The organism is Staphylococcus sp. aM, assembly GCF_052975125.1.
The window spans coordinates 1,727,568-2,188,940 of sequence record NZ_CP121447.1; the positions used below are offsets into that span (position 1 = coordinate 1,727,568).

Here is a 461,373-nt window from a genome sequence, read left to right on the forward strand (position 1 = left end):
TTTCATTTTCTCATCCACTAAATGTGCAACATGTCTTATATGTTCCGGGCTATCATCGCCGATTATTGTGAAATGTTGATCATTGATTGTAACATTTATCCTATTCTTAAACTCACCCATATCGATATCTCCTGACTTTTAATTAAATTATTCCGTATCTTTATTTAATTTAACCAAAATCATGTTTCTATATTATTTTGAACATAACATAATATTAATGTTTGGTTTTATACATTTACTTATCATTAAACATTATACATGAGTCACCTTTATTTTGTAAGTAGTGAGATGATAAAGAATAACTTTCTATTTATCAAGAGAGTATGAGCCTATCAAGTAATTATTATTTTTCCTTCCGTCATCATTCTAAGGTTATTAATGTTATGATATCATTTGATTATTATGAAAAGATTCTAGCAAAGAGAGGTCTAACACTATATGGCAAACGTTGTCCATAAATTAACAGCAACTGAGATTCAATCATTAATGTCCAAGATTAAATTTGATACATCCCAATTACCTCAAGGTATGAAAGCACGAGCAAAACATAATAACGCTGTGATTAATATTTACAATTCTGGAAAAGTCATGTTTCAAGGAAAAAATGCCGAAATAGTTGCACAGCAATTACTCCCTGAAAAAAGTAGCTCAACACCAAAATCAGCAGCTTCAACTTCTAAAAAAACAACTTCTTCAATTAAATATAATCAATATAACTGTATTGGAAGCGATGAAGCTGGTAGTGGCGATTATTTTGGTCCACTCACAGTATGTGCGGCATATGTCACAAAGGATCACGTCAAGATTTTGAAGGAATTAGGTGTAGATGATTCTAAAAAGTTAACCGACGCTAAAATCGTCGAACTTGCCGAACAACTTGTAACGTTCATACCACATTCCTTGCTCACTCTTGATAACGTCAAATATAATGAGCGTCAACGTGCAGGTTGGTCACAAGTAAAAATGAAAGCTGTCTTACATAATCAAGCAATTGCGAATGTTGTTCAAAAAATTGATGCGCCATCATTAGATTATATTGTAATAGATCAATTTGCGGAACGTGGTGTTTATCAACGTTATGCCTTGTCCGATTTACCTTTCCCTAATAAAACAAAGTTTGAAACGAAGGGTGAATCTAAGTCATTAGCTATCGCAGCTGCGAGTATTATCTCTAGATATGCATTTGTTAAACATATGGATCAAATGTCTAAATCAATAAAAATGGATGTACCTAAAGGTGCTAGCAATAAAGTCGATTTATTCGCTGCAAAAATCATTGAAAAATTAGGTGTCGAGCAACTCGATTCTATTTCAAAAAAACATTTTAAAAATAGAGAGAAAGCACAAATATTAGTAAATAAAAAATATCAATAATTACTATACACAAAAAGGCAAGTTCTACTGTATCCACAATAGAACTTGCCTTTTACTTTTATTTTTAATTATCTAATTGTTGCACCTTTTGCTTTAAGTGCTTCAATGATTTGGTCATGTACTTTCGTTACACGTTCATCTGTTAAAGTATTTTCAGTATTTAAATAATATAATCTGATGGCAACTGATTTTTTACCTTCTTCTAAATGCTCACCTTCATATACATCAAACACAAGCGTATCTTGAAGAATATCAGCTCCATTTTGATGAATCGTATTTAATAATTCAGATGCTGGTACATCATGTTCAACTTCTAAAGCAATATCACGAGATACACCAGGATATTTAGGAATTGGTTGGTAATTGATATAACCTACTGATACATTCATCATTTCTTCATAATTCAATTCAAAGACATATGTGCGTTTTAAATCGTTATCAGCAGCTACTGTAGGATGCAATTCTCCGATGAAACCTATATCTTTACCGTTTAAAGATACCAACGCTGTTCTTCCTGGATGTAAACCATTGATTTCTGTAGCACGATATTCAAAATTTAAGTTAAGTTTTTGTGCTACGCGTTCTATGACACCTTTAGCTAAATAGAAATCCACTTTTTCTTTCTTACCTTGCCACTGATTTACTACATAATCACCTGTCATAATACCACTTAAATATTCTACTTCATCAGGCAATTCACCTTCAGCATTACCGAAGAAGACACGACCAATTTCGTATAATTTAACATCTTGATTTTTACGCGCAACATTATACGCAGCTGCTTCAATCAAATGTGGTAATAAACTTTGGCGTAACGTTGAATGTGCCTCGCTCATTGGCATTAATAACTCGATAGTTGGTCTATCTTGTAATGCAAAATCTTTCGCATGTGATTTTGATACAAGTGAATATGTGATTGCTTGGTTTAAACCCGCACCTTCAATTGTTTCTTTAACTGTACGTGTTTTATGCTGACGATCAGTTAATGCACCATTAGTAACATCTTCAAATACAGGTAAAGTTGATGGAATTTCATCATAACCATAAATACGAGCAACTTCTTCAATCAAGTCTTCTTTGATAGAAATATCTTTACGTCTTGATGGTACATAAACAGTAAGCTCATCCTGTTTACTTTCAGTTTCAAATCCTAATTGTTCAAAGATATTTTTAATTGCTTCAGTAGATAAATTAAATCCAATCGTACGATTAATTTTATCTGTTGTAATTTGAATTGGTGTAATGAACGAGCCTAAATCCCCTTGAGCTACGCGATCTTTAAGCACACGACCTGATGCATATGTTTCTAATAAATAACATGCGCGGTCAACTGCTTCGTTAACAAATTCTGTAGCAATACCTTTTTCAAATCGACTTGACGCTTCGCTACGTAAATTTAATCGTCTTGAGGTATGACGAATTGATGCTGAATCAAAAATTGCGCCTTCTACAACAACATTTGTTGTATTGTCGCTAACCTCTGAGAAGTCGCCTCCCATCACGCCACCAAGTGCAATTGGAGATTGTCCGTTAGTAATAACAATATCTGACTCAAGTAATGATCTTTCTTGATCGTCTAAAGTTGTCATTTTTTCATCTTGATGTGCTTGACGAACTTCAATATGATTTGAACCAATTTGATCTTGATCAAACATGTGTAACGGTTGTCCATATTCTAATAACACATAGTTAGAAATATCTACAACGTTATTGATTGGTCTGATACCAGCTTTCATTAAACGTGCTTGCATCCATATTGGTGATGGTTCAATAGTGACATTTTTAACGATTCTAGCACTATAATAAGGAACTTTATCGCTATTTTTTACTGTCACTTGTAATTCTTCCATTGCAGAGTTAGCCTCTTCATTACTATTTGTTTCTGGCTTAGTCATTTGTGTGTCGTATAGTGCTGCAACTTCATAAGCTGTACCGACCATACTTAGCGCGTCTGCACGGTTTGGTGTTAAATCAAATTCCATAATTTGATCATTTAAGTACAATGCATCCAATGCATTTGTACCCGGCGTTATTTTTTCAGGGAATACGAAAATACCATTTTCAAACGCTTTAGGTACGACATTACTTGAAATACCAATTTCTTGTAATGAACAAATCATACCTTCAGAGCGTTCACCACGTAATTTAGCTCGTTTAATTTTAATTCCACCAGGTAATCTGCCACCCACTTTAGCAACAATGACATATTGTCCTTCATCAACATTGGGTGCACCACAAACGATTTGTACAGGCGTTTCCTCACCAATATCGACTTGGCAAATATTTAATTTGTCAGCGTCAGGATGTGATGCTTTAGATATAACATGGCCTACCACTAAATTTTTAATATCTTTTGTTAAATCTACTAAATCATCTACCTCAATACCAGTACGTGTAATACGTTCAGCTAAATCTTGAACATCTTGTTCTACGTCAACATAATCTTTTAACCATTCATTTGAAATTAACATTACGCTTCACCTCTATCTTCTACAGCCTTAAATTGATCTAAGAATCGCACATCGTTTGTATAGAAGTGTCGAATATCTTCAATACCGTACTTCAACATAGCGATACGGTCAGGTCCCATACCAAACGCGAATCCAGAGTATTCATCAGCATCAAATCCTGCCATTGTTAATACGTTAGGATGCACCATTCCTGCACCTAAAATCTCAATCCAACCGGTATGTTTACACACATTACAACCTTGGCCTTTACATTTAAAGCATGAAACATCCACTTCTACAGATGGTTCAGTGAATGGGAAATAACTTGGACGTAGACGAATTTCTCTATCTGCACCGAACAATTCTTTAGCTAATAATTCTAATGTACCTTTTAAATCACTCATCTTAATATTTTTATCTACAACTAAACCTTCAATTTGTGTAAATTGATGACTATGCGTCGCATCATCTGAATCACGACGATATACTTTACCTGGACAAATAATTTTCACTGGACCTTGTCCATTACGTTGTTCCAACGTACGTGCTTGTACTGGAGACGTATGTGTTCTCATTAAAGTCTCTTCAGTAATATAAAAACTATCTTGCATATCACGTGCAGGATGTGATTTAGGTAAGTTTAATGCCTCAAAATTATAATGATCCTGTTCTACTTCATAACCATCAACAATTTCATAACCTAAGCCCAAGAATAAATCTTCTATCTCTTCAATTGTACGTGTCAATGGATGTTTTGAGCCTATTTCTATTTGGCGACTAGGTAATGTCACATCAATTGTTTCTTCTGCAAGTTGTTGATTTAACTTTTCATTGGCTAAAATCGTTTGTCTTTCATCTAGTTCTTGTTGAATCGTTTGTCTTAATTCATTCACCTTTTGTCCGTACGCTGGCTTTTCTTCATTAGGTAAGTCTTTCATATTTTTCATTAAACTACTTACCGAACCTTTTTTACCTAAATATTTTACTTTGACATCTTGTAATGCTTTTTCATCATTTGCAGCATTAATATCAACTAATGCTTGTTGTTTTAATTCACTCATATAATCATTTTGAGTCATTTTAACTTCCTCCTTAGTTGCCAGTACATGTTTTTATACTCAGACATTAATATATATCTCAGTCATCTTTCTTTTATCTCACTCCAACAAATAAAAAAGACTCTCGTCCATTAACTGGGACGAAAGCCTTCCGTGGTACCACCCAAATTTATGCTTATGCATACACTTGTATACGTTGCTAACGAAGACGTACTCCGACTTAAATCTCTTTAAGTAGCCAAAAAGATGAAAAAAACTAACCAAAGTTGGAATAATTTTCAGTCACGATTATTCTCCCTTATACAACTTTATACATTAATTTAAGTCTTTTTATAGGCTATTGATTCACTTTTATATAAGTTAATATTTATTGTTATGAATTCATCATTCATTATAGACGATTTAGATATATAGGGTCAACCTACAATCACATCATAGCGCATTATGAAAAAATAAGAATGATTATTTAGTATCTAAAATTTATCCTTTGAGTTGATATAACAAGATACTACCCGCAATGGCTACATTTAAGCTTTCAGCTTGTCCATATATTGGAATCGTTATATTTTGCGTAGTATGTTCTAATAATGCAGGATCTACACCTTCACCTTCATTGCCAAGAATCAATGCAAATGTCTCTTGTGCTTCAACCTCTTTAAAACTTACTGCGTTATCTAATGCAGTGCCATAAACAGGACCATTAAAGGTATTAATGTATGACTGTAATGATTCTGATATAACTGGAATATGAAATACACTACCTTGACTAGCACGTAACACTTTATCTTGATAAGGATCTGCTGTTCCCTTTTCCATTACAATCAGGTCAATACCTGCAGCATCTGCTGTACGAATTAAAGTACCCAGATTACCTGGATCTTGTATTCTATCAATTAATAAAACCTGTTTCGCAGTCGTTATATCATAGTCCGGTTTCTTAATGACAGCAAAAAACCCTTGAGGTGTTACTGTTCCAGATAATGATTCAGCTACCTTTAAATTGATTTCAAATGTTTCATTTGCATACTCAATTAAGCTACTATCCGTTCTACTTGGATCAACAACGAATAATTGTTCAATCACTAAGCCACTTTGATAAGCTTCTTCTATTAAATGTACACCTTCAATAAGTGCTAAACCTGTTTTATCTCGATCTTTCTTTTTCTTCAATTTATTCGCATTTTTAATTTTATTATTCTGTGCAGACGTAATTTGTTCCATATATCTAATCTCCAATGTGATGATTTCTTCTTCAATATAATTGTATAGGATTGCGCTACTTTTTTAAATAACGAAAGCAAACCATCGATATTTTTACGTAATTTATAGAAAAAGTTACTTCAATATTTTGTCCTATTTAAATATATGATAATAAAAAATATCCTAATTGAAATGACTATTCCAATTAGGATATTTATTGATATCTAAAATTATTTAGATACGATTTCTTCACCATTGTAAGAACCACAGTTTTTACAAACACGGTGAGATAATTTGTATTCGCCACAACTTGGGCATTCAGTCATACCAGGTACTGAAATTTTGAAATGAGTACGACGTTTGTTTTTTCTTGTTTTAGACGTTCTTCTTTTAGGTACTGCCATGATTTATCCTCCTTAAAATTAAACACATCATTAAATGATATCAGTTTATTTAACAATATTATATCATTAATTAAACTGCTATTGGTCTTTATCGTATAATTGTTGTAATTTCTGAAGCCTTGGATCAACTTGCTTTCTGTCTGAATCATCATCTTCTTGGTCTTGTTCTTTTACAAGTTCCTCGAATTCATCTTCATCAATCACTTCCCAACCATTGCCTTCAGTTAACATTTGATTGCTATTGTCTGAATATGCTCTCATCGGTTTCTCGATAATTACAAAATCTTCAACAATATCTTTAATGTTAATCATACCGTCAGTTGCTGAATGATAATGTTCATCCTGCTCTTCTTCGTCAGTATAATAATCACTGCCTTCTAAATCAAACACTTCAGAAGTTTCGACATCTAGCGGTACTTCTACTGGTACTAATGTACGTGCACATGGCATCGTATATGTACCAGTGATATGCATATCTGCAATCACTTCGTTTGATTTAACAGTTAATTGTCCTTCAACATTGATTTCAGAAAGATCGATAAGATCTAATGATTCTTTTAAATGTTCAAAATTCACCGTTTGATTAAACTCAAATGGTTTACCTTGATATTTTCTTAATTGTGTTATTGACCATTTCATATGGCTTCACCTCTAACAAGCACAAAATTTATTTTAACTTTCTCAGTATAATATGTCAAGATTTTTTCTTAACATACATACTTCTGTTACAATACTAATAATGAATTCTGAAAGGACGAATTGCAAATGAAAAGTGTTGGCATTATATCTGAATATAATCCATTCCATAACGGGCATTTATATCATGCACAACAATCCAAATTACAATCACAAGCGGATGTTTCTATTGCCCTTATGAGTGGCAATTTTGTCATGCGAGGTGAACCGGCTTTATTTAATAAATTTATTCGTACACAAATGGCCCTATCAGCAGTAGATTTAGTCGTTGAACTTCCAACCATCGCCAGTCTTTCATCAGGTGATTACTTTGGTGAAATGTCAATTAAATTAGCTGATTATTTAGATATTAATACCATCTCATTTGGAAGCGAGCATGGCAATATTAACGACTTAAAAGAAGCTACACGACAGGTTCTTGATTTGGAAAACAGTGATGCCTTTAAATCAAAATTAAAAGAAGGTAAGAGTTATCCTAGGATCATTAACGAATTAATCCAACAACAATCTACAAATGATATTTTACAATCACCAAATAATATTCTAAGTATTGGATATTTAAAAGGGATTCTGCAATTCGCACCTCAAATAGAAGCTATCACTATTCATCGCGATACTGCACAACATCGTGAGCAAACGATTCAACATCAACAATTTGCTAGCGGATCATCCATACGCCAATCTATCATTCATCATCATTCTGATTGGGAAAACGTTGTTCCAGAAGAAATTAAGTCACTATATCACTCGCAATTTACAACTGTTGAGCACGCCTTTCCGTATATCAAACATCAGTTATTAACACAGCGTATTTCAACACTTCAAACCATATATACTATGAGTGAAGGTTTGGAAAATCGATTAATCTCTATGATTAAGGATGCACACTCATTTAAAGATTTATTATCTAAAGTCAAAACGAAACGATACACTTATACACATATTCAACGCGTATTAATGAATATATTACTTAATATTCAACAAAGCGATATTAACCATGATATCTTTGCTGCTAGAATATTAGGTATGAATGAAAATGGTCGGGCATATTTAAAATATCTAAAACGACATTTTCCAGAACGACATTTTATTACGAATATCAACCAATCATCTTCCACTTATTTCCCAATTGAAATTAAAGCAACGCATATCTATAATCTAATAAGCCAGCAATTCGATGATGATTTTAATACACCAGTTATCAAATCTTAAAAAATGTACTGTTACATAATGTGATTCGCATTATATAACAGTACATTTTTTATTATATATGATATTTTTCTTTTAAGGCTTTAGCTACATTAGGTGGTACAAATTCTGAAATGTCAGCTTTGTATGCTGCTACTTCTTTTACTATACTCGAGCTAATAAATGAATAATTCGTACTAGTCATCATATACATGGTTTCGATATCACTGTTCAACTTTTTATTCATAGATGTTAAACGTAGTTCATATTCAAAATCACTTACCGCTCTTAAACCTCGGATAATTGTTTTAGCACCAACTTGTTTACAAAAATCTACTAACAAACCATTATAATGGTGAACTTCTACATTGGATAAATGTGCTACTGAGCCTCTTATTAAATCCATTCGTTCGTCTAAATTGAAAGTGCCACCCTTACTACTATTTTTTAAAACACAAACATGTATTTCGTCAAAACGATCTGCACTTCTTTCAATAATATCTAAATGACCATATGTAATTGGATCGAAACTTCCGGGAATGACTGCTTTCGTATTATTCATATTATTCTCCTTTTTCTAATAACAAAGTATCTGTCAAACCATAATGATATCTTTTTATTTCTTTAAACGGTGCGCTTTGAATATGTTCATCATTACTAAACTCACAAATGATAATACCATTTTCTTTTAGTAAATTAAACTCCGCAATGCTTTTTAATGCTTCATCGATTAAACCTTTATTATATGGTGGATCTAGAAAAATATAATCGAATTGTATTTCTCTCTTAGCTAAGGCTTTCAAAGCTCGATCTGCATTATTTTTATAAACTTCTGATTGTGATATTAAATCGAGTTGTTTTAGATTTGATTTGATCACTTTAACCGCTTTAAAGTTCTGATCTACGAAAATGACCTTATCCATTCCTCGAGATAAGGCTTCAATACCAAGGGCACCACTACCGGCAAACAAATCTAAACCAAGCCCTGATACTTCATGTAAACTATTAAAGATGCCTTCTTTGACTTTATCCATAGTCGGTCTAGTATTGCGACCCTCTAAGCTTTCTAGCGCTTTACTTTTATGTATTCCTGCTATCACACGCATTTCATTCACACTTCCATTTCACTATGTAATTTAATATAATTTGACTTAAAAGGAGATTGATTTGACATATGAAACAATCATTTATTGTCTTGGGTGAAGGGTTAACAGATTTGTTTGAATTTACTACACTTATCGACTATAACCATTCACGCATTGATAAAATTATTTATTTCCATTCACCGCAAACTGAAAAACAATTATCATCTGTCGCTATTGTCATGCAACCAACTGAAGGTAATTATTTTCAAGCAATGTACATGATGATGAACGCAGTAAAATATCCTTATCCTGATAGCAATAAAAAGTTTGAAATGATTAACAACAAGGCAGAAGCCTATGATATTCCAGTCTTAGGCATAGACGTTCAACCACCTGAAGCATTTCATGACAATGACTTGTATTTTAATTATTTAATTAGCGTGTTACGACTACAACGATGGATTCCACCATTACAATAAAATACGTCATCTTAAACACGAGTTATAAAACTTCGTGTTTTTCTTTTTCATAAGTTTTCTTTAAAAATCGATAAGGGGATCCATCGATATGTCTTACATATTTTAATTTCATTAATTTATTTACAACATCATCCGCTTCATTCTCATTAACATACATAATAACGTACTTACGTTGTCTATTAGAATGAACGATGTGACCATATTTTCTAATTTGTCTCTCGTGTTTAATGTGTTTTAAGTAAACGACGAGGCTTACTCTAGGAACTAAATTCATCTCTCTTCACTCCATTTGATATACAATTTTAATCATATCATGAGTTTAAATTTTATGAAATAACAATCACCTTTTAATATAAACTAGGGAATTGCATTTGGAAACACATTTTATTTGTCAATTGTATTGTCTATCATTTGATTGTTAACACATTCTATTTCAGTACGCACTTCATTTTCCATATATAACTATTATCTGTTAATATGACTTTAATAACTTAAGGAGGATATTAAATGGTTAAACTAAATAAGTGGTTAGTTAATGGCTCATTAGCAGCGGCAAGTATAATAGGAAGTGTGCTTTATATTAATCAAAATAAAAAGCCACGTGAAATTAATGCAATCCCTCCATTCTTTTCAGGTGTAGCACCATATCTGTTTGCTCATAGAGGTGGTATGGCCGTAAGACCTGAACAAACTAAATTAGCATTTGATAATGCAGTTCAATATGGCGTGGATGGCTTTGAGACGGATGTACGATTAACTAAAGATAAAGCGCTCATTGTTTTCCATGATGCAACGGTAGATCGTACTACGAATGGATCAGGAAAAGTATGTGAACATACGCTTGCTGAGTTAAGAAAATTAGATGCCGGTTATTATTTTACAGATATTAATCGTCAATACCCATATCGTGGACATTCAGACGCAAAAATTCTTACGTTTGAAGAGTTATTAGAACTTTACCCAGAAATGTATATCAATGTAGACTTGAAAGATCATCCTGATAGCTATGAAGGTGCCATAGCACCTGAAGTACTTTATCATCAAATTTCTAAACATCAAGCAGAACACCGTGTTTTAGTCACAAGTTTCCATAAAGAACAAATAGAACGCTTTGACCAATTAAGTAAAGGTACAGTTGCAATTGGTGCAAGTCAAAGTGAAGTTACTGAAGCTTTCATTAAATTCAATACCTTTAGAGGTAACACTTATCATCCTAAAGCTAATACTTTCCAAATGCCTATCGAATTTAAAGGTATACGACTTACATCTGCAAGATTTATTAAATGGTTAACACTACTAAACATCGTACCAGGATATTATGGCATTAATAGCATTGATTTAATGACAGACCTTTATCAAAAGGGTGCACATACCCTTGTAACTGATCGTCCTGATCTAGCACAACAGTTTAAAGAAACATTAAAATAAGATGTCAAAATAATGGCAAGGTCTAATGTTAAACATAGACCTTGCCATTTATCTTTCTATAGTGAGCAATTACATGATCCTCCAGAAGCACATCCATGTGCAGTTGTTTGAAAGAATGGATTACCCGTTTCAATTTTTACATTATCTGATACTGCTAATGCAATTTTACTAATCACTTCATCTATTAAATTCTGTAATTCTACTTCTTTAGATTTATAGTCCATAACCACAGGCAACATTTCATAAGCTCTTTTACGTTGACGTGTTTCCATCATTATTGTTTTATAATCCGGATGATATCTACCAAAACGCATGACATCATCATATTTATCTTTAGACTTTAAAAAAGCTGAGTATAATAAGTGCGCTTCATCATCTTGATATAATAATTCCTTTGCTTCAATGTAGTCATGATATATTACAGAATCTACGATCATATCAGACAATGCTTCGACATCGTCTAAAATAGACAATGTTTCTTCATTTATCATTTGTCATCTTCCCCTTACTTATTTTTCTAAGAAAATTAATGAATAATAATCTTTCATCACTTCTCCGCCCATTTCATCATACTTGGTATTTAACATTCTTGATCGATGAATATCCGAATTCATCCAACTATGAATTAATGTAGGAACATCATCAAAGTTATAACCCACATTTTGACTTGTAGAAGTATAGCTAATATCTCGTTCATCTAATTGCTGTTTTAATGCATTTTCAGTAAATTCAACTGAATCATAACCACTCTTCGTTGCATCAAACAAATTAATAGAGGCTATATGCGCAATATCATTATTTACTTTTAATGGTTTTAAACCTTTTAACTTTCTCATTTCGTTTGTCACTTCATAGAGTGTCATTAACTGATTGGGATTTTGTTCATATGGTAATTCTTTATGTTTTTTGCTAGATGAAGACTGAGATTCATTGGTTTTGTATGGTTGTAATGAAGCTAATGCATCTTTATCTAAAAAACGAATTGCCATAATCTTATTAGATTGTTGATCAGAATATACTTGCGCATACACATTACCGTATTTAATTAATGTTTGCGTTTTTAAGTCTTCATCAGACAATTCAAACTCATAAACCTTGCCATTAGATTTAATAGTTGGTTCAGGATTAATGCTTGTATTTTCATAGATTTTAGAATTTTCTTCACCTATATGTAACGGACTCATATTTACATCATTGCCAGTAGCATATACAGATTTAATTTGATTATCTTTAACGCTTACAATGTAATATTGATTTTTCTTCTTAAACACATAATTTTTATAACCATCACTAACAGGATATGTACGATTAGCTTGCCCATACTTTTTAGTAAGCTGATTAATATTTTTCCCAATCCAAGTACCTACACCTTTTTTAGGCTTTGGATTTTCAATATCTTTATTAGTATTCTTAAACTGTTCAGTTCGCTCAGTTTTTTGATTTTTATTAGGGTTTTCTAATACATCAAACTTTAAACGTGGTGAGTAAAATAAATAGATTAGAAAAGAAACTAAAAAGACTACACCTAATATTCGTATTACTAATTTTTTCATTTTTCACCCACCTCAATAGAATTATTATCATTGTACATAAATATATATTTCATAATCAAGATAAGTCTATTTTCATCATAAATTTCATTATAAACACTTTTAGCTATTTATGTTTGTAAAATGAATTACCGATTTAAATATATTAAAAAACTGATAAAACCTACGATTAAGTTTTATCAGTACATTTAAAATATTAAATTATAAACCTAAAGTTGCTTTAATTAATGAAGTTGTTTCGCCACCTGGATATAAGATGTATAAAAGTAAATATACTGCCACACCAGTAATAGCTGTAAAGAACCAAATAATTGAAGCAATAGGTCCAATTTTTCTATGAATATTAAATTTATCTTTGAAGGCCGTAAAAATTTGTATTAAGCCTAATACCCCACCAATTGTTGCTAGGTTAATATGGAATACTAAGAAAATCGTATAGTAAATTTTAATACTATCTGGACCACCAAATGCAGTATTTCCTATAAAGATTGTACGACTAGCATAAATAATAAAGAATGTAGCTGCGAAAATAGCTGCCCATAGCATTACTTTTTTATGCTTATCAATTTGTTTTTTCCAAATAAGTCTCCAACCAATTGCCACTAATATCGCACTAATAACAATGCATGAGGTACTTAACGTTGGTAATATAGGTACGTTCATATGTTTCATCCTTACTTAATTTTATATTTATATCATTTTAATAAGTGATACGACTACAACAAGTACAAAGAATACAACTAAATAGTTTAATGAATAGATAAACATTGTTGTTGCCCATTTAGTTTGATCACTATTGCGTTTGAACGATGTCAAACCTAATGCCATCCAACCTAGATTTAATAATGTAGCTAATACAATAAATGTAGTACCTAAACTAGATAACATGAATGGTATTGGCAATAATAATACTAACCAAATGAACATACTTATACGTGTTCTATTGAATCCTTTAACTGATGGTAACATTGGAATGTTTGCTAATGAATATTCATCACTACGTTTAATAGCTAAAGCGTAGAAATGAATAGGTTGCCAACAAAATACTACTAAAAATAATGCTATTGCAGCAACACTGATAGAACCATCAATCGCTACCCAACCAATTAATGGTGGTACAGCACCTGGAAAACTACCTACGACAGTATTCCAAGTTGTGTGTCGTTTAGACCAAATCGAATAATAAGAAACGTATCCTACGATACCAATTAATCCTAATACGCCTGATGGAATATTGAGTAAAAATAAACATGCCTCACCTACTAACATCATACCAAAGCTTAAAATTAATAAGTGTTTATTTGAAATTCTATCATTTACAGTGGGTCTATTTTGTTTACTAGGCATGATCTGATCAATATCTTGGTCATAGTAATTATTAAGTGCACATGCACCGCCCATTATAAATGTAGAACCTATAATCATTAATAAAATTTGAGGTATCGACGATAGGAAGGAATGGTTTGTCATTACAACAGCCAACCAAGCCCCGGCAAATGCAGGAATTAAATTCCCTTGAACAAGGCCCATCTTAATAATCTGTTGTAACTCTTTGAATGTCACACGGCCCGCATCTTGTGACAAAGTTTGTTCTTTGTTCATAATTCCCCTCCTTGAACTTTTTCATATAATATAATGATATAGCAAATAGTTATAAAAGACTAGGTTTTAAAAAATTAAATTGTGACACTTTAACGACATTCTAAATAGTTGATTTTGTAATGCATTTAAAAATGGTATCATTAATATAATGTAAAAGAAAAATATATACGTTAATTTAAAGGAAATGTCTAACATGATATAAGCGATTAGATAAAGTACTTTATTTTAATGATGGGGTGTTTATCATTGTTTAGAAAAGAAAACCTTAAATGGTTAAGTGTCTTAGCAACAATTATCATGACATTTGTACAATTAGGTGGTGCACTCGTCACTAAAACTGGTTCAGAAGATGGTTGTGGTTCCTCGTGGCCTTTATGTAATGGTGCATTTCTGCCACAAAATTTACCTATACAAACCATTATCGAATTGAGTCACAGAGCTGTATCAGCATTGTCCCTTATCGTGGTATTGTGGTTAGTTATAACTGCATGGAAACATATCGGATATATCAAAGAAATTAAACCATTATCTATAATTAGTGTTGGTTTCTTATTACTGCAAGCTTTAGTAGGCGCTGCAGCAGTTGTGTGGCAACAAAATGATTATGTTTTAGCACTACATTTCGGTATATCACTAGTGAGTTTCTCTTCAGTATTCTTAATGACACTAATTGTCTTCTCAATTGATCAAAAATATGAAGCTGATGAGGTAATGATTAAAAAGCCACTACGTACATTAACTTGGTTAATGGCAATTATTGTTTATTTAACAATTTACACAGGTGCACTAGTAAGACATACTGACTCAAGTCTAGCTTATGGTGCATGGCCAGTACCTTTTGATGATATTGTCCCACACAACGTACATGATTGGGTACAGTTCGCACATAGAGGTATGGCATTTATTACTTTCATGTGGATTATGTTCACTTTTATTCATGCCGTCAAAAATTATGCTGATAATCGTACAATCAAATACGGTTACACAGCTGCTTTTATTCTAGTTATTTTACAAGTAGTCACTGGTGCATTATCAGTCATTACAAATGTTAATTTGTTTATTGCATTACTTCATGCTTTATTTATTACTTATTTATTCGGTATGATTGCCTATTTCATTCTATTAATGTTAAGAACCACAAGAAGTTTAAAAAACAAATCATAATATTTATCCCCAACATTCATCATGTCTGATTGAATGTTGGGGATTTTTAAATTAATCTCATACTTTTTCAATTTCTATTAATAAATCACCTGTTGCAATCGCATCACCACTTGCTACGGTAATCCGTTTAATCACTCCATCAAATGGTGCTTGGACAGTTGTTTCCATTTTCATGGCTTCAGTGATGAGTAGAGCTTGGTTAGCTTTTACTTTATCACCAATAGCTACTTTCACCTCGGTCACTGAACCTGGCATTTGTGCACCAATGTGACAAGGATTAGTTTTATCTGCTTTTGGTTTTACATTAACATTCGCTTTAACATTTTCATCTTTAATATATATACGTCTTGCTTGACCATTCATTGAGAAATAAATGGTTCTTTGCCCATTTTCATCTGGTTCACTAATTGTTTCTAACTTAATGATTAGTCGTTTACCTGTGTCAATTTCAATTTCAACTGTTTCTCCATTTCTCATACCAAACAAGAATGTAGGTGTATCTAGTAATGATAAATCACCAAATTGCTCTTTCGTTGCAATAAATTGTTTGTATACTTTTGGATATAAGACGTAACTTATAATGTCTTGCTCAGTTACTTCGATGTTTTGAATTGAAGCTAATTCTTGTTTTACTGCATCGAAATCAACAGGTTCTAAATATTCACCAGGTCTATTTTCTAATGATGTTTGCCCTTTTAAAATTACTTTTTGAAGTTGTGCATTAAAACCATTGACAGGTTGACCGATTTCCCCTTTAAAGAACGAAACTACAGATTCTGGGAAATCTAATTTATGTCCTTGATTAATAACATCATCTTCATTTAGATCGTTTTGAACCATAAATAATGCCATATCTCCGACTACTTTCGAAGATGGAGTTACTTTGACAATATCACCAAATAAGAAATTCACACGACGATACATATCTTTAACTTCATCGAAGCGTTCTCCTAAACCAAGGCTTTTAGCTTGTTGACTTAAATTAGAATATTGTCCGCCAGGCATTTCATGTTGGTAAATTTCTGTATTTGGAGATTTGATATCACTTTCAAAATCAACATAATAAGGGCGCACTGTTGACCAATAATGACTTATTTCTTCTAACCCATTAATATCTGCTCTCAATTGACGTGGGAAGCCGTTTAAAGCATAGTATAATGAATTGGCACTAGGTTGACTTGTTAAACCACTCATTGATGCTACAGCCGTATCGATGATATCCACACCTGCATCAATCGCTTGCATATACGTTAATAAACCATTGCCACTTGTATCATGAGTATGAAGATGTATCGGCATATCAACTGCTGCACGTAAATGTCCAATAAGTTCATAGGCTGCTTTCGGTTTTAATAAGCCGGCCATATCTTTAATGGCTAAAATATGGAATCCTTCTTTTTCTAATTCTTTTGCTAATTTCACATAGTAGTCCAATGTATATATATTAGATCTTTCAGGATTTAAGATATCTCCTGTATAACAAATAGTACCTTCTGAAATCTTTCCTGCTTCTTGAACTGCTTCGTTCGCCACTTTCATTTGATCTACCCAGTTTAATGAGTCAAAAATTCTGAATACATCAACACCTGCTTCTGCACTTTCTTTCACAAATTTTTGTATAACATTATCTGGATAATTTTTATAACCCACGGCATTTGAAGCACGTAATAACATCTGAAATAGCACATTAGGTATTGCTTGGCGCAATCTTTCAAGTCGTTCCCACGGATTTTCTTTTAAGAAGTTATATGCTACATCAAACGTTGCACCGCCCCACATTTCAAGTGAAAAATTATCTTTAAATACTTCTGCTGTTTTAGAAGCAATATTCAACATATCTTTAGTACGTACACGTGTGGCTAATAAAGATTGATGAGCATCTCTAAATGTTGTATCTGTCATTAAAACATCTTCTTGTTCGCGTACCCAATTTGCCACACCTTTAGGGCCTTGTTGATCTAATAACTGTTTCGTACCTGAAAACGTAGCTATTTTCTTTTGTGATACTTTAGGAATAGATGCAGCTTCATAAAGTGGTTTAGGTCGTTGTTCAACATTAGGGAACCCATTAATAGTTACATTACCTATGTACTCTAATGTTTTCGTACCTCTATCTAAAGTTGGTTCTATATTAAATAATTCAGGTGTCTCTTCTATAAATTTAGTTGTATAATCGCCACTTCTAAATTGTTCATTTCTCATCACATTGATTAAAAATGGTATATTCGTTTTCACACCTCGAATACGCATTTCTCTTAATGAACGTTCCATCTTTTCTTCAGCTTGTTTGAATGACATAGCATGCGTCGATAGTTTTACTAATAATGAATCATAATACGGCGAAATCTCTGCACCTTGGAAACCATCGCCAGCATCTAAACGGACTCCAAATCCACCACTAGAACGATATGCAATAATTGTGCCAGAGTCAGGCATAAAATCATTGAGTGGATCTTCAGTAGTAATACGACACTGGATCGCATAACCTAATGTTTGAATATCTTTTTGCTTTGGCATACCTATTTCTTCACTAAATAATTCTGCACCATCAGCAACTAATATTTGCGTTTTAACGATATCAATACCTGTAATCATCTCAGTGATTGTATGCTCCACTTGCACACGTGGATTGACTTCTATAAAAAAGAATTCATTACCAGATACTAGAAATTCGACAGTTCCTGCGTTTACATATTTGATATGAGACATTAATTGAAGCGCAGCGTCACATATTTTCTTTCTTAAGGATTCTGACAATCCAACGGACGGCGCTACTTCGACAACTTTTTGATGACGACGTTGAACAGAACAATCACGTTCATAAAGATGGATCAAATTACCATATTCATCACCTATAACTTGTACTTCAATATGTTTAGGGTTATCAATGTAACGTTCTATATATATTTCACTATTACCAAATGATTTCTCTGCTTCAGATTTAGCACGATGGAATGCATCTTCAAGCTCACTTTCTTCATGAACGATACGCATACCTTTACCGCCACCACCACTGGTAGCTTTAATCATCAATGGATAACCAGCTTCATTAGCAAAAGATTGGGCAGCTTCATAGCTTTCTATAGGTCCATCTGTGCCTGGTATAACTGGTAAGTTAGCTTTAAGTGCAGTAGCTCTAGCTTTAACTTTATCTCCAAACATATCCAAATGTTCTAGATGTGGTCCAATAAATTTGATACCCTCTTCTGCACATCTGCGCGCAAATTGTTCATTTTCACTTAAAAATCCATAACCTGGGTGGATCGCATCTACATTTGCTCTTTTAGCTACATCAATAATGCGTTCAATATTCAAGTAACTTTCAGCTGGTCCTAAATCACTACCAACTAAGTAGGACTCATCGGCTTTATATCTATGTAATGATGATTTATCTTCTTTAGAGTATATGGCTACTGTATTAATATTTAATTCTGCAGCAGCTCTAAAAATTCTGATAGCGATTTCCCCACGATTGGCTACTAATAACTTTTTAATATGTTTCAAAAGTGATCACACCCCTGTTAAATTTTCGGAATTTTCTTACTAGTCTGATACTAAGATTTTATCTTATATAGATTGCTTTTTCTATAGTTATTGCATATTAGTCATAATTCTTTAATTTAAGTGTCACATAAGATAAATATTCTTATTGCGAAGCTAACTCAACTTATCAAATTCATATAAACTTATCATAAACAATAACTTTATATTATCATTGCATCAATCATATTTCCAGTTAAATCTTGTATGTTTAATAAATATTTATAATAAAAAAAGCTAATCTCTATAACTTTAGAAAATTCAATATAATGAATTTTCTAAAGCGAGATTAGCTAAATACTTATTGATATCGTCGTTTAATATCGACTTTATGTTGTTTGGCTCTTTTTTCATCCATTTTAATCTGTTTAGCAGTAATGAGTAATAATCCCATTGCTATACTTAAACTAATCATGGCAGATCCGCCAAAACTTATAAATGGTAATGGTACCCCTGTTAATGGGATCGTTGCTGAAATACCACCTAAGTTAACAAATGTTTGACTTCCAATATAACTTGCGATACCAACACAAACCAATTTATAAAAATATGAGTTAGTTTTATTTGCAAGCTGAAACGCACGATAAACAATGAAAAATTCTAGTAAAATGACAAACAAACCGCCTACTAATCCTAATTCTTCACAGATAACCGCAAAAATAAAGTCAGTATGTGGTTCAGGTAAATAACCTAATTTCATAATACTATTACCTAAACCACGACCAAACAGACCGCCATTACCTATTGCCATAAGTGAATTCGATATATGATAACCAGTTCCTGATTCGGCACTAAACGGATTGGTTAAAGTACTAAATCTTGCTTCAAGATAACTAGGTAATAAACCTGCAATCAGAACTAATAACGAAATCAAAACACCTGCAATTGCTACCATAATACCGTATTTCAAAATATTATGTACACCGATTCCTGCATAAAAAATGATTGAAAAGAATATGATTAATATTAATAGCGTTTGCCCTACGTCCTTTTGTAAAAAGACTAAAGCGACACAACTGGCTACTAAAATAATAGGTGCTGAAATTAATTTAATTTTATTACGCACTGCTGGCATTTTCTTTTCTATCATAAATGGTAAATATAATATAATAGCAATTTTAAGTAATTCGGATGCTTGTAAGTTCATAAATCCTAAGTTGATCCAACTTTTAGAACCATTAATATTTTTACCAATAACTAACGTAATTAAGAGTAAAACAAATATACCTATCATCATCCATTTTTGGACATTGGGTTGTTTCAGGACCTTTACATTCATGATAAATGCCATAAAAAAGACAATAGCAAAGCTCATAATGACGTATAGCAATTGCCTTGTATAGAAATAAGTACCTGATACTTCAGCACCACCTGTTAAAGTGCCTTTCGTAGCAGCAACCATACTGGCACTATAAACCATAACTAAACCAATTAAACATAGGATGACGTATGTGACCAACAATGGATAATCGATAAATTTAGATGTTTTTCCAATGTATCGCATTATATTTTTAAAATTTTTCATATACTTGTACATCCAATTCAAATTTTTTGAGAGTTGAGATTAAGAGCATCAATACAAATAATCAATGACTCTAAAACCTATCCTTTTCATTATAAACTTCCTATGTATCACAAAACAAATATTAACTTAACAATTATTCAAAAAAGATAAAATGACTGAGAAAATATCAAATATGATACTATCTCAGCCACCATTTTTACAATGTGCAAGTTACGGTTCCACATTTCATACTAGCATGAAAGTGTTGTCATAAATGTATTAAAATAATTCTAGTAACATCAATAACAATATATCAACACATCAAATTTATATAAAAAATTAAACGTTTGTAAATGCTTCGTGTAGTTTTGAAAGTTCTTTTTCAAGTCTTAACATAAGATTTTTGCCGTCTTCTTTCTCAACTAGCCCGAGTTGTACAGCAAAATCTACTTCTTTTTGAAGACCGAACATTTGTGTATCTAAAACTTCTTCGTAAAGTGGACAAGAAGGCACTGTTAAATTGTCCATTTGAACTTTAATAAGATGTAATATTCTATCTGCATCTTTGTTCAGTTGGTCATAAGCCGCATTATTTAATTTCGACTGATTAGCCATGACACGCACTCCCCCTATCATTTCATTAAATATCTTCAATATATAAAATTTTATCTTACTGAATGTTAAAAAGCAAGTATCTTTAAATTAAGTATAACGTATTTTATGATAAAATAATATAAGATAAAAATTTAGGGAGTGGGCAAGATGATTCAAATAAAAGGTGCGGTGAATTTCCCCATCACATTAGATAGTACAACATGGATTTTTGATGATAGAAAGGTAAGCCTCGAAGACTTAGAAAAAGGCGTTTTCGATGGCACTAAACCAATACAGTTCGAAGATAATCGCGAATGGAATCGTGCTATCTTAGAAGGTCAAACTAATCCACCAACATTAAATTCTGAAATTAAATATAAAAAGCGTTCTGTATTAGAGGGTTCATTTGTTATAAATATGACACCATTCTTTAAAACTTCTGAACCACAATCAAATGCAACCGCTATTAAATTATTTAATGACGAAGATGCTATAGAAGTTCCATTAGATTTATTACCATATTTATTCTTCCAATTTGCTAAAGATGGTAAACGTCTATATGACGATAACTCTGTGGATAGTTTTGTATATGATACTGAAAAAGGTTATAGTTACGAATTTAAGTATGTAAAATATATTGAGGTGATTTAATTGGTTCCAGTCAAATGTATCATTTGTGATACTACAGTACATATTGATGAAAACACTGTAGAAGCAAAACGACTTAGAAATAATCCTATTCGTACATTTATGTGTGATGATTGTAAAAGTCGTCTAGATACACCTAAACAGCCTCAACCATTTTCAACACATATTGATAAAAAGGAAAATGACTAATTAACTAGCGTATGATTGTAGCGTCTTTATATAAGAAGTTGTAATCATACGTTTTTTATATGCGTAGATGATTTATTCCGATTCGATTTATATCTACTTGTTTAAGATTAATTAAATCTAAATCCACAAAAGAAAACCACTTGATTATTGAAGAACATCAATAATCAAGTGGTTTTTAAATGACTCTTATTTAACAATGTATCAGACGTTGATTATTCGTCCTCTGACATCATTTGTTTAACGCGTTTAGCTTCTTTTTCACGCACTGATTTGTTTAATAATTTCTTTCTTAAACGAATACTTTCAGGTGTTACCTCAACTAATTCATCATCATTGATAAATTGTAACGCTTCTTCAAGTGTTAATACACGAGGTCGATTCATAGTTTGTGTTTGATCTTTCGTAGCAGAACGTACGTTAGTTTGGTGTTTTGTTTTAGTGATATTAACGGTTAAGTCATTTTCACGATTATGTTCACCAACAATCATACCTTCATATACTTCAGTACCTGGTTCCATGAAGTTAACACCACGGTCTTCTAGTCCTAAAATTGCATACGTACTAGCAGAACCTTGATCCATTGAAATTAATGCACCATTTCTTCTGCCACCAATTTTAGCTTTAATACGAGGTCTGAATTCTTCAAATGTATGGTTGATAATCCCATAACCACGTGTCATTGACATAAATTCTGTAGTATAACCAATCATACCACGTGCTGGTACCATAAAGATAAGACGAGTAAGACCATTATCAGTTGTCATCATATCTAACATTTCACCTTTACGTGCACCTAAAGATTCAATAACAGCACCAGAGTTTTCTTGAGGCACTTCACATTGAACTCTTTCGAATGGTTCACACATAACGCCATCAATTTCTCTAATGATAACTTGTGGTTTAGATACTTGAAGTTCGTAACCTTCACGACGCATATTTTCAATTAAAATTGATAAATGTAATTCACCACGTCCAGCAACTACCCATGCATCTGGTGAGTCTGTTGGTGTAACTTTTAATGATACGTCTGTTTCAAGTTGTTGATCTAAACGTTCTTGAATTTGACGCGCTGTAACGAAATCACCTTCACGACCTGCAAATGGTGAATTGTTAACTCTAAATGTCATTTCAAGCGTTGGTTCATCAATACGTAATACTGGTAAAGCATCTTGATGATCATGTGGTGTTACTGTTTCACCTACGTTGATATCTTCCATGCCAGAAACCGCGATTAAGTCACCTGCTTGTGCTTCTTCAATTTCTTCACGTTTTAATCCAAAATAACCAAATATTTTTGTTACACGGAAGTTCTTAACGCTACCATCTAATTTAATCAGTGATACATTATCACCTACACGCATTTTACCTCTGAATACACGTCCTACACCAATACGTCCAACATAGTCATTATAATCTAATAATGCTACTTGGAATTGTAATGGTTCATCACTGTTGTCAACTGGTGCTGGTACATAATCGATAATAGTTTCATATAATGATTGCATATTTTCATCTTGTTGTTCTGAATTTAAACTTGCAGTTCCATTAACAGCTGAAGCATATACAACAGGGAAATCAAGTTGTTCATCATTAGCTTCTAATTCGATAAATAAATCTAATACTTCATCTACCACACCTTCTGGTCTTGCAGATGGTTTGTCGATTTTATTTACTACTACCACTGGTTTTAAATTTTGTTCTAATGCTTTTTTAAGTACGAAACGTGTTTGAGGCATTGTACCTTCATACGCATCGACTACTAATACAACACCATCAACCATTTTCATGATACGTTCAACTTCGCCACCGAAGTCAGCGTGTCCTGGTGTATCTAATATATTAATTCGTGTACCTTTATAGTCAACCGCAGTATTTTTCGCAAGAATTGTAATACCACGTTCTCTTTCTAAGTCATTAGAGTCCATAGCACGATCGTCAACATGTTCGTTCTCTCTAAAAATTCCTGATTGCTTTAATAATTCATCTACTAACGTCGTTTTACCATGGTCAACGTGCGCAATAATCGCTATATTACGTACATCTTCTCTTATATTCGTCATATTATAAATTTCCTTTCTTAAGTAAACTCCCACTTTTAATTACAACTTTTTTATTATATCATAGATTAGAGAAAAAATAAGTAAAAGGTGGGGTATGGGATGCAACAAAAAAAATCTAAAGGCATTTTCTGGATATTCTCAATTTTGGCTTTAATCTTTTTATTGCTATTTAGCTTTAGCATTGGTGCAGCAAATGTTCCAATGATGATTTTAACATTTATATTACTCGTTGCAACATTTGGTGCCGGTTTCACAGTGAAAAAGAAATATCGCGAAAATGACTGGTTATAGATGATATAGCCCAATATTAATAAAATAAAACTTTATTTAAAATTCAATGTTAGTGGTATTTTGTTTTTAAGGTTTATTGCATAATGTGCTTGTCTCTTGGCAAGTCAGAAGAATAGTAATCGATATGATTAGCATATTAGGCATAACCATTTAAGATCATTGCATAATCAAACCCTAACAACTACTTTCTCTTTGATGAGTTAGTATGCTTTCAAACAAATTTTATTTAATTTTTACAAAAGACAAAGCCTGGAACATAATCTGATGTCCCAAGCTTTGTCTTTTTAATATTTTAATTTCCAAAACGTTTTTTATGATGCATTCTTAAAGTATCTTCATGATTTTTTAAATAATCACTTATTATTTCATCATGTAATAAAGGATTAGCCATGATAATAGAATTGGGTCGCGTAATAGTTAATGTTTCACCAAGTAAATTAGTGCCTTTTCCCCCAACTTCGTTGAGTATCATTAAACCACCAGCATAGTCCCACGGTTGTAGTCTTGGCGTTAAATATGCAGCTAGTTGCCCTTTAGCTACACTCACAATTTCTAATGCAGCACTACCATAAGCTCTTGCACTACGTGCATCATTCACTATTGGTGCAAAAATAGGTCCCATAATTGGTTTGGTTAACCAATTAGGATTAATGCCAATAATACTTGTTTTTAGTTGCGTATCTTTTAAAGGTTCTAAAGCATGGTTATTTTCAAATGCACCCTCACCTACTTTGGTATGATACAAAATATCTCTCATAACATCGTACACAAAGCCAGCATATGGTTTGCCTTCATGATAAATCCCGATTGAAATAGCGAAGTTTTCTTGTTGATGAACAAAGTTTAATGTGCCATCTATGGGGTCAACTACCCAAACAACACCGGAAGTATCAATCAAGTCATGACCATGACCTTCTTCACCAATCACTTTATGCTCTGGATAATTTTGATGTATCATATCATAAATATAATCTTCAGTTGCTCTATCTACATTTGTCACTAAGTCATTAGGATTGGATTTAGTTTCAATATTTAATTCATCTTTCATCATTAAGCGTACTTTATTACCCGCTTCTAATACTAATCCTTTTGCAAAATCGTAAAGTGCCATGGTATCATCTCCTATTTATCTATATTATACATGATTATGGTCTCAATTTTATATTTATAGACTCCCCTATTTTTAACAATTTATGCATTCTTTTGAAACTGCAATTTAGAATTTTAATGCTTTATTATGCTACAATAATTCTAATCATAATCCTAGGAGGCAAATCATGACTAAATACACATTTTCACCTCAAAATTTTAAAGCCTTTGATGTGGATGGACTAGATGCTAGAATGGAAGCACTTAATGAGCATGTTAGACCGCAATTGCATCAATTAGGGGATTATTTCACTGAATACTTTACAACTCAAACAGGTGAAACATTTTATCCTCACGTGGCAAAACACGCTAGAAGAAGTGTCAATCCACCTAAAGATACGTGGGTTGCATTCGCTCCAAATAAACGCGGCTACAAAATGTTACCTCATTTCCAAATCGGCTTATTTAGAGACCAATTATTTATAATGTTTGGTGTCATGCACGAAGCAAAAAATAAGGCTGAAAAAGTTAAAATTTTTGATAAACATTTTGATACATTAAGAAACTTACCGTCAGATTACAGCATCTGTCTTGATCATATGAAGCCTGAAAAGACGCTCATTAAAGACTGTACTGATGAACAGTTACATGAAGCCATTGATCGTGTCAAAAATGTTAAAAAAGGTGAATTCTTCGTAGCTAGATCAATTACACCAGATGATCAAAGGTTAAAAACTGATAAAGCTTTTATTCAATTTGTTGAAGAAACATTTGATCAATTTTTAAAATTCTATTCTGCTTAAGTCAAAAGAATTCACGATACTTGAACCTGTGACATCCACTCATGTCCAGGTTTTTTTATTTTGTAAAATATTTTTAGGTTGACCTAAAAATAACATTAGGTTAATATATCAATATATTTTAAGTTAGAGGTGAGTTTTGTTTATGAATAAGCAATCAGTCGACCAAGAACATCAAAAAAGCTTAGACGAAATTAATAATACGATTGATTTTGACTATAAAAGTAATGCAAGTCAAAAACTTTTGGCTTTCTTAGGACCTGGATTATTAGTAGCTGTGGGATATATGGATCCGGGTAACTGGATAACTTCTATGCAAGGTGGCGCACAATTTGGATACACCCTCTTATTTGTAATATTAATTTCTAGTTTAGCTGCTATGTTATTACAAAGTATGACCGTAAGATTGGGTATCGCAACGGGTAGAGATTTAGCTCAAATGACACGCCATTTTTTATCTAAACCTATCGCGATTATTTTCTGGATTATCGCAGAATTAGCTATCATTGCTACGGATATTGCTGAAGTGATTGGTAGTGCAATTTCACTTAATTTACTCTTTAATATTCCATTAATCGTTGGTGCTTTAATTACAGTATGTGATGTATTTTTACTATTATTTATAATGAAATTTGGATTTAGAAAAATAGAAGCCATTGTAGGTACGCTTATATTCACTGTTTTAGCCATTTTCACCTTTGAAGTTTATATTTCTTCACCGAATGTATTGAATTTATTAAATGGCTTTGTACCCCACACTGAAATCATTACAAACAAGGGTATCTTATATATTGCATTAGGTATTGTAGGGGCAACTATTATGCCACATAATCTATATTTACATTCTTCCATTGTTCAATCACGGAAATATGATAGAAATAATAATGAAGATAAAGCACAAGCAATTAAATATGCAACGATTGACTCCAACATCCAATTATCTATTGCATTTGTAGTCAATTGCTTGTTATTAACATTGGGCGCAGCACTATTTTTCGGAACTAACACAGATGAATTAGGTGGATTTTATGATTTATACCACGCTTTAAAAACGCAACCATTATTAGGTGCCACATTGGGTGGTATTATGAGTACCTTATTTGCAGTTGCTTTACTTGCATCTGGACAAAATTCAACAATTACAGGTACATTGGCAGGTCAAATTGTAATGGAAGGCTTCTTGAGATTACGTATTCCTAATTGGCTTCGTCGACTGATCACACGTTCTTTAGCTGTAATTCCTGTTATTATTTGCTTAATCATTTTTAATGGTAATGCCGAGAAAATTGAACAATTATTAGTATTCTCACAAGTATTTCTAAGTATTGCGTTACCTTTTACTTTAATACCACTTCAATTAGCTACAAGTAATAAAAAGTTAATGGGACCATTTATTAATAAAACATGGATTAATATTATTTCATGGTCACTCATTATTATTCTAAGTATTCTAAATGTCTACCTCATTATCCAGACATTCCAAGAATTATAAAATAAAAAACCGGTTGAAATGAATTAACAGTTCAACCGGTTTTTTATTATAAATCACTATCATTTTTAAGAATAATAGTTGAATTAATACGTATATGGTTTATCTTTTTGTTGATGTTCTTTTAATTCCTTTTCAGGATCCCACTCATTTCGTTTAGAATAATCTTCTTGATGATTATGAACAGTTTGATCTCGCTTAGGTCTCTGTTGATTAGATTTCGTTAATAGCATAATACCTGCAATGAACCATAAAATCATCGCAATGATATTCGTTGCCATAATACCGACCACCGCTGCTGCAATTAATAAACTGGCACCCAATTTATTTCTACCTTTTACTGTTAATGCACCAACAATTCCTAAAATAGTTGAAAATGCAAGCACACCCATAGATAATGCTATTGATGTAGTAAGCATTTCCATTGACATCTCTTGATTACCGCCCATCATTTGGTTAACCATTTCCTTATTTTGAGATGCACCGCTTCCTGATTTCATCGCAAAATAACCTATAATGACAAACAGTAAATATAAACTACTTAAACCATTGGCTATCCATGCTAATATCAATTCTGTTTTTCTCTTCATTACAGTACCTCCTTTAACTCTTACATTAATCATACTAAAAACTATCTTTACATGCTATTCAATACGATAAAAATCTATTAACAACAAAAAATACCAAAAGTGAATGTTAAGTATCACTTTTGGTATTTTAATTAATTATTTTTCATTGTCATTTCCGTCAATTTTTTGATGATCTTGTTTCACTTGATCTCTCATATCTTTTTCCGTATCACCAAACATTTGACGACGTTCTTCATAGTTCATTCTTCTTTGATTAACCGCACTTGGTTGATTCTTACGTTTTTCTTTCATACGCTGATTATACGCTTTACGCTTTTCTTTTTTCTTAGCACGAATTTCAGCTTTTTCTCTTTTACGTTGCGCTTTTAGCTCTTTAGGATCAACTTGAGGTTCTTCATTATATTGTTGTGATGGCTCTACATCATCTTGCTCATTATATACCTCTTGATTATCTGTAGAAGCCTTATCTGAACGTGACTTTTTGTTATATTTCGCTTGGCGAGATAATAATGTTGGTTCTTCATCTTGTTCATTATCATCTGAACGATATTCACTTTCTACAGCACGTTTAGGAAACTGTTCGTATTTATCATCTTGTGATTCTTGTTCGTCTTGAATTTGATTTGTTGAACCTGTTGTTGTGTCATACGCTTGTTCTTTTCGTTCCATACTACGACGTGACGGACGTCTACGTTGTTGTGGCTCTTCAACTGGTTCATTTTCAGTTTCATTATGATGCGTAAAAGCTTCTTGTTCTGACATTTCTTCGTATGGTTGATAACCATAACCACCGTTATAATAGTTCGGTACGGTTTCAACTTTATTCTTTCTTACAAACATCATAATAGCAATGATAAAGAATAAAATTGGAATAATTAATGTTACTACAAGTAATACTAAAGGTATTGTGATAATTGCTGATAACAAGAATAAGAAACCAGATAATATTCTAATGTTCATAGAAATTAAAGCTAAAAATGAAATCAATAAACAAACGATGAAATACACTATAATCGCCCAAACACCATTTTGTAACCAAATCACAAATTGTGTAGTGCTTAAGCTATTATTTGCTAAGACTTGTTGAATAAGATCATTATTATTTAATGTATTCTCTAAGTTAGCAATAGATGTATCATTACTAAATGACACTAAAGCTATAAACATCGTGACGATTGTCAAAATTAATAAGAATACCCAACTAAGCCACCCTAAAACTTTTTCTGTTAGTCGACTGACTGGACGTTTAATTTGAGTATATTGCTCTCCTGTCATTCGTTACAACTCCTTACTTTACTTATCAAGTTATTATATCGAATATAACAAAAAATAACTACCATTTTCATTTTACTTTAACGACATTTTAAAATTTAAAAAACTTTCGTTATATTCACTTAATGTTTCTTGCCCTAAATCTTGATATACTTCCAATCGTTGTTGTTCTTTTTGATTAGGATAAAATCTATGATCATTTCTAATATCTTTAGGTAACATCTTTCTTGCTTCTTTATTTGGTGTAGCATAGCCTACCCATTCAGTATTCTGCTTATTGTTTTTTTCATCTAACAGAAAATTCATAAAGCGATATGCGCCTTCTTTATTTTGTGCAGTTTTAGGTATTACCATATTATCAAACCATAAATTTGATCCTTCTTTTGGAATAACATAATTATATTTGTCACTATCTTGAACTAATGGAGCAGCAACTCCACTCCATACAACTGCAATACTTCCTTCATTTTGTTCAAGCATCATTGTGATTTCATCACCTACAACGCCTCTAACTTGTGGCGCTAAATGATGTAAATCAGATTCCGCTTTTTTGATATGTTGTGGATTTTTATCATTCAAACTATAGCCTAATTTATTAAGGCCCAAACCTATAATTTCACGTGCACCATCAACTAATAATACTTGGTTTTTATATTTAGATTTATACAAATCTTGCCAACTATTAAAAGATTCATTAGGATACTTATCCTTATTATATAGTATTCCAACAGTTCCAAAGAAATATGGTAATGAATATTGATTATGTCGGTCATATGACATATCCATATAATCTGAATCTAAATTTTTAATATTAGGTATTTTCTTATGGTCTAAAGGTTCTAATAAATGTGCACGCTTCAATTTTTGTACTGTATATTCACTTGGAAAAGCGACATCATAATGTGTTCCTCCATTACGTATCTTAGCTTCCATAGCTTCATTCGAATCAAATGTTTCATAAACCACTTGGATACCTGTTTCTTTTTCAAACTTTTTAATTAAGCTTGGATCAATATACTCTCCCCAATTATAGACGTATATTTTTTGGTTAGTGTCTGTGTTTTCTTTCGATTTGAACCAGTGACTCACGCCTAAACATAAAACACCTATCATAATTGAAATCAAAATCAATTGTAAAAATCGTTTCATGTATTGACACCTCGTTTCGGATGCTTTTTACGTTGCACGAGGTGTTGAATTGCGTAGTAACCAATAACACCTATCACGATTACACCGAATAAAATTGTTGAAATTGCATTAATTTCCATGCTTATACCTTTTCTAGCCATTGCATAAACTTCTACAGATAATACACTGAATCCATTACCAGTGACGAAGAAACTCACTGTAAAATCATCTAATGAATAAGTTAATGCCATAAAGAATCCACCGATTATAGCAGGCATAATATTCGGTATAACCACACTACTTAATAATTGCGATTCAGTAGCACCTAAATCTCTAGCAGCATTCAACATACTATCATTCATTTCATATAATTGTGGTAAAACAACAATAACAACAATTGGAATACAAAATGCGATATGGGATGCTAACACTGTCCAAAATCCAAGGCCTAAACCTGTAAAATGACCTATTGCAGTAAACATAATTAAAAATGACGCACCAATTACAACATCTGAAGATACCATTAGTACATTATTGAGCGTTAATAGCGTCACTTTAAACTGTTTATGTCTTAAGTGATATATAGCTATAGCACCGAATGTTCCAATCAATGTAGAAATTGCTGCTGCGATTAATGCGACGGCAACTGTATTAAATATGACTGACATTAATTTATCATTTTGGAATAAGGTTTGATAATGTGCCAGTGTGAAATGTTCAAAATGTATCATATTACCTGCTGAATTAAACGAATATACCATTAAAAATAATATAGGTATATATAATATAGCTATTAATATACCTATATATAGCTTGCCATACCACTTCACACAACTCACCCTTTCCTATGATTAGATTTTGATTTAGTCATAATTAAAATAAATGCCATAAAAATGATTAGGAATAACGCTATTGTTGAACCCATACCATAATTTTGAATAGTTAAAAATTGCTCTTCGATAGCTGTCCCAATATTGATCACTTTATTGCCGGCGATTAAACGTGTAATCATGAATAGTGATAATGCTGGTATAAAGGTTACTTGAACACCAGTCATTACACCTTCCCTCGTTAAAGGCATAATCACTTTACCAAAGGTTGTTAGTGGATTAGCGCCTAAATCACTTGATGCTTGTAGTAAATTATTAGGAATTGCTTTCATACTATTAAAGATTGGTAATATCATAAATGGTATATAGATATAACTTGATACTACTATGAATGCACCCGCAGTAAATAACATATTAATTGGAGATAAATTAAAGATGTTAAATAATTGGTTGATTAATCCATCATGACTCAACAAACCTATGAATGCATATGTTTTCAATAATAAGTTAATCCATGTAGGAATAATCATAATCATCAGTAGTAAATTTTGAAATTTAGATTGAGCGATATAATAAGCTGCTGGGTAACTTATTAATAACGTGACAAGTGTAATAATCACAGCAAATATAATAGAATCAGCAAACATTTTAAAATAACTCAAAGTGAAAATATTTTCATAGTTAGTTAAACTAAAATGGCCTTGATTGTCTAAAAAAGAATAATAAACAAGTAATACGACTGGAATGATTATGAATAATACCATCCAAATCAAGTATGGAATAAGCAATAAACGATTAGTATTACGCATTTTCAACATCCTCATAACTTTCAATACGTTTATCAAATTCTTCTTCCGTTTCACCTGGTACCATGATATGAATTGCTTCTGGCTCAAAATACAAGCCAACTTCACTGCCTACTTCAGCTTTACGTGTTGATTGGATCACCCATTCATATCCCTTTCTATCAACCACACAGATTTCGTAATGAACACCTCTAAAGAGCATTGAATCTACTTTTACTTGGAACAAACCTTTATCTGCTTCAATCAATGAAATATCTTCAGGACGAATGACAACTTCTACTTTTTGATTTGCAGGTATACCCATATCTACACAATCAAAATCTTGACCATAGATATTTACAACATAATCTTCTACCATTCGACCTTCTACAATATTCGATTCACCAATAAAATCAGCTACGAAACGATTGACCGGCTCATCATAAATATCGTTTGGTGTTCCAAATTGTTGAATTTTACCATCTTTCATAACAAAAATATAATCACTTAAAGCTAATGCTTCTTCTTGATCATGAGTAACAAAAATAAAAGTAATACCTAGACGAGATTGTAATTCTCTTAATTCATACTGCATTTCAGTTCTTAATTTTAAATCTAAAGCTGAGAGTGATTCATCTAATAATAAAATTTCTGGTTCGTTAACAATGGCTCTAGCGATGGCTACACGTTGTTTTTGACCACCACTCATACCATTAATATTACGATCTTCATACCCTGATAGCTTAACAAGTCGAAGTGCTTCTTCTACTTTTTCTTTAATAGCACTTTTACTCATTTTCTTTAATTTCAACCCGTACGCGATATTTTCAAATACATTGAGATGTGGGAATAAAGCATAATCTTGAAAAACTGTATTTACTTTACGTTTGTTTGGAGGTAATTTTCCAATTGGTTTATTTTGATAAATTACGTCTCCTTGATCAGGATATTCGAAGCCAGCAATTAATTTTAAAATGGTTGTTTTACCACAACCTGAAGGCCCTAATAATGTGTAAAAATGACCTGATTCTATATCTATATCAATTTCATTTAATATTTGAACGTCATCATATCCTTTGCTTACGCCTTTAAATGATAATAATGGTGCCAATATTCACAACTCCTTATAAATATGATGCTGTTGCAACAATTAATATTTTCACTTCCTGTTTTCCTTCATTAAAAAGACGATGATCATCATTTGCTTTAAAATAAAATACATCTTCTTTGTTTGCATGGTAACAATCATTACCTAATTGCAATGTCACTTGTCCTTGTAAACAATAAACAAACGTATCCGATTCTGAAGGGTTAAACGTCTTATATGATGCACCTGGTTTCAATGTTAATAGAAGTGGTTCCATTTCAAATTCATTAGATTTTGTAACTAACCAATTTAATATATAGCCTCTATCGTATTCATCATAAATGATTTGCTCTTCCTTTTTATAAATGACCTTTTGTTGCTCTGTTTCTTTAAAGAAGTCGCTAGCCGATGTTCCTAAAACCTCTAGTATATTTAAAAATGTTTCCATACTAGGAGATGCATTTTGGCTCTCTATTTGGGATATGTATCCTTTTGAAAGATCTGTTCTTTCAGCTAATTCTTCTTGTGTTAAATTTTTAATTTTTCTAAGATTTTTGAGTTTATACCCTATTTCCATAATGAAACCACCTAAAAAAGCTATATTAAGTTTACTTTTATCAAACATTTTGTTTAACGCTTAATAAAAATACCAAAATATAGCTCTACAATCAATACTTTTTATTGTTTTAAGACAAACATTTTACATTCACAACATTTTGCTTTTTGTTAAGTCAGTTTTACTTAAGACTTAGCAGAAAACACTTGTTGATCAGGGTTTTTATTTACTTCTTGGACTACCTTATAACTATTATATCCACTGCTTTTTTCAAACTCTTTAAACAGTTGTTTCTCTTCAGCTTTACCAGGCACGATTTGTTTGAAACTTTTATAAGCTTTTTTAACCTCTTCACCTTTAACTGATGATTCATAATAGTTCTCAATTTTATTAAAGAAATGAATGACATCCATCATTTCATCATTTGTCCAATCTAAATCTAATGGATATTGATATTCCAAGTTAATTCACTCCTATAGTTTAATTAGAATACAGAATTAGTGTATATGAGATGATTTAAACTGACAAATAGTTTATGAATGATAAGTCAATATAGGATAAATATTCTTATTTGAGTAGCTTTAACTTATTGTAATAAAACAAAAAAACTGGCAACAAATAATGTTGCCAGTTTAATTTAACGTAATGTTAAATTACATTGTATGGATTGGGTATCCAATTGCTTTTTCAGCTGCTTCCATTGACATTTCACCTAAAGTAGGGTGAGCATGTACAGTTAATGCAATATCTTCAGCATTCATACCTGATTCGATTGCTAAACCTAATTCAGAAATAATATCTGAAGCGCCAGTACCTACTACTTGAGCACCGATTAATGTGTCATCTTCTTTAAGTGTAATTAATTTAACGAAACCATTTGTATCATCTAATGATAATGCACGGCCGTTAGCTGCATAAGGGAATTTAGAAGCTTTAATTGATAAACCTTCTTCTTTCGCTTGAGCTTCAGTATAACCTACTTGAGCTAATTCAGGCTCAGTGAAGCATACTGCAGGCATACCAATGTAATCAACTTCTGCTGCTTGTCCATCAATAGCCTCTGCAGCTACTTTTGCTTCATAGCTTGCTTTATGAGCAAGAGGTAATCCTGGAACGATATCACCAATTGCATAGATATTATTGATTGAAGTACGGCTTTGTTTATCAACTTCGATTAATCCACGTTCACCAAATTTAAGACCTAATTCTTCTAAGCCTAATTCATCAGTATTTGGACGACGACCTACAGTTACTAATACATAATCAGCTTCGATAGTTTGTTCTTCACCTTTAGCTTCATAAGTAACTTTTACGCCATTTTCAGTTTCTTCAGCTGATTTAGCCATTGCTTCAGTAACGATTTCGATACCTTTTTCTTTCATGCCTTTTTTAACTGGTTGAGTCATTTGTTTCTCAAAGCCACCTAAGATATCTTTAGCACCTTCAAGAATTGTCACTTCAGAACCAAAGTTAGCAAATGCAGTACCAAGTTCTGAACCAATATAACCGCCACCAACTACTACTAATTTACCAGGGACTTCTTGTAAGTTTAATGCACCTGTTGAATCGATAACACGGTTACCAAATTCAAAATTAGGAATTTCAATTGGTCTAGAACCAGTTGCAATGATTGCATTTTTGAAATTGTAAGTTTGAGCACTTTTTTCGTCCATAACGCGTAAGCTATTGTTATCAACAAAGTAAGCTTCGCCTTTAACGATTTCAACTTTATTACCTTTTAATAAACCTTCAACCCCACCAGTTAATTTATTAACAACTGATGATTTGAATTCTTGAACTTTTTCATAGTTTAAAGAAACACTTTCAGCGATTACCCCTAAGTTTTCTGAATGTTGTGCTTCAACAAAACGATGAGATGCGTGTAATAAAGCTTTTGAAGGAATACAACCAACGTTTAAGCAAACACCGCCTAAATTACCTTTCTCAACGATTGTTACTTTTTGTCCAAGTTGTGCTGCACGAATTGCTGCAACATAACCTCCAGGACCTGCTCCGATTACAATAGTATCTGTTTCAATTGGGAAATCTCCAACTACCATCTTTTTACCCCTCCATTAATAATAATTCTGGATTATTTAATAAACGCTTGATGTGATTCATAGCATTTTGTCCAGTTGCACCATCAATTTGTCTGTGGTCAAAGCTTAATGATAATGCAAGAACTGGAGCTGCTACAATTTCTCCATCTTTAACAATCGGTTTTTGAGCGATGCGCCCAATTCCTAAGATAGCTACTTCTGGGTGATTAATAACTGGAGTGAACCATTGTCCACCAGCTGAACCGATATTACTGATTGTACATGTTGCACCTTTCATTTCGTCAGATGTTAATTTACCGTCACGTGCTTTTACAGCAAGTTCGTTAATTTCATCTGAGATTTGGAAGATTGATTTACGATCTGCATGTTTAACAACAGGTACTAATAAGCCTCTGTCTGTATCTGCAGCGATACCAATATTCCAATAGTGTTTGTGTACAATCTCTCCAGCTTCTTCATTAAATGAAGTATTAAGTGCTGGATATTTTTTAAGTGCAGAAACAAGTGCTTTCACTACATATGGTAAGAAAGTAAGTTTTGTACCTTGTTCAGCTGCGATTTCTTTGAATTTCTTACGGTGATCCCATAATTGTTGAACATCAATTTCATCCATTAATGTAACATGTGGTGCTGTGTGTTTAGAATTAACCATTGCTTTGGCAATTGCTTTACGCATAGCTGGGATTTTTTCAGTTGTTTCTGGGAAGTCGCCTTCTGGTACTGATTGTGTTGCTGATGTAGTTGTAGTCTCTTCAGAAGTACTTGCTGCACTTTCATTAGATGCTGTTTGAGTAGCGCCACCATTTAAGTGTGCATCAATATCTTCTTTTGTGATTCGACCATTTTTACCAGATCCAGCAACTGCTTTAATATTCACGCCATTATCACGTGCATATTTACGTACTGAAGGCATTGCTTTAATTGTTCTATTTTCATCAACTTCAGCATCTTGAGTGCTTGCTGCAGGTTGACTTTCTTGTGATGAAGCACTTTCTTCTTTCGCTGCTTCTTCTTTTGGTTCTTCACTTGATGAATCATCACTGTGATTACCTTTGAATTGCATTTCTTCAGCATCTGGTGCATCAATTTTAACAATAATGTCACCAACAACTGCTACTGTACCCTCATCTACTAATACTTCTTCAACTGTACCACTTACTGGTGAAGGGATTTCTACAACAGATTTGTCATTTTGGACTTCTGCTAAGACATCGTCTTCTTCAATTGTATCTCCAGCTTTTACAAACCATTTTACAATTTCACCTTCGTGGATACCTTCCCCGATGTCGGGTAATCTAAATTCAAATGCCACGGTCTTTTTCCTCCTAAGATTTTCTTAATAAAGAAATCACTTTTTAATTTAAACTTTATTTAAAGATTAAAACTCTAAAGTTGCTTTTGCTTTTTCTACGATATCATTTTTGTTTGGTAACCAAACATTTTCAGCTTGAGTAAATGGATATACTGTATCTGCTGCTGCTACACGTGCAATAGGTGCTTCTAATGAAAGAATTGTACGTTCAGCTAATTCAGCTGCAACTTGTGCACCAACACCTGCTTGACGTTGAGCTTCTTGAACTACTACAGCTCTGTTCGTTTTTTCAACTGAAGCCACTAATGTATCGATATCAATTGGTTGAACTGTACGTAAATCGATTACTTCAACTGAATAACCTTCTTTTTCTAATTCTTCAGCTGCTTTTAATGATTCTTGTACCATTGCACCGTATGCGATTAAAGTAATGTCATTACCTTCTTTTTTCACATTAGCTTTTCCAATATCAATTGTGTATTCTTCTTCAGGAACTTCTTCTCTGAAAGAACGATATAATTTCATATGCTCTAAATATACAACTGGGTCATTACTTCTAATTGAAGAAATTAATAATCCTTTAGCATCATATGGGCCTGAAGGAATAACTACTTTCAAACCAGGAGATTGAGCTAAAATACCTTCTAAATTATCTGCGTGTAATTCTGGTGTATGCACACCGCCACCAAATGGACTACGAATAGTTACAGGTGCAGTTTTAGAACCACCTGAACGGAAACGAGTACGTGCAATTTGTCCAGCTACTGAGTCAAATACTTCAAATACGAATCCTAAGAATTGGATTTCCATTACAGGGCGGAAACCTTCAACAGCTAAACCTAAAGCTAAGCCACCAATTCCTGATTCTGCAAGTGGTGTATCGAATACACGATCTTCACCAAATTCTTTTTGTAAACCTTCAGTAACACGGAATACACCGCCGTTAACACCAACGTCTTCACCGAAAACTAAAACGTCTTCGTCATTTTTAAGTTCAGTTTTAAGCGCATCATTAATCGCTTGAACCATTGTCATTTGTGCCATGGTTTACTTCGACTCCTTCTCTTTGTAAATTTCATATTGTTCTGCTAAATTTTGAGGCATTTCTTCATACATAATTTCCATTAGAGAAGTAACAGTTTGTTTTTCTGTTTTGTCGGCCTCTTTAATAGCTGCTTTGATGTCTGATTTAGCACGTTCAATAACTTCATTTTCTTTGTCTTCATTCCAAAGACCTTTATTTTCTAAGAATTTTCTGAAACGAACTAATGGATCTTTTTTCTCCCATTCTGCGTCTTCATCTGAAGTTCTGTAACGTGTAGGGTCGTCACCAGCCATAGTATGTGGTCCGTAACGATATGTCATTGTTTCGATTAGTGTTGGGCCTTCACCTGCAACTGCACGTTCACGAGCCTCTTTAGTAGCTTGATATACTGCTAATGCATCCATACCATCAACTTGGATACCAGGGATACCAACAGCAATCGCTTTTTGAGCTAATGAAGTTGCTGCAGTTTGTTTACTACGTGGTGTTGAAATCGCGTAGTTGTTATTTTGAATAACAAAAATTGCTGGTGCTTTATATGCTGAAGCAAAGTTAATACCTTCATAGAAGTCACCTTGAGATGAACCGCCATCACCAGTATAAGTAATCGCTACTGCATTTTTGCCTCGTTTTTTAAGACCAAACGCAACACCTGCTGTTTGTACATACTGTGCACCGATAATGATTTGTGGACTCAGTGCATTCACACCTTCAGGGAATTGGTTACCTTTAAAGTGTCCTCTTGAGAATAAGAAAGCTTCCGTTAATGGTAAACCATGCCAAATAATTTGTGGCACATCACGGTAACCAGGAAGAATAAAATCTTCTTTTTCTAACGCGTATTGAGATGCTAACTGTGATGCTTCTTGTCCAGCTGTTGGTGCATAGAAACCTAAACGACCTTGTCTATTTAAAGAAATAGTGCGTTGATCTAGAATACGTGTCCATACCATTCTTTCCATTAATTCTACTAATTCTTCATCTGTTAAATCAGGTACTATGTCTTCATTTACAACGTTGCCATCTACGTCTAAAATTTGAACCATTTCAAATTTCGACTGTGTGTCATTTAGTACTTTTACTGCATCGAATTGGGCTTGTAACTTAGGAGCCATTCAATTCACCATACCTTTCCCATATATAAATAGAAATTCATTTTATCCATAACAATTGTATCACAAAAAAATAAGCCTGTTAAACGATTTCATAAAGTTCTGTTTCATAGAAAAAAGATACAGATGTCAGAACTGTACTACTACATTCTTCCTATCTGTATCAGTCAAGAAATTATTTTAATTGGTCTACATCTTGTTTTTCTTTATTTACCTTGTTCATCGCTTTTGAATACGCTTTAAATTTCTTGTTCATATCTTTATATGTTTTACCTAACTCTTTCGATTTTTCATCAACTTCGTCTTGTGTTGCACCATCTTTATTGATAAAACTAAACAGTGATTTTTCTTTTTCAAGCGCTTTTTTGTAAGCCTTTGCATAATCACTATGTGATTTATATTTATCCTTAATAGCTTTATCTAACTCTTCAACTTCTTTTTTCTTATCTTTATTATCTATATTGTCTATATGTGATTCTGCCTTTTTAAATTCTTTTTCAGAATCGGCTAATGCCTTTTCTTCTTTCTTGAATTCTTTTTCACGTTTTTCTACATTTTCAACGATGTCATTAGCTGCTTTTTCTCTTGTTTGTTGATCTTTCTCGTTAGCTTTTTTAAATAACTTTTGTTTTTCTTCTTCTAATTTATTAATTTTTTTACTTACATTTGCAACTGGTTTCTCTTTATCAAAAGCATTTTGAACTTGTTCATCATATGCTTTTATTTCTTTTTTATCTGTTGTACATCCGGCTAGTAATACTGCTGATGTTGCAACAACTGCTATTGTTTTGTTTAATTTCATTTCTGTATCCTCCTCAAAGTTGTACGATTGTTATCATAAATAAATCTCTCTCATAAATCAAAGAAATCGGCTAAGTATCTTACGTCTATTTTAATCCCTAACGATATACATTAATAACGGTTATACTGCAGAGATATATCACGTTTGCGTATCTTCACATTTAATTTTAAAGGTACTTTCGTAACACATCATAATTCATGTGTATTATTATTTTAACTTTTATTTTCATTTTCTACTAATAATATAATTTACTTCAATGTACTTCTACCTATTATATTTGGTATATTTGTAATTAAGGAAGGTGTCAGACATGATAACAATGAAAGATATAATTAGAGATGGTCATCCAACACTTCGTGAAAAAGCTCAAGAATTAAGTTTCCCATTATCAAATGAAGATAAAGAAACATTAAAAGCTATGCGCGAGTTTTTAATCAATAGTCAGGATGATGACATCGCCAAAAAATATGGTTTACGCTCAGGTGTGGGTTTAGCTGCACCACAAATTAATGTATCCAAAAGAATGATTGCCGTGTATTTACCAGATGATGGAAATGGGAAATCATATGATTACATGCTAGTTAATCCAAAAGTGATGAGTTATAGTGTTCAAGAAGCCTATTTGCCAACTGGTGAAGGTTGTCTAAGTGTAGATGAAAATATTCCTGGTTTAGTTCATCGTCATAATAGAGTCACTATTAAAGCTCAAGATATCGATGGTAATGACGTAAAATTACGTTTAAAAGGCTATCCAGCTATCATTTTCCAACACGAAATTGATCATTTGAATGGCATTATGTTCTATGATCATATTGATGATTCTAATCCTTTAGCACCTCATCCAGATGCAGTTGAAGCATGATTTGATTTAACCTCGAAAGTAACATGACTTTCGAGGTTTTTTATTTAATAGATTTCAATCAAATAAAACAATAGCGTTTAAATAAATAAGTTTGAAGTTGTGACTAAATTGATATATGGTTTTTCCCAAAGCTAAATAGAGATTGAAGGTTCTTACTATATTACGTGCCCTGTTCGTTCACTTAATGATAAAACTGCTTTATTTCTTTTGATACATCATGTAAAATATACATTAACTGAAATCTTAGTGAATTAATCCTATTTTTCAAAAATTGAACGACATGATTTCCCTGGAAAACATACTCGGCAGTGAAATTAAATAATTATAGTTGTATATTTATTTAGATTAGCTGGTATGTCTGTTATTAAATTTAAATACACATACTTTTATTGAAGAACAATATCTATGATAAAACCTGATTTCTATCTTTAATAACCCGAGCTATCAACCACGGGACTTGAATAAATATTAAAAACATCCTTAGGAGGAATTATATCAATGGCAGTATTTAAAGTATTCTATCAACATAATAAAGATGAAGTTATCGTGCGTGAAAACACGCAAACGATTTATGTTGAAGCACAAACTGAAGAACAAGTAAGACGTTATTTAAAAGACCGTAATTTTAATATCGAATTTATCACTAAATTAGAGGGCGCACATTTAGATTACGAAAAAGAACATTCAGATCATTTTAATGTGGAGAATGCTGAATAATGAAGCAATTACATCAAAATGAAGTAGGTGTATATGCACTTGGTGGTTTAGGTGAAGTAGGTAAAAATACTTATGCTATCGAGTACAAAAATGAAATCGTGATTATAGATGCGGGTATTAAATTCCCTGATGATAATCTACTTGGAATTGATTATGTGATTCCTGATTACACTTACTTAGAACAGAACCAAGATAAAATCGTTGGTCTGTTCATCACTCATGGACACGAAGATCATATAGGTGGTGTGCCCTTCCTATTAAAGCAAATTAATGTACCTATTTACGGTGGTCCATTAGCTTTAGGTTTGATTAGAAACAAATTAGAAGAACATAATTTATTACGTACGGCTCAATTAAATGAAATCAATGAAGATAGTGTGATTAAATCCAAACATTTTGAAATATCGTTCTATCTTACAACACACAGTATTCCTGAAGCATATGGTGTTATTGTTGATACACCTGAAGGTAAAATTGTTCATACTGGTGACTTTAAATTTGATTTCACACCTGTTGGCGAGCCAGCAAACATTGCAAAAATGGCTAAATTAGGTGAAGAAGGCGTACTTTGTCTACTTTCTGATTCTACGAATGCATTAGTTCCTGACTTTACTCTTAGTGAACGTGAAGTAGGACAAAATGTCGATAAAATTTTCCGTAATTGTAAAGGTCGTATCATTTTCGCGACATTTGCTTCGAACATCTATCGTGTTCAACAAGCAGTCGAAGCAGCAGTTAAGCATAATAGAAAAATTGTTACATTCGGTCGTTCAATGGAAAACAATATTAAAATAGGTATGGAGCTAGGATACATTAAAGCTCCACCAGAAACATTTGTAGAACCAGGAAAAATCAATAATATTCCTAAACATGAATTACTTATTTTATGTACTGGCTCACAAGGTGAGCCTATGGCAGCATTATCTCGTATCGCTAACGGTACACATAAACAAATCAAGATTATCCCAGAAGATACTGTTGTATTTAGTTCATCACCTATTCCAGGTAATACTAAAAGTATAAACCGTACAATTAACGCTTTATATAAAGCTGGTGCAGATGTTATTCATAGTAAAATTTCTAACATCCATACTTCTGGACATGGATCTCAAGGCGACCAACAATTGATGTTACGTTTAATCCAACCTAAGTACTTCTTACCTATTCATGGTGAGTATCGTATGCTCAAAGCACATGGTGAAACTGGTGTTGACTGCGGTGTTGACGAAGATAACGTCTTTATCTTCGATATCGGTGATGTACTTGCTTTAACTCATGATTCAGCACGTAAAGCAGGTAGAATTCCATCAGGTAATGTGCTTGTTGATGGTAGTGGTATTGGTGATATTGGTAATGTGGTAATCAGAGATCGTAAATTATTATCTGAAGAAGGTTTAGTAATTGTGGTTGTTAGTATAGACTTTAATACAAACACATTACTTTCAGGTCCTGATATCATTTCACGAGGCTTTGTGTATATGCGTGAATCTGGACAACTTATTTATGATGCGCAACGTCGTATTAAAACTGATGTTATTTCTAAGTTAAACCAAAATAAAGACATACAATGGCATCAAATTAAATCATCAATCATCGAGACTTTACAACCGTACTTGTTCGAAAAGACAGCTCGTAGACCAATGATTTTACCTGTCATTATGAAAGTTAATGAAGATAAAAAATAATAATATTATAATTTCCCATAAGCTACTATCATCTTTATGATAATGCTTATGGGATTTCTTAAAAAAATGGTTTAGCCAAGATAATTGACTAAACCATTTTTTATTTAGCTATGTTTTTTTCAAATCGACCTAAATCATTATCATGACCAATCATGATTAAGATATCACCAATTTCAATATTTAAATTTGGGTCTGGTGACACAATAAACTGCTTTCCTCTTTTAATTGCAATAATATTAATTCCATATTGTGCACGAATATCTAAATCGATAATTGTTTGGCCAGTCATTTTTTCAGTAGCTTTTAATTCAACGATAGAGTGTTCATCTGCTAATTCTAAATAATCAAGTACACTCGCACTAGCTACATTATGTGCTATACGACGGCCCATATCACGTTCAGGATGGACAACAGTGTCCGCACCAATCTTATTTAATATTTTAGCATGATAATCATTTTGTGCTTTGGCAGTTACCTTTTTAACACCTAATTCTTTTAAAATAAGTGTTGTTAACGTACTAGATTGAATATTTTCACCGATAGCAACTATAACATGGTCAAAGTTTCTAATTCCTAAACTTTTCATTACTGCTTCATCAGTAGTATCTGCTACTACCGCATGAGTTGCAATATCACTATATTCATTAACTCTATTCTCATCACTATCAATGGCCATAACATCCATATCTAAGGCGTTAAGTTCTCTAACAATACTGCCACCAAAGCGTCCTAAACCAATTACTACGTATTCCTTTTCCATATAGTCCTCCGCTTATTACACATTTACATAACAACGATTAAATCAACTTTCTTTTAAATGATACTAAATAAAGCTAATACAAAATCGAAATTATGATTTGTTCTACTTTAAGTTGATTATTTTTTTCCTTCAACATAATCTTTATCGAAAACAAATAGTCTCAATAATAATAGTAACGATGGAACTAATAAAAGTAAACCTAAAATAAATGCGATGACCAATGCTAGACCCATTTCATCATTCACATGGGAACTTGATATTTTTACGAATGGATGTAATAAATATGGTAATTTGCTCATACCATATCCAAAGAATGCGAATAACATTTGCAAAATTACCATTATAAATGCTAAACCATGATTTCTTTTGAAAATAGTTAGTGCACCTGCAACTAGGAAAAAGATAAAACTTATCACAAACATCCACCAATAGTTAAAAACAGCATTATTAAAATGATCCGAGTTTTGTACTCTTAAAGATAAAAAGACAAACAATGAAATAATAATCATTGGTGGTCCCCAAAATATATGCCAACGTCTCATTAAATGATATGCCGGTTCATCCTTTGCTTTATTAGCATAGAATGTAAGAAATCCAGAAGATATATAAAGGACTGAAATAATCGCCAAGAATACAACTGACCAAGCAAATGGACTTAGTAATAGTTGAACCCAGTCTAAATCAACATGGTTCCCCACCTCTTTGATATAGCCACCTTCTGAAATTGTTAACGCAGTTGCTAATGCAGCTGGAATGAGTAAACCTGTTAATCCATATAGAAAAATCCATGGCAATTTTGTATCTTGTCCATAATTTTCAAAAGCATAGAAACTGTTTCTAATTGAGATTAGAATCGTACCAATTGATCCTGGTACAAGTAAAACCGTGCCTAAATACTTAACAGAATCTGGGAAAAAACCAATAAATCCAACAAAGAAAAATACAAAGAACACATTTGTGACTTCCCATACTGGGCTAAGATATCTTTCAATAAGATGATTAATTTTCTTCTCTTCACCTGTAATCTTAGAATGCAATGCGAAGAATCCAGCACCAAAATCAATTGAGGCTACGATGATATAACAAAATAAAAATATCCATAAAACTGAAATACCTATATATGAATATATCATTTGTTATCACCTCTTTCTTTTAGAACTTGATTGACATCATTGATAGCAGGTTTATTTCTAAACATTCTGAGTAGTACATATGCAGATGTCACGATGAGTACAAGATATAATAAACCAAATAAAATCGTCACTAATGTGATGCCTCCAGCTTGAGTCGCTGCCTGAGATACTCTTAAGTATCCTCTTACAATCCAAGGTTGGCGTCCCATTTCAGTTAAGAACCAACCAAATTCGATAGCTAACATAGACGCTGGTCCAGTAAGCAATATGCTATATAAAACGACCTTATGCGTGATAAAGTGTCGTAACTTCTTAATTAATAAAATCAACATAAATATCCCTGAAATCACAAAACAGAATACGCCCATTGAAACCATTAAGTCAAAGAAATAATGAACAATTAAAGGAGGCAATTCATTTTTAGGAAAATCGTTAAGTCCTTTAACTGTCGTCTTAAAATTATTATCAGCTAAGAAACTTAACATTCCTGGGATTTCTATTGCACCTGATACTTCATTTGTCTTTTCATTTAAAACACCAAAAAATACTAAATTGGCTTGGGATTGTGTGTCAAAATGCCATTCATATGCAGCTAATTTTTCTGGTTGTACTTTATGTAAAAATTTGGCAGACATATCTCCTGCTAACATCGATAACAATGTTGAAATAAAACCAACAATCATCGTCATTTTTAAGGCTTTCAAATGATATATTTTATCTTCTGAATACGACTGTTTTAACAATTTAAATGCAGCAATTGCCGCAAGAATAAATGCCATTGTCATTCCAGCGGTTGCAACGACATGGAAAGATCTTACGATGAATGATGAATTAAACATCGCTTCTAATGGTTGAACATTAACCATACGTCCATTTTTCATTTCAAAACCAGCTGGCGTATTCATAAACGAGTTAACTGATGTAATGAAAAATGCTGAGAATGATCCACCTATAATTACAGGTAATCCTATAACAAAATGAATCCATTTATTCTTAAATCTTTCCCAAGTATAAAGATAAATACTAAGAAATATAGCTTCAAAAAAGAATGCAAATGTTTCCATAAATAGAGGTAATGCAATCACATGTCCACCCATTTTCATAAATGTCGGCCATACAAGCGATAATTGCAAACCAATAATAGTACCTGTCACTACACCAACAGCCACTGTAATGGTATATCCTTTCGACCATCGTTTCGCTAATGCAATATAATGTGCATCATTGTTACGTATGCCAAGAAATTCTGCAATAACAAACATTAATGGCATACCTACACCAATCGTCGCAAATATGATATGAACGGCTAAGGTCATACCTGTAAGCAAACGACTCATTTCAACTGAATCCATATATAATCACCTTGAATTTATATTTTTGTAATTTCACAATGCTTAAAATTATAAATCCTTATCAAGATGAACTAAATGTTTTTGCTTGAATTTTTGATATAAAATTTTTATAGAGACACATAATGTTCACACCATTGATATTTTATAAAATTAAATATAAGATAGAATAATATAAATTAGCACATAGAAAGGAAGACTGAAGTGTCACATATTACGATTTATACACAAGATGATTGTCCACCTTGTACCTTTGTAAAAAATCATCTTCAAGCAAATCATGTGGATTTTACAGAAAAGAATATAAAAAATAATCAATATCGTATAGAAATGATGGATTATGATGCATTTGCGACGCCATTTATCTTATTGAACGATGAACCTATGTATCAAGTTGATATGGATAAAATTAATCAAGCTTTTGACATTCAATAATTGATTAGAAAAAAAAAGACTAATTAAATAAAAACCAACTAAAGCAATTTAGATTGCTCTAGTTGGTTTTTTAATTATTATTTTGAAATGTTATTAACTAATTCCATAACTTCTTCTTGTGTTGCACAATGAATAGCACGGTTCGCTAGTTCTGACATTTCATTTTTACTTAAACCATTAATTTGTCTTCTAGCTTTAAGAATAGATGTTGGACTCATTGAGAATTCATCTAGACCTAAACCTAATAGTAATGGTACTGCAGTAGCATCTCCTGCCATTTCACCACACATACCAGTCCATTTACCTTCTTTGTGAGAAGCTTCAATGACTTGTTTTACTAAGCGTAAAATTGAAGGGTTGTATGGTTGATATAAGTAAGATACACGTTCAGACATACGGTCAGCTGCTAATGTGTATTGGATTAAGTCATTTGTACCAATACTAAAGAAATCTACTTCTTTAGCAAATACATCAGCTAATGCTGCTGTCGCTGGTATTTCAACCATGATACCTAACTCAATATCTTCAGAAACTTCATAACCTTCATTTTGAAGATTTTCTTTTTCTTCTAATAACATTGCTTTAGCATCACGGAATTCCTTGATAGTTGCTACCATTGGGAACATGATATTTAATTTACCATAAACTGATGCACGTAATAACGCGCGTAATTGTGGTCTGAAAATATCAGGTTGAGCTAAGCAAAGACGAATCGCTCTGTATCCTAAGAATGGATTCATTTCGTCTGGTAAATCTAAATATGGTAATTCTTTGTCGCCACCGATATCCAATGTACGAACAACAACACGTTTACCATCCATAGTTTCTAATACTTTTTTGTATGCTTCAAATTGTTCTTCTTCAGTAGGTAATTGATCTCTACCCATGTATAAGAACTCAGTACGATATAAGCCAATACCTTGTGCACCATTTTCAATGACACCTGGTAAATCGTTTGGTGTACCAATATTAGCTGCTAACTCTGCGTGAACACCATCAACAGTTACTGTATCAGCATCACGTAATTTTTGTAATTCTTGTTTATCTTCAAAGAAACGTTCACGTTTATTTTGATAAGCGATAACTTCATCTTCTGTAGGATCGATGATAACATCACCAGTTAAACCATCAACAATAATCATATCACCTTGTTTAACTTCTTTAGTGATTGATTTAGTACCAACTACTGCTGCGATTTCTAATGAACGACTCATAATCGCAGAGTGACTTGTTCTACCGCCAATATTTGTAACAAACCCTTGAACGAATTCTTTATTTAACTGCGCAGTATCAGAAGGTGTTAAGTCATTACCAATAATAACAACACTTTCATCAATCATACTTGGGTTTGGTAATTCAACCCCAAGAATATGTGCTAACACACGTTTAGATACGTCTCTAATGTCTGCAGCACGTTCTTTCATGTATTCATTATCCATTGATTCAAATATAGTAATGAATTGAGTTGTAACCTCATTTAATGCTGTAGCTGCATTAACATGATCATTTTTAATTTTATCTTGAATTGGTTGAATTAATTCTGGATCATCTAAAACAAGTAAATGCGCATCAAAAATGGCAGCTTTATCAGCGCCTAATTGAACTTCTGCATTATTTCTTATTTTAGTTAATTCAATTTTAGATGCTTCGATAGCGTTATTGAATTTGCTAGTTTCACCTTCGACATCAGTAATTGTTTCACTGCTATCAAAAGATAAATCTGGCTCAACTATTAAGTAAGCTTTAGCGATTGCTACACCATCAGATGCAGCAATACCATTAATTAATTTAGACATATTACTTAGTTAAACCTTCTTTTGATAAGACATCACTGATAGATTCGATTGCATCTGCCTCATCGCTACCGTCAGCATAAATTGTAATTTCAGCATCTTTACCTACACCTAAACTCATAACACCCATGATTGATTTTAAGTTTACTTTTTTACCGTTATATTCTAATTGAATATCTGAATCAAATTTTGAAGCTGTTTGTACCAACATTGTAGCTGGGCGAGCGTGGATTCCTGTTTCGTCGATAATTACATATGATTTTTGTTCCATAATTTATTTCTCCTTCTATAAGTTAGAATCTTCAATATACTTACAATCTAACATAAATTTTTATACCTTAACTTTACCAAAACCAATAGTTAAATTCAATTTCTTTAAAACCGGTTTCAGTATATTTCTACAATTTTTTAACAAATTATATCCCTTAAAGTAACTCTTTGATGACTTTTTCACATTTTTCGATATGATCTTGACCTAATCTTTTCATAAAGTAATAACTAATTGATGCTGAAACTGCTTGTCCTACAAATGGGAACCATTTAGTTTGTTTAGCTGCAGTACGTTTTGCCACATCTCTAATCACTACTTTCATCAGTGCATTAGTTAATTTTTTACCAATAAACTGACTACCTTGAATAGCTGCAGCAGACATTATTCGTTCTCTAACGTCATCACTTAATGAATTGACTTGTTTATGATCTAGTCCATAAATTTTATTGACATCACTAATGATATCTCTCATTAATTTTATATCAACACCAAAGTCTAATCCAGGAATTGGTACTACACTCATTCCTGATGATAGTAAAGATTTCTTCTTAACGAGATTCTCTGCTTGTGCACGTCTTTGTTGTAACTCATTTTGAGTCACAGGTAAATTACTTTTTTCTTTGATTTCTTCAATATTTAATACTTTATTACCAACTGTATTTGTGACTCTGTTCGTCATTTTATTTCTTATGCTCATCTTATTCACACTCCCATGAATCTTATTTCAATAAGACTCTATACCCAGATTACAACTATTTAATGCTCAATATTAACAAAAATTGCTTTTAAATACTTTGAAGGTTTGTAATGTGGATGTGTTTTAAAGTCTTTAGGTAATCCCATCACCTCATTGATTTCATAATCCACTTCAGCTTCATCTAATGTTGTTTTGATAACATTTTTAAATGCCTTTAATGAAAACACGCTTGAATTTGTGCATAATAATAATGTACCTTTTGGTGATAATACTTCTAAAGCACCATTAATCAATTTGTCGTAATCTTTTTGTACTGAAAATGTTTTCTTTTTATTACGTGCAAAACTTGGTGGATCAATCACAATAGTGTCATATTGATGTCCGTGGCGTTTTGCATAATTATAATAATCAAATGTATCCATGACATAAATATATTGTGATTTTGGATCAATAGCATTAAGCCCAAAATTCTCTTCGGTTAATCCTCTAGAGCGATTAGCTAAATCTACACTAGTTGTTGATTTAGCCTTATTTGCAGATACTACTGAAAAAGCCCCTGTATAGCTAAACACATTTAAAAGATGACGCCCTTCTGAGAATTGATCACGTAATTTCTTTCTTACTTCTTTTTGATCAAGGAAAATACCTGTCATTAAGCCATCATCTAAATCCACATTATAAAAAGTGAAGTTTTCTTCGATGACGATTGGAAATGCTTGTTGTTCTCCCTCAACAAATCCACCTGTATATTCAGTATCTTTAAATCTCATTTTTTCGTAGATAGACTGATACTTAAAGACTGTTTTGATAGCTTCTAATATATGATATCTAAATTTGTAAATACCTTTTGAATACCATTGAATTAATAAATGCCCATCATAATTGTCGATCGTTAAACCACCGACACCATCACCTTCAGCATTGAACAATCTAAAAGCATTCGTACCATCTATATGATAGTAATATTCTCGTTCTTCTAAAGCTTTTTCAAATAATCGTTTAAAAAATGCAGTATTAATATCTTCAGATGGATCATAACTCAATACCCAACCTAAACCTTTGTGTTGTCTACCTACATAAGCAGTTGCTACATATTGTTCTTTCCCATCAACTAATTTGAATAAATCACCTTCTTTAAGATGATCTTGGGCATAAATATCTTCTTCATCAATTAAAGGATATTGATTGTGATATTTTGATTCTTTACCTCTATTTAAAGTTGCAATCTTCATTTATTACACTAACCTTTCTTTTATACGTTTAATTTCTTCAACCGTCACATTGCTATGTTGATTCGTAAATGCATTTTACATTATATATATTTACTAATTGAATGATTCATTTATTATTTTAACAAAGAATGCTACTTAGTCCTATTTTCTAACAAAAAAGAGTGAGCTTACAATTCGATCGATTAAAGAAGGAATTGTAACCCACCCTATAACACGTGTGATTTGTTTAGATTAATTTGTTTTTATATTCTTTTTATCATTCTTTTGGTTTATCTCTTAACTGTAATGAATAAGCAACAATCATTGCTAGTAACATAAGCAATAAAGTTGGTGTTATAAATACAGATAACAATAAACCGTGAACCATAATATTTATGAATTCAGTTAATAATTTAAAGAATAAGATACTTCCCATAAATAATTGTAAGAAGTAAAATTTACCTCTTAAGAAATAAGTAAGTGTTGTAGCAATATAAACAATGATAATGAATAAAAGTAATAATAATGTTACCCATTCAATCACATATTGCGTTTGTGATAATTCCCATTCTCCAGATAAGAACAATGCATTTCTGTTGTTAAATTCTAAGAATGTAAAGAAGAATATAACTAAACCACAGAAAATTTCAACATACATTGGTTTTATCCATTTTGGCTTTCTCATCCAATTTGGAATATCATCTTCTTGAATATCAACAATATTTTTTACTTTTTCTTTAAATTTATCCCTTTTAACTCTAATTCTTTCTAAATCAACACTTCTTCTTGTTTTACGTGCATATTCTGTTGTCTTATCTTGTAGTTGTTTTAAGTGAACTTTAGTTTGATTTGAGACATTACCTTTACTTGTTCTTGATAATTCAGGTTCTTCTTCGCCTAATTCTTGTTTAGTAAGCGGCAGAGCACGTCTTAAGAACAAGAAGTTCCAAATTGACATTTGTCCTAATAACCACATAATAATAAAGAATGTATTAACACTTAAAATATCAATAGATTCAATTTCATTAGCGTCAATACGACCATGCAATGCAATTTGAGTAATAAGATAACTGATACCATATGACACTATAATCCACATATAATGACTTTTTCGATTATCACTATTCAATTCATCTTTATATACAATGTATCCAATATGTATGATGAACGGAATAATAAATACGATACCAAAGAATCCATACACTTGCATCATAAGAACTAGAGTAATTAAGAAATACATTACCCCTATGACCAAGAAGAAAATTGAAATATCATAATCATACTTAATTGTTCTAAATAACGTATGACCTAGTAACATTACTAAGATACCAAATAATATAATGATTATGGCACTTACAATTGGGAAACCCCCGATAAATCTACTCATCACTTTAATTATTTCAGCGAAAAATGCGTTCAGGAATTCCCATATATTATACACATGTGTATTTACCTTCTTATCTCCATTTAACTGTTTAATAAGCGGTAAGTTAATTAATATAATGAGTCCTGTGAAAAGTGAAACGATACCGATGATATAACTAAATATGATCTCGGTGTGTTTCTTAAGAAAAGACATACTATTCACCTCAAAAGTTATTATATATGAAGAACTTATTCTTGTCTTTAATAAATCACTAAATACGTCTATAGACCTAGAAAAGTTTATTATTAGCATAACTGGGTAAAAGGTGTATGTAAACAATAAAACACAATTAGGGGTGGATTTATTATGAGTAATGAAGAATTTGCAAAAAAATCAGCTGAAAAAGCCAAAGAAGCAGAAGAGAAACTAAAAGAACAAAAAGAAGAAAAAACAAATGATACAGAACAAACTAAAAAAGATATTGATGATGCGTTAAATTAATATCTACTTGCTAGTTAAATCATAATAAGAATTCAATTTTCTATAAAAACTACGTGCCTAGGGTGTTTTTGATATCCTAGGTACTTTTTATGTTTACAAGCAATATACGTCTATTTCACTTAATTTTTATGATTCTTTATTCCATATCCCTTTCTAAAATTCCTACTCACTTCCAATTATTTTGCATAAAATCAAAATATTATTTTATGAAATATTTTATTAACTTGACAATCCACATGAAAAATCATACATTAAAGACAAATTAAAAATAATAAACGCACTAGGGGTGTTTTGAACTGAGATGAGGTTAACCCTCAAACCCTTTGAACCTGATCTAGCTAGATACTAGCGTAGGAAAGTGTAATTAACAAAGATTATAATCGTATGTTGAATCATATTCTTATGTTTTACGCACAACTTTCCTAGAGATGGTTGTGCGTTTTTTTAGGAGGATGTTTTTATGTCAAAAGGTTTAAAGCTTTCTGAGATATTAGTGACAGTACTTATCTCTGTAATTTTTGCCATTATTTATAACTTATGGTGGTTATTTTATAATGTTGCACAAGTCGCTGGTTTACACCTTGAGCAATTAACCTATGGAGTATGGTTTATGGCAGCGATTGTTTGTTATTTAATTATTCCTAAGCCAGGTATCGCCTTACTTGCTGAGTTTGCTGCAGGTGCCGGTGAAACAATTGTGATGGGTAAATTTGATATACCTACGATTATCTATGCCCTTCTACAAGGTTTAGCATGTGAGATTGTCTTTGCTATTTTCAAATACCAGTCTCGTTCAGTCATGGTAGCTATGCTTGCTGGACTAGTGACTGCACTTGTATCATTCCCAGTCGACTATTTCTATGGTTATTTAAATGAAGTTGCTGGATGGAACTTAATTTTATTCATTGTTTTCCGTGCGATTAGTGGTATTATTATTGCTGGTTTATTATCTTATTTATTGGTTAAAGCATTGGATCAAACTGGTGTAACTAAAGTATTCAGACCCGCTTCTAAAGATGATTACGATACATTATAAGGGGACTTAAAAGTGTTAAAAGTTACAAATTTACGTTTGAAATATCCAAATGGACATCGAAAAATTTTTGATAATCTAAATCTAGAAATTAAAGAAAAAGAAAAAGTACTTTTACTAGGACCATCTGGTTCTGGAAAAAGTACGCTTTTAAATGTATTAAGTGGCATTGTACCCAATTTAATAGAATTACCTATGAAGTATGATGAATTGCAAATTAAAGAGCATAATGGCGTGATCTTTCAAGATCCGGATTCACAATTTTGTATGCCTAAAGTTTATGAAGAACTTGCCTTTGTTTTAGAGAACAGACAAGTACCAAGACAAGATATGGATGAAGCCATTAACCAAGCATTAGCATCAGTGAATTTAAATGTAACCGAAAATACACAAATCAATCAATTAAGTGGTGGTATGAAACAAAAATTAGCTATCGTCGAAACAATATTACAACAGGCAGATACACTATTTTTAGATGAACCCACTGCAATGTTGGATGTTAATGCTACATCTGATTTATGGCAACGCTTGATTAAGCTTTGGAAAGATCAAACAGTACTCATTGTCGAACATAAGGTCGAACATATTTGGCAACATGTTGATAGAGTTTTATTAATGAACTATGAAGGACAAATCATTGCTGATGATACGCCAAATCATATTTTAAAGCATTATGAACATTTACTAAGTGAATACGGCGTATGGCATCCAAATGCATGGCATTATGCACCTGAACCTAAACATATGGCACCATCGTCTATAGAGCCATTATTTAAATTTGAACATGGTGCCATCATTCGTAATAAGAAAGATTTGTTTAAAGTGGATCAATTAGCTATTCATTCAGGAGAGTGGATTACGATAACTGGTCAAAATGGAACTGGTAAAACCTCATTATTAGAATCCATATTACAATTAATCAAATATAAAGGCGTAATGACATTTCAAGGTCAGGAATTGCGTAAAATTAAAGATGCTGCAAAGCACATGTATCTAGTGTATCAGAATCCAGAACTTCAATTTATCACTAACTCTGTTTATGATGAAATATTGATTCATTTTAACCATTTAGATTCATCTAATGCAGAATCTAAAACCCTCGACTTATTAGATTTACTAGACTTAACCAATGTTAAAAATCAACATCCTTACGAATTATCAATGGGTCAAAAACGTAGGTTAAGTGTAGCAACGGCATTAAGTTCAAATGCAGATATCATCCTATTAGATGAACCAACATTTGGTTTGGATAGCCACAATACATTTCAATTAATAAAACTATTTCAAGAGAGAGTATCTAAGGGACAAAGTATCATTATGGTTACACATGACCCAGAGATTATTAAACGCTATCCAACACGTCAATGGATAATTGAAAACCAATATTTAACAGAAATCAAAGGTGATCAACATGTTTGAACATTGGAAAATTAGACACACCTTTATGGATGACGTCAATATTATCACTAAACTCGTTTTAGGCGTTTTACTATTTTTCTTTATTATTTTTATTCATAATTTTGACTTTATGATTTACATCGTTTGTCTCATGTTTATCTTTTTACTTATGTTTAACGGAACGCAATTTAAAATTACTGGTGCTTTTATACTAGCAACCACGTTCTTTGCTCTATTGTCATCACTATTCATGATTTTATATGGTGATGGTGACCATATTTTATTTAAATTTGGCATCATTCAAATTAGTACGGAAAGTATCGTCAGAGGTATTCACCTTTCTCTTCGTACAATTACAGTGTCGATGTTTGGTATTCTTATAGCATTAACGTCACAAGTGGTCATGATATTTTATAGTCTAATGCAACACTTAAAAGTAAAACCTAAAGTTGCCTATGCCTTTATGGCCGCAATTAGAATGATACCATTAATCATTAGTTCTTTAATTCAATTACGTCGTTCTTTAAAAATGAGATATCAAATGATAGATAAATCAAATTATAGAGGATTCAAAAGACTCAAACATCTAATTATTCCTTTATTAAGTCAAAACATACGACGTGCACATCAATTATCTGTTGCAATGGAGTCTAAAGGTTTTAAAGATGGTCCAAGAACGTATTATTATCACGCACCATTCTCATACAAAGATATTATATTGATCATATGTTTATTAATTATTATCGGACTTTCTTATTATTTATCAGCTACCTTGCCAATAACTGGTATCCATGATGTCAGAATAGGTAGATTAGAATAAATTATTTTATCCATACTTCAATCATTCCATATATAAATCAAAAAATCCTGGGACAAAATAAATGTCTCAGGATTTAATAATATAAACAGTTGTTGACTGTAAACGCATTCTTTTTCTTGTATCATTTTATTTCAATGCTTTATTTCCTATATCTGTTCTATAAAACAAGTTATTGCTCTTTATTTTTTTAACATTTTGATAGGCATTCACTTGGGCTTCTTTTATATTTTGCCCTTCCCCAATAGCTAAAATGACTCGTCCACCACTATTAACAAACTGGTCATTATCCTTCTTCAAACCGCTTACAAAGTAATTTGAGTCAAGTTCAAATCCACTGACTTCATGCCCTTTTTCGTAATTACCTGGATAGCCTTTAGAAGCTAACATAACACCAACCACTGATTCATCTTTCCATTCAAAGTGAATCGGCTCATCATTATCAAGCGCAATAATATGTTGCATCAAATCACTATTCATTCTTGTCAATAATACTTGTGCTTCTGGGTCACCAAATCTTGCATTAAACTCTATTACTTTCGGCCCTTCTTCTGTTAAAATAGCACCAATATATAATAACCCAAAGAAGTGATGACCTTCTTCAGCCATTGCATGTGCAATCGGTTGTGCAATCTCATTATTAGTTCTATTAATGATATCATTGCTAATATGAGGTACTGGACAATATGCACCCATGCCACCTGTATTCGGTCCTTTATCGTAATCATAAGCACGTTTATGATCTTGAGCGATACAGTCAAATGGAACAGCTCTCTTACCATTAACAAATGTCATTACAGAAAATTCTTCACCTTCTAAAAATTCTTCAAACACAATAGTTCCTGAATTTCCATCAAACATTTGTTGAACTGCTTCTTTAGCTTCAGCTCTTTCTGAAGCAATTACTACCCCTTTACCTGCAGCTAAACCATCTTTTTTAATAACTATTGGCAAATCACATGTCTCAACAAAAACTAATGCCTCATCCTTGTCATCAATTTCCTTATATTGTGCAGTAGGAATATCATATTTAGCCATTATTCTTTTAGCAAATGCCTTTGAGCCTTCAATTTGTGCTGCATCGCGATTAGGGCCAAACACTTTAATTTGATGTTTTCTTAACAAATCAGGCAAACCATCTATCAATGGTTGTTCAGGTCCAATTACAACCCATTCAATTTGATGATTAGTGACAAATTCTAAGATAGCTTCGTGGTCATTTTCTTTAATATTCGTATGGATTTGTGCCACATTAACCATTGCTTCATTGCCAGGTATCACATGAACTTGGTCTACCATTGATGATTGACTTAATTTATAGGCTAATACATGTTCACGTCCACCTGCACCAATAACGAGTACTTTCATGACTTTTCTCCCTTCAACATCCTGCTTTTAGTGTTTAAAATGTCGCATTCCTGTCATTACCATTGTAATGCCATATTTATTTGCCATATCTATAGAATCTTGGTCCTTAATTGATCCGCCAGGTTGAATAATTGCTTTTATTCCATTTTTTGCAGCTAATTCTACAGTATCATCCATTGGGAAAAAACCATCTGATACTAATGCAACATTATCATTAATTTCAATTGCTCTTTCCAATGCTATTTTGGCTGAACCTACACGATTCATTTGACCAGCACCAATACCCACTGTTTGTTTGGCATTACTTAAAATCACTGCATTACTTTTAACTGCACCTACAACTTTCCAACCTAATAACATGGCTTCCCATTGCGCTTCGGTTGGTTCTACTTCTGTAGCAACAGTCATGTCAGCACGACTCACTTCAAAGTTGTCTTTATCCTGTACTAAATAACCACCCGATACTGATACAAATTCTTGTTCTCTATTATCAATCGTTGTATCTATTTCTAAAAGTCGAATATTTTTCTTTTTCGTTAAAATGTCTAAAGCCTCTTGCGTAAATTGAGGTGCGATAACAACTTCTAAAAAGATAGAATGTAGTGTTTCAGCTAACGTCGCTGTCACTGGTCTATTTAGTGCAATAATACCACCAAAAATGGATTGATTATCTGCATCAAAAGCATTTTGAAAAGCTTCTTCTATTGAATTTCCAATTCCCACACCACATGGATTCATATGTTTGATGGCAATCGTAGTTGGCTCATCAAATTTTTTAACTAATGAGAGTGCTGCATCAGCATCTTTAATATTATTGAAGCTAAGTTGTTTACCATGTAATTGTTTAGCTCCTGCAATTGTATGTTTAGCATCAGTTGTTCTGACAAAGTAAGCAGATTGTTGTGGGTTCTCACCATAGCGTAAAGTTTCTTTATTATCTTTAAAGAAATTCACAATAGCTTTATCGTATTGAGTGGTATGTTCAAATACTTTAATCATAAGTGATTTTCGATATGCTTCATCTAATTGGTCATTTTTAATTCTATTAATTACTTCATTATAATCAGCAGGATGTACAACGGTTGTCACATGTTTAAAATTCTTAGCAGCCGCTCTTAACATTGTCGGACCGCCAATATCAATATTTTCAATCGCATCCATTTCTGTAACATCTGGATTGTCTACTGTTTTTTGGAATGGATATAAATTAACAACTACTAAATCAATTAAATCAATGTGTTGTGCTTTTAATTCTTCCAAATGTTCCGATTTATCTCTGTCAGCCAAAATGCCACCATGCACTGCTGGATGTAAAGTTTTAACGCGTCCATCCATAATTTCAGGAAACTGAGTCAATTCAGACACAGATTTCACATCAACTTGTGCCTCTTCTAAAATGCGTTTCGTTCCACCTGTTGAATAAAGCTCATAACCTAATTCTTTTAAAGATGTTGCAAATTCTACAATACCGTTTTTATTTGAAACACTTAAAATTGCTCTTTTCATTATTCTCAATACTCCTCTATCGAATGATTTTCGCAATAACGCTTGGATATAACTCGTACTCTAATTGTTTGACTCTCTCTTCTAATGTTTCAATTGTGTCGTCCGTTCTTATATCACATTGTCTTTGTTCGATAATTTCTCCCGTATCCATACCATTGTCAACATAATGTACCGTTGATCCAGTTATTGAATCCCCGCTTCGAAATGCTTGACCTATTGCGTCTATCCCCTTAAATTTCGGCAATAATGATGGATGGATATTTAATATTTTATGAGGATAAGCTTTTAGAATATCCTCCCCTATCAACCTCATATAACCTGCTAAAACAATCCACTGAACCCCTTCTGCAGAAAGTAATGATAACAAATGTTGTTCATAATGAGATTTTGACTCAAAGCGCTTTGGCTCATTAATATGCACTGATACGCCTAGTTGTTCTGCACGTTTAATACAATATGCATCATGGTGATCTGTATAAAGTGCAGTAATTTCAATATCCTCTATATGTCCTTGTTGAACATGTCGTACAATATTTTCAAAGTTACTTCCAGAACCTGATGCAAAGATTGCTACTTTGGTCACGTTTATACCCCCTGAATATGAATCGGGTTATGACTATCTTCTACAATGCGTCCGATTTCATAGGCATTCACATTAAGCTGTTTTAAAATATCCATCGTCTTATCTTTCTCTATTTCATCGACGATAACAGTAAAACCAATGCCCATATTAAATATGTTATACATCTCATCAGTACTAATATTGCCTTGTTCTTGTAACCAATCGAATATTGCAGGTGTAGGAAATGCATTTGCATTTATTTCTGCAGATAATCCATCTGGCAATGAACGAGGAATATTTTCATAAAAACCACCACCAGTAATGTGATTCATCGCTTTTATTGTTACATGTTTTTTTAATTCTAATATTGGTTTTACATATAATTGGGTTGGTGCTAAAAATGTTTCTAAATACGTATGCTGACCAAATTTATCGTTAAGGTTTATACCTGACTTTTTAATGAGTTGTCTCACTAGACTATATCCATTTGAATGAATACCATTGGATGGCAATCCTATAATTACTTGACCAGATTTCACGTCTGAACCATCAATATATTCATCTTTCTCAACTGCACCAACTGCAAAGCCTGCCAAATCATATTCACCTTCATGATACATTTCACCCATTTCGGCAGTTTCGCCACCGATTAAAGCCGTATTAGTTTCTTCACAAGCATCACTGATACCTTTAACAATTTGTTCAATGATTTCAGGAACTACTTTATGCGTTGCAATATAATCTAAGAAGTAAAGCGGCTCTGCACCTGTAGTTAAAATATCATTCACACACATTGCCACCGCATCTATACCTATAGAATCATGCTTATTATGATCAATTGCTAATTTCAATTTGGTACCTACACCGTCTGTTCCTGAAACTAATACTGGTGCTTTCATATTGAGTTGAGATAAATCAAATGTTGCACCAAAACCGCCTAATCCACCGATAACTTCCTTACGTATCGTACGTTTAACATGACTAGACATTCTTTCTACCGCTTCATAACCTGCATGGATATCTACACCTGATTGTTCGTATGCTTTAGACATTTATATTTCCCTCACTATCAAAGTAATGTTTATTTTCATTAATATATGCTTTTTGACGATCACTTAAATGCTTTTTATAATTCTCTTCGTAATCAAACAATCCAGCCGGATAGTCTCCTGTGAAGCTTTCAACACACAAACCACTATATGGCGCGTCATAATCTAAACCTATAGATTCAATTAATCCATTCACACTAAGATATGCAAGCGAATCAGCGTCTATATATTCACAAATTTCTTCTGGTGATTTACTCGCTGATATTAATTCAGCAGTTGTTGATACATCAATACCATAGAAGCTTGGGAACATAAATTCTGGAGACGCAATTCTGACATGTACTTCATTAGCTCCTGAATCCTTTAACATCTTTACAATACGTTTAGAGGTAGTACCTCTGACAATAGAGTCATCCACTAAGATGATATTCTTTCCTTCTACAATATCTTTAACTGCTGACAATTTAACACGAACACCTTGCTCACGAAGTTGTTGTGTCGGTTGAATAAATGTTCTCGCTACATATTGATTTTTTACAAGACCCATTTCATATGGAAGCCCTATCTCTTCGGCATAACCGCTAGCAGCTGATAAAGATGAATTAGGCACACCGATTACCATATCTGCTTCTACTGGACTTTCTTGTGCTAAACGTTTACCAGAGGCTTTACGAACAGCATGAACATTTTTCCCAGCAATCGTAGAATCTGGTCTAGCAAAATAGATATATTCCATGGCTGAAATTGCGGTATTTGTATGTCTTGTATACGATTTAACTAGGATGCCATCATCGTTAATAATGACATATTCACCGGCATGAATATCTTGCACAAATTCTGCTCCTAAGACGTCAATAGCACATGTTTCACTAGCTAGAATATAGGTGTTATCTTGCATTTTCCCGACGACTAAAGGTCTAATAGCATTAGGGTCAACTGCACCATATAATGCATCTTTAGTTAACACTGCGAATGTAAATCCACCTTTAATTTGACGTAAACTTTCTTTTAAAGCTTCTTCAAATGTAGGTGCTTTACTTCTTCGGATTAAATGCATAATCACTTCAGTATCAGATGACGAATGGAAAATGGCACCATGTTTTTCAAGGTTTTGTCTTAAAGATTGGGCATTAATAAGGTTGCCATTATGACAAATCGCAACACTCATATCATAAAAGTGATATAAAAAAGGTTGAATATTTTCTATACCTTTATTACCAGAAGTAGCATATCTCACATGACCAATTGCATTATGATAATCTTTTAATCTTGATAATTGATCATCTTTAATGGCTTCTGTTAGTAATCCAAGACCTCTTTCACCTACTAATTCTTCATGATTGGCAGCTACTATTCCTGCACCTTCTTGACCTCTATGTTGTAAACTATGCAACCCCATATAAGTTAATTGAGCAGCATCTGGATGATTCCAAATGCCAAAAACACCACATTCCTCATTTAGTCCTGAGTAGTTAAACATTGGCTAATAGCTCCTTCCCAAACATCTTTGATATCTGCTACGTTTTTGATAATTGTTGTTTGGTTATTTGATACTACGAACTGATTACCATCATTAAATTGACCAATTTCAATTGCATTTTCAATGTTTAGTGATTCATTTTCTTTTACAGAAATAATATATCTACCTTGAGATTCACTAAATAACTGTGCATTAGATACATCTATTTTTGCCTCTAACCCTAAATCATAATGTGCACTTATTTTTGCTAGTGTAATTAATAAACCACCTTTTCCAACTGTTTGAACATGTGATGCAGCACCGTTTCTAATAGCTGATTTAACCGCTTCACCTTTTGCAACCTCATCACTTAGATCAATTGATTCAAATTCATGATTTACTGTGCCATATATTAATTTTTCTAATTGGCTACCGCCGAAGTCATCACGTGTATCTCCAACAATATATAATTTTTCTCCAGCTTGTGGTTTAAAATCAGCTAAATAGTTAACATCATCAATTAAGCCAACCATACCAACTACTGGTGTTGGGAAGATGGATGTACCTCGTGTTTCGTTGTATAACGATACATTTCCTGATACAACAGGCGTTTTTAATACATCACATGCTTCTGCCATTCCTTTAGTAGAATCAATTAATTGTTGATAAATTTCTTTTTTCTCTGGAGATCCATAATTCAAGCAATCTGTCATGGCTAGCGGTGTAGCACCTACAGCAATCAAATTACGATATGCTTCTGCTACAACCATTTTCCCGCCTTCATAAGGTTGATTAAATACATAACGTGCTTCACCATGAATCGTTGAAGCAATTGCTTTATTCGTACCTTCTACTCTTACCACTGATGACTGTAGTCCTGGTTTAATAATCGTATTAGCACCCACTTGTTGATCATATTGCTCATATAAATAATGTTTTGAAGCAATCGTTGGATGTTTTAATAACTGGTCAAATACATTCTCAATATCGATATGACTATAGTCATTTTTAGATGTATTGTATGCTTTCTCTTCACCTTCAAGAATATAAACTGGTGCTTCATCCGATAAAGGTTGTACCGGAATATCTGCAAACACTTCATCTTCATATGTTAAAACAAAGCGATTTGTATCAGTTACTTCTCCAATGACTGCACTATCTAATTCATGCTTTTCAAATAAGTCTAAGAATTTTTGTTCTGTTCCTTTTTCTACAACAAGTAACATTCTTTCTTGAGTTTCAGAGAGCATCATTTCATATGGTGAAATACCTGGTTCTCTAGTTGGTACTTGGTCCAATCTTAAGTGGAGGCCACTTCCACCTTTAGCCGCCATTTCCGAAGAAGATGAAGTTAATCCTGCCGCTCCCATATCTTGGATACCAACTAATTCATCGAATGTGATAGCTTCTAATGTTGCTTCCATTAATTTCTTACCAACAAATGGGTCACCAATTTGTACAGATGGTCGTTTGCTTTCACTTTCTTCAGTTAATTCTTCAGATGCAAACGTTGCTCCGTGAATACCATCTCTACCTGTTTTTAACCCTACATAAATAACAGAATTACCTACACCTTTAGCTGTCCCTTTTTGTACCATGTCATGATCAATAATGCCGACACACATAGCATTGACAAGAGGATTACCATCATAGCGGTCATCAAACTCGATTTCACCAGCAGTTGTTGGAATACCAATACAGTTACCATAGCCACCGATACCACTAACTACGCCTTTAAGCAGTCTCTGATTTTGCTTGTTTGATAACTCACCAAAGCGTAAGCTATTTAATAAATTTATAGGACGTGCTCCAATAGAAACAATATCTCTGATGATTCCTCCCACACCTGTAGCAGCACCTTGATACGGTTCAATAGCTGAAGGGTGATTATGTGATTCCACTTTAAAAACGACTGCTTGGTTGTCACCAATATCTACAACTCCAGCGCCTTCTCCTGGTCCCATTAATACATGTTCGCCAGTAGTAGGAAACTGTTTTAAAAATGGTTTTGAATGTTTGTAAGAACAGTGCTCACTCCACATAACTGAAAAAATACCCGTTTCAGTAAAATTGGGTTCTCTGCCTAAGATTTCACATACTTTATCGTATTCTTTATCACTTAATCCCATATCTTGATATAGCTTTTCCAACTTAATTTCTTCAACACTTGGTTCGATAAATTTAGACATTTTGTTCCCTCCAACTATTTACCATAGCCTCAAATAATTTAACGCCGCTATCAGTACCTAATAATGACTCCATTGCTCTTTCCGGATGTGGCATCATACCGCAAACATTACCTTCTTTATTAACAATGCCTGCAATATCAGCATATGACCCATTAGGATTATCAGTGTATTTCAAAATAATTTGATTGTTAGTAATCAATTCGTTATAAATGTCTTCATTACAGTAGTAATGACCTTCACCGTGTGCTACCGGATAAACAACCACTTCATTTTCTTCATATAAATCTGTGAATGGCGTCTGATTATTTACAATACGTAAAGATTCATTACGGCTGACAAATAAATGTGAATCATTATGAAGTAACGCACCAGGTAGTAAACCGATTTCAGTTAAAATTTGGAATCCATTACATACACCTAGTACTGGTTTGCCTTCTTTAGCCAATCTTTTAACTTCATTGATAACCGGCGCTACGCTTGCCATAGCACCTGATCTTAAATAATCTCCAAAAGAGAATCCACCAGGAATAAGTACACCATCAAATCCTTCTAATGTTGTCGTTCTATAATCAACATATTCCGCTTCAACACCTGATTTAATCGCTGCATTATACATATCTCTATCACAATTTGAACCTGGAAATACAAGAACAGCAAATTTCATGTTATGCATTCTCCTTTTCATCAATCACTTTATAGCTATATTCTTCAATAACAGTGTTGGCAAATAGCTTTTCACTTAATGTTGTAATAATATTATCAACCGCTTCATCAGTTGCTTCATCAACTGTCATGTATAATACTTTTCCTACTCGAATATCATTAACTTGTTTATATCCTAAATCATGAACTGCTCGATTTAATGCTTGACCTTGTGTATCTAAAACTTGAGGTTGTAAAGTGACATGTAATTCAATTGTTTTCATTATTTTAAATCCTCCAATTTATTTAAAAATGATTGATATGTTTCAATTAATGAGCCCGTATCATTTCGGTAGACATCTTTATCAAAATTTGTATCTGAATATTTATCCCATATTCTGCATGTATCTGGTGAAATTTCATCAGCTAGTAAAATTTTTCCTTCATTTGTAATTCCAAATTCAATTTTAAAATCTACAAGTCTTAATTCCATTTCATCCATTAGTTGAACAAGTACTTTATTAATATCGAGTGCCATTGATTTTAACGTTGAAATTTGATCATCATAAGCAATGTGTAACAACTTAATATGGTCTTCTGTAATCAATGGATCATTTAATTCATCATTTTTATAGAAAAATTCAACCAAAGGCACATCAAAGAGATACCCTTTTTCAAATCCAAGTCTTTGTGTAATAGAACCTGCTGCAATATTTCTAACTACCACTTCTAATGGAATAATTTTCACTGATTCTACTAACTGTTCTGTATCGGATAATTGCTTGATAAAATGACTTTTTAAACCATTTTTTTCTAAGTATTCAAAGATAATTGAAGTAATACGATTATTAAGTTTTCCTTTTCCAGACATGGCATCTTTTTTAGCACCATTGCCTGCAGTGACTTCATCTTTGTATTCAACACGTAACTCATTGGGTTTATCCGTGGAATATATTTTTTTAGCTTTACCTTCATAAAGTAATGTCATTTATTGGTCTCTCCCTTCAAAACGCTTCAACATGTCCTTTTCAGTGTCATCGATTCGGTTCGTTAATATAGTCATATGTCCCATTTTTCTATTTGGTTTACGCTCAGATTTACCATAAATATGAACGTGCCATTCAGGATGCGCTGCAAATTCATCTTCCAATAAATCTAAATCTTTACCTAATAAATTCATCATGACAGCAGGCTTTAGTGTTTCTATTTTGTCAGGCAAGGTTTGACCAGTGACTGCTAAAATATGAGTGTCAAATTGTGAATAATCACATGCTTCAATTGAATAATGTCCAGAATTATGAGGTCGAGGTGCGATTTCGTTAACATACAATTGATCATTGCAATCAATGAAAAACTCAACTGTAAATGTTCCTATAAAGTGGACAGTTTTTATTATTTTTTCAACTTCTCGTTTAGCATTCTCGATTTGATTACATCTCGCAGGGACTATGGTTTTGAATAAAATTTGATTTCTATGTTCATTTTCTTGTAGTGGGAAGTATGTGATTTGTTGATGATTACCGATAGTCACAGTAAGTGACACTTCTTTTTTAATATTTAAAAATTGTTCTGCGACACATTCCTGATTTGATACTAATTTTTCAGCTTCTTTAATATCTTCTTCAGATTTAACTAATATTTGACCTTTGCCGTCATAACCACCGAAACGTGTTTTAACAATAAATGGATAGCCAAGTGTATTAGTAGCCTTTGATAAATCATCTTTATGTTTAATTGAGGTATATGGAACAATCTGTGTTCCTGCTTGTTCTAAAGTTTGTTTTTCAGTTAAACGATCTTGAAGTAATTGTATGGCTTGATAGCCTTGAGGAATATTATATTTTTCAGTAAGCGTCTTAAGTTGTTCAGCTGATATATTTTCAAATTCATAAGTAATGACATCCGAACTTTCACCTAGAAGATGCAGTGCACGTTCGTCATCATAATTCGCTTCTATAAATTCATGTGCCACATATCTACATGGACAATCAGAACTTGGATCTAAAACAATCACCTTATATCCCATTTTTTGAGCTGATTGTGCCATCATCTTACCTAATTGACCACCACCAATAATGCCTATGGTTGAGCCAAATGATAGTTTATTGAAGTTCATTTTGCATTTCCTCCACTTTTTGTACCAATGTTTTTTCATAATTTTCCAAATTTTCACGAACTGACGAATTACTTATACCTAATATTCTTGCAGCTAGTATCCCAGCATTTTTAGCCCCTGCTTTACCGATTGCTGTCGTCGCTACTGGAATTCCACCCGGCATCTGTACAATCGACAATAGAGAATCCAATCCTTTTAAACTTTTAGATTCAATAGGAACACCAATAACAGGTAATGTGGTCATCGATGCAACCATACCTGGTAAATGCGCTGCACCACCAGCTCCTGCAATGATTAAATCATAACCGTTGTTACTTGCATGACTCGCAAAATCTACCATTAAATGAGGCGTACGATGCGCTGAAACGACTTTCTTTTCATACGGAATTTCAAATTGTTCAAGCATTGTGCAACTTTCGCTCATAATTTCCCAATCGGAAGAACTACCCATAATGACTGCTACTTTCAAGATGTACACCCTTTCAAAACTTTGGATTTATTTGTCGTTAAGTTGTATATTACAGATATAGCATAACAATCATCAAATGCTTTTTCAATCAAAAATCGAACTTTAATAAGAAATTTTAATTAAATTTACGTCTTTTAGCTATTAAGTTATGTAAATTTAATGTTAAAGTTAAGTTATTGGAAAAATAGGAGGAGATATTGTGGTAGCAAAATTATTAGATGGTAAACAAATCGCTAAAGATTATCGTCAAGGTTTAAAAGATCAAGTGGAAGTACTTAAATCTAAAGGATACACACCTAAATTATCCGTAATATTGGTCGGTAACGATGGTGCAAGCCAAAGTTATGTTAGGTCTAAAAAGAAAGCAGCAGAAAAAATTGGAATGATTTCCGAAATCGTTCATTTAAGCGAAGATACTTCTGAAGAAGATGTATTATCAGAATTAGAACGCTTAAATAATGATGATTCTGTCAGTGGCATCCTAGTTCAAGTACCTCTTCCAAAGCAAGTTAGTGAACAAAAAGTATTAGAAGCAATTAATCCAGAAAAAGATGTGGATGGCTTCCATCCAAGTAATATTGGTAAATTATATATTGATGAACAAACTTTTGTACCTTGTACACCATTAGGAATTATGGAAATATTGAAGCATGCTGACATTGATATTGAAGGAAAAAATGCTGTGGTAATTGGTAGAAGTCATATCGTAGGTCAACCTGTATCTAAACTATTACTACAACAAAATGCAACTGTGACAATCCTACATTCAAGATCTAAAGACATGGCTAGTTTCATTAAAGAAGCTGATATCGTTGTCAGTGCAGTTGGAAAACCTGAATTAGTTACTAAAGATATGGTTAAAGAAGGCGCGGTTATCATTGATGTAGGTAATACTCCAGATGAAAATGGCAAACTAAAAGGTGACGTCGCATTTGACGAAGTAAAAGAAGTCGCAAGTGCTATTACACCTGTACCAGGTGGTGTTGGTCCATTAACAATTACAATGGTACTGAATAATACTTTACTTGCAGAGAAAATGCGTCGTGGTATTGAATAATTATAAAAAAGCAGAAGGCGTTGGCCTTCTGCTTTTTTATTCTATTTATACTGCTACACTCAATTTTGGAATAAATGTTTCGTAATGAATTTTAGATTCATCTATATTTAATTCTTTTAAAGCTTTAATCATTGATTGAATGAATGATTTCCCACCGCATACATAAATTTCCGTATCATTGTCGATCCATTGTTTTAATTGTTCACTACCAATATAGCCGTTTTTATTTTTATCGTATAAGTCATACGTTGCTTGCGTGTTCTCATTAGCAATAGCAGTTAATAATGATGAGAACGGTGCATCGTCCATGTCATTTGTTACTTGTATAAATCGAGCTTCTCCATTGTCATTTACTACTTCATTAAACATAGATACGAGTGGCGTTACGCCTATACCAGATCCTAGGAACAACTGTCTGTTACCCTTTTCAACAACATGAAATGGCCCTACAGGAGCTGTCAAATTAATATTGTCCCCTTCTTGAAATTCATCATGTAAAATTGTAGATACTTCACCTTCATGTTCTGTAGTTACATCTCTTTTCACCGCAAAAGTAAGATGATTTTTATCGCCTTTTACAATTGAATAATGTCTTTTAGCTCTATAAGGCATTTTTTCACTACCTACATCGACGGTAATATATTGACCAGGTACAAACTGACTTAAATCATATTCACCCGAAGAGACTGTGAAAGCTTTAATATCAGAAGAGACTTGTTCTATGGTTTCAACTTTAAATGGCTGGAAGCCGTCCCATAGCATGTCTTTATAGATATCTTTTTCAACAGAAATGAATATGTCTGCAATTTCTTGATAAGCTTTTTTCCATGTTTTAATAATTTCATGGTCGTCATCTAATCCAACAACTTCTTTTATTGCTGCAATTAAGTTTTCACCAACGATATCGTATCCTGCTGGTGGTACTTGTAAAGCGCAATGTTTATAAGCGATTTCTTTTACTACAGGTAGGATAGCTTCAAGATGATCAATATTAACCGCTGCGGCTAACACAGATTGAGCTAATGCAGTAGATTGTAATCCACGCTGTTGATTTGTTTGATTAAACATGTTTTTTAGTTCAGGATGTTGTTTAAACATGCGTGCATAAAAATTCGAAGTAATTTCTACTCCTTTATCTTGTAATACTGGTACTGTTTCTTTTACTACGTCTTTTTCTCTTTCACTTAACATTATTTCCACTCCCGGATAACTCGTATTTAAAACCAAAACTTTTTACACTGTCATTCTAAACCTTAACTATGTAGTTAATCAAAGAAATGTTAAATTGTTCACATAACGTTCAATTTACATAATTTTAATTATTTATTTCTTATTATATGTATTAAATATCTAATTAATCAGGTATATTAAGACTATAGTATGATGTATTATTCTGAAAATTAACGTATGATATACATAAATCGTAGTTGACTAACATTCGGAGGTTATTTTATGAACAAACTAATTCAGTCACTATCAGCAATCGGAGTATCTGCTACTTTAGTCACACCTAATCTAAATGCCGAAGCGACAACTAATTCGGAACCTCAATTAAGAGGCGTGAATGACATCATCATCGAAAAAGGTGAAGATTATAACCTACTTCAAGGCATAAGTGCTTATGATAAAGAAGATGGTGATTTAACACATAAAATCAAAATAGATGGCGATGTTGATACTACTAAATCAGGTACATATGAGGTTAAATACAAAGTCACAGATTCAGACGGTGCTCAAAAAACTTCAATTAGAAATATTAAAGTCAAATAATATTTTATATTTAGTTGAGATTAAATTCTCAACTTTTTTTATTTTCTGAATATCTTCAAATTATCTATCTAAAAATGCATTATTTATTGCAATTTCACAAATTTGTCCTTTTTCACAAAATGTACACACAATTTTAACAAATCTTACAATCCCCGTCATATCTCAAATTTTTTTAAATTTTTTGCTTATATCAATAATTTTTTTCTTTTAGGTACTTGTAAATATTGTGTAATAAACTAAAATTAGTGGTAAGCCCTACATTTGTAGTATTAGGAGGTCAAAAAAGTGTCAAAATTTAAGTCTTTGCTTCTAATGGTCGGAACACTAATTTTACTTAGTGGTTGTTCGAACATTGAAGTTTTCAATGCAAAAGGGCCAGTAGCAAGTAGTCAGAAGTTCTTGATCATCTATTCAATTATCTTCATGCTTGTTATTGTTGTCGTTGTTCTTGCTATGTTCGCATTCTTTATTTACAAGTATAGTTACAATAAGAATGATGAATCTGGTAAGATGCACCACAATTCTTTAATTGAAACAATTTGGTTTGTGGTACCTATCATTATCGTTATTGCTTTAGCAATTCCAACTGTTAAAACATTATACGATTATGAAAAACCACCAGAAAAAGACAAGGACCCACTTGTGGTTTACGCAGTAAGCGCTGGTTACAAATGGTTCTTTGCCTACCCAGATCAACACATCGAAACTGTTAATACATTAACAATTCCTAAAGATCGTCCAGTCGTATTCAAGTTACAAGCTATGGATACAATGACAAGTTTCTGGATTCCACAATTAGGTGGTCAGAAATATGCCATGACTGGTATGACTATGAATTGGACATTAACAGCAGATCAAACAGGTACTTTCAGAGGTAGAAACTCAAACTTCAACGGTGAAGGTTTCTCACGTCAAACATTTGATGTTAACTCTGTAAGCCAAAGTGATTTCAACAAATGGGTGAAAAAAGCTCAAAGTAAGAAAACGTTAGATCAAGATACATTTGATAAACAAATCTTACCAAGCACACCTAACAAAGAATTAACGTTTAATGGTACTCATATGGCGTTCGTTGACCCTGCAGCTGATCCTGAGTATATCTTCTACGCATACAAACGTTATAACTACGTTCAGAAAGATCCTAACTTCGTTGACGAAAAAGATCTTTATAAAGATGTAAAAGATAAACCAGTGAAACCAGCACGTAAGGTTACTATTTCAAACGCTAACTACAAACGTCATGGTATGACACCAATGATTCTTGGCAACAATGAAAAATACGACAATGAATTCAAGAAGAAAGAAAAACACAATTCTAAGGAAATGGAAAAAATTTCCAAAGAAGCAAAAGACGATAGTCCGTCTAAAAAAGATGATCATGGAGGTGGACATTAATGAATTTTCCATGGGATCAATTAATCGTTAAAGGTAACTGGATGATTACAATGGCACAAATTGGTGCGCCATTCTTAGTTATCGGCCTTATAGCGGTAATTACGTATTTCAAATTATGGAAATATCTTTATAAAGAATGGTTCACATCCGTAGACCATAAAAAAATCGGTGTTATGTATTTAATCTGTGCCGTATTAATGTTCGTCCGTGGTGGTATTGACGCGTTACTTATTCGTACGCAATTAACTATTCCAGATAACAAATTCTTGGAATCAAATCACTACAATGAAATTTTCAGTACGCACGGCGTTATCATGATTATATTCATGGCTATGCCATTTATCTTTGGTTTATGGAATATTGTTGTTCCTTTACAAATTGGTGCACGTGATGTTGCCTTCCCTGTAATGAACAACGTAAGTTTCTGGCTATTCTTTGCTGGTATGATTTTATTCAACCTATCATTTATCATAGGTGGATCACCAGCTGCTGGTTGGACAAACTATGCACCACTTGCTGGTGAATTTAGTCCTGGTCCAGGTGTTAACTACTATCTAGTTGCAATTCAAATCTCCGGTTTAGGTACTTTAATGACCGGTATCAACTTCTTTGTAACAATCTTAAGATGTAAAACACCAACAATGAAGTTTATGCAAATGCCAATGTTTACTGTAACAACATTCATTACTACTTTAATCGTTATCTTAGCTTTCCCTGTATTAACAGTGGCTTTAGCTTTAATGACAGTAGATAGAGTGTTTGGAACAGCATTCTTTACAGTTGCAGATGGCGGTATGCCTATGTTATGGGCGAACTTCTTCTGGGTATGGGGGCACCCTGAAGTATATATCGTTATCTTACCTGCATTTGGTATTTACTCTGAAATTATTCCAACATTTGCGCGTAAACGCTTGTTCGGTCATCAAAGCATGGTCTGGGCAACTGCTGGTATCGCGTTCTTAAGTTTCTTAGTTTGGGTTCACCATTTCTTCACAATGGGTAATGGTGCTTTAATCAACTCATTCTTCTCAATTTCAACAATGTTAATCGGTGTACCTACCGGCGTTAAGCTATTCAACTGGCTATTAACATTGTATAAAGGTCGAATTACTTTTGAGTCACCGATGTTATTCTCATTAGCATTCATCCCTAACTTCCTATTAGGTGGGGTTACTGGTGTAATGTTAGCGATGGCATCAGCTGACTATCAATATCACAACACTTATTTCTTAGTAGCTCACTTCCACTATACATTGGTTACTGGTGTAGTATTTGCCTGCTTAGCTGGTTTAATCTTCTGGTATCCAAAAATGATGGGCTACAAATTAAACGAAACGTTAAACAAATGGTGCTTCTGGTTCTTCATGATCGGATTTAACGTTTGTTTCTTACCACAATTCATCCTTGGATTAGATGGTATGCCACGTCGTTTATACACTTATATGCCTTCTGATGGTTGGTTCTTATTGAACTTCATTTCAACTATCGGTGCTTTATTAATGGCAATTGGTTTCTTATTCTTAGTGGTAAGCATTGTTTACAGTCACATTAAAGCGCCACGTGAAGCTACAGGCGATAACTGGGATGGCCTTGGTCGTACATTAGAGTGGACTACTGCTTCAGCAATTCCACCTAAATACAACTTTGCTGTCACTCCAGATTGGAATGACTATGATACATTTGTAGATATGAAGGAACATGGTCGTCATTATTTAGACAACCATAATTACAAAGATATTCATATGCCAAATGACACTCCAGTTGGTTTCTGGATGGGTATCTTCTTCACAATTGGTGGTTTCTTCTTAATCTTTGAAACAATCATTCCAGCGGCTATCTGCTTAGCAGGTATCTTTGGTACTATGATTTGGAGAAGTTTCCAAATCGACCACGGTTACCATATCCCTGCTTCTGAAGTAGCTGAAACTGAGGCTCGTTTAAGAGAAGCACGAATTAAAGAAAGGGAGGCTGTAAGTCATGAGTCATGATACTAATACAATCGATTCACGTACGCATGAAGGCGAATTAAATAAACTTGGCTTTTGGATTTTCCTTACAGCCGAATTCGCGTTATTCGGTACCCTATTCGCAACGTTATTAACTTTGCAACACGGTGGCGATTACGCTGGCAAGATGACTACAGAATTATTTGAATTACCATTAGTTTTAATAATGACATTTGCGTTATTATTAAGTTCATATACATGTGGTATTGCAATTTACTACATGCGTAAAGAAAAACAAAACTTAATGATGTTTTGGATGATTCTTACTGTACTACTAGGGCTTGTATTCGTAGGTTTCGAAATCTACGAATTCGCACATTATGCAACTGAAGGTGTTAACCCTACTATTGGTTCCTTCTGGTCTAGTTTCTTTATTCTTTTAGGAACTCATGGTTGTCACGTTTCAGTTGGTATTGTTTGGATTATTTGTTTATTAATTCAAATTGGTACTCGTGGTTTGGATTCATATAATGCTCCAAAATTATTTATAGTAAGTTTATACTGGCACTTCTTAGATGTTGTTTGGATCTTCATCTTCACTGCCGTATATATGATAGGGATGGTGTATAGCGGATGAATACAATCGTAAAACATACTGTCGGATTTATTGCTTCTATCGTATTAACGCTTTTAGCAGTTTTCGTAACTCTATACACATCAATGACTTTCCATGCTAAAGTAACAATTATTTTTGGATTTGCATTTATCCAAGCTGCAGTTCAATTATTAATGTTCATGCACTTGACTGAAGGTAAAGACGGTCGTGTGCAATCATTCAAAGTTATCTTTGCAATTATCATAACTCTTGCTATCGTTGTCGGTACGTATTGGGTTATGCAAGGTGGTCACTCACACCACTTATAAAAAGTATAGAAATCATACTTTTAGACCTGTTAGCATTTGCTAGCAGGTCTTTTTTGCGTCAAAATATAATTACTTACTATTTTTAAGGAGAAGATGAACATGACGATATCATTGATTATAGATACAGATCCTGGTATTGATGATGCGGCAGCTATTAGCTTAGCGCTCAATCACCCGCAATTAGATGTAAAAATGATTACAACGGTAAATGGTAATGTGAATATTGATAAAACAACTGCTAACGCTTTAAAATTAAAATATTTTTTCAATAGTCATGTGCCTGTTTTTAAAGGCGCATCACGTCCATTAATTTCAAATCCTGTTGATGCAGCTGAAGTTCATGGGGAATCTGGTATGGATGGCTATGATTTTAAATCTCCTACAGATGAAAAAATTTCACCTATGAACGCTATCGAAGCCATGAAAAATGTATTAAAGGAAAGCACTTCCCCCATTACTATTGTTGCTATTGGACCATTAACAAATATTGCGCTTCTACTTGCTACCTATCCAGAAATCAAATCAAAGATTAAGCAAATTGTAATTATGGGTGGTAGTAGCGGCAGAGGTAACGTTACACCTCTTGCAGAATTTAATATATATTGCGACCCTGAAGCAGCTAATATTGTTTTTAACTCTCAACTTCCTTTGGTTATGATTGGATTAGATTTAGCACGTCAAGCCATGTTTTCCCATGAATTTATAGAAAAAATAAAAGCAACGAATCAGACTGGTGATATGTTATCTCAATTGTTCCAACATTATCGAACTGAAAATGTTCATGAAGGTCTCAAATTATATGATGTATTCACTATTTTATATTTAATAGATGCTGATCTATTTAATGTATTTGATGCAAATGTTCAAATAGAATTACAAGGTATACTTACTAAAGGGGCAACTGTTGTAGACTTTAATTCAATAGAACCTAACTGTCAGGTTGTTCATTCCCCTATTTCAAATTATTATCAACATGCGTTTTTACAAGCGCTTGCTCATTGTAAATAAATCAAAAACGCACATGTCGTATGTCTCATAGACAACAACATGTGCGTTTATATTTATATCATTATCATTACTTCACTTGAATTCCAGGAACATTATATTGCTTTTTCTGATGAAGCATATCATAGAATACATGTTTCATTTTATTCTCATTTGTTTCATCTGCTGTTTCGCCTTCAACAGTTAAGTTGCTTGCTAATATCACGATATATTTATCATTGTAATATACTGTGAATTTTTGTCCGAAGAATACACCATTGACTCGGTTCATGGTTGGCGTAACATAAAAACCGTATCGGTATTCCTTAGGATATTGTTTTGTACCAAATTCATGAAGTAATGGATTCGTTACATCCGCATCAAATATTTTATAATGTTGTAAAGCAAGTATTAATTGCCCCATATCATGAGGTGCCATATATAAATTACCTGCACCATAATATTGATCAAGAATTTTAGGATGCATTAAAGAGAATTTATTATGATTGATTTTATAACCCCTAGCCATATACTTTTGATATACTTTCTCATCAAAGAAAGCACTATGTTTTAATTTAAAAGGATTGGCTAGTCTACTATAATAATTTTCAACATAAGGTTTATGAGTTACTTTTTCAATTACTTTCGCAAGGACTAAATAATTGCCATCATTATATTGATGCTTATGATAAAATTTGTCATCAATGCCTTTTTGCTGAATTGATTTAACAGCTTGATCTAGATTTTTAATATTTGTAGATGCTTCATATTTATGTAGACCACTCTCATGTAGCATCAAATCTTTTAGCGTTATCTCTTTGCTTGTTTTAAACCAAGGTAAGTATTTTGTCACGGGGTCATTGATATTGACCTTATTTTCAACTTCAAGTTGTTTTAACATTAATCCAGTAGTGAATTTTTGAGAAGACCCAATTAAATACATCGTATTAGCTGAATTTTTTTCACCATTTTCGAAGTTTTTAAATCCATAACCTTTATCTAATTTAACTTTTCCGTTTTCAAATACAGTTGCAGTTCCATTAAAGTTAGTTGCTTTCAAATAATTATTGATATCTTTGTATACAGGATTTTTCTTATCCATCACATTTTTTAGTTTCTTAGGTGCCTTCTCATGTTTATCTTTTTTCAATATGTAAGTTTCATTATCGTTTTTTTGAAAAATACGACTGTCTGTTTGTAAGTATTCGCTCCATTTTCTCCCAAATATAATCATTAATACAATAAGTATTACTAATACTATTATGAAAAATATAATTTTAGTCTTATTCAGTTTCATGTTATTATTTGCCTCACCTGTTAATATCAATATTTTTCTTCAATATAAAATTTTGATATTATGACAATCATTTTTTATATCCATAATACTCCTAGAAAAATATTTAAATTAATCTATTATTTTTTTCTTTCTCAAATACAGAAGTAACACAACACTATCTTATTCAATTTTAAACTTACTTACACCATCCCCTTTTTAATCAGAAAATCAACTATAATATTAATGCACACTTATCAAGTAAATGAAATATAGTTAGTTAGTATAGTATTCATTTTATACACTATGCATAATTATAACGTATATCCCTTTTTAAATCACTTTAATTAAATGATACCTCTATAAAAAATTATTTCCATTGTACTTTAGTACCATAAAGCTAAAATGTGTATTAAAATTTTATTAAAGTGCGCAGATATATTACTAAATGTGTGTACGTAGTCTACTAAAAATATGTTCTTCAATTTAATCATTTATCAATACTTAACAGCTAGTCATCGAAAAATAAAATCATAGTATATAAATAAGGTATAATTATGCAAAATAATATGCATTGCTAAAAGATATAATCAAGAAGTCTATAAACCATTAACTCTATATCACATACTCATTCAATTATTTGTTACATAATAATCAATTTCAGTTTTTTTCTATAAATTCACAATAAATATAACTCTCTTATCACACTTAATACTTGGAATCATTTATAATATGAGATGTAAATTAAATTTTAAGAATGTAATAATTTTGTATATGTATGTGTTGTAATTTTAACTATAAAGTAATACAATTTAAGGCTATAGTGTGGAAAATAAATAACAACGATACCAAGAAACAACATAACTTTTAATAAAATAAAAAAATAAGTTTATACTATTTAGGAGCAACAAATATGAATAAATTTTTTAAATTCTTTTTAATTCTACTAACCTTCGCTCTTATTGCAATTCCTGTTGTTTTTGCTAATAATCTTTTCAAATCATCGGAGAAAGCATTTGAATCTTCTCAAGATAAAAGTAACGCTGATCGGCAATCTAACTTAAGAAGTTCAAAAATCGACCCTGAAAAAGATCCAATCTCTATCTTATTCTTAGGTATCGATGATAATGAAGGCCGTGAAAAAAATGGTCAGAGTTTGGAGCATTCAAGATCAGATGCAATGATTTTGTCCACTTTCAATCAAGAAAAACATCAAATCAGAATGTTAAGTATACCTCGTGATACAATTAGTTATATCCCTAAAGTAGGCTATTATGACAAAATAACTCACGCTCACGCATATGGAGGGCCTATTGCTGCTATGGATTCAGTAGAAGCAACAATGAATGTACCCGTTGATTATTATGCACGTGTTAATATGAAGGCATTCGTTCAAGCTGTTGATGAACTCGGTGGTATATATTATGACGTACCCTATAATTTAAATGAACCAAATAGTGATGATACTGGAAGAATTAAAATTAAGAAAGGCTACCAAAAGTTAAATGGTGATGAAGCTTTAGCTGTTGCTAGAACACGCCACCATGATTCTGATTTAAAACGTGGTCAACGTCAAATGGACTTAATTAAAATCTTATTCCAAAAAGCACAGACACTAGATTCATTTGATAAGTTAGACGAAGTCATTAGTATTGTAGGAAAAAATGCAAAACATAACTTAACTAAATCTGAAATTAAATCATTAGCTAAAATGTATTTATCTGATAGTGTAGAGATGAAAAAATCACAACTAGAAGGTAAAGACGATATGTTAGATAATATTTATTATTACAATCCGAGCATTAAGAGCATTCAAAAATATTCAAATATCTTGCGCTCTGATTTAGGGTTATCTAAAATTACAGATAAAGATGACTTCTTAAATCAAAGAGTCATTGACCATTATGGTTCATTAGTTCCATTAACTAAACTAGATGACTCGTTATTAAGAAAAGCACAAAATGATACAACAGATAAAAAGCATAAAAAAGATAACAGTAACGACACGAATCAACAATCAGATAATAACAATGAGCAATCTCAAAGCAACGATATGAACGAACAACAACCAAATGAAACAGTTAATAATCAAAACAATCAACAATCGACACAACAAGGTCAAGAAATTGATACAACTGCTTATTAATCCAGTTATATAGTGATATGAAAGGAGTTGCTAAGATGTCACGAAAAACATATGAAAAGATAGCCAATATCAATGGTATGTTTAATGTTTTAGAACAACAAATTATTCATAGTAAAGACATGGCTTTATTTAGAAATGAATTTTTCTATGTGAATCATGAACATAGAGAAAATTATGAAGCACTACTTATTTATTATAAAGAAAGTAATCATAATCCCGTTGTAGATGGTGCATGTTACATCGTAGCGCTTCCAGAAATTTTTAATAAAGTTGATATTTTCGAATCAGAACTACCATTTTCTTGGGTATATGATGAAAATGGTATAACCGAAGAAATGAAAAGTATTAGTGTTCCCTTACAATATTTAATTGCGGCAGCACTTGAGGTAACGGATGTAACACTATTTAAACCATCAGGGTTTACGATGGGAATGAATAATTGGAATATAGCTCAAATGAGAATATTTTGGCAATATACCGCAATTATTAGAAAAGAAGCTTTATAAAATAACAGATTATCATAGGGAAGAAGACATCAAACCATTCGTCTTCTTCCCTATTTTATATCCAAAGGAGATTAAATATGTTTAATGAAGTGACAAATGATCAAATGTTACAAGATTGTTTTAAAATTAGAAAAGAGGTGTTTGTTAAAGAACAACATGTTCCAGAAGACAATGAAATTGATAAATATGAAAACGAGGCAATACATATTATTGGTTACAACGAAGATAATCTACCAATTGCTACGGCACGCATACGAATGTTAAATGAAGAAATAGGTAAAGTTGAACGTGTTGCAATTCTAAAAGAATATAGAGGCTTAGGTTTAGGTTTAAAATTATTACAATTTGTGGAAAAAATTGCTCATACATATCAACTTACATTCTTAACGATGCACGCACAATATTATGCTATACCATTCTATGAAAAGTTAGGTTATAGCACTTCAGGACAACCATTTTATGAAGAAAATATTAAACATATTGTTATGGATAAAAATATGAATACTTGATGGCTAAATCTCACTAAATATTTTGTAATATTTCATTAAACTCAAATTAATAATTTTTATGAAATTACTTGCGTACCATCAATGTTTAAAGCCCTTACATCTCTGCCACACCAAATTTTTATAGGTTAAAATTCTATTACAAATCTGTTAAAAGACGTACACGTACCTATTCTCATACTATAATTAATACAAATTCAAAAGATACAAGGAGTAATTATATAATGACGAAAAAATTCAATTACAAATTACCGTCAATGGTTGCAGTAACTTTATTGGGAACAGCATTTACGGCTCACCATGCAGATGCAGCAGAAACAGCACAAGATCAAACAAAAAATAAAAATGTACTGGATGACCAAGCAACACTAAAACAAGCTAATAATGCCAAACAAGAAGTGAGTAATCCTACACAAAATATTTCTGGTACTCAAACTTATCAAGATCCAACTAAAGTCAAACCAGTAAAAACTACTTCTACAGAAAATAATGATGCATCAATTAATCAACAGAAGACTGAAAATGCTTCTACTAATGAAAATACAAATGTAAAAGCTCAAACTACAGATGCGTCAAATCAAAATAATAATCAAATCGATGAAAATTCAACTAGTGCAGAAACTCAGAAACAAGAAGAGTCAAATAAAGACCTCGAAAACAATGAAAATCAATCTTTACAACAAGATTCAACTAAAGAGAATAATCAAGAGGTTGCTCAGCAAAATGCTAGACAAAACGCTTCAACTACACAAGAAAAAGCGACTGAGACTACAACTCAAAATCAATCTCAAGAACAAGCTCAAACAACTAGTCAAAGTGCTAAACAAGCCGTTAAAGATAATGGTGGTTACAGTTTAGATGATGATGAAGATGATGTAGACGATGAATCTAATTCAGTTGGCGCTTCACAAAAGACACAAGCAATTCAACAATCTAAAGAAAATGTTGCTACAAGTACTGATACTAAAACGCAGTCAGCAACACCTAAAGCTAATGAGTTAAAGGCAAATAACGTGTCTAATGAATCTGCTAAGGTATCATCTACTCAGTCTAATGACAATGCTACTAAAGAAAATGCTAAACAAGTCACTACATTCAATTCAGTAGCTAAACCAAGAATGATGTATGCAACTGCTAATAGAGCAACTTCATCATTACCAAAGTATCAACCACAAGTGAAATCTTCAATAAATGATTATATTCGTAAAAAGAACTTTAAAGCACCACAAATCGAAGAAGATTATTCATCATACTTCCCTAAATATGGCTATAGAAATGGTGTAGGCCGTCCAGAAGGTATTGTGGTACATGATACAGCAAATGAAAATTCTACTATTACTGGCGAAATCAACTACATGAAAAATAATTACAACTCAGCTTTCGTACATGCATTTGTAGATGGTAACCGTATTATTGAAACTGCACCTACTGATTATTTATCATGGGGTGCTGGTCCAAATGCGAATGACCGTTTTATCAACGTTGAAATCGTCCATACACATGATTATGATTCATTTGCGCGTTCTATGAACAACTATGCTGATTATGCAGCAACACAATTACAATACTATGGTTTAAAACCGAATAGCGCTGAAAATGACGGAAGTGGTACAGTATGGACTCACGCAGCTATTAGTAGATGGTTAGGTGGAACAGACCATGCTGATCCACACGGATACTTACAACAACATAATTATAGTTACAACGAATTATATGATTTAATTAATGAAAAATATCAAATCAAGATGGGACAAGTAGCACCTTGGGGGACAACAACTACTACAAAACCATCTACAGGTGGTTCAACAACAAAACCATCAACAAATGATAAATTAACAGTTGCCGCTAATAGCGGTATGGCTCAAATTAAACCAACTAATAATGGTTTATATACAACTGTTTATGATAAAAAAGGCCACTCTACTAACCAAGTTCAAAAAGCATTGTCTGTAACCAAAACAGCTACTCTAGGTAGTAATAAATTCTACCTTGTACAAGATTATAATACTGGTGAAAAATTTGGTTGGGTTAAACAAGGTGATGTTGTTTATAACACTGCTAAATCACCTGTTAAAGTAAATCAATCTTACAATGTTAAACCTGGTACTAAAGCTTATACAGTTCCTTGGGGCACAGATAAACAAGTTGCAGGTACTGTATCTGGTAAAGGTAACCAAACTTTTAAAGCTACAAAACAACAACAAATTGATAAAGCTATTTACTTATATGGTTCTGTTAATGGTGTAAATGGATGGATTAGTAAAAGTTTCTTAACAACACCATCAACATCTAATACAACTAAACCTACTACGCCTTCTAAACCAGCAACTAACAATCAATTAACTGTCGCTGCTAATAACGGTGTAGCTCAAATCAAGACATCAAACAGTGGTGTTTATACAACAGTTTACGATAAAACAGGTAAATCAACTGTCCAAGTTCAAAAAACATTAGCAGTTTCAAAAACAGCTACTTTAGGTAATGATAAATTCTACCTTGTACAAGATTATAATACAGGTAAAAAATACGGATGGGTTAAACAAAGTGATGTTACTTACAACACAGCTAAAGCCCCTATTTCTATAAATCAATCTTATAATGTTAAACCTGGTACAAAAGCTTATACAGTACCTTGGGGTACGTTTAAACAAGAAGCTGGTACAGTTTCAGGTAAAGGCAATCAAACTTTTAAAGCTACTAAGCAACAACAAATTGACAAAGCTACTTACTTATATGGCACTGTCAATGGTATCTCTGGCTGGATTAGCAAATATTATTTAACTGAGCCTACTGCTACAAGAGCTGCATTTGCACAACCTAAAATGGCTACTAAATCTAATGTTGCAACTAATAATGAAGCAGCTAAAGCTCAATCACCAACTAATGTGAATACAACACAAGCCACAAAACAAATTGGTCAAGTGAAAGCTAATAATGCTGGTATCCGTAGTTCTGTATACGATAAAACTGCTAAGAGTGGTACTAAATATGCTGACCGTACCTTCACTATTTCTAAACAAAGAACCGAAGGCGATCAAACATACGTATTATTGCAAAATACAGCTTCAAATACACCTTTAGGCTGGGTTAATATCAATGACGTCGACGTTCAGAACTTAGGTAATGAAGCCAAATTATCAGGTCAATATAAAGTTAATAACAATAACAATGGCCTTTATTCAATAGCTTGGGGTACTAAAAATCAACAATTATTACCTGCTAGTCAATTAGCAAATCAAACATTTAATGCTTCAAAAGCGGTATATGTTGGTAAAGAAAAATATTTATATGGTACTGTAAATAATCGTACTGGCTGGATTGCTGCTAAAGATTTAGAACAAGCAAACTCAAATAATCCAGCAACACCTTATAACTACACTTTCGTTATCAAAAATAACCATGGCTATTATTACGACGAACCAAGTGCTAAAAATGGCTATTCTTTAAAAACATATTTTGAGAAACCATTTGTAGTTATTAAACAAAAACAACAAAATGGTGTGACTTGGTATTATGGTAAACTTACTAATGGTAAATACGTATGGATTAAAGAAAGTGATTTAACAAAAGAATTAGTTAAATATTCAAATACAGGTCGTACATTAAATCAAATGGCATCAATCCAAAATAACTTAAGTTTTGGTCCACAAGTTCAAAGAACTCCTGGTGTATGGTCAAACGCGACATTTGGCGAGACTAAAAATGCAATGGATTCAAATAAACTTGCTAAAGATCCAGTTTCTAAATATCAATTTTTACGTTTAGATCAACCACAATATTTATCTGAAGCTACACTAAATAAATTATTAAAAGGTAAAGGTGTTCTTGAAAATCAAGGTGCTGCATTTAGTCAAGCTGCTAAGCAATATGGACTAAATGAAATTTATTTAATTTCACATGCCTTATTAGAAACAGGTAATGGTCAATCTCAATTAGCTAAAGGTGCTAATATAACAAACGGTGTGGTTAATACACGTTCTACAACTAAATATCATAATGTATTCGGTATTGCTGCATTTGACTACAATGCTTTAGGTGAAGGTGTAAAATTTGCTAAAGCATCTGGATGGAATTCTGTTTCAAAAGCAATTATTGGTGGCGCTAAATTCATCGGTAATTCTTATGTGAAAGCTGGTCAAAATACTTTATATAAAATGCGTTGGAATCCAGAAAATCCAGGTACACACCAATATGCAACAGATATTAATTGGGCTGAGTCAAATGCACAAGTATTAAAAGGTTTATATGATCAAATTGGTGAAGTTGGTAAATTCTTCGATATTCCAAAATTCAAAGCCTAATTTAATACAACATTACGAGGTAAATCCTTGATAAAAAGCCAGTAGATGAATTCATCTACTGGCTTTTATTTACATATTAAAAGAGATCACCCTAGCCTATGTAGGATGATCTTCATTACAACAACATTGATACACAGTTATGATTAAATATAACTATGACGACTATTCAACTTATTTAATAGTTGGTTTAAATTCTCAATTTCACTTTCTGATAAACATTGGCATCGGGCTTCTATTAACTCACAACGTGCTGTATTAATCTGTTTAATAAGTGCGCGTGCTTCATCAGTAAGTACAAGTTCCTTACATCTTAAATCTTCATGTGATTGGTGACTTGTAATATAGCCTTTCAATACAAGTTTCTTAATCCATCTTGAGACAATGGATTGTTCTCTACTCACTTTCATTGTTAAGTCATATTGAGATAAACGGTCATAATTGTACAATATACGTAGTAATTCTAATTGTTCTGATGTAATGTCTGTTCTTTGTCCAAAGCGTCGGTTAACTATATTTAAATCATTGTTAGTAAGTGTGATAAGTTTTTCAAGTTGTTTATACATGCTGTTCTACTCCACTTTATTTAGTTGATAATATTATATGCTTTTTTTATAAGATATACAATAGGATTTTATGCTAAGGTCAAAATCGTTGCATAATTGCCATAAAATATAATAAATTAAGTACAGTCAAACATGAAAAAGGAGACATTTATATGCCTTCCATCAAGGAAAGGGATTATTTCTTTGATAATGCCCGAGCTATACTAATATTTTTAGTGGTGCTAGGACACCTATTACAGCCTTATACATCAGAAGATAAATACTTATCTGCATTATATCTTGTTATTTATAGTTTCCATATGCCAACATTCTTATTTATTTCAGGATATTTTGCGAAAAATTTGGATAAACCCTATTATCTAGAACATATTGCTAAAAAATTATTATTACCTTACTTTATATTTTTCGCATTTTACTCAGTTTATTATTTCTTAACTGGTAAAAGCGATAGCTTACAATTGGATCCATTCAATCCAGTCTTTGCATTGTGGTTCTTACTAACATTATTCTTCTTCCACGTTGTACTTGTTATTGTAAGAAGATATAATCCAATGATTGTGTTAGGAACCTCTTTACTTGTTTCAATTTTTGCTGGATTCTCAGCTAATATTGATGAATATATGAGCATTTCTCGTACTATTGTATTTTTCCCAATTTTTTATTTAGGACATTTATTTACTCAACAACAAAGTATGGTAATTAGAAGTAAAAAATGGGTGCCTATTTCTATAGTTGTATTTGTCCTTTATTTTATTGGGTATCTTATACATCCAATAAATGCAGATTGGTTGCTAGGAAGTTCACCTTATACGTCACTTGAACAAAATGCCGAAGATGTATATAGTCCACTCAAACGTTTATTACTTTATGCTGTAATACTAACTTCGATGTTTGCTTTTTTAAATTTAACATCTCAAAAATTACGCTTTTACACTTATATAGGTAGTCGAACGATGTATGTGTATTTATTACATGGTTTAATTATTGGTATTATCCGTGGATTCGGACTTTATCCATTCAAGTCACACGTTTCTATAATGACGTATTTATTTTTAATTTTATCTTCAGGAATAATTGTTTATCTTTTATCCAACCGATTTATATGTAAATGGACAAATCCAATTATTAACTTGAAATCCCCTTCTAAATTTTAAGGGTAAAAATCACTATAAAATTTTTGTTTTTATACCAAAATGTAGTACTAAAAAATATGTTATGATAGTAATAATTTGAAAGAATTATACGACTATTCAAACAATTCGTAGTACTATATTTTGGTATTTTTTAGAGGAGTTAAGATATATGAAATTACAATTGAACGAGCAATCTAAATTTTTAAGAGCACCTAGTATTCGTCAATTTTCTAATCGTATGCAGCATATTGAAGACTGTATTAATCTAACAATTGGACAACCTGATTTTTCTATGCCAGAGGTTGTTAAAAAAGCTTATATCAAAGCTATTGAAGACAATAAAACAACATATTCTCATAATAAAGGTTTACCTGAAACAAGACAGGCAATCAGTCAGTACTTTAACAATAAATATGGGTTCAACTATAATGTAGATGAAATTATCGTAACTAATGGGGCTAGTGAAGCATTAGATACTGCTTTAAGAAGCATCATTAATCCAGGGGACGAAATTTTAATTCCTGGACCTACTTATGCTGGTTACATTCCTTTAATCCAAACTTTAGGAGGGAAACCTGTATTTATTGATACATCGACCTCTGCTTTTAAAATCACACCTGAATTAATCGAACAATATATCTCAAGTCAAACTAAGGCAATTTTGCTTAATTATCCAACTAATCCTACAGGCGTGACCCTATCCAAATCAGAAGTTAAAGCGATTGCGGAAACATTATCTAATCATGAGATATTTATTATTAGTGATGAAATATATGCTGAAAATACCTTTAATGGCCAACATACTTCATTTGCTGAATTTGATATCATTAGAGATCAACTACTACTTATAGGTGGTTTAAGTAAATCACATTCTGCTACGGGCATTCGTATCGGTTTCTTAATGGGACCAGAGTATTTAATTGAAAAATTAACATTCATGCATGCTTATAATTGCATTTGTGCTAATGTCCCTGCACAACATGCGTGTATCGCTGCATTAACTGAAGGTTTAGAAGCACCTCAATATATGAACCAAGCATATATTGAACGTCGAGATTATTTGATCAATGCATTAACATCATTAGGGTTTGAATTGAATGCTAAACCTGAAGGTGCCTTTTACATTTTTCCGAGTATTAAAAAATACACAGAAGATGATTTTAACTTCTGTGTCGATGTTTTAGAAAAAGCACACGTTGCTATGGTACCTGGTTCATCCTTCACAGATATTGGTAAAGGACATGTTCGTATTTCTTACGCTTACGATATGGCCTTACTTAAGGAAGGTATGAAGCGTTTAGAAACATATTTAAAAACGTACTATCCAACTCAATTGACTAAATAAATAAAAACCACTTGTTGTTATTAAGAGATGCATTTATCATCGCTTATAACAATCAAGTGGTTTTCTTATGAGATCCTATGGGAATTTAGGGAATTGGTCAAAGTCTGGATCACGTTTTTCTTTAAATGCGTCACGACCTTCTTTAGCTTCATCAGTTGTATAATAAAGTAAAGTTGCATCGCCTGCCATTTGTTGCAAACCAGCTAATCCGTCTGTATCTGCATTCATTGCAGCTTTTAAGAAACGTAAAGCAGTTGGTGAATGTTTCATGATATCTTGACACCATGCAACTGTTTCATCTTCTACTTTATCTAATGGGACTACTGTGTTAACTAAGCCCATATCTAATGCTTCTTGTGCATTATATTGACGGCATAAGTACCATATTTCTCTTGCTTTTTTGTGACCAACGATTCTAGCTAAATAGCCTGAACCATAACCAGCATCAAATGAACCTACTTTTGGACCTGTTTGACCAAAAATCGCATTATCTGCTGCAATAGTTAAATCACATACAACATTTAATACGTTACCGCCACCGATAGCATAACCACGTACCATTGCTATAACTGGTTTAGGAATAACGCGGATTAAACGTTGTAAATCTAAAACATTTAAACGAGGGATTTCGTCTTCGCCAACGTAACCACCATGTCCACGTTTCTTTTGATCTCCACCTGAACAGAATGCTTTATCTCCTTCTCCTGTTAAGATAATCACTGAAACATTCTGATCATCACGTGCACGTGAAAATGCATCAATCATTTCAGCTACTGTCTTAGGAGTGAATGCATTACGTACTTCTGGACGATTGATAGTTACCTTTGCAATACCTTCGAAAAATTCATATTTAATTTCATCATATTCTCTAAGTGTTTCCCACTGTCTAGTCATTTTGCTCCTCCTTTAAAAAACCTAATATTATTGTATCAAATTCCGTGCTATCTTCCACATGAATTGTATGTCCTACATCAGAAACTATTGTTTTTCTGCTATTAACAATTGAATCTTTCAATTTTTGTGCAATTTTTACAAACTTCTCATCTAGCTCGCCTGCCATAATATAAGTTGGTATATCGACTTGTGATAGTAATGGCCATAAATTAGGCATATGTCCTGTACCATAATCTCGTAAAGCTTTTGCTAATCGGTGAGGATTCTGACTCATTCTATTATCACGAATTTGCTTTTTAACTGATTTATCTAAGTCATACTGTGATTGGAACAGTGGTAATCGTTCCCAATCATTGACAAATATTTCTAACCCAGCTATTTCTAGCACTTTCGCTCTTGCAGCATCTACTTGTTGTCTCTCAATTCGATCTTCTTCACTTTGAATACCTGGTGATGTGCTTTCTAATATTAAACCTGCAAGTTCTATCGAACCATGCAACGCATAATATAAAGCTACCCTACCTCCCATTGAATAACCAAATAAATACAACTGGTATTGTTGATATTCGGATAAAACTTGATTCAATGCTTGATTAATAAAATCAAAGCTCCATTCTATATCCATTGAAGTTCCATCTTCTCCATGACCAGGTAAATCAACTACCAATACGTTAGTTTGTTCGGTTAACTTATCAATATGATTATCGAAAGTTGTGCCATCGCTAATAAATCCGTGTAACAAAACTATCAATTGCTTCGATGATGACTTTGATTGATAAAAATTATGATATAACATTAATCATTTCACTCAATTTCTTATATAAAATTTGATGTTGTTGTAAATTATCTTCTCTATCTGTGATTATTTCATAAACATTCGAACCTAATTCAGATAACGATTCATATTTAAAATCATTTAAATGCTCAAAACGCTTAAAATTAAAGTCATACAACAATGCCGCATGTTCAAAATCTAAACCAGTTGGCGTTCCGAATAATCTCTCGAAATATGCTTCTGCTGATGCTTTTTGAGGTAAATAAGAAAAAATACCCCCACCATCATTATTTAATAACACTATATTTAAATGTATGTCATTAATTTTAGACATGAGCAAGCCGTTCATATCATGATAAAAAGCTAAATCACCGATGAGTAACGTCACTTTTTTATGTACTGCCATACCTAATGCAGTAGAAACAACACCATCAATGCCATTCGCACCACGATTAGCATAAATTTCAGCTTCATTATCAAATAGTAAATTATCAATATCTCTAATTGGCATACTATTACTTACAAATAAAGCATCTTCGTTAGTTAATTTAGAAATCAATGTGCCAACATATGCCGCTTCATCAGTAGCATGTTGTAAATAATCATTGATTTCAATGCGAGCTTGCTTTTCTAATGATTGCCATTGTTGTAACCATGCTTTTCTGTCTACTGTTCTTTCTTCCATTAGCGATCTGAAAAAGTCATTAGCCGATATTTCATATGATACATCTGTCGGTACAGGAAAAACATCTATTTTATCGTTATTTTGAACTAATATTTGAAATGCTGAAGTCGATTTTAACCATTGATTTAACTTTTTAGAAATAACTGGTTTACCTACTCTAATTACGAAATCAACATCCCAATCCATACCTGCTCTATATAATAAATCATATGTTGTTATGACATTAGGATGATTATGTCGTCTTAACTGACTTAGTGGATCTGCCAACACTGGTATATCGAAAATCGTTGAATAAGTTAAAATTTGGTCTACCTCTTGATGTTGCATATCTCCAACAATAATTAAACCTTTAGACTTTTCAATTTTATCCTTAATTGGATCAACATGTATCATTTTTTGATAATGAGGTAATGTTTTTGTTTCTGATTTCAATAATTCTGTTCTATCTAAATCAGGTGTTAATGGCTCTCTAAATGGCATATTAAAATGAATCGGTCCTTTATGTGGACCATAAAGGTACTGACTAGCAATTTGCATTTGGTAATGTATCGTATCTAGCATATTTGTAGTACCGTCAGCAATTGGCATATCAAATTGGAAATTAACATAATTACTGAACATATTGACTTGATTGATAGCTTGTGGTGCACCTACACTTCTTAATTCATGTGGTCGATCACTCGTTAATACAATCAGAGGTATACGACTAATTTGACTTTCTGCAATTGCCGGTGTGTAGTTAGCCGCCGCTGTACCAGACGTACATAAAATAGCAACAGGTCTTTGACTACCCTTGATTAAACCTAATGCAAAAAATGCCGCACTACGTTCATCAGGATGAATCCAAGTTTTGATGTTAGGATGTGCTTCTAATGCAATAGCTAACGGAGTCGAACGCGACCCCGGGCTAATCACAACTTCTTTCACACCATATGCAAATAGTTCTGATGCAAATGTAAAGACCTGTGTCGTCAAAGCTTCATTTTTATTACTCATGTTTATCTACTCCTAAAGCATTCATCATTGGTGAAAATTTTACAGCTGTTTCAGCAATCTCGCTATCTGGATCAGAATCTTTAACTATGCCACATCCAGCAAATAATGTTGCTTGATCGCCTTTTATCAACATAGATCGAATGGCTACTATAAATTCACAATCATCATAGACATCTATATATCCTACAGGTGAACCATATAAGCCACGCGTGCCAAATTCTTTTTGTTCTATAAATTCTAGTGCTTCATCTTTAGGATAGCCGCCTAATGCTGGTGTTGGATGCATTCGATCAATTAACCCAATATATGATTGTTCTTTTAAATTACCTTGTATTTTTGTGAATAGATGATACAAATGGTCATTTTTTAAAATGTTTGGTGTTTCATTGTAGTATACATCTTCAACATATGGTTGAATATCATTCAATATACTTTCCACTACAATTTGATGTTCATTTAAATTCTTTTTATCATTTAGAAAAGCTTGTAAGTTTTCTTCATCTTCCTGTTCATTTTGAGAACGTTTAATTGTACCTGCTACTGCTTTAGTTGAAAGCACTTGATTTTCAACTTTTAATAATTGTTCAGGCGTTTGTGAAAAGAACACAGATTCATTAGATTCAAGTAAGAAGATATAACTGTTTTTTTCATTCTTTAATGCTCTAGTCAAAATATATGGAATACTTATCTCTTTATCAAATTTAATTAATCTTCTACGTGCAAGTACAATTTTCTTAGAATAGTCAATACTATTAATCGCTTCTTGTACTAAATCTCGCCATTCATCTAAATAGATATCCTCCATACGAGTAACATTCCCCAGGTGATCATCTTCCATATCGACATTGGCTTGTTCCAAATCATTGACTAATGACTTGAAAGTATCCATTTCAAATGTCTTTTTTTCAGTTGTATAAGTTATAAATGTTCGATTATTTTCAGTAGAAATCAACACCTCAGGTAGCACAAAATGATTTAATCCATATGCTCGCCATTCATCATCAGATTTATGTTTTGAAAATTGGAATCCACCACATAAACGTAAATGATGTTTCTCACTATCTGGATGAATTAACTCTATATCTTTTTTTAACGTTTCCCATTCTTTAAAGATAGACTGTTTATTTTCGAAATCATTTTCAAATTTTCGAATCGCATGATAACCGAAATATGAAGATTGATTGTCATTTAATCGCAAATAAAAACGATCGCCTGCTTGCGATTCAGTTATATGAAATAGAGTACTTGGATCTAATTGCTTGTCTAACTCTACTTCAACAGAGACCCAATCCTTAGAACTTCCATATAGCTTGTCGACAATCTCATCTTCTCTTACGTTAACAGTCATTCATCTCACTTCTTTCTTCTATATTTACTCATTAGTATATTGTATCATTTTTCAATGCTAATTTTGGTGCGAATTGCTTAATAAACACATGCAATTTTTCACGTGAATTGACCTTTATTCATAATTACTTTAAAATATGAATGTTAAAACTAAAAATTAAGAGGTTATAAAAATGTCAGATCAATATCAACAATATTCAACGGTTAAAAAGTATTGGCAATTGATGAGACCTCATACCTTAACTGCCGCAGTTGTACCAGTTCTAGTTGGGACAGCTTCAGCTAAATTATTCCTACTTGGTAGTGAAGATCATCTTAAATTCAGTCTATTCTTAGCCATGTTAATTGCTTGCTTATTAATCCAAGCGGCTACAAACATGTTTAATGAATATTATGATTTTAAAAAAGGCTTAGATGATCATACTTCTGTAGGTATCGGTGGTGCTATTGTAAGAAATGGTATGAGTCCTAAACTTGTGATGAATATCGCGATTGCTTTTTATATTATTGCCGCCTTACTAGGTATATTCTTAGCTTTCCATAGTTCATTTTGGATTATTCCAATAGGCGTTGTTTGTATGGCAATTGGTTATTTATATACAGGTGGACCAATGCCGATTTCATGGACGCCATTTGGCGAATTATTCTCAGGCGTATTTATGGGTATGATTATCATCTTATTAGCCTTTTTCATTCAAACAGGTAATGTTCAAGGACTAATCATTTGGTTAAGTATCCCTATCGTCATAACAATTGGACTTATAAACATGGCTAACAACATAAGAGATCGTGTCAAAGATAAAGCTAGTGGACGTAAAACACTACCTATTTTACTTGGTAAACGCGCCTCAGTTATCTTTATGGCCACAATGTATGTTGTCGCATATGCACTTGTAGTATTTACTGCCTTATTTAAATCTGGTGGGTCATTATTCTATTTATTAGTTTTATTGTCATTCCCAATGCCAATTAAAGCCGTAAGAAGATTTAACAAAAATGATACACCTGAGACAATGATGCCTGCCATGGCTGCTACTGGTAAAACAAATACTATTTTCGGTTTATTATATGCATTAGGCATTTATATTAGTGCATTGTTAGGTGCAATTTAATACCATTTAATTACTCGGCAATGATTACCATTCATTGTCGAGTTTTCTTTCTAATTATTTATATTTAATCATATGTCTATAAAGATGACCGTAAAGATCGATATCATTCACTGTCTTAAATCCTAATTTTTTATATAGATTTAGCGCTTTTTCATTATCATAATCACAATTTAGACTCCATTTTTTCTCAGGGTACTTCTCCAAAAGATAAGTCATCAGTTGTGTAGCTATACCTTGACCTCTATATTCAGGAAACGTAGCTACGGTTTCAATATACATCTCATCGTCCTCTGCTTCTTTCACTGGTAAAGGTGTACCATATTTACGAATATCTTCATCAAGCGGTAACTTTAACCAATTTTTCTCATAATCAAGTTCGTGTTTACCATCATATGCAATAACACAACCTGCAACTTTGCCATTGACTTCATAAACCCAAACATTTTTATAATAACTTCGATATTCTACATTAACAATACTCAACTCTAGTATGTTCATAATTCTTTCTTGGCTAATTTCATTAACTATATCTAATTCCATATCTTCCCAAATCATAAAACATAATTCAGCGATACGCTTATTATCACTAGGATGTGCTTGTCTAATCATCATATATCCTTCCTCAAAATTTGTCTTAATTTCATTATATAGAAACTACGATATAATATAAATCAAAGGACCTATTTCATATTGAATTTAGAGATTTTGATGAGAGAATTGAACTTTAAGAAGTATTTCTAAAATACATTTTTATGTTTGTTACGTGATTAATTCTTTAATCGATGAATCTTATTTTTAGGAGGTAGCAAAAAATGAGAGTTAATAAAGTCATTTATATATTAGTAGCTATTTTTTTAGGAGGTATTGGTGTTCATAAATTTTATGCTGACAAAGTCGGACAAGGTCTTTTACATCTTGCCTTCTTTTGGACAGGTATTCCAAGTATTGTAGCTATTGTTCATGCTATTATCGTCGCTTTTACTAAAAAAGCTGACAATGACGGTTACATTGTTTTTGAAAAATAATATTTACCCTATTCTAGCGATTTATTTTCCATTCACTTTTAAAACATTAAAAACGGGGTATATATTATTTATCAAGTAAAAGCAAAAGGGAGACATAATTATGATGAACATTATTAAACGTGTAGTAAGAACAATCATAACAGGTTACATTGTTAAAATTATCCGTGATTTGATTTCAGGTAAATCAAACGGAAAAAAATAAAGAATAATATATCGAGAATTACTGCCCATCAATGTATTCATTACAATTGATGGGCTTTTTTATATAAATGGTCATTTAATAAAGACAAAATCTTCCATTCGTTATATAATAAGATAAATTTTATAAGTATTATAATTTTTTATTAGAAATTTAAAGTCTTTTATTCTTAATTACTTATGAAATTTACTTTTTTATTTTATAACAATCTGGAGGTCAGTCTATCAATGAGATTTGGAATTTTATTAATTAGATGGATGTTAGCGACATCTTTTTTAGTACATGGCACGTTAAAATTTGTAGACCTAGAAGGTACGATACATTTTCTAGGTTCATTAGGTTTACCCCCACTACTTGCAATTTTAATGTCAATTGGTGAAGTTGTTGGAGGTATCTTCTTGATATTTGGGATTTTAACACCGTATGTTAATGTTTTCTATATTTGTGTGATGTTAGGTTCCATATTCACCTTAAAATTAACTCGAGGATACGTTAGTGGTTATGAGTTCGAAATAATTCATATCGTAATGAATGTAGCAGTGATGAGCAGTTATAGTTGGAAAAAATGGATACAATTTTACTGATCATTTTATTTAATATTAACAGACTTTTGTAAGTATCTTATCACTTTAGGAATACAGCTTGAGTATTGCATTGATATTATAATAAAAAACACCATGATTTTAGATCAGCCCTATGGTTAGATTCTAATTTCATGGTGTTTTTATACTATGATATTCAATTATCGCCTAGCCTCATAGTTGGCTAGCTACTGTGTTCAATGTATTTCATTTTAAAGTCCACGCACTAAAGAATCTTAATTCTTCGAAGTAAATATTATAAGAAGGAAATCAACTCTTGATAAGTCAAAAATCAGTAGAAAAAATAACAGGCTGGGACATAAATATATATTTCAAGTTACATTCATATTTAGGCAGTAGTTGACTGTAAAGTCATTCTTTTTTTTATAGAAATTAGAATGACTTACACATGCGTATTGACTCATGTGTTCAAATTAAGCTTTAGACGTATACATGAACTAAAGTTCATGCATAAAACCGTCTAAGTAATAAATTACAAAGACGGTCTAATGTATCAAGCTTTTTCATTTCTAGTCAACCTTGCCGGGGGACGGGCCCCAAACATAGAGAATTTCGAAAAGAAAATCTACAGACAATGCAAGTTGGGGATGGACAACGATAAAGAAATACTTTTTTAAGAAATTAGTATTTCTTATGCATGAGTTTCACTCATGTATTCCTATTTTAAAGTACACATTAGCTATGGCTAATGCGTAAGAACCACTACATAATAAATGATTAGTGGTTCTTTATTATTTCTGTCCCACTCCCTTATTTATAGTAACGGAGGGACTATCCATTCGCTTTAATAAAGTGTGTTGACCATATATTGACCAAAATATATTAAACAAACTTAAACGGATTTTTAACAAAATAAAAAAGAACGTTGGTTTAACAACGTTCTAGGTAGTTTAAGTAAATCAGAATTAAACTGATTTTTACTATAAAACGGAAACGGAGGGATTCGAACCCTCGCGCCGCTCTCGCGACCTACACCCTTAGCAGGGGCGCCTCTTCAGCCAACTTGAGTACGTTTCCATGGCTCCACAGGTAGGACTCGAACCTACGACCGATCGGTTAACAGCCGATAGCTCTACCACTGAGCTACTGTGGAATAATTAAATTGTAGTGCTTTCTCTATCAAGCACAAATATTATTATATCAATTTTACGTAAATTATCAAGAGATAACTTAAAAAAATATACGGAACATTTACACTATATTAATATAACGTTCCGCATATTTTAAATTTCAACATAATTTATTTATCTACAAATAGCGAATAACGTGATAATGCTTCAAAAATGTTTAATGAGGATTTTTCATAATCGATGGGTTTATCGGGGTCATTAGATTTCATGCGGGATTGTTTATCTACCATATAATAAAAGAAGATTGCGTTGGTATACTGATACCATAAACTGTGGAATGATACATTAAGGGTAATGGTTTCATTGTTTGCAAATATGATTTTACATTTACGATGTTTTAATTCTTTAATAGATTCAACATAATGCATATTAATCCATAAATTTTCTTCTTGTCGATCTGAATGAGTAGGAAAAAAGTAAGTTGGAAATAAAGGAGTTAATAAAATTGGAGGTTTACTTGAGATACCTGTGATTCGATTGGTTTCAGCTTTTTTACTTAAATAATTGTTACCATAAAATTTGCATGATCTCTCTATAATCTTTTGAACTTTAAATGGGCTTTGTATGACTGTCTTATCAAACCGAATAATTTCTGAACCATTTGGTTGATTTTGATTATCATAATTAGGCCTAATCACCATGTCTCCCTTTCTAATTACGTAAATATTCTGAGTTGTCATTGGGATAACCTCGCTTTATTAAATTTTATTATCTTTTCTAATTTATAGAATCAATAATATGTTTTTTATTTTATAAGAAAAATCACAAAAGTCAAGTTATTCTTAAAGTGTAATATGATACATTTTTTCGTTTAAAATGTCAGAATATTCATTGATTTCAAAATTCAAAAAATGTATAATATCTATATATTAAATTCAAACGAAAGGTCGAGATCCTTATGAATCATAATACAAATGTGAAACATACGACACTTGAAGAATTTGTAACTACAGTTAATGATTTAGGCGTTGAACTAGTCATTGATGAAGCACTTAGAGAGGTTAGAAAAAAAGAGTTGAAATTACTAATTGATGAAGCTTTAGTAAATAAAGACGAGAAAGCATTCAATGAGTACATAACAGAATATAAAAACTTGGAGGCATTTCTCAGTGAATAATTTAGATTCGAGTCATTCAAAATAAGGTCTATTCCCTACTAAAAAAGTTAGAGAATAGACCTTTTAAATTTATATGACTTTAAGACATTAATCTTAATATTTCATTCTTATCTATATCACCAAAATAATGATATAGATTATAATTTGCCAATGCTTCTTCTAAATGGTTAAAGTCATGAAGGCAACCTTCTAAGGCATGTTCTAAATCACTAATGTCCCCTTCACCAAAGAAATCACCGAAAATTTTTGCGTGTTCAATTTTACCCTTTTTCACATCAAACTTGATTTGAATAAATCCTTTTTCGAATTTTTCTTCTCGTTCAAAATTGTATTTTGGATTTTTACCATAATTCCAGTCCCAAGTACGGTATTTTTCATTACTTAATTTCTCGATATTTTTCCAATCTTCATCAGTTAATACATACTCTTCAACTTGTTGTTCACCAAATATCGTTTTTAAAATAATTTGTTTAAATTGATCAATATCTAAAGACTCTGTTAAAAATTCTTCAATATTAGCTACACGCTTTCTAACAGATTTAACACCTTTTGATTTAATTTTAGCTGGATTTACTTTTAAAGCATTTTGAACTTCATCAAGCTCACTGTTCAACATTAATGTACCGTGGCTAAACATTCTATCTTTAACTTTAACCATTGCATTCCCTGAAATTTTAGCAGCACCAACTTGAATATCATTACGTCCTGTCATTTCTGCGTCCACACCCAATGATTGTAAGGCTTGGACAATAGGTTCTGTAAATTTCTTAAAGTTATGGAAACTATTACCATCATCATCTGTAATAAAACTAAAGTTTAAATTACCTGTATCATGATAAACTGCACCACCACCTGAAATTCTACGTACGACATCTATGCCTTTTTCATCAACGTATGCTTTATTGACCTCTTCTATCGTGTTCTGATTTTTACCAACAATAATGGAGGGTCTATTTACATAAAATAAAAAATAACTTTCTTCTGAAGGAAGATTTTTTAATACATATTCTTCCATAGCTAAGTTAAGTGTTGGATCAGTTATATTATTATTGCTTACAAATTTCATAACAAACGCTCCTTATAGATTCTCTATATATGCCCTTACCTTATTTATGCACCATTTACATTTAAAATTCCAATTATTTACTCAATAATGACAAAATTTTCATAATTTATGTATTAATTCTAAGAGTTTTTAGTGTTATTAGTTTATTTGTAGTGTATTTTTTAGTACAATATAGTCTAGCTATGAATTAAGGGAGGACTCGAAATGACTGTTGCAGAAGTAGGTAATATCGTAGAATTTTATGATGGTTTAAGAGGCCGAGTTGAAAAAATAAATGATAACTCAGTTATTGTAGATTTAACAATAATGGAAAACTTTAACTCACTAGACTTACCTGAAAAAACGGTTATTAATCATAAACGTTATAAAATTGTTGAACAAGAAGGTTAGTTGTAATGAAAAAAGTTTCGAAAGCTTTACTATGGTTTATAATTAGTTTCATAGTTTTTCATGCCATATTATTTGTTATGTGGGGTGAACACCAAGAATATTGGTATTTATATACTGGAATTATGCTAATAGCTGGGATTAGTTATGTATTTTATCAACGTGATATACATTCTAAACGGTTATTAACATCCATAGGTATTGGAATTATTGCCAGTATTATTTTAATCATTATTCAATTGATCTTATCACTCATAACGTCTGAATTAACTTATGCTTCATTAATAAAAGAATTGGCCAAAACTGGTGTTCATTGGAAGTGGCAAATGTTAGTAACATTAGCATTCGTTATACCTTGTCATGAACTATATATGCGCACTGTTTTACAAAATGAGTTAAATAAGTACAATTTGCCGAATTGGTTATCTATCTTAATCACTGCAATTTGTTCAAGCTCTCTATTTATATATTTAGATAATTGGTGGATAGTACTGTTTATTTTTATAACTCAAATATTACTGTCAATCAGTTATGAATATACAAGACGTATTGCTACAACATCTATTGCTCAAATAGTTGCTATCATTCTTTTATTAATCTTTCATGGATAATTTTTAATATGTTAAATGATTAGAAAATAAATATTTAAAGTATAAGTATAGAGCTCCAAACCATGTGTCCATACATGATTTAGAGCTCTATTTATTTTTTAAAGTAAATTTTTAACCACATACGTTAATTAGTATGAAGGTGTAATAATATCAAATTACTTAATCACTTTAAAGTTATTTTTTAGTTTAATAGAATAATGCTTATCTGATAAATGCTTAGCAATTAGTGTACTCATTGTACTTTCACTAGTATGGTGAATAATAGCATCTTCTAAATATGATTGATAATTTCTATAACAATAATCCGTCATAGTGATCCTATATAATCCATTTAAATCAATTCCATCTAAAGTCACTCGGTTAAAAGGTGCTTGGTTCATATCGACAGTATAGTTAAATCCTTGCCAAAATGTACATAACGTTTCATCAATCAGTGTTGACTTTAACGTATCTTTCTCAAATTCTAGATATGAATATGAAAATTCTAATATACCTTTAATACATTCCCCTTTAATCGTTAAATCAACAGGTTTATCTGGATATGGATATGCATCATATAAAACTCTATTCGTTATGACTCCCTTTAGTCCTTCTTCACCATTTCGAGGTATGTGTACACAACTAATTTGATAATTATAGGCTAATCTAATGCTATCATGTAATAATTGTGCAAAAGGATGGGGTTGACCTACTAATTCTGCTAAATCTTTAACTGGTGCATTTATTTCAGTTTCATTTATCGCTTCGCTTGCCCAATGTTCAACTGCTTTGCGATCATAATACGTGACATTAAGTAATGCTTCATCTTCATCATAATTATTCAAATCAATGACTTCTGGTGAAATTTCCTCAACCTCATATGTATTAGTTCGTTTTTTAAATTTTATTTTTACATGAACGAGTTCTTCTGCATTTTGTCCTGCTTGTACATAAACTGTTCCATGATCTTGACCAACTAATGTTTGATGTTGATGTGCTGTTATGATGAGATCTATAACCCCTAATTCCTCCATCAATATTTCAGCTTCATTGACATTTACTTCATTTTTCTTATTGGATTTACTGATTTTGTCTAATCCACCATGATATATCACTATTAAAAAGTCTGGTTCTTCGATTTCATGTATATATCTAATCCATCTTTTAGCTGATAATAATGTTTTTTCGATGCTCACATCTTCTTCCATTTCTGCATATTCATTTTTCATTAGACCATCGGCTGTTAAACCTACTATTGCAATTTTCAAATTATCAAAATGTTGAATAGAATATGGTGTTGAAAAGTACGGTTCTTTCGTTTTGATATATTCTATATTAGCAGATAACCATGGAAATCTAGATAGTGCAACAGAACGAGTTAAAAATGACAATCCAAATTTAAATTCGTTAGGACTAATGCCACTGGCATCATACTGCATGGCATTCATTAACTTTATCATTGGATGGCGCTTATATGGTGCGACAATAGCATAATAAAAAGCTGCTAATGACCCTGCCAAACTACCACCACTATCTAGTAAGATTACATTTTGATTATTGTTTCTTACTTGTCTAACAAAAGTTCCAGCGCGATATATATTTGAGCCATAATCTCCATTTAAAAAATGACTATGCATATCAGAAGTTGCTATGACATCTACATCGATATTCTCATTTCTCTCCATCTCAACACACCTCTCATTATGGTTAGTTTAACATGTATTTTTGTTTAAGTGATATCACTTTGGATAGATAACTTATATTATTAAGAAAAATATAAAAGACATTTTAAGTATCAACTATCTTTAATACTTAAAATGTCTTTGATTTAATTTATCCAATTTGTATACGTTCTTTAGGGTAGCTGAATTTTTTAGGTTCTTTTCTTCCAGCTATCATTATAATGAATGAGATTAAACCTACACGTCCTATAAACATTAATATCATTAATACAATTTTTGTAATGTTACTTACATCATCTGTTACACCTAGTGTTAGACCACATGTACCAAATGCCGACATAACTTCAAAGAAAACTTGTAAAAACGATAGTTTTCCTTGCTCTGCTACAGATATAATAATCATACTTGTAAAGGTCAAAATGGAAGCCATTGTAAATACCATAAATGATCGTTGTATATCCATAATATGAATTTCTCTATTAAATACTTTAATAGAGATTTTATCAGCAGAATTACTAAAATTGATGACAAATAATATTAAAATAGCAAAAGTAGTAGTACGGATACCACCACCTACGGAACTAGGAGATGAACCTATAAACATCAAAATACTCATAATGATATTGGTTGCATCACTAAAATGGGATACATCAATGGTTTGCAATCCTGCACTCCTAGTTGTTGCTGATTGAAATAGAGAATAAAACAGTGACTGATGCCAACTCATCCCTTTGAATGCATGATTATGTTCTAATAAGAAAATAATCATGACACCAAAAACAAATAAAAATAAATATGTTGATGTTGTGATTTTAGTAAATAATGAAAATCTAAAATTTGTTACTCTATTTTTAATATAGGCTTTGACTTCAAGTAATACTGGAAATCCAATAGAACCTAGAACGATAAGGAACATCACAATCGTTTGCACAAAATAATCTTTGGCATATGGAACAAGTGAATCACCTGTAATATCCAGACCACCATTAGTTGTCGCTGATATTGAAACAAATATTCCCTGCATTATAGCATATTTTAAATCGGGATTATCTCGATAAAAATAAAATGCCAGTAAAAGTGCACCAATAAATTCTATTACAATAATCGTTCTAACTATTTCTAAGATTAATTTGACTGTCCCACTCATTGTATCTTTATTGTTATCAAGCATGATTAACTGACGTTCACGAATACCTATATGTTTACCTAGTACAACCCATAATAATGTTCCAATGGCCATCACACCAATACCGCCAATATTTAGAATGACTAGTATAATAATTTGACCAAACGTAGAATACGTGTCAACAATACTAATTGGTGTTAATCCTGTAACGCTTATTCCAGATACTGCTACAAATAATGTATCTATTGGGTTAACGTCGACACCAGATTTATGAACATATGGCAAATTTAACAATAAAAACGCGACAACAATTGCTGCTAAATAGTATAGAACTATCCCTTGTTGAGGACTGGATCTTTTTAATAGTTGACCAAATATCGACATTCAATTCACCTCAACATTATTTTAGTTTTATATCTATATTAATGACTTTTCCATCTCTATACACTTTAGCCTTTAATGTACTTTTGTCTTCTCTATGACTAAATATAATTTGTCTATATCTTAAATTATCTTCAATTCTTTTCCCATCTAATTCTACTATGACATCATCTTTTTTCAACCCTGATTTATCGCCAGGAGCATTGGGTTTTACTTCGCCAACAATAATACCATTTTTAACACTATTAGGTAATTTGATTGATTGGCGTTCGTCATCATCAATATCAGCTACATTTTTAATTTTAATTCCAGTATTAGGATATTCAACTTTTCCCTCTTTTTCTAATTGATTAGCTATTTTTTGAGCATCATTAATTGGTATTGCAAATCCCATACCTTCCACATTATTCATATCAATTTTCAGAGAAACAATACCTATTAGTTTACCATCTCTATCAACAACTGCGCCACCAGAATTTCCGGGATTAACCGGCGCATTTATTTGAAATGCTTTCATTAGTACATCGTAGCTATCATCTTTATCAATATCTACTGGTACATGTCTATCTAAACCAGAGACTATACCATCAGATACACTTTCTTTGAAATCTACACCTAATGGGTTACCAACTACAATTATAGGCTCTCCTAAAACAAGATGATTAGAATTACCAGTAGTGATGGCTTTTACAGAATCATCTGCACTTTTAGCTTTAATGACTGCTATATCTGACCATTTATCCGTACCGATCACTTTTCCTTGAACCGACTTATTATTACCAAATGTTATCTTTTGCTTATCTTTATTACCAACTACATGCGCATTTGTCATAATAAAAAGAGAGTCGCCCACTTTCTTGTAGACGACACCTGAACCAATTTCATTATCTGCTTTAGATGTATTATTTGGAACTGAAGTATTTTTTGACCCTTCGTTCTCCACTGTTACTACAGATTTTACTGTACTATTCGCACTTTTCATTGTGTCAGTATAATGTTTATTCGTAGGTGTTAAAGCACTGTCATTTGTATGATCATTTTTATTAACATTAGTAAAAATAGCGTTAAGTATAATAATTAATAATATCACTCCAATAATAATAGCTATTTTAGGCCAATGTTCCATAAAGAATGACTTGATAATATCTAGATAATCAGTTTTATTTTCTGTTTTATCACGAGTTGAAGTTGCATTATCTTTCTTTGTTTCAAATTGATTTTGTTTAGCATTTTGATTGCTTTGATACGGATGTTTATTTTCAGATTCAAAATCATGTTTTTTAACATAAGTTGCTTGTTTATTTAAATTACTACTAGATTCTGCTTTACTGTTGTTCTTTTTAGTTTCAGATTCACCACCACTTTTTAGATGATCTTCTTGAAATGTTTTAGACGCTAATTTATCAATTTGATTCTGCACGAGAGTGGAACTTTCATTATCATCTTGATTGTTATCTTGTGATGATTGATTTTTGTGATTTTGATCTCGTTTAAGTTGCTGTTCCTCTGGTAATGTTAATTTCGACTTACTATTTTCATGAGCTTGTTGCGTTTTATTTGATTTATCATTATGATTTGATACTTGATTTTGTTGTTGTTGGATTTCTTCTTTAGTTAACTTTTCTATTCTTGCTTTTCTTAAGTTATCTTTAACTCTTTCTTCATTAACTTTAGCTTGGTATTCATCCTTTTTAGCTTGAATTCTTTCTTCTTGTCTTTGTTTTTCTACTCTTTCCTCTCTTTCTTCGTTATGAAAAAATTCACGACGTTGACGTCGATAGCTTTTACGAGGAATTACTTGTTTTTTATTTTTATCCACTAGATAGCCACTCCTATCATTTCAATCAATTACTTTTATTATGACATACTCAATGGGTTTAAGGTAACATTTTTCACAATGATATGTATTACCCTAATAAATAGTATTATGTATATATAAATTTTAATATTTTATTATTAAAACTGCAATGTTAAACAAGCATTAAATAAGACTTCGTAATAATATACGAAGCCTTAGTTCATTATTTCTTATTCTTTTTATTATTTACAGCTGATGTTAACCAACCAATAACAACAAGTAATATTAGGACAGCCCAGAAAATAGATTGCCATAAAACTGTATGTGGGAATTCTTCTGGTAAAATACCTACGTCTTTATGTGCTAATACTAATACGACTAATTTAATACCGACCCAACCTACAATTGCGAAAGCTGCGCCTTCTAAACCAGGATATTTATTTAATAATTCAACAAACCAAGTTGCTGCGAAACGCATTAGAATAACACCTATCATACCGCCTAAGAACATTACTGAAAATTGACCTAAGTCCATTCCACCAAAATGTATACCTACTTTTGGTAGAGTCACAGCGATTGCTAATGCTGCTAACATGGAATCAATAGCAAATGCAATATCTGCAAATTCTACTTTAAATACTGTGCCCCAGAATGCTTTTGGACCAACTTTCTTTTCTTGACCATCTTCGTCAAAGTGATGATCATCTCCGACATTTTCATGATTCTTGTCATCTTTTTTATGGAAGAACTCCCATAAATTCTTAATTGACATATAGATTAAATATACAGCTCCTGCTGCTTGTATAAACCAGAAATTAGCAATGATACTAATTAAGAATAATGCTAAAAATCTAAATACAAATGCACCTAATAAACCATAAAATAGTGCTTTCTTTCTTTGCTCAGGTGGTAAATGCTTTACCATAACTGCCATTACTATTGCATTATCAGCAGCTAAAAGACCCTCTAAAAATACTAAGACTAGTAATACCCATGCATAGGATAATAACAAACTCGGATCCATAGTGGACAACTCCTTTAAATTTAATACAAATAAAGAGACCTATGCTAAATAATAGCAAAGGTCTCACTTAGCAAATACTATTGCCCACTTTACCGGAAGTGAATACTTCGTAATGACGATAAAGTGTAAAATCACTCAAATTTATTCAGTGACTATCAAGTTACTCCCCTCTGACATGAGTGTCATAGGTATTTATTTGTGAATATACTTATTATACAAGCTAATTGATATAATGACAATTTATAATTTTATAACATCACCATTATATAACAACTGATACCCGCACTAGTATATAGACAAACATATTATAATAAACTATATAATTTAATGTCTGGGAACTTTTCTTCAAACCAACGTGTTGCAAACTCGTTTTCAAATAAAAATACATAATTATCATAACGATCGTGTACAAGTATTGAACGAGATGTATTCATATTATCTTTAATATCATCTTCATTTTCAATCCATCTTGCAATTTTACGACCTACTGGTTCCATCACTACATCTACATTGTATTCATTGTTCATACGATGTTCGAAAACTTCAAATTGTAGCTGTCCAACTGCACCTAAAATAATTTGATTCGTATGCAATGTTTTATAGTATTGAATCGCACCCTCTTGTACTAATTGTTCGATACCTTTATGAAAATGCTTTTGTTTCATGACATTTTTCGCTGATACTTTCATAAATATTTCTGGAGTGAATTGTGGTAAATCTTGGAAACTAAAGTCTTGTTTTCCGCCAACTAATGTATCTCCGATTTGGTAATTTCCTGTATCGTATAAACCTATTATATCTCCTGCAACTGCATGATTAACTGTTTCTTTATCATCGGCCATAAATGATGTTGATCGTGTGATCTTTTGTTTTTTATTCGTACGTTGTAAGGTTACATCCATACCACGTTCAAATGCACCACTAACTACTCTCATAAATGCAATTCTATCTCTATGTTTAGGGTCCATGTTTGCTTGAATTTTAAATATAAAACCTGAAAAATCTGTATCAAAAGGACTTACTTCAACATCTTCTTTAGTTTGACGTGCATTTGGCATTGGAGCATGATCAACGTAAGCATTTAAAAAGTTTTGAACTCCGAAATTAGCTAAAGCTGAGCCGAAGAATACTGGTGTCAATTCACCATTTAATAATGCCTCGTTATCAAAATTTTCGCCTGCTTCTTCAACTAACATTAACTCTTCTATTGCTTGTTCGAATGCACTATCATTTTTAATTGCATGATCTTCTTCTAATTCAAAATCATCATTTAGGTGTAAGATATTCTCTTCATCTCTAAATGGTTCAATAGATTTAGATTTTCTATCAATAATACCAAAGAAGTTTTGGCCCATACCTACTGGCCAATTCATTGGATATGTATCAATATTTAATGTTTCTTCAATTTCATCCAATAATTCAAATGGTTCCTTACCGACACGGTCTAACTTGTTAATAAAAGTGAAGATAGGAATACCACGCATCTTACAAACTTTAAATAGTTTTAATGTCTGAGGCTCTATACCTTTTGCACAGTCAATCACCATCACAGCACTATCTACTGCCATTAAAGTACGATACGTGTCTTCAGAAAAGTCTTCGTGCCCGGGTGTATCTAAAATATTAATCTTATAATCATCATAATCAAATTGCATTACAGAACTCGTTACTGAAATACCACGTTCTTGCTCTACTTTCATCCAGTCACTTGTAGCGAATTTACCTGTTTTTTTACCTTTAACAGTACCCGCTTCACGAATAGCACCACTGAAGAATAATAGTTTTTCAGTTAATGTTGTTTTCCCAGCATCTGGATGGGAAATAATCGCAAAAGTCTTTCTTGACTCTACTTCTTCCTTTATATTCATTAATCATTCTCCTTTAGTATTGTTTCAATCCAATTAGTTACTGTACTTGCTAATTTCTGGGCTTCTTCTTCATCATTAAATGTGAAAAATTGCATCAATAACGTATCGTTAATTTCTGCTCGAGTTAAATCAATTGCAACTTCAACTGACCAAAATTGATCAGGTATAGCAATAAGTACTGTTTCATTCAACCTATGAAAATATACTTGAAATGGGGAAGTGCCCCCTGTATATTCTCTAATCTTCAACAGGTCCACCACCAAATTTTTTATACGCCGCTTCTAAACCAATTAAGTCATCACGGTGTGGTACCTTTACATGCCCGGGCATAATTTGATAAGGTTCTCTACCTTTTGAAGCTAGTACTACAGTATCACCAGGTTCTGCAACATCAATTGCATGTTTAATGCCTTCTGCTCTATCTTCAAATTCAACATAATTTGAGTGAGTGGCACCCTTAGCTAATTCAGCTGTAAGCATTTTAGGATCATCATTGGCAGGATTATCAGGCGTGAAAATAACGTAATCAGCACGACAAGCTACACTACCCATTTCAGGCGTTTTGGTCATGTCTCTTTCACCAGCCATACCTACTAAGAAGATAAGTTTTTGTTTCACAAATGGCTTGACTGCATCAATAAGTTTATTCATTCCGTCTGCAGTATGGGCATAATCTATAATTAAATCTATAGGCAAACTAGGGTCTAATACTTCTAAACGCCCCTCTACTGGTTCAAGTGATTTGACCGCTTCAATGATTTCTTCAAATGTAGCTCCTTTACTCCAAACCGCTATCATCGCTGCCATAATGTTTGAAATATTGAATTTACCTACATATGGACTTTCAACTTGATAACTACCAAATGGCGTGTCAAATTCAAATTTAACACCTTGTAAAGATTCTTCTACATTAATTGCTCTAAACTGTGCATCATTATCTATGCCATACGTAAATACCTCATACGGCGTTACGGAAGCTAGATATTCTGAAAAATCATCATCATTGTTTAATACAACATATTTTTCTTTAGCGAGGTCTTCACCTAATTGACTAAATAACAGCGATTTAGCATGTCCATATGCTTCCATTGTGCCGTGAAAATCTAAATGATCTTGAGTTAAATTAGAAAAAATGGCAACATCAAATTCAACGCCTCTTAAACGACCTAATGATAATCCATGACTAGATACTTCCATTGTCATTGCTTCAGCACCTTCATCAACAGCTTCTTTAATTTTTTTAGTTAGAGATACTGTTTCCGGGGTTGTATTCGCACCTTTTGTTTTTGTTTCGTTTATTTGGAATCCATTTGTTCCTAAATAAGCACTATTTTTATTTAACTTTCTATAAATTAAATGAATCATAGTTGCTATAGACGTTTTACCATTTGTTCCTGTTACGCCATATGTAACTAATTGATGACTTGGAAAGTCAAACAATTCATGTGCTAATAAACTCGCCACTCTTAAAGTGTCGGGTACTATAATTTGAGTCACATCGCCATTTAAGTCTTGCTCTCTATTGACCACAATGATGCTACATCCTTGATCTACTACATTTTGACAAAACTTATGGCTATCAACTGTATAACCTTTTGATGCGACAAAAATACTGCCTTCTTTAGCCGTTCTTGAATCAGTAGTGATATCTACGACTTCTTTATCTAATGTTCCTATTACTTGTTTTACTCGAATTTTTTCGAACAATACACTCGCATTCAAAATGAATCGCTCCTTTTTTTACAATAAGTCTATTATACACGTTTTGGTGACTATGATAAATTTATTCTTTCTATATAAATACCAGTTAATCCTAAACAATTTTAACTGACTTATTTTATGCCAATTTCTTATAATATTAGTTTATTGATTCTATAGCGATTAAGTCGCGTTATTCCTTTGTATGTTCAAGAGGAATATTAATTTAGCTTATTCAAAACTTTGAAAATGTAAATTTATACCTTATATATTAATCTACTATTAAATAAAACTAAAATTCTTGTTATTTGATAGATTTTAATAATACATATTTGTTAAACCATGCTAACATTATAAATAGATTATCAACCTTATATAAAGTAATTATAAAGAAAATCCATCACTTGTATTAAGTTCTTTCAAATTTATTTTTAAGATAGTTGTGGTATAATGCATAAATACAATTTTTCAAGCAATGTCATATTACCCTTTTAAATTGTAATTAAGACTAAATTGCTACAAATCAATGGTATTTCATGTACACGTAATCACGATATTCCTTTTATAATGTATTAAAATACGTTACACTTATTATAAATTTTAAAAATTAACGGAGGGTGGCTTTTAATGGTTACTCAAAATAAAAAGATATTGATTATTACTGGTTCTTTCGGTAACGGTCATATGCAAGTTACTCAAAGCATCGTAAACCAATTAAATGAAATGAATTTGGACCATTTAAGTGTGATTCAACACGACCTATTTATGGAAGCGCATCCTATTTTAACTTCTATATGTAAAAAATGGTATATCAATAGCTTTAGATATTTCAGAAATATGTATAAAAACTTTTATTATAGCCGCCCTGATCAACTAGATAAATGTTTTTATAAATATTATGGTCTAAATAAATTGATTAATATACTCATTAATGAAAAACCAGATTTAATTTTATTAACATTCCCTACACCAGTTATGTCTGTTTTAACAGAACAATTTAATATCAATATTCCAGTTGCTACAGTGATGACTGATTACAGAATGCATAAAAACTGGATTACACCAGAATCTGATCGCTATTATGTAGCCACTGAAGATACCAAGAAAGATTTTATCGAAGCAGGCGTACCTGCCTCTCAAATTAAAGTCACGGGAATCCCCATTTCAGATAAATTCGAAGAACATATTGATCAAAGAGCTTGGTTGAGTAAACATCACTTAGATCCTGATAGACCTACAATATTAATGTCTGCAGGTGCTTTTGGTGTTTCAAAAGGATTCGACCAAATGATTAATGAAATTTTAGAGAAAAGTAAACATTCACAAGTTGTTATGATTTGTGGTCGTAGTAAAGAATTAAAACGCTCTTTACAAGCTCAATTCAAAGATCATCCTGATGTTCTCATTCTAGGTTTTACAAAACATATGAATGAATGGATGGCATCAAGTCAATTAATGGTTACAAAACCTGGTGGTATTACAATTTCAGAAGGGCTTACTCGTTGTATTCCAATGATTTTCTTAAATCCAGCTCCAGGACAAGAATTAGAAAATGCGAATTATTTTGAGGATATGACGTTTGGTAAAATTGCCAATACACCTGAAGAGGCTATAGATATCGTTACGCATCTTACAAATAATGAATCAATATTAAATAAAATGACTTCAAACATGAGAGAATCTAAAATTGAGTATGCCACTCAAAAATTATGCAAAGACCTATTAGAACTATTAGGCCATTCTTCGCAACCAGAAGAGATTTATGGAAAGGTGCCTTTGTATGCAAGATTCTTCGTTAAATAACTATTCTAATAATAAAAACTTTATAATTATGCTTGTCATTTTATTTCTTATGGAATTTGCTAGAGGTATGTACATATTAAGTTATATTAACTACCTACCTACTGTCACTTCTATTGCAGTTGCAGTGACATCTTTAGCATTTTCTATACATTTTATAGCAGATGCAGCTACAAATTTTGTGATTGGCTTTTTATTAAAGAAGTTTGGCGCTAAATTAGTATTAACTTCTGGGTTTTTACTAGCATTTCTAAGTTTATTCTTAGTTATTTGGTTCCCATCATCACCAATAGTCATCATAATTAGCGCAATCATGCTTGGTATAGCCGTTAGTCCTATTTGGGTTATCATGCTATCAAGCGTTCAAGAAGATAAACGTGGTAAGCAGATGGGTTACGTATATTTTGCGTGGTTGTTAGGTTTATTAGTCGGTTGGGTAGTAATGAACTTCTTAATTAAGATACACCCATTACATTTTGTATTTATGATGTCTTTAGTCGTATTAATCGCATGGATATTATACTACTTTGTTAATATTCAATTGACTAATTACAATACTAAACCTGTAAAAGAACAATTATTACAGATTGTAGATGTAACTAAGCGACATATTATTTTATTCCCAGGTATATTACTCCAAGGTGCAGCAATTTCAGCTTTAATACCTATTCTACCCACATATGCTACAAAAATAGTACATGTCTCAACGATTGAATATACAATCGCAATCATGATAGGTGGAATTGGTTGTGCTATATCAATGCTATTTCTTTCAAAAATAATTGATAAAAATAGTAGAGGCTTTATGTATAGTATTATATTTGGCGGGTTCATCTTATACACACTTATGATATTTGGATTATCATTAATCACAAATATATATATTGTGTGGGGAATCGCGTTATTCATTGGTCTCATGTACGGTATCTTATTACCCGCATGGAATACTTTTATGGCTGGACACATCAATCCAAAAGAGCAAGAAGAAACTTGGGGTGTATTTAATAGTGTGCAAGGTTTTGGGTCTATGATTGGTCCTTTATTAGGTGGCTTAATTACACAGTTTACTAATAATTTAAATAATACTTTCTATTTTTCTGCACTTATTTTCTTAGTTTTAGCCTTATTTTATGGCTATTACTTTATAAATAGAAAACGTGCTAATTAAATAAAAATGGAGTGAGATAAAGATCTATGTATCATAGATTCCACTATCTCACTCCATTTTTTATAACTATTTATAATTTTTAATTTAACTTAAATGTATCGATAACTTTCCATTTATCTTCTTCAGTGCTAAATTGTAGTAATGATAATTCATCGATTGTCTCTTTATGATCTACCCCTGCTAACTCTACTTGACCATAAATATCTTCAAATTCTTGGCTTGAAAGACCTTGAGCAATTGTAAAATGAGGTACAAATTGATGTTCGGCCTTACCATAGAAATCATCTGTATTAAAACGATCGAAAATTTCTTCAAGTTCATCATTCTTAGCAACTTTAAAGTAAATGACATTATTTATTGGTTTAAAGCTAGATGCTTTAGTTGCATGAATATCAATTGATGAAATACCTTTAATTCGAGTTTCAATTTCTTTTTTAACTGAATCTAAATCCGCATCGTTAATTTCAAATTGAGATTTCACAGTAATATGTGGCATAATTTGCGCATAATGTGTATCATAACGCTTACGATATGCATTTACCTCTTCTTGAAATGACTTTGATGGGATTAAAGCTAATCCTAAAATCATTTGAATTCCTCCTTTGTTTAACCTATTTCCATTATATCAAAATTCTATGAAAACCGTTACTTTAAACTTAAAAATATTTTTTCTATTTTAAACAATATACATAATAATATTTGTACGTTATTAATTTGAATAACGATTGAACTTGATCATTAATAAGTATAATTTACTCTGGTAATTCCTCATCTAAAAAGTATTTTAAAATATCCCCTAATAAAGGTTTCCATGATTTCCAATTATGACCACCTTCAAATTCTTGATAGTGATAACGAACATCAAATTGATTAATAAGTGCATTCAACTCGCGATTAGGTGTTAAGAAGTTAGCTCTCTTGCCATTCGTAGGTAATGTGAAGTCTTCCTCTTCTAAACCGATTCCATGCCAAATAGAAAGTTGTGATTTCGTGTCACACCCCTCAACCTTTTCTTTAACCACTTCATCGTATTGTGGACTTAACATTGCTACTTGGCTAAATATCGTTGGATAGGTTAGGGCTGTAAGTAATGCTATACTTCCAGCTAAACTATCACCCATCAATAGTCGAGCATTCCCCACTTTATAAGTAGGAAAAGTCGCATCTATAAATGGTAATAGTTCTTTACCAACTGCTTGGACAGTTAAATGTGATCGGCTACCTTTTGGATGAAACTCTTCACGACGTTTTTCTACATCTTCATAATGAAAACCAACAATAATCGCTCTTTGAATTTCATTATCTTTACGTAGCTTTTCATATTCTCGTTGGATTCGTCCAAACCTTAAAAAATCCAAACCGTCGAAGCATATAATCACTTGGTATTTAAATAAATCAGTATATTCTTCAGGCAAGTAAATAGAAATAGTAACATCTCTTTCTAATATGTCACTATAAAATATATGTTTGTTAATTTTACCTGGTTTAAATTCAGACATGTTAAAACGCCCCCTAGTAGTATTATTTATATTGTACCAAGAGACGTTATATTTTTAAATTATGTGCGTTATGAACTTTGATAAACACTGCAAAATTAAATCAGCAATATGTTAATTTGTTGTACTTAATCTAATAATGACTTACAAATGATAACTAATTACTCTAATTCTTTAAATAATAAACTCATTATTTATTTTTCATTTTTCAATCTTTCTGGATAAGTTTTCAACCAAAATATTGCATTAGGAATTTTCTTTGCATCAGGCTTGTAAACCGCATGGTAGCCAGAACCCAAATGTGCCTTTTGTCGTTCATAATCTTTGAGGGCTTCTAACGCAGGTTTATGCAATATCCAAATTGCTATAATATTCAACCATGCCATTAATCCAACACCTAAATCCCCTAAAGCCCATGCGACATCGGCTGTTTTAATTGAACCATAAAAAGTTGCAAATAATAAAGCTAATCTTGCTATGATAAAGAAGATGTGTGTAGTACTTTTACTTTGATGTCTAGTTAAATATGCTACATTAGTCTCTGCGATATAGTAATAAGCCAATATCGTCGTAAAGGCAAAGAAGAATAAAGCAATGGCAATAAAGTATGAACCAATACCAGAAAAATGGGGATCAAAATGGTAACCACTTCCATGGAAAGCTTTATCTATACCTGCTTGAGCATACATTGCAGTACCTGAATAATCTTTACTGCCATCTGCATTTTCTACAAATATTCCTCCATCTTTGATTAAATGTGGTGTGCCATTCGAATTAGTCTGACCATCTGTTACGTTATATGTACCTGAAAGTAAAATAATGAGTGCTGTTGCTGTACATACAAATAATGTATCTACATAAACTGAGAATGATTGAACGAGTCCTTGTTTTGTTGGGTGAGAAACTTCTGCAGCAGATGCGGCATGCGGTCCTGTCCCTTGTCCTGCTTCATTAGAATATAACCCTCTTTTTACACCTATCTCAATCATGGCACCGACTATACCACCAAACGCTGACTGTAACCCAAACGCAGATTTGAAAATAAGTGCAAATAAAGCTGGAACATGTTGGATATTAATAATAATAATGACTATTGCCATTAATATATATATGACTGCCATAAACGGTACAACTGCTGTAGCAACATTAGCAATTGAACGTAATCCACCAAAAATAATTAATGCTAAAATAATGACAACTATAATAGCTACTATCCAATTCGGAACATTAAAAGCATTATGCATAGAGCTTGCAATTGCATTTGATTGTACACCGGGTAAGAGTAGACCTACTGAAATGACTGTAACAATCGCGAATACTAAACCATATATTTTCCCGAATTTTCCACCTATCCCATATTCAATATAGTATGCTGGTCCACCTCGATATTCTCCCTTATCTTCACGTTTAAAAATTTGTCCTAAAGTGGATTCAATAAATGCACTACTCGCACCTAGAAAGTCGCTAATCCACATCCAGAATACAGCGCCTGGTCCTCCAATAAATATAGCAGTCGACACACCTACAATGTTACCTGTCCCTACACGCCCTGCTAATGACATTGCTATAGCTTGAAAACTTGTAATACCACTTGGTGACTTTTCCCCTTGGAACATTAAACGTATCATCTCTTTAAAATGTCTCACTTGGAAAAAACGCATTCTCAAACTAAATAAAATCCCTGTTAATAATAGTCCGTATACTAATGGTTTACTCCAGACGAGATCATTTAAAAATGTAACGATTTTTTCAATCATCGTATACCCCCTTAATTATTATCGATTAAAAAAATTATACAATGTACATTTACACTTTACAATATATTTTCAGAATTTTCATTAAATAATATGTATTTTTAACTTACTCAATATGACACTTTATCAATCATGACTCTTTTGTAGCTTTTCAATTTGAGATATACTATATAAGACTATAAAAAATGAAAATTTTCAGGAGGATCTATATATATGTTAAACAAAGTTTGGTTTAGAACCGGCATAGCTCTAATTATGTTGTTCATACTCATCAAGCTATTTATGCAAGTGCATGAAGTATTTACACCAGTTGTAACTATCATCGGTTCTGTTTTTCTTCCTTTTTTAATTAGTGGATTTTTATTCTACATATGTTTACCATTTCAAACATTATTAGAAAAATGGGGATTCCCAAGATGGGCAAGTATTTTAACTATATTTGTAGTATTAATTGCAATTATCGCTATTGTTGTAGCATTTATCGCACCTATCATTATTTCAAATATTAATAACCTAATTAAACAAACACCTGCCTTACAAAGAGAAACTGAGCGTTTAATCAATTTCTCACTAACACAAATTGATAAATTACCAAGTGATGTCACACATCGAATTAATAACATGGTTAAATCAATGGGAGATGGCGTGACTGATGTGTTATCTAACTCAATTTCATATATCACATCATTAATTTCTACTATCTTTTTATTAATCATGGTACCGTTCTTCCTTATTTACATGTTGAAAGATCATGAAAAATTTATTCCTGCTGTAGCTAAATTTTTCAAAGGTGAACGTAAAGTATTTGTCGTAGATTTATTAAAAGACTTAAACTATACATTAAAATCTTACATCCAAGGTCAAGTGACGGTGAGTGTTATTTTAGGTATCATTTTGTATATTGGTTATACAATAATCGGCTTACCCTATACACCGTTACTTGTTTTATTCGCTGGTGTTGCCAACTTAATACCATTCTTAGGCCCATGGCTATCTTTCACGCCAGCAGCTATTTTAGGTATTATCGATGGACCTTCAACTTTCATTTGGGTATGTGTCATTACGTTAATTGCTCAACAATTAGAAGGTAATGTCATCACGCCAAATGTAATGGGTAAATCACTTAGCATGCATCCATTAACAATTATTGTTGTCATATTAGCTGCAGGTGATTTAGGTGGTTTCACTCTCATTCTGATTGCCGTACCTTTATACGCAGTGTTAAAAACAGTTATTAGCAATATCTTTAAATATCGTCAGCGTATTATCGATAAAGCAAATAGCAATGTCAAAGATTAATCTTATTTATAAAACAAAAAGACCAAGTGATTATTTTATTAATCACTTGGTCTTTTATTATGTTATAAGTAATATACATAAATAGTTAATAACTCAATTATTTAATTGCGTGGAATCCACCATCTACATGAATATTTTCACCTGTAACACCACTTGATAAGTCACTTAATAAGTATGCAACAGTTTTACCTACTTCTTCTTGATCCACATTACGTTTTAATGGTGAACGTTCTTCAATTTCTTTAAGAATAGTATTGAAACCACCAACACCTTTTGCACTTAGCGTACGGATAGGACCTGCTGAAATTGCATTAACACGGATATTATCTTCACCTAAGTCTAATGCTAAATATTTAACATTGGCTTCTAAACTTGCTTTGGCAACACCCATAACATTATAGTTTTGTACTGCAAATTCGCCACCTAAATAAGTAGTTGCAACTATGCTACCGCCTTCAGGCATTAATTTTTTAGCTTCGTGTGCAACAATTGTTAAAGAATATGAACTAATATCTTGTGCTAATAAGAAACCATCTCTTGAAGTTTCAGAGAAACGTCCTCTTAAATCTTCCATATTTGCAAATGCGATTGAGTGGTAAACACCGTCTATATTACCTACTTCTTCACCAATTTTCGCAAATCCATTGATAACATCTTCATCACTTTGAACATCAATTTGATATAAACGTGCTTCAGGTTGATTTAATTGATCTAATAATTTTTCTAATTCTTTACGGCTACGTTCTTTACGATATGTAAATACTAATTTTGCACCTAATTGGTCCAATACTTTTGCAACACCAAAACCAATACTACGTTTATTAGCAATTCCCATAATGACGTAAGTTTTATTTTCTAGATTTAACATGCAAATAACTCCTTTAATTTAGATATATGTTAGTTTATTTCAAACGTTTCCTTCTTTATTCACTCATCATATTCTAACACTTTTAGTACCAGATAATAAAGTATTTTAGATTGGTATAACTTCAATCATCAATTTAGACTTTCTTCATCAATAACAAATCGCCTGTAAGTATTCCTTATACTTACAGACGATTGCTATTATATATTAATAATAAAATTCTAATTCTTGTTTTAATTCGTCAACATATTCTTTTGAACCTGTAACAATCAATCTATCTTTATAGCGCAATTGTGTGTCACCGTGTGGAACGATAGAATCATTGTTACGGACAATTCTCACGAAGATTATATCTCCACCGAATGGGAAGTTACGTAATTGCATATTTTCATATTGGTGATTCAACATTTGAATTTCATATAGAGACGTTTCTACGTTACTTAATAAGTTAAGCATATTTGGTGTTTCTATTAATCCTTTAAGTAAAATCTTATTACTTAAGTAGTTACTGAAAATTTCAATACCTAATGATTTCATTTCCATATCTTCATTAGTACTTTCTAATCTACAAATAACACGTTCAACACCATGTTCTTTAGCCATTAAAGCCACTTTTCTATTTATTTCATCATCATTCGTCGCACAAACAACAATATCACGATCAAATAGACCTAATCTTTCTAATATCTCTTGTTCATAGTCAGCTATTTCAATCATTGTAATTTCATCGGATAATTTTCGACTGTCACTTAAATCCTTACGATAATAGAGTGAAATATCGTATAGTTGTGACGTTAAATTCTGAGCAATTGGAATAGTAAGTTGGTTTTTACCAATTAAACTAACTTCTATACGACGATTCATTTCATTTGGCACAGGGAATAATTTTTTAAAGATGACTGGTACAAATACACATGTAATTACAGCACTTAATATCAGTAACCCTGATGTTTCAGGTGAGATCGTCTTAAGTTGTTCAGCAATTTTAGCTGCTGCAATCACAAGCGATAACGTCGATGTTAATAAAAAACCAGAGGCAATCGTGGTTTTCAAATCAAACCAACGTTTGATTAAGAATACTGGTATCAACTTAGATACAATAAATGCCAAGATTAATATTGGAATAATAATCAGTAATGATGGTTCTTTAACAAGTGACGGAATATTTAAATCGACTCCTACCATAATGAAGAAAATTGGAATAAAGAATCCATAACCAAAGGAATCTAACTTTTCAACCATTTCTTCGTCAGGATTTAATAATGACACTACAACACCGGCTAAAAATGCACCGAGTATGTATTCTGCCCCTACGCCTTCAGCCAAAGCTACAAGCAATATAATAAGCGCAAAGACGGCACGAATACCAATTTGAGTTGTACCACCCATTAACTTTTGTAAAAACGACATACGCTTAAATAGTACACCGATAACATAAAATACGATTGTAAATACAACTAATATACCTGTTAGCCAAATCGTACTACCACCATGGCCGTTCACCGCACCATATATAGTTAATAATATCATTGTGACTAAATCAGCTAATACCGCTACTAATAGGATAAATTGTCCAATCGTAGTTCTCATAATGTTCATTTCTTTTAATGTCGGTACTACGACGCCTAAAGAAATTGTTGAAATGATAATAACCATTAATAATACATCGTCGATTAAACCAAACCATTTAAATGCAAAAGCTAAAATGATTGATACAATCATGATTAAACCGAAAACTAACATAGCTAGATTTAAATGCCCAGGCACTTTCTTTTCTTCTTTACTTTCACCTTGTCGTGGGCGTGAATCCTTTTTAAACGCATTAAAATCAATTTCCAAACCACTTAAAAACATTAAAAAGATAAATCCTAATGTTGAAAGAATATTAAGCATAGAATCTTTTGTTACGAGATTTAAAAATGAATTTCCTATGATAATTCCCATTAAGATTTCAGCGACAACCACTGGCAAAAAGTTGATATTTAACCTATTAACGATAATAGGTGTTAAAAATGCAGCAACGACTACAATCACAAGTGATAAGAACTCCATTCGTTCCTCCTTAAGTTAAATAAGACATAAATGATGTTGCTAAGCCAAAATAAATTAACATACTAACAATATCATTAATTGTAGTAATAAATGGACCGCTTGCTACTGCTGGATCAATTTTTAATTTATTCATAAGTAATGGAATCATTGAACCTACTAATGTTCCTACTGTCATAGCACATGTCAAACTACCACCTACGATGACTGCTAATAAAGGTTGTCGATAGATTGAAATGATAATAATGATTAAAATAATTGAACAGACAATTCCAGATAATAATCCGCTTCCCGCTTCTCTTAAAGCTACTTTAAACTTGCTTTGTTCATCAATATCTCCTGTTGAGATATTACGTACAGAAACGGCTAATGATTGTGTACCAGAATTACCTGACATCCCGCTAATAATAGGAATGAATGCTGCTAATAGTGCAACTTTAGATAATGTATCCTCAAAACTACCTAGAATCGTCGCAGTAATCATGCCTAAAAACGTTAAAATGATTAACCACGGTAAACGTTTCATCGCTGTTTTAATCACAGAGTCATTCGTAGAATCAATATCAGAAACCCCGGCTAAACGAGAGTAGTCTTCACTAGCTTCTTCGTCCATTACATCTAGAATGTCATCGATTGTAATGATACCTAGCAAATGATTTTGATAATCTACTACTGGTACCGCAATAAAATCATAGTCTCTCATGATTTGTGCAACGTCTTCTTGGTCTGTTGCAACGTCAACGCTAATGACACGTTCGCTCATGACATCTTCAATATAAGCATCGTTTTCAGCGGTGATTAAATCCCTTAATGATAAAACACCTACTAGTTGATCATCTTCATTCACAGCAAAAATGACATATATGGTTTCTGCATTAGGCGCTTGCTCTTTAACATGCATCAATGCTTCTTTCACAGGCGTTGTTGATTTTAAAGAAAGATATTCCGTCGTCATAATACCGCCGGCAGTATCTTCTTCATAATGTAACAATGCTTTGATTTCATTTGCATCTTCGTTATTCATTAATGTGAGTAAACTAGCAACTTTCGGTTTGGATAATTCGTTTAAAATATCTACCGCATTATCGTAAGACATCTCTTCTAAAATATGACTCGCATAGTTTGCATTGATATTATCGAATAGCTCCTCATATTCTTCATCATCTATATCTAAATGGTCGAAGAAATCAGCAACTTCACTAGGAGATAAGAATTCGAATATCTTTTGCCGTTTTTCTTCATCGGTATCTTCAAAGTACTCACTTTGTTCGTAATTATGCATTGATAAAAATTCTTCTCTAAATGCATCAATATCGCCATCTTGTAATAATTGATCTAATAAATCTTTATCATAAACGTCTTCGTTCACATTTTCTTTCTCTTTTAATTCTGTGTCGTTAGACAAATTAAACACCTCCAAAACAATTTTTTATATTAAGTCATACCATTGATTGAGTTGTTTATGATCAATTTCGATATGTATCATATTTTTATTAACTGGATGTTCAAAAATGAGTTTTGAACAATGTAAGCACTGCCCCTCTATTTTACCATGTTTTCCACCATACAATGTATCACCTATTAAAGGGTGACCGATATATTGAAAATGCACTCTAATTTGATGAGTTCGACCCGTACAGAGTTGTACTTCACAGCAACTAACATTCTCTTTTTGTTTTAAAGTACGAAACACTGTTTTGGCATATTTCCCGTTCTCAGATACACATCTTTCTATAATACTTTCATCGCTTCTTGCAATAGGAGCTTCAATCATGCCACTAGGTTCAGTCATACCGTATGCTAAACACGTATAAACTTTGTCCATTTTGGCTTTTGAAAATAAATGATGTATATATCCATATTTCGCAAAAAGTACAATCCCAGTAGTATTGCGGTCTAAACGGGTTACTATATGAGGATTGGTTCGTTCACCTTTATGATGTAAATAACCTAATACTTGTTCAACTAAGCTTTCATGTGGATGTTCACGTGACGGTGCACAGTTTTGTCCATTAGGTTTAGATACAATAATGATATAGTCATCTTCGAATAATATATCTAGTGGCTTCATATAAGGTGTTAAATTGGCACTGGGTACTTCTATAGGTAGTTGAACTTCTAGCTGATCACCAAAATTCAATTGATATCTCACAGTGACATGTCTCTGATTGACAAGTAAAGCGCCATTAGTTTTAATGGCGCTAATTGTCTTCTTCGAAAAGTCATGTCGTTGTAAAAATGATTTAAGCGTTTCTTGCTGTGTAATCGTATATCTGAAAATCATACTTCATCATCACTTGAAATAAATGAATCGTGTACCCTCTTCCAAAATGGGAATGGTCTGAAGCGTGCAAATCTTACCTTTTCATTTGCTACTCTATACTGGATTGCATTTACATTTTTATGCTTAATACTCACGTGATCAATCGTAGTTCTTATTGTGTCATGATTGACCGGTGTTATCAAACACGTGTGATGTTTAGGAAGTACTAATGGCGACCCCACTGTTCTAAACACACGATTGTTGATTGAAGCAATTTCTGCAATTTGCATTGCTTCTAAAGATGGATGAATTAATGCGCCACCTAATGCTTTATTGTATGCTGTTGATCCAGATGGCGTAGATATACATAGCCCATCTCCTCTAAAACGCTCAAAATGTTTACCACGAATATTAACATCCACAACTAATGTTGATCCATTTTCAGTTTTCATTGTAGCTTCATTCAATGCTAAATACCTTGTTTCATAACCATTATTATTATATCGAACAATGATTTCCAATAATGGATATTCAATAACTTGAAATTCTGAATTATTGATTTCAATAATCAATTTCTCGACTTCATGAGGTAACCAGTCAGCATAAAACCCTAAATGTCCGGTGTGCACACCAACAAACGCCACTTTCGAAAGCATATGACTATATTGATGAAAGGCTTGTAATAAAGTGCCATCCCCACCGACTGAAATGACTATTTCTGGGTTTTCATTATCTTCAACCATTTGAAAATCTTTCATATAGTTAATCATTTTATGCTTTAACGCATTAGATTTCGAATCACCTTTAGTTAGGATTGTATAACGCATGTTTACACCTCATTAGTCATTTTCATGTTTTTTTGCACGCTTTTGAGTATAATATTTCTGTGCTTCTTGAATTTCATCTTTAATCTCGGACATTTCTTCATCTAATAAGTAAGCCGCTTCTGCCGCCCTTTCTAAACGATGCTGTATCTCATCTGGATAATCTCCATCATATTTATATCGTAATGTATGTTCTATGGTTGACCAGAAATTCATAGCCAACGTTCTAATCTGAATTTCAGCTAAAATAGATTTTTGTCCATTTAATGTTTCAATAGGATATTCAATAATTACGTGGTAAGAGCGATATCCACTTGGTTTGGTATTGCGAATATAGTCCCTTTCTTCAACAACACTAAAATCCTTACGTTGACGTAATATATTAACTACGACATCTATATCATCCACAAATTGGCACATAATTCTGAGTCCAGCTATGTCATACATTTCTTCTCTTAATCTATCAAATGGAATTTCCCTTTTGTTTGCTTTATCTATAATACTTGAAATAGGTTTAACGCGGCCTGTTACGAATTCAATGGGAGAACTGTGTTCACTAATCTCATATTGTTTACGTAATCCTTTTAATTTAACTTTTAATTCATTAACAGCCTGTTTATACGGTGTTAAAAATTGATCCCACTGGTTCATATTACTTCACTCCGCTTCATTCTAGTTCAAAAGTTTTTTCAACAGCAGAAACAAACTCCTTACCATAGTTATTATTGCCTTCAATATTGTCTAATATGTAATCTAATTCCTCTTGGAAATGTTTAAGTTCTAACTCATCGTTTACAATAAGTTTCTTACCTTTGTTTTCATGTAACATCGACCATGTTTCTTCTACAAAGATTAAATACGAATAGGATTGACCATCATCTAAGATGTATGCAAATCCATAATTATCACTGTCAACAAGCATTTGTCCTACTTCTTCTAATCCTTCGATTGAATCTTCTGAATAACAGTAAATTGTATCGTCTTTCACTTTGATTTCATTTATATATATACGCATGCTTGCCCCTCCTTATTCCATATTAGTTTAACATAATTTATGCTTACATCACACGTATGTAGCCGAATATTGTCACTTTATTATATGTATTTGAATTTTTTAATATGACTTATTATTCTAATTTCATTTTTTTATAATGATTCTATTTTCAAAACATTGTCTCACTTTAAAACAAGAACCATTTCAGTCATACTATTAATAAAACAAACAACGTTGTAGAGGAGTAACAATGAATGACAACAAATAATGAAATTGAATTCAAACAAATACTTAGTGAATCAGCATATAATGATATTAAAAATCAATATTTCAAAGAAACATCACCTTTCAAACAAACAAATTACTATATAGATACTGCAGACTTTAAACTTAAGGATCACTATTCTGCATTAAGAATTCGCGTTAAAAATAATACTTATGAGATGACACTCAAAGTACCTGCAGAGGTAGGTTTAACTGAATATAATTTCAATGTCACGCTTGAGCCTGAAATTGACAAAACAATTTATCACGACCAATTGCCAGATGAGATTAGACAAATACTAATGGAGGACTTTGACGTTAAAGATGGCACATTATTGATATTAGGTGCTTTAACTACGTATAGAATGGAAACCTCCTATCAAAATGAACTTCTTGTGTTAGATAAAAGTGAGTATCTTGGCACAGAAGATTGCGAGCTAGAATTCGAAGTACATGATTATGACGAGGGCTTACAAAAGTTTAATGACTTACTGAAATCATTTCATATGACTCATGAAAAACCATTAAACAAAGTCCAACGTTTCTTTAACAGAAAAGCTAATTTAGCCTAACAACAACAATGGAAGCCATAATGCAAATTACTTTCAAATGTAAAAATTCATGTTATATTAGATATATATTAATGAAATACGGTGATATTATGCCTAAAACACCATATGACATCATAGGGCAAGATGCACTATATCAAATGATTGATCATTTTTATGATTTAGTTGAAAAAGACGATAGAATTAATCATTTATTCCCTGGTGATTTTATAGAAACGAGTCGAAAACAAAAGCAATTTTTAACTCAGTTTTTAGGAGGCCCTGATTTATATACGCAGGAACATGGACACCCCATGTTGAAAAGACGACATATGGAATTTACGATTACTGAATATGAGCGCGATGCTTGGTTAGAAAATATGTCTATAGCAATTAATCATGCTAACTTCCCTGCTGGGGTTGGTGACTATTTATTTGAAAGATTGCGACTAACAGCTAATCATATGGTGAATTCCGAAAAATAATTGTAGGTGAAAAGACATGGCTGAAGAGTTAAGAGTAATGGAGAATAAGAGTCGTGAAGATGCAAATACTGATCTATCACCTGTATGCAAAATAGAAATTTACTCTTTTTTCGATCCCTTTAGTAAAGATTGTTTCAAAATTTCGGCAATCTTATCAAAACTAAGAATTGAATATAATCAATATATACGTGTAAGACATATTCTTAATCCTTCATTAAAAGTTTTAACAAAATGCCAAGCACAAAGCACCTCTGATTTCGATAATATTGCATTAGCTTACAAAGCAGCTGAATTACAAGGTCGTTTAAGAGCAGAGCGATTTATTCATTTAATGCAAAATGAAATTATACCAAAACGCGATATTATCACCGAAGAAATGATATGTGATTGTGTAAAAAATGCTGGAATTGATTATGATGTGTTTAAAGAAGACTTACAGAAAAGCAAACTAACAGAAAGTTTAAAAGTTGATTTGCATATAGCACGTGAAATGGAAATAGAACAATCTCCATCCCTCGTATTCTTCAGTGAAGACGTGCATGAAGAAGGATTAAAAGTTGAAGGTCTTTATCCATATCACATATACACATACATCATCAATGAACTTATGGGGACACCAATTGAAAAGAATTTGCCTCCGAAGTTAGAAACTTATATACAACAGAAACAACTTGTGACAATGGAAGAGTTACTCACGATTTATGAGTGGCCTGAAAAATTATTAAATAAAGAATTGAAAAAACTCATGCTACAACAGAAAGTGGAAAAATTAAATTATCCTGATGGCAAGTTTTGGAAATCTAAAATGCCTAAATGTTGAAAACTTACTGTGGTTCAATATTTAAAAATAAGCGCAACAGATATCAAATGATCTGTTGCGCTTATTTTTTGTTTATTCATAATTTGTATAATTTATGTATATTGTTTACTGCATATTTTACAGCAAATAAAAAAACGCCGTGTCTGATTACACGACGCTAAACAAAGGGGATGGGAGAAATTTTTCACTTCAAACAAAGGGGTATGTTTGTTATGTGATTAATTTCATGTTCATAATATAACACGACGTATATCCCATTTCAACCTTTGTGTTTGATTAAATTTAAATTGTCACAATCTGTTCATAATGTAAGCGAATTCAATCATATTAAGCTTTCATTAGTTTTTCAAAAGCATCTAATTTCTGTTCGAAGACTTCACATGCTTGTTCAATTGGTTCAGGTGATGTCATATCTACACCTGCATTTTTTAAGATTTCAATTGGATAATTTGAGCTACCTTTTTTCAAGAATTCATTAATATATCTTTCAACAGCTGGTTGGCCCTCTGTTAAGATTTGGTGGCTTAAACTTTGTGCAGCACTATAACCAGTTGCGTATTGATATACATAATAATTCATATAGAAGTGAGGAATTCGTGACCATTCTTTACTAATGTCTTCATCTGTTTCAACTGCATCACCAAAGTATTGTTTATTAAGTTTGGCATACTCTTCATTCATGCGATTCGGCGTCAATGGTTCACCTGCTTCTTCAATTTGATGAATTTTATGTTCAAATTCTGCAAACATAGTTTGACGGAATAAAGTTGCTCTAAAGCGTTCAAGTTCTTGATTCAACAATAATAAACGTTTGTCGTCATCTAAATGCTTATCCATATAGTCGCTTAATAAAGCTTCATTACATGTTGATGCTACTTCAGCTACAAATATTGTATAGTCACTTAAATTGGATGGTTGATTTTGACGACTGAAATAACTATGTGCTGAATGACCAAATTCATGAACTAAAGTATATAAATCTGAAACTGTATCTGACCAGTTTAATAAGATGAATGGGTTGGTTAAATGTGCACCAGATGAATATCCACCAGATCGTTTACCTTTGTTTTCATAAACATCAACCCAACGGTTGTCCAATCCTTCTTTAACCACGTTTAAATATTCTTCTCCCATTGGTTCAAGTGCTTTTAACATCCATGATTTAGCTTCTTCATAAGGCATTTCAAATTTAACGTCTTTCACCAATGGTGTATATAAATCATACATTTTTAAGTCATCGATGCCTAATAACTCTTGTCTTAAACGCGTATATCTATGAAGTAATGGTAAGTATTTGTGAACCGTTTTAACTAAATTATCATATACTTCTTCTGGAATATGGTTATTACTTAAAGCTTTTTCACGGGCAGATTTATAGTGATGCGTACGCGCATTAAACACATTTTTCTTCACTTCACCTGCTAATGTTGCTCCTAAAGTATTGTTATGAGATCCATAAGCTTTATATACGTTTCTAAATGCAGATTCTCTTAAAACACGATCATCTGACTCTAGATATTTAATAAATGTACCTTGCGTTAACGGATGTGCTTTACCATCTTTATCAATAGCATCTTCAAATTCTAAATCCGCATTACTGAACATACCATATACGTTAGACGGCGTAGATAAAGCATCTTGTGCTTCAGTCAATAATTTTTCAGTATCAGCATCTAATATATGTGGGCGCTTTTCATTGATGAGTTGTAGATCAAATTCATATTGTTTTAATTTATCGTTTGATTGAATAAATGTTTGAATTGTCTCTTCATCAAGTTGTAAAATTTCTGGTACTAAAAAACTCCATGCTGAACTAAATTTAATAATTAATTGATGTGCACGTGCTTCCATGCCTGTATACTGATCATTGGCAGTATCTTGGTCTTGTTTTAAGTGGGCATAGACATATACCTTTTCTAATTTGGTGCCTATTTCATCTTCTAATGCTAAGGCTTGATATAAAGTATCTGCACTATCTCCTAGGTGACCTTTAAACTGTTCTTCTTTACCGATGTCGTTTTCGACATCTTTAAATGCCGCTTCAAATGCATCATCACTTGGGAATATCGTTGTTAAATCCCATGTATATTCAGGATATTTACGTTCCTGTTCTTCTCTAGATAATTGTTGACTCATCATGTAAACCTCCTCGAAATAATCAATAACTTAATTTTCTCATTTTAATAGATAATTTGCACGTCATTACAATTCAATTTTCGTGCATTTTGATACTGTTCTATTATTTTATTTAACAGTTTTGATTTGCTGTAATGATGATATGCAAAATCTCGCAACTTAATCACTGCCCCTATATTCGCAATCGTCAATTCGTCATGAATTTCTAAAAGTCGAAGTTGTAGCTGCCATTCAATTGGATGGGGTTTGATATAAATTTGTAGTGGGATAATAATGCCAAACTGTTGAATGACTTGCTTGTCATTGAGTTGCAATTGATACATAGCGCTTAGAGTTGGTTCTAATACAGAATTCTTACGACGGCAATGTTGGATATATCTATTTATAAGGCTTTCGCCTAATTTATAACATACCATGTTTTTATGTCTTTTTTCTGTCAGTAATATTGTCATATCTTCAACTATGTCTCTTTTTGCAAGAAATTGCCGCCCTCCTAGATGCTGGATATTTGAATATCTGATTAATTGGCAAAACTTTTCTTGCCATGTATACAAAGACCTATGGGTCGCATTTATAAAACTGGCTTGATGATCATTTAATGTCAATTTACCGTTTCTGTATTTGATATCTTCGATAATCCAAAATGGTCTAAGTCCGACACTCATTAGCCCTGCGGTACGCTTTTGAATTTCAGACAACGGAATGTTAGAAAATTGTACCTCAATCGCAAATGATGAATTAACAACAATATCAGGAAACTGTTGTATATTCTCATAATATGGTTCAACTTCAACTTTAAAATTCAACCTTTTTAACATGGAGGCAATTTTGTATTTTGTTTGATAATGCAAAGCACTTTCCCCTTTTGAACGCCATATCTTACAAGGATTCACATGTGCAAAATGTGCTATTACTTTCGTTCCAATTTTTAAAATCACTTTTGATTTACAATGTGGACAGAAATAATTCTGATTCTTTATTGCTTGCTTTGCTAACACACATTCATGATTTTCATTTATAGCTACTAACATCGGTTCACCTCATATATTTCAACGAAGCAAACTTTCAATTTACTTGTGTAACTTGACCCTTGCATTAACCATAAAAAAACGAGACATCCACATGTCTCGTTTATCAATCTATTAAATTTATTCAGTTGCGTCAGTAAAGTAACGACGCACTTGTGAAGTAACGTTATGGCTCATTATAATCTTACCATAATCATTTAAATATACTTCTGTTTTATCAGTTGGGTATGCAAATTCTAATAATTGACTATAACTATCATTAATTGTCTCTTGATCGACCGTGTCATCAAAATGAATAGCATAGTAATATTGTGAGTCAATCATATAAAGTAAATCTTCAAACTCATCAGCACTTTGATTATTGTGATATGCATAATTAATGACTTGTTCTAAATCCTCAAATTTTACAATCACTGTACGAATATTGGCTTGTTTGCGTTGTCTTTGAGATTGTTCTTGTTGCGCTTTCTTTTGTTGATTACGTTGTTCAAATATATTTTCGATATTATCTTCGCTTTCAAGCGTTTGAGCTAGAAGTTCATTTACTTGGTCATCAAATTGATCAAAATTACCATCTTCAGCCATATTCATGGCATCTTCATTTTTAGACTTAGAAATAGTCACTTCCACGCCCTTTTCAAAGGCATGTACTTGAATCCATAGTGGTCCTTCAACGACAAAATCTTCTTCTTCATTAATTTCATCCATCATTGACCAGAAGAATTCTTCACCGCGTTTGCGGTTAGTCCATAAATCTTCACGACTAAAACCACGAGCTTCTATGTCGCTATATGTTATAAACAATTTAACTGTTGTATCATCAACGCGTTCTATTCTCATATCATCTCACTCCTTACAGTCGATGAATAGTAACCATATTGTATTAGAACGTGACTCAAATTACAATCTATTTGTTTGATTAAATTTAACTATTCTTAAGATGGCTTCTTATATTAACATATTCCCTATTTTAATGCTAAAAAACAGCGCATTTGTTCATGATTTATTTAAAAAAATACACAAAAGACAACACCATTTAACAATAGTGTTGTCTTAATATCTTTTAGTAAAGTGATAAAATCACATAGTTATTAAAGTTATTAGTCAACCAAACGTTGAGCTTCTTGTAATTGGAACGTACGGACTTTTCTTGGTAAGAAACGTCTGATTTCATCCTCGTTATAACCTACTTGTAAACGTTTATCGTCTAAAATGATTGGGCGACGTAATAAACCTGGATTATCTTGAATAATTGAATATAAATCTTGTAATGGTAAAGAATCAATATCAACATTCAATTTTTGGTATGTTTTAGAACGAGTAGAAATAATTTCATCAGTTCCGTCTTCAGTCATTTTTAATATTAATTTAATTTCATCGATTGTTAAATGTTCAGAAAAAATGTTACGCTCCGTATATGGAATGTCATGTTCTTGTAACCATGCTTTCGCTTTACGGCAAGATGTGCAACTTGGTGAAGTAAATAATGTTACCATACATCTCACTCTCCTATAAATGGATTCATTCATTAATTTTAAATTAGTTATAGATTAAAGAAATGATTGTTATTTGCTTTCTTAACCTTACAATATATATTATAACCATCTAACATTAAAATTAAATGAGAAAATCCTAATTTTTCTGAGAAATCTTGAAATTATTCAAAATTATCTCACAAACTATTTAATACTTAGATATACATTCATTTTAACACAACTTACAATTTAAAGAAATACTGTTATAATGAGAGATAAATAATATTTGAGAAAGTAGGCATCTAATATGGAAACATTATTTTCAGGCATTCAACCAAGCGGTATACCAACAATTGGTAACTATATAGGTGCATTAAAACAATTTGAAGAAATACAAAATGATTATGATTGTTTCTTCTGTATTGTTGATCAACATGCAATCACTGTACCTCAAGACCGTTTGAAATTACGCAAACAAATTAGACAACTCGCAGCAATATATCTAGCTTCAGGTATTGATCCTGACAAATCTACCCTATTCATTCAGTCTGAAGTCCCTGCACATGTTCAAGCAGGATGGATGCTCACTACAATAGCTTCAATTGGTGAATTAGAACGTATGACACAATTTAAAGATAAAGCTCAAAAACGAACTGATGGCGTCCCAGCTGGATTACTTACTTATCCACCATTAATGGCAGCTGATATAGTTATTTATAATACTAATATTGTTCCTGTTGGTGAAGATCAAAAACAACATATGGAATTGACACGTAATTTGGTAGATAGATTTAATAGTCGTTATAATGACGTATTAATTAAACCAGAAATCCGTATGCCAAAAGTAGGTGGTCGTGTGATGAGTTTACAAGACCCTACTAAAAAGATGAGTAAAAGTGATGATAATCAAAAGAACTTCATTTCATTATTAGACGAACCAAATGTAGCAGCTAAAAAAATTAAAAGTGCTGTTACTGATTCAGATGGTATTATTAAGTTTGACCGTGATAATAAACCAGGGGTTTCTAATTTACTTTCAATCTATTCTGGTTTAACTAACGAACCTATTAAAGATATCGAAGCGAAATATGAGGGAGAAGGTTACGGAAAATTCAAAGGTGATTTAGCTGAAATAGTTAAATCATTCCTAGTTGACTTCCAAGAAAAATACGACGCATTTTATAACTCTGATGAACTAGATGATATTTTAGATAAAGGTAGAGAAAAGGCACATCAAGCATCATTTAAAACATTGAAAAAAATGGAAAAAGCTATGGGTCTTGGCCGTAAAAGATAATCGATTCACTATACGAAAAAGCACTGAGGTTACACAACCTCAGTGCTTTTTTATTATATTATTTTTTCTTTTTACCAGTTTCTCTATCAATCGATTTATCGATATATACATCTTTTAATGTAGTATCTGGACCTACCTTATGGTATACCAATCCTTTTACTTGAGGATTTGTTAGATGCGCCTCTCCTTTTTGATAAATTGGTGCAACAGGTGCATCATTTAGTAAAATTTCTTCTGCTTTTTGAAGTGTTGCATTTCTTTCATCTTCATTTTGAAGCAATTTACCATTGGCATCTTTTATTAGCTTATCGTATTCTTTGTTACTCCAGTCAGTGTTGTTTTGCGGATTTCCTGTAGTCATTATTTGTAAAAAAGCCGTTGGATCTGGATAATCTGGTACCCAACCTGAATATGTTGCCTCAAAGTCACCTGCAAGTTCTAGGTTGGTTTTTTGTTTGAAAGGCATTTGTTTGACTTTCATTTCTACGCCAGGCAAATTATTTTCAATTTGAGATTTTATATATTCAGCAGAAATTTTTGCTCCCGGCGTATCTTCTACATTTAAAGTAAATGTTACATTTTTCTTACCTAATTCTTTTTGCGCTTTTTTCCAATTATTTTTTGCATCTTTTTTGTCAAAATTTAATGGTGATTTCACTGTACTAGCAAAATCTTTACCCTCAGGCGTCTTAGCTGTCCCAGTTGCAGTAAATTTATTAGATACCGTAGAGCCATTATTAAGTGTTGAATTTACATAAGTTTCCTTATCAATAGATTTTGCAATAGCCTTTCTCAAATTCTTATTTTTAAATTCCGGCTTATTTTTTTGATTCATTTTAATGAAAAATGTTCCTGCTGTTAAACGCTTATTAAAAGATGGAGAATCTTTATATTTATCCGCTTGTTCTGAAGAAACTAAGGTATCGTCAACTGAATTAGTTTCGTAAAGGGACGTACCTGCCTGTCCATCTTTTAACACTTTATATTGAACCTTATCTAGTTTTACATGTTTTTTATCCCAGTAATCTTTATTCTTTACTAATTGGATTTTATCTTCAACTTGCCAGTTCACTACTTTGAATGGTCCATTGTAAACTGCTTTATCAGCAGTAGTACCATATGCTTTGCCATATTTTTTAGCCACTTTTTCATTTTGAGGATCAAATGTATTTAATGCCAACAACTCATTGATATATGGCACCGGTCTTTCCAATTTAACTTGTAGTTTATATTTATTTAGTGCTTTGATACCTAAATCCTTAACCGGCTTTTTACCAGCATTAACTTGATCGGCATTTTTAATATCGCTCATAATATACGCAAATTCTGAACCTGTTTTAGGGTCTACTACTTTTCTCCAAGCAAAAACAAAGTCATTCGCAGTAACTGGATCTCCATTACTCCATTTTGCGTCTTTTCTTAAATTAATAGTTAGTGTTTTTCCATCATTACTTTTCTTAGGTAATGATGTTGCAACAGCTGGCTCTGCTTTATCATGTTTATCCATTGTATATAGCCCTTCAAATGCTTGACCCGCAATATCACCTGATACAGCTTCAGTAATCAATGTCGTATCTAAAGTCGTCATATCTTGTGGTATAACTTTTCTAAATACTTGACCTTCATCTGAATATAAACTTTTACTGTTACTGCAACCTGATAAGGTGCTTAATGAAATGATAAAAATCGCAATCAGTGTTATCCATTTTCTCATACGTATCCCCCTCCCTTTGATTATCCTGCTGTATTAACATGCTGTTTTAATTTTTCTGCTTCCGCTTCAGTTGCAAAGACAAAGTGTTCTGGTCGAATCTCGTGCAATTGTCTATTTTGATCATCTGCATTGCTTGCTTCATATGTAATCCGTTTTCTTTGTCTTTCAACGTCTGGATCAGGTTGAGGAATCGCTGATAATAATGACTTCGTATAGTCATGTAAAGGATGATTATATATATCATCTGCAGGTCCGAGTTCAACAATTTTTCCAAAATGCATCACAGCTATTCTGTCTGAAATATATTTAACCATTGATAAATCATGTGCAATAAATAAGAACGTAATCCCTTTTTCTCTTTGTAGTCGTAACATTATATTGACGACTTGTGCTTGTATGGAAACGTCTAATGCTGAAATCGGCTCATCAGCAATAATAAATTCTGGTTCTACTGCTAATGCCCTTGCTATACCTATACGTTGACGTTGTCCACCTGAAAATTCATGAGGATAACGGTTCGCATGTTCCTTACTTAACCCTACTGTTTCTAATGCATCATATACACGCTTCTTACGATTACGTTTATCAGTGGCTAAATGATGAATATCTATGCCTTCTCCAACAATGTCCATCACTTTTAGACGTGGGTTTAAAGACGCATAGGGATCTTGAAAGATCATTTGAATCTTCTTGTTGAATTTCAACATATCTTGGCGTTTACGAATATTATGTATATCCGTACCATCATAAATAATTTCTCCACTAGTAATATCATTTAATTTAATGATAGCTTTACCTGTAGTTGATTTACCACAACCTGATTCTCCAACTAAACCTAAAGTTTCACCTTTATAAATATCAAACGAAATATCTTCAATTGCTCTAACTTCGTTCTTTTTACCTTGGTTAAAATATTGTTTTAAATGTTTCACTTCTACTAATTTCTTTTTTTGGTTAATCATTAAACGCCACCCTCTCTACTTTGATGGGTTGTTCATATTGGTTAGGTAATGTTTTAAAGCGCTTTTGAACTGCTAATGGTGGTTCAACTTTGGGTGCTCTTTCATCTAATAACCATGACTTAACAAAATGAGTAGGCGATACTTTAAACCACGGTGCTTCTTCTTTAAAATCAATATCTAATGCATACTGACTTCGTCTAGCAAATGCATCTCCTACCGGTGGATGTAATAAATCTGGTGGTGTTCCAGGAATTGCAATTAAGTCTGTATCATTACTCGTAGTTAAATCTGGCATGGATGATAATAATCCCCAAGTATAAGGATGTTTCGGACCATAAAATATTTCATCAACATTACCTGTTTCAATCATTTGTCCGCCATACATAACGGCTACTCTATCAGCAATATTTGCTACGACACCTAAATCATGTGTAATAAAAATAATTGAAGTATTAATTTTCTGTTGAAGTTCCTTCATCAAATCTAATATTTGAGCTTGCATTGTTACATCAAGTGCTGTCGTCGGTTCGTCAGCGATTAATACTTTGGGTTCACATGCTAGTGCTGTTGCGATAACAATTCTTTGTCTTTGACCACCTGAAAATTGATGTGGGTATGCTTTAAAACGCTTTTCAGCGTTTGGCAATCCAACTAGATTTAAAATTTCTAATGCGCGTTGTTTAGCTTCAGATTTACTTAGATTTTTATGTTTAATTAATGGTTCCATAACTTGTTTGCCAATTTGCATCGTTGGGTTTAAAGATGTCATTGGATCTTGAAATATCATTGAGATATCTCTACCTCGTAATTTAATTAATTCTTTTTCACTTTTATTCGCAAGATTTTCCCCTAAAAAGTTAATTTCTCCCTGTTTAATACGACCTGCATCCCCTTGGAATAACTTTGTGATTGCCTTAGTCGTAACTGATTTACCTGAACCTGATTCTCCAACAATTGCTAATGTTTCTCCTTTATTCAGGTAAAAGTCTACGCCTCGGACAGCTTGAACTTCACCTGCAGAAATATCAAATGAAACATGCAAGTCGTTGACTTCTAAAATTCTCTCTGTCATATACATGCCCCTCCTTTATTTACGCATCTTCGGATCGAATGCATCACGTAATCCATCACTGAATAGATAGAAAAATAAGATTAATAAACTTAAAATGATTGCTGGTATAAATAATTCATGTGGATGAATTAATAACATTGCACGTCCATCGTTGACGAGTGATCCTAAAGATGTTTGTGGTGCTGGTACACCAATACCAATAAAACTTAAAAATGCTTCAAAGAAAATAGCACTTGGTACTGTAAACATAGATGTAACAACAATTGCACCTAATGTATTAGGCAAAATATGTTTGAATATAAGTTTGAATTTTGATGCACCTAAAGTTTGAGAAGCGAGTACAAATTCTTGGTTCTTTAATTTTAAGAATTCACCTCTAACAACACGACTCATACCTAACCAACCTGTGATGGACATCGCTATAATAATAGTCCAAATCGAAGGTTCAAAAATTAATACAAAGAGAATAACGACAATTAGATTAGGAATTGAAGCAATAACTTCTAGGATTCTTTGCATGACATTATCAATTCGACCACCAAAGAAACCTGAAATAGCACCATAAGTCACACCAATAAAAATATCTAATATCGCTGCAACGATACCAATGAATAGTGAAATCTGTGTTCCTTTCCATGTTCTTGTCCACAAGTCACGACCTAATTGATCAGTACCAAACCAATAGTTTTCCTTGGCGTGTGCTTCTTTATATGCATCTTTACCATCCGTTCCCTTACCATCAAATGGTAAAAATGGTACTTTATCTAACACTGGTATTTTAGCTGGTAAATTTCGATGTTCAACATTTTGCTCTGCATAATCTCTGTTATTCATTAAAGGTCCAATAAATGCGAATAACACAATTAAAATGAGTCCAATCATACCAACAACAGCTAGTTTATTACTTTTTAATTGCGCCCACGCATCTTGCCAGAAGTTTTTACTTTCACGTTGTAGCTCTGGCTCTTGATTTAAATCTAATTCTCTTAATACAAAATCCGTAGAAATTGCCCCTTCAGAGGTATGTGACATTGTTGCATTTGAGTAATCTTTATCCTTTCTTTTATCTGTCATTACTTTTTACCTCCTTGAACACGAATTCTAGGATCTATAATGCCGTATAAGATATCTACGATAAAAATAGATACGATAAATAATGTACTAAATAAAATCGTTGTCGCCATGATGACTGAGAAATCGTTTGTAGTAATCGAACGTACGAATTGATCCCCTAATCCAGGTACTCCGAAGATATTCTCAATGGTAAGTGTCCCAGTTAAAATACCTGCTAACATTGGCACTAATATCGTAATGATGGGTATCAAAGCGTTTCTTAACGCATGACCGAACAACACTCTCATCGTTGAATTACCTTTTGCTCGTGCTAATAAAATATAATCTGAACTTAATACTTCAATCATTTCAGCTCGTATGTATCGGGCTACTGTTGCTAATACTACTGCAGATAAAGCGAGTGAAGGTAACACTGCTGTAGAAAATCCTTCCCATCCTGCAACTGGGAACCATCTTAAACGTACTGCAAACACATATTGTAATAAAACTGCTAATACGAATGATGGTACAGACACTGCAATAACTGAAATTACAGTCGTTGTGTAATCTACCCAGGTATTTTGTTTCGTAGCTGCAGCAATTCCTAAAATGAGTCCAACGATAATACCAATAATCATTGCCGTTAATCCCATTTCAAATGATGGTATTAATCTTGGCTTAATCATTTCCCATACCGGTTGATTATGGTATTGGAATGAATAACCAAAATCGCCTGTCACAACATTTTTTAGATAATGTACGTACTGTACTGCGACGGGGTCATTTAACCCATATTTCTCATTTAATATCGCTTTTTGATCAGCATTTAATTTTGCATCATTAAATGGTGAACCTGGCATCATTTTCATCAAGAAAAATGTGATTGTAATAATGATGAATAATGATAAAAACATATAACCTAATCTTTTAAGGATGTATTTTCCCATCTAATCCCCCCATTTATTTTTCACAATTGACAATCCCTTCAAAATATTCAGAATACTTTATTAGTATTATATATATAACTTACATGCAAAATCAATATAGTTTTGCGTTAATGCAATAAAGCAATCATTTTATAAAATAGAATTTTTTTGTTTTCAGAATAAGTTGATTATTGTAAACTAAAACCAATACGATACGGAGTGATGTTATTGAAATTAATTAAATTTTATCTCTATCCATTACTAATAACTCTATTTATTTCTTTTATTTTTTGGTTATGGACCAAACATACATGGGTCGAGTACATCAATGTCTTATTTTATGTTTCATTAGTGATTTTCATCATATTATTTATTATTTTATTAGTTCAAGAAGGTATCTTCGATGTAACAAGCTATGGATTTAGACGTTTAAAATATCAAATGTCCTCTACTTCAAGAAAACGTAGCATGGAAGATGATAGCTTTTTAAATCCTCAACACGTCAAAAAAGAACACTACATGATTTCCTCATGGGTGTTCCCTAACCTGCTTATACATTTAGTTTTAGTGTTAATCACAATAATTATTTCGTTCAATATGTAAAAAAGCGCAAGTGCGATGTAATTCACACTTGCGCTTTATATTTATTAATCTTCAAATTTTTTGAATATCAATACTGCATTATGTCCGCCGAATCCTAAACTATTACTCATTGCATGAGTAATGTCTAAGTCTTGTGCTTCATTCGGAACATAATCTATATCACATTCTGGGTCTGGTGTTTCAGCGTGAATCGTTGGTGCAATTTTTGAATCTCTAATTGAAAGTGCAGAGAAGATTGCCTCAATACCACCAGTAGCACCTAATAAATGACCAGTCATTGATTTAGTAGAACTTACTTTTAAATTATTGACTGCATCGCCAAATGTATTCTTAATGGCTTGTACTTCATATAAATCACCTACTGGTGTACTTGTACCGTGAGCATTTAAATATTGAATATCTTTTGCTTCAATACCTGCATCATCTAATGCAGCTTGCATTGCTCTAGAACCACCTTCACCTTCAGGTGCTGGTGCAGTAATGTGATAAGCATCGCCTGTTGTACCGTAACCAACAATTTCAGCATAAATTTTGGCACCACGTGTTTTTGCAGATTCTAGTGATTCTACAACCACAATACCTGCACCTTCACCCATAACAAATCCATCTCTACCTTCTTGGAATGGACGACATGCCGTCTCTTTGTCATTATTTGTAGATAATGCACGGCTTGCACTAAATCCTGCAATAGCCATATGAGAAATCGGTGCTTCAGTACCACCAGTAATCATTGCATCTGCATCACCACGTTGGATAATCTTAAATGCTTCACCAATTGAGTTAGTACCTGTTGCACATGCTGTAACAGTTGAACCACTTGGTCCTTTAGCACCTAAATCAATAGATACTTGGCCTGTAGCCATATCAGGAATTAACATTGGTACAAAGAATGGGCTGACACGTCTTGGTCCACGTTCTACCAATTGTGTATGCGCCGTTTCAAATGTTTCCATACCGCCAATACCAGAACCAATCCATACACCAATACGGTTAGCATTAGCTTTGATATCTAATTGAGAATCTTTGACCGCTTCTCTAGCCGCTACCACAGCATATTGAGTAAATCTATCCATACGACGTGCTTCTTTTTTATCAATGTGGTCTTCGATATTAAAATCTTTTAATTCACCAGCCAGATGCACATTATAATTTTCAGTATCAATTCGTGTGATAGTATCGATACCATTAACTCCTTTTAATGCATTCTGCCATGTTGTTTCAGCATCGTTACCGATTGGAGATAAGGCTCCGATACCTGTAATAACAACTCTATTATTTTCACTCATTAGTTATCCTCCTATTTTCCCCATTTGATAACGATTGCACCCCAAGTCAGGCCTCCGCCGAAACCTACTAAGACAAGAGTATCGTCATCTTTAATTTTACCGTTTTCAAGCTCTTGATTGATACTTAATGGTATTGATGCAGCAGATGTATTACCGTATTTATTTACAGATACGCTCATTTTTTCTGGTTCAATACCTAAGCGTAAACGAGCTGATTCCATAATTCTTATATTAGCTTGATGAGGAACAAATAAATCGATATCGTCAGAAGTTAAACCTGCTTTTTCAACAACACGTGTTGACGCATCGCCCATAATTCTAACTGCAAATTTAAATACTTCTCGTCCATTCATTTTTAATTTACCAGTTTCTTTATCTAAATATAAGTATTTGCCACCGCTTCCATCAGATCCCATTTCGTAACTAATAATACCACGACCTTCTGATACTTCGCCAATGACAACTGCTCCAGCACCGTCACCGAATAAAACAGCCGTAGATCGATCTGTTAAGTCAGTGATTTTAGATAATTTATCAGCACCGACAACTAAAATATTGTGATAATCTCCAGATTGAATATATTGTTTAGCTGTAATCATTGAATACATAAATCCAGAACATGCTGCAAGTTGATCCATTGTAGGCACTTTACCTGTACCTAAACGTTCTTGTAATATATTCGCTACACTTGGAAAAGGCATATCTCCAGTAGCTGTCGCAACAATAATCATATCTATATCTTCTGGTTGAATACCAGCATCTTTAATTGCTTTTACACTTGCTTCATAAGCTAAATCTGAAGTATCTTGATCTTCATTTGCCCAATGTCTTTCTTTGATTCCTGTCATTTTAGAAATCCATTCATCTGATGTTTCTAAAAATTGTTCAAAATAGGCATTGTCTACAATATTTTCTGGAGCATAAGCTCCGAAACCTTTAATACCCACATCCATGGTTGTACACCTTCTTAATAAATTTTTAATACCAGGTATTAATTTAACATATTACTGTTTTTAAACTCAAGCATATCACTTTTATTTATCATTTAATTGATAAACAAAGTAAAGTATTGATTCTATTATGATAACCTATATTTGCATTTGCTTAATACTAATCAAACCATATCTCTGAAATCAATAATTATTTTATTAATGATATCATATATCGTTAAAGTGATTATATATCATACTACATTCTGATTCACTCTATACAAACATGTATTTTTCTATTAAAATAAAGGTATATATTATATTGGAGGTCACATACAATGAAATACCTCATGACATTTATTTGGGCATTAGTCTTGTTACAAATGGTCAATTTCGTATTGAATAGTTTAAATGGTGGCGGTGCGTTAAACGTCGTATCACCAATCATCATGGCTGTTATCTTTACTGTAGCAGTTGCTATCTTAGCTGCTACTATAAGTCCAAAAAGCACGTCAGAACAATACGAATAATAAATATTAAACAAATGGTCATTTCTAGTAACAATGAGGCATTTGTTATTAATTACAAAAAGCTGGTAGCGCACTTTAAAATAGTCGCTACCAGCTTTGTTTTGTTTATCTTCCAATACAAACAAAACAACAGGCTAGAATTGCTCTTCTAGCCTGTTGTTTGTTGTGAATTAACACGATTATTCTGGTTTAGTCACGTCAAATGTTAATTCGTTATCATTATTAAGATCTACATTTATTTTAGTACCTTCTGGTAAGTTTTCTTTAATCATCATACGAGCTAATGGTGTCTCAATTTGTCTTTGTACAAATCGTTTCAATGGACGTGCACCAAATTGAGGTTCATAAGCTTCTTCACCTAACCATTTTTTCGCTTCGTCAGTTACTTCAATGGTAATTCTTTGATCAACTAATCTCATATTCAATTGACTTAATATTTTATCGACAATCATACTCATATCGTTTACTGATAATGGTTTGAATAACACAATATCATCCATACGGTTTAAAATTTCAGGTTTGAAGTAAGCATGCAAACTATCCATGACCGCTTTTTCAGTTGATTCACTTATATCTCCTGTTTCTGAAACTTGTTCTAATAGGACTTGTGAACCGATATTACTAGTCATGATAATAATTGTATTTTTAAAGTCCACACTTCTACCTTTAGAATCAGTCAATCGACCTTCATCTAATATTTGAAGTAACACATTGAACACATCGCTATGCGCTTTCTCTACTTCATCAAGTAAGATGACTGAATAAGGATTTCTTCTAACTGCTTCAGTTAATTGACCACCTTCATCATGACCTACATAGCCTGGAGGGGCACCAATTAATCTAGACACTGCATGTTTCTCCATGTACTCACTCATGTCAATGCGTATCATATGTTTTTCAGAATCAAATAATGACGCTGCTAATGATTTAGCTAATTCTGTTTTACCTACACCTGTAGGTCCTAAGAATAGGAAACTACCGATAGGTCTATTCGGATCTTTAATACCTGCTCTTGCACGTACAACTGCGTCTGATACTAAGTCTACAGCTTTATCTTGTCCAACCACACGTTTATGAAGAATGTCACCTAAGTGAAGTAATTTTTCTCTTTCTGTTTCAACTAATTTAGAAACTGGGATACCAGTCCATTGACTAACGATATCACCAATTTCTTCATCAGATACAATTTCACGAATCATTCTATCATTATCTTCGCCTTGTTCATCTTGGAAAACGTCTTCTAATTCTTTTAATTCTTTTTCTAATTGAGGTATTTTACCATATTGTAATTCTGCTGCTTTTTCTAGATTATTATTAGTTTGTGCGTCTTCTAAAGCTTTTCTACTTTCATCTAATTCTGCACGTTTTTCTTGTAGTTTCGCAATTTTTTCTTTTTCTTGTTCTACACGTGATTGTAATGACGCTTGTTTTTCTTTTTCATTTGATAATTCTTCTTGAAGTTCTTCTAAACGTTGTTTACTAGCGTTGTCAGATTCATTTTTCAATGCACTTTCTTCAATTTCTAATTGCATTACACGTCGATTAACTTGGTCTAATTCAGTTGGATTTGAACCCATTTCAGTACGTATAGTGGCACATGCTTGGTCAACCAAGTCAATGGCTTTATCAGGTAAAAATCTATCAGTAATATATCTGTCGGAAAGTTCTGCTGCTGCAACTAATGCACGGTCTTGAATACGTACACCATGATACACTTCATAGCGCTCTTTCAAGCCACGTAGAATAGATATTGTATCTTCTACATCAGGTTCACTGACACCCACTTTTTGGAAACGACGTTCTAAAGCTGAATCTTTTTCGATATATTCTCTATATTCATTTAATGTTGTAGCACCAATACAATGTAATTCACCACGTGCTAACATTGGTTTCAACATATTTCCGGCATCCATTGCGCCATCTGTTTTACCAGCACCTACTAACATATGAATTTCATCTATAAATAATATAATTCTACCATCAGATTCCTTAACTTCTTTAAGTACTGCTTTTAAGCGCTCTTCGAATTCACCTCTAAATTTGGCACCTGCAACCAATGCACTTAAATCAAGTTCGAAAATGGTTTTATCTAATAATGATTCCGGTACGTCCTTTTTAACAATACGTTGTGCTAATCCTTCGACAATCGCTGTTTTACCAACACCTGGTTCACCAATTAGCACTGGATTGTTTTTTGTTTTACGACTTAATATACGAATTGTGTTACGAATTTCTTCATCACGGCCAATGACCGGATCCATTTTACCTTGACGTACCTCTTCTACTAAGTCACGTCCATATTTTTCTAATGCTTCATAATTTACTTCTGGGTTCTGACTAGTCACATGATTTCCCCCTCTTATTTTATTAATAATTTCTTTAACCACTTCAGTTTTATTACCTATAAAGTTTTGTGTAGTTTGATCAATGTCCATTGCTGCACGAAGTACATGTTCCATTGAAATAAATTCATCATCATATTCATTCATATATGTTTCAGATTTATTCATCAATTCATTCGCTTTTGCACTTATATATTGACCATACTGTACATTATCTCCTTGTACAGTTGGATAAGCTTTTAATTTATTATCATAAGCTTTTTCTAGTTCTTCTACATCAATATTTGCACGTTCTAGAACACTCTTAATTAAACTTTCACTTTCATTTAATGTCGCTTTTAAAATTGCTTCAATTTCGATATTTTGTAATTCAAATTCTTTACTATACTCAATGGCTCTTTGTAATGAACCTTGTATAGCATATGTCATTTTATTGATATCCAATTGTTTTCACCTCTATTATTTTAGAGTCGGTCAAAGGTAAAAAAATTTCGATTTGACTTTGACTTTCTTTGACCTTAACTATATTATAGTCCCCTTCTAATAAATTATCAACAACTTAAGCTTGTTTTTTGTAATATTTTTTAGGTTTATTTTTAATATCAAATGTGATGAATCAAACCTTTTATTATTCTATTTCCCAATAATTCAAACAACAAACAAAGCATTAATAACTATATTTAACTGTTTCGTTAAATAATAGAAAATAACCCGAGATATCTATTTATCTCGGGCTTTCTTTATAAATTTATTCACCATTCAATATATTTTAGTAAAGTCAAACACGTATGATTAGTTTGATTTATTAATTTGTTGGATGATTATTTCTTTTTAATCTTACTTAAAATTTCATCTGTTAAGGCTTCTACACCACTATGTTCTAAATGTATGCCATCTGGCGCAAAGTATTCTGTATGTCCTTCTGATCTTTTATACCAATCGATTAATGTTACATTACTTTTTTCTTTAGCTGCATCTGCCATTAGTTTATTGACATGATCCTCGTACCCTCTTGGTACTCTAGTATTGACCAAATATACTTGCGCATCTCCAAATTTATTAATTAAATCATCAAGTTGCTTTTTATTAAAATCTCCATTAGTACCTAATTCTAAAATAACTTGGTCTGTTTTTTTATTATATTGTTTATAATTAGCTTCTACTAGTGGAATAGCTTGATACAAATTACGACCAACCTTACCATCAATTTTAGCTTTAGGTACCCTATCTTTAAAGTTCTCACCAATATCTACCATTACCGAATCACCGATTAACAATGGACTAATATCAGTATACACATCTGTGTCCTTACTATTTTTTTGGCCAATTTTATCTATTGGAATCATTCTTATTAAATATTTATCTTCTAAATCAGTATTAAATGAATTTGATTTTTGATCGATTTTATCTTTTCCTAAACCATCAAACGCACCACCCATAATAAATGCAAATGGAATGATACATATCATAATTGCAATCGTTCTTATAAGTGCAGGTTTGTATTTACGTTTCAACGTAAATGCCTTTAAACCTTCTTTTCTAAATGGTGTTTCGATATATCTATAAGAAGCTTCAGCACATAATACTGTTAAAATAATATCCACAATGTAAACATAGAATGGAATTTGACCTGCAATAAAATGACTATGTACAAAGCTAATAATAGGGAAATGCCATAAATATAAACTATATGAACGTTTACCGATATAAACAAATAATGGATTACCTAATAACTTCGATACTAATGTAGATGGATGAACAACACTTGCGATTATCAACAACGTCATAGCAGAAATAATATAAAATCCACCATCATATATCCAGTCGCTTTCATCTTGAACTGTAAAGAACAATAAGATTAAAAAGGCCAGTCCAAATAATCCTACGCCGTCTATCGCTCGCTGTAACACTTTAGGTGGTTCAGCCTTTAGCTTAAATGGTGGCCATAAGAAAGCTAAAATCACACCTAATAATAATGTTTGTAGTCTCGTATCAGTTCCAAAATACACTCTAGAATGATTAAGATGTGGTTGTGAAATCACAATCATTAGCATGAGTGATAATAATGAAATAATCCAAAAAATTAATGTAATATTGCGATATTTCTTTATAGTTAGCAATAATGTAATTAAAACGACAGGGAAAAATAAATAAAATTGTTCCTCTATCGCTAACGACCAAAGATGTTTTAATGGCATGAATGAGAACTGTTCAAAGTAGTTAACATCTTTAGCTATATACCACCAATTTGATACATAGAATATAGCAGCTATAATATCATGTTTCACTCTAACTATATCTTCAGATTTGAATAGTAATGTGGCTATACCTACTACTAATAATAAAACTAATACTGCTGGTACTAGACGCTTTAATCGACGTAACCAGAAATTCTTTAAATTAATGATACCCGTTTCTTCATACTCTTTTAATAATAAACTTGTGATTAAATAACCTGAAATTACAAAAAATGTATCTACACCCAAAAAGCCGCCTGTCAACCATTGCTTATTTAGATGGTAAATGATAATGCCGATAACGGCTATCGCCCTTAATCCATCTAAACCAGGCATATATCTTAATCGCTTACCCCTAGTTTTAGTTCTTTTATATTCCTTTTCCATATTTCACTTTCTTCCCCATAGAGTCATTTCGAATTTCGTTTAAAACAGATTTATTAATAATATGATTAATCTGTATAAATACGTCATTCGAGTCTTAAGTTAAAAGAGATATGTATGTCTAACAAAATGTATAAATCAATATTTTCAAAACAGATTTAACTTTAATAATCTGTAAAGATTGACTAAGATTACTCTTCTGACAATTTATTCACAACTTAAATTTATTGTGTTCTAGTTACAATCAGTCTTAAATATTGTAATACAATCGTAATATAAATTCAATTTAAATACTAAATGAATACTATATTTTTAATGACGATTTGTTTTTCTGATAATTTTCCAAAGAATTTTTTTATATTTAGGAATAATACGTTAGATTTTGACTTATATATGAATGGCCATACGTCTCAAAAATAAAAAAGAATGGCACATAGTATCCTATACACGATTCGTGCATTAAACTACATGACCATTCTTATTCTTTGTCATAAAGATTATCCAACGCCTAGTGCAATTTTTGCATATCTAGACATCATGTCTTTATTCCATGGTGGACTCCATACAATGTTTACTTCAGTATCTTGAATTTCTGGAATCTCTGCTAAAACAGTTTTAATTTGTTCGATAATTTGCGGTCCTAAAGGACAACCCATAGAAGTTAATGTCATCTCAACAGTACAAAGTCCTTCATCATCCACATCAACTTTATATACTAAACCTAAATTAACAATATCAATGCCTAATTCAGGGTCGATTACCATTTCTAGAGCCCCTAGGATACTATCTTTTAACGCCTCTTCCATTAGTATCACCTCTCTATATTTATCTTTATACTAATATATCAAATATCCGACAAAACGCCAATAAAATGCTATGATACAACTACAATATATTAAAACGACATAAGGAGATATTTATGCAACCTTATTTAATTTGCTTAGACTTAGATGGAACATTATTAAATGATAATAAAGAAATTTCGAATTATACGAAACAAGTGTTAACTGAATTACAACAACGTGGTCACTCCATTATGATAGCGACTGGACGTCCTTATCGAGCGAGCCAAATATATTATCATGAGTTAAACATGGATACACCGGTTGTGAATTTTAATGGTGCTTATGTACATCATCCTAAATCTGATGAATTCAAAACAATACATGAAGTATTAGACATTGATATGTCAAAAAATATCATTGAAAAGTTACAACAATTTCAAGTGACTAATATCATTGCAGAAGTAAAAGATTATGTTTTTATCAATAATCATGATCCACGCTTATTTGAAGGGTTCTCTATGGGGAATCCGAGAATACAAACTGGTAACTTACTTGAACAACTTAATGAAGCACCTACATCACTTTTAGTAGAAGCAGAAGAAAGTAAAATTCCAGAAATAAAAGATAAATTAACTCATTTTTATGCTGAAAATATAGAACATCGTCGTTGGGGCGCGCCTTTCCCAGTGATAGAAATCGTTAAACGTGGCATTAATAAAGCGCGTGGTATTGAACAAGTCAGACAGTTTTTAAATATTGATCCACAATATATTATTGCTTTCGGTGACGAAGATAATGATATTGAAATGATTAAATACGCACAACATGGTGTTGCTATGGATAATGGTTTACAAGAACTAAAAGATATAGCAAATGAAACTACATTTAGTAACAACGATGATGGTATTGGTAGATATTTAAATGACTTCTTTAATTTAAATATCCGTTATTATTCATAGAACGAGATGTTAAATCAATCTGAGATGGTGACACGATACTATCTCAGCATTTTTATGATATAAGGAGGTTGTCAAATGAGTAAAATTGTTGTAGTTGGTGCTGTAGCAGGTGGTGCTACTTGTGCTAGCCAAATTAGACGTTTAGATCAAAGTAGTGAGATTACTGTATTTGAAAAAGATAGAGATATGAGCTTTGCAAATTGTGCTTTACCTTATTATTTGAGCGATACAATCACTGAAAGAGAGAAAGTTTTAGCATATACACCTGAATCCTTTTATGATAAAAAGCAAATTAATGTAAAAACATATCATGAAGTCATAGCAGTTAATGATACGCGTCAAACTGTTACTGTGAAAAATAGAACTAGTGACGAAACATTTGAAGAACACTATGATTATTTAATACTTAGTCCTGGTTGCAGTGCCAATCGACTTAACTTTAATACTGACATGGCCTTTACTTTAAGAAATTTAGAAGATACTGATGCAATTAATGAATATATTGATACTCATGACGTTCATAAAGCACTTATTGTAGGTGCCGGCTATATTTCGCTTGAAGTACTTGAAAATTTATATCAACGTGGATTAGATATCACACTTATTCATCGCTCCGAACAAGTAAATAAATTAATGGATCAAGATATGAATCAACCTATCTTTGAAGAACTAGAAGAAAAACATATTGAGTATCGTTTAAATGAAGAAATCACTGATATCAATGGTCATGACGTTTCATTCAAATCTGGTAAGAAAGAACAGTTCGATATCATCATTGAAGGTATCGGTACAAAACCTAATTCTGAATTTATTAAGTCATCTAATATCCAAATTGATGACAAGGGTTTTATACCGGTTAATGATTATTTCCAAACAAATATTCATAATATCTATGCATTAGGCGATGTAATCTCATCCCATTATAGACATGTTGACTTAAAAGCTAATGTACCTCTTGCTTGGGGTGCTCATCGTGCTGCCAGTATAATCGCAGAACAACTTGTTGGAAAAAGCAATATCAAATTTAAAGGTTATCTTGGCGCAAATATTGTAAAATTCTTTAATTATACATTTGCTAGTGTTGGCGTCAAACCTGATGAGTTATCTCACTTTAATTATAAAATGGTTGAAACGAAGCAAGGTGCACATGCAGGTTATTACCCAGGTAATACACCCTTACATTTAAGAGTTTATTATGATGAAGAAACAAGAGTAATCATACGTGCAGCTGCAGTTGGTCAAGAAGGCGTAGATAAACGAATTGATGTTTTATCAATGGCGATGCAAAATAATATAACAGTTGATGAATTAACAGAATTCGAAGTTGCCTACGCTCCACCATATAGTCATCCTAAAGATTTAATCAATATGATTGGTTACAAAGCACAATAAATAAAGTAAAAAGCAAGTCGATTCAATGATTAGATTGAATCGACTTGCTTTATTTTCTTACATAAACATGGTTTATACCTTATTATCCTAAACCGAACATCTTACTAATTGGTCCCCAAGGAAGAATGATACCGATTGCAATTGTTACGATAATTAATGCAATTGTCATCCAGAATAATTTATCACTATTTTCATGTTTCTTTCTCTTAGCAATCGAAACTTCCATCAATGCTAATACACCCAAGCCACAAAGCATTTTCAATGTAAGTAGCATATGATTGCCACCTTCACCATGGCTTGCTGCTGCGAATTCTTTAATTAATTCCCAGAATCCAGAAATAAGCGCTAATACCATAAATAATCTTAGCAACATTTGTAAAGGTTTAAAATATGGTGATGCTCCTTGTACTTTTGAAATGTTTAAGTATGTAGCAATAAATAAAATAATTGCTAATACCCAACTTAAAATATGAACATGTAACAAGACAATGTCCCCCCCACTAATATATTTACTTTAATTATCATAACATAAAAGTGGTAGCTATCATTGAAGTTTAATTACTTCAAGATAGCTACCTTGTTATTTAAAATAATACAATTTCATCAATTATTTTGAAATATAAGTTGTTAAAGTACCAATATTATCAATTGTTACTTTTACTTCGTCACCTGGTTGTAAGAATTGTGGTGGTTGCATACCTGCACCCACACCAGCTGGCGTACCAGTCGCAATAATATCACCAGGATGTAAAGCAACATATTTAGAAATTTCTTCGATTAATTCGTCAATTTTTAAGATCATTTCACCAGAATTACCATCTTGACGAATTTCATTATTAACTTTTGTTACAATGTTAACATTTTCAGGAGTAGGAAGTTCATCCTTCGTAACGATATATGGTCCCATTGGGCAACCGCCAGTTAAACTTTTAGATAAAAATGCTTGGTCATGATTATTTTGGGCGTTACGGTCTGTAATATCATTAATAATTGTATAACCATAAACATAGTCTAATGCTAGCGCTTTAGGAATTTTCTCACCAGATTTACCAATGACAATACCTAATTCCCCTTCATAGTCTAATTGATCTGTAATATCTTTATGATTTGGAATTGTAGCACTATCACCTGTTAATGATGACGCAGCTTTAGTAAATACGTATAAACGTTGTACTTCATGGTTCAATTCACTTGCATGGTCTTCATAGTTACGACCGAATGCAATAACGTTATTCGGTGGGGTAACTGGTGGTAAAAACTCAATATCATTAAATGAAATTTTATAATCTTCAGCTTTACCACTATCTTCTGCAGCAACAACTGCTTTACGTACTTGTTCTTGGAAATCTAACGTTTGGTTTTGTTGTAAACCTGCTAATAATGTTTTTGGATGAAAATCACTTTCCGCAAAATCAGCAAATACTAATGTTAAATCCCAAACAGCATCTTCACGTTTAACTTTAACACCGTATGAAGTTCTGTCATTATGCTTGAATGATAAAAATTTCATTCATAATCAACTCCTCATCTATATCTTAATACATATTATAACTATAATAAGCATGAAATAACAAATATATAAGTAAGAAAATTAAGAAAGTTTCTACAGATTGGTTATCATACTTTATTAGGATGGCTAGAAATCATTCATGATCATCTATTTCTAACATGCCAAACTTAAAGAAGTATAGATAACCTTTAACTTTTGTTTGAAGAATCGTTTCTAATGTATTGCGATAATATTTCATCTGAATTTGATATTTATCTTTCAATTGCTGTCCGATTTCCTCATCTGTTAGCCCTTTTCGTCGATTGAATGCATCTGTCTTATAGTCTACAAAGTAATATTGACCTTCACTCACGTAAATCAAGTCAATCATACCTTGAATAATCGATACACCCTCATCTTCCAACTCTATCTGATCAACTTTCGATTGATTCACTACAAATGGTAACTCTCGGTAAACTTGATCTGCATTGGCAATATTCATGTATAAATCACTCTGAATGAATGACATAATTTCTTTAAATCTAATATCCTCTTTAGCGTCAGATTCAATAATATTAGTTTCTATTAGACGATCGATATATTCATCTAACTCTGTTTCAGTCAATCTACTCATTTTAAACGGCAAATGCTGCATTACTGTGTGCATTAATGTCCCCACTTCATTAGCCTTACGTTTACCTTGTTGACTTAAAAACTTTGGTCTTTCGTATGTTGACACACCAATACGGTATTGACGCACTCGATCATAATTTGTACCACTTTCCTCTGTTTCCAATTGACGCTTCAATTCAGATACAGATTGTTTAGATGGTTTTTCAATATCCTTTTGGTATGGATATTCAAATATTAGTTTTTCCTTAATTTTAGCTTTGATGTCATCATTACCGCTTTGATCATTTTCAATATCTTCTACAGTTCTTAGTTCACTTTCTGATACTAGAGTCTCTGTTGATATATCTTCGAAGTTGTCTACATATAGATTCACTCTTGGTTTAACATTGCTATCTAATTGTTCTATGTTTGATTCAAATTTTTGATCATTTGTAATACTTGAAGATTGATATTTAGCTAAAATACTATAAATCATAGTAAATGGCGTTGGTGCAGTTAAACGTTCGTTAACTGCAAGATGGTTTCCCGAAATTGGCAATCTTTCTAATTTACCTAATTCTTTTTCATCTTTCACCCTACCTATCAGAATCAATTGCTCTTTGGCACGAGTTAATGCAACATAAATTAAACGCATTTCCTCAGAGATCATTTCCTTCTCATTAATTGCCTTATAAGCCACTGAAGATAATGAAGGATACGCGATATCTTCATTAACATCGAAATAATCCATACCTAAACCATATTTTTGATTCAATACAACTTGTCTACTCAGATCATTTTTATTAAATCTTTTAGATAGTCCTGAATAAATGACAAATGGAAATTCCAAGCCCTTACTACTATGAATGGTCATCATTCTAACCACATTATCATTTGGACCAACAATATTTTCTTCACCGAAATCCTTACCTCTATCAATCAACTCGTCAATAAATCTAATGAATTGATATAAACCTCGGAAACTTGAATTCTCAAATTCAATCGCTTTATTAAATAAACCATAAAGATTTGCTCGACGACCTCTACCACCGATAAGACCACTAAAATATTGAATCACATAATGGTCATTATAGAATTTATCAATTAATTGATAAACAGGATAGCGCTGACTATAGTCTTGATAATGTTGAATATCAGCTAAAAATCGTTTTAACTTAGTTACTAATTTTTTATTAGCCATATCATTTTTTATATATTGTTGAATCGATTGATAAAAATAATCATCATTCGGACTAAATACGCGAATATTAGCTAATTCATCTTCTGTAAATTGATAAATCACTGAACGCATTAACCCGACTAAATAAATATCTTGTAATGGATTATCAACTGTACGAAGAAACGATAATATTAAACGTACTTCTGTTTGTTCAAAATATCCTTCCCTACTATTGACATGGAATGGGATATCATTATCTTTAAATGCTTGCTGTAAATTACGTGCTTGGCCATAACTTCGTTCTAGAATAACGATATCTTTATACGTTGCTGGTCGATACGTATTTGTTTTCATATCATAGACTTTTCGATGTTCTAAAATATCTTTTACTTGTTCAACGATATAATTAGCTTCTTGCTCAGTACCCGTTAATTTACTATTTTCCGAGCTAGCTTCAACTAATGTACGTAATTCTACATTATGATTAACTTCATCAAAAGGTGCACCATAATATAATTGAGCTGCGTCATCATAAGTGATTTCTCCTACCGCTTCATCCATCATATGCTTAAATAAATAATTAGTAGTAGATAACACTTCTTTACGAGAACGGAAATTCTGTGATAAATCAATACGCATTCCTGCCTCATATCCATCAACATTAAATCGATTATATTTTTCAATAAATAAGCTAGGATCTGCTTGTCTAAATTTATAAATGGATTGTTTTACATCACCAACCATAAATAAATTACCATTCGATTCATCACCCGTTTTAATACAAGATAAAATTTTCTCTTGTACTCGGTTTGTGTCTTGGTACTCATCTACTAATATTTCAGAAAAATGTTGACGATACATTTCAGCAATGGCAGACGGTGTGCCATCTTCATTGGTTAAAATTTGAAGTGCAAAATGTTCGTAATCAGCAAAATCTAATACATTTCGACTTCTCTTATGCTTACTAAAATCATGGATAACATCTTTCACAATTTCTGAAAGATAGTTCACACGTGGCGCAAGTAATTGCATATCACGTTTTAATTCTTCTGGAGTTCTTGAAAAATAATCATTTTTCACTTTATTAATCATGTCTTTATATTTATCATATGAGGCTTTCGCGTCTTCTAAAGCGTCGAGCATCATCGCATTTTCTTCTTTAATTTTAGCGCTAATACTAGGAAATCGACTTACAAATTGGTGATTAACAAGTACATCCACCTGTAGTTGATCATTATTATATAAATCACGCATAAATCGACGTTCTTTTTCAATAACTTCTAATTGTTTCTCAACACCTTCCATCATTGAAAATAATTCATAACTTTTTTCAAGCGATTCATAACCAGCATTAATAAAGATCATTGCTAAATCGTTTAATAATTTTAATAAATCATCTTGTTGTGTTTCATCGTGGTATGGTGCAGATAGTTGATTTAACCATTCGAATGGATCAGGGTTAGCAATACTAAAGAAATATAAGTGTTTAATCATATTTCTAAATTGTGTATCACTACGATCATTTGATAATTGCTCTGTTAAATCAATAAAATCAGGATTTAACTTATCATAATGTTGTTCTAATACTTCATCAATCGTTTGTTCTAAAAGTAGAATATTCTCCGCTTCACTACTCGTTCTAAAATTCGGATCGATATCCAATACATCATAATGTTGTTGAATTAATTTTAAACAAAAACTATGCAAAGTGGATATCTGTGCTTGATGTATTTTGATACGTTGATTTTTTAAATGTTCGTTATTTGGATCTTCTATGGAAGCCTGTTGTATACGTTGATTCACACGATGTTTCATCTCTCTAGCACTTAAATTCGTAAATGTTACAACTAATAAGCGGTCAACATCAATTTCATCCCTTAAAATTCGTTGAATAATTCTTTCTACAAGGACAGCCGTTTTCCCGGATCCTGCAGCAGCCGCTACTAAAGTATCTTGACCTTTCGCATAAATACTACGCCATTGTGCATCTGTCCAAATAACATCTTTAGGTTTTGTAGGTATCATTCATTTTCACCTCCATTTTCTTCCATTTGTTGTATTGCTTCTATTGGATTAATCGATTCATCAACTGTGCGATATCGTTTACTATCAATCATACCATCCACATGACATACTGATTGATAACTACAAAATTGGCACGGCAATGTTTGTTTATATTTAAGTGGTGATACTTCTGTGTGACCATCCATAATATGTGTTGCTGTATCAATAAAGTTATTTTTATTATGTTCTATAAATTTATAAATTGTTTTTTCATCAGCAACTTGACTACCAGATTTACTAATAGCACCTTTAGCCGTTAACCCTACTGGCACAATATCAGATTTGAATTTAGGTTCTAAACGGATATCTAATGCATCTAAAACATCTTCGTCACTATTAACTAATCCACTCATTTTAAATGATTTAATATAATCTTTTTCTATTTTCTCTTGATCAATTTCCGACCAGTTTTTCAATTTTAATCTTGGCTCATGAACATGGAAATATAGTAATCCTCCTGGCTTAACTATATCTGTTAATCCTAATCTATCTTGATTTTGTAGCACAATGTCCATATACGTCATCATCTGCATTTGTAAGCCATAATACACTTTGGTTAAATCAAGTGTGGCACTGCTTTCTGACGATTTATAATCGATAATATTAACATAGCTTTGATTATCTTTAGTATACGTATCAATACGATCAATTTGACCTCTGATATTAATGGGTACACCTTGTTTAGTTGTTAATGATTGTGCAATTAACTCATCATCAGATTTAGGCTTTTTACGGAAACCTGTTTCAAATTGTTGTGGTTTGAATTTTGTATAATCGCCTTGATATTTTAGTGCATTAAGTGTCGTCTCTACAATGGCACCTATTCTTCGTGATAAATATCGATAATAAGCAGACGAATTTAGTAAATTAAATTGTACTTTAGGTAGAATAGTTTCTAATGCTTCAGTAGTTAATGCCTTGATTTTCTTTTGATCTAAATGTTTAAAATCGCCATTGATACGATCCGAAATGTATTTCAATACAGAATGGAAGATATCACCTAAATCAAAATTCTGTAGTTCATATTTTGTGCGTTCATTTAATCGTAAGCCATGTGAAGCGTAGTGTTTAAATGGACACTGTTGATACCCTTCAAATCTCGATACACTTGCATTGATGGTTTTACCATATAAATCTTGCGCCAGTGTTTCATTAAGTTGTGTAGTTTCATTATCGTAAGTTAATGAAGTCATTAAATAATCTAGGTCTTTATTTAAACGCTCGTCATCTCGCATAACTTGGTACGCATCTATCCATGTCTCTGCTACAATTTCTTCGTCTAACCACGCTCTCAGCGCTTCAAACAAATTAATTTTAGTTTGATGCACATTTTCAATTAAAGACATTGGGTACGCTTGATGCATCTGATGGATATTAACTGCATCCAAGTCTTGATAAATATCTTTAATTTGAGCGAGAAATGGACTCATTTCTTTTTCATCACCTGATGCCCCCATTAAACTATATGAAAATGTCACTTTAGAAGTTGCTCTAGTCATAGCGATATAACATACAAATGCTTCATCCATTTGTAAAATATCTGCCGTAGGACTTAATTCGATTTGAGCATTTTCTTCAAATATTTTCTTTTCATCGTCACTAATTAAACTAGAAGAAGAAATGGGTTGTGGCATTGAACCATCATTCATACCTACAAGATAGATATGCTTTTTATTATCTACTTTTGCTAAATCCATGGTACCAATACTTACTTGATCTAGTGTTTGTGGAATCATAACAAATTCTAATTGTTCTAATCCTATATCAAACACTTCTAAGAAACGAGATAATGACATATTTTCATTTTCAAAGACTGTCACCAAGTCATCTAAAATCTGTATTAATCCGTTCCAAATTTGATCAATTTCTTCAGCTTGTTCATGATAACCATCATTATCTAGCATATCTCTCTCAGTCATCAAATGATTCGGTAATTCAAAATATTCCATACTCTCATAAAATGCCGTCGCAAAATCTCGTACTGTTTTTCCTTCATTCATGGCTTGTTCAAAATGTAAAATTTTATCGATGACATCTGTTTTTAATTTGACTACTTGTTCAAATGTGTCTCTTTCTTCTTGAGTCAGTTGATGTTCTTTGCGCCCCATTTTTCTAAAGTTTTCTATGTTAAATAACTCATCATCTAACCATCTTTTTCCATATATTCCGCGTTCTATCGCAAAGTTTTCCAATAAATCTATAAGATGGGTACTATTTTTAAATTGATCTGTGAGTACATTGGTTTTCAATAAACGCATCATGGCATTGATATGCCAATTAGATTGGATGACTTCGATTAATGAACGAATCATTTCCATAATAGGATGATGTGTCATTGAACGCTTTGTATCGATGTTAAATGGAATTTGATATAACGGTAAAATTGATTCAAATAAATCCGCATAAGATGCATCTCTATAAAGGATTGCAATATCTTGAAAACGTAATTGATTATCACGTGTGTCTTTAAGTATTTGACGTGCTATTTCATTTATTTCTTCTCTCATACTTGATGATTCAAAAATATCTATAAATCCTTCTGATTTTTGAGGTATGATTTGTAATGCATCGAATTGTGACTCTAATGATTTTAAGTCATTATTTTCAAATCGATAAATATCTGTAAAGAAGTTTTTATTTAATTGGATATGCAAGTCTTGTGCTATATCTTCGAGATGCGTGAGTACTTCTGAGGGCTTTCTAAATAAACTAAAAGCATCTTTATTCCCGTCAGTAGTGAGTAATACCGTTACTTTTTTAGCATTCTTTACTAATGCTTGTATCATTTCATATTCTAAAGTTGAAAAGTTGTGGAAGCCATCTATGTATATTTCTGATCGTTTCAACCACTCAGATTGATCCATTTGTGTAATAAATTGACGCAATGAATCCTCTACTGTAATAAATTGTCCATGCATTCTCGATTCAAATTGCTTATATATTAAAGATATATCTTCTAATTTATGCTTTGTTCTCGTTTGAACATGATGCGTATTTAAAAATTCATCAATTTGCTCTGGCAAAACAGAATACTTTTTAAAATCTTGAATTTGTTCTGCTAACTTTTCACTAAATCCAAAATATTTAGCTTGCGAACGATATAATTTCATATCATCTTGAAATTGTTGTACTAGATGATAAATCATCATTTCTGTCGCAGCCTTAGATAAACGTTGTTCCTTGAAGCCCCCAACTTCTTGGAATACTCTATGACTTAATCTTTCAAAATGAAGTACTTCTGTTCTTAAACTACCATTCAGTGAATTGTCATTAACAAATGCTTGTTCAAATTGAAATGTACTTTGTGTTGGAGCGATTAAAATAATTGGATCCCCAAGTGGGTCACGTTTCATTTTATCTTTAATTTCATCAACCATTGCTGTGGATTTACCAGTACCAGCTCTCCCAATATATGCATTTAATTCCATTATAACCCTCACTCCTTTGACAACATTTTAACACATAGAAACACTACATTTTTATAAAATGTTAGTGTTTCTTGCGCACTAGCTTTAGCTAGGGTGAACCTTTAATTTAAATTAATATTGAGATTTCGTCGTAACCCCAACTTGCATTGCTTGTAGAATTTCTTTTTGAAATTCTCTATGTTTGGGGCCCCACTCCCCTGGCAAAGTAGCGTAAAATGAAAAAAGCGGTAGACATCATTACAACATCTACCACTTTAAATCGTATTAATTTTTAGTATTATCTGGATTAAAGTTAAATTTAAATTCATTTAATGGCCAGAATCTAAATGATACTTTACCAACAATTTGATCCTTATCGATTAAGCCGAATGAACGACTGTCTTTACTTACTTCACGATTGTCACCTAATACTAAGTACTTACCTTTAGGTATCACGTTAGATTTAGGATTTGCATTAGCTAAGTCTTTCACTTGGAAAGTACCAGTAATATATTCAATTTGCTTACGTTTCTCATTATAATTTAAATAAGGTTCATCTTGTTTCTTACCGTTAATGTATAATTGGTCTTTTTTATATTGTACTTTATCACCAGGTACACCAATCACACGTTTTACGTAATCATCTTTCTTGTTAGCATGGAAAACGATGACGTTACCTTTTTTCACATCACCTATTTTATAGCCCATAATATTAACAACTACGCGTTCACCATCTTTTAATGTTGGATCCATTGAATCACCTTTAATTGTATACGGTTGACCAACAAATTTTCCTATTAAAAATACTAATGCTAAAGCCACCGCTATGGCAATAACCCACTCCATAATTTCTTTTTTCAAATTAGACACCTCTTATATTCATTTAAAATCTGTCGTAAATGCTTCAAACGGATAATATTTAATACTTATATCTCCAATAATATTCTGTTTATCAATTAAACCATAGCGTCTTGAGTCTGATTGATTATGATCATTATCATTTAACACAAAATAATGTTTAGGTGAAATGATATCGCCATCAGAATATTTCATATCTCTTAATGAAAAGTTGTTTAATTGTCTATTTTCCGCAAATTTATCTTTAATTTCTCTATCGTCACGATAAATTTTATTATTCCTTATTTCAATAGATTGACCTGGTTTACCTATAATCCTACCAAAATGAGTATGCCCATCATTTTTATACATGATAATATCACCAGTATCTAATAAATTAAATGTAACTTTAATTTTATTAACAATTAATCTATCACCTTTAATTATTGTAGGTGACATATTGTCTTCGGAAACGATGGCTCCTCTAATAACGAATGTTTGAATGAACAGTACAATAATAATCGCAAATATTAAGGAAATCAAATATTTAATAACAGTTTTCACTTTTTCACTCCTTAGTAGAGCCCATAAAATGCTTTTCTACCCTTTTACTAATAAACCAAAGTATGATGAAAAAAAGTATAGTCACAATTGCTCTTATCGGATTAGTGAAAATAGTCGTTACTTCTCGTCCCATTATCCCTAATACAGTGATAGAAATCAATTTAGATAAAGTTAATACAATAAAATAATACTTTGTTTTAATATGTGAAAGGCTTGCCACTACATTAATCAATGTATTTGGTGTAAATGGAAAGCATAATAATATAAATAATGGTATTAAACCTTGTCTATCAATAAAACTAATTAATCGTTGTACAGATCGTTTAGTTTTAAATTGCTTCATCTTTTTTGTGTTGACTAATCGTTTAAAAATTAAAAACATAGTAAAAGTACCGGAAACGATACCTAGCCAACATATGATAATACCTACTATAGAACCATATGTATGCATAATTAATATGACATATAACGTTAGCGGTAATATTGGAATAATTGCACGAAAATAAATGAGCACAAAGCCTGGAATATATCCAAATTGCCGAAATAAATCAAACCATTCTTCTAACTGTTCAAACGACAAAATCCCAAATCCTTTCTTCGGTAAACATTACTATATTTATTATAGTTGTAATTATAGCTTTTTGAAACAACTATCTTTTTAAATTCAATAAATACATCTTTAGGCGTAGATGATTCTCTATATCAATATAAATACCGATGAAACACATTATGTTCCATCGGTATTATTTCAATTATATTTAAATCATTTAAAATGATTATTTTTCTTTGTAATTGATGACTTATAATCTTGCTTCAAGATCTTTTTTCATATCTTCAAATCCTGGTTTACCAAGTAAAGCAAACATATTTTGTTTATACGCTTCTACACCAGGTTGATTGAATGGATTTACACCTAATTGATAACCACTCATAGCACATGCAAGTTCGAAGAAGTACACGACATAGCCAAATGTTTCTTCATCTAATTGTGGAATGTTAACAACGATATTAGGTACGCCACCATCAGTATGTGCTAATAATGTACCTTCAAACGCTTTTGTATTAACTTCATCAATTGTTTTACCAGCAAGATAATTTAATCCATCTAAATCGTCACTATCTTCTTCAATAGTAAGATCATGTTTTGGATGATTCACTTTAACAACTGTTTCAAATAAGAAACGACGACCTTCTTGAACGTATTGTCCTAATGAATGTAAATCAGTAGTGTAGTTAGCACTTGAAGGATAAATACCTTTAAAGTCTTTACCTTCTGATTCACCAAATAATTGTTTCCACCATTCATTGAAATATTGCATTGACGGTTCATAGTTGATAAGCATTTCAGTTGTATAACCTTTGCTATATAGAAGGTTACGGATTGTTGCATATTGATAAGCAATATTTTCTTCTAATTTGTCAGAAGATAATTCTTTACGTGCTTTTGCTGCACCAATCATCATCGCTTCAATATTAATACCTGCAGCTGCGATTGGTAATAAACCTACAGCAGTTAACACTGAATAACGGCCACCTACATCATCAGGGACTACAAATGTTTCATAACCTTCATTTGTAGCTAATTGTTTTAATGCACCTTTTTGTTTATCTGTTGTAGCAAAGATACGTTTTTTAGCTTCTTCTTTGCCATATTTATTCTCAACTAATTGTTTGAACAAACGGAATGCAACTGCTGGTTCTGTAGTTGTACCAGATTTAGAAATGACGTTTACAGAGAAATCTTTGTCAGCTAAATAATCTACTAATTCTTTTGTATAGCTTGATGATAAATGATTACCTACAAAAACAATTTCAGGATAGTCATTATTTGTTCTAAATGAAGATGTTAGCATTTCAATAGCAGCACGTGCACCAAGGTATGAGCCACCAATACCAATAACAACTAACACGTCAGAATTTGCTTTAATACGTTTAGAAGCTTCTACAATTCTTGAAAACTCTTCTTTATCATAATCAACTGGAAGGTCTACCCAACCCAAGAAATCATTTCCTGCACCAGTTCCTTCATGTATCGTTTTGTGTAATGTCTTCACGATATCTTTTTGTTGTTCTAATTCATGTTCTCCAAAAAATTCTAAAGTCTTACCATAATCTAATTGAATATGAGTCATCTAAAAAGCCTCCTATGTTTTACTACTTTAATTCTACTAAGTTTGTATATGCTATTCAATTCACAAGTCTCTATTTTATATTCAAAAAGTGAATTTTCAGTGTCATCTTCTTAAATCATTTAAACAACCTTCCTTCTTTATACAATTTTCTAAAAATTATTAATTAATTAAAATGCCTGCATACCAACTATTACATGTATTTCTATTCTAAAAAGTTTTACCTAAAATGTATATTTATGTAGTTTTATGGTTTATTTTTCATCAAGAATTTGCTATGATGAATTTATATTAAAATTCTGAAAATAATTTGAGGTGTAAATATGAAAGAGAAAATCGTTTTAGCCTATTCCGGAGGATTAGATACAAGCGTTGCAGTACAATGGTTAATTGACAAAGGATACGACGTAGTCGCTTGTTGCTTAGATGTAGGAGAAGGTAAAGATTTAGACCTTGTTCATGACAAAGCATTAAAAATGGGTGCTGTAGAATGTCACATCATTGATGCAACAAAAGAATTTAGTGATGATTATGTTAGCTATGCTATTAAAGGGAATTTAATGTATGAAAATGCATATCCATTAGTATCTGCATTATCTCGTCCCCTAATCTCTAAAAAGTTAGTTGAAATTGCTGAAAAAACAAATTCAGTAGGTATTGCTCACGGATGTACAGGTAAAGGTAATGACCAAGTACGTTTCGAAGTTGCTATTAAAGCACTTAATCCTAACTTAAAAGCATTTGCACCAGTAAGAGAATGGGCATGGAGTCGTGAAGAAGAAATTGATTATGCTATCAAACATAATATTCCAGTTTCTATTAACTATGATTCACCTTATTCCATCGATCAAAATTTATGGGGTAGAGCTAACGAATGCGGTATTTTAGAAGATCCATATGCTGCTCCCCCTGAAGATGCCTTCGATTTAACTAATGCACTAGAAGATACACCTGATGAAGCTGATGAAATTATCCTTTCATTTAAAAATGGTGTACCTGTTCAAGTCGATGGTAAAGATTATAATTTAGATGACTTAATCCTTTATTTAAATCAATTAGCTGGTAAACATGGTATTGGTAGAATTGACCATGTTGAAAACAGATTAGTAGGTATTAAATCAAGAGAAATCTATGAAACACCAGGTGCGGAAGTTATCTTAAAAGCACATAAAGCATTAGAAACAATTACCCTAACTAAAGACGTGGCACACTTCAAACCAGTCATTGAAAAGCAATTTTCTGAACAAGTGTACAATGGTCTATGGTTCTCTCCATTGACTGATAGTCTTAAACAATTTATTGACAGTACACAACAATATGTTGAAGGTGACGTGAGAGTTAAATTATTCAAAGGCAATGCGATTGTAAATGGAAGAAAATCACCATATACACTATATGATGAAAAACTTGCGACTTACACTAAAGAAGATGCCTTTAATCAAGAAGCTGCAGTAGGATTTATCGATATTTATGGTTTACCAACACAAGTCAATGCTATGTTACATGGAGGCTATAGTAATGAGTAATAAAGCTTGGGGAGGCAGATTTGAAGCACAACCAGAAGAATGGGTTGATGAATTTAATGCTTCAATTGATTTCGACCAAAATCTAATCGATCAAGATGTACAAGGCAGTATAGCACATGCTACAATGCTCGCTAATCAAAATATTATCAGTCAAGATGAAGCCCATACAATTATCGAAGGGCTAAAAGCAATTCAAAAAGACGTACATCAAAATAAAATAGCATTCAAAGCGTCATTAGAAGATATTCATTTAAATATTGAACATGAACTGATTCAACGTGTTGGCGAAGCTGGAGGTAAACTTCACACAGGAAGAAGTAGAAATGACCAAGTAGCTACAGATATGCATTTATATACTAAAGAAGAAGTAAATGGCATTATTGAATTAATTAAATCATTACAACAAACAATACTGTCAATTGCTAACCAACATGTCGATACGATTATGCCTGGTTATACACACTTGCAACGTGCACAACCTATTTCATTTGCACATCACATTATGACTTACTTTTGGATGTTAGAACGTGATAAATCACGTTTCCAAGATAGTATGAAAAGAATCGATATCTCCCCTCTTGGTGCAGCAGCATTAAGTGGGACAACACATCCTATTGATCGTCATGAAACACAAAAATCACTCAATTTTAGTGCAGTTTATGAAAATAGTTTGGACGCAGTAAGTGACCGTGACTATATTGTTGAAACTTTGCATAATATCTCATTAACTATGGTTCATTTATCAAGATTTTCTGAAGAAATTATCTTTTGGTCTACAGATGAAGCTAAATTCATTACTTTATCTGATGCCTTTTCTACAGGCTCTTCCATCATGCCTCAAAAGAAAAATCCAGATATGGCTGAATTGATTAGAGGTAAAGTTGGACGTACCACAGGACATTTAATGAGTATGTTAGTAACACTCAAAGGGTTGCCATTAGCTTATAATAAGGATATGCAAGAAGATAAAGAAGGCTTATTTGATGCGATTCATACCATTAAAGGTTCATTAAAAATATTTGAAGGTATGCTAGATACTATGACGGTAAATACCAATCGTTTAAATGAAACAGTTACTAAAGATTTTTCAAATGCTACTGAATTAGCGGATTATCTAGTAAGTAAGAACGTTCCATTTAGAACAGCACATGAAATTGTTGGAAAAATCGTCTTAGATTGTATTAATAAGGGTGTTTATTTACTCGATGTACCTTTAGAAGATTATCAATCACATCATGAAAGTATCGAAGCTGATATTTATGACTTTTTAAAACCTGAAAATTGTTTAAAACGTCGTAAGAGTTATGGTTCAACAGGTCAAGATGCAGTTAAACACCAACTATCAGTTGCACAACAATTAATGAATTCATAATATATTTTACAAGGAGAGACAAACTGTCTCTCCTTGTTTTAGTCTCCAATCCTCACATCTTCCAACATAAACATCAAGACAACTGTTTTAAATTATAATTATATTGCCTATCAACTTATAGTATAATAATCAAGTATTCAAAAATTATTAGAAAGGGCAATCTATGTTTAAACATCCTAAAATTACTTTATTATCATTATTTTTGATATTTATGTCTTTCATTAGTCTGTTTATTTATACTCACTTCCAAAACAGCCGTGTTAAATCCGAACAGTTCAATAACAAAACTAGTCAACATTCAAATTGGCATACCAATCCCACACATGAGAAATTTGTAACAATTGCGCATAGAGGCGCGAGTGGTTATGCGCCTGAACATACATTTAATGCCTATGATAAAAGTCATTATGATATAGGCGCCTCATACATTGAAATTGATCTGCAAAGAACGAAAGATGGTCAACTCATAGCGATGCATGATGATTCTGTTGACCGAACAACTAACGGACATGGCAAAGTCAAAGATTTAACACTTGCACAAATTAAAGGTCTTAACGCCGGTGCACGGTTTAATCAATTACATCCTAAAATGGCTAAACCAGAGTATCAAAATGCCAAAGTACCAACCTTAGATGAAATTCTATCAAGATATGGTAAACAAGCTAATTATTATATCGAAACGAAATCACCTAATGTTTACCCAGGAATGGAGGAACAACTTTTACAAACACTTCAAAAGCACGGTTTATTAAATAAGAGCTCATTAAACAATGGTCATATTATGATTCAATCCTTTTCTGAAGATAGTCTGTTAAAAGTGCATCACCAAAATAAGCATATTCCATTAGTTAGATTATTAAAAAAACACCAATTAGAACAATTGACAGATAAAGATTTAAAATATATCCGAAGTTACGCAACATGTATTAGTCCAGAATATACTGATCTAAATGAATCTAACACTGTTTATTTAAAAGATTTAGGTTTTATTATACATCCTTTCACTGTTAATAAAATCTCCGACATGAAACGATTAAATCGTTATGGTATTGACGGAGTCTTCACCAACTATGCAGATAAATATAAACATATATCGCATTAAGCTAATTTCAAACTTCATAGCAAAACTATTAATATTTTTAAAACTTCAACTATGTAAAAAGTTTGTTAATTATTAATATATTTTGAATTGAATATTAAGTCTTTGAGAGTTATTTAATTATTCAGTAAATTCTATTTCTCATATTTAAAAATATTGCCATGATAGTAGTAACACTCAAATTGAAAGGATGTTATTACTTTGAAATTAAATAAATGGGTATCTGTCGGAGTTGCAACAATCACTTTATCTATGCTAAGTGTCAGTACACCAGCACTTGCAAGCGGAGATGGTCAATCTACTCAAACTTCAGATTCATCTCAAAATCAAACTCAAGCTCAAACACCTAATCATACTAATCAAAGTCATTCACAATGGCAGAAAAATTTAACTGGTGAAGCTCACACGACTATTGCTCATAGAGGAGCGAGTGGTTATGCGCCTGAACATACATTTAATGCCTATGATAAAAGTCATAATGAATTAGGTGCATCATACATAGAAATTGATTTACAAAGAACGAAAGATGGTCACCTCGTTGCTATGCACGATGAAACCGTTAATCGTACTACTAATGGTCATGGACGAGTAGAAGATTATACCTTAGCAGAATTAAAGAAACTCGATGCCGGTAGTTGGTTTAATAAGCAACATCCAGACCTAGCTCAATCTGAATATAACAATGCAAAGGTCCCTACTTTGGATGAGATCTTAAGTCGTTACGGTAAAAATGCTAATTATTATATCGAAACAAAATCTCCTGATGTTTATCCAGGTATGGAAAATCAATTAATTCAAAGTTTAAACAAACACGGTATGTTGACAAATCAATCACTCAAAAATGGTCATGTCATTGTTCAATCCTTTTCTGAACCTAGTTTACAAAAAATGAAACAATTAAATCCTAATATTCCTTTAATCCGTTTATTAGATAAAGGCGAGTTGCCATTCCAAAGTGAATCAGACTTAAAACGTATTAAGTCTTATGCAGTTGGTGTAGGTCCTGAATATACAGATTTAAATGAAAAAAATACTAAGCATTTAAAAGATTTAGGATTCCTTATACATCCATTTACTGTTAATGAAGAAGCAGATATGCAACGTTTAAATAACTATGGTGTTGATGGTGTATTCACTAACTACGCAGATAAGTACAAAAATTTAAACCAAAAATAGCAATAATTATAAATCATTGTGTATACTAACGATAGATTTATATTTAATTTAAGGATTGTGAAAAAAATGGCAACATCCGAAGATACACTCAATCGTTTTATGAAATACATTGACGATGACCATATTACGACTCGTAAAATGATGGGAGAATATATCATTTACTTTGATAAAACTGTGGTTGGTGGCTTATACGACAATCGTCTATTGATTAAATCTACACCTTCCTCATCAGAAATATTGAAAGATTGTAAAGTGATTTCTCCTTATCCCAATGCCAAGCAAATGATTCACTATCCAAATATTGAAGATAGTGAAACTATATTAAAAGTCGTAAAGCAAGTAAAAAATGATTTAAATTAAACGACAAAAAACATTCACTCAATAATTATTGAGTGAATGTTTTTCTTATATATATAAATGGGTTTAACCAATATTTATAAAGGTTATTATGCCCATCCACGATATCTAGCTGCTTCTGCTGTACGTTTAATACCAACAATATATGCTGCTAAACGCATATCGATTTTTCTGTTTTGTGATAATTCATAAATAGTATCAAAAGCAGTAATTAATTTTTCGCGTAGTTTTTCATTAACTTCTTCTTCAGTCCAGTAATAACCTTGATTGTTTTGAACCCATTCGAAGTATGATACTGTTACGCCTCCTGCACTAGCTAAAACATCGGGTACTAATAAGATGCCACGTTCAGTTAAAATACGTGTTGCTTCTGGTGTAGTTGGTCCGTTTGCAGCTTCTACCACAATACTTGCTTTGATATCATTAGCATTTTCTTCAGTAATTTGGTTTGAAATCGCCGCTGGAACTAAGATATCACAGTCTAATTCAAATAATTCTTTATTTGAGATTGTCTCTTCGAATAAGTTTGTTACAGTACCAAAGCTATCTCTTCTATCTAATAAATAGTCAATATCTAAACCATTAGGGTCATGTAAAGCACCGTAAGCATCTGAAATACCAACTACTTTAGCACCTAAATCATATAAGAATTTAGCTAAGAAACTACCTGCGTTACCAAATCCTTGGATAACAACTTTAGCATCTTTAAGATCCATGCCTTTACGTTTAGCTGCTTGTTCAATTGCAATAACAACACCTAGTGCAGTTGAACGGTCACGTCCTTGTGATCCACCAAGTACAATTGGTTTACCAGTGATAAATCCTGGAGAATTGAATTTATCTAATGCACTGTATTCATCCATCATCCAAGCCATGATTTGTGAGTTAGTAAATACGTCTGGTGCTGGAATATCTTTGTTAGGTCCTACGAATTGTGAAATCGCTCTAACATATCCACGAGATAAACGTTCTACTTCATGGATACTCATTTGACGAGGGTCACAAACGATACCACCTTTACCACCACCGTATGGTAAATTGACAATGCCGCATTTTAATGTCATCCACATTGATAATGCTTTAACTTCTTCTTCGTCAACATCTGGGTGGAAACGCACGCCCCCTTTTGTTGGACCTACTGCATCATTATGCTGTGCACGATAGCCAGTGAATGTTTGAACTGTACCATCATCCATACGCACTGGAATACGTACTTGTAAAAATCTTAGTGGTTCTTTGATTAGGTCGTACATACCATCATCAAAGCCCAATTTATGCAAAGCTTCTTTAATAATTCCTTGAGTAGAAGTCACTAAATTATTATTCTCAGTCATGATCCTTTTCGCCTCTTTTTAACTAATGATTTCGCTTTCATTTATTATTGTAACACAACTTTATCCTTTTTAAAGGGGTTGCAAAATGATTGTTACAACTTTTTGAACTTATTTAAATACTTGTTTAATTTTTTCAATTGCAAGGTCTAATTCTTCTTTAGTAATGACTAGTGGTGGTGCGAATCGAATTACTGTATCATGTGTTTCTTTACATAATAAACCTAATTCTTTTAATGATTCACAGTATGGTCTTGCATTTTCAGTCAATTCAATTCCGATGAATAAGCCACGACCACGTACTTCTTTAATAGAAGGATGTTCAATTTTTTGTAATTCAGATTTGAAGTATTCACCTAATTCTAATGAACGACCAGGTAAGTCTTCATCTACAATAACATCTAGAGCAGCTAATGATACTGCACAAGCTAATGGATTACCGCCAAATGTAGAACCATGTGAACCCGGTGTAAATACATCTAAAACTTCTTTATCAGCTAAGACAACTGAAATTGGCAGTACGCCACCGCCAAGTGCTTTACCTAAAATGTATACATCTGGTTTAACATTATCCCAATCAGTCGCGAATAACTTACCTGAACGGCCTAACCCTGCTTGTATTTCATCAGCTATAAATAAAATATTATGTTCATCACATAATTCTCTAATTGCTTTCAAATAACCTTCTGGTGGCACATTAATACCAGCCTCACCTTGAATGGGTTCCACTAAGATAGCTGCAGTATTATCAGTAATGGCTGCTTTTAATTTTTCTACATCACCAAAATCAATTTTACGGAAACCATCTAATAATGGACCGTATCCTCTTTGATATTCGGCTTCAGATGATAATGACACTGGCGCCATTGTACGACCATGGAAGTTACCATTGAAAGCAATGATTTCTGCTTTATTCGGTTCGATACCTTTCACATCATAAGCCCAACGACGTGCTGCTTTTAATGCTGTTTCAACAGCTTCTGCACCAGTATTCATTGGTAATGCTTTATCTTTTCCAGATAATTCACAAATCTTCTTGTACCATTCACCTAAATTATCGCTATGGAAAGCACGTGATACTAAAGTTACTTTTTCTGCTTGTTCTTTAAGTGCTTGAATAATTTTAGGATGTCTATGGCCTTGGTTTACTGCTGAATATGCAGATAACATATCCATGTATTTATTACCTTCCGGATCAGTCACCCATACACCTTTTGCTTCTGCAATGACAATTGGAAGCGGTACATAGTTATGTGCTCCATAGTGATTTGTTAATTCAATAATTTGTTCTGACTTAGTCATAATATCTCCCCTTTGTTTAATAAATACTAAAGCTAGTTACCAATATCATAACTGATTTCTAGTGGCTCTCAAACAAATTACATTAATATATTTCTAAATTTTCTAATTTTATTAAAATTGCAATTTTTCTATCTCTTATTACAACACCTATTACTTAAAATTCTATGTTTTGAAAGCCCTTACAAATATAATGACACATGCCCACTATGTTGTACAAGTAAAAGTTTAAAAATTCGTCATAATATATCTTTTGGTACTTCAAAAACCTTATAATGACAGCCATTATTAATTTTAAAATTCATCAAAAATTCTATAAAAGCCTATGTAAAAAGCTAGAAAATAATCATCGGTAACTGATATTTTCTAGCTTTAATTATATTATTGATCTTTTCTAGGTAAAGGATAAAAACCATTATTTAATTGTTGCCATAATTTAGGCGGTAAATCATGATTATCTTCACGTTCTGGATCAAAATAACTTATAATTTCAGATTCTCTACCTTCTTTTATCTTACCGACAAAATCATAATCTAGTAGTATCTCGCGCCCTAAAGCCACTAATTCTACGCCAACATCTTCAACTGCATTTAATGCATCATCTGCAGTAAATACTGAGCCTATACCGATTAATGGCATACGCCCGTTAATCCATTTATGAATCAGTTCTAATCTATTTTGTCCTTCATACTGTCCTTCACGTGTTTTAGAATAAATATCCATAATTGATACATGAATATAATCTATATCTTTTTTAGTAATTGCATTAACCAATTCTTCAGTTATATCCATCGTAATACCTGGAGATTCCGCTTCTTCTGGAGATAAACGATATCCAACAATGAAATCATCAGATGCAAATTCTTTTTTCGCTTTAAGTACTTCATCAATGACTGCCATTGGGAATTTCAAATTCTCAGCCCATACATCGTTTCTTCTATTATAATATGGTGAAACAAATTGATGGATTAAATAATGGTTAGCACCATGAATTTCAACACCATCAAACCCTGCTTCTATAACGCGTCGTGTTGCCTCACCGAAATCTTTAATCGTTTGTTCAATTTCTTCTGACGTCATTTCTCTTGCATCATGTTCTTGTTTTTGACCGAAACTTTTTAATGAAATGGGACTTGGAGCAGCTACATCACCATTGGGAGTCAATTCAGGTAATGCTTGAGCCCCACCATGATGAATTTGAACTAGTGCTTTGGCACCATTTTTCTTCATTGATTGTGCAAGTTTTTTAAGTCCTTCCATGTCTGAATCATGCGCTACAGATGGCTGTCCAGGAAATGCCTTACCAAGATCGCTCACATTACTTGCTGCATTAATCGCTAATCCAACATCTTTCGCACGTTTTTCTATATATGTTAATTCGACATCTGAAATTGTGCCATCATCATTAGATGAAATGTGTGTTAAAGGTGCTAAAACAAACCTATTTTTTAATTCAACGCCGTTTGGCAATGTCACACTGTCAAATAATGAATTATATTTGTTATTCATAACTCTACCTCCAGATTAATAATAATGGAGACTATAACACGAAAAAATCTTATGCTCTATTAATTTGCTTATACATGTTTTTAAATGAATGATGATTAAACTTATTAATATGTTTTCTATAAGATGTATATTTGTTAAATTTTATCAAAATAAAAACGATAATATCCATCACAAAATAGATACTATCGTTTTAAATCATCCCTATATTCTTTGTATAAATATAACGAATATAATTACGTCACTTTATTCTTGACGTATAGTACGTTTAGACCGTTTGATCCAGACCGGCAAGCGTTCTTCAAGTGTTTGAAACCCATACTTTTCTGTTTCTTTTATTTCATCTAGCACCGACTGTTTTTCTTTCTTACGTTCATAATTTTTAAAGTAATCATTATCTTTTAAAGACAAGTTGAGTTTACCTTCTTCATCAATCGATAAAATCTTAGCTTTTACCACTTGTCCTTCAGATAGAAATTTCTTCAAGTTATGGACATAATCATCCATGATTTCAGAAATATGGATAAGTCCTTCAGTATGGTCAGGGGCCTCAACAAATGCGCCATACGGTTGAATACCAGTCACACGTACCTTAATATGTTGACCTTCTTTGTAGTGATTATTCAACTTGATAACCCCTTATTTCGTTTTTCTTAACACTATTATCATAGCATAAAACAAATTAATGGACTAACTATAACGTTGAATTTTTTGAATTATTTTGAAATAGACTCTCTGAAACAATTTTCATCCTTATGATGATTATAATAAATTTTTGATAAACTGTTGCACACTTCTATGATGTCAAACATACAAAAACTTCACAATTAAAGTGTGATTTTACTTTAACGTGAAGTTTCTAATCTAGTTTTAATTGAAATTATCATAATTACATTTGACGAATCGTGAAATGCTAACAGTCACCTTATTCGGTAACATCAATAGATTCGATTACTACATCATGTACAGGTTTATCTTGAGGTCCAACTTTCGTATTTGCAATGTCTTCTAATGTTGTTTCACCTTCAACAATTTGACCAAATACAGTATGTTTTTGATCTAACCAAGGCGTACCTCCGTTTTCGCCATATGCTTTGACGATTGGTTCTGGCCAACCACCATCAGCTAATTGACTTAGCATATTTTGTGGTACTTCTTTCATTTGAACAATAAAAAATTGTGAACCGTTTGTATTTGGACCAGCATTAGCCATAGATAGTGCACCGTATAAATTAAATGCTTCTAATGAAAATTCATCTTCGAATGCACCACCATAAATACTTTCACCACCCATACCAGTTGCAGTTGGATCGCCACCTTGCACCATAAAGTCATTGATGACGCGGTGGAAAGTTACACCATCATAGTAACCATTTTTAGCATGTGTAACAAAGTTTTCAACTGTTTTAGGTGCAATGTTAGGGAATAACTTAAATGTCATGTCACCTTTATTTGTATGCATTACAACTTTAATTTCATCTTCTTGTATCTCTTTATTTAACTGCGGATAGTTCGTCATTAAAATTCTCCATTCATGTTATGATATACGTATATATTAACACATTTGAAAGGAAGTAATATAGCATGTTATATCGATTTTCTCATAAGACTGGAAGCTACGGTGTATCAATTAAAGAAGATAACGGTGACGACGTTTTAGTTCAAGTAGAACAAGTGATCAAACACCCTAAACAAGGAGATTTACACAATCCTAATGAATCGACAGGTGTATTTTTCCATGAACGCAAAGCATTAAGCCATTATGAAAAACGATACGCTAAGCGTTCACAATTACGTGATTTTAATGTCGAAAAAATGTCATATGAAGATTCTCTTCAACAAGCCATCACAAATTTAGAGGCGCAATTAAAAGAAAAAAATGACGCACATGCAACTCGTTCATTACAAAATTTAGACCAGCTTAAAGATGATTATTCTATTCAATATAAACAAAAATTTCATTAAAAAATGACGTGTTTCTTCTTATTTAACAGTAATAGAAATTCACTGATTTCAAGCGTTCAGACGTTTTTCAGAATGATATGATTCATGTATAATGAATATCATAAACATTTTTAAAGGAGGACAATTTAATGAGTTTGTTACATATTGCGGTACTATTACCGTTAATATTTGCACTCATTATTCCAATCCTATATCGCTTCTTCAAAAGAATTCACATAGGTTGGTTTGTATTACCTGTCCCCGTCGTCTTATTTATATATTTCTTATCTTTTATTACGACTACTATGTCAGGTAATACCGTAATGAAAACTTTTAAGTGGATGCCACATATCGGTATGAATTTTAACCTTTATGTTGATGGTTTAGGGTTGTTATTCAGTTTACTGATTACTGGTGTCGGCAGTTTAGTTGTCTTATACTCCATTGGTTATTTAAACCAATCAGAACAATTAGGGAATTTTTACTGTTATTTATTACTTTTCATGGGTGCAATGTTAGGCGTTGTTCTTTCAGATAATCTTATTATCTTATATTTATTCTGGGAGTTAACTTCGTTTTCAAGTTTTTTACTTATCTCATTTTGGAGAGAGAAACAGGCTTCCCTTTATGGGGCTCAAAAGTCGTTAATCATCACAGTTTTTGGAGGACTTAGCCTTTTAGGAGGTATCATTTTACTTTCTGTTGCATCAGATTCATTTAGTTTACATTATATTATTCAACATGTAGCAGAAATACAAAACAGTCCGTTCTTTATCCTAGCTATGATATTCATTTTAATTGGTGCTTTTACTAAATCAGCTCAAGTACCTTTTTACATATGGTTACCGGATGCAATGGAAGCACCAACGCCTGTTAGTGCTTATTTACATTCAGCAACAATGGTTAAAGCTGGTTTATATTTAATAGCAAGAATGACACCCATTTTTGCCGTATCACAAGGTTGGATTTGGACAGTGACATTAGTTGGGCTAATCACTTTATTTTGGGCCTCTTTAAACGCTACAAAACAACAAGATTTAAAAGGCATACTAGCCTTTTCAACTGTGTCACAACTTGGAATGATTATGTCTATGTTAGGTATGGGCGCAGTTAGCTATCATTTTGAAGGTCAAGATAGTCAACTTTATGTTGCCGCCTTTACTGCAGCTGCGTTTCACTTAATTAATCATGCCACGTTTAAAGGTGCGTTATTCATGATTACTGGTGCTGTTGACCATAGTACCGGAACACGTGATATTAAGAAATTAGGTGGTTTATTAACTATTATGCCTATATCGTTCACAATCACCGTTATTACTTCATTAAGTATGGCAGGCGTACCACCTTTTAATGGCTTTCTATCTAAAGAGAAATTCTTAGAAGCAGTCATTGAGTTAACACACGCACATGTGATGAGTCTTAATACATTAGGCGTCATCTTCCCAATACTTGCAATTGTCGGAAGTATTTTTACATTTGTCTATTCAATTAAATTTATAATGCATATATTCTTTGGAGAATATAAACCTAATCAATTACCACAACAAGCTCATGAAGCTTCTATATTAATGCTTATTTCACCATCAATATTAGCTATATTAGTTATTATTTTGGGTTTATTCCCAGGAATATTGACACAATCTATTATTGAACCAGCGACAACATCAATGAGTCAAACGACTCAAGTAAATGCCGAGTTCCATTTATTCCACGGTATAACACCTGCATTTATGACTACAATTGGTATCTATATCGTCGGTATTATACTCATCATAACGTTTGCTTATTGGATTAAATTATTACAGTCACAACCTAATCAACTGACACTTAATTATTGGTACGATCGTACTGGTAAAATAATGCCAACGTATTCTAAAAATATGACAAATAGCTATGTAACTGAATCTTCTCGAAATAATCTTGTGATTATCTTTGGTTTATTAATTTTATTAACTACAGTTATTTTATTAAGCGTGCCATTCACAATTAATTTTAAAGATGTCAGTCACATTAGAATATTTGAAGTAGGTATTATTGTATTGCTTGTCATTGCCTCGTTCTTAATTATCTTTGCTAAATCTCGTTTATTTAGCATTATTATGTTAAGTGCTGTCGGTTATTCTGTTTCAGTGTTGTTTATATTCTTTAAGGCACCTGACCTAGCGTTAACACAATTTGTCGTAGAATCAATTTCTACCGCGTTATTTTTACTATGTTTCTATTTCTTGCCTAACCTTAACCGTTACAACGAAACACGATCATTTAAAGTTACAAATGCTTTAATTTCTGCTGGAGTTGGTCTTGTTGTTACAATCTTAGGGCTAATTGCGTATGGTAATAGACATTTCGAATCAATCACTCACTATTATCAAAATCATGTTTACGATCTTGCTTCAGGTAAAAACATGGTTAATGTTATTTTAGTGGATTTCCGTGGCATGGATACTTTATTCGAATCATCAGTATTAGGTATCGCAGGTTTAGGTATTTATACAATGATTAAATTACGTATGAAACATCAACATCGTTCAGAAACAAGTGAGGTGAAACGTCATGAACAGACAGAAAAATGATTTGATGTTCCAATATACAGCAGTCATCATTTTCTTCATGGTTATGATGTTCGGTTTTTCACTATTTCTAGCAGGTCACTATACACCAGGTGGCGGTTTCGTTGGAGGTTTATTATTCTCAAGCGCCTTGGTTGTGATTGCTATTGCTTTTGATATCAAGACAATGAGACGTATTTTTCCAATAGATTTTAAAATATTAATTGGTATCGGATTATTATTTTGCGTTGGTACTCCAATGGCAAGTTGGTTTATGTCCAACAACTTTTTTACACATGTCACATTTGACATACCTATTCCAATGCTAGCGCCCATGCATATGACTACCGCTGTATTCTTTGATTTCGGTGTCTTATGTGCCGTAGTTGGAACTGTAATGACTATTATTTTATCGATTGGAGAGAACGAATAGTGGAAATTATAATGATATTTGTTAGTGGTATCCTCACAGCAATCAGCGTCTATCTCGTTTTGTCTAAGAGTTTGATACGAATCATTATGGGGACGACACTACTAACACACGCAGCAAATTTATTTCTAATAACTATGGGCGGATTAAAACATGGCAAAGCACCTATTTATGAAAAAGGTACGCAAAGCTATGTTGATCCAATCCCACAAGCACTGATATTAACAGCCATCGTTATCGCTTTTGCTACTACTGCTTTCTTTTTAGTTTTAGCATTTAGAACTTATAAAGAACTTGGTACAGATAACGTTGAAAGTATGAAAGGAGTTCCAGAAGATGTCAGAGAGTAATATGTTAGCTCTAACTTTAGTTGTACCAATTCTGACGGCAATATTACTCGTCTTCATTGGAAAAAGACCGCATATCAAACGTTATGTCGCATTAGCAGGTACAATGATTACATTAATTATTGCAATACTTAATTTAAAAAATGTCTTACAAGACGGACCTATTAAATTAGAATTAGGTTCATGGAAAGCACCATATAGTATCGTTTTTGTATTAGATATTTTTAGTGCCCTATTGATTATTACGAGTATTATCATTACCGCACTCATTATTTTATATTCATATCAATCTATTGGTGTTGAAAGAGAAACGTTTTATTATTATTTTTCTATTATGTTTATGCTTATTGGTATCATCGGTGCATTTACAACAGGTGATATTTTTAACTTATTCGTATTCTTTGAAGTATTCTTAATGTCATCCTACTGTTTATTAGTTATTGGTACGACAAAGATTCAATTACAAGAAACGATTAAGTATATTCTAGTCAATGTTGTATCATCATCATTCTTTGTTATGGGTGTAGCAATACTATACTCTGTAGTAGGCACATTAAATTTAGCGCATATTAGTCAACGTTTAAATGATTTATCAACACATGAAAGTGGCTTAGTAAACATTGTATTTATATTATTTATATTTGTCTTTGCTACAAAAGCTGGTGTCTTCCCTATGTATGTTTGGTTACCAGGCGCATACTATGCTCCACCTTTCGCTATTATTGCATTCTTCGGTGCGTTATTAACGAAAGTCGGTGTTTATGCAATTGCTAGAACTTTAAGCTTATTCTTTAACAATACAGTAAGTTTTTCTCACTATGTCATTTTATTCCTAGCTATTATGACGATTATATTTGGTTGTGTAGGCGCAATAGCATACTACGATACGAAGAAAATCATTCTATACAATATTATGATTGCTGTTGGCGTTATTTTAGTTGGCGTAGCTATGATGAATGAAGCAGGTATGATAGGTGCTATTTATTACACTATTCATGATATGTTGGTAAAAGCATCACTATTCTTACTCATTGGAGTCATGTATAAAATCACTAAAACTACTGATTTACGTCAGTTTGGTGGTTTAATTAAACAATATCCAGTACTAGGTTGGACCTTTTTCATTGCTGCTTTAAGTCTTGCCGGAATTCCACCTTTAAGTGGTTTTTATGGAAAGCTATATATTGTACAAGCTACATTTGAAAAAGGCTTTTACATCACTGGTATCGTTGTCTTATTATCAAGTTTAGTTGTCTTATATTCAGTCATAAGAATTTTCTTAAAAGGATTTTTCGGAGAACCGAAAGGGTATGACATCACAACTAAAGCAAATACGTTTGGTATGACTACCGTATCTATTGTAGCTGTGATTATTACTGTGATATTCGGTTTATCAGCAGATGTGTTATACCCTATCATTAAAGAAGGCGCAACAACATTCTACGATCCAACTGTTTATATCAATAGCGTATTGGGGGGTAAATCATAATGGCAGTCCAAATTGTTATCAATTTATTAGTCTCAATCATTTGGTTACTAATTTCTGATAGTTATACACTTAACAATTTCGTATTAGGCTATCTATTTGGTCTCATTTTAGTTTACCTACTCCACCGTGTGATGCCTGGTAAGTTTTATCTAGTACGTATTTATAGAATGATTAAATTAGTTTTCATTTTCTTATTAGAATTGATTAAGGCAAATTTAGATGTGTTGAAAATTATTTTAAAACCACATATTTCAAATAAACCTGGATTTTTTGTCTATCACACAGATTTGAAAACGGATTGGCAAATAGTACTACTTTCTAATCTCATTACACTAACACCAGGTACTGTCGTACTTGGCATTAGCGATGACCGTACGAAAATTTATATCCATGCCATTGACTTTAGTACTACTGAAGAAGAAACAGAAGGTATCAAATCTTCATTAGAAAAAGTAGTTAGAGAGGTGGGCGAACAATAATGATTACCAAAACATTAATAATTATTGCATTAGTCATTGTCGTATTATCGATGCTAGCAATGTTAGTTAGAGTTATTTTAGGCCCCTCTCTAGCCGACAGAGTGGTTGCCTTAGATGCAATGGGACTACAGTTGATGGCAGTCATTGCTCTTTTTAGTATTTTAATGGATATCAAATATATGATTATGGTTATCCTACTAGTTGGTATTTTAGCCTTTTTAGGTACTGCTGTATTTTCAAAATTCATGGATAAAGGTAAGGTGATTGAACATGATCGAAACCATCATCATTAGTATTTCAATTATCTTAATTATGATTGGTGCACTCATTAGTGCAGTAGCAGCTATTGGATTATTGAGACTTGAAGATGTTTATTCACGTGCACATGCCGCAGGAAAAGCATCTACTTTAGGTGCAATGAGTTTGTTATTTGGGGCCTTTTTATACTTTATTGTCAAAGATGGTTATACAAATATGCAGTTGATTATAGGTATTATCTTTGTTCTTATCACTGGTCCACTTTCAAGTCATATGATTATGAAAGCAGCCTACAATATTAAAACACCGTACAGTAAAAATACTAAACTAGATGAAATCAAAGACGATTTAAAAGATAAAAAATTATAGAAACAAAAAGCCAACCGAGATGTTATGCATCAACCGGTTGGCTTTTTTATTAGTAATCAATTTATGAGTTATCGTTATTGACTATATCTATTTCAAATCCTAAATCTTCTAACATGTCGTAATCCAATTGATTGGGTTGTCCCCCAGTAATTAAATAGTCTCCAACAAAAATTGAATTAGCAGCTTGTAAGGCTAAGGGCTGTAGTGACCTTAAATTCACCTCTCGTCCACCTGCTATTCTTATTTCCTTAGACGGATTGATTAATCTAAACATCGCAATAATTCTTAAACACTTGATTGGATTTAACTCATCCATATCTCCAAATTTAGTACCTTTAATCGGGTGTAAAAAATTAATAGGTATACTATCAGCATCAATCTTTTTTAATGCTAAGGCCATATCAATGATATCTTCATTTGATTCTCCCATACCACATATTACACCTGAACAAGGTGATATATGATGTCGTTTCATAATCTCAACTGTATTAACACGATCTCTATACGTATGCGTTGTCACTACATTGTCGTGGTATCGTTCGCTCGTATTAAGGTTATGATTATAACGATCGACACCAGCATTTTTTAACCGTTCAGCTTGTTCTTCATTTGTTAATCCTAGACACGCACAAATTTTTAATTGAGGATGGATACTTTTAATTTCTTCTACTGTATCACAAATATGTGTAACTTCTTTATCACTTGGACCACGGCCACTCATCACAATGCAATATGTTCCAATTTGATGTTCTTGCGCTACATTGGCACCATCTTTTATCTGTTCTTTATCAACCAAACGATATCTTTGTTTTTGCTTTATTTCTCTAGATTGACCACAATAGCCACAGTCTTCAGGACAAATACCACTTTTAGCATTTAATATCATATTTAATTTAACACGTTTCCCATAGTAATGCTTTCTAATGTTATACGCTTCATGTAATAAATCAAATGTATCAAAATGTTCATCTTCAAATATATGTATCCACTCTTCTTTAGAAAGATGCTCATTGTTTAAAATTCGTTCTGATAATGTCATCAGAAATCCCCCTCCTACAAAAAGTAATCATTTAATATATCTAAAATCATCAACTTATTTTAGTATAATGTAAACTTTTCACAATTTAAAGTTTACATTTAGTTTAATGAGGCATACACCACTTTTATTTGAAAATTGTATTCATACTGAGAATATGCTACAATTTTATAAATCGAAATAATTACGTTTTATAACAATTAGGAAAGAGTTGATAGTATGCATTGGACAATTATTGGTGGTGGCATTCAAGGGACAACGATAGCTTTAAAATTAAGACAGGCTGGTTTAGACGCTAAAGATTTAACGATTATTGATCCTTATCGTACATTGTGCGAACAATTTAATAGTTATACACATCGTATTAGTATGCCTTTTTTAAGATCACCTTTTGTACACCATATACACCCAAAACCATTTCATTTAAAACAATATGCTAAATTAAATCAGTATACAGGTGCTACTTATGGACCTTATAAACGTCCTCAACGCGATATGTTCATGCATCATACCCATGAACTCATCCATCAATATCGCTTGAATGAAAGTCATATACGAGGTTCAGTAAAGCATATACATCGCAATCATCAACAACAATGGGAATTAGAATTAAATGATGGTCGAATAATGTCAACGCAGTATTTAATTATTGCTCATGGTTGTAATCATCGTGCCTACATTCCAGAAATGTTTCAACAGCAACCTGATATTCAACATATTTTTGATGAAGAAGAATCACAAATTAAAGAACAACAAACATCTCATGTTGTAGGTAGTGGTATATCTGCTGCGCATTTAGTACTAAAATTAATTAATAATGATGACAGTAAAACAATACATTTATGGCTTAATAAAGATATTGAAATTCATGACTTTGACGCTGATCCAGGATGGTTAGGTCCCAAGAATATGAACACATTCTTAAATATTGATTCTTCTGAAGAACGAATGCGTATTATACAAACAGAACGTCATAAAGGTTCGATGCCTCATGAATTATACCTACGATTAAAGAAAAAGATGAGCCAAGGTCGTTTAATCATTCATAAAAATGAGATTGAAGATATTAAAAATCATCATATCATTACGTCAAATGGCAATATGTATTATGATCATATCTTGTTGGCTACAGGTTTTGAAAATACTGTAATGTCACAACCTATGATTCAAGATTTAGTTTTACAATGCAACGCCCCGATTACGCAATGTGGTTTTCCAGACATAACACATGAACTAGAATGGTTACCTCATTTATTCGTAGCAGGAGGCTTAGCTGATTTAGAACTAGGGCCTTTTGGTAGAAACATTATGGGTGGTAGAGAGGCATCAGAAAGAATTTACCAAGCATTTATTCGTCTACAAAAACAACTCGCATCATAAAATAAATAAAAGCTACCGCTTCAAAACGAAACGGTAGCTTTTATTTATTTCAAGGCTTTAATAGCCATTGTTCCTCGCATTATACTGATTAACTGATTATTGTCATCTTTAATTTCAATATTCCATACTTGTGTTGATTTGCCTTGATGAATAATGGTGGCAATTGCAATGACTTTACCTTCTTTAACAGAATGAATATGATTGGCATTCATCTCTAAACCTAATGGAATATATTTAGAAGTATCAATTAAGTTTGCTGCACCTAACGAGCATGCAGTTTCACCTAAAGCTAAACTTGCGCCACCATGTAGATAACCAAATGGTTGTTTCACTTTATCTGTTACTGGCATTGAAATGACAACTTTACCTTCTTCTTCAATTTCAACATTCATTTCAAATGTTTCTAATAAATTGGTCAACCTAACACTCCTCTTTTTATACTATAATACCATGGCTGCAATCGTACCAAAAATAATTAATGGGATATTGTAGAATAAAAAGTTTGGGATACAAGTATCTCTAATATGATCGTGTTGACCATCCATATTTAATCCTGCCGTAGGTCCTAATGTAGAATCACTTGCAGGTGAACCTGAATCACCTAAGGCACTAGCTGTACCAATTAACGCTATTAATGCCATTGTATCTAAACCAATAGATGCACCAAATGGAATAAACAATGAGGCGATAATCGGTATAGTTGCAAATGAAGAACCTATGCCTAACGTCACAATCAATCCGATAATGTACATCACTACAATACTAATTAACTTGTGGTCTCCAGTGATACTAGTTAAACTTTTAACTAAACTATCAATATCTCCAGTAGCATTCATAACACCAGCAAAACCATTGGCCGTTAAAATAACCACTCCAATATAGGCCATGATTTTAATACCATCGACAAATTGCTCGTCTAATTCATACCAACTATATGCACGTGATACGAAGAAAACAAGTACACCTGCTAAGGCACCAAAAATCATTGAATCTGTTAATGTTTGTACTATAAATGTCGCTAAAATGGCAATGACAGTTACGACTAATATATATGGTTTTAGTTCAGTAACAGTTGCTCTATCATTAATATTTCTTTCTTCATACTTTCTAGGCTTACGATAGTATATTAGTCCTAAAATCAGACCTACAATATAGCCCATTGAAGGAATAAGCATTGCTTTCCAAATCATATTAAATTCGATAGGATGGTGCGCCTTTTGGAACCCACTTTGAATAATTTGGTGGAATATTTGACCAAATCCATATGGTAGTAATACATATGGCCAACATAAACCAAATCCAATAACTAAACCAATCAAACGTCTATCCATATTTAAATCATTGAATAGACTTAATAATGGCGGTATTACAATTGGAATAAATGCTATATGTACAGGTATCAAGTTCTGACTCATAATACTCATTGCTAAAAGCGCAATGATAATAATCACTTTCACTTTAATTCTTGAAAGTCGACTATTTTCAGAGTGAATGGCCTTAATAATTTTACCAACTAAGTAATCGGTAATACCACTATAGGAAATTAAAGCAGCAAATCCCCCTAATAATGCATAACTCAGTGCGACTTCAGCACCATCAACTATATTTTTACCAAATATATTAATGACTTTTTCAAGGCTCATGCCTGATAGCATACCACCAACTAAAGCACTGATAAATAAACTAATGACAACATTCAACCTACATAAACATAAAATAATCATTAAAATAACAGCAATCACTACTGCATTAATCATACGCAAAACCATCCTTTACTACTCTATCGAACTAAAGTATTTATGCATAATATCATAGCAACTCAATATTATAAAGTCAATACGAAATTGAAATCTGGTTTAAATAACCCTTTCAAAAAATAAAAAAGGAAGCGCTAAGGCGCTTCCTTTAATAACTATAGTGATTTTAACCATTCAACAATCGTTGGAATCATATATCCTGTTGGGCCTTTCGGACCTTTATGTGACATTTTATTTGTCGTTGCCGGACCTGCAATATCAAAGTGCAAATGAGGCACTGAACCACTAAAATGACTAATAAATGAAGCGGCAAATAAGGCTTTACCTTGTCCATTTGTATGGTTGACTAAGTCGGCGACATCACTATTTTTAATTAACTGTCTTTCTGTATTAGTGATAGGTAGTTCAAACACTTGTTCATCAACAGTTTTAGAAATGGTTAAAATTGTATTTAATTGTTCTCTGGCATTTGATTCGAACGCTGCTGCCTTATCTTCACCCAGAGCTACAATTGCTGCACCTGTTAATGTAGCAAAATCTAAAATAACTTGAGGCTGAAATTGAGTTGCATATGCAACAGCATCACCTAATACTAAACGACCTTCAGCATCTGTATTGAGTACTTCAACTGTTTCACCACTTAAAGCGGTATAAACGTCATCTGGCTTCATTGCCTTGTCATTAATCATATTTTCAGCAGAAGCTATGATACCTATAATATTAATGGGTAACGCTAATTGACGAGCAACCTCAATCATTGCAACAACATTTGCAGCGCCACACATATCAAATTTCATCGTTTGCATTCCTGTTTTACTTTTAATACTGTAACCACCTGAGTCATAGGTAATACCTTTTCCTACTAAAACAATTGGCTTCTCATTATTACGACCACCTTCATATCGCATCGTTATAACTCTAGGTTCGTGCATTGATCCTTTTCCTACTGCATGTATCAATCCAAATCCTTCTGATTGTATTGACTGACCATCTTTAATATCTACCTTCACAGATGAGTCTTTAAAACGTTGTAAGACAAGCTCAGCAAAATATTGTGGTGTTAATAGATTAGGAGGTATTTGACTAAATTCACGCGCTAAATTAATTGCTTCTCCTATCGTTCTACCTTCTTGTACGTTAGTTTCAATTTTCTCAAGGTCACGGTCAACATTTACGTATAAATCAGGTTGATAAGGTGCACGCTTATCAGATTTATAATTGTCAAACTGATAAATGGCTTGTTCACTTTGTAAACCTAGCGTTTTAGTCACTACATCCTCTTCTATATGTGGACTTAAAAATGAGGTTAGTAACAATTCTGCTTCTGTGATATGTTCTTGTTTTAAAAACTGAAACACATTTCCCCAAATGATTAAATAATCAGCATAAGTTAATTCTTTAACATTACCTAATCCAACAGTAACAAGACGTTTAGGTTGTTGTTGAATATAGATTATTGACGTCGCTAGTTTTCCAATTGCCCCCTGTATAATATGATTTTTCTTTAATACATTTAAGTCATCTATTAATGATTGTTCATGATACACAATATCTTTTAATTGATTCATATGTTCAGGAACACCAATAATTAATGTTTGCATGTCATCTTGATTAGTAGAATTAATATGTATATTCATAATACGATCTCCTTTTGATAACTAATTCAAATCAACTACCTTTATAAGTGATACTCTTTAAAGCCACTCTTTATATAGTCGTAAAAACTATTATTTATATATAAGCATACAAAAAAGCCTCCAAACTTTTAAGTAAGGAGGCTTCATTTATCATAAAAAGTTAGAATTTACCTTTTTTGAATGCAAGACCTACGCCACCGATTTTAAATACGGCACGAGTGTCGATAACTTTCTTCATGAATGCAGCTTTTTTACCAGTAATATCTTTACCGTAAACAATACCTACACCATCATGAGAACCTAATGAACATACTGTACCACGATCAACATATTCAAATTCTTCTTTAGCTTCGCCATTTAAGATATGTTTGATGTTTTTAGCAACATGTTCACCTTGTTGCATTGCGATTTGAGCTGTTGTTGGTAATGGACGTTCTTCACCAGCTGGGATGAATGCAGAAACATCACCGATAACAAAGATATCATCATGACCTGCAATAGTAAGGTCTTGATTAGTTACAATACGGCCACGTTTAACGCCTTCAAATGATTCTTCCATTAAGTGGCTACCACGTACACCTGCAGTCCATACTGATGTACCTGCTTCTAATTGTTGTTTTTTACCATTTACTTCTACTACGAAACCTTTTTCGTTACAAGCAACGATTGGTGTAGCAATTTTAAATTCTACGCCACGGTTTTCTAGGTAGTTTACAGCATGGTTAACTAAGTCATCTGAGAACATTGGTAACATTTTAGGTGCTGCTTCAACACAAGTGATTTTCACTTTGTTTTGGTCAATACCATATTTGCTACATAATTCAGGAATTCGATCAGTTAATTCACCTAAGAATTCGATACCAGTAAATCCAGCACCACCAACTAAGATTGATAAATCTTTGTCGTCTTTCTCTTTAGAAGCTGCATAATTAGCGAATTTATCTTCGATATGACGAGATAATTGACGCGTAGTTAAAACATTTTCAATTTGGAAAGCGTGATCTTTCATTCCGTCAATACCAAATGTTTCACTAACAAATCCTAATGCTACAACTAAGATATCGAAATCATAGATGCCTTTGTCAGTTTCTACTTTTTTAGCATTACGGTCGATTTTAGTAACTTCCGCAGTTACGAAGTTCACTTTGTCTTTTTTCAATACACTTTCAACTGGGTATAATAAATCTTCATAATTAATTGTACCTGCTGAAGCTTCATGTAACCAAGTTGCTTCGTAATGATAATCATTTTTGTTAATTAGAGTGATTTCCGCTTCTTCTGCAGAAAGTTCTTTTTGTAATTTAGTAACAGTTTGTAAACCTGCATAACCCGCACCTAAAACTAATACTTTTTTACGTTCTTGAGCCATTGTTTTCACCTAAGCTTTCATAATATTTTAACTCCAGTGTAACATACTTAAAAATACACGAACTTTAATTAAAGTCTTGCTTTTTAACCACGTCAACACAGTAATTATTACGTCTTTTTTCTTTAAGCTATATCTCGTGAAGTTCACAGAAAAGACAATATTTAATCCAAGTTTAATTCTATAGCTTTTACACAATATTTTCAAGCGACAATAGTCTACTTTGTGAAAAATTTAATTTATTGGATTAAAACCGTCATATCGCCTAGCAATCTTCTGGATTACCTGCAACTTTTGCAGTTCTAAATGAACTACCGCAACCACATGAAGCAATAGCATTTGGATTATCAATTTGGAATCCGCCACCCATTAGTGATTGTTTAAAATCGATTGTAGTACCGTTTAACACTGGGGCATCATGTTTATCTACTAATACTTTCAAACCAAAGAATTCTAATACTTCATCGTTTTCACCTGGTTCAGCTTCTGCTGACATACCATAAGTCAATCCTGTGCATCCACCACCATTGACTTTAATTTTAAGATAACCATCAGGCATATCATTACTTTCTAACATATCTTTTACTTCATATGCTGCCGCTTCAGTTAAAATAACTGTTTGCATTGCCATAACCTCCTATAATAAATTCGTAAAATCATTTTCTTCTATATGTTTATATATATTATTTAACAAATCGTCCGGTGTATCTCCTTCAACAATATCACCATCGACCAGTGCATACAAGCCGTCGGAGCATATACCACAATTTTGTAAGCATCCGTATTCTAATACATCTACATCGGGATCATTTTCTAACTTTTCATAAACTACATCTCCACCTTTAGCCATATTGGAAATGCAGAATTCAACTAACGGAAACATACGACACCCTCTCTATTACAATAGTTATAATATTATAACAAACAACAAGTTAATATGACTATCATTGAGCTTAAAATGTTAAAAATAGAAAAATTTGCTAATAAAACAATTTATTCTATTTAATTCGATATATATTTGTAGTCAATTTGAAAAACCGATATAATAATCATATAAATACATAGTCATATAAGATAAGATGGTTAAAGTTTTGTTCATTTCCATCATTTTTTTGGGCAAAAATGCTTAATATGACATTAGTCTGAAGGGCAATATTGAAATTAATGCTCTTATTTATAACATGATTTTTTAGGATAAAGGGGTATACTAAAATGAAAAACATTGTTTTATTAGGCGGGGGTTACGGTAATATGCGTATTATGTCTCGTATATTGCCTAATGCATTACCAGAAGGATACAGGTTAACTCTTATTGACCGTATGCCATTCCATGGTTTAAAACCAGAATTTTATGCACTAGCTGCTGGTACAAAATCAGATAAAGATGTACGTATGTCATTTCCAAATGATGCTAATATCAATACAGTTTATGGGGAAATTAATGATATTAATTTAGATGAGCAAATCATCTCAGTTGGCAATTCAAAAGTGGATTATGATGAGTTAGTTATCGGCTTAGGTTGTGAAGATAAATATCATAACGTTCCAGGTGCAGATACGCATACACACAGTATTCAAACCCTTTCGAAGGCACGTGATACTTTTCATAGTATTAGTGAATTACCTAAAGGTGCTAAAGTTGCTATTGTTGGTGCTGGGTTGAGTGGTATTGAATTAGCTAGTGAATTACGTGAAAGTCGTGCAGATTTAGAAATATTACTATACGATCGTGGCCCACGAATATTACGAAATTTCCCGGAAAAACTTAGTAACTATATTTCAAAATGGTTCTCTAAACACGATGTTACTGTAGTGCCAAACTCAGTCATTGATAAAGTTGAACCTGGACAAATCTTTAATAATGGTGTTCCTGAAAATGTCGATTTAGTCGTTTGGACTGCTGGTATTCAACCAGTTGAAGTAGTAAGAAACTTACCTATAGATATCAACAATAACGGCCGTGTCATTTTAAATCAGTATCACCAAATTCCTACTTATCCAAATGTTTATGTTGTTGGAGACTGTGCAGATTTACCACATGCGCCTAGTGCTCAATTAGCAGAATTACAAGGTGAACAAATCGCTGACGTCATGAAAAAGCAATGGAATAATGAACCATTACCTGAAAAAATGCCAGAACTTAAAGTACAAGGTTTCTTAGGCTCTCTAGGTGATAAACAAGGATTTGCATATATTATGGATAGAACTGTTACGGGACGTCTCGCTTCTATCTTAAAATCAGGTGTCCTGTGGTTATATAAATATCATAATGGCTAAAATAAACACAAGGGACAGTGAAATCATTTCAATTGGTTTCACCGTCCCTATTTTTAATATCCTATGATATCTTTCCATATTTAAAAATGTTGATCTACAAATTGAGTAATCTTCTTCGTTTGAATATAACCATCTGCTACATATTCATCGTTCATTGTGATCAAAGGATAAAATAATTCATCTTCTTGAATACGTTCAATAAATTGTTGATCGTGATCTGTTAAATTTTCTGTATCCTTTTCAATATCAATATAAGTAAATTCAAAATGATGTTGTGGAAATTTTCTTTTTAATAATGGTTGTATCCATTCAAATGTATCTTTTGATGTCGGTGCATTCACACAACTCGCACATACCACATCTGCCCCATAAACAACAACACTTACTTTAGTCATTGAAATCCCTCGTTTTGATTTATAGATTTTTCTTTCTTAATCTATTATAATGTACTAATAATGATAATGAAATAATTTACTTGAAAGGAGACATATCTCATGCCTACTGAGAATGCGACAATGTTTGATCAAGTAGCTGAAGTAATAGAACGTTTACGTCCATTTTTATTACGTGATGGTGGCGACTGTACGTTAGTTGATGTTGAAGACGGCATCGTTAAATTACAATTACATGGTGCTTGTGGTACTTGCCCGAGCTCAACAATAACATTAAAAGCTGGTATTGAACGTGCGTTACACGAAGAAGTACCTGGCGTTATCGAAGTTGAACAAGTATTCTAATGTTTTTCGTTAGTGAAATATAAAGATATAATATAAAATGATTGATTTCGTTTTATCCCATCAACGGATGATTAATCCATTGATGGGTATTTTTGTATTATTTTGCATTGTTTATTCTTCATATCGACATTGAAATAATTCAATCAAAGCATTTAAATTATTATCTTGATATTTATCTTTATGCTTTATGAGATAAAAATTTCGAAAGACGTCTAACTTAACAGCACCTAAAACATTATGATGTTCTTCGTCTAATACAGATTTAGAAATCACAGTAAATCCCTTTCCAGCTTTTACCATATCAACGATAACTTGATTACTATTAATTTCCACTAAATATGGATGTAATGATAAGTTAGTTAGCCCAATTTCTTGATAAATTCTTGTACCTGATCCTTGTTCTCGAACAAAGCAAATTTGTTTCTCATTAAAGCCTACTTTTTGATTGTAAATTAACACCATTTCATCTTGTGCTATGCATGCTAAATCAATGGTATTGTTTTGAATTTCTCTTTCTACAATTCCAATGTCTACAACGTTGTGTTTAACATTATTTAATACCGTATCTGAATTGGTTAAATAAGCATTTACATGTAATTCTGGATATTGGTTAGCCATTTCTATTAATTTTTGTGATAAATATTGCTCACCATATGTATAACTACTGCCTAAAGATAGTTCACCCGCTACTTCTTTTCTATCATTCTTTAAATTTTGCCAAAGTTCCTGCTCTATATTTTCACGTTGCAGTGCATATTTTAAAATCTTCTCTCCATCTGATGTTAGGCGGATAGATGGTCTAGTAAATTCAAAAATTTTAACATTATACATAGTTTCAAGTCGTTTAATGTCACGGCTAATAGATGGCTGTGAGGTGTACAGACGCTCTGCTGCCTTTGTAAAATTCGATGTCTTAACAACTTCTATTAATACTTTATATGGATCCATAGATATTCCCCTTTTAAAATTCCATTTTCATCATATCGTTTTCGTTATATATACTATATCAAAGATTTATTTAACATTATAACATTGCAATGCTAAACTTTCTCGTATGGGAGGAACGTCATATGATTCAACAGAAGCATAAAAATTTTATCATGGGTATCTTATTTACATTTGGCATTGCGATGTTAAGTCTTGCTTTATCTAAATTACCTATACTCACACATGTCGGTAGCTTATCTATTGCAATACTTATTGCAATATTATACCGCCACTTTAAAGGTTATCCAGATCAATACAAAGTTGGTATAACATTTTCATCTAAACGCCTATTGAAAATTGCTATCGTCTTTTACGGTCTCAAGTTGAATATCGATGAAATCTTAGGACATAGTGGCCCACTGTTAATAATGGATGCAGGAATAATCATCTTTAGCATTGTTATGACATATGCCTTAAGTCGTTTGTTTAAAGCTGAGACGTCAATTACTACTCTATTAGGTGTCGGTACTGGTATTTGTGGGGCAGCAGCTATAGCGGCTATTGCACCTGTAATAAAATCTAAGGATAAAGATATTGCCATTAGTGTTGGTATTATCGCATTAGTCGGCACTGTCTTTTCATTATTTTATACTTTAATCTATTCAATTGTTCATATGTCATCTATCCATTTTGGTATTTGGTCTGGTACAAGTTTACATGAAATTGCTCAAGTTGTTTTAGCCGGAAATTATGCTGGTATTGATTCATTAAAAATTGCTTTATTAGCTAAATTAGGACGGGTATTTCTACTAATACCTGTGATTATCATTTTTATACTGTGCGTTAAATATAAAAATAAGGATAGCGAACAATCACATCGTATCGATTTCCCTTATTTTTTAATTGGTTTTATTGTAATGGCATTAATTAATACATATATTCCACTTCCATCAATTCTAATAAAAGTATTAGAAATCATAACCAATATCTTCTTACTAATGGCGATGGTAGCACTTGGATTAAATGTTTCTTTTAAAGATTTAAAATCTAGAGCATTAAAACCCTTATTCATTATTATTATCGTATCTATTTGCTTATCGATCATAAGTTACTTTGTCACTCAAAACTTATTCTAAAAAACGCCTTTCAAGATATTTATGATGATATTTATCATCATTGATACTTGAAAGGCGTTTATTATTATTTGTTATCTTCTTGATGCTTATGTTTATCTTTGTGATCAACTTTAGGTTGTTTGTCATCGTTCATATGTTTGGCAATTTGTTGGTCAACATAGACCCAACCTTTCCATCCTATATGAACAGCATCGCTAATAACATATTTTTCATAGTCTTTATCTGACATATCATATATTTTACCGCCATTATCAACGACAGTAGAATGTATTTTTTTATAGACTGCTTGACGTCTATCACTATCAATACCAATATGATCGTACCATTTACCATTCGAAGGAATGCTTACATACTGCACATCTGCGCCAGCTTTATTCATTGTTTGAACGAGTAATTTTAAGTCTTGGAACTCAGGAGAGTTAACGTTAAATTCATAATCACGTTTGATTTTACGTTTATTTTCTTTGATTAATTTCCAATATGGATCTCTAATATGATATTGATTAGATTTCGTATTATCTTTACCGATTTCTTCTGCTTTATTTCTCATTTGACTCCATGATGCTTTTTCATCTGTTACAGGATCAACATGAGACAATGGTGGTTTAGTGAAAGAGAATAATGATTTAATTGCTTCAATCTTAATTAATTGATTTTCTTTAAATGCTGAGATGTAATTCCCAGATACATGATTCGGATCTTTCGCAACTTGTTTTAAATAATCTTTATTATGAACATGTGGGAATTGTAACAAACGTTTAGCAAAACGTTGTTTCAAATCTTCCGGCATATCCTTTTGATTAAACATTTGGTTAATTTGTGTTTGTGACATACGTGCATCAAAGTTTTGGTTAGTTAATCCATGATTAGTAAACCATTGTGGTGAGATAATAAAAGTTAATTTTTTACCTTTTAAATTATCATATTGAGACGCAAGTTCCACTGCATTAATCAAATCTGTTGATCCACCAGTACCTAATAGAAATACATTTTTGTCAGAATTATGTTTATTCAATGCAATTGCTGGATTGAATGGATCATCTTTACCTAATTCACTAGAACCATAAATAGGATAGTATTTATCTGACTTATAAAGTTGATTTTGAATGAGCGTGCCTTTTAATACTTGATCTGTTAATGAAATTCTATTATTAGCAAGCGTTTTATCAGATATTAATCCTGTAAACAACTGTGCTGGTAACAGGACGAATATGATAAAAATAACGCCACTAATTAGAATTGGTAAAAAAGGTTTTAATTTCATCGTAGTTCTTCTAATGCTTCCACAATTTTATTTGGTGTAGCCCACTCATCACGGTCAAAGTCCATAATTGATACTTCGATATCTAATTTATTTTGAATTTCTAATAATAAACCTACAGTTTGGAAAGAATCAATAATACCTTCTTCGAAAATTTCTACATCAGGGTTCTCTTTTACGATATCGTTTTCTGCAACCTCTGCTAATAAATCTAATACTTGATCTCTAAATTCCATAATTAATTACTCCTTTATTAAATAAATTTACCTGAGAAAATTAAAAAGCCAAACGCAACAAAATGGAAAGTAATCACAACACTTAATGCTGTAGTCCATTTATTTTGCCAACGTGGAGGATGTTGTTTTCTCCATTTTTCATAATAACCATAACCTATAAATAGTGCTGCATGGTATAAACCATATACAATATAGTAAACTTCTAAACCGTGCCAAATCCCCATAATAAAGAAATTAAGGAAGAATGCAATATTGGACATTGCTAATTGACTCTTAAACATCTTTTTACGAGACATATAAAATAAAGATCTCATATAAATACAGTCTCTAAACCAGAATGATAATGTCATGTGCCATCTATTCCAGAAGTCTTTAATATTTTTGGATTGGAATGGTTTATTAAAGTTAGGTGGTGTTTTAATTCCATATAAATAACTAAGCGCTATAGCAAATAAACTATAACCTGCAAAGTCAAAGAATAGATAAAAGCTATATGCATACATATATAACCACATATGTGTGAATCCATGTAAATTCATTTGTAATGGATTAATTGCATATACTTGAATGAAATAGGCAATAATATATTTATATAAAAAGCCTATCATAATCATGTGGATTGCTTTTAATACTAATTCTCTATATTCCCCACCAGTTGGAACCTTTTTATCATCTTTAACAAATCGTTTATATCTGTCAATTGGTCCAGAAGAAATAGTTGGGAAGAATGAAATAAACTGGATTAATTTACCCACTTTAATCTCTTTAATAGACCCATCACGAATTTCCATAATTAATTGAACACTTTTAAATGTAACATAAGATATTCCAAGGAATCCTACAAACTCAATTAATTTACTTTCATGGAAATGAATTTGGTGGCCACCTAGCCATGTACTTTGTAATACTTTAACTAATGCTAAAGGTAATATAGACAGAATCATGATAGTTACAAATTTTGCAAATGTGTTATTTTTCTGTCTAGATTTATAATAAAACATGATTAGGCCAACTTGCCAAATAATATATATGATAAAACTTATTAACTGTACGCTTAGGTACTTTTGTCCAAACAAATTATGCTTATCTGAAGAAAAGATAAGTACAATCATAATTGCTGTACTAATACCGTTATATATATAGCTTCGCTTACCTAAAAAGCCAAGAATAATAACAGGAATAAGTACGATAAATGATATTAGGAAGAATGTAAATGTGCCATAAGGTATCATCCGTTAACTACCTCAGCAATCTTCTTACGGTCAAGTTTACCATTAGATGTCAGTGGTAACTGCTCCATCCAAACAAACTTTCTCGGAATCATGTACTCTGGTAAGCGCGATTTCAATTCGTCTTTAATAGCTTTAGTCATTTGTCTCTCATCTTCAACTTCTTCTGTTGATACGACAGCACCAATTAAATGAATAACTTTATCATTTTTATAAACTGGCACTACAATCGCTTCTCGGATTAAGTCAGAATCACGTAATTGTGACTCTATTTCTTCTAATTCCATGCGATAACCGTTTAATTTGATTTGGAAGTCGATACGACCTTGTATGAACCATAAACCATTTTCTTCTTTTGCTTTATCACCTGTATGGTAAGTTCTTACTCTGTCCTCAAAATTAAACACAGCCACTGTTTTTTCTTCGTTTTTTAAATAACCAACACTGACGCTTTGACCTTGAATAACTAATTCGCCATCTTCAGTTGTCGTCAATTTAGTACCTGGTCTAGCCACACCTACTGGAAGTGGATTATATTGTTCTAGTACCTCTGGTGTAATTTGAATACTAGTCACTGCAACTGTAGCTTCTGTAGGCCCATACGTATTATAAATCGTTCCATTAGGGAAACGGTCTACTAATGCTTTAGCAGTTCTATGTCCTAAAATTTCTCCACAGAAGAAGAAATGATTCAAACTACCATATTGTTCCTCATTTAAAGTCGGTAATAATAAACACATTTCAATAAATGATGGTGTAGAAACCCAAATGTTAATCGGTGTCGCTTGTAACATATCATTTAATAATTTAGGTTTATTAATCATATCTTTATCAACTAGGTTTAATGTACCACCTGAAACTAAACATGGATAAATAGCCATTACTGATAAATCAAATGAAAATGGTGCTTGGTTTAACCACTCCTGGCCATTGCCAGATTTATTCAATGAATCCATCCATTCTGCAAATTCAACTAAACTTGCATATTCAATTTGTACACCTTTAGGTTCGCCTGTAGAACCTGATGTAAAGATTGTATATACAACGTCATTCGCCTTCATTTGGCTATCAAAAATTACAGGATCTTGTGAATTCTCAACGTTTTCAATTGTGATAACTTGAGCGTTATGTTGATCTAATGTGTAATCAGTCGTATTAAAGATATATTCAGGTTGTACTTTATCGATAATCATCTTCACACGTTCTTCTGGCACTGACTTATCGATAGGTACATATCCACATCCTGCTTTAATTGCACCAATCATACCTACAATCATGAATGGTGACATATGTCCAAATAGAATCATAGGTTGTCGACTGCCTTGTAGTTGATGTGCAAGTTTACTAGAAAATTCATCTAGTTGTTTATAAGTGATTTCATCAGTCGTATGTCTTACTGCAATTGCTTCTGGTTGTTGTTTACTTAATTGACTGAGAATATTAATAATATCTGTCATAGTTTTCTCCCTCATTAAAATTCATTATAAATGAAGTTATTCTGTGTATCTCCGCTTCCATAAATTAAATATAGTGCGATAAATATTGCTAAATATAACAATGTTAAAAGGTACGGCTTCATTGCTAGGTAATACTTATTCGTAGGTTCCTTACCTTTAGATTTCATTTGGCACCTCTCCTAAAATTTAAATATCTTTATTTCAAGCTATTAAGTATCCATAGTCTCTTTAAATAGCTCTGATATATAATTAATTATTTATATTTTATTTTTATAATTCATTATACTCATTCTTCGGCTGAAATTCAAAACAATTTTTAAACATTGAACGCTTATCTGTTTATACCAATGTCTTGATATACCTCTTATGCATGAGTAATTATTTACTGAATATTATTATTCTAAATCTTAAGCGTGAATTAAACAATTACAGACCATATAACAAAATTGTTAGATTAACAAAAATTCAATCAAAAAAGCTTATTTACTTTACGTAATTAGTAAACAAGCTTTGTTCTAAGTTATTTAACTTGATACAGGCGTTATGGCTGGTTCGTTATTAAGAACCGCTTTAATATTATCTACACACAATTGTACCATGCGGTCTCGCGTATATTCTGACGCACTTCCAATATGTGGGACAATCACTACATTAGGCATTTTAAGTAGTGGGTGTTGCTCTTCAATTGGCTCTTGCTCTAACACATCTAATCCACATGCCAAGATTTGCCCAGTATTCAATGCATGTACTAAATCATTTTCATTCACAATTGCACCTCTACCGATATTGATAAAAATGGCATCTGCTTTCATTTTTGCAAAAGCTTCGGCATTGAATTTATATTTAGTTTCGTCCGTCAATGGCGCAGTACAAACAACAAAATCACTTTTCTATAATAGTTCTTCAAAGAATACAAATGTTGCATTATAATCACGCTCTGCATCTTCATGTCTCGAACGATTATGATAAAGGACGTTAGTATCGAATCCTTTTAAACGTTTGGCAAATGCTTTTCCAATGTCTCCCATTCCGAATATACCAACTGTTGAACCATATACATCTTTACCTGATAATAAATATGGTCCCCAACTTTTCCATTGACCTTCTTGAACATATTTCTCAGCTTCAACGATACGACGTGCAGTTGCCAACATTAATGTGAAACCTAGTTCTGCAGTTGTCTCAGTAAGTACTTCCGGCGTATTAGTAACTTTGATACCTTTTTGATTAGCTAAATTAACGTCAATATTATCATATCCTACCGCCATATTTGCAATTATTTTTAAATGTGGCGCATTCGCTAGACACGTTTCATCTATTGTTTCACTTAATGTTATAAAGCATGCTACAGCATCTTGTAATTCTGCTAAAAATTGATCTCTCGGCATAGGTATTAATGATTCATTCCAGACAACTACCTCTGCAATGTCTTCTAATTGTGTTATGAATTTTTGAGGAATTTGACGAGATACGACAATTTTATTCAATATAAAATCTCCTCTATATAAATTTATTTTTCTAATGCACTAATAGTTTCATTTAAATCTTTAAATGAATATGTTGGTGGCACATCTTTTGTTTGAATTTCATCAAATGTTGTTACACCTGTTTGTACATGTATCGTATCAATACCAACATTGATACCTGACATAATATCCGTGTCATATAAATCACCAACCATGGCTACATCCTGTTTATCAAGTTGTAATATATCTAATGATTTTTCCATGATAATTGTTTCCGGTTTACCGATGAATTGTGGTTGAACACCAGTAGAAACTGTTACAACACTTGTTATCGCACCATTACCAGGTAAAAAGCCACGTTCTTTTGGTATTGAAACATCTGGATTAGTTGAAATAAATGTTGCACCTTTTCTTACTGCAAGTGTTGCAATCGCAAGCTTTTCATATGTTACATTTTCATCTAAACCAATGACAACATAATCTACATTTTCATCTTCTTTAACTACAAGACCAGCTTCAGTTAGAGCAGTATGTAAACCTTCTCCACCTAACATGTATACAGAAGCACCTGGTGATTTTTCTGAGATATAATCTGCAGTTGCTAATGCAGACGTAACCACCTCATTTGCAGTTGCATTAATGTTCATTTCATGTAATTTTGCTGCGACCTGTTCAGGTGTTTTTGTTGAGTTATTTGTTACATATAAATGAGGGATTTGATTTTGATTTAAATAATCAATAAATTGACTTGCACCATCAATTTCATCAGTACCTTTATACATCGTTCCATCTAAATCAATTAAATATGCCTTGTAATGCTTCACGCTTAATTCTCTCCTTTACCAAATGCAGTAATTGGAACATTTTCATTATTTAAAAATTGCACGACCTCATCGATAAATTGTTTATAAAATGGTAATGCATGATCAAATAATGGTTCAATTTCCTTAGTATCTAGTTGAATGTAGTTGTGTGCAAATTGCTTTCTAACATCAACAGTTTGATTAATATGCTCTTGTGTCTCTTTTGAAATGACGTTTTCTAATTCTAAAATATCGATGACATCTTTATAATTACCTGGATCTCTTAAAATAAATCCATCAATAATCATATTGCCAATATCGACTGAAGATTCGATTAACATCTGTGCAATTCTTTCAAATGCATATTGATTTTTTTTATTTGTTTCATAATCATTCGTTAATTGTTGTAAGTAATTCAGTTTTTCTGAAAGTTTATCTTTGTCTACAAAATACATTCCTTAGTCACCTCTTATTATCTTAATCATATCACAACTTTGCAGTACACTTCATTTGTCGTTATACTAACTTTAGTAAATTTCGTATTAAAGGGGTCTTAAAAAATGATTGATATGTACTTATATGATGATGAAGAACAAAGCCAAGTTCAATTTGTGGGCTTTGTTGGAGAACATAGTCGATACGATTTGATGTTAGTACAAACAGATCGTCATTATGGAAAAACACTTGTCTTAAATATGCAGACTAATAAATTTGGTATCATAGGATCAGATGATATTGAAGAAGAAGGTTATATCGCTCATATTCTTGGCGTATCATCTGAAGAAGGCGATGAAATCATAGAATATCTTAATGAAGTTATTCAATAAAAATAAAGTAAATCTCCCTCTGCTTACGTTAGAGTATTTAGAGGGAGATCATTAATTTGATTATAGTTATATTATTATTTTTCAGTATCTTGGATTGTTGGTTGTATTTTGACATCATGTAATTTGTCTTCTTGATCTATAATTGCCGGGTCATCTATTCGTTGTTTTACTTCGATATTAGATAAATGCTTAACCACAAAATAAGGACACCCAAAATTACAATATTCCAATAAGTAGTCCTGAATACTTGAGAAGCGTTTACTGATTTCAGCTTTTTTATTTGTATCTTTATAGAAACCTTTTAAACGTAATTGATCGTATCCAAAGTCTCCAACGACATAATCATATTTATCTAATATATCTGAATATCTATTGGCAAATATCTCTTCATCGAAACACGCTCTATAATCTTCTATTAATTCAAAATATTGTTGTTCTACTTTTATCATTTTTTCACCTAATCCACTTCTCGAATGATTATGTCTCTATTTTAACAATTTTGACCTATAATATTCAATTTTACTCACTTTCATATACTGCATAGATAGTATTAAAAAACAAGAACCACTTCATTTATTCTCATAAAAAAGTGGTTCTATCAAAACATTCAACTTCATTTAATGAATGTCATTACTATGATTAGCTATTTAATTGTTCTTCACCTTGACGTTGTTTTTCTTTTGCAGCTTCATTAACTTGTTCGTCTGCATGATAAGAACTACGTACTAATGGTCCTGCTTGACAATGTTTAAATCCTTTTTCCATAGCTACTTTTCTCATTTTACCAAATTCTAATGGTGTATAATATTTTTCAACTTTTAAATGTTTACGTGAAGGTTGTAAATATTGACCTATAGTTAAAATATCTACATCATTGGCACGTAAATCATCCATTGTTTCATAAATTTCTTCCATTGTTTCCCCTAAGCCAACCATTAAACTTGATTTTGTAGGAATATCTGGTTGTAATTCTTTAGAACGACGTAAGAATTCTAATGTACGATCATATGTTGCACGAGCACGAACTCTAGGTGTCAAACGACGAACTGTTTCGATATTGTGATTTAAGATATCTGGTTTAGAAGCCATTAACGTTTCTAACGCGTCGTAGTCACCGCCCATGTCTGACGGTAAAATCTCAATTGTAGTGAATGGGTTTCTTGCTCTAACTTTTCTTACTGTTTCAGCATACACATTTGAACCTGCATCACGTAAATCATCACGCGCTACCGCAGTAATAACAACATGTTTTAAGTTCATTAATTCTACTGATTCTGCAACACGTTCTGGTTCATTTAAGTCTAATTCGTTAGGCAAACCAGTTTTAACAGCACAGAAACGACAAGCACGTGTACATACAGCTCCTAAAATCATAAATGTAGCAGTACGTCTTTCTCCCCAACACTCATGTATATTTGGACACTTTGCTTCTTCGCAAACAGTGTGTAAATTCTTTTCACGCATCATTTTCTTAAGGCCAGTATAGTTTTCGTTCGTGTTCAGCTTTATTTTCAACCAATCTGGTTTTCGTAGTATTTCCTCATTTTTTGTAGCCATAACAACGCATACCCTCCTGTTTAATCTCTCTCTATTTTATTATAACGAAATTAACCATAAATTAAAATCTAATCTATTGTTATTTTAAAATTCTAGTAACTTTTGTTTAAATATATCCCGTAAAAATTCGGGCATGATATATTCTGTTGGAAGTCCTTTTAACGATGGGAAATATCTACCAAATGTATACATATCTACTGTTCCTAGAATATAATATTCATCATTTTGTATTTCTTTTCCATCAACAAAATAACGTCCTTCTGATTCTATAAAGCCTAATCGATATAAAATATATCCACCAAAAATGTCTCCTCGGAAACCAAGACCTTGTGCATGCTCATGCAGATATTCTTGCTTTTGACTTTTAACAATAACTTTTTTAAGTTCTTCTCCAGTCAATTTTACTCTTACAACATTGATAGGATGAGGTAACATACGATGAATATCGAATTCCGTGATTTCATCCGCATCAATGCCTTTGACAATTAACCCTGCATTTATAATTGTACAATCCGCATTTGTGAATTCATAGACACTTTCTGCTAATAAATACGACGTTTTTGTGATCACATCTGTTTTATTATCTAACTTAAGCGGGTGATTCACAACTGGCGTACTCATCATCGACTTACCTTCCTCATCAAAATTGGTATTTACTTCTGGTAAGGTTTCTAATGGATGCAAACACGCAGTCTTACTTGTGACCTTATTATCTTCAATTGTTAAGTTCACTTCTCCCAAATAGTGTCCATATTTACCAGCTGCTGCCATTAATACACCATTATTCATTTGACCGTGATCAAAATGATGATGTGTATGACTACCAAGAATTAAATCAATTTCAGGAATTTCTTGGCATAATTTCTCATCAAAAAACACGCCTACATGACTCATTACAATTAACACATCATAATGTCCGTCGTTAGCCTTTATTTCATCTTTGATGGATTCAAGTGGATCTGTAACAACCCAATCCAAAGCTCTATAAAATGGTGTGAATGGTGCTGTTGCAGCTACAAATAATATGCGGACACCATCTATTTCTTTTATATATGATGATGCTATACGGTTAGGCAGATGTCCCTCTTCATCAAATACATTGGCACAAATCACTTCAAATTGTGCATTTGTATATAAATTTTGTAATGCCTCATGCGAAATTGTCATACCTTCATTATTACCTATTGTTGCAATATCACATTTAGCTTCATTTAATAATTCTATATTTTTCTTTCCTAGGGTTGCTTGCGTAATCGGTGCTGATAAATCAACATGATCACCTATATCCAAATATAGTGAGGGATGTTGAAGTTTTGAGCGATGTTCTGTCATATATGATTGAATACGTGTATATTCGTTTAAATGACTATGAATATCATTAGTATGGTATATTGTTAACTTCAAAATGCTTCCCCCTTTTTAAGTTGTTTTGTTAAGCCATTATATAATGTAACATGTATCGTAAAAATAAATAGATATATGTACTTTTAACATTTTAAATAATAGATTTAATAATTAAATATGCACCTATTAGCAACATTACAGTACGTAACAACATTACAACTGTATCAGACTTAATAGAATGATTGACCTTAACACCAATTTTAGCGCCTATATAACTTGAAATAATAAGTACAATTGAATAATCCCAAGCCACATGACCTTGAATGATATGACCAATGGAACTCATCACACTTGAAAAGAAAATCATCATCATACTCGTTCCAACTGCCACATGAGGTGGAAATCTAAAAACAATTAGCATTAACGGTGTCATTAATGCTCCACCACCAATACCAAAAAGTCCTGTAAGAATACCAATCAATAAGGTAGCAACAAAAGCAACTAATGGTGGAACGCTATAATGATAAGTTTTTCCTTCTGCATCTATATATGTTTTCTCATATTTTGGTTTGTTAAATATTTTAAATGGTTTAATTTTATGTCTTACCATTAACAATATGGCTACAAATATCATAAATATCCCAAAGTAGAGATTAAATGACTTTAATGTTAAATACTGACTTAAAAAAGAACCAATTAATGACCCGGGTAATAATCCAAATAAGAAAATAGAACCGTTTTTAATGTCAACTTGTTTCGTTTTTAAATAGCCTAATGAGGACGACAACCCAGTCACAATGAGAATGACAGAGGATGTCCCTATTGCGATTTGAGTAGTAATACCATGTAAAATACTATGATCTACTCCGAGATAGACTAATGTAGGTACAATAATGATGCCACCGCCAATACCTACTATTGAACCTATAATCGCTGACAATCCACCAATGATAATTAATAATAAAATTGTTAATAACATTTACTTTCGCCTCTTAGAATAATTTTAGTTGTTGTGGTGCGAGTCCTTCATAGTCAATACCGAGAATATTTTGATATGTTTTAGCATTTTGAGCTGCATGACCACCAGAGTTATTATTAAAAACAACGTATACTTTTTTAGCTTTTTGTTCTAAAATTTTAACCTTCTGTGCTAAATCCAGTAATTCTGTTTTATTATAATTGTATAGATATCTTACATCTCGCCATTCTTGATCGGTCATATCTTTTTTTGTCCAACCATGTACATTTCTTCCATGATATCTAACAAAAGCAATATCACTAGTTATTCTATTAACAAGTGGAATACTTGCATCTTTGACTTGGGGTTCATCTACAACCGCATGTATAATTTGATGTTCAGTTAAAAAGGACAACGTTTCCTCTTTAAATTGATCGTTAAACCAAGACTGGTGTCTGAATTCAACACACATTGGATAGTCTTGCAATTGTTGTTTAACATATAAAATATACTTAATATTTTGACTTGAACAATCAAACCATGGTGGAAATTGTACTAAAACCATTGCTAGTTTTTGACTTTCTTGTAATGGCGCCAACATTTCTTTAAATGCATCAAAGAGTTCTTGGCGTGTTTCTGAAAAATCTCTAAAATCTGCATGTAGCGTCAAAGCTTGATGTATTTTAACTACAAATTGAAACCTCTCTGGCGTTTCATTAATCCATTTCTTGATATTACGTTCTGGTTGAATCGCGTAGTATGATGCATCAAGTTCTACAATAGGAAAATGACTTGAATATGTTTTTAATTTATCTGATTTTCTAGCTAGATCTTCATATAATGTATCATGATCTCCCCAACCAGTTAGACCTATATTTATCATTTATATCACCAAATTAATGATACCACAGAATAAAACAACGATTCACTTTATCTATTTCAAATTTACAGATTCTTAGTAATCCATTATCAACTAACAGATTATGAATCTAATAATTAAAAAGCTCTCCCTTAATTATTTTAAGAGAGAGTTTGATTTAAGATTTATAAATTTGACATATCATTGATACGACTGACCATACGTTCTATTAAATCTGCAGCTTTTTGTTTTTCAGCTAATCTTGGTGATTGACCACTCCATATATGGGTTAGTTCACTTTCACCTTGTTGTACAGCAGCCTTTCTAATTTGAGCAGTTAACTGATTTTGTATCGGGTAATCTGGTATATCCCCTTGATATTCGTTCATTTCTTTAACGAATTGGTTATTAATACCACGAGCATTTTTGCCACTAAATACATTAGTGACCACTGTATCAGTCTCTTTACTTTTTAATATAGTGTCTTTAAGTAACTCGTTTGCTCCACTTTCATGAGAAGTTAAGAATGCAGTTCCCATTTGCACTCCTTGTGCTCCTAACATTAGACTGGCAAGTAAACCTCTTTCATCCATAATACCACCAGCTGCGACAACAGGTATAGATACATGGTCGACAATTTGAGGTACTAAAGACATTGTGCCAACCATTGGTTCAGTACTATGACCAATTTGTAAGAACGCTCCTCTATGCCCTCCCGCTTCACTTCCTTGTGCTACGACGATATCTATTCCTGCCTTTTCATTTTCTATAGCTTCTTCTACTGTTGTAGCTGTACCAATCAATATCACTTGATGTTCTTTTAACTTTTTAATAGTTAGCGCATCAGGGATACCGAATGTAAAACTACAGATTGGTACTTTATACTTAATAATCATGTTTACAGCTTCATTAAACTTTTGAGTTTCGTCAATGTTAACCACTGGTTCCTCTAAATGAAAAGCTCTTCTATACGGTTTTAACCATTCATTCATTTGATCGACCTGTAGTGGATTTACAGTGGCATTTTGATTAGGTACAAATAAATTGACACCAAACGGTTGAGAGGACTTTTCTTTTACTGCTTTAATTTCACTTTCCAACTTATCAATACTAAAATATCCAGCTCCTATAGTACCAAGTCCACCTTTTTCACTGACAGTAGCAACTAAAGATGCAGTAGTACTACCAGCCATACCTGCTTGTATAATGGGATATTGAATGCCTAATAAACGTGTTAACTTATTGTCATTCCACATTTTACTCACCTTTTCTAATTATTACGCTTTGTTTTATTGAGATAGGTTTGCTTTTCTAATTTTTCCTCTTCTTCTTTATCTAATTCGTCTTCGATTTCCATTCCTAGCAACTCTTCTATTAAATCTTCATGTGAAACAATTGCGTCTGTCCCTCCAAATTCGTCTAGTACGATTGCTAAATGTTTTCTAGAAACCGTCATTTTTCTAAGTACCCATTCAGCCCTATTATGTTCATTTACAAATAAGGGGTCTGATGAGAAATTAGTTATTGATTCGTATTTTTTCTTACTCCATGCTAATAGATATTTAGAATGGAATACACCTACGACATGATCTATATCCTCATCATAAATTGGATAACGTGTATATGGTTCATTCATTACTGTGTCATATGCTTCATCAAATGAAATATCTTTTGGAAATGCTACAACATTGACACGAGGCGTTGTATCTACATCCTTTATTTTAAGATTTTCAAAATCTAATACGCCTTTTAATCGATTCTGTTCTGTTTCATTAAATGCACCCTCACGTCCTGCAACAATCAACATTGTACGTATTTCTTCTTTAGAGTACTGATTATCATCAGATTTGTCATTTGAAAATGATTTACTAATTTTACTTGTAATAGTATTCAACATTTTTGTAATTGGTTTAAGAATGATAACAAATGTCCGAATGATTGGATATACAATACGTGAAGTTTTATCAGGATTCGCTGCTGCAATTGCTTTGGGTATCACTTCAGATACTAATACAATGATTATGATCATGATAATAATTGCAACTAATACATTAAATTGCATTTTAATAGCAAAGAGTGTTACAAGCACTGGTAATATGATATTACTTATATTTTTTATGATTAATATTGTAGTTATAAACTCACTTGGTTTATCTAATAATTGAGAAAGTTTTTGTGATCTTTGATTACCATTTTTCGCTTCAGTCTGAAATTTACTTTTGTTTGCTGCCGTTAATGCTGTTTCACTAAGTGAAAAAAAGAATGATACTAATAATAAGAATATGATAGCTATTATCATGAAGCATACCCCTTAGTCATACAAATTTTCTTTAATAATAATTAAAACATTCCCTTGAATATACTTTTATAAACTATTCAGTTCCTAGCGTTATCTTATAAATCATTTTTAATTAAAACTACCCAAATAAAAACTAGCCAATGGATTATTAAATCCATTGGCTAGCAATGACTGAGATTGATATCTCAAATTATATTAAACAATGTTCATCTATAAGTTATGTTTAACCAATAGATCCTTCCATTTCAAATTTGATTAATCTATTCATTTCTACTGCATATTCCATTGGTAATTCTTTTGTAAATGGTTCAATGAAGCCCATAACAATCATTTCAGTCGCTTCTTCTTCAGAGATACCACGACTCATTAAATAGAATAATTGTTCTTCTGATACTTTAGAAACTTTTGCTTCGTGTTCCAATGAAATATTATCGTTAAATACTTCATTATATGGAATAGTATCTGAAGTTGATTCATTATCTAAAATTAATGTGTCACATTCGATATTTGAACGTGCACCTTTTGCTTTACGTCCAAAATGAACAATACCACGATAGATAACTTTACCACCATTTTTAGAAATAGATTTAGAGACAATAGTCGAAGACGTATTCGGCGCTTTATGAATCATTTTAGCACCTGCGTCTTGAACTTGTCCTTTACCTGCAAATGCAATTGATAATGTGCTACCTTTTGCACCTTCGCCTAATAATACACAGTTAGGGTATTTCATCGTTAGCTTAGAACCTAAGTTACCGTCAACCCATTCCATATTACCATTCTCATGAACAAATGTACGTTTAGTAACTAAGTTATAAACATTATTTGCCCAGTTTTGAATTGTAGTGTAACGCACATGTGCATCTTTATGAACAATAATTTCAACTACTGCTGAGTGTAGTGAGCTTGTTGTATAAACTGGTGCAGTACAACCTTCTACATAGTTTACAGAAGCGCCTTCATCAGCAATGATTAATGTACGTTCAAATTGTCCCATATTTTCAGAGTTAATACGGAAATATGCTTGTAATGGTGTATCTAATTTAACGTTTTTAGGTACATAAATGAATGATCCACCTGACCAAACAGCTGAGTTTAATGCCGCAAATTTGTTGTCAGCAGCTGGAATAACTGTAGCGAAATATTCACGGAATAAATCTTCATTCTCACGTAATGCACTATCTGTGTCTTTGAAGATGATACCTTTTTCTTCTAATTCTTTTTCCATGTTGTGATAAACAACTTCGGATTCATATTGAGCAGATACACCTGCTAAATATTTTTGTTCAGCTTCAGGAATACCTAATTTATCAAATGTACGTTTGATTTCTTCAGGTACTTCATCCCATGAACGTTCAGTATGTTCTGATGGTTTTACATAGTAAGTAATGTCATCAAAGTCTAATTCTGATAAGTCGCCACCCCATTGAGGCATTGGCATTTTATAGAATAGTTTTAAAGCTTTCAAACGGAAATCAAGCATCCATTCAGGTTCATCTTTCATTTTTGAAATTTCTCTAACTATATTTTCAGTTAGACCTCGTTCTGATCTGAAAATGGAAACATCTTCGTCGTGGAAACCATATTTGTAATCCCCAACATCAGGTGCTTTTTTAGCCATTTCAATCACTCCTTATATATATTTAAACGTCATGCGTGAGATTTTTAATTACAAGTTTTAAATTGTTATCATATTATAACAACGATTAAGGAAAGTAAAAAGCCAACATGAATGATAAAATTCATTATCTAGTTCTTGTTTACCCGTTATGTCAGATAGAAACATCTCCAGTCTTATTCTTCGGTAGTCCCTTCTGATTTACCTTCTTTTTCAACTGTTCCTTTTTCGAGCGCTTTCCAAGCTAAAGTGGCACATTTAATACGTGCAGGGAACTGAGAAACACCTTGTAATGCTTCAATGTCTCCCATTTCTTCAGTTATTTCGTAGTCTTCACCTAACATCATTTTTGTGAATTCTTGACTCATTTGCATCGCTTCAGCTAATGTGTGACCTTTTACTGCTTCGGTCATCATTGAGGCACTGGACATAGAGATTGAACAGCCTTCACCTTCGAATTTGGCATCATTAATAACGCCATCTTCTATGTCAAAGGTTAGTCGAATACGGTCACCACATGTTGGATTATTCATATCAACTGTCATCGAACCATTGTCTAATACGCCCTTGTTTCTAGGATTTTTATAATGATCCATAATTACAGATCGATAAAGTTGATCTAAATTATTAAAATTCATAAGAGAAAAACTCCTTCGTTTGTTTCAATGCATATACAAATTGGTCGATGTCTTGCTTATTATTGTATACATAAAAGCTTGCTCTAGCAGTTGAAGATACGCCTAACCATTTCATTAATGGTTGTGCACAATGATGTCCTGCTCTGACCGCAACACCTTCTGTATCAACAGCAGTTGCAACATCATGCGGATGAATATCAGCTAAATTAAAGGTAATCACACCTGCACGTCTATCTTTAGGCGGACCGTAAATGTCTAAACCTTCAATTTCTGATAGTTGTTCATATGCATACTCTGTTAATTCTTTTTCATGTTGATGAATAGCATCGAATCCTAATTTTTCAATATAACGGATTGCTTCAGCTAAACCGATTGCTTGTGCAATTAAAGGTGTGCCTGCTTCGAATTTAGTTGGTAAATCTGCCCAAGTAGCATCATATTTACTTACAAAGTCAATCATATCGCCACCAAATTCAACAGGCTCCATGTCTTTAAGTAGTTCACGCTTACCGTACAACACACCGATACCTGTAGGACCTAACATTTTATGTCCACTAAAACTGTAAAAGTCTGCATCAATATCTTGCATATCTAATGCCATATGTGGTGCTGCTTGTGCACCATCAACACTAATAATAGCACCATGTTGATGCGCAATTTCTGCTATTGTTTTCACATCATTAATTGTCCCTAAAACATTAGAAACATGTGCGATAGCAACAATCTTAGTATTATCATTAATTGTCGCTTTAATGTCATCAATATTTAGTTCGCCTTGGTCTGTCATTGGAATGAATTTTAATGATGCTTTTTTACGTTTGGCAAGTTGTTGCCATGGCACAATATTAGCGTGATGCTCCATTTCAGTAACTACAATTTCATCGCCTTCTTCAACATTAGCATCACCATAGCTATGTGCAACAATGTTAATGGACGCTGTTGTTCCTCTTGTAAAGATGATTTCTTCAAAATATTTTGCATTGATGAAACGTCTTACCGTTTCACGAGCACTCTCATATCCATCTGTAGCTAAAGAACCTAATGTGTGAACTCCTCTGTGTACATTAGAGTTATAACGCTTATAATAATCATCTAATACATTTAATACTTGAACTGGTGTTTGGCTTGTCGCAGTTGAATCAAGATAAGCTAAACGTTTGCCATTAACTTGTTGCTCTAAAATCGGAAAATCTTTAATAACTTCATTAACGTCAAATGATTGTTCGGCCACTTTATTCACGACCTTTCTTTAATTAAAAATCTCTTATTTGTAGTTTATTTAGATACTTTAAGCTCAATAACTTCTCTTAATTGACGTTTTACGTCTTCAATTGGCAATTCTCTAACAACTGGGTCTAAGAATCCATGAATAACTAGGCGTTCAGCTTCTCTTCTAGAAATACCACGGCTCATTAAGTAGTATAGTTGTTCTGGATCTACACGACCTACAGACGCTGCGTGTCCCGCTTCTACATCATCTTCATCGATTAATAAGATAGGGTTAGCATCTCCTCGTGCATTTTCAGAAAGCATTAACACACGTGATTCTTGGTTTGCGATTGATTTAGTACCACCATGTTTGATGTAACCAATACCGTTAAATACAGAAGATGCATTTTCTTTCATTACACCATGTTTTAAGATATAGCCATCTGTCTCTTTACCATATTGAACAATTTTAGAAGTTAAATTAATTTTTTGGTCACCAGTACCGACTACAACAGATTTAAGTTCACTTGTTGAACGGTCACCCATTAAGTTTGTAGTATTATCAATAATTTGACTTCCTTCATTCATTAATCCTAAAGCCCAATTAATTGATGCATCCGCTTCTGTAGTACCTCTTCTAATGATATGTCCAGTAAATCCTTTATCTAAATAGTCTACTGAACCATACGTAATATTAGAATTTGCACCTGCGATAACTTCAGAAACAATATTAATTTGATTTCCTTCACCGCTTGCATTAGATAAATAGTTTTCGACATAAGTTACTTCTGCACTTTGCTCAGTAACGATGATGACGTGATTATAAAAACTTGTATTTTCATCATCATGTAACACAACATATTGTACTGGATGCTCAACTACTACATTTTTAGGTACGTAAACGAATACGCCACCATTCATTAAAGCAGTGTGTAAAGCAGTTAAACGGTGTTCATCAACATTTACAGCATCTGTCATATAATATTTTTGAACTAAATCACTATGATTAACAAGCGCTTCTGATAAACCTTCAATAATGACACCATCATTTTTAGCTTGCTCAGAAACTTGTGTGTAAGCTAAGTCATTATTATGTTGAATAACTAAGTTTTCAGTATTTTCAACATCGATAATTTTCTTAACAGATTCAGGTAGTTCTTCTAAACTTTGATATACACTGCCTTCAGTGTGATGTTGTTTAAAACTATCAAAGTCCCATTTTCTTAATTTTGTTTTATCAGGTTTTGGCATTTCTAAAGTTTCTGTTAATTTCAACGCTTTATTACGTAATTCTGTCATCCAAGAAGGTTCATTGTGCGCTTTTGAATAATCAACAAGTTGTTCTTCAGAAATGTTCAAAGTTTCAGTTGTCATAACTCTTATCCTCCCACTTGATGAAATAGTATTAATAAGTCAATGTTCAGTTTCATCATTTATACGAACATCTCAACGAGCTTACAATCGATGAATCAATATCGATTATTCAGCTGCACCAAATTCTTCTTTAACCCATTCGTAACCTTCTTCTTCAAGACGTTTCGCTAACTCTGGTCCTCCAGATTTAACTACTTTACCACCATACATAACATGTACTTTGTCAGGTGTAATATAGTTTAATAAACGTTGATAGTGAGTAATCATTAATGCACCGAAATCTTCTCCACGCATTTGATTAATACCTTTAGATACTACTTTTAACGCATCAATATCTAAACCTGAGTCAATTTCATCTAAAATTGCAAACTTAGGTTCTAACATCATTAATTGTAGGATTTCGTTACGTTTTTTCTCTCCGCCTGAGAAACCTTCATTTAGATAACGTTGTGCCATATCTTGGTCAATATCTAAGAAATCCATTTCTTTATCTAATTTTTTAATAAATTGCATTAAGTTGATTTCTTGTCCTTCTTCACGTTTAGCATTGATTGCTGAACGCATGAAATCAGCGTTAGTAACACCTGTTATCTCTGAAGGATATTGCATTGCTAAGAATAATCCTGCTTTAGCTCTTTCATCAACTTCTAATTCTAAAATGTTAACACCATCAAGTAATACTTCACCTTGTGTTACTTCATAGCTTGGATGACCCATAATTGCAGATGATAATGTTGATTTACCAGTACCATTTGGTCCCATAATGGCATGAATTTCCCCAGTATTAATTGTTAAATTAACACCTTTTAAAATTTCTTTATCGTCAATAGACACGTGTAGGTCTTTAATTTCTAATGTTGATGACATTTATATTCCCTCCATAAAATATAAAGTTTTCTTAACTAGTTTATAATAATTTTAATCTGTAGTCAAAAAGCCTTTGGAATTTTCAATCCTGTTCATTATAACGTACTTACTGGATAATATAAACTTTTTAAAACCGTAAATTAGAGTAATTCTTTTCAAAAAACGATTTTCATCTATTGTTTTTAGTTATTTCAAATGATAACGAAATATGCATCTTTCTCAATAGACACTTTTTAGACAAATAGTTGTTTTATTTAACTCAAGCCAATGAATTATGTTATTATACACTTTAACCTTTTAGGGTTAAGAAAGGAGACATTAATGAAAAACTTTAAATGGATTAATGTATTAAAAGGTTTTGGTATGGGTACAAGTGATTTAGTACCTGGTGTCAGTGGTGGCACTATAGCACTTTTACTTGGAATTTATGATGGTTTTATTAGTTCCATTAGTGGCTTATTTTCAAGAAGGTTTTGGCCTAGTTTGAAATTTTTATTACCTATTATAATAGGTATGCTTTTAGCAATCGGTATATTAAGCAATCTATTTAACTATTTGCTTAGTACACATGAAATTCCAACAATGTTCTTTTTCACCGGGTTAATCATTGGAATTATTCCTTACCTTCTTAAAGTGTCACATTTTAAATCAACTTTTAAAGCAAAGCATTACATTGTAGTTTTGGTTGGCATCGCAATATTGGTGATCATGACCCTACTTAATGGTGGAGACAAGCACACAGGAGAAACATTATCTTTATCTACTAGTCTTATTATTAAATATTATATTGCAGGTATATGTGCTTCTAGTGCAATGCTCTTACCAGGTATTTCAGGTTCATTTATGTTACTTATATTTGGTGCTTATGGTACTGTAATGTATGCTATATCTCAATTAGTAAAATTTAATTTCAATGCTTTACCTATACTTTTAATAGTAGGTTTAGGTATCCTAACTGGATTCTTAGTGTCAAGTAAATTAATCCAATACTTGTTACATCATCATACAACCATGACATTCGCATTAATTATAGGCTTTGTTATTGGATCCATATTTGCTGTTTATCCAGGCTTACCTAAATCCGCTTTGACATGGATCATTTCTATTGTCACTTTAATTGTTGGCTTTATTGTTAGCTATGTCTTAGGACAAATAACTGCTAAAAATGAAGAACAAATATAAAAATAAGGCTCTCAAACACTAATGTGGATGAGAGCCTTTTGATTATTTAATAATTATTCTTTGTTACCTTTAACTTTATCGATAACATTATTTACTGCTTCTTTTACTTTACCAGAAGCTTTATCTTCTTTACCTTCTTTTTCAAGGTTTTCGTTATCAGTTACGTTACCTACAGTTTCTTTTACATTACCTTTTGCTTGTTCGAATTTATCTTCAGCCATGATGAATTCCTCCTAGTATTTATTTAGTAAGTTATTATGCTTAATTTATACCACTATTCATACTATATAAACATTTATTTTCAAAAAATTAATATTAATTGATGGTCTAATATGAAAATAATGCCTTTCAAATATATTACGCTTATAAAAAAGGGATGGTTAAATGTTTACAATAATTGTCCATATAGTAGCAATATTATTAATACTCATATCCTTGATTTTAATTATTAAAAATCAATTTACTAAGCCTGATAATAATGCTATGTTACCTTCTACACTTCTACTTATTGCTTCATTAATTTTGTTACTTTATAACCTATTTAAATGAGCTTATTAGATATTAAAAAAATTATACAAATGATATAAATATAAAAAATCCTCAAGCACTTTTGTCTTGAGGATTTTACTATTTCTATAATTATTCTGCTGGCACTACAGCACCATCATATTTTTTATTAATGTAGTCTTTAATTTCTTTTGAACGTAAAACTTTCATTAATTCTTTAATTTTCTTATCGTCTTTATGTCCATCTTTAACTGCGATTAAGTTAGCATATGGATTATCTTTAGCTTTTTCATAAGCGATTGAGTCTTTTTTAGGATTTAATTTTTGATCAATAGCATAATTTGAGTTAATGATAACTGCATCTGCATCTTGTTTTTGATAGATTTTTGGTAAGAATTCTGCTGATTGTTTGTTGTTAAATTTGATGTCTTTTTTGTTTTCAGTGATGTCACTGAATTTTGCGTCTTCAATTTTAACGCCTTTTTTAATTTTAATTAATCCTTCATCCACGAAGAATTTAAGGAAACGACCTTGTTCTGCAGGATTGTTAGAAACGTATACTGTTGCACCTTTAGGTAAATCTTTTAAGCTTTTATACTTTTTAGAGTAGACAGCCATTGGTTCTAATTCTACGTCACCAGCTGATTCAATTTTGTATCCTTTTTCTTTACTTTCAGTTTTTAAATAAGGTGTATGTTGGAAGAAGTTGGCATCTAATTCACCTTTATCTAATAATTTGTTAGGTGTTGTATAGTCGTTGATTGTTTGAATATCTAATTTATAACCTTTTTTCTCTAATAATGGTTTTGCTTTTTCTAAAATTTCTGCGTGAGGTGCAGGTGAAGCACCTACTTTAATTGTCTTGTCGTCATCCTTACCTCCACATGCTGCTAATGCTACAGTTAAAGATAATAATAATAAAATACCTAAAATTTTCTTCATTGATTTGTCCCCTTTTCTTTAGCGTTTATCAATTTTGTTTGTAACCCAGTCACCAATAAATTGGATGATGAATACAATGATTAAGATGAAAACTGTTGAAACTAAAATAACGTCTTTTTGATTTCGAGTGAAACCTGTTAAGTAAGCTAAGTTACCTAAACCACCAGCACCGATAACTCCGGCAATTGCTGTAGATCCCACTAATGCAATTGCTGTTACTGCTAAACCTGATACTAACGCCGGCATTGCTTCAGGTAGTAATACTTTTCTTACTACAGTCCAAGTATTAGCACCCATAGACCACGCTGCCTCAATTACCCCTTTATCTATCTCTTTGAAAGCAATTTCTACTAATCTAGCATAGAATGGCGCTGCACCTATGATTAATGCAGGTAGTGCACCTGTTGGACCACTTATTGTGCCTAAAACGACACTTGTAAATGGTATTAATAACAAGATTAAAATGATGAACGGTATCGCTCTAAATAGGTTCACGATAAATGAAACGATTGAATAAAATATTCTTGCCACTTTTGAATGACTCTTAGCCGATAAAAATAATAAAACACCTAAAATCAATCCAAATATAAAAGCAAATATTGTTGATACGACAGTCATATAAAGTGTTTCAACAATGGCTTGCCAAACTTCTGGCCATTGGACGTTCGGCATTGTAATCATTTCTTGGAGTATTTCTCCAACTGACTTAACCATGTCTTAACACCTCCACATTCACATGTTTCTCATTAAGATTAGATTTGAAATCTTCGAAATTTTCAGAACTTATAAAAGGTATATGGATAACTAAAAATCCTAATGTACCATTTCTTGTATTTTTAATGTCAGCTTCTAAAATATTAACGTCAATCTGATGCGTTTTTGTAATGTACGATACAATTGGTTGAGTCGTATTTTCACCGTTAAAATTCAATCTAACTATGTAAGCATTGTTATCTAATGGTTCTAACGCATCTAATGATTCCTCAAAATCCTCATTTAAATCATCTTTTACAAATCGTCTCGTTACTTCGTGTTGTGGATTTTCAAATACTTGGCTAACTTGACCTTGTTCTATCACGCGTCCGTTTTCCATAACTGCGACTTCATCACAAATTCGGCGAATCACTTGCATTTCATGTGTGATTAACACGATTGTTAAATTTTGTTGCTCACGTATTTTTAATAATAAGTCTAAAATTTCATCTGTAGTTTGAGGATCAAGTGCACTTGTAGCTTCATCACAAAGCAATACTGTCGGATCATTGGCTAATGCTCTGGCAATACCAACTCTTTGTTTCTGTCCACCAGACAACTCAGATGGATAAGCATTTTCTCGTCCCTTCAAGCCTACAAGTTCTATTAATTCATTTGCCTTACGTTTTGCTTCTCCTCTAGATAATCCTGCAATTTCTAGTGGGAATGTAATATTTTTAAGTACAGTTCTCGACCATAGTAAATTAAAATGTTGGAAAATCATACTTACTTTTTGGCGCTTCTTACGTAAATCTGACTTCGATAATTGACTTATGCTATCTCCATCAATAATAACTTCTCCAGAAGTGGGTGCTTCTAAATTATTAAACATTCTAATTAAGGTACTCTTACCTGCTCCAGAAAAACCAATCACCCCAAAAATGGAACCGGATTGAATGTTTAAATCAACGTGATCTACAGCGAGTACGTCTTTATTTTTCGTATGATATCGTTTCACGATTTGTTTTAACTCAATCACGTTAATACCTCCTTGTTTATAACTAATACAAATTAAAAAATGCTTCCTCAAAACTTTAGACTGTTTGAGAAAGCATTTTAAAATATCTTTCTCTCATCTTCTAAAGTTTACCTTTATGTGAATTGGCACCATTTCTATATAAGACGGTTGCCGGGCTTCGTAGGGCACATCCCTCCACCTCTCTCGATAAGAGTGTTTGCATGATTTAATTTTATTTAATCCTACCATCACGGTAGAGATTCGTCAATAATTATTTTAAATTTTCTAACAAATAAGGAACAGACCTAAACGCATACAATCTTTTTACTTCTTTATCCTTATTCATTAACATTAATACTGGTACTGACATAATTTGATGTGTTTCACTAAACTTTGGATGAAAGTTCATATCAATTTTCTTAACCGGAAGTTTCAAAATTTCATTTGCAATATCCAACATTCTTTCAGACACTTTACATGTACCGCATGTAGGCGTATATCCGAAAATGAGATGTTTATCTTCACCAAAGTTTTCAGTCACATCGTCTATTTCGATTGATTTACTCATTCACTAAAACTAACCTTTCAGTTTTTAAATTAGGTATAAGGGATTTCTCTTTTTTGCAATTAAATCCATGTTTGGTAAGTACATGCGCTAAATAATTTTTAGGACAATTGGCCACTTCGCAAAATGTTTTATCTACAAAAATATGTTCAGACTCACTTAAATACCGTTTGAACCATTTTCTAATTCGATCCCCTTCGTCATCTGAATCAGCTAAGACGAAAACTTGTTTACCATAAAGTGATTCTATCATATCATCTATCTTATCTATACTCATAGTACCATGCGTACAAATAATACTTACTGGTTCTGCAATGACTTGCTGCACTCGTTTTTTATCAGATTTACCTTCAACAATGATTACTTTATTCACAATAGTCATAAGTATTCACCCTTTAAAAATCGAAAATTAGCTATCACTATTTAATTCCACGAAGATGCTATTTATAAAACATATACTACAAAAACTTAAAATGAATTAACCATTTCATTACACTGTTAATATCTTTTTTACAAATAGCATCAATGTCTTTTTAAATCTAAGTTCATCAGATTATATGTACGCATGCCTATAAAATTCTTCCTTCGGTTCGCCTCTGCTTTCGCAATGGCATAAGTGTTTCTAAAATCTAAAGATTTAAGAAACACTAAAAAAAACTCCTTGATACGAGATCGAGGAGTTTGCAAATATTATTCGCCAATCATTTCTGAATATTGTTCTGCTGATAATAATTCGTCAATTTGGCTTTCGTCACTAATTTCTACTTTAACCATCCATGCTTTTTCGTATGGTGATTCGTTTACAAATTCAGGACTATCTTCTAATTCTTCATTAACTTCAACTACTTTACCAGTAATTGGTGCATATAATTCAGATACAGTTTTTACAGATTCAACACTACCGAAAGTGTCGCCTTCGTTTAATTCATCATCAGTTTCAGGTAATTCAACGAATACGATATCACCTAACTCGTTTTGAGCATATTCAGTAATACCAATTGTCGCTACATTTCCTTCAACTTTAACCCATTCATGTTCTTTAGAGTATTTAAATTCGTTTGGTACTGCCACGATAAATCCCCTCCTAATTTTAAGTACATTTTAATGATGCCATACCCACAATTATCAATCAACTATTATCTAAAAATTTTAAACCTTTAAATATTCGGATTTAAGATGTAAATTGGTATTTTTATGACTTTATTAAAATGAAAGTTCACTTTTTATATTTTGAAATGGTATCCAATTATAACCAAGTATTTTTATACTCTTCTTCTTTAAAACCTAATGTGATTTTATCACCTAATATAGCTAAAGGTCTTTTCACTAACATGCCATCTGAAGCAAGTAATTCAAAACGTTCTTCGTCTGATAAATCATCTAATTTATTTTTTAAATCTAATTCACGATATTTGGCACCGTGTGTATTAAATAATTTTTTAGTGTCTACACCAGTTTTATCAACAATTTCTTTAAATTCATTTTTCGTTGGTGTATGTTGAACAATATCAATTGGTTCATAACTCACACCGTATTCATCTAAAAATTTTGCTGCTTTTTTGCAAGTTGTACAATTTGCATATTGGTAAAATTTAATCATCGCTTTGCCTCCTTTATCTCTTAAATCCAATATATCATGTTATTTTAGAAAACGCTCTACTTTTTAAGCTTATTTTTTTATTTAAGTATTTTCATCCGTTATAATAAATTTACTAAATTTTTTCAAAGGAGCTTTTATAAATGGAAAGTATTAAAACAACTGAACAATTTAACGACACTGTCCAAAACGATCAACCTGTTATCGTCAAATTCGAAGCAGGTTGGTGCCCTGATTGTAAAGCAATGGATATGTGGATAGACCCTATCGTTGAAAAATATAAGGATTATGAATGGTATACTGTAAATCGTGATGAATTGGAAGATGTAACTGCTGAAAATGATGTTATGGGTATTCCTAGTATTTTAGTATTTAAAAATGGTGAAAAGTTAGCTCATTTACACTCAGCAAATGCTAAATCTCCTGAACAAGTAGAATCATTCTTAGACGAAACATTCAATAAATAATATACAAAAAATGGTCGAGACATTGATTAAGTATCATAGTACCAACTTATTGGTTTATGACTTAGTTAACGTCTCGACCTTATTTTATTATATTGCTCTACATCATCACTTTTAATACTCTGAAATTAGGTCTCTATTCTTACGTTTAGCTTTTGTCATTGGTTCTTCTAAATCAGTAAGATATAAGAATCCTGCTAATATTTCATCATCTTCAATATTTAATGCTTTACGGATTTTAGGTTCAAAAATATATGCAGGTGATTTCCAACAAGTACCAATACCTGCTTCATAAAGTAACAACATTAAATTTTGGGCAAATGCACCGAATGCAAAGTAATTTTCTCTATTTTGACGTTGTCTTGGATCTGCTTTCATAATCAACAACAACATGCCGCCTAGTTTTGTCACTTTATCATAATGATCAGCTCGCTTTTCCGGACTATCGGGGAAAGCAAAGCGTGTGATATCTTCACTCATGTTTCCTAATCTATCTTTAGCAACATGTACAACTCTCCACGGCTCTCTCATACCATGGTTAGGAGCATCGGTAGCCTTTTCTATAGCCTCATATAAAGCATTATCATCGATAGTCATATCGTGTTTAAACTTCTTGACGCTTCTTCTGTTTGATATTGCATCTTGTAGTTCCAATCATATCGCTCCTTCTTCGTTCATTGATAATCTTTATCAATAATAAAATATATTAAGGTAATGTTCAAATCGTCGACTTACTTATTATAGAAATCTATTTGTTTTTTCAATTCTTCTACATGAATTTGTCCTGGAGCATGCGGTTCATTTAAGCAACCATAAGATACAGTACCACCAAATACGCCCTGTGCCGTACGACTAACTAAGCCTATATCCGACATTGCTATACCAACAATGTGCTGATTTAAAGCATCAGCCGAGTCTTTGACTGCCTCCAATAGATGTAATACATCCTTTTCATCATTAGGCATAACTGCCACTTTTAAATAGTCTGCTTCGAATTGGTGCATTTTATAATAAGTGAATTTTAATTCTTCTAATGATGGTGTTTCATTAAAATTATGATGTGATAGTACCACTTGAATGCCTTTTTGATGTGCCTTATTTATAAGAGTTAAATAAGTATTTTTGTCTTTTTGGTCATCCCATTCAATGTCTAACATGTCATAATTTGATTCATCAATGAGGTTTTGAATTACACTTTGATATTCAACTTCATTCACATAACCCTTACCTCCTTGGGAGTTAGATCTATATGTGATTAATACTTTAAATTCAAAAGGCAATTCATTTAACTCATCGACAACCTGATTAACTCCTGTAATATCTGCCCATTGATCTATTCGTAATTCAATAATATCAATACTGTCTTGAAAGAACTCTAAGTCTTTAAACAAGTCAGTTATCGTTGCTTCTTTAGGCGCAATCGTTACGGCTATATCTACCTTTTGCATATCAATCCCTCATTTCATTCAATACATCATTAATTGATTATTATTCTAAACTAAATTACATCAAACCGCCATAAAGTGCTTTGCAGTAACATATCTTAAAAAAAATTCACACATGATTGAGATGAATATTTACGGGTATAGAAAAATATATACAAAATATAGGAGGTAATCATATATGGCAGTTCAATATGAAACTAAAGCAACAAACGTTGGTGGACGTAAAGGACACGTTCAAACTGATGATAATGCGATAAATGTAGATGTATTACCACCACAACAAGCAGATGGTAAAGCAACAAACCCTGAGCAATTATTTGCCGCAGGTTATGCATCATGTTTTAATGGCGCGTTTGATTTAATCTTAAAACAAAATAAAGTACGTGATGCAGAGCCAGAAGTAACACTTACAGTAAGATTAGAAGATGATCCAGATGCTGAAAGTCCAAAATTAAGCGTAGATATTGACGCGAAAGTGAAAAATGTATTATCTCAAGAAGATGCTGAAAAATATCTTCAAGATGCACATGACTTCTGTCCATATTCTAAAGCGACACGCGGTAATATCGATGTCAATTTAAATGTTAAAGTAGAAGACTAAATAATAGTTTAAAAGATTAAATAAAAAGACACGTTCTTATAAGAACGTGTCTTTTTTTCATATAATCTCCTTAAGTAATTTTCCCCATCCTGACGATAACTCTGGTATACTGAATATATAATATACATAACCATGTAATTAAATAATTATTTTATCAAAATTTTCGAAAGTGTTTTTGTCTATTTTTAAATTATTATTGAAAGTTTTAATTAAATATTTTATTATGTAATTAACTAGCCACTTCAAATTAATCAACTATTTGAATCAGGAGGTCACTATGAACAACATACGTACATTAAACCTAGATGATTTAGCTTCATACAAATCACTTTTATCAGGGGAACATCACACATATTCATGGGATCGCTATTATTTGGATCATGTATCCGATGAAGCTTTGACAAAAATTTTATCTTCAGAAACAGCTCATATCAATGTTTTTGGTGCTTTTGAAGATGATGTCCTAGTTGCAACTGCAACATTGAGACAAAGCAAATATGTAGGTAAACAACATAAAGCAGTTATCCTAAATAACTTTGTAAAAGACAATGATGAAGTGATTAACAGAGAATTAATCAATTATATACTTCATTTTGCTGAACAAAAGAACTTAGAAACAATACTTACTTCAGTGACATCTAGTAATATCAGCGCTAAAGTATTTTTTAGTTCTCTAGGATTTGAAAATCTTGGTTTTGAGAAAAATGCTAGTAAAATTGGTGACGAATATTTTGATGAACATTGGCTATCTTATGATTTAAGAAAAAGCTAATATATGTCTTTGATTAAATTAAGGATATATGTGGGCCATATTCTAATTATGCATTCAAAGATTTAAACAAATTAAGATGATAAAATATATTAAAAGCTCAACATTGCCTTATTTGCAACGTCGAGCTTATTTTTATAATGTAGGATCAATCAATTCAATAAATTTAAATTGACCATCTTGATATTCAAATTTTAAAATATGACAATTTCCTATATCAAATGAACTACCCTCTTCATAACCCAAGCACTTTCTAATAAAAAGACCTATAGTACTACCATGACTTACAGCTAATGTTGTTTTATCACAATGATGTTCCATAATTTCAGTTAATGTATCTGTCATACGTTGTTCTACTTGTAAACGCGACTCTCCACCGAAAGGAACGACATAATCTCCATAAAGCGTTGTAGGCTGTTTGATTTTCTTAAGCAATTCAATACTTTCACCCTCAAAAACACCAAAATGCCATTCTTTTAAACCTTTTGACCGAACATATTTATGTTGATGGTTAGGTACAGCATTCTCAAGTGTATCACACGCTCGTTCCTGAGAAGATGAAAACAAGGTATCAAATTCAATATGATTATTCTCAAAATAACGTGCAGCGGCTTGAGCTTGTTCAATACCATGGTTTGTTAATGGTGAATCACTTGCCCCTTGGATTTTACCCTTTAAATTAAAAACAGTTTGACCATGTCTCATTAAATATAAAATCTTCGTCAATTTTTCACACCTCTACTAAACTACTATTCACAATTCGCTATACACTAAATGATAACGAGTTACTTATCTAATACCATTAAATCACTACTAAAGTCGTTAGTAAATCAACAATTTATTGATAAATTAACTGTCTGATAGGGTTTGACTACCCTTAAAAAGGGTATAACTTAACACTAGATTTACATTTGTTAAAGGAGTGTTAAATAAAATGGAGTCTCATGATTACAATTATGTGAACCCGCAAAATGTATCACTTGATTGGGAATGTTTTATAGTAAGTAAAAGTGATATGTTATTAGACGGCGTACCAAATGAGCTCATTAACACCTGGTTAGATAACGACATCATAAAGCCATTTAGTATCAAAAACAATGATATCAATTTTAAAACGAAAGACGTTTGGCATGCTTTAAACCAACAAAACTGGTATTACTTAAGTTAGTTGATATAAACTAATCGCTCTATTGGTGCTTTCAATAAGTTGAGGGTCCTTATAATTAGACAGCACATATGATCGAATAACATGCTTATTTTTTTCATCTTTTGGGAATTTGTGATATTTATTAATATAGTTAGCTAAACTTCCAAATGGTGTATCATCATTAATAAAACCTATAATAAAATCATAAAATGTCATAATCACATACCCCCTTATCTTAATCAATAGTTGATTTGTATTTAATCTTATCAGAAAACTCGAGATTGTAAATGTGCAAAATTCAATTTTGCACATTTTTTATTAATTTGTAATATTTATTCAATTAATTGCTCCTTTTTCAGTTTGAAATTCATTTTTTCATTAATTTCTCATTATTTATTCACATTTAATTGATAGTTACAGCATTTCTATATTTACCAAATCTCAATTAATGATATGATAAGAATAAGGATTTTGAAATCAAAGATGCATTTTCCAGAGGTGAAGCACCTATGAAACTATACATTATACATGCAATCAATATTATTTTAACGATATTATTTATTATTTTTAATGTAATTATTACTTATAATGCAAACCTAGACGATACCTTATGGTTAGTGCCTGGATTAATTGTATGCGGTTTGATTATGATGATTAGTTTTGCTATTGCTATAACTAAAAAGGACTTGTTAAGTGAAGTTCTTTTCTTTATTAATATTATTCTTACACTGTACTACATTTATCCAATTTTTTATGATTTTCTTTAAAGAGATAGGAGGTTAAAAAATGAGCTTGCATTTTACAATTCTTTTTTGGCTTTCACTTATATTTATCGTAGCTGGTGCGATTATTCTAGCTATCATGCTTAAAACTAAAAAAGAATCTAAGAAAGAATCTTATCTTGGTTTCACCATTGTATTCTTCATTTTTGGATTAGCTATGTTGATATATACATTGTTATTCGGACTCTAGTCCAAAACAAATACGTTCAGTTGCCGTTGTAGCTGAACGTTTTATTTTAATACTTTATTAATTTTTATGTATTTTACATTTATAAAGGAGTCTCTAACCATTGTATAAAAAGTTTGCATATATATTACTTTTCACTATCATCTTCAATATATGCTTGACCTTATCACCTTTTCATATCAATATTGCTAATGCCGAAGATTCTTCTATGTCGAAATCAAAACAAGACTTCCAACTTCAACCTGGAGATATCATTATAACTAAAGGTCCTGTCTTATTCGGCTTTTTTGGTCATTCAAGTATCGCCATTGATCATGATACGGTTTTACAAATTGAAGGCCCTGGTGACAAACCTATCACTGAGTCATTTGAATCATTTAAGTCAAGATTTGGTGAAGGTAAAGATGACTGGATTAAAATATATCGTTGCGCTAAGCCTGGTGCCGGTAAAAAAGCTGCTCGATGGACTAAGGAGAACTATGAAAATACTAATCATAGATACTTAGTAACATTAAATCTTAAAAGTAAACATTTCACTTACTGTACAAAAATTATCTATCAAGCCTATAAAGAAGGTGTAAGTCAAAATGCAGTAACCGACCACGGTATGTATATCATTTCACCTTATGCACTTAAAGATAACTTTACAGACGAATACCATTTAAAATTAGTGAAAACATATTAAAACGCCCTACTCTATTTAAGTCATTTTACAAATGATGAGTAAGGCGTTTATTCATGCGATTAGACTTCTTTAAAATAATTAACAAACTGGTCATTTTTCTCTAATAAATCAAGATAAGATATCGCACCGAATGGAATAATTCTTGTGCAATTCTTCATAGGATAAATAATGACCTCATGTTCATAATCAACGTGGATATCGTTTTCTAAAATGACACGCTTATTCCCAAATACTACCGCAACTGCTTTGAAACCATCGTCATTTAAGTATCGTCTTAATAATTCTTTATCCATATCATCACATCCCTTTATTTACATATTACCACGTTAACATTAAGAGATTGTTAATATTTAGCGTTATTTTACATTAACTAAATAAAAAGAATTTTATAGTGTACGCCTTGATATAATTGAAGTTATTATTATTTCATATTTTTAGGTTTTGAGAAATATTTTAATTAATATAATTAATATGTAGTTATAGTCAAATTACTTGTTAAACGTATTAAAAAATTGATATGATTTATAAATCAAAAAATTGATAATTAAGGAGAGAGTATGAAAAGGAACACGAGTCTTTATACTAAATTATATTATTTATCAATCATATTAATAGTCATCGCAATCTTGATTGTCGCTTTAATATTTTATAATACACGAAAAAACATGAATCAATCGAATTTAGATCGATACAATAATTTTCAAGAACTTAAAACAAATACCAAAGAGCATAAGGATTGGAGAATTGTCACTAAAGAGCGTAAACATCACGATATATTAGTCACTGCCATACATGGTGGCGGTATTGAACCAGGGACAACTGAACTTGCGCGTCGTATTTCTAATGTAGGTCATTATGATTTTTATTCATTTGAAGGATTACGTAAGAAAAATAATGATCAACTTCATATTACATCTACGAATTATGACGAACCTAAATTACATGATATGTTAAAAAATGCTGAGCAAACCGTTTCAATACACGGTTTTTCAGGAGATGACCCAATCGTTTTTGTTGGTGGCAAAGATAAAAAAATGGCCAAATCTATAGCCAAATCACTTCGACATAAAGGATTTACTGTTAAAGAAAGCCCAAACGAGATTGATGCCAAATCGTCTAAAAACTTTGTCAATGAGAATGAAAATGACTCAGGTGTACAATTAGAATTAACCACAAAACAAAGAGAACAGTTTTTCAAAAATCATAAGCTAAGTAGACAAGTTCGTTCTAATCCTGATAATTATACAAAAACGTTCTATCAATTTGCTAATGCCGTTCAAGATGGTGTCAAAAAAGCTAAAGAGTCATAATTTTGTCAGTAATTGATCTGATAATTCGTTTTGTAAATTGAAAATATAGGGTAAAACATATGTAGTGCAATATTGGGGAGGAAAGTAAAAATGGACGAACTAACTAAAGAACAAAAATATACCATCGCAAAATTTTACAAATTATATATGGAACGCTCTAATGAAGGACAAACTGAAAAAGAAGCCAATGATTTTAAAGATTCCATAACGACTCAAGATGATTATTTTTGTGATCGAAATTATGATGACTTCGTAGAAAATTTAAAAGTTCTAATTAAACACGGTTATATTGATGGTCATATTGAAGATAACCAAATCAATGATATCAAAATGACAACAAAAGCATTTACGGATATTGAAAAAAGTTTTGGCTAATACGATTAGTACAAAATCAAGTCAACTTATGTATGATTTGTTTGTAATGAATTTTCTTTATGGGAGGTATATTAAACGTGGCAGAATGGAAAATTAACAATCATTCAAAAAGACAATTTGCAATTCAACGAAATGATCATGAAATCTCTATTGTTGAACCACAAAGCAATGGAAGTTTTAAAATATTAGCTGAAATCGACACATATAATCAAATCACCAATGTATATGATCCCCTATTATATGTGTCAGCTGATACTAATAATGAAGAATTAAATATCTTTGATCATTCATAAACATTGACTGAGTATAAAGGCGACATGCTTGATAGAATGAATTGAACAATACACAATATTTTTGACCTCGCATTATTTCTAATACTTTTATCATTTTCAATTTTAATTTTTTTGTATATTTAAGTTTCATTCAACTATATAAATTATATAACTTGAAGTTTAATTTTCCTTTTCTAATTATCAATATAATAAAGTGGTAAAACGCTTATATTTATGGTAATCTTAATTTGTTAAACTTTGTGAGTGTTTAACATTACTTCTTGTTAGCGTCAACTTAACTTTAATTTTCGTCATTATTAAAGTTTACGTTGGCGCTTTTTTAATTATAATAAATTACTTTGAACTATTATTACATTTATTTATACAAATTAATAAAAATATTCACAATTTTGAAAAAGAAAAAGATGTAAAATAACAATAATATGTAGTAAACTTAAGATAATTAAGAATCTTAGGAGGATTATATGAAAAAGGTATTTTGGTTGGTTTTATGTAGTTTTTTAGTTTTAGGTGCATGTAGTCAAAGTGATCATGATTCAAAACATGATGAAAAGAAATCAACTCAAAAAGATAAAAAAGACTCTAAGACTAGTAATGATGATACAGTCAAAAAAGTGAAGGATAGTGCTAAAAAGAAAGATAATCCTAAATCACAAGATGACAAAGGAAATAAAGAGCGCGTTGATGGTGATAAAACAAATTAATCATCGTACTAAAAAATATCAGCTTAAATGTTAATTACATTTAAGCTGTTTTTTCAAACACTTAAGCAAAAACCAACAAAATTGTACTTAATTGTATTAAACTCTATTTAATATCAATTTTGTACTTTAATAGATAGTCAATTGATATTTTTGCGTAAACCATGTTGTAACATCTTTATGATAGTAATCCTTATTCACATACATAACTGAGGAAAGGATGTGATTAACATGAGAGACACAAAATTTAGTCCGGAAGAACTAGAAACAATTCAACGTTTCTATAATTCAAGAAGACGAACAGTTTGTTGTTCAAACCCAAAACTTACATTTTCAGAAGATGTCTTCTTTATTCCTACAGCAGCAAATCAATCTAACGGCATCGAAGCTTTCGCTACTTATTGCGAAAACTGTGGACAAACTAAAATTTTTAATCTTAATGTTATGCATAACGCAAAATTTTAAATTAAAATCTATTAAGTATTAACATTGATTGATAGTTTTTTGTTTTATATATTATATTTATACTAAACACTCCCAATTTCATTAATGAACTGGGAGTGTTTTTCATATTTAAATAATTCTAATTAAATAATGGCATAAAAAAAAGCAACCATGACGGTTGCTTTAAAAATGTTATTACATTTTTACGACATTAGCTGCTTGTTCTCCACGATCGCCTTCAACGATGTCGAATTCAACTTTTTGTCCTTCTTCTAATGATTTGTATCCTTCTTCAGCGATTGCTGAGAAATGTACGAATACGTCGCTTCCATCTTCTCTTTCGATGAAACCAAAACCTTTTTCTGAATTAAACCATTTAACTGTACCGTTATTCATATAGAATACCTCCGCGTGCTTTTGCACTAAATATTTGTAACAAATTTCATTGAATCAAAAGGAGTGTATTCTTATAAATAACTCTCAATTAACTTCACGTACTTGATTACTTAATTACAACTATACGCTTATTTTGAGAAAAGTAAAGCCTTTTTACTAAATTCTTTTAAATTTATTTTATTTTCAAAAATTGTGAACTTCTATTTGTATTAAAATCAGCTTTAAATTAATCTAATACTTAGAACTTATAAATGCTATTTATTTTATAAGCAAAATATTTTTCGGACAATATTTCTTAATTTAAACTATGTTGAATTTGATTACTTTTCATTGAACATCTCGTTTAATATATTAATACCTTGATCATATACTGATTCCATTTCATATACATATAGGTGTATATCATCCTTATTTACGTTTTCACTAATTAGGTACTCCCTAGCTAATAAATAAAACGTTCTCATAGTAGCAATAAATTCAATATTTAACTTACTATAACCATCATGAATATGACAATAAAAACTGAGATTTACTAATAAATGATCCACCTCATTCAATAAAATCATTTTCTCATCATTGACATTGCACGACGAATTTTTAAGTAATATTTCATATAGATTCGTAAGTTTCATATAAAGACTTGTCATATTTCCCTTTAAAAAGCGGAACTCTTTATTTTTATCCATTAGATTTCCACCTACTCATTTATTGTCATGTTTTTATAATTCTGAGCAAAGATTTTTAATATCTATACTTCTTCGTATTGTTTAAAATATGCTTCATCTAAATGATTGAGATGTATATTCTCTATTTGCAATGTGACATGTCTTAATCCATATTTATCTTTAAGTAATTTAGAAACTTTATTTATTGTTTCATAAGGAGACTTAATATATTCATCACTTAGTACAACGTGAGCACTTAAAGACCTATGATTAGTTGTAATACTCCATAGATGAAATTCATGTATATCAATGACCCCTTCTACTGATTTCATGTCTGCCATAATGATATCTGTGTTAAAACCATCAGGCACGCGTTCCATCAATACTTTCCATGCATTTTTAATAATTTTAAACCCACCATTAAATATAATTAAAGAAATAATAATACTAATGATTGGATCAATAATATTCCACCCTGTGAAATAAATGATCACTACTGCTACGATAACACCTATAGAATTTAATAAATCACCAAAGAAATGCCATAATGCACTTTGGATATTAATATTATCTTCTTTCTTTAAAGACGCTACTAAAATTAATGTCAAAACAACATTAACGACTAATCCTATGACAGCTATGACAACCATAAGACCACTTTCTACAGGTTTTGGATGAATAATCCTCATAATTCCTTCATACATAATACCTAGTGAAATCACTATAAGCGCCAAACCATTTAAAAAGGCAACTATAATTTCTAACCTCATAAAACCATAAGTATAATTCTTAGTGGGTGCTTTACTTGCGAAATATATTGCTACCATAGATAGCGCTAAAGCAAGCACATCACTCAACATATGAAATGAATCTGATAGTAAGGCAAGCGAATTAGATACGATCCCTCCTACAAACTCTACTATTGTAAAAAAGAGCGTGATAATTAAAGATAACCATAATGTCGTCTTAGAACTATTTTGAAATTTACGATGTTCAACATGATGAAAATATTTTGTTTGATTATTCATAGATAGTCTCCTTTGTTAGAAACACATCAATCATATACAGTTTCTTAAGTTATATTTTTAATCTTTATTTCTTCCCTTCTTATTTTGGCTATATAGGTTCAGTATTATAAAAACAAATACTGGGAAGAAGATAATGAAAAAAGTCATATCAATTCTCCTTTTACTAGAATGCAACTCATTAAAATTATTTTTTCATTCTTTCAACTTTATAGTACCAATTGTTCTATATCAATTCAAAATGACACGAATCAATTTATAGTTTCTATTTTTATATCAGATAAAATTGACTTATATAACAAATTAGTATCTATACAATCTATTATCATTTTAAAATTGATAAAAAGTAATTTAAGTTATTAACCTTTATAACTAAAAGTGATTACTAAAAAACCTGTCATAACAGTATTATTAATATATATGTAAATAACAAATAAAGGAGCTATGTTGAATGGAAGAAAACTATAATGAAGAACAGCAAAGAAAACAATGGGAACAATTTCAAGAATTTCAAAGACAACAAGAAAAGCAAAAGTATGTAAAGTCTAAATCTAAGAAACCATGGATTTGGGTTGGTGTAGGTTGTCTCGTTTTCTTTATTTTAATTATTATTGGCATTGTTGCATTGACCTTTAGTATGAATGGTGGATTTAAGCATCATGCCACCGGTACAAAAAATTATAAAATCGGTGATACAATTAAAAACGGTGATTTAGAAGTTAAAGTTAAATCAATTGAAAATACTAAAGCCGTTGGTCCTTCAATTGCACCTACTAATGCGAAAGATACATTTGTTGTTGCAGATGTTTCAATTAAAAATAAGGGAGACAAAGCATTAACAATCGATAGTCAAATGTTTAAATTAAAATCTGGAGATAAATCATTTGAAGCAGATGCCACTGGTTCAGTATCAGCTAACCAAAGTGATGACGGAAGTATCACCAATTCATTTTTCTTAGAACAAATTAATCCTGACAGTACGGCCGAAGGAAAAGTTGTATTCGATGTTTCCGAAAAAGTTGCTAATACTAAAGATAAAAAACTAGAAATCACATCTAGCTTATTCAGCACTAAAAGTATAACTGTGGATCTATCAGATGCTAAAACATCTACTAAAGATAAAAAAGATGATGATGCTACTAACGACGAAAGTACTTCATCTACCACATCAGGTTCATCGGATGACACTTCATCAAGTAATACCGGTAATTCAACTTCATCATCTGCATCACCTTCATCAAACACTGGCAGTCATCAAGACGCTAGTAGTAGTTCGTCAAAAGCAACACCATCTAAAGAAGATTCATCATCTTCTGCACCTAAAGAAAGTGAACCTCAAGAGTCAAAATCAGCTATACCAAATAGTGAAAATACACCAAAACCATCTAATAACACTTCATCAAATAGTGCGCCTTCGAGTGCACCTAGTGACAGTAGTTCAAAGTCAGAATAAAATATTAACATTGTCATCTCATTAAAAGATAAATACGTATCATTTCATTGCCACTCATATTCGGAGTGGCATTTTTATATTTTGAAATATTACCTTGATATGATATTGCTTTAAATTTGATATCGCTATACGTTAGAATGACACCACAATGTCACTAATTACATTGTAGCCAAATAATATAAATGAAGGAGATTGAGAAATGAAGAAACCCTTTTTTATTTTATTATCAAGTTGTTTAATTTTAGGCGCTTGTGGCAACCATGATTCTGAACATAAAGAAGAACATAAAAAAATTGAACATAAAAAGTCAAATGACTCTAAAAAAGACAAAGAGAAGTCTAAAAACAAACGTTCAAACGATCCTAAGAAAGATAATATCAAAGATTATGACGAAGAGAAGAAAGAGTCAAAAAAAGATAAGGATAAAAAGAAAGATAAAGCTAAAAAACAATCTTCATCTCAAAGTAAACCTAAACATAATAAACAATCATCTACTCAAAATAACGGGCAAAATGCACAACAAGGAAGCCAATCCCAACAGTCTAATGGTCAAAATCAACAACAATCACAATATCAGCAACCGCAACAGTCTAATGGCCAAAATCAACAACAATCGCAATCTCAACAACCTCAACAATCCACTGGACAGAATACACAACAACCACAATCTAGTGGTCAGAACACAATGCCCGCTTCAAATTAACTATAGTTAAAACATAGTAATCCGAACTAACTATATAATATTGAAACTATGATTCAAGTCCCGCTTTCCTAACATATTAGGAGTGGGATTTTTGATTTTCCAAAAATATAAATATTAGTGTGAAAATAACCCACAATTCTAGGAATTGCAGGTTAAGTCATCCGCTTAAATTCTAATTTTATTATCGACAAGTCTTTACTTCTTTAATGATTTAAAACCTCTTTTAACATCTCTGATTAAACCACTAGATCCTAACCAATTAGAAATCGTTGCCATGATAAATGCAATCATTTTACCTATCAAATCCATACATATGACCTCCATAGGCTTTTAATAATAATTACCACGAAATAATAGTAATGTAACATAAAACAATCCTATTCTAATATTAAAAAATCTCTAACATATAACTTATATGTATTGTTCTTTTATCTTTCAAACGAAATTACATATCATTATGCAATATTAAATAAGGTGTCCTTTCATTTTCAAAGGACACCTTATTTTTTACTTTTTACCAAAACTTCGAATATTTCTTATTACTTTACTTACCCGACGCCACCACAAATTATGTCTTTCTTTCACCTTACTTAAAGTAATCATATCTTCCTCTAAGATAACAAAATCAAGATTTGCATTTTCTTTCATATGAACAGGATTGGTACTTCTTGGAAGTGGTAAAACACCAATTTGCAAGTCATATCGAATAGATAATTGTGGTACAGATACGCCATATTTATCAGCAACGCGTTTAACAACCGGATCGTTTATCAGTTTGCCTGTGGCATTAGGTGAATAAGCCATAATCAAAATATCATGCTTTTCACAGTATTCCATAATATCCCTAGGTGTAAGTCCAATATGTACTTCAACTTGATTAACTGCAGGTTTAATCTTCCCGTTCTTCAGAATATTTTCTAAGTCTGCTATTTCAAAGTTAGAAACACCAATAGAACGAATCTTACCTTCTTCTACAGCTTCTTCCATTGCTTTCCATACTGCAAGATTTTCATCAAAATATGGCTTAGGACTACCTACAAGAAGTTCTCTCCAAGGTTTCGGCGAATGAATTAATACTTGATCAATTACTCCAATACCCAATCTTTCAATAGAATTCTCAATACAAGCTTTAGCGCCTTCATAGGTTTTTACCTCTGGCGGAATCTTTGTAGTGACAAAAATATCTTCTCTTAGAATACTAGATTCACGAATTGCCTCACCTACACCTTCTTCATTTTCATAATGAATAGCAGTATCAATATGACGATAGCCTATTTCAAGCGCCTCTTTCACTGCTAATATCACATTTTCATTAGAAATTTGCCATGTTCCAAAAGCAATTTTTGGCACTTCTAATTGGTTATTTAGTGTATATTTTTCTTGTAATACCATAAATATCTTCCTCCTTGATTTGTCTCGTTTCATTTCTGTATTTTCTTTGCATTAATGCTATATTTCAATGTCGCATTGATAGAGAGAAAGAATCTGTCACTAATTTTTCAACTAAATGGTATTCTTCATTTCACCAAACAACTGATTTATAACTACTGTATCCCACCTATTAAATAACGTAGTGCCTCCATTGCCTCTTCTTTATCCATCTGATTTTTGCGAATAAAACTCCAGTCCAAAATCATATGAATGGTGTTGGCATAATGTTCTGACATCTGATCATATGATAATTGATACTTTTTAGAAGGTGGACAAGTTACTAGAATAGTATAAATCTGTTGCCTAATATATTTTCTTAACGATTCAGCAAATCGGCCATCATTAGTATTATGCGTCATAATTTTTGCAATATTATCTCTGTATCCATTTAAATAGTCGTAACATCGCTCAAATAGTATATAAGGTCTTTTTTCTGGCGTAAGTGAATCATAATTGTCAACGACCATATCACTAGCTATTCTTTGCCAACAATAATTTAAAAGATCATTAATATCATCAAAATAATTATAAAAGGTTGCTCTTGGATAGTTGGCTTTCTCACACAACTCATTAATGGTAATTTTCTCCAATGGTTTAGTTTTCAATGTCCAAAAGAGTATTTTAGCAAATTCTTTTAATGTTCGTTCTGCAAACTTAGTCATCTTTTTATTTGTATCGTATTTCATTTATTCAAGTACTTTCCTTTTTATAATCGTCTGATATCTATTTGTATGATACCGTCTACCATTTAGTAATACAAGCACCACCTTGTTAAATTCGTCTATCCTTTTGCAGATTATAAGATATGTCTATCTATGTGTTTTCATAAAAGTTTTCTATAAAACAATAAAAAAGCTACCATTGAAGGTAACTTTTCAATAATAATATAAGTTCTATTTTAAATATGATAAATATATTGCTATTACCACTAATACTAATGCAATTACACCATGTCCAAACATATTAATTTTAATTTGCGTTTTATTCAAGCTCTGTCCCCTATTCATACGCTTATAATTTAATTGATATAAAAATGTCCAAAACGTTGCATATATTAATATAAATAATAATCCTAAAATTATTGCTACATATATACTAATATTAATCATCCTTTATATTATGAAGTGATATTACATTCAATAAACAATATAAGAGTTCACCTATTTTGCTTGGCGTTAATAATAATAGACGCTATTCCTAAACAAAATAAAAAGAAAATCATCAAATAAACAGCCATATTATCCGTCTTGATATAAAATTTAAACAGTATAAATGATAATAACGCGATAATAAAGTAAACAGGAATAAAAGTTTTTTTCCAAAATAATGAATCTTTCATAAAATTCCCTTCTTATACAAAGTATTAATCTTCAGATGAATCGCCCATTAATTGATATATAACATATACCACAACAACAATAATCGTAAGCAAGTCAAACGAATGTATAAATGCATCGCCAAATGAATGATCTAACCAAAAGAAACGAATTAAGAATAACAAAATTGATTGAAATAAAATAGCAAAAAAAATATTAATTATGGATTTAGCTAATATAAAATTATATACAATATATATTATTCCTAATATGGTAACAGCCCACATTAATATATGAGGTAGCATCTAATCATCCTTTAATAAGCGTTATAACAGAGTCATAATAATGAATTGTTTAGCTCAATGCTCTACGAATTCAATTATTTTTATTAAATTGAGCATGAATATAAATTAATAAAATACCAATCAATATAAACATCAAATGTCCTATTACACTAAAAATTTTAGATTGATTCAAATTTAATAAATTAAAAACAATTGGTTGCAATATGATTAACAATAATAGAAACATACCTAATTTTATTGAAGTAAAATACTTTGCCATATTCGCACCTTCTTTTATAAAAACATTAACAAACTTTAGTTATTTCGTCATTAAAGTGATGAAGTTAAATTATTCAATGATGCTTTTAATATTTCATAACCATTAATATAAATGTTCTCTTTTTAACACTTATGTATTAGAATTGGACACTTAAGAAATCCAAAACAACTCTATATGAATTACTCTAAACTGAAAATATAGTCCAATTGCAAGATAAAACTATATATTTAGGAGTGAATAATCGTGTTCGAAAATAAAGATGATATTACATTACTTTATCAAGCTATTTCAGAACTAGCTGAAATCATAGGTCACCATCCTTACAACACAAAATCAATTAGCCTTTTATGTTTGGATTTAGGTATAACACTCGAAGAATATCAAAAAGTACTGATAGCATTCTTAAAATTAGCACATAGTAAAAATACAGAAGAAATGGAAATAAATGATTTTAAAAAGATATTAATTCAGTTTATTGAAAAATATGATGACCTTACGGATTCTCAAACATTAAGATTTATTGAAGGCTATGCACGTAACTATATTCCCGAACTACTGCCATACGCCGAGAAACTTTATCTCGAAATACGCGTATAACTAAATTGAAATTGATTGGTGCAATACACCATTTTAGAACCAAATCAAAAAAGCCCACAACCACATGGGTTACAGGCTATATAATGGAGACGGTGGGAGTTCATTAATGCGTATATATTTGTATAAAAATCGCTATAAGTATTGTCATAGCAAAGTTTACATTGTCTATTCAGTTGTGTGTAAAATGTTAAATTTGAAAAACACAAGATATTTGGGGCAATGAATAGGTCTGATTATACTACTGTTCATACTCTTGCTCTTTATTTCAAAATTATGCCCTTTTTCGCCCTTAAATCATTTAAAGTCATTTTCGTAATATGTCATATAATCTTGTACATCATATAGAAAACTTCTTGTTTTACGCCCTTTATCTAGTTGACCTATTACATTAACATAAGAATCTCTAACAGCTACCTTAAAAGTTTTAAAATAAATATTATTAACATAATATTTTTGAGTTCTAATTAAATTATTATTTTTATACTCTAATTCTAACTCTTTCCTTAACTCTCTAGCTAAATCTCTCCCATTAGTAACATCATCTTCGAATACCTAGCTAATTTCTTGCGACTTTTCCTTAAAGTAATTCATCTTATTAATAACCTCTTGTTTAGTTATGTCATTGGGTATTTTAAATAAAATATTGTTCATAATCCTACCTCATTTTTATCATATTATTAATATTTATTACGTAATAAATACCATTTAGTTACAATAGATATTTTACCTATATAGTTACACAAACTCATTCCTCACTGCTACACAGGACATTTCTCAGAATGGATAACACCACTATTAGAACAAAGATCTTTCTAAAATCATGTGTCATACATTATTTATTATTCCTTATATAAGTGTTTTAATATATATTAATCTTCATTTAATGGTCTTAGCAATATTGATTGTCAAAAAATAGAAAGTTCTTATTAGTTTAAAAATAGAAGCACATATAATTGAATACCAAATAACAAAATAAATGTTATCAATTTCAATATCATATAATTTAAAACAGTACAAAACCAATGTATAAATAGATAACAATAAGAACATCTCTGTATTTAGCATAATATTTTCAATCAATTTCTTTTCTGTGTCTAACTTCTCAAACAATTTTGCTCTATCGTTTAAAAGTGGTATAAGAGTAACAGAAAAAAACAAAAATGCTGTTGTTAAAGAAGAAAAAGATATTACTGTTTCCAAAAAATCACTATATTGTTCTTTATTCTGAATAACAGAATATTGAACATTCAAACACAAGAACACAATAATTAGGATTATAAAAAACAAAACAACATCTATGTTTCTTTTAAACACAAAATCACAACCCTTTATCAAATTGTTAAAGAATATCTTTTTCAATAATCTTTAAATTATCTCTATAAGCTTTTTTTATCGATTTAATCATAGAATTAATAGTTATTTTATTATTGTTGTTTAATTCTACATCATCATCTATATATTAATCTGTTAGCGATAAGATCAATAATTTGTTCATGGCCATCATTCTCCCCTCTAATAACCATTTTTTTGACTTCTTTTGTCTCATCTTTCGCTAAAATATTTTTTATTTGTTTTAATGACTCTGAAATATCTAAAGCTTTTGATGTATACTTTACCTTCATAGAATCTGCATTTAGTTTATCAATCATTTTTTTATCTCTTTGCGTTGACTGATTTTTATTCTTTATTTTATCTACATCTACAATTCTAGAAATATTAAACTCAATTTCTTTTAGATCATCAATGTGTTTTAAATTATCAATTTTTGTGTTATTTATAGCAACGTTCAATTTGGCACCTTTTTTCTTAACTGTTCTATAAAAAAAACTTTTAAAATCTGATTGAGAAATCCCTCCTCTATTTGATGGAATAATCACTACTCCATATCTAGGGCAAAATAACACTACAGTATCAACTTTTAAGCCTTGCTCCGGTTCATCGCCATATTCAGATCTACCATCTTTTACTGTTTTTTTAATTTCATTTATAACTGCAATTTTTGTAGTAACCGTTTTAGATAAACAAAAAACCCAAACTTCATTATTTATGTACTTATATTTTTCAATATAGTTAAATCCGATATAAGTTGATTTTTTACATTTAATAAAATTAAAATCTTTATTTTTTTCAAATTCTTCCAAAGATTCTTTTAAATATTCATTCTTTCATAATTTTTGTCAACCTTACCTTTAAATTCATAAGTTAAAACAAAGAAATCATATTTTTTTGTAATCGTATTCATTTCCCCTTAACCTCTTTCGTGTGTAGTTTTATACATTATATATTTAAATCTACAAAATAAAAAGATTATATATGAAAAAAGCAACTAATATCGGGGAATGACATTAGTTGCAACTACACAATACCATTATACAATATTTTAGCACCTAGTACTAATTATATAATCATTTCTTATTTTCTCCTTTGATATAGGCATATAAAACGCCACCACCACCTATAAGTACAGCAAAAATGACACTTACCCATAACCCAATAGACATATTATCGTCCCTCCTTTACTTAAACGATACCCTCACATATATTTATATAACTTCCTTTATTCCTCAAATCTCCCAATATCATCAATATGAAAATCAGTATTTGGATATTGCTTTTCCTATTCTATTAAATCTCGCTCATTCTTCTCATCGTCTTGAACAAGACTATCAATAAATATTGGTGTTGCCACATTTATATCCACTTTATCAGTAAATATAATGTGTTAATGTCGAATAAGGTCACAAGCTTTTAAACGATCATTCGCTTTAATGGGCACTTCACATGTTCGTTGTTTACGAGGTTCATGTGTCCTGTGTCGGGGTTCTTTTCAAATGAACTTTTCTTAACTACAACTTCTTTCACTTCAGTTTCCTCACCCACTGCTGAACGTGATAGCAAGTATAGTGTTTTTTTCGCAGTTAAAATGGTATCGTCTATAATCTCATCTTTCTTGCTTTGAATATAGTCTTTTACTTTCTCATTGCGCAAAAGTCTGCTACCTGTTACATATGCGCTATTTGAGCTATAACCGGCATTTATAATGCTTTGAGTAACGTTAAGTATCATAAAAATTACTCATTCACAAAACTCTCTTTTCTACTTGTTTATTCGTCCTAATAATCACTACGTCTCTCTCAAATGACATATATTTTAGTTCTTTTATTCGAGCTACATCAAATATTTACTACTAACCACATCACATACAATAAAAGCCCACAACCACATGGGTCGCAGGCTATATAATGGATACGGCTGGAGTTCATTAATGCGTTTATCTTTTCACATAAAAATTGCTATAATTTTTGTCGTAGTAATGTTTAAGATGTCTTTTCAGTTGCGTGTAAAATTGAAAAATTACAAGAGCTTTATGTATCTATTAGGTTTGATTAAATTAATATTCACACTCTTGCTCTTCACTTCAAAATAATGCTTTTTTTATGAATTACTTTGTTTTTTCTTACTTTCTCTAAATTCCTCATCAGATTTTCCATGAATTATAAAATCTACGATCACGTATAAAATACTACCAATAATATTGAATATTAACTCCAAATAGATGCCCTCCATAGATTTTTAATTATATTACCAAGAATGATATTAATTTAATGCACTCAGTATCTACAAATATTTATCTTTAATTATGAGCTATTTTATATGCTTCAGTGAACAATTCATTCTATTAGGTAGTAATCGACATAGTACGTTTCTAAGAGTAAAGAACATACTGATTAGATAGTAAACATATTTAATAATTCTCTAAACCTTTATTTCGTTTGCTAATAACTAAGCCTATTGCTAAACCAATAAATGTTCCAAAAGGAAACCCCATTATAAAACTGAATAATACAGTGAAACCTAATATACTTAAAATTGGATGAATATAAATTTTATTTTGATTATTCATATGTATAACTCCTTTTGTAATTATAATAAGTTACCTACTTTTAATGATATCATAATCAGTTTATTTCAAAACCTGAATTATAAATATAGCCTGTATCAAAAAATCAAAAACGCTTATATACCTCTTTACTTTATTCATTCCTCAAACTTAACTCATTTTCATTTTGGCCTTTACTATCAACAAATATTGGCAATTAATTAAAAATGGAGGCAGTTATGTTTAAAATTCATGATGAGACATATATTAGAAGAACGATAAAATTTTTAGTTACAATATTAATAATTTTCTTAGTCACCTTTATTTTAGCAATTATATTTAGCCCTTCTACTGAAACCATAAAAAATCTATCTAAAGGTATACCCAGTAACGTTGCCAATGCAGTAGGGTTAGAAAAAGTTTGGGAATATATACTAAATAATGGGTTTAAAGTTCCTTTTCAAATGCTAATATTAGCTATCATTCCAATCCCTTTTTTATATTATTTAAAAATTATCTCTACAGCGATTCCTCCTGCTATAGCTCTAGGTTTCGTAATTAATTATGACATTTATAAAGGGACTATGGTGACTATATCTTCAATCCCTCACTTCTTCGTAGAAATATTAGCTTTTTGCTTTGTTGCTAGCGGTCTCGTCAAAGTTAACCAAGCTATTATTAGAAAAATCACCAACTTATTTAGAAAAAACAAAAAAGAGAATTTATCTCTAAAATTATCTATAATCAACTTATTGAAAATATATGTATTTATAGCCTTACCTTTATTTGTAATAGCAGCTTTTTTCGAGAATTATTTATCTAAATTTATATTTGATCTACTAACCTAAAATAACAAGCCCTCTACGATCGATATTGGACTTCCTTGTATTTCTCTAATTTAATATACATCCCAAACATGAAAATCAGTATTCGATTAATGCTTATCCAACTTTTATAAAATCCGTTCAGCTTAGCTTTTTGTCAACAATTACTTTAGAATCAATATTTATTATTACCTTTAATAACATTTACTTAATTAAATATTTTGGAATTAAATTGTAATATTAAATTAAATATAACATATGAAAGGATATTAATAGCATGAATTTTAAATTATTAGGAGCTGCATTATTATCAGCAACAGTTTTACTAACTGCATGTGGTCAAAATAATGACAAAGCAATGAAAGACGAAAATAAAAAATCAGAAACTAAGTCTGATAAAAAATCTAATGATCCAAAGAAAGATAAACAAAGTAAGAAGGATAAGAAGAAAGAACATAAAATGCAATCTAAAGAAGAAGCACTAAACCAATCTGTTGAACAGAATACTAATCAACAACAATCTACTGAACAAACTAATCAACAGACACAACAACAAAACGTTCAGACTCAAGACAATAATAGGGCTTTAACTAAACAACAAATGGAAGCTAATGCAAAAGTTGCTAAACAAAATGGCTATACAGGTATACCTAATGGAGATATGGGAGGCGTTCCTACTTCCGAAAAATCTTATTCTAACGACCAATTAGACCCTGAAACTGGACTGCCTAAAGATGGTGCAGTCCCTAAAGATTCAGAATAAAAAACACTTCCGCATGATCCATTTTAATATGAATTCAACGAAAATGTTTTTATATTATTCCCAATATATATCTATAGCTTATTAAATTGGTAGTGTTTTTATGTGCTGGGGCAATACTGTGGCAACGAAAATAAAAAGCCCACAACCACATGGGTTGCAGGCTATATAATGGAGACGGCGGGATTTGAACCCGCGTCCAGAGGTCCTGATACATATCTTTCTACGTGTGTAGTTTATCATTGAGTTTCGCATAATGAGAGGTGATAAACAACCAACATTATGCTAGTTTGATTGGTTTTCATCTAAACAGACTTCAAACGGCAGTGTTTAGCATATCCTACTTAGGTTGAATCGCGTTAACAGCACATAGGAGATGCTGTTAGGCGATGCAGAGTGCTATTACGCAGCTACTGCGAAATTATTGTTTGATTTGCCAGTTATTATAAACTGAGTGTGTTAGTGACGGAGACAACCCTCCGACACGCTTAATAAGCTCTGGGGACCCCTGTCGAATCCATAAACGTCCCCGTAATAAAATGTACTTTGTAGAAATCAAACATATCATTAATATCATTGTCACTCGCACTTGATGAACAACGCCTGAGTCACCTAAAATAAGATGTTCTTACTTGACCACTTTTCTAACAAAGCACTTATTAATATATCAAATGTAGCCCGTGTAAGCAATAGTATTGCTTAATAACGGGCTTTTACTGCGCGATCCATATCACGTTTGACTGCTTTTTCTTTTAAAGCTTGTCGTTTGTCATATTTTTTCTTACCGCGTGCAATACCTAATAATACTTTGCATTGACCATGCTTTAAGTACAATTTTAGCGGAATAATAGAATACCCAATTTCTCGTGTGCGGTCACCTAATTTAATAATTTCTCTTTTATGAAGGAGCAACTTACGTGATCGCAATGGATCATGGTTAAATCGGTTACCTTCTTCATAAGGCGCAATATGCATATTATTTAAATAGATTTCACCACGTTTTACTTGAGCATAGCTATCTTTAAGATTGGCGCTACCTCTACGTATAGATTTAATTTCTGTACCTTGTAACACAATCCCCGCTTCAATCGTATCTTCTATATTATAATCATGTCTTGCTTTACGGTTTTCAGCTAATGTGCCTGGTGATTTTTTCTTAGCCATTCTGTCTCACCTCTTTGCTGCTTATTTTTTCTTTTTACGTGATTTTTTCTTAACGCTTTTATCTTTATAGAATGGTTTATGCTTCGTGTTGCCTTTTTTATCTTGTTGGCGTGCATTTTTACCTTTACGTTGTTTACGTTTGTTTTTACCGTTTCCTTTATCATCAGATTTTGATTTATCTAATGATTTACCACGTGTTTTTGCTTGAATGGTCTTACCACGCGCTGGTCGTTGGCTTCTATCATTCTTAGGTAATGGCATTCCTACGATTTGGAAATCAATCATGCGTTCATCCACATCGACATGTGTCACTTTGACTTTGACAGCGTCACCGATACGGAACACTTTGGCTTGGCGTTCACCAATTAATGCCATTTGACGTTCATCAAATTGATAATAATCATCGGTCATATTTGAAATATGGACCATACCTTCAATAGTATTTGGTAATTCAATGAACATACCAAAATTAGCTACAGAACTAATGATACCTTCGAATTCGTCACCAATGTGTTGAATCATATATTCAGCTTTCTTCAACTCATCTGTATCACGTTCTGCTTCAATCGCACGTCGTTCACGTTGAGATGTGTGTTCAGCTAGTTCTGGTAGTTTATCTTCCCATTTATGTTGTTCCTTTTTATCCATTGAATGTTCAATAAGGTATTTACGAATTAAACGATGTACCGTTAAATCCGGATAACGACGTATAGGTGATGTGAAATGTGTGTAATACTCTGCAGATAGACCAAAGTGACCTAAGTTCACATCATCATAATGTGCTTGTTGCATTGAACGTAACATCATCGTTGAGATAACCATTTGTTCTGGTCGTCCTTCAACCTCTTCTTGAATATTTTGAAGCGTTGTCGGATGAATATCTTCGCCTGTACCTTTAATCATAATGCCAAAGTTCGTAATAAAGTCAAAGAACTGTCTCAAACGTTCTGATTTAGGTTGTTCGTGGACACGATAGATAAATGGTACTTCTAGTTTATTAAAGTGTTCAGCTACGGTTTCATTAGCCGCTAACATGAATGACTCAATTAAACGTTCACCTTCACCACGTTCGCGCACTTGTACATCTGTTGGAATGCCATCTTCATTAACAAGTACTTTCGCTTCGTTAATGTCGAAATCAATTTCACCACGACGTTTTCTCATATTTACTAAAAGGTTAGATAAATCTTGTGCCAAGTCAAGCATTGGTGTGACTTCACTATATTGACGACGCACATCTGGATTTTGTTCAGTAATAATTTGGTTAACCGCATCATAAGTCATTCTGTAGTTTGAATGGATGACACTATCAAAAATGTCATGGTTCACTACTTCACCACGTGCATTGATTTCCATACGACAACTTAACGTTAAACGATCAACTTCAGGATTTAATGAACAAATACCATTACTTAATCTATGCGGAATCATTGGAATAACTCTGTCTACTAAGTACACGCTTGTAGCTCTATCATAAGCCTCTTTATCTAAAGCTGAATCTTCAGTTACATAATAACTAACATCTGCAATACTTACAGTTAATTCCGTATTACCATTTTTTAATTTTTTAACGCTAATGGCGTCATCTAAGTCTTTAGCATCTGCGCCATCAATTGTAATCGTTAATTCGTCTCTTAAATCATGACGTCCTTCGATTTCAGAAGGTTCAATTTCATCAGGAACATCTTCAGCTTCTTTAAGTACATTATCTGGGAATTCTATTTCAATACCATGTTGATAAATGATAGATAAAATATCTACACCAGGATCGTTTTTATGGCCTAGTATTGCTGAAATGTGGCCTTCCGGGTTATCTGTACCATCAGCATATTTAGTGATTTGCACTAATACTTTATGACCATCTACTGCACCTAAGCTTTGACCCTTAGGAATAAAGATATCCTGCATAATACGTTTATCATCTGGAATGACAAACCCGAAATGTTTCGCTTCACTATAAGTACCTACTACTTGAGTGACAGAGTGTTTTTCGATGGATTTGACTTCCCCTTCTTTCTTGCCTTTAAAGTCGCCTCTACCTTTGTGAACTTCTACAATGACGGTATCTCCATCTAAGGCTCTATTGATTTTTGTTGGCGGGATGAAGATGTCATCTACACCCTCTTCTTCTGGTCTTAAGAACGCAAATCCTTTTTTATTCTGACTTAACGTTCCTCTTACTAATTTCGAATTTGACTTACTAGATTGCTTTCGTTGATATCTATCTGTCTTCGTACGTTCAATCAAACCAGTTTGTTCTAGTTCAACAAGCACCTTTATTAAATCTCTGAATGAGTCGGCACTATTTAAACCTAACGCATCTTGAAAATCTGATACTGACATGGGTTCGTAGTCAGGTTGTTTAATCATTTCTTCGATGGATTGTTTTAAATTCATTATGCCCCTCCTTTCTAATTATCTTGTTTATTTTTATTCTGACCAATCTAATGATTCTAAAAATTCGTATATATCCTCAAAGACTTGTTCTTTTTCTTTATCGATTGTGATTACATGTCCTGAGTTCGCATACCATTTAATATCTTTATCATCAGATTCTACAGTTTCATATATATAATTTGCTGATTGAGGATCAATCATTTTATCTTGTTCTGCTTGAACAACTAATATTGGGTCCATCACTTCATCCACTTGATCTTTAACGCCTTTCATTGTAGCACTTAATTCTTCAAGTGTTTCAGTTGGATGGAAATGTTCCATTTCTTGATCAATGGTCGCTTGATCTTTACCCTCATATTTCTTGAAATTTCTAGCATATTCTAAAAACCCGTCGTAAATTGTGCTCGATGACTTATCATCCATAGGAGCGCACATAGTTATAATACCCTTAACATCTCTGTTTAAGCTTAATTTTAGAGCAAAAACGCCACCTAATGATAATCCCGCAACTGCGATTTCATCATATCCTTGATCAACTAAATATTGATAGCCATCTAAGACATCTTTAAACCATACGTATGGACTTGATTTTAATATCTCTTCAGGTGGTGCAGCATGTCCCTCATATTGTGGCGCATAAGATGTATAGCCTTTTTTCTGTAAGAAACGGCCTAATTGTCTTACATCTGAAGAATTACCTGTAAATCCATGTAATAACAATACTGCACGCTTGCCCTCTTCGAAAAAGAAAGGCTTAGGTAGTTTAATTTGCATGATGTTCATCCCTCTTCCAAAAGTATTCATAAACCATTTTTATATCAAACGACTTCCCTTTATTATTCAATATCTCTACCATTCATTTTCTCTTTATTATAAATAAAAAAGCCCGACATGAACATCGTCGGACCTTATAAACCAAGATAACTTATGCCAATCATAAGTAAAAAGAATATTACAGATAAAATTATTGTTAATCTATGCAAGAATAAATCGACGCCACGTTGTTTTTGTTTACCAAATAACTGTTCTGCGCCGCCACTGATAGCACCTGAAAGTCCATTACTTTTTCCTTCTTGGAGTAATACAACAGTCACTAATGCAATACAATCTATAATTAATAATACGACGAAAAATGTATGCATAAAAATTGTCCTCCATTCATTATATACGAATCGAATTATAACACACATTCGTATTGTTTATCAATCTTCTATCGATTGAACGTACTTTTACGCTTAATTGATACGACTAACATATAAGCTGCTAAAATAAGTGAACCAATCACTACAATTAAAATTGGTAATATGGCAATCACACTTTTAACATCTAGTATCGCTTGTACAACCATGTATAAATTGACGAGTGTAAAGAAAGCATTCGAAATATATACTGCAAACATAAACCACCATAAATAAGGATGGCGATTCCAATATGCAATGACACCTGATAAATAAGCTAATAAATACATGACACCGTCAAATCTAAAACTGTTTAATACTTGATTTACTGAATTAGTCGTTGTCTTTTGACCTGCTAGTGATAACAGTGTTTTGACAGTTGTAGCATCTAACACGATAAAATTATGAATGATTAACAATATGAAAAATATAAGTGAACTGATAGCTATTACATTACCTGTAACGACTTCTCTTTTTGTTGTTTCAGCCATTGTCGTTCTCCTTTTATAATTGAATACTTACATTATTATACCAGTTTGTATATATAAGTTAAATCATACTTATTGATATACATTTTATTGATTAGACACAATAGCATGAACATATAAAAAACCCGTTACAGCCTCAACTCTGTAACGGGTTATATTTCTAGGATGCACATCCTAGACTTTTAGCGTGAACTCAATAATTTTAAAGATAAAACAAAACTTATTTGTCTAAATTGTAGAATGATTTAATACCATCAAATTTAGCAGTTTCGTATAATTCATCTTCAATACGTAATAATTGATTGTATTTAGCAATACGGTCAGTTCTTGATAATGAACCAGTTTTGATTTGACCAGCGTTTGTAGCAACAGCGATATCAGAAATTGTTGTATCTTCTGTTTCACCTGAACGGTGAGAAACTACTGCTGTGTAACCAGCTTTTTGAGCCATTTCGATTGCATCGAATGTTTCAGTTAAAGTACCGATTTGGTTAACTTTGATTAAGATTGAGTTACCAATACCTTGTTCGATACCTTTAGATAAGATTTCAGTGTTAGTTACGAATAAATCGTCACCAACTAATTGTACTTTATCACCGATACGTTCTGTAAGTTGTTTCCAACCTTCCCAGTCGTTTTCGTCCATACCGTCTTCAATAGTGATGATTGGGTATTTGTTAATTAATTGTTCTAAGTAGTCAACTTGTTCAGCTGCGCTACGTTTAGCACCATGTTCACCTTCGAATTTAGTGTAGTCATAAACACCATTTTCGTAGAATTCTGATGAAGCACAGTCAAATCCTAAGAATACTTCTTCACCTGGTTTGTAACCAGCAGCTTCGATAGCTTGGATAATTGTTTCTACAGCATCTTCTGTACCTTCAAATTTAGGAGCGAAACCACCTTCGTCACCTACTGCAGTTTCTAATCCACGTTTACTTAAAATTGATTTTAAGTTATGGAAGATTTCAGCGCCCCAACGTAATGATTCTTTGAATGATTCAGCACCTACTGGTAAAATCATGAACTCTTGGAATGCGATTGGCGCATCTGAGTGAGAACCACCGTTAATGATGTTCATCATTGGAACTGGTAATTGTTTACCGTTAAATCCACCTAAGTATTTGTATAAAGGTTGACCTAATAAGTCAGCTGCTGCTCTAGCTACGGCAATTGATACACCTAAAATAGCGTTAGCACCTAATTTACCTTTATTTGAAGTACCGTCTAATTGAATCATCATTTTGTCGATAGATACTTGATCTAATACTGAGAATTCACCTTCAACGATTTCTGGTGCGATGATTTCATTTACGTTTTCAACAGCTTTAGTAACACCTTTACCTAAGTAACGTGATTTGTCACCGTCACGTAATTCTACTGCTTCGTGTTCACCTGTAGAAGCACCTGATGGTACTAATGCACGGCCGAAAGCGCCACTTTCAGTTAATACTTCTACCTCAACTGTTGGGTTACCACGTGAGTCTAAGACTTCGCGAGCGTAAACATCTGTAATAATTGGCATGTTTAATTTCTCCTTTAAATATATGATTTAAAGCTATTATAGCTTTATTTATTTAATTAATAAAATGATAATACATGTTGTTAACGAAAAGTTAACAAACAAGGGAACTTAATCCCTTATTTGAAACACATTTTCTATAAATTAATGATTAATTAAAGATTCACCTGTCATATCTTCAGGTTGTTGAACATTTAATAAATCTAATAATGTTGGTGCTAAGTCACCTAAGCGACCAGTTTCTCTTAAAGTTACGCCTTCTTTTGTAACAATAACTGGAACTGGGTTAGTTGTATGTGTAGTCATTGGTTGATCATCATCTGTTAAGACTTGGTCAGAGTTACCATGGTCTGCAGTGATAATCGCATGACCACCCATATCGATAATTTTATCTACAACTTCACCTAAACATTCATCAACAGCTTCGATAGCTTTGATTGTTGGCTCTAACATACCACTGTGACCAACCATGTCAGGATTAGCAAAGTTTAATAAGATTAAATCTAAATCACCTTTGTCTAATTCTTCTAATAAGGCATCTTTTACTTCATATGCGCTCATTTCTGGTTTTAAGTCATAAGTTGCAACTTTAGGTGAATCGATTAAACGTCTACGTTCACCTTCAAATTCAGCATTACGACCACCACTCATGAAGTAAGTGACATGAGGGAATTTTTCAGTCTCAGCAATACGTAATTGTGTAAGATTATTATCTTGAGCAACTTCACCAATTGTATTTTTAAGATCTACTTTTTCAAATACAACTTCAGCATCAACGTCATCGTTGTATTTTGTAAATGTAGCATAGAATAAGTCATTAACTCGTTCTACTTTGAAACCTTCAAATGCTTTATTAGTGAATACTTCTGATAATTGTGCAGCTCTGTCTGGACGGAAGTTATAGAAAATAACTGCATCTCCGTCATTAACGCCATCATTTTGTCCTTCAACGATAAATGGTTCAACAAACTCATCTGTTAAATCTTTATCATAGTTCGCTTCTACACCTTCTTTAGCAGTAGCGAATGTAGGACCTTCAAAATTACGAATTGCGTTGTAAGCTTTTTCTTCACGATCCCAACGTTTATCACGGTCCATTGCATAATAACGTCCAGATACTGAAGCAAATTGGCCTACACCTAATTCTTTAAATTTAGCTTCTGTTTCTTCGATATATTTAATTGCAGATTTTTGATCAACGTCACGTCCATCTAAAAATGCATGTACATATACTTTTTCAACACCTTGCTTTTTAGCTAATTCTAAAATAGCAAATAAGTGTTTATAATGACTGTGAACACCGCCATCTGATAGTAAACCGAATACATGTAATGCAGAATTGTTGTCTTTCACATGTTTTACTGCGTTATTTAACACATCATTTTCGAAGAAGTCTCCGTCTTCGATTGATTTGTTAATACGAGTTAAACTTTGATAAACAATACGTCCAGCACCAATATTCATGTGTCCTACTTCAGAGTTACCCATTTGGCCTTCAGGAAGACCAACATCTAATCCACTTGCCTCTATTTGAGTAGTTGGATATTTATTGTAGTAACGATCAAAATTAGGTTTGTTTGCTAATTTTACAGCGTTACCGTGTTCACTTTCACGATTTGCAAAACCATCTAAAATGATTAAGGCAGTTGGTTGTTTTGCCATAATTATTTTGCACCTTCTAACAATTGTTCAAAATCTTCTACTTTTAATGAAGCGCCGCCTACTAATGCGCCGTCGATATCTGATTGAGCCATATATTCTTTGATGTTGTTAGGTTTAACACTACCACCATATTGAATACGAGTTGCATCAGCTACATCTTGGCTTGATAAGTCTGCAATTGTTTTACGAACATGTGCACACATTTCATTAGCATCTTCAGATGTAGATGATTTACCAGTACCGATAGCCCAAATTGGTTCATATGCAATCACAACTTGTTTAAGTTGGTCATTTGATAAACCTTCAACAGCTTTCTTAACTTGGTTACCTACAACTTCATTAGCTTTACCACTTTCACGTTCTTCATCTGATTCACCAACACAAATGATTGGTGTCATGCCGTGATTGAAGATAGCGTGCGCTTTTTTATTAACTTCTTCGTCTGTTTCGTGGAATAAGTCACGACGTTCAGAGTGTCCGATGACAACATATTTCACGCCTAAATCAGCTAATGCTACTGGAGAAGTTTCTCCTGTGAAAGCACCATTATCTTCAAAATATGCATTTTGAGCACCGATTTTTAAGCCTTTAGCTTTACCATCTTTAACTGCTGTGATTAATGCATCTAATTGAATTGTTGGTGCACAAATTACTGATTCAACTTCTTTAGGATCAGGTAATGTTGATAATTCATTAACGAAATCTTTAGCTTCTTGAACTGTTTTGTTCATTTTCCAGTTACCTGCGATAATTGGTGTTCTCATTCAATACACTCCTTAATATTTTAATGTTTATTGGTATACTATATATCTTTCAACATTCGTTTTCCCGAATATATCTGAGAAAAACACAACATTTTATAGATATTATTTATTGTTGATTGCTTTAATACCAGGTAATTCTTTACCTTCTAAGTATTCTAATGATGCACCGCCACCAGTAGAAATGTGAGTGAAGTTATCTTCGAATCCTAGTGAGATTGCTGCTGCTGCAGAATCACCACCACCGATAATTGTCACGGCATCTTTTAAGTTAGCGATTGACTCACATACACCGATAGTACCTTGAGCAAAGTTACTAAATTCGAATACACCCATAGGTCCATTCCATACTAATGTATGCGCACCTTGTAATTCTTTGTTAAATAATTCAACAGTTTTAGGACCAACATCCATTGCTTCTTGGTCTTTTGGAATATCATCAATTGATACTTCAGTGATTTCTGCATCATTTGAGAATTCTTTTGCTACTTTAGCGTCAACAGGTAATACAATTTGGTCTCCATTGCTTTCTAGTAATTCTTTAGCAAAGTCAATTTTGTCTTCTTCTAATAAAGATAATCCAATTTCTTTACCTTGTGCTTTAAGGAATGTATAAGCCATTCCACCACCGATAAGGATTTTATCAGCAATGTTTAATAAGTTTTTGATTACACCGATTTTATCAGAAACTTTAGCACCACCAAGGATTGCTACCACTGGTTTGTGTGGATCATTTACTACGCCACCAATGAATTTAATTTCTTTTTCCATTAAGAAACCAGCTGCAGTTTCTAAATGAGTAGAAATACCTACGTTAGAAGCATGTTCACGGTGAGCAGTACCGAATGCATCATTTACAAATACGTCACCTAATGAAGCCCAGTATTTACCTAATTCTGGGTCATTTTTAGATTCTTTTTTACCATCTAAATCTTCAAAACGAGTATTTTGTACTAATAATACATCACCAGCTTTAAGATCTTTGATTGCAGATTCTAATTTTTCGCCACGAGTTTCAGGTACAAATACAACGTCTTTATCCAATTTTTTAGATAAGTCATCTGCAACAGGTTTTAAAGTTAATGATTCTTTGTCGCTTTCTTCTTTCACTTTACCTAAGTGTGAGAATAAGACAACTTTACCACCTTGTTCGATGATGTATTTGATTGTTGGTAATGCTTGAACAATACGGTTATCGTTTGTGATTTCACCGTCTTTTAATGGTACGTTGAAGTCCGCACGAACTAATACCGTTTTGTCTTTAAGTTCTAAATCAGAAACTATTTTTTTAGCCATTTTCATTTCCTCCTTTAATTAGGAAAACATATATTAAAAAATAAGCGGAGAAGCGTTTGTGCTCCCCGCTTACTCATAAGCTTTATTATAAAATTTAACAGTTAAGAGCACTAGTTAAATTAACTATGCTTTAATTATTTAGATAACTCAGCTAATTTGTTTAAAGTACGTACTAATTGAGCAGTGTATGACATTTCATTGTCGTACCAAGCAGCTACTTTAACTAATTGACGACCACCAACAGCCATTACACGAGTTTGAGTTGCATCGAATAATGAACCGTAAGTCATACCAACTACATCAGAAGATACGATTTCGTCTTCAGTGTAACCGAATGATTCGTCAGAAGCTTGTTTCATTGCTTCGTTAACTTGTTCAACTGTTACGTCTTTTTCTAATACTACTGTTAATTCAGTTAATGAACCAGTTGCAACTGGAACACGTTGTGCACCACCGTCTAATTTTCCGTCGATTTCAGGAATTACTTTACCGATTGCTTTAGCAGCACCAGTTGAGTTAGGGATGATGTTTTCTGCTGCAGCACGAGCACGACGTTTGTCGCCTTTTCTGTGTGGAGCATCTTGAGTATTTTGGTCACCAGTGTAAGCGTGGATAGTTGTCATTAAACCTTCAACTAAACCGAACTCATCACTTAACACTTTAGCTACAGGAGCTAATGAGTTAGTAGTACATGATGCACCTGATACTACTGTTTCAGAACCATCTAATTCATCGTGGTTAGTGTTGTAAACGATTGTTTTTAAGTCACCAGTTGCTGGAGCTGAGATTAATACTTTTTTAGCACCTGCGTCAACATGAGCTTGTGCTTTATCTTTGTCAGTATAGAAACCAGTACATTCTAATACTACGTCGATATCTAAGTCTTTCCAAGGTAATTTGCTTGCATCTGGTTCATCGAATGATTTAACTTCTTTACCGTTAACACGGAATCCACCGTCGATAACTTCTACTTCACCAGTGAAGCGACCTTGCATAGTGTCATATTTTAATAAGTGTGCTAACATATCGTCATCAGTTAAGTCGTTTACTGCAACTACTTCTAAACCTTCTACGTCTTGAATTCTTCTAAATGCTAAACGACCAATTCTACCAAAACCATTAATTGCTACTTTTACTGCCATTATAATGGCCTCCTTTAATAATGATATTTAAAAAGCTTTGAACTTTTTATTCCTAATTTAATATTACTTTCGCCGCAGCTTCATCAGTGATTAACACTGTGTTGTCAGGGGCAATGGTTAAGTAAGCTTTAATTGCTTCACCCTTAGATTGTCCACCTGCCACTGCATAGATAAAGTCTTTGGACTCAAGATCTTCTAATTGTAATCCTATTGTCTTTACTTTGTGGACGACATGACCTTGAGCATCAAAATAATAACCAAATGCTTCACCCACGGCTTGGTGATGTTGAAGCTTATCAATCACATCTTTATGTGACTGTCGTCGATGCGCCATCTTCAGCGCATCACCAATACCATGTATCGTTACATTCGCTTGTTTAATTTTATCCAATGTATGACTGACTGAAGGTTCTAACATTAATGTATTATATGTAGATTCACTTACGTTATCAGGCACATATAATGTTGTGTAATAACCACCCGCTTGTTGTGCCATACTTGATGCAATCGTATTTGCTTGATATACCATATTTTCACCAAGACCACCACGAGCAGGTACGAAAAACACATTAAATGGTAGTAAATGAATAGATTCACTTACATAAGCCATTGTTGAACCACCAGTTACTGACACAATTGCATCTTCGTATAAACTACTTTCTAATAACTGGCCAGCCTGTCTGCCCATTTCTCTTTTAACTGATTGTTTCTCGTCTGAATCACCAGGGACAACATGAACTTCTTTTATGTTGTACTTTTCTTTAATAGCGTTAGCCATTTTGTGATCATCTGAATAATGATTGAAATAATCATTTAATTGATTGATTACCTCTTTACCCTTTTCAGTGATTTCCATTCCTGTTGATTTAACTTTGATTAGTTCTTGTTTTTTTAACAAATCTGTTTCAGAACGTAGAACTCTTTCCGTCAAATCCATATGTTCACTTAAACTACGTCGTCCAACTGGCTCATTTTGAGAAATAGTAGCTAAGATTGAAAAACGACGATACATCTTTTCGACCAAATCTGGAATAAGTTGTTGTTGAATTTCGATCAAATCTTTCACTACTCTTTCCTCCTTGTATATTTCTAAAGGATGAGTCAATATTGCTTGAATCATAGAGGATTGACGTTTGAAGTCCCACGTGGGACAAAATCTAACCTCTTTACAATTGCAATAGTACTATTATGCGAATTAAAATGCAAGTAAATCCGCTCAAAATTTTCCAAATATTGTGTAAAGCGATTTCATTTACTTTAGGTATGGTTACGTGAATTCAATCACTTATTCATGATATTTTAAGCTATTCATCAACTTTTAGTTGTACGCTATTAAATTGATAAATATTATTCTACACATTGATAATATTACCCTTTATGTTACGAGTTAACCATCTCTTTATAAAGCAACAATTCTTTTATAACATTGTGCTTTTCATTTATAATCAATATAAGGACAACTCTTTTTGAAAGAAGGTTTAATTTATTTTGAGTACTGATGAGGAAAATAAAATAGAAGTTATTGATCCAACTGATCCACGTTATAAAGATGATGAACATTTTCATCAAAATCGCTATGACGATAACAAATCCAATCATCAAGTTTATACATATGGATGTACACACACGGGATGTGGATGTTCTATTGGTTGCTCTACACTAATGCTCATTTCTCTTATAATCACAATGTTCATTTATTGGTTATTTTAAATGGTATTTGAGGCACAGTACTGAATTTACTTACTTTTAAAAATAGAAAAGCCGATAAGGTCAGTACATTAACTTGCAAATCGCAATTGTACGAAATACCTTATCGGCCTTTTATTTTTTATTCATCAGATTTATTGTTAGACGAACTATTTTGACTTTGTGAACTTTGACTATTGTTGGATTGTTGTGATGCACTACGTTGCGTATTATTATTTGAGTTATTCTGTGTTGATTGTTGGGCACTTGGCTTTTCTTGAGTACTTGGTTTAGGTTGTGAACTTGGTTTCTCTTGAGTACTTGGCTTTTGTTGTGTGCTAGGTTTCTCTTGCGTGCTTGGTTTTTCTTGGGTACTTGGTTTCTCTTGAGTGCTTGGCTTTTCTTGCTTACTTGGTTTTTCTTTAGTTGGTGCTTCTTTAGTTTTATTATCTACTTTTGGTTTTTGTTGTGTCTTAGGCTGTTGTGATTTGGGTTGTTGCGTAGAAGGTTGTTGCTGTGTTGTTGGTTGTTGTCTCGTCTGTTGTTGTGATGGTTGCTGTTGTGTATTTTGCTTTTCATTAGACTTTTTGTCAGACGATTTTTCTTTTTTATCTTTGTCGTCTTTGTCTTTTTTATCTTTTTGTTCTTGCTTCGTCTCATTATTTAATCGTTCATTAGCTTTCTTTGAATGATCTACAAATGAAAATATAGCAAATGTTAAACCACCTAGTAGCAATAATACGATAATGATACTAATAATTTTCGCAATGCCACTCATACCTTTTTTACCTTGATTGTCGTACTCATTAAAATCTTGCTTTGACATATTCTCCCTCACTTTAAACATGGAATATCATATTATTATAAATAAATTTATATCTTAAGTTGTCGTTATGTTTTATTCATCAAAAATTTATATTTAGAATTTCGATAGAATTAGCAAATTACTATTTACTTAATCTCATCTCATTTATGATAACATCATAATGAAGAAGAAACATCCATTTTAAACTTTTTTAATATAAATTTAATAGGAACGGTTTGTGATAATAATGAAGAAAATGATTGAAGATCACTTAGAGAGTCATACTAATGATAACCACAAAATTACATTAAAAAAGATGTTGATAAGTAATGATCAACATCAAAATAAATCTTCCATCTTAAGTAATAGCTGGTTTTATATCATCGTTTTTTTGATACTTTTCACTTTCATTTGGTTTTTTCTTTAAAATAACATTTAACAATTAAATGATTTTTTCTATTATAAATATGCACACAATTTTTTATTAAGTTTATTTCTGTAAAAAGATGTAAAAATCATTTAAAATAATAATAAAGAGAGAAAAAAAGACCCATACGTTGCTCGCATGGGCCCACTACTAAAGGGAGTCAAAATTTACCTTCGCTAGTATATTATGGGGTATACTCATACTAATTAAGAGATGTTTAATTAATTTCCGAAGGTACAAGTCAATTATAACTTAACAGAAATTTTTTTAAATACGAATATAAAAAAGTATTTGACATATTGTTGGCTAAAAATTGGATAAATTTTGAATAATAAGAATCACTACTAACTATTAATAAGGTTAGAATTTTTTATTGAGGTGAGATAATGAAACAATATTTAATTACTGGTGGAACTGGCATGGTAGGTTCACACTTAGTGAATGAAATTAAGAAATCAAACGCTCATATTACTATTTTGACTCGACATGATGAACAATCGAACGATTCTCAGATTTCATATGTGAATTGGTCTAAACACGGTTGGGAAAGTAAAGTGCCTGATATCGATATCGTTATTAATCTAGCTGGTGCAACACTTAATAAACGTTGGACTAAAGACTACAAACAAACATTAATGTTAAGCAGAATTCAATCTACACAAGCCCTTTTTGAATTATTTAAAGAAAGAGAAAAGAAGCCAGAAGTATTATTTAATGCTAGTGCTATGGGATATTACCCACCTAATTATCATCATAGTTATACAGAACTTTTTAAAACATTACCGTTTGACTTTTTATCAGATATTGTTTATCAATGGGAAAGATTTGCTAAGCAATTCGAAGCATTTGGAACAAGAGTCGTTTTAGGTCGCTTTGGAATGATTTTATCTAATGATGGTGGCGCTTTACAAACAATGAAATTACCTTATCAATTTTATGTCGGTGGTAAATTAGGATCTGGTTTCCAATGGTATTCATGGATTCACATTGATGATTTAACACGTGCAATATTATTTACAATTGGTAATGACAAAGCCAAAGGCCCATTTAACTTAACTGCACCAATACCTGAACGTCAGAATTTATTCGGTTATACGTTAGCTCGTGCAATGCATAAACCTCATGAAACATGGGTTCCAAGCTTTGCAATGAGACTAGTACTTGGTGAAATGTCTACCGTTGTTTTAGATACACAAAAGGTATTACCAAATAAACTCGAAGCACTAGGATTTAATTTCATGTATAATAATCTTAAAAATGCACTAGATGATTTAATCAGAAATTAAATTAAGAGGTACAACAACAATGGAAAACAATCAAAATGACAAACTCACATACATTTTAATGATAATAGCAGGCCTAATCTGTATTTTGAATGGTGTCTTAGTATTTGATCAAACAATAATTATGATATTACTCTCTGTCCTATTTATCATTATTGGTCTTATAGTCTCGTATATTTCAATTAATGGATTGAGACATAAGTTAAAATAGTTAATTTCAAGCAAATCAATTTAAATAAAAAAGAAGTCAGGACCTTAAATGACGGTCCTGACTTCTTTTTATTGAACTTCGATTAATATGTCTAATTAAATAGAAATATTATTGTTTACCTTCTGGTTCCATAACTTCATCAACTAAACCATATGCTTTAGCTTCTTCAGCTGTTAAGAAATTGTCACGATCAGTATCTTGTTGGATTTTTTCAATAGATTGACCTGTTCTTTCAGAAAAAATACGATTTAATTTTTCACGAGTTTTTAAAATATGGTTGGCAGCAATCTCGATTTCAGTTGCTTGACCTTGTGCACCACCTAATGGTTGGTGAATCATTACTTCAGCGTTTGGTAAAGCATAACGTTTACCTTTTGCACCTGCTGCTAATAAGAATGAACCCATTGACGCAGCCATACCAATACAAATTGTTTGAACATCTGGTTTGATATGTTGAATTGTATCATAGATAGCAAAGCCAGCTGTCACGCTTCCCCCTGGTGAATTGATATATAAGTAAATATCTTTTTCAGAGTCTTGGGCTTGTAAGAATAATAATTGAGATACAATTGAGTTAGCAACGTTATCATCAATTTGTGAACCTAACATAATAATACGGTCTTTTAATAATCGTGAATAAATGTCATACGCACGTTCACCACGATTTGTTGTTTCAATAACTGTAGGAATTAAATTCATCTATATTTCCTCCTTGTAATAACTGTTACTTCATATTTTAACCTAAAAGTCAAAAATGGTCAAAAATAAAGTTCTTTTAGTTTAATTGCTAATTGACGTTAAGTGAATTACTTTTGTACACTAGAAATAACTATTTTTGATTGTACTGATTTTATATCATTTAGTACAGAAATAAGCTTTATCTATTTTCCCCTTGTAGTGTAATGGATAACACATAAGATTCCGGTTCTTAGAATAGGGGTTCGATTCCCTTCGAGGGGGCTCATATATGGTTAAATACAAAGACTGCTTATGTAGTGATTCAAATTAACAGAAGAAAGCCATGATCTTCAAATTTAGAATACATGATTACACAATGTGTTCTATCAATGAGACATGGCTTTTATTTTATCATTTCAATATGATATATTTTTCTGAATCTCATACCATTGGGATAGTTTTTTATAATTCAATCTTCTCGCCGTTTCGGATTTTATCTGCTAATTCGTTTAATTTTCTTAATCGATGGTTCATACCTGATTTAGAAATAGGTCCTGTGGAAATCATTTCACCTAATTCTTTTAAAGAAATTTCTTGATGTTCAACACGTAATTTCGCGACTTCACGTAAACGATCTGGCAAATTATCTAAACCAATTTCTTGGTCAATTAATTGAATACTTTCAACTTGTTTCATAGCTGCGCTCACAGTTTTATTTAAATTGGCTGTTTCACAGTTTACTAATCGATTAACGGAATTTCTCATATCACGTACAATACGTACGTCTTCAAATTTGAGTAGTGCTTGATATCCACCAATTAAACTTAAAAAGTCAGATATTTTTTCCGCTTCTTTTAAATAAACGATACTACCCTTTTTACGTTCAAGATGTTTTGCATTTAATTCGTAACTATTCATCAACTTAGTTAATCCTTCAGAATGATTCTCAAATTGAGAAAAGATTTCTAAATGATATGAAGATGTTTCAGGGTTATTGACAGAACCCCCTGCTAAAAATGCGCCACGCAAGTAACTTCGTCTCATTTCATCATCTTGAATCATCTCTGGATCAATTTCATGTGTAAATACGCCTTCTTTTAAAATTCCTAATTCATCAAGAATCTCTCGTGCTTTCATCTTTGTACGACAAATGTAAATATTATTTTTCTTCAATTTCATTTTTTTACGTACTAATATTTCTACTTCAACATTAAAGATACGCTTAATCAGTGAATAGATTCTTCTAGCAGTTGTGGCATTTTCAGTTTGAACATTTATCACAAACTGTTGATTGGACAAACTAAGTGCCCCATTCATACGAATTAATGCACTGAGCTCTGCTTTCGCATTAGCTTCATCTACATCTATACGAGTTAATTCATTTTTCATATCTGATGCAAAGCTCATAGAACACTCATTCCTTCCTATCATCGCCTACATGATTCTTTCGCAATGACTTTTTTCTAAATTAATCTCATTTAAATTATTTTTCATTCATTGAATTTACAGACTTAAATAAATTCTAACTCTCATATCCTCTCATCATGACTACTGCTGACGTTTGCTGTTAGGATCAAATTGAATTGTACTAATTAATTCAAGTGCGACTTCATATATCAAAGTAGATAATACTTTGGTATTGTGTCTTACTAAATGTTCATCTGATATTTCAACTAGATTAGATGCAGTAATCACTTTAATACCGTCCTGTTTTAATTCATCAACGTTAACGTCAACCGGTTCTGAATGTTTTTCTCTATATTTTTGTAAAACATTATCATTAAATTGATCAGTACAGCAAATGACGTAATCGACAAATGATTGTCCTGCTTGTCGATGTAATGCATTAATATGTTCTTTCACATCATAACCATCAGTTTCACCTGGCTGTGTCATTACATTAGATACATATAGTTTAGGCGCAGATGAATTTAATAGTGCATGTGATATACCTTTCACACATAAGTTAGAAATGACACTCGTATATAACGAACCTGGGCCTAAAACGATTAAGTCTGCTTCTTCTAACGCTTCCACTGCTTCTTCCATTGGTTCAACATCATCCGGTTCTAAAAAGACTTTGTCTATCTTTTTCTGCATTTTAGGTATTTTAGATTCACCGTAAACAATGTCTCCATCTTCCATAATGGCATTTAATTGCACACTTGAATTGGTTGATGGGATTACTTTACCTTTAATATTTAATACTTTACTTAATTCTTTAATTGCATGTCCAAAATCATTCGTAATGTTGGTCATACCAGCGATTAATAAATTACCTAATGAATGTCCACTGATTTGATTTTCTTCAAATCGATATTGGAATAATTGTGTTAATACTGATTCCGAGTCACTAAGCGCTGCAATAACATTTCTAATATCTCCGGGAGCTGGAATATCCATTTCATTTCGAATTTTACCTGTACTACCACCATCGTCTGCGACCGTGACAATAGCGGTAATATCAATTGGAAATTCTCTTAAACCTCTAGCTAATACTGATAAACCAGTTCCTCCGCCGATTAATACTACTTTCATTCTTCTCATTGATGCTCGCCACTTTCGATATGTGCATCTCTGTGATGAACATAAACGTTATAATCAAAAACCTCGTTTAGATATTCACCCAAACGTTTACTTAAAGCTACTGAACGATGTTGGCCACCAGTACATCCAATAGCTATGACTAATTGAGATTTACCTTCTTTTTTGTAACCAGGAATCATGAATTTTAATAAATCCGTTAATTTATCAAAGAAAATTTCAGTTTCTCTCCATTTCATTACATAGGTATACACTTCTTCATTTAATCCAGTTAATGGTCGCAACTCTTCTACATAATAAGGATTAGGTAAAAATCGCACATCAAATACTAAGTCAGCATCCATTTGAATACCATGTTTAAATCCAAAGCTCGTTACGTTAATCGTAAATGTTTCAAAATCATCATTCTTATAATAATTAACAATTCGTTCTTTTAATGCTTTAGGTTTAAGTTGGCTCGTATCAATCACATAATTAGCGATACTTCTAATTTGTGAAAGCTGTCCACGTTCTTCATTAATGGCTTCTATTAATGAACGTTGTCCTTTTTCATTTAATGGATGCGCACGTCGTGATTCTTTATATCTTGAAATTAGTTTTTCTGTAGTTGCTTCTAAAAACATGACATCTACAATAACGTCATTTCTACTTTTGATTAAATCTATTTCTTTCACAAGTGATTTAAATAATTCTTTGCCTCTTAAATCTATAGCAATTGCCACTTTTTGTAATGAAGGGTTACCTTGCTCCATTAATTCAACGAATTTAGGCAATAACACAGGTGGTAAATTATCTACACAGAAATAGCCTATATCTTCTAAACTTTGAATGACTAGAGACTTACCAGCACCTGACAAACCAGTCACTACTAATAGTTCACTTTTTCCCATTTCTTTTTCAGAATTCATCATTTCATTGGTCACCGCCAGTTATTTGAAATTTGTACATTAATAGCTTCATCATACCACACTCAAATTCACAAAGGAACGTTACTAAGACTTAGAAAAAAGCTAGAACAACAAACGGATTATTAGCATTATAATCCTCCTATTGCTCTAGCTTAAATTACTGTTGTGATAAATGGTATTTAATTTATGCTTCTAATTTATCTTTGATAGCTTCAATATAATCTGCTGCACTTTGAGCTGCAATACTTCCGTCGCCTGTTGCTGTAACAATTTGACGTAATCCTTTATCTCTTACGTCACCAGCAGCATAGATACCTGGTACGTTTGTACTCATATCTGCTTCAGTTACAATATAACCATTTTCATTTGTAATACCTAAATCAGTAAATGGTGCTGTTAGTGGTTTCATACCGATATAAATGAATACACCATCTGCATCATAAGTGACTTCAGAACCATCTTTCGTTGATTCCAAAGTAACTGATCCTACCTTGCCGTCTTTGTCATTGATTGTCTTTAAAGTATGACTCCAAATAAAATCAATTTTATCATTTTTAAATGCACGGTCTTGTAAAATACTTTGTGCACGTAATTGATCTCTTCTATGAACAATAGTGACTTTGTCAGCAAATTTTGTTAAGAATGTACCTTCTTCAACAGCTGAGTCACCGCCACCAATAACAAATAAACGTTTGTTTTTAAAGAATGCACCGTCACATACAGCACAATAACTTACACCACGTCCACCTAATTCTTGTTCTCCTGGTACGCCGATTTTTTTATATTCGGCTCCAGTTGAAATAATCACTGCGTGTGCTGTAATTTCTTTATTTCCTAAGTTAACGACTTTATAATCGCCTTTATCTTCGATTGATTTAATATCACCATATTGATACGTAGCACCGAATTTTTTGGCATGTTCAAACATTTTAGTAGATAAGTCTGGTCCAGTAATCATTTCAAATCCTGGAAAATTCTCTACTTCTTCTGTATTTGCCATTTGGCCACCTGGCATACCACGTTCAATCATAACTGTGTTTAAATTGGCACGTGATGCATAAACTGCAGCCGTCATACCAGCAGGGCCTGCACCTATAATTGCTACATCAAAATCTACTTCAGTCATTTACTTGCCCTCCTACTAAATAATCATTAAACGCATTATATATCAAAATAAGTATTTCATAAATTTATATGCTCAAAATATAAGTTATCGTTTTATCTAATTTGTAATGACTAATATCAAACCATTCTTTGATTTGCTTCTTAGTCAACTTCTGATTTGTTTGTTGGTAATACAAATATAAATATGCACCTAAATATCTTTCAACTTCAGTTAAATCTGCTTGATCAGCAATAATTGATTCAGCTTGATCTATCCATTGAACAAATAATGATGTATCATTTCGAAATTGGTCGAATTGATACAGTTTTTGCATACCACGATGAATGAAGTCCAATTTATTCAGCGTTAAACCTTGAACTAAATATGTTAAATATAATTTTTCATAATCATTTAATGTTTCTAATACGGCCCATATATCTTCTGTTATCAATATTTCTTTACCATTCAATTGATTTAAAAGGAAGATACCATACAATCTATAGTGACTATCATCATCCATTAATAATGGTAAGATTCGTTGATCAAAGACATGTTTGCTTTCCTCTATAACCCAAGGGGGAAATCCTACATCTACTTTAGAAATTTGTAATAGTTTATTCCAAAATTGGATACTCTCATCTTTATTTCCTAGGTAATAATAATTATAACTTAAGGCATTAAACATTTGTATCGAAGCAAACTTCCCTTTTTTATACAGTGGAAGCAGTAGCTTTTGCGAGGCATGATATTGTTTCAAATAACTTAATACAATGCCTAATTTAAAGCTTTCATCATCGTTCATTGGTACAACTTTACTTAATATATTCAAATAACGTTTATACTTGTCTCTTTCGTTCGTATTATAAAGTAATAAAGTATAATGACAAAGTGCATGGACATCTGAATTATCTTCATTTAATAGGTCTTCAAACATTTCCTTAGCAATATCATATTTACTTAGATATAAATAACACATTGCTAATAAATTTTTAATGACGCGATGATTTTGTATTGCTTCTTCTTGATTTAATATATATGATTTTGCTTGCTCTAAACGACCTTGTGAAAATAAAAATTGGAACAATAATTGTACTGCAAAAAGTTGTGCCTCTACTTCTATTTGATGTTCATTAGAATACGATACATCGAACGTTTCTTCTAGTTCATCACGAAAGTCTTGATCATCTGTAATTAATACATAATTAATACCAAACAAGAATGCCTTGTTTGGTTCATTCAATTCAATGTTCAACTGACTCAATTCATAAAAACTATCAGCCACGCGTCTATCATTAATAATATTTTCATAAAATAAATGTTCCGCACGACTACCAAAACCTAGTTTAACTAAACATTGAGCATAGTTTAATTGAATATCAAAATCTTCAGGTGACAATTCTAGCACTTTACTATAATAATCAGCTGCTTTTTTAAAGTCTTGTTGCTTCCACTTTTGTGCTGCCATTTTGCGATAAAACGGTTCATCAAAAGCCATTGAAATAATTTTATTATTTTTATCTGCCAAAGATTGTCACCTCCATATTCATTTTATTTGTATAGGGTTACCAAAAGCGACCGAATTACTCGGTACATCTTTAGATACAACTGTTCCTGCACCAATTTTTACATGATCTCCAATAGTGACACCTGGAAGTATAGTGACATTGGCACCAATTAATGTATGACTGCCAATCGTTACCTTTCCATATTTAAATTCATCTACTAAAATTTCATGCGTTAATATTGTAGTATTATAACCAATCACACTATTGTTGCCAACTGTTATTAGCTCTGGATAAAACAAATCTGGCACTACTTTAAACGCGAATACAGAATGCTTTCCAATGTTCATCCCTAATAATTGACGATACATATTACTTTTCAATTTTAAGTTTGGCATGTACCGACAAACCTCGATAATAATCGTTTGTCTTAATACTTTAGGAAATTTGACTAAACGATAAATATGCCACAATGGATTCGTATGAGTTATTTGATATTCACGATGAGGTTTTAATTTTCTCATATTTTAATTACACCTTCTATTTAGGCCAACTTAATGGTCCAGCATTCTTGTATGTGGGTGGTTGGTATTTGAAGCGTCTATATAACATTATTGCCACACTGATAATAATTAAAATCACAGATACTAACTGAGCCACTCTAATATGACTTGTTAGCATTAAACTATCAGTTCTAAGCCCCTCTACAAAGAAACGACCAATCGAATACCAAATTAAATATAAGAAAAATGTTTCGCCTAATTTTAAATGCTTTCTAACTGTAACTAAAATAATAAATCCTAAAACGTCCCACACTGACTCATATAAAAATGTTGGATGATAATAATGACCATCAATATACATATTATCAATAATAAATTGAGGTAAGTGCAACTGTTCTAAGAACGATTTTGATACTATCCCACCGTGCGCCTCATGATTCATAAAGTTACCCCAACGGCCTATACCTTGAGCCAAAATAATACTTGGTGCAACAATATCTCCAATTTGAAATGGATTTAAATTTTTCATTTTACAAACTATAATACCAGTTATAAAACCACCAATTAATCCACCATGAATGGCTATACCACCATGCCAAATTTTTGGTATTTCACCTGGATTCTGCATGTAGTAAGGCCATTGGAAGATAACGAAATAAATACGTGCCACTATGAAACCAAATATTGCACAGTAGAAGATAACATCTACTAGTGTATCCTTATGTAACCCTACTCTCTTTAATGCTTCTTGTGCTACAAAATAACCTAATAAAATGCCACAAGCAATTATAATGCCGTACCATCTTATTTGTAATGGGCCCAAATGAAATGCAATAGGATCAATATAACTTAACGTTAAATTCATCATCTAACTACTCCTCACCTTTATGACTGTTGCGAACAATTTCGTCATTCAGGCGTTCGCTAAATTCTTCTGCTGTATTGATACCCATGATATTTAAACGATAGTTCATTGCGGCAACTTCGATAATCACTGCAACATTTCGTCCAGGTCTTACTGGAATAGTTTTTTTAGTGATTTCTGTATCTAAGATACGTAATGTTTCTTCATTTAGACCCACACGGTCATACAATTTTTCTTTATTCCAATTCTCCAGATTAATATTCAAGCGGATTTGCTTTTCAGTCAAAATTGAACCAGCACCAAATAATGTCATTACATTAATAATACCTAGACCACGAATCTCTAATAAATGCTCAATCAATTTTGGAGGTTTACCAATTAATTCATCTTTTGTAATTTCTCTAATTTCAACATTGTCATCTGCAACAAGTCTGTGCCCTCTTTTAACTAATTCTAAAGCTGTTTCACTTTTACCAATACCTGAATCACCTGTGATAAGTACACCTACACCATAAACATCAACAAGTACGCCATGTAATGATGTTGTCTTTGCTAGTTCATGTTCTAAAAACGTTGTTAAACGACTCATTAGGCTTGTCGTAGCATCTTTAGCAACAATGAGTGGCGTGTTAAGCTCTTTTGCAGCTTCAACAAGTTCATTAGGTGGTTCTAAACCTCGCGTTACAATAATCGCAGGTGTGTCTGGTCGACATAACTTTCTCATTCTACCTTGTCGCTCATCATCAGGTAATAAATTGTAAAATGATAACTCGGTAGTGCCTAATAATTGAATTCGATCTGAAGCATAATGAGAAAAATATCCGGCCATCTCTAAACCAGGGCGAGAGATATCTGTATTCTTAATGGGTTTATTCAACCCTTCTTCACCAGCTATTAATTCTAAATTTAATACTTCAACTAATCTTTCAGTTGTTAACATGCGTTCACCTCTATATTGAATTGTTACTACAAATTCACTTTCTTTAATCATATCAAAAATCAAACTACTATCTATAATAAAAAGTTATATTAACTCAATGTTTAGAAAATAGTCATGTTTTACAAATGCAAAATCAACGTTAGATCTTTGTTTGTTTATCGCTTATAATCAATAAAGCGGTATCTACATTTTATTTAGATATGTATTGTATGAAAAAATCTTTTAAAAAAGATGATTCCAGTATACTCTGAAATCACCTTAATATAAATTATAACATCATTTTATTATGATTCATCTTCATTTCTATCTCGTTCTAAAACTGTTTTCAAATATTGACCTGTGTATGAACTATCGACATTGGCAATATCTTCAGGCGTTCCTGTAGCAACAATTGTACCGCCACCATCGCCACCTTCTGGACCTAAATCAATAATGTGATCAGCTGTTTTAATAACATCTAAATTATGTTCAATAATGACAACTGTGTCCCCATTTTCGACAAGTCGGTTTAAAACTTTTAATAATCGACTAATATCATCAACATGTAAACCCGTTGTTGGTTCATCCAGAATATAAATTGAACGTCCTGTTGAACGTTTATGCAATTCAGAAGCCAGTTTCACACGTTGCGCTTCACCACCGGATAAAGTAGTAGCTTGTTGTCCTAAAGTAACATAACCTAATCCGACATCTACCAATGTTTGAAGTTTACGTTTAATCTTAGGTATATTTTCAAAGAAATGGGTCGCATCTTCTGCTGTCATTTCTAGTACATCAGCAATATTTTTACCTTTATAAGTAACTTCTAGTGTTTCTCTGTTATAACGTTTGCCATCACAAACTTCGCAAGGGACATAAACATCAGGTAAGAAATGCATTTCTATTTTAATAATGCCATCGCCTTTACATGCTTCACAACGACCACCTTTAACGTTAAAACTGAATCGTCCTTTTTGATAGCCTCGAATCTTAGCTTCATTGGTTTGAGCAAACACATCACGTATGTCATCAAATACCCCTGTATATGTTGCTGGATTTGAACGAGGTGTTCTACCAATTGGTGATTGGTCAATATCTATAATTTTATCTAATTGGTCAATACCTTTAATTGACTCATAGTCTCCTGGCTTTACTTTAGATTTGTTGATTTTTTGTGCTAGAGATTTATATAATACTTCGTTCACTAATGAACTTTTACCAGATCCTGAAACACCCGTCACTACAGTCATTAGTGAAAGTGGAATATCTACATCCACGTTTTTCAAGTTATTGCTTTTAGCACCCTTGATGCTAATTTTTTTATTAGTCACTTCACGTCTGTGCTCTGGAACATCAATTTTCTTTTTACCACTTAAATACTGTCCTGTTAGGGAGTGCTTATTTTTCATTACTTGTTTAGGTGTACCTTGAGCGACAATTTCGCCACCATGGTTACCTGCGCCAGGTCCGACATCTACTAAATAATCAGCTGCGCGCATAGTATCATCATCATGTTCTACAACAATAAGCGTATTGCCTAAGTCTCTCATCTCTTTAAGTGTATTAATCAAGCGATCATTATCACGTTGATGTAAACCTATAGATGGTTCGTCAAGTACATAAAGAACGCCAGTTAGACGAGAACCAATTTGAGTTGCTAAACGAATACGTTGTGCTTCACCTCCAGATAATGTACCAGACGCACGGTTCAATGTCAGATATTCTAGCCCTACATTATATAAGAATGTTAAACGTGAAATGATTTCCTTAAGAATTTGGTTCGCAATCGCTTTGTCTTGTTCTGAAAGTTCGATATTTTGATAATAATTTAAAGCTTCTTTAATTGAGTATTCAACAACTTCACCAATATTTAATCCCGCAACATAAACTGAAAGTGCCTCTTTACTTAAACGCTGACCATGACATGTCTCACATGGCAACTCAGTCATATATCGGCTCATCATCTCTCTCGTATACTCAGATGGGGATTCATGATAACGACGATTGATGTTGTTAACTACACCTTCAAATATCATTTTTCGTTTTCTTTGTCCGCCGCCGAATCGTTGATTAAATGTAAATTCAATTTCCTTATCTCCTGAGCCGTGCATTAATATATTCTTTTGTCTATCGGTAAGTTTTTTATATGGTTTATCCATATTAATTTTATAGACTTCACATACACGTTTTAATAATGTTGGATAAAAATCTGAACTTGTAGGCTCCCACGGTTCAATTGCGCCTTCATTTAGGGTTTTATTGGGGTCAGGAATAACTAAGTCCATATCAACTGTTAATCGTTGCCCTAAACCATCACATGTAGGACACGCTCCAAAAGGACTATTAAAACTAAACATACGTGGTTCTAATTCACCTATGGAAAATCCACAAATTGGACATGCATGATTTTCAGAGAATTTTAATTCTTCCCCATCAATTATATCTACCGTTAAACTTCCTTCTGCAAGTTCAAGTGCCGTTTCTATAGAATCTGCTAATCTTGTTTCAATACCATCTTTAACGACTAATCTATCAACAACAACTTCAATAGTGTGGTTTTTATTTTTATCTAATTCCGGTACTTCGTTCACATCAACAATTTCACCGTCAACTCGCAAGCGAACATACCCTTTTTTACTTATATCTTCAATTAATTTTTCATGACTACCTTTACGGTGGGAAACAACTGGTGCTAACAATTGAATTTTAGTTCGAGTTTCTAATTCTAAAATTCTATCCACCATTTGTTGAACAGTCTGTGATTCTATCTCAATATGATGATTAGGACAATATGGTTTTCCTACACGTGCATATAGCAACCTAATATAGTCATATATTTCAGTCACTGTGGCAACTGTAGAACGTGGGTTCTTACTTGTTGTTTTTTGATCAATTGAAATCGCTGGTGATAAGCCTTCAATTGTGTCAACATCCGGTTTATCCATTTGACCTAAAAATTGACGTGCATAAGCACTTAATGATTCTACATATCTTCTTTGACCTTCGGCATAAATGGTATCAAAAGCTAAAGAGGATTTACCTGAACCAGAAAGTCCTGTCATCACTATCAACTTGTCTTTAGGTAATTCTATATCAACACCTTTTAAATTATGTGCTCTTGCACCTTTCACTACTATGGATGGTTCTCTCATTTAAATGTCACCCTTCTGATTTTAATTCGAATAACATATCTCTTAACTCTGTTGCTTTCTCAAAGTCTAAATCTTTAGCTGCTTTTTTCATTTCTTTTTCTATGTTTTCTATCGTTTTTTGACGTTCTTTCTTCGTCATTTTCTTAGGAACTTCTATTTGTTTATTTTCATTTGTATCATCACTTTCGACGGTTGCACTGATGACATCATGAATTTTCTTATTAATTGTTTGAGGTGTAATACCGTGTTTTTCATTATGAGCCATTTGTATATCACGACGTCTCTGCGTTTCATCAATGGCATATCTCATTGAATCTGTAATCTTATCAGCGTACATAATAACTTCACCACGATCATTTCGTGCTGCACGTCCAATTGTTTGAATTAAAGAACGATTGGAACGTAAAAATCCTTCTTTATCTGCATCTAAGATAACAACCAATGAAACTTCGGGAATATCTATCCCCTCTCTTAACAAGTTAATTCCAACAATTGCATCATAGGTACCCATACGTAAGTCTCTTATGATTTCTATTCTCTCGAGAGTTTTGATTTCCGAATGAAGATAATTAACTTTAATTCCTGCTTCTTTCATATATGTTGTTAAATCTTCACTCATTTTTTTAGTTAAAGTAGTAACCAGTACTCTTTCATTTTTATCAATTCTATCTTGAATTTCACTCAACAAGTCATCAATTTGATTTTCTGTTGGACGTACATCAATTTTTGGATCTAACAATCCAGTAGGTCGAATAATCTGCTCTACCATTTCATCGGTATGTTCTATTTCATAAGGTCCTGGTGTGGCAGATACATAGACTAATTGATTTGTTTTTTCTTCAAACTCTTCAAATTTTAAAGGTCTGTTGTCTAAAGCACTTGGCAATCTGAATCCATGATCAACTAAAACTTGCTTACGTGCTCTATCACCGTTATACATCCCCCTTACTTGAGGTAGTGTCACGTGTGATTCATCAATCATGATTAACCAATCATCGCCAAAGTAATCAAGCAATGTATATGGGGTAGAACCTAGTGGTCTTAACGTTAAATGTACAGAGTAGTTTTCAATACCTGAGCAGAACCCCATCTCACGCATCATTTCTAAGTCATAATTAGTTCTTTGTTCTAATCTCTGTGCTTCTAAAAGTTTATTTTCATCTCTTAACTCTTTTAAACGTTCTTCTAATTCTTTTTCAATTCTCTCGATTGCAACTTTCATCTTTTCTTCACGCGTAACGAAGTGGGATGCTGGGAAAATTGCAAAATGTTCACGTTCTCTTATAACTTCGCCTGTTAAATAATTCACTTCTCTAATACGATCGACTTCATCACCGAAAAATTCTACTCGAATACACATTTCTTCTCTTGAAGCAGGGAATATTTCAACCACATCGCCTCGTACTCTAAATGTACCACGTTGGAAGTCTATATCATTTCTAGTATATTGCACATCAACTAGTTTTCTTAGTAATTCGCTACGTTCCATTTCCATGCCCACACGCACACTGACAACCAAATCTTTATATTCTTCTGGATTACCCAAACCATAAATACAACTCACACTTGCTATGATAATAACATCATCTCTCTCAAACAATGCGCTCGTTGCTGAGTGTCTTAATTGGTCAATTTCATCATTAATAGACGCATCTTTTTCAATAAATGTATCTGTCGATGGTACGTAAGCTTCTGGCTGATAGTAATCGTAGTAACTCACGAAATATTCCACTCTATTTTCCGGGAAAAATTCTTTAAATTCACTATATAATTGTCCAGCCAATGTTTTGTTATGTGCAATAATCAAGGTTGGTTTACCTACTTGTTGTATTACATTACTCATCGTAAATGTTTTACCTGTTCCGGTTGCACCAAGTAGTGTTTGGTGTCTCTTACCTTCTTTAACACCTTTAACAATTTTCTTTATTGCTTCAGGTTGATCACCTTGAGGATCGAACTCTGAATTTAATTTGAATGGATAATGTTCAACCATTACTACATACGCCTCCTGTATTGTTTACAACTCAACTTTTATCACTCGAGATTAGTGAACTCATTTTTTTCTAAAGAATATCGTCACTAAATACGTTATTTACTTATTACTTTCCCTAGTTTACCTCTTGTCATACATCATTTTGATGATATCGTTAACGTAAATATTAGCACTGAATTTATTTTCTATTTTAACAAATCTCGAACATAAAATACAAACATTTGTTCGCTAACATTTTTATATTATAAGATAAATAAAAACAAACATAGCTTAGCAAACTATGCTTGTTTTATACACTTTATTTTCAATCCGTTTGTTTATTAATTGAGTTTTATTCTTCTCTCTTATGGAATTCTAGTTGATCTATGATTAAATAACCCGCTAATAATGATACAACATCAATAAATATAATCCATTCACTATGGAAAAAGCCTTTATATATTGAGGTCGCAATTAATATTAAAGTAACAGAGGTACCAATCCATTTGTTTTTAGTTACGACACTAAAAAGTACTATTAAAATACAAGGAAAAAATGCAGCACATGCATACCAAATCATTTATTTCACCTGTTTCTTTTATTAAGTATTGTCATCGTAGTTTCTCGTAATTCTGTTCTAGGAATGAAGTTTTCAGTTAGCATTTCAGGAATTACATTATCAATAAAATCTTGAACAGAAGCTAAATGATCGAATTGCATAATTGTTTCTAAACTCATTTCATATATTTCAAAAAACAAAGGTTCTGGGTTACGTTTTTGGATTTCACCAAATGTTTCATATAGTAAATCAATTTTATCCGCAACAGCAAGTACTTGTCCTTCTAATGAATCATCTTTACCTTCTTGTAGCCTTTGTCTATATATGTCACGGTATTGCTCAGGGATTTCTTCTTTAATAAAATTTTCTACCATTTCTTCTTCAACTTGTGAAAAAAGCATTTTCAATTCTCTACTTGCATACTTTACTGGCGTTTTAATATCACCTGTAAATACCTCTGCAAAATCGTGGTTTAGTGCTTTTTCATATAAGCTCTTCCAATCTATAACATTTCCATTATATTCTTCAACAGTGCCAAGATACTGAGCAATTTTTGTTACCTTAAACGAGTGTGCAGCCACATTATGCTCAAAATATTTAAATTTACCAGGCAACCTAATAAGCTTTTCCATGTCAGAGAGTCTTTTGTAATATTGATGTATGCCCATTCCGTGATGCCTCCTTCTTATTTAATCATAGATGATACTTAGTTTCATTATACCAATCAAAATCATGATTAAAAGTAATATCTTAATGGCGATTTCAACTTAGTTGATTAATATTAAATAAGCAGCAACGTAATAATATAAATTACGTTACTGCTATATATAACTTTAGTTTGTATTCAAATTTAATGAATGTAGTTATAGCTACCTGGATTTGTAATTGTTCTGTAAGATTTTACATTAAATCCACCGTTCCAGTTCATTTCAGAAACTGTAACTGTACCATTACTATTTACGCTTTCAACGACGCCTACATGGCCATAGCCACCCGAACCATTTGTACCAGGATTAGATTGGAAAACTGCACCTGCAACTGGAATATTATTCACTGTGAAACCAGCATTTCTAGCATTTACTGCCCAACTACCAGCATCCCCCCATAAACTTCCAATTGGTTTACCTAACTCTGCACGACGATTGAATGCATAATATGTGCAGTTGCCATAATTATATAAATTGCCAGAATTACTTACAGAATACAAACTAGCACCAGCCTCATTACTATATGATTGATTCGTTGTAACAGATGGTTGTGATGCCGTTTCACTTGTAACATCTACATATTGTTGACTTGCTGCTGATGTTGGTTCTCCAACATTATAATTGCTTGAATTATAAGTGGTATTGTTGACTTGATATTGTGTTTCATATGGAGAAACAGTAATGATATCCCCCGGAAAAATTAAAGGTGTAACCCCAGGATTAAGGCTATATAATTCATCTAAAGTAATATTATGATTTAAAGCGATTTGGTATAATGTGTCACCAGGTTTGACGATATATTGACTAGCATTTTCAGTTTCAACTGATGCTATGTTTTCAGATGTATTCACATTAGATACAGCAGTTTCTTCTTGAGCATCTGCAACATTGCTGAATGCGATACACGCTGCTACTGATGATAATGATAATAAAAACGTCTTCTTCATTAAATATGTCATTCCTTTGTTGTGTATTCTAATTTGTTGAATTTAATATAACACAATATTATTTTATAAAGGTTAATGTTAAATTGATGTAATATATTTTTTATACACAATCATTTCAAGCGTCATCTTATATATCATCACAAATACATATATATCAGCTACTTTAGAGCGATTCATTGTTAGTTTGACTTTGTCATAATGATCAACTGAGTAATATTACAAGAGATTTTTTACATTGATTTTGTTGACTTTAAAATTTTCAAAATAATTCATTCTTATTTTTATTTAAATGGTAGTACTTTGAAACTACTACAGCTAATAAAAAAGAAGCACTTGAGACAATTATATGCCTCAAACGCTCCTTCTCTTATTCTTCAATTTATTTATCCATTTGATGTCTTAAATACGCTTCAATAAACGGACCTATGTCACCATCCATTACTGCATCCACTTTACCGGTTTCTTCATTTGTTCTATGATCTTTAACCATTGAATAAGGATGGAATACGTAAGATCTAATTTGACTTCCCCAACCTATTTCTTTTTGCTCACCACGTATTTCTGCCATTTCACGTTCTTGTTCTTCTAATTTAAGTTGGTACAATTTAGATTTCAACATTTTCATTGCTGCTTCACGGTTTTTAATTTGTGAACGTTCATTTTGGTTATTAACTACAATACCTGTAGGATGATGCGTAATTCTGATTGCTGATTCCGTTTTATTAATATGTTGTCCACCAGCGCCAGATGCTCTGAAGGTATCAACTGTAATATCATCAGAATTGATTTCAATTTCAATCTCATCATTATCAAAATCAGGAATAACATCACAAGACGCAAATGATGTATGGCGACGGCCAGATGAATCAAATGGTGAAATTCGAACTAATCGATGCACACCTTTTTCCGCTTTTAAATAACCATATGCATTATGCCCTTTGATTAATAATGTCACACTTTTAACACCCGCTTCATCGCCAGGTAAATAATCCACGGTTTCAACTTTAAATCCACTTTGTTCACAATATCGTTGATACATTCTTAATAACATACTTACCCAATCCTGTGATTCAGTACCGCCTGCACCAGGATGTAATTCTAAAATCGCATTATTCGCATCGTAAGGACCATCTAATAATAATTGTAATTCAAAGTGGTCAATCTCTGATTTAAATTCAATGACATTATTTTCTAACTCTTGCTTCATATCTTCGTCAAATTCTTCTTGCAACAATTCAACTGTTGCAGACATATCTTCCACGGTTTCTTCTAATTCATAATAACCATTTACCATTGACTTTAAAGCATTATTTTTATCGATGATATCTTGTGCTCTATTTTGATCATCCCAAAAATTGGGCTCTGTCATCATTTCTTCATACTCTTGGATGTTAGTCTCTTTATTTTCTAAGTCAAAGAGACCCCCTAATTTGATTTAAATTGTCTTTGTACGCATCTATATTTCTTTTAATTTCTGATAATTCCATAATGTCTCTCCTATTTCATTTGTTTATCTATGATTTTATTTCAATTTGATTTACTTTATCAAATTCTTAAATATTACTACACTACATTCATCATATTATATGTTTATATTCTATCATAAACAAACTGAATGACAGTATAAGTACGATTGTTGTATTAAAATTAAAGCCTCATAACTTAATTATTGCTGTTGAATTATTTTCTCAATCAATCAAATATACAATAAAGAAGCCCAAGACAACTTTGTCTCAGGCTTCAACTATATATTACTTATTTAGGTGCAACTATGCTTGTCCATGACAGTTTTTATATTTCTTACCGCTACCGCAAGGACATGGATCATTACGACCGATGTCTTCACCTTTAACAATCGGTTGTGGTTTCACTTTTTCTTTGCCATCTTCGGCTGATACATGTTTTGCTTCACCGAAGTCTGTTGTTTTTTCACGTTCAATATCATCTTCAACTTGTACCACTGATTTTAATATAAACTTACAAGTATCTTCTTCGATATTTTGCATCATCATATCAAATAACTCGTGACCTTCATTTTGATAATCACGTAATGGATTTTGTTGTGCATATGAACGTAAATGGATACCTTGACGTAATTGATCCATTGTATCTATATGATCTGTCCAATGACTATCAATAGAACGTAATAAAATCATTCTTTCGAATTCATTCATTTGATCGCCAAGCGTTTCTTTTTGTTTAGCATAAGCTTTTTCAATTTTAGACCATACTACTTCAAAGATATCTTCTGAATCTTTACCTTTAATTTCTGACTCTTTCAATTCTCCTTCTTGTAAGAAGACATCATTTATATAGTTGATGAATGGTTGATAATCTAAGTTATCATCCTCTTCATTGATATGATAATTGATTCCACGTTGTAATGTTGAACGTAACATGGCATCTACAACTTGTGAACTATCATCGTTATCAATGATATCGTTACGTTCATTATAGATAATTTCACGTTGTTTACGTAGTACTTCGTCATATTCTAAGATACGTTTACGTGCATCAAAGTTGTTACCTTCAACACGTTTTTGCGCTGATTCTACTGCTCTTGAAACCATTTTAGATTCAATTGGTGTAGAATCATCCATACCTAATCGGCCCATCATTTTTTGTAGTCTTTCTGAACCGAAACGTACCATTAATTCATCTTGTAATGATAAATAGAAGCGACTATCCCCATTATCACCTTGACGACCTGAACGACCACGTAATTGGTCATCAATACGACGTGATTCATGACGTTCTGTACCAATAACAGCTAAACCACCGATTTCTTCAACGCCTTCACCTAATTTGATATCTGTACCACGACCAGCCATGTTTGTAGCAATGGTAACTGATCCTTTTTGACCAGCATTTGCAACAATTTCCGCTTCTCGTTCATGGTTTTTAGCGTTTAATACATCATGTCTTACGCCACGTTTTTTTAATAAATTAGAAATATATTCAGATGTTTCTACGGCTACTGTACCTAATAATACAGGTTGTCCTTTTTTATGCTTTTCAACTACATCTTCAACAACGGCATCAAATTTCCCTTTTTGACTAATGTAAATTAAGTCAGATTTATCAACACGTTGTACAGGTTTATTAGTCGGGATTTGAGTTACTGTCATATTATAAATATTTCGGAACTCTTCTTCCTCTGTTTTAGCAGTACCTGTCATACCTGCTAACTTATTGTACATTCTGAAATAGTTTTGGAAGGTGATAGAAGCCATTGTTTTAGATTCATTTTGAATTTGTACGCCTTCTTTAGCTTCGATCGCTTGGTGTAAACCTTCAGAGAAACGTCTACCAGGCATTGTACGACCAGTAAATTGGTCAACGATAAGTACTTCGCCATCTACAACCATGTAGTCAACATCTCGTTGTAAAGTCACATGCGCTCTTAATGCCGTATTGATATGACTAATAATTTCTACGTTTTGAACATCATAAAGATTATCAATCTTAAACATGCGCTCTGCTTTATCTGCACCTTGTTCTGTTAAGTTCACAGATTTTGTTTTTTCATCGTATTTATAATCATCATCTAATTTTAGCATTTTAGCGAAAACATTAGCTTGTGTATAAAGTGATGTAGATTTTTCTGCTTCACCTGAAATAATAAGCGGTGTTCTTGCTTCATCAATTAAAATAGAGTCTACCTCATCAATAATGGCAAAATGTAATGGTCTCATAACACGCTCTTCTGCATAGTTCACCATGTTATCTCTCAAATAGTCGAATCCTAGTTCGTTATTCGTACTATATGTGATATCTTGTGCATACGCTTCACGTTTTTCAGTTGTGGTTTTACTATTTAAGTTTAGACCTACAGATAAACCTAGAAATTCGTATAGTTCTGCCATTTCTTCACTTTGAACACTAGATAAATATTCATTGACTGTAATAACGTGAACGCCTCGCCCTGCTAATGCATTTAAATATGTAGGCATTGTTGCTGTTAACGTTTTACCTTCACCTGTTCTCATTTCAGCGATATCACCATGATGAATAGCGATACCACCCATAACTTGTACTTTATATGGAATCATATTAAAAACGCGTTTAGAACCTTCACGTACAAGTGCATACGCTTCAGGTAAAATTTTATCTAAGTAATCATTTTGTTTTTTAACATCTTCAATTTCAGCAAGTTCTTCTTGAAATTTCTTAGTTTTATTTCGAATTTCTTCATCAGTTAAAAGTGCTGTATCTTCCTCTAATGCGAGTACTTTATCAGCTAACTTACCTAACTTTTTCGTTTCTTTTTTATTGCCGTCAACAATTTTTGATAAAAATCCCATTCTGTTCGCTCCTTTAGCTAAAAACTGCTTGGCTTTCAACAATTAATCTTACCATTTATACCTTTAGAATCATACTTAAATACTCATTAGTATACGTTATTCCCTTTGTCCATAATATAAACATATTGGCAATCATAGCTTACACACTTTAAGTTATTTTACATGGTAATTCAATCAAAATGCCTTTGTGTCTTTCCAATCTATAACATAATTAAATCTAATGAATTGTCAACAAGTTAATTCTAACATGATACAATGTATTATTTCTCGTCTCAAATAAATAAACTTCGCATAAATTGCGAAATTTATTATACAGTATTTCTTTTCCGTTATTTTCAATTAAGATTAGCACAGTATAATCATTGCGTCTACGAATTCAAACATCCATACATCATTCTTTTAAATCCCTTTACTCAACTCATTATTAAGAATAACCCCTTAATATTATATATAAAAAGGGAGCAAGATGAAGTATTCACATACGAATAACAATCATCTCACTCCCAAATTAACCCTATTCAATTATTAAACTGAATTCATTTCTTACATATATTTATGGTTCACATTGACCCTTATTGTTCAGTTGTTTCAATTAAACCATATTTTCCATCTTTACGACGATAAACGATACTAGTACCGTCAGTTTCACGATCTGTAAAGATAAAGAAGTCATGTCCTAAAAGATTCATTTGTAATACCGCTTCTTCAGAATCCATAGGTTTTAAACTGAATTGTTTAGAACGAATAATTTCGATATCATTATCATTATTTTCTTCTGCACCGCTAATTTCTTCTGGTGGTGCTTCTTGAACTTCTGCTACAAACACTTCTTGATCACCACGGTCACGGTGCTTACGATTTACACGTGTTTTATACTTTCTAACTTGACGTTCAAGTTTATTAGTAATTAAATCAACACCAGCATATAAATCATCATGTCTTTCTTCTGCTCTTAAAGTGACATCTTTAAGAGGAATTGTTACTTCAACTTTTGTAGTTGAATTTGAATAAGTTTTAACTTTAACGTGTGCAACCGCATTCGGTACATTATTAAAGTAACGTTCTAACTTACCAATTTTTTCCTCAATATAGTTGCGAATTGCATCTGTGATAGTGAGGTTATCTCCATGAATTTCAAATCTAATCATAGTAATCTCTCCTTTAACCTCTTATATTGGTAATGCTTAATTATATTTTACCACGTCATCCTTATCTTGCAAACGCAAACACATTGAATTTTCTGACATTTAATGTGGATAATTTACACATTGCACGATTAATCGTTAACCCCGTTGTATAAATATCATCAACAAGTAATATTTCCTTACCATCTAACTCAATATTTTTCCTTATAAAAAAGGGATTTGTCTCTTTTATTCGTTTAATTTTATTTAAACCTGCTTGTTTCGGTCTAAATTCTGTACCTAATACATTTTTATAATCAACACCTTTCATCTTTAAAACTTCTTCAACTGGATTAAATGTTCTTTCAATATTACGTTCATCTGGGGATGGTATAGGGATTACGTAGTCAAATTTACCTTCTGGTATATTGATTACCTCAGCAAGAATTTTGCATAAATAATGATCTTTCAAAAATTTATATTGATGAATCGTTTCTTTCATAATACCTTCATAAATAAAATCACATTTTAATTGATATTGAATGTTAAATCGCTCATTCAAAAATTGACAATCTTCACAAATTTGTTCATCTTGTGTCATTACTTTCAAACACTTTTTACAACGCTTTATAGCATCATGGATTTTTACTTGATTCCATTTTCCGACGCAAGTCTCACATAAAACATTAGGGTTTCTATAAAAATTAATGATAGTAAAAGGTTCATTTATAGGATTCAAGCATTGTAGACATCTTTCCATTATATGTCTAACCATCCTTTTTGTTTCCCAAGTTGATTCATTTTTTTAATATCTTTTCTTGCTAACATCATCGATAGTGACACACCATTATGATAATAAATCACATGCCCGTTTGGCGCTTGCTTCTTTCTCCCTACACGACCTGCAATCTGTATTAATGCTTCTTTAGAAAACTGGTCAGCATCAATTACTACGACATCCAACTTTTCCATAGTAAAACCTCGTTCAAGAATAGTAGTGGTAAAAACAACAACATGATTACCTGCCCTTAAAGATTGTACTTTTTCAAAGCGTTGCTCATCTTCACTGTGAATATATATTAAATTCGGTATTTGAGCTTGATACGTCTTAAAAGCTTTAATCATGCAATCAATGTGATTAAAAAATACTAAAGTATATCGTTGACGTTGTATTTGTTGGGATAAAAAATTTAATAATTTATATTGAACTTTCTTAGGATTAAACTTTAAATATTGAAAATTGGGTACCGGAAGTGGTTGTCGGTGGAATCGTGCAGGTAATTTAATCACATTATCTTTACTTATCGTCGATAATAGTTTCTTCGGCGGCGTAGCTGTCATATAAATATGACATGCACTCTGTTTGGAAGCTGTTTGAATCACTTTAAATAAGTCGTCATCCATTGATAATGGAAATGCATCTACTTCATCAATAATAATAGCATCAAAGTGGTTTTTATATCGATATAGCTGATGAATCGTTGAAATGATAAAGTGTCCGTTGAACTCTTGTTTACTACTTTGATGCAATACATCTATATCTTCCTGAAAAAATGCATTTTTAATCCGTTGGCTAATTTCTACTACAACATCAACACGTGGTGATACAATCGCAATATTGTCGCCTTGATTTCTAGCAAACTTAATGCCTTCGAAAATCATTTCAGTCTTACCAGCCCCAGTAACTGCATATAACAATAATTTTCGTCGTGCCTTAATTGCATTTACAATTTGTTGAGAGGCATACCTTTGTTGGTCTGAAAGCGCAAATTCAAGGTGATATTCACATAGCGTAGCCTTTTGATGACTCTTAGTTATTCTATAATCAGTCAAATGATCCATACGACCAAGTTGTATACATTTTCTACAATATATAATGTCTTTATTTATAAAATTTGAAAAATAGCGATGAAAATATTTAGCATCGTCTGTTTCACATTGAACACAATGCCAACGGTTATTTTTAAATACAACGCCTTTAGTAACATGTGCCACTTGTTCCGTAGTGATATTCATTTCTGAATGAATTAACTTTCCAAAATGTAATATTGATGTTCCCTCCAATAAAAAAAGACATACCGAATTGTCATTCAACAATTCCATATGTCCTCTAAATCTTCTAATTAAGTCTAATTTGTCGTGCAGTGTAGCCTAAACCTAACCCACCAGATCCTAAGTGCGCGGCAATCACTGGTCCGAATTCAGAATATGCTACTTGGTAATGTGATGACGCATTGGCTTTGACAGATTCTAATAAGGCTTTACCATCCTCTGTTTTATCGCCATTAATCACGTAAATTGTCACATCATTATAATCTTTAACTTGATTTAAGACTTTATCTTCTAGTGCTTTTAGCGCTCTCTTCTTAGTACGTACTTTTTCTTCTGGTACTATTTTACCATCATCAAATTTAAGTACTGGTTTCATTTTTAACAATGTACCTACCCAAGCTTGAGCACCTGTAATACGTCCGCTTTTTTGTAAATTTTTTAAGTCATCTACAATTAAATAAGCACCTGTATGTTCTCTCATATCAGTTAACTCTGCTATGATATCATCTGGTTTATAACCTTGTTCTACCATTTCTATTGCACGTAATACGTAACAACCTTCCATCATAGCCGCAAGCTTACTATCAAATGCATAGACATTAATGCCTTCAACTAACTCTCCAGCTTGCTTCCCAGATTGATAACTCCCACTAATTCCACTAGATAAGAATACAACTATCACATCTGTGTAACCATCTTCTCTTAATTTTTCGTATCTTTGAATCCATTCACCTACAGCCGGTTGACTTGTCGTAGGTATCGTTGCTGAAGAAGCCATTTTATTATAAAAATGGTCAATATCAACATTTACATCTTCAGTATAGCTTACACCATCATCAAAAGTTACACTTAACGGTGCAACTGGGATATTATATTTATCAATTAAATCTTGAGATAGATAGCTAGTAGAATCAGTCATTACAGCAATCTTCATAGTAGTCCTCCTCAATTATACTCATAGTAATAATACAATATTTTATTAAAAAAGAAAATCTTAATTAAACAATTTATTTTAAGTATTTACAGAGTGTATAATACAAATATGAAAACAGAGCGAAGATGAAGGTGAAAAAATGACAAAACCAATCATTACTATTAAAGAAGAACATACTATTGAAAATACAATCAATAAATCGCGTTTTATTTCACATATTAAACCTGTAGCTTCAGAGGATGAAGCAAAGGCATTCATAAATGAGGTGAAATCACAACATAAAGATGCAACACACAACTGTTCTGCATACACTGTAGGGCCAGAAATGAATATTCAAAAAGCAAATGACGATGGAGAACCAAGTGGTACTGCTGGCGTCCCTATGTTGGAAATATTAAAAAAATTAGAACTACATGATGTGTGCGTCGTTGTTACACGCTATTTTGGCGGTATCAAATTAGGTGGTGGCGGCCTCATAAGAGCATATAGTGGTGCAGTACGTGATGTTATTTATGATATTGGACGTGTGGAGTTAAGAGCTGCTATTCCAACCACCGTTACCTTGAATTATGATCAAACTGGCAAATTTGAATATGAATTAGGTTCCACTAGCTTTATGCTTAGAAATCAATTCTATACTGACAAAGTTAGCTACCAAATAGATGTAGTTGAAACTGAGTACGATGATTTTATCGAGTTTTTAAATAGAACGACAGCTGGCAATTATGAGCTAAATACTGAAGAAATTAAAATGTTACCCTTCGATATTACAACAGATTAAAAAATAAGCTATCTAAAGTTAGAGTCTAAATAACGATGAAATCGGGACTCTGTTTTAGATAGCTTTTATGATGTTTAGTGATTGTCTTCCTCTTCATATTGATGTTGAGGATGTGGATGATCACCTTTTTTTGTAATTAGGTTTAAAATCGGTCTATAATTATCGTCAATTAATCCTGTAAATTCAACAATGAGTTCAATCGTTAAAATAATTAAAATGAACATCATTAATGCACCTAGAGGTTGAGATAGATACAGAATAATACTAGATAGACTGAATAAGATAGCAATGAAATATATGAGTAAGACGGTTTGTCTATGTGTATAACCAAGTTCTAATAACTTATGATGTAAATGAGATTTATCCGCTTGCATAATATGTTGCCCTTTTTTCATTCGTCGAATCATTGCAAAAATAGTATCAATAAATGGTACTGCTAAAATAACAATAGGGAAAAATAATGCAATAAATGTAATGTTTTTAAAACCTAGCAATGAAACAAATCCAATAATAAAACCAATCATTAGGGCTCCACTATCACCAAGAAATATTTTAGCTGGGTGTGAGTTATAGAATAAAAATCCTAATAAAGATCCGATTAACACACAACAAATCATTATAATAAAGATATTCGCTTGTAAGATAGCGATAAATGCAATTGTCATTAATGCAATCGCAGATACACCAGATGCTAAGCCATCTAATCCATCAATTAAATTAATAGCATTTGTAATAGCTACAATCCAAATCACTGTAATTGGAATACTTAAAATTCCAAAATGAATCGTTGGTCCCATTGGTAATGAAATAAAATCAATGGTAATACCATAAAATGCGACCACTAAAGCTGCTACGATTTGCCCAGCTAATTTGATATATGGTTTAAGATCAAATATATCATCGATTAAACCAACGGCATACATCAATATTGCTCCGATAACTAATGGTTTCACTTCTCTTTCAATAGGATGGCCTAACCACATTCCAATTAAAAATGAGAATAAAATAACTGTGCCACCCATGACTGAAATCGGCTTTGTATGCACCTTACGAAAATTGGGTTTATCTACTAAATTTAATTTTTTAGACATCGCAATAATAATGGGTGTTATTATTAAACTGACTATCATAGTAAATGCAATGAGTAATAATGTATACATCAGTTCACCTTCATCAAAATTAAGTTAGTTTCTATCATTTAAAGGGTAAGTTTTAAGAAATCCAACTATTTCTCTTCCTATATTTATAGTTAATATTTAAACGTGCGTCGGTTATTTTGTATGATTTTCCTCTTTAATAACGACTACTATCAATCTTCAATTCTATCGCAATAACATCAGTTGCTATCATCTTTCCTTATTATTAAATCAACTGTATAATAGTAGTTAATCTAAAATAAGATATCCCAAATTTATAACAACATTCTTTCTTCATATATATCTACATCGATTTTTATACTCTCACATGACGAAACTTTTTTTCATCATATCACTTAAGTTAACATTTTAACATTAATCACTATTTTATGTGATAAATTTTTTAGTCTAACTAATGACAAATTGTAAGTTTTCACTTACAATAGCTAATGGTCAATAAAGGAGTCGGTAAAACTATGTTTGAAGCAATTATATATAATATTTCAGTCATGGTTGCAGGCATATATTTGTTTCATAGACTGCAATACTCTGAAAATAAAAGAATGGTCTTTTCTAAAGGATACGTCACTGTTTTAATGACGCTTGTTGCACTTTTATTAGCAGCATATCCCATTCCCTTCCGTTTAGAATACTTAGTTCATTTAACGTTTGTACCTTTATTATTCTTAGGACGTTACACCAACATGGTTTACACATTAGCTTCAGCTGTCGTCGTATCATTAGTTGACATACTTATTTTTAACAACTCTATTATATACGGTATCACTTTAGTCGTTATAGCGGGTGTGGTCAGTGCAGTAGGTCCGTTTTTAAAACAAAACGATATTATATCGTTACTTATATTAAATACAATCAGTATTATCATTTTATTTATACTTGCATTAGTGAGCCCAATCTATGATTTAATTGAAATTGCAATTTTAATTCCTGTGTCATTCATTATCACAATTGCCTCTGCAATTACATTTGTAGATATTTGGCATTTCTTCTCACTCGTTAATCGCTATGAAAATGAAGATAAATATGATTATTTAACTGGTCTTGGGAATGTTAAAGAATTCGATAGACATTTGAATCAGTTATCTAAATATACTGAGACACATAATGAAAGCTTAGGCTTGTTACTTATTGACATTGATGGCTTTAAAGATGTAAATGATACATATACGCACCAAGCAGGAGATGCTGTATTAAAACAAATGTCTCAATTACTTAAAAATTATGTCCCTAAACAATTTCTTATTTTTAGAAATGGTGGCGAAGAGTTCTCTGTTGTAATTAATGACTATACATTGGATCAAAGTGTCAAACTTGCCGAAAATATTCGTCAAGGTGTAGAGAAGTCATCATTCCATCTACCTAATAAGGAAGTCATAAAACTTTCAGTGTCTATAGGTGTCGGTTATTTAACACAAGATGATCGCAAATCACAAAGACGCGTCTTTAAAGATGCAGATGATATGGTACATGTGGCTAAAAGCGAAGGTAGAAATAAAGTCATGTTTAATCCTATTATTAAACTATAATCAAATATTGAATACACTATCAGAGGTAGAGACAAAAGGATTTGTAATTTCGTTAATTTATTTATCGACGTTTGAATCTTTCACGTCTCTTCCTTTTTTATTTTATAAACGCATTTCTTATCCACCATAGCCTTATTTATTTTAGATTTAAAATAAATGTTTACCACCGTTTTCACCTATCTCCTTCATTACATAATCTTTTCAATATGACTTACTCTATTGAAAGTTGTTAGCTCAAGTTGTAAACTTCAATTATTCATATCATTAAATTAATTAGGAGGTGGTTATTCATGTCAGATTCAATCACTATCATTGATGAGAATAAAGTGATTGATGTCGTGTTGATTGCTGGTAGGATTTTACTAGAAGCTGGTGCTGAAACATATCGTGTTGAAGATACCATGAATAGAATTGCACATAGCTATGGCTTACATGATACATATAGTTTTGTAACTTCAACCGCTATTATCTTCTCTCTTAATGATCGTACTAGTACTCGATTAATTCGTATTAGAGAACGTACGACAGATTTAGAAAAAATAGCTTTAACCAACAGTTTGTCTCGTAAAATTTCTAGCAATCAACTTACTATTGATGAAGCAAAATCTGAATTAATCCACCTTAGAAGTGCATCGTTGCAATATTCATTTTTAATTAATTTATTTGCAGCAGCGATTGCATGTGGTTTTTTCCTATTTATGTTTGGTGGCGTAGCATCAGATTGTTGGATTGCCATACTAGCTGGAGGATCAGCGTTTTTAACGTTTAGCCTTGTTCAACGATATATTCAAATTAAATTTTTCTCAGAATTTGTTGCTGCTGCAGTCGTAATCACAATAGCTGCTGCCTGTTCGAAACTTGGATTGGCAACAAATCAGAACATTATTACCATTGCGAGCGTAATGCCTCTTGTACCTGGTATTTTAATTACCAATGCGATTCGTGATTTACTAGCTGGAGAGTTATTAGCAGGTATGTCTAGAGGTGTAGAAGCGGCGCTAACTGCATTTGCTATTGGCGCTGGCGTTGCTATAGTATTACTAATTTTTTAAGAGAGGCTGTTCATATTGTTATTTTATTTATTTCACTTCACAATAAGTTTCATTTCCACAGTCCTTTTCTCCATCATATTTAACGCACCCCGTCGATTATTATTAGCGTGTGGTTTTGTCGGTGCAGTTGCGTGGACAATTTATCAATTTACCGTTGATATGCAATTTGGAAAAGTTGGCGCTACATTTTTGGGAAGTTTAATTTTAGGCTTACTCAGTCATACGATGAGTAGACGCTATAAAAGACCTGTTATTATATTTATCGTACCTGGAATCATTCCACTTGTACCAGGTGGTACTGCGTATGAAGCAACACGCTTTTTAGTATCAAATAACTATACTAGTGCTGTAAATACTTTTTTAGAGGTTACCTTAATATCTGGCGCGATATCTTTTGGTATTCTTGTAGCAGAAATCATCTATTATCTCTACACACGTATCAAGCAGTATTATGGTAAAATTAAAGGTAAATCATATAGAAAATCTTATAATATGAATAATCGAGTTTAAGGGGATGTCTAACATGAAAGAACAAATTATCGATAGATTAACGAGATACGTCAAAATAGATACACAATCAGATCCAAATTCAAATACGACACCATCTACGACAAAACAATGGGATTTATTAAACCTATTAGAAAGTGAGCTTAAAGCATTAGGACTCGAAACAGATATGGATAGCAATGGTTACCTTTTTGCTACATTAGACAGTAATGTGGAATATGACGTGCCAACGGTTGGTTTCTTAGCTCATGTTGATACATCACCTGATTTTAATGCTACTAATGTTAACCCACAAATCATTGAAAAATATGACGGTAATCCACTTAAGTTAGGTAAAACAGATAGAATTCTAGATCCTAAAGTCTTTCCTGAGCTTAAACAAGTCATTGGCGATACATTTATGATTACTGATGGTACTTCATTACTAGGCGCTGATGACAAAGCAGGTGTAGTAGAAATTATGGAAGGGCTTAACTACTTACTTGAACATCCTGAAATTAAACATGGTAAAATTCGTGTAGGCTTTACGCCAGACGAAGAAATAGGAAGAGGACCTCACAAATTTGATGTTAAACGTTTCAATGCTGATTTCGCTTATACTATGGATGGTAGCCAATTAGGCGAATTACAATTTGAAAGCTTTAATGCTGCTGCAGCAAAAGTAACATGTCATGGTGTTAATGTACATCCTGGATCAGCTAAAAATGCGATGATTAATGCCATTTCACTTGGACAACAATTTAATAGTTTATTACCTCCTAGTGAAGTTCCTGAACGTACAGAAGGTTATGAAGGTTTTTATCATTTAATGAATTTTGAAGGTAATGTTGAAAAAGCTACATTACAATATATCATTAGAGACCATGATAAAAAGCAATTTGATTTACGTAAAAAACGTTTTATGGAAATACGTGATGATATCAATTCACATTTTGAAGATTATCCAGTCAAAGTCGACGTTGAAGACCAATATTATAATATGGCTGAAAAAATCAAACCTCATCAGCATATTATAGATATCCCTACAAAAGTATTTAATCGTTTAGGTATCGAGCCTAATACGGAACCTATTCGTGGTGGAACTGATGGATCACAACTATCATTTATGGGATTACCTACACCTAATATCTTTACTGGTTGTGGCAATTTCCATGGTCCTTTTGAGTATGCCTCAATCGATGTTATGGAAAAAGCCGTACAAGTTATGGTGGGTATCACTGAAGAAGTTGCAAAATCAAATCAATAATATATCAACACCCCTAAGTGTCTAATCTAAGACACTTAGGGGTGTTATTTTTATTATTCTATCATTATTTATTCACATCGAATTGTGTTTTCAATAATTTTAATGCTTGAACTGTATAATGTCTGATTTGTAGACCCATTTTAAAGTCTGTATATGATTCAGGCATATCTATGAATGTATTGAACATAGCCGTTACGCCCTTACCTTCAAACAAATCGAATTTATCATCTGTAGCACAAATCGCTATAGATGTCTTATGGTGTTTTTCTGTTAAATCTGCAATACGCAATGTCGTCGTTTCTAATAATTGATCACGTTCATTTAAACCTTCACCAAATATAATTAAATCTGCTTGTTGAACTAAATCTTCCAGGTGTGTAATTTGATCCACAAGTTCATGACTTGTTAAGATTTCCGCTTGATATAAACCTTTTAAAACTGCAGCTATTCCGCCACCAGCACCACCACGCTCGATAGGACCAATCGTTACTCGTAATTCACTCTTGAATAATTCACTAAAGTACCAAACTAAATTGTCAATTTCTGCCGCTTCATTTTGTGTCATACCTAACATTGGATACATTTGCATGATTTCACTTTGTTTACCATATAAACGACTTGAAAAATCTGACATTACTTGAATATTTGCTTCAGCTAACTTCGGATGGATACCAGAAAAATCTAAACGTCGAATATATTTAATAACATGCGCACCCTTAGTCACATCAACAAGATTTGCCTCATCATCATAGAACTTTGCACCTAAGGCTTGAAGCATTCCTGCACCGCCATCGAAACTTCCGATACCACCAAGGGAGATGATAATATGTTTAGCATCATTATCTAACGCAGCATGTAGTATTTCGCCTAAACCATAACTCGTTCTTTCTTGGATAGGTTTTTGTCCATTTAAGAATAAATTACCTTCAATAATGGTCATACCACTATCTGTTTGACCATAAATTGCTTCTACTTCATTCATGTCTGCATCATGGGCAGCAACTCGATACTTACTTCCCGACTGCCATAAAAAGACTGAATCCATTAATTCATGTCGTCCATTAAATAATGGAACTTGAACAATATCGGCCTTTTCAATTTGACTAGCAACCGCTTCTTCGACATATCTATTTGCTTGATAGCTTGAAATAATGCCATTAAATTCGTCCATGGCTACTAAAACTTTCATTGTCTTAACCACCTTGTTTTTATATAATATTGTGCTTTCAATACAATTTAACTTTTATTATTAATCTTACATTTTTTACATATTCAATAATCTATTTGTGTTGTACACTAACATATTATACATGTGAATGTGCATGATTTCATGATAAACACTATCATAATCTTTATTAAACTATGAGTAATATGAATATTGGTCTATTATATACTATTCTCAATTAAAGCATAAACGATTAACTTCTCCTTTTTACAATCACTATTAAAAAAGCCATTTTATTACGAATAGCGTAATAAAATGACTTTCCTCATTTAATTGAACATAAAATAAGTGATATAACATTTATGTTCTTTATTCATTTGTTAGTTATTCATTATTCTTCTGCTTGCGCTAATGACGAAACATTGATGTCACTGTGTGACGCATTCCATTTCATTTCACCATCTATAAAGTAAAATGCTTGTGGTGATTCATGTTTGACATTTGTCTTTTCAGCAATGTAGTCCGATAATTTGCGCTCCTGTTGTACTATTAAATAGTAACCGTCCATATCGCGTTCATATAAAAATTTATTAAACTGATCATACGCATTTGCAGAAATTGGACAAGTTTCGCTATGTTTTAAAACAAAAACATATTTATTTTCTTCTAACACTTGTTCAAACTGGTCAATCGAACTCAGCTTTATAGCCATTCTATTCACCTCTAAAAGTATTTATCACATTTTCTGAGCATATGCGTGATATTCATATCCCGAAAATTATATCAGTGGGTACAATTATACACATTTTACTTAGCAATGTTAACCATGGTTTTTTAATTTATTTAATTCTAATCAAAATTAATCGTTTTTTTGTTTAACCTTTTTTAATTCCGAATTAAACGCCTTATCTTTCCTATCTATATCTTTACCCTCTTTTGGTAACTTATCGACATTAATTTTAGAAATTTTTTCGCCAACTTCTATTGTATCGATACGAGTGTCATAGTAATTTTGCAAACTATAGTACATCTCAATCGCATTTTTACGTGCATCATTAACATTTTTATCTGATATATTCGTTTGATTGATATCTTTAATTTGTTTTTCAATTAATGGAGAAATATAATTTTTGATTGCTTTCTTCGCTGATTTCGCATTACTTGATGATGTATCTAGATGCTTTTGAGCTGTCTCTTTTAAATCTTTATTATTACTTTCCAATTTTGAAGTTAACTGATTAGCATCTTCTTGGTTCGATGCATTTTTGATTTTCTTTTCAACTTGTGAACGATTTTTTTCAAATAACTTTGTGTAATCTAAAATATCTTCATTATCTTTGATTGAATCGTTACATAAATCCACAAATTTTTTCACATCATATATCGACTTTTTCTTTGTTTTTACTGTTTTAAGGTATTTTGCTTTTAACACTTTTACATCATGTGTTTCAGCAGGTAATTGCTTCGCTGATTTTTCATATTCTTTAAATGCAGGGATCAATTGTTTATTTATATCATCTTGAAGTTGAATAAATTTCTTTCTATTTTTATCAGTTGTATCTGTCTTACTTAAATGATCCAATTCTTTTAGATTGATCTCATCCATCACTTTTTCAAGCTTATCTTGTTTATTATTAACTTCATCTAATTTACTTTCGAAATGACTTAAATCAGAATCTGTTTTATTACTACATGCTGTTAAAGCAACAATAAGTAAAAATATCATTGGGATAATTACTATTTTTTTCATATTTGCACCCCTTACCATAGAACATTATATAAAAACGTATTTATTAAGAAAATGAATTATGTTATAGTATCTCAGACTTTATACCTTATTAATTCAACATAAAGGAGAAAAACTATGTACGGTCATGTTCAACCCCTTATTAAATATCAAAATAATGACTATTTCGACACGCTGTATCAAGAAACGCGTACATTATTATTCAACTTACTAGATTCACCGGTTAAATATACGCAACATATTGGTGGTACTCGACATTTCAATTATGATACAGAACCTATTCTTGACATACTTATAGGCGTAGATAATTTACATGATATTACGGCTCTAGACGAAAAACGATTAAATTATGCTGGATTTTATCGTCTACATCATTCTTATAAAAAGAAAGTCATGATGGCTAAGTTTAATAATCTTAAAGACTTAAAGCAAGAAGTACGCTTACATATCATTCAGTTAGATACACCTTTATTTGAACAATATCAAAAAGTCGATGACATATTAAGTCATCATCAGGATATCGCTAATCAATTTGCCACTAAAAAAGGACAACTATTGCAGCATATTGATTCAATAAGACAATACGAAAATCAAAAACAATCTATTTTCGAAAAAATTTATAAACAATATAGTCACCAAGGATAAATATGTATAAAGACATTAATAAAGTTAGTTCTAGTATCAATCTCTACGTTGTAAATCGAAATTAAATGAATTATGCATTCTAATTATATAACATATATTTAGAATTAAAAGAACAATGCATTATATACATCAGGAATCAATTATCTTAGTGTTAAATATCTTCATATTTCGCAAATAACAACTAAAATTGATATAATAAAATTGTTAGCATTGATTATAGAAAGGACGTACGGATAGTGAATAAAAACGACATTTTAAAAGGTTTGCAAGAAATTATTCCAAACGACATTATCGAAGTAGATGAACCCCTAAAAAAATATACTTATACTGAAACTGGTGGTAAAGCAGATTTTTACCTATCACCTACTAAAAATGAAGAAGTACAAGCCATTGTAAAATATGCAAACCAACATAATATTCCTGTCACATATCTAGGAAATGGTTCGAATATTATTATCCGGGAAGGCGGTATTAGAGGTATCGTATTAAGCTTGTTATCACTTAAACATATCGAAGTGTCAGATGATGCCATTATTGCTGGCAGTGGTGCAGCTATTATTGATGTCTCACGTGTTGCAAGAGATTATGCACTCACAGGATTAGAATTTGCATGTGGTATTCCTGGATCTATCGGTGGTGCCGTATTCATGAACGCCGGTGCTTATGGTGGTGAAGTTAAGGATTGTATTGATTATGCGTTATGCGTTAATGAAAATGGAGATTTAATCAAATTAACTACGCAAGAATTAGAACTAGATTATAGAAATAGTATTGTACAGAAAAAACATCTGGTCGTTTTAGAAGCAGCCTTCACACTAGAACCAGGCAATTTAAAAGAGATTCAAGCGAAAATGGATGACTTAACTGAACGTCGTGAATCTAAGCAACCTCTTGAGTATCCTTCATGCGGTAGTGTTTTCCAAAGACCACCAGGTCACTTCGCGGGTAAATTGATTCAAGATTCTGATCTACAAGGCCATCGTATTGGTGGTGTAGAAGTTTCTACTAAACATGCTGGATTTATGGTCAACGTGGATAATGGTACTGCGACAGACTATGAAGACTTAATCCATTTTGTACAACAAACAGTTAAAGATAAATTTGATGTAGAGTTAAACACTGAAGTACGTATCATTGGCGAACATCCAGACGCTGATTAATGATTAATATCGGAGGTTTGTTTCAATGACTAAGGTCTATGGTTCAATGATTGATAATGAAACAAGGTGCATACATTATCACTCCTTTTTAGATATTATCGCTATTAAATTTAAATGTTGTGATAAATATTATCCTTGTTATCAGTGTCATAATAAACATGAAGCACACCCTATTCAACGTTGGAGTGTAGATGAATTCGACCAACGAGTCGTTATGTGCGGTGTTTGTAAACATCAGATGTCAATCAATGAATACATGATGGTAGAATCTTGTCCAAGATGTCAATCACACTTCAATCATAGATGCAAATTTCATTACCATCTATATTTTGAAATTTAATATATAAAGTAAAAGCGCTAAAAGCATATGATTTAATGCCTTTAGCGCTTTCTTTATTTATTTTACTACTTTTTCTAATTCATCAATTTGTTTCATTGTTGTAGTTGTTGAACCAGATGAGAAATACCAAAGTTTTGGATCAAGTTCATAAATTTTATGGTCTTTTACAGCTTTAACATTTTTCAATACTTTATTGTTTAATGTCTTCTTAGCTGTTGCATTATTTGCCACAATTTGCCCTCTATCCATAGCTAAAATCACATCAGGGTTATTCTTGTTAATATATTCATTATTAACATTCTGACCATGTGGCCCTTTACTTACATCTTTATCAACCGGTTTAAATCCTAATGTATCAAATACTAATCCACCAAATCTTGAACCTGGACCAAATGTAGATAATTCACCTTCATTGACTAATAGATACATGGCTTTCTGATCAAATTTAGAAGTTTTATCTTTCATTGCTTCTACTTTGTTATCTAATTTTTTAGTTAAATCTTTAGCTTTGTCTTCCTTGTCGTAGATTTTACCTAATTTTTCAGTATTGTCTTTCATAGAATTGATAACATTTTTATTATCCGCACCCATATATACGATTTTTGCTTTTGGTGCAGCTTTTTTAAATTCATCTAAATTTTTCTGATTAGCTGTTCTACCTGAAATGAAAATCACTTCTGGTTTTGCTTTAGCCACTTTATCAAAATTAACTTGTTTTAAATTACCAGTGTTTATATATTTATCTGATTTAAAATCTTCTAAGAAATCCGGTAGGGATTTTCCACCTTCGCCTTTTGGTAATGCTTTAACTTTACTTGAAAGACCCATTTCTTTCATATCATTTAATACACCATAATCTAAAACGACAGCATTTTTAGGGTTTTTAGGAACTTCGACCGTTTCTTTAACCTTTTTAGCATCACTGCCATCTTTTTCTTTACCCTGTGCTTCATAGTTATTTTCTATTTTAACAGTATCTTTTGATTCATTTTTCTCTGATTTGGAATCTGATTGACTATTATTAGATTGATTACCACATGCTGCTAATATAAAAACTATAGATAATATTAAGACTAAAATTGATTTTTTCATTATGTAGTAACTCCTTTTGTAAATTTTCACGATTGACTGAGTAACGGGTACTTATTTCTCAATTATTCATTCACGATAAGCATCACTCCCTTAATGGTTGTAACGTTCACTTTATGAAAGTATTTGTTCATCGTAATATAAACATATACGTTGTCCATTAACCGATTCTACTTTGACATCCATTTCATATAATTCTCTTAATACCTCAGTTTGTAATACGTCCACATTTTTTCCTGCACGTACTAGTTCGCCATGTTTTAATGCAATAATGTAATCTGAATAACATGACGCAAAATTAATATCGTGTAATACAATAACGATTGTTTTATTTAATTTCTGAGCTAATGAACGTAATGTCTGCATGATTTGAACTGAATGCTTCATGTCTAAATTATTTAATGGCTCATCTAACAAAATGTATTCTGTATTTTGTGCAATTGTCATAGCGATATATGCTCTCTGACGTTGACCACCGGACAATGTTTTAATATTCCTATCTTTAATTTCATTTAACTGTAATAAATCTAAAGCATATCTAACTTGCGCTTTATCTTCTTTTTTAAGATGGCCTTTACAATATGGAAATCGTCCAAAATTCACTAATTGCTCTACTGTAATATTCATATCAGTATGATTAGTTTGTTTTAATATTGAAATCTTTTGAGCAAGTTCATCCGTCTTATAAAGCAACATGTCTTTATCTTCAATTTTGACTGTACCACTATCAATACTCATTAATTTTGTAATTGCAGATAGCAAAGTACTTTTTCCTGCACCATTAGGCCCTATCAAAGAGGTTATTTTCCCTTTTTCAATGTTGACATTAATATCTTTTAATATTGACTTCTTTTGAATTGATTTATTTAAATTTTGTATTTGGATCAATTTACATTTCTCCCTTTAACTAATAAGTAAATAAAGTAACTACCACCTATGAGATCAATGATAATACTTACTTCTGTAGTCGCTTCAAAAAGATGTTCAACCAACCATTGAGCAATAAATAAACATATCCAGCTAAAACATATTGTGGCAGGTAAAATATATTTATGTTCATACGTTTTCATGAATTCATGAGCTAAATTGACAGTAAGTAATCCTAAAAATGTAATTGGACCAACTAATGCTGTCGAAATAGACACTAAAATAGCGACAAGAATAAGCATTAATCTCGTTATTTTTTCATAATTCACACCTAAATTGATGGCTTGTGCTCTTCCTAGCAATAACACATCCAAATACGGTAATAGTGCAAAAGTTATGACTATTAAAATGGTTAATAAAATAGATGAAAATCCAACAAGTTTAGAATTAGAAGCATCAAAATTAGCGAACATGGTATTTTGAACAGCTAAAAATGACTCTGGATCCATCACTAATTGGATAAAACCCGTAATACTTCTAAAAAATGTACCAAGTATTACACCAACCAATAAGATGAAATAGACTGAAAAATGACCCATTTTAAATAAAACTTGAAATAGAATTAAAGCAAATAACACCATCGTGATTAACGTAATCATAAAATTAATGTACACGTTATTAACGATTGTAGATTGTGTACCTAATAAAAAAACTGGTAATATTTTTACAAATAAATAGACTGAATCTAAACCGATAATGGAAGGCGTTAATAAGCGATTAGTTGTAATCGATTGAAAAATAACAACCGACGTACCGATTGCACCACCCACTAAAATAATTAAGATAAATTTTCTTAAACGACTTTGAATTTGATAATCAAATATTTCAAAATCAATGCCTAAAATTAAGTACAAAATCGCTATCATTAATGTAATTAACCCTAGTAAAAAGAGTTTTTTATTAAGATTAGTTAGCATAATTCTCCCTACCTTTCATCAATAAGATAAGGAATATAATTGTTCCAAACACACCTATAGTTAGACCTATGTTAATTTCATATGGATAAACAATTAAACGTCCTACAATATCTGAAATAAGCACAAATATAGCGCCTAACATCATCGTATGCGGCAAGGCATGTTTTAAATGGTCTCCACGGTATATTGAGATGATATTAGGAACAATGAGTCCTAGGAATGGTAAAGTCCCAACAGTAACGACCACAAGTGCAGTGATAGTTGCAGTTATAAACAATGCGATATTAATAATTTTTTCATAATTCACACCTAAGTTATGGCTAAAATCTTTGCCCATTCCAGCAATCGTAAAATGATTAGCAAATATATATATAATTAATAAAAACGGTATGCTTAAATATAGAACTTCATAACGACCACTTGTAATAATAGCAAAATTTCCATTTAGCCAATTTCCAATACTTTGTACTGCATTAGTTCTCAATGCGATAAATGTTGTAAAACTTGAAACAATACCTCCAAGCATAATACCTAATAACGGTATGAAAATGACATCTTTCACTTTAATTAGTTGTACTAATTTCACGAAGAAATATGTACCTCCAATGCTACAAATAACAGCAAATATTAATTTAATAAGTATGTGGCCTTTGGGGAATAATATGAGTGATAAAAGAATCCCCAACTTAGCCCATTCCATTGTGCCAGCTGTTGTTGGACTCACAAATTTATTTTGCATCATTTGTTGCATGATTAAATCGGCTATTGCCAGCGTACTACCTGATATGAGAATACTAACTGTTCGAGGAATACGACTCGATAAAATGATATTTAATTGATCATCGGTAAGATGGAAAATATCGGAAATAGATATTTGGCTAACACCGACAAATAGAGAGAGAATCGTAAACACAACGAGAAAGATGAGTAAAACATATCCCTTTAATAAAAACTTCATAACACTTTCTCCTTGAATAGTTATCCTTGGTAACGATTTTACGATAATGATAATCGTTATCAATTAAAATGTTACAGAATTTCCTTGTCATTTTCAATAGGTTATCTATAAATATTGTTATAAATAAGATTATTTTTATGTTTTAAATTCATCTGACATAAAAAAAACCCTAATTTCGCTTTAATTGTGTCTACACAAATAAAGTAAAATTAGGGCTAAATCTATATTATTTTTCATCATCAAATATGAAATCTTCATCTCGTAATGCTTCAACATTTAAAGCTAATGTATAACCATCACCTTTTACAGAGAAGAAATCATGGTTTTTAGTTGTTGTATCTAAAGCATTTTCAATAATTGGATTGAATTCACGTTCTTCAAAATATGGCTCAAAGCCAAGATTTGATAATGCTTTATTGCCATTGTATTTAACATAATTAAGCACATCTTCAGCTAAACCAATATCATCGTATAAAAGATGTGTATATGAAACTTCGTTATCATAAAGTTCTTTTAACAATTTATACATTTCTTGATCCGCACGTTGTTTTTCACTTTCCGAAAGTTCATTTCTTAAACTTTGTGCATCTAGACCTGTAAACACACCATGTATTGATTCATCTAATAATATTTTACGAATAATTTCGCCAGATGTCGTCATCTTGCCTTGACCAGCTAAATAAAGAGGATAATAGAATCCAGAATAGAATAAGAATGTTTCTAAGAAAACACTTGATACTCTAGCAATATACTGGTCAAAAATTGAGGCTTCTTTACCCCATAATTTATGGTAGTTTTCGATAATTTTGTCTGATTTGTATTTTAAATGAGGCTCTTCAATTACCCATGTATCTAATAAATAGTTCGTTTCACTAGATGGTAATAATGTAGTAAAAATATGAGAATAACTTTTAGCATGAATTTGTTCCATCATTGCCATAAACGAATAAACGGCTTTTTTTCTTAAATCAGTTGTGTGAAGCATGATTAATGGCATACCATCATCTGCTTGATGCGTATCTAAACCTGTTAAACCAGCTAATGCCTTTTTAAATGTATTTTTTTCGGCTTCAGATAAAGTTTTCCAACTTGCTATATCTTTTGATACTTTAAATTCTGTTTCTACCCACATTTGAGAGATATTTTGACGCCAAAACATATTTGTCATATCTTCTTGGGTATTCCAATTGACGGCCTTCATGAATAATAATCCTCCTATCCTTTAATTAAGATGATAGATAGCCATAGATAATTAATTAAACTACCAAAATCCTTATTAAGGTTATGTATTTCAAGGTTAGAACATCTACGTTGAATACTTTGATGAAAACTAATTATCCTCACTCTAGTCAACGTAGTGTCCCAACCTTTTCTATATATTAATATTCTATAATCCACTTCAAAAATAATACTTAATATCTAATGTATCATGTTTATTTATCGTTTTAAATTGCACAACTTGTACATTCTTCTACACTTAATAATTTATTACGTGTGTAATATAAAGATTTTAAACCTTTATGATGTGCATATACATATAATCGAGAAAGTTCACGTGTAGAAATTTCTGAATTGACATATAAAATTGTTGAAATACCTTGGTCAACATGCGTTTGAATTGTTGAAACTAAATCAATTAATTTCATTTGGTCTGTATTAAATGCTGATTTATAATACCACATTGTTTCAGGTGATAAAAATGGCATTGGATAAAATGTTTCAGCATTACCATAAGTACGGCGCTCAATTTGATCAACGATAGGCATTACTGAGCTTGTTGCATTTTGCACATAAGAAATACTTTGTGTTGGTGCAATTGCTAAACGATATGCATGGTATAGTCCATATTGCTCTACATCTTTTTGTAATGCTTTCCAATCTTCTGCTGTTGGAATTTCAAAACCTTTGAATAATTCGCGTACTTTTTCAAATTGTGGTTCAAATTCTTGTGAAGTATAGAATTCGAAATATTTTCCATTTGCATAATCTGATTTATCAAAATCAAGGTATTTTTCTCCACGTTCTTTAGCAATTTGCATTGAACGTTCAATTGAATAATAGTTCATCATCATAAAGAAAATATTAGCGAAATCTTTAGCTTCTTCTGACTCATAACCAATTTTATTTTTGGCTAAATAACCATGTAAATTCATTACACCAAGTCCTACAGAATGTAACTCACTATTAGCTTTTTTTACACCAGGTGCGTTTTGAATATTCGCTTCATCACTAACAACGGTTAATGCATCCATACCTGTATGAACTGAATCTCTAAATTTTTGAGATTCCATGACATTCACAATATTCAATGATCCCAAGTTACATGAAATATCTCGTTTAATTTCATCTTCTGTACCATAGTCATTTATAATAGATGTTTCTTGTAATTGGAAAATTTCAGTACATAAATTACTCATTTTAATTTGACCAATATCTGAATTAGCATGAACTTTATTCGCATTATCTTTGAACATTAAATATGGATAACCAGATTGTAATTGTGTTTGAGCAATGGTATTTAACATTTCACGTGCATCTTTTTTCTTTTTCTCTACATTAGGGTTTGCAACCATGTCATCATAATATTTTTCTAAATCAATATCATCTAAAGTCACACCGTACTCTTGTTTTACTGTGTGTGGTGCAAACATGTAGAAGTCTTTACCTTCTTTTGCTAGGTCAAAGAATTTAGAAGGCACGATTAATCCAGTTGAAATAGTTGATAAACGTAAATCTTCATCTGCATTTACTTTTTTAGTATCTAAAAACTCTTCAACATCATAGTGGAAAATATTTAAATATACAGCACCTGCACCAGGTCTTTGGCCTAATTGATCTGCATAACTAAATCCACCTTCGAGTGATTTAGCAACAGGTAGTACACCTTTAGCTACACCTTTAATACCTTTAATTGCTTCACCACGTGCACGTAATTTAGATAAATTAATTGCTACGCCGCCACCAATTTTACTTAATTGTTTCGCGGTTGAATCAATAAAGTTGATAGAATTTAAACTATCATCTACTTCTAATAAGAAGCATGAAACTAGTTCACCACGTCTTGCTCTTCCGGCATTTAAAAATGTCGGTGTTGCAGGTTGGTAACGTTGTTCTACCATGGCTGAAATAAATTGTTTCGCTTGATCTTTGTCGCCATTAGCTAAGTACATTGAAACGATGGCAACGTGTTGATTATAATCTTCTAAATATTGTTGTTTATCATTCGTTTTAAGTGCATAGTCTTTATAAAATTTACTTGCAGACATATAACTAGCAAATTGGAAGTTTATTGACTTGGCATATTCTGTGATTTCTACTAAGTCTGAATCACTATATTTTGCAAATACATTGAAGTAGAAGTTATTGTCTACAAGATAGTGTAAACGTTCAATTTCGCTATCGAAATAAATCGTTTTGTCGTGGATTTCTTCCAAATATACTTTGAGCGCTTCTTGGTCTTTTTCTAAATTGAAAAAACCATTATCTTTTCGTTTTGTAACTTCATTATTTAATTCAATGTGATTGTACTTCTTCTCGTCCATAGTTTTCATTAAAATTACCCACCTTGTTTTTAAATTCGATAACGTCTTTATTAGTGCCTTGCACTTCAAACTTCATTAACAACGGTACATTATAGTCTTCAGAAATAGAGCGCCCTGCTTTAGCAAAATTTTGACCCCAGTTTCTATTACCACTGGCAGCTACCGCTCTAAGATATGAATGATTTACATCTAGAAATGATTGTACTTGTTGTGGTACTTCACCAAAACCTATTGTTCCAGTAACTAAAATATATGGTTCATTAATAGGATCCGTACAATTATCTGATGTAATTTCCATTACATTTTCGATTTCAGCACGTTTAATAAATCTGCGTACATTACCTGAAAATGAGAAATATACTACTTTCATTGGATCGCCTTCTTTCACCAATCTTTAAACAATTAAAAAAGAAGTTCTCCCATCATAACAGGAAAGCTTCCTACAAAATATAGTGTTGTAGAATGAAATGAGTCACTAAAAGAAAAGTTTATAAAAACTATATGACCTTATCTTGATATTAGATTTTATTTTGAACCACAAGATATTGTGGTTGATTTGAAATGTAGATCTATATAGTATAAGTAAACATTTTGTGCGGAAACACCGTAAACGAGAGATTATTCTATTATTACTAGTGTCATTTTGCATTTAAATTAAGATTATTCCTTTTATTAGTATCTGCTGCAGACACAATATATTGTGTCTGTTTATCAATACCGATACTATATTCTGTGTTTCATTATACATAATACCTAAACTTATTTAAAGTTAAAGTTTTATGTCAAATGTTCGTCTTTTCTTCTAAACATGCACCACTACACCTTTAGTCTTACATCAATAAAAATAAAAAAATTTTTCAGTTAAAATTACTTGCTTTTTATAAAAAAATATACATTAAGCGTAAGCTCGTGATTCTAGCTCAACCCCGTCAAAATAAAGGATACAATCAATAGAAAATCAAAATTAAACTGCAATCGTTTTCAGTTATATACAATTATTTTAAATCTCACAAATGATTTGGAACTAGAGAATAACCTCGCTGAATAGAACATGTGTTCGTATTTTTATTATATATTTCCCCCTACGTTTTTTCAAGTCATTTATGCATATCAACATCATTTATGCTACTATAATAACGTTAAACTTTTATGAATGAGGCGATAGTATTGAATCCTAAAATCAAAGGTATAATTGCAATATTAATATCTGCGATAGGCTTTAGCTTTATGTCTGTCTTCTTCAGATTATCAGGCGATTTACCTGTATTTCAAAAGTCTCTAGCAAGAAATTTAGTTGCAATGTTCATACCGTTATTCTTCATATTTAAATATAAGCAACCTATGTTTGGTAAATTAAGTAGCCAACCATTACTTATCTCAAGGTCTACACTCGGGTTAATAGGTGTATTACTCAATATATATGCACTTGATCATATGGTATTGAGTGATGCTGATACATTAATGAAGTTAAACCCCTTCTGGACCATATTATTATGTTTTATCTTTTTACATGAAAAAGTACGGAAATATCAAATTTCAGCAATGATCGTTGCGATACTAGGTATGTTACTTATTGTAAAACCAGAATTTTCTTCTTCGTTTATACCAGCATTAATTGGGCTACTTTCAGGTATATTTGCTGCATCAGCATATACATGTGTCCGTGCTTTAAGTACTAGAGAAGCACCTTATACCATCGTATTTTATTTTTCATTATTCTCAGTAGTTGTACTTATACCATTTTCAATCGTTACTTTTGAACCTATGAACAAATTACAAGTTTTATATTTATTTGGCGCAGGTTTATCAGCGGCAGTGGGTCAAATTGGAATTACACTAGCCTATAGTTTCGCAGCAGCAAAAGATATTTCTATCTTTACTTATGCTTCTATTATATTTACAGCAATATTCGGCTTCATATTATTTGGCGAAACACCAGATTTATTATCAACAATCGGATATGTTGTCATTATTAGTGCAAGTTACTATATGTTTGAAAAAGCACGTCGCGAGTCTAATACTCAACAAAATTAATCATATGATAAGGAGTGATTCATTTGGCACAAGGACGTCAAAATGATGAATTACAAGATATAACATTACTAGGTAACCAAAATAATACTTATAACTTCGATTACAGACCAGATGTTTTAGAAACATTTGATAATAAACATCAAGGTAGAGATTACTTTGTGAAGTTTAATTGTCCAGAGTTCACATCACTATGCCCTATTACAGGACAACCGGATTTCGCAACAATTTATATTTCATACATCCCTAACATTAAAATGGTTGAATCTAAATCATTAAAATTATATTTATTTAGCTTTAGAAACCATGGTGACTTTCATGAGGATTGTATGAATATCATTATGAATGATTTAATTGACTTAATGGATCCTCATTACATTGAAGTATGGGGTAAATTCACACCACGTGGCGGTATCTCCATTGATCCTTATACAAATTATGGCCGCCCAAATTCAAAATATGAAAAAATGGCGGAGCATAGAATGATGAATCATGATATGTATCCTGAAAATATAGACAATCGCTAATTTTACAGTGATTATCAATTATAAACTTTAGTACATTGAAAACATCTTACAAAGATAATTTCAAATTGTGCTAAAGTTTTTTATTTAATTTTCAAAAAACTCTTGCACTTTATTAAGTTAAAGCGTATTTTTATATGTATTAGTACTATAGTTCATTAAATTAATGAGTCTCAATTTTATATGAATATTTCATATAATTAATTCGAAGGAATTGACAGAATTTTCTTATTTATAATTTTTAGAATATTATTGCAACTTTTTAATTTCAATAGTACAATTTTTAAAAAACAATATAACGTTAGTGTTAAGGGAACAGAAAGGTTGGGATGATTATATGAAAGCAAATAATTCCCATGAACAGGCAGTTCAAGAAATTCCACAAACAGGATTTTTTGGACATCCTAGAGGTTTAGGTGTTTTATTCTTCGTAGAATTTTGGGAGAGGTTCAGTTATTATGGCATGCGTGCAATGTTGTTATTCTATATGTACTATTCCATTGCAAATCATGGATTAGGTATTGATAGAACAACGGCAATGTCAATCATGTCAGTATATGGAGCATTAATCTATATGTCATGTATTCCAGGTGGTTGGATTGCTGACAGAATTACAGGTACAAGAGGCGCCACTTTAATTGGTGCAGTGCTCATCATTATTGGACATATTTGTCTAAGTTTGCCGTTCGCAATGATTGGATTGTTCGCATCAATGTTCTTTATTATTATTGGCTCTGGGATGATGAAACCAAACATTTCTAATATTGTTGGTAGATTATATACTAAAGATGATACACGTATGGATGCAGGTTTCGTTATTTTCTATATGTCAGTAAACTTTGGTGCATTAATTTCACCTATCATTCTGCAACAATTTTTAAATGTCAAAAACTTCCATGGCGGATTCTTAATTGCAGCTATTGGTATGGCATTAGGTTTAGTTTGGTACGTATTATTTAACCGTAAAAATTTAGGTCGTGTTGGTATGACACCAACAAACCCACTATCACCCGATGAAAAGAAAAAATACACTGCAATTGTTAGTGGTATTGTAGCCATTATTATCGTTGTACTTATCGTTACATACTTAACGAATACATTATCATTTAACTTAGTAAGTAATACTGTTTTAGTACTTGGTATCGTATTACCAGTTTCATACTTTACAATTATGATTAGAAGTAAAGATGTTACGGATGTAGAACGTTCAAGAGTTAAAGCCTTTATTCCATTATTTATTTTAGGTATGGTGTTCTGGGCTATTCAAGAACAAGGTTCAAATGTACTTAACATTTATGGTATTGAACATTCAGATATGAAATTAAATCTATTAGGATGGAAAACGAATTTCGGTGAAACAATTTTCCAATCTATCAACCCACTTTTCATCCTATTATTTGCACCTGTTGTTTCATTAATTTGGCAAAAATTAGGCAAACGTCAACCAAGTTTACCTATTAAATTCGTCATTGGTGCCGGTTTGGCTGGTATCTCTTATATCTTAATGGGATTAATCGGTAACATTTATGGAAGTGCTCATTTCTCAGTAAACTGGGTTATTCTTTCATACATCATTTGTGTTGTTGGTGAGTTATGTTTATCACCTACTGGTAATAGTGCTGCAGTTAAGTTAGCACCAAAAGCTTTTAACGCTCAAATGATGAGTTTATGGTTATTAACTAATGCATCAGCTCAATCATTTAACGGTACATTAGTTAAATTAATCGATCCATTAGGTCAAACGAATTACTTTATATTCTTAGGTACTACAGTAATTGTCATTACATTAGTCATTTTAGCCTTCTCACCAAAAATTGTGAAAGCAATGAGAGGTATAAGATAATAGATGACAATGTAAGCGGTAAGTCGAAATAATTCGGCTTACTGCTTTTTTAGTTTATAATAAAAATCACTCTAAAATTTCATTGATTACCTATAAAAGTGGGTATTGAAATATATTAAACAAGAACTTAAGGAAAGTAGGTATAGACGATGACAAAAAAATATAATCATGGTGTGTTATTCTATCATGAACACAGTGGCTTAAAAGATATCTACCAAGGGCTAGGTGAAGTGACAAAGTCTCTAAGTTCTATGTGTAAACACTTTTCCATTCAATTAAGTGAAAATGAAGGGGATATCAAAGGCTATTGCCAATCTATTAAAAATGGACAATACGGAGACGATATAGACGTGTTATTCATATTAGGTGGCGATGGTACCGTTAATGAATTGATCAATGGCGTAATGGAGAATGACTTAGATTTACCTATTGGCATTATTCCAGGTGGCACATTCAATGACTTTACTAAAACATTAAACCTCAATCCAAATCATACATTAGCTAGTCAGCAATTATTATCTTCACATATACAAACATATGATGTAATGAAAATTAATGATATGTATGCACTTAATTTCGTGGGATTAGGCCTAATAGTACAAAATGCTGAAAATGTACAAGACGGTTCTAAAGACATCTTTGGTAAACTGAGCTATATTGGTTCCACTGTTAAAACATTAATGGACCCTAGCAAGTTTGATTTCACACTATCAATTGATGGCGAAGAAAAATCCGGTAATACATCTATGATACTTATCGCAAATGGTCCTAATATTGGTGGCAGTAGAATTCCTTTAACTGATTTATCTCCACAAGATGGTCAATTAAATACTTTTATCTTTGATGATCAAAGTTTCAGTATCCTAAATGATATCTTTAAAAAGCGTGACAGTATGAATTGGAATGAAATTACACAAGGCATTGATCACATCTCTGGTAAACAAATTAGGCTCACTACTGAACCTAACATGAAAATTGATATTGATGGTGAAATTGCTTTAGAGACACCTATAAATGTTGAAGTATTACCAAATGCCATCAAATTACTCACATTCCCTGATCAAAATAATAACCAATAATAACAATAAGCGAACTCGTAAAAACAGGAGCTCAACCACTCATCCATACGACAATTTTAGGATAAGGGCTAGCTCCTGTTTTTATTTATCATTTAGGAATAATGCTTCTACATCTTTCCAACCATTTACACGTTTATACTCATGATGATTCATATTATGAACAGCAGTATACATAATAGATTCACCTTCGAAAATAGCAAGTTGACGTGGATTGTCATCAATTAAATAGTCCGCATTAATAATATTTTTGCGACCACAAAAAACAAAATGTTGTGGATCTAAAAATGGAAAATGTTCTAACAACCATTCATACTTATCATGGAATGATGTTGGTACATCCATTGCAGCTGTTGCTATATAAACATCATAATGTTCATTTAACTTCTCTACAACTTCTTGTGCATTTGGCATAACCTTTAAATGTCTAAAGAACCCAGGCTCTCTAAGTATTTCAGTGACTAATCCGTCATGTTCTGGAATAACATGCTTTAATTTTTGTCCATTTAGCGATTCTACTGTGATTCCTAAATTAGCTCTTTCATTTACACCATCAATTATTGCGCCTAGTGTATCAGCGAGTACTTCATCCATATCTATAGCAATTTTCTTACGAGACATTAAATCTACTCCTCAAATGTAATGTATTTCTAAAGTATAGCAAAAGGACGATTCAGACAAAAGATTTAACTTACCTAATATATCACTTTAAAATTCAAAATGTTGTAATACGTCAATCATCTTATTATTTTGTTCTGGAAAGCCCACCGTAATCCTAACACCTGTAGGAAATGGTCGTGTAATACAACCTACTTTCAAGAGTGCCTCATACAGTTCTTTACTTTTATTTGTTTGTACAAATACAAAGTTAGTTTGGCTAGGTAAGAAATGTTTACTTTGAGGTATTTGATAAAACTTTGCACGTTCTTTAGCATTTTTTGCAGTAATCTCTTTTAAGTAGTCTTGATCTTCCAATGCAGCTACTGCAGCATATTCAGATAAACGTGTAACATTGAATGGTGGTCTAATAATATTCCATTTTTCAATAGCTTCATTAGTGGCAACCACATAACCTACGCGTAATCCTGCTAATCCATAAGCTTTTGAAAAAGTTCTTAGTAAAAATGCATTGTCAAATGTTTCTTGTAACTTTAACGTATCAGGGTAATCGTCTGCAGTAACAAATTCAAAGTACGCTTCATCAATGAGTACTGGTACGTGACTTGGTACACGTTCTAAAAATCCTTTAAGTTCATCATGATTAAAATAGGTACCAGTAGGATTATTAGGATTACATAACCACACTAGTGAAGTATCGTCATCAACTTCATTTAAAATACCTTCTAAATCAAATCCACCATTCTTTAATGGTACTTGAACAACATGAGCAGACTCTACAATAGCATTATGATAATACTGTCCAAACGTTGCTTCACTCGTTACGATTTTATCTCCTGGTGTTAATACTGCTCTTGAAATCATTAAGATAACTTCATCCAAGCCTGCACCAAATAAAATTCGAGATGCGTCCACACCTAAATGTTGACTAATCGCCTCTCTAAGTAATGGCGACCCTGTTTCAGGATAATAATATAATTCATCTAAATGATTCGTTATTGCTTCTTTAGCTTTAGGAGAAGGACCATATAAGTTTTCATTCGATGCTAATTTATATAACTCTTCTTCAATTCCATATGCTTCTTTGAGTGCTCTAGGTGATAGTCCTGGTTGATATGCAGATAATTGTTCGAGTTGTTTTTTCATAATAATCGTTGCCCCCTCAAATTGACAGAAATTTCAAAAACTTAATATTAATTATAAACACTTACTATTACATAAATCAATCCATCTTCAAATCAAATATGAAATGTAATAGTTAAAGTGGCTATCTAAAGATTCAAAAAAGCCTCAATGAGAATGAAACATTTCATTATGTTCCATGCGCATTGAGACTATGTCTAAGAAACTATTTTATTTCAACAGACCTTCTTTTTCTAAGTAATCTTTAGCTACTTGATAAGGGTCTTGTTTCTTTACTGTAACTTTATAATTCATTTCTTGCATTTCTTCATCTGAAATCTTGCCAGCTAGTTTATTGAGAGGTTTCTTCACTTCTGGATGATCCTTGATGAATTTTTCTTTAAACATTGGTGCACCTTGATAAGGTGGGAATACATGTTTATCATCTTTTAATACTACCATATCATATTGCTTTAATTCTGCATCTGTAGAATACGCATCAATTAAATTGATGTCCCCTTTTTCAACTGCTGTATAGCGGAGTTTAGGTTCCATGGTTTTCGCATTTGAAATATTTAGACCATAAGCCTTTTTAACTGCTTTAAAACCGTCTGGTCGATCATTGAATTCCAATGTAAACCCTGGTTTCAATTTATCTTCTACTTTAGACAAATCACCAATGGTTTTAATATGATTTTTCTTAGCAAAATCACGTTTAACTGCTAATGCATAAGTATTATTATATTTCATTGGTTTTAACATGGTCATATTATATTTTTTCTCTAAACTTTGTTTAGCTTGTTGATATACTTGAGGTTCTTGCTTAGATTTTAAATCTTCTTTTGTTAACTCTCCTAAAACCGTACCTGTGAATTCTAAATAACCATCGATATCGTCAGATTTGAGTGCATTAAATAAGAAGGCAGTCTTACCCATTCCATCTTTAACTTCAACAGTATCATCTGTATCTTGTTCAATTAAGATTTTATACATATTGGTAATGACAGATGGTTCTGAACCTAATTTACCTGCCAACGTAATTTTATCCCCTTTTTGGGCAAATAATGGAACGATAATAGCAATCATAATGATGATTACCATTGTTCCTAACACGATTAATAACTTTTTATATGATAATTTCTCCATAAATCTTAGTACAATATCAAATAATATTGCTAATAATGCTGCTGGAATTGCACCAATTAGAATTAATGACGCGTCATTACGATCAATCCCTAGTAAAATTAAATCCCCCAGTCCACCAGCACCAATTAATGCTGCTAAAGTTGCAGTACCTATAATGAGTACCATAGCAGTTCTAATACCTGCCATAATTACAGGCATGGCTATAGGTAATTCTAATTTAGTTAATCGACGTATGGGTTTCATACCAATACCTTTTGCCGCTTCGACTAGTGATGGATCTACCTCTTTTACACCTGTATATGTATTACGTAATATAGGTAAAAGTGCGTATACAACGAGTGCAATGATTGCTGGTAATCGTCCTATACCAAATAATGGGATCATTAATCCAAGTAATGCTAATGAGGGAATCGTTTGCAGTATTGCAGCAATATTCATGACAATTTCAGATATTTTCTTCGTTTTGGTTAATAAAATACCAAGTGGTACTGCAATGATTGTTGCTATTAATAAAGCAATAAATGATATCTGTATATGCTCTATAATCGTTGAGAGTAACTGTCCCTTACGTTCTGCTAGCGTTTGCCAAAATTCATGCATGGGTGTTATCCCCCTTTATGCCTGACAAATATTTAAATACATCTTCTCTTCTAATTAATGTCTTATGTTGTGATTGTTCATCAATCATTATGATAGCGTCATGATTGATAAATGTTTGATAAATATCATCTATATATCGCTCATTACTTATTTCTGGATAATTTTTCGTAGCTGCAACCTCATCTAATTGACGTTCAATATTTAAGTCTTTCAACATCACTCTAGATTCTGATTTCTGTATGTGATTACCCATAAATTGTTTCACAAAATCACTTTGAGGATGTTGTTGAAAACCTGATGGTGTATCAATTTGTTCGACATGTCCTTCATTCAATAAGCATATTCGATCTCCCAACTTCATTGCCTCTTGTATATCATGTGTCACAAATACGATGGTTTTTTTAATCTTTGTTTGTAAATCAATCAAATCATCTTGAAGTTTTTCTCTACTTATTGGATCTAATGCACTAAATGGTTCATCCATAATAATGACTGGTGGATCTGCTGCTAACGCACGCACTACCCCAACACGTTGTCGTTGTCCTCCAGATAGTTCTTCTGGCAACCTATTTTTATAAGTCTCAGGCTCCAATCCGACCATCTCTAATAATTCATCAACTCTTGCATCAATATCCTTATCTTTCCATTTCTTCATTTGTGGCACTTGCGCTATATTTTCTTTAATCGTCATATGTGGAAATAATGCGATTTGTTGTAGTACATACCCAATATCCCATCTCATTTCATAAACTGGATAATCACTGATTGGCTTATTATTAAAATAAATATATCCCTCACTTAGTGGAATTAATCGGTTTATCATTTTTAAAGTTGTCGTTTTCCCACAACCTGAAGGGCCTATTAATACGAAAAACTCTCCTTCTTTGATGTTGAAACTAACATCGTCTACTGCAACATGATTACCATACCGTTTCGTCACATTCTTAAATTCAATCACAACTTCACCTTCATTCACTCTAATCAAATAGACATTTTCATCTACTATACCCTGTTTTATGTTCTAATCACAAATCAAATTAAATAAATCTTTGGATTTTTTAATATTTGTTGCAAAGTGTACTTTCTAATTGCTAAATTGATGTCCTTTTTAAAATGAAAAACTCGATGTATGACACATTCATCATGTGACATACATCGAGTTGATATCTCAATTCATTTTATTAATGTTGCTCTTTAAATACTTGTCTTATATGACTGTATTCTTTCTAAGAATTGTGGGCAATAATGTTTTAATTTATAACTTCCCACACCATCAATATTTATCATGTCTTGTTTAGATTCTGGTTTCCGCTTAGCAAATTCTTCTAATGTGTAATCAGAAAAAATACTTACTGGTGCAATACCCAGTTTATCACTCAATTGTTTTCTCACTTTAACCAATTCGCTAAATAAGGCTCTGTCTACACCTTCTACTGTATTGATAAACACTTTTTCTTTTGATTTTTGTTTAAATGGCGTAGTAAATACTTTTGTATCATCATTTAATAATTTTTTCACTGACTTATCACATATAAGTATTTCATCATTTTCATTTAAAAAGCCTTTAAATCTTAACTCATCAATTAAATGACTTAATTCTGAAGTGGTATATGATTTCATAATGCCATGAGTAGTCAATTGGTCGTAATCATTATATTTAATGTAATCTGTTGTTTCACCGCGTAATACTTGAATAATGACGCTATAGCTTTCTTGTTGTCTCATACGTGCGACACAACTAATAATCATCTTAGCTTCTCTCGTCATATCGTAAGTTTTATTCTCTTGTATACAATTACTACACTGTTTACATTCTTCTAATTTTTCATTAGGTTCAAAATAATGGACTATCGTTGCTTCAAGACATTTTTTAGTTTTAGTATATTGGAGCATTTTAGTTAGTTTTTCGCCCATTTTTTCTTTATAATCATCGTCTGCTTGAGATACTGATATAAAATATTCATGAAGTCCTCTATCACGTTCACTGAATAATAAGATACATTCACTTTTCAAGCCATCACGACCTGCACGTCCAGCTTCTTGATAATATGATTCTAAATCACCCGGCATATTGTAATGTATAACAAATCTGACATTGGATTTATCTATCCCCATACCGAAGGCATTCGTCGCAATAACGACATTCACACGATCGTATAGAAAATCGTTTTGAGCAGCTTCTCTTTCCTTATTTGTTAATCCAGCATGATAAATCGTACATTTAACCTTATGACTTTCAAGTACCTCTTGTAGCTCTTCAACTTGTTTACGTGTCGAACAATAAATAATACCCGCTTCTTCATCATGTTCAGTGACATAGTCTACGACAAATTTTTGACGTTGATATGTTGGATTAACTTTAAATATTAAATTTCGACGCTTCGTGCTCGTTTTCACTTCATCGTTGGCCTCAATATTTAACTTGTCCATAATATCTTGTTGTACTTCTGCTGTTGCTGTTGCTGTTAATGCCACAATCGCAAAATCTTGTGGCAGAGTGAAAACTTTTTGAATCACATTTTGATAACTTGGTCTGAAATCATGTCCCCATTTTGAAATACAATGTGCTTCATCAAATGCAACTAATCGTATATTTACTTTTCTTAATTGACTTAAAAAATATTGATTTTCAAAACGTTCAGGTGCTACATATAAGAACTGAATATGGCCGCTAATTAAATCTTGCTCAATCTCTTTTTGTTGTTTTTGAGTTAAGCTACTATTAATAAATGCAGCATTAATCCCCATTGCTTTCAATTGGTCTACTTGGTCTTTCATTAAAGATATTAATGGACTAATAACAATTGTCGTTCCACCTAACATCAATCCAGGTACTTGATAACATATCGATTTACCGCCACCTGTTGGTAACACACCTAGTACATTTCGATGATCTATAATTTTTGAAATGATTTCTTCCTGACCTGGACGAAACGTATCGTAGCCAAAATAATGCGATAAAGTTTCTTGCATGATTAAATTCCCCTTATTGTTCTTTTAATTCTTCGAGTTCACTCCATCTTGTGATGTCAGTATCATATGTTGCCTCAAGTTGTTCTTTTTCTTCATTCAGTGCTTTGATTTTTGCGTAATCTGCACTGGCTTCTACCATTTCTTCGTCAATTTCAACTAATCTTGTTTCAGTTTGATCAATACGTTCAAGAAGCGCTTCATATTCCCGCTTTTCCTTGTATGATAGTCCCGATTTTTTTCGAGATTGTGGTTTATGTTTGGTTTGATTAGCACTCTGTTTATCCATAGCAAATTGTTTGTCTTGAGCTTTTTTATAGGCTTCATAGTCTTCAAATGAGCCAATGATTTTTTCCATTTTGCCATCATGAATATACCAATACTCTTGTGCCACTTTGTTAAGAAAATATCTATCATGGCTAACCGTAATCACTGAACCACCAAATTCATCAATATAATCTTCTAAAATGGTTAGTGTTTCGGTATCTAAGTCATTTGTAGGTTCGTCTAATAATAATACATTCGGCTTATGTACTAATAAGCGTAAAAGATATAGACGCTTTTGTTCGCCACCTGACAATTTATACACTTTTTTACCATGCGTTGAACTTGGAAATAGAAAGCGCTCGAGCAATTGTGTTACAGATACAGAAGTACCATCTTTTTCCATAGCAACTTCACTTTCTTCTCGCAGATAATCAATGACTCGGATATCTCTATCTAATGTTTCTTCAGTTTGTTTAAAGTATGCCACTTTAACGGTCTGCCCTACTTTTAATTGGCCTTCAAACGATTGATCTTCAGATGCTAATATATTTAATAATGTTGTTTTACCCGCTCCATTAGGACCTACTATACCTATTTTTTGACCACTTTGTATAATCTCAGTAATATTTTCAAATAGTACTTTGTCATTGATTGATTTTGATAAATGATCTAATTCGTACACTTGTTTACCTAGTCTTGAGTGAGCTAAATTCAACTGTGCTTTATCTTGTTTCGTTTGTTGTTTAACTTCAGATTCTAAGTCGCTAAAGCGATTAATACGTGCCTGTTGTTTAGTTGTTCTAGCTTTTGCGCCAGCTCTCATCCAAGCTAATTCTTGCTTATATAGTGCCTTTTGCTTTTGTTGTTGCTTCTGTTCGATTTGTTCATTTTCAGCACGCATAGCTATGTAATCTTCATAATTACCAGGATATGTTTTTAACTTACCTCTATCTAATTCAATAATTCTTGAAGATACTTCGTTTAAAAAGTAACGGTCATGTGTTACAAATAAAACAGTATAAGGATATTGCTTTACGTAATTAATTAACCAGTTTATCGACTCAAAATCTAAATGGTTTGTCGGCTCGTCTAACAATAATAAATCGGGTTGTTCTATTAATGTCTTCGCTAAAACAACACGCTTTTGTTGACCACCTGATAATGCCTTCACTAATTTATTTGTATCATTAATGCCTAATTTAGAAAGTATGGTCTTGATTTCGGCATTATAATCCCATGCCTCTTTACGATCCATCATTTCTTGAGCTTCCATCATAATTTGAAATTGCTTGTCGCTTTGATTGATAGCATATTGATTTACAGCTTGTTCATAATCTTTAATCACCTTTAATGTAGGTGTATCAGAACTAAGTACTGCCTCAAACACTGTCATATCTCCATCAAGATCATGTTTCTGCGATGAATAACGTATTCGATAATTATTTGGATGTGTGATATCAGCCGTGAAGTCTTCGTCTATATTACCTATGACTTTCAGCAATGTACTCTTACCTGTACCATTAATCCCTACTAGCCCAATTTTTTCGTGTTCAGATATAGATAAATTTAAGTCATCGAATATCACTTTATCTGCATAGGATTTATTTAAATGTTCAATTTTATATGCTTCCATGCTTATCTTCCTTTTACTATCGAATTTTCTATATAATTTTGTTAAGCTTAAATCAGTTCTATATATTATACACCTTTTTAAGCTTAAATGATACAAGGAGACCTAGTTATGGCAGAATTCTTCGAAAATTTGCCTCCTCATTTTCAAGCTTTAATTGCAGGAATCATTACATGGTTATTAACAGCACTTGGTGCAGCTTCTGTCTTTATTTTTAAATCTGTTAATGATAAAGTGTTGAACTCGATGCAAGGGTTTGCTGCAGGTATTATGATTGCCGCAAGTTTCTGGTCTCTGTTACAACCCTCAATTGAATTTAGTAAAGATTCAGCAATGCCTTGGTTACCAGCTGCGATCGGATTCTTATTTGGTGGTTTCTTTATTCGCGGACTAGATTTTGTTATACCACATATGCACCGAAATGCGAAAGATGAAAATCAACAACAAGAAGGCATTGAAACATCTCTAAGTAAAAATGCTTTACTTGTTCTTGCGATTACATTGCATAATATACCAGAAGGTTTATCAATTGGTGTTGCCTTTGGCGGCGTTGTATCAGGCAATGGTACTGCCACATTTTTAGGGGCAATTGGTTTAGCAATCGGTATAGGTATTCAAAACATTCCAGAAGGTGCAGCATTATCTATGCCAATAAAAGCAGCCGGTGCATCTAGTTGGAAAGCTTTTAACTATGGACAGGCTTCAGCTATTGTAGAACCCATATTTGCTATGCTTGGTGCAGGTGCAGTACTAGTTATTACACCGATGTTACCGTACGCGCTTGCCTTTGCTGCAGGTGCAATGATATTTGTAGTAGTAGAAGAGTTGATTCCAGATTCTCAATCAGGTAATAATACAGACTTAGCTACGCTAAGCTTAATGCTTGGTTTTGCTATTATGATGGTATTAGACGTTGCATTAGGTTAATCTAGTATTTTTATTAAGATGTAATTTCCATATAATTTCCTAAAATTAAAGTTTGACTACAAAGGCAGATAGAATAATAAAGAGGAGTGGGCGTTCAATAGAACCCCCACTCCTTTTATATATCGTATTAAAAAGACAAATCAAAACCGAATTGAGCGCTCATGCTCAATTCGGTTTTATTGAATTATTTTTTCTCGTTACCTTTTGGTCCTGTTTTATATTCATACTTCGATGGATCTACTTTTTTGAAATCAGGATTTTTATAGAATCTGAATAAGTCACCGTTAAGTAAACTATCATTCATTTCTAAATCTTTTTCAACTTGTTTTTGATTTTTCTCGAAGTCTTTTGGTTTTTTAGTTAGTAATTCATTATCTTTATTAGAATATAACTTACCGTTAACATATTTGTAGTCTTTAGTGATAAAGTCACCATTTCTAAATGGTACTACATCGTTATGTTGTTTAGAGAATAAATCAGTACCAAACATGATATAGTTTTTAGTATCGATACCAACTAAATGTAAAATCGTTGGCATAACATCCATTTGTCCAGCGTACTCTTTATTTATGCCACCTGATTTGCCTGGTATTTTAATCCAGAAACCAGTACGGTTTAAATCAGTGAATTTCGCTGGCGTGATCTTTTCACCTAATAATTTTTCCATCGCATTATTATGGTTTTCAGAGATACCATAGTGGTCACCATAAATCATGATAACAGAATCATCATATAAACCTTTTTTCTTAAGGTCAGTAACATATTCTTCAAGCGCTTGGTCTAAATAATGTGCTGTTTGAATGTATCCGTCAACTGTAGAGTCACCTGTGTTTGGCTTATCAATTGATGCATCCTTCTCATCTAAAGTGAATGGATAATGGTTAGTCAATGTAATAAGGTGAGAATAGAACGGTTTCTTCATTTTAGCTTGATAGTCCGCTGAATCTTTGAAGAATATTTTATCTTTTAATCCTAAGTTAACTACATTATCATCTGACATATCATAATACGTAGCATCATAGAACTTATCTATACCAAAGTGTTTATAAATTTGGTCTCTGTTCCAGAACGTTTTATAGTCACCATGCATGACATTTGAATTATAACCTTGCTTTTGGTCTAAAATTGCAGGTAGTGATTCATATGTGTTGTCACCTTTTAATGAATATGCAGAACCTTGTGGTAATCCATATATACTGTTATCCATTGTCAATTCGGCATCTGATGTCTTACCTTGACCAGTTTGATGGAAGAAGTTAGGGAAGTAAGTGTAATCTTCTTTACCACTTGATAGTTTGTTCAAGAATGGTGTTACTTCCTTACCATTAACTTTCTTGTTAATTAAGAAAGTTTGGAAACTCTCTAAATGGATTTTAATAATATTTTTCTTCTTAGCCGCACCATAATATTCTGGGTTAGGTTCAGTACGCTTTTGTTTTGTATAATTAAGTACTTTAGTTAAGTCATCTTCTGATGCTAAAGCCTTTTGTTGATTGTTTTCGATCGTTTTTACACCATCATATACTGTAAAGTTAAATGGTCCTAAATATTTAACTAAGTATTTATGGTCGAATGTACGAGTTAATAACTCTGGACGGTCAGTTTCAGCAAAAGCTAAGTTTAAGAAGAATAACGCAACTGATACAGCCATGACGACTGGAACAAATTTCTTACTAAATGCTTTTGTACTTAACCACTGACGTTTAAAGATTAGAATAAACAGGTAGATAATCGTATCGATAAAGTACACAAAGTCGTACCACTTAAATGAAGCACCTAATGCGCCACCCATAGATTCTACATTCCCTGCTTGATTCAAAGTACTAAACGTTAAAAAATCAGAGAAGAATCTGAAGTATACAACGTTGGCATACAGTAAAAATGTTAATAAGAATCCTCCAACAAAAATGAACCAGAAAGCCTTTTTACCTTTGAAGAATAGGAACACACTTAGTACTAGTGCAATTAAACTGTATGGATTCATCAGTAATATTAAGTTTTGTACTAATCCTTTAACACCTAAAGAAAAATCAACATAATATGAAAAATATGTCTTTAGCGTGATCGTAAATACGGTCATCAGGAAAAACGCAAAAAGACTTATCTTCTTTTTGTGAGAACTCATGTTTGTTTCCTCCGTTTATTGTTAATAAACCACAAGAACCTTATCAATAACGAATTAAACGTAATTAGGCAATAGTAATTTGTCTTAAAACAACACCAGTAAGCTTTATTCCTCTTTAACAATAACTACGTTTAACATATAAACGCATTGCTTACTTTACTACGTCGAAATAAAACAAGTTATTTCCATTTTTATTTTAATCCATTCCAATGTTGGTCTGCATGATTTAACACAATATATAATTTTTAAAATTCACTAAACATTTCATTTTGACGTTAAAAATAGCTAGTAGATTGGTCCAATAACTAGCTAATGTATTGTTGATGTTAATTTTTTATTAAGAAAATATGATGAATGTAATCATATTGTAACAAAATACATAGTTCAATATATTAATATAAAGGAAGCAACCTTAAATATCAAGTAAAAACACACTTTTCAACATATAAACTATGATTTAAAGTTATACCTTCTTTAATGTATCTATATATTATATAGACTTATATTGATTAAGCCATCCGTCTTAAGTACGAGCTTCCACCTTGCATTAATAGTGCCTATTTCAACATCTCTAACTGCATACGATACTCAATACCATGGAATAATTGATTTAACCAATTACTATATTTAATTAGATTTTTCTCGGCTGTTTCAATATCTATAAATTGGAATTTTAATTTTGATCCGGTTGGTTTCTGAGCTAACTTTGTTAAATGATAACTTGCTATCGTACCTATCTGAGGATAACTACCTAATGTATAGTGATCATTTAATAAGATGATTGGTGTACCATCTCTTTTAACTTGGATTGTGCCACGTTTAACCGATTGATGTGCAGGCATATCATCATAATACGCTTTCACTTTTTCCCCTTCTAAAACCATTCCCATTCTATTTGCTTTACTGGTTACTTTATAATTGTGTGTTGTAAAACGTTGTAAGACATTTTCTTTAAAGTCTTCTGAACCTTTATTTTTAATGACATGAAAGACGTCAGACATATAATTAAATGATAACGCGTAGCCATCTACACCCCAATCGGTTTGACGAGATTCTGCTAAATTTTCAAATAATTTTTGATGTCGTTCACTATATAGGCGTTTCATTTCTATTTCATCACCATTTTGTAATTGTCGACCTTCAAAGCCACCCAATTTAACATTAAAATCTGTTGATGTAGAACCTAACCATTCTTCTAGATTAAAGCCTCCACCGACAGCTAAATAGACACGTGATGTTCTGTTCGTTTCTTCAAACTTTAACACATCATCTTTTTTCATTAAATATAACTTATATGGAAAGACCTTCATTGTTTGTGTCTCTGCTTTAAAATTACCACCTGCTAATGCGATTAATGTTGGTTCCGTAAAACGAATCGTTGGCATTTTATGGGTCATTTCGAGTGTGGCTTCATTTTTATCATTAGCTACTAATCGATTAGCAATTTCGTGTGACAAACTATCAAGTGCACCACTTGGTATCACACCATTGTGTTCATATCCGTGTCTCCCAAAATCATGAAAACTACTAAACAAACCGCTATTTTCTATTATGATTGACATGTTTTAAAGTCTCCTAAATCCAATTCGTTTTTATCTTTAGCAATAAATTGTACGTTATCGCCTAGTTTTAAGAGTGAAAAATCATCTTTGTTTGGAAAGAAAAGTTGTGTTGGTGTATATCCAATGACCAACCAATCATTATATGTGTCAGTCGTAACGATACCACATTTCTTACCTTCAATGACGACTGAACCTGCCGGAATAAATTTCTTTTCTTTACTTGTATGATTCACAAATAATTTTTTATGCATTCCTGTTAAATATGGAAATCCTGGTGAATATCCCATCATTGATACAAAGTAATCACTTCCTGTATGAAGTGCTTTAAATTGTGATTCATCCATTTTTAAATGTTTTAATAATGATTCTAAGTCCGGCCCATATTCATCTCCATACACAATAGGAATTTGGAATGGTGATTGCGTTTTATTATCATGTTTTATTTCCAACTTAATTGATTCAATGAGCGCTTTCATATATAAGAATGGTGATTGTATATGATGATGTTTAATCATATCTCGTGCATCATAAATAATCATCATGTCCGATTCAGTAGGTACTATTTCTATGATGAACGAGTAATTTTTTTCATTTAAATATGATCGCAAGGCTAATAAATCTTCAGTAAGATCTTTTGATACCTTTTTCTCTATTGATATTACGATGGCTTGGTCTCCTTGACTATATATTTTCATACCTTCACCTCAAAAGTCTTTAATGATGATAAAATACGTTCATACGCTCTATTACAAAAGGCATCAGTGATTTAATCAATAAATATACTAATATAATGGCACATATGGTAGTAACTGTTGCAACGATACGTGCGAATACTTGTGCTCTCTTTTGTAATAATCGATTAACGATAACTTTATTTACAACTGCTACAACAATTAATAATCCTATCCATAATAATGTCATTATCTACTCCATTTGATAATATTTCGCGCTACTTTCATGTTAATTTTATAGGTAAATTGTAACGTCGGCAACCTCTCGCAAACTATTTAATAAAAATACCTCTACTTTATTAGTATTCAATTTCTCTATTAATTCATCAACATAATAGTTTTTTTCTTGCAAACAACCTTCATCTATTAATGATTGCCGCATGCATCCTAATAAAAAATCTTCATTATAATGAGGTGTATAATAATATCCGTTTTCTTTAAACATAACGTTCCCAATATTAAATTCTAAAATCTTGCCATTCTTATCAAATATGAGTGCTAAATCAGTATCTAAATCATAAGATACATGGTCTCTATTCGATGTTTTATTAATTATTGTTAGATGAGATGTATTAGAATGTTCACGTACTAAAGACGCAGTAAAATATGATTTAGATGTTAGTGGTGCTACTAAATAGTCGAAATGGCCTTCTTCTTGTAACATCACTTTCAAACGATAACTACCTTCTTGATATTCAGATTGAATCGAGTGAATAAGACGTTCCCAGTCTAACTCATTAAAAGTCATATTCAATTTGTTACTAGATTGACTTATTCGTTGTTTGTGATAAGCAAGTCGTGCAATATGACCATTCTCTAATTTCATTGTTTCAAATAAGTACATTATAACCTCTCCAGTATCCTCGTCTTATCATAAAATTCTTGGACTTCATTATCTGGGTTAGAGTTAATCGTAATCCCAGCACCAACACCATAAATCGCTTGCTGATGTCGATACTCAATCGTACGTATAGGTATATTAAATATCATCTTACCGTTAGGCACTAATAATCCAATCGTTCCACAATATATGTATCTTGGAACTTGTTCTAAAGAATGAATTAATTTCATAGTATTTATCTTTGGTGCACCAGTAATAGAACCACACGGGAAAATAGCACTTAAAATCATTTCAAGGGTCACTTCTGACGGTAATTTCCCTGTGACCATACTCGTCATTTGATGAACCGTATGATACGTTTCTATAAAAAATAATTTATAAACAATAATACTCCCTGTCATTGCTATTCTAGAAATATCATTACGCAATAAATCTACAATCATTACATTTTCAGCTTTATCTTTCTCAGACTGTTGAAGCTGATGGTAGTTTTGTAGATCTTCTTCGTTCGTTTCACCTCTCGGCATTGTACCCTTCATTGGCTTACTAACTAATACGTTCGTTTCACCATTAAATATTCCTTTCTGAAAAAATAATTCAGGAGAAATAGATGCAACTTTGACCTCATCTGTATCTAATAAGGCCGTGTAATTACCATTCGCTACAGTAGTTAATTGTCGATATAACTGATGAATGGGAAAATAGATGTTATCAGTTAATCGGGTAGTATAGTTCACTTGATAGGTGTCTCCTTCGACAATTGCATGTTGAATGCTTTTGATTTTTTCTTTCATTTGTTGATTGGATTCTATAAATTTAAAATGATGTTTCGAATTATATGATACATCATTCAATTTTGTAGATTCATTTATGTGATTGGCAACTTTAAAGCTATATGCAATTGCTAAGACACCACCTTCTTCTACATGGCACACATCCATTTGTGGGTTGAAATAACGAGCCGCTTCATATGTTACATATAACGCGACATAACGACCTTGTTGTTGTTGTAATTCTGCAAAACGTATCACATGCCCCACTTCATCCATATGTTTAGCTATCTTTTTTTCAATCAATTGATCTAATTCAAGATGATAGATTTCGAATTGATTGTCGTCTAAGTAATAGCGATAGTTAAATTTGATAGTCACTATTTTCACCTACAATATCTATAAAGTTTTGAATCTGGTTTTGGCCTTGTTCGCTTAAAATGGATTCTGGGTGATACTGTAATCCGTATATAGGATATTTATCGTGCTGTAATCCCATAATGACATCATCTTCTCCCTTAGCCGTAATATTCAATTCGCTTGGAATGCTATTTTCATCTACTTGTAAAGAATGATATAACATTACATTAAATTTCTCTGGCAGTCCTTGAAACATCCCTTCACCATAGTGGCTTAATAATGTCGTATGACCATGTATTGGTCTATCTCTATGTATAATTATTCCTCCAAAATATTGGCAAATCATTTGAAATCCTAAACAGACCCCCAAAATAGGTATGTGCTGATAAAAGTCATCCATCACTTTAAATAAAATAGGATAATCACTAGGTCGCCCAGGACCCGGCGAAATAACGATAGCTTTAGGCTTTAGCGCCTTTAATTCCTCGATATTAATCTCCTCTACATCAATGACGTTTACCATATCTCGTGTAGCCATTTTAAAATAATTAATTAAATTATAAGTAAATGAATCTTTATTATCTATCACTACTATCATGATTACGCTCCATTACATTAATATTCGTTATTCGATATGTCCTTAACACTATTATCACAAAAATTTACTTGATTTTACATATGAATTGATTTATTCTATGTTGCGTACAAAATATATATTTATCAGAGGTTCCTAGCCGAAACCCTCTATAAAAAACTAGACACTGAATTCAATTTCTGTTTGTAAATAGACATATCATTTTAATACGTTCTTTAAAATTATATGTGTATTTACAATCTGTCGTCTATCTTTTTTATAGAGATAGGCTTTTTTTATGCCTTAATTTTCTGTTTTAGTGACTCATGATATATAGGAGGAAAAATCATGGTACAACACACTCTAGATCAAAACAAAGCCATAGTCGTCTTTAGCGGAGGCCAAGACAGTACAACATGTTTGTTTTATGCTAAAAAGCATTTTAAAGATGTTATTCTCATTACCTTTAATTATGGACAAAGACATGATGCTGAAATTGAAGTAGCTAAAAAAATTGCTCAAGAACAAAACGTTGAACATCACATATTAGATATGTCGTTGTTATCGCAACTGACACCTAATGCATTAACACAACATGATCTAAAAATTGAAGATACAGAAGATGGTATTCCAAATACATTCGTACCTGCACGTAATCTACTGTTCTTATCATTCGCTGGTGCATTAGCTTATCAAATTAAAGCTAAACATATCATTACCGGGGTTTGTGAAACTGACTTCTCAGGTTATCCAGACTGTCGTGATAGTTTCATTAAATCAATGAATGTAACATTAAACTTGTCTATGGACAGAGATTTTGTGATTCACACGCCATTAATGTGGTTAGATAAAGCACAAACATGGGAACTAGCTGATAATCTTGGGGTATTAAACTATATTCGTGAAAATACGCTAACTTGTTATAACGGTATTATTGGAGATGGTTGTGGTGAATGCCCTGCTTGCCAATTAAGATCGCGCGGACTCGACCAATATCTTGCGAAGAAAGGAGTACAATAAGATGATTCAACAAATCTATCCTACTGTCAATCATCCCTATCAATTCGAACTTAATAAAGACTTTAACTTTTCAGCAGCACATTATATCCCAAGTGAAGACGCTGGAAAATGTATGCGTACTCACGGACACACTTATTTCGTAAATATTACCATAGCTGGAGATGAATTAGATCACAATGGTTTTTTAGTAAATTTTAGTGATTTAAAAAAACTCATTCATGACCAATTTGATCATTATTTATTAAATGACTTAGTTCAATTCAAAGGTAAAAGTCCTTCTACAGAAATTGTTGCTCAAACTATTTATCAAATGGTGCAATCATATCTTAAAGATCAAAAGAATCAACCAAAATGTGTCCAAGTTTATTTACGTGAAACACCTACAAGCTATGTCGTATATCGTCCTAAGGGTGATCAATAATGGCTAAAATACCTGTATTAGAAGTATTTGGTCCAACGATTCAAGGCGAAGGACGCGTCATTGGTAGAAAAACAATGTTTGTTAGAACTGCAGGTTGTGATTATCGCTGTAGTTGGTGTGATTCTGCCTTTACATGGGATGGTAGTGCTAAAGAAGATATTCAATTAATGTCTGCAGAAGAAATCTATAACAAATTGCGTGAAGTAGGTGGTGACAATTTTAATCACGTCACAATTTCTGGTGGAAACCCAGCACTTATTAAAGGTATCCAAGATTTAGTAGATTTATTTGAAGAACATCATATTCAAACTGCCCTTGAAACACAAGGTAGTAAATTCCAACCATGGATGACTCAAATCGATGACTTAACAATTAGTCCTAAACCGCCAAGCTCAAATATGAAACCTAATTTGGATATTTTAGATAGTGTTATTGAACAGTGTGTACCTGAATCACTTAATTTAAAAGTCGTCATTTTTGATGAGGATGACTTCGAATTTGCTAAAATGATTCATCATCGTTATCCATCTATACCATTTTATTTACAAGTGGGTAATCCTTATTTAGATGAAGAGGTCGACAACCATACTTCTAAACTATTACAACGTTATGAACAATTAGTCGAACGTGTTATGACTAGTAGCGATATGAATAATGTATATGTATTGCCACAATTACACACATTGTTATGGAGTAATATGAAGGGTGTTTAAACTCATTTAATATAACTTTAACAATTTCGAGTGTTATATAATGATTAAGTTTATGTTAATTGATATAATAATTGAATGAAGTATTACGGATAGGAGTACACCATGATTCTATATATATTAATTAATATTGCCGTAGTATTGCTCATTGTAGGAATAGATTTATATTTGCACCAATTTAAACAACTTCGATTTAGTTCAATACTAATAGCTATTTCATTAAATGCTATTATCGATTTAATTGTAGTCGCAAAATATAATTTCATTTCAATCTATACGATGATTTTATTTATTGTATGGGCATTATTACAACTCTATTTAAATAAAAAAATTAACCCTTTCATGATAAAAGACCAAAAGTTCATTGCAGTGATATTTGCCATTGTCATCAGTTTAACGCAGTTTATAACTGATATTTCCAGTGAACAATCTGTCTATATGTCGTTACCATACTTAGCTCCAGCTATTTTCATTATCGGTGCAGTATTATTATTTGTAGGTACATTTAATGTATCGGAGCTTGATCATCTACCTATTTTAAAAACAATCAAGCATCCTATGCTAATTGGTACGATATTAATTATCATCGCATTTATAGCTATGATGATACTCACACCTTTTTGGTATGTATTTACTATCATCTATGTACTATTCATATTATTTATCATATGGCAACGTATATTTAAGGGAGTGGGACAGAAATAATAAAGAACCACTAATCATTGAATATGAAGTGGTTCTTACGCATTAGCCACAGCTAATGTGTACTTTAAAATAGGAATACATGAGTGAAACTCATGCATAAGAAATACTAATTTCTAAAGAAAAAGTATTTCTTTATCGTTGTCCCACCCCGGCAAAGTTGACTAGAAATGAAAAAGCTTGGTACATTAGACCGTCTTTGTAATTCATTACTTAGACGGTTTTATGCATGAACTTTTAAGTTCATGTATACCTCTTAAACTTAATCTGAACACATGAGTTAATACTCATGTGTAAGTCATTCTAATTTCTTTAAGAAAAAGAATGACTTTACAGTCAACTACTGCCTAAATATGAATGTAACTTGAAATATATATTTATGTCCCAGCCTGTTTTTTTCGTTGTCGGTAAATCAAATTATAAAAAGCTTACAGCTCATGGACTGATCCATAGCCTGTAAGCTTTTTGTTTAATGAACATGTTCTTTATATTCATCATTATTTTGTGTTGCTTGATATGTCGGTTGATGTCTATGTGCATCAAATCTTCTAATTTGATGATAGTGTTCAGATTGATTTTTTCTAGATTGTGCCTTGTCTGAGTCTTTTGACTCCTGTGATATTTCAGATGTTTGTTCGGGTTCAATATTTGTGGCCTGAACAATATATTTAGGACGCTTTTTCACTTCATAATAGATACGACCAATATACTCACCAATGACTCCTATGGACATTAACTGAATACCACCTAAAAGTGTAATCGCAGTTATTGTTGTGAAGTAACCAGGAATGTTCACACCTGAGATCATGATATTAATTAAAAGATATACGAGATATAGTACACTGAGCGAAAATGTAAACATACCTAGATAAATCATCATTCTTAATGGTTTATTATTAAACGAAATTAAGCCATCAATACCATAATTTAATAATTTGGCAAATGACCATTTCGATTCTCCTGCTTCACGTTCTACATTTTCATAGGTGAATACTTTCGTATTATAACCTATCCATTCAAATAATCCTTTTGAAAATCGGTTATATTCATCCATAGATGTCAGTGCTTGTACGGCACGCTTGCTTAGTAATCTAAAGTCACCTACGCCATCTTCAAATTGTACATCTTCCACAAAGGCATTAATCAATTTATAATAAGCACGTGTCATCGATTTTCTAGCGACATTTTCTCCTTTACGATCACGTTTTGCTATCACTTGATCATAACCTTCATTATATCCTTCAACCATTTGCGGAATAAATTCTGGCGGATGTTGTAAATCAGCATCTATCATAACTACAGCGTCACAATGTTCACTATGTTGATAGCCTGCCACCATAGCAGCCTCTTTACCAAAATTTCTACTAAATGAGATGTATTTGACGTGGTGGTCAGCTAATGCTAAATTTTGTAGATGATCAATAGTTGAATCTTTACTGCCATCATCTATGAATAGTAAATCGTATTCATATTGTTTATTGATGCTATCTTGCTTTAATATCTCAGTCAGCTTTTCATATGTTTTTAATACGACTTCCCCTTCATTATAACAAGGAATGATGACTCTTATATTCATTCAATGACATCCTTTTCTAGTAATTGGTTTAATATTATTTTATCAATTACTTAATAGTGTATTCTACTTAGAGCCTTTGTATTTACAAAATCTTAATATTACATTAATGTTTATCACAATATTTATTGAAAATCACTACTTTTGTAAATTTAAATGAACTCAAAAATAAGATTAATGGACTTTTTCACTCATACAATGATTAGTATTGTGTCGCATTACTTCAACTCATTTATTTCAAATCGCCTATCGCTACTTCATCTGGATCTTTACCTTGTCTATCATTTCGATTTAAACTGTCAATTTGTGCTACATCTGTAAGTTCAAGATTGAAATCTAAAATATTATAGTTTTCGTGAATTCGACTAGGTGTTTTAGATTTAGGAATAATAATACGATTATGTGCTAAATGCCAACGTAAAACAATTTGTGCTGCCGTTTTATGATATCGTTTAGCCATGTCCGTAATAACTGGGTCATCTAATAACCCTTTATTTCTCATTAATGGCATCCATGCAGTGACTTTAATATCATGATGATCACAATAATCTTGTAATTCTTGTTGATTAAAGTATGGATGTAACTCTATTTGATTAATTTGAGGAACTATTTCTGTTTCTTGCATTAGTTTCTCTAGATGATGTTGTTTAAAATTACAAACGCCTATGGCTTTGACTTTACCTTCATGATAAAGCGTTTCTAATGCCTTATAACTTTCGATAAATAAGCCATTTTCTTCACAAGGCCAATGAATTAAAAACAAGTCTAGGTACTCAAGACCTAAATTTTCTAAAGATTGATTGAAATATTGAATTGTACTGTCATATCCTTGATAATCATTCCATAATTTAGATGTAATAAATAAATCTTCTCTATCAACGTTTGTTTGCTTTAACGCTTGCCCTAAGGACTGTTCGTTACCATAGAAATATGCCGTATCAAATGCACGATAACCTGCTTCAATAGCGGTATTAATCACTTCATTCATTTCATCATCTGTTATTTTATAAACACCTAAGCCAATCGATGGCATAGGATAACCATTATTTAAATATTGTGTATCATTAATATTCATTCTTACCACTCTCTTTCATATGTCTTCGTTGTTGAAATACGTAAGCAAATGTGTACCATACTATAATACACGTAATTAAAGACGCTTAAACATTATAGCTTAAGCGTCTTTTCATCATATATCATTGTTAATCCGTTTGTTCCTCATCTGAATTAACTTCATATGTTGGGCGTTCTTGGTTAAATTCATAATTTAAAGTTACCCAAATAATTTGGTGATTTTCAATTTCTGATATGATCCAACGATCGTAATCTGTATCTACAAAATCGTCTTTCTGAAGATTTGTATTTTCAGATTGTAACCATCCACCGATTGTATCAATATCTTCTGAGTCTTCGAATTCAATACCAAATTGTTCATTTAAGTCGTCTAATAACACTCGACCATTAATTTGATATTTGTTGTCCTCTAATTTAACGATGTCGTTCACTTCGTCATCGTCAAATTCATCTCTGATTTCACCGACAATTTCTTCTAAAATATCTTCCATTGTTAAAATACCTGCTGTACCACCATATTCATCAATAATCAAACTGATATGAACATGTTCACGTTGCATTCTAACAAGGGCATCACTAATACGTGTTGTCTCTGAAATCATCGGTAGCTCATGTATATAGTTAGCAATTTTGATTGTTTTACCAGATGCATACTCAGTTAAGAATTCTTTAACATTTATAAATCCTTTAACGTGGTCCTTATCACCATCTTCAGTGATAGGATATCGAGTGAATTGGTATTCTTTAATCGTTTCTAATAGTTCATCAACATTAAAAGGCTCGTTCAACGTAATCATTTGAGTTCGGGGAACCATAATATCTTTAGCTTGTCTTTCATCAAAAGAAAAGATATTTTGCATATATGCAAGCTCAGTTTGGTTGATTTCGCCACCATTATAACTATTATTAATAATGATTTTGATTTCTTCTTCTGACATTGCATCCGATTGTGCATCTGGATCTACACCAAACACTCTAAGAATTACACGAGCCGAACCGTTCATTAACCAAATTAAAGGTTTCATGACATTACCAAAGTAATATAACGGTCTAGCATATAGTAACGCCATTTTCTCTGTATGTTGAATAGCGAATGATTTAGGTGCAAGTTCACCTAATACGACATGTAAATAGGTTACTACAATAAACGCAATGACAAATGAAACTGTTGTCGTTAATGCACTTGGTAAATGCATTAGTTCGAATAATGGATGTAGTAATTTATCAAATGTCGGTTCACCTAACCAACCTAAACCTAATGAAGTTACTGTTATACCAAGTTGGCATGCAGATAAGTAGTAATCAAGGTTAGCAATCATTTTCTTAACGATTTTAGCACCACTGTTACCTTCATCTGCTAATTGTTCGATACGCGTAGATCTTACTTTGACAAGCGCAAATTCAGATCCGACAAATACTGTTGTTAATGCAATTAAAAGAAAAAATACAATTAAACTAATTATGGTCGAAGTTTCCAATTAATTCCCTATTTCTAGGGATTCACCTCCATATTATCTGTGTCACACATGGTTAACACGTAATTAAAATTTTCGAATTGGCTTAAATGATATTTACATGCTAAGACCTTCCCATTGCGACACCCCCTAAAAAAATGTAATTGATTTTATTCTATCATAAAAATATTTCATTTGGTTGATTTATGTTTATAGAATTACAACATAACATTTAAAACTAATACCCCGATTTAGTCAAGTTATTCCTCAAATCTAAAATGTATGAATATAACCATTCTTAATCGTCATAAGGACTGAAATCGTATCATCAACAATCACAATATCAGCATCTTTCCCTACCTTAATACTACCTTTTGTTTGATCGATACCTAACGCTATCGCTTGGTTCCAACTTGTCACACGCCACAAATCTTTAATTGAAGCACCTGTATAAGTGATTAAATGACGCAAACCATCATTCATTTTTAAGATACTACCAGCTAATGCACCTGAATCTAATCGTGCTTCTTCATTCTTCACAATAACGTTTTGTCCACCTAGATCATATTCACCTTCTGGCATCCCTTTTGCACGCATCGCATCTGTAATGAGATACATATGTTCATTGCCTTTATTTTGGTAAGCCATTGCTACGGCCGCTGGATGTGAATGCACACCATCAACTATAATTTCTGTATTTAGGTTTTGATTTAACCATGCCGCTCCAAAAACACCGGGTTCTCGATGTCCAAAGCCTGTTGCTGCATTATATAAGTGTGTAATATGTTTAGCACCATTATCAACAGCTTCATTTGCTTCATCATATGTAGCTACTGTATGTCCCATTGAAAATATGATGTCGTTATTTAAAGCTTTTAATGTATCAGTTGCACCATCAACTTCAGGTGCAAAAGTAATAATTTTAATCAATTGATTGGCAGTCTTTTGAAATGTCTTAATCTTTTCAATAGACGGTCTTTGAACATATTTAGGATGTTGCGCGCCTACCTTATGTTCTGAAATAAATGGACCTTCGAGATGAATACCTACAATTTCTGCAGCATCATGCCTATTTTGAATTTGATAATAATTTGCAATATTTTGGAGTGCTCGATGAATACTATCATCTGATTGTGTCATCGTTGTTGCTAAAAATGATGTTGTTCCTTCAGATAATAGTTGTTCAGATAAATGTTTAAGACCATCCATTGAGGCATCCATCGCATCTTCGCCGTAACCACCGTGGATATGTATATCTATAAATCCTGGAATAACATGATGACCTTGTGCATCTACCGTAGGATACGATTTACTTAAAGTGTTCAATCTATCTTTATCAGAACCTATTTCCATTATTTTGCTATCTTTAATATGTATAAAACCATGTTCTATTTTTTGACTTTCTGTATAAATCTGACCGTTTATAAGTAAATATTCTTTCAATATCAATACCTTCTTTTCTAATACTAATGATTCGATTGTTATTTTACTACAACCTTTCATTTTATTCATATCATACAATTCAATATTTAATTTCGTAAAAATAAAAATACCCTTGTCGGTTAAACGACAAGGGCTAAAAGTCTATTATTCATCCATTGCTTTAGATGCTTCAATTTCATTTTCAGTTAATTTTGGTTTTAAGAAACCATATATTAAGGCAGAAACTAAAGTACCTACAACTAAAGCTAATAATGTTTGTAAAATATGGCTAAAGTCAGTTGTTGCGATAACAAAGATACCACCGTGTGGCGCATTGATTCTTGAACCTAATGCTAATGCAATCGCACCACCAACACCTGAACCAATCATCATTGATGGAATCACACGAATTGGGTCAGCTGCTGCAAACGGAATCGCACCTTCAGTAATGAATGATGCACCCATCACATAGTTAGGTACAATTGAACCTCTTTGTTCTTTTGTGAATTTCTTTCTGAAGATAAGCATTGCTGTTGCAATTGCTAATGGTGGAATCATACCTCCAACCATTGCAGCAGTGATTGGCGCTGCATTACCTTCTGTAAGTGCTGCTGTTGCGAAAACGTAAGCAGCTTTGTTAAATGGTCCACCCATATCGATTGCCATCATCGCACCAATAACTAAACCAAGTAACATAATATTTGAACCTGAAAGTCCATTTAATCCATTTAACAATAGGTGATTTAACCATGAAGCAGGTGGGTTAAATACGTAAATCATTAATAAACCAGTAATTGCTACTGATAATAATGGATAGATTAATGTTGGTTTTAAACCTTCTAATGACTGAGGTAACTTACGTGTCATATATTTAATACCTTGTGTTAAATAACCAGCTAAGAAACCAGCAATGATACCGCCAATAAATCCTGAGTCACCTGAAATGGCTAACATACCGCCAACTAAACCGGCTGCAAATCCTGGTTTATCTGCAATACTACGAGCAATGAAACCTGCTAATACTGGAATGATTAATGCAAAGGCACTGTTTTTACCAATATTCCATAGTTGCTCTGCGAAAGCATTGTGTTCAGCACTCTTAGGATCAAATGAATTGGGTCCTATAATGAACACGATTGCCATTAAGATACCACCAGCAATAACAAGTGGTAACATATTAGAAACACCATTCATTAAGTGTTTATAAAATGCTTTTCCTGGACTTAATTTCTCTTCATTCTCTTCCTTATTACTACCTGATCGATCGCCTCTAGCGACAAATGGTCTACGACTTGTATCTAACGCAGTATTAATTAATTCTTCTGGTCGTTTAATACCATCAGCTACTGGTACTTCGACAACATTCTTACCATCAAAACGATCTGTCTCAACATGCACATCTGCTGCAACAATAATACCAGATGCTTTTTCAATATCATGTTCTGTTAAATGGTTTTTAATCCCACTTGAACCGTTTGTTTCTACTTTGATTTTGACACCCATTTTTTCAGCTTGCTTTTTCAAAGCGTCGCGTGCCATATACGTATGTGCGATACCTGTAGGACAAGCTGTGACAGCTAAAACGTACGGTTCGTTATCTTCTGCGCTTGCACCTGTTGAAGCAGCTGCTGCATCCGCTTCATTTTGTTGTGCTTCTGCTTCTTCTTCTTTTGTTGCTTCATCATCTGCCGCATCAATAATTTGTAATACTTCTTCTGGTGATGATGCATTTATTAATTTTTCACGTACATTTTCATCCATTAAAATGCCTGATAACTTTGCTAATGCATCTAAATGCGTTTGAGCGCCACCTTCTGGTGCAGCAATCATAAAGAATAAATGTGCTGGTTGCATATCTAAACTTTGATAATCTACTCCAGCTTTTGATTTACCAAATGCAATCGCTGGAGATTTAACAGCACTCACTTTTGCATGTGGAATCGCAATACCTTCACCGATACCTGTTGTACTTTGTGATTCTCGGTTATGAATTGCTTCTTTAAACGATGGTACATCACTTAATTTACCTGCTTTGTCAAGTTGATGCACTAACTCATCGATAACACCATTTTTGTCTGATGAAGATAAATCCATTGCTATCGTATCTTTGGTTAATAATTCTGTTATTCTCATATTATTCACTCCCCATCAAGTACAGAAATCGTAACTTGTGATTTGATATTTTCTATTGCATCTTTTGTCGCTAAATCTGCATCAAATGCAGTAGCAGTTCCTGATGCTACTGCTTGTTTAAATGCATCTTGCACAGATAAACCAGTAGCTAACCCTGCGACCATACCTGCTACCGTACTATCACCTGAGCCAACTGTATTAATCACTTTGCCTTTTGGATTTACAGCTTTAATACTTTGTTGACGATCCACATAAATTGCACCATCTCCACCTAATGACACAATGACTGATTGTGCACCTTTATCTAAGATTTGTTTAGCATATTTAATAACATCTTCATCACTTTTAACTGATGTATTAAACATAACTTCTAATTCATCTTTATTAGGTTTAATAAATAGTGGCTGATATTCTAACACTGATTCAACTAAATCTTTTTCAGCATCAACGACTAATTGCGCACCTGTTTGTTTTGTAATCTTAGCAATCTGCGCATAAGCATCACTCGGAATACTCTTTGGTACACTACCAGCGACGATAACAGTATCATTGTCTGTCGTTTCTTTAATTTGATTTAATAATGATTGAAATTGTGCATCAGTCACATTAGGACCTTGTGCATTCACTTCTGTTTCTTGACCTGTTTTCAATTTAACATTGATACGCGTATCTTCATCTACTTGCACAAAATCTGTGTGAATATCACTATCTTTTAATGTTTGAGCTATAAAATCTCCTGGGAATCCACCAGCAAATCCTAATGCTGTAGAATCAACACCCAAAGTCTTTAGCACTCTAGAAACATTAATACCTTTACCACCGGCAAATTTATTTGTATCTTGAGCGCGATTTAAACCATCTATCTTAAAGTCATCTACAAACATGACATAGTCAATGGATGGATTAAAAGTAACTGTATATATCATATTGTCCCTCCTAAAAATTCATATTGTCCCGCAAACGCTTCATTCACATGTTGTAATCCCTGTTTAGAGGTAATGATTCGAGTATTATCTTGCACAGGTACTCTAGCAAAGTACACTTGATTAAATTTCGTTTCGTCTACAACAACAAAGCTTTCATTAGAAAGTCGCATTGCATTATCTTTAATTAACGCCTCTTGTTCATCAGGTGTGGTTAAACCATACTTTACGTCTATACCGTTCATTCCAATAAATGATTTATCAAAACAATATCGCTTCAATGTTTCTAAGGCACTCGAACCTACTGTAGCGAATGTATTTTCTTTAACTTGACCACCTAACATTAAGGTTTTAATCCCTTTTTTAAGTAGTTGTTCAACATGAGTCAAACCATTAGTTACAACAATAATATCTTTTGCATCTATGTAAGGTATCATCTCTAATGTTGTTGAGCCAGCGTCTAAAAAAACACACTCATTATCTCTAATTTGTCGAGCTGCTCGTTTGGCAATTTCTTTCTTTTCTCGTGAATTTTGTGTCAATTTCTCTGTTAATCTTGGTTCGACCATTCGATTATGGTTAAGTGTCGCACCACCATGAATACGTTGTAATTTACCAGCTAATTGCAGCTTAGATAAATCACGTCGAATGGTAGAGGCACTACAACCGGTTCTATCCATTAATTCCTGGAGTGTCAGAAAATCCTTTTTTATAAGTTCTTGTAAAATTAAATCGTGTCGTTTTTCAGATATCAATATAACCACCCCATCTCAATTACCATTATAATGAGCACGCTTACAAAATTCAATCAAAAATTGTCAAAAACAATCAAAAACATTCATTTTGTGACAAAAATAACACGAAAATACATTCACTATCAAATGGACTAGTTGTGTTCATGTATTTCCGTGTTTTTTATTATTATTTTACTGCTAGTGCTTTAGTCATGAATTACCGAAGTCACTTTAGCGTTTGTCATTGCTACCAAATCTTTGACAGCGATAATGATTTGCATACCTCTTTGGCCACCACTGATATATATCTGTTCTCTTTGTAGCGCAGACTGGTCAATAACAGTTTGGAATAAATGCTTCATACCGATAGGTGAACATCCACCTCTAATATATCCTGTCACTTGTTTGAGCTGATCTAAAGGCATTAAATTTAATTTTTTCTCTCCTGCTTCATGTGCAGCTTTTTTCATATCTAACGTTGCATTCACTGGTATAACAAACACGAAATGATCATGGTTAGCATTTTCTAATACAAGTGTTTTATAAACATCTTCAACATTGGCATGCACAAGTGCTGCTATTTGTTCACCTGTTTGGTGTTCTTCGGTTACTTCAAATACGTTAGTTTGATAAGCTACCTTTGCTCTATCTAACATGCGCATTGCATTTGTTTTTTTGGTTTTACCCATATTCTCACCTCTGGTATTACTTAACTTAATCCTCTATATTTTAACACTAGTTCTTTATATAGTAATCACAAAAAAAGCACATGCTCCCATTAGTAAGCATGTGCTATCTCATATGTGAATGATTTTCCCCAACTTGACCGCTGTCATTCACTACTATATTGGATTGTTGTTGATTTTGTTGATTCACATATTGATAATTTGATGATTGATTTTGATAATCAACTTGTTTTAAATCATAATTTTCATTTAAATGATTGTTCGCATAATTTAATGCAATCACTTTACATTCTCTTGGCGTAAAATGATTTTCTGATGATCTATGATTGTCTTTTTTTAAATATGTAGTCTTTTGTTGCTTGTCATTATTATTGTCTTCATTTTTTTCTGAAGCATTCGCTATTTTAAAATCAGTAAAATTAATTGTTTTCTCTAATGCAGATACTTTATTTGCTTTTGAAAATGTACAAATAGTCTGATGTACTTTAGCTAATGCATTTTGATTAGTAGCTAAAAATATTAGACCTATTAAACATATTGTCAAAATAACTGCAAAGATACTTAATAATAAGTTTTTCAAATTCATCTCCTTACCCACATTTCTCAATCGATTTTTGTCTATCTTAACATAATAATTTTTAATTTTAGATATGTGGGTCACAATTTAAATAGATTGTAATATTTGTAACAGTAATATTACTGAAGTTGTTATTTTTGTTACATAAAAGCATTAAAAAACGAAATAATTATCTTCAATTAATACATTAAACTAATTTTTTAAGTGAAAAAGTATCATAATCATTCAAAATCGTTCGAAAACAATATTAAAAATTTAAAGGGTTTTGTCACGTTATATTAGTACTTTTTCAAAGTATTCATATTTAAAATAAATAAAAACCATTCAACGTTTTCGCTGAATGGCGTCTATTATCATTTTGAATTTCGATTTAATTGCGTTCTTATCATTTTTTCAATAAATATAATGACAATCCCACTTAATGATACCGCTATAGCCATATACAATGGGAACTCGATATTCACATCAAAAAGTGTACCAGCAACTAGAGGTCCCATAAAATTACCCATACTTGTGAATGTTGAGTTTAGTCCTCCTGCAAAGCCTTGTCGATTACCTGCAATATTAGAAAAATAGTTAGTAATCGCCGGTCTAATCATGTCGAAACCAATAAAGACGATAAAGCTAATGAGCATTATAGTCCAATAACCTTGTGCGATAATCAACATCACTAAAACAATTGCTGAATATAATAATGACCATGCAATAAAATTCAATTCAGTTGTAAATTTCATGAATTTATCGAAGAAAAATACTTGGAATAAGGCACCAAAAATGCCCCCGCCTGTGATAGCAATTGAAATATCTTTAGGCGTATAGCCAGCTTTATCGGATGTATATAGTGAAAATAGTGTTTCAAATGCAGACAAACCAAATGCTAACACTAAAGTCAAAATAACCGGTGTTAAGAATACCTTCCAATTAATTTTAGTTAAGAGCTCTGGGTCGTATTGAGGGAAACCTGCTGTTGTCATTTTCTTAGGATTGTGAATCACAATTAATGACATAATAAAAGCAATAATCCCCAGCCCTCCTGCAAAATAGAAAGGTAATCTATGGGAAACCTCAGCTAAAAATCCGCCAAAACCAGGTCCTAAAATAAAACCAGAATTAATGATTGCTGACATGTAACCAAAGTTCTTCGCTTTATCTTGTGACGGAGAGATATCAGCTATTAGTCCTGTTACACCTGGCATAACCATACCAGCACTAAAGCCACCTAACACACGCGAAATAACCAAAATTGTAAATGAGTGGCCTACTGCAAACATAAACTCAGATATTGAAAATAAAACAAGACCAATACATATTATTAATTTTTTACCTAGTTTATCAGCTAGCCTACCACCAAATGGTGAAATAATCATTTGCGCTAATGCAAATGAAGCTACTAGTATACCTAAATCACTACCTTTTAAGCCCAAATCTTTAAGATAAACCGGTAGCACAGGTATAACCAGTCCAATCCCTAGAAATATCAGGAAAATATTAAAGTAGAGTGTAAATAATTGTTTTCTCATAACGATGTCCCCCTCTCTTATATTTTACATATCTTTATTTATCATATATTGGTATCTATATCATCATACCTTTTCACTACATCAATACGTTAAAAGTCAATATATTGTAATATATTTAAAAACAAATTAACAGTCGGACGTATTAATATTTCTACTATAAAATATAAAGATGATTTAAAACGATAATTATTACCGCTTTTACTTTTTTGGTTGATTACTATTGCTCAGAACGATATTATTAAAACTCAGTTGTCCAATTTTATTTTAACGGATGAAAGTATTAAATCAAATGACAACCAAAGTATGTTATGAAAGTAGTGTTAATGATGCAACCTCGCTATATAGCTAGAATATATTTTATTATTCTGTTTATTATATCTTTATTTGAAACCACGATTTTCAATTTTATGACGTTAAATTTATTTTTAGCTTATATACCATTCGAACTATGCTTATTATTAAAATTATTTAAACCTATCAAAAAATTCGAATGGCCTTTATTTATTGTATTTGGCATGATTTTTTTATTACTTGTACCTAATACCTTCTATATGATTACTGATTTGATTCATTTAAATCAATTTCAATTCAACTTCTTAGTAGGATTGAATATAAAGGAATGGATATTCTTTACTTATTTAATGTTAGGCGTCTTTTTAGCCATGTATGTCATGATCTTAATTTTTATGGAAATTCTACATTTTACCAAACACATCTGGCTTAATCGCCTATTAGTTATTATTCTTATGTTTTTAAACGGTTTAGGTATTTATATGGGCCGCTTCTTACGACTTCATACGGTATATTTAATTAATGAACCATTAAAAATATTCCATGAAGTCCTAGGTGTATTTAACCTAAAAACATTTATCTTTGTGTTATTAATGGTATTAATGCAGTCAGCAATCATTTTATTTGTAAAAGGAGTTCGATTACAAAAATGATGTTAAATCTGATCATTTTATTAGCAATCATTATTATTCTACAACTCATTGTAGGTCACTTTATGCATGATATCGGTTTTAGCTATGCTAAAAGTATCGGTCTTATGTTTTTACCATTAGGTATAGGTTTGTTTATTTTACAAGCTTTTTATTTCGAAAGAAAATATCCAAATTGGGACGTCCCACTTGGTGTTAAGTTGCGATTAAAATATATGTATATTTTAACCTTTTTTGAATATGTTGCTGTATATGTTTGCATGTTTTGGCTTAAATAGTAAATATGTCATTCGTTTTGAGACAACTCAATTCAAATAACCTCCATTAGCACTACATATCTATCACAAACTTTTAAATAATGACATCACACGTTGACGACTGTATTGGTGGTTAACCATTGGTTCAGGATAATCAACACCTAATTGAATACCTTGTTGTTTCAATAATTGCATGTGCTTTTGGGTATCGTGTAATAGATGGCTATCTACATGATTGAGTGTGGATAGCCATTGTTTTATATATAGTGCATTGGGATCAAATCGCTCACTTTGTTTAATAGGGTTAAACATTCTAAAATATGGAACAGCATCTGTCCCAGTCGAAGCAGACCACTGCCACCCATGCACATTTGACGCATTATCATAATCAATCAATTTATCTTTGAAATAAGTTTCTCCCCATGTCCAGTCTATCAATAAATCTTTCGTTAAAAATTGTGATGTCACCATTCTCATTCGATTATGCATATATCCAGTTTGATTTAGCTCTTGCATAGCTGCATCTACAATAGGATATCCAGTTTTACCATTTTTCCATTGATCAAATTGTTGCTTGTCATTGACCCATTCAATGTTTCGATACTTCTCTTTAAATGATTGATGGGCTGTTTCTGGATATTGCGTCATCAGTACATAATAGAATTCTCTAAAAATTAATTCTCTGATAAATGCTTCATAATTAGATTCGTTGCTTTCATAACCATGTAATAAATCATTAAATACTTGCAATATATCAATCAATCCGTAAGCTAGTGCAATACTGAGTTGACTCGTTAATACTTCAGGTAAATACTCTCTATTTGACTCATAATTTTGAATATCATTATTCAAAAAACTTTGCCATTGTTGTTGTACTTCTTTTTCAGTTAATCCACTATGGCTATCATTAATTTGCGTTGGGGCGTATGCCGGCTCGACTATTTTCGAAATATCACTTAGTTCATAATGTGCTCTATGTCTTTCTATTACATATGGTCGCCATTTTTTATAAAAACTTGTAAACACTTTATATGGTTCCCCTTGATTGTTAAACGTTTTACGTGGACTAAAATAATGTTGTACACGAAGCGCTTCAACTTTGATTCCAGCTTCTTGAAATCGTTGTTTTTGATGAGGATAGTCATATGATTCATGATGATAACTCATGATGTCACTTGCCATAACAACTTTGTCTAATTGTTGATTTTTACAAAACGCTATTAAATGATTATAATCCATTACATTCGTTTGAATTTGATAATGATTTAATGTGTTGATAAAAGCGTTGAGTGTACCATGATAAAATGATGCTTTTAATTGTGCCTCATCACCAAACTTTTCTTTAGGTATAATCAATACACATGTATCTGTACTACCTAATTGATTGCAAATATAAGCGAGTAACGGATTATGATGAATTCTAAATACTCTATTTAATATCACGCCAACTTTCATTGTTTAATCACCTAACATTCATTGTTTTGTTGAATTATACCCTTATCCTAAAAAAATAAATATCTAACCTAAATCGTTCATAATTCTTATTTAAAAACGTCTATTTCATTCATAAAAAAAGCTCGACGGTCACCTTGACCGCCAAGCTATTTAACTTTCATTATTTATACTAAACCTAACCATTTCCAATACGTTAAACTAAATATAATGACTAATATATAGCCAACTATCGTTAATGGTATACCAGATTTCAAGAAATCTTTAACTGTAAATGCGTCTGTACCATACGCTAACATGTTTTGTGGTGCACTTACTGGTAATAAGAATCCAAAGCTAATTACAAATTGTTGGATTAAAACAAATCCGATAGATTGATCGCCAAGATGTAATGTTGATGTTAATGAAATAAAGACAGGAATAAGTGCAGATGATAAGCTTGTAGCACTTGCAAATCCTAGATGAATTAAAATATTAAATAAAGTAATCAGTGCTATGGTTGCAATAATCGGCAATCCTTTAAGCCCCATTAAACCAAATGTTTGATCACTCAACCATTGTGCTGCTCCTGTTTTTAATAATACATTTCCTAGTGAAATACCAACACCAAATACAATGATTGTGCCCCAAGGGATTTTATTTTCTACACCTTTCCAGGTAATAACGCCAATTTTAGGTAAGAGCATGATACCTAAAGCAATTAATGTAATTGATGCAGAATCAATTGGATGTAACACTTTTTCAGTTGACCAAAATACCAATAATAATAGAGAGATAACGATTAAACGCCATTCACTCGGTTTCACTGGTCCTAAATCGTTTAACTCTTTTTTAATTAATGCTTTTCCGCCTTCAATAGATTCACGTTCGGGTGGCATCACTTTGATCATAATAAAATAAAGTGCGATAGACATTAAAACTGACCATGGCGCGGCGTACATGAACCATTCACCCCATGATACATCATGGCCTAAATTCTGATTGATAAAATTAATCGCAACGATATTTTGTGCTGCCGCTGTTTTAATACCAATATTCCAAATAGAAACTGCTTGTACTGACGTTATAATTAATAATGATGCTAACTTACTCTCTTTAGAAACTTTGAATGCTGCAATCATACCTAATAATATTGGTACGACTGCACCCGCTCTAGCTGTAGAAGAAGGTACAAAAAATGCAAGCACAATTGAAACGAGTATTGCACCTATGACAATATTTTTAGTTTTATTTCCCACGACAGATAACACTAATAATGCTAATCGTTTGTGTAAGTTAGTCTCTTGCATCGCTGCTGCTAAAAATAATGCAGCTGCAACTAAAGCTACCGCTGAAGTAGAAAAACCACTGAACGCAAGTGTTAAAGCATTGTTTGTTCCTAATATTTCACTGCCTTTAATAATGGCATTCCCATTTTTAGGATTACCAAGTTGCTCAGATAAATTTTGAACTGGACTGAATCCTAATAATAAAATTATCAGTCCTAAAATCAATGTTGCTGAAACAGGGTATGACACTGCTTCAGTAACCCACATTATGACAGCAAATGCTAGTATCGCTAGAGTCATTTTAGCCATCACTGGTAAGCCTGCGGGTGTAGGTAAAAGCAATATGGCTATCAATACGATAAAACTAATGATAATCCAAAGTGGTTTATACCCCTTTTTCTCTTTTTTGGTAGTTTGATTATTGACTACCTGTGAAGTTTGATTCCCTTTAGACATATTCACCGACTCCTTTTTATCTTGACCTTACACCCTAATTATATCAAGAAAGCGCTTTATCTATGCGATTTACTTACAAAAGTCATATAATTCTCACTTTTAAATAATAAATCATTTAAAAAAGATATACTCAATTTATTGCAAACGATAGGTTTTATCTTTTGACTTAAATGCTTTATTCAAAACCATAATTAAGTGCTTCTTTAACACTTTTAACTGATAATGCTGAAGTATCTAATTGCTTTTGCTCTTCTTGGCTTAAATTCAATTCTAATATTTCTTCTACACCATTTTGCCCTAGTTTAATTGGTACCCCTAAGCAGATATCTCGATAGCCATACTCGCCTTCAAGATAAGTAATTGCTGCCAATACACGACATTTGTCTTTCAAAATAGCATCAATCATCTCATATATCGCAGCAGCAGGCGCATAATATGCTGAACCATTTCCTAACAGTTGAACGATTTCAGCTCCACCTTTTCGTGTTCTATCAATAATTTGATCAATGACTTGCTGATCAAGTAGTTCTTTTAAAGGAATTCCATTAATTTGAGTTGAGTTGACTAATGGAACCATTGTATCTCCATGACCACCTAATACTAAACCTTGTACATCTTCAACAGAAATTCCTAGCTCTTGAGCAATGAATGTTTTATATCTGGCACTATCTAATACACCTGATTGCCCCAAAACTCTATGTTTAGGGAAGCCAGATGCGACTAAGGCTGAATAAGTCATCGCATCAACGGGATTAGTTAATACAATAATGATGGCATTGGGCGCATATTGGGCGATTTGTTGTGCACTATAATGAACAATTTCTTCGTTTGTTTGTATTAAATCATCTCTACTCATACCTGGTTTTCTAGCAATTCCTGCTGTTATCACTACAATATCTGAGTCTTTCGTTTCTGAATAATCGGCAGTACCTTTAATTTCAACATTAAAGTTGAATATAGGCCCGCTTTCTTGAATGTCTAACGCTTTTCCTTTTACTGTACTTTCAGATTGTGGACGATCTACAACAACAATGTCAGCGCTTTCATTTTTCGCTAAAATAAAAGCTAATGTTGCACCTGTTTGTCCAGCACCGATAATAGAAATCTTTTTACGTTTATTCATCAGATACACTCCCCATTTATAAATTGATAAAAAACAAAAACTCCGCTATTTCAAATTAATTATAACATTGAAATAACAGAGTTTTTCATTAAATATTGGTATTTTACTTTTTAATTTGTCCAAAAATTTCATGGTTGATTCCAAACACATATAATAGTGTAAAGAAAGCAGCACCACTTAATATTGTTAATACTAAAGTTAAAATAAGCGTACGTTTAAAATGACGAATGAATGCGATAAATAGTAAGCCTAAATTATAGGCAAAGAGCAATCCAAATAACGTCATTGTTACTTTTATCTCAGGGTAAAAAATATTACATAAGAGTACGATGATCGCAAAGATTAAATAAGGAATCATAATCAAATTGCGTTCAAATTTAAGTTGTTTCTGATGTCTATCTTCATTATTCATTTAATAAAATCCTTTCTAACATTTTATTTATAAAATGTCATGACCCATTGCAGCAGTGTATATGTCAAACCACTCTTGGTCAGTTAAATTAATAGATAATCCTGGTAAAGCTGCATCAATTCTTTCAATTTTATGCGTACCTAACACCGGCATGATATCATTGGGATGTTTATTCAACCAAGCTATCATAATAGCCGTGTCATCAACCTCGTATTTTTGTGCTAAAGGTTCAATAATGGTACGCACACGGCTCGCTTTGTCATCGGATGGATCAAACAATTTACCGCCTGCCAGTGGACTCCAAGCCATTACTTTTACTTGATTTTCATACATTTTGTCCATCACACCATTGTTTAAAATGTCTGTTTGATATGGGGACACTTCTAGTTGGTTAATGCTAATATGCAATTTATCATGATTCAAGCTATGTTTTAATAAATCATACTGAGTTTCATTAAAATTGGATACACCAAATGATTTGATTTTACCTTCATCGACAAGTTCTTTTACAGCATCCGTAATTTCATCAGGATTCATTAATGGTGAAGGTCTATGAATTAATAAGCTATCTAAATAATCCACATTCAAACGTTGTAATGAATGATTGACTGATTGAATAATATGTTGACGACTATGGTCATAACGATGACCATCAGTAAACGTTTGAGTTTCAGAAGGTAAGACAATGCCACATTTAGATACCACTTGAATTTGATCACGTAAGTTAGGTGATAACTGTAATGCTCTACCAAATCTAGACTCACATTGATAATCTCCATAAATATCGGCATGATCCATCGTTGTGATACCACGTTCAACAAGTTGATTTATAAAACGATTTAATTCTTGATCAGAATATTGCCATTCATTTGCTCTCCAAAATCCTTGAATCATTTTTGAAAAATCAACGTACTGGTTAATCTTTATTCTATCCATTATCATCACGACCTTATTATTTAGTAATTTCATCCTGTATATTTAGAAGCAGTTGAATTTAAAATCAAGTAAATTGTAACATATCCAATTTATTTCTGAGTTGATTAATATCGATATGCTCTCCGATAATGACAATTGTTAAAGGCAATTCTTGATTGATTGGGCCGAAATCAGGCAATCCATAAGACAATTGAAATTCAATGGTTTCATTGGGTTGATCTCTAAATTGTACATAGCCTTTAAGTCTCATCACGTTTTTCGGTAATTGCATTATAAATTGATAAAATAACTGACGATCAATGGGACTTGTAAATGTATATTTCATGCTTTTAATACCATGGTGATGGTGGTGTTTATGATTTACAGTTTTATCGATGGTTGGATTATTTAATAACTTGATATCAAATTGTCCATATGTTGTTAAAACATATGGCGCATGCGGATTAATTTGAACCAACTCTTCTTCAATTTTATGTAATTTCTCAGAATCAACGCAGTCTGTTTTATTAACGACTAATAAATCACTTATTTCAAGTTGTTCTTCCATAAGTGTTTGAGTAGATGTAGTGTAATCATTCCTATTTAAAAATCGTTCAGCATCCACTAAACTAATGATTTGAGGCATATTTATATATTCGATAATAGTCGGATCTTGACATGCGGCAATCATTTCTATAGGATTAGCAATTCCTGTTGCCTCAATAATGATATGATTACAATCACCCTGTTGTATTAATGATTGAATTTGAGTGATTAAATCTGTCTTTAAGTCGCAGCATACACAACCATTGATGATTGATCGCACTTCGATATTTGCGTCTATATTTTGACTATCGATATCAAATGAACCAAATTCATTCATAATCACTTTGATTTTCTCATCAATTTTTAATAATTCGCTAATATAATGTGTCAGTAGCGTGGTTTTCCCACTACCTAGGAAACCACTAATGATAGAAATTGATATTTTTCTAAAATTATTATTTTTCATTGTAAAATTCCTTTTCTATTACAAGTATTTTTAAAAATGATAACATAAATATTAAATTATCTTTTTGCTTGATTTAACGATAGATATCTTCTAAACTTTAAACATACTTTAATTTTAGCATGACATTGAATCACAGTGTGTTGTGAATTATATTCCGCACAACATAGACGGATTCCAATCCGAATAGAGAGAAAAAAACGGATAGAATGTCTGGAGGAGAACTTTAATGTCTGATCAACATAATTTAAAAGAGCAACTATGCTTTAGTTTGTACAATGCTCAAAGACAAGTAAATCGCTACTACTCAAACAAAGTCTTTAAAAAGTACAATCTAACTTACCCACAATTCCTTGTATTAACTATTTTATGGGACGAGTCACCTGTAAACGTTAAGAAGGTTGTGACTGAACTAGCACTTGATACTGGTACAGTATCCCCACTATTAAAAAGAATGGAACAAGTTGATTTAATCAAACGTGAACGTTCCGAAGTCGATCAACGTGAAGTATTTATTCACTTGACTGATAAAAGCGAAAAAATTAGACCCGAACTTAGCACTGCTTCTGAAAAAGTTGCAACTGCATCATCATTATCACTTGAAGAAGTGGATGAACTTAACCGATTATTAGGTAAAGTCATCGATGCATTTAATGAAGCTAAAGATAATTAATTAAGCTTTTGTCATGGTAATTTAAAGTTAAAGTTTAGATTTTAACACTTTTAAAGTATAAAAATGCTCTAAAGTACTTCTTAGTATTTTAGAGCATTTTTGTATTCTGCTACACCATGTCATGCCTATGTTACTGATTCAACTGTTCCATTTGATATAAATAGCCTCTATTTTGAATTAACGTTTCATAGCTACCTTGTTCTTTGATTTCTCCATCTATCATGACAATGATTCTATCAAAATCTGGTAATAGACGTAAATCATGTGTAGATACAATCATTGTTTCAACTTGTTTAAGTAGTAAATGCATCATTTGTACTGTATGTTCAATATCTAGACCAGTCGTTGGTTCGTCTAACATCCAAATCTTAGCCTTTGTTTTTAGCAATAAGCGAGCTATACTTAATCGTTGAATTTCCCCACCTGATAACGTCTCTCCATCCATCGTTATATATTCTTCCAACGATAAATGAGATAAGTCTAACGAATTTAGTACATGTTGTATCTTATCCTCATTACAATCTGTTAGTAAATTATCCTTTATAGTGCCATCAAATAATTGTTGGGACTGTAACAATGCATTAATATCACTGTATTTAGATTCATCTTCTATTCGAAAGATATCAGACTGGTTATAAATAACGCTCCCTTCTTGAACTTGATATAATCCTAACATGACTTGTAGCAGTGTACTCTTGCCGCTTCCAGATGGACCTATAATGGCTATTCTCTCACCTTGATACACATTGAATGATATTCGATTTAATACAGGTGTTTCTTGATTTTCATACTTAAATGTGACATTGTTCAATTCAAATAAAGGTGCTGATTCGTCATTTACATGACTATTTTTCACTTTTTTTATATCGTCGTATTGAATCACTTCATTAATATCATATAATGATTGGTCTGTATCTGCTTTATAATATGCAACATTACTCATAGGAACAGCTTGTTCAAATAAAGTAAGTACCATTAGTACGATACTTGTTAAATAAACCACATCTAATGTTTGTGATTGTATTTGTATCGCACCTAAGTATAACGTGCTAAATATCGACACCATTGCAATAATATTGAGAATGTAATCATATATAGTTAAAAATCGTTGTTCCTTTTTTTGTAAATGATCAAATGTTTGCAATTGTTCTAATACATCATTTTTAAATGACGTTTCTTTATTAAATCGTTGTAATTCTTGATAACCTTGGCGATAATCGTAAAATCGAGTTAAAAATTGGCTTTGTTGAATTTTAACAATTTGTTTTAATTTTAGTGCTCTTTTACTACTTAATAAAGGAACGACCCATAATGTCATTATCATACTCACAGCAATTAACGCTGCATGCGCAGGTGATAGAAAGATGTAAACACACATTGCTATTATTGCTGTCATTCCTATTACTATCGGTGGATAATACACTCGTAAATAAATATTTTGTAATGCTTCTACTCTACTTACCATTCGTGAAATTAAATCACTCGAGTTAAACTTACGATATACGTCTGGTATTACTTTAACTAGACCTTGAAAAAATTGTACTCTTACGTTTCTCAACATAGTGAATGTCGTTCGATGAGAATATAGTCTTTCATAATATCTAGCAATGGCACGTAAAAAACCAAATAATTTAACAGAAACGACTAATACCATCAACGCATATAATGGAGCGCCTAATGCACTTTGTGTCACCATATAACCACTTAAAAAGAACATCGCTAAGGCGACTAAACTTCCTATGATACCTATTATAATTGCAATCACTAAATCTTTATCTATTGTAAATCGTATTTGTGATTTCATGATTCGTCACCATTTTCTTCTTTATTCACTGAAATCAATTGATCATCTTTAATAATGCAACCATCTTGCATATATAATCGTCGCGTTGCCTTTCTAATTGTTGCATCTCGATGGGCTATAATTAATTGAGTTGTGTCTTTGAAATAATCATCAAGCACACTTTGGATGACTTGTTCTGTTTCAATATCTAATCCAGTGGCCGGCTCATCAAGTACAACTAAATCTGGTTGCATCACAAGCAAGCGACATAATTCTATCCTTCTCATCTGTCCACCAGATAATGTTTCTCCACCATCACCTATCAATGTATGGATACCATTTCGTAATGACATTACTTTTTCTTTTAACTGTACTTTTTCTAATACATCAACGATTACTTCATCATCAATATCATTAAACATCGAAATATTATCTTTAATTGATGCAGTAAAAATATATGGTTTTTGACTTAATATCCCCATACGCATATGTTGATGTTTAAATGTTATTTCTCCATTCGTAGGTACCAATGTACGTGTGATAATTTTAGATAATGTCGTTTTACCAGCACCACTTGGCCCCACTAGAGCGATATGTTCACGTTCGTAAATATCTAAATTAGTAGGTTTCATAGCAAATCCATGTCCCATTTCATTATTATATTTAAATGAAACGTTATCTATCCGAATAAACGGTATTTGATCTTGTTGATAGCTATAATCATATTGCTTATTCTTTGATGGCTGATCTAGAAATTCAAATACCACATCACTTGCCCCTTCACTTTGTTTACCAGTATGGAATGCTTGGCCCAAGTCTTTAATCGCATTGTAAAATTCTGGTGCTAAAATAATGGTAATAGCCGCGGTTTTAAAATCTATTGTATGAAATACAACAAGGCTTAATGCTGCTTCTAACGCAACAAGACCTACACCTAACAAACTAATAAACTCTAGCATTAGTCCCGATAAAAATGCACTTCTTAATATTTTCATCGTCAAATCTCTAAAATGAGTGCTATCTTCATAGATTTGTTTTTCCGTATGCTTTGTACGATTAAATAACTTCAACGTAATTAAACCTTGTGTCAGATTAAGGAATCGTTGTCCAAACTGATTTAAATAAGTCATTTGATTTTTAGATTCATCACGTGTTTTCAAACCAAAAATGATATAAAACAATGGAATAAATGGCGCTGTTACCAACATAATTAACGCTGTATTCAGATGAACCCAAAACATAGCAATGATAATTGCCATAGGAATCATGATGGATTTAAATACTTGCGGTAAATAGCTTTGATAAAACGGAGAAATTCCATCGATTGTTTCTGTTATTAATGTCATCTGCTCACCCACAGGACGTTCTGATTCTATATGAACCATACGTTGACGCAAGTCATGTTTAACATGACTTGAGAGATGATCACCTAATAATTGATTGCTAAAATTTAAAGTCGCACGTAACATAAGTACGATTATAATCATAGTAAGAATAAAACCAATCGATTGCTTAGTTTTAAATAACATACTATTTAAGAATTCTGCTATTGCTACATTTTGTACGACCACAGTTACAGCTAATGTAGCACATACTAAAAGCATTAAAACTGGATATCTTTTATATTTATATACTAGTTGCATTAATTTTTTCACAATTTAATCACCTAAATTTCGTTATAGACTCAATAATAAAGTCTAGTAGTTATATGCACAACGATAGTGCATTTGACAATATTATGACGTTTGATTTTCTCATACTTTGGTCTAGTGTTATTACTAACAGTAGCATGGGTTGAAATGAGTGTGCTATGATAATATGGTGAATTTATAGTAATCAAAAAACATTTATAAATGAAAGTAGGTACAATATGTTATTACTTGAATTGATCAAGGGTCTTATTTTAGGTATTGTGGAAGGCCTTACCGAATTTGCACCTGTTTCTTCTACAGGTCATATGATTCTTGTCGACGATATGTGGTTGAAATCCACAAAGTTCTTAGGTGAACAATCTGCATTTACTTTTAAAGTCGTGATTCAGTTAGGTTCAGTTTTCGCAGCAGCATGGGTGTTTAGAGAACGTTTCTTTGAATTATTACATATCGGTAAACATAAACCTGAACAACATGCTACAGCAGGACGCCGTTCTAAACCTCAACGTCTAAACTTATTACATGTATTAGTTGGTATGATTCCTGCAGGTATTTTAGGTTTCTTATTTGACGATGTAATAGAAAAATATTTATTCAGTGTTCCAACAGTTATGATTGGCCTTTTCCTAGGTGCTATTTATATGATTATCGCTGATAAATATTCTGAAAAAGTTACCAATCCTCAAACAGTGGATCAAATTAACTATTTCCAAGCATTTGTAATCGGTATTTCGCAAGCCATTGCAATGTGGCCTGGTTTTAGTCGTTCTGGATCAACGATTTCAACAGGTGTCTTAATGAAAATGAATCACAAAGCAGCATCTGATTTTACATTTATTATGTCTGTTCCAATTATGCTTGCAGCAAGTGGTTTATCATTATTAAAACATTATGAATATATTCACTTAGCACACATACCATTCTATTTATTAGGATTCTTAGCAGCATTTATTGTAGGACTAATTGCTATCAAGACTTTCTTACACTTAATTAATAAAGTAAAATTAGTACCATTTGCCATTTATCGAATCATTTTAGTAGTTATTATTGCAATTCTTTACTTCGGTTTCGGAATCGGTAAAGGTATTTAAAATTAAACATTTAGCCATTAAGTGACACAACATCACTTGATGGCTTTTTTTATACCATGGTTAATAATGAAAAATATCATTTCATTAAACTACCAAAATAGTCTTCTTTATTGTTAGCATCTCTAGTTTATTATCATGTATCATAGGGTATGGATAAAAATAGTAAATTTAATGGAGGCAACGAGTATGGACAAAAAGAAACTCATCAAAACAGCAATTAATGTTTTACCAATTATTATCGTTCCTTTAGTCGTAGAACGTAAAAAGATAAAAGAACATCCCGATGTTAAAAAAGCGACTGATGCAACTTCAAGAGCTGCATCTAAAACAACATCTGCTATTTCTAATAAGTCATCAGACGTAAAAGCCTATGTTGGAGACAAAAAACAAGAATTCGATAATAAACGCGAATTGAAAAAATTCGCAAAAGAAAACGATCCTGCTTACATTGAGAAAAAGGGTGAAAAATTAGCTAAGCAAAACCATAAAGAAGCTGAAAAAATGGATAAAAAGCTTCAAAAAAATATCGAAAAACGTCATAAAGAAGAAGACAAACTACGTGAAGAAAACCAAAAACAGCGTATTAAAGATATGAAAAAAACTCAGAAATACGAAGAAAAAGTTGGCTTAACACCTGGTAAACTCGATGAAAAAACTGAGAAAAAAGGTGAAAAGCTAGAAAAAGAAAATCGTAAAGAAGCAAAAAAAATGGACAAAAAGCTTCAAAAAAATATTGAGAAACGTCATAAAGAAGAAGACAAACTACGTGATGAAGCCGAAAAAGCTAGAAAAAAAGAATTCAAAAAATATAAAGATTACACAGCTAAAAGTGTTGTTAAACAAAACAAAGAAGCCGACCAAGAGGCTTAATCATTAATGACACAAATTATTATTGACGGAGATGCTTGTCCTGTTGTTAGTTCAGTTATTGAATTAACACAAGAGACAGGCATTTTTGTTACAATTATACGTAGTTTTAGTCACTTCTCAACACAAATCGACCCTGAACATGTTCGAACTGTTTATGTCGATGATGGGCCAGAATCTGTAGATTATAAAGTTGTCCAACTTGCCTCTTCTGAAGATATTGTAATTACTCAAGATTACGGTTTAGCAAGTTTATTACTAAATAAAGTTAAATTTGTTATGCATCACAAAGGATTCTTGTTTAATGATAATAATATTCAACAGTTGTTAGATCAACGTTATATCAATGCTCAAATCCGAAAGCAAGGCGGAAGACATAAAGGCCCTCCTCCTTTTACAAGGCAAGACAGACAACATTTCGAACATCAATTTAAATTACTTATACAACAATAATAATAGTGGAGGATTATGATGAAGAAAATTGCAGTTTATTGTGGTGCAAGTAAAGGTAACAATGATATATACGTTAAAGAAGCCTATGAATTAGGAAAATATATGGCTGAAAAAGGTTATGAATTGGTCTTTGGTGCTGGCTCTGTAGGCATTATGGGCGCAATTCAGGATGGTGTATTAGACCATGGTGGTAAAGCTATTGGTGTTATGCCAAAAATGCTTGATGAAAAAGAAATAACGAGTCAAAAAGTCAGTGAACTCATTCTTGTAGATTCGATGCACGAACGTAAAAATAAAATGACAGAACTTGCAGATGCATTTGTTATGGCGCCAGGTGGTGCCGGTTCATTAGAAGAATTCTTTGAAATGTATAGTTGGGCACAAATCGGTATTCATCAAAAGCCAATCGGTGTATATAACATTAATGGTTTCTTCGAACCGTTACAATCCCTTATCAATCATATGATTGCTGAAGGGTTTATTGATGAAAAATATCGCGAATTAGCACCACTATTTGATACTAAAGAATCGTTACTTGAAGGTTTACTTAACTATCAACCTTTAGACGTTCGTACATATGATTAATCTTTTAACTATAAAAAAGCCAGAAAATGTAATAATTAAATTACATTTTCTGGCTTTTTTTTATTTCTAATTAATTATATTGATAATTCATCGATGGTTACATTCGGATCATGATTTGCATAAATACCTAAACAGTGTCTATCTTTTTCAATATTTTGTACCCATTGTAGTGAACGCTTTTCTTGTTTTTTACTACTTAAAATGCCAGGCAATCTAAGTTCTCTCCAATTTCCTGGGTAATATCCTACATCTGAAGCTAATAAAATATAATCATCATTTCGCAATGATTTAATTATGAAACTCGTTAACCCTACTGAATGGCCAGGTGTATGAACTAAAGTAATGGTGCCGTCACCAAATAAATCAAACGATTTTTTTGAGGGCCAATATGTGTATCTTTGAAATAGAATGGTTGTAAAGATGTCCCTTGCCATAAAGCTGTATTATATCTAATAGAATGCTTTTGATTTGCCTTTTGATACTCTTCATTACTTGTAATCATAGTCTTTGCTTCTTTTAATAATTGAAGACCTCCAGCATGGTCGCCATCTAAATGGCTTAAGATGACATAATCAATATCTGACACATTAAATCCTAATTCTTTAATTTGGTCATCTATCAGTTCCCCGACTTTCACATTCGGTATTGCCACTTTGTTCTTTCTAACTAAACCAGGTAATGGCGTTACTTTACCTTCAGCTTCTTTACCCATGCCCGTATCAATCTGAACCAGTTCTGATGAAATGTACTTTAATTTGATTGATATTATTGTTCTGTACGATCATTATCATTCCAATCTACAAGTTTATGTTTAAAATATTCATCTTCTAATAATTCCACAAGAGGCAATTCATTTAATTTTTCGTTAAATGCTTGAATAGCGTAATTAAGTTGTTGTTTCACTTTCATCTCACTATCTTTTATATGCTGATCATTAAAAAATATCCTTCTTGATAAATGAGAAATTTCATATTCAATGACATCTCCATTACTTATAGCCTCTATGACATCTTTTAAAGTAATATCTTCAATTGATCGATTAAGTTGAAATCCACCATCTTTACTAGCATTTGATGTGATTAAATCTGCAACAACTAATTTTCTCAAAATCTTCTTCAATGAAGAATCTGATACTTCCAATTTTTCACTTAATGTTTGACTCTTAACGGCGCCTTGACCTTCTTGAGTTGCCAAAATAAGTAACACATAAATACCTTGTTCAAAATGTTTACTTATTTTCATGTTGATTCCTCCTATTTCATAAGTTGTTTTAACAATGCTAGCGCTACATCAGTCACATGTACAGGTTTCATATTTTTAGATACTTTACCTAAAACTTTAAATAACGGTATTAATTTACCAAGTGTATCCTGTCTTTCGTCTCCATAAATAATTGTAGGACTTACGACACTAACCTTTTTATTGGTTGCTTTTAATTTTGAGATAATATCTTTTTTAATATTAATGAAATCTTTAGGACCTAATGATGCTCCTAAAAAACCAATATGCTCAGCGTGTAGATCATCGGCAAGTTTTATTGTTACTTCTGCTGGTACTAAGTTCAACGCTTTTAATTTTTGTTCATCTTTTTCTGGTCCACCAATCAAATCAACTACATAGTCAACTTGATTAGGTAACTGTGATTTAATTTGTTCAACATGTTGTATATCACCTTTAATATTATGCACATTTTTATGAGAAATAACATTATTTCCACTTCTTGATACAACATATATTTCTATGTCTTGATCTCTTTTTAACCATTGTCTTGTGAGTTCTCTACCAACTAATCCATTACCACCTAAAATAATTGCTTTCATCACTTTATCCTTCTTTCTTTTTTCGTAGAATTTTAATATCTATGGATATTTTATATCTATAGAAGAATAATTGCAATACCTTTGCTTAAGTTAATGCAAAATTTCACATTTTTCCAACTGAAAAACGCCAAGAAGTAGAATGGCAGTCATATATTTAACCATTCTACTTCTTGACGTTTTGTTTTATATTTTATAAATCAATCTCATATCTCACATGTCTTTTCAAAGGATGATATTTACTTAGATTTGGGAATTCAAAATGGTCTAAGAATGTCATCCCTATTTTTTCCATTACTTTTCTTGATGGTAAATTAGTTTCAGCAGTAAAACTATAAACTTTAGATATACCTTTTTCTTTAGCAAATCGGAGCACCGCTTCGGCACCTTCTGTCGCAATACCATTTCCCCAAACTTCAGGAATCAGGCGCCAACCTATTTCATATAGTGGTAGTTCTTTAAATGGATACTCGCTATCCTCTGGAATGTAATTTAATCCTATAAATCCAAGCCACTCATTTGTTTCTTTAAGTTCCACTGAAAATAAACCTATACCGTAATCTTTAATAATTTGATCCATTTTCTTCAAATCAAGTTCTGAACGACGATAACTTAGTAAACTTGGAAAATATCTTCGTACCTGTGGATTGGCATTCATCTTTTGAAAAGGTAGTAAATCACTTTCTTCCCAATCTCGTAGCTTTAAACGCTCCGTCTCAATATAAACAACCATTTTTTAACACTCCATTACTCCATAAATACATCTTCACATTTATTTTAATATAAAATTAACGCGCTATGAAACGTTTATGATTCATATCGCGCTATTATATTAGATAGTTTATTTTAAATATTAACTTTTAGTGATATAACTAATTAATTCAATATTCACAGGGATTTCTTTTAAATGATCGCGTTGATTTTTAGGTGCAGTAAATGTTGCATCAATAAAATCATTTTGATGATTTAAACGATAAGTTGCTACAAATGTATCTGTATCAGATTCAAAGTTTGGTAAGTGTGCAATCACGCGTTTAATTTCACCTGTAGAATCAATTAACTGTCTACCTGTAATATTTTCTAGTTCTCTACCTAATTCAGGTAATGTTAATGCTTTACCTTCTAAAATACTAAAATCTTGTTCATGCATGGCGCTTCTCTCCTCTTTACATCATTGTTCTAAATGACAAATGTTATATTTATGACATTGGTTTGTTCTATAGTATATACATTTATCAACTAAAATACCCTAAATTTTTATCAATCAAACCTGATTATATTGCCAATGATATGATAGTAATCCCATCATATCATATTCTATTGTGTTGAAGAGGATTGCTTTTGGTTAGATTGATTTGTACTAGCCTTATTATTGCTATTCTGTTGAGATGTTTGATTTGGGTTATTCTTAGACTGAGTTGTCGTGGAAGACTGGTTTTGAGTTTGTTTACTTGCATCTTTTTCTTCAGTTGATTGTTGATCGTTCTGTTGTAAACTTGATTTAGATGATGACTTGTCTTCATTACTTTGCTTTTCACTATCTTTGTCATTTGAATCAGTACTACTTGCTTCACTTGAGGCAGTGCTATCTACCTCTTTTTGTAATTTATCTTGTTGGTCTTTTAAATCATCTTTTTGTTTAGTTAACTTTTTCTTTTGTGCTTTCAATGATTTATTTTCTTTTTCTAGTTTGTCTACACTCTTTTCTAAAGAAGCTTTTTCCTCACTTTTACCACATGCAGACAACATCAATGTTGCAGATAAAAACAATATAATCCACTTTTTCATGTTAAACTCCTTTAAAAACAGTTATAAATATAATTCATTTTATCATGAAATAATAAATTATTCATTTTTCTACATTAAATCTTTTCGCATCCTAATATGCGTATCATCATAACCTAACTGACGATTCAAATTAAGCATTGCTTCATTTTTGATATGAATTGTACTCTGAATCGATACTGCCCCTATGTCTTTAGCCCATTGTTCTATCGCCATTTTGAGTTGTTTGGCGAGTCCTTGACGACGATAATCTGGATATACATATAATAATTCAATGATTACAGTTTTAGTTTGTAACTCATAATGTCCCCAGATAAAACCTTTTATCTCCTGATTATGCTCTAGAAGTAATATAGTATCATTTGTGTGACGCAATCTTGCATTAATCATTTCATATCTTAATGCGATAGATGTCTGAGTTGCTTTGTAATTGACTTCTTGATTTTCCAATAAATGTTCATGTATGGTTGCTACCTCATTAATCGTTGTTTGATGATTTAATGTTAACTTTCTCATATTTAACTCCTACACTTGATATGATAATTAACCAATTTCTATGGTATGATTAAGCGTAATATAATATTGACATACCCTTGCATCTCTGTGAATTAACACCTATATTGGTAATAACTGACTAACAATGACACACAATTTCCTTAGTGTATAGCTAAACTATGGTTAAAATGTGTACACTATTTATATTCGATGTCTAAAAACAAGGTAGTACATTTCTCACATCAATGAGAGATATATCTCACTTTTCATACTACTTAAACTATTTTAAAGGAGCGCTTAAGCACTCATGAAGTCTACTGCCCAATTAGCTAAAGAAAATAATGTAAAATCACTACGTTTAAATAATACAGATAGAGAAATATTTGAAAATTATATGACCTATATTCGCTCTGATTTAAGTGTGAATCCACATGATTCAGAAGTTATGTTGAATCGAATATTAAAGCATTTAATTAGTGCTGAAGATAAAGGTATGTTGGCAATGGAATTCTTTAACCACAATCCTAAAATGCACGCTAAAAAACAATTAAAAGAGCTGCCAAACGAAACAGTAAAAAATATATTTAAATATATCTATCAACATTTTGTATTATTAATAGGCATCTTTTGTTTTTTAAAAGGATTTATCGGATTCTTTATTGGTGGAGATAGTAACTATCTTTACCTATACACATTTCCAATCACTGTCATTATTGGCTTATTTATTATCTTCTTGTTTATTTGGATGATATTTAAAACGATTCAATTGCAGTGTTTTAACAATTCAAATTGGGTCTGGCTCTTAACCTATGCAGTGATTGCACTGTTAATCGTTGCGTTGTTTTACGTCTTTTTCATACCGCAATCTTTTCTAGCATTCGGACCATATATTAATGTAAGTAATTGGTCATTTATTATAATTTCTATCATTATTACTCCGATTTCATTTTATATTGATCATCATTATTTCAATAAAGATGCAAATACAATCATGTAAAAATTCAAATCATCTCGCATTGTATGCTACTCAAAATGTTTATACAACCTTATAACAGCTTGATTTATCAAGCGCATAAGTAAAGCCCTAAATGAAGTTCAACATTCATTTAGGGCTTTTTCAATTTCCTATTCGTATCTAATTAAATAAAAAGATGTCCAGCATAAACCAAATAACCATAATAATCATAATGATAGCTTGTGCAATCGTGCTTGCTAAAAATGCGACTATAGAAGCACACCCCACTTTAATAGCTCGTTTAAAATCATAACCTTGTATTAATTCGATAACAAGCACAAGTATGAAAGGTATTACGACAATTCCAAATGGAGGTAATACAAAACAACCTATAATCACACCAATAATAGCACCATACTCTCCGAATTTAGAACCACCATATTTCCCTACGAAATATTTATTCATTAGAAAATCAGCTAAAAAGATTAATATGGTTAAAACAATCATTGATAAATAGAATATCCAAGATAATTTCCCATTGTGAAATCCAAATTGATAGATTAAAAATCCTACCCACATCACTAAAACGGAAGGAATTACAGGCTTAACTAATCCTACAAATGCTAATATGAACATTATTATAATTAAACACCATAATATCACTGTCATTTTAAACTACTCCACATCTAATTTTGTAATTTTTTGATCTTTGGTTAAGAAAATTAATATAATTCCTAAAAACAATGAGCCAGCTGAAACATAGAATACATTTTCCAAACCAACCCATCCACTCATCATTCCACCTAATAAATTACCACATAGTTGACCAATTACCATTGCATTGGCAAATAATGTTGATGCATAACCCGGGAAATCAGGTAATATATCTTGGAAATAACTAATACCTATCCCTAATAATATTGCTAAGAAAAAGGCTAAAAATAATTGACCGAGTAACATCATATAGAAATTTTTAAATAAGCTAATACTAAAGTAAAATGCCCCGCCAAATATACCACCGTAGATAAGTAAAGTTCGTGTTGGTAATTTCCTAGATAAGATACCTAAAATCACCATGAATGGTACTTCTAATCCAGCACATAAACTTGCTAAATAGCCTACATGACCTTCCTTTTCATGAAGATAATCTGTAACAAATAATGGCATATTCATTGTGTACATCCATTGTCCAATATGTAATAAGATAAACGCTAAAAATGGAATAAGTAACGTCTTATCCTTAAACATATTAGGCGCTACCTTTTCAACATGTTGTTGTTGTGAAATGGGTTGCTTCACATTTAAATTTTGATAGAAGAAGACTTGTAATATCAGAGTAAATAAAATAATTGAAACCGTTCCACCAAATAATCCCGAATAACCATTCAGTTCAATCAATTGCGAACCGATAAATGGCCCAAATAAAAAACCTAGCGAGAACATTGATCTTAAAACTGTATTGGCAAATTTGGCATTTTCACGAGAGCTTGAAACATTAATCGATTCTCTAGCGGATGCATAAAGTTGAGGCATTGCAGGCGCAAACAATCCTTGAAAAAGGGCGTAAAGGATAATAAATAATAAAATGTCTTTCACAAAAAAATAAATAGAAAAACTAATCGCACCCATAAACAGCGCCGTTATAATTAAAAATTTTCTATTAATATTATGTGTATCAGAAAACCTAGCAATAATTGAATTAACTGTGAATTGACTGATAGCTGCTAAAGCTAATAATAGGCCATATTGTTTCGTCGTCATGCCTAAATCTTTCGTTGCAAATAAAACAAGGTAGGGTACCGTTACTGCAATACCCATACCTAATAGCAACATATTCACAACAAATAACTTGTAATTTTTGATATATAACAATTCTTTAAACATAAGAATAACCTCTATTCATTAAGCGAATCTGTTTACTGTATCTAACGAATAAAATTCAACATTAAATTAACAAATGAGTCTACTTGAGGTAGTTGTAACATACTTTGATCATAGCTCATATAAGTTGAACGAATAAGTGGATCATTATCTATAGTCACTTTTTCAAATTCAAACATATTCTTATCTATGTTTTTCATCATAATTTCAGGTAAAATCGTTACCCCTACACCACTAATTAACATTTCTTTACATGTAGCAACTTGGTCAACAGTTATCGTCGCATGATAATCTTGTTCTAAATTATCGTTATACCATTGCTTAATTTGATTAATATAAATGGGATCAGCTTGGAATTCAATAAATGGTAGTTTTGTAACTTCATCACGTCTATCTTTAGGATAGATAAAATAGTGATCGTCATTAAACAAATGCGTGTTAGATAAATTCATGACCTTATTTCCTCTAGTAATCATGACATGATAATCTCTATGATTTGCCTTAATCTGTTCTGTTGAACCTACTTGTACTTGAATTTCAACATTAGGAAATTGAGTATTATATAAACTTAATACTTCAGGTAGTAGTGTTTGGCCTATCAAAGAAGAACAACCAATAGAGATTGTTCCATTGACCTCCCCTATATGTGCCTGCATTTTATCAAAAAACAAACGCTCTCTTTTCAACATATCACGTGCATGTTCGATAATCATTGCACCTTCAGTTGTTGTGATAAGTTGCTTTTTCGTTCTTATAAAAACATCTACTCCAAAAGCACTTTCAATAGCTTTTAACCGTTGTGTGACAGCTGGTTGCGAAATATATAATATTTCTGCTGCCTTTCTTAATGTTTTCGTTTCGTCTAATGTAATTAATAAACGATAATCATCTATTTTCATAGTGTCCCCCTAGAATGTAACGTTTCTTTTAAATGCTTCTATATATTGTCATTTCTATTTTTTATACAAGTGTCATATGCATTATTTTTTATCAGACGATTTTACTCGATGCACTTTTTTACTTTTAAATGGATGATTGTGTTTATTTTTCTTATATTTTTGATTGATTTTATGATAACATTTCATCACTTTGCTCTGTATATCATCAAAATTTTCTACAATTTCAATCATTAACTGATGCGCAATAATATATGCCTCGTGATATTGCTTTTGGCTAATTTGCCCATTTTGTAATGCGAATAACAAATCATCTTCATCAACTAATTCATACGATCCGTCGGGCAATACTAAAACGTCTAAACATAAATCTAAAGTACGTGCATTCCCTTTTTGAGTGATATTTTTAATATTAATATCAAAATAATATTCTAGTGGATTCCCCTTATCATCAAACATAACGGTCAAACTATATCTCTTTTTTTCAGGTAATATTTGTAACCATTTATAATTATCATCTGCGACTATAATATTTTGACCAACTACCGTCACCTCTAAAGGTTCACGTACTTTCTTCATCGTGACCAAGCCTATAATACCTTTAAATCTATTATTATTAACTTTAACCTCTGTATATTCTCTTTCAATCAGGCGACGCCAGTGACGTTTGTCTATATATTTTACTTTCACAGTCACCAACTCCTTGTTCTCATTATATAAAAATGGTTCTGTAATGTCATCATATGCCGAACCTAGTTATATATTGTCGTAAAATGGATTTATCTATATTCTACTACATATCAAGACATTTTACTTTAAAACGACTAAATTACTATGAATTTATTTAATTTAAATTCTAATCATTTTAAAACATTAATAGACACTACAATATATATTAAAACTCAGTTAAACATTAACATAAAAAAGCATACCTACGAGGTAAGTTGCTCTCATAGGTATGCCAAAAATCAGCTATTTATCTTTTAGGGCATATTTATCTATAACTGTTTGATGTTCTGGATATAATGCTAATAATTCATGTGCTTTAAATAATTCAAAATGCTTATATTCAAACGCAGGTTGACACATACAACCTACTAAACAGAACCCTTCATTATGTTCAAAAGAAGATGCAAAAATAGTATCTTTAGGTACAACATACTGCAAAACTTCTCCCGCTTCAATATTAGTACCTAATTGTACCGCTTCGTATTTACCATCAGGCATAATCATATGAATAGTTAAAGATTGGCCAGCATGATAGTACCACACTTCGTCAGCATCAATTCGATGAAAATGTGAAATATCATTTGGTGTTAATAGAAAATATATACTACTGAATGCAGCTCTTATTGAATTCGAAGAGCCTTGACGTATACTTTCCTTAAAATACCCACCTTCTGGATGAGGTGTCATTTGTAGTTGATCAATCCAATATTGTGCGTTAGTCATTATTTTAAATCCACATTATGGAATACATTTTGAACATCTTCAAGATCTTCTAATGCATCTACTAATTTTTCAAAAGTCTCTTGATCTTCAGGTGATAACTCAATATCTGTTTGAGGTAACATTTCAAACTCTGCTACTTTGAAGTCTTCAACGCCTGCTTGTCTTAGTGCATCTTGAACTTGTGCAAATTGATCTGGCTCTGCATAAACAATTGTTAAACCTTCAGCATCAATCACATCTCTAACATCTACATCTTGTTCCATCAACTCTTCTAATACATCATCAGCAGACTTACCTTCAATACCAAACGTAGCCGTATGATCAAACATGTAAGCAACTGAACCTGAAACGCCCATGTTACCACCATTTTTACCGAAAGCCGCACGAACATCAGACGCTGTTCTATTCACATTATTTGTAAGTGCATCAACGATTAACATTGAACCACTAGGACCAAAACCTTCATATCTTAAGTGGTCATAGTTTTCTTCTCCAGCACCTTTAGCTTTATCGATTGCTTTATCAATAATATGGTTTGGTACGGAATATGTTTTTGCACGTTCTAATACTAATCGTAAGGCTTGGTTAGATTCAGGATTCGGTTCACCTGATTTTGCTGCTACGTATATTTCTTTACCAAATTTAGCATAAATTCTACTTGTATTTTTATCTTTTTGAGCCTTTTTCTCTTTAATATTATTCCACTTACGTCCCATTATGGTCATCTCGCTTTCATTCTCTATAATTAACATTCTATATTATACATGATTTTGCATCGATTATATACCACTAGTAACCTATCTCTTTGATAACGTTTGAACTCACTATAGTATACAGTTAGATGATATATCATTAAACATAAAAAAATTAGCTCCTAAAATTAGGAACTAACTTATATGTAGATATTTAAATATTTAAATATTCTTCAACATCATTGAATAAAGCATTAAATTCTTTCATGTTGTCTTGATTCATATATAGATAAATTTTTCTTTCGTCTTCTTTAGATCTTACTTTACTTAATTTATCTTTTTCAATCAGTCTACGAATAGAAACTAATAATTTAGTTCTGCTCAATTCTAATTCTGAAATAGCAATTTTTAAAAATGTTTGCATTAACATTTGTTCTTCTTGACAATTCTTTTCTGCCAAGTCTAAAACAGCTAAATCATTTAATGTTAACTTATATTTTTGATCTATATATTCAGATAATGCTTTATATTGTTTGTAAAATTCTAATAACTTATCTAACTTCTCTTTATTCAAAAGACTTGCACCCCCAAATATAAACAGACAACGTATAATAACATTATCCTAAATATCTGAAAATTTGTCTTTCCTGTTTGTTTTTAATCTATTGTCAAAATTACCGATAAATTTAAATTGAGTTGTGCCACGCTCTTTTGATTTTAGATTCATTTTTAAATATAGTAATCATATAAAAGGAATTATAACTGAGATTAATGTCTAGCGATTTTTCTGTAAAATCATGTTCAATCACTTCTACCATAGGTTTAAAGTAATAATCTATAGTATCTAGAAATTCACTTGTCCAGTCATATTTATTTCTTAAATCTTTGGCTATTAAATGATTTAGGTTTCCACTATAACTATTTATTTTTCCTATAAAAATAAAGTAGCTCTTATTGGGAGGCGTTTGATCAAAACTTACATACACATGACTATCTTCATAGTTCTCATTTGTAGCTTCGTTTTCAATAATTCTCCAATCAAATAAACATAATACGTACCTGTCTTCCAGTTCTACTTTTTTGTAGTAACTTGCATCAACATATTCTTGATTAAATAACCAAGTTAACTCATTAAATATTAAGCCGAATGTTGTTTTAAAACCGTTCTTATCAAATAAGTGTAATGTATTAAAAAGCTGTGTATGATCATATAAATTAAAACCTAATCCGGCAAACGTTTCTCTTAAAGCGGATATCGTTTCAATGATAAGGGGTGCACTATTGCTCAAATCATTATCTTTATCATTGATGAGTTGATGGTTTTCTACATTTAGTAAAATCATCTTCTCTTTTACAAAGTCAATTTCATTCAATATTGCTTTTAAATTCTTTAATTGAATCTCATTTTTTAATAATAAATGCTCATTTTCATCTATTAAATAGGATGTTTTTAATTTGGCATTATCTATAAATAAATATTCGAATTTCAATCGCTTAATTTGTGATTCTATAGATTTTAATAGTACAGGATCATCTAACAAACATGTTATATCTAAACCGATAACATGATTAATATGCAAATCTTGAAACTTAATAATATCTCTATAAACTTCACGTATTTCCTTTTCATCTAAACTGAATACCGAAATCACTTCATATTGATGAGGAATTGACTTCATAGCATTTTTCAATTTTAACACTGCATCATTAAAGCAAATTCCTAAATGATCAATAACTCTATAATTATCAATATTAAAAGCAACCCTTAAACCTCTTTCTATAATAACCTCTGCAATTTTTCGTTTGTCGTCATGAGTCATGACATCACAAATTTCTGTGAGTGTTGGCACAATATAGAAAATAACATCAGTACGAGAAAAGTCATATTTTTCAAACTTATCATATAAAAATAGATATCGAATTTCTTCTATTGTCTGGATTTGAATAATGCTATGAAACGGCTTAACTTTATTAGCCGTTCCAACATCTAGTTGAATATCTTCGTATTTTTCAATATTATGTTGTTCTACTAAATTTTCAACATAAGTTTTGAAAGCTTCAATATCTTCATCAGCTTCAATATTTACTTTAAACATCACATTCTTATCATATTTAGACAATTTACGATAATCATTGGGCGTCACACCCAAATAGCCTTTAAACATTTTAGAAAATGTAGACATATTACTAAAACCTAATGCGTCACTAATATGACTAATTGTGTCATTAGTTGTTAGAAGCATTTCTATTGATTTATTAATTTTTAAAGTATCTACATATCTCTTAAAGCCCATACCTATTAATTGATGGAATTGGGAAGAAATATTTGATTTTGATATAAAAAGATCTGTTGATATATCTTTCAACGTCAATCTCGTTTCAATATGATTATCGATATATTCTAATTCCTCTTTTAAATCATTGTAATATGTATAGTTATATTGATTAACTGCAATATCTTTATCTACAACTGCTTCTGTACCAATGATTTGAACAATTTCCCTTGTAAGTTGATCTAGCATTTCTTGATTATCGTGGTTAATTCTTTTAAGTGCTAACTGTAAAATCAAGTCTTTAAGTAGATTAGAAGATTTAATCAGATTGGATGTATATTGGAATTCAAAAAATGAAAAACCTTGCTCAGTAAACCAATCACTTGTTAGATATAGCATGATCATTCTACCTTTTGTGTCTACACTAAATACATCAGCATTGTTGATGATATAGATGTCGTTATTAATCGTCATTTGTTTACGAAATTTTTGAACATGCATATCACTCTCTAATGGCCAAAATAAGATGATACCATCTTGGCACCTAGTTGTTGGATATTCAACATTAGATAGTATACGCAAATACGAATTCGGCATATTTCTCCCTCTCTTTTCTAATAAACCCAATATAGCTTCTAAACATAATCATCATTCTAAATGCATACTTGAAATAATTTAACGCAATTATAACACGTACCAAAAAAATATACTTGTTTATATATCTATAAAAAATTAAGTTATAAAACAACATAAATATTTTGAATAAAAAAAGATGCGGCGTTAACTTCTTAATGCTTTAGTTAAAGACATTAAGAAAATATTTTACATCAAACAGTTAATTTCACGCCAACATCTTTGTATTTTAACAATCGTTATTTTATTTATCTAAATCGATTTGCCAATCGAAGTATATCTTTAATGATGTTTAACAGATTGATAAATAGATTAAAGCCCATTTCTCTTGGAGAAAATTGCCCTCGCTTCATCCTATTAAAATCATAAAGCGTATATAACAAGAATAATAATAAGCTTACGACTGTAATAATAGTATGGAAAATAGGGTTATGGATAAATATTCCAATAATACTTGCAATAATTAATGCTAATAAAGTAACGAATAAATATCTTCCCATACTTGATGCATCGTTGATTAAAAAGAATCCTACAATACCAAAAGCAATAAAAGCACCAATGGCTAGTATAATATTCTTATAAAAAACTTCCGGTCCTAAATTTTGTAAATAGCTAGTAAACATAGCATATGACAAAAGACCCAATATAATGGCATAAATATGTGAAATAACTAAGCCATACTTACGTGCACGTTGAAATACTAAGGTAATTAATACTAAGACCATTAATGCAAGAGATAAAGGTCTTCTCCATTCCATTGGTAAAAATTGACCAAAATAACACCCAATCCCAAAAATAATCCAATAATACATGAAGAATAGCCAAACTTTAGCATAAGCATGTGAACGATGTTTATCTTTTGTTTCATTTGTATGTTGTGCAGCATGTGACATATATTCTGCTCCTTCATTCATGATTTGTTAATCTAATGGTACGATTTTACAATAATATATTAATTAAAAAAAGTAATAATAATGAAAAATGATATACTTAGTAGGTATTTCTATATATACTATACACTTTGTTACAATTTATAAAACTTTTTTATTGAATTTTTCAATCGAAAACCCACTTCATAACTGTCATATCAGCATTTTTACAAATGAAATATTTCTATTCCCAATTGTTAACAATATTACAAGATAATAACAAACCACACAGAGACTCATATTTTTGTTAGTATGGATAGCGTAGTAAAAAACGAGAACGCGATGATACATCGTTAATCATAATTCTATAAAAAATATTAAAGCAAATTTAAGGAGGAGTCACTTTGAAAAAGTTAGCCTTTGCAGTAACTGCCGCTTCTGGCGCAGCCGCAGCACTTTCTCATCACGATGCCGAAGCTTCTACTCAACATAAAGTTCAGTCAGGTGAATCATTATGGACTATCGCTCAGAAATATAATACGTCAGTAGATAGTATTAAACAAAATAATAATCTAGATAATAATATGGTATTCCCTGGACAAGTCATTACAGTAGGTGGAAGTGCTTCTCAAAGCTCAAGTTCAAACACTTCTTCACAATCAGGATCACCTTCAACACATACTGTACAATCAGGTGAGTCATTAAATATTATTGCAAATAAATACGGTGTATCAGTTAACGAGTTAATGTCAGCAAATAATTTAAACGGTTATTTAATCACACCAAACCAAACTTTAAAAATTCCTAACGGCGGTTCTGGTGCAGGCGCTGGTTCTGGTGGTGCAACAGCTACACAAGGTAATACAAGCACACAATCACCATCATTTAACCATCAAAATTTATATACTGAAGGACAATGTACATGGTACGTATTTGACCGTCGTGCTCAAGCTGGTAAACCAATTAGCACATATTGGTCAGATGCTAAATATTGGGCTACTGGTGCTGCGAATGACGGTTACCAAGTAGACCATTCACCTGAAGTAGGTGCAATTATGCAAAGTGTCCCAGGTCCTTATGGTCACGTTGCATACGTTGAACGTGTTAATGGCGACGGAAGTATCTTAATTTCAGAAATGAACTATACTAATGGACCTTACAACACAAACTACAGAACAATTCCAGCTTCTGAAGTGTCAAGTTACGCATTCATCCACTAACAAAGTGAGATACTATAAAATTAATTATACTTTTCATCAATATATATAAACACCAACAAAGCACATCACTTTGTTGGTGTTTTTTTATTATCTTAACTGATGATCTCTATTTAAATGAAACTTTCCCTTTTATTTATCATCGTAATTAATCTAATACTAAGACAACCATTCTGGCATAAGTGCTTTGATTTCCTTAGCGAGACGCTTTCCTTGTTCATATCCAGCATTACCAACCTCAATAATAACACTCGCATCATAAATATTATCACCTATTATGCTTTTGCTAAATTCATCTGGAGTGATAGTATAGACATCACTTGTGTTGGATAAAGTTATTTCATCATCAAACACATTAGGTAATTTCCCTATTTTCTGTGTTAACGGGGCGATAATCAAAATTTGCTTAAAATCTTTAGCTAAACATGCATTTGTTGATGAAACCATTCCCCCATCAATATACTCTTTTCCATTCATCGTCACATGAGGCCATAATCCTGGAACTGCTCCACTTGCTGCTACAGAATCGATCAAATCCATTCCAATTTGTTGATTAATCGTTTCCAATTGTCCAGTCCGAGCATTGATAGCCGTTATCACTAATTGCGACGTCCATTTTGAACCGTTTAATCTTTTAGCTATCGCCTTTTTTCTTTCCTTCATTGAAATAACAGGTTGAACTTGGTCGATCATCTCTCCAAGTAATCGTCCAATATTTTCTTGGTTATTTCCACCCTGAATATAAGCCTGTCTCCACATCTCATAAACTTCTTTTTTTAGCTTAGTCTGCTCATTAGGGTCCTTATTTTCATTCAGATAGTGGTAATATGCTTTCATGTCTTGATTATTTGATAATACTGCGCCAACAAAGGCTCCTGCAGAAGTCCCAAAAATTTTGCCAATTTGACTTATGTTCATGCCATTTTCAATAAGTGCTGCTAATACACCTGACTCCCATGCGATGCCTGTAATTCCGCCACCACCTAAAACAAGTGCGCGTTCATTCTTCATTTCTCTTCCCCCTATTATACTCTCTTAATTTGTAACATTTAATGTATAAAAAAGGTTGAGCGAGTTTCTTACCCGCTCAACCTGACTATTTAAATCGCTATGTTATATATTATTTTAAGAAGAAATGCATGATAAAGTATACAAGTGCTGCTAATACTGCTGAAATAGGTAATGTAATTACCCAAGTAATTAACATACGTTGTGCTGTACTCCATCTAACACCTTTCGCACGGTTAGAAGCACCAACACCTAAAATTGATGAAGATACAACGTGTGTAGTTGAAAGTGGGAAATGTAATGATGATGCTACGAAAATAGTTAACGCAGATGACAAGTCAGCTGCAGCACCATTCGCTGGTCTGATTTTCATAATATTACCACCAACAGTTTTGATGATTTTCCAACCACCGACTGCTGTACCAAGACCCATAGCAGTAGCACATGCAATTTTAACCCATAATGCTGGTTCTACGTTTGAACCATTTTGAATATTAGCAACGATTAAAGCTAAAGTAATGATCCCCATTGATTTTTGCGCATCGTTAGTACCATGTGAGAATGATTGTAACGCTGCAGTGAAGATTTGTAGGAATCTAAAGTTACGATTAGCACGTGTTAAGTTAGCATTTTTAAATACGACTTTAACAATTGAATACATAATAAAACCAACGCAGAAAGCAACAATTGGAGATACGATTAATACGATAATAATTTTAGTGAAACCTTGATAATGTAAAACTCCAAATGATCCTTCTGAAGCAATAGCTGCACCTGCGATTGAACCAATTAAAGCATGTGATGATGAACTTGGAATACCATATAACCAAGTGATTAAGTTCCATGCAATCGCAGCGATAATTGCTGCTAAAACTACAACCAATCCATGTTGTAATTTAAATGGATCTACAATGTCTTTTGTTATCGTACCAGCGACTCCAGTAAATGCTAAAGCACCAATAAAGTTCATAACTGCTGCTAATAAAATGGCTGTTCTTGGAGTTAATGCTCTCGTAGATACGGCTGTAGCTACAGCATTGGCTGTATCATGGAAACCATTGATAAAGTCAAATATTAATGAAAATATAACTATAGCTATCGTGACGATTAAAATATATTCCATAAGTGAGGACTCCCTTTAGCTATTTTTCATGATTATAGTTTCAAAATTATTTGCGACTGTTTGGCATTTATCTGCAATTTCTTCCATGCTTTGATAAATATCTTTTATTTTAATTAATGTGATTGGATCTGTTTCACTGTTGAAGATATGTTTCATAGATTGTCTTAAAATACCGTCACAGTTCGTTTCAAACTCTTTAATATTAATTGAGTGAATACGCATGTGAGATAATTTTTTATCTACTAATAAACCTACAGCTAGTTTCATTTCTGCAACTGCCTTTTGAATATTTTCAACAAATTCAGCCATGTATTCGTCTGTATATTCGATAGAATACATTTCAAACATTGCTGACGTTTCTTCCATAGCATCTAATACATCATCAATTGCATTACATAAAGATAAGATATCTTCACGTTCAATTGGTGTGATAAAAGTCTGATTTAAATCAGTAATCACTTGATGCATTAATTCATCACCATGAGATTCATAAGTTTTGATATTATCAGAATATGCTTTTAAATCTAAGTGTGTATTGAAATCCATTTTACCGAACTCAATTGCTGCACGATCAAGATTAAAAACCATTTCTTCTAACTGAACCATGAACTTATCTTTTTTCTTACTAAACATTCAAAATCCTCCATTTGAGCGATTGTTGCCAATCACATTCATAAATTTTTACTCCATAAAACCTATTATAAGGAACACATTTACAATTTTCAGAAAAAAGGAGATTCACTTTTTCATTTTGTAAATATTATGTAAATCATAGTTATAAGCAATGATGATTGCATTCATATAAATTGCGATTTGTTCCTACTTGAAAATATCACAAAATTTACATAACTACAATTCAATTTACAAATTCTTAACAAATACGCAATTAAAAATTTACATACCCTTTCCTATTATGCACAAAAGGAGTATAATGACCAATCCACTTTATAATTTAACGTTTTAAATGATGTCTTTCAATCAATTTCCCATGTAGTAAGTATAAAACATAAATTTTGCTATCTTACCTGTTCCACTTTATACTAGCATTACTATACTAAAGGAGATAACTATGGAATTTACATTAAAATCGATTCAAGAAGCACATGAAAAATATACAGGTCCTGATTTCCCCAAACTATTTAAAGCATTTAAAGACATGGGAATGGTCAGTAATGAAGTGAATATTCAGCATGGTACATCTGTTTATACAAATACTAACGAACAAACGATTACCGCTGAAGGTGTTAAAGTATCACATCCTATCGCGGATACTTCAAATACAGATGAGGTAAAAGACATTCTTAAACGACATCAAGCAGGGCAGACTGATTTCCCTACATTTTGTGAAGAAATGGCTCAAGCTGGTATCTATAAATGGTATATCGATATCAATGCTGGTACTTGTTCATATATTGATTTAAAACAACAAACTATTGTGAGTGAACAAATCCCGCAATAATCATTCAAATCATATAGTTAAAGGATTTCATTGTACATTTTATAATCACAATGAAATCCTTTTTTATTAATCTTAAATTGAATGTCTAATTGTTCTTTTAGAGTGGTTATACGCTGTTAGAGCAAATACAGCATAGATGGCTGTGTACACTGCCATAACAATAAATATAGGGATTTGATTGGTCGCACCTAATAATGACATAAATGCTAATGAAGCAAAATAAGCATGTAATAAAGCAATGATTAATGGTAATGCAAAGTTAAATAGAACCTTTAATTTCAAACCTTTTGCCATATCTCGATGTGAAAATCCTAATTTACGCAATATAGAATAATTTTCTATTTCATCTTCTGTTTCATCGATTTGCTTAATATATATGATACAGCCTGCAGCAATTAAAAATGTGATCCCTAAAAATGATGTAACAAATAGTAATACACCCGTTAAACTAGAAATTTCACTTGCCGCTTCACTTCTTGTTTCAATATTTTTATCTACATTTTTTACCGCGCTTTGCAATTCCGGCATATCCTTTTTATGCTTAATATCAAATCCATATTGAGACACAATATCTTTAGCTTTAGCATGATTTCTCAAGTATTGGTAATCTTTATCATTTAATACTAAAGTAGGCCCTCCTAAATCAACATCGCTCATAAAATAAACTTGGTTTATTTCTTTATTTAATTTAACCTTGATGGCGTGTTGATGTGTACCTAATTGTGTTGCACCGTGTTTCTTATATTTCATGACATCACTCACTTTACCTTCAGGTACAATAATATCTGTGTAACCCTTCGACACTTCAACATTAGGGATATACTTGTCACTTGTTACAGATACTTCATATGGTTTAGCAATGCCTTTTTCAAATAATTTATCTTTAAACAGCTTACTATAAACAACTTCTTTATAATTATAAAAATGCTCAATATTTTTATTGTTTAATTCATATGCTAATTCATTTGCCTTTTCTTTATCTTTTAATGTCACATCATGTGGCGAATTCAATAGAACTTCATTGGTTAACGTCCCACGACTAATCGCTGCAAAACACAATACTGATACAGTAATAGCAGAAATAATTGTCATAACAGTTAAAGAAAATGCATTTTTCTTTATACGATACATAATTGGTGCAGTAAACATCACATCGTTGACGCTTACTGTATCTTGTCTCACTTTTTTAATTGCTTTAAAAATTAAAGAAACAGTACTTCTAAAAAAGAAATATGCTCCAATCACAGTACATATTAAAATGACAAACGGTTGAAAAATACTATTAAAATGTTGAACAACTGTAGTCGATAAATAGTAACCTGTCAGAATCATAAGAACGCCTAATACACCTAAAATTAATTCACCAATTGTAAAACGATTATGGTTGATTTCTCTCTTAGTCATATTAGAGGCTAATTCTATAATCGAACGTCTCCTTATATAAAAATAGCTTTGACCTATGGTTAAAATATATGCCACAACAATTAATAAAATTGCTTGTAAAATAGCAGACACACTGAAAATGATTGAAACAGTAATGTTAATACCGAGTAATCTTAGAACAATCATTAATAGTATATTAGATCCAAAAATACCGATGATAATACCTAAAATAGAAGTCGCTATAAAAATAAGTAACTGTTCAATCATAATCATTTGTAAAATATTGAATCTTGAAAGACCGATTGTTTGCAATAAGGCAAATTCACGACCTCTCCGTTTTAAAAATAACAAATTCGCGTACAAAATAAATACGATAATAATGATAAATAGAAAATAACTACCTATTTGAGAGCCTTCTTTAATGATTGGATAATTCTGGTTGCCATGTAAATGATGTGCATATTTTAAAGTAATAAAACTAAAATACAGTACTACACTAATCACTAAAGAAAATAAATATATGGCATAATGCGAAAACTTTTGTTGGAAGTTTTTAAAAATAATTTCTTTAAAGGTCATAATTCACGCCACCAAGTACACTTTGTGTTCTAATAATTTCATTATAAAAGGTTTGTTTATCATCTTCACCTTGGAAAATTTCTGTAAATATTCTTCCATCTTTTAACATAACTACTCGATTTGAATAACTGGCAGCTACTGGATCATGTGTAACCATTATAATTGTAGTATCAAATTTCTCATTCATTTTGCACAGTCGTTTTAATAAGTCTTGTGTACTTTTAGAGTCTAATGCTCCTGTTGGTTCATCAGCAAAGATAATTGACGGGTTAGTAATAAAGGCTCTAGCGGCAGACGTTCTTTGGATTTGTCCTCCTGACAATTCAGATGGATACTTATCACTGATATCACTAATATTTAATGCCTCCACGATTCGATCATATCGCTGTTTCATTTCTTGTTTATCTATTTTCTTCACCGATAATGGTAGCATAATATTTTCTTTTACAGTTAAGGTATGCAAGACATTATAATCTTGGAAAATAAACCCAATGTCTTTTTTACGAATATTTGATAAAGCTTTGTTTGATAATTTATCTAATGATTGACCATTTAATTTAATCGATCCTCGCGTTGCATAATCTATGGAACTGAGTACATTCAATAAGGTTGTTTTTCCTGAACCAGATGGCCCCATAATCGAGATAAATTCACCTTTTTCAACTGATAAATTGATATCGTGTAACACTTCTTGCGGTGAATATTGATTCCCATATATTTTTGTTAATTGTTTTACTTCTAATATTGCCACTTTAACACTCCTATGATTATCAACTGTTTATCGTTGATGCCACATCATTTGTAGATATAATGAAACGCATAACTATTCAATATTATTATAACGATTGTATATAACAAATGCGCTAATTCTGTGTAACAAAACGCATGTTTAAAATGACAATGTTGTCACTTCAGACATGCGTTCAATCACTTCATTTTGTTGTGGGAATATGAGACTAAAAGTAGTTCCTTTTCCTACGCTAGATTCCACTTTAATTTCAATTCCTAATTGTGATTTAACACTATCAACCAAATACAAACCCATACCTGAGGACGTCGTTTCATTTCTATTAGCTGTTGACGTGTAACCTCTTTCAAAAATTCTTGGCATATCTTTCTTACTTATACCCCGTCCATAATCCTTTATTTCTAATACGATATGCTGATCTGTGCATTTACCATTCATTTCGATCATATTATCTTCACTATATTTTAATGAATTAGATAATATTTGTCTGATCATCATACGGCACCATTTTAAATCTGTATAAACTTTAAAATCATCCGTAAAATTCAATTCAAATCCAATACCTTTAGCCTGACTAATATGACGCGTCAACTGAATTTCATCTATAACCATTCGTTTTAAAGATACATAGTCAAAGTACATATCTTTATTTTGAGTTTCTAACCTTGTTAAATATAATTGTTTATCTAACATTTCATTAATACGCGACCATTCATATAACAATGCTTGTTTACGTTTATAATCTTGCTCTTGATCAATTAATAACTTCATTGCTGTTACTGGTGTTTTAATATCATGAACAAATTCTGTAATACTTTGTTCATGGTTTTTGATTTGTACCTGTTGCGCTAATACCTTATCTTTTTGCGATGTTATATTTCGATATAAATAGTCTACGATTTGTTGTTGAAATGGTGTTTCAGCTAAATCTTTATGTTTAATTTCTTCTATTTCTTTATTTTTATAAAAGTGCTTAGACAACCTAGATTCTTTGAAAAACGTAAAAATAATGAATAATACACTCATACCTAAGTTCAAAACTACGATATACCAAACACTATCTGCTGCAATATCATAATCTATATACGAAATTCCGATCATAACTAGATTGATAAATACAATCCATAAGATCCAATTTAATCGCGATTTAACGAATAACCAAAACCACTTTAAATTATTCATGTGCCATATATCCTTTACCAACCTTAGTTTCTATCGCACTGTCCATACCTATTTCAGATAGTTTCTTTCTCAAGCGATTGACATTGACAGTCAAGGTATTATCACTTACAAAAGCTTCATCATCCCATAATGCGGTGATTAGCGTATCACGTGAGACAATTTGATTTCTTTTATTGACTAACATTTCTAAAATGATCATTTCTGTTTTAGATAAAAAGATAGCTTGATCACCTTTTTGAATACTATCCTTTGATAGATCTACTACAGCATCTTGCCAGTTCAATGTACGTTTTTCTTCAACACCAAATTCGTATACTCTGCGATAAACCGCCTGGAGTTTAGCTATTAAAACATTGGTATAAAATGGTTTTTGAATATAATCATCAGCACCTAACTCCATGCTCATGACTTGATCCATTGGATTATCTCGGGATGATAAGAATAAAATAGGTACATTAGACACTTGTCTCATTTTTCTACACCAATAAAAGCCATCATATTTTGGCAATTGCACGTCTAGAATAACAATTTCTGGATTAAATGCTTCAAATGTATCCATAACATTTCCAAAATCATCTATACCAACCACATTAAAATCCCATTGTTCTAACTCTTTTTTTAGTTCTTGGAACAATGTATTATCATCTTCTACTAATAATATTTGCATTCATATCACCTTATTATTTTGTGTATTTAATTTTTTCTCCAGATTGAACTCGTCCTTGAAAATGTTTGATGCGACAATCTACTTCAAATCCACGCATCATAATACCTTGTAGTGGCGCTTGAACAAAATAATATACAGGCCAAAACATTTTAGGAATGTAATCATATAGATGAACTATAACGATTGCATTATTTTTTAACAATCGAAACTCTAATTTACCTTGCTTTTTCGCATTGGATTTTACTAACTTACCTCCAACTAAATATAAAGTGATAAGATTTTCCTCTGTTAACACTTTCTTAAAAATAGCCAATGGTTTGTTTTTACTTTTTAAATATATATAATAATGGTCATCACTATGATACGTCTTAACAATCGTTCCTTTGGTTTTATCTAACCAATTAAAAAAGTATTCTACAACTTGATTAAGTGTCCATTTTTTAGGCAAAACCATTTTCATAGCTGTTCTAACATCATCGTACTTAGATACTTGCAATTCGACATTGATATGTGGACGTTTAATTTCCAGTTTCGTACGCTCTACAGGTACACCATAAGCGCCTAAACGTTCCATCGTTTGATTATCATTTCGACTTCCCGGAATATATACTAACTTTTTAACATGATTCACTGCCGCTGCCCTACCAAAGTTGTCAGCAGCAATTAAATTAAGATCTCGCGCTGTTGCTTGCGTTAATTTTGCTGAATTTTTCGTTGGATCTAAATAAAAAATAGCTATATCTATCTCTTTCATTGCTTCAACAACATCTTGATAATTAAAAATATCGCTCTGTAACCATGTCATATCGGTTGCATTAACATGTTCTGGTTTAGGATACTTGGACAATACATATAAATCGGCATCATTTTCAATGACTGAACTTAAATGTTTTCCAATATAGCCTGTGCCACCTGCTAAAAGTACTTTTGGTTTCATATTTTAAACTCCCTTGTGTATAATGAACACTCCATCGTGTGCAATTACACGATTCAAAGCAAACTTAACTTATTTATATTATAATATAGAAGTAGCAGAAACTTAAATGAATATAGGAGTGTTTTCATGCCTCACGCTATTCGTGAAATTAGTATAAAAGACGTAGACAATTTTATAGACTTACTTACTAAAATCTATGATGAATCAGAATTCACATTTTACAATCCTGGTGAATATGCACCTAGTACTAACGAAGTGATTAAACGCTTAGAAGATTATATTACCTCTTCTTCTAAGGCGATTTTCGTTGTCGAAAGTAATGATCAACTTGTAGGATACGGTTTTGTAGGTACTGAAACATATGAACGTACACGTCATGAAGCGATTGTTTATCTAGGTGTAAAAAAACTGTACCAAAAAGACGGCGTCGGACAAACTTTAATTAATGCGATAGAAGCCTGGTCCCTCAATCATAATATCCGTCGAATTGAAGCAACAGTAGTACCTGAAAATGATGGAGCTGTTAACTTATTTAAGAGCGCTGGATTCCAAATTGAAGGCGAACTAAAAGATAAGTTGTATATTAACAACAAATATTATAATGAATACGTGATGGCTAAAATTTTAAATTAATTATTTATGATAATTACATATTGAATTTTATCATATAATTAGATGAAATAAGTTGATAACGATATATCATGTATAAAAACACCGTAAAGCGACTATTGTTGTCGTTTTACGGTGTTTTGCTTCATTTATTCACTAAATGGGTCTAATTGTACATCTTTATTCAAATTATTGTTTTCATTGTGATTAGATTGATTGTTTCGTTCAACACCTGAAGAAGATGTGTTTCTACTTAAGAATAAGAGTACCCGTTTAATATTCTCTTTGGATTCTGGTTTATTTAAATGAAATTGATATTGATGGTGTAAGTGATGTGAACCATCATAAAATAATGTTTCAGCTGGCACATCTTTTTCTTTTAATTTTTTATAAAAATCTATGTTCTGACTATAAAATGGATCCGCATCACCCACTGATAAAAATGTAGGCGGATAATCTTTAGTTATTTGATTTATCGTAGACATTTGAGATAAGTTTTTAAAATTACTCTCCCAATTTGTTGTACCTGTATAACTTCTCATAAATAATTGGATCCTAGGAAACTCTGTAGCTTTAACTGTCTTCATATCATAGAAACCACCAAAGAATATCGCTGCTTTAATTTGAGAAGGTTTAAATTCGGGTTCAAATTTCATTTCATCACGTAACGATTGATTTGTTTGCATAGCAACATATTGACTGGTTAATTGTGCGCCAGCAGAATCACCACCTATAATGACTTGATCAAAATCAATAGGCAAATCATGTTCATTCGTTTTTATAAATTTGACAGCTTTGTTCATTTGTTCAATAGGTGTAGGATACTTATATTGAGGCGCTAACGCATAGTTGACGTTTACCACAATGTAACCTTGCTCAGCTATTTTGGATAGTAAAGGATTTTTATACTGTTTATCACCAGCAATAAAACCACCACCATGCATCCAAAAGATGACTGGTAACTTACTATCTTTATTCATATCAGATGGCATAATAATATCTAATTTACTATTAGGTATGCCTTGACCATAAGAAATATTCTGTAAGACCTTCACGTTTTTATTATTTATTTGGACTTTTTCTTTATTTTGTTGTTGTCGGTGTTCATGATCATAATGTTTTTTCAATAACAGACCAGTACTAGTACCTACTATTAAAATAACAACGACAGTTATCAACAACCATTTATGTTTTGCCTTCATGACGGATAATCCTCTCATCAATGCTCACTTATATTATTAATTGGCATAATAATTACATTAAAAAAGCAATTCACCTTCTATTTAAAAAGATGAATTGCTTTTAAGATTAAATCAATCGCTTTTAATTGTAAAGTACATCAAATTACATATCATTATGCAATATGTTTTTTGTCATCACTCTTACGTTTATAATATTTGATTAGTACGGCAACAACTATAAATAAACCGACTACACCCATAATATTATATAAATAGTTAATTAAATCAGCAAATCCTACGAAACTTAAAATGTAGGCCGCAATCATCATTATAATAATGAACACATGATATTTTTTACTATATGGTTCAGTGAAACGTGCTGCAAATGAGTAACATAACCCTAATATAGTGTTATACATTACTGCCAACATAATAATTGTTAAAACTAATCCAATCCATGGATTGATTTCATTTGCTAAATTCAGTGTAGGAATAGCTGCATCTTTAATTTGTGGGTATTCTGCTTGTAATGCAAAGTTAATTAGCGCTAATAGAATAGTATAAACAATACCACCAAATAACGCACCTGCACCTGAAACTTTTCGCTTAGATGCATCTCCACCAATTGCCACAACTGTACTAAAACCTACTGCAAATGCAAGACCACCATATTGAATACCTTTAAGAATACCTAAAATGATGTTTGGCTTATCTACAGTATCATTAACTTTATTCAATGGTATAGATCCATTAAACAAATAGTACACTGCAATTAATACAACCATCACAATTAAAAATGGTGTCACAATACCCAAAGCTCTTACTATTTTATTGAAATCTAATAGTAATGTGCCATAAATAACTACAGTCATAATTAGAGCACCTAACCAAATGGGTACATTAAAACTTTCTTGGAAGGCTGATCCAGCACCCGCAATCATCGTAACGGCGATACCAAATAAAAAGAATACAAGAATGTAATCGAAAATCTTACTAAATTTATCGCCGAAGACATATTGCAATGTAGATTCATGATTAGTTGCTTCAAAAGCTGTTCCTATTTTGGCTACTTGTCTACCTATAAACCCTAAAATTAAACCTGATAAAAGGACACCAATGTATGACCATAAGCCATAAGGTGTAAAGAATTGCATCACTTCTTGTCCGGTTGAAAAACCTGCACCGACAACGATGCCGACATAGGCGAAACCAATTTTTATAGCTTCTTTATTGAGCCCCATGAAAAGTTTACCTCCTTCGTTTCGCATATTTTGAATTATAACGTACTGTTATTTAATTTCAACCCAACTCAATGCATGTTAAAAAAGCCTAAATCCGTGATTTAGACTTATATACCAACTGTTTTCACTAATCTACAAAATATAAAATTCATACTTTTCTAACAATTCTACAATAATTTATTTATTAAAATCACATTTATTTTAATGCAAAATAATTTATAATTTCACAATAAAAAGTCATTGAAACGATCAGACTCATCTCAATGACTTTTATTAATCAAAATTAATATTCATTTTTTAACGTGCGTTACGATGTTGATTGAGTTCATTTATATCAACAACAACATTATCCATACGTTTCGCTGTATCTTTCAATACATTACGAGCCACGTTGTTATTAGGATCTAATTTAAGAATACGTTTTGCAATATCAAAGGCCTTTTTATCAGAGATAACAGGCTCTGGAATTGCATGTAGTAATAGCATTTGTAATAAGCTTTTAACTTCATTTCCGTCAGTTATTTTTATGGATGAATCTGCATGATAATACGCAGAATGTAAAGCACCTTCATAGTCACTTAGTGGATAAACAAGTAATAAGAATGCTAAGTCATGCAATTCTGCTGTCTCTTCCACTTTCATCATGTCTAAAATACAAGTATAAAACATCATACTTTCTACTTCATGAGCACTTGAAATATATGCTTCTTCAAATTCCATAAAATCTGTTTCGGACATCAATTGTCTTACTAAATCAAACTCGCCATTCAATACATGTTTCTTTATAAGATGTTGCATGGCAATGTCCTCCTATTAGCCAGATTTTATCGTACATTTAATATTAATCATATCACAGATATCCTTAACTTTCATTTCAAAAAATCAATTTAAGCTTAATTAATCATTTATTATTAAAAGTTGTTTGTTTAACTTCTTCTATAGCGTCCGCCAAATTGCCACCTATTGATAATTTAACTGCGGCTGTAAAACTACCTTCTACAATAGGTGCATCCACTTTAACGATTTTATAATTCCCGTCATACATATCAATAGCCATATCAATATTCATTTCGGATGAACCTATATCATAAAAACACATGGCATCATCTTCTAAATCATTGATTAACTGTTGAACTGTCTCAAACGATGTACCAATATCACCATTCACACCGCCGTTAGCAACGACATTAACATCCGGTGCCATTTGCTGTAATAATGCTTTCGTACCATTTGCTATTTGTTCACTATGACTGATAATTACAAGTGTTGTCATTAAGCCTCATCTCCTATAAGTGCATGTAATACATAAACCATACTTTGTGCGCCTGGATCCATATAACCTTTAGACGCTTCTTTAAAGTATGATGCACGCCCTTTCGTTGCTACCATATCTACAGTTTCTTCTGCAAAGCTTTGTAGACGATTTAAATCAACTTGTTCACCTTTTTTGACCGCTTCATAAGCACGGGCAATAACATCATACATGGTCTTTTCATTAAGTTCTACCTTACCACGTTTAGCAATTGCCTCTGCAAATGTTTCAAGTAACTCTACTAAATTATTATGATCAATGTCATCTTTTACAACTTCAGCCATTTTCACAAAGCTAAAACCATATAATGGTCCTGAAGCACCTCCAATGTTTGACATCAGACACATACCTGTCGATTTAAATACACTTTGCATTGAACTATCATCTATTTTATCTTTTAAACTCTCAAAACCTCTTAACATGTTAACACCATGATCGCCATCTCCAATAGCTCTATCAAGTTCAGTTAATGAATCTTCTTGTTCTTTAAATGTAGTCTCTAAATCCAATAATTGTTGTTTCATCTTTTGGATATCCATTATGATTCTCCTTTCATGTATATTTATTCATTAAATATTAAAATATCTACTCGTCGTTGGCGCTAGTAATGCTTTTAGAAGTATTTCTGAATACGGTATGACTGTAATTGAAAATCCTTGCATGTCTAATGATGTCATAAAATCGCCTACATACCAATGTTTGACAGTGATATCATGCGCATCAAAATATTGTTTAATATAAGACGTGGCAATTGTAAGCTCTGATAAAGGTGTACCACCCATACCATTTACCATCACGAGTATTTCTTTACTATTAACTTCTTGTAATAATGTATCGCCTAATCGTGTCACTATCTGATCTATTGGTTCCATTTGTTGACGCTGTAATCCTTTTTCACCATGAATACCAATACCAATTTCAATATCATTTTCATCAATATCAAAGCCATACTTTCCAGTTGTAGGTACCATAGGTGGTGTTAATGCCATACCAATACTTTTAATTGTAGGTAAAATCTCTTCTACTTTAGATTGAATTTCTGTTAAAGATAGACCTTTATCGGCTAAAAATCCGGCAAACTTATGAACGAAAACTGTTCCGGCTACACCACGTCTTTGTTCAATATCAGAAACGGCAACATCATCTTTCACTACTACCATAGCAGCATTGATACCTTCCATTTCTGCCATTTCTTGTGCCATTTCAAAATTCATGACGTCTCCAGCATAATTTTTAACGATGAGTAGTACGCCTTCACCATTGTCTACAGCTTTAATGGCCTCTAAAATTTTATCGGGAGTTGGTGAGGTAAATACTTCACCACAAACTGCAGCATCTAACATACCCTGAGCAACATAGCCTGCATGAGCTGGTTCATGACCACTCCCACCACCTGATACTAAAGCTACACCAGTTGTTTTTTTATCTTTTTTTACAACGACAGTGTCATTGATAACTTCTAATTCTGGATGAGCAATTTTTATACCTTCGAGCATATCATTTAAAAATTGTTGTTTATCTTTAATTAGTTTTTTCATAGTTAGCCCTCCTTATTTATCCACTTTCATTATAAAGCATCGACATAAGAAAGCGTTAACAATTATATATATAATTAAAGTGACATGTAACGCACATGCCACTTTATTTACATATTTTATACATTTTTGGTTTTGTACATGAGATATAGGAAGTAAGGGGCACCAATAATTGCAACGATGATACCTGCTGGTACGCCTGTAGGTTCTAAAATTACCTTGCCTAATGTATCTGAGAACACTAATAAAAATGCCCCAACAAGCACTGCTATTGGTAAAAACAACTGATGGCGTGGCCCCACAATACGTTTAGCAATATGCGGCCCCATCAATCCTATAAAGGAAATTGAACCTGCTACTGCAACTGCTACTGACGATAGTACTACTGCTACAAAGAATAATACCATGCGTTCTTTACCGACCTTAACACCTAAACCTTTAGCTACATGCTCATGTGTATTGATAATGTTCAATTCATTAGATTTATAAAATAAATATGGCAGTATGATGATGATCCATGGTAAAAATGCAATCACAAATATCCATTCATCTCCCCAGATATTACCTGCAAACCATGTTGCTATAAATTCCGATTGATCTTTGTCGAATTTAGACATTAATGTTATTGAACCACCATATAAAGCAGTCTGCATACCTACACCTATTAAGACCATACTAGATGGTGTAACACCATGTCTTTGATTGACACTAAACATAAAAATAATTAAAGCTGTCGCTACACCACCAATGACGCTAATGATTGGTAAAACGTAAACAAAATTATCTGGTTTAATCTGACCAATTGTGATGAATAATGCTATTGCGAAACCACCACCAGCGTTAATACCTAGTATGCCTGGTTCTGCAATTGGGTTTTTAGTAACACTTTGTACAATCGCACCACTCATACTTAATGCTGCACCAGCAAGAATAGTGATTAGCATACGTGGTAATCTAAAGTCGACTAAAATTAGTGTGTCTGTATAATCACCCTGACCGGTCAAAATTTGGAAAAATCGACTTACAGGGATGTTATATTCACCAGAAGCGATACTCCATGTACACGCTAAGAAGACGAGCACTGCAAATATCACAAATGTAATGATTTGTTTACGTCGTAATTTACTATCTATCATATTGAGCGTCCTCCTTTTTTAACTAAGTATAAAAAGTAAGGAACGCCAATAAATGAAATAATCGCACCCACTGGCGCGTCTCCTAAATATCTAGCCAACATATCAGCTACTAACATTAATATTCCACCTAAAATGGCTGTTAGAGGTAACACTTTTGAATAATCCGTTCCTATGATAAATCGAACAATATGTGGCACCATTAATCCAACGAATGCAATTTGACCTACCATCGATACTGCTACCCCAGCTAGCACCATTGCTAAGACTAATATGACAACTCTAATCATGGTAACATTCTGTCCTAGCCCTTTGGCTAAAGATTCACCTAAATTCAATATGGTTAATTGTCTACTCATTGCGAGAATAACCACCAATGTCACAATAATGATTGGTCCAGTCCAAATAATTTGAGGCCAAGTTGTTCCTGATACACCACCAGCACTCCAAAATGTTAAAGATTGATTTAATCTAAAGATAAGCGCAACACCTTGGCTTAATGCCGTTAACATGGCACTAACAGCTGCTCCGGCTAAAATAATACGCATCGGATTGAAACCATCTTTTCTTGAGCGACCAATCATTAACACAATCGAACCGCCTAACAATGCACCGAGAAATCCAGCTACCATAAGTAATGTAAAAGGTGCCTCTGGATAAAAAGCATAGGTTATGGCCAAACCAAATGACGCACCAGAATTGAGTCCAATTAAACTTGGATCCGCCAAACTATTTTTCGTGACACCTTGAATAACCGCACCAGCAACTGATAATGCCATGCCTACTAAAATAGCACCTAAATCTCTAGGAATTCTAATTTCACTAATCACATTATGCTGTTGATTTTTTGGATTATAATTGAAAATTGCATCTATAATAGTGGGTATATCTATTTTTGCATCTCCAAATAAAATAGATAAAAATAGTGCTATTGCTAGCACTATTATTCCACCTATCAAATAAGACACAAATTTCATATAACCGCTTTGCCTTGGTTTTGACATGATATCTTTACCTTTTCTATATATTTTAAATAATCATACAATTTATGAAGAATATGCCTTTTGACATAAATCATAAGTCACTAATAAAGGTTTACCAGTTCTAGGATCTTCACTTAACACAACATCTATATTAAATACACGTTCTAAAATATCTTGTGTTAACACTTCATTTGTTTCACCATTTGCTACAATGTCACCATCTTTCATAGCAATTAGATGATCTGAGAATCGAATAGCTTGATTGATATCATGTAATACCATAATAATCGTACAACCTTGTTCTTGATTTAATTTTTGTACTAATTCTAAGATTTCTAATTGATGGCATATATCTAAATATGTGGTTGGTTCATCTAAAAAGATAATATCTGTACGTTGAGCCAATGCCATTGCAATCCAGACACGTTGTCTTTGACCACCACTTAAATCGTTGATTGAACGGTGTCTAAATTCAAACGTACCTGTCACTTCTAGCGCCCAATTAATTTCTTTTTTATCTTCATCTGATAAACGCCCAAATCCTTTTTGATGAGGAAATCGGCCATAAGATACTAATTCACCAACAGTTAAACCATCAGCCACTTCTGGGGACTGTGGTAAAATCGCAATTTTCTTAGCAATTTCTTTCGTAGATTGTGTGTGGATACTCTCTCCGTCTAAATTAATCGTACCATCTTTTACAGATAACAAACGAGACAATGCTTTAAGTAAGGTAGACTTACCGCACCCATTGGGTCCAATAATTGAAGTTACTTTGCCATCTGGAATTTCCACATCTAAATGATTAATAATCGTCGTATCACCATAACCTATTGTTACTTGTTCACCGTTTAAACGACTCATAATTCCCCTACTTTCTTATTTACTATATCTATATCGAAAACATAACTGTAATTAAATATGTTATTTATTAAATTTATCATTGTAATTGATAATCATTATCACAGGAGTCATTATAACATCTTTCACATATATTGACTAATAAATTTCATTCATTTTCTCATTTTTAAAGCATTAAAATAGCCGTTCTAAGTTAACAAATTTGCTACTTAAAACGGCATATGGATAACATCATTTATTCATCTATAAGGAATCCATTTCCATAAACATCTCTCACATCATGAATGACTAGAAATGCTTGATTATCAATATTTCTAATAATCTTTTTAGCTCGTGACACTTGCGTCTTCGTAATTACGACATAAAGGACATCTTTTTCTTCTCTAGTATAATAGCCATGTCCATTCAATATGGTTAATCCGCGCCCTACTTGTTCATCTATGGCTTTAGCCACTTCATCTGGTTTACTTGAAATAATTGTCATCGCTTTCTTTGTATTTAAACCTTCGATTACAAATTCCATCACTTTCGTTCCTATATATAATGAAATGACGGTAACTAATGCACGATCTAATGAAATCACAGTTAATGAAATCACTACAACAATCAAATCGAAGAAGAGAAGTGCATAAGGTGTACTCACATCTAAATACTTATGTGCAATTCTAGCTAAAATGGTAGTTCCTGCAGTAGTACCACCTGCTAATACAATGACACCAATACCTAACCCTACACTTGTTCCGCCAAATACTGCATTAACAATGACATTTCCTGTTTCAACATGCCAAGATTCTGTCAAACTTAAAAATACTGAAATAAGGACAGTTGCTACAATGGTTAAATACATACTACGCTTACTTAAAAATTTATATCCTACTGCAATTAAAACAGCATTGACTACAAAGTTAGTAATAGCTGGTGATAAGTGAAAGGCATAGTACAATACAATAGCTAGACCTGTTACCCCACCTTCACCTAAATTACCTGAAATAATGAATGCATTAACACCCGCTGAAAAAATAAACGAACCAATAATGACTAATATTAAATCTCGTATTAATCTGTTCAAGCAACCACATCCCTTTATTTATTTTTTATGATTAACAAAATGTTAGCACACGCATGTAGACCCCCACAACACCGCTAGAGTAAATAATTCATATTTTTGAAATATTTTGATTACCCGTTATTCAACTAATCAATGAATCATCTCTAATGCAATAGTAGGTTTAACATAAGAAGGATAAAATAATTTTAAATTTTCAGAATTTTTAATTTACTTATAGCTTTCGGTTTGCTATAATAATGTTAACTTCTTAACAAAAGAAGTTATCTCCTTTGTGTTGTTTATAGTAACAAAACAAATTTTGCTCGAAGTACTGTAACTGTACCTAGTCCTTACCGTTACAAGTACATTAATATTCATTTCCCATAAAAGCCAAGTATAACAAGTGTCTCCTCACTTACTATACTTGGTTTTTATTATGCTTAATCTTTCATCATTAAAAACACCTCCTATTGCTAGAAAAAGATTTTAGCAATAGGAGGTGTACATCAATTTTTAATTTACCATGCGAATAAGCCTACAAATGCAGCTGTTAATAATGAAACTAAAATCCCTGCTAACAACATCATTGGCACGTACTTAGAAACAAAATCTGCTGTCTTCTTATCTACGATACCTTTTAACGTACCGATAATCATACCAATAGTAGAAAAATTAGCAAAAGATACTAAGAATGTTGATATCACTGCTTTATGGTGAGGTGAAAGTGTATTAATCGTCTTCGATACTTCACCCATTACGACAAATTCGTTGGTAACGATTTTTTTCGCCATTTGTTGTGCAACTAACCAAGCTTCATCCCAAGGTAGACCAAGTAATAATGCAAATGGATACATAAACACACCTAAAATTTGGTCTAATCCGAAGCTACCTTTAAGACCCATCAAGTGACCAATACCACCTGTAATTAAGTTAATCAAACGATCTGCTAAATCTGCTAATGCTACGAAACTAATCACAAATGCTATGATAATTAATACTAATTTACCTGCAGCTAATACAGAATCACCTAAGAAAGAAAAGAATGGCTGACGCTCTATATCTTGATCTTTAATACTATAAATAATATCTTCTTTATCTTCTACTCTAACTGGATTCAAAATTGACGCGACAATAATGGCATTCACGATATTTAAAGGAATCGCAGTTAATACTAATTCACCTGGAATCATTTGAACATAGGCACCAACAATCGCACCTGAAACAGAACTCATAGACATCATCGCTACTGTTAACACACGCATTTCATTCATGCGTTTCAATTGTTCGTTAGAAACAGCTAGTGCTTCTGTGTTACCTAAGAACATCATTTCAATACCAAAGAATGACTCAAATTTAGGTTGGCGTGTAATTTTTGCTAAAACCCAACCAATCGCACCAATTAATTTCGGCAGAATATTAAAGTACATTAAAATATCAAATAACGGTACTACTAATAAAATTGGAAATAGTGCGCTAACAGCCATATCCATCTGCTTATTAGAAACAAAGCTATTAAACGCAAATCCTGTACCTGCATTTGCTGATTCAATTACCCAGGAAATACCATTTGCAGCTGCTTTAATTCCTGATTTCCCCCATGGGAAGTAAATGAAGAACCACGCTAAAAATAAGTTTAAAACGACTAAAATAATAATCGATTTCCATTGTATATCTTTTCGTGCTCTCGAAAATAATACTGCAATACCTAGGAAAACAATTAACCCAATGATATTAATCAATAAAAACATTTGGCACCCACCTATTTATTTAATTTTCTAACAACGCGTTGTACAAAAGTAACTTATGTATAGATATAAGACTCTATAACATGGATAAAATCCATCCCCAAAAGCAGAGCCCATCTCATTGGCTTAATTATACCATTTGTAAAAATGACTTAAAATAACGTTTTTCATTAAATCTTTAAATTATACAAAAAAGCACATACACTCATCCAAGCGTATGTGCTTTATATTATAAAATTTTAGTCAGCAAGCTTTTGGGATGTTACAAAGTGTTTATATTTCTCATGTGTTGTCATTAACTCACTATGTGTACCTTTACCAGTCACTTGTCCTTTATCTATAAAGATAATTTGACCTGCTTTTTTAATTGTAGAAAGTCTATGTGCAATAACAATCGTTGTACGGCCTTCCATCAATGTTTCTAGAGCTTCTTGAATTTTCAATTCACTTTCACTATCTAAGTTAGCGGTAGCTTCATCTAATAATAAAATATCTGGATTTTTAACAAAGCTACGTGCAATATCTATTCGTTGTCTTTGACCACCAGAAAGTTTCAGACCACGTTCACCAACTAATGTATCGTAACTCTCATCAAATTGCATAATAAAATCATGACAATTAGCTAATTTAGCGTATTTAATAAGTTCTTCATCCGATACTGAACGATTAACACCGTACAAGATATTATCTCTAATCGTACCACTCATCATAGAGTTTGATTGCATCACATAACCAATCTTAGTACGCCATTTAGATAATGGAATATCAAAAATACTTGTACCATTATACGTAATGTCGCCACTTTCAATATCATACATACGTTCAATTAAATTGAATATCGTACTCTTACCAGAACCAGAAGGACCGACAAATGCACTAACCTGTCCTTGAGGTATATTAAATGACACATCATTCAATATAGACTTAACATCATATTTGAAGTTCACATGATCAAATACAAGTTCACCATCTTGTACCTCAACATCTTTTGACTCTTCAAGTGCTTCTGTAGGTTCAATAGGTTCTTGCATGATTTCATATATTCGATGACTTGCCCCAACAGCTTTTTTATAATCTGTTATCAATGTTGATAGATTAATCAACGGCATAGACATTTGAATCACATAGAAAATCATTGCGATCAATGTACCTGCAGTGATAGCGCCTGTTGCGATTTCTAAAGCACCGAAACCTAGGATGATAGCGATAGTTAGTAACATCACCACGCCCGAAATAGGTTGTACTACCGCTGAAATTTTAGCTTGCTTTAAACCTAAGCGATAAATTTCTTTTAAATTAGTATGTGCATTATCAAGTTCTAATCTTTCTGTATTAGAAACTTTAACCAATCTCATTTCTGTCAGTACACGCCCAAGTAAACCACTAAAATTAGCAATTTCTGTTTGTGTACTCGTTGAGATCTTTTGCATCACACGACCTAATGGAATCATGATAAGTACAAAAATAGGAATGGTAATAAACGTTAATAACGTCATTTTCCAATCCATGATAAATAGCATAACGAGAGATCCAACTAACGTTAATGCTGAAGGTAATAAATTAGGTAATTTTTGAGAAATAAATTCATTGATTACCTTTGTGTCGTCTGTCAAACGACTCATCAATTGACCACTTTCGTTTTTATCAAAGAACGGCATTTTTAATTGAATGATATGTTCCCATAATAATGAACGGATATCATAAATCATTTTTTCACCAATTTTACTTAGTAAATATAATCCAATACCACTTAAAATAGCATTAAGTAGGAATATACCACCAAATATGGCTACAAGATTCCAGTTCATAGTACTTACTGAGAATTTATCTACTAATCTCCCAGTAAATAGAGGTACTAATAATCCACTCAAACTTCCTAAAGAAGTAATAATGACCGCAGCAATGATTAACCCAATTGGCCAAGAGAGCCTTTTAAATAAAAAGAATAAAGGGTTAGTTTGTTTCATAATAATACCTCTTCTATTAATATTCATATTTTAAATTTTGCTCAATCTTACTATAAAAGTTCGTGCATCCCAAATATTTAAGTCTTTCCCAACTATAATAAAATTTCAAAAATTCAACATCTTACATATATGTAACAAATAATGTATATGATAAAATATATTAGTTGAAAATTATAGTTAAAGGAAAGAAATAATGAAAAGAATCTTTATACTCATCATAACGATGTTCTTCGTATTAAATATTATAACACCTTTTGCTAATGCAGAGAATGGTGATGTTACCCCAGTTCAAGTTGCTATCGATAATGGTTATAGTAAAGTAACTGAAGCGTATCAACCTGAAAGTGCCATTAACGTGAGTCAAGACGGCCAAATACTCTATGAATACAATAAAGATAAGGTATGGTATCCAGCATCAATGACCAAACTCATGACAATGTATCTTACTTTAGAAGCTGTCAAAGATAAAAAGCTATCCTTAAATGATGAAGTCAAAATGACTGATCGTGAATATCAAATGTCTACACTTCCTGAATTGAGTAATACTAAACTTTATCCAGGACAGAAGTGGACCATTTCAGATTTACTTCAAATTACCGTTTCTAATTCTAGTAATGCCGCTGCACTAATACTGGGCGAGCAAGTATCTGGTAATGTCAATGACTTCACAGATTTAATGAATAAAAAAGCCAAGGAACTCGGTATGAAAGATACACATTATGTGAATCCTTCAGGTGCTGAAAACACTCGTCTCAAGAGCTTTGCTCCTTCTAAATATAAAAAGACTGAAAACACAACAACTTCAGCACGCGACTATGCCATTTTAGACCAACATGTGATTAATGAAACGCCTAAAATATTAGATTTTACCAAACAACTCGCACCAACAACACATGGTGTAACGTATTATACATTCAACCATTCATTAGATGGTGCCGACATGAGTTTACCGGGTACAGATGGTTTAAAAACTGGTTCTAGTGACACTGCAGATTACAACCATACGATTACTACAAAACGAAACGGGTTTAGAATCAACCAAGTCATATTAGGTGCTGGAGATTATAAACATATCGGCGGAGAAAAACAACGCAACATGATGGGCAATGCGTTAATGGAACGTTCATTTAATCAATATAAATATGAAAAAATCCTATCAAAAGGAAAACATCAAATTAATGGTAAAACATATTATGTAGAACAAGATTTATACGACGTCCTACCTAAAGATTTCACTAAAAAGGACTTTCAATTAGTCATTGATAAAGGCAAAGTACATGCAGATTACAAACGTGAATTCATCACTAAACAAGATGGACCACCTTCGGTTACAGTACATAAACCCATATTCCATCATGCGACAACCGTTGCTAAAAGTATATGGCAAACTCATCCTACTATAGCTATTATCTTCGCTATAGGTTTAGTAATCGTATTATCTATTATAATTCATCTATTCATTCAAGCTTTTCGCAGAAAATAGGCCACATGCAATCAAAACAATAAAAGGACAAAGCACAGACATCTCGTCTTGGCTTTGTCCTTTATTATAAATACGCTATTATTTAGCGTCTTTCCCGTATAATTCTTGTTTGATTTTCGTAGTAGAAATACCTTCTGTACGGTTAAGATAAATCACTTCACATTTATCTTTTAAGAAATCAAATTCGCCTTCCCAGTCGTGTCCCATTACGAAAACATCGACATCGAAACGTTCAACATCTAATTCTTTTTGACCCCAACCATCTTCAGGGATTACTAAGTCTACATAACGAATTGATTCTAACATCATTTTACGTTGATTATAGTCATAATATGATTTTTTATTTTTCACTTGGTTGAATTCATCAGTAGATAACGCAACGATGAGATAATCTCCCATTTCACGTGCTCTTCTTAATAATTCAATGTGTCCATAATGTAATAAATCATATGTACCATAAGTAATTACTCGTTTCATGATACGTGATTCTCCTTAACTAAATATTTAATAAAAATTTATATTCTTAATGTAGCATAAATTGTATAGGCTTACCATTAATTCATTAAAACATCATGTCACTCTTTAAAATCTATACGATGATTGACCATTATTTCTTTAATACTTTTTTTAACTTTTGCTTTCCAGAAAATGCTGATTTTTTAGGAAAAGTCTGTGCTAAAAATCGAACATATCCTGGTCTTCCAATACCTACATTTGCCAATGTACGCCTCCATGGTTGATAGAGATCTTTAGTCCATTGTGTTCCGCCCTGTTCAACCGCTTCTATAATTCTAAACATTGCATCACCTGAATAATTTGTCTCTTGCATCAAATTAATATACTTTGTCACACTGTCTATAAATGATGGCGTAATCGCACTATTTTTTAATAAATGTGCTTGGATTAAATAACTTACAATAAGATTATCCATACGATAGCTGTAATAAATTTTTTCATTCATTAATAGTAATAATTCCATTACGCGTTGTCGCACTTTCATAGCATCTTCCATATATGGTAAGAACGTATCTGCACGTCTATCTGTCACCGAGCCTTCTCGTTCATTATAGCCATATGCAATGATTGACATAAGGTTAATATCTCGTGCTTTAGAAAAAGCACGTACCATAAATGTATGCTCTTCACAAAATACAACATCTTCATCAAACCTTAAAGAAACAAATTTTGCACTAAACAACTTGCCACCAGGACCTATAGATTGAAGTATTTCTGGGTTTCTTTCGAGTGTTACAACTTCATCTCTCTTAATTTCCTCATGTGTAGGAAATACTTTCCATTCGCCATGAACGTCGCGACCAATTTGGCCTATCACAATGTCGGTTTCCTCGTGATTCTCATATGTTTGTATCATTGCATCTATACGACTTGGTAAATATTGATCATCTGCATCTAAAAACATAAATGCATCCGTATCGTCATCCATAGCTGCTAATCCAACATTACGACTTCTAGCAGCACCTTGATTCTCTTGATGAATGACTTTAATATTAGGAAATTCTTTTTGTAATTCAGTTAATTCATGCTTTGTATTATCTGTCGAACCATCATTTATACAAATAATTTCAAATTCTACTTTAGTATCAATCGACGTGACCGCTCTTCTTACTGTATCTTGTCCGTTATATACAGGCATTATAATCGCTAATTTCATGATTTCACCAACTTATCTATATAGTTTGTTACTTGATTCAATGTTTCTTGTGTAGTGTATTTATGCCAGTGATTAAATAATGACTTGAATTGCTTATCATCTTGCTTAATTTTTTCAATAAGTGCTTCTTCCGTCGTCACTTTATACGTATTAGGAATATCATAATAATATTGGTTAAGTCCTCTTACCTTTTCATATTCCTTTTCGTCATACACATAAAAGAGCGTTGGTTTATTAAGTAAACTCGCTTCAATTGGTATTGAACTATAATCACTAATAATTAAATCTGCCATGATAAGTAATGATGTTGAATCTAAGTCGTGCTCTTCTTTATCTTTTTTGATAGACGGATGAAAATGACTAAGCAATGTGTATTCAGGCAATGCCTTTTCAAATAGAGTTTTATTAATTTGTCTGTTAGCTTGATGATTTTCCCTATAGGTTGGCATATAGACTGCTAATTTTCCTTGGATACCATATTGCTCTTTTAATCGTTGTTGTTCTTCTTTAATATCAATATTTAAATATTCAACTAATCTAGGAAGTCCAGAACGTAACATTTGTGAAGGGTGTGCATCAAATGATTCGTTAAAACAATGCCCCATTTCTTCTCCACCTACTAAATATAAATCTGTAGCTGAATATACTCGTTGATATTGATTCACCATTGCTTGATTATTCGAATCCACTTGATGATCTGTTAACCCAAAATCTTTTAAAGCACCAGCAGCATGCCATGTTTGAATAACAGTTTGTTGCGCTTTTTTATGGTATGCACCCATAATTAAATAATAAGTATCTATGAGAATTACTTTTGCTGTGCTTAGCGCTTTAATATGTTGAATAACATTTTTATTTCCTGCTTTAATATATGTCACATTTGATAAATGTTGAATATGATGCGCATGCTTGTCTGTCGTGATAACCGTTAATTTGTATCCTTTAGTCCTTAATTGTTCGATTATCGGCAATACATCTTTAGGAAATGTCATCATAACAACAATATTGCTATTTTTAACTTTTAGTCCTCTAAAAATGACATTAAATATCGTAATGACGATCATATATATTTTTTTGATTAAAACTCTCATTTCATTCACCGTCTTTATTTCGTTTTATCTTTATTCATAAATTATATACGATTCCAAGATTGATAGAAATTAATTCTCTCTCTACTTATTGTCCATAAAATAAAAAAGTAGACCAACATTATATCGTCGGTCTACTAGTATGTGTCTTTTGACGCACTTTATTCTTATAAGAAATCAGCAAAGTGATCTCTATATTTTTTATGAAGAATAGAACCCAAAACAAAGAATATGACAATGATCATGACATTATACAAGGCTAATTTCCAGTGATCAATGAAATACCATTGATGGAACAATATTGCTGCACGATATGATTCAGCAATGAAGTATACTGGATTAAATAACATAATATGGTGCACAATGCCACTTACGCCATGGTTTTTAGGTATCCATAAAATGGGTGACATATAGAATAATATTCTCATTAATGCCTGCATCGCCATCTGAGTATCTCTTACTAAAATACCTAACGTTGATGTAAATAATGCTACTGACGCCGTTAATAAAAAGGCAAACGGCACATAAATCAATAATTGTATAATATGAATAGATGGGTAAATACCTCTAAACATACACGCTATGATAATGATGGCAAGTAATCCAATATGTCCATAAAATCTGCTTGTTACAATATATGTTGGAATAATAGACAATGGAAAATTCATCTTAGCGACTTGATTAAATTTTTGGGAAATAGATTTTGTACCTTCGAGTACACCTTGGTTAATAAAGAACCACATACTGATACCTACGAGTAACCAAAATACAAATGGAATACCATGTACCGGATGGTTACTTCTGATTCCTAGACCAAACACTAACCAATAAACCATAATTTGTAGCGCTGGATTCAATAGTTCCCAAGCCATACCTAAATAGTTACTATGGTTCGAAATTTTAATTTGGAATTGTGCCAGTCTTTGGATTAAATAAAAGTTTTTGATGTGTTCTTTAAATACAGTAACTACTGCTGACATTGAATTAAACCACACTTTCAAACATTTAATGTATATACAATTGATAATGAGATACAACCTGTCATTTGGCGTACTATGTTTCTTTCAATCCACACTATATATGATATCAACGGTGTAAATTAAGTTAAACAAATACTTCAGAAATGATGATAATCATATCTCAAACTCATTGTTTTTTAATATGTAAATTTGTTTTAATTGAATAAAATATACCAAACTATATAACATAGTAAAAGATATTAGTTTATTAAATTCTCATCTTATTATACAATCATTTAAGTTATTAAACATAATAAAGTACCTTAAAAAGACAATAATGTCATTGATTGTCTATAATTAGACATAGTCTATCGTGTTAAATTAACTTTTACTCAATTTTAAACAAAATCTTCTACTCACTTTACACTAGGTTAATAAATTTAACAACTGATGAGTAGTATATTATAATCTATATAAATGTAATTAAGGAAGGACTAATTATGAGCGTATCGGTAAATATAGAACATGTAACTAAAGAATATCGTATATATAGAACGAATAAAGACCGTATTAAAGATGCCTTAATACCTAAAAATAAAAACAAAACATTCTTCGCATTAGATGATGTTTCTCTTCAAGCGCATGAAGGAGATGTGATTGGTCTTGTTGGTATTAACGGATCAGGGAAATCTACATTAAGCAATATGATTGGCGGCTCTCTGTCCCCTACATCAGGTAAAATCGATCGCAAAGGTGATGTGAGTGTTATTGCAATCAATGCTGGATTAAATGGTCAATTAACAGGCGTTGAAAATATTGAATTCAAAATGTTGTGTATGGGATTCAAACGTAAAGAAATTAAAGAATTAATGCCTCAAGTAATCGAATTTAGTGAATTAGGTGAATTTATATATCAACCTGTAAAAAAATATTCTAGTGGTATGCGTGCCAAACTTGGTTTCTCTATTAACATAACAGTTAACCCTGATATTTTAGTTATTGACGAAGCATTATCAGTTGGTGACCAAACCTTCACTCAGAAATGTTTAGATAAAATTTATGAATTTAAAGAAGCGAATAAAACCATCTTTTTCGTAAGCCATAACATCCGTCAAGTTAAAGAATTCTGTACGAAAATCGCATGGATTGAAGGCGGTAAACTTAAAGAGTTTGGCGAATTAGATGATGTTTTACCAAATTATGAAAAATTCTTGAAAGAATTTAAGAAAAAATCTAAAAATGATCAAAAGGCGTTTAGAAGAGATTTAGATGCGTCTCGCTTTGTCGTTAAATAATCAACTTAAAACACCAATAAAAAGGCAATCACTGTGTTAATTACATAACACATGATTGCCTTTTCTTATGTTCATATTTTTAACGTTGTCTTTTTTGTCTGGCAATTTTAAACATAAATTTAGGGATACTCTTCAATCGTCCTAAACGTTTCCAATCAATTAACAAGCGATAAACCCATTCAATATTTAACTTTCTAAAGAATTTGGGCGCTCTTTTTTTAGCACCACTAAACACTTCAAACGAACCACCAACACCCATCATCACTGTATGTTGAAAAGCTTTACTATGGCGTGCAATCCACTTTTCTTGTTTAGGGTAACCCATACCAACGAATATATAATCTGGATTAAATGTCTCTATACGCTTAATCACTGTTTCATCTTTTAAATTAATGTAACCATGGTGATGTGCAAATGTCACTCGTGGATATTTAGCTTTTAATTGTTGCTCTGCCTTTTCAATAATTTCATTCTTTGAACCTAAAATAAAAACTTTTTGTTGATTCACGTGTGCAATTTTTAGACATTCTTCTAATAATTCTATTCCTGGAATTCTTTGTGGTAACGGTTGTTTCAATCGTTTCGATGCTTTCACGATACCTGTACCATCAGCGATGACATAATCAGCACTATTGATGAGTTGTTGATAGTCATGATTTTCTGATGCATAGTCTACAATTTCAGGATTAGCTGTAACTATAAATAAATTATCTGTCGTAGATGACATAAAAAATGTTTTAATATTTTCAACCATTTGTAACATCGTAGTATGGTCAAAATTCACGCCTAATATATCAACTTTATTATTATGCTGACCTTTTAATGTCATAAAATAAATCTCCTATCCTACTTGATCAGTTATTTCAACTGATATATCAAGTTAAATCATATATTGTCATTGTTTTAATTTTAACCAAAATGTACGCTTATTTTAACACATCAATAATCATCTAGATATTATTATTCGCAAAACCTTCATCTCTCATACAATTTACGCCTTTAGTCTAAAGGATAATTTCTAGATATTAACGTATAATAGATGTTAACTTACAAAATCAGTCTGACCGTGCGTCAATTGATTAATTCTAAATACGGAGCTTTAATATGACACAATTCAAATCATTCTTAACTACTCATATCCATTTAAATATTTATATCATATTAATCATAAGTATCATCTACATTTTCGTCCATCAAAATCGCTATAAATCTTACTATCGATACTTTGCAATTATACTTAACTATATCCCAGTATTAACTCATGAATTTGGACATGTTCTTTTTAATAAATTATCCGGTGGCCATGCTAAAGATTTAGTTATTGTGACACGACCGTCTGAAAGAGAAGCTACCTTACAACAAGGTTATGCAATTACGCAATCTAAGAGTTATCTTGGACAATGGTTCACTACATTAGGTGGCTATATCATGCCACCAATTATGTTATGGATAGGTATCATTACAGTCTTTTATAATCATCCAAGCTTTTTCATTCTCATTTACTTAGGAATTTTTATTTATTTTCTCATTTTAACGTCACGTAAATTATCACCTATACTCATTATTATCGCTATGTCTTTACTCTTGTATTTCCTATTCCAAAGCGATGATCTACTCGTTATTCATCAAATTGTAAGTTTTAGTTACCATTTGATTTTAGGCGTATTACTTGGCGAAGTGCTTCAGTCGTCTTGGACAATTTTCAGACTGACATTCCAAAGACCTAAACAAAGTTGGGACGGTAGTACCTTAACTGATATCAGTAAAATGCCAACAGTCATCTATAGCTCTATTTGGATTGCGATTAATCTATATACTGTGTATATATTAATCAAATTACTATTGTTCTAAAACTTAAAAGGTTAACCTATCTTTATCAAAGATTATAATAAACAAAAACTTGAGCCCTTCTGATCAATATGGTGTTAAGACATTTTATCTTAACCACCACACGATTCAGTTTAGGGCTCAAGTTGATGTAGTATTATTTTTCGGCAAAAATATTCATAGCATTTTCATAACTTAAAATGGTAACCACATCATTGCGCTTAATAATGACAACTTTATTAGTGTCATCTTTGGAAACAATTTCAACCTCATTGCCAATAGATATATCCTTACTTGAAAGATAAACTAACAACTCTGTCTTGTCTCTAACACGTTTAATTGTGACAACATCCGCAGGTTCAAATTCTAGTATTGTCTTTGTATATTTTTCCTTGTAACGATGATCTCTTGGAATCACGCCACCATGTGGACACGTCTCTGGGTAATTTAAAATATTATCTAGACGTTCGACAAATAAATCTGAAATTCTATGCTCCAAAATTTCAGCCTCTTGATGCACTTCTTCCCAATTATATTTCAAAATTTCTATTAAAAATAATTCGAGTAATCGATGCCTTTTAATGATATCTAAAGTGTGATTTAAACCTTCTTCTGTTAATTTAACACCTTTATACGGCTTTGTTTCTACATAGCCCGATTTTTCTAATCTCCCAACCATTTCACTAACTGATGGTGGTTTCATATTTAAAAATTGAGATAATTTTTTATTTGATACGAAGGATACATCGCCGTCATTCGTTAATATTGCTTTGAGATAATCCTCTTTTTCTTCAGTTAACATCATTTCACCTCACACATATTCACTTTATTGTATCACGAATCTACTTGACATGTTAAAACTTCTCGGTTTATTATAAAATAAATTAGGTTAACCTAAACTTTTAATTAGGAGGTATTAATATTTGTTAGAAGTTAGTAATTTAAATCTTTTTTTAGGTAATAAGCATATTTTAAAAGATATTGATTTTAAAATTCCTATTGCCGGTGAAATGATAGGTATTATGGGTCCGAATGGTGCTGGAAAGTCATCTTTACTGAAGTCATTAATAGGAGATTTCCAAGCAACTGGCACTCAATTACTTTATCAACGTCCGATACATACTCAATTGAAATACATGACATACATACCTCAAAAATCAAATATTGATTTGGATTTTCCAATAAATGTGGAAAAAGTGATTCTCTCAGGATGTTATGGCGACATCGGTTGGTTTAGCAAACCTATACATGAGACTAAAATACAATTGAATCAATTATTAGATGATTTAGACTTAAAATCATTAAAACGAAAGCAGATTTCTGCCTTAAGTGGTGGTCAACTGCAACGTGTACTTGTTGCTCGAGCACTCATGTCTAAAAGTAAACTTTATTTATTCGACGAACCTTTTGTCGGTATTGATTTTAAAAGTGAGCAACTCATAATGAATAAAATTAGACAACTAAAAGCACAAGGTAAGTTGATTCTTATTGTTCATCATGACTTAACTAAGGCTTCCCAGTACTTTGATCGGATTATGTTACTCAATCAAACATTACGCTATTTTGGCAATGCAGAAGAGGCAATGAATAGCGACACGTTGTTAAACGATACCTTTATGTCACAGAACAGTCATGTCGATGTTTCATCGAAAGGAAGTGCCTAGATATGAATGACTTTTTCACACATCTTTTAAATTATCAATTTTTAAATAGAGCACTGATCACTTCAATGATTGTTGGTGTTGTTTGTGGCACTGTCGGAAGCTTAATTGTATTAAGAGGATTATCACTAATGGGTGATGCGATGAGTCATGCTGTATTACCTGGTGTGGCATTATCATTCTTATTCGGCATACCCATGTTTGTTGGTGCGTTAATAACTGGAATGATTGCAAGTATGTTAATCGGATTTATTACTTCTAAAAGTAAAACAAAACCAGATGCAGCTATAGGCATTAGTTTCACAGCATTCCTCGCATTAGGTGTCATTTTAATTAGTATTATCAATAGCACGACGGACTTATACCATATTTTATTTGGTAATTTACTCGCCATTACGCATACAACGTTTTGGACTACCGTAATCATCGGACTATTTGTATTAAGTCTCATCATTATATTCTATCGACCGTTAATGATTTCTACGTTTGATAATACATTTAGTAGAATGAATGGTTTAAATACTAAGCTAATACATTATTTTGTCATGTTACTCCTTGCATTAGTAACTGTTGCGAGTATCCAAACCGTAGGCATTATTTTAGTCGTCGCACTATTAGTCACACCCGCTTCCACTGCCTTTCTTATATGCAAGAATTTATATGGCATGATGGCAGTCGCAAGCTTAATTGGTGTAATCAGTTCAATTATAGGACTTTATTTTAGTTACATATATAACGTACCTAGTGGCGCAGCTATTGTACTTTGTACATTTGCGATTTACGTTGTCACTTTAGGTATCACAACATTAAAAAATAAACAGAGAAGAGGCGTAATTTAAATGAAGAAAATCATTCCCTTATTGTTAGCCATTTTTATCGTCTTGGTTGGCTGCAGTCAATCTAATGGAGACAAACAACATGCTGATGGTCATAAATTAAAAGTTGTCACAACAAACTCTATTCTTTATGACATGGTAAAAAATGTAGGTGGTGATCACGTTGACGTCCATAGCATTGTTCCAGTTGGACAAGACCCACATGAATATGAAGTTAAACCTAAGGATATTAAAAAGTTAACCGATGCAGATGTTATTTTCTATAATGGTTTAAATTTAGAAACTGGTAATGGCTGGTTCAAGAAAGCGTTAGATCAAGCTGGTAAATCGATGGATGATAAAAAAGTTATCGCTGTTTCTAAAGATGTTAAACCTATCTATCTAAATGGAGAAGAAGGTAACAAAGATAAATTAGACCCTCATGCATGGTTAAGTATTGAAAATGGTATTAAATATGTCAAAACGATACAAGATAGTTTAATCAAATATGATTCATCAAATCAAAAAGATTATAAACATCAAGGTAATCAATACCTATCTAAATTAGAAAAACTTAATAAAGAAAGTAAAGACAAATTTAATGACATTCCAAAAGAACGACGAGCCATGATTACTAGTGAAGGTGCATTTAAATACTTTGCTAAGCAATATGATATGAAACCTGGCTATATTTGGGAAATCAACACAGAAAAACAAGGTACACCTTCACAAATGCGACATGCTATTCAATTTGTAAAAGAAAATCACATTAAGCATCTATTAGTCGAAACAAGTGTAGATAAAAAAGCGATGGAAAGCTTATCTGAAGAAACACATAAAAATATATACGGAGAGGTATTTACTGATTCAATTGGTAAAAAAGGCTCAAAAGGTGATTCTTATTATAAAATGATGAAATCAAATATCGATACAATACATGGTAGTATGAAATAATGCTCATCGCACAACTGACAACATAACTTAATAGAACCATTGGCTGAGTGATTAAGATATAACTTGAATCACACTCAGCCTCCCTATTAAGTCTCTATGATATAGCTAATAGTCTCATATCGTGCGTGAATTTTTATATTATCCTCCTAAAATATAAAATCGTTCTCTCACGCACGGTATGGTGGTGTTAGTCTATCTCATCTCATTTATGTAGTGGGCTTATACATTATCTTAACTCCCCAGTGGTAAAGGTATCATTTCATCCCCCTTTACCAAATCGTTTCAAACTGACAGAATATAATAAAAATGGCATGAATTACGTTTCCTTTTCATCCATTTATATATCTGTCAAAGTTATAAAATCATCCCTATAACATTGAGATTGAATTGGATTTCACTATAGGACGCTGTTGAACAGGTTGTATAGAATCCATGCACTGATGGTTCAATCTCAAATGATTCAACATTTATGGCCTATTCTCTCCATAAATGTAGGTCGTAGAACTTATATTTCACCCGATGAGTTTTACGAGTGTCTGCTTTATATACAGGAAAAAGCTCGTGAGGTCTTACCTCACGAGCTTTCCTATTGTTTAATATAATTATGTCATACTATCTACGATAACCATTTCATCATAATTAATTGATTCTCTAAGTTTTAAAGCCGTACCTTCTGTAATTTCTTCATCTTCAATTAACTCTCTTAAAATACGACGTTGTTCACGTAGTGCGTTTAGTTTAATACGAGTCAATGTATCTTCACTAGGAGAATTAAAGAAATTATTTGGCGTTAAGTTATCTATACGCATAAGATAGCCATCACATATCATACCTACCTCTAACTTGTTATCATTGTTAGCTTCTTGTCCTAATCGTCTTACTACATTATAGTGAACGATTTTATTGATTTTAACTAATTCTAACAAGTTATCTGTCACGCTTAAAGATGATGCAGAGTTAATAGTTGTCTTCACCCGTCGTTTTAATAGTGCACCTCTAAATAATACAATCAAACGACGAATTAATGATGCTTGTTTATATACCTGTGTACGTTCAGCATATCGCATATAGTTCTCAAGTATACTATTTGTGATACTACCGTCATCTACTAACTGTTCGAGCGTTTTCGTTTCCACATTAAACGCAATCTTTTGAAGTCTTTCAAGTTCTTTAGAGTTTTCATCATCTTTCTCTACCGTTTTCAAGAATGTTAATTTGTCATGATATTCTTTAATAACATTGCCATAACGATAACTGGTTTCGAACGTTGATTTCTGATTTAAATAATCAATGACATGTTCCAAAATGTAAATTCTAGCTTCTTTAAAGTTCATGCTACCCACTTTTACTTCAGGTGCATTGGCAGTAACAAATGGTAGTAATAATTGTGCCGCAACTAAACTGATAATCACCATACCTGATGCAATAAATAACAAGTCATTACGATAATCAAATGCATGATGATCGGCTAAATAATAAGGCAACGTTAATGCGATAGCTAACGAAATCGTTCCGTGAACACCACATAACGTCATTATAAGTGCATACAGACTTCGTTTAGGTGGTTTCTCCGTTGTATTATTGCCGTCGTCATCTTGGCTAATCATTTTCTGGAATGGACTGACAGCTAAATAGAAATAAGGATATAATACGTATACCCATAAGAATCTAAATAGGTACACGGCCAATGCTACTAGTACAGTAATCACCACTAAAAACAGTAAATTATGTGGTTCAGTTTTGATGATGTTAATCACAACTTCAGGTACTAAAAATCCTAATATAGAAAAAACAAATCCATTTAATACATAACCTAATATATTCCATGTATGGTTATAACTCATTTGCAATCTTGTACGTGTCTGTGCGATTCTATCACGTTCAAATCCATGAACAAGTCCAGCCACTACTGCTGCAATAATACCTGATGCATGAAATAACTCTGCAACTAAGTATGTAACAAATGGCGTCAATAATTGTATAAATGTAAACATATTAATGTTTTCAATGCCTCGACGCATTAACGTTAATCTAAATCGAACTAACGCCATACCAATGAGCAAACCTACGATGGCCCCACCTAATGAAGCAACTAAAAACTGTTCGACGGATTCCATAATAGAAAATGTGCCTGTTACTAATGCACCAACCGCTATTTTAAATGAAATGATACCTGCCGCATCATTTAACAATGACTCGCCCTCTAAAATAGTCATTGCACCTTTTGGCAATACTTTACCATTCGTAATTGCTTGTACCGCTACTGCATCAGTTGGACATAGAATAGCAGCAATCGCAAAAGCTGCGCCCGTAGGTAGTTCAGGCCAAATCCAATGAATGAAAAAGCCTACACCAATGACAGTTGTAATGACTAGGCCTAATGCCATCATCATCACAGGTTTAATATATTTTCTTAAGTGCACCCGTGAGACATTAACGCCTTCTACAAATAGAAGTGGTGCGATTAAGGCAACCATAAATAATTCGGAATCAAAATTAAACTCAACAGGAATAGGAGTAATAAATAACAGCATACCTAAAGCGATTTGAATAAACGCTAGTGGTACTTTCGGCATAAACGTGTGAACGAATGAACTAATAATAACGACGCCGATAAATATGAGTAATGTTTCAAATATTTCCAAACTTTCACCTCTTTAATGAATTGTTTTGGAATGAAAATTAAGTAACACGTATTGGAATTGATGTACTTTAGAGGTTAATTAATATAGAAGCAATCATTAAATAATAAGCTTTATCAAATTGTTAAATGACAATTGAATTTATTAATATAGATGTTATGAGGAGGGCTCAACTCAGTTATCATAATGTTAGGTTATCCATACATCAATCATTTGAACATGAATTGAAAAGTTACCTAGTACCATCACATTTTATGGTTTTGGAATGTTAAAGTAACGTAATACATTATTAACTACGCAGTACTCATTATCCCAAAGTTATACTTTAAAGTTCCAAACACATAAAATATCTTTTTATCCCTTTTCAATAAATTTACTACTTAAATTCATAATTTTCCTTGTACAATATTTTATCACTATTTTGAGTATTACTTAAATAAATCGCACCTTAAACCAATAACTTTTTCTAATATAAATTAAAAGCTACCGCACACCCATTTTTATGGATACACGATAGCTTTATTTTAATCTTAGGTATTATTTATTTAGCTTTTGATTCTCTTTATAATACAATTTTTCTCTTCGTTGTTCACGTAGTTTTGCACGTGTTTTTAATTCTTCGGGTGAATTAAATTCATTTTGACTTAACAATATAGAAGACTGTCTTGGTACATCATCTTTTCTATACATGTATGCACCATTTCGATATGCTGCACGTGCAACTAAATGCATGCCTACAGGTGATGTCAAATTAATAAAGATCAGTGATAATAGTAATCTAACACTGAAAAAACCTGTATTCACAACAAAATAGATTAATACGCCAACAATCGTTAGTAATACTGATAACGTGGCACTTTTCGTGGAAGCATGACTTCTCAAAAAGACATCTTGGAATTTCACGATGCCGATCGCACTGATTAATGCAATCACACTACCTAGAAAGATGAATATTGCAGAGATGAGACTAACGATTTCTTTTACTACTTCCATTGAAAACGCGCCCCCCTCCAATAAATCTAGAAATAGACACCGAACTTACAAATGAGATGATGGCTATTAACATGATTGAATCTAGGAATGAAACGGTGCCCATAATCACACTCATGACCCCAACAATACACATGACAACGGCACTCGTTGCATCAAATGACACGACTCTGTCAGCAGTAGTAGGTCCTTTAATTAACCTCAAAAGACATACTAGTAATGCAATACCAAAAATAACCAAAGCTGCAATAATAAAAAATTGTGTCATAGCTTGTATCATCGTGTCACCTCCAAGATTAAATCTTCATACTGTTTAATATTTCGCAATAAATTTTTCTTATCCTTATCCGTTACATCAATACTATGAATTAAAAATTTATTTGTTCCTTTAGATATACGAATCACAGTTGAACCTGGCGTTATGATAATTAATATCGTTAAGAAGGTAATTGCCCAATCATTAGTTAAATTGGTCTCATACGTTAACAATCCAGGATTCATGTCTTTCGTTTTAAACAAAATATAATTAATTGTACTAATACTAGATGTAATTAATTGATATAAGTAAACAACTAAAAACTTAACGGCAACCCATATTTTTCTCAAATAAAACTCTTGTCCAAAGAAACGATGTAAAATATAGATGACGATCACACCAATTAAATACCCAGAGAAGAAGGTCGTGAATTTAAACTCGTCCTCATCTTGAAATAAAACCCATAAAAACGCGATCACAATATTCAGAACGACTTGATTCATCTAATTATCTCCCTCCTTCAAATGCGTATTCACAATTTGATGGAACTGATGCTCATCCATATTCATCTTAGTCGCATTTTCAGTGACATTTAATACTTCTGGTGCACCGATTCCCATTAATAATATGACTACTACAAGAATACCTAGAATTCCTTTACGATGTTTAGGTATTTTTTTAAATTCAACCTCTTCACCGTCTTGGTCACCAAAGTACATTAAAAATAGTATTCTAAATAAGCTATACATCGCAATAAGACTCGTTACAATCATTAATCCTAGACCAATATAGTTTCCATTTTCAATGGCACCTTTAAATATCAATACTTTACCTGGGAATCCACTAAATGGTGGTACACCACCAATCGCAAAAATCATAATAATAAATGCTATACCGAAGAATGGTTCGCGCTTGGCTAGTCCACTTAAATAATGGTACTGACGATAACCCGAAATATACACTAAGCTACCTACAATAAAGAATAATAATGTTTTAACAACAATATCGTTAGCTAGATAGAAAATCGCACCATTAACACCTGAAAATGTGTGTGTACCTAAACCAAGAATGACAAAACCAATCGACAATATGACTTGATAGGCAGCAATTTTCTTAATATCTTTGTATGCTAGAACACCAAAAGCACCAATAATCATTGTTAGACATGACATAAAAATAAGCAATGGATGTGTGACTCCTTCATGAGAGTCAAATAATAAAGTGAAGAAGCGGATTAATGCATATGCACCGACCTTCGTCATTAGTGCTGCAAAAAGTGCGGCCAATTCTGTATTTAAAACCGCATATGCTTTAGGTAGCCACATAAAGATGACTAACGCTGCTTTCGAACTAAATGCCACCAAGAATATAAGTGAAATCATCGTCACGGTTTGATTATCTTCCATGTTATTTAATCTTAATGCAATATGAGAAAAATTAAGTGTTCCTACCGATTTATATAATAAACCAATCGCGAAAAGTAAAAACCATGATCCGATAATGTTCAATACGACATAGATAATTGCTGCACGTAATTGTTCAACAGATTGTCCTAATGTCACTAGTACAAACGAAGCAAGTAGCATTATTTCAAACATGACATATAAATTAAACAAATCTGAAGTTAGAAACGAACCAATGACACCTACAGATAAAAATAGAATGAATGATGGAAGATGAAAACGATTGACACGTTGCTCTCCACGCCCAAATCCATAAGCCATAATCAACGTAATGACAAATGATGAAACAGTTACCATTAGTAAACTCAATGAATCTCCTAAAAATTGAATACCAAATGGTGCCTTCCATCCACCGAAATCTAATGTAATTGGTTTTTCATTCATAACATAAATTAATAATGACAACGATATCAGTGTTGTTACCAACATTGTGCCAATACATAAGAATTTAGATACTTTACTTTTATCTTTGATAAAGACAAGTATTAAAGCGCAAAGAAATGGAAGTAACATAGGTAGAATCAATAAATTACTCATCATCATCTTCACCCCTTAATACGTTAATTTCATCTTCTTTAGTTACTCGATATGTTCTATAAATTAATACAAGTAAGAAGGCAGTCATACCAAATCCAATGACAATAGCTGTTAAAACAATGGCTTGTAATAAAGGATCAACAAAGTAAGCCTTCCCTCCTGTAATTAATGGCTCTGTCATATGTCCACCATAATGACCCATACTCATGATGATAAGGTTACCTGCATGAGTATAAATCGAGATACCAATGACGATACGAATTAAATTAACAGATAGAATCATATACGTACCTATAAATACTAAAAAGCCAATCACTAGTAATAATATAAGATTCATGATTTACCCCCACTTATCGACAACATCACTGTAACGATGACACCCACAACGGCTAATAACACACCTAATTCAAAGAGTGTAACCGTTGTGACATGTACATGACCTAATAAGGGAAACGCGATATTGGCTTCAGTTTGATATAAAAACGGTTTACCAAAAAATGTAGGGACAATAGCTGTGGCTAAAGAAATCAAAGAACCTATGATCATTAACTTTTTAAAATCGATCGGCAAACTGATAAGCACTTGCTTAACATCAAATGCAAGGAACATCAGAATAAAAGCAGAACTAAAAATCAAACCACCGATAAAGCCACCGCCCGGATTATTATGTCCTGCAAAGAAAACATAGAATCCAAACGTTAATAGTATAAACACAACGACTTTAGTTACAGTTCGTAATACGACATCATTCTCTTTCATCTTGTCCCCTCCGATCTTTATAAGTTAATAATGTATAAATACCAAGACCTGCAATAATGAGTACAAGGCCTTCAAACAATGTATCTAATGCTCTAAAATCACCTAAAATGGCATTAACGATATTCTTACCGCCTGTTAATTTATCCGCATTTTCATAGAATTTAGAAATCGTTGGCATACCGTCTGCTTGTTGGGTAATAAATATCAGTGAGACCACTGTAATTGCAGTAATCAGTGACACAACAATTTTCACAACTTCTTTTTTCATATTTGGCTTAGATCTTGGAACGTTAGGTAATCTAGAGAAACTCACAATAAATAAAATGGTCGTTATCGTTTCAACCACAAGTTGTGTTAATGCTAAATCGGGCGCTTTCATTGCAATAAAGAATAATGTTACTGCAAAGCCAATCACACCATTAAGCACTACCATTGTAAGACGTTGACGAATAAAGATGAGTACAATTCCGATAATTAATGTCACTATAGATAAAATAACTTCTAACGGTCCAAATTGAGACACATGCAATTGATGTACATGTGGAAAGCCGACACTAATGTAACCATAGACAATGATGGCTACAAAGATCAGCAATGTAATGATGATATAGTGATTGAGTTTATTTTTCATCAACATTCTAATACTATATCCAGAATATGACTCGAACTGTCGATAAACTTGTTGATACGAATTCGTTATCGAAGCATGTTTAATGATTCGATGTGTCAATGACTTCCAATCTATTGATAAGGCCAACACAATGCCTACAACAATGACAGTCACGCTTAGAATAAGCGGTAAATTAACCCCATGCCATTGCGAAATATGTGGTGCTATCGTATCTATTTTCGAACCTGCGTCTGTAACTGATCTAAGAGCTGGTAAAATCATATTTTGACCGAAAAGATTCGGAATAAAGAATATGATTGGTATAAGTATGATTAAAACTAATGAAGGTAAACTAAACATCCAAGGTTCATGAATATCTTTTTTCGTAAAATAAGACGTATTAAATTTGCCCCAAAATGTTTCTTTTACCATGTAAAGTGCATACGTGAAAGTAAAGATACTTGCGATTACGCCTATTGTGACCACAATTACTGTTAGCGTGATGCCAAATTGATCTAAGTGACTCGCCTTCACTAATGAGTCGAAGAACATTTCTTTACTTAGAAATCCATTTAAAAATGGCACACCCGCCATAGATAGCGCTGCAATCAACATAGCTATATGCATTTTAGGGAAAAGCTTTCGCATTCCATTTAAATAACGAATATCTCTTGTTCCCGCTTCATGGTCAATAATACCTACACCCATAAATAAAGCACATTTAAAAATGGCATGATTCATTAAATGAAATAAACCAGCAAATAAAACTAAAACATAAAACTCTGTTAATGAATCAGATGGATGTTGCGCATAACCGCCACCAATACCTACCATTGACATCATCATACCTAATTGACTGATTGTAGAATAAGCTAAAATACCTTTTAAATCGTATTGTCTTAATGCGGTTAACGAACCAAATAGCATTGTGATTAATCCTACAAAAGTGACGATGTAAATATAAGCATCACTTAAACCTAAGACTGGCGTGAAGCGGAATAATAAGAAAATACCTGCTTTGACCATCGTAGCTGAATGTAAATATGCACTAACTGGTGTCGGTGCAGCCATCGCTTTAGGCAACCATACATGAAATGGAAATTGTGCTGATTTCGTAAAAGCGCCTAATAAAATCATCAACATCATTGGTATGAATAAAGTATGGTTAATCAAATGATGACGTTGATCTATAATATCCGTAATCCTGTTTGTACCTGTCATCAAAAACAACATAATAAATCCTGTTAGTAATGCCAATCCACCAAATACCGTTATCATAAACGATTGAATAGCACCTAATTGACTATTACCGTTATCGTACCAATATGAAATAAGTAAAAACGATGACACACTAGTTAATTCCCAAAAGACATACATTAAAATTGTATTATTGGAAAGAACAATACCTAACATACTGAACATGAATAATAGTAAATAGAAGAAAAATCTAGGTAGGTTATCTGTTTGAGGTGATAAGTATTGTGTAGCATAGAAAAATACTGCTACACCAATTAGTGAAATAATTAAAGCAAACATTAAACTAAGCCCGTCTAGCCTCAAGTCAACATTAATATCTAGCGAAGTCATCCAAGGTATTTGAACTGCTATAAATTGTTGTTGCACAATTTGTGGAATCTTCGAGATAAAATAAATTGATGTAATTATGGGGGCACTTAGTGCAACATAACCAGACCATGCATTTAATTTGCGATGTGACATGGTTACTAGCACCAAGCCCATAATGGCTAACAGTATAACCATTAGGTATATCAAGACCATCAAAAGCCTCCTTTTATATATTTTATAGATTTAACGCAATGACAGTACGATTGTGCATTTTATCTTTAATACCGATAAATTTCATTGTTTCATGCGTTGTTTGATGCCCTAAATACTTCTGGATTATTGAAATTGATATTCCCGATTGGTATGCATGATATGCAAAGGTTTTTCTCAATGTAGTTAATCCGATATGTGGTATGTCTAACTCTTCAGCTGCTTTATTAATAATACGATATGCTTGTTGTCTTGATAATCCTTTCCCCGTCCGTATTGACTGAAATACAAGATCATTTTCCTTAATCTCATAATAGTCAATATAGTCTTGCAACTCATTTCTTAAATCTGGTGGTAATAAAATTTGAATCGTTGGTTCTCCGTCATCAATCCAAGTTGTTTTTATATTCCCACTTTCAATTGATTTCAGTCGTTGAACACTCATATTTAACAATTCTGATAACTTTATTCCAGTATGTATTGCAAATTTAAATAATAAATAATCTCTTTGAGAACGAGATCGCAACACACTATACATTTTTTGTATATCTTCTGTTCTTCTAATCGGCTCTACTTGATTCATACGTCCTCCTTATTAAGTTTCTTATTTAATGATAAATCATGTTTAAGTAACATTAAAGCAATCTGCTTAAATTTATTTATTAAATTGTGACCCTTTTTAATTTTTATTTCGATATATATAGTGAAAGGAGGTTATAACAATGAATGAAGTAAATCAACTGGTGGTTGTTTTAACTCGTATTACTTATGATTCAGAAGGTAAAGCAATCCAACATAAACGCCGTTTTTCAAATTTAAAACCCGCTACCACTGAAGAACAAATCAAAACATTTTCAACTATTATTGAACGCTTGACTGGCGAATCATTTGATAAAGTTGAAGCCATTAGAACACAATCAATAGTTTAGGAGAATGCATATGAAAACTACATTAGACCTTGTTTTTAAAAGTGACTTAGACAAACCAATAAAGTTACAAATACCCGAAAATGATAGCGCACTAACCGAACAAGTCGTAAAAGAAAGTATGAATCAATTATTAAAATTAGATATTTTAAAATCAACCGTTGGTTCAATCAACAAAGTCTACGCTGCCTATATTGTATCCAAAAATACCCAAATCCTTTTTGAAAATAAATAATTGATTGACGCCCTATACCCTCTGATATTTATCACATTGGGTATAGGGTCTTTCTATTTGAATAAATATATTTAAGACATTTTATTCAAGTCTAATCTACTATTTTATAATAGTGTCATTTTCGATATAATTGATTCACTATGACGAGAAAAGAGTGACATTAATTATGGCTTTACTATATTTTTTAGGTATCTTTGTTGGTATGTTAATTCCTATACAGACATCCGTAAACTCAAGACTAAGTCAATATACCCGATCATCTTTTTATGCTTCAACAGTATCTTTCGGTGTGGGAACCGTATGTTTAATCATCCTGAATTTAATAATCAACCCTCATATGCTCACTCCTCATTTTTTTACTGAACAAACCTTTAATTATCACTGGTTTGTAGGTGGCTTATTAGGCGTATGTTTCTTAACAGGCAACTTATTATTACTACCTAGATTAGGTGCAGCACTTACCGTTGTCATTACAGTAGCTGGTCAAATTATGATGGGTGTTGTCATTGATACATTAGGCTTGTTTGGTGCAAGTCAACAACCGTTCACTTTTTTCAAAGCAGTGGGCATTGTTCTTTTACTTATAGGTATTTTACTGATGAATCAAATTCCTAAAGACAAACTTTTACATCAATCTCATTCGAATTTATATATATGGTTAATCATTGGCTTTATTTTCGGATGTGCACCCCCTATCCAAACGACAATCAATAGTGCATTGGCAAAAGAAGTCCATTCATCATTCTTTGCTTCATTAGTGTCGTTTACGATAGGTACAATCGCTTTACTCATTTTGACATTAATCTTCCATAGAAGCTTAAAAATTCACCAAACACATCCAGATTTTGGTCATATCAAACCAATATACTTTGTGGGAGGTATCTTAGGTATGGCTTTTGTTACCTCTAATGTCATACTAATGCCATTTCTAGGTGCTGCTTTAACTACGATTGTAGGTATGCTCGGTCAAATGTTAATGGGCGTAATAATCGATCACTTTGGTTTACTAGGTACACCTAAAAACAGAATCACACTTCGAAAATGTATTGGTTTGAGTTGTATTGCTATAGGCATTATATTATTACGTTTATTTTAACGTTTAAATTGCTACTGAGTTCTTATTTTAGGAACTCAGTTTTTTATCATTCTTGTTGTGTATTTTTCATATTCTGCAACACTACCTAATAGTAACAACATCTATTTCAATAATATTTCGTTTTAATATTTTTATCGTTCTTATTGTGTAGTATAATAATGCCATCTTATCCCCAGAGGTGAACATATTGAACTTCAACAAAGCGATTTTATTTCCTTTAATACTCCTATTCATAATCATTTCCCCAGGATTCGGTTTTTATCTTTATCGTTCTTCTCATTCTCCCAATCAACTTAACCATGTTAAAACGATTAAGACAAAACATGAAACCTTACTTTCCACTATTGGCACACAAGAAGCTGTCGAAAATTTTACTCTTTATTACGACAAACAGTATGGCTATATTCATCAATTCTTCGTTAAACCTCTTACTTACGCTAAAAAGAATTCCCCACTTTTAGAATATTTCAATCCATCGAAGGCAACACAACTTGATGATCAACAACAACTGACGTTCAAACAAATTCAGCAAACCTTCCCTAAATTATCATCTTCACATCAACAACAGCTCACTGATAGAACACTTCACCAATCACAATTCTTTAAAGATAAATCAGAAATTCATACACAAGCTTACGCCCCTATTAGCGGTTATGTACATATACTAAATAAATCTCCTTCTAAAAATAATCAACCCATAATGCAAATCAATAGCAAAGAACGTATTATTCGTGCTACTATATCAGAATCCGAAAAGGATTTATTAAAAATAAATCAAAATATTTCAATCTATTCTAATGATAAAAATCGTTTCATTGGAAAAATAAAATATATTTCAAATGTCCCAAAACAGATTAATAAGCAAACATCTATGTATCAAATTGAAATATCGACTCGACCACATTATGTTATCGGCACCCACTTCAAAATCAAACTTTTTTCCAATGATATACGTATCCCTAAAAGTACATTAATAGATAACAAATATGTCCTCGTTAAACTCAAAAATAAAATAGTTAAACGTGAGGTTAAATACAATATAGCCAAACAAAATGGGTATATAAATGTTACACAAGGGTTAATGTTAAATGAAGACGTTATTGTCGCACCTTCGATGACTTTAAAAAAGTCTTTCAAATAAGTTATTTGTAATAATCATTTCAAAAACTTTACTTTTTAGTTGTTTTTTTATTAAATTACAGAAAATTTGAATTTGTTATGATAAATTTGAATTAGAAAAATGCTATTTTTAAGAAAAAAAGATATATCACAATCAATAATTTGTTTTATAAACACTTATTTGTTTACTTCTTAATTTTATTTAGTTATAATTAACTAAATAATATAGCATTAAATATAATTCTTTAAATTAATTTAATACTAAATTATGACAGACACTTCGTATTTTTCAAAAAAAAGATATAAATAGATAAAATCGGGTAAAAGCACTTATAGAAGTATATGTAAGTGTATATAATAGGGAGGTTTCAGTAATGGCTATTTCAAAAATAAATGATTGCTTCGAATTACTAGCAATGGTCACTTATGCTGACAAATTAAAAAGTATTATTAAAAAAGAATTCTCAATTAGTTTTGAGGAATTCGCAGTTTTAACTTATATTAGTGAACACAAAGAAGAGGAATACTATCTTAAAGATATTATCAACCACTTAAACTACAAACAACCACAAGTTGTAAAAGCTGTTAAAAACTTATCACAAGAAGATTATTTCGATAAAAAACGTAATGAACATGACGAAAGAACAGTATTAATTTTAGTTAATACTAAACAACGTAAAAAAATCGATGAATTATTAAAACGTGTTAACAAACGAATCACTGAAGCTAACGACGAAAACGAAGTATAAGCTTTAAAGTAAGTGAGGATATTTTAAACGAGATAGATAGATATAAACAGTTAAGCTAACAACTTAATAGATTTGAATGTAAATATCTACCCATCTCATACCTATCTTTTAAAAGATAGGTATTTTTTAATGATGACTAGATTTGAAAAAAATATAACGTGTCTGAAATTAAAAGGGATTTCATCCTCGTGCCATTTGCACGTGTGATAAAATCCCTTTTTTGAATAAGTCGTTATCTTTCAATCCAATGTTCAATTGAACTAATAAAGTCCGTATATACTTTTACAAATTTTTCTGGTTCTTCGATATGTGGTGCATGACCTGAGTCATTAAATACCATTTTAGTAATATTTTCAAAATGATCGTCTACACAATAATTATTTTTATCCTTAATCAGAGGATCATAAAATCCATTAATGATTAATGTTGGTACATTGACTAAAGGACGTTCTTCTTGTTCCTGTGCATTATAAGAGATTAGTGCTCTTATAGCAATAGCACTTTCCTCTGATGTTTGCCTATAATACATTCTTTGATCTTGAAACCATTTCATAGTATTATCTTGTTCTTTAAATAAAATAGGAAATAGTAATAGAACTGCCTCGGATTTATTAAATCCTGCAACTAAATCTTGGTGTTCTACCATTAATTTAGTGAATCCGTGGGTAATATCCTCTCTTTTTGAAGCGACTGCAGTTAATGAAATGGTCTTAAATGGATATTTTTCAGTAAATCTTTTACCGATTAATCCACCCATATCATGTCCTAAAATATGTGCAGAACTTATATTTAATCTCTCCATTAATATATATAAATCTTCGATATGATCTTCTAAATCAAAAGCCTCACATCTCGATGATTTCCCATGACCACGTACATCATAAGTTATGACTCTATAGCGATCACTTAACTGTTGTGATAATTGTTTAAATGCTGCTAAGTTGCCATCTAATCCATGAATTAATACGATGGGAATGCCTTGCCCTACATCACGATAAGCAATTTCAATACCATTGCCTAATAGAATTTTGTCCATAGTGGCACCTCCCTTTAGTATGTACTATACCCACTTGAAAATAACTTTACGCCAATATTTAGAAGTTCTTAGCAAGAAATTGCTTAGTACTTCTTATGCATGAGCTTCAGCTCAGGCGTTCCTACCTTATTGCAAGAAATTGCTTAGAACTTCTTAGGGCGTAACTCTGAAATTTCTAATTTCTTAGTGTTACCCCCGCAAGGATGACTAGATATCAATTAGTGTAACGTCCATTGATATCAGTCATCTACTGCGTGTCATGAGCTTCAGCTCAGGCGTTCCTACCTTATTGCAAGAAATTGCTTAGAACTTCTTAGGGTGTAACTCTGAAATTTCTAAATTCTTAGTGTTACCCCCGCAAGGATGACTAGATATCAATTAGTGTAACGTCCATTGATATCAGTCATCTACTGTGTGTCATGAGCTTCAGCTCAGGCGTTCCTACCTTATTGCAAGAAATTGCTTAGAACTTCTTAGGGTGTAACTCTGAAATTTCTAATTTCTAAAGAAAGAGAATGATTTTACAATATAAAAAGTCTCCATTTGAAAACAAATGAAGACCTTCACCCCGCTTTATTAACTTTTTGTTCTCTCTGATAATTTAATCGTACAGTAAATAATTAATATCACTAATAAAATCCAAATAACTAATGAGAATATTTGAGCGATATCTGGATTGGATACCATTGCATCAATCGTTTTTTGACAAACTAACAATCCTAATCCAGTAAACTCTAATTTTTTTAAATAGATTCCTGCAATACATAAAATAATACCGACAAAGAAAACAAATTGATGACCATACATGGATATTGGTATAATCGACCAATTGAAATGGAATCCTTGCATAATAATAAGTATCAACGCTATTGCGGCGATAACAAAACCGCCTATCATTTCGTATCGGTTACTATACAAATAATTCTTTTTATTGATTCGATGATAAATCAAAATGGATATTGGAAAAATCACTATGCAGTAAAACAAACTAATACCTGTAATCGCTTGAAATTGCACATATTGCTTGTCATATAAATATGAAATCAATATAAAATTAATAATAAAAAAGATGATAGGATTTAGTTCGAGTGCAAATAGATTACGCTGTATGATTAAAATAATTTGTGCTGGCGATTTTTCTCTATACTCTATGTAATCTTGATCTTTTGCTTCAGACTTTTGAATATCTATACGAAACTTTTCTTTAATATCATCTATAAGGTTTGGCGACATTCCCTTATGACTAAAGTAGTCATTAATATTTTCGAGTAGTACTTTATCATTTGTCCTCATGTTAAGCTCCTTTAATTACGCTTTCTAGATGCTTTGTTATCTTAACTTCAACTACGGCGTTCATTTTCTATCCGTATTTTACTTTCGAAATCCATCATAATTACTTTTTCTTTCTATCAATATAGCATTGTAACATAATTGAATTGCTATTTCTTTAACCTTCATTTTATTTTATATCAAAAAAAGAACCTTTATCCTATAAAATGATTTAATCTTGAAATCAATCATTTACACACAAAATAACCGACAAACATTTTGAGAGACTTAAAAAAGTAACTCAACATCAGTTTGTCGGCTATTCATATTTAAAAATGATTGATGACTTATTATTTACCTAAATCTACTCTATAAAGTTTAACATTTTTATCTTTAGGTGAATTTGAACTAAATTGATAGCTAGCATTTTTATCTTTGATATATCCAAAATTACCAGTGACATGATTATAGTGGACACGACTTGAAGCATTTGGACTTACACTACGTTTAACTGCATTATATGTTGGCCCATTAGCTTTATTATAAGTCATAGATACACGTGTCACATGACCTCTATCTTTTTTCCCATCTGCTGTTACTAATAATACACCTTTATTTGTTCTAAATTCATAGTAATGTTCTGAACCATTTTCATTATAAGAATAAATAGGATTGCTATATTTACCTAAGACGCTTTGCATTGATTCGCCTAATTTTACATTTTCTAATGATTGATCACCTTGTGTGATTTGTTGAACTGTTTGAATTGAATTACCAGTTGCTGCTTCAACGTGATTAACGTTTACTCCTGTGACAACTAGACCTGAAACAAGTAATGATGCCATTAACTTTTTCATAAGCACTCTCTCCTTTATATCAATATCTCTTTCTTGTGCTTAATCACAGTATACTACAAATATTACTAATATGACAACATCATTACAAAAATGTTACAAATTTTAATACTTAAGTCGTAGTTATCTATCAAACCTCAATCATTAATTATGATTTTTTCTAATTGGGCAATGGTCAGTAATAAATTGCGTTACATCCTCAATAAATCGTTGTTCTTCTTCTACAAATGGATATAAACTTGAAGTATTATATACTAAAAAGTCACCATGTTCGATTAAATCTACAACTTCTTTAGCTTCAAGTGTTGTCGTTCTTTCGCCGTATTCTCCTGCAATAATTAATGTAGGCGCCGCTACTTTTGAAAAAAACATCGGAAATACCTGTTGATTTAAATACATCTTCTATTGCTTGAATTTCTTCTTTAGTTGAAATTGAATTTGTGTCTTCGACATGTTTTAAAAACTTGTTCATTTTACGTGGTTTGTAATATTTTTTATCATTTAAGAATTTCGATTGCTTTTCATCATCCCAGTTACGAATGGTATGGGCATATTTTCTAAACAAACGCTCTTCTGGTAGCTCTCCTTCAACTGACGTTGGATTAACAAATGTTAATGAAGATACATAGCCAGGATATCTTACTGATAAATCTGCAATAATCATGGCAGCCATTTCGTGTCCAATAAAAGCGGCTTGATCGATATATATAAAGTCTAGTAATGCGATAATATCATCCGCAAATTCTTGGAATGCGATATGTCTCGGTTTGTCAGAATACCCATGACCTCTTAAATCAATCAGTACCACTTGGAATGACTTCGCTAACTTTTTAGCTACGTCATTAAATACCGTATAATTATCGTAAGCAGTGTGAATCAACACAACTGGGTATCCTTCACCTAATGTATTGTAATGTAGTGTTGTACCATCATTTCTAGTAAATAAATCCATTAGATCGTTCTCCTTCTAAATTAAAATTCTTCGGCAAAATATCCAGTAATTCTTCAATCGTGGTAATGGTAAAATCAACTTCCTCTTCAAGCGGTTCTATTTCTGCATCTTCTTGTTTGAACCAAACACTTACCATTCCCATTGCACGTGCTGGTGCAACATCGTTTAAAGCATCGTCTCCAACATACATAATTTCATCTGCTTTGACATCTAATTGATCAATCATATCCTCAAATATCTTTGGGTGTGGTTTACGAAACCCTACAGTTTCAGATGTCGATAAATAATTAATGACATGCATGATACCTAATGAGTGTAGTCTAAATTGTTTAATTTTAGATTTACCATTTGCAATGACCCCAATAAGATAATCTGCTTTAGATAATCGTTCTAGTGTATATAACGTGTCATAATATGGAAATACATAACGATAAAAATGCATCTCAAAATCATTAAATAGGTCTTTCCAGGTTAAACGATCGATATGAAATTGTTTAATAATAGCTTTATATAAATCTGGCTTGTCATTGTCTTCATCATCATCTAACTCAATGAACTTATTCTTAAAATCAGCTAATTGTACATGTACAAAATAATCATGAAATCTTTCATATTGTTCTTCAATAAATTTCTCACGTGATTTTACTCTATCTAGCAATGTGCCTTCTAAATCGAATACAATTGCTTTTATATGACTCAAATCCATCTTTTTAACCTCTTCATCGTTTATTAATTCTTATTTTAGCAAATGAATGACATTAGCGTAATACTTTAGATTGCGATAATAAAATATAACATAATACCGGAATACCTAATAACGCCATAATAATACTAGCCGGCACTTGTATTGGATGTATCAAAATACTACCTATAAAATCAGCTAACGCCATCACTATTGCACCAATGATGATATTTAAAACCATTTGCATTCCGAGCTCAAAACGCCAATAATAACGTCGAATCAATTGAGGCACAATCATGCCAATGAAGCCAATAATGCCTACATAAGCGACTACAACAGCTGTGACAACAGAGGCTATGGTAAGTACCATAAAGGTCATACGTTGTACATTTAAACCTAACGATTGACCTTTCAACTCTCCTAGTTGCAATAATTTAATTGGACGTAATAATAATCCTAGCCCCATAACTGACAATGCCAATACAATGGCTATGATGATATCATTTTCAATTTCTGCAGAAGCAAAGCCGCCAAATAAATAATTCGCCACTGTATTTAACTTCTGCGGTTTTATCAATATCAATATATATAATAAAGCATTAAATAATGCCCCTATCATTAACCCAAGTAGAATCAATACACGGACAGGATAACCTGTAGATAACGTCATTGTTAGACTTAATACAATAATTAGCGTTATGAGGCTAAACCCTATAGAAAAGAATGGGATCCATAAAAAACTCAACCCTAAAAATAAGGCTAATCCTGAGCCAAACGTAGCACCACTGGCTAAACCCAATGTAAAACTATCTGCAAGTGGATTATTGAGTACCGTCTGAAACATTTGCCCAGCCAATGTTAATGTCGCTCCGGTAAGCAATGCTTCTAACACCCTAGATAGTCTTACTTTCAATAAAATCGTTTGGTTAAATGGATCAGACAGATCACCAATTTGCCACATTAAACTCATTAATATGGTGCCAATTAAAATCAATGTCCAAATTAAAATAACCTTTATCTTTTTCATAATACGCTCTTTTCTAATTACTTTTTCGTTATTGTGCCCATCATAACAAACTTTAAATCAAAAAAGTACTAGTCTCACATTGACATAGCTAACTGACATCGTTCATTTTAGATCTGCATCATGTGTACTAGTACTTTTAGAAATCATTATTTTTTATAAATAGCATCTCTTAGTTCTTTTAAACCATCGTCTATTCTTGGTCCAGGACGTGATATTTCATCACCATTAACTGTTGTAATACGATGATGTTTCACAGCATTCGTTTTATCAAAACCACCACGTTTTGCAATGATTTTTTCATATTCAGCCTGTGACTTTCCTTCCGTAGATATCAAAATATCTGGATTGTGTTTGACGATGCTTTCTTTACTGACTGATTTCCAACCATCAATATCTTCAAAGCTATTTTTAGCATCTAATTGTTTTAACATATCATCAAAGAATGTATGTTTACCGGCAGTGTATATTTCTGGTTGAGATGATACTTCCATAAATACTTTTGGTTGCTTATGATGTTTCGGAATTGATTGAACCACTTTGTCGACATTATCTTTAGTTTCTTTTACTAATTGATTGGCTTGCTTTTCACGATGGGTTAACTTCCCAATTGATTTAAACGTTTCATATGTTTCTTTCAGTGATTGTGCATCTTTAACGTAAACGACTTTAACACCCTCTTTTTTCAAAGCATCTAAAACCTTGCCCGAAGATGATTTTTGAGATTCGTGTGCTAATATTAAATCAGGTTTTGCCTTTAACAAGGCTTCTTTATTCAAATTCATCGCATCAAATTGCTTTTTCCCTTTTTTAACACTTTTAGGATAGTCATCGACGGTAGACACACCCACAATACGATTTCCAAGTCCAAGTTCATATAAAATTTCAGTATTACTTGGCATCAATGAAACAATGCGGTGATACGGCGTTTTACCTGTATTAGATTGATTTTTAGAACCTTTGTCTGATTGATGCTGATCATTTTGGCTGCATCCTGCAAGAATGATTACTAATGATATAATAATTAACCAGAAATTACGTTTCATGTTTACTCATTCCATTCATTTTTATTTTAATATGTATATTACTTCATTTTATCATATCAAATTCCACATATTTTTCATTAGCTTTTTAATCATTTTAAATTTTTTAATAAAAATATCCCATCACTATGCTTTATAGTAATAGGATATTCCAAGTATGCTAATTGATATTTTAATGTTATTTTTTAACCTTTTCTAATCATGATCTTCAAGTATAATTTTTTGGTCCCATTTCCCAAATTGATAATAGGCAAATGCAAATAAACTACTTATGATAAAACCTATACCCATGCCCATACCAATACCTGTTTGACCAAACATTTTTGAGAATACCTCTGTTAATGGAAAACGTAGTATCCAAAATGAAATAATATTTAACACTAACACTTGGTACATTGCTCCAGATGCCCTTACGATACCATTTAATACAAAATTCAATCCTAAAAATGGATAACAAAGCGCTACAATACGTAAATAGTGACTACCGAAATCAACAGCTTGTTGATCCTGAATAAAGAATTTAATAGCAAATTCAGCTACTACCATTACAACTAAAGCAATGCTAATCATAATAGCAAAATTATATAATGCTGATACTTTAGCTATTTGACGAACTCTCTTCCAATTACCGACACCTATATTCTGACCTGCCATACTATTCACTGCAGTTCCAAGTGCCATTGCCGGTAACATAATTAAACTGTCTAACCTTTGAGAAGCACTAAATCCTGCTACTGTATCACCACCAAATTGGGTAACCACACTAAGTATAGCAGCATTGCCACCTTGAATGACTGCCATCTGTAAGCCTGCGGGTATACCTAATTTCAAAATTAAGATGACTTCATCTTTTTGAGGCAGTTTAGGGACTGTAAAAGGAATAAGTTGATGCTTAAGTGAATGATATAAACTATACAGAAAAGCTAGGCCTTGTGATACGACTGTCGATAATGCGGCACCAACCATACCTAATTGAAAAACACCAATAAATAATGGCGCTAAAATAGCATTAAGTACTACTGCTAAAAATACAATACGCATGGGTGTCTTACTATCTCCAAGTGCGCGAGATACCGTATTTACAAAGTTATAACCAAATAAGAATAAAATACCTAAAAAACTAATTTGTAAATATGTCGTTGCTTGTCCTAATAAAGTAGCTGGCGTACCGATTAATAATAGTAAGTGTTTTGAAAATATGAATCCAATCACACCAAATATCAATGCCATCGACGTCATTACAACAACAAATGCATTTAAATATTGCTTAAGCCCCCTATAATCCTTTTTACCGTAATATTGAGATAATATCGTTAAAACTGCATTATTTAAACCTAAAATAAATGAAAGTATCGTTATTAAAATAGTAGTAGAAATCGCCACAGCGCCTAGCGCGTGAGCCCCTAATAAATTCCCAACCCATAAACTATCTATAATTTGAAACGAGGTTTGAAGTAGATTGGTTAACATGATGGGACCTGAGAACAAAACCAAACCTTTGAATATATTGCCATGTGTAAAATCACGTTGTTTACTCGGCATTCAGACAACCCCTTTGTATTTGTAACTTTTCATATATCAATTCATTTATGATATCTATTCCCATATATCATGTCAATTTAACCCATATGAGAAATTAAGCCATACAAAATAAAAAACTGCACTACAAGTAGACAAACTTGTAATGCAGTAGATTGAAGTTCATTTGATATCTTTTATGCTTCATACATGTGTTCTTTAGGATTTGGTCCATATTGGTTCGTACCTTTTTCACTGTCTTGAATACAATACACTAATGCCATAATTGAAATAACAATACTTCCAATGGCAAATATAATTGCCATAATTGCTAATACAATGATGACAACAATATTTAAATGCTCTAGTTGAGAAAACCATCCATAGTCATTTGCCATTTGATTTATCGGATTTAAAAGGGTTAATACTAAATAGATGACGGGTATCGTTTTACCTTTTCCAATATCATGAAATCGTCTTACCGAAATTGTAAACATCGGTACTGTAAAAATGAGATACACGATATAAAAGACTATGTCATAAATGATTTTCCCATGTTGAAGTGGTACTAATATTAACGATGCAATAATCGCAATCATTAATAAACAAATCATGTTAATTAAAACCGGCCACCAAAAATCTTTTCTTCGTGTCCTACCTTCTAATATCAATGCATTTTGCCAAAACGCTTTATAAGACCTTAACATTTTCTACCCCTTTCACAAAAATTTATTTCAATATCTATTATATAATTTATCAATTATCATTCAATATGACTAGAATTTTTCAATTAATTAAAAAACAAATTTACTTTAAAAGAACCAATACATTTTGGTCGTCTAATCATTTACAGATGATTCAAAATAAGTATCTAAAAATGTATAATGTGTACCATTCTTAATATTAAAGTAATTTTTACCGAAGTTATCTAACAATGCGTGGAATTCATTCGCATCTTGATTGGTAAATGTTGAAGGTAATTGTATTTCTTTTTTAAATTTATCGTAACTATCCGTATTCGCATAACCGAGTTTGGCATATAATCGTCTCGTGTAACTATCTGGGATAAACTCTACCCCACCAAAAATATACACGATCAATACATCCGCTGTTTCACTACCAATGCCTCGTATACTTAATAATTCTTTTCTAAGATCATCCCTATATTGTGTAACAATACGGTCATAATCAAAATGATGTTGATCTAACCATGAGAATAATGCAAGAATCGCTTTAGCCTTATTTTTATAGAAACCACTTGATTTAATCACCATTTGTAAGTTTTCTAATGGCATATTTAATATATATTTTGGGTTAAAATCCGTTGCTTCTTTTAATGATTGTAAAGCTAAATCAGCATTTCTCCAATTGGTATTTTGAACAAGGATTGCTCCTAACATCATTTCAATATTACTGTCTGCAGGCCACCAATGTTGGGGTCCCATGTTTTGATATAAAATGTTATATAATTCTTCTGTTTGTAACAAAATATCCCCCATTTACATAGTCATAAAAACACCCTTATAACTGTAGTAGCTATAAGGGTTTAATCACATTTTAAATTACATTGACTCTGGAGCAGATACGCCAACTAATGCTAATGCATTGTTTAAAGTAATTCTTACTGCTTCTACAAGCGCAATGTGAGCTTTTGTTTTTTCAATATCATCTGTTAATACTTTTTCAGCATTATAGAATTTATGGAAGTGTGACGCTAAATCTTGAATATAATTTGTCATACGATGTGGTGCTCTTGAGTCTGCTGCACTTTCAATTGTTGGTTCAAACTCTGCCACTTTTTTCAATAATTCAATTGCTTTTTCATTAGTGATTTTTGAAAAATCAACGTCCGTACTAATGTCTATACCTTGTTCTTTAGCTTGTTTTAAGATAGAACAAATACGTGCATGACCATATTGTGCATAATAAACTGGGTTATCTTGCGATTGTTCTTTCGCTAATTCCATATCAAAATCAAAGTGTGTATCAGGACTACGCATTGTTAAGAAATAACGTGCCGCATCGACACCGACTTCATCCATAATTTCACGTAATGTAATGGCATTACCTGTACGTTTACTCATTTTTACTTCTTCGCCATTTTGCATTAGACGTACCATTTGCATAATTTGAATTTCTAAACGATCACTATCTACACCAAATGTTTCAAGTGACGCTTTCAAACGGTTGATATAACCGTGATGGTCAGCACCCATTAAATCGATTAAAATATCATTACCACGTTGTACTTTATCAAAATGATAAGCGATGTCTGGTAAGAAATAAGTGTAATTGCCATCTTTTTTGATTAGTACTCTGTCTTTGTCATCTTTAAAATCTGATGTACGCAACCAAGTTGCACCATCCGCTTCATATGTGTAACCTAATTCATTCATTTTAGCTAACACTTCTTTAATTTCGCCTTTTTCATATAGAGACGTTTCACTAAACCAATTATCAAAATGCGTATTGAAGTCTGATAAATCTTTCTTCAATTTAGACATTTCATAATCTACACCAAGCTGTCTAAATGTCTTCAGACGTTCATCATCACTATAGTCTTTAATTTCCGGATGTTTGTCCGCTAAATCTTTACCGATTTCAACGATATCTTTACCATTATAGCCATCTTCTGGCATTTCATGACTGTCATCACCTAATGCTTCAAAGAAACGTGTTTCAATTGAACGTGCAAGATTTGAAATTTGGTTACCAGCATCATTAATATAATATTCACGTGTCACATGATAACCTGCTGCTATTAAAATGTTAGCTAATGTATCACCAACTGCCGCATTACGTGCATGACCAATGTGCAAGTCTCCTGTTGGATTAGCTGATACATATTCAAGTAAAATATTTTTATTTTTAGATTCTTCTGCTTTACCGAACTGATCGCCTTTTTGAATAGCCTCTGGAATAATATCTGTTAAATATTGGTTATCTAAATAAAAATTGATAAATCCTGGTCCAGCGATATCAACCTTTTTAACATGCGCTTTACTAGCATCTAAATGATCCACGATAGCTTGTGCAATCTCACGTGGATTACGTTTAGCTATTTTAGTAAGTACCATTGCAATATTCGTTGAATAGTCGCCATTTTTTACATCTTTAGGAATCTCTATTTTAATTTCTGGAATGTCATTTGCTAATTTAGCTTTTTTAATACTTGCTTCAATTTCTTCAACTAGCGTCTGTTTGACTTGTTCTATTATGTTCATTAGCCTAACTCCTTGTAATTTATTTCGTATTGGTATGAACCCATTTTCTCTTCATTTTGAAATAATTCGTAATGTACTTTCAGTTTACCACCATCTGGGGTAACAAAATGTAGAATACTTAACGTTTTAACATTTAACGGAATACGGCCTGCAGGTATATCATAAAATGTAGTTGTTTCAGCACCTTCTACAAAATGAAAGTTCATATTAATATCGCCTTTTCGAATCAATTTCACGCCATCTTCTTCTATTTTAATGGTTACGTTCACGTTGGCATCATCTATATGTTCAGTATATCTAATGATGTGAGATTGACGTTTGTGCCATGATCCTTCAGTAGTAAAATCAAACTTCTCTTTTTCGCCATTTTGTTTAATTATCTGTTTCGTTTGGATTTTAACATTATTTTCCAATTTACTACTCCCTTATCCTACACAATAATACATGATATTATAGCATAATTGCCCTATTGCTTGTAGTATTGGACAATTGAATTTATTAATAAATATAAAATGAGTGGATAAGCCAAAAATAGCTTATCCACTCATTTTATCCTATCTAGCCTCAATAACATCTTCTAATGATTCTATGTCAACAATATGGTTTTGATATTTGCGTTTTTCAAGTTGATACTTATAGAAATATACGCTGCCAAAAATCAATGCTGTCATGAATATTAATTTATTCATTTTTTTACCTCATATTCTATAATGATATTTATTTCTTTTTTTATATTATCATTATCACAACTATGAGTAAACACGATTTATCCACGCTTATTAATTATTGAAAGGCGCCGTCTTTATAGATCACTTTTTCCTTATTACCACCAATAAATTGATTGTAATTGTCATTTTGGAAGTCAGTTAACAACGCTTTAGATGTACCATATTTTAATATGCCACCGTCAGTAATGATTTGCATTTTTCTAAACAGCAAACCATCTTTAAGACGAATTTCTTTTAATGGCTCATAATCTAAAATATCAGCATCTTTAATTTCAAATGTTTTAAATGCAATGGTTAAACACGCCAACGTTTCTTCCCCTAAATAATAGACATGCAAATCTTCTTGCTTATGCTGCCCCACTAAAAGCCTACCTTTAACAAAGCTATGTTCCGGAAATTTCAACTCTAAAAAATCAATCAGTTCCTCTTCTTTTAATTTGAATTGCATAAACCCATCCCCTATTCTCTTTTTGATTGTATATCGATAATGATTACTTTAAAAAACTGGCTACTCATTTCTATATAGAAATGAGTAGCTTATTTATAGTTTTATGTAATTATTTATAAAATTTAAAGACCTGCTTGCGAAGCAATAATATAGCCTAATGTAAATCCAATTAATGCAAAAACAATTGCAGCAATGATAATAACTATACCATGTACTTTTTTACCTTTACTAATTGTTAAAGCACCAAAAACAACACCTGCTGGACCAAATATAATTGGCAGTATAATTAGTGATAACCCAGAAAAGACCCATCCAAGGATTATAAAAACTAACGCATTGTTATCTTTTTGTTGTTCAGACATATAATACCTCCTTATTTTTTTATTTAATTTAAATATACATTTTTTTGATGAATTTGTTAATACTTTCAAACATTTTATTAATATATTTCAAAAATAATACTTTAAATATTAATACCCTTATAAAAATAAGGTTACTTCTTCCTATATTTTTTATAAGGAAAAGTAACCTATAATATCAAATTAATACTAAGTTAAAGCTCTAATTGTTTAGATAAAATTCATTTACATTTACAATTGGGTTTATCCCAATGCCTTAAACAATGCTTCGGTAGAGTTATTCCACATTTCTTCATTATGATTTTGTAAAAATGTTTTTAATACTTTTTTATTGTCTTCACCAATATGGTCTATAATAATTTGATGTTTCATTGATTTATCCATCATATTAACGTGTTCTGGCATGCTCTTATAACCACGTCTTATACTTTTGTTTACTAATAAGTAACATGCTGTTACACCTGCATAGTAAGGGCCATTTTCGCCTCTTTCAGTTGTAACCCAACATAGCCAGTATTCTTTAGCTTCTTCGCCTTCTACTTCTGATTTATCTGTTATCCATTTTACACCTTTTTCAACTTTAGCACGGGCATGCATACCACCAATATCAACAAAGGCTTCTTGATTTTCAACATCTATAAAGACAGGCGCAATATTATCTAGACTGATTGAACCGATATTTGTACCTTTATGGCCATCTAATGGGTCATTTTTTATGATGTTAAAATTAAATCCTTTTTTCTCAGTCACCATCGGTACCTCCTCATACAATTTTCAACTGATTACTATATTAAATGAGCGATCACATTCTATCAAATCATTAATTTAATTCATTTAATAGATTAATAATAGAGCCTTTAATCATGTCATCTTCAATATTTAAAACTAATTCTTTTGGATAGTACAATTTATAGTCTTCTCTATTAATACCTGTAATACTATTTATCACTAGTGATTGATTACTTATTTCTCTTATCGTACCATCTCGTCTCAATAAATGAATCGGTTTACGATTGGAACCCGGTCTATCATAATCATAAGGCAAGTCTGAAAATGATTCGCTTACAAAATAATAATCTGGATTAATGCCACCCGATTCAAATAGTTCTTGAAGTTCAGAAATGGTAATAATTGAACCATCAAATGGAATATATTTAAATAAATCACGATTAATAAAACGACGTGATAAATCACTTAAAATCTCGTCATCTTCATCAATCCACTTTTTCAAATAATATAAGACAACCGCTTCGTCTAAATCTACATATTGTTGAATCGTCATTGTACCTTCAAAGAATGGAATAAAATCTTCAGGTGACTTTTTAAATTGATAACCTTCATTATATAATTGCTTTGCTCTTTTTAAACAATTATTAAGCAATACTTCTCCACCACGACTAACTGGATGGAAATAAATTTGCCAATACATTTGATAACGACTCATGATAAAATTTTCAACGGCATGCATGCCGCTTTCTTTTATTAACACTTCGTCTTTTGATGGGCGCATTAATCGTAATATACGTTCCATATCAAACGCACCATAAGACACGCCTGTAAAATACGCATCTCGTTGTAAATAGTCCATTCTATCAGCATCAATTTGAGATGATATCATAGAAATAACTAGTTTATTGTGATGTGTTTTATTAATCACATCTGCCACTTCTTGAGGAAATGTATCTGACACACGACTTAGCACTTCATTTACTTCAGTATCCCCGGTGATAATTGCCTGAGTAAATGCTTCGTGATCGGTATTGAAAATCTTTTCAAAGCTATGAGAAAAAGGTCCATGACCCAAATCATGTAACAATGCAGCACATAAAGCAAGAGGACGATCATTGTTATCCCACGCGTCACGACCTTCAAACGTTTCATCTATCATGCGGCGAACAATTTCATAAACGCCTAAAGAGTGACCAAAACGACTATGTTCAGCTGTATGAAAGGAAAGATATAATGTGCCAAGTTGCTTAATTCTACGTAATCGTTGAAATTCTTTTGTCTTAACTAAATCCCAAATCAACTGGTCTTTAACGTGGATATACCTATGTATAGGATCTTTAAATACCTTTTCCTCTGCTAATTTACTCGTTGTATACGATGATTGTGTCATGTAATACCTCCTTTTTATGTGAGACTTTCATCAATGTCTCTGTCTTTGATATATATTTATGACAAATGTCTTAGAACGTCTTTTTCATTAAAGCCAAATTCATAACTTCGCCATACATTTCAGGTTGATATGAGCGAACCGTTTCAAATCCTTGTTCATTATAGAAGTGAATGCCTTCATTATTTTGATTATCTACTTCTAAATAAACCGTATCATATTTTCCTTTAAATGCCTCTAACCCTTTTTCTAATAAATGTGTCCCATATCCTTTATGTTGTGATTCAGGATGTACATAATGTGCTGATAAATATAATTCTTCTCCATAAATAAAATTGGCAAAGCCAACAATTTCTTCATCTTCTTCGGCAACTAAAAATAGTTGTTCTTGCATGCGTTTCTTCAAATGTTCTTCATTATATGAAGCTGCTAATAATTCATTGATCGTACTTGCAGCATAAATATTTAAATACGTATTGTACCAAGCCTTTGTTGCGACATCTCTAATTGCTACCGCATCGGCACTTGTTGCTTCTCTAACTCTATACATGTATGTCTCCCCTAACAATTCCAAGTTATTAATAAATGTATTATATCACATATATATCCTATTCATTTAATAGAGTGAATTAAACGTTTTGTACTTATATATTTTTTAAAAGTATTTATGAAAACATCTATCATTTTTATAAATCGTTTTTTTAATGATGCCTCTACTGTTGAAACGACTCATAAAATATTAAGACCCCCCGATACATTAAGTTATAGTAAAGGGGGTGTATTAAGTCATTACCTATTTAAACAATCTTAAGAATTGCTTTGACTAAATTTGTTATTCCATTCTTTAGCTCTTTCTAAAGCGTAGGTGTCTTTCATAATGTCTCCAGGTCTTTCGGCCGTGCCAACAATATAGCCTGCTAATTCGCCACCAATAAATTCTAATGTATATTTCATTTGAGCAATACATGGCTTGGCTTTAACTTTCGGACAATCGCCACCCACTAAAATTAATCTAAATTCTTTTTTAGACATCACTTCTTTAAAATCTGAATATCTTGGATCTACCATCGATTCAGACCAATGATCAATAAAAGCTTTCATTGAAGCTGATACACTGTACCAATAAACCGGTGACGCAAAGATAACGACATCGCTATCTAATACAGTTTGTATGAGTTGTTCGTAGTCATCAGAATATGTCTCAATATTTTTATTATCATGACGCACATCTCTTACTGGATTCAATTGATATTTAGTAAGATCTAACCACTGGTGTTCAACATTTTCTAGAACATATTTTGTGAGTTGTGCAGTATTGCCTTCTGGACGACTACCACCAAATAATACCGTAATCATTCATTATTCCTCCTATATCATTTCAGTTTGAAACGCTTTCATTTATTCAATATCTTTCCTTACCCGTTTATAAAAGTTTTATGTATGTATTGAGCAAAATACTGTTATTATCCAAAGATAATTTTTCCATTAAAAAAATACCCGTAAAAAACTATGTGCTAGTTCCTTTACGGGCATATTCTAAAAAAGTTAGTGACTCAAATGATTTCATGACTTTCAATATTATTTATTAATCGGGAATAATGCATCAATTTGATTAATTTCATCTTGAGATAATTCGACATTAGCTGCATCAATATTTTCTATCACTTGTTCTGCACGTTTAGCTCCAGGGATAACAACGTCTAATGCAGGACGAGTTAAATAAAATGCTAAAACAATATTAGCAATAGAAGTTTGATGTGTTTCAGCGATATCTTTAAGTTGATTAACGCGACGGACGTTATCTTTAAACACTTCTGGTTTAAAGTCTCTTCTAGTCGCACGGTGATCATCAAATGTTGTATCTTCATCATATTTACCTGCAAGAATACCAGATGCTAATGGGAAGTATGGTACAAATGTAATTTGATTTTCTGCTGCATATTGCATTACATCTTCATTTTCTCTATGCAATAAATTGTATTCTAATTGTACAACATCTACATAACCATCTTTATTGGCCTCTTTCAATTGGTCTAATGTAAAGTTAGATACACCAATAGCTTTGATTTTCCCTTCTTCTTTCAACTCTTGTAAAGCAGCGACAGCTTTGTCTTTTGGCGTATTATCATCTGGGAAATGAATATAATACAAGTCAATATAGTCAGTTTGTAGACGCTTTAAACTGTTTTCAACTTGTTGCTTAATAAATTCAGGGTCATTATTTTGTTGTACATTATCTTCTTCATCGAAATAATGAGATCCTTTTGTAGCAATTTTAACCTGTTCTCTTGGATATTCTTTGACTACTTCTCCAACTAATTCTTCAGAACGTTCTGGCCCATATATATAGGCTGTATCAAGTAAAGTAATACCATGATCAATTGCTTTTCTTACCACTTCTTTACCTTGTTCTTCATCTAAATTTGGATATAAGTTGTGCCCACCAACTGCATTTGTACCTAATGCAATAGGGAAAACTTTAACATCTGATTTACCTAAAGTGACTTCTTTAGCCATACTAGACATCTCTCCTTTAGTGATTATATATTTAATATTTACCCTAAATTAAATCTAATCATTCATAAGGAAATCGCTTTTATTTCACAAACAAAAAAGAGATCTGACAAACGTTTTGTTCATTTGAACCCCCTTTAAGGGTATTCCAAAAACAAGATTTTGTCCCGACCTCTTCATTCATTTTATATTATTTAATTGCTTTTTTCTTAGCTAGCTTTTCTTTTAATTTACGATCTTGTTCTTCTTTACGACGTTTACGTTCTTCATTTCGCTTTCTTAGTCGCTCTTCTTCTTCAGGATCTCTAGGTTTTTTAAGTTGTTTCGTAACCTTTTCCATTAATTCTTCTTCAGTCAAAGCGGCAAGTGGACGATTATTCACAAATGCAAAGGTTTTTCGTCTACCAGGACCACAATATGACTGACAACCAATTTCTATTTCTGCTTCAGGATCAAGTTTCTCTAATTTCTTTTTTAATGTTTTAATATTTACAGCCTGACATTCATCACATATTAAAAATTTATTCTTCATATTGCTTCCCACCTTTCTGCTCATTTGCTTTATTCCTACACTACTATTTAACGTCCAATTATTTTGTCTGGGAGAGGGACAGAAATAATATTTATGTCCTAGCCTGATTATCTCATTATGTTCGGCCAATAATGGCTTTTAAAATACTAATTTTTCATTAAATATTAGTATTTCTTATGTATACACATTACTATTATGTTCCTTATTAAGAACACATGAGCTAGTGTTCAACGTTCTTCTATCACTTTTGTACCAATCGTTTCTATTAATTATCAACTCTAATTATTTTACTCTTTTTATTTAAAAATTCAAGGTCAATTTTATTCAACACGATATTAGAACATAAAAAAACAACCTTTTTTAAATGAAAAGCTCAATGACCATCTGAACGATAAGATAGATGATCATTAGTAATCATTGTTAAGGTTGTTTGATTATTGTCCGTGATAGATTTTAAATTGTAATGGTTTGATATCATTCTTTACCCATTCATCGTAAATCTTTTGCTTATTTACATTTTGATGAATAATCGTTATACCGCAATCGCCACCACCAGCACCTGAGGTTTTAGCAGCACCACCGTGCTTTTCTGCAATATCACATAATGATTTTAATTTATCTGTTTCAATATCAACTGATGCTTGATCATCCATCTTACGAATAATAGCACGATTTTGACGAATCATTTTTTGAACGCCTTTAATGTTATTCGTCTTAAATGCATGAATTAAATATTCGACACATTGATGTGAATGATCTAAGAACTCACCATAAAAAGCCGGATCGGATTTGAGTCGTTTAACTTCGCTTACTAAATGCGGAGACGATGCAGGTGATCCCGTCCATCCAATCAGAACTTCCATGTTTTCTGGTGCTTGCAACGGCTCGATATGCAACCCAGGCCAGTTTTTCTCTAAAACTGTATTGACCGATGTCGTTTCTATTTGTTGTTTCACCCAATCATGATCAAATGTACTATACGCTAGCCAACCACTATAAACACTTACTGCGATATCGCCACAAGAACTTAAACTTTGTAATTTCATATTAGAAATAACAGCTAATTTATAAATATAAAGATTGGATAGTTCTAGTTCATAAAATTCATTCAATACTTTAACTACTGAAACTAATACTGCTGCACTCGATCCAAGTCCGTATTTGTTACCATTCGCATCATCTAAGTTACTGTCTATCGTCAAATGAAAGTGTTTTAACGGAATGTCACAACTTTTAGCATATTGTTCAAATACCTCTATTGCTGTAACTACATAGTTAAGTTGTTTGGCTGCTTGAGGATCAGAAATGACAATACTGTCCTCATCTCTATAAAAAGTGACCGGTTCATGATGTAATGTCTTTGAGTGTATCGTACCTTCAACTTGTGTAGAAGGTTCAATAGTAGCTGTAACAAAGCGGTTTAGTGCAATTAAGACAGACTTATACCCTGGTTCTGTAACTGCATATTCACCAGCTATATAAAGTTTACCGGGTGCTTTGACCTGAATCATTCTATCATTTCCTTACTTAATTATTTCAACGCCTGTAGCGATAATATCACTCGCAATAATTTGTGATGCTTCAAAATGTTTTAAAAATTGATTGATGACTAATTGTTTATTTTTCTTTTCAACAAGGACTTTTACATTAGGGCCTGCATCCATAGTGAAATAGCAAGGCACTACCATCTCACGACATTCATGAACGATAGCCATCGCATCATAACTTTCTTGAACCAAATATGTAAACGGTGGTTGAGAACCTAGGTTCGTTGCATGCATACGTAGACCATTGGCCTCTATCACTTCACCTAATTGTTGAAAGTCTTTAGCTTCAATTGCTTGTTTAGCCTCTTTAATGTCTTCATCGACATGATCTAACCAATATTGATAAAAACGTGACGTATCACGTGTCAATGACATCCCAGATCGACTTGATACTTTTTTCGATTGATTATTAATGACCACAAATATCATTGAAAGTTCATCTTCCCAGTGATCTGCATCTATAGGATGTGCATAAGATGTTTCATCATCATGACCTTTTTCCCATTCCGCAAATCCACCAAAAATACTGCGTGAAGCTGAGCCAGAACCACGTCGTGCTAAACGTGATAAATCTTTATCTGATAGATTAAGTTGTAACGCTTCATTACATGCAGTCGCTAATGCTGCATAAGCACTTGCAGATGACGCTAGACCAGCTGCTGTTGGTACAAAGTTTTGGCTATCAATTCGTGCATGTAAATCTGTACCTGCGATTTCTCTAACAATATCCATATATGATTGAATCTTTTTAGTTTCTTTCTCATTGGCTACTTTACCATTTAAAATCAATTGATCAGCAGGGTAATCGCTATCGAATGTGACTTCCGTCTCCGTATAAAACTTATCTAATGATACTGATAAACTGTTGTTCATAGGTATTATCAATTTTTCATCAGCTTTACCCCAATATTTAATCAATGCGATATTTGTATGTGCGCGTGCTTTACCACTCTTTGCCAATGGGTTAACCTCCTAAATTCTCAATCCATGTGTGTGCTGCCCCAGCCTTTTCAACTGCAGCTACAATGTTTTTAGCTGTTTTTAAATCTTCAGTAAGTAATAACATACTGCCACCTCGGCCTCCACCAGTTAATTTACCTGCAATGGCACCGTGTGCTTTACCGATTTCTAACAACTCTTCTATTTTATCATGACTCACTGTTAAATTTCTTAAATCTTGCTGGCATTCATTGAAAATACGGGCAATCTGATTAAAATCGTGATGTTCTATTGCCTGGCTTGCTTGATATACTAAATTCCCAATATGTTCAATATGTTTCATATATTCTGGTGATTCGCATAATTGGTGAACGTCTTCGACTGCTTGTTTTGTAGAACCTTTTACACCTGTATCAATGACAACCATATAACCATTTAATTGTAATGTTTTTAACGTTTCTGCATGTCCTTTTTGGAACCAAACAGGTTTGCTAGAGACAATAGTTTGTGTATCAATACCACTTGGTTTACCATGAGCAATTTTCTCAGCCCAATTGGCCTCTTCAATTAATTCTGCGTCACTTAACGATTTGCCTAAGAAATCATAACTCGCTCTCGTAAATGCTACTGCTATAGCAGCACTTGAGCCTAAGCCTCTAGAAGGCGGCAAATTCGTTTGTATTTTAACTAATAATGGCTCTTCTACACCTGTATTCTCAATAAAGCGCGTTACCATAGACTTTAAATGCTCTGGTGCATCATACAATAGTCCATCATAAACATCACTTTCGATAGCTGAATAATTCCCTTTTTCAAGACTTTCAATTAAAACCTTAATCTTACCGGAATTAAATGGAATAGCTATAGCAGGTTGACCAAAAGTTACTGCGTGTTCACCTATCAAAATAATTTTACCGGTAGACTCCCCGTATCCTTTTTTCGTCATGTTATTATCACCTTTTAATATACCTTCACTAATCTGTTTCGTAATATTAATGCCCGTTCTTTTATTAGTACTATTAAGATTATCATTAATAGCCAACGCATTATTTTATAATTTTGTTCAAAATCATGCATATATTTACCTTTAAATAAGATTTTGTAAACATTTTTCAAATAATATATAAACCGTTTGCTATTTATTCTTAAATTTTTCCACCTCAACTATAATACTACAAATATTTCTTGGAATACACAGATTTATATATAATATAGCAAGTTTAATACATAAAATTTAGGTTTCGTGAATAATTAACGCGTAAAAAACCGTCTTATTCAAAATGCATCATAAGCTAAGACTGAGTCGTTAGTCTAAAGCACATAGTTATGATGACAAAAGATGTCTGAATAAGACGGTTATTACTATTTTGTTGTCCTTAATATCTAATTTATACTACTTTTCATTCATTTTTGTAATCATTTTCGCATTACGATCAATCATCTTATCGAAATAACCTTCATAGCGTTGCCATTCTTCATCAGTGATCGGGTCCATATTTAAGCGTCCACCTAAATCTTTGATAGCATACAATAGTAAAAACATGACATCTTGTACTGTAATTTTTCGATTTAGTAGCGTCTCAAGTGAAGCCATACAATTGGGTTCAATGTCTGGGTAAGTGAATTTTGTTGTTTCACCTTTAAGTGCGTGCTCATAAAAATCTTTCATCATTAAAGCACGTTCAGAACCAGAGCCTTCTACACACAGATATACCTGTACAGCAATTCCGCCACGCACGCGTCGTTGAGAAATACCGGCAAATTTCTTACCATCAATACTTAAATCGAATTTACCAGGGCAGTATGAACGTTCAATTTCATGTGTATCGATGTCCACATCTTCATCTTCAAACATTTTAGCAATCAATAAGTACATGACTGTAAATGCCTCATCTATTGTTGTCTCTGTCTGTCCTTTGAACATCAATGAAATATTGAGTACACCTTGGTCTAAGACAACCCCTAGACCTCCCGAATTACGGACGATTGCATTATAACCTTTTTCATCTGTTAAAAAGGCAATACCATCCTTTAAAAATGGTAATCGTGAATCATGAATGCCTAGAATCACTGTATGTTGGTGAACCCATGTTCTCACTACATTAGGTGACATATCTTTGCCTACACTTTCGCAAAACGTATCATCAAAAGCAAATGATTGCATAGGTTCTAAGCCACTAGAATGATCTACATAGCGCCATTCAATATCATTAAAATATTTGTTACCTAAATCCATTATTGTAATGACTGTGCAGCAGTAATAATTGATAAATTATAGACATCTTCGATAGAGCATCCACGGGATAAATCATTTACAGGAGAATTAAGTCCTTGAAGAACCGGACCAACAGCGTCATAGCCGCCTAATCTTTGTGCAATTTTATAGCCAATATTACCCGCTTCTAAACTTGGGAAAATAAATACATTTGCATCGCCTTGAATTTTTGCACCTGGTGCTTTTTTCTCAGCTACACTTGGTACAATTGCCGCATCAAATTGGAATTCACCGTCAATAACAACATTATCTAATTGTTCTTCAGCTACTTTATCTTGTGCTAATTTCAATGCATCTTGAACCTTAGTCACATCGTCTGATTTAGCAGAACCTTTAGTTGAAAAACTTAACATAGCAACTTTGGGTTCCATGCCGAAACTTTGTGCAGATTTTGCACTTTCTACTGCAATTTCAGCTAAACCTTGTGCATCTAATTCTGGATTAATTGCACAATCACCAAAGATATATTGTTCTTCACCTTTCATCATAAAGAAAATCCCTGATGTTTTAGAAACACCTGGTTTAGTCTTGATAACTTGTAATGCTGGACGTACTGTATCTCCAGTAGAATGTGCTGCACCACTTACTAATCCTGCAGCTTTACCAGTATATACAAGCATAGTTCCAAAGTAATTAACATTGTCTAATAATTCTTCAGCTTGCTCTTTTGTCGCTTTACCGTTACGACGTTCAACAAATGCGTCTACCAACTCTGATTTCAATTCACTTGTTGAAGGATCGATGACTTCTATATTGGCAAGGTCTAATCCTTTGTCATTTGCTAAAGATTGAATCTTATCTTTATTACCTAAAACGATTGGTGTTACATAATCAGTCGCTTGTAATTGCGTTGCTGCAGTTAACACACGTTCATCTTCCCCTTCAGGTAATACAATATTTACATTTTTCCCTGCTAATTTGTCTTCTAATACGTTTAATAGATTAGCCATAATGTCCTCCTTGAAATTCTTTTCATAATAACGTTTACAAAACTAATTATACGTCATTTTAAAATAGAATGCCATTTCACTCTTTTGTAATCATTTACTTAGTAGTTAGCTATTTGTTTATGATAAAATTTAGTATGAATTGAACATATAGTTTTAAAGGAGCGATAAACATGAGTGAAGCAGCCGAAACACTAGACGGTTGGTACAGTTTACATTTATTTTACGCAATTGATTGGGCAACATTCAGATTAGTGCCAGAAGAAGAACGCGAAACTATGATTACTGAATTTAAAAATTTCGTGAACACTCAATCTGAGGCAAGAACAACACATACTGGCGATCAAGCAGTTTATAATATTACTGGTCAAAAAGCAGATTTATTATTATGGTTCTTACGTCCTGAAATGAAAGAACTCAATGCTATTGAAAACGAGCTTAATAAACTACGTATTGCAGATTTCTTTATTCCAACATACTCATATGTGTCTGTAGTCGAATTAAGTAATTATTTAGCAGGTAAATCTGATGAGGATCCTTATGAAAATCCTCATGTAAAAGCTAGATTATATCCAGAATTACCTCATGCAGAATATATTTGTTTCTATCCAATGGATAAACGTAGAAACGAAACATATAACTGGTACATGTTACCAATGGAAGAAAGAAAATCATTGATGTATAACCATGGTATGATTGGTCGTAAATATGCTGGTAAAATCAAACAATTTATTACAGGTTCTGTCGGTTTTGATGATTTTGAATGGGGTGTCACATTATTCTCTGATGACATTCTTCAATTCAAAAAAATTGTTTATGAAATGCGTTTTGATGAAACGACTGCACGTTACGGCGAATTCGGAAGTTTCTATGTTGGCCATATCTTAAAATCAGAAGACTTTAATCAATTTTTCAAATTTTAAATATAAGCCTTATCGATGAATCCTTATTAAATAGGGATTCATCTTTTTTAATTGCAATAAAAAAGTACACTTTGCATGCAAAGTGTACTTCCGACGAGTAGTATCCTTGGGAGAACTTTAATCACTACTACGTATAAGTTAACTACAAAAAATATATTGTCGCTACCCAATATATTCTGTAATAGTTAACTAATATTATTTTAACCATTTTGAAATATTTGAAACATAACTTTAGTGTTTATTTATATAAAAGATGTAATAAGTTTATATAAGTTGACAATTGAACCTGTAAAACCTACATTTTCCAAAATTTATCAAATACCGCCCAACATAAAATCAATCTACATTATATATTTAGACAACTATAATATATCCTCTTTCCTGTCTTATTTATATCGCATTTCAATTTTTATTAAGACACCGTTAACTTTATATAATGGTTTTTTCTCAATACATCCTCTATAATAAATCTAAATTCAAAATTTTAAAAAATTGGTGATTAGATGACAAAAGTAGTGAATGAAAACGATCATGAACGTCTTATTAAAGATGTTGTCATGTTGGCAGCGCGCATTTTACTAGAATCTGGTGCTGAAGGTACAAGAGTCGAAGATACAATGAATCGCATCGCCAAAAAATTAGGCTATCAAGAGAGTAATAGCTTTGTTACAAATACAGTAATTCAATTCCATTTACATAACGAATCAACACCTCGCATGTTCAGAATTAATGCGCGAGATACAAATTTAATTAATATTTCCCAAGCAAATGAAATTTCTCGTTTGATCACTAAAGGCGCTATCACGTTAGAAGAAGCTAAAGAAAAATTAGAGAAAATATATGTTGCTAAACGAGATAGTAGTCTCCCCTTCAAGGGATTTGCAGCAGCAATGATTGCTATTAGCTTTTTATATTTACAAGGTGGTTCGCTTATAGATATTTTGACTGCCTTACTTGCAGGAAGTCTTGGTTATCTAGTCGTTGAAATACTAGATAGAAAGTTACATGCACAATTCATCCCTGAATTTATAGGATCTGTCGTAATAGCCATTATAGCTGTTGCTGGACATACGCTCATACCTCACGGTGATCTTGCAACAATTATTATTGCTTCAGTCATGCCTATTGTACCTGGGGTATTAATCACAAATGCCATTCAAGATTTATTTGGTGGCCATATGCTCATGTTTACCACTAAATCATTAGAAGCACTCGTCACTGCCTTTGGTATCGGTGCTGGTGTTAGTTCAATTTTAATTTTAGTCTAGGAGAGCTGTTATATGTTTTGGATATTAAATTTTATATTTAGTTTTTTAGCATCGCTGTTCTTCTGCGTGATATTTGATGCTCCTAGAAAATTATATCTTTCTTGTGGTGTTGTAGGTGCTTGTGGATGGATGATATATATTCTCTTCTATAATGGCTTACATGTACATACCATATATTCAAGTTTCTTTGGAAGTCTTGCGTTAGGATTATTGAGTCACTATATGGCGCGTTATAAGAAAGAACCAGCGATTATCTTTATGGTCACTGGCATCATTCCATTAGTACCTGGAGGCCTTGCCTATGATGCTACAAAGAGTTTAGTCCTTTTACATTTCAATAAAGCTATTAATACGATGCTAGAGGTGACATTAATCGCAGGTGCAATTGCGCTTGGATTACTTTTCGCAGATCAGATTTCAAAAATTATTATCTCTGGCTTCGATAGAACGAGAAAGAAATTATAAATCTTATAAGTTTTATATAAGTAAAAAAGTCATGATGAGTATAAGAGTTTCTCTCTTCACTCACCATGACTATTTTTTATGATTTTTGATTTGCTGGTTCTTCAACCATACTTTCTACTTCGTCTTCACTTCTATTTAAAATTAATCTACTTAATTCATCATTATCCATTTTTTTAAGTTTAGGATAGCGAATCGCAAAGAAGATTAATCCTAATACTAACCATACGCCTAATGCAATGTATGATGGTAATGATAATGAAGCTTTAGTTCCTGGTATTAATAATAAACATAAGAAGATAAACGATACGACTGAACCGATAATACCAAATGTTTTGTATATAGGTGCGTACGTATTACTTTGTTTATTATAACTAAATAATTTAGTAGCTGATAAACATGTTACAAAGTATGCAACAGAAACACCTGTTGATGACATATCAACTATCCATGTTAACGCTGTACGTCCTAACCATGGCGCAATTAATGATACACCTACTAAGAAAATAATTGCTACATAAGGTGTTTTATATTTACTGTGAATACGACTGAATACGCGTGGCATAATGCCAGAACGTCCCATTGAGAAAAGCAATCTGCTAGCACTCATTAAGAAACCATTTAATCCAGTAAAGATACCCATCATAATGGCAATGGCTAAAACGGCTAGTCCAACATAACCAAATGCTGATTGTGTTTCAGCACCAGTTAACCATAGTTGGCCATTTAAACTTTTCTGGTTCGTACTTAACCATCCTGTATATAACAACATCACTACATAAGTCATTGATGCTGCAAGTAAACTATATACGATTAATTTAAATGTCTTGTTTGGCGCAAAGTTAAATTCTTCAGCGGTTTGTGGAATATTATCAAATCCTACATAAGCCCATGGCGCAATCGATACAATCGTAATAATTGAGATAAACCAACCTTGATCTGAATTTGCCAATGGTTGTAAATTATCTAAAGCAAAATTATTACCAAAGAATGAACCAAAGAACATGAGTAATACGACAACAACCATCGCTACACAGAAATAATATTGTAATGATCCTGATACGCTTGCACCTCTAATAGCTACAAACATAAATACAAGTAATAATACTGTGGCTATAATGATTTCTGTTATGTAGACATCCCAACCTGCGACAGTATATAATTTCCCATTATTCAATACATTGGGTAATAGGAATTTAATCAATAGACTAAATGCGGTAGCATTTAAAGCTACTACACAGACATACCCGAAGGTTAAGAACCATGAAGAAAAGAAACTCACATATCTACCAAAACTTAAAAAACTAAATGCAAACGCCCCACCTGATACAGGGAATTTTTCTACTAAAGCGCCATAACTTACTGCTATTAAAATCATAAGTAAGGCACCTATTACTATACCGATGGATGCTGCAATGGGACCTGATTGTCCTATCCAGTCACCTGGAAGAATAAATGCGCCCCAACCAATACACGAACCGTATGCAATCGCCCAAACAAACTTCTCTGATAAGTTTTGTTTGAGGTCGCCTCTATCTACCTGTTTATTTTTGTCATTTTCCATAATTAAAAACTCACCTCGAGATATTCATATACCCGAAAAGGTGAGTCATGTAACTTAATTATTAAATTATTGTTATCAAATTTACATGTAATTTGTAAAATCATCAAACATTATGCTGAGAATTTAAATGTAGCAATAATAAGCATTAACCAACCTACGATAAACAAGACGCCTCCAATTGGTGTAATGGCACCTAAAATACGAATTTGAGTCAACGCTAAAACATATAATGACCCACTAAAGAATACGATACCGAAGAAGATGAGCCAACCTGCCCAATTCACATTAATAGACGTTGTACCACTAATCACACCAATGACAAGTAATGCTAAGCCATGATACATTTGATACATTGTTGCTTTTTCCCAAACAGACATGTATTTGTCTGACAGTTTACCTTCTAATCCGTGTGCCCCAAATGCACCAGTACCTACTGCCATCATAGTATTTAAGGCACCTAAAATAATAAATAATTTCATCATAATTTACGTTCTCCTTTATTATTAAAAATCAAATATCGATTCACCGTTACCAATTTCATCATCTGTTGTCATTAAATTAGAATTAGATAACGTTGAGGATGATTGACCTTTATTAGAATGATTTGTATGCGTCACCTTTCCACCCATTGCTTGAATTTCTTCTGGTGTTACATCATCATACGACTTTTGCTGATTTGTTGTCTTCATCAACTTATTCTGTGTATCAATATCTGTATGTGTAAAATCATTATGTTGTAAACTTTGCGAATTCATATTGTTTTGCGTAGATGACGTGTACAGAGATGTAATCGTATGTATGGCATACATATGTTTCTCAAATTCATGTTGTGATGATGATTCATCAGCTTGAACTAATTCACGCTCAATTAATTGAATAATTTTCTCTTTATCCATGTGTTGTATCCTCTCTTTCACACCATTGAATTGGTGTTCGCCCTTTGGATTCTAAATATGCGTTTGCTTTAGAATAAGGTTTGGAGCCAAAGAAACCTCTATAGGCTGATAATGGGCTTGGATGTGGTGATTTTATAATAAAATGTTTAGAGGTATCTATTAACTTTATTTTTTGTTGGGCTGGTTTGCCCCATAAAATAAAGACGACGTCTTCACGTTCTTCGGAAATTGTACGAATCACTTCATCTGTAAATACTTCCCATCCAATATCTTTATGAGAATGCGCTTCTCCTTGTCTTACCGTTAAGACCGTATTTAAAAGTAAGACACCTTCTCTTGCCCAATCTTGTAAATGAGGTGATTGACGTCGACAACCGATATCGTCTTCCAATTCTTGATACATATTTCTTAACGACGGTGGGAATTTCGCGTTTGGTTGAACTGAAAAAGCTAAACCATGCGCTTGATTAGGGCCGTGATAAGGATCTTGTCCTAAAATTACTACCTTGATATCTTCAAATGGTGTTAAATCAAAAGCTTGATAGATATTTTCTCTATCTGGATATACGACTTGTGTTGTATATTCCTTTTCAAGAAAGTCATGCATTGCTTTAAAATCATGTTTTGTTGTTATATTGTGAAATACTTCAGACCATTCCATCCTATTCACCTCAATGGTATTTTAACATAACTATCTCTATAAATTATATCGCCTCTTAAATGTAAACTATATCAATTATTAAGTTTACAAAATTATTTATTTTGTATATAGTGCATATTAAGATGAATTAAGTTTGGAGCGACGTATATGTGTACAGGATTTTCTTTTTTCACTCAACAACATCATCATTATTTAGCTAGAACGATGGACTTTGCATTTGAATTTAACGGCGTACCAACTGTTGTACCTAGAAAATTTGAGTATCAATTCGATTTAGAACCTTCAATGAAATTGACCTATGGTTTTGTAGGAACCAATTTAAAGGTGGGCCGCTATCGATTCGGAGATGGTATTAATGAATGCGGTGTAGCGATTTCAAATCACTATTTCACCGGTGAAGCATCCTACAGTAAACATAAGAGATATGGCTATTTCAATATGGCTCCCGAAGAATTTATTATTTGGGTTCTAGGTTTCACTAAAAGCATCCAAGACTTAAAGCAAAAAGTTAAAAAAGTTAATATTATGAACGAGAAAAATGAAACGCTAAATATTGTACCTCCCCTTCATTTTATTATCACTGACCGTGAGGGACATACCGTATCAGTCGAACCACATAACGGCCTGCTAATCGTTAAAGACAATCATGTAAAGGTACTTACCAATGCCCCGAAATTAGAATGGCATGTTGAAAATTTAAGAAATTATGCCTTTTTATCACCTGAGAAGTCTACCAATCAATTAGTTGGTAAAGTTCTTGTGCGTTCTATGGGTTGTGAAGCAGGTACCAACGGTTTACCAGGCGGCTATACATCTACTGAACGCTTTGTTAGAGCAACTTATTTAAGACATCATTTGCCTCAATCAAATGATGAAAGTGTAAATTTAATGAATTGCTTTAAAGTGTTAGACTCAGTGAGTATTCCTCAAGGTGCAGTCGTTGATGCTGAAGAAACGCATTATACACAATATCAATTAGTAATGGATAGTAAGGACTGTGCGTACTACATCAAACCCTATTTCACCAACCAAATATTTAAAATACACTTAGATGAACATTTGCTTACTAAAGAAGACATGACTTTTATAGATTTTAATCATCAGTTGACCATTACACAATTGAATTAAAACAATTAGCCAAGCCAACCATAGCACAATTTTATTTTTATCATACTTGAATCGTGATATGATGGTACGTGTATTAGAAAACATTGGGAGTGAATACAAAATGGCATTAAAAAAAGTATTAACAATAGCTGGTTCAGATACTAGCGCAGGTGCAGGAATGCAAGCAGATTTAAAAACATTTCAAGAGTTAGATGTCTATGGTATGGTCGCTTTAACAGCTATCGTTACAATGGATAAAGCAACATGGTCTCATGATGTGACACCACTACCTATGGACGTATTTGAAAAACAACTTGAAACTGCAATTTCAATTGGTCCAGATGCAATTAAAACAGGAATGTTAGGTACTGAAGAAATTATTAAACGTGCTGGCGAGATTTACGAACAATCCGGTGCAGACTATTTCGTTGTAGATCCTGTCATGGTATGTAAAGGGGAAGATGAAGTACTTAACCCAGGAAATACTGATGCAATGATTCAATATTTATTACCTAAAGCAACGGTTGTGACACCTAACTTATTTGAAGCTGGACAATTATCTGGCCTAGGTAAACTTACTTCTATCGAGGACATGAAAAAAGCAGCTCAAATCATTTTTGATAAAGGGACTAAACATGTCATTATTAAAGGTGGTAAAGCATTAGACCAAGATAAATCATACGATTTATACTACGATGGTCAAACATTCTATCAATTAACAACTGATATGTTCCAACAAAGTTACAATCATGGTGCTGGTTGTACATTTGCAGCAGCTACTACAGCTTACCTTGCAAACGGTAAATCACCAAAAGAAGCTGTCATTGCAGCCAAAGCTTTCGTTGCTTCAGCTATTAAAAATGGTTGGAAAATGAACGATTTTGTAGGACCCGTTGATCACGGTGCTAATCGTCGAGTTGAACAAATCGACGTACAAGTTACTGAAGTATAGAAAATATTATTGCTTTTAAGCTCAAAATGAACATTAACGTTCATTTTGGGCTTTTTATATCGACATACATTTTGAATACTGACTACGCTTAAAGTCGTAGTTTGGACTCCAATGTTCGACCGATACAAAGTTGATACTAGAGCCTCATGTTTTTTAGCTAAAAGAGATGTACTATATAAAATGTAGAGAGACAAAGGAGGCAATACAACATGATTATTCATAAACAAGATATACAAAACGGTGTCCCTATGTATGAAATCATCACGAAAAAGTTCAAAACAATCACAGTTAAATTTGATGAAACTTTAAATGACAATGATATCTATCGCTTGCTCTCTCTACTAGAAAATGACATAAACACTATGCAATTCAGACAAACATGAGTGTTATTTTCAACACCAAGAAGAGATTCATCATTTGCGTTTGAACATTAAGACATTAAGCATTCCATATTGTATAACTGTCCCAAAATGATGGTTTTAAAGTTACTTGTCCCCTAACTAATGTATACTTTAAATGCCACATCCCTAAAATACTCATCTTAATATTGATAGAAAGCACTATTGTTAGCCAAAGTTGTCCCCTTTGGCGCTCAGAGAGAAACTTTGAGCTATGCTAACAATAGTGCTTTTCTTTGTTGAACCATTTTACATATAAGCATAAAAATCCATGATTCAAGCAAAGTGATCTATAATTTCATTAATTTAATTAACGATTTTGTATGTATTTATATCACTTTAGATTTTTATGAATTAAATATAAAATATAATGTTATATTAATTTATGAAAGAGTTACCTTTAAATAGAAAAGGAGTGTTTATATGATAACCAAATGTCGCAATGTCATAACTTTGATACTACTGTTTTTAATGGGATTAAGTATCTTTAGTTTTCTCAATCAAGCACAAGCAAACTCAAACGTAAATCAAGCAACTGCACAATCCAATGGTACTCAAGTTAAAGTAGAAAATAAGGACATACCTAAAGACGTTGACAGTTTAGCGAAGAAAAATTTCCTATCGCATGTTAGTTTGCTAGATCAAGCATCCCACACAACAAAAAGTGCTTATACTTTAGGTGAGCCCTTCAAAATTTACAAACTCAATAAACAAAGTGATGGCAACTTCTATTATCCCGTCATTAATAAAAGTGGCGATGTAAAATATATCGTTACCATTTCTCCTAATCCTTCTAACAAATCAAAATATTCACTTAACGTTTCCCCTTTCATTTCAAAAGCATTAAATAACTATAAAAATCAAAAGGTAACTATCTTCACTAGTAAAAAAGGATACTTTATAATGGGTGAAGATAAAGCACCTCACTTAGTATTAAAAACACCTCGACAAGATGCTAAATCAGATAGAAATCTGACCAAAGAATCAGCCGTTAGATATAGTAAAGCATTTAATCAAACAAGCCATATCGCAAATCCAATTACTAAGTATCAAACAGCTATTAATCAACAACCCCAATATGTTAATACCCTTAAAAATATGCAAATTAGAGAAACTCAAGGACAAAATGGATGGTGTGCAGGTTACACTATGGCATTTTTATTAAATGCTACGTATAATACTGGACATTATAATGCTGAGATGATTATGAGAGCATTACATCCAAATCTAAGTGGCCAAGCCTTCCAATTCACAGGGTTAACACCTCAAGAAATGATGAGATATGGGCAATCTCAAGGTAGAAATGTCAATTATTTAAATAGAATGCCTCAATTTAATGAAGTCGATAGATTAACTAAACAAAATAAAGGTATTGCTTTAATCAGTTCTAGTGTAGAACCTAGAAACGGTATTCATGCAGGTCATGCTATGGCCGTTGCTGGTAATGCTGTATTAAATAATAACCAACGTGTTATTCTCATTTGGAACCCGTGGGATAATGGTTTAACTACGCAATCAGCTGACAGTAATGTGATACCTGTGTCTGATGGTACACATTTTAGATGGAATGCTTCCATTTATGGTTACTAATAAAGTGAAAGTTAGTGGGAATATATGACTCAATTCGAAATAATTAATATTATAGATGTAAATCCCTACTCTCCAAATAGTTCATTCCTTAACGTTTTAGAGGGTAATTGGTTTCCTAAAAATTTTGATACAGCACCTCTTAAATTCGTATTTAATGAAACAATGCAACCCAGTTATTACTGTACCAAATTAGATACTAATCAACGGACCATTGTACTAACTGAAAAATCCACTTTATCTATTGTGATTGAAATATGCATTATCAATCCAAATAAAATCATTTTCAATTTAATAAATATCAATGCTATTGGCGCTTCACCTAAAATGATATTCGAAAGATAATCAATTTAAGGTAACTCTTTCATAGAAACACAAAAAGGCTAAAAGATGAAATTCAAAATTCACCTTTTAGCCTTTCTTTAATGAGTATGACTACTCTATTTTACTTTAAAATGGAACTAGCAATGACGAGCTAAAATAGTCACCATATTAAATTAAAAGTTTTCTTTATCTTGTCTTTCTTTAACCCACCATAATGCTTCTTTAGGGTGTGCTTCATAATATGCTCTATCTTCTTCGTTATCTACGTTTGGATAAGACCCTTTAAGTGACTTACCAGCTGTAGTGACATGAAGTAATAAAATTACTAAGAAACCTATCACACTAATAGCTGTTAAATAGTACGCTGGTGCTAATACATTACCAGTAGATTCAACTAACCATGATGCGATTAATGGTGTTGTACCACCAAAAATTGATACTGAGATGTTGAATGTGATTGATAACGTACGATATCTAATGTGTGTATAGAAAATTGTTGGTAATGATCCAGGCATTGTTGCTTCATAAGTTGATAAGAAGAAACCTAGGATTAGTACACCAATAATAATAAACGGTAAAGATTTAGTTGCTAATAATGAGAATGCAACGATACTTAATAATGTAAGTCCACCAGTACCGATTAAGAATACTTTTTTCTCTCCAATTTTGTCGGCCATTTTACCAAATCCTAATGCTAAAGGAATCATAATAGCCATCACACAAGTGATAATAACGCTTGTCGTTGTTTCGTCTACTTTCGCTACTTGACCTAAGTAGGTTGGTAAGTAAGCTGTTACCATATAGTTTGTAACGTTGAAGAATACTACAGCAACAAAGCAAACTAAAATATCTTTATAATAATAGCGAATAATACCAAAGAAACCGATTGTATCGCGTTTCGGTGTTGTTGCTACATCATTTTCATAAACTGGTGATTCTTCCAATTTACGACGTAAGTATAATCCAAATAACCCTAAGAATAATCCTAAAATGAATGGAATTCTCCAACCCCAAGATTGCATTTGATCATGTGTTAAGAAGAAACTTAATAACGCAATCATAATTGATGCTGCAATGTAACCTGATAACGTACCAATTTCAAGTCCACTACCTAAACTGTTACGTTTTTTATCCGGAGACGATTCAGCCACATAAGTCATAGCACCTGCATATTCCCCACCAGTTGAGAAACCTTGCAAGATACGTGCCAATAGTAAGAGGACAGGCGCCCATATTCCAATCGTATCGTAGTTCGGTAGTAATCCGATTGTTAATGTTGAAAGAGCCATTAAAATAATAGTCGTTGTTAATACAACTTTACGTCCATATTTATCTCCAATAATACCAAATACTATTCCACCAATAGGTCTAAGTAAAAATGCAATAGCTAGTGCAGCAAATGTAAAGATTTGTTGTATTTGAGGATTTTGCACTGGAGAAAAGAAATTTGCTCCTATGTATGCAGTCGTATAAGCATAAACACCAAAGTCAAACCATTCCATGGCATTACCAATACCGGTTGCGACAACAGTTTTTTTCGCTTTTTGAGCGTTGACCATGTTAATATTTTCTTTTTCGAAATCCATGAATTTAAACACTCCCTTTTATATGTTACATAATTATACTCAGTTAAATATCAATGTCAAATTAATTCAAAATAAATTCTTTTCAAAAATACAAGTTTATTCAATTTACAGAATATTTTATTTAACATTTGAACCCGATAGGATTAACTAAGCGTTATGCAAATAATATTTTGAAATGATTATTTTTTTATCTATTTTTAAATATAGATAGTTTTACCCTCTCTTTCTTGATCCAAACCGTTTAAAATAAACATATTTGTCAATCATTGATGATATCAATGGTTTTAAGGCAACAAACTTGTACTATCTTCACTAAATAGCGCCATCATTCACTTTATCTAACTAAAATCTCGTTTAGTTTTATTTCGATGTCATTACATAGTGATGTTTCTTGATTTCACCATAGTTTCACATTCATAATCAATTGGACAAAAAATACATTTTAAATATATATACATCTTCAGTTATTTTTATTAATTTAGAATCATTGCTAAATTTCGATGTTTTTTGCCTCTCTTTTTCTCAAAATTTCCCGTAAAATCGCTTTTTAAATAATCTATGTAACAAATTTATTATTATTGGTATATTAATTCTATAATTTTAAAATAATGATTTAGTTTATGTAGAAGCAAAATAAATCTTGCCCTTTTTGTATTTCTTTAATAGTTTCAAATTTACTTTGAACATTCTAAATGCCAGCAAAGTAATAACACTTCACTGGCATTAAGATAATCTATTTATAGTATGGTATTGATTTCATCCGCTTCATTTAAAATATAATCTGGATTTTCTCTTAATAATGCCTTTGCGTCAAAAGCACCCCAAGTTACACCACAAGACTTAATACCAGCTGCTTTAGCCATTTGAATATCATGAATAGCATCGCCAATATATATACTGCGTGCCGGATTAAGGTGATGATTCTGAATAATATAGTTGATTCCATCTGGATCTGGTTTATAACGTGTTACTTTATCAGAACCAATAGCTTCTTGAATAAATCTACCAAGGCCTAAATGGTCTAAATTTCTCAACAACACATCTGTTTTTTTACTAGAAACCACAAACACCTGCTTCTTTTTTCGTAATAATTGTTCTAATGTTTCAGATATACCGATTACCGAGCATAAATATGTTGTTTCTAATTGACGATACTGTTCCCTAAATAATTCTAACAATTGATTTAATGCATCTTCTGTTAAAAAACGGTCACTCATTTCTATAAATGACTTTTCAATAGAAATACCCATATAATGTACAATATCTGCATCACTTGGTTCAGATAACCCAAATTGTGCAAAAGCTTCTTTAGTTGCTTCAATAGCGCACTGCTTAGAATTCGCTAATGTCCCATCAAAGTCAAAAATATAGTTGTCAAAATTCATGATGATCACCTCTAAAGTACATATTACATATTTCCATTATATAGTAATTTCATTATTTTTTTCTATAAAAAAAGTAACTCTCAATTCATGAGAGTTACTTTATATAATTTATTCTAAATTAGCATGATTATTTTGCATTGTCGTCTCATCGACGTCTAATTGTGCCATTAATCCAATAACTACACTATCTAAAAAGATTTGTGATGATTGTTCAAACAAACTACCTAACGGTTGATCAGACCCAGTGGCATCGTGTTTTGTACCTGCTGGTAATTCAACTACTGTGTCTGCAATTTCACCAATTGCAGAATCTAGTTTAGTTGTTAGTAATACCACTTCTGCTTCAACTGATTTCGCTTTATCTGCTAATAAGCGAAGATGTTCTGTTGAACCTGAACCAGAAATCACAATAAATAAATCACCTTTTTGAATTGATGGTGTTGTTGATTCGCCAATAACAAATGCTTGCTTGCCTAATTGATTGAGTCTCATTGCAAAACTATTTGCAACGAATCCAGAACGACCCTTACCTGCAACAAATATGCGTGATGCTTCAGTTACTTCTGATGCAAATCCATCAAACTCTTCATCTTTAACATGAGATAAAGTACCCTTTAACTCATCTAAAATTAATTGATAATGATTAAAAGTTGCCATCATTATTTACCTTCAATAGCGTCACGACATTGTTTAGCTGCTTCTACAGGGTCATCAGCATTTGCGATACCGCCACCAACAATTACTAAGTCAGGTTCTTCTGCAACAATTTCTTTAATTGTATCTGGTTTAATACCACCAGCAACTGCGACTTTAGAATTTTTAATTACTGATTTAACTTTACGTAAGCTATCTAATGGAGATTGTCCTTCAGCTTGTAAATCATAACCAGTGTGCACTGCAATATAGTCAGCACCCATTTCATCTAATTCTTTCGCACGTTTTTCTAAATCTTGAACAGCAATCATATCTACTAATAATTGTTTGTCATTTTTATGCGCTTCTTCAACTGCTGCTTTAATTGACGCATCTTCAGCTACACCTAAAATTGTTACAACATCAGCGCCGAATTTAACAGCTTGGCTTACTTCATAGTCTGCTGCATCCATGATTTTTAAGTCTGCTAATACTTTAGCATTGCTTATATTTTCATTTAAATGTTGAACGGCAGGTAAACCTTCGTTAATCACAATTGGTGTACCAATTTCTACAATATCAACATATTCTTCTACTTTTTTCGCTAATTCTGCTGCTTCTTCTTTATTTAATAAATCAATAGCTAATTGTAATTCCACTATAATTCATCCTTTCAAATTTATCTGTATTTATCTATCTCATTGAATGAATTACCCTGTACACTTTTATTTTAAACGAAATATAATTTTCAAAATAGCTTAGCTATTCTTTAAGTCTGGCGCAGCCGCGTCATCTACATAGATTTCTACATTTGGATGTGTCTTTAATATTGTAGATGGGATATCTTTGCTTACCGGTTGATTCAACAAGTCATTTATCGCTTGTTTCTTTTTCTCTCCAAACGCTAATAAAATGATTCTTTTAGCTTTAATAATTGATTGAAGACCCATTGATATGGCTTGCTTTGGTACTTCTGACTCATCGTTAAAGTATCTACTGTTTGCTTTAATTGTACTTTCTGTTAAATCCACGACATGTGTTTCACTTTCCAAAGATGTTCCTGGCTCATTAAATCCGATATGTCCATTTTCGCCAATGCCTAACAATTGAATATCGATTGGCCCTTCAGATTCAATTAATTGATTATAGCGTCTTGCTTCTTGTTCAAAATCAACCGCGTCTCCATTAGGGATATGAATCCGTTGGCGATTAAAATATGGATATTGATTAAATAATATGTCATCCATATAATAATGATAACTTTGTTCATGCTCAGGTTCTAAACCAACATATTCATCTAAATTGAACGTAGTCACTTGTGAGACATCTATTTGATTTTTCTTTAATAGTGTAACTAGACTTTGATAGACATCTGTCATAGTGCCTCCTGTAGCTAAACCTAATTTACTATCTGGGCTATAGTCCATTTGTTTAAATAACTCACAGGCAACATAAAATGATGCTAATTCTTTAGAACCTAAATTAATAATTTTCATAATTAATCACCTCAAAAATTTGCTATCAACCAACATAAAAACAAACCCCTTAATTACATTTGGATTATAACACGATACAACATTTTTTTAGTACTAAAGTGATATGCCATCTTTAAAATGCTAATATATAGAAATAATTTTAAATTTCATAAAAGAAATTGAGCAGAGATGTACATTTATTGCGTTGTTTTTAGTAAAATAGACTGATAAACACATTGAATGGTGTAAGGAGTGAACGTGTTGGAACCTATCAAATATGAAGAAGTGATGAAATTACTCACATCTTATGAAAATAAACCCGTTTACCTACATGTTGAGACGACAAATGGTGCATATGCTAACCATTTTGATGAACGTGTATTTAATGCAGGTACTTTTTTAAGAAATATACAAGTGGCTTATGAACACGCACAACTAAAAGGCGGAGATAAAGATCCATACCGTATCGGTTTAAAACTTCGCGATGGTGGTTGGGTTTATGTTCAGGGACTAACACATTACGAAGTCAACCAAGATAACGAATGTCTCATAGCAGGATTTAATTATGAAGGGCAATTAGCTGCTACATTAGAAATTAGCGAAAAGCCATTTACTATATAGAGGAGGTCAAAATCATGACAGATGAAAGACATGTACTCGTGATATTCCCTCATCCAGATGATGAAACCTTCTCATCTGCGGGAACCATTGCAAGCTATATTGAAGCAGGCATTCCTGTAACTTACGCTTGTTTAACACTCGGTCAAATGGGCAGAAATTTAGGTAATCCCCCATTTGCCACAAGAGAATCATTACCTGATTTTCGCGAAAAAGAATTAGAAAATGCTGCTAAGGCTATTGGAATTACAGATTTACGTAAAATGGGATTGCGAGATAAAACAGTAGAATTTGAACCACATGATCAAATGGATGACATGATTAAAAATTTAATTGATGAAACTAATCCTTCATTAATTATTTCGTTCTATCCTAAATTCGCTGTTCACCCTGATCACGAAGCAACTGGCGAAGCTGTAGTAAGAACCGTTGGACGCATGCCTGAAAATGAACGTCCAAGATTGACTTTAGTTGCATTCAGTAATGATGCCCCAGATATTTTAGGCGAACCAGACATCCAAAACGATATTTCTAAATATAAAGATATAAAAATCAAAGCTTTTGAAGCACATGCATCACAAACTGGGCCTTTCTTAAAAGAATTAGCGAGTCCACAAGTAGATGGACAAGTTCATAGCTTTTTAGAAATCGAACCATTTTGGACATATCATTTCGAATCTTAATGGAGGTTAACAATGACAGAATTTGATTTATCTACACGAGAAGGCCGATGGAAACATTTTGGTTCTGTTGACCCTATCGAAGGTACGAAACCAACTACCAAAAATGAAATGACTGATCTACAAAGCACACACAAAAACTTCTTATTTGAAATAGAAGAAGTAGGTATTAAAAATTTAACCTATCCTGTATTGATTGATCAATTTCAAACAGCAGGTACATTTAGCTTTTCAACAAGTTTAAATAAAGATGAAAAAGGTATTAATATGAGCCGCATCTTAGAAAGTGTTGAAAAGCACTATCATAATGGTATTGAATTAGAATTTAATACACTCTATCAAGTATTGAGAACATTACAAGAAAAGATGAACCAAAACGCAGCAGGTGTGGATGTTAGTGGCAAATGGTTCTTTGACCGCTTTAGTCCAGTAACCCAAATTAAAGCCATTGGAAATGCTGATGTCACTTATGGTTTAGCAATTGAAGGTACTAACGTAACGCGCAAAGAATTAACGATTCAAGCTGCCGTTACGACGTTATGTCCATGTTCAAAAGAAATCAGTGAATACTCAGCACATAATCAACGTGGTATCGTTACAGTGAAAACTTATTTAAATAAAGATGACATTGTCATTGATGATTATAAAGATAAAATTTTAGATGCGATGGAGGCAAATGCAAGCTCCGTACTTTATCCAATTTTAAAACGACCTGACGAAAAACGTGTCACGGAACGTGCTTATGAAAATCCACGTTTTGTTGAAGACTTAATCCGATTAATAGCAGCTGATTTAGTTGAATTTGATTGGATAGAAGGCTTTGATATCGAATGTCGTAACGAAGAATCCATACATCAACATGATGCTTTTGCGCGTTTAAAATATAGAAAATAATAAAAGAAATGCAGTACTTCCAAAATTGATATATTAGGAAGCACTGCATTTTTTATTTTGTCATATGCATTTTCTTTTCACCTGGTCTAACAAAGCACATTGCAATGATACTAATTAATGATGCAACCACTGCAGATACAAACATTGAAGAGTAGCCATAAGATGCTACTAAATAGCCTGTTAATGTTGGCGCAATGACCGTTGCAGTATTAACAAAGAAATGTGTAATACCACCATATGTACCTGTATTGTTAGGTGTTGTATCAATGATTACAGCCCAATAAACGGCATTAGGTAAGAAAATAAATGCGTTTCCAATCATCATTAAAATCATGACCGCTACAATACTATGTGTAAACGGAATAATTAAAAAGCATGTAGCAGCGCAAATCATACCTACTATTGAAAGTCCAGATCTCGCAATACGTAGACTTCCTGTCTTTTTTCTAAGCCAATCTGATAATTGACCACCGAAGTACGCTGTGAAAACTGCCCCAATCCATGGAATCATACCTAAATACCATAATGAATGGATTTCAAAATGATATTCATCCTGTAAATATTTAGGCGTCCAAGTTAAAATAAGAAAGTTAACATATTGGAAACCAAAGTAACCTAACATATTACAAATTAACGTTGTACTTGTAAAAAAATGATACCATTTTTCTTTAGATTGTTCTGTATCAACTGTCTTTTCGACATTTAAACTATCTTCAGTAGAACGAATAGATTGTAATTCTTCTTCAGAAATTCTTTTATTATCTTCAGGATAATCCGTAAATACCATAGACCAAATAACTACCCAAATTAGGCCTAATATACCTAGCAAGATAAATAGTAAACGCCAGTTAGAAATTGTTAAAAAACCTGAAACAATGGGTGCTGTAATTAATGCACCTAATGGCACCCCAATTAATCCTAATGCCGATAATAAACCTCTTTCTTTAGGTGCAGCCCAATTGGCATTGGTTTTACTAATTGTAGAAAAAATAGGCCCCTCAGCCACGCCAAACATGACACGCAACATGCCGAATCCTGCTAAAGCAGAACCTCCAAATACGGCTATACCTAGTTCACCGGCAAATGCCATAGCAATTTCTACTAATGACCAAGCAGTTCCTGCTACAATCCATACAAATTTCGGTCCTTTTTTATCCGCTGTAATACCCCCTAACAGCGAACCAAACATATAACCATAACCAAAATACCCTAGAATAGAGCCCCAAGCAATCGTATCAAAACCAAATTCTTTGATAATATCCTCTTGAGCGTATGAAATAGCACCCCTATCAATATAATTAATCATTGTCATGATGACAATCATCGTAATAATAAAATAGCGATAACGCTTCATTATGTCCCACCCCTTCATGAACTTTTACACTCGTTAGTAGTGTAGCACAGTTATAATTGGAAGCGCTACCATAAATAGTTAGAATTTTAAAATAATTAGAAAATATATGTACTATAAATCAAAAATTATTTGGAGGCATGGTATAATTAAGTAAGAATGGTTTAAAATATTACCTTGTCTGACAAACAATAAATATTAATAAAAAATAAAGTTCAAGTTACCTGTAGGAGGATATTTATGCTAACGATTAAAGATATATCAAATATTATAGGAGGAACATTATATGATATAGAAAATAATATCGATAGAGAAATCAATGATTTTGAAACAATATATGGCTTTGTAAAGTCAAAACATACTGCTTATTTTTCACCGAAAAAAGATACATGGTGGAGAGAATTAGGTAGAAGTAAAAACGCACCTGAAGGCAATGATTTAATAGATAAATCAAATCCTAATGTCGGATTAATTATTACTGAAACCTATGTTGAGGGCTTGGAATATAAAATACCGCAACTTATTGTACAAGATTCAATTAAAGCTTTTAAAACACTTGCAATATACATAAGAAATCAATATAAAAATCCAGTTATTGCTATTACCGGATCAATGGGAAAAAGTTCAACAAGAATGTTAACTGCATCGCTTTTAAAAGATTACCCTATTCAAGAAAATAGAGGTAATAATAATATCAGAGCTGCAATATATGCAAATATGTTAAAGTTAATCAAAAATCCATATTTTGCTGTAATTGAAACATCCTTAAATGCGATAAATCATAGAGAGAACACATCTTTATATCTTAAACCTGATATAGCTGTGATAACAGGTATTGGTGCTGCTCATTTTTCAACATTTAACAGTATTAAAGAAATAGCAGAATTAAAGGCTCGAATTTTTGCAGGTTTATCGGAAAATGGCGTCGCAATCATTAACGGAGACACGATGTTTGCAGACTATTTAATAGATCAAGCACATCAATACACTCAAAATGTTCAGACATATTCAATTGGAAATTCTTTAGATTCAACTCTTAAACCTGCTCAAATCACATATTTAAAAGGTGCTATTAAAATTGAAATTGAAGTCAATGGTGAAAGATGCAATTATCAAATTAATACATTTAGTGATGGTATGATTTCTAACACCTTAGCCGCTATACTCATACTCAAAAATTTAAATATACCAGTAAAAGCTGAATACCTTTATAACTTCGAACCATTCTCTAAAATATTAAAAATGAAAGAAATTCAAACACCAACACATAAAACAACATTAATTGATGATACTCATAACGCATCACTACCTGCCATGATAAATGCAATCAAAGCTTTTGATACTCAAACAGAATTTTTTAAAGGAAATAAAATTATTGCATTAGGTAAAATTAATGATCTTGGCCATAAATCAAGAGATACTCATCAAGAGCTTATTCCTTATTTATCTAATTCAAATGCAGATTATATTCTATGCTTAGATGATGATTTAAGACCTGTTGTTAATAAAATTAAAAATAAACATATCACTTATTATCCTAATAAGGAATTAATGATAAATGATTTAAAATATTTGTGTAATGAAGATTCTGTAGTTCTATTAAAATCTTCTAGTGGCGGAACTCAATTCCCAGAAGTTGCTAAAACCTTGCCAAATATTTTAGCTAAAACGAAATTAGAAGCTAATTTTAAAGATTTATTCTCAGCAATCAGTAATAATGGCAAAAGTTATATCATTGTAAATAATGATACCAATGAAATCGAAGAACAATTTAATGTTGAGAATTCCATGACAATAGAGGGTATGGGCCCTTTAGTTTATTATATGAATGCTATTGACGTGCAAGTACCAAATGAAGAATTACAATTAAAAGAATGGGTCACAAATAATTCGAACTTCTTTACTGGTAAAACAATAAATGTATATGAACTATTAACATCAATGTCTAAAGGCCCCCATCCATCCGAATCCTATGAATTAGCTGATTATTTATTCAAAAATTTCGCGAATCGAAAAAAATATACAAATTCCATTATAGCAAATTATAACTTAAGTGATTCTATCGCCACTAATCTAACTGGAAGATTTAGAGTTAAAGAAAGACAAAGTTTTACAGTATCAGATTTACTTAGTATTTATAATGATTATAAATATGATTTATTTAAATTTAATAATGCTTTTATTATTGGGCTAAAATATAAAAGTGGATTTATTCGCGGATTTAATAAAACTATTATTTTTACATCTTTTAACGACATAAATGAAGCTAAAAATCTTCTTAATGATAATGGAGGGAACTAACTTGAATCAAAATATTGAAATCTCAATCATCATTCCTTTATATAATAGAGAAAAATCTATTGAACGTTTACTTAAAAAAATAAGTGAACAAGAATATGATTTACAAAAAATAGAAGTAATTGTATCTGATGATAAATCTACAGATCAATCTTTAGAAATAGCTAAAACTTATAACCAATATATACCTAACTTAGTAATATTAGAAAGTACTAAAAACTCTGGTGGCGCTTCGGTTCCAAGGAATAAGGCTTTAGAAGTAGCTCAGGGAAAATGGATATTATTTATTGATTCTGATGACTATATCACCACTAATGCTCTAAAAAATGCAATGAATATAGCTAAAAATACAAATGACGATATGATATGTATGCCTTACTTTAGAGATGCAAATAGTAACAGACCTATAAGCCGTTCTGCATTTTGTTATAAAGAAACAAAATCAAATTTAAAATTTGAAAATACTAAGTTATATAATACTTTAAATGTCATTGGGAAATTAATTAAACGCTCAATTGTTGAAGATTATAATATTCGTTTTCCAGAAGGTATAAAAGTAAGAGAAGACAATTGGTTTTTAATGCAAGTTTATAGTGTCTTAAATACTATCACTATTTTAGGTTATGAAAATGATTATTATTTTTATGAAACTCAAGACGAGGTCGCATTAACTAATTCGTCCACTCCACCTAGAGATGCTGTTAAAATATATGTAGCAGTATATGATTTTATTTTAAATAAAACCACTATGTCTACAAATAGAAAACAAGATTTACTAACGATTTTTCTAAATAGATATGTTGATATGATTCAAAGAGGACAGTATGCACCAATGCGTTTATTTAAACATTCTAAAACAACTTTAATTAAATTGTTACGCAACCCCTTTATTTCAGAAAAATCAATTACTTTTATTGAAAATCTATTTTTAGGTAAATATGACAAGTATCAATAGATTTTATGTATATTTTAATACTATACAAAAATTAAAAAGGAAATATCTACCGCAATGAGATAGATATTTCCTTTAATTATAATAATCAATCCTATACAGAACTAATAAACAATTTCTCTTTAATATTACTTAAAAGCTTTTTGATATTGAACATAACCAGAAACATAATGTTCTATATCATCAATTCTAACTCTATAACCGTGATGTTTTATGAAGAAACTACCTAATATTCTAGCTGGATTTTTAAAATACATAGCTAATTCTGGATAGAAAAAGCCTGTTCTTTGATAATCTGCTCTTATATGGATAATATCAATTAATTTCTGTTCATCTATTAATGATTCGACTAATTCTTCATGTCCTTCTTGTTTGGCTTTTTGAATCAATCTATATGTGGCCATTAACATTTCTAAAAATGTTGGGAAAGTAGTTTCACGATTTTTAATATAATCTAAATGCGTGCTTACATTTTTAATTCCAAACTCAAAATATTTAGCTTCTGGATTAATTTGTACTAGTTCATTTGTACAGTATCCTAACCAGTGGTCATGATATTTCCAATAATCTTTAGCAATAAATTGATCAACTAAACTTTTAACTGTATTCAACCATTGTTCATTATGGTCTTGTTGATATAGTCGCATTAATGCTAACGCTGCTTCACCATCATAATAAACAATTCTAAATTTCTCTTTAACAGATAAATCAGGATAGTTTAATACATGAGTAGTATCCCACGTATTTTCATCTATCATAGTTAATATGCCATTAGCTACCTTTTGTGCTGCTTCAAGGAATCTTTCATTATTGTGTTTTTTCAAATATTCACATACTGCAAATATAAATGATGCATTTTGTCCTAATTTAATCTCATTTACGTTTTTTGTATCATCAAACACATATGCATTGCCATTACTTTCATATATATAATTGTCGATGATATAATTAATAGCTTTTTCAGTTGAATTTAGTGTTTCTCCTAAATAGTTTAATCCTTCAATTAACGCGTAAGTAGATGATGAATGTCGTAAAATGTTATAAAATCCTATTTTTTTATCAAAATGTGGGAAATATCCGTAATTATATCTACCACTATCTTCCATCATATTATCTAAAAAGTGAGTACTACTTTTTATCAATTTATCTATCTCACTACTCAAATCATCTATTTTTCTTAAGCCTTTTTGATAGCCTTTCGAATGCAACTCATAAACTTCTTCGTCATCTAAAAAGTATGATTTAGTATAAAATTTAGTGACATCTTTCCCTTTATATAAATCCTCC

At 32.1% G+C, this 461,373-nt stretch carries 457 protein-coding genes, 3 tRNA genes, 1 other RNA gene, 3 pseudogenes and 3 riboswitches (2 of these 467 running past the window's edge); of the genes and pseudogenes, 141 read left to right on the forward strand and 323 right to left on the reverse strand.

Annotated features, from left to right (window positions below; all coding sequences use genetic code 11):
- A protein-coding gene (zapA, locus tag P7F85_RS08500) for a cell division protein ZapA (protein WP_002450651.1) crosses the window boundary here: on the reverse strand, window positions 1-120 show its 5' end (the start). 147 nt of this gene lie to the left of the window's left edge; only the first 120 of its 267 coding nucleotides appear in the window; the start codon lies at window positions 118-120; its stop codon lies beyond the left edge, outside the window.
- Window positions 121-438: 318 nt separating this feature from the next.
- On the opposite strand from zapA, the gene rnhC reads away from it, so the two are divergent.
- Window positions 439-1,374, forward strand: coding sequence for a ribonuclease HIII (rnhC, locus tag P7F85_RS08505; protein ID WP_019235867.1), 936 nt, complete (start codon window positions 439-441; stop codon window positions 1,372-1,374).
- Window positions 1,375-1,442: 68 nt separating this feature from the next.
- Here rnhC and pheT read toward each other — a convergent pair whose 3' ends face one another.
- From pheT to P7F85_RS08530, 5 genes are all read right to left on the reverse strand, one after another.
- On the reverse strand, window positions 1,443-3,845 hold the full coding sequence (gene pheT / locus P7F85_RS08510) for a phenylalanine--tRNA ligase subunit beta (protein WP_015365176.1): 2,403 nt from the start codon (window positions 3,843-3,845) through the stop codon (window positions 1,443-1,445).
- Window positions 3,845-4,903 (reverse strand): phenylalanine--tRNA ligase subunit alpha, encoded by a 1,059-nt coding sequence (gene pheS, locus P7F85_RS08515; RefSeq protein ID WP_015365177.1) that lies wholly within the window; start codon window positions 4,901-4,903, stop codon window positions 3,845-3,847. Before pheS ends, pheT begins: the two co-directional genes overlap by 1 nt.
- A gap of 459 nt (window positions 4,904-5,362) precedes the next feature.
- The gene (locus P7F85_RS08520; protein WP_002466529.1) at window positions 5,363-6,103 is read right to left on the reverse strand and encodes a TrmH family RNA methyltransferase; all 741 of its coding nucleotides are present in this window, start codon (window positions 6,101-6,103) and stop codon (window positions 5,363-5,365) included.
- 209 nt (window positions 6,104-6,312) lie between these two features.
- On the reverse strand, window positions 6,313-6,486 hold the full coding sequence (gene rpmF / locus P7F85_RS08525) for a 50S ribosomal protein L32 (RefSeq protein WP_002442221.1): 174 nt from the start codon (window positions 6,484-6,486) through the stop codon (window positions 6,313-6,315).
- 78 nt (window positions 6,487-6,564) lie between these two features.
- Window positions 6,565-7,125: a YceD family protein gene (locus P7F85_RS08530; protein WP_002466530.1), complete on the reverse strand. Its 561-nt coding sequence runs from the start codon at window positions 7,123-7,125 to the stop codon at window positions 6,565-6,567.
- A gap of 126 nt (window positions 7,126-7,251) precedes the next feature.
- Here P7F85_RS08530 and P7F85_RS08535 point away from each other — a divergent pair, with 126 nt between their 5' ends.
- A complete protein-coding gene (locus P7F85_RS08535) occupies window positions 7,252-8,394 on the forward strand; it encodes a nucleotidyltransferase (RefSeq protein ID WP_046464314.1) in 1,143 nt (380 codons plus the stop codon).
- Between the two features lie 52 nt (window positions 8,395-8,446).
- Here P7F85_RS08535 and coaD read toward each other — a convergent pair whose 3' ends face one another.
- Window positions 8,447-8,932 carry a pantetheine-phosphate adenylyltransferase gene (gene coaD, locus P7F85_RS08540; protein WP_002466532.1) on the reverse strand — a complete coding sequence of 162 codons (486 nt, stop codon included), beginning with the start codon at window positions 8,930-8,932 and terminating at the stop codon, window positions 8,447-8,449.
- A gap of 1 nt (window position 8,933) precedes the next feature.
- Complete coding sequence (rsmD, locus tag P7F85_RS08545; protein ID WP_002466531.1) at window positions 8,934-9,476, reverse strand: 16S rRNA (guanine(966)-N(2))-methyltransferase RsmD; 543 nt, start codon at window positions 9,474-9,476, stop codon at window positions 8,934-8,936.
- A gap of 68 nt (window positions 9,477-9,544) precedes the next feature.
- Between rsmD and P7F85_RS08550 the strand changes: the two genes are divergently transcribed.
- Entirely contained in the window at window positions 9,545-9,934 is a 390-nt protein-coding gene (locus tag P7F85_RS08550; protein ID WP_002450660.1) for a DUF7147 family protein, read from the forward strand.
- Window positions 9,935-9,956: 22 nt separating this feature from the next.
- On the opposite strand, the gene P7F85_RS08555 is transcribed toward P7F85_RS08550, so the two are convergent.
- Window positions 9,957-10,208, reverse strand: a complete 252-nt coding sequence (locus tag P7F85_RS08555; protein ID WP_002450661.1) for a DUF2129 domain-containing protein — start codon at window positions 10,206-10,208, stop codon at window positions 9,957-9,959.
- Window positions 10,209-10,441: 233 nt separating this feature from the next.
- Here P7F85_RS08555 and P7F85_RS08560 point away from each other — a divergent pair, with 233 nt between their 5' ends.
- Window positions 10,442-11,362, forward strand: a complete 921-nt coding sequence (locus tag P7F85_RS08560; protein ID WP_019235866.1) for a glycerophosphodiester phosphodiesterase — start codon at window positions 10,442-10,444, stop codon at window positions 11,360-11,362.
- 56 nt (window positions 11,363-11,418) lie between these two features.
- On the opposite strand, the gene P7F85_RS08565 is transcribed toward P7F85_RS08560, so the two are convergent.
- From P7F85_RS08565 to cyoE, 4 genes are all read right to left on the reverse strand, one after another.
- Window positions 11,419-11,853 carry a YlbF family regulator gene (locus tag P7F85_RS08565; RefSeq protein WP_002465502.1) on the reverse strand — a complete coding sequence of 145 codons (435 nt, stop codon included), beginning with the start codon at window positions 11,851-11,853 and terminating at the stop codon, window positions 11,419-11,421.
- Between the two features lie 18 nt (window positions 11,854-11,871).
- Window positions 11,872-12,915, reverse strand: a complete 1,044-nt coding sequence (locus P7F85_RS08570) for a CAP-associated domain-containing protein (RefSeq protein ID WP_015365183.1) — start codon at window positions 12,913-12,915, stop codon at window positions 11,872-11,874.
- 198 nt (window positions 12,916-13,113) lie between these two features.
- A complete protein-coding gene (locus tag P7F85_RS08575) occupies window positions 13,114-13,575 on the reverse strand; it encodes a DUF420 domain-containing protein (protein WP_002450665.1) in 462 nt (153 codons plus the stop codon).
- Window positions 13,576-13,602: 27 nt separating this feature from the next.
- Complete coding sequence (cyoE, locus tag P7F85_RS08580; protein WP_002467502.1) at window positions 13,603-14,514, reverse strand: heme o synthase; 912 nt, start codon at window positions 14,512-14,514, stop codon at window positions 13,603-13,605.
- Window positions 14,515-14,760: 246 nt separating this feature from the next.
- Here cyoE and P7F85_RS08585 point away from each other — a divergent pair, with 246 nt between their 5' ends.
- Window positions 14,761-15,678: a COX15/CtaA family protein gene (locus P7F85_RS08585; RefSeq protein WP_002467503.1), complete on the forward strand. Its 918-nt coding sequence runs from the start codon at window positions 14,761-14,763 to the stop codon at window positions 15,676-15,678.
- Between the two features lie 57 nt (window positions 15,679-15,735).
- Here the strand turns inward: P7F85_RS08585 and P7F85_RS08590 are convergent, their stop codons facing one another.
- From P7F85_RS08590 to P7F85_RS08600, 3 genes are all read right to left on the reverse strand, one after another.
- Window positions 15,736-19,182, reverse strand: a complete 3,447-nt coding sequence (locus P7F85_RS08590; RefSeq protein ID WP_002467496.1) for a pyruvate carboxylase — start codon at window positions 19,180-19,182, stop codon at window positions 15,736-15,738.
- 337 nt (window positions 19,183-19,519) lie between these two features.
- Entirely contained in the window at window positions 19,520-20,743 is a 1,224-nt protein-coding gene (gene ftsW, locus P7F85_RS08595; protein ID WP_002467498.1) for a cell division peptidoglycan polymerase FtsW, read from the reverse strand.
- A 318-nt stretch (window positions 20,744-21,061) separates the two neighbouring features.
- A complete protein-coding gene (locus tag P7F85_RS08600; RefSeq protein ID WP_002450671.1) occupies window positions 21,062-21,337 on the reverse strand; it encodes a YlaN family protein in 276 nt (91 codons plus the stop codon).
- Window positions 21,338-21,484: 147 nt separating this feature from the next.
- On the opposite strand from P7F85_RS08600, the gene P7F85_RS08605 reads away from it, so the two are divergent.
- Both P7F85_RS08605 and P7F85_RS08610 read left to right on the forward strand, forming a co-directional pair.
- Window positions 21,485-21,967, forward strand: coding sequence for a hypothetical protein (locus P7F85_RS08605; RefSeq protein ID WP_002467505.1), 483 nt, complete (start codon window positions 21,485-21,487; stop codon window positions 21,965-21,967).
- Window positions 21,968-22,153, forward strand: coding sequence for a DUF2197 domain-containing protein (locus tag P7F85_RS08610; RefSeq protein WP_002467494.1), 186 nt, complete (start codon window positions 21,968-21,970; stop codon window positions 22,151-22,153).
- 212 nt (window positions 22,154-22,365) lie between these two features.
- On the opposite strand, the gene typA is transcribed toward P7F85_RS08610, so the two are convergent.
- Entirely contained in the window at window positions 22,366-24,213 is a 1,848-nt protein-coding gene (gene typA, locus P7F85_RS08615; RefSeq protein WP_002467500.1) for a translational GTPase TypA, read from the reverse strand.
- Between the two features lie 99 nt (window positions 24,214-24,312).
- On the opposite strand from typA, the gene P7F85_RS08620 reads away from it, so the two are divergent.
- Complete coding sequence (locus tag P7F85_RS08620) at window positions 24,313-24,504, forward strand: DUF5325 family protein (protein WP_002467499.1); 192 nt, start codon at window positions 24,313-24,315, stop codon at window positions 24,502-24,504.
- A 292-nt stretch (window positions 24,505-24,796) separates the two neighbouring features.
- Here the strand turns inward: P7F85_RS08620 and P7F85_RS08625 are convergent, their stop codons facing one another.
- On the reverse strand, window positions 24,797-25,615 hold the full coding sequence (locus P7F85_RS08625) for an inositol monophosphatase family protein (protein WP_002467495.1): 819 nt from the start codon (window positions 25,613-25,615) through the stop codon (window positions 24,797-24,799).
- Between the two features lie 166 nt (window positions 25,616-25,781).
- On the opposite strand from P7F85_RS08625, the gene P7F85_RS08630 reads away from it, so the two are divergent.
- Both P7F85_RS08630 and P7F85_RS08635 read left to right on the forward strand, forming a co-directional pair.
- Window positions 25,782-26,396 carry a YktB family protein gene (locus P7F85_RS08630; RefSeq protein ID WP_002467504.1) on the forward strand — a complete coding sequence of 205 codons (615 nt, stop codon included), beginning with the start codon at window positions 25,782-25,784 and terminating at the stop codon, window positions 26,394-26,396.
- Between the two features lie 142 nt (window positions 26,397-26,538).
- On the forward strand, window positions 26,539-27,885 hold the full coding sequence (locus P7F85_RS08635; protein ID WP_015365185.1) for an Nramp family divalent metal transporter: 1,347 nt from the start codon (window positions 26,539-26,541) through the stop codon (window positions 27,883-27,885).
- 83 nt (window positions 27,886-27,968) lie between these two features.
- On the opposite strand, the gene P7F85_RS08640 is transcribed toward P7F85_RS08635, so the two are convergent.
- From P7F85_RS08640 to P7F85_RS08700, 13 genes are all read right to left on the reverse strand, one after another.
- Complete coding sequence (locus tag P7F85_RS08640; RefSeq protein WP_015365186.1) at window positions 27,969-28,472, reverse strand: DUF4064 domain-containing protein; 504 nt, start codon at window positions 28,470-28,472, stop codon at window positions 27,969-27,971.
- Window positions 28,473-28,607: 135 nt separating this feature from the next.
- A complete protein-coding gene (auxB, locus tag P7F85_RS08645) occupies window positions 28,608-29,747 on the reverse strand; it encodes a lipoteichoic acid stability factor AuxB (RefSeq protein WP_002465397.1) in 1,140 nt (379 codons plus the stop codon).
- A 72-nt stretch (window positions 29,748-29,819) separates the two neighbouring features.
- Window positions 29,820-30,893, reverse strand: a complete 1,074-nt coding sequence (locus tag P7F85_RS08650; RefSeq protein ID WP_002465395.1) for an ABC transporter substrate-binding protein — start codon at window positions 30,891-30,893, stop codon at window positions 29,820-29,822.
- Window positions 30,890-31,702, reverse strand: coding sequence for an ABC transporter permease (locus tag P7F85_RS08655; protein WP_015365188.1), 813 nt, complete (start codon window positions 31,700-31,702; stop codon window positions 30,890-30,892). The genes P7F85_RS08650 and P7F85_RS08655 overlap by 4 nt, the downstream gene beginning before the upstream one ends.
- Window positions 31,703-31,707: 5 nt before the next feature.
- A complete protein-coding gene (locus P7F85_RS08660; protein WP_019235863.1) occupies window positions 31,708-32,511 on the reverse strand; it encodes an ABC transporter permease in 804 nt (267 codons plus the stop codon).
- Entirely contained in the window at window positions 32,504-33,598 is a 1,095-nt protein-coding gene (locus P7F85_RS08665; protein ID WP_015365190.1) for an ABC transporter ATP-binding protein, read from the reverse strand. Before P7F85_RS08665 ends, P7F85_RS08660 begins: the two co-directional genes overlap by 8 nt.
- A 13-nt stretch (window positions 33,599-33,611) precedes the next feature.
- Window positions 33,612-34,151 (reverse strand): helix-turn-helix domain-containing protein, encoded by a 540-nt coding sequence (locus P7F85_RS08670; protein WP_002467473.1) that lies wholly within the window; start codon window positions 34,149-34,151, stop codon window positions 33,612-33,614.
- 164 nt (window positions 34,152-34,315) lie between these two features.
- Complete coding sequence (locus P7F85_RS08675; protein ID WP_002467472.1) at window positions 34,316-34,591, reverse strand: UPF0223 family protein; 276 nt, start codon at window positions 34,589-34,591, stop codon at window positions 34,316-34,318.
- A 192-nt stretch (window positions 34,592-34,783) separates the two neighbouring features.
- Window positions 34,784-36,190, reverse strand: a complete 1,407-nt coding sequence (gene lpdA / locus P7F85_RS08680) for a dihydrolipoyl dehydrogenase (RefSeq protein ID WP_002450687.1) — start codon at window positions 36,188-36,190, stop codon at window positions 34,784-34,786.
- Between the two features lie 4 nt (window positions 36,191-36,194).
- Window positions 36,195-37,502 carry a dihydrolipoamide acetyltransferase family protein gene (locus tag P7F85_RS08685; RefSeq protein ID WP_002467469.1) on the reverse strand — a complete coding sequence of 436 codons (1,308 nt, stop codon included), beginning with the start codon at window positions 37,500-37,502 and terminating at the stop codon, window positions 36,195-36,197.
- A 66-nt stretch (window positions 37,503-37,568) separates the two neighbouring features.
- Window positions 37,569-38,546 carry an alpha-ketoacid dehydrogenase subunit beta gene (locus P7F85_RS08690; protein WP_002450689.1) on the reverse strand — a complete coding sequence of 326 codons (978 nt, stop codon included), beginning with the start codon at window positions 38,544-38,546 and terminating at the stop codon, window positions 37,569-37,571.
- A 3-nt stretch (window positions 38,547-38,549) separates the two neighbouring features.
- Window positions 38,550-39,662 carry a pyruvate dehydrogenase (acetyl-transferring) E1 component subunit alpha gene (pdhA, locus tag P7F85_RS08695; RefSeq protein WP_046464313.1) on the reverse strand — a complete coding sequence of 371 codons (1,113 nt, stop codon included), beginning with the start codon at window positions 39,660-39,662 and terminating at the stop codon, window positions 38,550-38,552.
- Window positions 39,663-39,834: 172 nt separating this feature from the next.
- Entirely contained in the window at window positions 39,835-40,461 is a 627-nt protein-coding gene (locus tag P7F85_RS08700) for a YkyA family protein (protein WP_002467474.1), read from the reverse strand.
- A gap of 310 nt (window positions 40,462-40,771) precedes the next feature.
- Here P7F85_RS08700 and def point away from each other — a divergent pair, with 310 nt between their 5' ends.
- The 3 genes from def (at window position 40,772) to rnjA (ending at window position 43,725) form a co-directional block, all read left to right on the forward strand.
- Window positions 40,772-41,323, forward strand: coding sequence for a peptide deformylase (def, locus tag P7F85_RS08705; protein ID WP_015365193.1), 552 nt, complete (start codon window positions 40,772-40,774; stop codon window positions 41,321-41,323).
- Between the two features lie 498 nt (window positions 41,324-41,821).
- Window positions 41,822-42,040, forward strand: coding sequence for a DNA-dependent RNA polymerase subunit epsilon (locus P7F85_RS08710; RefSeq protein ID WP_002450694.1), 219 nt, complete (start codon window positions 41,822-41,824; stop codon window positions 42,038-42,040).
- Entirely contained in the window at window positions 42,040-43,725 is a 1,686-nt protein-coding gene (gene rnjA / locus P7F85_RS08715; RefSeq protein WP_015365194.1) for a ribonuclease J1, read from the forward strand. Before P7F85_RS08710 ends, rnjA begins: the two co-directional genes overlap by 1 nt.
- Before the next feature lie 100 nt (window positions 43,726-43,825).
- On the opposite strand, the gene P7F85_RS08720 is transcribed toward rnjA, so the two are convergent.
- The 3 genes from P7F85_RS08720 to P7F85_RS08730 all read right to left on the reverse strand — a co-directional run bounded on the left by P7F85_RS08720 (window position 43,826) and on the right by P7F85_RS08730 (window position 46,970).
- Entirely contained in the window at window positions 43,826-44,485 is a 660-nt protein-coding gene (locus tag P7F85_RS08720) for a potassium channel family protein (protein WP_002450696.1), read from the reverse strand.
- Window positions 44,486-44,601: 116 nt separating this feature from the next.
- The gene (locus tag P7F85_RS08725) at window positions 44,602-45,618 is read right to left on the reverse strand and encodes a cytochrome d ubiquinol oxidase subunit II (protein ID WP_002465591.1); all 1,017 of its coding nucleotides are present in this window, start codon (window positions 45,616-45,618) and stop codon (window positions 44,602-44,604) included.
- Window positions 45,615-46,970 carry a cytochrome ubiquinol oxidase subunit I gene (locus tag P7F85_RS08730; protein ID WP_002465593.1) on the reverse strand — a complete coding sequence of 452 codons (1,356 nt, stop codon included), beginning with the start codon at window positions 46,968-46,970 and terminating at the stop codon, window positions 45,615-45,617. Before P7F85_RS08730 ends, P7F85_RS08725 begins: the two co-directional genes overlap by 4 nt.
- Before the next feature lie 201 nt (window positions 46,971-47,171).
- On the opposite strand from P7F85_RS08730, the gene P7F85_RS08735 reads away from it, so the two are divergent.
- Window positions 47,172-47,402, forward strand: a complete 231-nt coding sequence (locus P7F85_RS08735; RefSeq protein WP_002465589.1) for a glutaredoxin family protein — start codon at window positions 47,172-47,174, stop codon at window positions 47,400-47,402.
- 77 nt (window positions 47,403-47,479) lie between these two features.
- On the opposite strand, the gene ptsP is transcribed toward P7F85_RS08735, so the two are convergent.
- From ptsP to auxA, 5 genes are all read right to left on the reverse strand, one after another.
- Window positions 47,480-49,198, reverse strand: coding sequence for a phosphoenolpyruvate--protein phosphotransferase (gene ptsP, locus P7F85_RS08740; protein ID WP_002465592.1), 1,719 nt, complete (start codon window positions 49,196-49,198; stop codon window positions 47,480-47,482).
- A gap of 1 nt (window position 49,199) precedes the next feature.
- Entirely contained in the window at window positions 49,200-49,466 is a 267-nt protein-coding gene (locus P7F85_RS08745; protein ID WP_002450701.1) for a phosphocarrier protein HPr, read from the reverse strand.
- Between the two features lie 154 nt (window positions 49,467-49,620).
- On the reverse strand, window positions 49,621-50,163 hold the full coding sequence (locus tag P7F85_RS08750) for a DUF697 domain-containing protein (protein WP_002465585.1): 543 nt from the start codon (window positions 50,161-50,163) through the stop codon (window positions 49,621-49,623).
- Window positions 50,164-50,222: 59 nt separating this feature from the next.
- Window positions 50,223-51,395 carry a class I SAM-dependent rRNA methyltransferase gene (locus P7F85_RS08755; protein WP_002465587.1) on the reverse strand — a complete coding sequence of 391 codons (1,173 nt, stop codon included), beginning with the start codon at window positions 51,393-51,395 and terminating at the stop codon, window positions 50,223-50,225.
- Window positions 51,396-51,651: 256 nt separating this feature from the next.
- The gene (auxA, locus tag P7F85_RS08760) at window positions 51,652-52,953 is read right to left on the reverse strand and encodes a lipoteichoic acid stability factor AuxA (protein ID WP_015365195.1); all 1,302 of its coding nucleotides are present in this window, start codon (window positions 52,951-52,953) and stop codon (window positions 51,652-51,654) included.
- A 153-nt stretch (window positions 52,954-53,106) separates the two neighbouring features.
- Between auxA and graF the strand changes: the two genes are divergently transcribed.
- From graF to P7F85_RS08780, 4 genes are all read left to right on the forward strand, one after another.
- A complete protein-coding gene (gene graF / locus P7F85_RS08765; protein ID WP_002450705.1) occupies window positions 53,107-53,241 on the forward strand; it encodes a glycopeptide resistance-associated protein GraF in 135 nt (44 codons plus the stop codon).
- Window positions 53,242-53,513: 272 nt separating this feature from the next.
- Window positions 53,514-53,615, forward strand: a riboswitch (TPP riboswitch).
- A gap of 86 nt (window positions 53,616-53,701) precedes the next feature.
- Window positions 53,702-54,277: an ECF transporter S component gene (locus tag P7F85_RS08770; RefSeq protein ID WP_002467293.1), complete on the forward strand. Its 576-nt coding sequence runs from the start codon at window positions 53,702-53,704 to the stop codon at window positions 54,275-54,277.
- A 12-nt stretch (window positions 54,278-54,289) separates the two neighbouring features.
- Window positions 54,290-55,693, forward strand: a complete 1,404-nt coding sequence (locus P7F85_RS08775; RefSeq protein ID WP_031463943.1) for an ABC transporter ATP-binding protein — start codon at window positions 54,290-54,292, stop codon at window positions 55,691-55,693.
- The gene (locus P7F85_RS08780) at window positions 55,686-56,492 is read left to right on the forward strand and encodes an energy-coupling factor transporter transmembrane component T family protein (protein WP_015365196.1); all 807 of its coding nucleotides are present in this window, start codon (window positions 55,686-55,688) and stop codon (window positions 56,490-56,492) included. The genes P7F85_RS08775 and P7F85_RS08780 overlap by 8 nt, the downstream gene beginning before the upstream one ends.
- A 126-nt stretch (window positions 56,493-56,618) precedes the next feature.
- On the opposite strand, the gene purD is transcribed toward P7F85_RS08780, so the two are convergent.
- From purD to purE, 11 genes are read right to left on the reverse strand one after another with little or no spacing between them, the layout of a single operon-like run.
- Window positions 56,619-57,857, reverse strand: coding sequence for a phosphoribosylamine--glycine ligase (gene purD, locus P7F85_RS08785; RefSeq protein ID WP_015365197.1), 1,239 nt, complete (start codon window positions 57,855-57,857; stop codon window positions 56,619-56,621).
- Between the two features lie 27 nt (window positions 57,858-57,884).
- Window positions 57,885-59,363, reverse strand: coding sequence for a bifunctional phosphoribosylaminoimidazolecarboxamide formyltransferase/IMP cyclohydrolase (purH, locus tag P7F85_RS08790; protein WP_015365198.1), 1,479 nt, complete (start codon window positions 59,361-59,363; stop codon window positions 57,885-57,887).
- Between the two features lie 16 nt (window positions 59,364-59,379).
- Window positions 59,380-59,946, reverse strand: coding sequence for a phosphoribosylglycinamide formyltransferase (gene purN / locus P7F85_RS08795; protein WP_002465399.1), 567 nt, complete (start codon window positions 59,944-59,946; stop codon window positions 59,380-59,382).
- A gap of 2 nt (window positions 59,947-59,948) precedes the next feature.
- Window positions 59,949-60,977 carry a phosphoribosylformylglycinamidine cyclo-ligase gene (gene purM / locus P7F85_RS08800; protein WP_031463941.1) on the reverse strand — a complete coding sequence of 343 codons (1,029 nt, stop codon included), beginning with the start codon at window positions 60,975-60,977 and terminating at the stop codon, window positions 59,949-59,951.
- Window positions 60,970-62,454 (reverse strand): amidophosphoribosyltransferase, encoded by a 1,485-nt coding sequence (gene purF / locus P7F85_RS08805; RefSeq protein ID WP_046464312.1) that lies wholly within the window; start codon window positions 62,452-62,454, stop codon window positions 60,970-60,972. The genes purM and purF overlap by 8 nt, the downstream gene beginning before the upstream one ends.
- Window positions 62,433-64,622: a phosphoribosylformylglycinamidine synthase subunit PurL gene (purL, locus tag P7F85_RS08810; RefSeq protein WP_270251377.1), complete on the reverse strand. Its 2,190-nt coding sequence runs from the start codon at window positions 64,620-64,622 to the stop codon at window positions 62,433-62,435. Before purL ends, purF begins: the two co-directional genes overlap by 22 nt.
- Entirely contained in the window at window positions 64,615-65,286 is a 672-nt protein-coding gene (purQ, locus tag P7F85_RS08815) for a phosphoribosylformylglycinamidine synthase I (RefSeq protein ID WP_002465411.1), read from the reverse strand. The genes purL and purQ overlap by 8 nt, the downstream gene beginning before the upstream one ends.
- Window position 65,287: 1 nt before the next feature.
- Window positions 65,288-65,548 (reverse strand): phosphoribosylformylglycinamidine synthase subunit PurS, encoded by a 261-nt coding sequence (gene purS, locus P7F85_RS08820; RefSeq protein WP_002450716.1) that lies wholly within the window; start codon window positions 65,546-65,548, stop codon window positions 65,288-65,290.
- On the reverse strand, window positions 65,548-66,252 hold the full coding sequence (purC, locus tag P7F85_RS08825; protein ID WP_002465403.1) for a phosphoribosylaminoimidazolesuccinocarboxamide synthase: 705 nt from the start codon (window positions 66,250-66,252) through the stop codon (window positions 65,548-65,550). Before purC ends, purS begins: the two co-directional genes overlap by 1 nt.
- Window positions 66,253-67,419: a 5-(carboxyamino)imidazole ribonucleotide synthase gene (purK, locus tag P7F85_RS08830; RefSeq protein ID WP_078103911.1), complete on the reverse strand. Its 1,167-nt coding sequence runs from the start codon at window positions 67,417-67,419 to the stop codon at window positions 66,253-66,255. It lies immediately after the preceding gene.
- Window positions 67,367-67,849, reverse strand: coding sequence for a 5-(carboxyamino)imidazole ribonucleotide mutase (gene purE / locus P7F85_RS08835; RefSeq protein ID WP_002465404.1), 483 nt, complete (start codon window positions 67,847-67,849; stop codon window positions 67,367-67,369). The genes purK and purE overlap by 53 nt, the downstream gene beginning before the upstream one ends.
- 199 nt (window positions 67,850-68,048) lie before the next feature.
- Between purE and folD the strand changes: the two genes are divergently transcribed.
- On the forward strand, window positions 68,049-68,906 hold the full coding sequence (folD, locus tag P7F85_RS08840) for a bifunctional methylenetetrahydrofolate dehydrogenase/methenyltetrahydrofolate cyclohydrolase FolD (RefSeq protein ID WP_002465409.1): 858 nt from the start codon (window positions 68,049-68,051) through the stop codon (window positions 68,904-68,906).
- 45 nt (window positions 68,907-68,951) lie between these two features.
- Here folD and P7F85_RS08845 read toward each other — a convergent pair whose 3' ends face one another.
- Window positions 68,952-70,097, reverse strand: a complete 1,146-nt coding sequence (locus tag P7F85_RS08845; protein ID WP_002467279.1) for a globin domain-containing protein — start codon at window positions 70,095-70,097, stop codon at window positions 68,952-68,954.
- 261 nt (window positions 70,098-70,358) lie between these two features.
- Here P7F85_RS08845 and P7F85_RS08850 point away from each other — a divergent pair, with 261 nt between their 5' ends.
- From P7F85_RS08850 to rihC, 6 genes are all read left to right on the forward strand, one after another.
- Window positions 70,359-70,676: a DUF5011 domain-containing protein gene (locus P7F85_RS08850; RefSeq protein ID WP_002450722.1), complete on the forward strand. Its 318-nt coding sequence runs from the start codon at window positions 70,359-70,361 to the stop codon at window positions 70,674-70,676.
- 285 nt (window positions 70,677-70,961) lie between these two features.
- The gene (gene qoxA, locus P7F85_RS08855) at window positions 70,962-72,071 is read left to right on the forward strand and encodes a cytochrome aa3 quinol oxidase subunit II (protein ID WP_002467281.1); all 1,110 of its coding nucleotides are present in this window, start codon (window positions 70,962-70,964) and stop codon (window positions 72,069-72,071) included.
- Window positions 72,071-74,059, forward strand: a complete 1,989-nt coding sequence (gene qoxB, locus P7F85_RS08860) for a cytochrome aa3 quinol oxidase subunit I (RefSeq protein WP_002467278.1) — start codon at window positions 72,071-72,073, stop codon at window positions 74,057-74,059. The genes qoxA and qoxB overlap by 1 nt, the downstream gene beginning before the upstream one ends.
- Window positions 74,049-74,654 (forward strand): cytochrome aa3 quinol oxidase subunit III, encoded by a 606-nt coding sequence (gene qoxC, locus P7F85_RS08865; RefSeq protein WP_002467280.1) that lies wholly within the window; start codon window positions 74,049-74,051, stop codon window positions 74,652-74,654. Before qoxB ends, qoxC begins: the two co-directional genes overlap by 11 nt.
- Complete coding sequence (qoxD, locus tag P7F85_RS08870; RefSeq protein ID WP_002467282.1) at window positions 74,651-74,941, forward strand: cytochrome aa3 quinol oxidase subunit IV; 291 nt, start codon at window positions 74,651-74,653, stop codon at window positions 74,939-74,941. The genes qoxC and qoxD overlap by 4 nt, the downstream gene beginning before the upstream one ends.
- 99 nt (window positions 74,942-75,040) lie before the next feature.
- Window positions 75,041-75,949, forward strand: coding sequence for a ribonucleoside hydrolase RihC (gene rihC / locus P7F85_RS08875; RefSeq protein WP_002467284.1), 909 nt, complete (start codon window positions 75,041-75,043; stop codon window positions 75,947-75,949).
- A 67-nt stretch (window positions 75,950-76,016) separates the two neighbouring features.
- Here rihC and P7F85_RS08880 read toward each other — a convergent pair whose 3' ends face one another.
- Window positions 76,017-77,222: a serine hydrolase domain-containing protein gene (locus P7F85_RS08880; protein WP_002467283.1), complete on the reverse strand. Its 1,206-nt coding sequence runs from the start codon at window positions 77,220-77,222 to the stop codon at window positions 76,017-76,019.
- Between the two features lie 889 nt (window positions 77,223-78,111).
- Between P7F85_RS08880 and P7F85_RS08885 the strand changes: the two genes are divergently transcribed.
- The 4 genes from P7F85_RS08885 (at window position 78,112) to P7F85_RS08900 (ending at window position 84,657) form a co-directional block, all read left to right on the forward strand.
- Entirely contained in the window at window positions 78,112-79,344 is a 1,233-nt protein-coding gene (locus tag P7F85_RS08885; protein ID WP_015365204.1) for an LCP family protein, read from the forward strand.
- A gap of 35 nt (window positions 79,345-79,379) precedes the next feature.
- Window positions 79,380-79,850, forward strand: coding sequence for a DUF2538 family protein (locus tag P7F85_RS08890; protein ID WP_002450730.1), 471 nt, complete (start codon window positions 79,380-79,382; stop codon window positions 79,848-79,850).
- 77 nt (window positions 79,851-79,927) lie between these two features.
- Window positions 79,928-80,359 (forward strand): GNAT family N-acetyltransferase, encoded by a 432-nt coding sequence (locus P7F85_RS08895; RefSeq protein WP_002465626.1) that lies wholly within the window; start codon window positions 79,928-79,930, stop codon window positions 80,357-80,359.
- Between the two features lie 221 nt (window positions 80,360-80,580).
- Window positions 80,581-84,657, forward strand: a complete 4,077-nt coding sequence (locus P7F85_RS08900; protein ID WP_046464311.1) for a glucosaminidase domain-containing protein — start codon at window positions 80,581-80,583, stop codon at window positions 84,655-84,657.
- A gap of 143 nt (window positions 84,658-84,800) precedes the next feature.
- On the opposite strand, the gene P7F85_RS08905 is transcribed toward P7F85_RS08900, so the two are convergent.
- Complete coding sequence (locus P7F85_RS08905) at window positions 84,801-85,220, reverse strand: MarR family transcriptional regulator (RefSeq protein WP_002450733.1); 420 nt, start codon at window positions 85,218-85,220, stop codon at window positions 84,801-84,803.
- A gap of 152 nt (window positions 85,221-85,372) precedes the next feature.
- Between P7F85_RS08905 and P7F85_RS08910 the strand changes: the two genes are divergently transcribed.
- Entirely contained in the window at window positions 85,373-86,374 is a 1,002-nt protein-coding gene (locus P7F85_RS08910) for an acyltransferase family protein (RefSeq protein WP_002465603.1), read from the forward strand.
- 148 nt (window positions 86,375-86,522) lie between these two features.
- Window positions 86,523-87,698, forward strand: a complete 1,176-nt coding sequence (locus tag P7F85_RS08915; protein ID WP_002465612.1) for an aminotransferase class I/II-fold pyridoxal phosphate-dependent enzyme — start codon at window positions 86,523-86,525, stop codon at window positions 87,696-87,698.
- Between the two features lie 75 nt (window positions 87,699-87,773).
- Here the strand turns inward: P7F85_RS08915 and menB are convergent, their stop codons facing one another.
- The 4 genes from menB to P7F85_RS08935 are packed head-to-tail and all read right to left on the reverse strand — an operon-like array spanning window position 87,774 to window position 92,396.
- Complete coding sequence (gene menB, locus P7F85_RS08920) at window positions 87,774-88,592, reverse strand: 1,4-dihydroxy-2-naphthoyl-CoA synthase (RefSeq protein WP_002450736.1); 819 nt, start codon at window positions 88,590-88,592, stop codon at window positions 87,774-87,776.
- The gene (gene menH, locus P7F85_RS08925) at window positions 88,585-89,388 is read right to left on the reverse strand and encodes a 2-succinyl-6-hydroxy-2,4-cyclohexadiene-1-carboxylate synthase (RefSeq protein WP_002465633.1); all 804 of its coding nucleotides are present in this window, start codon (window positions 89,386-89,388) and stop codon (window positions 88,585-88,587) included. Before menH ends, menB begins: the two co-directional genes overlap by 8 nt.
- Complete coding sequence (gene menD / locus P7F85_RS08930) at window positions 89,375-91,048, reverse strand: 2-succinyl-5-enolpyruvyl-6-hydroxy-3-cyclohexene-1-carboxylic-acid synthase (protein ID WP_046464310.1); 1,674 nt, start codon at window positions 91,046-91,048, stop codon at window positions 89,375-89,377. Before menD ends, menH begins: the two co-directional genes overlap by 14 nt.
- The gene (locus P7F85_RS08935; RefSeq protein WP_002465617.1) at window positions 91,041-92,396 is read right to left on the reverse strand and encodes an isochorismate synthase; all 1,356 of its coding nucleotides are present in this window, start codon (window positions 92,394-92,396) and stop codon (window positions 91,041-91,043) included. Before P7F85_RS08935 ends, menD begins: the two co-directional genes overlap by 8 nt.
- Window positions 92,397-92,568: 172 nt before the next feature.
- Here P7F85_RS08935 and P7F85_RS08940 point away from each other — a divergent pair, with 172 nt between their 5' ends.
- A complete protein-coding gene (locus P7F85_RS08940; RefSeq protein WP_002465619.1) occupies window positions 92,569-93,507 on the forward strand; it encodes a 1,4-dihydroxy-2-naphthoate polyprenyltransferase in 939 nt (312 codons plus the stop codon).
- A 54-nt stretch (window positions 93,508-93,561) separates the two neighbouring features.
- Here P7F85_RS08940 and P7F85_RS08945 read toward each other — a convergent pair whose 3' ends face one another.
- The gene (locus P7F85_RS08945; RefSeq protein ID WP_015365209.1) at window positions 93,562-94,116 is read right to left on the reverse strand and encodes a GNAT family N-acetyltransferase; all 555 of its coding nucleotides are present in this window, start codon (window positions 94,114-94,116) and stop codon (window positions 93,562-93,564) included.
- Between the two features lie 203 nt (window positions 94,117-94,319).
- Between P7F85_RS08945 and P7F85_RS08950 the strand changes: the two genes are divergently transcribed.
- From P7F85_RS08950 to P7F85_RS08960, 3 genes are all read left to right on the forward strand, one after another.
- Window positions 94,320-94,532 (forward strand): TM2 domain-containing protein, encoded by a 213-nt coding sequence (locus P7F85_RS08950; RefSeq protein WP_002465642.1) that lies wholly within the window; start codon window positions 94,320-94,322, stop codon window positions 94,530-94,532.
- A gap of 100 nt (window positions 94,533-94,632) precedes the next feature.
- Window positions 94,633-94,734, forward strand: a complete 102-nt coding sequence (locus tag P7F85_RS08955) for an SAR1012 family small protein (RefSeq protein WP_019235857.1) — start codon at window positions 94,633-94,635, stop codon at window positions 94,732-94,734.
- A gap of 224 nt (window positions 94,735-94,958) precedes the next feature.
- The gene (locus P7F85_RS08960; protein WP_002465605.1) at window positions 94,959-95,315 is read left to right on the forward strand and encodes a DoxX family protein; all 357 of its coding nucleotides are present in this window, start codon (window positions 94,959-94,961) and stop codon (window positions 95,313-95,315) included.
- A gap of 946 nt (window positions 95,316-96,261) precedes the next feature.
- On the opposite strand, the gene P7F85_RS08965 is transcribed toward P7F85_RS08960, so the two are convergent.
- From P7F85_RS08965 to P7F85_RS08975, 3 genes are all read right to left on the reverse strand, one after another.
- Window positions 96,262-96,350: transfer RNA gene (locus P7F85_RS08965), tRNA-Ser, on the reverse strand.
- Window position 96,351: 1 nt separating this feature from the next.
- Window positions 96,352-96,426: transfer RNA gene (locus tag P7F85_RS08970), tRNA-Asn, on the reverse strand.
- Between the two features lie 147 nt (window positions 96,427-96,573).
- The gene (locus tag P7F85_RS08975) at window positions 96,574-97,143 is read right to left on the reverse strand and encodes a competence protein ComK (protein WP_046464309.1); all 570 of its coding nucleotides are present in this window, start codon (window positions 97,141-97,143) and stop codon (window positions 96,574-96,576) included.
- A 218-nt stretch (window positions 97,144-97,361) separates the two neighbouring features.
- Between P7F85_RS08975 and P7F85_RS08980 the strand changes: the two genes are divergently transcribed.
- Window positions 97,362-97,580, forward strand: a complete 219-nt coding sequence (locus tag P7F85_RS08980; protein WP_002465640.1) for an IDEAL domain-containing protein — start codon at window positions 97,362-97,364, stop codon at window positions 97,578-97,580.
- A gap of 79 nt (window positions 97,581-97,659) precedes the next feature.
- On the opposite strand, the gene P7F85_RS08985 is transcribed toward P7F85_RS08980, so the two are convergent.
- On the reverse strand, window positions 97,660-98,646 hold the full coding sequence (locus P7F85_RS08985; protein ID WP_002465637.1) for a lipoate--protein ligase: 987 nt from the start codon (window positions 98,644-98,646) through the stop codon (window positions 97,660-97,662).
- A 204-nt stretch (window positions 98,647-98,850) separates the two neighbouring features.
- On the opposite strand from P7F85_RS08985, the gene P7F85_RS08990 reads away from it, so the two are divergent.
- Entirely contained in the window at window positions 98,851-99,036 is a 186-nt protein-coding gene (locus P7F85_RS08990; RefSeq protein ID WP_002450747.1) for a YkvS family protein, read from the forward strand.
- Between the two features lie 5 nt (window positions 99,037-99,041).
- Entirely contained in the window at window positions 99,042-99,644 is a 603-nt protein-coding gene (locus P7F85_RS08995; protein WP_002465620.1) for a CPBP family glutamic-type intramembrane protease, read from the forward strand.
- Between the two features lie 155 nt (window positions 99,645-99,799).
- Here the strand turns inward: P7F85_RS08995 and P7F85_RS09000 are convergent, their stop codons facing one another.
- The 7 genes from P7F85_RS09000 to P7F85_RS09030 all read right to left on the reverse strand — a co-directional run bounded on the left by P7F85_RS09000 (window position 99,800) and on the right by P7F85_RS09030 (window position 109,224).
- Window positions 99,800-101,308 carry a bifunctional metallophosphatase/5'-nucleotidase gene (locus P7F85_RS09000; RefSeq protein ID WP_002465613.1) on the reverse strand — a complete coding sequence of 503 codons (1,509 nt, stop codon included), beginning with the start codon at window positions 101,306-101,308 and terminating at the stop codon, window positions 99,800-99,802.
- Between the two features lie 148 nt (window positions 101,309-101,456).
- Window positions 101,457-102,815, reverse strand: a complete 1,359-nt coding sequence (locus P7F85_RS09005; protein WP_002465610.1) for a TrkH family potassium uptake protein — start codon at window positions 102,813-102,815, stop codon at window positions 101,457-101,459.
- A gap of 16 nt (window positions 102,816-102,831) precedes the next feature.
- The gene (locus tag P7F85_RS09010; RefSeq protein WP_031463936.1) at window positions 102,832-104,631 is read right to left on the reverse strand and encodes a trypsin-like peptidase domain-containing protein; all 1,800 of its coding nucleotides are present in this window, start codon (window positions 104,629-104,631) and stop codon (window positions 102,832-102,834) included.
- A gap of 202 nt (window positions 104,632-104,833) precedes the next feature.
- Entirely contained in the window at window positions 104,834-105,634 is an 801-nt protein-coding gene (locus tag P7F85_RS09015; RefSeq protein ID WP_002465607.1) for a TerC family protein, read from the reverse strand.
- A gap of 69 nt (window positions 105,635-105,703) precedes the next feature.
- A riboswitch (yybP-ykoY riboswitch) is annotated at window positions 105,704-105,815 on the reverse strand.
- A 124-nt stretch (window positions 105,816-105,939) separates the two neighbouring features.
- A complete protein-coding gene (locus P7F85_RS09020) occupies window positions 105,940-107,502 on the reverse strand; it encodes a peptide chain release factor 3 (protein WP_002465627.1) in 1,563 nt (520 codons plus the stop codon).
- Window positions 107,502-107,750 carry a YueH family protein gene (locus P7F85_RS09025; protein ID WP_015365212.1) on the reverse strand — a complete coding sequence of 83 codons (249 nt, stop codon included), beginning with the start codon at window positions 107,748-107,750 and terminating at the stop codon, window positions 107,502-107,504. Before P7F85_RS09025 ends, P7F85_RS09020 begins: the two co-directional genes overlap by 1 nt.
- The gene (locus tag P7F85_RS09030; protein ID WP_002465615.1) at window positions 107,740-109,224 is read right to left on the reverse strand and encodes a UDP-N-acetylmuramoyl-L-alanyl-D-glutamate--L-lysine ligase; all 1,485 of its coding nucleotides are present in this window, start codon (window positions 109,222-109,224) and stop codon (window positions 107,740-107,742) included. Before P7F85_RS09030 ends, P7F85_RS09025 begins: the two co-directional genes overlap by 11 nt.
- Window positions 109,225-109,827: 603 nt before the next feature.
- Between P7F85_RS09030 and P7F85_RS09035 the strand changes: the two genes are divergently transcribed.
- Together P7F85_RS09035 and ltaA are read left to right on the forward strand one after the other, a co-directional pair.
- On the forward strand, window positions 109,828-111,003 hold the full coding sequence (locus P7F85_RS09035) for a diglucosyl diacylglycerol synthase (protein ID WP_002465636.1): 1,176 nt from the start codon (window positions 109,828-109,830) through the stop codon (window positions 111,001-111,003).
- Complete coding sequence (gene ltaA, locus P7F85_RS09040; protein ID WP_015365213.1) at window positions 110,981-112,168, forward strand: lipoteichoic acid biosynthesis MFS flippase LtaA; 1,188 nt, start codon at window positions 110,981-110,983, stop codon at window positions 112,166-112,168. Before P7F85_RS09035 ends, ltaA begins: the two co-directional genes overlap by 23 nt.
- Window positions 112,169-112,247: 79 nt before the next feature.
- On the opposite strand, the gene P7F85_RS09045 is transcribed toward ltaA, so the two are convergent.
- From P7F85_RS09045 to P7F85_RS09055, 3 genes are all read right to left on the reverse strand, one after another.
- Window positions 112,248-112,757 carry a YjcG family protein gene (locus P7F85_RS09045; protein ID WP_046464308.1) on the reverse strand — a complete coding sequence of 170 codons (510 nt, stop codon included), beginning with the start codon at window positions 112,755-112,757 and terminating at the stop codon, window positions 112,248-112,250.
- Between the two features lie 163 nt (window positions 112,758-112,920).
- Window positions 112,921-113,667 carry an esterase family protein gene (locus P7F85_RS09050; RefSeq protein WP_002465611.1) on the reverse strand — a complete coding sequence of 249 codons (747 nt, stop codon included), beginning with the start codon at window positions 113,665-113,667 and terminating at the stop codon, window positions 112,921-112,923.
- 191 nt (window positions 113,668-113,858) lie between these two features.
- On the reverse strand, window positions 113,859-115,421 hold the full coding sequence (locus tag P7F85_RS09055) for an alanine/glycine:cation symporter family protein (protein ID WP_447158542.1): 1,563 nt from the start codon (window positions 115,419-115,421) through the stop codon (window positions 113,859-113,861).
- A gap of 210 nt (window positions 115,422-115,631) precedes the next feature.
- Here P7F85_RS09055 and cozEa point away from each other — a divergent pair, with 210 nt between their 5' ends.
- A complete protein-coding gene (cozEa, locus tag P7F85_RS09060) occupies window positions 115,632-116,717 on the forward strand; it encodes a lipoteichoic acid biosynthesis protein CozEa (RefSeq protein WP_002465608.1) in 1,086 nt (361 codons plus the stop codon).
- Window positions 116,718-116,814: 97 nt separating this feature from the next.
- Here the strand turns inward: cozEa and fabI are convergent, their stop codons facing one another.
- The 7 genes from fabI to P7F85_RS09095 all read right to left on the reverse strand — a co-directional run bounded on the left by fabI (window position 116,815) and on the right by P7F85_RS09095 (window position 123,733).
- Window positions 116,815-117,585 (reverse strand): enoyl-ACP reductase FabI, encoded by a 771-nt coding sequence (fabI, locus tag P7F85_RS09065; RefSeq protein ID WP_046464307.1) that lies wholly within the window; start codon window positions 117,583-117,585, stop codon window positions 116,815-116,817.
- Window positions 117,586-117,789: 204 nt separating this feature from the next.
- Entirely contained in the window at window positions 117,790-119,634 is a 1,845-nt protein-coding gene (locus P7F85_RS09070) for a monovalent cation:proton antiporter family protein (RefSeq protein WP_002465616.1), read from the reverse strand.
- Window positions 119,635-119,644: 10 nt separating this feature from the next.
- Complete coding sequence (gene mgtE / locus P7F85_RS09075) at window positions 119,645-121,036, reverse strand: magnesium transporter (RefSeq protein ID WP_002465623.1); 1,392 nt, start codon at window positions 121,034-121,036, stop codon at window positions 119,645-119,647.
- A 24-nt stretch (window positions 121,037-121,060) separates the two neighbouring features.
- Window positions 121,061-121,915 carry an RluA family pseudouridine synthase gene (locus P7F85_RS09080; RefSeq protein ID WP_002465618.1) on the reverse strand — a complete coding sequence of 285 codons (855 nt, stop codon included), beginning with the start codon at window positions 121,913-121,915 and terminating at the stop codon, window positions 121,061-121,063.
- A complete protein-coding gene (locus P7F85_RS09085; RefSeq protein ID WP_002450766.1) occupies window positions 121,912-122,721 on the reverse strand; it encodes an NAD kinase in 810 nt (269 codons plus the stop codon). The genes P7F85_RS09080 and P7F85_RS09085 overlap by 4 nt, the downstream gene beginning before the upstream one ends.
- A gap of 12 nt (window positions 122,722-122,733) precedes the next feature.
- On the reverse strand, window positions 122,734-123,369 hold the full coding sequence (locus tag P7F85_RS09090; RefSeq protein WP_002450767.1) for a GTP pyrophosphokinase: 636 nt from the start codon (window positions 123,367-123,369) through the stop codon (window positions 122,734-122,736).
- 16 nt (window positions 123,370-123,385) lie between these two features.
- The gene (locus tag P7F85_RS09095) at window positions 123,386-123,733 is read right to left on the reverse strand and encodes a UPF0738 family protein (RefSeq protein WP_002450768.1); all 348 of its coding nucleotides are present in this window, start codon (window positions 123,731-123,733) and stop codon (window positions 123,386-123,388) included.
- 233 nt (window positions 123,734-123,966) lie between these two features.
- Between P7F85_RS09095 and P7F85_RS09100 the strand changes: the two genes are divergently transcribed.
- The 3 genes from P7F85_RS09100 to yjbH all read left to right on the forward strand — a co-directional run bounded on the left by P7F85_RS09100 (window position 123,967) and on the right by yjbH (window position 125,829).
- Window positions 123,967-124,548: a CYTH domain-containing protein gene (locus P7F85_RS09100; RefSeq protein ID WP_002465631.1), complete on the forward strand. Its 582-nt coding sequence runs from the start codon at window positions 123,967-123,969 to the stop codon at window positions 124,546-124,548.
- An 89-nt stretch (window positions 124,549-124,637) separates the two neighbouring features.
- Complete coding sequence (locus P7F85_RS09105) at window positions 124,638-125,009, forward strand: truncated hemoglobin YjbI (protein WP_015365216.1); 372 nt, start codon at window positions 124,638-124,640, stop codon at window positions 125,007-125,009.
- Between the two features lie 16 nt (window positions 125,010-125,025).
- Complete coding sequence (gene yjbH / locus P7F85_RS09110; protein WP_002465634.1) at window positions 125,026-125,829, forward strand: protease adaptor protein YjbH; 804 nt, start codon at window positions 125,026-125,028, stop codon at window positions 125,827-125,829.
- A gap of 327 nt (window positions 125,830-126,156) precedes the next feature.
- On the opposite strand, the gene pepF is transcribed toward yjbH, so the two are convergent.
- The 4 genes from pepF to spxA all read right to left on the reverse strand — a co-directional run bounded on the left by pepF (window position 126,157) and on the right by spxA (window position 130,489).
- Window positions 126,157-127,965 (reverse strand): oligoendopeptidase F, encoded by a 1,809-nt coding sequence (gene pepF, locus P7F85_RS09115; protein ID WP_019235850.1) that lies wholly within the window; start codon window positions 127,963-127,965, stop codon window positions 126,157-126,159.
- A 44-nt stretch (window positions 127,966-128,009) separates the two neighbouring features.
- Window positions 128,010-128,996, reverse strand: coding sequence for a competence protein CoiA (locus P7F85_RS09120; protein ID WP_002465630.1), 987 nt, complete (start codon window positions 128,994-128,996; stop codon window positions 128,010-128,012).
- A gap of 117 nt (window positions 128,997-129,113) precedes the next feature.
- Window positions 129,114-129,833 (reverse strand): adaptor protein MecA, encoded by a 720-nt coding sequence (gene mecA / locus P7F85_RS09125; RefSeq protein WP_002465643.1) that lies wholly within the window; start codon window positions 129,831-129,833, stop codon window positions 129,114-129,116.
- Between the two features lie 260 nt (window positions 129,834-130,093).
- Window positions 130,094-130,489, reverse strand: a complete 396-nt coding sequence (gene spxA / locus P7F85_RS09130; RefSeq protein WP_002450775.1) for a transcriptional regulator SpxA — start codon at window positions 130,487-130,489, stop codon at window positions 130,094-130,096.
- 286 nt (window positions 130,490-130,775) lie between these two features.
- Between spxA and trpS the strand changes: the two genes are divergently transcribed.
- Window positions 130,776-131,765: a tryptophan--tRNA ligase gene (gene trpS / locus P7F85_RS09135; RefSeq protein ID WP_002465641.1), complete on the forward strand. Its 990-nt coding sequence runs from the start codon at window positions 130,776-130,778 to the stop codon at window positions 131,763-131,765.
- 58 nt (window positions 131,766-131,823) lie between these two features.
- On the opposite strand, the gene P7F85_RS09140 is transcribed toward trpS, so the two are convergent.
- The 5 genes from P7F85_RS09140 to opp3b are packed head-to-tail and all read right to left on the reverse strand — an operon-like array spanning window position 131,824 to window position 137,513.
- Window positions 131,824-133,479: a peptide ABC transporter substrate-binding protein gene (locus P7F85_RS09140; RefSeq protein WP_002465602.1), complete on the reverse strand. Its 1,656-nt coding sequence runs from the start codon at window positions 133,477-133,479 to the stop codon at window positions 131,824-131,826.
- A 20-nt stretch (window positions 133,480-133,499) separates the two neighbouring features.
- Window positions 133,500-134,441 (reverse strand): ABC transporter ATP-binding protein, encoded by a 942-nt coding sequence (locus P7F85_RS09145; protein ID WP_015365219.1) that lies wholly within the window; start codon window positions 134,439-134,441, stop codon window positions 133,500-133,502.
- A complete protein-coding gene (locus P7F85_RS09150; protein ID WP_002467197.1) occupies window positions 134,434-135,513 on the reverse strand; it encodes an ABC transporter ATP-binding protein in 1,080 nt (359 codons plus the stop codon). Before P7F85_RS09150 ends, P7F85_RS09145 begins: the two co-directional genes overlap by 8 nt.
- Window positions 135,514-135,528: 15 nt before the next feature.
- On the reverse strand, window positions 135,529-136,587 hold the full coding sequence (opp3C, locus tag P7F85_RS09155; RefSeq protein ID WP_002467195.1) for an oligopeptide ABC transporter permease: 1,059 nt from the start codon (window positions 136,585-136,587) through the stop codon (window positions 135,529-135,531).
- Window positions 136,587-137,513 (reverse strand): oligopeptide ABC transporter permease, encoded by a 927-nt coding sequence (opp3b, locus tag P7F85_RS09160; protein ID WP_447158543.1) that lies wholly within the window; start codon window positions 137,511-137,513, stop codon window positions 136,587-136,589. The genes opp3C and opp3b overlap by 1 nt, the downstream gene beginning before the upstream one ends.
- 201 nt (window positions 137,514-137,714) lie before the next feature.
- On the opposite strand from opp3b, the gene P7F85_RS09165 reads away from it, so the two are divergent.
- Window positions 137,715-138,095 carry a DUF3899 domain-containing protein gene (locus P7F85_RS09165; protein WP_031463933.1) on the forward strand — a complete coding sequence of 127 codons (381 nt, stop codon included), beginning with the start codon at window positions 137,715-137,717 and terminating at the stop codon, window positions 138,093-138,095.
- Window positions 138,096-138,139: 44 nt separating this feature from the next.
- Here P7F85_RS09165 and fabF read toward each other — a convergent pair whose 3' ends face one another.
- Together fabF and P7F85_RS09175 are read right to left on the reverse strand one after the other, a co-directional pair.
- Window positions 138,140-139,381, reverse strand: coding sequence for a beta-ketoacyl-ACP synthase II (gene fabF / locus P7F85_RS09170; RefSeq protein WP_046464306.1), 1,242 nt, complete (start codon window positions 139,379-139,381; stop codon window positions 138,140-138,142).
- Window positions 139,382-139,392: 11 nt separating this feature from the next.
- Entirely contained in the window at window positions 139,393-140,334 is a 942-nt protein-coding gene (locus P7F85_RS09175) for a beta-ketoacyl-ACP synthase III (protein WP_002450784.1), read from the reverse strand.
- A 314-nt stretch (window positions 140,335-140,648) separates the two neighbouring features.
- On the opposite strand from P7F85_RS09175, the gene P7F85_RS09180 reads away from it, so the two are divergent.
- Entirely contained in the window at window positions 140,649-140,840 is a 192-nt protein-coding gene (locus P7F85_RS09180; RefSeq protein WP_002450785.1) for a YjzD family protein, read from the forward strand.
- A 179-nt stretch (window positions 140,841-141,019) separates the two neighbouring features.
- Here P7F85_RS09180 and clpB read toward each other — a convergent pair whose 3' ends face one another.
- From clpB to P7F85_RS09195, 3 genes are all read right to left on the reverse strand, one after another.
- Window positions 141,020-143,626 (reverse strand): ATP-dependent chaperone ClpB, encoded by a 2,607-nt coding sequence (clpB, locus tag P7F85_RS09185; RefSeq protein WP_046464305.1) that lies wholly within the window; start codon window positions 143,624-143,626, stop codon window positions 141,020-141,022.
- 377 nt (window positions 143,627-144,003) lie between these two features.
- On the reverse strand, window positions 144,004-145,806 hold the full coding sequence (locus tag P7F85_RS09190) for an acyltransferase family protein (protein WP_015365221.1): 1,803 nt from the start codon (window positions 145,804-145,806) through the stop codon (window positions 144,004-144,006).
- Window positions 145,807-146,300: 494 nt separating this feature from the next.
- The gene (locus tag P7F85_RS09195) at window positions 146,301-146,609 is read right to left on the reverse strand and encodes a metal-sulfur cluster assembly factor (protein WP_002450788.1); all 309 of its coding nucleotides are present in this window, start codon (window positions 146,607-146,609) and stop codon (window positions 146,301-146,303) included.
- Window positions 146,610-146,722: 113 nt separating this feature from the next.
- On the opposite strand from P7F85_RS09195, the gene P7F85_RS09200 reads away from it, so the two are divergent.
- Together P7F85_RS09200 and P7F85_RS09205 are read left to right on the forward strand one after the other, a co-directional pair.
- Complete coding sequence (locus P7F85_RS09200) at window positions 146,723-147,547, forward strand: Cof-type HAD-IIB family hydrolase (RefSeq protein ID WP_031463931.1); 825 nt, start codon at window positions 146,723-146,725, stop codon at window positions 147,545-147,547.
- Between the two features lie 75 nt (window positions 147,548-147,622).
- Complete coding sequence (locus P7F85_RS09205) at window positions 147,623-148,939, forward strand: CoA-disulfide reductase (protein WP_002467063.1); 1,317 nt, start codon at window positions 147,623-147,625, stop codon at window positions 148,937-148,939.
- An 82-nt stretch (window positions 148,940-149,021) separates the two neighbouring features.
- Here the strand turns inward: P7F85_RS09205 and P7F85_RS09210 are convergent, their stop codons facing one another.
- The 8 genes from P7F85_RS09210 to P7F85_RS09245 form a co-directional block, all read right to left on the reverse strand.
- A complete protein-coding gene (locus tag P7F85_RS09210; protein ID WP_002467064.1) occupies window positions 149,022-149,423 on the reverse strand; it encodes a YisL family protein in 402 nt (133 codons plus the stop codon).
- Between the two features lie 123 nt (window positions 149,424-149,546).
- Window positions 149,547-150,449 carry a fumarylacetoacetate hydrolase family protein gene (locus P7F85_RS09215; RefSeq protein WP_002450792.1) on the reverse strand — a complete coding sequence of 301 codons (903 nt, stop codon included), beginning with the start codon at window positions 150,447-150,449 and terminating at the stop codon, window positions 149,547-149,549.
- A 133-nt stretch (window positions 150,450-150,582) separates the two neighbouring features.
- Window positions 150,583-154,245 (reverse strand): helicase-exonuclease AddAB subunit AddA, encoded by a 3,663-nt coding sequence (addA, locus tag P7F85_RS09220; RefSeq protein ID WP_046464304.1) that lies wholly within the window; start codon window positions 154,243-154,245, stop codon window positions 150,583-150,585.
- Window positions 154,242-157,712, reverse strand: a complete 3,471-nt coding sequence (addB, locus tag P7F85_RS09225; RefSeq protein WP_019235846.1) for a helicase-exonuclease AddAB subunit AddB — start codon at window positions 157,710-157,712, stop codon at window positions 154,242-154,244. Before addB ends, addA begins: the two co-directional genes overlap by 4 nt.
- Window positions 157,713-157,976: 264 nt before the next feature.
- The gene (gene lepB / locus P7F85_RS09230; RefSeq protein WP_002465522.1) at window positions 157,977-158,552 is read right to left on the reverse strand and encodes a signal peptidase I; all 576 of its coding nucleotides are present in this window, start codon (window positions 158,550-158,552) and stop codon (window positions 157,977-157,979) included.
- Window positions 158,553-158,570: 18 nt separating this feature from the next.
- Window positions 158,571-159,092, reverse strand: coding sequence for a signal peptidase I (gene lepB, locus P7F85_RS09235; RefSeq protein ID WP_046464301.1), 522 nt, complete (start codon window positions 159,090-159,092; stop codon window positions 158,571-158,573).
- A gap of 4 nt (window positions 159,093-159,096) precedes the next feature.
- Complete coding sequence (locus P7F85_RS09240) at window positions 159,097-159,672, reverse strand: TVP38/TMEM64 family protein (protein WP_031463929.1); 576 nt, start codon at window positions 159,670-159,672, stop codon at window positions 159,097-159,099.
- Window positions 159,673-159,892: 220 nt separating this feature from the next.
- Entirely contained in the window at window positions 159,893-161,224 is a 1,332-nt protein-coding gene (locus P7F85_RS09245) for a glucose-6-phosphate isomerase (protein ID WP_002450798.1), read from the reverse strand.
- A 320-nt stretch (window positions 161,225-161,544) separates the two neighbouring features.
- Here P7F85_RS09245 and P7F85_RS09250 point away from each other — a divergent pair, with 320 nt between their 5' ends.
- The 5 genes from P7F85_RS09250 (at window position 161,545) to P7F85_RS09270 (ending at window position 166,754) form a co-directional block, all read left to right on the forward strand.
- On the forward strand, window positions 161,545-162,747 hold the full coding sequence (locus P7F85_RS09250) for an argininosuccinate synthase (RefSeq protein WP_002465521.1): 1,203 nt from the start codon (window positions 161,545-161,547) through the stop codon (window positions 162,745-162,747).
- A complete protein-coding gene (argH, locus tag P7F85_RS09255) occupies window positions 162,740-164,119 on the forward strand; it encodes an argininosuccinate lyase (protein WP_031463928.1) in 1,380 nt (459 codons plus the stop codon). The genes P7F85_RS09250 and argH overlap by 8 nt, the downstream gene beginning before the upstream one ends.
- A gap of 163 nt (window positions 164,120-164,282) precedes the next feature.
- Window positions 164,283-165,221, forward strand: coding sequence for a glycerophosphodiester phosphodiesterase (locus tag P7F85_RS09260; RefSeq protein WP_019235844.1), 939 nt, complete (start codon window positions 164,283-164,285; stop codon window positions 165,219-165,221).
- Between the two features lie 249 nt (window positions 165,222-165,470).
- On the forward strand, window positions 165,471-166,394 hold the full coding sequence (locus tag P7F85_RS09265; RefSeq protein WP_171001919.1) for a glycerophosphodiester phosphodiesterase: 924 nt from the start codon (window positions 165,471-165,473) through the stop codon (window positions 166,392-166,394).
- Between the two features lie 66 nt (window positions 166,395-166,460).
- The gene (locus P7F85_RS09270) at window positions 166,461-166,754 is read left to right on the forward strand and encodes a TfoX/Sxy family protein (protein ID WP_002467131.1); all 294 of its coding nucleotides are present in this window, start codon (window positions 166,461-166,463) and stop codon (window positions 166,752-166,754) included.
- Between the two features lie 86 nt (window positions 166,755-166,840).
- Here the strand turns inward: P7F85_RS09270 and P7F85_RS09275 are convergent, their stop codons facing one another.
- The 5 genes from P7F85_RS09275 to P7F85_RS09295 all read right to left on the reverse strand — a co-directional run bounded on the left by P7F85_RS09275 (window position 166,841) and on the right by P7F85_RS09295 (window position 172,406).
- The gene (locus P7F85_RS09275) at window positions 166,841-168,085 is read right to left on the reverse strand and encodes a Glu/Leu/Phe/Val family dehydrogenase (RefSeq protein WP_002450804.1); all 1,245 of its coding nucleotides are present in this window, start codon (window positions 168,083-168,085) and stop codon (window positions 166,841-166,843) included.
- A gap of 108 nt (window positions 168,086-168,193) precedes the next feature.
- A complete protein-coding gene (locus P7F85_RS09280; RefSeq protein ID WP_015365230.1) occupies window positions 168,194-169,384 on the reverse strand; it encodes an ornithine--oxo-acid transaminase in 1,191 nt (396 codons plus the stop codon).
- Between the two features lie 378 nt (window positions 169,385-169,762).
- Window positions 169,763-170,890, reverse strand: coding sequence for an NADH-dependent flavin oxidoreductase (locus P7F85_RS09285; protein WP_031463927.1), 1,128 nt, complete (start codon window positions 170,888-170,890; stop codon window positions 169,763-169,765).
- 243 nt (window positions 170,891-171,133) lie between these two features.
- Window positions 171,134-171,514 (reverse strand): S1 domain-containing post-transcriptional regulator Ygs, encoded by a 381-nt coding sequence (gene ygs, locus P7F85_RS09290; RefSeq protein ID WP_015365232.1) that lies wholly within the window; start codon window positions 171,512-171,514, stop codon window positions 171,134-171,136.
- Between the two features lie 298 nt (window positions 171,515-171,812).
- Window positions 171,813-172,406, reverse strand: coding sequence for a peptidylprolyl isomerase (locus tag P7F85_RS09295; protein ID WP_002467266.1), 594 nt, complete (start codon window positions 172,404-172,406; stop codon window positions 171,813-171,815).
- 65 nt (window positions 172,407-172,471) lie between these two features.
- On the opposite strand from P7F85_RS09295, the gene kapB reads away from it, so the two are divergent.
- From kapB to mnhG1, 8 genes are all read left to right on the forward strand, one after another.
- A complete protein-coding gene (gene kapB / locus P7F85_RS09300) occupies window positions 172,472-172,852 on the forward strand; it encodes a sporulation phosphorelay system protein KapB (protein WP_002467262.1) in 381 nt (126 codons plus the stop codon).
- Window positions 172,853-172,980: 128 nt separating this feature from the next.
- Window positions 172,981-175,404 (forward strand): Na+/H+ antiporter subunit A, encoded by a 2,424-nt coding sequence (locus P7F85_RS09305; RefSeq protein WP_002467257.1) that lies wholly within the window; start codon window positions 172,981-172,983, stop codon window positions 175,402-175,404.
- Window positions 175,385-175,813, forward strand: coding sequence for a Na+/H+ antiporter Mnh1 subunit B (gene mnhB1, locus P7F85_RS09310; RefSeq protein WP_002467267.1), 429 nt, complete (start codon window positions 175,385-175,387; stop codon window positions 175,811-175,813). Before P7F85_RS09305 ends, mnhB1 begins: the two co-directional genes overlap by 20 nt.
- Window positions 175,813-176,160 (forward strand): Na+/H+ antiporter Mnh1 subunit C, encoded by a 348-nt coding sequence (gene mnhC1, locus P7F85_RS09315; protein WP_002450812.1) that lies wholly within the window; start codon window positions 175,813-175,815, stop codon window positions 176,158-176,160. Before mnhB1 ends, mnhC1 begins: the two co-directional genes overlap by 1 nt.
- The gene (gene mnhD1, locus P7F85_RS09320; RefSeq protein WP_002467256.1) at window positions 176,147-177,646 is read left to right on the forward strand and encodes a Na+/H+ antiporter Mnh1 subunit D; all 1,500 of its coding nucleotides are present in this window, start codon (window positions 176,147-176,149) and stop codon (window positions 177,644-177,646) included. The genes mnhC1 and mnhD1 overlap by 14 nt, the downstream gene beginning before the upstream one ends.
- Window positions 177,646-178,125: a Na+/H+ antiporter Mnh1 subunit E gene (gene mnhE1, locus P7F85_RS09325; RefSeq protein WP_002467260.1), complete on the forward strand. Its 480-nt coding sequence runs from the start codon at window positions 177,646-177,648 to the stop codon at window positions 178,123-178,125. Before mnhD1 ends, mnhE1 begins: the two co-directional genes overlap by 1 nt.
- Window positions 178,125-178,418 (forward strand): Na+/H+ antiporter Mnh1 subunit F, encoded by a 294-nt coding sequence (mnhF1, locus tag P7F85_RS09330; RefSeq protein ID WP_046464299.1) that lies wholly within the window; start codon window positions 178,125-178,127, stop codon window positions 178,416-178,418. Before mnhE1 ends, mnhF1 begins: the two co-directional genes overlap by 1 nt.
- Window positions 178,396-178,752 carry a Na+/H+ antiporter Mnh1 subunit G gene (gene mnhG1, locus P7F85_RS09335; RefSeq protein ID WP_002467261.1) on the forward strand — a complete coding sequence of 119 codons (357 nt, stop codon included), beginning with the start codon at window positions 178,396-178,398 and terminating at the stop codon, window positions 178,750-178,752. Before mnhF1 ends, mnhG1 begins: the two co-directional genes overlap by 23 nt.
- 61 nt (window positions 178,753-178,813) lie before the next feature.
- Here mnhG1 and bioB read toward each other — a convergent pair whose 3' ends face one another.
- Window positions 178,814-179,791 carry a biotin synthase BioB gene (gene bioB, locus P7F85_RS09340; protein WP_015365234.1) on the reverse strand — a complete coding sequence of 326 codons (978 nt, stop codon included), beginning with the start codon at window positions 179,789-179,791 and terminating at the stop codon, window positions 178,814-178,816.
- 216 nt (window positions 179,792-180,007) lie between these two features.
- On the opposite strand from bioB, the gene P7F85_RS09345 reads away from it, so the two are divergent.
- The gene (locus P7F85_RS09345; RefSeq protein WP_015365235.1) at window positions 180,008-181,168 is read left to right on the forward strand and encodes an NAD(P)-binding domain-containing protein; all 1,161 of its coding nucleotides are present in this window, start codon (window positions 180,008-180,010) and stop codon (window positions 181,166-181,168) included.
- A gap of 44 nt (window positions 181,169-181,212) precedes the next feature.
- Here the strand turns inward: P7F85_RS09345 and P7F85_RS09350 are convergent, their stop codons facing one another.
- The 6 genes from P7F85_RS09350 to P7F85_RS09375 all read right to left on the reverse strand — a co-directional run bounded on the left by P7F85_RS09350 (window position 181,213) and on the right by P7F85_RS09375 (window position 186,811).
- Window positions 181,213-181,587: a PaaI family thioesterase gene (locus tag P7F85_RS09350; RefSeq protein ID WP_002467045.1), complete on the reverse strand. Its 375-nt coding sequence runs from the start codon at window positions 181,585-181,587 to the stop codon at window positions 181,213-181,215.
- A 21-nt stretch (window positions 181,588-181,608) separates the two neighbouring features.
- Window positions 181,609-182,925: a Na+/H+ antiporter family protein gene (locus P7F85_RS09355; RefSeq protein ID WP_002467043.1), complete on the reverse strand. Its 1,317-nt coding sequence runs from the start codon at window positions 182,923-182,925 to the stop codon at window positions 181,609-181,611.
- A gap of 155 nt (window positions 182,926-183,080) precedes the next feature.
- The gene (locus P7F85_RS09360; protein WP_046464298.1) at window positions 183,081-184,562 is read right to left on the reverse strand and encodes a leucyl aminopeptidase family protein; all 1,482 of its coding nucleotides are present in this window, start codon (window positions 184,560-184,562) and stop codon (window positions 183,081-183,083) included.
- A gap of 160 nt (window positions 184,563-184,722) precedes the next feature.
- The gene (locus tag P7F85_RS09365; RefSeq protein WP_447158544.1) at window positions 184,723-185,931 is read right to left on the reverse strand and encodes an NAD(P)/FAD-dependent oxidoreductase; all 1,209 of its coding nucleotides are present in this window, start codon (window positions 185,929-185,931) and stop codon (window positions 184,723-184,725) included.
- A gap of 262 nt (window positions 185,932-186,193) precedes the next feature.
- The gene (locus tag P7F85_RS09370; RefSeq protein WP_002466675.1) at window positions 186,194-186,553 is read right to left on the reverse strand and encodes a HesB/IscA family protein; all 360 of its coding nucleotides are present in this window, start codon (window positions 186,551-186,553) and stop codon (window positions 186,194-186,196) included.
- Window positions 186,554-186,565: 12 nt separating this feature from the next.
- Complete coding sequence (locus P7F85_RS09375) at window positions 186,566-186,811, reverse strand: YuzB family protein (RefSeq protein ID WP_002466668.1); 246 nt, start codon at window positions 186,809-186,811, stop codon at window positions 186,566-186,568.
- Window positions 186,812-187,140: 329 nt separating this feature from the next.
- Here P7F85_RS09375 and P7F85_RS09380 point away from each other — a divergent pair, with 329 nt between their 5' ends.
- Window positions 187,141-188,205: an NAD(P)/FAD-dependent oxidoreductase gene (locus P7F85_RS09380; protein ID WP_015365237.1), complete on the forward strand. Its 1,065-nt coding sequence runs from the start codon at window positions 187,141-187,143 to the stop codon at window positions 188,203-188,205.
- Between the two features lie 80 nt (window positions 188,206-188,285).
- Here the strand turns inward: P7F85_RS09380 and P7F85_RS09385 are convergent, their stop codons facing one another.
- On the reverse strand, window positions 188,286-188,600 hold the full coding sequence (locus P7F85_RS09385) for a YuzD family protein (RefSeq protein WP_002466665.1): 315 nt from the start codon (window positions 188,598-188,600) through the stop codon (window positions 188,286-188,288).
- Window positions 188,601-188,699: 99 nt separating this feature from the next.
- Between P7F85_RS09385 and P7F85_RS09390 the strand changes: the two genes are divergently transcribed.
- Window positions 188,700-188,942 carry a NifU family protein gene (locus P7F85_RS09390; RefSeq protein WP_002433501.1) on the forward strand — a complete coding sequence of 81 codons (243 nt, stop codon included), beginning with the start codon at window positions 188,700-188,702 and terminating at the stop codon, window positions 188,940-188,942.
- A 111-nt stretch (window positions 188,943-189,053) separates the two neighbouring features.
- Here the strand turns inward: P7F85_RS09390 and P7F85_RS09395 are convergent, their stop codons facing one another.
- Window positions 189,054-189,890, reverse strand: coding sequence for a LysR family transcriptional regulator (locus tag P7F85_RS09395; protein ID WP_046464297.1), 837 nt, complete (start codon window positions 189,888-189,890; stop codon window positions 189,054-189,056).
- A gap of 122 nt (window positions 189,891-190,012) precedes the next feature.
- Between P7F85_RS09395 and P7F85_RS09400 the strand changes: the two genes are divergently transcribed.
- Complete coding sequence (locus P7F85_RS09400; protein ID WP_002466669.1) at window positions 190,013-191,005, forward strand: YeiH family protein; 993 nt, start codon at window positions 190,013-190,015, stop codon at window positions 191,003-191,005.
- 64 nt (window positions 191,006-191,069) lie between these two features.
- Here P7F85_RS09400 and dltD read toward each other — a convergent pair whose 3' ends face one another.
- The 8 genes and pseudogenes from dltD to P7F85_RS09440 form a co-directional block, all read right to left on the reverse strand.
- Window positions 191,070-192,269: a D-alanyl-lipoteichoic acid biosynthesis protein DltD gene (gene dltD, locus P7F85_RS09405; RefSeq protein ID WP_002466667.1), complete on the reverse strand. Its 1,200-nt coding sequence runs from the start codon at window positions 192,267-192,269 to the stop codon at window positions 191,070-191,072.
- The gene (gene dltC / locus P7F85_RS09410; protein ID WP_002433359.1) at window positions 192,266-192,502 is read right to left on the reverse strand and encodes a D-alanine--poly(phosphoribitol) ligase subunit 2; all 237 of its coding nucleotides are present in this window, start codon (window positions 192,500-192,502) and stop codon (window positions 192,266-192,268) included. The genes dltD and dltC overlap by 4 nt, the downstream gene beginning before the upstream one ends.
- A 17-nt stretch (window positions 192,503-192,519) precedes the next feature.
- Window positions 192,520-193,734 (reverse strand): D-alanyl-lipoteichoic acid biosynthesis protein DltB, encoded by a 1,215-nt coding sequence (gene dltB, locus P7F85_RS09415; protein ID WP_002466671.1) that lies wholly within the window; start codon window positions 193,732-193,734, stop codon window positions 192,520-192,522.
- Entirely contained in the window at window positions 193,731-195,188 is a 1,458-nt protein-coding gene (dltA, locus tag P7F85_RS09420; RefSeq protein ID WP_046464296.1) for a D-alanine--poly(phosphoribitol) ligase subunit DltA, read from the reverse strand. Before dltA ends, dltB begins: the two co-directional genes overlap by 4 nt.
- Before the next feature lie 14 nt (window positions 195,189-195,202).
- Window positions 195,203-195,355 carry a teichoic acid D-Ala incorporation-associated protein DltX gene (locus P7F85_RS09425; protein ID WP_002466673.1) on the reverse strand — a complete coding sequence of 51 codons (153 nt, stop codon included), beginning with the start codon at window positions 195,353-195,355 and terminating at the stop codon, window positions 195,203-195,205.
- 357 nt (window positions 195,356-195,712) lie between these two features.
- Window positions 195,713-196,675, reverse strand: a pseudogene (locus P7F85_RS09430) (2-hydroxyacid dehydrogenase).
- Between the two features lie 23 nt (window positions 196,676-196,698).
- Window positions 196,699-197,478, reverse strand: coding sequence for a TIGR01457 family HAD-type hydrolase (locus P7F85_RS09435; protein WP_015365240.1), 780 nt, complete (start codon window positions 197,476-197,478; stop codon window positions 196,699-196,701).
- Window positions 197,479-197,480: 2 nt separating this feature from the next.
- The gene (locus P7F85_RS09440; RefSeq protein WP_002466677.1) at window positions 197,481-197,912 is read right to left on the reverse strand and encodes a DUF86 domain-containing protein; all 432 of its coding nucleotides are present in this window, start codon (window positions 197,910-197,912) and stop codon (window positions 197,481-197,483) included.
- Window positions 197,913-198,017: 105 nt separating this feature from the next.
- On the opposite strand from P7F85_RS09440, the gene P7F85_RS09445 reads away from it, so the two are divergent.
- Window positions 198,018-198,284: a DUF3055 domain-containing protein gene (locus P7F85_RS09445; protein WP_002466670.1), complete on the forward strand. Its 267-nt coding sequence runs from the start codon at window positions 198,018-198,020 to the stop codon at window positions 198,282-198,284.
- Between the two features lie 74 nt (window positions 198,285-198,358).
- Here P7F85_RS09445 and P7F85_RS09450 read toward each other — a convergent pair whose 3' ends face one another.
- The 12 genes from P7F85_RS09450 to sufC all read right to left on the reverse strand — a co-directional run bounded on the left by P7F85_RS09450 (window position 198,359) and on the right by sufC (window position 211,007).
- Window positions 198,359-198,733, reverse strand: coding sequence for a YutD family protein (locus tag P7F85_RS09450; RefSeq protein WP_002466674.1), 375 nt, complete (start codon window positions 198,731-198,733; stop codon window positions 198,359-198,361).
- Between the two features lie 190 nt (window positions 198,734-198,923).
- On the reverse strand, window positions 198,924-199,841 hold the full coding sequence (gene lipA, locus P7F85_RS09455; protein ID WP_002466676.1) for a lipoyl synthase: 918 nt from the start codon (window positions 199,839-199,841) through the stop codon (window positions 198,924-198,926).
- 84 nt (window positions 199,842-199,925) lie between these two features.
- Window positions 199,926-201,245: a bifunctional metallophosphatase/5'-nucleotidase gene (locus tag P7F85_RS09460; RefSeq protein WP_002466666.1), complete on the reverse strand. Its 1,320-nt coding sequence runs from the start codon at window positions 201,243-201,245 to the stop codon at window positions 199,926-199,928.
- Window positions 201,246-201,336: 91 nt separating this feature from the next.
- Window positions 201,337-202,164: a sulfite exporter TauE/SafE family protein gene (locus P7F85_RS09465; protein ID WP_002466672.1), complete on the reverse strand. Its 828-nt coding sequence runs from the start codon at window positions 202,162-202,164 to the stop codon at window positions 201,337-201,339.
- 13 nt (window positions 202,165-202,177) lie between these two features.
- Entirely contained in the window at window positions 202,178-203,026 is an 849-nt protein-coding gene (locus P7F85_RS09470) for a DUF72 domain-containing protein (protein ID WP_002466678.1), read from the reverse strand.
- A 161-nt stretch (window positions 203,027-203,187) separates the two neighbouring features.
- A complete protein-coding gene (locus P7F85_RS09475; protein WP_002466686.1) occupies window positions 203,188-204,258 on the reverse strand; it encodes an NAD(P)H-dependent flavin oxidoreductase in 1,071 nt (356 codons plus the stop codon).
- A 14-nt stretch (window positions 204,259-204,272) separates the two neighbouring features.
- Complete coding sequence (locus P7F85_RS09480) at window positions 204,273-205,301, reverse strand: hemolysin family protein (RefSeq protein WP_002466682.1); 1,029 nt, start codon at window positions 205,299-205,301, stop codon at window positions 204,273-204,275.
- Window positions 205,302-205,524: 223 nt separating this feature from the next.
- Complete coding sequence (gene sufB / locus P7F85_RS09485) at window positions 205,525-206,922, reverse strand: Fe-S cluster assembly protein SufB (protein WP_002450844.1); 1,398 nt, start codon at window positions 206,920-206,922, stop codon at window positions 205,525-205,527.
- 173 nt (window positions 206,923-207,095) lie between these two features.
- Window positions 207,096-207,557 (reverse strand): Fe-S cluster assembly sulfur transfer protein SufU, encoded by a 462-nt coding sequence (gene sufU / locus P7F85_RS09490; protein WP_002450845.1) that lies wholly within the window; start codon window positions 207,555-207,557, stop codon window positions 207,096-207,098.
- Window positions 207,547-208,797 carry a cysteine desulfurase gene (locus P7F85_RS09495; protein ID WP_171001917.1) on the reverse strand — a complete coding sequence of 417 codons (1,251 nt, stop codon included), beginning with the start codon at window positions 208,795-208,797 and terminating at the stop codon, window positions 207,547-207,549. The genes sufU and P7F85_RS09495 overlap by 11 nt, the downstream gene beginning before the upstream one ends.
- 35 nt (window positions 208,798-208,832) lie before the next feature.
- A complete protein-coding gene (sufD, locus tag P7F85_RS09500; RefSeq protein WP_015365245.1) occupies window positions 208,833-210,140 on the reverse strand; it encodes a Fe-S cluster assembly protein SufD in 1,308 nt (435 codons plus the stop codon).
- Between the two features lie 105 nt (window positions 210,141-210,245).
- A complete protein-coding gene (gene sufC, locus P7F85_RS09505; protein WP_002450848.1) occupies window positions 210,246-211,007 on the reverse strand; it encodes a Fe-S cluster assembly ATPase SufC in 762 nt (253 codons plus the stop codon).
- A 321-nt stretch (window positions 211,008-211,328) separates the two neighbouring features.
- On the opposite strand from sufC, the gene P7F85_RS09510 reads away from it, so the two are divergent.
- A complete protein-coding gene (locus P7F85_RS09510; protein ID WP_019235838.1) occupies window positions 211,329-212,189 on the forward strand; it encodes a DUF368 domain-containing protein in 861 nt (286 codons plus the stop codon).
- A gap of 53 nt (window positions 212,190-212,242) precedes the next feature.
- Here the strand turns inward: P7F85_RS09510 and P7F85_RS09515 are convergent, their stop codons facing one another.
- From P7F85_RS09515 to P7F85_RS09555, 9 genes are all read right to left on the reverse strand, one after another.
- On the reverse strand, window positions 212,243-212,413 hold the full coding sequence (locus tag P7F85_RS09515; protein ID WP_171001918.1) for a CsbD family protein: 171 nt from the start codon (window positions 212,411-212,413) through the stop codon (window positions 212,243-212,245).
- Window positions 212,414-212,828: 415 nt separating this feature from the next.
- Window positions 212,829-213,638, reverse strand: coding sequence for a MetQ/NlpA family ABC transporter substrate-binding protein (locus P7F85_RS09520; protein WP_002467439.1), 810 nt, complete (start codon window positions 213,636-213,638; stop codon window positions 212,829-212,831).
- A gap of 18 nt (window positions 213,639-213,656) precedes the next feature.
- Window positions 213,657-214,352, reverse strand: a complete 696-nt coding sequence (locus tag P7F85_RS09525; RefSeq protein ID WP_046464295.1) for a methionine ABC transporter permease — start codon at window positions 214,350-214,352, stop codon at window positions 213,657-213,659.
- Window positions 214,345-215,370, reverse strand: coding sequence for a methionine ABC transporter ATP-binding protein (locus P7F85_RS09530; protein WP_002467437.1), 1,026 nt, complete (start codon window positions 215,368-215,370; stop codon window positions 214,345-214,347). Before P7F85_RS09530 ends, P7F85_RS09525 begins: the two co-directional genes overlap by 8 nt.
- A gap of 90 nt (window positions 215,371-215,460) precedes the next feature.
- Window positions 215,461-215,563: riboswitch (SAM riboswitch) on the reverse strand.
- Between the two features lie 57 nt (window positions 215,564-215,620).
- Window positions 215,621-215,917, reverse strand: coding sequence for a thioredoxin family protein (locus P7F85_RS09535; RefSeq protein ID WP_002467441.1), 297 nt, complete (start codon window positions 215,915-215,917; stop codon window positions 215,621-215,623).
- The gene (locus P7F85_RS09540) at window positions 215,910-216,296 is read right to left on the reverse strand and encodes a toprim domain-containing protein (RefSeq protein ID WP_002450856.1); all 387 of its coding nucleotides are present in this window, start codon (window positions 216,294-216,296) and stop codon (window positions 215,910-215,912) included. Before P7F85_RS09540 ends, P7F85_RS09535 begins: the two co-directional genes overlap by 8 nt.
- A gap of 140 nt (window positions 216,297-216,436) precedes the next feature.
- Complete coding sequence (locus P7F85_RS09545; protein ID WP_019235837.1) at window positions 216,437-216,562, reverse strand: hypothetical protein; 126 nt, start codon at window positions 216,560-216,562, stop codon at window positions 216,437-216,439.
- A gap of 42 nt (window positions 216,563-216,604) precedes the next feature.
- Window positions 216,605-216,985 (reverse strand): glycine cleavage system protein GcvH, encoded by a 381-nt coding sequence (gene gcvH / locus P7F85_RS09550; RefSeq protein ID WP_002465947.1) that lies wholly within the window; start codon window positions 216,983-216,985, stop codon window positions 216,605-216,607.
- Window positions 216,986-217,160: 175 nt separating this feature from the next.
- Window positions 217,161-217,514 carry an arsenate reductase family protein gene (locus P7F85_RS09555; protein WP_002465944.1) on the reverse strand — a complete coding sequence of 118 codons (354 nt, stop codon included), beginning with the start codon at window positions 217,512-217,514 and terminating at the stop codon, window positions 217,161-217,163.
- 140 nt (window positions 217,515-217,654) lie between these two features.
- Between P7F85_RS09555 and P7F85_RS09560 the strand changes: the two genes are divergently transcribed.
- On the forward strand, window positions 217,655-217,978 hold the full coding sequence (locus tag P7F85_RS09560) for a thioredoxin family protein (RefSeq protein ID WP_015365247.1): 324 nt from the start codon (window positions 217,655-217,657) through the stop codon (window positions 217,976-217,978).
- A 111-nt stretch (window positions 217,979-218,089) separates the two neighbouring features.
- On the opposite strand, the gene P7F85_RS09565 is transcribed toward P7F85_RS09560, so the two are convergent.
- Together P7F85_RS09565 and aroD are read right to left on the reverse strand one after the other, a co-directional pair.
- Window positions 218,090-218,629, reverse strand: coding sequence for a nitroreductase family protein (locus tag P7F85_RS09565; protein WP_002465937.1), 540 nt, complete (start codon window positions 218,627-218,629; stop codon window positions 218,090-218,092).
- A gap of 77 nt (window positions 218,630-218,706) precedes the next feature.
- Window positions 218,707-219,423, reverse strand: a complete 717-nt coding sequence (gene aroD / locus P7F85_RS09570; protein WP_002465941.1) for a type I 3-dehydroquinate dehydratase — start codon at window positions 219,421-219,423, stop codon at window positions 218,707-218,709.
- A 175-nt stretch (window positions 219,424-219,598) separates the two neighbouring features.
- Between aroD and P7F85_RS09575 the strand changes: the two genes are divergently transcribed.
- Entirely contained in the window at window positions 219,599-220,021 is a 423-nt protein-coding gene (locus P7F85_RS09575; protein ID WP_002450862.1) for an organic hydroperoxide resistance protein, read from the forward strand.
- 277 nt (window positions 220,022-220,298) lie between these two features.
- Window positions 220,299-220,793 (forward strand): GNAT family N-acetyltransferase, encoded by a 495-nt coding sequence (locus tag P7F85_RS09580; protein WP_002465942.1) that lies wholly within the window; start codon window positions 220,299-220,301, stop codon window positions 220,791-220,793.
- Window positions 220,794-220,925: 132 nt separating this feature from the next.
- Here P7F85_RS09580 and P7F85_RS09585 read toward each other — a convergent pair whose 3' ends face one another.
- Entirely contained in the window at window positions 220,926-221,516 is a 591-nt protein-coding gene (locus P7F85_RS09585) for a histidine phosphatase family protein (RefSeq protein ID WP_002465945.1), read from the reverse strand.
- Between the two features lie 208 nt (window positions 221,517-221,724).
- Between P7F85_RS09585 and P7F85_RS09590 the strand changes: the two genes are divergently transcribed.
- On the forward strand, window positions 221,725-221,958 hold the full coding sequence (locus P7F85_RS09590) for a hypothetical protein (RefSeq protein WP_002450865.1): 234 nt from the start codon (window positions 221,725-221,727) through the stop codon (window positions 221,956-221,958).
- Here P7F85_RS09590 and P7F85_RS09595 read toward each other — a convergent pair.
- Window positions 221,950-222,153, reverse strand: coding sequence for a sterile alpha motif-like domain-containing protein (locus P7F85_RS09595; RefSeq protein ID WP_002465950.1), 204 nt, complete (start codon window positions 222,151-222,153; stop codon window positions 221,950-221,952). The genes P7F85_RS09590 and P7F85_RS09595 overlap by 9 nt on opposite strands.
- 293 nt (window positions 222,154-222,446) lie before the next feature.
- Between P7F85_RS09595 and tsaA the strand changes: the two genes are divergently transcribed.
- The 3 genes from tsaA to lnsA all read left to right on the forward strand — a co-directional run bounded on the left by tsaA (window position 222,447) and on the right by lnsA (window position 223,591).
- Complete coding sequence (gene tsaA / locus P7F85_RS09600) at window positions 222,447-222,704, forward strand: type II toxin-antitoxin system antitoxin TsaA (protein ID WP_015365250.1); 258 nt, start codon at window positions 222,447-222,449, stop codon at window positions 222,702-222,704.
- 19 nt (window positions 222,705-222,723) lie between these two features.
- Window positions 222,724-222,909 carry a type II toxin-antitoxin system toxin TsaT gene (gene tsaT / locus P7F85_RS09605; RefSeq protein WP_002465948.1) on the forward strand — a complete coding sequence of 62 codons (186 nt, stop codon included), beginning with the start codon at window positions 222,724-222,726 and terminating at the stop codon, window positions 222,907-222,909.
- 100 nt (window positions 222,910-223,009) lie between these two features.
- Complete coding sequence (lnsA, locus tag P7F85_RS09610) at window positions 223,010-223,591, forward strand: lipoprotein N-acylation protein LnsA (RefSeq protein ID WP_015365251.1); 582 nt, start codon at window positions 223,010-223,012, stop codon at window positions 223,589-223,591.
- A 59-nt stretch (window positions 223,592-223,650) separates the two neighbouring features.
- On the opposite strand, the gene P7F85_RS09615 is transcribed toward lnsA, so the two are convergent.
- Window positions 223,651-223,884, reverse strand: a complete 234-nt coding sequence (locus tag P7F85_RS09615; protein WP_002450870.1) for a hypothetical protein — start codon at window positions 223,882-223,884, stop codon at window positions 223,651-223,653.
- 264 nt (window positions 223,885-224,148) lie between these two features.
- Between P7F85_RS09615 and P7F85_RS09620 the strand changes: the two genes are divergently transcribed.
- The 5 genes from P7F85_RS09620 (at window position 224,149) to P7F85_RS09640 (ending at window position 226,735) form a co-directional block, all read left to right on the forward strand.
- Window positions 224,149-224,901, forward strand: a complete 753-nt coding sequence (locus P7F85_RS09620) for a poly-gamma-glutamate hydrolase family protein (protein ID WP_002465946.1) — start codon at window positions 224,149-224,151, stop codon at window positions 224,899-224,901.
- A gap of 90 nt (window positions 224,902-224,991) precedes the next feature.
- Window positions 224,992-225,276 (forward strand): hypothetical protein, encoded by a 285-nt coding sequence (locus tag P7F85_RS09625; protein WP_002465939.1) that lies wholly within the window; start codon window positions 224,992-224,994, stop codon window positions 225,274-225,276.
- Between the two features lie 77 nt (window positions 225,277-225,353).
- Window positions 225,354-225,569 (forward strand): hypothetical protein, encoded by a 216-nt coding sequence (locus P7F85_RS09630; protein WP_002465949.1) that lies wholly within the window; start codon window positions 225,354-225,356, stop codon window positions 225,567-225,569.
- Between the two features lie 464 nt (window positions 225,570-226,033).
- Window positions 226,034-226,273: a hypothetical protein gene (locus P7F85_RS09635; RefSeq protein WP_002465943.1), complete on the forward strand. Its 240-nt coding sequence runs from the start codon at window positions 226,034-226,036 to the stop codon at window positions 226,271-226,273.
- A 228-nt stretch (window positions 226,274-226,501) separates the two neighbouring features.
- Complete coding sequence (locus tag P7F85_RS09640) at window positions 226,502-226,735, forward strand: hypothetical protein (RefSeq protein ID WP_015365252.1); 234 nt, start codon at window positions 226,502-226,504, stop codon at window positions 226,733-226,735.
- A 174-nt stretch (window positions 226,736-226,909) separates the two neighbouring features.
- Here P7F85_RS09640 and P7F85_RS09645 read toward each other — a convergent pair whose 3' ends face one another.
- The 3 genes from P7F85_RS09645 to P7F85_RS09655 all read right to left on the reverse strand — a co-directional run bounded on the left by P7F85_RS09645 (window position 226,910) and on the right by P7F85_RS09655 (window position 228,803).
- Window positions 226,910-227,110: a cold-shock protein gene (locus P7F85_RS09645; protein ID WP_002450876.1), complete on the reverse strand. Its 201-nt coding sequence runs from the start codon at window positions 227,108-227,110 to the stop codon at window positions 226,910-226,912.
- Window positions 227,111-227,430: 320 nt separating this feature from the next.
- Entirely contained in the window at window positions 227,431-227,796 is a 366-nt protein-coding gene (locus tag P7F85_RS09650; protein WP_002466279.1) for a hypothetical protein, read from the reverse strand.
- 62 nt (window positions 227,797-227,858) lie between these two features.
- Complete coding sequence (locus tag P7F85_RS09655) at window positions 227,859-228,803, reverse strand: cation diffusion facilitator family transporter (RefSeq protein WP_002466283.1); 945 nt, start codon at window positions 228,801-228,803, stop codon at window positions 227,859-227,861.
- A gap of 448 nt (window positions 228,804-229,251) precedes the next feature.
- On the opposite strand from P7F85_RS09655, the gene P7F85_RS09660 reads away from it, so the two are divergent.
- Window positions 229,252-230,253: a DUF4352 domain-containing protein gene (locus P7F85_RS09660; protein ID WP_002466284.1), complete on the forward strand. Its 1,002-nt coding sequence runs from the start codon at window positions 229,252-229,254 to the stop codon at window positions 230,251-230,253.
- Window positions 230,254-230,452: 199 nt separating this feature from the next.
- Window positions 230,453-230,956, forward strand: a complete 504-nt coding sequence (locus P7F85_RS09665) for a hypothetical protein (RefSeq protein ID WP_002466281.1) — start codon at window positions 230,453-230,455, stop codon at window positions 230,954-230,956.
- A gap of 507 nt (window positions 230,957-231,463) precedes the next feature.
- Here the strand turns inward: P7F85_RS09665 and P7F85_RS09670 are convergent.
- From P7F85_RS09670 to P7F85_RS09690, 5 genes are all read right to left on the reverse strand, one after another.
- Window positions 231,464-232,348, reverse strand: a complete 885-nt coding sequence (locus P7F85_RS09670) for an aldo/keto reductase family protein (protein WP_002466282.1) — start codon at window positions 232,346-232,348, stop codon at window positions 231,464-231,466.
- A 152-nt stretch (window positions 232,349-232,500) separates the two neighbouring features.
- Window positions 232,501-233,073, reverse strand: a complete 573-nt coding sequence (locus tag P7F85_RS09675) for a TetR/AcrR family transcriptional regulator (RefSeq protein WP_015365253.1) — start codon at window positions 233,071-233,073, stop codon at window positions 232,501-232,503.
- A 470-nt stretch (window positions 233,074-233,543) separates the two neighbouring features.
- Window positions 233,544-233,726, reverse strand: coding sequence for a hypothetical protein (locus P7F85_RS09680; protein WP_015365254.1), 183 nt, complete (start codon window positions 233,724-233,726; stop codon window positions 233,544-233,546).
- A gap of 24 nt (window positions 233,727-233,750) precedes the next feature.
- Window positions 233,751-234,008 carry a hypothetical protein gene (locus P7F85_RS09685; RefSeq protein ID WP_002466073.1) on the reverse strand — a complete coding sequence of 86 codons (258 nt, stop codon included), beginning with the start codon at window positions 234,006-234,008 and terminating at the stop codon, window positions 233,751-233,753.
- Window positions 234,009-234,078: 70 nt separating this feature from the next.
- A complete protein-coding gene (locus P7F85_RS09690) occupies window positions 234,079-234,267 on the reverse strand; it encodes a hypothetical protein (RefSeq protein ID WP_002466080.1) in 189 nt (62 codons plus the stop codon).
- A gap of 243 nt (window positions 234,268-234,510) precedes the next feature.
- On the opposite strand from P7F85_RS09690, the gene P7F85_RS09695 reads away from it, so the two are divergent.
- Window positions 234,511-234,864: a hypothetical protein gene (locus tag P7F85_RS09695; protein ID WP_002466078.1), complete on the forward strand. Its 354-nt coding sequence runs from the start codon at window positions 234,511-234,513 to the stop codon at window positions 234,862-234,864.
- 1,448 nt (window positions 234,865-236,312) lie between these two features.
- Here P7F85_RS09695 and P7F85_RS09700 read toward each other — a convergent pair.
- The 3 genes and pseudogenes from P7F85_RS09700 to P7F85_RS09710 form a co-directional block, all read right to left on the reverse strand.
- Entirely contained in the window at window positions 236,313-237,005 is a 693-nt protein-coding gene (locus tag P7F85_RS09700) for a hypothetical protein (RefSeq protein WP_230623111.1), read from the reverse strand.
- Window positions 237,006-237,481: 476 nt separating this feature from the next.
- Window positions 237,482-237,947 (reverse strand): annotated as a pseudogene (locus tag P7F85_RS09705) (terminase small subunit).
- Window positions 237,948-238,609: 662 nt separating this feature from the next.
- Entirely contained in the window at window positions 238,610-238,768 is a 159-nt protein-coding gene (locus P7F85_RS09710; protein ID WP_019235831.1) for a hypothetical protein, read from the reverse strand.
- A 215-nt stretch (window positions 238,769-238,983) separates the two neighbouring features.
- On the opposite strand from P7F85_RS09710, the gene P7F85_RS09715 reads away from it, so the two are divergent.
- Together P7F85_RS09715 and P7F85_RS09720 are read left to right on the forward strand one after the other, a co-directional pair.
- Window positions 238,984-239,592 carry a stage II sporulation protein M gene (locus P7F85_RS09715; RefSeq protein WP_046464294.1) on the forward strand — a complete coding sequence of 203 codons (609 nt, stop codon included), beginning with the start codon at window positions 238,984-238,986 and terminating at the stop codon, window positions 239,590-239,592.
- A gap of 253 nt (window positions 239,593-239,845) precedes the next feature.
- On the forward strand, window positions 239,846-240,331 hold the full coding sequence (locus P7F85_RS09720; RefSeq protein ID WP_015365260.1) for a hypothetical protein: 486 nt from the start codon (window positions 239,846-239,848) through the stop codon (window positions 240,329-240,331).
- A 166-nt stretch (window positions 240,332-240,497) separates the two neighbouring features.
- On the opposite strand, the gene ssrA is transcribed toward P7F85_RS09720, so the two are convergent.
- The 12 genes from ssrA to P7F85_RS09780 all read right to left on the reverse strand — a co-directional run bounded on the left by ssrA (window position 240,498) and on the right by P7F85_RS09780 (window position 253,004).
- Window positions 240,498-240,859, reverse strand: a transfer-messenger RNA (tmRNA) gene (gene ssrA, locus P7F85_RS09725).
- 168 nt (window positions 240,860-241,027) lie between these two features.
- Window positions 241,028-241,492 (reverse strand): SsrA-binding protein SmpB, encoded by a 465-nt coding sequence (smpB, locus tag P7F85_RS09730; RefSeq protein WP_002466079.1) that lies wholly within the window; start codon window positions 241,490-241,492, stop codon window positions 241,028-241,030.
- A 21-nt stretch (window positions 241,493-241,513) separates the two neighbouring features.
- Window positions 241,514-243,889, reverse strand: coding sequence for a ribonuclease R (gene rnr / locus P7F85_RS09735; protein WP_046464293.1), 2,376 nt, complete (start codon window positions 243,887-243,889; stop codon window positions 241,514-241,516).
- Window positions 243,890-243,922: 33 nt separating this feature from the next.
- Entirely contained in the window at window positions 243,923-244,663 is a 741-nt protein-coding gene (locus P7F85_RS09740; protein ID WP_015365262.1) for an alpha/beta hydrolase, read from the reverse strand.
- A gap of 134 nt (window positions 244,664-244,797) precedes the next feature.
- Entirely contained in the window at window positions 244,798-245,031 is a 234-nt protein-coding gene (secG, locus tag P7F85_RS09745) for a preprotein translocase subunit SecG (RefSeq protein ID WP_002450892.1), read from the reverse strand.
- A gap of 68 nt (window positions 245,032-245,099) precedes the next feature.
- Window positions 245,100-245,558 (reverse strand): hypothetical protein, encoded by a 459-nt coding sequence (locus P7F85_RS09750; RefSeq protein WP_002450893.1) that lies wholly within the window; start codon window positions 245,556-245,558, stop codon window positions 245,100-245,102.
- A gap of 217 nt (window positions 245,559-245,775) precedes the next feature.
- A complete protein-coding gene (eno, locus tag P7F85_RS09755) occupies window positions 245,776-247,080 on the reverse strand; it encodes a surface-displayed alpha-enolase (RefSeq protein WP_002465364.1) in 1,305 nt (434 codons plus the stop codon).
- Window positions 247,081-247,221: 141 nt separating this feature from the next.
- Window positions 247,222-248,739: a 2,3-bisphosphoglycerate-independent phosphoglycerate mutase gene (gene gpmI, locus P7F85_RS09760; protein WP_002465365.1), complete on the reverse strand. Its 1,518-nt coding sequence runs from the start codon at window positions 248,737-248,739 to the stop codon at window positions 247,222-247,224.
- A 2-nt stretch (window positions 248,740-248,741) separates the two neighbouring features.
- Window positions 248,742-249,503: a triose-phosphate isomerase gene (gene tpiA / locus P7F85_RS09765; RefSeq protein ID WP_002465367.1), complete on the reverse strand. Its 762-nt coding sequence runs from the start codon at window positions 249,501-249,503 to the stop codon at window positions 248,742-248,744.
- A 102-nt stretch (window positions 249,504-249,605) separates the two neighbouring features.
- Complete coding sequence (locus P7F85_RS09770) at window positions 249,606-250,796, reverse strand: phosphoglycerate kinase (RefSeq protein ID WP_031463920.1); 1,191 nt, start codon at window positions 250,794-250,796, stop codon at window positions 249,606-249,608.
- Between the two features lie 134 nt (window positions 250,797-250,930).
- Window positions 250,931-251,938, reverse strand: a complete 1,008-nt coding sequence (gene gap / locus P7F85_RS09775; protein WP_002450898.1) for a type I glyceraldehyde-3-phosphate dehydrogenase — start codon at window positions 251,936-251,938, stop codon at window positions 250,931-250,933.
- A 52-nt stretch (window positions 251,939-251,990) separates the two neighbouring features.
- Complete coding sequence (locus P7F85_RS09780) at window positions 251,991-253,004, reverse strand: sugar-binding transcriptional regulator (RefSeq protein WP_002466710.1); 1,014 nt, start codon at window positions 253,002-253,004, stop codon at window positions 251,991-251,993.
- A 422-nt stretch (window positions 253,005-253,426) separates the two neighbouring features.
- Between P7F85_RS09780 and P7F85_RS09785 the strand changes: the two genes are divergently transcribed.
- Complete coding sequence (locus P7F85_RS09785; protein ID WP_002466717.1) at window positions 253,427-253,648, forward strand: hypothetical protein; 222 nt, start codon at window positions 253,427-253,429, stop codon at window positions 253,646-253,648.
- Between the two features lie 118 nt (window positions 253,649-253,766).
- Here P7F85_RS09785 and P7F85_RS09790 read toward each other — a convergent pair whose 3' ends face one another.
- A complete protein-coding gene (locus P7F85_RS09790; RefSeq protein WP_002466709.1) occupies window positions 253,767-254,450 on the reverse strand; it encodes a DUF4887 domain-containing protein in 684 nt (227 codons plus the stop codon).
- 792 nt (window positions 254,451-255,242) lie between these two features.
- On the opposite strand from P7F85_RS09790, the gene P7F85_RS09795 reads away from it, so the two are divergent.
- On the forward strand, window positions 255,243-256,142 hold the full coding sequence (locus P7F85_RS09795) for a TIGR01777 family oxidoreductase (protein WP_002466713.1): 900 nt from the start codon (window positions 255,243-255,245) through the stop codon (window positions 256,140-256,142).
- A 19-nt stretch (window positions 256,143-256,161) separates the two neighbouring features.
- On the forward strand, window positions 256,162-256,350 hold the full coding sequence (locus P7F85_RS09800) for a hypothetical protein (protein WP_015365266.1): 189 nt from the start codon (window positions 256,162-256,164) through the stop codon (window positions 256,348-256,350).
- A 108-nt stretch (window positions 256,351-256,458) separates the two neighbouring features.
- Here the strand turns inward: P7F85_RS09800 and clpP are convergent, their stop codons facing one another.
- A complete protein-coding gene (gene clpP / locus P7F85_RS09805) occupies window positions 256,459-257,049 on the reverse strand; it encodes an ATP-dependent Clp endopeptidase proteolytic subunit ClpP (RefSeq protein WP_002466718.1) in 591 nt (196 codons plus the stop codon).
- A gap of 189 nt (window positions 257,050-257,238) precedes the next feature.
- Here clpP and P7F85_RS09810 point away from each other — a divergent pair.
- Window positions 257,239-257,310, forward strand: a tRNA-Arg gene (locus P7F85_RS09810).
- 180 nt (window positions 257,311-257,490) lie between these two features.
- On the opposite strand, the gene whiA is transcribed toward P7F85_RS09810, so the two are convergent.
- From whiA to fakB1, 19 genes are all read right to left on the reverse strand, one after another.
- Entirely contained in the window at window positions 257,491-258,435 is a 945-nt protein-coding gene (gene whiA, locus P7F85_RS09815) for a DNA-binding protein WhiA (protein WP_002466716.1), read from the reverse strand.
- 141 nt (window positions 258,436-258,576) lie between these two features.
- Window positions 258,577-259,575, reverse strand: coding sequence for a gluconeogenesis factor YvcK family protein (locus P7F85_RS09820; protein WP_002466714.1), 999 nt, complete (start codon window positions 259,573-259,575; stop codon window positions 258,577-258,579).
- A complete protein-coding gene (gene rapZ / locus P7F85_RS09825; RefSeq protein WP_002466712.1) occupies window positions 259,572-260,483 on the reverse strand; it encodes an RNase adapter RapZ in 912 nt (303 codons plus the stop codon). Before rapZ ends, P7F85_RS09820 begins: the two co-directional genes overlap by 4 nt.
- 181 nt (window positions 260,484-260,664) lie before the next feature.
- Window positions 260,665-261,606: a thioredoxin-disulfide reductase gene (gene trxB / locus P7F85_RS09830; protein ID WP_002450908.1), complete on the reverse strand. Its 942-nt coding sequence runs from the start codon at window positions 261,604-261,606 to the stop codon at window positions 260,665-260,667.
- Window positions 261,607-261,670: 64 nt separating this feature from the next.
- A complete protein-coding gene (locus P7F85_RS09835; RefSeq protein WP_015365268.1) occupies window positions 261,671-263,110 on the reverse strand; it encodes a tetratricopeptide repeat protein in 1,440 nt (479 codons plus the stop codon).
- Between the two features lie 18 nt (window positions 263,111-263,128).
- Entirely contained in the window at window positions 263,129-263,611 is a 483-nt protein-coding gene (locus P7F85_RS09840; protein WP_002465356.1) for an acyltransferase, read from the reverse strand.
- A gap of 16 nt (window positions 263,612-263,627) precedes the next feature.
- Entirely contained in the window at window positions 263,628-264,455 is an 828-nt protein-coding gene (lgt, locus tag P7F85_RS09845) for a prolipoprotein diacylglyceryl transferase (RefSeq protein ID WP_015365269.1), read from the reverse strand.
- 7 nt (window positions 264,456-264,462) lie between these two features.
- The gene (hprK, locus tag P7F85_RS09850) at window positions 264,463-265,395 is read right to left on the reverse strand and encodes an HPr(Ser) kinase/phosphatase (RefSeq protein ID WP_015365270.1); all 933 of its coding nucleotides are present in this window, start codon (window positions 265,393-265,395) and stop codon (window positions 264,463-264,465) included.
- 284 nt (window positions 265,396-265,679) lie between these two features.
- Entirely contained in the window at window positions 265,680-268,526 is a 2,847-nt protein-coding gene (gene uvrA / locus P7F85_RS09855; RefSeq protein WP_002465361.1) for an excinuclease ABC subunit UvrA, read from the reverse strand.
- 7 nt (window positions 268,527-268,533) lie between these two features.
- Window positions 268,534-270,519 carry an excinuclease ABC subunit UvrB gene (gene uvrB, locus P7F85_RS09860; protein ID WP_002465354.1) on the reverse strand — a complete coding sequence of 662 codons (1,986 nt, stop codon included), beginning with the start codon at window positions 270,517-270,519 and terminating at the stop codon, window positions 268,534-268,536.
- 331 nt (window positions 270,520-270,850) lie between these two features.
- A complete protein-coding gene (locus P7F85_RS09865) occupies window positions 270,851-271,078 on the reverse strand; it encodes a CsbA family protein (RefSeq protein ID WP_002450915.1) in 228 nt (75 codons plus the stop codon).
- A gap of 5 nt (window positions 271,079-271,083) precedes the next feature.
- A complete protein-coding gene (locus P7F85_RS09870) occupies window positions 271,084-271,725 on the reverse strand; it encodes a YfbR-like 5'-deoxynucleotidase (RefSeq protein WP_002465357.1) in 642 nt (213 codons plus the stop codon).
- Between the two features lie 182 nt (window positions 271,726-271,907).
- The gene (locus P7F85_RS09875) at window positions 271,908-272,711 is read right to left on the reverse strand and encodes a COG3942 and LysM peptidoglycan-binding domain-containing protein (RefSeq protein WP_002465360.1); all 804 of its coding nucleotides are present in this window, start codon (window positions 272,709-272,711) and stop codon (window positions 271,908-271,910) included.
- A 379-nt stretch (window positions 272,712-273,090) separates the two neighbouring features.
- Window positions 273,091-274,198 (reverse strand): peptide chain release factor 2 gene (prfB, locus tag P7F85_RS09880; RefSeq protein ID WP_102949347.1). Its coding sequence is split into 2 segments (ribosomal slippage): window positions 273,091-274,125 and window positions 274,127-274,198, totalling 1,107 coding nucleotides; the frame shifts between segments, so codons are not numbered across the junction.
- Window positions 274,199-274,480: 282 nt separating this feature from the next.
- Window positions 274,481-277,015 carry a preprotein translocase subunit SecA gene (gene secA, locus P7F85_RS09885; RefSeq protein WP_015365272.1) on the reverse strand — a complete coding sequence of 845 codons (2,535 nt, stop codon included), beginning with the start codon at window positions 277,013-277,015 and terminating at the stop codon, window positions 274,481-274,483.
- A gap of 572 nt (window positions 277,016-277,587) precedes the next feature.
- Window positions 277,588-278,163, reverse strand: coding sequence for a ribosome hibernation-promoting factor, HPF/YfiA family (gene hpf, locus P7F85_RS09890; protein WP_002450920.1), 576 nt, complete (start codon window positions 278,161-278,163; stop codon window positions 277,588-277,590).
- A 61-nt stretch (window positions 278,164-278,224) separates the two neighbouring features.
- On the reverse strand, window positions 278,225-278,899 hold the full coding sequence (locus P7F85_RS09895) for a ComF family protein (protein WP_015365273.1): 675 nt from the start codon (window positions 278,897-278,899) through the stop codon (window positions 278,225-278,227).
- Window positions 278,899-280,242 carry a DEAD/DEAH box helicase family protein gene (locus P7F85_RS09900; RefSeq protein WP_019235820.1) on the reverse strand — a complete coding sequence of 448 codons (1,344 nt, stop codon included), beginning with the start codon at window positions 280,240-280,242 and terminating at the stop codon, window positions 278,899-278,901. Before P7F85_RS09900 ends, P7F85_RS09895 begins: the two co-directional genes overlap by 1 nt.
- A gap of 16 nt (window positions 280,243-280,258) precedes the next feature.
- A complete protein-coding gene (fakB1, locus tag P7F85_RS09905; protein WP_002467468.1) occupies window positions 280,259-281,125 on the reverse strand; it encodes a fatty acid kinase binding subunit FakB1 in 867 nt (288 codons plus the stop codon).
- Window positions 281,126-281,264: 139 nt separating this feature from the next.
- On the opposite strand from fakB1, the gene P7F85_RS09910 reads away from it, so the two are divergent.
- The gene (locus P7F85_RS09910) at window positions 281,265-281,906 is read left to right on the forward strand and encodes a YigZ family protein (protein WP_002467465.1); all 642 of its coding nucleotides are present in this window, start codon (window positions 281,265-281,267) and stop codon (window positions 281,904-281,906) included.
- Between the two features lie 74 nt (window positions 281,907-281,980).
- On the opposite strand, the gene P7F85_RS09915 is transcribed toward P7F85_RS09910, so the two are convergent.
- Entirely contained in the window at window positions 281,981-283,066 is a 1,086-nt protein-coding gene (locus P7F85_RS09915; protein ID WP_270251358.1) for a glycosyltransferase family 4 protein, read from the reverse strand.
- Window positions 283,067-283,518: 452 nt separating this feature from the next.
- Between P7F85_RS09915 and gdpS the strand changes: the two genes are divergently transcribed.
- From gdpS to pepT, 4 genes are all read left to right on the forward strand, one after another.
- Complete coding sequence (gene gdpS, locus P7F85_RS09920; RefSeq protein ID WP_002467014.1) at window positions 283,519-284,589, forward strand: GGDEF domain-containing protein GdpS; 1,071 nt, start codon at window positions 283,519-283,521, stop codon at window positions 284,587-284,589.
- A 290-nt stretch (window positions 284,590-284,879) separates the two neighbouring features.
- Window positions 284,880-285,641: a threonine/serine exporter family protein gene (locus tag P7F85_RS09925; protein WP_002467012.1), complete on the forward strand. Its 762-nt coding sequence runs from the start codon at window positions 284,880-284,882 to the stop codon at window positions 285,639-285,641.
- A gap of 15 nt (window positions 285,642-285,656) precedes the next feature.
- Window positions 285,657-286,151: a threonine/serine exporter family protein gene (locus P7F85_RS09930; protein ID WP_002467008.1), complete on the forward strand. Its 495-nt coding sequence runs from the start codon at window positions 285,657-285,659 to the stop codon at window positions 286,149-286,151.
- A 13-nt stretch (window positions 286,152-286,164) separates the two neighbouring features.
- Window positions 286,165-287,394, forward strand: coding sequence for a peptidase T (gene pepT / locus P7F85_RS09935; RefSeq protein ID WP_002467007.1), 1,230 nt, complete (start codon window positions 286,165-286,167; stop codon window positions 287,392-287,394).
- Between the two features lie 64 nt (window positions 287,395-287,458).
- Here pepT and P7F85_RS09940 read toward each other — a convergent pair whose 3' ends face one another.
- The 3 genes from P7F85_RS09940 to P7F85_RS09950 form a co-directional block, all read right to left on the reverse strand.
- Window positions 287,459-288,583 carry a glycerate kinase gene (locus tag P7F85_RS09940; protein ID WP_002467013.1) on the reverse strand — a complete coding sequence of 375 codons (1,125 nt, stop codon included), beginning with the start codon at window positions 288,581-288,583 and terminating at the stop codon, window positions 287,459-287,461.
- 367 nt (window positions 288,584-288,950) lie between these two features.
- Window positions 288,951-289,271, reverse strand: coding sequence for a bacillithiol system redox-active protein YtxJ (gene ytxJ, locus P7F85_RS09945; RefSeq protein ID WP_002450931.1), 321 nt, complete (start codon window positions 289,269-289,271; stop codon window positions 288,951-288,953).
- 147 nt (window positions 289,272-289,418) lie between these two features.
- Window positions 289,419-290,309 (reverse strand): EMYY motif lipoprotein, encoded by an 891-nt coding sequence (locus P7F85_RS09950; RefSeq protein WP_270251357.1) that lies wholly within the window; start codon window positions 290,307-290,309, stop codon window positions 289,419-289,421.
- Window positions 290,310-290,423: 114 nt separating this feature from the next.
- Between P7F85_RS09950 and P7F85_RS09955 the strand changes: the two genes are divergently transcribed.
- The 3 genes from P7F85_RS09955 (at window position 290,424) to P7F85_RS09965 (ending at window position 292,451) form a co-directional block, all read left to right on the forward strand.
- A complete protein-coding gene (locus tag P7F85_RS09955) occupies window positions 290,424-290,951 on the forward strand; it encodes a GrpB family protein (RefSeq protein WP_002467004.1) in 528 nt (175 codons plus the stop codon).
- Between the two features lie 233 nt (window positions 290,952-291,184).
- Entirely contained in the window at window positions 291,185-292,111 is a 927-nt protein-coding gene (gene murB / locus P7F85_RS09960; RefSeq protein ID WP_026088896.1) for a UDP-N-acetylmuramate dehydrogenase, read from the forward strand.
- Window positions 292,112-292,136: 25 nt separating this feature from the next.
- Complete coding sequence (locus P7F85_RS09965; RefSeq protein ID WP_046464291.1) at window positions 292,137-292,451, forward strand: CHY zinc finger protein; 315 nt, start codon at window positions 292,137-292,139, stop codon at window positions 292,449-292,451.
- Between the two features lie 57 nt (window positions 292,452-292,508).
- On the opposite strand, the gene P7F85_RS09970 is transcribed toward P7F85_RS09965, so the two are convergent.
- The 7 genes from P7F85_RS09970 to nrdI form a co-directional block, all read right to left on the reverse strand.
- On the reverse strand, window positions 292,509-293,543 hold the full coding sequence (locus tag P7F85_RS09970; protein ID WP_002467006.1) for a ferrated catecholamine ABC transporter substrate-binding lipoprotein SstD: 1,035 nt from the start codon (window positions 293,541-293,543) through the stop codon (window positions 292,509-292,511).
- A gap of 111 nt (window positions 293,544-293,654) precedes the next feature.
- Window positions 293,655-294,428: an iron ABC transporter ATP-binding protein gene (locus P7F85_RS09975; RefSeq protein ID WP_002467009.1), complete on the reverse strand. Its 774-nt coding sequence runs from the start codon at window positions 294,426-294,428 to the stop codon at window positions 293,655-293,657.
- Entirely contained in the window at window positions 294,425-295,384 is a 960-nt protein-coding gene (locus P7F85_RS09980; RefSeq protein WP_002467015.1) for an iron chelate uptake ABC transporter family permease subunit, read from the reverse strand. The genes P7F85_RS09975 and P7F85_RS09980 overlap by 4 nt, the downstream gene beginning before the upstream one ends.
- Window positions 295,374-296,342 (reverse strand): ABC transporter permease, encoded by a 969-nt coding sequence (locus P7F85_RS09985; RefSeq protein WP_046464290.1) that lies wholly within the window; start codon window positions 296,340-296,342, stop codon window positions 295,374-295,376. Before P7F85_RS09985 ends, P7F85_RS09980 begins: the two co-directional genes overlap by 11 nt.
- A gap of 226 nt (window positions 296,343-296,568) precedes the next feature.
- Window positions 296,569-297,543, reverse strand: coding sequence for a class 1b ribonucleoside-diphosphate reductase subunit beta (gene nrdF / locus P7F85_RS09990; RefSeq protein WP_002450939.1), 975 nt, complete (start codon window positions 297,541-297,543; stop codon window positions 296,569-296,571).
- Between the two features lie 244 nt (window positions 297,544-297,787).
- Window positions 297,788-299,893, reverse strand: a complete 2,106-nt coding sequence (gene nrdE / locus P7F85_RS09995) for a class 1b ribonucleoside-diphosphate reductase subunit alpha (RefSeq protein WP_002467571.1) — start codon at window positions 299,891-299,893, stop codon at window positions 297,788-297,790.
- The gene (gene nrdI / locus P7F85_RS10000) at window positions 299,856-300,254 is read right to left on the reverse strand and encodes a class Ib ribonucleoside-diphosphate reductase assembly flavoprotein NrdI (protein WP_002467572.1); all 399 of its coding nucleotides are present in this window, start codon (window positions 300,252-300,254) and stop codon (window positions 299,856-299,858) included. Before nrdI ends, nrdE begins: the two co-directional genes overlap by 38 nt.
- Window positions 300,255-301,051: 797 nt before the next feature.
- On the opposite strand from nrdI, the gene P7F85_RS10005 reads away from it, so the two are divergent.
- The 4 genes from P7F85_RS10005 (at window position 301,052) to P7F85_RS10020 (ending at window position 305,361) form a co-directional block, all read left to right on the forward strand.
- On the forward strand, window positions 301,052-301,918 hold the full coding sequence (locus tag P7F85_RS10005; protein WP_046464289.1) for a DMT family transporter: 867 nt from the start codon (window positions 301,052-301,054) through the stop codon (window positions 301,916-301,918).
- 23 nt (window positions 301,919-301,941) lie between these two features.
- Entirely contained in the window at window positions 301,942-302,442 is a 501-nt protein-coding gene (queF, locus tag P7F85_RS10010; RefSeq protein ID WP_015365282.1) for a preQ(1) synthase, read from the forward strand.
- A gap of 334 nt (window positions 302,443-302,776) precedes the next feature.
- Complete coding sequence (locus tag P7F85_RS10015) at window positions 302,777-304,282, forward strand: peptide MFS transporter (RefSeq protein ID WP_046464288.1); 1,506 nt, start codon at window positions 302,777-302,779, stop codon at window positions 304,280-304,282.
- 149 nt (window positions 304,283-304,431) lie between these two features.
- Complete coding sequence (locus P7F85_RS10020) at window positions 304,432-305,361, forward strand: diacylglycerol/lipid kinase family protein (protein WP_002465526.1); 930 nt, start codon at window positions 304,432-304,434, stop codon at window positions 305,359-305,361.
- An 81-nt stretch (window positions 305,362-305,442) separates the two neighbouring features.
- On the opposite strand, the gene P7F85_RS10025 is transcribed toward P7F85_RS10020, so the two are convergent.
- From P7F85_RS10025 to P7F85_RS10050, 6 genes are all read right to left on the reverse strand, one after another.
- On the reverse strand, window positions 305,443-305,979 hold the full coding sequence (locus P7F85_RS10025) for a 5' nucleotidase, NT5C type (RefSeq protein ID WP_015365285.1): 537 nt from the start codon (window positions 305,977-305,979) through the stop codon (window positions 305,443-305,445).
- A gap of 87 nt (window positions 305,980-306,066) precedes the next feature.
- Window positions 306,067-307,122: a histidinol-phosphate transaminase gene (gene hisC / locus P7F85_RS10030; RefSeq protein ID WP_002465527.1), complete on the reverse strand. Its 1,056-nt coding sequence runs from the start codon at window positions 307,120-307,122 to the stop codon at window positions 306,067-306,069.
- A gap of 207 nt (window positions 307,123-307,329) precedes the next feature.
- Complete coding sequence (locus P7F85_RS10035) at window positions 307,330-308,844, reverse strand: ABC transporter permease/substrate-binding protein (protein ID WP_002465531.1); 1,515 nt, start codon at window positions 308,842-308,844, stop codon at window positions 307,330-307,332.
- A complete protein-coding gene (locus P7F85_RS10040) occupies window positions 308,837-309,802 on the reverse strand; it encodes an ABC transporter ATP-binding protein (protein WP_015365287.1) in 966 nt (321 codons plus the stop codon). Before P7F85_RS10040 ends, P7F85_RS10035 begins: the two co-directional genes overlap by 8 nt.
- Window positions 309,803-310,038: 236 nt before the next feature.
- Window positions 310,039-311,820, reverse strand: a complete 1,782-nt coding sequence (gene recQ, locus P7F85_RS10045; protein ID WP_031463909.1) for a DNA helicase RecQ — start codon at window positions 311,818-311,820, stop codon at window positions 310,039-310,041.
- 10 nt (window positions 311,821-311,830) lie between these two features.
- Window positions 311,831-313,720 carry an ABC-F family ATP-binding cassette domain-containing protein gene (locus tag P7F85_RS10050; protein WP_171991401.1) on the reverse strand — a complete coding sequence of 630 codons (1,890 nt, stop codon included), beginning with the start codon at window positions 313,718-313,720 and terminating at the stop codon, window positions 311,831-311,833.
- 102 nt (window positions 313,721-313,822) lie between these two features.
- Between P7F85_RS10050 and P7F85_RS10055 the strand changes: the two genes are divergently transcribed.
- Window positions 313,823-314,638 carry a ZIP family metal transporter gene (locus P7F85_RS10055; RefSeq protein ID WP_046464287.1) on the forward strand — a complete coding sequence of 272 codons (816 nt, stop codon included), beginning with the start codon at window positions 313,823-313,825 and terminating at the stop codon, window positions 314,636-314,638.
- 184 nt (window positions 314,639-314,822) lie between these two features.
- On the opposite strand, the gene ltaS is transcribed toward P7F85_RS10055, so the two are convergent.
- From ltaS to P7F85_RS10090, 7 genes are all read right to left on the reverse strand, one after another.
- Window positions 314,823-316,763 carry a polyglycerol-phosphate lipoteichoic acid synthase LtaS gene (gene ltaS, locus P7F85_RS10060; RefSeq protein WP_002465826.1) on the reverse strand — a complete coding sequence of 647 codons (1,941 nt, stop codon included), beginning with the start codon at window positions 316,761-316,763 and terminating at the stop codon, window positions 314,823-314,825.
- A 557-nt stretch (window positions 316,764-317,320) separates the two neighbouring features.
- The gene (locus tag P7F85_RS10065; protein WP_002465824.1) at window positions 317,321-318,325 is read right to left on the reverse strand and encodes a 5-oxoprolinase subunit C family protein; all 1,005 of its coding nucleotides are present in this window, start codon (window positions 318,323-318,325) and stop codon (window positions 317,321-317,323) included.
- Window positions 318,313-319,020 (reverse strand): 5-oxoprolinase subunit B family protein, encoded by a 708-nt coding sequence (locus P7F85_RS10070; RefSeq protein WP_002465822.1) that lies wholly within the window; start codon window positions 319,018-319,020, stop codon window positions 318,313-318,315. Before P7F85_RS10070 ends, P7F85_RS10065 begins: the two co-directional genes overlap by 13 nt.
- A 19-nt stretch (window positions 319,021-319,039) precedes the next feature.
- On the reverse strand, window positions 319,040-319,246 hold the full coding sequence (locus P7F85_RS10075; protein ID WP_015365292.1) for a hypothetical protein: 207 nt from the start codon (window positions 319,244-319,246) through the stop codon (window positions 319,040-319,042).
- A gap of 45 nt (window positions 319,247-319,291) precedes the next feature.
- A complete protein-coding gene (locus tag P7F85_RS10080; RefSeq protein ID WP_002466649.1) occupies window positions 319,292-319,900 on the reverse strand; it encodes an aminotransferase class IV in 609 nt (202 codons plus the stop codon).
- Entirely contained in the window at window positions 319,900-321,048 is a 1,149-nt protein-coding gene (gene pabB, locus P7F85_RS10085; RefSeq protein ID WP_002466645.1) for an aminodeoxychorismate synthase component I, read from the reverse strand. The genes P7F85_RS10080 and pabB overlap by 1 nt, the downstream gene beginning before the upstream one ends.
- Window positions 321,032-321,625 carry an anthranilate synthase component II gene (locus tag P7F85_RS10090; RefSeq protein WP_002466647.1) on the reverse strand — a complete coding sequence of 198 codons (594 nt, stop codon included), beginning with the start codon at window positions 321,623-321,625 and terminating at the stop codon, window positions 321,032-321,034. Before P7F85_RS10090 ends, pabB begins: the two co-directional genes overlap by 17 nt.
- 324 nt (window positions 321,626-321,949) lie before the next feature.
- Between P7F85_RS10090 and queC the strand changes: the two genes are divergently transcribed.
- The 4 genes from queC to P7F85_RS10110 all read left to right on the forward strand — a co-directional run bounded on the left by queC (window position 321,950) and on the right by P7F85_RS10110 (window position 324,457).
- Window positions 321,950-322,621 carry a 7-cyano-7-deazaguanine synthase QueC gene (queC, locus tag P7F85_RS10095; RefSeq protein ID WP_002466644.1) on the forward strand — a complete coding sequence of 224 codons (672 nt, stop codon included), beginning with the start codon at window positions 321,950-321,952 and terminating at the stop codon, window positions 322,619-322,621.
- Window position 322,622: 1 nt separating this feature from the next.
- Window positions 322,623-323,042: a 6-carboxytetrahydropterin synthase QueD gene (queD, locus tag P7F85_RS10100; RefSeq protein WP_002466648.1), complete on the forward strand. Its 420-nt coding sequence runs from the start codon at window positions 322,623-322,625 to the stop codon at window positions 323,040-323,042.
- The gene (gene queE, locus P7F85_RS10105; RefSeq protein ID WP_002466643.1) at window positions 323,042-323,755 is read left to right on the forward strand and encodes a 7-carboxy-7-deazaguanine synthase QueE; all 714 of its coding nucleotides are present in this window, start codon (window positions 323,042-323,044) and stop codon (window positions 323,753-323,755) included. The genes queD and queE overlap by 1 nt, the downstream gene beginning before the upstream one ends.
- Before the next feature lie 102 nt (window positions 323,756-323,857).
- Window positions 323,858-324,457 (forward strand): hypothetical protein, encoded by a 600-nt coding sequence (locus P7F85_RS10110; RefSeq protein WP_015365295.1) that lies wholly within the window; start codon window positions 323,858-323,860, stop codon window positions 324,455-324,457.
- Between the two features lie 466 nt (window positions 324,458-324,923).
- On the opposite strand, the gene P7F85_RS10115 is transcribed toward P7F85_RS10110, so the two are convergent.
- The 10 genes from P7F85_RS10115 to norA form a co-directional block, all read right to left on the reverse strand.
- On the reverse strand, window positions 324,924-326,030 hold the full coding sequence (locus P7F85_RS10115) for a glycosyltransferase family 2 protein (RefSeq protein WP_002467171.1): 1,107 nt from the start codon (window positions 326,028-326,030) through the stop codon (window positions 324,924-324,926).
- 229 nt (window positions 326,031-326,259) lie between these two features.
- Complete coding sequence (locus P7F85_RS10120; RefSeq protein WP_002467169.1) at window positions 326,260-327,102, reverse strand: aldo/keto reductase; 843 nt, start codon at window positions 327,100-327,102, stop codon at window positions 326,260-326,262.
- 127 nt (window positions 327,103-327,229) lie between these two features.
- Window positions 327,230-328,579 carry a hemolysin family protein gene (locus P7F85_RS10125; protein ID WP_002467170.1) on the reverse strand — a complete coding sequence of 450 codons (1,350 nt, stop codon included), beginning with the start codon at window positions 328,577-328,579 and terminating at the stop codon, window positions 327,230-327,232.
- Between the two features lie 249 nt (window positions 328,580-328,828).
- Window positions 328,829-329,998: an N-acetylglucosamine-6-phosphate deacetylase gene (gene nagA / locus P7F85_RS10130; protein WP_015365297.1), complete on the reverse strand. Its 1,170-nt coding sequence runs from the start codon at window positions 329,996-329,998 to the stop codon at window positions 328,829-328,831.
- A gap of 144 nt (window positions 329,999-330,142) precedes the next feature.
- Window positions 330,143-332,110 (reverse strand): PTS fructose transporter subunit IIABC, encoded by a 1,968-nt coding sequence (locus tag P7F85_RS10135; protein WP_015365298.1) that lies wholly within the window; start codon window positions 332,108-332,110, stop codon window positions 330,143-330,145.
- Between the two features lie 5 nt (window positions 332,111-332,115).
- Window positions 332,116-333,036, reverse strand: coding sequence for a 1-phosphofructokinase (pfkB, locus tag P7F85_RS10140; RefSeq protein ID WP_002467150.1), 921 nt, complete (start codon window positions 333,034-333,036; stop codon window positions 332,116-332,118).
- A complete protein-coding gene (locus tag P7F85_RS10145; RefSeq protein WP_015365299.1) occupies window positions 333,033-333,788 on the reverse strand; it encodes a DeoR/GlpR family DNA-binding transcription regulator in 756 nt (251 codons plus the stop codon). Before P7F85_RS10145 ends, pfkB begins: the two co-directional genes overlap by 4 nt.
- 185 nt (window positions 333,789-333,973) lie before the next feature.
- Complete coding sequence (ybaK, locus tag P7F85_RS10150) at window positions 333,974-334,456, reverse strand: Cys-tRNA(Pro) deacylase (RefSeq protein WP_019235811.1); 483 nt, start codon at window positions 334,454-334,456, stop codon at window positions 333,974-333,976.
- A gap of 103 nt (window positions 334,457-334,559) precedes the next feature.
- Window positions 334,560-335,039 carry a hypothetical protein gene (locus P7F85_RS10155; RefSeq protein WP_002467152.1) on the reverse strand — a complete coding sequence of 160 codons (480 nt, stop codon included), beginning with the start codon at window positions 335,037-335,039 and terminating at the stop codon, window positions 334,560-334,562.
- Window positions 335,040-335,383: 344 nt separating this feature from the next.
- A complete protein-coding gene (gene norA, locus P7F85_RS10160; RefSeq protein ID WP_046464285.1) occupies window positions 335,384-336,550 on the reverse strand; it encodes a multidrug efflux MFS transporter NorA in 1,167 nt (388 codons plus the stop codon).
- Window positions 336,551-336,876: 326 nt separating this feature from the next.
- On the opposite strand from norA, the gene P7F85_RS10165 reads away from it, so the two are divergent.
- Both P7F85_RS10165 and P7F85_RS10170 read left to right on the forward strand, forming a co-directional pair.
- Window positions 336,877-337,494 (forward strand): DUF1361 domain-containing protein, encoded by a 618-nt coding sequence (locus P7F85_RS10165; RefSeq protein WP_015365302.1) that lies wholly within the window; start codon window positions 336,877-336,879, stop codon window positions 337,492-337,494.
- Entirely contained in the window at window positions 337,491-337,769 is a 279-nt protein-coding gene (locus tag P7F85_RS10170; RefSeq protein ID WP_002467148.1) for a hypothetical protein, read from the forward strand. The genes P7F85_RS10165 and P7F85_RS10170 overlap by 4 nt, the downstream gene beginning before the upstream one ends.
- Before the next feature lie 63 nt (window positions 337,770-337,832).
- Here P7F85_RS10170 and P7F85_RS10175 read toward each other — a convergent pair whose 3' ends face one another.
- From P7F85_RS10175 to P7F85_RS10200, 6 genes are all read right to left on the reverse strand, one after another.
- A complete protein-coding gene (locus P7F85_RS10175) occupies window positions 337,833-339,203 on the reverse strand; it encodes a cryptochrome/photolyase family protein (RefSeq protein WP_015365303.1) in 1,371 nt (456 codons plus the stop codon).
- Between the two features lie 164 nt (window positions 339,204-339,367).
- Window positions 339,368-340,924, reverse strand: a complete 1,557-nt coding sequence (locus tag P7F85_RS10180) for an SLC13 family permease (protein WP_002467159.1) — start codon at window positions 340,922-340,924, stop codon at window positions 339,368-339,370.
- A 175-nt stretch (window positions 340,925-341,099) separates the two neighbouring features.
- Entirely contained in the window at window positions 341,100-342,047 is a 948-nt protein-coding gene (gene mdh / locus P7F85_RS10185) for a malate dehydrogenase (protein ID WP_002467143.1), read from the reverse strand.
- A 103-nt stretch (window positions 342,048-342,150) separates the two neighbouring features.
- The gene (locus P7F85_RS10190; protein WP_002467144.1) at window positions 342,151-342,459 is read right to left on the reverse strand and encodes a hypothetical protein; all 309 of its coding nucleotides are present in this window, start codon (window positions 342,457-342,459) and stop codon (window positions 342,151-342,153) included.
- A gap of 27 nt (window positions 342,460-342,486) precedes the next feature.
- Window positions 342,487-343,395 (reverse strand): aldo/keto reductase, encoded by a 909-nt coding sequence (locus P7F85_RS10195; RefSeq protein ID WP_002467157.1) that lies wholly within the window; start codon window positions 343,393-343,395, stop codon window positions 342,487-342,489.
- Between the two features lie 64 nt (window positions 343,396-343,459).
- A complete protein-coding gene (locus tag P7F85_RS10200; RefSeq protein WP_015365307.1) occupies window positions 343,460-344,386 on the reverse strand; it encodes a CobW family GTP-binding protein in 927 nt (308 codons plus the stop codon).
- Window positions 344,387-344,612: 226 nt separating this feature from the next.
- Here P7F85_RS10200 and P7F85_RS10205 point away from each other — a divergent pair, with 226 nt between their 5' ends.
- On the forward strand, window positions 344,613-345,056 hold the full coding sequence (locus P7F85_RS10205; protein ID WP_002467156.1) for a MarR family winged helix-turn-helix transcriptional regulator: 444 nt from the start codon (window positions 344,613-344,615) through the stop codon (window positions 345,054-345,056).
- A gap of 130 nt (window positions 345,057-345,186) precedes the next feature.
- On the opposite strand, the gene P7F85_RS10210 is transcribed toward P7F85_RS10205, so the two are convergent.
- On the reverse strand, window positions 345,187-346,860 hold the full coding sequence (locus P7F85_RS10210; protein WP_002467146.1) for an amino acid ABC transporter ATP-binding/permease protein: 1,674 nt from the start codon (window positions 346,858-346,860) through the stop codon (window positions 345,187-345,189).
- Window positions 346,857-348,494 carry an ABC transporter ATP-binding protein/permease gene (locus P7F85_RS10215; protein WP_002467155.1) on the reverse strand — a complete coding sequence of 546 codons (1,638 nt, stop codon included), beginning with the start codon at window positions 348,492-348,494 and terminating at the stop codon, window positions 346,857-346,859. Before P7F85_RS10215 ends, P7F85_RS10210 begins: the two co-directional genes overlap by 4 nt.
- Window positions 348,495-348,709: 215 nt before the next feature.
- On the opposite strand from P7F85_RS10215, the gene P7F85_RS10220 reads away from it, so the two are divergent.
- The 4 genes from P7F85_RS10220 (at window position 348,710) to P7F85_RS10235 (ending at window position 351,487) form a co-directional block, all read left to right on the forward strand.
- Window positions 348,710-349,582, forward strand: a complete 873-nt coding sequence (locus tag P7F85_RS10220) for an undecaprenyl-diphosphate phosphatase (protein ID WP_002450985.1) — start codon at window positions 348,710-348,712, stop codon at window positions 349,580-349,582.
- Window positions 349,583-349,768: 186 nt separating this feature from the next.
- Window positions 349,769-350,452, forward strand: a complete 684-nt coding sequence (locus P7F85_RS10225) for a hypothetical protein (RefSeq protein ID WP_002467158.1) — start codon at window positions 349,769-349,771, stop codon at window positions 350,450-350,452.
- 6 nt (window positions 350,453-350,458) lie between these two features.
- Window positions 350,459-350,902, forward strand: a complete 444-nt coding sequence (locus P7F85_RS10230) for a YaiI/YqxD family protein (RefSeq protein WP_002467145.1) — start codon at window positions 350,459-350,461, stop codon at window positions 350,900-350,902.
- Between the two features lie 18 nt (window positions 350,903-350,920).
- Entirely contained in the window at window positions 350,921-351,487 is a 567-nt protein-coding gene (locus tag P7F85_RS10235; protein ID WP_002467142.1) for an LOG family protein, read from the forward strand.
- Window positions 351,488-351,561: 74 nt separating this feature from the next.
- Here the strand turns inward: P7F85_RS10235 and P7F85_RS10240 are convergent, their stop codons facing one another.
- The 8 genes from P7F85_RS10240 to P7F85_RS10275 all read right to left on the reverse strand — a co-directional run bounded on the left by P7F85_RS10240 (window position 351,562) and on the right by P7F85_RS10275 (window position 355,605).
- The gene (locus P7F85_RS10240) at window positions 351,562-351,699 is read right to left on the reverse strand and encodes a hypothetical protein (RefSeq protein ID WP_002465965.1); all 138 of its coding nucleotides are present in this window, start codon (window positions 351,697-351,699) and stop codon (window positions 351,562-351,564) included.
- Between the two features lie 122 nt (window positions 351,700-351,821).
- Entirely contained in the window at window positions 351,822-352,199 is a 378-nt protein-coding gene (locus P7F85_RS10245) for an MBL fold metallo-hydrolase (protein WP_230623110.1), read from the reverse strand.
- 53 nt (window positions 352,200-352,252) lie between these two features.
- Window positions 352,253-352,729, reverse strand: a complete 477-nt coding sequence (locus P7F85_RS10250; protein WP_002465960.1) for an RrF2 family transcriptional regulator — start codon at window positions 352,727-352,729, stop codon at window positions 352,253-352,255.
- Window positions 352,730-352,740: 11 nt separating this feature from the next.
- Window positions 352,741-353,307, reverse strand: a complete 567-nt coding sequence (locus tag P7F85_RS10255; RefSeq protein WP_002465983.1) for an NAD-dependent epimerase/dehydratase family protein — start codon at window positions 353,305-353,307, stop codon at window positions 352,741-352,743.
- Window positions 353,308-353,497: 190 nt separating this feature from the next.
- A complete protein-coding gene (locus P7F85_RS10260) occupies window positions 353,498-354,037 on the reverse strand; it encodes a GNAT family N-acetyltransferase (protein WP_002465989.1) in 540 nt (179 codons plus the stop codon).
- Window positions 354,038-354,157: 120 nt separating this feature from the next.
- Entirely contained in the window at window positions 354,158-354,454 is a 297-nt protein-coding gene (locus P7F85_RS10265; RefSeq protein WP_002465973.1) for a hypothetical protein, read from the reverse strand.
- A gap of 167 nt (window positions 354,455-354,621) precedes the next feature.
- Complete coding sequence (locus tag P7F85_RS10270) at window positions 354,622-355,092, reverse strand: SA0632 family lipoprotein (RefSeq protein WP_002465957.1); 471 nt, start codon at window positions 355,090-355,092, stop codon at window positions 354,622-354,624.
- Between the two features lie 69 nt (window positions 355,093-355,161).
- Window positions 355,162-355,605: a GNAT family N-acetyltransferase gene (locus P7F85_RS10275; RefSeq protein WP_002465979.1), complete on the reverse strand. Its 444-nt coding sequence runs from the start codon at window positions 355,603-355,605 to the stop codon at window positions 355,162-355,164.
- A 286-nt stretch (window positions 355,606-355,891) separates the two neighbouring features.
- Between P7F85_RS10275 and P7F85_RS10280 the strand changes: the two genes are divergently transcribed.
- Entirely contained in the window at window positions 355,892-356,581 is a 690-nt protein-coding gene (locus tag P7F85_RS10280; protein WP_002450998.1) for a DUF1129 family protein, read from the forward strand.
- A gap of 138 nt (window positions 356,582-356,719) precedes the next feature.
- On the opposite strand, the gene P7F85_RS10285 is transcribed toward P7F85_RS10280, so the two are convergent.
- From P7F85_RS10285 to P7F85_RS10325, 9 genes are all read right to left on the reverse strand, one after another.
- Window positions 356,720-357,208 (reverse strand): DUF456 domain-containing protein, encoded by a 489-nt coding sequence (locus P7F85_RS10285; RefSeq protein ID WP_002465956.1) that lies wholly within the window; start codon window positions 357,206-357,208, stop codon window positions 356,720-356,722.
- Between the two features lie 6 nt (window positions 357,209-357,214).
- On the reverse strand, window positions 357,215-358,429 hold the full coding sequence (locus tag P7F85_RS10290; RefSeq protein ID WP_162832899.1) for a sugar efflux transporter: 1,215 nt from the start codon (window positions 358,427-358,429) through the stop codon (window positions 357,215-357,217).
- A gap of 35 nt (window positions 358,430-358,464) precedes the next feature.
- Entirely contained in the window at window positions 358,465-359,319 is an 855-nt protein-coding gene (locus P7F85_RS10295; protein ID WP_002451001.1) for a LysR family transcriptional regulator, read from the reverse strand.
- Between the two features lie 81 nt (window positions 359,320-359,400).
- Window positions 359,401-360,006, reverse strand: a complete 606-nt coding sequence (locus P7F85_RS10300; RefSeq protein WP_015365314.1) for a DUF402 domain-containing protein — start codon at window positions 360,004-360,006, stop codon at window positions 359,401-359,403.
- 282 nt (window positions 360,007-360,288) lie between these two features.
- The gene (locus P7F85_RS10305) at window positions 360,289-360,768 is read right to left on the reverse strand and encodes a cupin domain-containing protein (protein WP_002465994.1); all 480 of its coding nucleotides are present in this window, start codon (window positions 360,766-360,768) and stop codon (window positions 360,289-360,291) included.
- Window positions 360,768-361,484: a YebC/PmpR family DNA-binding transcriptional regulator gene (locus P7F85_RS10310; protein ID WP_002465997.1), complete on the reverse strand. Its 717-nt coding sequence runs from the start codon at window positions 361,482-361,484 to the stop codon at window positions 360,768-360,770. The genes P7F85_RS10305 and P7F85_RS10310 overlap by 1 nt, the downstream gene beginning before the upstream one ends.
- 190 nt (window positions 361,485-361,674) lie before the next feature.
- Window positions 361,675-362,034, reverse strand: a complete 360-nt coding sequence (locus P7F85_RS10315; protein ID WP_002451005.1) for a transcriptional regulator, SarA/Rot family — start codon at window positions 362,032-362,034, stop codon at window positions 361,675-361,677.
- 112 nt (window positions 362,035-362,146) lie between these two features.
- Window positions 362,147-364,330 carry a helix-turn-helix domain-containing protein gene (locus P7F85_RS10320; protein ID WP_002465967.1) on the reverse strand — a complete coding sequence of 728 codons (2,184 nt, stop codon included), beginning with the start codon at window positions 364,328-364,330 and terminating at the stop codon, window positions 362,147-362,149.
- 284 nt (window positions 364,331-364,614) lie between these two features.
- A complete protein-coding gene (locus tag P7F85_RS10325) occupies window positions 364,615-365,259 on the reverse strand; it encodes a Bax inhibitor-1/YccA family protein (protein ID WP_002465958.1) in 645 nt (214 codons plus the stop codon).
- Window positions 365,260-365,639: 380 nt separating this feature from the next.
- On the opposite strand from P7F85_RS10325, the gene P7F85_RS10330 reads away from it, so the two are divergent.
- On the forward strand, window positions 365,640-366,455 hold the full coding sequence (locus P7F85_RS10330) for a LysM peptidoglycan-binding domain-containing protein (protein ID WP_270251347.1): 816 nt from the start codon (window positions 365,640-365,642) through the stop codon (window positions 366,453-366,455).
- A 156-nt stretch (window positions 366,456-366,611) separates the two neighbouring features.
- On the opposite strand, the gene P7F85_RS10335 is transcribed toward P7F85_RS10330, so the two are convergent.
- The 3 genes from P7F85_RS10335 to P7F85_RS10345 form a co-directional block, all read right to left on the reverse strand.
- Window positions 366,612-367,463 (reverse strand): patatin-like phospholipase family protein, encoded by an 852-nt coding sequence (locus tag P7F85_RS10335; protein ID WP_002465969.1) that lies wholly within the window; start codon window positions 367,461-367,463, stop codon window positions 366,612-366,614.
- A gap of 109 nt (window positions 367,464-367,572) precedes the next feature.
- Window positions 367,573-368,583 (reverse strand): inorganic phosphate transporter, encoded by a 1,011-nt coding sequence (locus P7F85_RS10340; protein WP_002465970.1) that lies wholly within the window; start codon window positions 368,581-368,583, stop codon window positions 367,573-367,575.
- Window positions 368,584-368,598: 15 nt separating this feature from the next.
- Complete coding sequence (locus P7F85_RS10345; protein WP_002433514.1) at window positions 368,599-369,216, reverse strand: DUF47 domain-containing protein; 618 nt, start codon at window positions 369,214-369,216, stop codon at window positions 368,599-368,601.
- Window positions 369,217-369,652: 436 nt separating this feature from the next.
- Here P7F85_RS10345 and P7F85_RS10350 point away from each other — a divergent pair, with 436 nt between their 5' ends.
- Window positions 369,653-370,042, forward strand: a complete 390-nt coding sequence (locus P7F85_RS10350; RefSeq protein ID WP_002465992.1) for a DUF1398 domain-containing protein — start codon at window positions 369,653-369,655, stop codon at window positions 370,040-370,042.
- Window positions 370,043-370,114: 72 nt separating this feature from the next.
- Here P7F85_RS10350 and P7F85_RS10355 read toward each other — a convergent pair whose 3' ends face one another.
- From P7F85_RS10355 to P7F85_RS10375, 5 genes are all read right to left on the reverse strand, one after another.
- Complete coding sequence (locus tag P7F85_RS10355; RefSeq protein WP_270251346.1) at window positions 370,115-372,004, reverse strand: FtsX-like permease family protein; 1,890 nt, start codon at window positions 372,002-372,004, stop codon at window positions 370,115-370,117.
- Complete coding sequence (locus P7F85_RS10360; protein WP_002465987.1) at window positions 371,994-372,755, reverse strand: ABC transporter ATP-binding protein; 762 nt, start codon at window positions 372,753-372,755, stop codon at window positions 371,994-371,996. The genes P7F85_RS10355 and P7F85_RS10360 overlap by 11 nt, the downstream gene beginning before the upstream one ends.
- A 138-nt stretch (window positions 372,756-372,893) precedes the next feature.
- Entirely contained in the window at window positions 372,894-373,934 is a 1,041-nt protein-coding gene (locus P7F85_RS10365) for a sensor histidine kinase (protein ID WP_015365319.1), read from the reverse strand.
- The gene (gene graR, locus P7F85_RS10370; RefSeq protein ID WP_002451014.1) at window positions 373,927-374,601 is read right to left on the reverse strand and encodes a response regulator transcription factor GraR/ApsR; all 675 of its coding nucleotides are present in this window, start codon (window positions 374,599-374,601) and stop codon (window positions 373,927-373,929) included. The genes P7F85_RS10365 and graR overlap by 8 nt, the downstream gene beginning before the upstream one ends.
- A gap of 13 nt (window positions 374,602-374,614) precedes the next feature.
- Window positions 374,615-375,538 (reverse strand): NAD-dependent epimerase/dehydratase family protein, encoded by a 924-nt coding sequence (locus P7F85_RS10375; RefSeq protein WP_015365320.1) that lies wholly within the window; start codon window positions 375,536-375,538, stop codon window positions 374,615-374,617.
- Window positions 375,539-375,664: 126 nt separating this feature from the next.
- Between P7F85_RS10375 and P7F85_RS10380 the strand changes: the two genes are divergently transcribed.
- Window positions 375,665-376,171 carry a GNAT family N-acetyltransferase gene (locus P7F85_RS10380; protein ID WP_002465993.1) on the forward strand — a complete coding sequence of 169 codons (507 nt, stop codon included), beginning with the start codon at window positions 375,665-375,667 and terminating at the stop codon, window positions 376,169-376,171.
- Window positions 376,172-376,296: 125 nt separating this feature from the next.
- On the opposite strand, the gene P7F85_RS10385 is transcribed toward P7F85_RS10380, so the two are convergent.
- From P7F85_RS10385 to P7F85_RS10440, 12 genes are all read right to left on the reverse strand, one after another.
- Window positions 376,297-377,349: an alpha/beta hydrolase gene (locus tag P7F85_RS10385; protein ID WP_015365321.1), complete on the reverse strand. Its 1,053-nt coding sequence runs from the start codon at window positions 377,347-377,349 to the stop codon at window positions 376,297-376,299.
- A gap of 152 nt (window positions 377,350-377,501) precedes the next feature.
- Entirely contained in the window at window positions 377,502-378,569 is a 1,068-nt protein-coding gene (locus P7F85_RS10390) for a YkvI family membrane protein (RefSeq protein ID WP_002465991.1), read from the reverse strand.
- Window positions 378,570-378,866: 297 nt separating this feature from the next.
- Window positions 378,867-379,367 (reverse strand): hypothetical protein, encoded by a 501-nt coding sequence (locus tag P7F85_RS10395; protein WP_002465974.1) that lies wholly within the window; start codon window positions 379,365-379,367, stop codon window positions 378,867-378,869.
- Between the two features lie 103 nt (window positions 379,368-379,470).
- Complete coding sequence (gene dhaM, locus P7F85_RS10400) at window positions 379,471-379,842, reverse strand: dihydroxyacetone kinase phosphoryl donor subunit DhaM (RefSeq protein WP_002465961.1); 372 nt, start codon at window positions 379,840-379,842, stop codon at window positions 379,471-379,473.
- A complete protein-coding gene (dhaL, locus tag P7F85_RS10405; protein WP_002465959.1) occupies window positions 379,842-380,420 on the reverse strand; it encodes a dihydroxyacetone kinase subunit DhaL in 579 nt (192 codons plus the stop codon). Before dhaL ends, dhaM begins: the two co-directional genes overlap by 1 nt.
- 30 nt (window positions 380,421-380,450) lie before the next feature.
- The gene (gene dhaK / locus P7F85_RS10410; RefSeq protein WP_015365322.1) at window positions 380,451-381,419 is read right to left on the reverse strand and encodes a dihydroxyacetone kinase subunit DhaK; all 969 of its coding nucleotides are present in this window, start codon (window positions 381,417-381,419) and stop codon (window positions 380,451-380,453) included.
- A 116-nt stretch (window positions 381,420-381,535) separates the two neighbouring features.
- Complete coding sequence (locus P7F85_RS10415) at window positions 381,536-382,552, reverse strand: FecCD family ABC transporter permease (protein WP_002465982.1); 1,017 nt, start codon at window positions 382,550-382,552, stop codon at window positions 381,536-381,538.
- Window positions 382,549-383,526, reverse strand: coding sequence for a FecCD family ABC transporter permease (locus P7F85_RS10420; RefSeq protein ID WP_308880599.1), 978 nt, complete (start codon window positions 383,524-383,526; stop codon window positions 382,549-382,551). The genes P7F85_RS10415 and P7F85_RS10420 overlap by 4 nt, the downstream gene beginning before the upstream one ends.
- Before the next feature lie 69 nt (window positions 383,527-383,595).
- The gene (locus tag P7F85_RS10425) at window positions 383,596-384,396 is read right to left on the reverse strand and encodes an ABC transporter ATP-binding protein (protein WP_002465971.1); all 801 of its coding nucleotides are present in this window, start codon (window positions 384,394-384,396) and stop codon (window positions 383,596-383,598) included.
- 232 nt (window positions 384,397-384,628) lie between these two features.
- Window positions 384,629-385,462, reverse strand: a complete 834-nt coding sequence (locus P7F85_RS10430; RefSeq protein WP_002465988.1) for a YitT family protein — start codon at window positions 385,460-385,462, stop codon at window positions 384,629-384,631.
- Window positions 385,463-385,959: 497 nt separating this feature from the next.
- Window positions 385,960-387,189, reverse strand: coding sequence for a NupC/NupG family nucleoside CNT transporter (locus tag P7F85_RS10435; RefSeq protein WP_002465985.1), 1,230 nt, complete (start codon window positions 387,187-387,189; stop codon window positions 385,960-385,962).
- A gap of 236 nt (window positions 387,190-387,425) precedes the next feature.
- Window positions 387,426-389,153, reverse strand: coding sequence for an ABC transporter ATP-binding protein (locus tag P7F85_RS10440; RefSeq protein WP_002465996.1), 1,728 nt, complete (start codon window positions 389,151-389,153; stop codon window positions 387,426-387,428).
- Window positions 389,154-389,346: 193 nt separating this feature from the next.
- On the opposite strand from P7F85_RS10440, the gene pbp4 reads away from it, so the two are divergent.
- A complete protein-coding gene (gene pbp4, locus P7F85_RS10445) occupies window positions 389,347-390,636 on the forward strand; it encodes a penicillin-binding protein PBP4 (RefSeq protein WP_002465980.1) in 1,290 nt (429 codons plus the stop codon).
- Between the two features lie 78 nt (window positions 390,637-390,714).
- Here the strand turns inward: pbp4 and tagD are convergent, their stop codons facing one another.
- From tagD to tagG, 4 genes are all read right to left on the reverse strand, one after another.
- Window positions 390,715-391,113 (reverse strand): glycerol-3-phosphate cytidylyltransferase, encoded by a 399-nt coding sequence (gene tagD, locus P7F85_RS10450; protein WP_002465978.1) that lies wholly within the window; start codon window positions 391,111-391,113, stop codon window positions 390,715-390,717.
- 130 nt (window positions 391,114-391,243) lie between these two features.
- On the reverse strand, window positions 391,244-392,308 hold the full coding sequence (locus P7F85_RS10455) for a glycosyltransferase family 2 protein (protein ID WP_015365324.1): 1,065 nt from the start codon (window positions 392,306-392,308) through the stop codon (window positions 391,244-391,246).
- Entirely contained in the window at window positions 392,305-393,399 is a 1,095-nt protein-coding gene (gene tarB / locus P7F85_RS10460; protein WP_002465963.1) for a teichoic acid glycerol-phosphate primase TarB, read from the reverse strand. Before tarB ends, P7F85_RS10455 begins: the two co-directional genes overlap by 4 nt.
- 164 nt (window positions 393,400-393,563) lie before the next feature.
- Window positions 393,564-394,376: a teichoic acids export ABC transporter permease subunit TagG gene (tagG, locus tag P7F85_RS10465; RefSeq protein ID WP_002465986.1), complete on the reverse strand. Its 813-nt coding sequence runs from the start codon at window positions 394,374-394,376 to the stop codon at window positions 393,564-393,566.
- 479 nt (window positions 394,377-394,855) lie between these two features.
- On the opposite strand from tagG, the gene tagH reads away from it, so the two are divergent.
- Window positions 394,856-395,650: a teichoic acids export ABC transporter ATP-binding subunit TagH gene (gene tagH, locus P7F85_RS10470; protein WP_015365325.1), complete on the forward strand. Its 795-nt coding sequence runs from the start codon at window positions 394,856-394,858 to the stop codon at window positions 395,648-395,650.
- A gap of 79 nt (window positions 395,651-395,729) precedes the next feature.
- Here the strand turns inward: tagH and tarA are convergent, their stop codons facing one another.
- On the reverse strand, window positions 395,730-396,479 hold the full coding sequence (gene tarA / locus P7F85_RS10475; protein WP_002465853.1) for an N-acetylglucosaminyldiphosphoundecaprenol N-acetyl-beta-D-mannosaminyltransferase TarA: 750 nt from the start codon (window positions 396,477-396,479) through the stop codon (window positions 395,730-395,732).
- Between the two features lie 275 nt (window positions 396,480-396,754).
- Between tarA and P7F85_RS10480 the strand changes: the two genes are divergently transcribed.
- The gene (locus P7F85_RS10480) at window positions 396,755-397,501 is read left to right on the forward strand and encodes a M50 family metallopeptidase (protein ID WP_002465871.1); all 747 of its coding nucleotides are present in this window, start codon (window positions 396,755-396,757) and stop codon (window positions 397,499-397,501) included.
- A gap of 133 nt (window positions 397,502-397,634) precedes the next feature.
- Here the strand turns inward: P7F85_RS10480 and P7F85_RS10485 are convergent, their stop codons facing one another.
- Entirely contained in the window at window positions 397,635-398,279 is a 645-nt protein-coding gene (locus P7F85_RS10485) for a metal-dependent transcriptional regulator (RefSeq protein WP_447158545.1), read from the reverse strand.
- A 121-nt stretch (window positions 398,280-398,400) separates the two neighbouring features.
- Here P7F85_RS10485 and P7F85_RS10490 point away from each other — a divergent pair, with 121 nt between their 5' ends.
- From P7F85_RS10490 to mntC, 3 genes are read left to right on the forward strand one after another with little or no spacing between them, the layout of a single operon-like run.
- Window positions 398,401-399,141, forward strand: coding sequence for a metal ABC transporter ATP-binding protein (locus P7F85_RS10490; protein ID WP_002465865.1), 741 nt, complete (start codon window positions 398,401-398,403; stop codon window positions 399,139-399,141).
- A 2-nt stretch (window positions 399,142-399,143) separates the two neighbouring features.
- The gene (locus tag P7F85_RS10495) at window positions 399,144-399,977 is read left to right on the forward strand and encodes a metal ABC transporter permease (protein ID WP_002465905.1); all 834 of its coding nucleotides are present in this window, start codon (window positions 399,144-399,146) and stop codon (window positions 399,975-399,977) included.
- Window positions 399,978-400,907: a manganese ABC transporter substrate-binding lipoprotein MntC gene (mntC, locus tag P7F85_RS10500; RefSeq protein WP_031463900.1), complete on the forward strand. Its 930-nt coding sequence runs from the start codon at window positions 399,978-399,980 to the stop codon at window positions 400,905-400,907. It abuts the gene before it with no gap.
- A gap of 602 nt (window positions 400,908-401,509) precedes the next feature.
- On the opposite strand, the gene P7F85_RS10505 is transcribed toward mntC, so the two are convergent.
- The 9 genes from P7F85_RS10505 to P7F85_RS10545 form a co-directional block, all read right to left on the reverse strand.
- On the reverse strand, window positions 401,510-403,552 hold the full coding sequence (locus tag P7F85_RS10505; RefSeq protein WP_002465855.1) for a cation:proton antiporter: 2,043 nt from the start codon (window positions 403,550-403,552) through the stop codon (window positions 401,510-401,512).
- A 534-nt stretch (window positions 403,553-404,086) separates the two neighbouring features.
- On the reverse strand, window positions 404,087-404,542 hold the full coding sequence (gene mnhG2 / locus P7F85_RS10510; protein WP_002465894.1) for a Na+/H+ antiporter Mnh2 subunit G: 456 nt from the start codon (window positions 404,540-404,542) through the stop codon (window positions 404,087-404,089).
- Window positions 404,517-404,819, reverse strand: coding sequence for a Na+/H+ antiporter Mnh2 subunit F (gene mnhF2 / locus P7F85_RS10515; protein ID WP_002465880.1), 303 nt, complete (start codon window positions 404,817-404,819; stop codon window positions 404,517-404,519). Before mnhF2 ends, mnhG2 begins: the two co-directional genes overlap by 26 nt.
- Window positions 404,816-405,298, reverse strand: coding sequence for a Na+/H+ antiporter Mnh2 subunit E (gene mnhE2 / locus P7F85_RS10520; RefSeq protein WP_002451044.1), 483 nt, complete (start codon window positions 405,296-405,298; stop codon window positions 404,816-404,818). The genes mnhF2 and mnhE2 overlap by 4 nt, the downstream gene beginning before the upstream one ends.
- Complete coding sequence (gene mnhD2, locus P7F85_RS10525; RefSeq protein ID WP_019235802.1) at window positions 405,299-406,798, reverse strand: Na+/H+ antiporter Mnh2 subunit D; 1,500 nt, start codon at window positions 406,796-406,798, stop codon at window positions 405,299-405,301. It lies immediately after the preceding gene.
- The gene (mnhC2, locus tag P7F85_RS10530) at window positions 406,788-407,132 is read right to left on the reverse strand and encodes a Na+/H+ antiporter Mnh2 subunit C (RefSeq protein WP_002465882.1); all 345 of its coding nucleotides are present in this window, start codon (window positions 407,130-407,132) and stop codon (window positions 406,788-406,790) included. Before mnhC2 ends, mnhD2 begins: the two co-directional genes overlap by 11 nt.
- Window positions 407,129-407,554: a Na+/H+ antiporter Mnh2 subunit B gene (gene mnhB2 / locus P7F85_RS10535; protein WP_002465881.1), complete on the reverse strand. Its 426-nt coding sequence runs from the start codon at window positions 407,552-407,554 to the stop codon at window positions 407,129-407,131. Before mnhB2 ends, mnhC2 begins: the two co-directional genes overlap by 4 nt.
- The gene (mnhA2, locus tag P7F85_RS10540) at window positions 407,541-409,943 is read right to left on the reverse strand and encodes a Na+/H+ antiporter Mnh2 subunit A (protein ID WP_002465908.1); all 2,403 of its coding nucleotides are present in this window, start codon (window positions 409,941-409,943) and stop codon (window positions 407,541-407,543) included. Before mnhA2 ends, mnhB2 begins: the two co-directional genes overlap by 14 nt.
- Before the next feature lie 22 nt (window positions 409,944-409,965).
- The gene (locus P7F85_RS10545; protein ID WP_002465875.1) at window positions 409,966-410,523 is read right to left on the reverse strand and encodes a tyrosine-type recombinase/integrase; all 558 of its coding nucleotides are present in this window, start codon (window positions 410,521-410,523) and stop codon (window positions 409,966-409,968) included.
- A 139-nt stretch (window positions 410,524-410,662) separates the two neighbouring features.
- On the opposite strand from P7F85_RS10545, the gene sroA reads away from it, so the two are divergent.
- From sroA to sarA, 5 genes are all read left to right on the forward strand, one after another.
- A complete protein-coding gene (gene sroA, locus P7F85_RS10550; protein WP_046464284.1) occupies window positions 410,663-410,869 on the forward strand; it encodes a sigS mRNA-stabilizing protein SroA in 207 nt (68 codons plus the stop codon).
- A gap of 10 nt (window positions 410,870-410,879) precedes the next feature.
- On the forward strand, window positions 410,880-411,101 hold the full coding sequence (locus tag P7F85_RS10555; RefSeq protein WP_002465859.1) for a DUF2922 domain-containing protein: 222 nt from the start codon (window positions 410,880-410,882) through the stop codon (window positions 411,099-411,101).
- A gap of 166 nt (window positions 411,102-411,267) precedes the next feature.
- A complete protein-coding gene (locus tag P7F85_RS10560; RefSeq protein ID WP_002465868.1) occupies window positions 411,268-412,197 on the forward strand; it encodes a DMT family transporter in 930 nt (309 codons plus the stop codon).
- A 178-nt stretch (window positions 412,198-412,375) separates the two neighbouring features.
- Complete coding sequence (locus P7F85_RS10565) at window positions 412,376-413,338, forward strand: efflux RND transporter periplasmic adaptor subunit (RefSeq protein WP_223266633.1); 963 nt, start codon at window positions 412,376-412,378, stop codon at window positions 413,336-413,338.
- 352 nt (window positions 413,339-413,690) lie between these two features.
- Entirely contained in the window at window positions 413,691-414,065 is a 375-nt protein-coding gene (gene sarA / locus P7F85_RS10570) for a global transcriptional regulator SarA (protein ID WP_002451055.1), read from the forward strand.
- 232 nt (window positions 414,066-414,297) lie between these two features.
- Here sarA and P7F85_RS10575 read toward each other — a convergent pair whose 3' ends face one another.
- The 25 genes and pseudogenes from P7F85_RS10575 to pta form a co-directional block, all read right to left on the reverse strand.
- Window positions 414,298-415,101: an alpha/beta fold hydrolase gene (locus P7F85_RS10575; RefSeq protein ID WP_002465857.1), complete on the reverse strand. Its 804-nt coding sequence runs from the start codon at window positions 415,099-415,101 to the stop codon at window positions 414,298-414,300.
- Window positions 415,102-415,677: 576 nt separating this feature from the next.
- Window positions 415,678-416,394, reverse strand: a complete 717-nt coding sequence (locus P7F85_RS10580; protein ID WP_002465850.1) for a hypothetical protein — start codon at window positions 416,392-416,394, stop codon at window positions 415,678-415,680.
- Between the two features lie 326 nt (window positions 416,395-416,720).
- On the reverse strand, window positions 416,721-417,227 hold the full coding sequence (locus P7F85_RS10585; protein ID WP_002465910.1) for an SA0570 family protein: 507 nt from the start codon (window positions 417,225-417,227) through the stop codon (window positions 416,721-416,723).
- 141 nt (window positions 417,228-417,368) lie between these two features.
- A pseudogene (locus tag P7F85_RS10590) lies at window positions 417,369-418,176 on the reverse strand (alpha/beta fold hydrolase).
- Complete coding sequence (locus tag P7F85_RS10595; protein WP_002451060.1) at window positions 418,160-418,882, reverse strand: HAD family hydrolase; 723 nt, start codon at window positions 418,880-418,882, stop codon at window positions 418,160-418,162. Before P7F85_RS10595 ends, P7F85_RS10590 begins: the two are co-directional and overlap by 17 nt.
- Window positions 418,883-418,934: 52 nt before the next feature.
- On the reverse strand, window positions 418,935-419,885 hold the full coding sequence (locus tag P7F85_RS10600; protein WP_002465860.1) for a FecCD family ABC transporter permease: 951 nt from the start codon (window positions 419,883-419,885) through the stop codon (window positions 418,935-418,937).
- 146 nt (window positions 419,886-420,031) lie between these two features.
- A complete protein-coding gene (locus tag P7F85_RS10605; RefSeq protein ID WP_002465864.1) occupies window positions 420,032-420,928 on the reverse strand; it encodes an ABC transporter substrate-binding protein in 897 nt (298 codons plus the stop codon).
- Window positions 420,929-421,120: 192 nt separating this feature from the next.
- The gene (locus P7F85_RS10610; protein WP_002465856.1) at window positions 421,121-422,467 is read right to left on the reverse strand and encodes an MATE family efflux transporter; all 1,347 of its coding nucleotides are present in this window, start codon (window positions 422,465-422,467) and stop codon (window positions 421,121-421,123) included.
- Window positions 422,468-422,640: 173 nt separating this feature from the next.
- Window positions 422,641-423,150, reverse strand: coding sequence for a DUF805 domain-containing protein (locus P7F85_RS10615; RefSeq protein WP_002465867.1), 510 nt, complete (start codon window positions 423,148-423,150; stop codon window positions 422,641-422,643).
- A gap of 132 nt (window positions 423,151-423,282) precedes the next feature.
- The gene (locus P7F85_RS10620; protein ID WP_002465896.1) at window positions 423,283-423,930 is read right to left on the reverse strand and encodes an endonuclease III domain-containing protein; all 648 of its coding nucleotides are present in this window, start codon (window positions 423,928-423,930) and stop codon (window positions 423,283-423,285) included.
- Between the two features lie 75 nt (window positions 423,931-424,005).
- Window positions 424,006-425,667 (reverse strand): arginine--tRNA ligase, encoded by a 1,662-nt coding sequence (argS, locus tag P7F85_RS10625; RefSeq protein WP_002465906.1) that lies wholly within the window; start codon window positions 425,665-425,667, stop codon window positions 424,006-424,008.
- Window positions 425,667-426,080, reverse strand: coding sequence for a DUF1934 domain-containing protein (locus tag P7F85_RS10630; protein ID WP_002451067.1), 414 nt, complete (start codon window positions 426,078-426,080; stop codon window positions 425,667-425,669). Before P7F85_RS10630 ends, argS begins: the two co-directional genes overlap by 1 nt.
- Window positions 426,081-426,450: 370 nt before the next feature.
- Entirely contained in the window at window positions 426,451-426,843 is a 393-nt protein-coding gene (locus tag P7F85_RS10635) for a hypothetical protein (RefSeq protein WP_002465907.1), read from the reverse strand.
- 122 nt (window positions 426,844-426,965) lie between these two features.
- Window positions 426,966-427,205, reverse strand: coding sequence for a hypothetical protein (locus P7F85_RS10640; protein WP_002465897.1), 240 nt, complete (start codon window positions 427,203-427,205; stop codon window positions 426,966-426,968).
- 240 nt (window positions 427,206-427,445) lie between these two features.
- Window positions 427,446-427,955 carry a YwhD family protein gene (locus P7F85_RS10645; protein ID WP_002465872.1) on the reverse strand — a complete coding sequence of 170 codons (510 nt, stop codon included), beginning with the start codon at window positions 427,953-427,955 and terminating at the stop codon, window positions 427,446-427,448.
- A gap of 67 nt (window positions 427,956-428,022) precedes the next feature.
- Window positions 428,023-429,321 carry an HD domain-containing protein gene (locus P7F85_RS10650; RefSeq protein WP_002465861.1) on the reverse strand — a complete coding sequence of 433 codons (1,299 nt, stop codon included), beginning with the start codon at window positions 429,319-429,321 and terminating at the stop codon, window positions 428,023-428,025.
- Between the two features lie 70 nt (window positions 429,322-429,391).
- Window positions 429,392-429,868, reverse strand: coding sequence for a GNAT family N-acetyltransferase (locus P7F85_RS10655; RefSeq protein WP_015365332.1), 477 nt, complete (start codon window positions 429,866-429,868; stop codon window positions 429,392-429,394).
- Window positions 429,869-430,125: 257 nt separating this feature from the next.
- Window positions 430,126-430,674, reverse strand: a complete 549-nt coding sequence (locus P7F85_RS10660; protein WP_002465852.1) for a flavodoxin family protein — start codon at window positions 430,672-430,674, stop codon at window positions 430,126-430,128.
- Window positions 430,675-430,896: 222 nt separating this feature from the next.
- Window positions 430,897-431,835, reverse strand: coding sequence for an aldo/keto reductase (locus P7F85_RS10665; protein ID WP_002465883.1), 939 nt, complete (start codon window positions 431,833-431,835; stop codon window positions 430,897-430,899).
- Window positions 431,836-432,022: 187 nt separating this feature from the next.
- The gene (locus P7F85_RS10670; protein ID WP_002465900.1) at window positions 432,023-432,364 is read right to left on the reverse strand and encodes a DUF1450 domain-containing protein; all 342 of its coding nucleotides are present in this window, start codon (window positions 432,362-432,364) and stop codon (window positions 432,023-432,025) included.
- A 434-nt stretch (window positions 432,365-432,798) separates the two neighbouring features.
- Window positions 432,799-433,875 (reverse strand): phosphomevalonate kinase, encoded by a 1,077-nt coding sequence (locus P7F85_RS10675; RefSeq protein WP_002465903.1) that lies wholly within the window; start codon window positions 433,873-433,875, stop codon window positions 432,799-432,801.
- A gap of 12 nt (window positions 433,876-433,887) precedes the next feature.
- Window positions 433,888-434,871, reverse strand: a complete 984-nt coding sequence (gene mvaD, locus P7F85_RS10680; protein WP_046464282.1) for a diphosphomevalonate decarboxylase — start codon at window positions 434,869-434,871, stop codon at window positions 433,888-433,890.
- Between the two features lie 4 nt (window positions 434,872-434,875).
- Window positions 434,876-435,796 (reverse strand): mevalonate kinase, encoded by a 921-nt coding sequence (gene mvk, locus P7F85_RS10685; protein ID WP_002465887.1) that lies wholly within the window; start codon window positions 435,794-435,796, stop codon window positions 434,876-434,878.
- A gap of 447 nt (window positions 435,797-436,243) precedes the next feature.
- A complete protein-coding gene (locus P7F85_RS10690) occupies window positions 436,244-437,086 on the reverse strand; it encodes a lipoate--protein ligase family protein (RefSeq protein ID WP_002465912.1) in 843 nt (280 codons plus the stop codon).
- Entirely contained in the window at window positions 437,086-438,075 is a 990-nt protein-coding gene (pta, locus tag P7F85_RS10695) for a phosphate acetyltransferase (protein WP_002465891.1), read from the reverse strand. The genes P7F85_RS10690 and pta overlap by 1 nt, the downstream gene beginning before the upstream one ends.
- A 170-nt stretch (window positions 438,076-438,245) precedes the next feature.
- Here pta and hemQ point away from each other — a divergent pair, with 170 nt between their 5' ends.
- From hemQ to P7F85_RS10710, 3 genes are all read left to right on the forward strand, one after another.
- Complete coding sequence (gene hemQ, locus P7F85_RS10700; protein WP_002465909.1) at window positions 438,246-438,995, forward strand: hydrogen peroxide-dependent heme synthase; 750 nt, start codon at window positions 438,246-438,248, stop codon at window positions 438,993-438,995.
- Window positions 438,996-439,498: 503 nt separating this feature from the next.
- Window positions 439,499-440,263: a threonine/serine exporter family protein gene (locus tag P7F85_RS10705; RefSeq protein ID WP_046464281.1), complete on the forward strand. Its 765-nt coding sequence runs from the start codon at window positions 439,499-439,501 to the stop codon at window positions 440,261-440,263.
- A 12-nt stretch (window positions 440,264-440,275) separates the two neighbouring features.
- Entirely contained in the window at window positions 440,276-440,728 is a 453-nt protein-coding gene (locus tag P7F85_RS10710) for a threonine/serine exporter family protein (RefSeq protein ID WP_002465895.1), read from the forward strand.
- A gap of 76 nt (window positions 440,729-440,804) precedes the next feature.
- Here P7F85_RS10710 and P7F85_RS10715 read toward each other — a convergent pair whose 3' ends face one another.
- From P7F85_RS10715 to P7F85_RS10730, 4 genes are all read right to left on the reverse strand, one after another.
- Window positions 440,805-442,289 carry an APC family permease gene (locus P7F85_RS10715; RefSeq protein ID WP_002465863.1) on the reverse strand — a complete coding sequence of 495 codons (1,485 nt, stop codon included), beginning with the start codon at window positions 442,287-442,289 and terminating at the stop codon, window positions 440,805-440,807.
- Between the two features lie 110 nt (window positions 442,290-442,399).
- Window positions 442,400-442,768, reverse strand: coding sequence for a DUF423 domain-containing protein (locus P7F85_RS10720; RefSeq protein ID WP_015365337.1), 369 nt, complete (start codon window positions 442,766-442,768; stop codon window positions 442,400-442,402).
- 24 nt (window positions 442,769-442,792) lie between these two features.
- Window positions 442,793-443,185: a DUF5327 family protein gene (locus P7F85_RS10725; RefSeq protein ID WP_002465874.1), complete on the reverse strand. Its 393-nt coding sequence runs from the start codon at window positions 443,183-443,185 to the stop codon at window positions 442,793-442,795.
- Window positions 443,178-443,846, reverse strand: a complete 669-nt coding sequence (locus P7F85_RS10730) for a uracil-DNA glycosylase (protein ID WP_002465885.1) — start codon at window positions 443,844-443,846, stop codon at window positions 443,178-443,180. The genes P7F85_RS10725 and P7F85_RS10730 overlap by 8 nt, the downstream gene beginning before the upstream one ends.
- A gap of 147 nt (window positions 443,847-443,993) precedes the next feature.
- Here P7F85_RS10730 and P7F85_RS10735 point away from each other — a divergent pair, with 147 nt between their 5' ends.
- The 5 genes from P7F85_RS10735 to P7F85_RS10755 all read left to right on the forward strand — a co-directional run bounded on the left by P7F85_RS10735 (window position 443,994) and on the right by P7F85_RS10755 (window position 448,235).
- Complete coding sequence (locus tag P7F85_RS10735; RefSeq protein WP_002465876.1) at window positions 443,994-444,974, forward strand: choloylglycine hydrolase family protein; 981 nt, start codon at window positions 443,994-443,996, stop codon at window positions 444,972-444,974.
- 100 nt (window positions 444,975-445,074) lie between these two features.
- Window positions 445,075-445,905 carry a bifunctional hydroxymethylpyrimidine kinase/phosphomethylpyrimidine kinase gene (thiD, locus tag P7F85_RS10740; RefSeq protein ID WP_002465902.1) on the forward strand — a complete coding sequence of 277 codons (831 nt, stop codon included), beginning with the start codon at window positions 445,075-445,077 and terminating at the stop codon, window positions 445,903-445,905.
- A gap of 209 nt (window positions 445,906-446,114) precedes the next feature.
- Window positions 446,115-446,288, forward strand: coding sequence for a C1q-binding complement inhibitor VraX (gene vraX, locus P7F85_RS10745; RefSeq protein WP_002465849.1), 174 nt, complete (start codon window positions 446,115-446,117; stop codon window positions 446,286-446,288).
- Between the two features lie 438 nt (window positions 446,289-446,726).
- Entirely contained in the window at window positions 446,727-447,893 is a 1,167-nt protein-coding gene (locus tag P7F85_RS10750) for a C47 family peptidase (protein WP_002465899.1), read from the forward strand.
- Between the two features lie 24 nt (window positions 447,894-447,917).
- Complete coding sequence (locus P7F85_RS10755) at window positions 447,918-448,235, forward strand: staphostatin A (protein ID WP_015365340.1); 318 nt, start codon at window positions 447,918-447,920, stop codon at window positions 448,233-448,235.
- A 152-nt stretch (window positions 448,236-448,387) separates the two neighbouring features.
- Here P7F85_RS10755 and P7F85_RS10760 read toward each other — a convergent pair whose 3' ends face one another.
- From P7F85_RS10760 to nagB, 5 genes are all read right to left on the reverse strand, one after another.
- On the reverse strand, window positions 448,388-449,800 hold the full coding sequence (locus tag P7F85_RS10760; protein WP_002465884.1) for an MFS transporter: 1,413 nt from the start codon (window positions 449,798-449,800) through the stop codon (window positions 448,388-448,390).
- Between the two features lie 737 nt (window positions 449,801-450,537).
- Window positions 450,538-451,185: an HAD family hydrolase gene (locus tag P7F85_RS10765; RefSeq protein WP_002465888.1), complete on the reverse strand. Its 648-nt coding sequence runs from the start codon at window positions 451,183-451,185 to the stop codon at window positions 450,538-450,540.
- A 108-nt stretch (window positions 451,186-451,293) separates the two neighbouring features.
- The gene (gene hxlB, locus P7F85_RS10770) at window positions 451,294-451,842 is read right to left on the reverse strand and encodes a 6-phospho-3-hexuloisomerase (protein WP_015365342.1); all 549 of its coding nucleotides are present in this window, start codon (window positions 451,840-451,842) and stop codon (window positions 451,294-451,296) included.
- Window positions 451,843-451,844: 2 nt separating this feature from the next.
- Entirely contained in the window at window positions 451,845-452,477 is a 633-nt protein-coding gene (gene hxlA / locus P7F85_RS10775) for a 3-hexulose-6-phosphate synthase (protein ID WP_002449613.1), read from the reverse strand.
- A 99-nt stretch (window positions 452,478-452,576) separates the two neighbouring features.
- Complete coding sequence (gene nagB / locus P7F85_RS10780; RefSeq protein WP_002465879.1) at window positions 452,577-453,314, reverse strand: glucosamine-6-phosphate deaminase; 738 nt, start codon at window positions 453,312-453,314, stop codon at window positions 452,577-452,579.
- A gap of 237 nt (window positions 453,315-453,551) precedes the next feature.
- On the opposite strand from nagB, the gene P7F85_RS10785 reads away from it, so the two are divergent.
- From P7F85_RS10785 to folE2, 3 genes are read left to right on the forward strand one after another with little or no spacing between them, the layout of a single operon-like run.
- Entirely contained in the window at window positions 453,552-453,914 is a 363-nt protein-coding gene (locus P7F85_RS10785) for a YojF family protein (protein WP_171001930.1), read from the forward strand.
- 14 nt (window positions 453,915-453,928) lie between these two features.
- Window positions 453,929-454,594, forward strand: coding sequence for a bacillithiol biosynthesis deacetylase BshB2 (bshB2, locus tag P7F85_RS10790; protein ID WP_002465886.1), 666 nt, complete (start codon window positions 453,929-453,931; stop codon window positions 454,592-454,594).
- A 12-nt stretch (window positions 454,595-454,606) separates the two neighbouring features.
- Window positions 454,607-455,485 carry a GTP cyclohydrolase FolE2 gene (folE2, locus tag P7F85_RS10795; protein WP_002465869.1) on the forward strand — a complete coding sequence of 293 codons (879 nt, stop codon included), beginning with the start codon at window positions 454,607-454,609 and terminating at the stop codon, window positions 455,483-455,485.
- A gap of 52 nt (window positions 455,486-455,537) precedes the next feature.
- On the opposite strand, the gene P7F85_RS10800 is transcribed toward folE2, so the two are convergent.
- Window positions 455,538-456,839, reverse strand: coding sequence for an MFS transporter (locus tag P7F85_RS10800; protein WP_002465862.1), 1,302 nt, complete (start codon window positions 456,837-456,839; stop codon window positions 455,538-455,540).
- Between the two features lie 237 nt (window positions 456,840-457,076).
- Here P7F85_RS10800 and P7F85_RS10805 point away from each other — a divergent pair, with 237 nt between their 5' ends.
- Together P7F85_RS10805 and P7F85_RS10810 are read left to right on the forward strand one after the other, a co-directional pair.
- Window positions 457,077-459,137, forward strand: coding sequence for a Mur ligase family protein (locus P7F85_RS10805; RefSeq protein WP_002465890.1), 2,061 nt, complete (start codon window positions 457,077-457,079; stop codon window positions 459,135-459,137).
- A gap of 1 nt (window position 459,138) precedes the next feature.
- Window positions 459,139-460,089, forward strand: a complete 951-nt coding sequence (locus P7F85_RS10810; RefSeq protein ID WP_002465873.1) for a glycosyltransferase — start codon at window positions 459,139-459,141, stop codon at window positions 460,087-460,089.
- A 125-nt stretch (window positions 460,090-460,214) separates the two neighbouring features.
- Here P7F85_RS10810 and P7F85_RS10815 read toward each other — a convergent pair whose 3' ends face one another.
- A protein-coding gene (locus tag P7F85_RS10815) for a hypothetical protein (RefSeq protein ID WP_002451103.1) crosses the window boundary here: on the reverse strand, window positions 460,215-461,373 show its 3' portion. 455 nt of this gene lie beyond the right edge of the window; 1,159 of the gene's 1,614 nt are visible here — the last part of the coding sequence; its start codon lies beyond the right edge, outside the window — the gene reads right to left on this strand; the stop codon is at window positions 460,215-460,217.

What these genes read in the sequence shown, in the direction of transcription:
- rnhC (WP_019235867.1), top strand. Translation starts at nt 439, where the DNA reads ATGGCAAACGTTGTCCATAAATTAACAGCAACTGAGATTCAATCATTA.
- pheT (WP_015365176.1), bottom strand. Translation starts at nt 3,845, where the DNA reads ATGTTAATTTCAAATGAATGGTTAAAAGATTATGTTGACGTAGAACAA.
- pheS (WP_015365177.1), bottom strand. Translation starts at nt 4,903, where the DNA reads ATGACTCAAAATGATTATATGAGTGAATTAAAACAACAAGCATTAGTT.
- P7F85_RS08520 (WP_002466529.1), bottom strand. Translation starts at nt 6,103, where the DNA reads ATGGAACAAATTACGTCTGCACAGAATAATAAAATTAAAAATGCGAAT.
- rpmF (WP_002442221.1), bottom strand. Translation starts at nt 6,486, where the DNA reads ATGGCAGTACCTAAAAGAAGAACGTCTAAAACAAGAAAAAACAAACGT.
- P7F85_RS08530 (WP_002466530.1), bottom strand. Translation starts at nt 7,125, where the DNA reads ATGAAATGGTCAATAACACAATTAAGAAAATATCAAGGTAAACCATTT.
- P7F85_RS08535 (WP_046464314.1), top strand. Translation starts at nt 7,252, where the DNA reads ATGAAAAGTGTTGGCATTATATCTGAATATAATCCATTCCATAACGGG.
- coaD (WP_002466532.1), bottom strand. Translation starts at nt 8,932, where the DNA reads ATGAATAATACGAAAGCAGTCATTCCCGGAAGTTTCGATCCAATTACA.
- rsmD (WP_002466531.1), bottom strand. Translation starts at nt 9,476, where the DNA reads ATGCGTGTGATAGCAGGAATACATAAAAGTAAAGCGCTAGAAAGCTTA.
- P7F85_RS08550 (WP_002450660.1), top strand. Translation starts at nt 9,545, where the DNA reads ATGAAACAATCATTTATTGTCTTGGGTGAAGGGTTAACAGATTTGTTT.
- P7F85_RS08555 (WP_002450661.1), bottom strand. Translation starts at nt 10,208, where the DNA reads ATGAATTTAGTTCCTAGAGTAAGCCTCGTCGTTTACTTAAAACACATT.
- P7F85_RS08560 (WP_019235866.1), top strand. Translation starts at nt 10,442, where the DNA reads ATGGTTAAACTAAATAAGTGGTTAGTTAATGGCTCATTAGCAGCGGCA.
- P7F85_RS08565 (WP_002465502.1), bottom strand. Translation starts at nt 11,853, where the DNA reads ATGATAAATGAAGAAACATTGTCTATTTTAGACGATGTCGAAGCATTG.
- P7F85_RS08570 (WP_015365183.1), bottom strand. Translation starts at nt 12,915, where the DNA reads ATGAAAAAATTAGTAATACGAATATTAGGTGTAGTCTTTTTAGTTTCT.
- P7F85_RS08575 (WP_002450665.1), bottom strand. Translation starts at nt 13,575, where the DNA reads ATGAACGTACCTATATTACCAACGTTAAGTACCTCATGCATTGTTATT.
- cyoE (WP_002467502.1), bottom strand. Translation starts at nt 14,514, where the DNA reads ATGAACAAAGAACAAACTTTGTCACAAGATGCGGGCCGTGTGACATTC.
- ftsW (WP_002467498.1), bottom strand. Translation starts at nt 20,743, where the DNA reads ATGAAAAATTTTAAAAATATAATGCGATACATTGGAAAAACATCTAAA.
- P7F85_RS08600 (WP_002450671.1), bottom strand. Translation starts at nt 21,337, where the DNA reads ATGGCTAATCAGTCGAAATTAAATAATGCGGCTTATGACCAACTGAAC.
- P7F85_RS08605 (WP_002467505.1), top strand. Translation starts at nt 21,485, where the DNA reads ATGATTCAAATAAAAGGTGCGGTGAATTTCCCCATCACATTAGATAGT.
- typA (WP_002467500.1), bottom strand. Translation starts at nt 24,213, where the DNA reads ATGACGAATATAAGAGAAGATGTACGTAATATAGCGATTATTGCGCAC.
- P7F85_RS08620 (WP_002467499.1), top strand. Translation starts at nt 24,313, where the DNA reads ATGCAACAAAAAAAATCTAAAGGCATTTTCTGGATATTCTCAATTTTG.
- P7F85_RS08625 (WP_002467495.1), bottom strand. Translation starts at nt 25,615, where the DNA reads ATGGCACTTTACGATTTTGCAAAAGGATTAGTATTAGAAGCGGGTAAT.
- P7F85_RS08630 (WP_002467504.1), top strand. Translation starts at nt 25,782, where the DNA reads ATGACTAAATACACATTTTCACCTCAAAATTTTAAAGCCTTTGATGTG.
- P7F85_RS08635 (WP_015365185.1), top strand. Translation starts at nt 26,539, where the DNA reads ATGAATAAGCAATCAGTCGACCAAGAACATCAAAAAAGCTTAGACGAA.
- P7F85_RS08640 (WP_015365186.1), bottom strand. Translation starts at nt 28,472, where the DNA reads ATGAAGAGAAAAACAGAATTGATATTAGCATGGATAGCCAATGGTTTA.
- auxB (WP_002465397.1), bottom strand. Translation starts at nt 29,747, where the DNA reads ATGACAGGAGAGCAATATACTCAAATTAAACGTCCAGTCAGTCGACTA.
- P7F85_RS08650 (WP_002465395.1), bottom strand. Translation starts at nt 30,893, where the DNA reads ATGAAACGATTTTTACAATTGATTTTGATTTCAATTATGATAGGTGTT.
- P7F85_RS08660 (WP_019235863.1), bottom strand. Translation starts at nt 32,511, where the DNA reads ATGCGTAATACTAATCGTTTATTGCTTATTCCATACTTGATTTGGATG.
- P7F85_RS08670 (WP_002467473.1), bottom strand. Translation starts at nt 34,151, where the DNA reads ATGGAAATAGGGTATAAACTCAAAAATCTTAGAAAAATTAAAAATTTA.
- lpdA (WP_002450687.1), bottom strand. Translation starts at nt 36,190, where the DNA reads ATGGTAGTTGGAGATTTCCCAATTGAAACAGATACTATTGTAATCGGA.
- P7F85_RS08690 (WP_002450689.1), bottom strand. Translation starts at nt 38,546, where the DNA reads ATGGCACAAATGACAATGGTTCAAGCGATTAATGATGCGCTTAAAACT.
- pdhA (WP_046464313.1), bottom strand. Translation starts at nt 39,662, where the DNA reads ATGGCTCCTAAGTTACAAGCCCAATTCGATGCAGTAAAAGTACTAAAT.
- P7F85_RS08700 (WP_002467474.1), bottom strand. Translation starts at nt 40,461, where the DNA reads ATGAAATTAAACAAAACAATAGCAGTTGTTGCAACATCAGCAGTATTA.
- def (WP_015365193.1), top strand. Translation starts at nt 40,772, where the DNA reads ATGATAACAATGAAAGATATAATTAGAGATGGTCATCCAACACTTCGT.
- P7F85_RS08710 (WP_002450694.1), top strand. Translation starts at nt 41,822, where the DNA reads ATGGCAGTATTTAAAGTATTCTATCAACATAATAAAGATGAAGTTATC.
- rnjA (WP_015365194.1), top strand. Translation starts at nt 42,040, where the DNA reads ATGAAGCAATTACATCAAAATGAAGTAGGTGTATATGCACTTGGTGGT.
- P7F85_RS08720 (WP_002450696.1), bottom strand. Translation starts at nt 44,485, where the DNA reads ATGGAAAAGGAATACGTAGTAATTGGTTTAGGACGCTTTGGTGGCAGT.
- P7F85_RS08725 (WP_002465591.1), bottom strand. Translation starts at nt 45,618, where the DNA reads ATGATATATTCATATATAGGTATTTCAGTTTTATGGATATTTTTATTT.
- P7F85_RS08730 (WP_002465593.1), bottom strand. Translation starts at nt 46,970, where the DNA reads ATGGATTCAGTTGAAATGAGTCGTTTGCTTACAGGTATGACCTTAGCC.
- ptsP (WP_002465592.1), bottom strand. Translation starts at nt 49,198, where the DNA reads ATGTCTAAATTAATTAATGGTATTGCTGCATCTGATGGTGTAGCAATC.
- P7F85_RS08745 (WP_002450701.1), bottom strand. Translation starts at nt 49,466, where the DNA reads ATGGAACAAAAATCATATGTAATTATCGACGAAACAGGAATCCACGCT.
- P7F85_RS08750 (WP_002465585.1), bottom strand. Translation starts at nt 50,163, where the DNA reads ATGAGCATAAGAAATAAAATGACGAACAGAGTCACAAATACAGTTGGT.
- P7F85_RS08755 (WP_002465587.1), bottom strand. Translation starts at nt 51,395, where the DNA reads ATGAAGATTGCAACTTTAAATAGAGGTAAAGAATCAAAATATCACAAT.
- auxA (WP_015365195.1), bottom strand. Translation starts at nt 52,953, where the DNA reads ATGTCTTTTCTTAAGAAACACACCGAGATCATATTTAGTTATATCATC.
- graF (WP_002450705.1), top strand. Translation starts at nt 53,107, where the DNA reads ATGAGTAATGAAGAATTTGCAAAAAAATCAGCTGAAAAAGCCAAAGAA.
- P7F85_RS08770 (WP_002467293.1), top strand. Translation starts at nt 53,702, where the DNA reads ATGTCAAAAGGTTTAAAGCTTTCTGAGATATTAGTGACAGTACTTATC.
- P7F85_RS08780 (WP_015365196.1), top strand. Translation starts at nt 55,686, where the DNA reads ATGTTTGAACATTGGAAAATTAGACACACCTTTATGGATGACGTCAAT.
- purD (WP_015365197.1), bottom strand. Translation starts at nt 57,857, where the DNA reads ATGAAAGTACTCGTTATTGGTGCAGGTGGACGTGAACATGTATTAGCC.
- purH (WP_015365198.1), bottom strand. Translation starts at nt 59,363, where the DNA reads ATGAAAAGAGCAATTTTAAGTGTTTCAAATAAAAACGGTATTGTAGAA.
- purM (WP_031463941.1), bottom strand. Translation starts at nt 60,977, where the DNA reads ATGTCTAAAGCATACGAACAATCAGGTGTAGATATCCATGCAGGTTAT.
- purF (WP_046464312.1), bottom strand. Translation starts at nt 62,454, where the DNA reads ATGTTTAACTACTCAGGACTAAATGAGGAATGTGGTGTTTTTGGCATT.
- purL (WP_270251377.1), bottom strand. Translation starts at nt 64,622, where the DNA reads ATGTCTAAATTTATCGAACCAAGTGTTGAAGAAATTAAGTTGGAAAAG.
- purQ (WP_002465411.1), bottom strand. Translation starts at nt 65,286, where the DNA reads ATGAAATTTGCTGTTCTTGTATTTCCAGGTTCAAATTGTGATAGAGAT.
- purS (WP_002450716.1), bottom strand. Translation starts at nt 65,548, where the DNA reads ATGAAAACAATTGAATTACATGTCACTTTACAACCTCAAGTTTTAGAT.
- purC (WP_002465403.1), bottom strand. Translation starts at nt 66,252, where the DNA reads ATGACATTACTTTATGAAGGTAAAGCTAAAAAAATATATTCCACGGAT.
- purK (WP_078103911.1), bottom strand. Translation starts at nt 67,419, where the DNA reads ATGAAAAAACATTGGTACAAAAAGTGGAGGAAATGCAAAATGAACTTC.
- P7F85_RS08845 (WP_002467279.1), bottom strand. Translation starts at nt 70,097, where the DNA reads ATGTTAAGTGAAAGAGAAAAAGACGTAGTAAAAGAAACAGTACCAGTA.
- P7F85_RS08850 (WP_002450722.1), top strand. Translation starts at nt 70,359, where the DNA reads ATGAACAAACTAATTCAGTCACTATCAGCAATCGGAGTATCTGCTACT.
- qoxB (WP_002467278.1), top strand. Translation starts at nt 72,071, where the DNA reads ATGAATTTTCCATGGGATCAATTAATCGTTAAAGGTAACTGGATGATT.
- qoxC (WP_002467280.1), top strand. Translation starts at nt 74,049, where the DNA reads ATGAGTCATGATACTAATACAATCGATTCACGTACGCATGAAGGCGAA.
- qoxD (WP_002467282.1), top strand. Translation starts at nt 74,651, where the DNA reads ATGAATACAATCGTAAAACATACTGTCGGATTTATTGCTTCTATCGTA.
- rihC (WP_002467284.1), top strand. Translation starts at nt 75,041, where the DNA reads ATGACGATATCATTGATTATAGATACAGATCCTGGTATTGATGATGCG.
- P7F85_RS08880 (WP_002467283.1), bottom strand. Translation starts at nt 77,222, where the DNA reads ATGAAACTGAATAAGACTAAAATTATATTTTTCATAATAGTATTAGTA.
- P7F85_RS08885 (WP_015365204.1), top strand. Translation starts at nt 78,112, where the DNA reads ATGAATAAATTTTTTAAATTCTTTTTAATTCTACTAACCTTCGCTCTT.
- P7F85_RS08890 (WP_002450730.1), top strand. Translation starts at nt 79,380, where the DNA reads ATGTCACGAAAAACATATGAAAAGATAGCCAATATCAATGGTATGTTT.
- P7F85_RS08895 (WP_002465626.1), top strand. Translation starts at nt 79,928, where the DNA reads ATGTTTAATGAAGTGACAAATGATCAAATGTTACAAGATTGTTTTAAA.
- P7F85_RS08900 (WP_046464311.1), top strand. Translation starts at nt 80,581, where the DNA reads ATGACGAAAAAATTCAATTACAAATTACCGTCAATGGTTGCAGTAACT.
- P7F85_RS08905 (WP_002450733.1), bottom strand. Translation starts at nt 85,220, where the DNA reads ATGTATAAACAACTTGAAAAACTTATCACACTTACTAACAATGATTTA.
- P7F85_RS08910 (WP_002465603.1), top strand. Translation starts at nt 85,373, where the DNA reads ATGCCTTCCATCAAGGAAAGGGATTATTTCTTTGATAATGCCCGAGCT.
- P7F85_RS08915 (WP_002465612.1), top strand. Translation starts at nt 86,523, where the DNA reads ATGAAATTACAATTGAACGAGCAATCTAAATTTTTAAGAGCACCTAGT.
- menB (WP_002450736.1), bottom strand. Translation starts at nt 88,592, where the DNA reads ATGACTAGACAGTGGGAAACACTTAGAGAATATGATGAAATTAAATAT.
- menH (WP_002465633.1), bottom strand. Translation starts at nt 89,388, where the DNA reads ATGTTATATCATAATTTTTATCAATCAAAGTCATCATCGAAGCAATTG.
- menD (WP_046464310.1), bottom strand. Translation starts at nt 91,048, where the DNA reads ATGAGTAATAAAAATGAAGCTTTGACGACACAGGTCTTTACATTTGCA.
- P7F85_RS08935 (WP_002465617.1), bottom strand. Translation starts at nt 92,396, where the DNA reads ATGACTGTTAACGTAAGAGAAGATGAGATTGTCGACAAGCTATATGGA.
- P7F85_RS08940 (WP_002465619.1), top strand. Translation starts at nt 92,569, where the DNA reads ATGTCAGATCAATATCAACAATATTCAACGGTTAAAAAGTATTGGCAA.
- P7F85_RS08945 (WP_015365209.1), bottom strand. Translation starts at nt 94,116, where the DNA reads ATGATTAGACAAGCACATCCTAGTGATAATAAGCGTATCGCTGAATTA.
- P7F85_RS08950 (WP_002465642.1), top strand. Translation starts at nt 94,320, where the DNA reads ATGAGAGTTAATAAAGTCATTTATATATTAGTAGCTATTTTTTTAGGA.
- P7F85_RS08955 (WP_019235857.1), top strand. Translation starts at nt 94,633, where the DNA reads ATGATGAACATTATTAAACGTGTAGTAAGAACAATCATAACAGGTTAC.
- P7F85_RS08960 (WP_002465605.1), top strand. Translation starts at nt 94,959, where the DNA reads ATGAGATTTGGAATTTTATTAATTAGATGGATGTTAGCGACATCTTTT.
- P7F85_RS08975 (WP_046464309.1), bottom strand. Translation starts at nt 97,143, where the DNA reads ATGACAACTCAGAATATTTACGTAATTAGAAAGGGAGACATGGTGATT.
- P7F85_RS08980 (WP_002465640.1), top strand. Translation starts at nt 97,362, where the DNA reads ATGAATCATAATACAAATGTGAAACATACGACACTTGAAGAATTTGTA.
- P7F85_RS08985 (WP_002465637.1), bottom strand. Translation starts at nt 98,646, where the DNA reads ATGAAATTTGTAAGCAATAATAATATAACTGATCCAACACTTAACTTA.
- P7F85_RS08990 (WP_002450747.1), top strand. Translation starts at nt 98,851, where the DNA reads ATGACTGTTGCAGAAGTAGGTAATATCGTAGAATTTTATGATGGTTTA.
- P7F85_RS08995 (WP_002465620.1), top strand. Translation starts at nt 99,042, where the DNA reads ATGAAAAAAGTTTCGAAAGCTTTACTATGGTTTATAATTAGTTTCATA.
- P7F85_RS09000 (WP_002465613.1), bottom strand. Translation starts at nt 101,308, where the DNA reads ATGGAGAGAAATGAGAATATCGATGTAGATGTCATAGCAACTTCTGAT.
- P7F85_RS09005 (WP_002465610.1), bottom strand. Translation starts at nt 102,815, where the DNA reads ATGTCGATATTTGGTCAACTATTAAAAAGATCCAGTCCTCAACAAGGG.
- P7F85_RS09015 (WP_002465607.1), bottom strand. Translation starts at nt 105,634, where the DNA reads ATGGATCCGAGTTTGTTATTATCCTATGCATGGGTATTACTAGTCTTA.
- P7F85_RS09020 (WP_002465627.1), bottom strand. Translation starts at nt 107,502, where the DNA reads ATGAATATAAAGGAAGAAGTAGAGTCAAGAAAGACTTTTGCGATTATT.
- P7F85_RS09035 (WP_002465636.1), top strand. Translation starts at nt 109,828, where the DNA reads ATGGTTACTCAAAATAAAAAGATATTGATTATTACTGGTTCTTTCGGT.
- ltaA (WP_015365213.1), top strand. Translation starts at nt 110,981, where the DNA reads ATGCAAGATTCTTCGTTAAATAACTATTCTAATAATAAAAACTTTATA.
- P7F85_RS09045 (WP_046464308.1), bottom strand. Translation starts at nt 112,757, where the DNA reads ATGATTTTAGGATTAGCTTTAATCCCATCAAAGTCATTTCAAGAAGAG.
- P7F85_RS09050 (WP_002465611.1), bottom strand. Translation starts at nt 113,667, where the DNA reads ATGTCTGAATTTAAACCAGGTAAAATTAACAAACATATATTTTATAGT.
- P7F85_RS09055 (WP_447158542.1), bottom strand. Translation starts at nt 115,421, where the DNA reads ATGATTGAAAAAATCGTTACATTTTTAAATGATCTCGTCTGGAGTAAA.
- cozEa (WP_002465608.1), top strand. Translation starts at nt 115,632, where the DNA reads ATGTTAAACAAAGTTTGGTTTAGAACCGGCATAGCTCTAATTATGTTG.
- fabI (WP_046464307.1), bottom strand. Translation starts at nt 117,585, where the DNA reads ATGTTAAATCTAGAAAATAAAACTTACGTCATTATGGGAATTGCTAAT.
- P7F85_RS09070 (WP_002465616.1), bottom strand. Translation starts at nt 119,634, where the DNA reads ATGGAGTTCTTATCACTTGTGATTGTAGTCGTTGCTGCATTTTTAACA.
- P7F85_RS09080 (WP_002465618.1), bottom strand. Translation starts at nt 121,915, where the DNA reads ATGATTTTCAGATATACGATTACACAGCAAGAAACGCTTAAATCATTT.
- P7F85_RS09085 (WP_002450766.1), bottom strand. Translation starts at nt 122,721, where the DNA reads ATGCGTTATACAATCCTAACTAAAGGTGATTCGAAATCTAATGCGTTA.
- P7F85_RS09090 (WP_002450767.1), bottom strand. Translation starts at nt 123,369, where the DNA reads ATGAACCAGTGGGATCAATTTTTAACACCGTATAAACAGGCTGTTAAT.
- P7F85_RS09095 (WP_002450768.1), bottom strand. Translation starts at nt 123,733, where the DNA reads ATGCGTATATATATAAATGAAATCAAAGTGAAAGACGATACAATTTAC.
- P7F85_RS09100 (WP_002465631.1), top strand. Translation starts at nt 123,967, where the DNA reads ATGACAACAAATAATGAAATTGAATTCAAACAAATACTTAGTGAATCA.
- P7F85_RS09105 (WP_015365216.1), top strand. Translation starts at nt 124,638, where the DNA reads ATGCCTAAAACACCATATGACATCATAGGGCAAGATGCACTATATCAA.
- yjbH (WP_002465634.1), top strand. Translation starts at nt 125,026, where the DNA reads ATGGCTGAAGAGTTAAGAGTAATGGAGAATAAGAGTCGTGAAGATGCA.
- pepF (WP_019235850.1), bottom strand. Translation starts at nt 127,965, where the DNA reads ATGAGTCAACAATTATCTAGAGAAGAACAGGAACGTAAATATCCTGAA.
- P7F85_RS09120 (WP_002465630.1), bottom strand. Translation starts at nt 128,996, where the DNA reads ATGTTAGTAGCTATAAATGAAAATCATGAATGTGTGTTAGCAAAGCAA.
- mecA (WP_002465643.1), bottom strand. Translation starts at nt 129,833, where the DNA reads ATGAGAATAGAACGCGTTGATGATACAACAGTTAAATTGTTTATAACA.
- spxA (WP_002450775.1), bottom strand. Translation starts at nt 130,489, where the DNA reads ATGGTAACATTATTTACTTCACCAAGTTGCACATCTTGCCGTAAAGCG.
- trpS (WP_002465641.1), top strand. Translation starts at nt 130,776, where the DNA reads ATGGAAACATTATTTTCAGGCATTCAACCAAGCGGTATACCAACAATT.
- P7F85_RS09140 (WP_002465602.1), bottom strand. Translation starts at nt 133,479, where the DNA reads ATGAGAAAATGGATAACACTGATTGCGATTTTTATCATTTCATTAAGC.
- P7F85_RS09145 (WP_015365219.1), bottom strand. Translation starts at nt 134,441, where the DNA reads ATGATTAACCAAAAAAAGAAATTAGTAGAAGTGAAACATTTAAAACAA.
- P7F85_RS09150 (WP_002467197.1), bottom strand. Translation starts at nt 135,513, where the DNA reads ATGACAGAGAGAATTTTAGAAGTCAACGACTTGCATGTTTCATTTGAT.
- opp3C (WP_002467195.1), bottom strand. Translation starts at nt 136,587, where the DNA reads ATGACAGATAAAAGAAAGGATAAAGATTACTCAAATGCAACAATGTCA.
- opp3b (WP_447158543.1), bottom strand. Translation starts at nt 137,513, where the DNA reads ATGGGAAAATACATCCTTAAAAGATTAGGTTATATGTTTTTATCATTA.
- P7F85_RS09165 (WP_031463933.1), top strand. Translation starts at nt 137,715, where the DNA reads ATGTTATTGAAATTAATTAAATTTTATCTCTATCCATTACTAATAACT.
- fabF (WP_046464306.1), bottom strand. Translation starts at nt 139,381, where the DNA reads ATGAGTGAAAATAATAGAGTTGTTATTACAGGTATCGGAGCCTTATCT.
- P7F85_RS09175 (WP_002450784.1), bottom strand. Translation starts at nt 140,334, where the DNA reads ATGGATGTGGGTATTAAAGGTTTCGGAGCTTATGCTCCAGAAAATATT.
- P7F85_RS09180 (WP_002450785.1), top strand. Translation starts at nt 140,649, where the DNA reads ATGAAATACCTCATGACATTTATTTGGGCATTAGTCTTGTTACAAATG.
- P7F85_RS09190 (WP_015365221.1), bottom strand. Translation starts at nt 145,806, where the DNA reads ATGGAAAAGGAATATAAAAGAACTAAAACTAGGGGTAAGCGATTAAGA.
- P7F85_RS09195 (WP_002450788.1), bottom strand. Translation starts at nt 146,609, where the DNA reads ATGGAAGAGGCGTTAAAAGATAGTATCCTAGGGGCTCTAGAAATGGTA.
- P7F85_RS09200 (WP_031463931.1), top strand. Translation starts at nt 146,723, where the DNA reads ATGCAACCTTATTTAATTTGCTTAGACTTAGATGGAACATTATTAAAT.
- P7F85_RS09205 (WP_002467063.1), top strand. Translation starts at nt 147,623, where the DNA reads ATGAGTAAAATTGTTGTAGTTGGTGCTGTAGCAGGTGGTGCTACTTGT.
- P7F85_RS09215 (WP_002450792.1), bottom strand. Translation starts at nt 150,449, where the DNA reads ATGAAATTTTTATCATTCAAGCATAATGACAGAACTTCATACGGTGTT.
- addA (WP_046464304.1), bottom strand. Translation starts at nt 154,245, where the DNA reads ATGATACCTACAAAACCTAAAGATGTTATTTGGACAGATGCACAATGG.
- addB (WP_019235846.1), bottom strand. Translation starts at nt 157,712, where the DNA reads ATGGAATTAAATGCATATATTGGGAGAGCTGGTACTGGTAAATCCACA.
- P7F85_RS09245 (WP_002450798.1), bottom strand. Translation starts at nt 161,224, where the DNA reads ATGACTCATATTCAATTAGATTATGGTAAGACTTTAGAATTTTTTGGA.
- P7F85_RS09250 (WP_002465521.1), top strand. Translation starts at nt 161,545, where the DNA reads ATGAAAGAGAAAATCGTTTTAGCCTATTCCGGAGGATTAGATACAAGC.
- argH (WP_031463928.1), top strand. Translation starts at nt 162,740, where the DNA reads ATGAGTAATAAAGCTTGGGGAGGCAGATTTGAAGCACAACCAGAAGAA.
- P7F85_RS09260 (WP_019235844.1), top strand. Translation starts at nt 164,283, where the DNA reads ATGTTTAAACATCCTAAAATTACTTTATTATCATTATTTTTGATATTT.
- P7F85_RS09265 (WP_171001919.1), top strand. Translation starts at nt 165,471, where the DNA reads ATGCTAAGTGTCAGTACACCAGCACTTGCAAGCGGAGATGGTCAATCT.
- P7F85_RS09270 (WP_002467131.1), top strand. Translation starts at nt 166,461, where the DNA reads ATGGCAACATCCGAAGATACACTCAATCGTTTTATGAAATACATTGAC.
- P7F85_RS09275 (WP_002450804.1), bottom strand. Translation starts at nt 168,085, where the DNA reads ATGACTGAGAATAATAATTTAGTGACTTCTACTCAAGGAATTATTAAA.
- P7F85_RS09280 (WP_015365230.1), bottom strand. Translation starts at nt 169,384, where the DNA reads ATGACTAAGTCAGAACAAATTATTGAATTAACAAATCACTATGGAGCA.
- P7F85_RS09285 (WP_031463927.1), bottom strand. Translation starts at nt 170,890, where the DNA reads ATGAATAACAAATATAATTCATTATTTGACAGTGTGACATTGCCAAAC.
- P7F85_RS09295 (WP_002467266.1), bottom strand. Translation starts at nt 172,406, where the DNA reads ATGACGAACTATCCGCAGTTAAATAAAGAGATACAAGAAGATGAAATT.
- kapB (WP_002467262.1), top strand. Translation starts at nt 172,472, where the DNA reads ATGTTATATCGATTTTCTCATAAGACTGGAAGCTACGGTGTATCAATT.
- P7F85_RS09305 (WP_002467257.1), top strand. Translation starts at nt 172,981, where the DNA reads ATGAGTTTGTTACATATTGCGGTACTATTACCGTTAATATTTGCACTC.
- mnhB1 (WP_002467267.1), top strand. Translation starts at nt 175,385, where the DNA reads ATGAACAGACAGAAAAATGATTTGATGTTCCAATATACAGCAGTCATC.
- mnhD1 (WP_002467256.1), top strand. Translation starts at nt 176,147, where the DNA reads ATGTCAGAGAGTAATATGTTAGCTCTAACTTTAGTTGTACCAATTCTG.
- mnhE1 (WP_002467260.1), top strand. Translation starts at nt 177,646, where the DNA reads ATGGCAGTCCAAATTGTTATCAATTTATTAGTCTCAATCATTTGGTTA.
- mnhF1 (WP_046464299.1), top strand. Translation starts at nt 178,125, where the DNA reads ATGATTACCAAAACATTAATAATTATTGCATTAGTCATTGTCGTATTA.
- mnhG1 (WP_002467261.1), top strand. Translation starts at nt 178,396, where the DNA reads ATGATCGAAACCATCATCATTAGTATTTCAATTATCTTAATTATGATT.
- bioB (WP_015365234.1), bottom strand. Translation starts at nt 179,791, where the DNA reads ATGACATTATCAGAACGAATTTTAAACAATGAGCATCTTTCTAAAGAA.
- P7F85_RS09345 (WP_015365235.1), top strand. Translation starts at nt 180,008, where the DNA reads ATGCATTGGACAATTATTGGTGGTGGCATTCAAGGGACAACGATAGCT.
- P7F85_RS09355 (WP_002467043.1), bottom strand. Translation starts at nt 182,925, where the DNA reads ATGATTAATGCAGTAGTGATTGCTGTTATTTTAATGATTATTTTATGT.
- P7F85_RS09360 (WP_046464298.1), bottom strand. Translation starts at nt 184,562, where the DNA reads ATGAATATACATATTAATTCTACTAATCAAGATGACATGCAAACATTA.
- P7F85_RS09365 (WP_447158544.1), bottom strand. Translation starts at nt 185,931, where the DNA reads ATGGCTCAAGAACGTAAAAAAGTATTAGTTTTAGGTGCGGGTTATGCA.
- P7F85_RS09370 (WP_002466675.1), bottom strand. Translation starts at nt 186,553, where the DNA reads ATGCAAACAGTTATTTTAACTGAAGCGGCAGCATATGAAGTAAAAGAT.
- P7F85_RS09375 (WP_002466668.1), bottom strand. Translation starts at nt 186,811, where the DNA reads ATGTTTCCGTTAGTTGAATTCTGCATTTCCAATATGGCTAAAGGTGGA.
- P7F85_RS09380 (WP_015365237.1), top strand. Translation starts at nt 187,141, where the DNA reads ATGAAAAACATTGTTTTATTAGGCGGGGGTTACGGTAATATGCGTATT.
- P7F85_RS09385 (WP_002466665.1), bottom strand. Translation starts at nt 188,600, where the DNA reads ATGACTAAAGTAAGTGTTGTTGTTTATGGGGCAGATGTGGTATGTGCG.
- P7F85_RS09390 (WP_002433501.1), top strand. Translation starts at nt 188,700, where the DNA reads ATGCCTACTGAGAATGCGACAATGTTTGATCAAGTAGCTGAAGTAATA.
- P7F85_RS09395 (WP_046464297.1), bottom strand. Translation starts at nt 189,890, where the DNA reads ATGGATCCATATAAAGTATTAATAGAAGTTGTTAAGACATCGAATTTT.
- P7F85_RS09400 (WP_002466669.1), top strand. Translation starts at nt 190,013, where the DNA reads ATGATTCAACAGAAGCATAAAAATTTTATCATGGGTATCTTATTTACA.
- dltD (WP_002466667.1), bottom strand. Translation starts at nt 192,269, where the DNA reads ATGAAATTAAAACCTTTTTTACCAATTCTAATTAGTGGCGTTATTTTT.
- dltC (WP_002433359.1), bottom strand. Translation starts at nt 192,502, where the DNA reads ATGGAATTTAGAGATCAAGTATTAGATTTATTAGCAGAGGTTGCAGAA.
- dltB (WP_002466671.1), bottom strand. Translation starts at nt 193,734, where the DNA reads ATGATACCTTATGGCACATTTACATTCTTCCTAATATCATTTATCGTA.
- dltA (WP_046464296.1), bottom strand. Translation starts at nt 195,188, where the DNA reads ATGACAGATATTATTAATATTCTCAGTCAATTAAGTAAACAACAACCA.
- P7F85_RS09425 (WP_002466673.1), bottom strand. Translation starts at nt 195,355, where the DNA reads ATGAAATCTAAAGGTAAGGAACCTACGAATAAGTATTACCTAGCAATG.
- P7F85_RS09440 (WP_002466677.1), bottom strand. Translation starts at nt 197,912, where the DNA reads ATGTATTTTGTAGACAAAGATAAACTTTCAGAAAAACTGAATTACTTA.
- P7F85_RS09445 (WP_002466670.1), top strand. Translation starts at nt 198,018, where the DNA reads ATGATTGATATGTACTTATATGATGATGAAGAACAAAGCCAAGTTCAA.
- P7F85_RS09450 (WP_002466674.1), bottom strand. Translation starts at nt 198,733, where the DNA reads ATGATAAAAGTAGAACAACAATATTTTGAATTAATAGAAGATTATAGA.
- lipA (WP_002466676.1), bottom strand. Translation starts at nt 199,841, where the DNA reads ATGGCTACAAAAAATGAGGAAATACTACGAAAACCAGATTGGTTGAAA.
- P7F85_RS09465 (WP_002466672.1), bottom strand. Translation starts at nt 202,164, where the DNA reads ATGTTATTAACAATTTTATTATTAATTATCATTGGTGGATTGTCAGCG.
- P7F85_RS09470 (WP_002466678.1), bottom strand. Translation starts at nt 203,026, where the DNA reads ATGATAAATATAGGTCTAACTGGTTGGGGAGATCATGATACATTATAT.
- P7F85_RS09475 (WP_002466686.1), bottom strand. Translation starts at nt 204,258, where the DNA reads ATGTGGAATGACAATAAGTTAACACGTTTATTAGGCATTCAATATCCC.
- P7F85_RS09480 (WP_002466682.1), bottom strand. Translation starts at nt 205,301, where the DNA reads ATGATAATAGCTATCATATTCTTATTATTAGTATCATTCTTTTTTTCA.
- sufB (WP_002450844.1), bottom strand. Translation starts at nt 206,922, where the DNA reads ATGGCTAAAAAAGCACCTGATGTTGGGGATTACAAATATGGTTTCCAC.
- sufU (WP_002450845.1), bottom strand. Translation starts at nt 207,557, where the DNA reads ATGAATTTTAATAATTTAGATCAACTTTATCGATCTGTAATTATGGAT.
- sufD (WP_015365245.1), bottom strand. Translation starts at nt 210,140, where the DNA reads ATGACAACTGAAACTTTGAACATTTCTGAAGAACAACTTGTTGATTAT.
- sufC (WP_002450848.1), bottom strand. Translation starts at nt 211,007, where the DNA reads ATGTCATCAACATTAGAAATTAAAGACCTACACGTGTCTATTGACGAT.
- P7F85_RS09510 (WP_019235838.1), top strand. Translation starts at nt 211,329, where the DNA reads ATGAAAAACTTTAAATGGATTAATGTATTAAAAGGTTTTGGTATGGGT.
- P7F85_RS09520 (WP_002467439.1), bottom strand. Translation starts at nt 213,638, where the DNA reads ATGAAGAAAATTTTAGGTATTTTATTATTATTATCTTTAACTGTAGCA.
- P7F85_RS09525 (WP_046464295.1), bottom strand. Translation starts at nt 214,352, where the DNA reads ATGGTTAAGTCAGTTGGAGAAATACTCCAAGAAATGATTACAATGCCG.
- P7F85_RS09535 (WP_002467441.1), bottom strand. Translation starts at nt 215,917, where the DNA reads ATGAGTAAATCAATCGAAATAGACGATGTGACTGAAAACTTTGGTGAA.
- P7F85_RS09540 (WP_002450856.1), bottom strand. Translation starts at nt 216,296, where the DNA reads ATGACTATTGTGAATAAAGTAATCATTGTTGAAGGTAAATCTGATAAA.
- P7F85_RS09555 (WP_002465944.1), bottom strand. Translation starts at nt 217,514, where the DNA reads ATGATTAAATTTTACCAATATGCAAATTGTACAACTTGCAAAAAAGCA.
- P7F85_RS09560 (WP_015365247.1), top strand. Translation starts at nt 217,655, where the DNA reads ATGGAAAGTATTAAAACAACTGAACAATTTAACGACACTGTCCAAAAC.
- aroD (WP_002465941.1), bottom strand. Translation starts at nt 219,423, where the DNA reads ATGCAAAAGGTAGATATAGCCGTAACGATTGCGCCTAAAGAAGCAACG.
- P7F85_RS09575 (WP_002450862.1), top strand. Translation starts at nt 219,599, where the DNA reads ATGGCAGTTCAATATGAAACTAAAGCAACAAACGTTGGTGGACGTAAA.
- P7F85_RS09580 (WP_002465942.1), top strand. Translation starts at nt 220,299, where the DNA reads ATGAACAACATACGTACATTAAACCTAGATGATTTAGCTTCATACAAA.
- P7F85_RS09590 (WP_002450865.1), top strand. Translation starts at nt 221,725, where the DNA reads ATGGAGTCTCATGATTACAATTATGTGAACCCGCAAAATGTATCACTT.
- P7F85_RS09595 (WP_002465950.1), bottom strand. Translation starts at nt 222,153, where the DNA reads ATGACATTTTATGATTTTATTATAGGTTTTATTAATGATGATACACCA.
- tsaA (WP_015365250.1), top strand. Translation starts at nt 222,447, where the DNA reads ATGAAACTATACATTATACATGCAATCAATATTATTTTAACGATATTA.
- tsaT (WP_002465948.1), top strand. Translation starts at nt 222,724, where the DNA reads ATGAGCTTGCATTTTACAATTCTTTTTTGGCTTTCACTTATATTTATC.
- P7F85_RS09615 (WP_002450870.1), bottom strand. Translation starts at nt 223,884, where the DNA reads ATGGATAAAGAATTATTAAGACGATACTTAAATGACGATGGTTTCAAA.
- P7F85_RS09620 (WP_002465946.1), top strand. Translation starts at nt 224,149, where the DNA reads ATGAAAAGGAACACGAGTCTTTATACTAAATTATATTATTTATCAATC.
- P7F85_RS09625 (WP_002465939.1), top strand. Translation starts at nt 224,992, where the DNA reads ATGGACGAACTAACTAAAGAACAAAAATATACCATCGCAAAATTTTAC.
- P7F85_RS09635 (WP_002465943.1), top strand. Translation starts at nt 226,034, where the DNA reads ATGAAAAAGGTATTTTGGTTGGTTTTATGTAGTTTTTTAGTTTTAGGT.
- P7F85_RS09640 (WP_015365252.1), top strand. Translation starts at nt 226,502, where the DNA reads ATGAGAGACACAAAATTTAGTCCGGAAGAACTAGAAACAATTCAACGT.
- P7F85_RS09645 (WP_002450876.1), bottom strand. Translation starts at nt 227,110, where the DNA reads ATGAATAACGGTACAGTTAAATGGTTTAATTCAGAAAAAGGTTTTGGT.
- P7F85_RS09650 (WP_002466279.1), bottom strand. Translation starts at nt 227,796, where the DNA reads ATGGATAAAAATAAAGAGTTCCGCTTTTTAAAGGGAAATATGACAAGT.
- P7F85_RS09655 (WP_002466283.1), bottom strand. Translation starts at nt 228,803, where the DNA reads ATGAATAATCAAACAAAATATTTTCATCATGTTGAACATCGTAAATTT.
- P7F85_RS09660 (WP_002466284.1), top strand. Translation starts at nt 229,252, where the DNA reads ATGGAAGAAAACTATAATGAAGAACAGCAAAGAAAACAATGGGAACAA.
- P7F85_RS09665 (WP_002466281.1), top strand. Translation starts at nt 230,453, where the DNA reads ATGAAGAAACCCTTTTTTATTTTATTATCAAGTTGTTTAATTTTAGGC.
- P7F85_RS09670 (WP_002466282.1), bottom strand. Translation starts at nt 232,348, where the DNA reads ATGGTATTACAAGAAAAATATACACTAAATAACCAATTAGAAGTGCCA.
- P7F85_RS09675 (WP_015365253.1), bottom strand. Translation starts at nt 233,073, where the DNA reads ATGAAATACGATACAAATAAAAAGATGACTAAGTTTGCAGAACGAACA.
- P7F85_RS09680 (WP_015365254.1), bottom strand. Translation starts at nt 233,726, where the DNA reads ATGAAAGATTCATTATTTTGGAAAAAAACTTTTATTCCTGTTTACTTT.
- P7F85_RS09685 (WP_002466073.1), bottom strand. Translation starts at nt 234,008, where the DNA reads ATGCTACCTCATATATTAATGTGGGCTGTTACCATATTAGGAATAATA.
- P7F85_RS09690 (WP_002466080.1), bottom strand. Translation starts at nt 234,267, where the DNA reads ATGGCAAAGTATTTTACTTCAATAAAATTAGGTATGTTTCTATTATTG.
- P7F85_RS09710 (WP_019235831.1), bottom strand. Translation starts at nt 238,768, where the DNA reads ATGAATAATCAAAATAAAATTTATATTCATCCAATTTTAAGTATATTA.
- P7F85_RS09715 (WP_046464294.1), top strand. Translation starts at nt 238,984, where the DNA reads ATGTTTAAAATTCATGATGAGACATATATTAGAAGAACGATAAAATTT.
- P7F85_RS09720 (WP_015365260.1), top strand. Translation starts at nt 239,846, where the DNA reads ATGAATTTTAAATTATTAGGAGCTGCATTATTATCAGCAACAGTTTTA.
- smpB (WP_002466079.1), bottom strand. Translation starts at nt 241,492, where the DNA reads ATGGCTAAGAAAAAATCACCAGGCACATTAGCTGAAAACCGTAAAGCA.
- rnr (WP_046464293.1), bottom strand. Translation starts at nt 243,889, where the DNA reads ATGAATTTAAAACAATCCATCGAAGAAATGATTAAACAACCTGACTAC.
- P7F85_RS09740 (WP_015365262.1), bottom strand. Translation starts at nt 244,663, where the DNA reads ATGCAAATTAAACTACCTAAGCCTTTCTTTTTCGAAGAGGGCAAGCGT.
- secG (WP_002450892.1), bottom strand. Translation starts at nt 245,031, where the DNA reads ATGCATACATTTTTCGTCGTATTATTAATTATAGATTGTATTGCATTA.
- P7F85_RS09750 (WP_002450893.1), bottom strand. Translation starts at nt 245,558, where the DNA reads ATGGCTGAAACAACAAAAAGAGAAGTCGTTACAGGTAATGTAATAGCT.
- eno (WP_002465364.1), bottom strand. Translation starts at nt 247,080, where the DNA reads ATGCCAATTATTACAGATGTTTACGCTCGCGAAGTCTTAGACTCACGT.
- gpmI (WP_002465365.1), bottom strand. Translation starts at nt 248,739, where the DNA reads ATGGCAAAACAACCAACTGCCTTAATCATTTTAGATGGTTTTGCAAAT.
- tpiA (WP_002465367.1), bottom strand. Translation starts at nt 249,503, where the DNA reads ATGAGAACACCAATTATCGCAGGTAACTGGAAAATGAACAAAACAGTT.
- P7F85_RS09770 (WP_031463920.1), bottom strand. Translation starts at nt 250,796, where the DNA reads ATGGCTAAAAAAATAGTTTCTGATTTAGAACTTAAAGACAAAACGGTA.
- gap (WP_002450898.1), bottom strand. Translation starts at nt 251,938, where the DNA reads ATGGCAGTAAAAGTAGCAATTAATGGTTTTGGTAGAATTGGTCGTTTA.
- P7F85_RS09790 (WP_002466709.1), bottom strand. Translation starts at nt 254,450, where the DNA reads ATGTCAAAGCAAGATTTTAATGAGTACGACAATCAAGGTAAAAAAGGT.
- P7F85_RS09795 (WP_002466713.1), top strand. Translation starts at nt 255,243, where the DNA reads ATGAAACAATATTTAATTACTGGTGGAACTGGCATGGTAGGTTCACAC.
- P7F85_RS09800 (WP_015365266.1), top strand. Translation starts at nt 256,162, where the DNA reads ATGGAAAACAATCAAAATGACAAACTCACATACATTTTAATGATAATA.
- clpP (WP_002466718.1), bottom strand. Translation starts at nt 257,049, where the DNA reads ATGAATTTAATTCCTACAGTTATTGAAACAACAAATCGTGGTGAACGT.
- whiA (WP_002466716.1), bottom strand. Translation starts at nt 258,435, where the DNA reads ATGAGCTTTGCATCAGATATGAAAAATGAATTAACTCGTATAGATGTA.
- P7F85_RS09820 (WP_002466714.1), bottom strand. Translation starts at nt 259,575, where the DNA reads ATGAGAAGAATGAAAGTAGTATTAATCGGCGGAGGAACTGGTTTATCA.
- rapZ (WP_002466712.1), bottom strand. Translation starts at nt 260,483, where the DNA reads ATGATGAATTCTGAAAAAGAAATGGGAAAAAGTGAACTATTAGTAGTG.
- trxB (WP_002450908.1), bottom strand. Translation starts at nt 261,606, where the DNA reads ATGACTGAAGTAGATTTTGATGTAGCAATTATAGGTGCAGGCCCTGCT.
- P7F85_RS09840 (WP_002465356.1), bottom strand. Translation starts at nt 263,611, where the DNA reads ATGAGAAAATTAAAACCTCATCGTGAATATCAAATAACTCATACGAAT.
- lgt (WP_015365269.1), bottom strand. Translation starts at nt 264,455, where the DNA reads ATGAATTTAACGTTAAGTTATATTGATCCTATTGCATTTCATTTGGGC.
- hprK (WP_015365270.1), bottom strand. Translation starts at nt 265,395, where the DNA reads ATGTTAACAACTGAAAGATTAGTTGAAGTATTAAATTTAGAATTAATA.
- uvrA (WP_002465361.1), bottom strand. Translation starts at nt 268,526, where the DNA reads ATGAGAGAACCATCCATAGTAGTGAAAGGTGCAAGAGCACATAATTTA.
- uvrB (WP_002465354.1), bottom strand. Translation starts at nt 270,519, where the DNA reads ATGGTTGAACATTATCCATTCAAATTAAATTCAGAGTTCGATCCTCAA.
- P7F85_RS09865 (WP_002450915.1), bottom strand. Translation starts at nt 271,078, where the DNA reads ATGATTTGGTATGCATGTGCTGCATTTTTTCCTTGTATTTTAATAGTA.
- P7F85_RS09870 (WP_002465357.1), bottom strand. Translation starts at nt 271,725, where the DNA reads ATGGGCATACATCAATATTACAAAAGACTCTCTGACATGGAAAAGCTT.
- P7F85_RS09875 (WP_002465360.1), bottom strand. Translation starts at nt 272,711, where the DNA reads ATGAAGAAGACGTTTTTATTATCATTATCATCAGTAGCAGCGTGTATC.
- secA (WP_015365272.1), bottom strand. Translation starts at nt 277,015, where the DNA reads ATGGGATTTTTATCAAAAATTGTTGACGGCAATAAAAAAGAAACGAAA.
- hpf (WP_002450920.1), bottom strand. Translation starts at nt 278,163, where the DNA reads ATGATTAGATTTGAAATTCATGGAGATAACCTCACTATCACAGATGCA.
- P7F85_RS09895 (WP_015365273.1), bottom strand. Translation starts at nt 278,899, where the DNA reads ATGGAAAGATGTCTACAATGCTTGAATCCTATAAATGAACCTTTTACT.
- P7F85_RS09900 (WP_019235820.1), bottom strand. Translation starts at nt 280,242, where the DNA reads ATGGAATTGTTGAATGACAATTCGGTATGTCTTTTTTTATTGGAGGGA.
- fakB1 (WP_002467468.1), bottom strand. Translation starts at nt 281,125, where the DNA reads ATGAAGATTGCTGTAATGACTGATTCTACTAGCTATCTATCTCAAGAT.
- P7F85_RS09910 (WP_002467465.1), top strand. Translation starts at nt 281,265, where the DNA reads ATGACAAAACCAATCATTACTATTAAAGAAGAACATACTATTGAAAAT.
- P7F85_RS09915 (WP_270251358.1), bottom strand. Translation starts at nt 283,066, where the DNA reads ATGTATACATTATTACTCATTGCATTTACTATGATAGTCAGTTTAATA.
- gdpS (WP_002467014.1), top strand. Translation starts at nt 283,519, where the DNA reads ATGTTTGAAGCAATTATATATAATATTTCAGTCATGGTTGCAGGCATA.
- P7F85_RS09925 (WP_002467012.1), top strand. Translation starts at nt 284,880, where the DNA reads ATGTCAGATTCAATCACTATCATTGATGAGAATAAAGTGATTGATGTC.
- pepT (WP_002467007.1), top strand. Translation starts at nt 286,165, where the DNA reads ATGAAAGAACAAATTATCGATAGATTAACGAGATACGTCAAAATAGAT.
- P7F85_RS09940 (WP_002467013.1), bottom strand. Translation starts at nt 288,583, where the DNA reads ATGAAAGTTTTAGTAGCCATGGACGAATTTAATGGCATTATTTCAAGC.
- ytxJ (WP_002450931.1), bottom strand. Translation starts at nt 289,271, where the DNA reads ATGGCTATAAAGCTGAGTTCGATTGACCAGTTTGAACAAGTGTTAGAA.
- P7F85_RS09950 (WP_270251357.1), bottom strand. Translation starts at nt 290,309, where the DNA reads ATGAAAAAAATAGTAATTATCCCAATGATATTTTTACTTATTGTTGCT.
- P7F85_RS09955 (WP_002467004.1), top strand. Translation starts at nt 290,424, where the DNA reads ATGTACGGTCATGTTCAACCCCTTATTAAATATCAAAATAATGACTAT.
- P7F85_RS09965 (WP_046464291.1), top strand. Translation starts at nt 292,137, where the DNA reads ATGACTAAGGTCTATGGTTCAATGATTGATAATGAAACAAGGTGCATA.
- P7F85_RS09970 (WP_002467006.1), bottom strand. Translation starts at nt 293,543, where the DNA reads ATGAAAAAATCAATTTTAGTCTTAATATTATCTATAGTTTTTATATTA.
- P7F85_RS09980 (WP_002467015.1), bottom strand. Translation starts at nt 295,384, where the DNA reads ATGCTAACTAATCTTAATAAAAAACTCTTTTTACTAGGGTTAATTACA.
- P7F85_RS09985 (WP_046464290.1), bottom strand. Translation starts at nt 296,342, where the DNA reads ATGAAGTTTTTATTAAAGGGATATGTTTTACTCATCTTTCTCGTTGTG.
- nrdF (WP_002450939.1), bottom strand. Translation starts at nt 297,543, where the DNA reads ATGAAGGCCGTCAATTGGAATACCCAAGAAGATATGACAAATATGTTT.
- nrdE (WP_002467571.1), bottom strand. Translation starts at nt 299,893, where the DNA reads ATGAAAACTATGGACGAGAAGAAGTACAATCACATTGAATTAAATAAT.
- nrdI (WP_002467572.1), bottom strand. Translation starts at nt 300,254, where the DNA reads ATGAAAGTAGTATATTTCTCATTTTCAGGTAATGTACGCAGATTTATT.
- P7F85_RS10015 (WP_046464288.1), top strand. Translation starts at nt 302,777, where the DNA reads ATGAAAGCAAATAATTCCCATGAACAGGCAGTTCAAGAAATTCCACAA.
- P7F85_RS10020 (WP_002465526.1), top strand. Translation starts at nt 304,432, where the DNA reads ATGACAAAAAAATATAATCATGGTGTGTTATTCTATCATGAACACAGT.
- P7F85_RS10025 (WP_015365285.1), bottom strand. Translation starts at nt 305,979, where the DNA reads ATGTCTCGTAAGAAAATTGCTATAGATATGGATGAAGTACTCGCTGAT.
- hisC (WP_002465527.1), bottom strand. Translation starts at nt 307,122, where the DNA reads ATGAAAAAACAACTCGAACAATTATCTGCATATCAACCAGGACTATCA.
- P7F85_RS10035 (WP_002465531.1), bottom strand. Translation starts at nt 308,844, where the DNA reads ATGCATGAATTTTGGCAAACGCTAGCAGAACGTAAGGGACAGTTACTC.
- P7F85_RS10055 (WP_046464287.1), top strand. Translation starts at nt 313,823, where the DNA reads ATGGCAGAATTCTTCGAAAATTTGCCTCCTCATTTTCAAGCTTTAATT.
- ltaS (WP_002465826.1), bottom strand. Translation starts at nt 316,763, where the DNA reads ATGAGTTCTCACAAAAAGAAGATAAGTCTTTTTGCGTTTTTCCTGATG.
- P7F85_RS10065 (WP_002465824.1), bottom strand. Translation starts at nt 318,325, where the DNA reads ATGTCAATCATAATAGAAAATAGCGGTTTGTTTAGTAGTTTTCATGAT.
- P7F85_RS10070 (WP_002465822.1), bottom strand. Translation starts at nt 319,020, where the DNA reads ATGAAAATATATAGTCAAGGAGACCAAGCCATCGTAATATCAATAGAG.
- P7F85_RS10075 (WP_015365292.1), bottom strand. Translation starts at nt 319,246, where the DNA reads ATGACATTATTATGGATAGGATTATTAATTGTTGTAGCAGTTGTAAAT.
- P7F85_RS10080 (WP_002466649.1), bottom strand. Translation starts at nt 319,900, where the DNA reads ATGTACTTATTTGAAACAATGAAATTAGAGAATGGTCATATTGCACGA.
- P7F85_RS10090 (WP_002466647.1), bottom strand. Translation starts at nt 321,625, where the DNA reads ATGATAGTAGTGATAGATAATAAAGATTCATTTACTTATAATTTAATT.
- queC (WP_002466644.1), top strand. Translation starts at nt 321,950, where the DNA reads ATGGTACAACACACTCTAGATCAAAACAAAGCCATAGTCGTCTTTAGC.
- queD (WP_002466648.1), top strand. Translation starts at nt 322,623, where the DNA reads ATGATTCAACAAATCTATCCTACTGTCAATCATCCCTATCAATTCGAA.
- queE (WP_002466643.1), top strand. Translation starts at nt 323,042, where the DNA reads ATGGCTAAAATACCTGTATTAGAAGTATTTGGTCCAACGATTCAAGGC.
- P7F85_RS10110 (WP_015365295.1), top strand. Translation starts at nt 323,858, where the DNA reads ATGATTCTATATATATTAATTAATATTGCCGTAGTATTGCTCATTGTA.
- P7F85_RS10115 (WP_002467171.1), bottom strand. Translation starts at nt 326,030, where the DNA reads ATGAATATAAGAGTCATCATTCCTTGTTATAATGAAGGGGAAGTCGTA.
- P7F85_RS10120 (WP_002467169.1), bottom strand. Translation starts at nt 327,102, where the DNA reads ATGAATATTAATGATACACAATATTTAAATAATGGTTATCCTATGCCA.
- P7F85_RS10135 (WP_015365298.1), bottom strand. Translation starts at nt 332,110, where the DNA reads ATGAGAATAACAGAATTATTAACCAAAGATACGATAGCAATGGATTTA.
- pfkB (WP_002467150.1), bottom strand. Translation starts at nt 333,036, where the DNA reads ATGATATATACAGTTACTTTTAATCCATCCATTGACTATGTCATGTTT.
- ybaK (WP_019235811.1), bottom strand. Translation starts at nt 334,456, where the DNA reads ATGGGTAAAACCAAAAAAACAAATGCAATGCGCATGTTAGATAGAGCA.
- P7F85_RS10155 (WP_002467152.1), bottom strand. Translation starts at nt 335,039, where the DNA reads ATGAATTTGAAAAACTTATTATTAAGTATCTTTGCAGTTATTTTGACA.
- norA (WP_046464285.1), bottom strand. Translation starts at nt 336,550, where the DNA reads ATGAGAAAACAATTATTTACACTCTACTTTAATATTTTCCTGATATTT.
- P7F85_RS10165 (WP_015365302.1), top strand. Translation starts at nt 336,877, where the DNA reads ATGCAACCTCGCTATATAGCTAGAATATATTTTATTATTCTGTTTATT.
- P7F85_RS10170 (WP_002467148.1), top strand. Translation starts at nt 337,491, where the DNA reads ATGATGTTAAATCTGATCATTTTATTAGCAATCATTATTATTCTACAA.
- P7F85_RS10175 (WP_015365303.1), bottom strand. Translation starts at nt 339,203, where the DNA reads ATGAAAGTTGGCGTGATATTAAATAGAGTATTTAGAATTCATCATAAT.
- P7F85_RS10180 (WP_002467159.1), bottom strand. Translation starts at nt 340,924, where the DNA reads ATGTCTAAAGGGAATCAAACTTCACAGGTAGTCAATAATCAAACTACC.
- mdh (WP_002467143.1), bottom strand. Translation starts at nt 342,047, where the DNA reads ATGAATAAACGTAAAAAGATTTCTATTATCGGTGCTGGACAAACAGGT.
- P7F85_RS10190 (WP_002467144.1), bottom strand. Translation starts at nt 342,459, where the DNA reads ATGAATAATGAAGATAGACATCAGAAACAACTTAAATTTGAACGCAAT.
- P7F85_RS10195 (WP_002467157.1), bottom strand. Translation starts at nt 343,395, where the DNA reads ATGGATAGAATAAAGATTAACCAGTACGTTGATTTTTCAAAAATGATT.
- P7F85_RS10200 (WP_015365307.1), bottom strand. Translation starts at nt 344,386, where the DNA reads ATGAAAAATAATAATTTTAGAAAAATATCAATTTCTATCATTAGTGGT.
- P7F85_RS10205 (WP_002467156.1), top strand. Translation starts at nt 344,613, where the DNA reads ATGTCTGATCAACATAATTTAAAAGAGCAACTATGCTTTAGTTTGTAC.
- P7F85_RS10210 (WP_002467146.1), bottom strand. Translation starts at nt 346,860, where the DNA reads ATGAAATCACAAATACGATTTACAATAGATAAAGATTTAGTGATTGCA.
- P7F85_RS10220 (WP_002450985.1), top strand. Translation starts at nt 348,710, where the DNA reads ATGTTATTACTTGAATTGATCAAGGGTCTTATTTTAGGTATTGTGGAA.
- P7F85_RS10225 (WP_002467158.1), top strand. Translation starts at nt 349,769, where the DNA reads ATGGACAAAAAGAAACTCATCAAAACAGCAATTAATGTTTTACCAATT.
- P7F85_RS10230 (WP_002467145.1), top strand. Translation starts at nt 350,459, where the DNA reads ATGACACAAATTATTATTGACGGAGATGCTTGTCCTGTTGTTAGTTCA.
- P7F85_RS10235 (WP_002467142.1), top strand. Translation starts at nt 350,921, where the DNA reads ATGAAGAAAATTGCAGTTTATTGTGGTGCAAGTAAAGGTAACAATGAT.
- P7F85_RS10245 (WP_230623110.1), bottom strand. Translation starts at nt 352,199, where the DNA reads ATGGGTAAAGAAGCTGAAGGTAAAGTAACGCCATTACCTGGTTTAGTT.
- P7F85_RS10250 (WP_002465960.1), bottom strand. Translation starts at nt 352,729, where the DNA reads ATGAAAATAAGTAAACATTTTGAACAAGGTATTTATGTGTTACTTATT.
- P7F85_RS10255 (WP_002465983.1), bottom strand. Translation starts at nt 353,307, where the DNA reads ATGAAAGCAATTATTTTAGGTGGTAATGGATTAGTTGGTAGAGAACTC.
- P7F85_RS10260 (WP_002465989.1), bottom strand. Translation starts at nt 354,037, where the DNA reads ATGGTTGTTTATATTGAGACGGAGCGTTTAAAGCTACGAGATTGGGAA.
- P7F85_RS10265 (WP_002465973.1), bottom strand. Translation starts at nt 354,454, where the DNA reads ATGCATGAACAAGATTTTAGTATTTTAGAAGGTAAAGCATTAACATTA.
- P7F85_RS10270 (WP_002465957.1), bottom strand. Translation starts at nt 355,092, where the DNA reads ATGAAAAAGTGGATTATATTGTTTTTATCTGCAACATTGATGTTGTCT.
- P7F85_RS10275 (WP_002465979.1), bottom strand. Translation starts at nt 355,605, where the DNA reads ATGAGAAAGTTAACATTAAATCATCAAACAACGATTAATGAGGTAGCA.
- P7F85_RS10280 (WP_002450998.1), top strand. Translation starts at nt 355,892, where the DNA reads ATGAAGTCTACTGCCCAATTAGCTAAAGAAAATAATGTAAAATCACTA.
- P7F85_RS10285 (WP_002465956.1), bottom strand. Translation starts at nt 357,208, where the DNA reads ATGACAGTGATATTATGGTGTTTAATTATAATAATGTTCATATTAGCA.
- P7F85_RS10295 (WP_002451001.1), bottom strand. Translation starts at nt 359,319, where the DNA reads ATGAAAATAGATGATTATCGTTTATTAATTACATTAGACGAAACGAAA.
- P7F85_RS10305 (WP_002465994.1), bottom strand. Translation starts at nt 360,768, where the DNA reads ATGACTAACGCACAATATTGGATTGATCAACTACAAATGACACCTCAT.
- P7F85_RS10310 (WP_002465997.1), bottom strand. Translation starts at nt 361,484, where the DNA reads ATGGGACGTAAGTGGAATAATATTAAAGAGAAAAAGGCTCAAAAAGAT.
- P7F85_RS10320 (WP_002465967.1), bottom strand. Translation starts at nt 364,330, where the DNA reads ATGCCGAATTCGTATTTGCGTATACTATCTAATGTTGAATATCCAACA.
- P7F85_RS10325 (WP_002465958.1), bottom strand. Translation starts at nt 365,259, where the DNA reads ATGTCACATGCTGCACAACATACAAATGAAACAAAAGATAAACATCGT.
- P7F85_RS10335 (WP_002465969.1), bottom strand. Translation starts at nt 367,463, where the DNA reads ATGAAGAATGAACGCGCACTTGTTTTAGGTGGTGGCGGAATTACAGGC.
- P7F85_RS10340 (WP_002465970.1), bottom strand. Translation starts at nt 368,583, where the DNA reads ATGGAATATATTTTAATCGTCACGATAGCTATAGTTATATTTTCATTA.
- P7F85_RS10345 (WP_002433514.1), bottom strand. Translation starts at nt 369,216, where the DNA reads ATGTTTAGTAAGAAAAAAGATAAGTTCATGGTTCAGTTAGAAGAAATG.
- P7F85_RS10350 (WP_002465992.1), top strand. Translation starts at nt 369,653, where the DNA reads ATGGAATTTACATTAAAATCGATTCAAGAAGCACATGAAAAATATACA.
- P7F85_RS10355 (WP_270251346.1), bottom strand. Translation starts at nt 372,004, where the DNA reads ATGACCTTTAAAGAAATTATTTTTAAAAACTTCCAACAAAAGTTTTCG.
- P7F85_RS10365 (WP_015365319.1), bottom strand. Translation starts at nt 373,934, where the DNA reads ATGAATAATTTAAAGTGGTTTTGGTTATTCGTTAAATCGCGATTAAAT.
- graR (WP_002451014.1), bottom strand. Translation starts at nt 374,601, where the DNA reads ATGCAAATATTATTAGTAGAAGATGATAATACATTGTTCCAAGAACTA.
- P7F85_RS10375 (WP_015365320.1), bottom strand. Translation starts at nt 375,538, where the DNA reads ATGAAACCAAAAGTACTTTTAGCAGGTGGCACAGGCTATATTGGAAAA.
- P7F85_RS10380 (WP_002465993.1), top strand. Translation starts at nt 375,665, where the DNA reads ATGCCTCACGCTATTCGTGAAATTAGTATAAAAGACGTAGACAATTTT.
- P7F85_RS10385 (WP_015365321.1), bottom strand. Translation starts at nt 377,349, where the DNA reads ATGAAGGCAAAACATAAATGGTTGTTGATAACTGTCGTTGTTATTTTA.
- P7F85_RS10390 (WP_002465991.1), bottom strand. Translation starts at nt 378,569, where the DNA reads ATGGGGCTCAATAAAGAAGCTATAAAAATTGGTTTCGCCTATGTCGGC.
- P7F85_RS10395 (WP_002465974.1), bottom strand. Translation starts at nt 379,367, where the DNA reads ATGCAACATCTTATAAAGAAACATGTATTGAATGGCGAGTTTGATTTA.
- dhaM (WP_002465961.1), bottom strand. Translation starts at nt 379,842, where the DNA reads ATGACAACACTTGTAATTATCAGTCATAGTGAACAAATAGCAAATGGT.
- dhaL (WP_002465959.1), bottom strand. Translation starts at nt 380,420, where the DNA reads ATGGATATCCAAAAGATGAAACAACAATTATTGGATTTAGAGACTACA.
- dhaK (WP_015365322.1), bottom strand. Translation starts at nt 381,419, where the DNA reads ATGAAAAAACTAATTAAAGATAAACAACAATTTTTAAATGATATGCTC.
- P7F85_RS10415 (WP_002465982.1), bottom strand. Translation starts at nt 382,552, where the DNA reads ATGATAGATAGTAAATTACGACGTAAACAAATCATTACATTTGTGATA.
- P7F85_RS10420 (WP_308880599.1), bottom strand. Translation starts at nt 383,526, where the DNA reads ATGAAATTTGTGTCTTATTTGATAGGTGGAATAATAGTGCTAGCAATA.
- P7F85_RS10425 (WP_002465971.1), bottom strand. Translation starts at nt 384,396, where the DNA reads ATGAGTCGTTTAAACGGTGAACAAGTAACAATAGGTTATGGTGATACG.
- P7F85_RS10435 (WP_002465985.1), bottom strand. Translation starts at nt 387,189, where the DNA reads ATGTTTTTATTGATTAATATCATTGGGTTAATTGTTTTCCTAGGTATT.
- P7F85_RS10440 (WP_002465996.1), bottom strand. Translation starts at nt 389,153, where the DNA reads ATGAAACAAACTAACCCTTTATTCTTTTTATTTAAAAGGCTCTCTTGG.
- pbp4 (WP_002465980.1), top strand. Translation starts at nt 389,347, where the DNA reads ATGAAAAGAATCTTTATACTCATCATAACGATGTTCTTCGTATTAAAT.
- tagD (WP_002465978.1), bottom strand. Translation starts at nt 391,113, where the DNA reads ATGAAACGAGTAATTACTTATGGTACATATGATTTATTACATTATGGA.
- P7F85_RS10455 (WP_015365324.1), bottom strand. Translation starts at nt 392,308, where the DNA reads ATGAAATTAGCGATTATAATGCCTGTATATAACGGACAAGATACAGTA.
- tarB (WP_002465963.1), bottom strand. Translation starts at nt 393,399, where the DNA reads ATGAGAGTTTTAATCAAAAAAATATATATGATCGTCATTACGATATTT.
- tagG (WP_002465986.1), bottom strand. Translation starts at nt 394,376, where the DNA reads ATGTCAGCAGTAGTTACTGTATTTAAAGAACACATCAAAAACTTTTAT.
- tagH (WP_015365325.1), top strand. Translation starts at nt 394,856, where the DNA reads ATGAGCGTATCGGTAAATATAGAACATGTAACTAAAGAATATCGTATA.
- tarA (WP_002465853.1), bottom strand. Translation starts at nt 396,479, where the DNA reads ATGACATTAAAAGGTCAGCATAATAATAAAGTTGATATATTAGGCGTG.
- P7F85_RS10480 (WP_002465871.1), top strand. Translation starts at nt 396,755, where the DNA reads ATGACACAATTCAAATCATTCTTAACTACTCATATCCATTTAAATATT.
- P7F85_RS10485 (WP_447158545.1), bottom strand. Translation starts at nt 398,279, where the DNA reads ATGTTAACTGAAGAAAAAGAGGATTATCTCAAAGCAATATTAACGAAT.
- P7F85_RS10495 (WP_002465905.1), top strand. Translation starts at nt 399,144, where the DNA reads ATGAATGACTTTTTCACACATCTTTTAAATTATCAATTTTTAAATAGA.
- mntC (WP_031463900.1), top strand. Translation starts at nt 399,978, where the DNA reads ATGAAGAAAATCATTCCCTTATTGTTAGCCATTTTTATCGTCTTGGTT.
- mnhG2 (WP_002465894.1), bottom strand. Translation starts at nt 404,542, where the DNA reads ATGGAAGTAGTAAAAGAAATCGTTAGTCTCATCTCTGCAATATTCATC.
- mnhF2 (WP_002465880.1), bottom strand. Translation starts at nt 404,819, where the DNA reads ATGATACAAGCTATGACACAATTTTTTATTATTGCAGCTTTGGTTATT.
- mnhE2 (WP_002451044.1), bottom strand. Translation starts at nt 405,298, where the DNA reads ATGAATCAAGTCGTTCTGAATATTGTGATCGCGTTTTTATGGGTTTTA.
- mnhD2 (WP_019235802.1), bottom strand. Translation starts at nt 406,798, where the DNA reads ATGATGAGTAATTTATTGATTCTACCTATGTTACTTCCATTTCTTTGC.
- mnhC2 (WP_002465882.1), bottom strand. Translation starts at nt 407,132, where the DNA reads ATGAATCTTATATTATTACTAGTGATTGGCTTTTTAGTATTTATAGGT.
- mnhB2 (WP_002465881.1), bottom strand. Translation starts at nt 407,554, where the DNA reads ATGAAAGAGAATGATGTCGTATTACGAACTGTAACTAAAGTCGTTGTG.
- mnhA2 (WP_002465908.1), bottom strand. Translation starts at nt 409,943, where the DNA reads ATGGTCTTGATATACCTAATGGTTATACTGTTAGCCATTATGGGCTTG.
- P7F85_RS10545 (WP_002465875.1), bottom strand. Translation starts at nt 410,523, where the DNA reads ATGAATCAAGTAGAGCCGATTAGAAGAACAGAAGATATACAAAAAATG.
- sroA (WP_046464284.1), top strand. Translation starts at nt 410,663, where the DNA reads ATGAATGAAGTAAATCAACTGGTGGTTGTTTTAACTCGTATTACTTAT.
- P7F85_RS10555 (WP_002465859.1), top strand. Translation starts at nt 410,880, where the DNA reads ATGAAAACTACATTAGACCTTGTTTTTAAAAGTGACTTAGACAAACCA.
- P7F85_RS10560 (WP_002465868.1), top strand. Translation starts at nt 411,268, where the DNA reads ATGGCTTTACTATATTTTTTAGGTATCTTTGTTGGTATGTTAATTCCT.
- sarA (WP_002451055.1), top strand. Translation starts at nt 413,691, where the DNA reads ATGGCTATTTCAAAAATAAATGATTGCTTCGAATTACTAGCAATGGTC.
- P7F85_RS10575 (WP_002465857.1), bottom strand. Translation starts at nt 415,101, where the DNA reads ATGGACAAAATTCTATTAGGCAATGGTATTGAAATTGCTTATCGTGAT.
- P7F85_RS10580 (WP_002465850.1), bottom strand. Translation starts at nt 416,394, where the DNA reads ATGAGGACAAATGATAAAGTACTACTCGAAAATATTAATGACTACTTT.
- P7F85_RS10585 (WP_002465910.1), bottom strand. Translation starts at nt 417,227, where the DNA reads ATGAAAAAGTTAATGGCATCATTACTTGTTTCAGGTCTAGTTGTCACA.
- P7F85_RS10595 (WP_002451060.1), bottom strand. Translation starts at nt 418,882, where the DNA reads ATGGATTTGAGTCATATAAAAGCAATTGTATTCGATTTAGAAGGCACA.
- P7F85_RS10600 (WP_002465860.1), bottom strand. Translation starts at nt 419,885, where the DNA reads ATGAAAAAGATAAAGGTTATTTTAATTTGGACATTGATTTTAATTGGC.
- P7F85_RS10605 (WP_002465864.1), bottom strand. Translation starts at nt 420,928, where the DNA reads ATGAAACGTAATTTCTGGTTAATTATTATATCATTAGTAATCATTCTT.
- P7F85_RS10610 (WP_002465856.1), bottom strand. Translation starts at nt 422,467, where the DNA reads ATGCCGAGTAAACAACGTGATTTTACACATGGCAATATATTCAAAGGT.
- P7F85_RS10615 (WP_002465867.1), bottom strand. Translation starts at nt 423,150, where the DNA reads ATGTTAAGGTCTTATAAAGCGTTTTGGCAAAATGCATTGATATTAGAA.
- argS (WP_002465906.1), bottom strand. Translation starts at nt 425,667, where the DNA reads ATGAACATAATAGAACAAGTCAAACAGACGCTAGTTGAAGAAATTGAA.
- P7F85_RS10635 (WP_002465907.1), bottom strand. Translation starts at nt 426,843, where the DNA reads ATGCAATTCAAATTAAAAGAAGAGGAACTGATTGATTTTTTAGAGTTG.
- P7F85_RS10640 (WP_002465897.1), bottom strand. Translation starts at nt 427,205, where the DNA reads ATGTCTGAACAACAAAAAGATAACAATGCGTTAGTTTTTATAATCCTT.
- P7F85_RS10645 (WP_002465872.1), bottom strand. Translation starts at nt 427,955, where the DNA reads ATGGTGACTGAGAAAAAAGGATTTAATTTTAACATCATAAAAAATGAC.
- P7F85_RS10650 (WP_002465861.1), bottom strand. Translation starts at nt 429,321, where the DNA reads ATGACACAATCATCGTATACAACGAGTAAATTAGCAGAGGAAAAGGTA.
- P7F85_RS10655 (WP_015365332.1), bottom strand. Translation starts at nt 429,868, where the DNA reads ATGTATAGAGTTAGAGAAGCAACAAGTGCCGATGCGGTAGCAATTAGA.
- P7F85_RS10660 (WP_002465852.1), bottom strand. Translation starts at nt 430,674, where the DNA reads ATGATTACGGTATTATTTGGTGGTAGTCGTCCAGAAGGCAATACTGCA.
- P7F85_RS10665 (WP_002465883.1), bottom strand. Translation starts at nt 431,835, where the DNA reads ATGGCTAAAGAAGTCACTTTAGGTAAATCAGATGTTAAAGTTTTCCCT.
- P7F85_RS10670 (WP_002465900.1), bottom strand. Translation starts at nt 432,364, where the DNA reads ATGAAGAATAAATTTTTAATATGTGATGAATGTCAGGCTGTAAATATT.
- P7F85_RS10675 (WP_002465903.1), bottom strand. Translation starts at nt 433,875, where the DNA reads ATGATTCAGGTCAAAGCACCCGGTAAACTTTATATAGCTGGTGAATAT.
- mvk (WP_002465887.1), bottom strand. Translation starts at nt 435,796, where the DNA reads ATGACGAAAAAAGGATACGGGGAGTCTACCGGTAAAATTATTTTGATA.
- P7F85_RS10690 (WP_002465912.1), bottom strand. Translation starts at nt 437,086, where the DNA reads ATGGATTTAGGTAACAAATATTTTAATGATATTGAATGGCGCTATGTA.
- pta (WP_002465891.1), bottom strand. Translation starts at nt 438,075, where the DNA reads ATGGCTAATCTATTAAACGTATTAGAAGACAAATTAGCAGGGAAAAAT.
- hemQ (WP_002465909.1), top strand. Translation starts at nt 438,246, where the DNA reads ATGAGTGAAGCAGCCGAAACACTAGACGGTTGGTACAGTTTACATTTA.
- P7F85_RS10705 (WP_046464281.1), top strand. Translation starts at nt 439,499, where the DNA reads ATGACAAAAGTAGTGAATGAAAACGATCATGAACGTCTTATTAAAGAT.
- P7F85_RS10710 (WP_002465895.1), top strand. Translation starts at nt 440,276, where the DNA reads ATGTTTTGGATATTAAATTTTATATTTAGTTTTTTAGCATCGCTGTTC.
- P7F85_RS10715 (WP_002465863.1), bottom strand. Translation starts at nt 442,289, where the DNA reads ATGGAAAATGACAAAAATAAACAGGTAGATAGAGGCGACCTCAAACAA.
- P7F85_RS10720 (WP_015365337.1), bottom strand. Translation starts at nt 442,768, where the DNA reads ATGAAATTATTTATTATTTTAGGTGCCTTAAATACTATGATGGCAGTA.
- P7F85_RS10725 (WP_002465874.1), bottom strand. Translation starts at nt 443,185, where the DNA reads ATGGATAAAGAGAAAATTATTCAATTAATTGAGCGTGAATTAGTTCAA.
- P7F85_RS10730 (WP_002465885.1), bottom strand. Translation starts at nt 443,846, where the DNA reads ATGGAATGGTCTGAAGTATTTCACAATATAACAACAAAACATGATTTT.
- P7F85_RS10735 (WP_002465876.1), top strand. Translation starts at nt 443,994, where the DNA reads ATGTGTACAGGATTTTCTTTTTTCACTCAACAACATCATCATTATTTA.
- thiD (WP_002465902.1), top strand. Translation starts at nt 445,075, where the DNA reads ATGGCATTAAAAAAAGTATTAACAATAGCTGGTTCAGATACTAGCGCA.
- vraX (WP_002465849.1), top strand. Translation starts at nt 446,115, where the DNA reads ATGATTATTCATAAACAAGATATACAAAACGGTGTCCCTATGTATGAA.
- P7F85_RS10750 (WP_002465899.1), top strand. Translation starts at nt 446,727, where the DNA reads ATGATAACCAAATGTCGCAATGTCATAACTTTGATACTACTGTTTTTA.
- P7F85_RS10755 (WP_015365340.1), top strand. Translation starts at nt 447,918, where the DNA reads ATGACTCAATTCGAAATAATTAATATTATAGATGTAAATCCCTACTCT.
- P7F85_RS10760 (WP_002465884.1), bottom strand. Translation starts at nt 449,800, where the DNA reads ATGGATTTCGAAAAAGAAAATATTAACATGGTCAACGCTCAAAAAGCG.
- P7F85_RS10765 (WP_002465888.1), bottom strand. Translation starts at nt 451,185, where the DNA reads ATGAATTTTGACAACTATATTTTTGACTTTGATGGGACATTAGCGAAT.
- hxlB (WP_015365342.1), bottom strand. Translation starts at nt 451,842, where the DNA reads ATGGCAACTTTTAATCATTATCAATTAATTTTAGATGAGTTAAAGGGT.
- nagB (WP_002465879.1), bottom strand. Translation starts at nt 453,314, where the DNA reads ATGAAAATTATTAATTTAGGTTCTAAAGAATTAGCATCATTTTATGTT.
- bshB2 (WP_002465886.1), top strand. Translation starts at nt 453,929, where the DNA reads ATGACAGATGAAAGACATGTACTCGTGATATTCCCTCATCCAGATGAT.
- folE2 (WP_002465869.1), top strand. Translation starts at nt 454,607, where the DNA reads ATGACAGAATTTGATTTATCTACACGAGAAGGCCGATGGAAACATTTT.
- P7F85_RS10800 (WP_002465862.1), bottom strand. Translation starts at nt 456,839, where the DNA reads ATGAAGCGTTATCGCTATTTTATTATTACGATGATTGTCATCATGACA.
- P7F85_RS10805 (WP_002465890.1), top strand. Translation starts at nt 457,077, where the DNA reads ATGCTAACGATTAAAGATATATCAAATATTATAGGAGGAACATTATAT.